The following is a 461,373-nucleotide window of genomic DNA, read 5'->3' on the forward strand; positions in this document are numbered from 1 at the left end:
TGGTAACCGTTCAGGGAGTGCGCGATAACGCATTGATTGGCTATGGTCTGGTGGTCGGTTTGGATGGTTCCGGTGACCAGACCATGCAGACGCCGTTTACCACGCAAAGTCTCAGCAACATGCTGTCGCAATTGGGTATTACCGTGCCACCGGGCACCAATATGCAACTCAAAAACGTGGCGGCGGTGATGGTCACTGCCAAGCTACCGGCATTTTCCCGCACGGGGCAAACCATCGATGTGGTGGTGTCCTCAATGGGGAATGCCAAAAGTATCCGTGGCGGCACCTTGCTGATGACCCCACTGAAAGGGGTTGATAATCAGGTTTATGCTTTGGCGCAGGGTAACGTGCTAGTGGGCGGGGCCGGTGCTTCCTCCGGCGGCAGCAGTGTTCAGGTCAACCAATTGACTGGCGGGCGCATTAGCAATGGCGCGACCATTGAACGCGAGCTGCCCACCACCTTTGGCACGGATGGGGTGATTAATCTGCAATTGAATACTGAAGATTTCACCACTGCACAGCAGGTCAGTGATGCTATTAACCGCCAACGCGGTTTTGGTTCCGCGACCGCCATCGATGCTCGCACTATCCAGGTTTTGGTGCCACGGGGTAACAGTTCGCAAGTGCGTTTCCTGGCGGATATTCAAAACATCCCGGTGAATATTGATGCGGGTGATGCCAAAGTCATTATTAACTCGCGCACTGGTTCGGTGGTAATGAACCGCAACGTCATGCTTGACTCTTGTGCCGTGGCGCAAGGGAACTTGTCAGTGGTAATTGATAAACAGAATACCGTCAGCCAGCCAGATACTCCTTTTGGTGGTGGGCAGACTGTCGTGACACCGAATACCCAGATTTCCGTTCAGCAGCAGGGGGGCGCATTGCAACGCGTCAATGCTAGCCCGAATCTGAATAATGTGGTGCGCGCTTTGAACTCCTTGGGGGCAACACCGATTGATTTGATGTCTATCTTGCAGGCGATGCAGAGTGCCGGCTGCTTACGGGCTAAATTGGAAATTATCTAATGAGCGATTTGATGGCAATGTCCGGCAGCGCCAATGAAATGTTCGGAGCAGCCTATGATGCCCAATCACTGAATACCTTGAAACGTGACGCGGCGAGAGATCCTGATGGCAACCTAAAGAAGGTTGCCCAGCAGGTGGAGGGGATGTTTGTGCAGATGATGCTTAAAAGCATGCGCTCCGCCTTGCCGCAAGAGGGGATCATGAACAGTGACCAGACCCGGCTCTATACCTCAATGTATGACCAGCAAATCGCGCAGCAAATGTCGCTCAAGGGACTTGGACTGGCTGACATGATGGTGGAGCAGCTTTCAGGAACCTCTTCACCGAGTGAAACTGCCGGCACGGTGCCAATGATGCTGGATAATGAAGTCTTGCAAACTCTTCCGGCGCGAGCATTGGAGCAAATGGTTCGTCGGGCAATGCCGACACCGCCAGCCAATAGCCCAGTTTCACTGCCGCAAAGCACCGGTAATTTCGTCGCGCGACTGTCTATTCCGGCGCAAATTGCCAGCCAGCAAAGTGGCATCCCGCACCAACTTATTATGGCGCAGGCCGCGCTGGAATCCGGTTGGGGTCAGCGCGAGATCCCAACGGCTGATGGCAAAAGCAGCTATAACGTATTTGGTATTAAAGCGGGCAGTAGCTGGGATGGCCCGGTCAGTGAAATTACCACCACGGAATATGAGCAAGGTGTGGCGAAGAAAACCACTGCGCGCTTCCGGGTATATGGCTCTTATGTCGAGGCGGTCAGTGATTATGTCAAATTGCTGACCCAAAACCCGCGCTACGCCAATGTGGCTGCCGCCCAAAGCCCTGAACAAGGTGCCCATGCTTTGCAGCGCGCTGGTTATGCAACTGACCCGCAATATGCCCAAAAATTGGTCAATGTTATTCAGCAAATGAAGAATGCTGGCGAGCAAGCAGTGAAAGCCTATAGCAGCAATCTGGACTCTCTCTTTTAATAGGCTATTTTACTGGCCATTTTGAAAATTGAACCCAGTTTACACCCATATTTTTACTCAAGTTTTCCAAACTCGGGCCGATACTCTGAATAGGCTGTGCGGGGGCGTAGATCCCCTCAGGCAGTATCCCAATATTAATAAATGCAGGTGCGTGATGTAAATCGCCTGCGGTAAAAGGATCTCTTCATGTCCAATAGTTTAATGAATACTGCGATGAGTGGTCTGAGCGCAGCCCAATATGCCTTGAGCACCGTCAGTAACAACATCAGCAATTTTCAGGTGGCTGGCTATAACCGCCAGAACACTATTTTTGCCCAAAATGGCGGGACATTAAGCCCAGCGGGATTTATTGGTAATGGCGTGGCAGTGACCGGTGTTAACCGTGAGTATAATGCCTTTATTACCAACCAGTTACGCGCATCACAAACCCAAAGCAGTGGACTGACGACCTATTATCAACAAATCTCGCAGATTGATAATTTACTGGCTAATACCTCCAATAACATCTCAACCACCTTGCAGGACTTCTTCAACAACCTGCAAAATCTGGTGAGTAACGCGGGCGATGACGCGGCGCGTAAAACGGTATTGGGCAAGGCCGAAGGGTTAGTTAACCAATTCCAGAATGCGGATAAATATCTGCGTGATATGGATACTGGCGTCAACCAAAAGATAAGTGACAGTGCAACGCAAATTAATAACTATGCTGAGCAAATCGCCAAGTTAAATGACCAGATTACCCGCCTGCGCGGTAGTAGCGGTAGCGAACCAAACGCCTTGCTCGACCAACGTGACCAACTGGTTACCGAGTTAAACCAGATTGTGCCGGTGGCAGTCACTCAGCAAGATGGCGATGCTTACAATGTGTCATTTGCCGGAGGTTTATCTCTGGTACAAGGGCCGAATGCTTATAAAGTGGAAGCCATTCCTTCCAGCGCCGATGCAACCCGCCTCACGTTAGGCTATAAACACGGCACTAGCGACACCATTGAGATAGACGAAAGTCGCCTGACCAGCGGTTCGCTCGGCGGAACACTGAAATTCCGCAGTGAAGCGCTAGATAGCGCACGTAACCAATTGGGCCAATTAGCTTTGGTGATGGCCGATAGTTTTAATATTCAGCATAAAGCGGGTTTTGATGCTAATGGTGATGGGGGCGAAGATTTCTTTAGTTTTGCTAAACCTTCTGTGTTGAAAAACGCGAAAAATCAGGGTGATGCCAGCTTAACCGTCAGTTACACCGACACCTCGAAAGTCAAAGCCAGTGATTACACGGTGGAGTTCGATGGTACCGATTGGCAGGTCACGCGCTTGTCGGACAATACTAAAGTTCCGACCACCGCCGGAACGGATAAAGATGGCAAACCCACACTGAATTTCGACGGTATCGCGGTCAGCGTCACTAATGGTACGTCGGGGCCAGCAGCCAAAGATAAATTCACCATTAAAACGGTTTCCAATGTGGCCGCTAATTTGCAGGTCGCCATTACGGACTCCAGCATGATTGCTGCGGGTGGTACCAAGGATGGCGGCGCGAGTGACAATGTCAACGCGCAGGCGCTATTGGATCTGCAAACCCAAAAATTGGTCGACGGTAAAGCGACATTTTCGGGGGCTTATGCCGGGTTGGTCAGTAATGTCGGTAACCAGACGGCGACGGCGAAAACCAACAGCACGGCACAGGCCAATATTGTCAAGCAGCTAACCGCAGAACAGCAGTCTATTTCTGGGGTGAACCTGGATGAAGAGTACGGCGACTTACAGCGTTTCCAGCAATATTATTTGGCGAATGCCCAAGTCATTCAGACCGCTTCGACGTTGTTTAACGCGTTGCTGAGCCTGCGCGGTTAAGTTTTGGTTAGCGGCATTGCCGCTGCTTATCTCATTTTAGGTTTAGTCAGAATGGCGGTTTGTGCGGGCCGGCTGGCTAAACTGTTGCTAACAGGAACTGACATCGTGCGCTTAAGTACCAGCATGCTGTATCAACAAAATATGCAGGGCATCACCAATGCTCAATCCCTTTGGATGCAGTCAGGCCAACAACTTTCCACCGGCAAGCGCGTGGTTAATCCCTCGGATGACCCGATGTCGGCATCTCAGGCGGTAATGGTGTCACAAGCCGAGTCGGAGAATAACCAGTACGCGTTGGCACGTAGCTTCGCCCGCCAGAGTTCATCACTGGAAACCACGGTTTTGGCGCAGGCCACCAGCACCATTCAGTCAATTCAGAGTGTCATCATCAGTGCCAAGAGCGATATTTTGAGTGATGATGACCGCGCCTCTTATGCCACTCAATTGCAGGGTTTGAAAGACCAACTGGTTAATCAGGCGAACATCACTGACGGTAATGGCCGCTATATTTTTGGTGGTTTTCAAAGTGATAAGCCGCCTTTTGCTGTTAGCAAAACCGGTGAAGTGACTTATGTGGGCGGTGATGTGGCGATTGAGCAAAAAGTCGATGCGAATCGGTCAATGACGGTCGGTCACACCGGTGACAGTGTCTTTATGGCGCTGACCAGCAATGCCAAACCAGAACCTGATGATGCTAATGGTGCTCCGGTGGCTTCTGAAAACAATATCTTTAATACCATAGATACTGTTCTCAATGCCCTCAAGACGCCAATGCAAGGTGCAACCGATGAGGTTAAAGAACAAGTGAATGCGGCGATGGATAAAGGTATCCGCGGCATGGCTAACTCATTGAATAATGTGTTATCTGTTCAGGCAGGAATTGGTACTCAACTGCAAGAGTTGGACAACCTTGATAGTTTGGGCCAAGACCGCACCTTGATCAACAAGCAGCGGATGAGCGATTTAGTGGATGTCGATTGGACGGCGGCTATCTCTTCCTATGTTATGCAGCAGGCCGCCTTACAGGCTTCTTACACTACATTCACCAATATGCAGGGCTTGTCTCTGTTCCAGCTGAATAAGTAATCTGCTTTCAACCTGTGGGCTAGCCCCACAGGATTCCTCTCACTGGCTAACCCGCTAACCCGCTAACCCACTGATAACACTCGCCAGCCGATCGAAAAACTCGCCAAATAGGTGCTCGGTAAAAGGGGCTAACAGAGGCATGGTCAAGCCCAACGAAATAATACCGACCGTCAATGTCAGCGGGAAACCTATAACGAAAACAGAAAGTTGTGGTGTCATGCGGTTAAGCATACCTAATGCCATATTCAGGGTGAGTAGCAGGGTAATAAGTGGCAAGGCTAGCATCAGCCCATTCATAAAGATCAATGAACCGGCCTGTGCTAATGCCAGGAAACCATTGCCATTCAGCGGCTCGAACTGAATAGGTAAAGTATGAAAACTGTCCGCTAATAAAGAAATTAGCCACAAATGGCCATCAAAACTGAGAAATAACAGCATCGCCAATAAGTTTAACAACCGGGCGAGAACCGGCATGTTTGGCCCGCCAGAGGGGTCAAAGAAGGTAGCGAAAGACAATCCCATTTGTAAACCAATCACTTCACCGGCCAGCCGGATAGCCGCAAAAGCAAACTGCATGGTCAAGCCGATAGCAACGCCAATCAATATCTGCTGACCCGCGACCCACACGGCACCGCTGGAGACGAGTGGAATATTGACCGGGGGCAGGGAGGGGGCAACCAGAAAGGTGATTAATACCGCCAAACCGACTTTGACTTTGCGATTTATCTGCTTTTCACTTAATACTGGCGCAGTAGTGATTAAGGCCAATATGCGGATTAATGGCCAAAAATACTGGCTGACCCAGACGCTGAGTTGAGTGGTATCAAGAGAGACCATGCTTAGCCAATCAACGTCGGCAAGCTGGTAAACAAATTACGCATATAGTCGAGGATCAAGTTTAGCATCCACGGGCCTGCGATAACCAACGTAGCAAAAACAGCCAGTATTTTAGGGATAAATGACAGTGTCATTTCATTAATTTGTGTCGCGGCCTGCAACAGACTGACAATTAAGCCGCTAATCAATGCAGCCAGTAATAATGGCGCGGCCAATGCAAGGGCGATTTTCATTGCCTCAACGCCGAGGGCCATTACCGATTCTGGTGTCATGATGTATCTACCTCAGCTATAAAAGCTTTGTGCCAGAGAACCCAGTAGCAACTGCCAGCCATCAACCAATACAAACAGCATCAACTTGAAAGGCAGCGAAATACTGGCGGGCGGCACCATCATCATCCCCAGCGCCATCAGCACACTGGCCACCACCAGGTCGATAATCAAAAACGGAATAAATACAGTAAAACCAATTTGAAAAGCGGTTTTCAGCTCACTAGTGACATAGGCGGGCAACAGAATGCGCATTGGCACCACTTCCGGCCCTTCCAATGGCGGCAGATTAGCTAGCCGGGCATACAGAGCCAGGTCAGTTTCGCGGGTCTGGCGTAACATAAATTCACGTAATGGTTGCGAGCCTTTATCCATCGCCACTTCCATACTTATCTTGTCCTGACTGAAGGGCAGATAAGCATCTTGATAAACTTTGTCAAACACTGGCGACATGATGAAAAACGTCAGAAACAGCGCTAAACCCAGCATCACCTGATTGGGTGGTGCTGAGGGGGTGCCCAATGCGTTGCGCAGCAAACCAAGCACAATAATGATGCGGGTAAAGCTGGTCATCATCAGCAATGCGGCGGGCAGGAAACTCAGCGTGGTGATAAAAACCAGCGTCTGTACGGGTAAAGACCAGCTTTGCCCACCATTCGCCAACGGCTGGCTGATAATGCCCGGTAATTGAGCTAATGCCGCCGGAGAGCAGAGCAGGGCGAGCAGCAGCAAAGGGACTTTATTCATGAGCGGACGCAGAGACATCATGCCGATTTTTCCGGGTGTTTTGAGTTCTTGCTTAATAGCGGTTTTTTGTTTAATAAATAGCTGTTCAGAAGTTGGCGAAAATCAGCCGGTTTTCCTGTGTCAGACGACAGCGCGGTACTGGGTTCGTCAACCGGAGGGCGTTCCAGTGTGTGGAGCGGCGTTACTTGTTGGGCGGTGACACCTAATACCAACCAAGTGTTGTCTACTTCGACAATGACCACTCGCTCGCGTTGGCCGACCTGACAACTGGCTCGCACATTCAATAGCTTATTGTTGCGGGCTTGTGGCGCAAAACCACATCGGCGCACCAGCCAGGCGGCAAATAAAATCAACAGCAAAATTCCCCCCAGCACACTGCCGACTTGGGTCAACACTGAGCCTGCGGGCATCGCCGGGGCTGTTTGTTGCGTGGCGGTGCCGGGGTGGCTGGCGGCAAATCCGGTGACGGGGGTCTGCGGCGTAGTCACCGGGATATCAGTTGCTACTGAAGTCTTCGCCGCTACCGGATCAACAGCTGCCGATGTTGATTCAGTTGATGTTATTGCCACCCTTTGTGCTGCGGTCATTAGCGGCTCAGACGACGCATACGTTCTGATGGAGTAATAATGTCAGTGATGCGCACGCCGTATTTATCCGCAACCACCACGACTTCACCCTGTGCAATCAGGTAACCGTTAATCAGAATATCCAAAGGTTCACCTGCCAGGCCATCAAGGGAAACGACTGAACCTTGAGACAGGCGCAGCAACTCTTTGATAGTCATTTTGGTGCGGCCCAGCTCGACGGTCAGTTTCACCGGGATATCGAGAATCAAATCAATATCTTGCAGGTTGCCCAGGACATCAGGTGCTTCCAGTGATTTAAATACGCCTTCGGTAGTGGCCGCTGGTTTCTCCACTGCCTGTTGCTCATTAAACGCATCAGCCCACAGGTCATCCACGGATTCCTTTCCATCATCAGACGGAAACTTAGGGTCACTCATTGGGCTGTTCCTCATTCAGAGCATTCAAAATAGGGTTAATCAAATGTTCAACACGTAGGGCATATTGCCCGTTTAATGTCCCGTACTGACTGGTCAGCACGGGCACGCCGTCGACATGCGCGATCAGTCGCTCAGGTTTATCTATCGGTAACACATCCCCCGGCTGTAGTTTGAGTATCTGCGACAATCTCAGCGGGATATCGACAAAATTAGCGACCAATTCCAGCTCAGAGTGCTGAACTTGCTTGACCAGCGTTTCACGCCAATGGCTGTCTTCCTGACGGGAGTTTTCCAGTGGCGGGTTGGTCAGCAGTTCGCGCAATGGCTCAATCATGGCAAACGGAATACAGATATTAAACTCCCCACTCAACGCGCCGATCTCCACCTGGAAAGGTGTCGTGACCACGATGTCGTTAGGGGAGGTGGTGATATTGGTGAATTTCACCTGTATTTCAGAGCGGACATATTCCACATCAATTTTATAGATGGGAGCCCAAGCGTCACGATATGCATCCAGCGCTAGCCGTAGCATCCGGTTAATCACGCGTTGTTCTGTGTGAGTAAATTCGCGCCCTTCCACTTTTGTCGGGAAGCGGCCATCACCACCAAACAAGTTATCAACGGCAATAAACACTAGACTCGGGGCGAAAACAAACAGCGCCGTCCCGCGTAATGGTTTCAAATGTATTAAGTTGAGGTTGGTTGGCACCGGCAAGTTGCGGGCAAAATCATGATATGGCTGAATTTTTATTGGGCCAACCGTGATATCCGGGCTGCGGCGTAACAGGTTAAACAGCCCCATCCGAAACTGACGGGCAAACCGCTCATTGATTATCTCCAGTGCATGTAGGCGCTCACGCACCACACGTCGCTGGGTCGTCGGGTCATAAGGCTTAACGTCTGTCTCGTTTCCAGTGACGGCTTCGGGTTCATCACCCCCGCTGTCACCGTTTAACAGTGCGTCAATCTCTGCTTGTGAAAGAATACTATCGCCCATAATGATTATCGCAATATAAATGCGGTAAACAGCACATCGCTGACTACCTGATTAGGTTGACCTTTAACCATTGGCGGGCTAAGAACGTTTTTAATTTCACCGACTAAGCGCTGCTTGCCTTCTTCGTTCGCCAGACTGTCAGCGGATTGACGAGAGAGCAGTAACAGTAACCGGCTGCGCACTTCCGGTAGATAGTCATTGAGTTTTGCACGCGTGCTATCGTCGGGGAGCCTTAACGTTAATCCGATATAAAGCACACGATCCAGATTATTATCCGGCGTGATCAGATTGACCGTAAAGGTCTCCAAGGGCATGAATACCGGGATGACAGGAGCGACTTTCGCTGTGGTTGGTTGACTCTTCTTGAGTGCCCACCAGCTATAACCGCCACCCGCAGTTGCTGCCACCGCAATCAGCACCAGCAGGATCACCCAGATTGAACTCTTACGCTTGGCCGGGAAGGTATTTTGAGACATGGAGAAGGCAAATTCCTGTTTTGGTATCAAACCGGTGGATCACAATATACCCGTCAGACTTCAAGCTACATGTGCGTTGGCTGCGCTCAATCACCCCAGTCACTTACCAGTGTAAGCTCTTGGGGGTTCGCTCAGTTGCCGCTTTCCTGCAACTCGAATTATTTTGGGTATAACAGCCTGGGGCCACTGACACCAAGCTATCCGAATTATTGCTGATGATTATCCCGCTTATCCTTAATCCCAATAGGCAGAATAGGTGGAGAAAAACGGCCTAGCTTGTCCGTTTGTCCCCTTTTGGTGAAATTAACAGCGCCTTTTAGGCGAAAATATCAACGCCACCATTGCCATTGGCCAGAGCTTGCAATGCGGCTGGTGTGAGCAGCGGCGTGCTCACCTGTGCTTCGCCAGAGGCGAATTCACCATAACCTGGCTGACCGCGTGAGGCGAAATCTTGCTGATTTTGTTGGCTCTGTTGCTGTGCTTGTTGCCATTGACCTTCACTGCCGACACTACTTTGGCCTAACTCAATACCACTTTCGGCCAAGGCGGTGCGTAAGCTTGGCATAGCGGCTTCAATCGCGGCCCGAACTTGACTATGAGCTGAAACAAAATGTAATTGTGCTTGCTTATCTTCTATTTTCAGACTGATTTGCAACGCACCCAACTCTTGCGGGTTGAGCCGCAACTCGGCGTTTTGTTGCCCATTGCGACTGAACATAATCACTTGTTGCCCAAGTGATTGTTGCCATTCTTGACTGCCCAGTTGCGCACTTAAATAACCACTGACGGGCGCACTGACATGGGCGCTGGCGGTAGCTGTAGTTGGCAAAAGAGGGCTGGATACCGGGGGAAGAGAATGGGCCTGGGGAGCTGAACTGACCAAGGTTTTATCCACCGCAGCGGCGGGCGTGATGGTTTCAGCTTGTGCTGCCAGTGGGGCGGATTTCGCATTGAGCGTGTTGTTGTCGATATCTTTCGCGCTCAACGGGGCTGGCTTATCCGATGCAGCCGTTATTTTTGTTTTCGTGGCTACACCCGCCAATACATCGTCACTGTTTATGGCTTTATCATTTTTTACACTGTCCATGGCCTTCTCACTTTTCATACTGACCAGGGTGCCACCAATCAGTGCGGCTAAACCTTTATCTTGTGAGGTCAAGCTGGTGAGAGTGGCAATATCTTGCTTGGCCGTCGTTTTATTGTTCGTCAGGCCATTAGTATCAGTCAGGGGGGCTTTTTGCCCGCTCAATGTGTTAGCCACCTGATGCGGCAACATTGCCAGCAAGGTTTGTAATGCGGCGGGGTCGACTTTATCGTGAGTTTTATCACTGGCACTATCCGGCTTGCCACTCTCATTGATGGTGGTTTTCTTGATGCTTGCGGCATCGCCAGTTTGTCCTGCATGGGTTAAACCCGCTGGCAGCGCAGCACTGATATCCCCCAATGCGGCCAACAACTGATTCAACTTGCTGTTACCGACGGTTGACTTACTACTGTCAACTTCAGGGGTGATGTCAGTCGCTGCGGCTAAAGATGATTTTAGGGTTGAAGCATCCAGGGCGGTGAGTTCTTTTCCCAACTGGTCGCCTAGAAGTTTGGCAAAATCGGCCGGCAATCCTGCGTCGGTAAACAACGCGGCAATAGATGTCGAGGATGCTGCGCCCTCGGCTTCACTTGCAGTGATAGCAGTAGGCAAGAGAGATAGATTCATGAATGTAGACTCCTTTGTGAGGCGCGCTGGGCGAACTCATCCATCAGTTTTTGATCCAAACGGTTCTCGTGTAAACGTGCGGTGGTTTCAGCTCGCTCGTTCAGCGTTTCAAATGCATTTAGCCGCTGTTGCTTTTCTTGCCAATGCTTCACTGCTTGTTCAACTTTTACATTCCACTGGGCCAACTGATGACGATGTTGCTCAATGGCTTGCTCCAATGTTTGAATAAATTGCTGATAATTTTGCCAACTGGAGGAGGCCATGCCATTACTCAGCGTGTCATTCAGCCGCACCCGATATTCATCCTGATAAGACAGCAACATACTCAGTTGCTGCTCAGCATTCTGATAGGACAAGCGCACCTGCCCCAATTGGGTCGTTGCCTGTTCAACCGCCTTTTGAGCCAGGTCGCGCAGGGTGATGAGAGGTGACTGACTTTTCATCGTATTCCTCAATACCTTTCGTGCTTGACGCCGCAGGGGTGTTAGCTATTAGCCCGGAAACAGACTTTTCAGATGCTGACAGGCATCTTCGTAACTGCTGCGTTCATACATACCTTGCTGCAAGAAGATTTCCATTTGCGGGTAGAGGGTAATGGCCTTATCCAACAATGGGTCGCTACCGGCGGCATAGGCTCCTACGCTGACCAAATCGCGGTTGCGTTGGAAACTTGCAAGTAACTGTTTAAATTGGCGAACTTTACTGTAGTGATTCTCATCAATCAGTGAGGTCATCGCACGGCTGATAGAAGCTTCGATATCAATAGCGGGATAATGACCGGATTCTGCCAGACGGCGAGATAACACCACATGACCATCGAGAATGGCGCGCGCAGAGTCGGCAATCGGGTCTTGCTGATCATCGCCCTCGGTCAGTACCGTATAAAATGCTGTAATCGAGCCGCCACCAGACACGCCGTTACCCGCGCGTTCAACCAGTGCCGGTAATTTGGCGAATACGGAGGGCGGATAACCTTTGGTTGCCGGGGGTTCGCCGATTGCCAGTGCTATCTCGCGTTGTGCCATGGCGTAGCGCGTCAGAGAGTCCATGATGAGCAACACATGTTGGCCACGGTCGCGGAAATCTTCTGCAATACGGGTGGCATAGGCTGCGCCTTGCATGCGCAGCAACGGCGATACGTCAGCGGGGGCGGCGATAACTACCGAGCGCGCGCGCCCCTCGGTACCTAAAATATTCTCGATAAAATCTTTAACTTCACGGCCACGTTCACCGATAAGCCCAACCACAATGACATCTGCTTGGGTGTAGCGGGCCATCATGCCCAACAAGACACTTTTCCCCACCCCGGACCCGGCGAACAAGCCCATACGCTGACCTCGACCGACCGTCAGCAGGGCATTAATTGTGCGCACGCCAACATCCAAAACCTGTTCAATCGCGGTACGTTGTAATGGATTGATGGGGGGGGTAATCAGGGGAGCCCGATAACCGGTTTCTGGTGCAGGTAAGCCGTCAAGCGGTTTGGCACTGCCATCTAATACACGCCCCAGTAATTCTGGGCCGAGTGGTAATTGTTTACTGGCAGAAGCCCCGCCGGTGGTGATGCGGGCATAAACACGGGCGCCGGGCACAATTCCCTCGACCTCTTCGAGCGGCATCAAGAACAGACGCTGGCCATTAAAACCCACCACTTCACTCTCAACTTCTTGAACTTCGCCGTTATCATGGCGTTCAATGAGGCAGGTTGCGCCGAGGGGAAGTTGCAAACCGGTGGCTTCTAGCACCAAACCTGTGGCGCGCGTCAACCGCCCGTAACGGCGAATGGTGGTTGATTGGCTGATACGTTCTTCGAACTTGTCCATCGATGCGAGCCAGCGGCCAAGGCGAGCGGTCATCATAATTCTCCCGGTGCTGCCAGGCGGCACAGCTCATGCCAGCGTGTTGCCAGGCTGGCATCTAAATCGCCTTCTTCGGCGCTGACTTTGCATCCGCCGGGATGAATTTGACTATCACCCAATAAGCGCCAGCCATGCAAACTCAAAGTCGAGCCTAAGCGCTGTTCCACCACAGCTAAATCATTTGGATTCACCCGTAATTGCGGTTTACCGGCAAACATCGGCTCTTGTTGAATCATTTGCTGGATTTGAGCCAGTAACGCGGTGCCATCGCAAATTGCCGGTTGCCCCAGAATTTGTTTTGCTGCTGCTAAGGCCATTTGCATCAATCGCGAGGCAATCACACTGTCCAGCGCATCAAGGGTATTTTGAAAATCATCGACTAAGGTTTGCCAGTGCGCGGTGATCGGAGCTAACTGTTTCTCAGCATCTGCCAGCGCTTGCTGGTGCCCCTCTTCCAAACCGGTTTGGTAACCTTTATCCAAACCCTCTTGCAACCCTTTGGCAAACCCTTGCTGGCGGCCCTGTTTCTCGGCTTCGAGTTGCAGGTTCATCAGTGTTTGTTGCTGATCACTTTCCGTTAGCGCGGTATCCGCTTTTTGCTCATCAGTAAACAACATACTGATATCCGGCGGCGCGGTGGCAGCAGTAGGTTCTGGTTGGCTGGCAAAGTCATTTAGTGACCAGGGCTGCCAGGGCAGGGCATTAATCCTATCAGACATAGATATCCTCGCCGCCGCCGATGACTATCTCGCCGCTTTCCGCCAAACGACGGACAATCAGCAAGATGGCTTTCTGCTCGTTTTCGACCAGTGACATACGCACTGGCCCACGGGTGGCCAGATCGTCGCGCAGAATTTCTGCCGCACGCAGTGACATATTGCTGAGGAAGCGCTCGCGCAGCGCCTGATCGGCACCTTTCAAGGCAATCAATAGCGATTCGTTGTCGATTTCTTGTAGTAAACGCTGGATGCTGCGGTCGTCGACACTGACCAGATTCTCGAACAGGAACATTTCGTCGATAATTTTCTGTGCCAGCTCGCCGTCGTATTCGCGTACTGCGTCCATAACGGTTTCTTCCTGCTGGCTTTTCATCAGGTTGATAATCTCGGCCGCAGTGCGGATACCGCCCATTTTGCTGCGTTTGAGGTTTTGGCCATCCAGCAAATTGTTCAACACTTCGGTCAATTCCGCCAATGCGGCTGGTTGAACCCCACCGAAGGTCGCAATACGCAGCATGACATCGTTGCGCAGACGCTCGTCGAACAGCGCCAGAATATCGGCCGCTTGAGCGCGCTTCAGGTGAACCAGAATAGTGGCGATAATCTGCGGATGTTCGTCGCGGATCAGGTCGGCCGCCATCTGCGGCTCCATGAAGTTGAGGGTTTCCATGCCGCTGGTGGTTTCGCGTGATTCCAGAATATCTTCTAACAAGCTGGATGCACGTTCTTCGCCCAATGCTTTTATTAGTACCGAGCGTAGATAATCGCTGGCGTTCACACTCAGAGCCGCATATTGCTCGGCATCGTCTTCAAACTCAGCCAATACATCAACCAACTGTTGGTGAGAAACCTGCCGCATACTGGCCATGGTGGTACTGAGCTGTTGCACTTCGCGCGAGGAAAGGTGTTTGAATACCTCTGCGGCATGGTCTTCGCCCAGTGTCATCAGCATGATGGCGCTTTTTTCAGTTCCGGTCAGGCTCATTGGTCATTACTCATCCATTGACGGATAACCAGCGCGACAACACGTGGGTCTTTATCCGCAAGTTCGCGTATACGCTGGGCCTGAACTTCAGCACTCACTCGTTGCTGATTTTTCTTACGCAGGGCCAGCTCTTCTTTAGTTTGTTTCGCTGTTTCAGAAGCTTGTGCGGTCTGTACTATGCTATTGACCGACGCTGTTGCTTTATCCGCTACTTGTTTTTTCTCCATCAGTGGGCGAACCAGTTTGCGCCATAAGATCCACGCGACCAGTAAGATGAGCAAATAGCGACCAATATTAAGCAATTGATCAAAGAACGACTGTTGCTGCCAGAATGGCAGACTGTTACCGGTATCTTCGCCAGTAGCATTAAATGGCGTATTGACCACATTGAGAGTGTCGCCACGGTCAGTAGAGAAGCCCATGGCCTCGCGTGTCAGTGATTCCACCTGCGCTAATTGCTCTTTGCTCAGCGCAATAGGTTTGCCCGCTTTATCCATGCCGTAATTGACGACCACGGCGACGGAGAGGCGCTGCACCATACCTGCTTGTTGCTGGGTGTGGCGGATAGTGCGGTCAACTTCGAAGTTAGTGGTTTGGTCGTGGCGGCTATTACTTGACGTCGCCGTCTGTTTAGCAGCAGTCGTGGTCACCGCCGGGCGGTTCGCTGCATTGGCAGTATTCGTAGCTGCACCGGCACCCGCTGCGGGGGTGGCTGGAGGGACTTCAATTGGTGCAACTGGGGTCACTGATGGTTGATTAGACAATGCCCCCGGAACTCCGCCGACATTGGTGCCGCCCAGTTGTTCGCTGGTACTGACTTGTTGAGAGCGTACTGCTCCTTGGTTGGCGGCCTGATTCGGTTTGTACTCTTCATCGGTCTGTTCACGGCTGGCAAAATCAACTTGTGCGGTGACTTGCGCATGAATATTGCCGCTACCCACCATCGGTGCCAGGATAGTTTCAATGCGGCGCTGGAAACGGTTTTCCACTTCATTAGTAAATTTAAGTTGTGCCGCATTTAAGTCGCGGCCCGCGCTATCAGATTGCGTCAGCAAACGGCCTGTTTGATCCACCACAGTGACACTTGCAGGGGGTAAACCCGCCACACTGCTGGAAACCATGTAGACGATGGCATTGATTTGACCATCATCGAGTGCGCGGCCAGGTTGCAAGGCGAGTGTGACAGAGGCTGTTGGCGATTTTTGCTCACGAACAAATAGCGAAGGTTTCGGTATTGCTAAATGTACCCGGACATTCAGTACCGGGCCAAGTGTGCCGATAGTTCGAGCGAGTTCACCTTCCAGTGCTCGCTGATAGTTGACTTGCTCGCTGAATTGGCTAATGCCAAATTTTTCCTGATCCAGCAATTCAAAACCGACGGCACCACCTTTAGGTAAACCTTGTTGTGCCAGACGCAGACGAGTTTCATGCACTTTATCTGCCGGGATCAACAGCGCTCCGCCAGTATCCGCGAAACGATAGGGAATATTCAGTTGCGTCAATTGCGTGACGATATCACCGCCATCACGATCACTCAGGTTGCTATAAAGGACGCGATAATCTGGACTTTTAGCCCATAACATCAACGCGACAATAATAGCGATGACCGCAGCCGCTGCAATCAACAGTGGGATTTTCGGATTCGCGCGTAGGCGTGCCAGTGTCGTCGTAAAGTTATTCTCACGATTTTCACCGCCAGTTATCGAGGCATTCATACACGTCCTTGGCCAAGCTGAACAACGTTTGAGTTAGTATTTTTTATGTAACTAATGTGTTGGAACAAAACAGACTCCCAAGTGCTGTGAGCGATAAAGCATCAATAGCTGATATCCCCTGTTATACTCGCCATACTTCAAGCCGCATGTGCGTTGGCCACGCTCGTTACTCGGCCCGTCCATGGGCCTCGCCTCTGTGAGGCCGCCGCAGGCAGCGTTCAAATCTGCTCCCGGCAGATTTGTCACCCGAATCACTTACTACAGTAAGCTCATTGGGATTCTCTCCCTTGCCGCCTTCCTGCAACTCAAATTATTTGGACTATATCGGCATGCCATTATTTGCTGTAAGTGGAAATTTGATGGCTCAATAAGCCGGTATTTTTGGGTCTATTTAGCCGCTTTAGCGCAAAAATGATGTGTTAGGGTGTCAACCTGAAAAAAGTAATACCTGCTGGATGGCAAATATCCGCATTAGCGCACCTATTTGCCACGCAGTTATTGGCCTACTGACGCATTTTGGGGATGAGCATGTCTGTTCAAGGTATTGAAGGGGTTTTACAGCAATTGCAAGTGACTGCATTGCAAGCATCGGGTTCAGCAAGAACACTGCCCGCTGAGGCCGGTTTTGCCAGCGAATTAAAAGCGGCTATTGGTAAAATCAGTGATAACCAGCAGACAGCCCGTACTCTGGCGCAGAATTTTGAATTAGGTGTGCCCGGTGTCGGCCTAAATGATGTGATGGTGAATATGCAGAAATCATCTGTCTCTTTGCAGCTCGGTATCCAAGTGCGTAATAAGCTAGTTGCCGCTTATCAAGATGTCATGAATATGGGCGTGTGACGGTTTTTCAGACGGATGAATAAAATAACTTGGGCTTTGAGCAATGAAATGCCAGCCCAAGAGATACTTTTATTATTGTGATAATTGAGTTCGCACCACAGAACAATTTCTCATTCAACATTTATGTAACAATTTAAAGCGATATTTATCCTTTAAATGAATTTATATAGGTGGCTGCTATGAGAAGTTTTTTGATCATATTCTTCGTTTATTTTCCTATTTTTGCCGGTGCTGCTGAACCGCAATCTATCTTGCCCGTCCCTGCCATAATGAAAGTCTCTGAAGCTGTTTGCAGTAATCGGTATGTCACTAAAGAACGAATTACATGCATGAAGTTAGTTGATGTATCCATTCTTAAAGCCTATTGGGTTGGGCAGATGAAAAGTTCCTGTACTTCAAAGTTTGGGGCCCCAAACCCGTCATGCAATAATATTAGATGGCTGGCAAATGCTTTAGACAGAATGGGGGGACAGTATCTTGAGGAATAGAGAAATATATCAATAACCGCTATAAACTGTGTCATACCATCTCTTCATGTGACAATGCCCATAAATACAATGATGCAGTTGTGCCATAAGGCGTGTAGCGGCGGCGATATTGTTCAAAACGTTCTCGCGGTAGCGTTTTGTGGCGATATAAATTCATCATACCGCGGCGGATGGCCAAATCTCCCCAACTGAGAATGTCTGGGCGAGAAAGTGAAGAAATAAGCAACATTTCTGCGGTCCAAATACCCACACCATTAAGATTTGATAGCTGGGAAATAACCTCATTATCGGGTAACTGAGAAATAGCGGATAAATCCAGTGAACCATTGAGTACCGCGTCGGCTGCGCCCTTGATATATCCGGCTTTACGCATGGTCATCCCGCAGCCTTGAATTGCTTCTATAGACGCAGCGGCAACCGTGAGCGGTGTCACTGTACCCAATAATGCCAACAGGCGTGCGTTAACAGTGAGCGCCGCTTTAACTGATATTTGCTGGTCAACGATATTTCTGATTAATGCAGCAAACAAATCCGGTGATAATGGGCGGGCTATCATTCCGAGCCGCTCAATAGCCGCCGCCATCTTTTTGTCCCGCCGCTTAAGATGATTAATCTCTATCTCACCGTAGTTGTAGAACATTCGCTGACTCCAATAAAAACCTCTCAAGATGAGATTTAGCATAGCGTTACTGTTCAGCCATTACTCTCTCTTTCTTGTCTTTTAAACAGTTTCTGCCAGCGAAATATCCTGGTTGCCAAGTTTTTGCAGTAAAGCTGAAATATCAATATTATCTACTTTATCGGCTTGCAGGTAGGTAATGGCGTATTCCTGCCAGATGCCGGATTGTAGGAATAAAATAAACAGTTCTCTATCCAGGTGATTTTCATTCACCATATTTAGCATAATATTCAGTGCTTCGGATAATAACTTTCCTGGTTTATAAGGGCGGTCGGCTGCGGTCAGGGCTTCAAATACATCGGCAATAGCCATCATTCGTACTGGAATACTCATCTGTTTATAAGTGAGTTGGCAAGGATATCCTTTACCGTCCATGCGCTCATGATGCCCACCAGCAATAGCGGCTACATTTGCCATGGTGCGCGGGAAAGGCAGTTTTTTGAGCATCACAATTGTTTGCATAATGTGTTCATTAATTTTATAGCGGTCTTCTTCTGTCAATGTTCCACGCCGAATACTGAGGTTATAAATCTCACCTCGGTTATAAAGCAAAGTCGGTTCTGGTACTTTGAAATCATAATATTCCTTGCGCTTATTGTTACTATCTCGGTAAATGAGATGTTCTTCCTTATCTGCCAGCATCGGTTCTAGCGCGGGTATTGAGGCAACTGGCTGTCGAGCTTTACGCTCGCGTTCTTCGTGAGCAATACCGACATTATCATCTAATGTGCGAGTCCAGTGATACCCGGCAATGTGCTGGATACGCGCTATGGCGTCATCGGACATAAATTCACCGCCGATATTACAGTGCGCGATAAAGTAAAAGTCATCATCCAACTGACGCAATTCAGCCACCAATAATTGTTGTTCAGTGTCATTAGCATTAATCGTGGCATGGCGGCGCAAGAAATCGATCTCTTTTTCGCATTTTAAGACTTCAAACCTCATCCGTATTTCATGGATACGGTCATAAATTAACTCCAGTTTAGTTGATTTATCCACCACAAATTCAGGTGTGGTTATCTTGCCACAGTCATGTAACCAGCATGCTGTATGCAGTTCTTCCCACTCATTCTCAGATAAACTAAAGTTAGCGAAAGGCCCTTCTTTGATATTCACCGCAGCTCTGGCGAGCATTTTGGTTATTTGGGGCACTCGCTGACAGTGCCCACCGGTATAAGCACTTTTGGCATCAATAGCACCCGCAATGAGCTCAATAAATGCATTGAGCAGGTTTTTTTGCTCTTGTAATAACTTCTGAGTTTCTACTGAAACAGATAAACTACCGACCAGTGCATTAACTAATTGAATTTTAGAATGTTCACGCTCTGCATTTAATTGATACGGGGTAAATAGCAATAAAAAACCCAAGAGTTGTTTATCATGAGTTTTCATGGGTACAGCAACAAAACGCAGTGGCAAATAAGGTTGCAGAAAGTCTTGTAATTGACTGAATATATTATTTTCATTTAAAGTTCCAGCAATGGTTTGCCCTGCTAGCACTGGCTGGAAAGTGGCGAAATTATTTTCTTTTATATCTAATGACGCCATTTCTGCCACTGGAATATTTTCGCCATGCCAGCGAAACGCCGTCGGTGTAAATATCCCTCCATCTTTATCGGCAAGAAATATAATCCCACCAGTCATTGCTGCAATTTCTGTCGTTTCACTTAATAACCCCTGCATTTGTCGGAAGAAGCTGTTTTCTGCCGTCAACATATTGCCCATTGAAATGAATTGCTTCAGTGTTGATTTCATTTTTGACATTGATTTGTGCAACTCATCGACTTCTTCAATCATGGATTGCTCTGATTGGCCTTCTTCGAAGTATAAGTTGCTTATAGCGTCAGCATCTTTGCGAAGACGAATCAGTGGATTGGATATTTTGCGTGAGAAATACCAAACAAGAGGTAAGCTGAGTAACAGTAGGATAAATGCAATAAAGGTTGAATAATGACGAATTGAATTCGCATCAGCAGTAAGGTAGCTTGCCGGAGTAGCAATGACCAACTGATATTTATTTCCGCTATTATTAATGTCGACAATTGAGCCGTACCAACGCTTATCTTGTGCATCAAAAATGATACTGCGGCTATTATCAATATTGTACTCAGCGCTATTCTCTTGGGTGTTTAGCAATGTTTGTAATACCGAAATCTGTTTGTCCGCATCCATTGGGTTTGCTGTGTTTTCTTGCGGATTAGGTAGGCTCGCGATAATTTCACCACGAGAATTTATAATAATGGCTTGGCTACCCAGAGGTAGATTTTGTCTTATTAAAAATTGTGATAATGAGGCTAGGGAAACATCTAACCCAATAATTGACTGATTATTTTCAGATCGGCGACTATAGGTAAAACCAGTTTCACCAGTACCTTTGAAAATATAAATAGGGGAGGTGACCAAGTTGGGGCTTGCCGAGGCCAGAATAAACCAATCTCGCCTCCTGGGATCATAGTTATCATTATCGCGTGGCATTACAGCAATGGGCTGCAGTTTCTCATTCAGATAAATAAAACGTTTCTCCGGTAAGCTATCGAGAAAACGATTACTTTGAATCATCCACTCAGCACCTTCTGGCGCATGAAATAATGTACGATTAGCCTCTGTTAGGCGACGTAGCATAAATAAATCACCATTAGGATAAGCGCTATACACAGCACTGGCGTAGTCATTCTGTTTCAGAACTTCAACAAATTTACTCACAAAAGCCATCCGCTGTTCAAGTGTCGATAATTCTGTGATTTGCATACTGGCGAGGAGGTTAACGGACATCATCATTGGTCGTGTTATCGCATCTAATTCTGCCGCAATAGCCTCCCCTGTTTTTTGATATTGGCTATTGGTGCTAATTTCAGTCAGTTTAGTCAGTTGGCTATAACCAAAAATAATGATCACAGTACCAATTGAGATAATCAGCAGAGTGAAAAAGGCTGCAATCTGAATATGCAAAGGATAGCGTTTTTTTAGTTTGAACAGGTTACTGGGCATCATGTCCATCCTGATAGTTTATTATTTAATCAATCTTAATCATAGAATGCACCTGTCTAACTAGCATATTCTTATTTTTTTCAGTAAGTTATGTCTAATCGCATGATTGTAAAGATTTTTATTGATATCAATCCAATATTATTGGAAGAAAAATCTAGTGATGGTATTAAAAAATAAGGTTTTAACGTGTGGAATATCTAAAAGCAGTATTTAGCAGTCAGGATGATTATCGATAAAAGATGTGGATACCTAAATACGGATGTAGGCGTTGATAGTGGGCACACAGGCAATTTGAAGTATGATGTGTGTTAGGCCCTAAATCAGGTTTAAATAATGATGATAATTGACTTCTGGTGGGTCGTTATTGGGAGGTTGTAAACGATGATGCCCACGTATGGCTGTAGGAGCAAATCCAAAACGCTTGCGAAAACGTTCGGCAAAACGTGATGCGCTCTCGTAACCTACCTGATTAGCAATCAATGAAATTGGCCAGTCGGTACCTTGTAACAAACGTAGAGCACTGGTCATGCGCACATCAATCATCAAATCCCGTAAGAGTATATTTTCGGCCGCTAATTTTCGCCGTAATACCACTTCACTCATTGCCATATGATCGGCAACTGCAGCCGCTGACCATATTTTGTGTGGGTCAAGTGCCAGACAACGGCGCACTCTCTCACTTAATGACCTGTCATCGTTTAATCTAAATTTAACACCACATTGTGCTAACCAAAGTAACAATTCCAGCATGCGGTGCCTGATGATCGCCGGGGGAATATCACCTATATCGGATATTGCTTTAAATGTACTCCCGAATGTATTCATAAATTCCGGTGCTAAATTACGCACCGGCATAACTCCAGGAATAACGCTAAGGCCAGTTGATGCGGGATGATTAGCAAAGGTCGCTATCAAATGCGGGTCACAACGCAGTTGGTGACTAAAAAATAACCCATCGTCAGATAAGCCATTAACAATATCAATTGTCTGGCCGCTACTGATGGCAACTATTTCACCTGCTCGGATAGTGCATTCCTGATTATCCCAGCGAATAATTTTATGCCCACGGTTAACCATAATGAGCAAAGGTTGCTCAATATAGACGGAGGTGAGCAGTAGCTCTGTGTGTTGAATAATATGTGCAGAGCTACCCACTCCAGGGCAAAAATTAATTATACGTTCCATCGACATTCATTTCACAATTTTAGCCTGAGAATATCTTTACGCTTTGAATAGCTGGCTGGCAACTTATTTTAATAGAAAAATGACAATAACCGACTATCTTAGCGAAAAGCATTAGGAGTGAGAGTGATAGCCAGTTAGATATGAGTAATTGTTACTATTAATATAATTCCATGTTAAAAATAATGACATTAAAAATCTATTGTCATGTTAATAATTTCAAATTTATCTTATTGCTCAGTAATTCATCGAAATTTTATGATTTTATGAATTGAATATTACTGAGTTTCACCTAACAATAATGCATGGTCAGGAAACTGACCATAAGTATTATTCACCGCCTGTTGCTTTGTTGACTGGCCAACCAACTCACTTAATGCATCAAGACGCAATTGTAATAGACGCTTAATCTCAATTTCATTATCCAAAATAGCACGAAGCTTTTCTCGTAATAACTCTTGCAGTGCTAGCGATGAGCATGAAGAAATAGTGACATGGGCGGTGCTTTCAACTGCTTTAAGATAAATCATTTCTAGATCAACCAGCGCATCCCAATTACCCTCGGTCGCCAGCACTAACATTTGCTCACTGAGGGTCAGGATTTGTTGATAATCGGACAAAAGGTGCTGGTGACGTTCCATTTAATGGGGTCCTAATCTGGTTGATAATTGGGGCCGATCTGCCGCCAGGCATCCGCAATATTTTCGAGCAAAGCGAGCACTTCAGTAATAGCCTGTTCGTCATTATGTAAGTTGGCATGCAGCAAGCGCCGTGTCATATAGTCATACAAGGCTGATAAGTTTTCGGCCAGCTCACCACCTTTCTCCATATCCAGTCCCGCACTTAGCCCATTATCAATGATATTAATAGCTTTGGATAATGCAGCGCCTTTGGCTGGTATATCTCCCTGATTCATCAAGATGCGGGCGCGAACCAGGGCGCTTTGCGCCCCGTCGAACAGCATCACGATCAATTGATGAGGGCTTGCACTCATTACACCACTTTCCATGCCTACTTGAGTATAAGCTTGAACCCCTGATCGATTGTACATGTCCTATCCCTTATGAAGAAAATTGCTGAGTTAAGAAATTACCGGTATTGGTTAATGAACTCACCAATTTATCTAATTGGGTAAATTGTGCTTTATATCGCTCAATGGTGGCGTTAATACTATCAGTGGTCGATGTAACCTGTTTTTCTAATGATTTCAGCGATTTGTCTATACCATCTGTGGCTGTTTTTAATGAGCCTTTAGTGGTATCTAGCGCGGTGTTTAACAGGTTATCTATTTGAGTGGCGAAACCTGTAGTTTTACCGTCGCCGACAAAAAATGCGGTCACACTATTAGGTTGGTCAGTCAACGCCTTATCAAGCTTTTTGGAGTCGATGACTAATTTTCCATCAAGGTCTTGAGTGATACCCATTGCAGCCAGGGTTTTTACATCCCCCCCTTGTGCTGAGGCCAACTGACTTTTTAGCTGTGTCTGAATACTACGCAATGTCCCATCGCCAACTAATGCGCCATTGCTGGTTGATTGATCTTTACCTGGTTCAACAGCGGTATATTTAGTTAAAGAGGCAAATGTCGTTTGTAGTGAGTTATAGGAATCAACAAATGTTTGAATCGCGGCTTTGGTTGCCGTGGAGTCACGAGTAATTGTCAGTTGTTCAGGTTCATCTTTCTTGGTTACCGCTTTTAAGGTCAGCGTTACCCCTTGTGGAGCATCGGTAATGGTGTTGCTTTGACGGGTAATAGCCACGCCATTAACCGTCAGTGCGGCATCTTCTGCTTTCACTTTTTGTGTCATTGCACCGCTGCCACCGGTACTGCCAGGCGTATAATTCAGGAAATTATTTAAGGTGTCATCACCACTGACACTGACGGTCATTTCTGATTTGGTACCCGTTTCCTTTGAGGTGAGTGCCAGATAATAAGTGTCATCATCCGCTTTCATAATGCTGGCAGTAACGCTACCTTCTTGTTTATTAATCGCATCACGAATGCCGGTCAAAGAAGTCTGCTCACTGGCCAACTTAACTTCCAATGGCTTAGTTTGACCCGGCTGTTTTATCGTAATGGTACGACTGTCGTTACTATTGCCCAGTTTATCTGTTGTGTTTGGCACCTCACCAGAAAGCAGTGATTGCGCTTTAGCCAAATTGGTTACTTCGACAGTGTAACTTCCGGCTGTTGCGCCGCTACCGGTGGTCGCTGCGAATGCAGTGTTGGTGCTGGTGACAGAAGTCGTGGCTAGCGTATCTGCTTTTTTTAGGGCCGCTGATGCAGTTTCTAATTTAGCTAATGCGCTCTGTAATACACCATAGGCGGTGAGTTTACCTTTATAACTGGTCTGCTGGTTAGTTAGCGGAGTTAAGCGAGTTTGCTCCGATGCACTTAACTTATCCAATAAAGTGCCTAGCTCCATATTTGAACCGATACCCAGCGAACTGATACTTGCCATTTCTAATCCTTAATATTCAAGTGTCGTTACAGGGGTTATCGGCCAGAGAGACAAAAAGTTTACACATAAAATAGAATTTATGATGGGCAGAATAACAGGGGATACTAGGGCGTTATTTGCCCCATTGAGTAGAGTGTCAATTAAAGAATAGATTATTAATCAATTTCAGAAAATTTTAAAATTATTTACCGGAATGTCTAAAGGTTCCTTAAAGAACGCCGATACAAGTTGGGACGGTGATGAAGCCGTGGGCAGTAAGCCCAAACCATAACCCAACAGCATTTAAGGAATATCACTATGGCGGTAATTAACACTAACACCCTGTCTCTGACGACTCAGAACAACATGAATAAATCACAGTCTTCTTTAGGCACCGCCATTGAGCGTTTGTCTTCTGGTCTGCGTATCAACAGTGCAAAAGACGATGCAGCGGGTCAGGCCATCGCTAACCGCTTCACCTCTAATATCAAAGGCTTGACTCAGGCTTCTCGTAACGCAAACGACGGTATCTCTCTGGCGCAAACCACTGAAGGTGCGTTGGGCGAAATCAACAACAACTTACAACGTGTTCGTGAGCTGAGTGTTCAGGCTGCAACCGGTTCTAACTCATCTTCTGACCTGAAATCAATCCAGGACGAAATTCAACAACGTCTGGACGAAATCGACCGCGTATCTGACCAAACTCAGTTCAACGGCGTGAAAGTTCTGGCTGGCAACAGCAGCATGAAAGTTCAGGTTGGCGCTAACGATGGCGAAACTATCAGCATCAATCTGGAAAAAATTGACTCAAAAAGCCTGGGCCTGCAAGGCTTCAACGTTGATGGTGCTAAACAAGCCTCTGTTGATGATTTGACTTCTCAGTTCAAAGCCACTGGTAGCACTAACTATAATGTTGGTACTCCTGCAGTAGCCTATAAAGTAGATATTAACTCTGGTGCCGTGACTAATGGCGCTGGCGCAGCACAATATATTGATGCAGGTACTGGTGCATTCTCCGCTACAGCAACGACTCCTAACACTGCATCTACGGTTTATACCGCGACGGCAAAAGCAGGCACTGAAGCTACTTCTATTGCAGCTGCGTCTGTGGGTAAAGCCGTTGGTGATAAATTCACCGCTGAAGGCATGGAATTCACTGTTAAAACAGCTGCTGATGCAAATGGTAACGGTGTATACAGTGCAACTGTTGATGGTAAAAGTGTTGATTTCACAACATCAGCTAGTACTGCGGCTACCGGTACCGCTGCTGAAGTGAAAACTTCTAGCGCTTTGTTCTCCTCTGTTGTTGGTGGCGGTTTAACCACCAAAGCGACTGAAAATAACCGCGCTGCAACTTTAGCTGACTTGGATTTAAAAGGCGCGACTAAAACCGGCAGCACCCTGACTGTTAACGGCACCGCGTACACTGCTAACGCCAAAGGTGATGAAATCACTAACGCTGCTGGCAAGACTATGTACATGTCCCGCACCGCTAACGGCAACGTGACTCTGATCAACGAAGATGCTGCTGCATCTGAGAAATCAACCGAGAACCAACTGGCGACTGTTGATAAAGCGCTGGCACAAGTTGATGCACTGCGTAGTGGCTTGGGTGCGGTACAAAACCGTTTCGACTCAGCCATTACCAACCTGGGTAACACCATCAATAACCTGACTTCAGCACGTAGCCGCATCCAGGATGCTGATTACTCTACTGAAGTATCTAACATGAGCCGTGCGAACATACTGCAACAAGCAGGGACTTCTGTACTGGCTCAGGCCAATCAGGTTCCACAAACTGTATTGTCTCTGCTGCGTTAATTCCTCAGAAACACTGCATTATTCAGCCCCGCCTTTTCGGCGGGGTTTTTATATCGCGATAGGAATTTTACGCTAAGGAAATAATCGACAGGGTTATTTCCTTAGAATATAAGTTCAAATCTGGCGCTAATTATTTATTTTTAGGGATTTTTTGCCGCTATTTAGCGCTCTTTATTTGCAATCCTTGCAATGGGTTAACAGTAAAAGTCATGGGCATAAGTCAAATAGCCGCCTTTTTGTAGGCCTATTCAGGCGATTGGCTGGCTGACCGGACAGGATAATGGTACGACTCTCTTACCCTTAGGTGCCTGTCTAGTGAGTGATCTGTATACCGCCGAAGGCGTGATGGACAAGAATTCCCTCTGGCAACGCTATGTTCCTCTGGTTCGCCATGAAGCATTGCGCTTGCAGGTGCGCCTGCCCGCCAGTGTGGAATTGGATGATTTGTTGCAGGCTGGGGGGATTGGTCTGCTGAATGCTGTTGAGCGTTATGACGCTTTACAAGGAACCGCATTTACCACTTATGCGGTACAGCGCATACGTGGCGCGATGTTGGATGAACTGCGCAGCCGAGATTGGGCACCGCGCAGTGTGCGGCGCAATGCGCGCGAAGTCGCCAGTGCCATGCAAAAGGTGGAGCAGCGGCTCGGGCGTCCAGCGACTGAGCAGGAAGTCGCACAACTCCTTGATATCGATTTGGCGGAGTACCGTCAGATCTTGTTGGATACCAACAACAGCCAGCTTTTTTCCTATGACGAATGGCGGGAAGAACAGGGTGAAAGTGTCGAGCCGATGCTGGAAGGGCATGAGGATGCCAACCCGCTACAACATTTATTGGAAGGAAATCTGCGCCAACGTGTTATTGAAGCGATCGAGGCCCTGCCGGAACGTGAAAAAATGGTGTTGACGCTGTATTACCAGGAAGAACTGAACCTGAAAGAAATCGGAGCCGTGCTGGAAGTGGGGGAATCCCGCGTCAGCCAGCTTCATAGCCAGGCGATAAAACGCTTACGCAGCCGCCTGAATAACGACTCTTAATTCATTTTCGCTCAGTGACATCACAGTGTTTAACTTTATTAATGCAGGTCTTCTTATGCCAGGACTTCAGTTAAAAAAGCGGCCGCTGAGCCGTTATTTAAAAGATTATAAGCACGGTCAAACTCATTGTTCACATTGTCATAAACAGCTTGATCGTATGGCGTTGGTTTTTCGCGGACAAATTATCAATAAAGAAGCCATTGCCGGAATGGATCAACCGATTGATGATCAAGTCTGGTTAAAGCTTCAGCATGAATTAACCGCGTTATGCCGTTTTTGCAGTGAGATATATTGCAATAGCACACCGGGTTATTTCGATATTATGGCGTTCAAACAGTATTTATTTGAACAAACTGAAATGAGCCATAGCACTGTGCGCGAATATGTTGTGCGTCTACGTCGCTTAGATGAAATGCTGGTTGCAAGAAATTATCCAGCAGAAACATTTACCAGAGAAACATGCGCCAGTGAAACTCTTCATCAAAGTATTATTGATGAACTGCCAAATGCCGCACATAACAATTACCGTATTGCTTTGCGTAAATATGGTCAATATTTAGCATGGCAAAAAAGCTACTAAGGCTAATGACGGGTTGACCTTAGTTGAGAAAACTCGGTGTTTTTACCGAGACTACCGCTAATATAACGTAAAATTATTAAATCAATATTTTCAGTGATTCCGCGCCCAGCAAGGTTTTCCTTGACTGGGCGTTTTATTATCTAATGCATTCCCCTGCATTATTGTTCTCCGGCATCTATAATAAAAATAAGTGATTATTACGATTACTTCTGATAAATCTATATTTCCATTTTGTACTTGAAGTAGCAGGGTTAGCAGCACCCACTTACCCGAGTCACTGGCTTAAATCAGTTCATTGGGGTTCGCATACTGTTGATCTTTAACGCCAATTGCTTTGGGTCAGAGTTAAAATAACTTGATTAATTTCTTGGGGGGCCTGTGACGCTTCAACACAAATTGGCGCAATTTCCGCGTTTGGATCTGGTCGGTAATGCCACGCCGTTGGAAAAACTATCGCGACTCTCCGATTATCTGGGACGTGAAATTTATATCAAACGTGATGATGTCACGCCGCTGGCGCTTGGGGGCAATAAGCTGCGTAAATTGGAGTTTTTAGCGGCGGATGCACTGAGGCAGGGCGCTGATACACTGATTACCGCTGGCGCTATCCAATCTAACCATGTGCGGCAAACGGCGGCGGTTGCTGCAAAATTGGGATTACATTGTGTTGCATTACTTGAGAATCCTATCGGTACCTCGCAGGAAAACTATCTGACCAATGGCAATCGATTGCTGCTGGATTTGTTTAATGTTGATGTGGTGATGTGTGATGGATTACATGATCCAAACCAACAATTGGCTGAGTTGGCAACCCGTATCGAGGCTCAGGGTTTTCGTCCATATGTTGTGCCAGTCGGGGGATCTAATGCTCTAGGTGCCTTGGGATATGTGCAATGCGCATTGGAAATTGCGGCTCAGTCGGCCGGGAATGTCACCTTTAGTTCGGTGGTTGTAGCTTCCGGTAGCGCGGGTACCCATGCAGGGCTGGCCGTGGGTTTACAGCAACTGTTACCCCAAGCAGAACTGATTGGCGTCACTGTCTCGCGTAAAGCACAAGAACAGCGCCCGAAAGTGACAGATATCCAGAAAACACTCGCCGAATCTCTTGGGTTCACTGACGCGTTGGCAGACATTACCCTGTGGGATGATTATTTCGCACCGCAATATGGCATGCCCAACGAAGAAGGGCTGGCGGCAATTGGGCTGTTGGCAAGGCAGGAGGGGATATTGTTGGATCCGGTTTATACCGGTAAGGCGATGGCTGGTTTACTGGATGGCCTCGAGCAGAACAAGTTTCGCGATGATGGCCCGATTTTGTTTATTCATACCGGCGGTGCACCTGCGCTATTTGCTTATCATCCGCAGGTGTAGTCTTTGGTTATTGCTTATTCCATTTATAGCTATCGTTATTAGTTTATATTCCTTTAATCCATTAAAAACACTGATAAAGTGTTGAATATCAAAAATAAACATGACAGTTGGAGTATGTATGGGCTTTTCAATTGTACGTCGTCGGATGGTCTTGGGTATGGTGGCAGTTGCGCTGGCAACAGGCCTGAATGTGAAATCTTACGCTGCGGGTGACCTGTTAGATCAGGTTAAGGATCGAGGAACTCTGATTGTCGGGTTGGAAGGAACTTATCCACCGTTTAGTTTCCAAGGTGAAGACGGCAAGCTTACGGGTTTTGAAGTGGATTTCGCCAATGCTCTGGCGCAGCATATGGGCGTCAAAGCAAAAATCACCCCGACCAAATGGGATGGTATGTTGGCCTCATTGGAATCTAAGCGTATTGATGTGGCGATTAACCAAGTTACCATTTCAGATGAGCGCAAGAAAAAATACGATTTCTCAACGCCTTATACAGTTTCGGGTATTCAGGTTCTGACCAAAAAAGGTAATGAAGGCAATTTCAACAAGCCTGAAGATCTGGTCGGCAAAAAAGTGGGTGTCGGGTTGGGCAGTAACTATGAGCAATGGTTACGTGAGAATCTAAAAGATGTTGATATTCGTACCTATGATGATGACCCAACTAAGTATCAAGATCTTCGTGTAGGTCGTACAGATGCTATTTTAGTTGACCGTTTAGCGGCATTGGATTTGGTGAAGAAAACCAATAACACTTTAGCGGCTGCAGGCCCGGCATTTGCCCGTCAGGAATCTGGTATAGCTTTGCGTAAGAACAACCCTGAGTTGTTAGCGGCTATCAACAAAGCCATTGCTGAAATGCAAGAAGACGGCACTTTGGCCAAGATTTCCGAAAAATATTTTGGCGCGGATGTCACTAAATAATGCAAGAAAGTATTCAATTGGTGCTGGATTCAGCACCATTTTTATTGAAAGGTGCTTGGTTTACCCTCCAGCTTAGTCTGGGGGGGATGTTCTTTGGTCTGGCATTAGGTTTTATGTTAGCCATGATGCGGTTATCTCGCTTCTTGCCCCTTTCACTTCTCTCTCGCTTTTACGTCTCCATTTTCCGTGGTACCCCATTAATTGCCCAACTGTTTATGATTTATTACGGTTTACCGCAATTTGGGATTGAGCTGGATCCTATGCCTGCCGCCTTGATTGGCTTATCACTCAATACCGCAGCTTATACATCAGAGACATTGCGAGCCGCTATTTCATCCATTGAGAAAGGGCAGTGGGAAGCCGCCGCCAGTATCGGGATGACGCGGTGGCAAACCCTCTATCGGGTGATATTACCGCAAGCTGGCCGTACTGCTTTGCCCCCGTTGGGTAACAGCTTTATCGGTTTAGTCAAAGACACTTCTCTGGCCGCGACTATCCAGGTTCCCGAACTTTTCCGACAAGCGCAATTGGTGACCTCCCGCACCTTGGAAGTTTTCACTATGTATCTGGCGGCCTCGCTGATTTATTGGATCATGGCAACAGTGTTGTCAGCATTACAAAATCGCTTGGAAGCGCATGTTAATCGTCAGGATCAGGAGTAACCATGAGTACCATCGACGTTAAAAAACTGACCAAACAGTTTAAAGGTCAACAGGTGCTGCACGGTATCTCACTTGAAGTGAATAGCGGTGAAGTGGTTGCGATCATTGGCCCGAGCGGCTCCGGTAAGACGACTCTGTTGCGTAGCATCAATCTGCTTGAGATCCCTGACTCTGGAATTATTCGCGTCGGTGATATAGAGATTGATGGCAGTATCCCTATTAGCAAGCAGCAGCGGCAAGTTCGGGCATTGCGGCAGAAAGTCGGGTTTGTCTTCCAGAGCTTCAATTTGTTTCCGCATCGTTCGGTGCTGGAAAATATTATTGAAGGGCCGGTTATCGTCAAAGGCGAAAAACGAGCAGAGGCTGAAAAACGTGCGCGTGAGTTGCTGGCAAAAGTTGGATTAAGTGGCAAGGAAGACGCCTATCCTCGCCGCTTATCCGGCGGGCAGCAACAACGAGTAGCTATAGCACGAGCACTGGCGATGCAACCTCAGGTTATTCTGTTTGATGAACCGACATCTGCATTGGACCCGGAGCTGGTGGGCGAAGTATTAGGCACTATTCGCGCACTGGCAGAAGAAAAGCGGACGATGGTTATCGTCACTCATGAAATGAGTTTTGCTCGTGATGTGGCGGACCGCGTTATCTTTATGGACCACGGGCGCATTGTTGAACAAGGGCCAGCAAAAGAGCTGTTTGCTCATCCACAGCATGAACGTACGCGGCAGTTCCTTGATAAATTTTTGAATAATCGCTGATTAACCTGATTTCCAGCGAGACATGCCAAGTCATTGTGGGGGCAATCATCTAGCCCCCGTTTTGGTGATAGTTTTATTGATAATGGTTTTATTGGCAAGAATTCTAAAGGAAGGCCTCGAGTTTAAGGCGATAAGCTGTTGTTTTAACTTCTTTCATCCGCCCATGGCCCGGTAACACTTTTTGTTCAACAGTGACCAACCCGGCTTTTTTCAGAATAGCCACATCACGAGTGACGGCACTACGATCCCTTTTTAGGCGAGTAGAGAGGGAGGTGATAGAACCCGGATACATTTTCACTGTTCGTAGCAGAACAATCCGTGCGGCACTTAATACCCGCACCATCTCTAGCGGGTCTTCGAACGTAATGGTGTGCTCTTCCGGTAATGTTTGCCCCGCATCGGCGAGAGTAGCGAGTTTTTTGCCTCGTTTAAAAAAATCATCTTCCGTTGCTGTTTTGATGACTAGCTTGTCCATTAACTTCTCCTTAGTGAAGTCCAATCCTTTTGAAAGCAATCTTCTATCTGTTCAAAGCTGACAAAATCAACTGATTCAATTGCGCCCAAGTAATGGCGGTGATGAAAACCATGGGCATTGTCATAACCGATGACCCGACCATTATCACCTTGCGATAGACAGTGATTAATATAAGCCAAATTATAACGGGTGATGGTACCGAAACGGTCAACCCATATTTCACGGCGCAATTGACCATTTCCCCGTCGGCTAGCAATTTGATGCGTTTCATTGATAATTTTTTTATCAGCCATGAATATAATTATCACCTCTGAATGTTGTTGTACACAATATATTCACTAAGAAGAAAGCTAAGCGCATGTACCGCCCAGCGGTTTGTTTTAATTAATAATGGGTTAGACTCACTTAAGGACACAAGGGCGCTAGTTCAATGATGCAGGATATGACTGGAGAAAAAGAAGATGCTTGCAGTTTTGCACCCCGAATTGCGGGGACTCTCGGAAAAGATTCCGCTGGCGGTGTTATTGCTTAAGTCAAAAAATAAGGCCCCGAAGGGCCTTGGTAGATGAAACTCACTTATACATATTCATTACCTGAAAGCTTAGCCGATAGTCATCAAGCTGGCATTCCCACCCGCGGCTGCAGTATTGACACTCAATGAGTGCTCAATGAGCAAACGCTCTAGCAGGATATTGGTTTCACCGCGTGCAAAGCCTTGTACTGAGACAATTGGCCCATCAATTTGCGCTATCTGCTCGCATAAGGTGCGTAGTTGATCTGCATCTCCATGATAGATAACGGCATCAAAGGTGATGTTAGCTGTTTGCCAATCTTTCGCGAAAGTAATGCGTGATTTTACAACCGTGGGTAATGTGCGGAATAAGTCTTTTTGTAGCGTATTTTCCAGCCATAGCACTTCACTCCCGACCGCCAAAACTGCAGCCAATTGTGTCAGTGCATCCGCCTCTGTATCTGCCAGACACAGGATACGTTCACGAGGTAACAGGGCGTAGGTGTTTCGTTCACCGGTAGGCCCCGGTAATAGCCGGACAGTGCCGCCTTGTGCCAGCTCACCATAACGCGCAGCCAACTGAATTAATGCAGTATTCTGGTGCTCATTAGCCCATTTAGCCAGAGCATGATGGGCCGTTTGTAGTGCTTCACGGCCTAAGATATTTTGCACTTGCCCATTATCCTGATGAACAAGCGTGTTGATTACTGCATCTTCTGGCCGGCTACACAGGAGGCGATACAGATACAGTGGGCCACCGGCTTTAGGCCCCGTCCCGGAGAGGCCTTCACCGCCAAAAGGTTGGACGCCAACTACGGCCCCAACCATATTGCGGTTGACGTAGAGATTCCCCACTTTGGCTTTTTCAGTGACTTGAGTAATGGTTTCATCAATACGGGTATGAATACCTAACGTTAAACCATAACCAGAAGCATTAATTTGGTCGACTAGCGCACTGATATTTTGGCGCTGGAAGCGCACGACGTGCAGAACCGGGCCGAAAACTTCTTTTTGTAGCTCATCAAAGCTATCCAGTTCTATTAATGTCGGTTTGATAAAAGTCCCGCGCTGCCACTCTGTTTCGTCCAAACTATTGGCTCTGGCGGCTTGATACACTTTGCGCCCTTTAGCTCGCATTGCTTGAATATGTCGTTCAATACCCGCTTTGGCTTGCGTATCAATAACCGGCCCGATATCGGTAGACAGGCGCTCTGGGTTACCCATGCGGCATTCAGCCATGGCGCCCCGCAGCATTTGTAGCGTGTGCTCGGCAACATCATCCTGAATACAGAGGATCCGTAAGGCCGAGCAGCGCTGACCGGCGCTATCAAAGGCTGAGGCGACTACATCGGTCACCACTTGCTCAGTGAGCGCCGAGGAATCAACAATCATGGCATTCAAACCGCCAGTTTCGGCAATCAGCGGGGTTGGACGGCCTTGTGGATCGAGTCTGCCGGCGATGCTGCGTTGTAAAATAGCCGCCACTTCAGTTGAACCGGTAAACATCACGCCGCGCACGCGGGCATCATTAACTAAGGCTGCGCCGACACTATCACCCTGGCCGGGAAGCAATTGGAGCACACCTTGTGGGATACCGGCCTCCAGCAAGATACGCACTGCTTGAGCAGCAATCAGCGGGGTTTGCTCCGCCGGTTTTGCCAAAACACTATTACCAGCGGCTAATGCGGCAGCAACCTGACCGGTAAATATCGCCAGCGGGAAGTTCCACGGGCTGATGCAAACTACTGGGCCGAGTGGGCGGTGGCTATCATTGGAAAAGTTATCATGCACCATTCTGGCATAATAATGCAGGAAATCAACCGCCTCACGGACTTCTGCAATCGCGTTACTGAAGGTTTTACCGGCTTCACGCACCAGTATGCCCATCAGTGTTTGCATCTGATTTTCCATCAACTCGGCAGCACGCACTAAAATAGCGGCGCGCTCGACAGGGGGAGTGGCAAACCAAATCGCCCCGGCACTGGCGGCTGCATCCAATGCACGGCTGACTTCTGCATCGGTTGCTTCACGAACGTAGCCGACGATATCTGCCGGTTCTGCCGGGTTGATGATCGGCTGTTCCATTTTATTACCCTGTTCCGCGCCGCTATCAAGTTCTGCATTAATCAGCGGTTCTGCCCGCCACACTTGGCTCGCGCTGGCCAGCAGAGCGCTGGAAAGAGATGCCAAACGGTGCTCGTTCGCCAGATCCAAACCGCTGGAGTTAGCTCGTTTCTCGCCATACAACTCACGCGGTAAAGGAATGCGCGGGTGCGGTAAACCAAGTTGGCCTTCACTGGCTGCAATGGCTTCTACTGCACTGACCGGATCAGCCACTAGCTCATCCAGCGGCAGTGTGGCATCCGCAATGCGGTTGACAAATGAAGTGTTGGCCCCGTTTTCCAACAGGCGGCGTACCAGATAAGCCAGCAAGGTTTCATGAGTACCAACCGGGGCATAAATGCGACATGGGCGGTTCAGCTTGCCCTCAGCAACTTTACCCACCACCTGCTCATACAGCGGTTCACCCATACCATGTAGGCATTGGAATTCGTATTGGCCGGGATAGTAGTTTTGTCCGGCCAGATGATAAATTGCAGATAAAGTATGTGCGTTGTGTGTCGCAAATTGTGGATAAATCAGGCTAGGGACGGCCAATAACTTACGCGCGCAGGCCAGATAAGAAACATCGGTATAAACCTTGCGGGTATAAACCGGATAACCTTCCAAACCATCCACTTGAGCGCGTTTTATTTCGCTGTCCCAATATGCCCCTTTGACCAGGCGAATCATCAGCCGGCGGCGGCTGCGCTGCGCCAGTTCAATCACTGCATCAATGGTGGCCGGGCAGCGTTTCTGGTAAGCCTGAATCACAAAACCGATACCATTCCAACCGGCCAATTTTGGCTCGAAGCAGAGTTTTTCCAGCAGATCGAGTGAAATTTCCAGACGATCGGCTTCTTCCGCGTCAATATTAATTCCAATGTCATATTGGCGGGCTTGTAAAGTCAGAGACAGCAAACGTGGGTAAAGCTCATCCATTACGCGCTCGTATTGGGCACGGCTATAGCGCGGGTGTAGGGCCGAAAGTTTGATTGAGATCCCCGGCCCCTCATAGATACCGCGGCCATTGGAGGCTTTGCCGATAGCATGAATAGCCTGCTGATAGGAGAGCAAATAGGCCTGAGCATCGGCTTCCGTCAGCGCCGCTTCCCCTAACATATCGTAAGAATAGCGGAACCCTTTATCTTCCAGTTTGCGCGCATTGGCTAAGGCTTCGGCGATAGTTTCACCGGTGACGAATTGCTCACCCATCAGGCGCATTGCCATATCTACGCCCTTGCGGATCAGCGGCTCCCCCCCTTTACCGATAATCCTATTTAATGAACTGGAAAGTTTGGTTTCATTATGAGTTGAGACCAAACGGCCGGTAAACAGTAAGCCCCAGGTCGCCGCATTGACAAACATGGACGGGCTACGGCCTAAGTGAGAGTGCCAATTGCCATTGCTGATTTTATCGCGGATCAGCGCATCACGAGTTGGTTTGTCAGGAATACGCAGCAGTGCTTCCGCAAGACACATCAATGCCACGCCCTCTTGGGACGACAGGGAAAACTCTTGCAGCAAACTTTGCACTATACCGGCACGACCATTAGCGCTTTTTTGATTTCTTAGTTTCTCAGCAATGGAATAAGCGAGTTGATGCGCTGCTTGGGCTAAATCTTCGGGTAAACGGGCCTGTTCCAATAACATAGGAATGGCTTCTGTTTCCGGGCGGCGGTAGGCCGCTGTAATGGCTGCTCGGGTAACGGATTGTGGCAACACTTGTTCGGCGAATTCTAAGAAAGGTTGATGATTATTCTCAGTAATTTGCGGCATAATATCGTCCGCTTCAGATGAAGAGGACGTCTGTGCCATTGGGAGTTCCGGTAATTCGCTGTTATTTTCCAGCCGCTCCAAATAGTTAAAAATGGCCTGTTTAATCAGCCAGTGTGGTGTGCGATCAACACGTTGTGCGGCGGCCTTAATTCGGTCGCGTGTTGCTTCGTCGAGCTTCACGCCCATTGTAGTGCTAGCCATACTGTCCGGCTCCTTAATCAGGGTGGTTAGTATTTTAATGCAAACAATATCAAGCATGTTGCAACTTTGTGCAACCGTGTTAAATCGGCTGTATAAGCGAAGTGTGAATTCAGTCTTGTTTTTAACAATTATCCGGTGATCCAGATTGTTCAAATATTAAGTAAAACTGTTGCTGGCACTAATAACAGTAGGTTTTTAGGGGGGTTACCTTAAGTATCACTCATTTTGTCGTGTTGGGTGTCACTACCAACAGGGCTTAATGTGACGCAGAGTGAAATTTTTGTAATAAATTTGTTTAAATTGTTGTGGCGGAAGAAAAGACTCAACTAGGATAGCAACTACAAGATAGCAACCGCAAGATAGCCATTTGCTAACGTGTAGTGTATTTCAGATTTTAGCGCCCATCTCTGGTGCAACTCAGTGTCACGTTCCGACAAACCAGAGAGAAAGCATGGTGCAGCCTTACAAGGCAAACACTCAATATCATGGGATATTAAAACGATAATATACAAAATGGAGATATAGCATGACCATGAATACACCGATGTTGGTGACTTTTTTAGTTTACATTGTTGGGATGATCCTCATTGGTCTTGTGGCTTATCGGGCGACCAAAAGCTTTGATGACTATATTCTAGGCGGGCGAAGTTTAGGGAGCGTGGTGACGGCATTGTCCGCTGGGGCTTCCGATATGAGCGGCTGGTTATTAATGGGATTACCGGGGGCTATCTTTTTGTCGGGTATATCCGAGAGCTGGATAGCTATAGGTTTGACCATTGGTGCTTATTTAAACTGGAAATTAGTGGCTGGCCGTTTACGGGTTCATACCGAAGCGAATAATAATGCTCTGACCTTACCGGACTATTTCACCAGTCGTTTTGAAGATAAAAGCAAGCTGTTACGGGTAATATCAGCCGTAGTTATTTTAGTCTTCTTTACTATTTATTGTGCTTCAGGAATCGTTGCCGGAGCGCGGTTATTCGAAAGCACTTTTGACATGAACTACAGCACCGCCTTGTGGGCAGGGGCTGCGGCTACTATCGCTTATACCTTTATTGGCGGTTTCCTGGCGGTCAGTTGGACTGATACTGTACAAGCGACATTGATGATTTTTGCGCTGATTCTGACCCCAATTATGGTGATCCTGGCTGTGGGGGGGATTGATACCTCAGTGATGGTTATTGCCGCGAAAAACCCTGCCAATATTGATATGTTCAAAGGGTTGAATCTGGTTGCTATCCTTTCTCTGCTGGGTTGGGGCTTGGGCTATTTTGGTCAGCCACATATTCTGGCGCGTTTTATGGCGGCAGACTCTCACCGCACTATTCGTAGCGCCCGCCGTATCAGTATGACCTGGATGATTCTGTGTTTGGCAGGGACTATTGCCGTGGGTTTCTTCGGGATTGCCTACTTCGAGAACAATCCGCAATACGCCGGAAGTGTGACTCAAAATGGTGAGCGCGTCTTTATTGAATTAGCCAAGTTGCTGTTCAATCCATGGATGGCCGGTATTTTGCTGTCTGCGATTTTGGCGGCGGTAATGAGTACGTTAAGCTGCCAATTATTGGTGTGCTCCAGTGCATTAACGGAAGATTTGTACAAAGCGTTTCTGCGTAAAAAAGCCAGCCAGAAAGAGTTGGTCTGGGTGGGGCGTGCCATGGTGTTGTTGGTGGCGTTAATTGCCATCGCATTAGCAGCGGACCCCGATAACCGGGTGCTTGGTCTGGTGAGTTATGCTTGGGCGGGCTTTGGTGCGGCCTTTGGGCCAGTGGTTCTAATTTCAGTCATGTGGCCACGGATGACCCGCAATGGTGCGTTGGTGGGGATGCTGGTCGGCGCAATTACGGTGATTGTTTGGAAGCAATATGCCTGGTTGGGTTTATACGAAATTATCCCCGGTTTCTTGTTCGCCAGTATCGCGATCCTAGTGGTGAGTTTACTGGGTAAAAGCCCGAGCAATGCGATGACCGAACGTTTTCGTCAGGCGGAAGCTGAGTTTAAAACTGTCTAAAAATAACTTTTATCTTTAATCCACATAGCCTCCTGCAAAACAGGGGGCTTTTTTATAGAAAATACCGCCTGGACTTCATTACTGCATTAATTTGTATCCTAATGAATTTATTTGCTATTTAACCCGCCAGAAACAACTTGCCACAGTTTGCTTAACAATATTCTTATTCCGCCTCTTGAATTTCTTTTTGCCAGAATGATAATCACTATCGTTTTACTTTTCTTTACGTTTATTGACGATGTTCTTAATCGCATATTTTCCTTACTGCCCACCTCAGGGGTGTTTAGCATGTTTGTCCCATTTCTTATTATGTTTCGTGAAGGGCTGGAGGCGGCGCTGATTGTCAGCTTGATCGCCAGTTATCTTAAACGTACTCAACGCGGTCAATGGATGGGGGCAGTATGGGTGGGGGTTATCACCGCCGCAGCACTTTGCCTGGCTATCGGTATATTTATTAATGAAACCACCGGTGAGTTCCCACAAAAACAACAAGAGCTGTTCGAAGGGATTATCGCCGTGGTGGCGGTTTGCATATTAACCTATATGGTTTTCTGGATGCGCAAAGTCTCTAAGTCAGTCAAAGTTCACTTAGAAGGGGCTATTGATAACGCCCTGAAATTTGATAGTAAAAAAGGCCGAGGCCAAGGATGGGCATTAGTCGCAATGGTCTTTTTTGCCGTGGCGCGCGAAGGTCTGGAGTCAGTTTTCTTTTTATTAGCTGCTTTTCAGCAGGATGTCGGAATTGGCGCACCCATCGGCGCAATATTGGGCCTGAGCTGCGCTATTTTGGTCGGTATAGCTATCTACTGGGGCGGCGTTAAATTACATCTGGCTAAATTCTTCAAATGGACCAGCCTGTTTATTCTGTTTGTGGCCGCTGGTCTTGCTGCTGGGGCGATAAGAGCCTTTCATGAAGCCGGCCTGTGGAACTATTTCCAAGATATCGCTTTTGACCTGACCAATGTGCTTTCAACACACTCTTTATTGGGCACCTTCCTCGAGGGCATGTTTGGCTATCAGGAAGCTCCTACCGTCAGTGAAGTCGCGGTCTACTTTATTTATTTGATTCCGGCATTGATTTTCTTTTTCCTTCCACCACGCGCCACGGCGACTTTAACCGTACCGGCTGCGCGGAAAACTAACCAATAATTCAGGGATTTATCACATGTCTAACCGGTTCTTCCGTCGCACAGCTCTACATGCCGCCTTACTGGCATTGCCTGTTTTCGCCATTAGCGCACAGGCTGCTGATATTCCTCAGGTTAAAATCACTGTCACTGATAAACAATGTGAGCCAATGGCGCTGTCTATCCCCGCCGGTAAAACACAGTTTATTGTTCACAATGCCAGCCCAAAAGGGTTGGAGTGGGAAATCCTGAAAGGGGTTATGGTGGTTGAAGAACGTGAGAATATCGCGCCAGGTTTTACCCAGAAAATGACTGCCAACCTGGAACCGGGTGAATACGATATGACCTGTGGTTTACTCAGTAACCCTAAAGGTAAATTGACCGTTACTGCTGGTTCTGACACTGCGACCAAGCCGGATGCCATGGCACTGGTGGGGCCGATTGCCGAGTATAAAGTGTATGTTATTCAAGAAGTGGCTCAGTTAGTCACTCAAACCAAAGCTTTCACTGATGCAGTGAAAAAAGGTGATTTGGCCTTAGCCCGTAAGCTCTACGCACCGACTCGTCAGCATTATGAGCGTATCGAACCGATTGCTGAATTGTTCTCTGATTTGGACGGCAGTATTGATGCCCGTGAAGACGATTTTGAACAGAAAGCGGCTGATCCAAAATTCACTGGTTTCCACCGTTTAGAAAAAATCCTATTTGGCGACAATACCACCAAAGGGGCTGATAAATTTGCTGACCAACTGTATCAAGACACGCTGGAACTGCAAAAACGTATTACCGGCCTAACATTTGCGCCGAACAAAGTCGTGGGTGGGGCTGCAGGTTTAATTGAAGAAGTGGCCGCCAGTAAAATCAGTGGTGAAGAAGATCGCTATAGCCGCACAGATTTGTGGGATTTCCAGGCAAACGTCGATGGCGCACAGAAAATTGTTAATCTGTTGCGGCCATTGCTGGAAAAAGCCGATAAACCATTATTGGATAAGATCGATGCCAACTTCGCCACAGTTGCTGGCATATTAGCGAAATACCGCACTAAAGATGGCTACGAATCCTACGAGAAGTTAACCGATGCAGATCGCAATGCGATGAAAGGGCCGATTACGGCACTGGCAGAAGACCTTGCTCAACTGCGTGGCGTATTGGGTCTGGATTGAGGCATTAAAATGAGTAAGAAAACCGGCCCGCAACACGGGCCGTATCAGCAAGATAAAGATAATGAGGCCGTTTTACCCTCTCGTCGGCGTTTGCTCTTGGGAATGGGGATGATGAGTGGCGCATTGGCGCTCGGTGCGGCAAAAATAGCCCGTGCTGCGGATTGTCCTACTCCAGAGGCTGCTTCCGCGCAAGATGATCGCTGGCAAAAACAGCCTTTTTACGGTCAGCATCAATCTGGCGTATTAACCTCGCAGCAAGCGGCGATGATGTTGGTGGCATTTGATGTGTTGGCAACAGATAAAACCGCATTGATTCGGCTATTCAAGCTATTAACTGAGCGTATTGCTTTTTTGACCACTGGCGGACATGCGCCTTCAGTGAATGCGAAACTGCCGCCATTGGATTCGGGCATTATGGGGCCGGAAATTTATCCCGATAACCTGACGATCACTGTTTCTGTCGGCGATTCGCTGTTTGATGAGCGTTTTGGCTTGCAAGGGCAAAAACCACTGCGGCTTCAGAGAATGAGCCGCTTTCCTAATGATTCATTGGATGCGGGTTTGTGTCATGGTGATATATTGCTGCAAATTTGCGCTAATACTAATGAAACCGTGATCCATGCGTTGCGCGATATTATCAAGCATTCGCCGGATCTTCTCAGTGTTCGCTGGAAGCGCGAAGGGTTTATTTCTGCCCATGCCGCTCGCAGCAGAGGTAAAGAAACGCCCATCAATTTGTTAGGTTTTAAAGACGGAACCGCCAATCCGAAAACCAGTGATAAGCCGCTGATGAATCAAGTAGTCTGGGTTCAGGGAAATGCCGGAGAACCTGCCTGGGCGGTAGGGGGGAGCTATCAGGCGGCGCGAATTATCCGCTTCAAAGTCGAGTTCTGGGATCGGACGCCCTTGCAAGAACAGCAAACTATTTTTGGCCGTGATAAACACAGCGGTGCGCCTTTGGGCATGATACATGAGCATGATGAACCGGATTACACTAAAGACCCTGACGGCAAAGTGATCCCGATGGATGCGCATATTCGGCTGGCCAATCCGCGCACGGCGGAAACTCAGAATAACTTGATGCTGCGCCGTGGCTACAGCTATTCACTGGGCGTATCAAATTCGGGGCAATTGGACATGGGACTATTATTTGTCTGCTATCAGTCTGATTTAGAAAAAGCGTTTTTGACCGTGCAAAAACGGCTGGATGGAGAAGCGCTCGAAGAGTATGTAAAACCTATTGGCGGGGGCTACTTCTTCGTCTTACCGGGGGTGGCGGATGCTAATCACTATCTGGCGCAAGGATTACTGGAAGCTTAATGTACTCGTCATAATTCAAGCTGCATGTGTGTTAGCTGCTCTCACTACTCGGCCCGTCCATGGGCCTCGCCTCTGCGAGGCCGCTGCAAGCAGCGTTCAAATCTGCTCCCGGCAGATTTGTCACCCCAGCCACTTACTTGTGTAAACTCCTGAGGATTAATGAGCCTCAAAGAGGCTCACCCTACGGGCTAGCATAAATGCTGTTCAAATCGGTTTTCACCGATTTGTCACTCGTTTGCCGCCTTCCTGCAACTCGAATTATTTATAGCATATTGAAATAAAGCACCACTTTTGCGGTGCTTTTTCTGACCCTTTAACGCGTTAATTTGGCTGTGATTTTCGCTACATGTTCGCCCTGGAAACGTGCAATGGCGAGTTCCTCCGCGCTAGGTTGGCGGGAACCATCACCGCCAGCAATAGTGGTTGCGCCATAAGGCGTGCCACCACGGGTATGCGAAACATCGAATAGCTCTTTGGCACCATAGCCGATAGGGACAATGATAAAACCGTGATGGGCTAAGGTGGTCCAGGTTGAAGTGATAGTGTGTTCTTGCCCGCCGCCGGTTCCAGTAGAGGCAAATACACTGGCGACTTTGCCATACAATGCGCCGGAAGCCCACAGCCCACCGGTTTGATCAAGGAATGTACGCATTTGCCCCGCCATATTACCAAAGCGAGTTGGCGTACCGAAAATGATGCCATCGTAATCAGCTAACTCTTGCGGGGTTGCCACGGGGGCTTTTTGGTTGGTTTTCCCTCCCGCTTTGGCGATAATATCGGCTGACATGGTTTCCGGCACGCGCTTAATGGTCACTTCAACGCCGCTGACTTTTTGGGCACCCTCGGCAATTGCGCCGGCAAGTGTTTCGATATGCCCATACATGGAATAGTAAAGCACTAGAATTTTCGCCATCTCGCTTTGCTCCAATCATATTTATTGAATAATGCTGATGATGTAATCATAGTCGCTGCTTATGATACCTATTAACCATACGCCAATACGCTCAAGCTGCAACTTTGACCGCACGGAGAGCAAAAGTACGTTGTATGGGGACCGTGCGAAAACATCGCAGAGCAATATAGGGCTTTAGGCCTAATTTAGTGCTTTGGCTCTACTAAAAATAAAGTAGGAAAGTAATACAGTAAATCCTGTTAACGCTATATATCCCCCCACATACACCAACCCATAAGGTAATAAAATACTAATAATTAATGGTGCTACACCACCAAATAAACTCGGTGCGAGATTACATCCTACGCCCATGGTGGCAGTATGACCTTGTGCAATATTAGCAACAACGGATTGTATACAACTTATTATTAAGGCTGCATTGGCAGTGATCAAAAATTGAGCCAATAAAACCAATTCAAGGTTGTTACTTGATAGTAGGAAATACAATGGGGCAGTGAAAATAATCAAGATAAAAACGCCCCATCTAAAACCTTTGGCAGCGGTTAAGTGCTTGTCAATTAACCAGCCAAATAATAACATGAGAATTAAGAGCAATAATGTGGATAACATGGCATATACATTTTTTAAATTACCTATTTGGAGCGTTTCTCGAATAAGCGACATTGACATATTCTGAGCATAGAACACAGTTACTGAAGGGGCGAGAGTCAGAACCATCTGTATTACATTCAACCAGTTAACATGGCGATGGCAATCAATTGGAGGCTGGATAGGTAATTTAATACGAAACCAAAAACTGATTGCAATATTGACGATGCCGAACAGCAGAGGAATCCGCCAGCCGAATGTTTGCATGGAGGTTGGGTCAAGAGTTCTTTCTAGCACATATACCATTAATAGTGAGGCGAGTACGCCAATAAGTGCACTACCACTGATAAGACTACTAATTCTGGCGCGTTCATTGTCGGCTGCATCATTATAAAGATATGTCGTTAGTGTTGCTAATTCACCACCAAAGCTGAGCGACAATGTCATCTGTAGTAGCAATACCACCAATGGTGCAGTATATCCTAATATACTGATAGGCAATAATGCCATACACAGGGTTGCCACCCCAGTAATAAAACTGGAAAGGATCAAGGCGGCCTTACGGCCGACTCTATCAGCATAATGACCAATAAGATAACCACCAAGGGGGCGAGTGAGAAACCTGAGAGCAAATATTCCCCATACAATACTGTCTGCCTGCGCATATCCTTGTTGTGCGAATTCCGCACTGAGATACCCCGATATAGCAGTAAATACCGCGATATCATAATACTCCAAGGTATTACCTGCTACGGCTCCTAATCTGAATCTCCATTTCATTTTATTCCCTCATTTACTATTTTGTAGTTATGTTGTTTTAATAAGAATATCTAAACAAGCCAGTGTGACACCGTGCTCTTTAAGTGCTTTAAATAACACAGCGGATGATTGATTTTGACAATCAAGCTTCTCTTTTATACGGTTAATTCGGGTTTGTATGGTTGTTGCTGAACACCCCTGAAGCGCAGCAATTTCTTTTACTCTCCGATGTGAAAGTAAATATCGAATGGTTATGATTTCTTTTTGCGTAAAACGAATATTGCCAAAACGCATATAGGGATGACAATCAAGAGCGTCAGTGTTATTGTCATTAGGCTCTATTATATCAATGATAGTGTTATCCCTCAGTGGTAAACTAATTTCCTGTTGATTATTTTTTGTTTTCCATATTTGGTTAGCATAGTCACTCAATGTGGGTTTTAATTTTAGAAAGTTCATCATGTCTTTTGACGATAATTCACCAGTGGAACACAGAGATGTCAGTTCAAAAATTGAACCGTGGCGAGTACAGATATTTATTTGAGTTTTCAGATTCTTATTTTTAAATTTAGATAGAGTATTTAAGTAGCTATCTGGGTAGTTATGCCAGGGTTCTATTCCAGGCGTTAATCGCTTACCTATTTGCAAGTCAAGTTCATCATTCCAGAATAATAAATGCCAATTATAATCGCTACACATACAGGTAATTTCTTTATTAACTACATCTATGACACCATGACCTACGATAGTATTATCCCAATCAAAACAATGTGCGAAAGTAGAACGCATATTATTGCTATTATTTTCAAATTGATTATTTTTAACATCCATAATTAGCTCCTAAATTTATGATAATGAAGTGATGGAAGTATTGTTTTACAGCTTTATCACATATCACGCTGTCATAAAAAATAAAAGATCTTTTTATTGCGATAACATGTTAATGATTTCTGCATTAGGCTATTTTATGTCAACCTGATACTCACTGAGATAAGTTGATAATATGGTTATAGTAATGATTTTTATGCACTATAATAACGGAGTTACATATTATGAATGATACTGATTGGCATCATGCTGATATTATTGCGGCTATCCGTAAAAAAGGTTCTTCGCTCTCAGCATTGTCGCGTGGCGCGGGGTTACATTCATCTACTTTGAGCAATGCTATTAATCGACATTGGCCAAAAGGAGAAGCTATTATTGCTAGTTTCTTGGGTGTTGATGCAGCAGTTATATGGCCATCACGTTATAAACCAAACGAGAAAAACAAAAAGAGTGAATTAATTTAAGTCGTATCTATCTGACATCGCCAGATGCCAGATAGATGTTTATTATTATGACAAATTGCGCAATTTCTTTTGTAGGCGCTTTTGCTGCCAGCGTTCAACCCAATTACCTAATAAGAAAAGGTTTATGGCTCTTAATCCCAATGGGATGCTTAAGCCCAAAACCACCCACCAAGCCCACATATAGCTGGGGGAAGTAAACCAGTTAATGGCAAATAATATGGCGCACAGGATAACGGCCCGCAGTAATTGGCGCAAAAATGACATTTCATTTTCAACAGCTTTACGTGCATCTAATACTCGCTGATCAACTGCTTCGCCAGGCCCATCTTGAGGTTGATTGGCATCAAGTGAATAGAGTTCGCTGACTTTCAATTCCATCACCGCCGCAATGGCACTCAAGGTTTCGAGACTGGCTTGTTCGCCATTTTCGATTCGCTGAATAGTGCGTACGTTGAGGCTACAGAGTTCCGCTAATTGCTCTTGTGACCAAGCCCGCGCCTGGCGTAATTCACGAATACGATAAAGATTCATTCTTAACTCCCCTGAGATTTGAAAGTATGTCTACAAACCTAAACGTAAGTGCGCAATATCACCACGACAGCAACCAGACAATAACCCGACATCTGTCTGCCGCAAGGGTGACTGCCTTGATTCGGCCAGTTTAGTAAAGAATAGCCGCGCTAATTCAGCTCAAACCCTCATCCAGCAGCGGGTATTTATCACAATTACTGACTATCTACATTGACAGTGTAACGTCCGATTAATATCTTTAATGGAAGTAAAACTCCAGTTATAAATCATTTATGGAGTTTAGTTGTTGTCACCACTCAACCCAATATAACGATTAATTAATGAGGAACATCTTGATGACTCAGATATATCATCAATATAAGAAAAAATTGAGTACAAAAGTCATTCTGCTGGGGGTGTTTATTCCCCTTGTCACGCTTTCTTTATCTTACGCTAATGCTGAGAGTTATCCCGATATACCTGTCCCTTTTAAATATGGAACGGGTACTCGGATTAATAACAATCTATATATCGGTCTCGGCAGTGCCGGTCAATCCTGGTATCGCCTTGATACAGATAAAACCAGTGACGGTTGGCAGAAAATAGCCGATTTCCCAGGTCAACCCCGTGAACAGGCCGTCACTGTAGCATTAGACGGCAAATTATATGTTTTTGGTGGGGTAGGTAAAAATGCCGCCAGCGACACACAGGTAAGCGCACTGAATGATGTTTATCGATATGACCCGCAAACTAATCAATGGCAGCCGTTGGCAACACGAGCACCGCGTGGCTTGGTCGGAACTGCCGCCACTACCCTGAATGGCTCTCAGGCGCTGCTGCTAGGGGGCGTCAATAAGGCTATTTTCGATGGCTACTTCGCGGATCTAGCCTCTGCGGGCAGCAATGAAACTCAGAAAAATGCGGTTATTAATGCGTATTTTGAACAGAAACCAGCGGACTATTTCTATAACCGCGATGTATTAGTGTATGACCCGGCCAAAAATCAGTGGAAAAGTGGCGGGCAGATGCCATTTTTAGGGACCGCAGGATCAGCTATCGCGACTATAAATAGCAATCTTATATTAATAAACGGTGAAATTAAGCCCGGCTTACGGACGACGGCAGTGTGGCAGGGTAAAAAGCAGGGGACAGAACTCCAATGGCAACAGCGGCCGGATTTGATTGCTGAAAAAGGTGCGGTACAAGAAGGGCTGGCGGGGGCTTTTGCTGGCATTAGCCATGATGTGGTGCTAGTGGGCGGTGGGGCCAACTTCCCCGGTTCATGGAAACAATTCAATGCAGGTCAGTTATATGCCCATAAAGGGCTGAAAAAACAGTGGCAACAACCCATTTATGCGCTGGTGGATAATCAATGGCAGGTTGTTGGGAAATTACCTCAACCACTGGGTTACGGCGTATCTATTCAAGATAAAGATAAAGTGATTTTGGTGGGAGGAGAAACAACTGATGGTGTTGCCACCTCAGCAGTGACCCAGCTTTCTTGGCAAGATGGCAAACTACACCTTGAGTAATTAGATTAATATGATAACGCTCTATATTGAGCTTTTTAGCATAATATAAGAGCGTTATGGCGCAATATCGGCTCTCCTGTACAAACTACATCGCTGCCAATAGGCGAAATTGCCGCGCAACACGGTTATATTTCAGCGTCGCGTTTTCAGCAACATTTTGGTTTAACATCCAGTAGGTTGCGTGAAGCGATAACCGTCCCTTGACCAAGGGAATTGCGAATCATGGGCAGCTTTATGTTATGGGCTATCACTCAGCATGACACCAATAACTGAATAGGGTGGGCCGCTAAAACTGGCGCCAGAAAAACTCTGACGCCAGATAATGACTACAAATTACTGTCGTATAGGCGAGTTTTGCGCTTTTTCAAGATGATATAGCCGATGGTGAGAATGACAAACCACAATGGCGTCACAATCAGTGCCTGGCGGGTATCACTTTCCAGTGTCAACAATACCAATACAAAGGCGAAGAATGCCATGCACACCCAAGACATGAAAATACCGGCTGGCATTTTGTAGATGGACTTTTTATGCAGCGCCGGGCGTCTTTTGCGATACACCAGATAAGAGCAAAGGATGATGGTCCAGACGAACATAAATAAAATCGCCGATACCGTGGTGACCAGAGTAAATACGGTCATGACGTTCGGAATAAGGTAAATCAACACCACGCCACCTAGCAAGCAAATACAAGAGAATGTCAGGCCAGAGGCGGGAACAGAACGGCGCGATAACTTACCAAATTGTTTTGGCGCATCGCCTTCTTTCGCTAAACCGAACAGCATACGGCTGGTGGAGAATACGCCACTGTTGGCTGACGAGGCCGCAGAAGTTAACACCACAAAGTTGATAACACTGGCAGCAGCGGGTAAGCCGACTAAAACGAATAACTCAACAAACGGGCTTTTATCGGCAACCACTGAACTCCATGGGGTCACCGACATAATCATAATCAATGAGAAGACATAGAACATTATGATGCGGATAGGAATGGAGTTAATCGCACGCGGCAATACCACCTCTGGATCTTTGGTTTCAGCGGCGGTGGTCCCAACCAATTCAATGCCCACAAAAGCAAAGACAGCAATCTGGAAACCAGCAAAGAAGCCACTGATTCCTTTCGGGAACATTCCTCCATCATTCCATAAATGGGCAAATGATGCAGTAGTGCCAGAAGGTGACTGATAACTCATTAATACCATGGTCAGGCCAGCAAAGATCAGAGCCACAATGGCCACAATTTTGATCATAGCGAACCAGAATTCCATTTCACCGAACATTTTTACTGTTGCCAGATTCAGCGACAGCAGCAGTAAAACCACTAATAATGAAGCGACCCATTGTGAGAAACCAGGGAACCAGAATTGCGCATAAGCCGTGATGGCAACAACATCCGCGATGCCGGTTATCACCCAACAAAACCAATAAGTCCAGCCAGTGAAAAACCCCGCCCATGGGCCAAGCAAATCAGCGGCAAAATCACTGAATGATTTATATTTCAGATTCGACAGCAGCAATTCACCCATTGCTCGCATCACGAAAAACAACATAAAACCGATAATCATATAAACAAAAATAATTGACGGCCCGGCAAGGCTGATGGTTTTACCCGATCCCATAAACAAACCAGTACCTATGGCGCCGCCGATAGCTATCAGCTGAATATGACGGTTGGAGAGACTTCGTTGAAGGTGCTCTTCAGGTTCCGGCAACGGTTTTGCCACTATCTTGGATTGGTCTACCATCTTTCCCATTCCCTCTTCCTGTATTTGTGAAGTTGTTGAGCTCTATGTTGGCTCTTTGGTCTTACCCTGTCTGTCTATTAGATTTTTTGTATGCTTTAAGTGCAATTTTCAAATTATTTAATATCTTCGCAACAATAATTACACAATGCGCCTCATTTTCCAGTGTTTATATTTCACACACTGAATTTTGTTAAGTTCATCACAGCATATGGAATTACAACATGAAGTTACATAACTAACAATAATCGTCAGCATCAGGTGCATAATTAATTCGTAGAGAGGAATCTCACGCGGTATAAAGAGAAAAATCCGATGAAGTGTTTGACAGCCAAGTCCAACAGGAGAATAATTATTGCCGTTGGGTCGTTAGCTCAGTTGGTAGAGCAGTTGACTCTTAATCAATTGGTCGCAGGTTCGAACCCTGCACGACCCACCAACAAAATCAATCAGTTAGTATTAACCTCTAATTTGAAATCTATTTCATGGGACATATTTGGGACACAATCATTAAATATTGAGTCTATTTGTCTGGCATGTTCATTTAAATGATTCGGTGAAAGATGGGCATATCTTTTCACCATTTCAATTGACTCCCAACCACCCATTTCCTGTAAAGCAGAAATAGGAACACCGGATTGAACTAACCAACTTGCCCATGTATGCCTTAAATCATGAAATCTGAAATTATCTATTCCGGCTCTTTTTAATCCAGCCTTCCAAGCCTTATTTCCGTCAACTCTCATTTTCCTTATTTCTGGTGTTAATTTTCCGTTAGGTTTCACTGATGATGACATGGGAACAAAAACCCATCGATTATGCTTCCCAATCTGCCCACGCAAAACTTTGCATGCTGTGTCATTTAGGGCGGCGCCTATCGCTCTGCCATTTTTCGCATCCTCAGAATGTATCCAGGCTATCTTTCTTTGAATATCCAGTTGAGACCATTCAAGGTTAAGTATGTTCGATCTCCGCAATCCAGTGGCAAGGGCGAACATTACGACAGGTTTTAAGTAATCTGGAAGGGCGTTAATTAGCCTTGAGGCCTCTTCCTGAGTAAACCAACGTATTCGTTTGTTTTTTGGTGACCTCGCTTTGATTATTGGCACTGCATCTAACCACCCCCATTCATTAGCAGCCATTCTCAGAAGTGATCGCATAAACGCTTGGTGAGAATATTTAGTTGATTGAGTGACTGGCTTTTCTTTATATACGGGAATAAGCCTCCCCTCCTCTGAAGTACTGCAAAAAAAGCTTATTTTAGATTTGTCAGCATCAAGTGTAGTAACGTAGAATTTTTCTTAGGAATAGAGGCGTATCAAGGGACACATCTTACTTGCGGGGCAGGTAATAACATCACATTGAATAACCTTTATTTTAATGATTAATCATATAATAGCTCATCAAGTATAAATGGTGCCAAAGCTCAGATCGATGGGTTGATGGGTAGAAGTACCCCGCAGATCTCTTCAGTCTCCCGTGCTTGTATATTTTCATATGGTTTAAATAATAATGTCACTGTTATTAATCCGGAGTATTTTGGCGTAAACATTACCGATGACCCAAGCTATATCAGATATGTTCATAACATGGCTAGCGGAAATGCTATTTCAATAATTGGTGGTTATATTTCCAACGCCGCGTTATTCGGCCTTACACGTGCGAAATTTAACCTATTTCGCTCTTTGAATACACGAAATATATTAACTGACGACTTCCCGTCTGGGTATGCACCAACTGGCGCTGATGTAGCTACACATACGGCATGGCAAACTAAAGTTACCAATGGTGGCGATGGCCGCGTAGCGCTAGATGCACCGTCTGGTTATAAGATTTTAGATTTTACGGCGCTAGTAATTGGCTCTACAACAAGCAGCCCAATGGGATTGGGTGTGCTTTCATCTACAGATACACAGATACAATTACAGTCTAATGCGGGCGGGGTTACAGTGCAGTATAAACTAACGATACAAATCACAAAGTAACATAACCATAAAGCATGGAGTGTTTATTTTTAATGATAAACACCCCATCAATTTAACCTCCCTGATTATATTTTCTTTTTACCCGACCTCACTCTTAAATAAATAAAACATGACACAATAAAAACAAATGAAACAAAAAAAGGAATAGTTGTTAACATTTTATTGTAAGAGACGGTTATAATTCCATTTGATGGGTTTTTTATTAAAATTAGTCCATTATCTGATTGGGTATAATCTATTGGTAGATCATTGTTAGTTACCTTGTAGCCATCATATGCCATTATTGGTAATGTAATTTCTTTTTTACTCTCACTGTCTACTGTAAATGTTATATCTCCATTTTTAATGTTTGAAATCTCTATTTTTTTGTTTGATTTTAGATTTCGTATTGTGTCTATGTTGTTATTTTTATTTTTTTCATACACCGTTGTCATATAGTCATGAAATTCATGATGTGGTATCTCGTTTGTTCTATTTATTATGGAGTTATGCATTGGGTAGAATGAAGTGATTAATGCTGATATAATAATTAAGAAATTAAGTGATTTACTATTTATGCTTTTTAATGAGTATACAAGCAGTAGAACCATCGCTGGCACGCAAATAACCATTAGTCTCCAAGGAAATTGCAGAAACCTAACTACGGGAATCTTTTCACTTACCATGTACCATGGGAAAATGTTTGTAGATGCGATAAGAAATAGTAGGCAAATACTTAATATACTTAAATCAACATGATTTGATTTTTTAGCATCCCTAACAATATAAAATATAAATATAATATTTATTATTATGCCAGATGAGATTAGTATACCTTTTGTAGTGAGTCCAGTTTGTGATTTTGTTCCAAATATCATCTCTGATATCTCTACCCCAAACTTACCCATTGTATTGTATGATACAGCAAGTGCGTGAAATGCAAAAACATTGCCTTTAATAAAATGATATATTAAGGGAACAGTAAAGAAAGCAGTTGATAATATTACAAAAAAGACACTTATAATTAAGTACTTTATGGTTTTTATATCAATTAGCTTTTTTATATTAATTAAGAAAAGTAATGTTAAATATAAAATAGAGGCAATAAATGATGGTATGTTTGAAATAAGAATCAGGGATAAACTTATTGGAAATAGTGCTTTACCTTCATCCCCTGAAATAAGTGCTCTGGATCCAACTATAAGCATTGGGGCAAACGCCATTGCTAATAGTTCACCTAAATCAATTCTTATATATGCATCGCTCAATAAATAGCCGGAAGTTGAGAATAGAATAGCAGCAATTATTGCATATCTATTGTTTTTATGTAACTTCATAGCAGATATATACATACTGATGAAGCAAATAATTATTATTACAGCAACAGATATCTTAAATTGATTCTGCTCTGACAGGCTAAATAAAAAAACAAACTTCACTAGACCCATAACGTACACGCTTAATGGTGGGTAAAACATATTCCATGATAACCCATACCAATCATCGCTATAATAATCAAATAATGGTGGAATCTGAAGATTCATTATTTGATTATTAATGTCTTTAAGCCTTCCATAGTGAGCCATAGCATCATAGCTAGAAAATGTCCCATCAATTAAACATGGGTAAATAACCACAAATAATGTAATTATCGCTAGTAGATATAGCCTGAAATTTATATGCATATTTGATTCTCCATTTTTAATGCTGACAAGTCTATCATCTATAAATCAGACGATCATCTATTGATTTAGTATTGATATGATTGGGTAAAACTTATTTTAGAGATTGGTGTTGTAATAGTGTGGAATGCGCAGATCGCATCCGGTTAAAGCGCTAGGGTAGTATTGAGTAAGTGGGATGGTGGGCAGGGTTACCAAGGTGGGGCGGTATATAGTAGTGCATGGGCATTTACGGTTATAATTACACAAAAATAGATTAGCATCGGAAGTTGTAAATGCTAAACCGGATAGATAATCGGACTATTTTCTATTATTATAAATAACAATGAGTTACGAAATTCATTGGGATTCTGCTGAGTGAAAGCGAGGCACCGCGAGTCATATCAAGCAGCGCATTTTTACGGTACTAATGGAGCGAATTCAGGGACTGACGGAAGAATTTATGGCAAACTTGATAAACAGGCATAGAGACGTGACCTTACTTTTTGGTGGAATACTAAATAGATCACAATCTTCTATGCCTATCTTTATTTATGGGGAACTCTCAGCCTGAAAGGGGCTTATTTCAATGTTATTATGTTCCTTTCACCCTCGGAAAGAGTTATATACCTACTTTCAAATATTATTTTACTATTGCTTGATGTAATATTTACATTATTAGCCATTTCAACTGGGATGTTATAATGTTTTAGCATTATCATGCCAGACCAACTATATAACGGCGTTATCATCCATTTAAGTACAGGAAATCTTTTGAACTCCATACTTGTTGCTTGGCTGGTTGATACTTGACCTGTAATGTACATCTTACTTTTAAACCATGACTTTGGTATCTCGCTAGCTATTTGATAAAATACTTTATCTTCTAATGCCCTTTGTGATTTGCTGGCATTACCATAAGCTGACGACAAGGAAAGACTTAGAGTTACTGGTATTATACAAGCGACAACAGAAATTATTTTTTTATCAATTAAAGTGCATAGATACCCTACAAGAAGCATTAATCCCGGCATTCCCATCATTACCCGTGGAGCTACAACTGTCTTGTCAATAAATAAAAATGGCCCTACCACTGAAAATATAGAAACCAGTATGCTAGACATTATAAGTACAATTGCAATTATTTTTGATTTTGAGCTTTCATTGTTTTTTATTATTTTTAAAGATATAGAAAAAATAGCTATTGTAGCTACGAATAGCGCTATAGCCCAAGCATAAATAAACGCTGTGTTATTCAAACTTTCAATGATTGCAGCAAATCTATTAATATTGTTTCTCAAGCTTTCTATTGGATTGCTTGCCTTAAAGATTAAATCAGAATTAACTGATTTCGCAACATAAATTGGAGCTATAACCTTTAAATATATAATTAAAGCCAATATTAATGATAGCACTCTATTTATTACCGCTTTTGCTGCCACAATGCCACTTCCAGTAGAGCGTATATTGAAAATTATTTCAATTGCGCAAATGGCAATAAATATATTAACAGTTGCTTGGTATAAACATAGCGATGCTATTATCATTATGGCCGATAAAAACACCCTAGACACTAACCCGACTTTTTGAACCAAAATAGAGTATGGCAAAACACTAAAGAAAACGCCAAGCATCATAGGGAAGCTATCAAATTGATATGATAGATTCTGTAAAAAAAATGGACTTAGCGAAAATAGAGAAAATGCTATGCCAGTAGTAATGTCTCTTTTTATAGCAAAACGGTTGTATAGGATGATAGATGAGGCAGCAAGAAGAGTTGTCGCCAAAATTAATGTTAATGGGAATAAATTAACAACAAAGTCGCTTCCGAACCCAAGCCCCATGACTACAACGTCAGACAATGGTCTTCCAAGCGCACCCCAGTAAGCTTCTCCATTTGCGGATCGAAGTATATCATCCTGATATAAGATACCAGATAACAGTATAGGAAGTGAGAATAAGGCTGTGATGATTGCTATAGCCTTGCTTCCACTATCAAATAGATATCTTTCTTTCATTTATTTCCCTTAACTATATAGCGCGGTCGGCTTTTTGATTCCATATATATACGTCCAATGTACTCACCAAGCACCCCTATCCCTATTAGCTGAATCCCACCAAGAAATAGTATTGCAGTCATTAAAGATGGATATCCCGGAACCGGGTTACCCCAAATCAATTTATCTACAATCATCCATGCAGCATAAATAAATGCGAATGCAGATACGGCAAGCCCAATGTATGACCACATTCGCAGTGGGAACGTAGAGAAGCTGGTGATCCCCTCAAGTGCAAGGTTCCATAGCTTCCAACCATTAAACTTCGATTCTCCAGCGCAACGTTCAGCACGTGAATACTCCACAACTTCAGTCCTGCCACCAACCCATGACAATATTCCCTTCATGAATAGGTTACGCTCTGGAAGCAGCTTGATATTTTCAACTGTTTCGCGCGACATCAATCTGAAATCACCCACATTTTCTTCTATTTTTGGGGTGCTAATTTTATTGTGGAGCTTATAGAACCATTCTGCTGATTTTCGCTTAAGTCCACTGTCAGTGGAGCGATCTGAGCGTTTAGCTAAAACAACATCTGCGCCAGCTTTCCATTTTTCGATTAGCTGCGGTATGACATCAATCGGGTCTTGTAGGTCAACATCAATAGGGATAATCGCATCGCCTGTCGCATGGTCAAGCCCGGCGAATAAAGCTGGTTCTTTGCCAAAGTTGCGGGTAAAGCTTAAGGGAACAACAAGAGAGTCTGAAATAGCCAGCGCGTTAATAATATTTTTTGTTGAGTCTTTGCTTCCATCATCGATAAAAACAATCTCAATCTCATAAGGCTTTAGTGGCTCATATTCGCGAACTGCTTTATAGAAGATGGGGATCGCGTCTTCTTCGTTGAATACAGGCACAACCAGAGAAATTTTCATTTAGTTTCCCTAAATACAATGAATTTCGAGTAGAAAAATCCGCATACAAGACTGATGGCTGAGAAGCATATCAGCGTAAACAGGGCAGGGAGTCCGAAGTAATCAGCAAACCAGCCCGTTGCTGCGCTAAGCACCCCCATGAACCCGACATAAAGCATGTATCGCACTGTCGTTGTGCGTGCCTTAAATGTGAATCGGGCATTAGCAAAGAATGAGAATGTCACTGCTACACAGAAAGCGATGAAGTTAGCCAGCGCCTGATTAGTGTGGAAAGCGTAAAGGCAAACGGCAAACACTACCCAGTGGATAGCGGTATTAAAAATACCAACTGTAAAATATTTTGAAAATAGCTTAAGCATTTGTCAATAAGAGTCATTTTAAGTAATGGCAAGAGTGTAGCATTTGAGATGCTAATGATCAGCTATTGATTGAGTTGTTCTAAAAATCATACGAGTGATGTGGGTAAGCGTAGCTATGTGTATGGTGGCATGTGTACCGGAGAGAAGTGTGAATGCAGTTTTAGGCTTTAAAAACAGTCTGTTACATGTGATTTTAGGGGGCATTAGTCGCAGGTTCGAACCCTGCACGACCCACCAGCAAACTCCGAAATATCAATAAATTACAAAACCCTCAGTTAAAACCCCCAAAAGTAGTGGCGACAAAATGGCGACAGAAATCTGTGGCAATGGCGATATTTTGACGCTAAAAAAAACCGCGAGTTAGCAGGTTGTTTTTTAGCCAAATAATATAATTAGAAATTGAGCGTTGATTGTCCTTGAGCCGTTGAATGTGGCGGAATTTTATTAATAACACCCAGCGTCATAATAGAGCGAATAAAATGTCTCCATTATAATAAAGGTGTGTCCGTAATTAATATTGGTACACTGATTATATCTCTCTTTAGTTTCGGCAGATATTTCACGACTGGATCGAGTATGCGCTGTGCAACGGCAAATAGGGCATTTCATCATAATAAACACTTCAACGTTCATTTGAGTTTATTAACTACTTTAAATTACTCAAATTGATAAATAATCTGTTTTTATTCAATGCGTTATACTGATAATCATTTGAGGTGCTTGATTTTTCGTAGTCTGGGGATCATGCTCATTTCATGAACATCAGACTCTCACCTGAACAAATTGCAGTCCTTGAGATTCAGCACCGACAAAGTCGTAACCGCCGTGTCTGCGACAGGATTCGTTCTGTGCTTTGGTCTGCTCAGGGCTGGTCAACGGCCATGATTGCTCAATCACAGTTCATTCATGAGACCACTGTTCTGCGCTGTATCACCGGGTTTCACTGGTGCATGACTGGGCGGTGGATGAATAAATATGTTCGGAACAACCGGTATTTTGTCTCTGCAAAAGCCTCCGGGTGGCGATAACCGAATTTTTCAGACATACCCTGCCAAGTGATCGCGGGGAAGCGCGCAAGTCGCATTAACGATAATTTTCAAAAACTCACATCTGTATCTTCGGGATGATTGGGTTTAAGTCGACTGTTCTGTACTACGGATAACTTTATGAGTTCACTCAAATTACATTTCAACATTCTGGCAGGATACAACGCATGGGCGAATGAGCGTTTGTATTCCTGTGTTGGACAGATTGGCTCAGATGCCTATCGTAACGATTGTGGTGCTTTCTTTGGATCTATCGAGGGAACGCTAAATCACCTACTCGTGACCGACCGGATATGGAGGCATCGGTTAAGCGCATTACCTGAAACAGGGTATTGTTTGGACCAGATTCTATTCGACAACGATTTGCCTGGTTTAAGACTGGCACGGAAAGAAGAAGATGAGAAGATCGTTGATTTTATCGTGGGGTTGTCGGAAGCCGACCTGAGTACCACTATCACCTATCGCCGGGCTTCGACGCCAGAGCTGAAAAAGCAGATTATCTGGTCTGCTTTGGCTCACTGGTTCAATCACCAGGCCCATCATCGAGGGCAGGTTCATGCGATGTTGTCACGCGTTTCGGGGAAAGCGCCCGAACTAGACTTGCTGATATATCAAAGGCAACAGGAAAACAGCAATTAACTCGATGCTCAATGTGTGTAGAAGATTGATAGGGAATTGCGCCACCTCCGTTGCTTCATGGTGGCGACATCAAGACGTTTAATTCTTCATCTTGAAGTTTATTTTCAATATTTATCAATATGTTGTATCTAATAGTGGAACTTCAAGTTCAAGGTTGATGCAGCACTGATCCGGAAAGTCTTTTTATTCGTTGATCATCTTACCTAAAAATATTTTCAAACATATATCTGTCATCGGTAATATGCGATTCTGGACATAAGAATACGAATTCTACCGTTGTTTTTGCGATGAGTTGATGTGCAGTATTGGGATAAATGCAAAATACAGAACCTTTGCTAAATTTATCTTCTCGGTGATTTTTTAAAATACCCTCTATAACGTCTGCTGTCCAAATTGAACCCTCTCCCGAAAGGATGATATACCATTCTTCACCCTCAGTATGACTATGGCAGACAACATACTTTCCTTGATCAATTATTGTACCATAGGCCTGTAACCCCTCTTTCTTAAACATTTCTATAATTGATATACCCACCACAGGGTCTTCTTTTATTTTATTTCCAGCAAAATTTGAAAAATTTATCATGCCAAACATCCTTTTAGTCTGCAGAGTAAAAAATGGCCTGAACATTTGATGGTAACCGCTATTTAATAATTAAATAATCACGACTTAAGTATAAAGACAAGATGAGTAATTTATTATTTAATTAATAATTAAAATATAATCCTAATACTAAAAGGTGAATTGAATGAATGAAAATCTATACGACGCTCTCAAATTATTAATACATTTTTTTGCGCTAAGCTCTGAACCTTGGGGGGCAAAAGATAATCAATCAAAGTTTATTTATGCAAATGATAAATACAAATCCTTATTGGCGTTACTAAAAAAAATTTTCGTTGAAGGGCGATTTGATGGAGAACTCCCAGCGCCTACTGCTGAGTTTCAAACAGATTTTCAACAGCATGACCGCAAAGTAGAGCTATTGCAAGACCGTATAACATCAATTGAAATACATGCTTTTGATGGTCAATCATATTTTCAAGCTTGGTTTTTTGATAAGTATCCTTTAATAGATAAAGATGGTGTTTCACAAGGAACGATTTTCCATGGAAGACCGGTCGATAATCTATTGCTGAAGAATTTGTATAAAATAAAAATCCCAACCTCAGGGCGCTCCTTTTCCTCATCCAATGCAGGCCAATCTGTAATTTGTTGTGCTGTTGGGCCCCATTCTTCTAAATGTGTAATAATAAAACCATGCTTAATCAAAATATTAATATAATTTCCTAAGGTTCTATGCTGTTTGATAACCCTCTTAGCCAACCAATCTGTTACCCGTTTCCCTTCAGCCTGATAGCCATTTACTGGCCACTCCGGAGCACCATCCAATCCATCAATTGAACGACTAAGTTTGGCGTAACCTGAAAAAACGTCCTGATTATCATAAATATTTTGCGTCATTTATATTATTCCATAAAAAATATCTAGTTAAGCAAAAGGCGTGCTTTCAGCTAACAGCCAGCTGTTATAAGAGAATAATAGGAATCTGAATACCCCTAAATCAATGATAGATAAGGCTTACATTATCCCATTAGTAAAAGAAATACACAGTCTATTACCTTATTGCCCGCCCAAATTTTATAAAGTGAGCCATACTATGAGATAACGGTAAAATGGAGTATCAAGCCTATGAAAAACCCCACTATTTTTCAGTTCTTTCATTGGTATTATCCTGACGGAGGTAAGCTATGGCAGGAGGTCGCTGAGCAAGCAGAGCATATTAGTCAACTTGGGATTAATTATGTTTGGCTTCCTCCAGCCTATAAAGGAGCCTCGGGTGGATATTCTGTCGGATATGATACCTATGACTTATTTGATTTAGGTGAATTTGATCAGAAGGGGACTCAGGCGACAAAATACGGAAATAAAGAGGAGCTTGTGAATGCAATTAATCGCTTAAAGGAAGTGGATATCAAAATCCTTTTTGATGTTGTATTCAATCATAAAATGGGTGCTGATGAAAAAGAAGCGGTAAGTGTCCATAACGTCAATATTGAAAACCGTACTGACATTGACGATGAGGTTATCGATACCCAGGCTTATACCCGATTTACTTTTCCGGGCCGTAATGAAATATATTCCTCCTTTATTTGGGATAAGCAGTGCATTAATGGCGTTGACCATATTGAAGATCCGGCAGGTGAAGGTATTTTTAAGATTATAAATGATTATAGCAATGAAGGTTGGGGAACCGAAGTTGACGATGAGTTAGGTAATTTTGATTATCTAATGGGAGCCGATATTGATTTTCGTAACCCCGCAGTAATAGAGGAGCTAAAGTATTGGGGGGAATGGTTGTTAGAAACACTACCCATTGATGGTTTCCGTTTGGATGCAGTAAAGCATATTCCTGCATGGTTCTTTAAACAATGGATTCAGCACGTACAAAATAAAGCGGATCATGATTTGCTGATTATCGCGGAATATTGGTCTCCTGATATTACAAAGTTACAACAATATCTGGAACGGGTGGAAGGTTTGGCAATGCTGTTTGATGTCGCTTTACACCACAAGTTTCACGAAGCCTCAAATCAAGGTGAGGATTTTGATCTTACACCAGTGTTCAGTGGGACATTAATTGAAGCCGATCCAATGCATACCATCACTATAGTGGCAAATCATGACACTCAACCACTCCAATCGCTAGAAGCGCCAGTCGAGCCTTGGTTTAAACCGCTAGCATACGCATTAATTTTAATTCGTGAGCAGGGGATACCATGCGTATTTTATCCTGATTTATTTGGTACTAGCTATGAAGATACTGGGGATGATGGCGGGACTTATCAAATAGAAATGCCAATCATTGCGGAGTTAGATAAATTAATTCAAGCTAGAAAGCGCTTCGCACATGGTGCACAAAGTGACTATTTTGATGATAAGAATTGTATTGCTTTTGTGCGAGCTGGCACAGAGGAAGACCCCGGCTGTGTTGTTATTCTTTCTAATGGTGCGGAAAATAAGAAAGTAATCACGCTTGGGGAAGACTTAGCTAATAAAGAGTTTGCTGATTTTTTAGGTAATCATCCGGCTATTATTACTACAGATGATTCTGGTGAGGCGGTATTCCCAGTAAGTGGGGGGAGTGTGAGCCTTTGGGTACAAAAAGAGTTTTTGCAATAATATGATGTGAGTTAACCTTGTATACCCCAAAAACGTTAGGTGATTAATCATGGTCTTCGTCATTATTTGGTTTGTTGTTGCAGGACTAAGCGAGTATTTGGTCTGGGGTTATCCTCTGTTGGCGGTATCATTAGCACTATTTTTTGTGGTGCTTGGTGGCTACTGGATTTACAAAATCAGAAAAATTCAGGTCAGTGATGAGCCGTCTGATGAGGTGAGATCAAAGTCAATCAGTAATTTAAACCTGACTTTTTCTGTAATAATGCTGGCTATTCATGCCCTTGTTTTGTTGCTATTACGCTGATTAGACGAGGTTTATAACATAGCCGCCGTTAACTGTGCCACTGACTCCAGGCTGATATGAGTATCCAGGCTGCAATAATCCAACATAAAACAGCGGCACTTAACGCAATGGATAAACGTAGGTGGTCAAGAAAAAAATAAAGTGATATCAGATAGATAAAGTAAGGAATAATTGCCCATAAGCCAAAAATAATTGTTACACGCAATGCTTCGATGCTACGTTCACTGCCGACAATATAATGCGCAAGAAGCGCAAACGTTGGAAACAATGGGATCAAGCCCGCAATATAGTAATTACGTGTTTTCGATAATATTCCAATTAACACCACAACGCTGGCACCGATTAATGCTTTAAGTAATAGGCTCATCATTGTCTCGAACGACCATAAAATAAGCTGCCGATAGAGTATATTTCGATGAAAGAAAAAGAATTTTCTATATCGGCAGCATGACTGCATAGGGATATTACAGGCTGTCACTTGCTGCTATTGACGATAGCCGCTTTTAATTTGAGCCAGTGTATTGGCGAAAACTTCAGCTTGAGCAGTGTCTTCGATATCGGCAATGGAACGTTCGATATTTAAGATTACTTTCCCCGCATCGGCTTGGCCGATCGCTTTTAGCAGCAGGGTTACAGTAGCTTTCAAACATGCAACTTCATTGGCTAAAGTTTCTGGATCAGCAGAAGTGGTAAAGTCTGGATTACTCATTTTTTTTCCTGAAGTAGTCGCTTGCTTGTGGACAAGATGGATGCAGGTAGACCCGCACGACAGTGAACATAAGCGGCATTATTAAACAGTTATCGTATTATATCATAAACTGATGATTAGCTTTGATAACATGTGCGCAATCTTCAATGAGCGCCACAAGCCAAGAGAGTATTTATGCTGATGCTGTGGCCAATCTATGTCTCTATTCGTGCTGGATGGATTAACTTAATTAAGTTCATAATGTCCATATTTTCTTATAATGGGTAAATTGTGTTAAAAATCACGCATTTTCATAGTGAATAAAAGATCAATAATAAATAAAAAAATAAGAATAATTCCTATACTTAAAAATAGAACAAAATTATCTGATTGTTAGTTGTATCAATATGTTGTGTTTGCTGGCATAAAAATAACTTTTCTGAGGGTGAAAATTATTTTTTTATGAACGAATAGATAACCACAAGAAAAATCTTAAAAAAACTTTTCTTTTTTATCTTGTCATTAATTGATACATCTGAAATTTTATGTACATAGTAAAAATGTTGATGAAAACAATATCTGTCAAACGATATAGATATGAATTTGCAATTATTCTGTATTCATTCTTTGCCCGAAAACAAGTAATATCATTACTGTAAGTAAAGCGTGATTAGGTTACTCCCTTATTTTTGGAGAATTTTCTTTGATTAGCGTTCTTCTTGTTGATGACCACGAACTGGTGCGCGCAGGGATACGACGCATTCTTGAAGACATCAAGGGTATCAAAGTAGCGGATGAGATGCAGTGTGGTGAAGATGCGGTAAAATGGTGCCGCAGCCATATTGTTGATATCGTATTGATGGATATGAATATGCCCGGCATCGGCGGGTTGGAGGCTACACGTAAAATTTTACGCTTCTCTCCGGATACTAAAGTTATCATGTTGACTATTCATACTGAGAATCCATTACCCGCGAAAGTTATGCAGGCGGGTGCCTGTGGGTACTTAAGTAAAGGTGCGGCACCTCAGGATGTAGTGACTGCTATCCGTGCTGTTCATTCGGGGCAACGTTACATAGCCTCAGATATTGCACAGCAAATGGCGTTGGGGCAGTTGGAACCCTCGACGGAAACACCTTTTAGTTGTTTATCTGAGCGTGAGTTACAAATTATGCTCATGATAACGAAAGGCCAGAAGGTGAATGAGATATCGGAACAACTTCATCTGAGCCCAAAAACGGTGAACAGTTACCGTTACCGGATGTTTAGTAAGCTTAATATTAGTGGTGACGTTGAATTGACCCACTTGGCTATCCGCCATGGGCTGTTTAACGCGGAGACGTTATCAAATAGTGACTGATTGTTTTGATTCTAAAGAGTTTTTGAAAACTGTCACCAGCCAACCTGGTGTTTACCGCATGTATGATAAGGCGGGAACAGTTATTTATGTCGGCAAAGCGAAAGATCTCAAGAAGCGCCTGACCAGCTATTTCCGTGCTCAGGTTGCGAGCCGTAAAACGGAAACCTTAGTTAAGAATATTGCCCAGATTGATGTAACCGTCACTCATACGGAGACGGAAGCGCTCTTACTTGAGCATAATTACATCAAACTTTATCAGCCCCGTTACAATGTGTTGTTGCGGGATGATAAATCGTATCCACTTATTTTCCTCAGTGCAGATAAGCATCCTCGTCTGGCGATTCATCGTGGTGCAAAGCATGAGAAAGGGGAATATTTTGGGCCATTTCCAAATTCCTATGCCGTTCGCGAAACTTTAGCATTATTACAAAAGCTTTTTCCTGTTAGACAATGTGAAAACAGTGTTTATCGCAATCGCTCGCGGCCTTGTCTGCAATACCAAATTGGCCGTTGTTCTGGGCCCTGTGTTACCGGATTAGTGACTGAAGAAGAGTATCAGCGCCAGGTCGATTATGTGCGTTTGTTCCTCTCAGGCAAAGACCAACAAGTATTGACGCAATTGATTTCACGCATGGAAGATGCCAGTCGATTGCTTCATTTTGAAGATGCGGCGCGTATTCGTGACCAAATACAAGCGGTACGGCGCGTTACGGAGCAGCAGTTTGTTTCCGGCGACAGTGAAGATCTCGATGTCATCGGGGTAGCGTTTGATGCTGGATTAGCTTGTGTACATGTGTTGTTTATTCGGCAGGGAAAGATTCTGGGAAGCCGAAGTTATTTCCCCAAGGTTCCTGCTGGAACTGAATTGAGTGAAGTTGTTCAGACATTCGTCGGGCAGTTTTACTTACAAGGAAGCCAAGGGCGTACGCTCCCAGGTGAAATTTTGTTAGATTTCACCCTTGAGGAAAAGGATCTGTTGGCATCCTCTCTTTCTGAACTGGCGGGAAGAAAAATTCAGATCCAAAGTCGTCCTCGTGGTGATCGAGCTCGTTACCTCAAGCTTGCTCGGACGAATGCTTCAACAGCACTGGTGACACGGTTATCGCAGCAATCAACTATCCATCAACGAATGAAAGAGTTGGCTAAGATTCTCAATCTTGATGAGATAAATCGGATGGAATGTTTTGATATCAGCCATACGATGGGAGAGCAGACGGTAGCATCTTGTGTGGTATTTGACGCAAATGGTCCTGTACGTTCGGAATATAGGCGCTACAATATTAGTGGTATCACGCCGGGTGATGATTATGCGGCTATGTCTCAAGTGCTGAAACGCCGATACGGCAAAGCATTAGATGATAAAAAGATCCCCGACGTTATCTTTATTGACGGTGGTAAAGGTCAGTTATCCCAAGCTTTTGACGTTTTTGCTTCACTAAATGTTACGTGGGACAAGCAAAAACCGCTATTAGTTGGGGTTGCTAAAGGAAGTGACCGAAAAGCAGGGCTAGAAACATTGTTTCTGGCAGCTGAAGGGGAGGGCTTTTCATTGCCGCCAGACTCTCCTGCATTACATTTAATTCAACATATTCGTGACGATTCTCACAATCATGCAATAACTGGGCATAGGCAGCGTCGTTCAAAAGTAAAAAATACTAGTGCATTAGAAATGATAGAGGGAGTTGGCCCTAAACGGCGGCAAATACTGCTGAAGTATATGGGGGGACTGCAACCTTTACTTAATGCTAGCGTCGAGGAAATTGCAAAAGTGCCGAGTATTTCACAAGCATTGGCAGAAAAAATCTACAATGCATTGAAACACTGAAGCTAATGTTGCACCATACTCATAATATCCACACCAGCCAGATAGTTATCGTAGCATTATGCAATTGAATATACCGACTTGGCTTACCCTGTTTCGTGTTGTACTCATCCCATTCTTCGTTTTGGCGTTTTACCTGCCATTCGTATGGGCTCCGATGGTTTGTGCCATCATTTTCGTGTTTGCAGCAGCAACCGATTGGTTCGATGGCTTTTTAGCCCGCCGCTGGAAGCAAACAACCCGTTTTGGGGCTTTTCTTGACCCTGTTGCGGATAAAGTTATGGTGGCCATCGCATTAGTGTTGGTTGCTGAATATTACCATGTCTGGTGGATTACTTTGCCGGCAGCGACCATGATTGCCCGTGAAATTATCATTTCCTCTCTCCGGGAATGGATGGCTGAAATTGGTAAACGCAGCAGTGTTGCGGTTTCATGGATTGGTAAGGTAAAAACAACTGCTCAAATGGGCTCATTAGTTGGGTTACTTTGGCGTCCTGACCACAATATTGAGCTTGCGAGCTTTGTTCTACTCTACATTGCCGCGGTACTGACATTTTGGTCAATGTTTCAATATTTAAACGCTGCCTGGAAAGATTTGCTCGAACCTTGATCGAAGCGCCGGAAAAAGCAGCAAACGAACGAATTAGTCAGATAATTTTATTGACTCATCGCGTCAGGTAAGTAGAATGCATCGCATCAGACGGCAGCAACCAAATGTCGAAAGATAGCAAAAAAATCAGTAAGTTCTGATGTTGCGGGAATAGCTCAGTTGGTAGAGCACGACCTTGCCAAGGTCGGGGTCGCGAGTTCGAGTCTCGTTTCCCGCTCCAAATTAGTAGGTTGGCTATAAGCGAACCTCAGCAGTAAGGCAAAGAAGAATAAGGCGCGTTGGCAGAGTGGCCATGCTACGGATTGCAAATCCGTCTACCTCGGTTCGACTCCGGGACGCGCCTCCAGTTTTCCAGAGCCCGGGTGGTGAAATCGGTAGACACAAGGGATTTAAAATCCCTCGGCTTATGGCTGTGCGGGTTCAAGTCCCGCCCCGGGCACCATGGAAAATAGTATAAGTAAAACAAAGTAGTATGAGTATGTCGTTAACCGCCGTGAGGCGGTTTTTTTGTGCCTGAGATTTGGCAAGTGGCAGCAAAATGGCAGCAGGGTGGCAGCATCGTTTTTTTGCTGCCATAAAAAATCCCGCAAAAGCGGGATGAGAGCAGGGCAGATAAATTTATTTCCAGCCGTCAGAACATAACAACCTGGCCGCCGGTTTGTGGGTGGGGTAACACAGGGTTAATCTCGCCGGGTTTTGATATTGAACGCATAAAACTTTCCATCGTCACAAAGGTATGACCGCAATTCACATTAATGCACTGGTGATAGCGCTTTTTGGTTTCGATGGTGATTTGGCTGCTGCTGCGGGTATGGGCTGCGCTGTGGCATAAAGGGCAATTGAACATGATCCGGACTCCAGTATCATCCCAACTAGGGTCGGTGTTAATGATAATTATGCGTGATTATTGATTAAAAATTATCATTCCATATCCAGATCATCTATTTTCACTTCAAGCTCGAGCGCGGTGGTAAAACCACTGTCACTCACTGAATGGGTCACAGTGACCAGCGTCCAATCAGCTTCATCAATCTGTTTTTTGAATCCAATCACTTTAACCGGTACTTCTGGGTAGAGATCTGCGCGCCCTTTCGCAAGTTGGATAGAGAATTTCGCCGCGCCCCGTTGCAGCCGTTCCCAATTCGATTTGGCCGCTCGCTGTGCATTGTGTTTGCTGGCGTAAGTGGTGCGTAATGTCAGCACATTTTCATCGGTGCCAATCAAGTATTCGCCCTGTTTCTCTTCTGGTTGTTTGGGCTTGGTGGGGCTGGTCGTCTTACGTTTGCGCTTACGTTTTACTTTTACCTCTGGTTTTTCGGTGGTGCGGGTATTAAGCCAGTTTGCTACCCCGCCGGATAGAGTAATTGACTCCTCGTCCGGCCCTAAAAATTGGCTACTTGGTCGCTTGCCAATACGCGCATTGGACGGGTGACGCCATGCCATTTGATGCTGAAAATCTTGATAGGGGACGGTTTGCAGCATAAATATAAACATCCCGAATGCCATCATCATGCAAGCGACATTTATTGGCAATCAGTGTGGTGGCGGGTATGCCTTTTCCTTGAGACCGAGAACTTCTGGCGTGATTATGAATTAATGAAGTCAAAAGGAGGGACTTTCTGTTAAGGTCCTCGCAAAGAAGCCTATGGCATGGTGGTCGTATTTGAAGATATATACGGTAATCGCTGGGATCTCTACCAAAAATAGCAATTACACATCGATGGCAGGTATAATTTTATGATAAAGATTATCTCGGTGAGAAATCAGCTAGAATATAAAGATAAAGCTATTCATTACTTTCAAAGTAAGTGGGCCACGGATGAAACCAAAATGCTTTATCAAGATTGTATTACTCAATGTATTGGTGCAAAAAATCCGTTACCGCAATGGTATTTAATGGAGTTCAATTCTGAGATTATTGGTGGTGTCGGCCTGATTACTAATGATTTCATCAGTCGTATGGACTTGTACCCTTGGCTGTGTGCTCTCTATATTGAAGAACACTTTCGCGGCCATACTTATGGTGCGCTGCTAATAAAACACCTGGCTGAAGAGACCAAACAATTAGGTTTCGACGAATTACATTTATGTACTGACCATATTGGTTTCTATGAAAAATATGGATTTACCTTTACCGGAGTGGGTTATCACCCATGGGGTGAGTTTTCACGAATTTACTCTCTGTCACTGATTTAATCGGGGCCGGGCAGAGTGAAAGAAAGTTACTATAGATGTAAATAAGTTTACGTCTCACTTTTCAGCAGATGCTTGATATAAACTTTTACCCTGTCCGTATTAAACTCAGTCCGTGGTTTATTTATCACCCCACAGACTGAGTATCAGTCTCTAGCTAGCTGATTTTTGCTGATGTAACTCAGCGGGCTGTACTATTTTTGCTTTACCCTCTTTGAGGGGGATATCAATGGGATCTTCGGCAACTTCGCGGGCGCGTTTACGCAAACTAAACCAACCAATGACCAATAATATAGCGACCACCGGTAAAGCTGCAATGGTCCAGGTGCCATTCGGATAGTCGAACGCCATCATCACTAATACACCTGCCAGGAAGAATAATGTTAACCAGGAGGTCACGGGAGCGCCGGGCATTTTGAAGGCGACAGGTTTAGCTGTTCCTTTTTTAATTGCCTGACGTAATTTCATCTGACACACAATGATGAATGCCCATGAGCTAATAATCCCTAATGATGCAATATTCAAAACAATTTCAAATACTTGTGAGGGAACAAGATAATTGAGTAATACTCCGAAGACATAGATGCCGACAGTGACCAGAATCCCGGCATAAGGAACAGATTGGGGACTCATTTTCGACATGAATTTCGGTGCGGATCCCCCCATCGACAATGAGCGCAGAATACGTCCTGTAGAGTAGAGACCGGAGTTTAGGCTGGAAAGGGCGGCAGATAGCACCACAATATTCATAATTGTTCCAATGTATGGAACGCCTAAGTTACTGAAAAATGTTACGAAAGGGCTTTGTCCCGCCTGATAGGCATTCCACGGCAGCAAGCATACCAGTAGCACTACGGAGCCGACATAAAACAGACCAATGCGTAAAATCACACTATTGATAGCTTTGGGCAGCATTTTTTCCGGGTCTTTACATTCCCCGGCGGCAGTACCAATTAACTCGATACCGGCAAAAGCAAATATAACACCTTGAACTAATATCAGTGCGGGGAGTAATCCGTGCGGGAAAAATCCGCCATTATCAGTAATCAGATGCATACCTGACGGGTGCCCGCCAACACTTTGGCCAGTACCGAGAAACACCACGCCCACGATCAGAAATATGGAAATGGCGGCGACTTTGATCAATGCAAACCAGAACTCCATTTCTGCAAACCATTTCACGCCAATCATATTCATGGTAGCGACAATTGAAAGTGCGCCTAATGCAAATAACCATTGGGGCACATCAGAAAAAGTTCCCCAATAATGCATATAGAGAGCAACGGCGGTGATATCGACTATCCCGGTCATTGCCCAGTTTAGAAAATACATCCATCCAGCAACATATGAGGCTTTTTCGCCGAGAAACTCACGGGCATAAGAAACAAAGCTGCCACTGGAGGGGCGGTGTAAAATCAGTTCACCAAGTGCTCTGAGAATGAAAAAAGAGAAAATACCACAGACCAAATAAACCAAGGCTAATGCTGGGCCAGCCATTTGCAAGCGAGCACCGGTGCCCAAAAATAAGCCAGTACCAATAGAACCACCGATCGCTATCATTTGTATATGACGTCGGCCCATACTTTTGTGATAGCCCGTATCATGAGAATCTAACCAGCGTTTTCTCGCCGCGTGATGGGTTTCTGCAGAGTGTTTTCCTGACATCATAGACATTCCCTATTTTCCTGTCTGTTGTGCAATCATCGTGAATGTATTACTGCAACCGATTGCTAAAGGTTAATGCATAAATAGCGTCTTAGCGCCTTCACTTGTTATGGTATATATCATTACTATTGAATTATGGGAGGGCATGCTATCGTTTCTGTCGTGATGAGGCAAAATAATATTCACATATAAATTATTTTTTTTATTGTATTACCGAAGTCAGTAATTGAATGGCTAATTTTAATTTATAATTACACAAAATGCTTTCATATAAATACATTCTCTATGAGTATTGATTAAATTCAGAGTGGTTCGCAACTGTCTGTTGTATAAGTGAATGTGGCGAGTTTGGTTTTTTAGTTATAAAACTATTTAGTATTTTTTATGCGAATTATTTTTAGACTTATTTTATATTTTGTAATTATTTTTCATCATTGAATTGCACTTTTCTTAACTTGGTAGGGGGTTCTTTGATATTCTTTAAATTTATTATTTATTTTTTCATAAAAGATTGTTAACCATAGTATTCACATGATAATTGAATTGTATTTAACAAATTAGGCCAATAACAAGTTAAACCCTGATGTTGAGTGAGAGGATATTGAGTTAGATTGGATAAGCACAATGATTGATGAACAGCTATCGAGGTTGCTCGCAGGTTTGCTATACATTAAACTGTGTTTTTTATTTTTGTCATCAATGGAAGACTGAATGCTAATTTCCACATATAAAATATTAATTTGCTTATTATCAACTAAGAATCATAACAAAAAAAACTGAAAATCTTCAAATTATTTAATTACAAAACACCGAGTTAAGTTAATTAAAATAAACCTGTAGTGCTGTTAACAAATACAGTAAGTATATGTCTGTTTACTATTCTTTCATTCTGGTTTGGGTGGTATTTTTAGGCGGTGCATTCGTATCCTACATTTTTTATTGATATCGTTAATAGTTTTACGTGCCAGGTTTGCCAAATTTTTGAATGAGTTAGGCGATATTTTTACCTCTATTTTCTTCGGTGTCACCCAACATTAGGTCCAAAATGAAAAAAATACATCAGGATATTACTCTCACCCCTGTCGAAGGTGTTGATATGGCGGATAAGTCCGCTATCAAAAAATTATTTATCAGCTTAAACCAGATGAATATCAATACCATGCCAATGGCATTATTTATGACCATTTCGGCCATTGTGTTTATTTCGGCTTATTCCAGCTATCTACCCAAGAATATGATTGGTGGTTTGGCGGTTATTATGACGATGGGCTTTGTATTATCTCATATTGGTCGCCATATACCGGTCTTAAAAGATATTGGTGGCCCGGCTATTTTGTGTCTCATGGTGCCGTCAGTGTTGGTTTACTTCGGTGCTTTCCAAATCAATACACTAGATACGGTCCACTTGTTGATGAAGGAGGCGAATTTACTCTATTTCGTCATCGCTAGTCTGGTGGTTGGCAGTATTCTTGGTATGAATCGCGTGGTGCTTATTCAAGGAATGACGCGAATGTTTGTTCCATTGGTGGTGGGAACCCTAACTGCCGTCGCCACCGGTTTGCTGGTGGGTAAGTTATTCGGTTTTACCCTTTATCACACATTCTTCTTTATTATCGTGCCGATTATCGGTGGGGGGATTGGGGAGGGTATCTTGCCTTTATCATTGGCTTATTCAGCCATTCTTGGGCAGAGTCCTGATATTTATGTCGCGCAGTTGGCCCCGGCTGCGGTAATGGGTAACATTTTTGCCATTATTTGTGCGGGAGTGTTGGCCCGTATTGGTATCTGGCGTAAGGATTTGAATGGCGAGGGAATGTTAATTCGTTCAGCACAGGACAATGCGATATTCACTTCGCAAGAAGGGCCAAAACAAGCTGACTTCCAGTTGATGGGCGGCGGATTATTGATGACCTGCGCTTTCTTTATTGTGGGCGGATTATTTGAAAAAATCGTGCATATTCCCGGCCCGGTACTGATGATTTTGATTGCCGTGATGTGTAAATATGCGCAAGTTATTCCGACCAAAATGGAGCAGGGCGCGCACAGTTGGTACAAATTTGTCTCTACTACATTGGTTTGGCCCCTGATGATTGGCCTGGGGATGCTGTATGTTCCGCTAGAAAGTGTTGTCGCGGTGTTCTCCATTGGCTATGTCGTGGTGTGCGGCTCTGTTGTTTTATCAATGGCTGCGGTCAGTTTCATTATCGCCCCTTATCTAAATATGTATCCAGTAGAAGCTTCCATCGTGACCAGTTGTCATAGTGGATTAGGGGGGACGGGGGATGTTGCGATATTGTCGGCATCTAACCGCATGTCATTGATGCCTTTTGCCCAGATAGCAACCCGCATCGGCGGTGCATCCACCGTGATTGGCGCTACCTTGTTGTTAGGTTGGATAATGTAAATGATTTTTGTGTGAATGATATAACCAACGGTATTTCTTATTGGATACCGTTGGTTATTAAGTTTTAGCGCCCATACTATTGGCAATACTGTTTCAATACCTCCTGCTGGCTGGGCATGAGTTTATAAAGATAAACTGGGCGGCCTGTTGCACCATACAGAACTTTAGTGCTTAGAACTTCAGTATCAGATAGGTAAATCAAATACTTACGGCAAGATACTCGTGAGATTCCAATAGCGTTCGCCATCTGTTCAGTCGAAAATTCGCCATCTTGCACTTCTTGAATCCATTCACAAACAGTGCGTAGTGTTTGTGCTGTGAGTCCTTTGGGTAATTTTTTTCGCTCGGCAGGGGCGGCATTACTCCGCCGTAGTAAGGAGTCGACATCCTCTTGGGCACAATATTCGCGTTGCCCTAGCAAACTCTGTTTTTCACGATAAGTCGACAGGGCTTCTTCAAAGCGCGAAAATTGGAATGGCTTAATTAAATAATCAACAACCCCATATTGCAGCGCTTTTTTGATGGTATTCACATCAGTGGCGGATGAAATAACAATAACATCGGTATGTTCACTAAATTCACGTAGGACGGGTAATAAATCTAATCCATTGTCTTGGCGCATGAAAACGTCTAATAGCACCAAGTCAATGGGGTGCTCTGCTGCCATTAAATGATCCCGGGCTTGCTGCAAACTGGATACTGACCCACAACAGTTGAAACCTGCCACTTGGTTCAGATAACACTTGTTCAGCTCAGCGACCATTGCGTCATCATCCACTATTAATACATTAATCATGATTTACCGCGCTGTTGTTTGAAATATTGTCACTAGAAGTCGTGTTATTCAAGGTGATATCGTAGGGAAGACTGATAAAGAATTGTGTAAAAACGCCCGCTTCAGAATCAAATTCAATATTGCCGCCAATACTTTCTAAACTCTGCCGAACCAGGCTTAAACCTATGCCGTGTTCATTCCCTTTGGTGGAAAAACCATTATCAAAAATACTGTCTTGTAACTCTGCTGCAATACCTGGCCCATCATCACTGACAACACAATGTACCCGGCCATGTTGATAATGGAAGCTGACATTAATTTCCCGTTGAGACTGGTCACCAATGGCTTCCATGGCATTCTCAATCAGATTGCCTAAAACTGTAATTAAGGTCGTCGTTATTTGTTCATTATCAATATCCGGTAACAGGCTATCGTCGCTGATGGATAATGTAATGCCCAAATCGCGCGCTCGATTGATTTTGCCCAGTAAAAATCCCGCAATCACGGGGGATTTTATCTTGCGCAGTAGGGAACCAATTTCCGCCTGATAATTATTGGATGTTTTAACAATATAATCTTCAAGTTGTTGATAATACTTCATATGCAATAAGCCCAAAATAACGTGGAGTTTATTCATAAACTCGTGCGATTGTGCTCGTAATGCATCGGCATAATGCACCATACCGGTCAGGCGCTGCATCAATTGGCTGACTTCAGTTTTATCGCGGAAAGTGGCGATGGCACCAATAATATCGCCTTTCACGACCACCGGAACGGTATTGGTCAGCAATATACTGCCATTAAAGTTTATTTCCTCATCACGGCGGGCAATACCGGTTTCCTGAACTTGCTGTAAATACAAACGCACAGGCCAATATTTGCTGGCATTACTGAGTAGTAAATTCTCCATTGGCCCACTTTGTTTAAATAAACGCTTGGCTTCGTGATTAACCACAGTAATACGTGAATTAGCATCAACAGCGATAACGCCTTCTTTAATCGATTGCAGCATCGCGTTGCGCTGTTCAAATAAGTTAGATATTTCGTATGGCTCGAAACCCAACATGATTTTTTTCAGTGTTTTCACTAAAAGCCAGGTGCCGAGTGAGCCAATAAGTGCCCCAAATAATATGGTCCACGGGATAGTCCAGCGGGTTTCACTAACAACCGAATCAATACTGGTAAGAGAAATCCCAATGGCCACCACGCCTATTTGTTTCCCGTGAGGCTCATAGACAGGAATAAAAATACGCAACGCTCTTTCCAGTACACCCCGGTTTATCGCGCTATTTTCTTTGCCCTGTAGCGCAGGTTGCAAATCATTGCCGATAAAATGTTGTCCGATCATCTCAGGATTAGGATGTGAATAACGAATGCCATTCATATCAGTCACAACAATAAATAGCAGGTCATTAGCCTGTTGAACTTCGCGGGTATAAGCCTGAATTTGTCGTCCTGCTTCAGGATTAGTTAATCCATTAATGATGGTCGGTGAAAATGATAAGGCCCGAGCGACAGCTACCGCTTTGTTTTGCAAACCATCTTGTGCCATCTGGCTGAGCTGAATGAAGAATAGCGAGTGAACCACCAATAGCACAGAAATAATAACTCCTGAAACCATGAGAGTGATCGACGTACTGAGTCGTAACGGCACTTTTTGCTTTCCAGCCGTTGTTGCGTTATTCATGTCATGCTCCAGAGACACCGGCTTGCGTAATCTTCAGACGTCTAAATTGATGACCGGGGTACGGTATAAATAGTTGCAAAAAAAACAGTATGCAAACGAAATCACCTGATAGTTTACGCTGTTTATTTATTAGGGTGCTAAGACTTAGAATTACTTTAGCTACATAACGATTTATATAGTTATCAAATTTACCCCCTCGAGAGATTATTCACTCAGTGTATGAGGGGGGGGGGAGACTATTTGTAATTAATCAGATTGGCGCGGAACTTGGGTGATAATCAATTCAATCTCTTTGGCCGCTAGTTCATCCTGGGCTGTCGATGACAGGCTGGCATCAGTGATAACTACATCAAAATCGGTGAGAGGTAATGCCAAATAGGTGGATATCTTGCCGTATTTTGATGCATCAGTCAGTAGCACGCGCTTGCTACTCACCTCACTGACCGCCCGTTTGACCACCACTTTGTCTTCGCTCGGTGTCGATATGCCACGCGGCCCCCAGCAGGATGCTGAAATAAAAGCGATGTCGATGGAGAGGTTTCGCAGTGAGCGGGCGGCCGCATCACCGACACAAGAACGGTTCTCTCGGCACAATGTGCCACCAGAATGGATCATTTTGCATTGGCAGGATTCAATCAGAAAATTGGCAATAACAAAGTCATTAGTGACCACCAATAAATCATCTCTGGCCTCTAACTGCCGAGCTAATGCTAGTGTGGTGGTTCCAGCATCGAGATAAATACAACTATTGCGCGGAATATGCAGCGCTGCCGCCATCCCTATAGCATTTTTCTGGCTGCTGTACATCTGCGTTTTATCTTGATGGGAGGGTTCAGCCGTCAGCCGTTCAGTTGATCTCACCCCGCCGGAAACAGCTAATACCGCACCCTGTTCTTCCAGTTTTTGTACGTCGCGCCGAATAGTCATGTGCGATACGCCTAACCGCTCAGTCAGTTCAGTAATGCTGACTACCCCGCGTTCGGCAACCAGTGCCAGTATCTGTTGGTGACGTTCAACGGGTATCACGTTCGCTCCTTATTCAGTTATTTCGCTACAGGGAAAGTGGTAATTAATGTGATTATACGCCAGCAGTTAGAGAATATTTCTCATATTTTAACGCTAACAATCACTAATTTATTCATTTCATTCCTTATTGTGGTAATAACTGAGCCAGTGATTGCGTTAATTATTGTGATTTTTAGACTCGCGGTGTTGATTTGTGTGATTTTTCTCACAATAAATCAGGTTTTATTTGCTATTATTAACATAATAAATCAAATTATCACCAAAATTAACAATCAAAATATGACTTATACAGCAACATCAATATGTGTCATTGGGTCTGGCTTGATAAAAAATAGGAGAGTATCGGATGCGATTAGGGGTTATTGCAGATGATTTCACCGGTGCTACTGATATCGCCAGTTTTCTGGTAGAGAATGGCATGTCGACGGTGCAAATCAATGGCATACCTGAGGTAGATTATCAGGTGCAAGCAGATGCGATTGTGGTGAGTCTAAAATCGCGCTCTTGCCCAGCCGAAGAGGCTGTAGCGGATTCACTGGCGGCTTTGGCGTGGTTACAAACTCAGGGCTGCCAACAATTCTATTTTAAATATTGCTCGACGTTTGATAGTACTGCGCAAGGTAATATTGGCCCGGTCACCGACGCATTAATGGATGCTCTCGATCAGCAATACACCATTATTTGCCCAGCTCTGCCCGTGAATGGCCGCACGGTATATCAGGGATACTTATTTGTTATGGGGCAATTATTGTCTGAGTCCGGGATGCGCAATCATCCGGTGACACCAATGACCGACAGCAACCTGTTGCGCATGATGGATGCACAAGCCCGGGGGCGTAGTGGTTTAATCAACAATACAGTGATGGATCAAGGCGTTGACGCAGTAAAATCACAGTTGCGGAGCCTGAAAGAGGATGGCGTGCGCTATGTGGTGCTAGACACCTTAAACGAGACTCACTTGCTAATACAGGCTGAAGCGGTACGCGACATGGTGTTGGTGACCGGAGGCTCGGGTTTGGCAATCGGCCTGGCCCGGCAATGGATGAAAGGTATTGAACATCACTCACCGGCGACGTTAGCTGGGGCTCCACAAGGTAAACTGTGTGTCATTTTATCCGGTTCTTGTTCGGCGATGACCAATCGGCAGGTTGCTCGATATATTCAACAGGCACCTAGCCAATCAATTGATATTGCCCGTTGCCTGAATGACCCTGAATCTTATGCTAAAACATTATCTGCTTGGGTGATGGATAATATCTCAGCGCCATTGGCTCCTTTATTATATGCCACTTCTGAACCTGAGGTTTTGCAGCAAACCCAGCGGCAGTGGGGGGCGGCGGCCAGTAGTGAAGCGGTTGAACATCTGTTCGGAACATTGGCACGTCTTTTACAGCAGCAGGGGATCCAACGTTTCATTGTGGCGGGGGGCGAAACGTCGGGTATGGTCGCGCAATCGCTGGGTATTCGGGCTTTCCATATTGGGCCGGCCATCTCCCCAGGGGTTCCCTGGGTAAAATCTACCGATCACGCCATTTCACTGGCGTTGAAGTCGGGTAATTTTGGCGATGAAAACTTTTTTGTCAGAGCACAAACGGAGTTCGCAGTATGAATGAGCAGCAGGCTCGGGAAGATATGGTCAAGTTGGGCGCCTCTTTTTTCCAGCGAGGCTACGCCACCGGTTCCGCCGGAAATCTGTCATTAAAGCTGGCTGAAGGTATATTATTAGCCACCCCGACCGGTTCCTGTTTAGGTGAGCTGAATGCAGAGCGGTTATCAAAAGTTAGTTTGGAGGGTGAGTGGATCTCTGGTGATAAGCCCTCAAAAGAAATTAGTTTTCATCGGGCCATTTATCTCAATAATCCTGCGTGTGGTGCCATCGTCCATTTGCATTCTCTTTATCTAACGGCACTTTCTTGTCTGCAAGGGCTGGATGAGCACAATGCTATTAAGCCTTTTACACCTTATGTGGTGATGCGAGTCGGTGATGTTCCTGTGGTGCCATATTACCGTCCTGGAGATAGTCGGTTAGGCGAGGCGTTAGCAAAGTTGGCCCCGCAATATCGTGCTTTTTTATTAGCTAATCATGGCCCGGTGGTGGTGGGGGAAAGTTTGCGCGAGGCGGCGGATAATATGGAAGAGTTAGAGGAAACTGCGCGTCTGATATTTACCCTGAGCGACCGGCCTATTCGTTATCTGACCGATAATGAAGTTGCCGAATTAAGGAATTAGCCATGCCTAAATTTGCCGCTAATTTATCCATGATGTTTACCGAAGTCCCTTTCCTTGAACGTTTTAAGGCTGCTAAAGATGCTGGTTTTTCTGCCGTAGAGTTTTTATTTCCCTACGATTATCCAGCCGCACAATTGGCGGAAAAACTGAAAGACCAGGGGTTGCAACAGGTGCTGTTTAATACCTCACCCGGCGATATTCGTACCGGTGAGTGGGGGCTGGCCGCACTGCCGGGGCGAGAAAAGGATGCCCGTCGTGATATTGATTTAGCATTGGAGTATGCGCGGGTGCTGGGCTGTCCGTCTGTCCACGTTATGGCCGGCGTGGTGCCTGTGAATGCGGCTCGGGAAGATTATCAGCAGGTTTTTGTTGAAAATATTCGTTATGCCGCAGACCGGTTTGCCGAACATGATATTAATGTCATGATTGAAGCATTGAACCCAAATATAAAACCTCATTACCTTTTCTCTAGCCAGTATGAAGTGCTGGATTGGGTTAATCTCATCGACCGCCCCAATGTGTTTATGCAGTTAGATTTATTCCATGCACAAATAGTAGATGGTAATCTCAGCCATTTAATTACCTCGTTGGCGGGGCGTTATGGTCATATTCAGATTGCATCAGTACCAAATCGTCATGAACCAGATGAAGGTGAGATTAATTACGCTTACTTATTCGGGCTACTTGATGAGATTAACTATAATGGTTGGGTCGGTTGCGAGTATCATCCCCGTATGGGTACAGTAGCAGGGTTAGATTGGATAAAACCCTACCAGTCATAAATAGTTAATTGTTGGTCAGACTCGAGTGTCGAAATACACTGAATGGCGATATTCGCGGCTCTTTATCGATAATAATTGACTAATATTTCAAATTAATGCCACTTGACATATTAATCTGCTGTTTTCAATTAGATAATCCCCGTTAAAAAACCACCTTCCTTATCTTTATTGTCATGATATTGCAATGGTTCTGATTTTTTTTCTCTCGATAAGTATAATCACATTATTCAAAACAACTGATATACAGCTTTCTTAAGCTAGGATATCTTATTGTGAGAATTTTATGATTTATTGATAAAGCTAAGGATCAATGAAGCAAAAAATCATTATTACTATTTCATATAAAATAAAACGTAGAGGTATTTCTGTCGCTTAAAATAAGCCATAAAGGTAAGAGAAAGGCAGAAAATAAACAGGCGGTAAACGGGAGATCACGACATGCCTACAGATGATAGTAAAAATGGAATTATCGACTATGTATCAACCGGGCATCTACCGGACCCAGACACTGTAGTTAAATTAGTGCAAGAAGCTCACAAGCGGTTTGGTACTGATACTGATGGTGTGGTTTCTGCGGTTTATCCCGCATTAGAACGCATTCCTCCCAATCTCTTTGGTGTATGCATGGTCGGCACTAACGGTAAAGTACATTCAGCCGGCGATGTCGATTATGAATTTACCATCATGAGTGTCTCCAAACCTTTTGTTTTTGCTTTGGTCTGTCAGGCCATTGGGGCGAAAGTTGCACGCGAAAAACTCGGCGTTAACAGTACAGGTATGGCATTTAACTCAGTGACTGCCATTGAGCGGGCACCCGATGGACGCACTAATCCAATGGTTAACTCTGGTGCTATCGCCACCACCAGCCTGGTACCGGGCGCGACCAGTGATGAGCAGTGGAAATTCATTTATGACGGTTTATGCCGCTTTGCTGGCCGTGAACTGACCTTGAATGAAGAAGTGTATCAATCAGCGTGCGAAACCAATTTCCGCAACCGTGGCATTGCTAATGTGTTGGAAGGCTATGGCCGCCTGGGGTGTGATCCGCTCATCGCCACAGATTTATATACCCGCCAATGTTCACTCAATGTCAGTGCCCGAGATTTAGCTGTCATGGGCGCGACCCTGGCTGACGGGGGCGTCAACCCACTGACTCGCGAGCGGGTTGTAGATAATGATGTCTGCCATTACGCATTAGCGGTAATGGTAACCGCTGGGTTGTACGAAACATCTGGGGACTGGCTTTATGACATTGGCCTTCCTGGGAAAAGTGGTATTGGTGGCGGAATTGTGACGGTGTCACCTGGTAAAGGTGGCTTGGGGACTTTTGCACCGTTACTGGATGGCGCGGGTAACAGCATTAAAGGGCAACTGGCAGCCCGGTTCTTATCACGTAGTCTTGGGATGGACATGTTTGTTTCTGAGCCTTACACCGAAAAAAGTTGAGCCGTGAGAGTCAGGTATAGCCCAAAAACCGGTTAATTTAATGTGAAAGTGTTTTGTGAAACCGGATTTAGCTTAAAAAATATTGTTTTTCAAAAGGATAGAAATATTTATGGCGAGTCAATCAACTCACCGCGCAGGCGCGGAAGTTAAGGAATCTTGGGTGCCGATGATAACCATCGCATTAGCCCAAATTCTGATGTCATTTAACGTAGCCTCCCTGCCGGTAGCGTTGGGTGGGATGGTAAAAAGCTTTAATGTGCCACCGACGACGATTGCAACCGCAATCGTGATGTACTCACTGTCTGTTGCCGGTTTCGTTATGTTGGGTGCCAAACTCAACCAGCGCTTCGGGCCATTGATCGTATTCCGCAGCACGGTATTGTTATTTGGTATGGCGCAGGTCATGATGACATTCAGCCCGAATGTAACCGTGATGATTAGCGCCCAGGCATTAAGTGGCCTGGCAGGTGCAGCGTTGGTGCCCGCTTTGGTGGCTTTGATTGCTGAAAACTATCGTGGTACGCAACAGGCTACGGCACTAGGTGCTTTAGGTTCTGCTCGTGCGGGTGCCGGTGTAGCGGCATTCATGATCGGCGGCGTTCTGGGAACCTATATTGGCTGGCGTCCGGCGTTCGGTATTTTGATTGTGTTATCTGCAATCATCTTTGTGTTGAGTTTCCGTTTGAAATCAGACCAAGGTCGCCCGGAAGTGGGCATCGATATATTCGGTGTGATTCTGGCGGCATCGGCGATTATTTTGCTGTCGTTTGGTTTTAACAACCTGAACCGCTGGGGCTTTGGCCTGGTTCGTGATGGTGCGCCATTTGATTTGCTGGGCTTCTCACCGGCACCCTTTATGATTGTGCTGGGTATTGTCCTGGGTCAAGCATTTGTGGTCTGGACCCGCCGCCGCCAGGAACAAGGGGAAACTCCTTTGCTGGCACTGGAAGTGCTTAGCTCACCGACGGAGAAAGCGGCGGTATTCGCTATGTTCGCCGTGGTGGCGCTGGAAGCTATGCTGAACTTCTCGGTTCCGTTGTATATTCAGATAGTGCAGGGCAGTACGCCGATGGCAACCGCCATTGCCATGATGCCATTTAACTTGTCAGTGTTCTTCTCCGCGATGTTGATTGTTCGTTTCTACAAAAAATTGACACCACGCAAAATCGGCCGTTATGGTTTCATCACCTGTACTATTGCTCTGTTATGGCTGGCATTTGTGGTGCGCAATAATTGGAGTGAGTTCGCTGTACTGTTTGGTTTGGTGGTGTTTGGCCTTGCTCAAGGTGCTTTGGTAACTTTACTGTTCAACGTATTGGTCAGTGCTTCACCGAAAGAACTGGCGGGCGATGTCGGTTCACTGCGTGGCACCACTAACAACTTGGCAAACGCCATTGGTACCGCAGTAGCGGGTGCCTTGTTGGTCGGTTTGCTCAGTGCCAACGTGATGCGCGGTGTGGCTGAAACCCCGATCCTGACACCAGAAATTCAGGCGCAAGTGAATATGGACAGCATCAACTTCGTCAGCAATGACCGCCTGCAAGGCGTGTTAGCGCAAACCACTGCAACACCTGAACAGATCGCTGAAGCTGTGCGAGTCAATGAAGAAGCTCGTCTTCGTTCGCTGAAGTTTGGCTTATTGATTATGGCGTTGTTATCACTGTTGGCTATCTTCCCTGCGGGTCGCTTACCTAATTATCTGCCAGGAGAATTACCTGCGGACAATCTGGCTAAAAAAGACGCTAAATAAGGGTTGATAAAGTAAAATAGCAGGCAGTAAAAAAGACTGCCTGTCTGCTGTGAACTGACAGTGTGTTGTGAATACAGCCGCTGTCAGTTTTTTATTAGCCTTATCCAAAATGCTCACTAGACAGCATCACTTTCCGATGGCTGTATCGTCAGCGTTTTTTGTGCTGGCCCCGGTTCTAAGGGCAAAGACAATCCATGAACCCAATATTCATGACCTGCCAGAAACCACGGGCTAGTGGGGTGCCCACTTTGGCCGCCAGGCAGGGTTAATGTTCCTTTTGATGCATCACCCGGATAGGCAACAAGGCGACATGAAGCACCAAAATCAGGGCGGCAAACATGGGGCAGATTGTGATCGCCAGAAAGTTCATCATCAGGCGCGGCCAGAAACAACCTTAATGCGGGGATGTTTTTGGCGAATGGGTGCATGATAGCGGCCTTATTTGCTTTCCCCCAAGTCGCTGCAAATAATTGACCTTCTTGAGCCACCAGCGCGGCTAACACGGTATCCAGTTGGCTAACAATAAAGTCATCCCAACCAGTAAACCCATGAGGCACCCATTTTGTATGCTGTGCTGAATGAATTAAGGCCATGACGGTTTCGTCCCACCGAGTATTGGCCGTCAAATAATTTGCCGATGGCCACTGTGCTTCTAACTGGTTATCTAACTTACCGAATAGATTTTTATAAATCATATCCCGCCACACAGATAGGATACGATATCCGACAGAGGAGATATCTGCGCTCCCCTCCCATTGATATATTAAATCAAGAGCCTGACGACGGAGTGGCTGATTAATTAGAAAATTATCCGTTATTAATGGCACGAGAACTTTCCGCCAGGCAATAAATAGATTGGCGGTATTATCTAACTGTATTGCTCGCATATCATCAGCGTTTAGCTTGGTTTCTTCAATAAGACGCTGCTTAATTTCCCATGCTCGCACACCAATATCGGTACCGCCATCACCAATATTGTCATAGTCTGAACTGAAGCTTTGGCGGTTGTTGGCATTCCACAAAAGCCCTGATGGGGGATTAATAATTCGAGGGTGTTGTGCGGCGGGCAGAGCATCATCTTTCCATTGGTTATTTTCATCAACGGGAAATGTATTGACGTCACCTTTTATATTACGGTCAGGTAATGTTCCGACCAGTGCCCAGCCAATATTACCATTCTTATCAGCAACAAACATATTTAGCGCGGGCATACCAGAGTTTGTCGCGATATCAATGGCCTGAGAAGCCGTAAAGGCTTGGTTAATCGTTAGAAAGTGTAGATCAATAGCATTGGGTAATTGCATTGCCCATCGCATTGCCATATTACCTTGTGCGGTTGATATCACCGGGCCATAAGGGCTAACGTGGATATCAATTTTAATATCCTTACCTCGTTTAACTTTAATACATTCTGTTTTTACCGGCCAGTGTGACAAAGGTTCGGGCGTTTTTACCCAATCCAGCGTATCTGCATAGGAATGTGTAAAGCCCCAAGATATATGCTCATTGCAGCCAATGATAATGACCGGTACACCCGGTAATGTCAGGCCAGATAATGCGAATGTTTCCTTTTTATCCTGTGACGAATAGTTTAGTGATGCACGATACCAGGTATTCGGTAACATCAGCGACAGGTGCATATCATTTGCCAGTATTGCTTGCCCGTTTTTACTGTGTTTGGCATCAACCGCAAAACTATTACTCCCATAAAATGGGGCTTGGGAGGGTAGTGTTCGCACATTTTCATGGCCCTCTCCCCACCAATCTGGTGGTGTTTCTGCAATCGGAGGCGATGGGGGGACTTGCCCAGAAAGAGGTGTATCCCAAGAGGAGCTATCAGGTAGTAGAAACGTTTTCTGGGCTAGATTGGTATGCGTATCAATCCACCCTCGGGCATAAACTCGGCCCATTTGTTTCTGTTGCAGTTCCAAAGACAACGCATAAAGGACTAATAAAGAATCTTCCTCTTTCCATTGGGTGGCTTCAGTCATTAAAACAACATATTCAAATGAAACTATTATTTTAGACTTTAAGCCGTCATTAACACCTTGGGTATATTTCGCTAATATATTTTTCTCCTCTATTGGCAAGCCTGTTAGTGTGTTTATTGCCTGTGAGCGTAATAACCAACGGCGATTTTGGATGTCGATTTCAATGACTTCTTTTTCATCGCCTAATAGTTCGGCTAGTTCACCGGCTGCAAGGCGCCGTAATAAATCCATCTGGAAAAAACGCTCTTGTGCATGGATATAGCCCAGGCTGTAGCTGACATCCTCTATATTATCCCCAGTAATACTCGGGATGCCTAATTTATCCCATTCGATAGACACCGGTTTAGATAATATGGATGATGTGATGCTTCCTTCTGTTGTCGGCAAGCTGTGAAGGAAAACCTCATTCTCCTCAATTGAACACGAAGATGTTTTTAATTTAGCAAAAAAGTCATTATCAATAATTAATGAGTCAATAAGTTTATTTAGCATATTTAAAAGATAAATTCTAGGTGATTATTTTAAATGGTCATAAAAGTAAAATAATACCCTTTCATTATCGCCTCCATCCGTTACAGGCTTATTTTGGTCAATTCCATGGTCAGTATTCATAGCTATTATTGAATACTGGGTGAGTAAGTCTCATTGATAACTATCTTTACTGTGTAAAAATAAAGCAATTTATTGTGGCAGATTTTGTTCTATTGTCGTTAATCAAAAAGAAAATAAAATATATAAAAGGAGAAACAAGAATACTGATACGCGAGACGCAACACGGTGAGCAAGGCAGCTTGAGGGGGGAAGGCGCTTACGCGCCAAGTCTGCTGGGAACTTATTGTACCGAGATGAGTATCGTGATTGAAGGAAACTGCAAATGATGCATAAATTCGCGTAAAATCAGCAAACGTGCGGCAAATTCATTATCTGCGGGTATCCCCTCAGAGGCTGCCGGTCTGCCCATCATAACCGCAGCCAGCCGGTCAAACATCCGCTCAACAGACTCTAGGGACATCACTATTTCTGCTTGCATGGGTAAACCCGCAAGTTGTGCAATTTCGACCATATAATGGTCGGTAGTAATCAATCGTGAGGTTTTATTTACAGCAGAACTGATTCTAATGACTTCATCTTCAACCACCATAATGGCGGTTTCCATCTCATCTGCCGTGGGGGGATTATGTTTGAAATAGTTCAACGCAACATGATTCGAGCCAACAGTAAGAAGCTGTTCAGAGAAAATCATGTCAGAATCATCGATGATCACCGTTGTCGATTGATGACCAATAGTTAGCAGCGTTATTAAACAATTGCCACCGATAGTGGCGCGAATATGTTCATATTCCGTTTGAATGTTATTCATCACTAAACCGCCTTGTTCATTGCCATTACTCTTTCTTATCTTGCGGGATACGCCGCATTTATTAAACAAAAATTCAAAAGACTAAATATTTTTTGATACGGATCAAGACACATTTCTGTTGTTTAGTGTTAATGTTAATAAATCTCATTATCAACCTCATGTGCGTCACTCATTATGCGAATTTGGCACAAATTTTTCCTGCTTTGCTGCTGTTGGTGGCTATCCAGTTCTATGGCGTGGGCGACACCAGATTATCAGCATTGGGTCAATGATATCCAATCCCGCCTTGATAAAACCTCTCAGTTGTACCAACAACAGAATAATGATGAGGCTCGCACCACGGTGCAAATGGCGTATTTTGAAGTGTTTGAGAATTTGGAAGGGCCGATTCGTATCAATATTTCGGCGCAGAAAAGTTATCAAATGGAAGCCGCTTTTGGTGAAATCCGGCGCATGATCGGTGAGGGGAAACCACAAGCCGAGGTTGATAATAAAATTAACTGGCTGAAAGGTGAGTTAATCGCCGTGCTGCCAGTCCTGACAGATGGGCATAAACTTACTGCCGAACAGCAACATGCCGCATATGAAAATAGCGATATTGCGCTCTACTGGCAGCAGAGTTTTAAGATTATTGATGACTTATTGGCGCAGGCTATCAGTGAATACCAAGAGGGTAAATTTACTGCTGCCAGCCAAAGTGTGCAACAAGCGCACTATCAGGGGTTTAAAAACTCTGAAATGGAGATGTCGGTGCGCGGGAATCGCTCAGCGCAACAAGCAGCAGCAATTAATCAACAATTCACAGCTCTCATCGATTTAACCAGCAAACCGGACCAAATAACTGAAGTTGCTTACCGTGTCACTGGGCTACTTCAGACCATTGAAGATACATTGCCGGGTTTACCGACGACGCGCGAACAGCAACAAGTTAGCGCCGATCAGCCTGCTATAGGGCAATCTTCACCATCAAATGCTAACCCCGATGGGCAGGTGAATGCCGACTGGGCGGCTGTTTCGAGCAAAATAAATCAGGCGATTACCAATGCCATCAATCAATACCAGAATGGGCAAACCACGCCAGCAATGATGGCCATTCAGGATACTTATTTTGATTTATTTGAAGCCAGCGGCATGGAGAATAAAGTTGGCTCGCGCGATGCTGCATTTAAATCCACATTAGAAGGTCATTTCACCCGTTTAGTCAGTTTGATAAAAGCTGGCCAGCCAGTTGAACAGTTACAAACAGAAGCTGCCGCCTTGCAAAAAGACTTGGGCAGTGCGGTCGAAATGCTCGGAGGCGGGGATGAAACTGATTGGAGTCTGTTCATTTACAGCCTGCTTATTATTGTCCGCGAAGGGCTGGAAGCCTTGCTGATTGTGGCCGCTATCATCGCCTATCTGATCAAAAACGATCATCACGATAAATTGCCACTGATTCGCCAATCTGTCGTGGTGGCCTTAATTGCCAGTGTGTTAACTGCCTTTGTCTTCCAGTGGCTATTTGCCAATTCAGGGCAAAGCCGTGAATTACTGGAAGGTTTCACCATGATGATTGCCGTGGTGATGCTGTTCTCAATGAGTTATTGGTTGCTATCAAAGACGGAAGCACACCAATGGAAAGCTTACTTGGAGGGGAAATTCTCCAAGTCACTCAGCAGTGGATCAATGATAGGGCTATGGCTGACCAGTTTCTTGGCGGTATATCGCGAAGGCGCTGAAACTGTCCTGTTCTATCTGGCTTTAATGGGTGATGCCAGTACAACCAGCGGCCATTTATCGATTTTGGCCGGTTTTGGGGTTGGCTGCGTTATCTTGCTGCTGGCTTATCTGGTGATGCGTTTTACTGTCGTCAAATTGCCGCTAAAACCTTTCTTTATGTTTACTGGCGGCTTTATGTATCTGATGGCATTTGTGTTCGCCGGCAAGAGTGTTCTTGAATTGATTGAAGGTAAATTATTTGAGCCAACACTGCTACCAGGCGTGCCAGAAATTAGTTGGTTGGGGATTTATCCCTATCTGGAGACCTTGATTCCGCAAGGAATACTGCTGATTGCCGCACTGGTTGCGCTGTGTGTCATGCAGCGGCGTGGTCGCGCTATTTCGGCAAATAATATCGCAACATAGTGGCCCGGCATGATGCCGGTATGAATAACGAAATGTACTTATCATTTAATACCTGAGGGTGTGCTACATGACTATGAAGAAAACGATTATTGCCAGCAGCATCATGGCCAGCATTTTTGCAGCCCCGGCTGCCTTCGCCTTTAAAGAGTACCCAGCGGGTGAACCTATCAAAATTAATGATATGGAAATTGCTGCGGTTTACTTACAGCCGATTGATATGGAACCTCGCGGCATGGGCTTGCCAGCAGCGAAAGCCGATATCCATTTAGAAGCAGATATTCATGCTACTGAAGGTAATAAGAACGGTTTCGGCGCTGGTGAATGGATGCCGTACCTGACTATCGCATACACCTTAGTGAATACGGATACAGGCGCTAAACAAGAAGGCACCTTTATGCCAATGGTAGCCAGTGATGGCCCACACTATGGCGCTAACATCAAAATGATGGGCGTAGGCAATTACAAAGTTACCTATCATATTAGCGAGCCATCCAAAGCAGGTTTGCATCGCCATACCGATAGCGAAACCGGTGTCGGCCGCTGGTGGAAACCCTTTGACGTGAGCTACGACTTTAAATACACCGGTCTGAATTGATAACAACAACCGCGATGGCCGAAACAGTTATCGCGGTTTTTCTTCATATTGAACAGTCAGTTAAGGGTGTTATCAGTTTCCTGTAAAGTTGAGCAGTGATAACTGGCAGGTGTTGTGATTCCTCCAAGGTGTGCTAATGAGTTACTTTTTTGTTTCCGTATTACAAGCTTTTTTACCCGTGGCGTTGTTACTGGGGCTAAGTTGGGCGGTTAGGCCCGCGCCTGCAATAAATCGGGTCGTATGGATAACAATACTCATGGTGGTTTTGGGAATGTGGGCCGGTGCCCATTACCCTAAATCGCAACAATTGCAGTTAGCTCTGGCAGGGGGGCAACTCCTCGCATTGCTATTATTCTTATTAAGCCAATTTACTCCTCGCCGCTCATTAGGCTATTGCTGGCAAGCTTTGTTGGTATTGGGTGCCGCCTTTAATTGGGGAAATAACCCCAATCTGGGTGCCTTTACCAATACTCACGTGATCAATACCGATTTGCTGCTCAATTTGGCAGCCATTGTGGTGGCATTCACTTGGGTAATATTCTGTGCGGTATTATTGCTGATGATGATTAGGCAGTTGCCGCGTGGCCGCTGGCCATTGTTAATGCTTTTAACACTCTTGCTGATTTTGCCACTCAGTGGCGATGCAATCCTGTTATTGATGAAGTTACAGGTGTTGCCGTTAACCAAATCACTACTCAGTTATGTTGCTTTAGTCACCAATGGACATGCCTGGTTGAGCTACCTGTGTGCGCTATTGTTGGCGATAACAACTCTGTGTTATTTAATGCCGTTGCGCCGCGCCAGTAGAGTGGTGGCCGGAAACTCAGAACCCATTGCCCATCGCAAGGCACTGGCAGGTTATCGTAACGTACGCAGAATCTTTATTTTCGCCTTGTTAGCCTGGATTGTGGTTGCAGGTGCCCAATTTTACTGGGATAAAGTCGCCTCTCAACCACCTCAATTATCTGAAGCTTTGCCCGTCACACTCGCCGCCGATGGGCTAGTGCATATTCCCGTCGAGCAAGTGCGGGATGGTAAATTACACCGTTTTGTCTGGGTGGCTGATGATGGTAAAGCTGTTCGCTTCTTTATTATCAACCGCTATCCAGACCGTTTGCGCCTGAGTGTGGTTTTTGACGCCTGCTTGTTATGCGGTGATCAGGGCTATGTGATGGAGGGCAATCAGGTCATTTGTGTTGCTTGTGCGGTGCATATTTTCATTCCGTCTATTGGTAAAGCCGGAGGATGCAACCCGATCCCGCTGGAAGATTGGAAAAGTGATGATAAAGAGTTGGTTATTCCCAAAGCTTCTCTTGAGGCGGGCGTTAATTATTTCACGACTGTGATTACCTTAGATGTAATTGATCCGGTTGACAAAACTCACCTGACTAACCAAAAGGCCGAGTTCAAATACAGCTATGGGGATAAAACCTACTTCTTCTCGTCGGAGGCCAATTACAATCGTTTCCGCGCACATCCTGAGCAATTTGTCACCCCAGTTATCGGTGCTGAAGACAATGACTCGCAGGAGAACCCATAATTATGCTGTGGCGAATGCTCAAGCAGTCTTGGTTCAGAAATGTCCGGCGTAAATCACTGGCCGTATTTACGGTGTTTCTGGCCGCCGGGCTTATCTCTTCACTGTTGGCGGTGTCGATAGACATTGGCGATAAAATGTCCCGTGAACTGAAATCCTATGGCGCCAACATTCTGATTGAACCCGCCGGTCAAGTGGCATTGCCCTCACTGTTTGGTGAGAAAAGTAACCCGCTCACAGGGCAGGATTTTCTGGATCAGGCCGAATTACCCAATATTAAAGACATTTTTTGGCGTAATAACATTGTCGGTTTTGCCCCATTGCTGAGTGGGGAAACTGAGGTCAATGGTCAGGATATTTCGCTATTAGGCACTTATTTTAATCAGCCGGTTGATGTGCCTGATGAAGAGGACTATCACACCGGCCAGCAAATTATCAGCCCCTATTGGCAGGTTACTGGTGACTGGCCACAAGAGCCGGTTAAACCTGATGCCCAAGAGGTACAGGCTTTATTGGGTAAGCAGCTCGCACAGCAAACAGGTTGGAAAATTGGTGATGAGTTAAATCTCAACGGTGCTTCTGGCCCGCTGAAAGTGAAAATAAGTGGTGTGCTAAGCAGTGGGGGTGAAGAGGAGGGGCGGCTCGTGTTGCCGCTGGCCGCCGTGCAATCACTACTTGGATTGCCGGGGAAAGTTCAGGCTATCAGGGTCTCGGCCCTGACGGTGCCGGAGAATGAGTTATCGCGTAAAGCGCGCGAAAATCTTGAAGCCCTCAATGCCGAAGAATATGACTTATGGTATTGCACGGCCTATGTTTCTTCCATTGCACACCAATTAGAAGAGGCAATATCTGGCTCCGTGGTGCGGCCTATCTGGCAAGTCGCCGCGTCAGAGGGATTGGTGATTGAAAAAATACAGCTATTGTTGGTGGTGGTCACATTGGCAGCCCTGATTGCTGCCGCCATGGGGATAGCGTCACTGATGACCAGCACGATTATGGAGCGGGCTAAAGAAATTGGTTTGATGAAAGCCTTGGGCGCTCGGCAATGGCAAATTTTGATGCTGTTTTATCTTGAAGCAGCAATCAGCGGCTTGATTGGCGGCTTGGCAGGGTGTGTGGCCGGGTGGGGGTTGGCAAAAACCATCGGTCTGATGCTGTTTGGCGCCCCACTGAGTTTTGCCTGGATGGTGGTGCCTTGCGTATTGGTTATCTCCGTTTTGATTGCCGTGATTGGGACGTGGTTCCCCGCCCGGCGCATTGCTCGTCTTTATCCGGTGGAGGTGCTCTATGGCCGTTAATCCTCGGGTTACACAGCATAAAGGGCTGGATGGCATGTTCTGGCGCTTAGTGTTACGGGCGCTGCGTCTGCGCATGCAGCGGGTCAGTGTTGTATTCGCAGCATTGACCGTCGGCGCGGCGATTGTCACCGCAATGTCAGCAGTTTATTTCGATATTAATGCCAAAATGAGTCAGGAATTGCGCACGTTTGGTGCGAATTTCTACATCGGCCCAGGGAACGGCAACGCGTTTGAACAAGGGCAGTTTCAGCCTATTATTGATGCTGCGCCGAAAGGGCTTATCAATGCCTCCAGCCCCTATATTTATGGGATGGCACGCACTGAGCTGGAAAAAGTCGTGCTGATGGGCGTGTGGTTTGAATCTTTGCAGCAGTTAGTCCCTTATTGGCAAGTGACGGGTAACTGGATTGGTGTCAGTTTTGATGATCGTAATGCCATGATTGGCGTCAAACTGGCTGAGCGTTTGCACGTCAAAGTCGGCGATACCATCACGTTGGTCAATGGGAGTGAACGGCAGCGTTTACAAGTTAAAGGTATTGTAGAAGCCGGTGATGCCACCGATAACATGTTGATTATCAATCTGGAACTGGCGCAGAAATGGCTGAATCAACCGGGGCGTATCAGTAATGCATTGCTGAGTGTCAGCAATGATGTGGGCCAGGTCGAAACCTTTGCCAGCCATCTTCGCGAGCAATATCCGAGTCTTGAAATTAGGCCAATTCGTAAGGTTTCCGCCTCTGAAGGGCAGGTTCTCGATAAGATAAAAGGGCTGATGGGGCTGGTCTCAGTGGTTATCCTCATTCTGTCATCGCTGTGCGTCAACACCACGTTAATGGCAATAGTAGGTGAACGTTCGAAAGAGTTCGCGTTACAAAAAGCGCTGGGTGCCAGTGGCGGCGATATTATTCGCCAGATGTTGACTGAAACATTGATAATCTCGCTGGCGGCGGCCATTTGTGGCGCGTTGCTAGGTTATGTGCTGGCGCAGGTATTGGGGCAAACCGTCTTCAACGCGGCAATTGCTTTGCGCGCACCGGTATTGCCGCTAACGTTGATATTGTCATTGTTAGTGGCCGCAGTGGCGGCAATTGTTCCCACTCGACGAGCTATTCATATTGAACCGGCTAAAGTCCTGAAAGGAGAGTAGCAAATGACATCGCCACACACATGGGTGCAACCTAAACACACCACGGATGCGGTTATTGAAACTCGGCATTTATACAAACGTTTTGGGCAGGTGACGGCGCTGGAAGACATCAACATCCGCATTAATCGTGGCGAATTTGTAGCGATTATGGGGGCATCGGGTTCAGGTAAAACCACGTTAATGAATATCTTAACTTGCCTCGATACCGTAAGTGAGGGGCAGGTATTGCTTGATGGCATTGATGCCGCGGGTCTTGATGAAGAAGGGCGCAGGAAATTTCGCGCAGATAAAATTGGGTTGGTTTTCCAGCAATTCCACCTTATTCCTTATCTGACTGCGCTGGAGAACATTATGTTGGCGCAGCATTATCACAGTGTGGTGGATGAAACTGCTGCTCGACAAGTATTGGAACAGGTAGGGATGACGCCACGTATGGGCCATTTACCTAGCCAGCTTTCTGGCGGTGAGCAGCAGCGGGTATGTATCGCGCGCGCACTGGTCAATCAGCCGCCCATTATTTTTGCTGATGAACCTACCGGTAACCTTGATGAGGAGAATGAACAGCGGGTATTAGATTTGCTCAATCATATTCATCAACAAGGCAGAACCATTGTTATGGTCACTCACAATCCGGATTTAGGGTGTGTTGCTGATCGGATCATCCGGCTCCAGCACGGTAAGTATCTTAAGGAGGAGAGTCGGCATCATGTGGCGTAATCAAATCAAAACAGTGAGTTTATGCGCTTTACTGTTGCTGCTGAGTGCTTGTAAGCAAGAAGAAGTGGCTGTGGGAGAGGCGGCACCTCCATTGGCCGCTTATGACCTGCAAGGTAAACCCGTGGCACTCGAACAATGGAAAGGCAAACAGGTTTACCTCAACTTTTGGTCAGCAAGCTGTGGTGGCTGTCTGGCTGAAATGACCACTTTGGATAAACTGAGCCAACAATATCAACAGGATATCGTGGTGGTGGCGATTAATACTGATTCCGAACAGGTAGATATTGGCTCGGTATTGGCGCAGCGTAATATCAGTTATCCCGTTATTCGCGATCAACTGGGTATCACCCAGGAGCGCTATCAGGTCATTGGCACGCCAACCTCTTTTATGATTGACCGCAACGGCAAAGTCACTGAGTTACATCAGGGCGCACGTAACGAAAAAGATCTGGCCACATTGTTCCAACATTGGGCAACGGGAACAAGATGAAAATCTTACTGCTGGCTGCATGCATCCTGGTGTTTAGCGCCACCTCTCAGGCCGCGACTGACGGTGAACATATCTATAAACAAACCTGTTCAAGTTGTCATGGGCGTTTGGCGGATCGAAAAGGGCTGGATAAAGCGCCGCCATTAATATCGCTATCCCGTGATGAAATCGTCGATGGCCTGACTGCACGACGTGACGGCAAAATTGTCGGCAGGGGCAATAAGGCCAAAGCACATCTGACTGACGTTGATATACAAAAATTGGCAGACCATATAGAGAGCTTAAAAGGGGCTAAATCTAAAATTCCGTGATGTGAAATACTCACTATTTTAATGATTTCATTGATTAAATAAACTAAATCCCTACTGTATTCTTATCTGTTTGGACGACTTCATTTAATAGAATTTATGCTGTACTATATGTTGCATATAAAATGCATCTTTAAATTATCTGAGGAATAACAGCATGGAAAATACATCAGCCTTGCTTTGCTATAAAGAATTACCGGTCTGGGACAGTGCTGGCGTACCCGCGATGTTTCGTGAAAAACACAATACTAAAGCCGGGACGTGGGCCAAGCTGACTCTCCTGAGTGGAGAGATGGACTTTTTAATCCTTGATGAAGCGGGTAACACCCTGGAAAGGCACTCATTTTCTTGTGAACATCAACCCCCGTTTATTGAGCCACAAGTCTGGCACCGTATTGCCGCCTGTTCAGATGATCTGCAATGCCAACTCAGTTTTTATTGCACGCCGGAAGATTTTTATCATAAGAAATACAATTTAACCCCGACACATTCCGAAGTGATTGAGGCGGTAAAAACAGTCAAACCTGGTAAAGCACTTGATTTAGGCTGTGGCTCCGGACGCAATTCATTGTATCTGAATTTATTAGGTTTTGATGTGGCCGCTGTGGATAAAAATGGTGAAAGTATCAGCCGGTTACAACAAATCATTGAGCAGGAAGAACGACAAAATATAGCGGCCAGCACTTATAATATCAATGAAGCCAGTCTGGATAATCGCTACGATTTTATTCTCTCGACAGTGGTATTGATGTTCCTACAACCAGAGAGAATCCCGCATATTATCAATAATATGCAAGAGTGTACCTTACCCGGTGGTTACAACCTGATTATCTCGGCCATGTCGACTGATGACTTCCCTTGTACTGTGCCTTTCTCTTTCACCTTAAAGTCGGGTGAGTTAAGTCATTACTATAAAGATTGGGACATCATTAAATACAACGAAGATGTCGGACAGCTACATAAGACCGATGAGCAAGGTAACCGGATAAAATTGCGCTTTGCGACCATGTTGGCGCGAAAAAACTAATTACGCGGTACGGAATTTATGCAGTACGAAATAGTAACTGCCTCGTGATATTTAGCGGGGCGGTAACTTGGGTTCATCGCGTAAACGACCGACGATATAATCAATAAATACGCGAAGTTTGGGGGGTAAATAGCGCGTTGGTGGGTAAAGTAACCATAAGCCGCCGCTATATGAGCTGATAAAACGCCACTCGGGTAATACCTGCACTACCAGCCCCTGTTGTAGGGCGGTTCTGGCCGTAAAATAGGGCAAACTGCCAATACCAAGATGCTGCAATACTGCATCCAGTCTGACGCCAGTGTGGTTCGCCGCATAACGGCCTTTGGCTGCGACTGTGACAGCTTTAGTCCCTTGGCGGAATTTCCAGCGCGCATCCCCCGGTGTTTCACCCAGATAAATACAACTATGTTTAGCTAAATCATGGGGATGCAGTGGCACTCCGTGAGCGGCAAGATATTCAGGTGTTGCACACAGTAAATGTTCAATGTCCATTAATTGCCGCCCGATCATTCCTGATGGTGGCTGGTCGGTGATTCGAATTGCCAAATCCACATTTTCATCAATCAAATCGACATAGCGGTCATCTAATATTAGCTGCACATCTATTTTGCTGTAGTGACGCAAAAATTCGGGCATATGGGGGTGAACCACAAAACGGCCTACTGCTTTTGGCACACTGATGCGGATAAGCCCTTCCGGCTCCTGATTGTATTGACCACTGACCTCCATTACCGAGTTGGCGGCGCTGAGCATTGCGTTGCAGCGTTTAAAAACCTCCTCGCCACTTTCACTCAAGCGCAATTTACGGGTGGTTCGTTGCAATAAACGGGTTGCCAGCGCTTTCTCGAGCCGGCTGACACTGCGGCTAATTGCCGAAGGTGAAACCCCTAATTGGCGGGCGACAGCTGAAAAACTGCCGGTTTCGACCACTTTAACAAAAATGGCCATTTCACTGAGCAATGCTAGCGGAAAATTTGTGCTCACAGCGCAACAGTCCTTTGAGTATGTGACGGATTATCACGCCAGACTGACATCAATATAATAATAATGGAAATGATAAAAGGATAATGATGATGACAACCTGTCTATTTTTTGAAAGCGATACACTGACTATGGATGTTGATGTACTGAGCTGCACATCTGATGGCGAGGAGTTTGCCGTGATATTGCCGGCCACGATTTTCCACCCGCAAGGCGGTGGGCAACCTTCAGATACAGGTTATATTGGCGATAATAATGTATTGCGGGTTGTTCTACAGCAGGGGCAATTAATTCATTACCTGGCGCAGCCCATTGCTCCGGGAACCTATCGCGCTGTTGTGGACAGTGAACGCCGTCTGTTAAATACTCGCCTGCATTCAGCAGGGCATCTGATTGGCAATATTGGTGAAAGTTATGGTTGGCTTCCGGTGAAAGCGCACCACTGGCCAGGGGAAAGCAAAGTGTCATTTAAACGGTCACAAAACCCACAACTGATTGATATTGATGCTATTCAGGCGACTTTGGAGCAATTTATCCAGCAAGATTTACCGCGACATATTTCTGTACAGGGTGATTTCCGCGAAGTTAGTTTTGGTGAACTGCCGGCTTATGCTTGTGGCGGTACTCACGTGAGTTCTTCGGGCGCGTTGGGTAAGGTCACTGTGCAGTCAATTTCGGAGAAGAAAGGCATTCTGTCGGTGAGTTATCGGATTGATTGATCACTAATTATCAATGACAAAATCCATTTCTGTTATGACCAAAATGGAGTGGTATTTTAGCATTTAATGCTGTTGAGAATTATTAATTAACTTTATTGATAATCATTATCACTGAATGTAATAATATCATCTCTATGAGTCCCGTGGAGTATGGATTGTGTCGAATACAGCTGAGGTAATTTATCCTTCAACAACGGCGATTTCTGATGAAATTGCCAGTTTGTTTGCCCGTACGTTCGTGCACTTCTCCGAATCTTTTTATGTCAATGCAATTGAAATACCTGAAGAAAGTGTGTTATTGGAACAGTGGGCGGCAGAAAATAACTTACCCATATTGATGCAAAACTATGAAAAGTATTACTACGACGGTACCGAGCTTAATCCGCATTATAAAGCGCTGCACTCATTATGGGGGCAATGGTATTTCGGTCTGGTGATCCCACCGATGATCTTGATGTTACTGGCATTACCCAGAGTAATAGATATCCGCCCTGAAAGAGTTCGGGTTAAATTTCATACCACAGGGCGGCCCGAAATTATCTACTATCAGCATGGTTGGTTAGATGGCCGTAGTTGGCTAGATAACCATAATAGGCTAGATAAATCACCGTCATCTTTACTGGAGCGGCTCTATTTATTACTCGATCATCATATTATTCCTGTTATGGCGAAAATAGAGCGCCAGCCAAAAGCTAATATCCGGCTGATATGGAATAACGTAGGTTATTTGATGTTTTGGTATCTACGCGAATTTGCGAATAAGCTGGGGCCTATTGAGGGCTATGACACTATTATTGAAAACTTTTTTCTCACTTCAAGCTTACCGGATGGACGAGACAATCCCCTCTATCGCACTGTTATTCCAAGAAATGGTGATATGGAACGCCGCACTTGTTGCCAACGGAATAAACTGCCGGGTGTCGGCAGTTGTCATGATTGCCCGTTAGAATCTCGCTCATAACCGGTATATGATTCAGCTTACAGATAAAGTAAGCCTTGAAGGACATTCCGGTGAATAAAGAAAAAATTGCCCATTTAGATGCGGTCAGCCGTAAAGCCCGTGTAGTCATGGAGCGCGAAGGGCTTGACGCTCTGGTGGTCACCGTCTGTGATAATTTCTATTACCTGACTGGTTTCGCCAGTTTCTTTATGTATACCTTCCGGCACACGGGTGCAGCTGTCGCCATTATGTTTCGTGATGAAAGCATTCCGTCTCATATCATCATAAATGAGTTTGAAGCCGCCAGCACCCACTTTGATATGCCCAACATGGTGCTGAAAACCTTCCCGGTATGGGTTGATGTTGATGACCCGCGGAACCCACTTAATCATCAGAGAAAGCGCGAACGACCTATTGGCCCACCAGTAGAAGCTGTTTTTGGTTTAGTGAAAGAGGCCCTTGCGAGTGCTGGCGTGCTGGATAAAACCATTGCAATTGAATTACAGGCTATGTCTAACGGCGGTAAAAATGTGTTAGATAAAGTCGCTCCGGGGCTAAAGTGGGTTGATTCAACGCCGCTGTTCAATGAAATCCGAATGGTTAAAAGCCCGTGGGAGATTAAATACCTGCGTAAAAGTGCTGAAATTACTGAGTTCGGTATCGCCAGTGCCGCTAAACATATCCGTGTGGGTTGTACGGCAGCAGAATTGACCGCTGCATTTAAAGCTGCTGTCATGACCTTCCCCGAGACCAATTTCTCTCGCTTTAATCTTATTTCTGTCGGCGTTAATTTCTCACCTAAAATGTTTGCTGATGAGACCCCAGCAAAGCTCGGGGATTTAATTAAGTTTGATTGCGGGGTAGATGTGGCGGGTTATGGTGCGGATCTTGCCAGAACATTTGTGCTGGGGGAGCCGGATGAGCTTACGCAGCAGATATACAACACAATAAGAGCCGGGCACGAACATATGCTATCAATGGTGGCACCGGGCGTTAAGTTAAAAGATGTATTTGACACCACCATGGCTGTTATTAAAACCTCCGGTTTGCCCCATTATAACCGCGGTCATCTTGGCCATGGCGATGGTGTATTTTTGGGGCTGGAAGAAGCGCCTTTTGTCAGCCCATTGGCAACGGAAACATTTCTCCCTGGGATGGTGCTAAGTCTCGAAACACCTTATTACGGCATCGGTATTGGCTCGATTATGCTGGAAGATATGATCCTCATTACCAATAACGGTTTTGAATTTTTAAGCAAATCAAATCGCGATTTGTGTCGTTGTAATTAATTTTTGCACCGCGCCTCATTTTATCTGAATTAAACTCATTTTTAAAACAGACCCTTTTATCTTTTAACTGGGTCTATTCTCAATTCTGATTACAGCATGGTTTAAAATATATAAAAAAGAAAATTATCATACGAAATATAGAGTTAAAGTTTATTTTTATTTAATCTCCCGATGATAGAGGCTGTTAATTTCATTAGGGAATAACGCTATTCTATTTATTATTATAACATAGGTTATAATTTCTCTTGCTTATGACTTTATCACTCTATGGGTATGAAAATATAATTAATTTTGTATAAAATCAATAAGATAAATACAAATTCTCGCCAAAAATGGTCTGGAGATCGCTTTTTGTCATCTTTTTTGCAGAACACTATGTCGCAGGATTCCCTTAGTAAAAATATTTAGTCTTTAAATTTTGCCTTTTTACAGGATATTTATCTAAGAATAATCCTAAATCAATCAGAATTAACGCCCGCACTACATTTTCGCCTCTATTAATCGCTGGAATAACAATGTTCTATAATAATTCGACAATAGTATTTCCTTTCAACTATCCTATGTAACATGTTGTAATACATTCTAAGGACTTCATTTCATCATAATTCCATAATGAAAAATGGATGTTCATGAAGTAGCTTTTCTTGAAAATCAAACAAGTTGCTGGCTTAAGGGTTATATAATGTATAACGCATTTACGACACTGCTGCGCCCGTTGCACCGGCACAGAATGACTTTATTAGCGCTATTAATTTCCGGTCTTTCTGTTAATCCCGTATTGGCAGATACACAGTATGATTCATTAATCATCAAAGCCAGAGCTGGGGATACCGCACCGGTCCTTGATTATTTACAGAAAGAATCTAAAGCAGGGCCACTTAATAGTGGTCAAGTTGACGACTGGCTGCAAATTGCGGGATGGGCTGGGCGTGACCAGGAAGTCATTGATGTTTACGAAAGATATTATTCTTCAATAAATCTCTCCTCACGTGGCCTGGCTTCTGCGGCGCGTGCTTATCGTAATGAAAAACGTTGGGATCAAGCTTTGGCACTGTGGCAAAGCAGCTTAAAGAAAGACCCCACTAACCCCGACCTTATCACTGGCATGATCATGACACAGGCGGATTCTGGTCGTGGTGGCGCGGCTTTACAACAGGCAAAAGAGTTAGCTGACCGCAACCCCTCGGCGCAAAACTATATGACTCTGGCTTATCTGAACCGAGCCACCGATCGCAATTATGACGCATTACAGGCCTCCAGTGAGGCGGTGCGATTAGCGCCAGAATCTGAGGAAGTATTAAAAAGTCACCTCGAGATTTTGCAAAGAAACCGTATTGCCGACCCAGCATTACAGCTTGCTAAAGAGAACCCAAAACTGGTTACGGCCGAGCAGTATCGACAGCTTGAAAGAGATGCGGCGGCTGAACAAGTTCGTATGGCCGTGCTACCGACCCGCAGTGAAACAGAACGTTTTTATATCGCGGATCAGGCTTTGGCAGATTATCAGGATTTATTAGCCCGTTGGAGCAAAGAGCCTGAGGCGCAGGACGATTATCAGCGGGCGCGAATTGATAGGCTCGGTGCATTATTGGTTCGCCACCATACCGAAGAACTGATTAAAGAATATGAAAGCATGGAAGCTGAGGGCTACAAAATGCCTGATTATGCCCGCCGTTGGGCAGCTTCTGCTTATATTGATCGCCGGATGCCGGAAAAAGCTGCACCAATTCTCACCAGTTTGTATTACGCCGACGGTAAAACATTCCGCAACAGTGATGACCTGCTGGATGCTGATGATCTCTATTACGCTTTGAATGAAAGTGAGCAGTTGGATAAGGCTCATCAATTTGCCAAGAACTACAGCGAACAAACTCCTTATCAGGTGGGGGTGTATGGTCTGCCGGGCAAAGAACCCAATGATGATTGGATGGAAGGTCAGACCTTGCTGGTTCAATCGCTGGTGGCCCTTAATGACCTGCCGGCAGCCCAGAAAAAACTGGAGACCCTCTCCAGCACGGCTCCTGCTAACCAAAATTTACGCATTGCTTTAGCCAGCGTTTATCTGGCCAGAGATTTGCCGCGTAAATCGGAACAAGAGTTGAAGGCAGTCGAGTCGCTAGCACCACGCAGCCTGATTCTGGAACGGGCGCAAGCTGAAACGGCGATGGATCTGCAAGAGTGGCATCAGATGGAATTATTGACTGACGATGTGATTGCGCGCTCTCCGGAAGATGTGCCGTCGCAAGAATTAGACCGCCAACGCAAAGTTCATAATATGTATGAACTGCGGGTGACCGGTAACCGCGTCATCTCCTCTGGAAGCCCCATCACGGGTGACAAAGATTACGGCCTTGAGGCGATTTTATATAGCCCACCTATTGCCGAAAACTGGCGCGTGTTTGGCGGCGGGAGCTTTGATAATGCTCAATTTGAAGAAGGTAAGGGTATCAATCGTGCGACCCGATTAGGGGGCGAGTGGACTTCCCGTGACCACTGGGCTGAAGCTGAAATGAATAATCAGAATTATGGTTTTGGCAATAAAACCGGATTCCGTTTATCAACCTGGTATGAGTTTAATGACCATTGGCGGGTGGGTGGTCAGCTCGAAAGATTGGCGAAAGATACGCCGCTGCGGGCGATGAAAAACAATATCACCGCCAACAGTGCCTCTGCATTTGTGTTGTGGAAAAACGATGAACGCCGTGATGTTGAATTTAATATCACCCCGTCTGATTTCTCTGACGGTAACAATCGGTGGGAATACGAATTGAATGGGCGTCAGCGTATCTGGAGCGGCCCTTACCTGACGGCCGATTTCAATTTAGGGTTGGCAGCTAGCACCAATACCAAAGAAGACGTGATTTATTACAATCCAAAACGTGATTTCACTTATGTACCCGCGGTGACCTTAAATCACATTATGTACCGCCATTATAAAACTATCTGGAGCCAGCAAGTGCAACTGGGTGTCGGTGGCTACTGGGAGAAAAACTACGGCAATGGCCTGGTTACCACGGCAAGTTATGGCCAGCGTGTGCAATGGAATGATGTTGTCGATACCGGATTGGCCCTAACCTACGATAAGCGCCCTTATGATGGGGTCCGTGAGCATGACCTCTCACTCGCTTTCGATTTGAATTACCGTTTCTAAGGGAAATCGCTATGGCGAAGATACAATTTTTTATTCGGATATTGGTTGTTGGATTAGTGACGTTGCTGGCGTCGGTCTGTTATGCAGAAAAACCCGTATTTGTCCCACCGGCCGAGCGCGCATTACCGCTGAGTGAAAGACCGTGGCAGAAGAATACGTTTGTGGTCATTGCTTACCATGATGTTGAAGATGATTCGGCAGATCAGCGCTATTTATCGGTAAGAAGCAGTGCACTAAGTGAACAACTCGCTTGGCTAAAAGACAATCGCTACCACGTCGTCTCTGTTGACCAAATTCTGGCGGCCAGGAATGGGGGAACCCCGTTACCAAACAAAGCCGTATTACTGACTTTTGATGATGGTTATAGCAGTTTTTACAATCGGGTTTACCCGCTATTAGAGGCGAATAAATTGCCTGCGATATTGGCCCCTGTGGGGACATGGATTGATACCCCGGCCAATAAAAAGGTAGATTTTGGTGGTTTAAGCACGGATAGGGACCGTTTCCTGACCTGGAAGCAGATCAGTGAAATGGCCAAGTCCAATCTGATTGAAATCGGTGCGCATACCTATGCCTCGCATTATGGCGTGATAGCGAACCCGCAAGGGAATACCGAGCCTGCTGCCGCTAACCTGATATATGACCCGAAGACGAAAAAGTATGAAACTGAAGCTGCATTTAAGCAGCGGATGGAAAAAGACATTTCATTGATAACTGAGCGAATTATTAAAGCAACCGGCAAACAGCCACGGGTTTGGGTCTGGCCGTACGGCGCACCAAACGGCACTGTTTTGAATATCTTGCGCCAGCACGGTTACCAAATGGCGATGACTCTGGAACCGGGTATTGGCAACGTCAATGACTTGATGAATATCCCACGTATTTTGATCAGTAATAATCCGTCATTGAAAGATTTTGCTCAGTTAGTCACCTCGGTTCAGGAAAAGGACATCATGCGGGTAGCGCATGTTGATTTGGATTATCTCTATGATCCTGACCCAGTACAGGAAAGAGAAAACCTTGATAAATTAGTCCAGAGGATCTCTGATTTACGTGTGACCACGGTATTTTTACAAGCATTTTCCGACCCGAAAGGGGATGGCAATATTCGGCAGGTCTACTTCCCTAACCGCTGGATACCGATGCGTCAGGACTTGTTTAACCGCGTAGCATGGCAGTTAGCTTCACGTCCGGATGTTGATGTCTATGCCTGGATGCCCGTACTGGCCTTTGATATGGACCCATCTTTACCGCGGATTAAACGTATTGATCCGAAAACCGGTAAAACCAGTATCGATCCAGACCAATATCGCCGCTTATCGCCGTTCAACCCAGAAGTCCGGCAGCGCATTATCGATATTTATCGCGATTTAGCCTATAGCGCACCTATCGACGGCATTCTTTATCACGACGATGCAGTCATGTCTGATTTTGAAGATGCGTCGCCGGATGCGATCACTGCCTACCAAAAAGCGGGCTTCCCCGGCTCGATTGCTGAGATACGCAAGGACCCAGAAATGATGGCGCGCTGGACTCGTTATAAAAGTCGATATTTGGTTGATTTTACCAATGAGTTGACCCGTCAGGTACGTGATATTCGCGGCCCGCAAGTCAAATCAGCCCGCAATATATTCGCGATGCCGATTTTAGAACCGGAAAGCGAAGCATGGTTTGCACAGAATCTTGATGATTTCCTGGCGAACTATGATTGGGTTGCCCCGATGGCCATGCCGTTAATGGAGAAAGTGCCGTTATCAGAATCTAATGAGTGGTTATCTCAGCTGGTCAATAAAGTTGCTCAGCGGCCGGGGGCACTCAATAAAACCGTATTTGAACTGCAATCAAAGGACTGGACCAAACCTGAGGGCAACAATGCCATCAGCGGCCCGATACTGGCGGGATGGATGCGCCAGTTGCAGTTAAATGGCGCGCAAAATTTTGGTTACTATCCGGATAACTTTATCACTGGCGAACCACCGCTAAAAGATGTCCGCCCTGTGCTATCTTCTGCCTGGTACCCTTTATATGATCGATAGAATTATTGCATTACTCATCCTATGCCTGGTGCTGAGTATCCCTGCGGGCATGATCTTGCTCTTTACTGGCGACGTGCTGTTGAATTTTGTCTTCTTCTATCCACTCTTTATGTCCGGTATTTGGATAACGGGGGGGGTCTATTTCTGGTTCCGTCGAGAAAGACATTGGGCGTGGGGCGATGATGTTCCCCCTCCAGAGCTGAAAGGCAACCCACTGGTATCTATTCTCATTCCTTGCTTTAACGAAGGGGAGAATGCACGGGAAACCATTCACGCGGCATTGGCACAGAGTTATACCAACATTGAAGTCATTGCTATCAATGATGGTTCCAGCGATGACACGGCACAAGTGCTGGATGCCATGTTGGTCGAAGACCCTCGTCTGCGCGTCATTCACCTGGCCCATAATCAGGGCAAAGCTATTGCCTTAAGGATGGGAACGGCAGCCGCACGCAGTGAGTATCTGGTGTGTATTGATGGCGACGCCTTGCTGGATAAGCATGCGGTGCCTTATCTGGTTGCACCGATGATTGCCAACCCACGGACTGGCGCGGTGACGGGGAACCCGCGTATCCGCACGCGCTCAACTTTGATTGGCCGTGTTCAAGTGGGGGAATTCTCTTCTATCATTGGGTTGATTAAGCGGACTCAACGCGTTTATGGGCAAGTTTTCACTGTTTCCGGTGTGGTAGCGGCTTTTCGCCGTAGAGCATTGGCAGATGTGGGCTACTGGAGCCCAGATATGATAACCGAAGACATTGATATCAGTTGGAAACTCCAGATAAGGCATTGGTCAGTGTTCTTTGAACCCCGTGGTTTGTGCTGGATTTTAATGCCAGAAACCTTAGGTGGCTTGTGGAAACAACGGCTGCGCTGGGCACAGGGTGGGGCGGAGGTTTTCCTGAAGAATATGTTCAAGTTGTGGCGCTGGCGTAATCGCCGGATGTGGATCTTGTTCTTGGAATATTCACTGTCAATCACTTGGGCCTTTACTTACCTGTTCAGCATCATCCTGTTCCTGCTGGGGATGGTGATAACATTGCCGCCGGGAATCCATGTGCAAACGATCTTCCCGCCCGCGTTTACCGGGATGGTATTGGCGCTGACTTGTCTATTGCAGTTTGCTATCAGTTTGGTGATTGAACGGCGCTATGAACCTAAATTGGGCAGTTCACTGTTTTGGATCATCTGGTATCCGATGGTTTACTGGATGCTGAGCTTGTTCACCACCGTGGTTTCGTTCCCAAAAGTCATGCTGAATACCAAACGTAAACGTGCGCGCTGGATAAGCCCAGACCGCGGCATCGGGAGGGTTAAACCATGAGCACACTTCTGATTCATACTGAACAGCGGCTCATCCCGCGCTTGATTGACATTATTATTACGGCATTAGCTTGGTTTGGTTTTATCTTCCTGTTTGTGAAGGGCTTTCTGGATATGGTCCATGAAGCGCCAAATATGGGGCCGGTTCCGTTCAGAATGTATATTCTGGCCGGTTTGACGACATTAGCCTTATATGCAGCTATTGCAGCATTTAATGCCGTAGTACTAATTGTTTGGGCCAAATATAACCAAGTGCGTTTTCAAGTTGAGCGCCGTGGGCATCGGCCTCATTTGGATGATGAAGAACTGGCGAATAGCATGGAAATGTCGAGTGAGATTATTGCGCAATTAAAAGCAGGCTCTTGTCTCACATTGTATAACGATGAACACGGGCAACTGTTGGAAGTCAAAGAAGGGTTACAACTTCCCGAAGTTGCACCGGTGGTTAATTTACGCCGAGGCTAAGGGCTATTTTTCTCTGAATACCTGATTGCTAACTTATATCGGGTATTCAGAATTTATTTTATGTTATTCCCCCAAGTTGGCTCCATAAAACTCCGCTTTCATTTACTCCTTTGTCTTATATATTGCTATGATTTACCAGACATTATGGCGGTGATAACCTTTTGATATTCTTCTGACAGTGACGTGATAACCGGAGCATACAGTGAATCAAAATCATTTCGGACAAATTATTGGCGCAGAGTTGCCGCACTGGCAATCCGCACTGCGACCTCAACCAGACGATTTACCGGGGAATTTTTGCCATTTGGTTCCCGTTGACTCAGATAAACATGAAATATCTTTGTATCAGGCTTATCACATGGCCGCCGATACGAGTGATTGGACCTATTTTTATTGTGAACGGCCAGAAAGTGAAGCGGATTTTCAGCAATATCTGCAAACATTAATTAATGCTAAAGATGCTTTCCACTATACGGTAGTCGAGGCGCAATCTGCTGTGGCTTTGGGGACGGTTGGCCTACAGCGAATTGATGAAAAAAATGGTGTAATTGAGATTGGTTCAGTGAATTGGTCGCCGCGTTTAAAACGTCATTCAGCCGGTACCGAAGCTATCTATTTACTCTTACATTATGTATTCGACAAATTAGGTTATCGCCGTTGTGAGTGGAAATGTGATTCATTGAATGGGCCTTCAAATGCTGCTGCAATAAGATTTGGTTTTCAGTATGAGGGGCAATTTCGGCAGGCGATTGTGACCAAAGGGCGTAATAGAGATACCAATTGGTACGCCATCACTGACCGCGAATGGCCACTCATTAAGCAAGCATTTAATGATTGGCTGGCGAGAGATAACTTTGATAATGAAGGCAAGCAAAAAACACGTTTACAGGATTTACGAATTAGCCGCTGATGACCACCAAATTAATTAAGATTAACGCTATCTTATTGTCTAGTTAGGTTATTTTTAATTATCGCCTTTGCTTAAAAAATAAACAAAAAAGCAAGGGCGAAATAACAAAGCCGGTTTAATGCCGGGAACTAAAAGTGAGTTAATAGTATCGCGTGATATAAAAAGTAATTAGAGTAAAAAATGAGCAGATGGGAATGTTATATTTTTTTACATTTTGCTATCGCGAATTTTACGAGTGTCATTATACTGTAATCATCTGGCGGTATTTTTCACACGGTGCATTGTTTAAGCTGATTATAGTTTAGGCTGTTGTTTATCACTGCGGGGATCGCTAATGGTAGAGTCCATGATTGGGCTGTTAAGACAAAATCAAAGTTTCAATCAAGCGACTCGTTGTTACGAGGGCTTACTCTCCGACTCTAAAATTCCAGTATTTTTGTCATCCTCGTTTCCAGTATCAACATCACGTTATCACTCCCTTGCGATATTGTTTTCATCCGGCTTATTAGGCTGGGGGCTAACTTTATTCGCATTTTCATTGGCTATTATTGGCTGCAAAGGAAGCCAAAACCTCATCTGAATGTGAAACATCATCGCGCGGGCAATTTTTGCTCGGCGGTAGTTGAATCAAACTGAAAGGTGCCACTATGGGAAGACAGAAAGCAGTGATCAAAGCTCGTCGTGAAGCTAAACGTGTTATTAGACGTGATTCACGTAGCCATCGCCAACGTGAGGAAGAAAACGTGACATCGTTAGTGCAAATGGGCGGTGTTGAATCAATAGGTATGGCGCGGGATAGCCGTGATACCTCCGTTATTCAGGCGCGTACGGAAGCTCAAGGTCATTACTTATCAGCCATAGAAAGTAAACTACTCATCTTCGCCACCGGTGAAGCGGGGTGTGGTAAAACCTTTATCAGCGCGGCCAAGGCCGCTGAAGCATTAATTCATAAAGAAGTTGATCGGATAATTGTGACGCGACCTGTACTACAGGCAGATGAAGACTTGGGCTTCTTGCCCGGTGATATTTCTGAGAAATTCGCGCCTTACTTCCGCCCGGTGTATGACATTCTGCTGCGCCGACTCGGATCTTCTTTCATGCAATATTGTTTACGGCCGGAAATCGGTAAAGTCGAAATTGCGCCTTTTGCGTATATGCGCGGGCGTACCTTTGAGAATGCGGTGGTGATCCTCGATGAGGCGCAAAACGTGACCGCCAGCCAAATGAAAATGTTTCTTACCCGCCTAGGTGAAAATGTCACTGTTATCGTGAATGGTGATATCACTCAGTGCGACCTGCCGCGTGGGGTGAAATCAGGTCTTAGCGACGCACTGGAGCGTTTTGCTGAGGATGAAATGATTGGCATTATTCGCTTTGATAAACAGGACTGTGTCCGCTCTGCACTCTGCCAACATACCTTGAATGCCTATTCATAACTCAAGATTATGAATGGATGACCCGATAAAAAAGGGCAAGCGCCACAAACGCTTGCCCTTTACTTATCCCTTTTCGGGGATATCTACAAAGAATGGCTGCTACAGCATGATAGTCATCATATAAGCGGCAAACAGCGCCAAATGCGCAGTGCCGTTGAGCACGTTGGTTCTACCAGTAGAGAATGAGATTTGCGACAGAATCAAGACACTGACCATGACCACGATATGTGGCGCTTCCAGGCCAAAGTTCAACTCTTGCCCCGTCAGTACGGCAATTAAAGTTACCGCCGGCACGGTCAGTGAAATGGTGGCCAGCACCGAACCGAAGAACAGATTCATTGCTCGCTGAACCTGATTCGCCAACACCGCTTTTAATGCTCCCAACCCTTCCGGTGACAGGATAAGTAAGGCAATCAGGAAACCGGTAAATTTCGCGGGTGCGTTTAACTCGGTCAACAGCGCTTCCAATGGGTTAGCATCAAATTTGGTAACCGCGATAACCGCAACTAAATGAACTAACAGCCAAACTGTGTGCCACAGGCTACTGTGAGAAGACGGTTTACCGTGGTGAGGGTCATCACCATCATCTTCATGTTCGTAGACAAACAAACTTTGGTGGGTTTTGGTTTGAATCAGCAGGAAAACACCATACATCGCCGCTGAAATTGCCGCGACAACCAGTGATTGTGCCACACTAAAACTGCCATCTGGCAAAGTGCTGGGTAATACCAACACAATGATAGCTAACGGGAAGATAGCCATCAGATACTGTTTAATGCCGACTAAATTGACATGCTGGGTAGCAAATTTACGCCCACCGAGCAGCAAGGACACCCCGACCAATCCCCCGACAACAATCATGATGATGGAATAGAGTGTGTCGCGCATCAATGCGGGTGCAGCATCGCCTGTTGCCATCATCGCCGAGATCAAACTGACCTCCAACACCACCACGGATAGGCTGAGGATCAATGAACCATAAGGTTCGCCCAAACGGTGTGCCAGAACGTCAGCATGACGAACGACACTGAAAGCACTACTCAGAATACCGACCAGTGCAATCAGGTTGATCACGATAATGGCAGCAAAATTGCTGGTATCTCCCCAAATATTAAGAATAACCAGCGCAAAAATAGGCAGGAGAAGGGAATATTCGTGATGGCGAGATTTAGATCGGCCAGGATCATTTTGCGACTTCATTTCGAACACGCTCCTAATAACTTTACTGCGCTAAATGGGCATTAGAGCCATTTAACGATAATTAAGTGCCGTATTGCAGGCTAAGTAGCTTTAAGACTAACAAATAACAGGGAATTGTCGCAGGAAATTTACAAGGTTTTAACGGGAAAAGACAAAAAAGAATCAGTAAAATGGACACGACAAAGTAATGTCCATTGATTCTACAGATATTAATGAGATCTAGTCGTCAATATTGTCCATCACTTCATGGCGTTTGTGATGATAATCCTCTTCATTCAAACCCTCACGCCAATAAGGGACGGCATAGAGTTGCTGGCGGTCACAGCTTTTTTCACGGCGCAGGTAACGGCGCAACTGCACCACCATCCGGTCTTCACCGGCCAGCCAAAATGTCGCTTCTTCCATCGGCAAATCCAGTGCGCAGAATTGGGTGACAACATCATCGGTTTTCTCGGTACCGCCAATAATCCAACTAAGTTCAACACCCGCCGGTTTCACCAGATTAAGCACATCTTGCGGAGTATCGACACGAATAATGGCATGCCCTTGCGCATTGGCGGGTAATGTTTCCAACAATGCGGCGATGGCGGGCAGTGAAGAAGAATCTCCAACCAGATAACTGTATGTTGCCGCAGGTAGCATGGTTTCAGGCCCGCCAGGATTCGTTATCCCTATCCAATCACCCACTTTGGCATGACGAGCAAAATCTACCGCTGGGCCGCTATGGTCATGAATGGCGAATTCAATGTCTATTTCACAAGTTTCAGGACGGATGGCGCGAACAGAATAGGTTCGAACAATGGGGCGTACATCTGCTGCGGGCCATTGTGGGCCATTCTCGCCAAGAACCGGTAATTCCGGCTGTGTTTGATGGGCTAATGGTAGGAAGACTTTCAGATGCGCCCCAGCACAATCAACTGGGTAGTTATGCAATGTTGGGCTGTGGAAAGTGATTCTACGCAAATGTTGGGAAGTGTCTGCCACCTTTCTTACCTGCACCAAGCGCGGAGGGGTTGGACGATATTTAGGGGGGGCTGAGGTTGCTGTGGTTGATTTTTGGGTCACAGTCTTTCCTTCTGATTTTATGGTGTTTTATAAGGGATGAATTATACCATTAATAAATCTTAATGATAATTATTTGCATGAAAGTAATTTTTATAAAGACAAGTTGCATAAGAACAATATAAGAAACATGAAAAGCGGCATTGATCGCGGCGGGAGCAGGGCAAGGTGCTATATTAAAAAGTTATTTATTATAGCCGATTTTGTTTTTGAGCATTTGGCTGAGTCAAATTTGCCATGTTCTATAAATTTTTATTTTTTGAAAAATAAGGCTATTTCTCAATTTCACGTCTAAAGACACCTTTTTAGGAATGCCATTCACTTTGCTTAGTACAAAAAAACATAAGCAACGGTTTTTTTGTATTTGTTTGTCACCCATATCCCCCGTAAATCTAATGCTACCCCTCGGACGTGAAGTTGCCGCAGCATTATTGGTGACCTTCACTCACCGCCTATCTGTAACGCGGGGTTCTTTGGGTATATCAAACAGAATGAAATGAAAGGGGCTTAGTATGAATTTCCAACAGCTTAAAATTATTCGGGAATCAGCCCGTTGCAATTACAATCTGACCGAAGTGGCAAACACACTATTTACTTCGCAGTCCGGTGTCAGCCGGCATATCCGCGAGTTGGAAGAAGAATTAGGCATTGAGATATTCATCCGACGAGGAAAGCGGCTATTGGGGATGACTGAGCCGGGCAAAGAGTTACTGACCGTCGCGGAGCGCATGTTAAATGATGCTAATCAAATCCGCCGTCTGGCAGATGTATTTAGCAATAATGATAGTGGGCAGCTACATATAGCGACTACACATACTCAAGCGCGTTATAGCTTACCGCGAGTGATTAAAGAGTTTCGCTTGTTGTATCCGCAGGTCAAGTTGGTGATTAGCCAAGGAAACCCGCAAGAAATTACCGCGATGTTGCAATCCGGCGAGGCCGATATCGGCATTGCCACTGAATTATTGATGAGTGATGAATCTGTCGCGGCATTTCCTTATTATCGCTGGCACCACGCGATTGTGGTGCCAGAAAATCACCCATTAACACAAGAATCGAACATTACTCTGGAAACCTTGAGTACCTTGCCATTAATTACTTACCGGCAAGGAATAACTGGCCGTTTCCGTCTGGATAATGCCTTTAAAAATGCAGGATTAACCCCCGATATTGCCCTCAGCGCACAAGATTCTGATGTCATTAAAACCTATGTCGAACTGGGCATGGGCGTAGGTATTTTGGCGGATATGTCTTATGAAGCACATCGCGACAAAGGTCTGGTACGGCTCAATGCTGAGCATCTGTTTGATGCCAATACAGTATGGTTGGGGTTAAAACGGGGGCAGTTACAACGTAACTTTATCTGGTTCTTTATCCAACTCTGCAATCCAACACTTTCCCTACATGACATTAAAGAGAAAGTGTTGGCGGAAGCAGTAGATGAAGTGGTGCTTGATTACGAAATTTAGCTTATCAGTAAAATGGCCTGATGATTCTGACAAAATCGTCAGTCAAGGTCATCATTGTCCGGGGTAAATTGCACCCGTACCTCTGTCCCACCTGATTCCCGTTGGCGAATATCACAATGCCCATTCAGGCTGGCGGCTCTATCATGCATAATCATCAGGCCGTAATGATTTGGCCGCTTACTGGCTTGACCAATCCCACGGCCATTGTCGATGATTGACATGACGATATCACCTTGCTCGACCATGACGTTGACTGCGGCCTCACTGGCGCGGGCATGCTTATAAATATTATTCAGTGCTTCCCGCGCGATATTGACCATATGAATGGCTTGATGGTTAGGAACTGCATCTGGCGGTAAGTTGAAATCGAGTGTAATAGGCAAGTTGGCGCGCTCGCTGAATTCATTGACCAATGTTTGAAGTGCGGCCTGTAATGTCGCGGCATTGAGTTTCAAGCGGAAGGTGGTCAGCAACTCACGTAGTTGGCGGTAGGCAGTATTAAGTTCATCGCGCATTTGCTTAATCAATAACTTACTGGGTTCTGGCAAGTCCGGAACCTGAATTTGCAAACAGCTAATTTGTATTTTCAAACAGGAAAGTGACTGAGCGATGGAGTCATGCAGTTCGCGGGCAATGGCGGAACGCTCTTCCATAAGCAGTAATTGCTGCTGGTGTCTGGCCTGACTTTCCAGTGCCAATGTGCTGGTCAATTGCTCGACTAACATATTTACTAATTGTTGCTGATCTGAATTGAGCGGGTTCTCTGAAGGAATCTTTGCCAGTAATAAGCCATATTGACCCAACTTATCGGACAAACTCCAACTAAGAGATTCCCGTGATGCCGCACGATCCGCAACAATAGATGAACCGCTAATAGTTAATTGAGTCGGGCGATTTTGCGGCGGCAAATATTCACCATCCAAAGCATCAGTCAGTTGTGAGCGGTAAAGGTGATTTTCATACAGACAAATTTGTACATTTTCCAGCGGTGTCAGGGTTTGTAATTGCTCAATCACTGGCACCAAACGTTCACTGAGTGGCTGATGGGTATGCAACTGGCGACTACTATGATAAAGGAAAGCCAACACTTGGTTTTTCTGTTGTAAATCAGCCGTTTTCTGGACGACACGTTGCTCCAAATCACTATAAATTAATGAAAGCTCCTGCGACATGCGGTTTAATGCGGTTCCCAGCATCCCCATTTCGTCTCGCTGATAGGGTTGAGTGAAGCGCTTGCTGAAATCACCGCGGCCAATTGCGTTCGCCATCGAGATCAATTGCAGCCATGGGTGCAATAAACGGCGGCGGAGATAATAAATAGTGGCGATCATCAGCCCCAGAGTCAGCACAATGAAAACCAACTGAATCATAGTCACCAGCAATAGGCGCTGCTCGGTTTTATGGTCGATAGCGAGTACCAATGCATCCAGTTGGCGGACAAAATCGGCCACACTGGTAGCGACATCATCGGGCTGCTTAGCTCGTAGCAGTTGTGGTTTTAAGGTCGTTTGCCAGTAACGTTCAATTTGCTGGTATTGGCTAGTTAAGCCCTCCCGTTGGAGTGAAAGCTGTAAATCACTGCTGGTTTTATCTTGCTCCAGTGCCGCCAGATAGGGTAAATCCCCCTTATCTAGCGGCACCATGGAAAGCAGCCGATAACTTTGCATGCGCAGGGAACCTGCTTTATTGATTGCATGCGCATTACCTTGAATGCTTTGAGCCATCCATGACGAAATTGTCATACCCGCCAACCCCAACATGCCTAGTAGTATCATCAGTAAGGCAATCTGATTAACTAATGGAATTAGGTAACGTTTCATAAAGTGGCATTCCTTTAACCTGTAAGCGTGGCAGCCTTGCCGTGTTTAATCCCGCAATATTAGCGTTAGTGGGATTTCATACCGGCGGCTGTCATCATCATACGGAACAGCATGGAAACTGCCAATAAAGCCAGCACACTGCCGCACCAGATAAGTAGCATCCAACCGATTCTCTTCCACCACGGGGATTTTACTGGCTCAAGTGGTTGGGAAGATGATTGTGAGTTCATCATTCAGTGATAACCCTGTTCGTGATTGATTTTTCCCCTGAACACATAGTAGCTCCAGAAAGTATAAACCAGAATGATTGGGATAATAAACAGTGCGCCGACCAGCATGAATCCCAAGCTCTGTGGTGGGGCGGCTGCTTGCCATAAGGTAATTGATGGCGGAATAAGATAAGGCCAAATGCTGATACCTAATCCGCTGTAGCCCAAAAACACTAACAACAAAGTCAGCAGGAATGGGGCATAATGCCCGCCATGTTTGACGGCGCGCAGTAAAGACCCGCTTGCCAATAGCACCAATAATGGGACGGGCAGGAACCAGAAAAGATTAGGTAAGCTGAACCAACGCGCCGCAATTTGTGGGTGGCTCAGGGGTGTCCACACGCTGATAATGATAATAATGAGTAGCATCATCAATGTCAGTGGCCTTGCCAGTTTTTGCATTACTTGCTGCACATGACCGTCGGTTTTCATGATGAGCCAGGTACAGCCAAGCAGAGCATACGCAATGACCAGACCCAAGCCGCAGAACAGTGCAAAAGGGGTAAACCAATCAAATGGCCCGCCACTGTAGCTGCGCCCGGTGACTGGGAAGCCGTGAATAAATGCCCCGACTACCATGCCCTGAGTGAAAGTGGCAATCAGCGAGCCGCCAATAAAGGCTTTATCCCAGATATGCTGTTTTTCCTGGCTGGCTTTAAAACGAAACTCAAATGCAACACCACGGAAAATGAGCCCCAGCAGCATTAAAGTCAGCGGAATAGCCAGTGCATCAAGAATAACCGCGTAAGCCAGTGGGAAAGCCCCCAGTAGCGCCGCACCACCCAGCACCAGCCAGGTTTCGTTGCCATCCCAGACTGGGGCGACGCTGTTCATCATTAAGTCCCGATCCCGGCTGTTTTTAACCAGCGGGAACAGGATGCCAATCCCTAAATCAAAGCCATCCATCACCACGTACATCATGGTGCTAAAGACAATAATGACAAACCAAATCAGTGGAAGATCAATGCCCATCATGAGCTCCTATTTGGGTTATTGTCGGACGTCAATAAATCGCCATCAGCATTAAGCGGTTCACGAATTGCTGACAGAGGGCGAGCTGGCGTGGCGTGTTGACCGGGGCCACCTTTATCTTGTTGATGACCTTCATGCGCTTTTGGTCCTTTGCGGATGAGCCGCATCATATAGGCGTAACCGACACCAAAGACTGAGCCATACACCAGGATAAATATCAGCAAGCTGATGCTCATATGTATCTCACCATGGGATGAAACTGCATCACTGGTGCGCTGTAAACCATAGACAATCCACGGCTGGCGGCCCACTTCGGTGGTAAACCAGCCCGCCAGAATAGCAATCAACCCCGATGGCCCCATCCACAATACAAAATAAAGGAAGGGACGCGACTGATACAGACCACCGCGCCAACGGAGCCACAAACTCCAAAAACCGGCCAAAATCATTAACATGCCTAACCCGACCATAATGCGGAAAGACCAAAAAACAATGGTTGAGTTCGGGCGATCTTCCGGTGGGAAAGATTTCAGCGCTGGGATCTGTTTTTCCAAGCTGTGAGTCAGAATAAGACTCCCTAAATAGGGGATTTTCAGCGCGAAATGGGTTTTCTCTTGCTTCATGTCCGGCCAGCCAAACAGGATAAGCGGCGTAGGTTCACCGGGTTTATTTTCCCAGTGCCCCTCAATGGCTGCAATTTTAGCCGGTTGATATTCCAGTGTATTTAGGCCATGGGCATCACCAATAACGGCTTGCAGTGGGGCGATAATCAAGGCCATCCACATTGCCATCGACAACATTTTCCGCATCGCGGGGGTATCGCGTTTGCGCAGTAAATGCCAGGCGGCAGAAGCACCGACAAAGAATGCTGAGGCCAGAAAAGCGGCGGTCGACATGTGCAGCAAGCGGTAGGGGAAAGAGGGGTTGAATATCACTTTTAGCCAGTCAACCGGCACCACTTGTCCATTAATCACTTCAAAGCCTTGGGGCGTTTGCATCCAGCTATTGGAAGCCAATATCCAGAAGGTCGACATGAGGGTGCCCAATGCCACCATGCAGGTGGCAAAGAAATGCAAACCGGGGCCAACACGATGCCAGCCAAACAACATCACACCAAGGAAACCGGCTTCGAGGAAGAAGGCTGTCAGGACTTCATAAGTCAGCAGCGGGCCGGTGATGCTGCCTGCAAATTCAGAGAAAAAGCTCCAGTTAGTGCCAAACTGGTAGGCCATCACCAGACCAGACACGACCCCCATACCAAAGTTGACGGCAAAGATTTTTGACCAGAAATGGTAAAGATCGCGGTAATCCTCATTTTTGGTTTTTAGCCATAAACCTTCGAGCACCGCTAGAAAGCTGGCCAGCCCAATAGTGATCGCTGGGAAGATGATATGGAACGAAATGGTGAAAGCGAATTGGATCCTGGCCAACTCGAGAGCGGTTAAGCCAAACATAGCGACCTCGCTGTAAACATGGTACTGCCTCATCAATCTAGAAAATAAATCGCGCCATATTGATTATTCGGGAGAGCTGCAACGGGCGATTATTTCGGGTGTAAACTTGGCAGTTAGTTAACCATAAGTTAAAGTGGCTATAATAGTGACAATTAATTCAATCTTACCTATAACAGTTGGTCTATGACGCGATATGAACAGTTAGCGCAACAAATTCGGGCGCAAATACAATCCAAGGTCTGGCAAGCGGGCGACAAACTGCCTTCATTGCGAGAAAGTTGTAAGCAATCGGGGTTAAGCTTAATGACCGTGGTGCAGTCTTATCAGTTATTGGAAAGTCAGGGCTGGATCGTGGCGCGCCCGCAATCGGGATATTATGTTGCTTCGCGTCCGACCCAATTGCCTCAGCCACAGCGCGGCAAAAAACTGCATCTGGATGAGCAGGTAGACATTAATACCTTTATTTTTGATGTGCTACAGGCGGGGAAAGATCCCGCCATAATACCTTTGGGTTCTGCATTTCCAGACCCGAGTTTATTGCTGCAACCCCGCTTGTCACGTGCACTAGCCAGTGTCGCGCGCAAAATATCACCACAAAGCTCAATGACTAACTTACCGCCGGGCAATGAAAGTTTACGGCGCAATATTGCTCAGCGTTATGCCGCTAGTGGGATGAATGTTTCACCGGAGGAAATTGTGATTACCGCCGGTGCGATGGAGTCGCTTAGCCTTAGTTTACAGTCGGTTACGCAACCCGGAGATTGGGTAGTGATTGAGTCGCCAGCATTTTATGGTGCATTGCAGGCCATTGAACGCTTGCGCTTAAAAGCCATCGCCATTACCACACACCCGCAGCAGGGGATGGATCTCGATGCGCTTGAGCAGGTCATCAGTCAGTACCCCATCAAAGCTTGTTGGTTAATGACGCATTTCCAGAATCCGCTAGGTTGCACTATGTCTTGGCCACAGAAAAAACGGCTGGTGGGTTTGCTGCAACAAAATAATATCTCGCTGATTGAAGATGATGTTTATGGCGAATTGTATTTCGGCGCTGAGCGCCCGTTGCCGGCCAAAGCCCTCGATCAACACCGGCAAATTTTGCATTGCTCCTCTTTTTCTAAATGTTTGGCTCCGGGGTTTCGCGTCGGCTGGGTCGCGGCAGGTGAACACGCGCAGCGGGTGCAACATTTGCAATTGATGAGTACGGTTTCCGCCAGTGTTCCGACCCAGTTAGCCATTGCCGATTATCTCAGCCAAGGGGGGTACGATACTCACCTGCGCCGTTTGCGCCGCATCATGGAACAGCGGCTCAATGCACTGCGCCAGGCAGTGGTGGAGCACTTTCCCAAGAATGTTAAAATCAGTCACCCCGCAGGGGGATATTTCTTATGGCTGGAGCTGGAACCGCCTTTCAATGCCAGTGAGTTATACCAGCGAGCACTGGCGCAGGGGGTCAGTATTGCACCGGGGCGAATGTTTACCACCGGCAAGCAATTTGATCACTGTTTTCGTTTGAATGCTTCATTTGCCTGGTCGGAACAAAGTGAAAAGGCCATTCGCATTTTGGCTATGTTGATAATTCAACTGACCTGTGGTGATGATAGCCGCTCGCGTTAGCCCGGCCACCTTTCCTCAATACTCTGCTTTTCAATACAATCAAGGCTTCTCAATACAATCAGACAGGCGGCTCCAGAAAATGGAGCCATAGCCACATTTTATTCTGCTGAAATGACCGCTTTATTTTTACTTTCGCTATTGTGATAAGTAAACGTGTTATGCATAAACGGCTTAATCCCACACTTCTTACCCACTTATTCAACAGTAGAAATGCACTTAATTGATGCGCTCAATGCTCATTTATAGGGCGCTAAGAATATCTATTGTTGATTTTATGTTGCCAAAGTGTGATCTGACAGAGCAAAAATCAAAATTGGCATTGAATGCATATAATTTCGAGTGAAACCCACGGGATAGGCCAATTTAGCCGATTAATACAGTATGAATGCTGGCTATTTGCATAATTATGCATTTTAAATATTTGTTTTAATGGGAATTAAACATTTTATTCACATTGTAGTCGGTGTGGCACGAAAGCTGCTCTACACTTTATGTCAGGTGAATATATTTCATTCTTCATTATTTCCAGAATAAGAGATTTTGTTGGGTGGCAAAGTGGTTCCTCACGACAAGTTTCTCATCCTTATTTACGCTGATTAAAGAGGTCTCTATGGAACAGCCAATCCCGGTTACCCGACAGTCTTTTGATGAATGGATAGTCCCGACCTATGCTCCGGCAGATTTTATTGTGGTACGTGGTGAAGGGGCATTGTTGTGGGATCAGCAGGGTAAATCTTATATCGATTTTGCCGGGGGTATTGCTGTCAATGCCTTGGGGCATGGGCATCCTGCCGTGAAAGCTGCATTGATTGAGCAAGCAGACAAAGTATGGCATTTGGGCAATGGCTATACCAATGAGCCGGTACTGCGTCTGGCGAAGCAATTGATTGATGCCACCTTCGCCGAGAAAGTGTTTTTTTGTAACTCAGGGGCTGAAGCCAATGAAGCGGCGCTGAAACTGGCACGCAAATATGCATTGGATAATTTTGCCAATAAACCGGGGCAACAGGGTGAAAAGAATCAGATTGTCGCCTTTAGAAACGCGTTTCATGGCCGGACACTCTTTACTGTCTCGGCGGGCGGGCAGCCGAAATACTCACAGGATTTTGCTCCGTTACCGGGTGGAATTAGCCACGGTATTTTCAATGATCTGGCCTCTGCTGAGGCGCTAATCAATGACCAAACCTGTGCGGTGATTGTCGAACCGATTCAGGGTGAGGGCGGTGTGTTACCCGCAGAAACCGAGTTTCTACATGGCCTGCGGGCATTGTGCGATCGCCATAATGCCTTACTGATTTTTGATGAAGTACAAACCGGGGTGGGCCGCACCGGCGAGCTGTATGCCTATATACATTATGGTGTCACGCCTGATGTCCTGACCAGCGCTAAAGCCCTCGGCGGTGGGTTCCCCATTGCGGCGATGTTGACCACCACAAAATATGCCAGTGCCCTGAATGTGGGGAGCCACGGGACAACTTACGGCGGTAACCCGTTGGCGTGTGCGGTTGCGGGAACTGTTTTATCCCTCATCAATACTCCTGAGGTACTGGCGGGTGTGAAAGAAAGGCATCAGTGGTTTTTAGAGGGGTTGGCAGAGATTAATGCTCGCCACAAGGTTTTCGTCGAAATCCGTGGGCGCGGTTTATTGATTGGCTGCGTGCTCAACAGTGATTACGCCGGTAAGTCTAAAGACATCATTCAGGCCGCCGCTCAACATGGGCTAATCGCCTTGATTGCTGGCCCTGATGTGGTGCGCTTTGTGCCGTCACTGATTATTTCACGACAGGATATTAAAGAGGGGTTAGCCCGACTTGCTCTGGGTATTGAGCAGGTTTGTCGTAAGGCTAAGCCGTAACACATAAGCCGTAACACATAAGCCGTAACACTTCGGCAGTCAGCAAGGACCTTGAATATGATGAGAGTTCGCCCGGTAGAGCGCCGTGATTTAGCCGATATCTTTGAGTTGGCTGGAAAAACCGGCGTTGGCATGACCTCACTGCCGCAAAATGAGCAGCATCTCGAAGCGAGAATCGAGCGTGCATTGAATACCTGGCAAGGTTCTTTGGCGGTAGGTGAACAGGGTTATCTGTTTGTGTTGGAAGATACTGAGCGGGATAAAGTCGTAGGGGTCAGCGCCATTGAAGTGGCCGTGGGAATGAATGACCCTTGGTATAACTTCCGCGTGGGGACTCTGGTTCACGCCTCCAAAACGCTCAATGTGTACAAATCAGTCCCGACCCTATTCTTGAGCAATGACCACACTGGCTACAGCGAACTCTGCACTCTGTTTCTTGATCCTGAATATCGTAAGGATAAAAACGGCCCTTTCTTATCAAAAGTCCGCTTTCTGTTTATTGCCGCATTTCGTCAGTTTTTCTCCCGCAAAGTGATCGCCGAGATGCGCGGTTACACCGATGAGCAGGGGCGTTCGCCATTTTGGGAAAACGTTGGCCGCCACTTTTTCGCTATCGAATTCGCTAAAGCGGATTATTTGAGTGGGACGGGGCAAAAAGCATTTATTGCTGAATTGATGCCAAAACACCCGTTGTATGTGGATTTCCTGGCCGAGGAAGCCCGTGCGGTGATAGGTCAGGTTCACCCCCACACTGCACCTGCGCGGGCGGTTCTGGAGACTGAAGGCCTGCAATATCAAGGGTATGTCGATATCTTTGATGGTGGCCCGACATTGGAAGCCAGTATTGATGAAGTGCGGGCGGTGCGTGATAGCAGCCAACGAAAAGTCGTTATCGATGATAGCGATATTGACCCAACTGGCACCGCTTATTTAGTGACCAATGACAGTTACCAATATTTCCGCGCAATATTGATTCACACCCATCTATCAGACGAATTGCTGCATTTAACCACTGAAAATGCAGCCGCACTGGGGGTCATCGCCGGTGATTCGGTTCGGATAATTAGCCTTTTTGCACCGGAGACAAGAAAATGACCCATCCAGCACTGTTTATTCAGGGGAAATGGCGCACTGGCAAAGGTGCTCATTTCGACAAACATGACCCTATGGATCAGCAATTATTATGGCAAGCGCGTGCCGCTGACAGCACAGATGTTGCCGCCGCCTGTAGTGCGGCGCGCGATGCTTTCCCAGCTTGGGCACGGACGCCACTGGAACAGCGGGTGGCCATTGTTCAACGTTTTGCCGCATTACTTGAACAACATAAACAGCCATTGGCGCGCACCATTAGCCTGGAAACCAGTAAACCACACTGGGAAACCCTGACAGAAGTGCAGGCCATGGTGGGCAAAGTGGCCATTTCATTGCAAGCCTATCAAACCCGCACCGGCAGCAGCCAAACCCCGATGGCGGATGGCGTTTCAGTGCTACGGCACCGGCCGCATGGCGTGTTGGCAGTATTTGGCCCTTATAACTTCCCCGGACATTTACCGAATGGGCATATTGTCCCTGCATTGTTAGCGGGCAACACGGTGGTGTTTAAACCCAGTGAGCTGACCCCGGTGACAGCAGAAGAAACCGTCAAATTATGGCAATCGGCAGGTATTCCTGATGGCGTGCTCAATTTAGTGCAGGGCGGGCGAGAAACCGGCGAAGCACTGGCGGCTCAACCTGATATTGATGGCTTGCTGTTTACCGGCAGCGCCAATACCGGTTACCACTTGCATCAAAAACTGGCCGGTCAGCCAGAGAAAATTTTGGCGCTGGAGATGGGCGGAAATAATGCGCTGATCATCGAGCAAGTGAAAGACTGTGATGCGGCAGTCAACCTCGCGATTCAGTCTGCGTTTATCTCCGCCGGTCAGCGCTGTACCTGCTCGCGCCGCCTGTTAGTTAAACGCGGTGAGCAAGGTGATGCATTTTTACAGCGTTTTGTGGCGGTAGCTAAAGCGCTGCGTATCGGGCGCTGGGATAGTCAACCGGCTCCTTTTATGGGGGCGGTGATTTCCGCTCAGGCGGCTGAAAAAATGCTGGTAGCTCAACAACATCTGCTGGCATTAGGGGGGCAATCCTTATTGACCATGACTCGCCCCGATAGCCAAAGCGCCGTTTTAACACCGGGTATTATTGATATCACCGGCCTCAGTGAGGCCCCTGATGAAGAATATTTTGGCCCGCTGGTGAGTGTGATTCGCTATACCGATTTTAGTGAGGCACTAAAAATAGCGAATCAAACCCGATTCGGTTTAGCCATTGGTTTGGTTTCAGAGGACAGAGAACAGTTCGATCAACTGCTCTTGGAGGCGCGTGCGGGTATTGTTAACTGGAATAAACCGTTGACGGGAGCCTCTAGCGCAGCTCCCTTTGGTGGGATCGGGGCTTCAGGGAATCATCGACCAAGTGCATTTTACGCCGCTGATTACTGTGCCTGGCCGATGGCGTCACTCGAAAGTGAAAGCTTGACGCTGCCAGCTACCTTGTCACCGGGGATTTCTTTCGATTTACCTGATTAACTCATTTACCTGATTAGCCCTACGACATAATGAGAACATAGGCGCGAGCGGAGAATACGATGGCAGGATATGAAGTGAACTTCGATGGATTGGTTGGGCTGACCCATCACTATGCGGGATTGTCTTTTGGCAATGAAGCCTCTGCCAAACATCAAAATGCACTCTCCAACCCGAAGCTAGCGGCAAAACAGGGTTTGCTGAAAATGAAAACGCTGGCTGATTTAGGGTACAAGCAGGGCATATTGCCACCGCAGGAGCGCCCCGCGCTAGGTTTTTTACGCCAACTTGGGTTCAGTGGTTCAGATGAACAAGTCTTGAGTGAAGTTGCTCGTAAATCTCCGCGCCTATTGTCGGCGGTGAGTTCAGCATCATCTATGTGGACGGCGAATGCGGCGACAGTCTCACCCTCCGCTGACAGTGCTGATGGCCGGGTTCATTTTACTGTCGCAAACTTGAATAATAAATTTCATCGGGCCATTGAGACCAATACAACGTCAGCAATATTAAAAAGTATTTTCAATAACCATCGTCATTTTGTGCATCACGATGCTTTGCCTTCGGTTGAGTTATTTGGCGATGAGGGCGCGGCAAACCATAACCGTCTGGGAGGCGAATATGACCACCCCGCGATCCAGGTCTTTGTTTATGGTCGTCAAGGGCTTGAGAGCGGAATAGCACCTAGCCGATATCCTGCCCGGCAAACATTGGAGGCCAGCGAGGCCGTGGCGCGATTACATCTGTTAGATCCTGACCGGGCTGTTTTTATTCAGCAAAATCCAGCGGTTATCGATCAAGGGGTATTCCACAACGATGTTATCGCGGTCAGTAATCAAAACGTGTTATTCCACCACCAATACGCATTCGTGCCCGATATTCAGGTAATGGATAGTTTGCGCCGCAAGATGGCGCGAATTGAGCAACAGCTAATCACCATTGAAGTGCCTGCTGCGCAAGTTTCTGTCGGACAAGCGGTATCGACCTATCTGTTTAACAGCCAATTGTTGAATAAACTCAATGGCAAGATGCTGCTGGTAATCCCACAAGAATCACAAGAAAACCCAGCGGTGTGGGGATATCTATCTGAACTGATAAATAGCGGCGGCCCAATTGATGAAGTTAGAGTTTTTGACCTGCGCGAAAGTATGCACAATGGTGGTGGGCCGGCCTGTTTGCGCTTGCGTGTCGCGCTAAATGAAACAGAGTTGGCGGCGGTGAATAGCCGAGTGATGATGACTCCGGCCTTGTTTGTAGCGCTGAATAATTGGGTCGATAAATATTATCGCGATCGTTTGCAATTTAAGGATTTAGCAGACCCGCAGTTATTGCAAGAAGGGCGACAAGCATTGGACGAATTGACGAAAATACTTAACCTTGGCTCAATATATCCGTTCCAGAATCATTAATAAAAACAAAGCTATTAACCAACAAACCAGTCATCCAGCGGCATGCACCATAAGAAACTATAAGTCAATGGAAGGAGCGATGATGCTAGATTTTTTGTCTGCCACACTCTCGGGAAATCCACCACAGGTTACCGGCGGTGAAACTCCCAATCTTAAATGGCACTGGCTGGATGAGGGGGTGTTGATGCTGATACCCCACGGCAGTTATTCACAGTCAGTGGTGTTATCGGCAGGTATTCATGGAAATGAAACGGCTCCGATTGAGATTCTAAACCAATTGGTCTCAGATCTATTAGCAGGCAAATTTCCTTTGGCAATACGTTTGTTGGTCATATTAGGCAATCCACCGGCTATCAGGGCCGGAAAACGCTATCTCACTGCCGATATCAATCGCATGTTCGGTGGGCGTCATCAAAATTACTCACCTATTGATGAGGCTAGGCGGGCTGAAACTCTTGAACAAAGGGTGGGCGAGTTTTTTGCCGCCGACTTACAATCCACACGGCTACATTATGATTTACACACGGCGATTCGCGGTTCTTATCATACTCGATTTGGTTTATTACCTTATCAAACCACGCCGTATTCAGCGACCATGTTGCGCTGGTTAAAAGATAGTGAGCTAGAGGCATTAGTCATGCACTCCGCCGCAGGGGGGACTTTCGCCCACTTTAGTAGTGAATTTTGTCAGGCGGCAAGTTGCACTCTGGAATTAGGTAAAGCGCTGCCCTTTGGGGAGAATCAACTCGAACAATTTAGTTCTATCATCACTGGTTTGCGCGCATTGGCCGGTGGTAGACAGCTGCCGGGGCGTTCTAGCGGGGCAATAATATTCTACCGCGTGGTGAAATCACTGTTTAAGCAGCATGCAGATTTTAAACTGTGGGTGGCGGATGACACAGTGAATTTCACTCGCTATACGCAAGGGACATTGCTGGCAGAACAACTTAGTGAACATTATTGCGTTGAACATGAATACGAATGGATCTTGTTCCCGAATCCTGGGGTTGCGTTGGGGTTACGTGCTGGGATCATGTTGGTGCAGATGGATGAGAGTGAATTAAAAAAAATATAAATAAGGGCATATTACTAATACCGCCCTCGATAGTTACGCAGGGTAATATCACTTATGGGCGTTCAACTTAAGTTAAATTTAAAGTGATATGTCGGTTTTGATATTCAAAAAAGCTAACTATTAACATCAATAGCTCACTTTTCATTCACCAAATAAGAAAATATCTTATTCCATTTGCTATAAGTAATATGTCGTTTATTAAAACCCATCAAATTAACAAGCATACTAAACCCCTACTTTCTATAAACCTATCAAAGTCATTTATGTTTTTTTTCTTTGTTGCACCAAATTGGATATTAAACCCTTTATTTATTGTGTTTTAAATAGTCCATAAATTGCTTTGAATATATAAAAAATAGAATAGGAGTGTGATATCAACTCCATTTTACAAATCTAATTACTCAAAAGAACAAAAAAGAAACAAATTGAAATGACTTTGCACCAAAATGGTGCCAATGCACTCTTTTGGTTATATATAATTACCTAAAAATAAAGTTAATCAAAGGGTTATGGAAAGTTCCATAAAAAATATTTTGTTACAATTATTTACCTGCTTATACCTATATATCTTCAATTTTACCGTTTTAACTTTTCGTGCTTAGTGATAATGTTTCTTCGCTTTACAAAGACAGGTCACAATAAAAAATTAAAAGTTAACTTCGATGAGGCTAAAACATTAATTTAGCCCGCAGGTTAATTTTATTAAAATTTAAAGGAAAAATAATGATGAAGCGCAGTGTTCTGGCCTTAGCGGTCACCTTGAGTATCGTTCCTACTCTTTCAAATGCAGCGGAAATTTATAATAAAGATGGCAACAAATTGGATCTTTATGGCCGCGTAGCCGCTAAATACCTTTTCTCAAACCATAATAATGCTGATGATACTTATGTGCGTTTTGGTTTTAAGGGTGAAACACAAATCAATAGCCAACTGACCGGTTTCGGCCAGTGGGAATATAACGTTGCTGCAAAAAATGCAGAATCTCAGGGTGATAAAGGCAATAAAACCCGTTTAGGTTTTGCTGGTTTAAAATTTGCTGAATTCGGCTCTTTTGATTACGGCCGTAACTATGGCGTAGTGTACGATGCACTAGCTTATACTGATATGTTGCCAGAGTTCGGTGGCGACTCAATCGCTTACACCGACAACTACATGACGGGTCGTTCAACCGGTCTGGCAACTTACCGTAACTCTGATTTCTTCGGTCTGGTAAAAGGTCTGAATGTTGCAGCTCAGTATCAGGGCCGCAATGACGATGGCGATACCTCTAAGAATGAGCGCGCAATCCAGAAAGCTAACGGCGACGGTTTCGGTTTGTCTGTTGATTATCAAGACATCGAAGGCAGTGGTATCGGCTTCGCAGGTGCGTACTCTAACTCTAACCGTACCTTGGGTCAGAAAACTCTGGCTAACAGTGCTACCGGTGATAAAGCTCAGGCTTGGGCTACAGCGCTGAAATATGATGCAAACCAAGTTTACTTGGCAGCGATGTACGGCGAAACCTTGAATATGACACCATACAAGGCATTGATTGCGAACAAAGCCCAGAACGTAGAATTGGTTGCTCAATATCAATTCGAAAATGGTATTCGCCCGTCGATTGCTTATGTTCAGTCTAAAGGTAAAAACCTGGATGCAGTAGGAAGTGCTGATTTGCTGAAATATGCTGAAATCGGTGTGACTTACTACATCAATAAAAACATGTTTACCTATGTTGACTACCAGATTAACTTATTGAATGAAAACAATCCTCTGGGTCTGAGCACAGATGATACTGTTGCTGTTAACTTGACCTACCGTTTCTAAATTAACTTAAACTGCAAGTATTACCCTTTTCTGTGTCGGAAATAGGTGAATGAGAAAGGCGGGGTTATTCCCGCCTTTTTTGCATTTAAAATATTCAGATATAGACTAAATAATTCGAGTTACATGAAGACGGCAATGGCAATAGAGAGACAAATCTATCGGGGGCCGATTTAAACGCGGGTTGCAGTGGCCTCGCAGAGGCGAGGCCCATGGATGGATTGAGTAATGAGCTTGGCCAACGCACACACTGCTGGTGTATGACAGATATTATTGGGCGCGAAAGGATTAGTGCAAATCAGTGTTGATAATGTTGTTCGCCCCATGCCAGCATGGTATTGACTAATTGCTGGAGTAACGGTTGTAAGTGACCAGCACGTTCTGGCAAATAGGGGTAAGGCTCAGTTTCAGACATATAGTTTAACTGTGATAACTCGAGTTGTACCGCGTGTTGGTGGGCCTGTGGTAAACCATATGCTCTAGTTATATAACCGCCTTTAAAACGGCCATTTAATATATAGCTAAATGTAGTTTGTCGTTCGCAACATTCTATCAATTGCTTACTTAATGAGGGTGCGCAACTGGCCCCGCTGTTGGTTCCGAAATTCAAATCTGGTAGCTGTCCCTCAAATAACCTCGGGATAACTGAGGCAATCGAATGAGCATCAAGTAGTAATGCATAGCCAAATTTATCTTTAAGCCGTGCCAGCTCAAGTTGAAGCTGCTGGTGGTAAGGGCGCCAGATATGTAACAGGTAGGATTGACGCTCCTGCGGGGAAGGTGTTTTACCCGGCATAAAACAAGGGCGACCATCAAACAGTGTTTCGGGGAACAAACCCGTAGTTGCGGTGGTATATAGCGGCTGATCATCTTCTGCACGGTTCAGGTCGACCACTAAGCGGGAATAATGACCTATGACTACACTGGCACCCATATTATGGGCGAAATCATAGAGACGAGGAATATGCCAGTCGGTATCTGATAGGGGGTGAGCAGCATCGCTCAATCCCGCCTCAACGATGGGAGTCAATCGTGTTCCTGCATGTGGGATACTGATTAGTAAAGGCAGTTTCCCTGCCCGAAAACTTAACGGATCAGTTAAATTCATGGTCGGGTATCTCCTTTGAAAACAACAGTTACAGGTAATTGACCGCCAAGCCAGTAAGCCAGTTCCGCAGGACGTGATAATGGCCAATGGACCCAATTGGCTAATTTACCAGTCTCCAGTGTTCCCTGAGTATCTTGTAACCCTAGAGCTTGAGCCGCATGGCAAGTGACACCCGCTAGCGCTTCTTCCGGTGTCATACGGAATAATGTGCATGCCATATTGAGCATCAAACGCAGGGAGAGTGCGGGGGATGTTCCCGGATTGGCATCACTGGCTAATGCCATTGGTACATTATATTGGCGAAACAACTCAATTGGAGGACATTGTGTTTCTCGCAACAAATAATAAGCGCCCGGCAGTAATACCGCGACCGTGCCAGCATTAGCCATTGCCTGGACATCTGACTCAGTGGCGTATTCAAGATGGTCTGCTGACAGGGCGTTAAATTTGGCGGCCAGAGTGCTCCCATTTAAGGAAGAAAGTTGTTCAGCATGCAGTTTGACCGGTAAACCTGCTTGTTGCGCGGCTACAAATACGCGCTCAACTTGTGCAGGCGAGAATGCAAGGTGTTCACAAAAAGCATCAACAGCGTCGGCTAACTTTTCGTTTGCAACTTCGGGAATGATAGTGCCACAAACAAAATCAATATAATCATCAGCTCGACCCGCAAATTCAGGTGGCAGAGCATGCGCTGCCAGACAAGTTGTTTTGACCGTCACAGGTAGTAATTGACCCAAGTGGCGGGCCACACGGAGCATTTTCATTTCACTTTCAAGACTAAGGCCGTAACCGGATTTGATTTCAATGCAGGTCACTCCTTCAGCAAGGAGGGGTTTTATACGAAATAAAGCTTGCTCCAATAATTGCTGTTCGCTGGTATTTCTCGTCGCTTTTACGGTCGACACAATACCGCCACCATTGGCTGCAATGTCAGCATAACTCACGCCATTAAGCCGTTGTTCGAATTCGGCACTACGATCACCACCAAACACCAAGTGGGTATGGCAATCAATTAATCCGGGAGTAATCAGGCCGCCTTGGTAGGCAACCTCGCGTGAGGCATTGAGCATGGGTAATTCATTATAAGGCCCGATCCAGACTATTTTACCGTCAGTAACCGCCATTGCCCCTTGCGAGATCAGGTGATATTTCCCGCCACGCATAGTCACGATATCGGCACCGTACCACAAACTGTCACAGTGAATTGTTGACACCATCTGACTCCCCAAGATCTTCAGTATTAAGTTGTATATACAATCATGGACAACCTAGCGTATAAATTCACTATCGGCAAGATAGGGATTTAAACAATTGCGTAACACTTCGCAGTTCTCGAAGAGAAATAAAATTGATCAGGACGTAACGGTACCTTGTGGGGTAAAACGGCCATAGAGTTGATAGCGAGAGCCGGGGTAAAGCAGTTGAGCTGCAGTCACGATTACTTTTCCATACCAGGTTCGGCGGCGAATCAGTAAACAAGGTTCATGTTCATCTAATTGCAGTAGCTGGCGCTCAAGTAGATTTGGGATCACCGCTTCAACAATATGTTCACCTTCAGTTAACGGGGCAGCTTGGGTGAGGTAACTGTAAGGGGTTATCTGGTTGAAATCCTGTTTCATATAATCGGGTGCGGTGTTTGGATTGACACAACGATTTTCGACTTGAATGGGGATGTCATTCTCATAATGAACAATTTGCGAGTAGAACAGTTGCTGGCCGGGCTGAATACCTAGAGCAATCGCCTCTTCAGGGTTTGCTGGTCGCGCCTCTAACTGCAAAATTTTACTGCTGTGGCGATGGCCTCGCGCGGTGATTTCGTCAGCAATATTATGAACTTCAAGTAAGGCACTGTGCGCTTTTGCTTCAGCAACAAAGGTCCCCACGCCTTGCATACGGATTAGAAAACCTTCACTGGTGAGTTCACGCAGTGCTCGGTTGATGGTCATACGGCTGACCCTTAACTCTGCAACCAGTTCACTCTCCGAAGGGACGCGTTGGTGGGGCTGCCAGACTCCGGTTCTGATTTGGCGCATGATGGCCAGTTTAACCCGTTGATAAATTGGAGCAGGAGTATCGTCCATTGCGGCACTCAATTGTAAGGCCGCTTGTTGTTCTGCCACGACGTTAACCTCGTCAAATAAGAAATTTATATGCTAAGTCTACGGTTGAATTTAGCGTGTGTATATGTCTATACAAGTGAGTGATTTAATTAATTGACGCAGCTGCTGCCAGGCGCGTTTGACTCTAAACAAAATATTGGGATATCGCTATGCCAGTTTATTTTACCAAACGTGCTTTTTTACCTGATGGATGGGCGAATGACGTACAGATAACTGTCAATGAACAGGGGAACATTCAGCGCATTATGAAGGGCAGCAGTGATGCAGGTTGCCAGATGCTTTCAGGGCCAATAGTACCAGGCATGCCCAATCTCCATTCTCATGCTTTCCAACGCATGATGTCGGGATTAGCTGAGATTGCCGGTAATCCACAGGATAGTTTTTGGACGTGGCGTGATTTGATGTATCGGCTGGTGCAGCGATTGACACCGGAGCATATCGGTGTAATTGCCCGTCAGTTGTATATAGAAATGTTAAAAGGTGGCTATACCCAGGTCGCAGAATTTCATTATTTACATCACAGTATCGACGGTAATCCATACAGTGACCCAGGGGAAATGACATCGCAACTCAGCCAGGCTGCGCAGGACGTGGGAATTGGGATGACTCTATTACCCGTTCTCTACAGTTATGCCGGGTTTGGTGGTCAACCAGCCCAACAGGGGCAGCACCGCTTCATTCAAACTACAGAAAACTATCTCAAGCAGCAGCAAGTTATCAGTAAACAACTGGCGAATCAGCCCCTGCAAAACTTGGGTTTATGTTTTCATTCACTGCGTGCAGTAGAGTTAAGCCAGATGCAGGAGGTTTTACAGGCTTCTGATAAACAGTTACCTGTGCATATTCATATTGCCGAGCAGCAAAAAGAGGTTAACGACTGCCTGGCTTGGAGCGGACAACGGCCAGTGGCGTGGTTGTATGATAATTTAGAGGTCGATAGCCGTTGGTGTCTGGTTCATGCTACACATTTGGATGAGTCAGAACTTGTTAGATTGGCTAATAGTCAGGCTGTAGCCGGATTATGCCCAACAACGGAAGCTAATTTAGGTGACGGTATCTTCCCCGCAGTAGATTATTTGCAACACCATGGGCGTTGGGGGATAGGCTCTGATAGCCATGTTTCTTTGAATATAGTGGAAGAGTTACGGTGGTTAGAATATGGGCAGCGCTTGCGCGATCAGCGCCGTAATCGTTTGACGAATGAACAATATCCAGCAGTAGCGGATTTACTTTATACCCAAGCTTTAGCTGGAGGGAGGCAAGCTTGTGGCAGCAATATTGGTCAGTTAGCTGAGGGGTATCGTGCTGACTGGCTAGTTTTGGATGGCGATGATCCTTATATTGATGGCACAGAATCTGCTTCTTTATTGAATCGGTGGTTATTTGCGGGGGATAAATCGCAAATTCGGGATGTTTATGTGGCGGGCAATGCGGTAATAGTGGATAGATATCATCCAATGCAACAGCAAACTGCACAGGCTTTTCTGGCGGTACTAAAAGCCTGTCAACAGGAGGTCTGATGAGTTTTACCGTTTTTGATTTTGCTAGTTTGCCGGTTAGCCGATGGCGAAATGGTGGTGGTGAAACCCGCGAAATTGCCTGTTGGCCAGTCGGGGGAGAGGATTTTGCTTGGCGTGCCAGTATCGCGATGATTGAACAAGATGGCCCGTTTTCAATCTTCCCTGATATTGATCGGTCGATTACATTACTCTCTGGTGAGGGGCTGGCTCTCTCCAGCCCAGACTGGGAGACGCATACACTTTCAACGCCATTGCAACCTTTTGCTTTTCCAGGTGATATTCCTATTCATGCACATTTACTCGGTGGGACTAGCCAGGATTTTAATATCATGACCCGACGAGGCTGTTGGCAGGCTAGTGTGGTGTCAACTAGCTCGTTGCAAGAACTTCCTGCTTCACATGGTGGGCTGGTCTATGTGGTGAGGGGAAAATGGCTTATTAGCCACACTGAAACACACGAACTGACAGCTTCGCAAGGATGTTGGTGGCTACCTGCAATCAAAAGTGGTCAATTACAGCCACTGGTTACTAACAGCTGTCTTTTGTGGGTAAATCTATTGCCCGAACGATAATATTGAGATTTTTTCATTGTAAAAAATAGAGTTAATTAATTGTTTTATAATGATTATTAAATAAAATGGCGGAGTAATGACACAACTTTCATCGTGGTCATTACTCTATTATTTCCTTTCATTATTTTTCTCACCTCACCTCACCTCACCTCACCTCACCTCACCTCACCTCACCTCACCTATCTATTTCCTTTCTTTCACGAATGACATGCTGGCAGCTTTCCACTTGCTGAGTCTCATGGCTACTCTCATTGGTGCTCAAATTACCATCATTTGTTAGATCCCTGTCATAGTTTTGTTATTCTCTGCGTTCAAAATACACATTTCGGTTGTTTGGTGTTAAAAATTTCAATAATCTTAATTTTGAAATAAACGTTTAAAAAATAAAGGAGAGGATCGTTACAAGAATTGAAGAATACTATTCTATTGTTTTATATTACTTTTTTTAAAAATAAAACCGGGGATGGGGCGGTTGCATTCACGGGAAGCGCATTAAAATGTCTAAAATAGCGATTTTACACGGTACTGAACTAGGCACTTGTAAAAAATTATTTTCAATAAATAGGCATTGAGATGTTAATGCATTCCATTATTGAAGGATATAGATCATGACGCTGAAAAAAATCATTATTACCTCACTCGCTATCTGTATGCTGCCACTATGCACCTATGCTAAAGACCTTAAAATTGGTGTTTCCATGGCTTACTTCGATGACAACTTCCTGACAATATTGCGTCAGTCCATGCAAAATAAAATGAAAGAAGAGGGCAATGTTTCTGGGCAGTTTGAAGATGCAAAGGGAGATATTGCTCAACAAATTCAGCAAGTAGAAAATTTTGTTAGCCAAGGTGTTGATGCCATTATTCTAAATCCAGTTGATACTCAAGGCGTGAAGCCTATGATTAAATTAGCTGAGAAAGCCAAAATTCCATTAGTTTTTGTAAATCGTCGCCCGGAGATAACTTTGCCGACAGGTATGGCCTATGTGGGTTCTGATTCTGAACTTGCAGGACGCCTACAGATGGAGGAACTTGCAAAACTAATGGGTGGAAAGGGTAATGTTGTGATTCTTATGGGGGAACTATCGAGTGAGGCAACTCGTGACAGAACACGCGGGGTCGAGAAAGTCGCCGCTCAGTACCCAGATATTCATATTATTGATAAACAAACTGCAAAATTCTTCCGTAAAGAGGCCGTTGATGTCACGACTGATTGGATCCTATCCGGGCAGCAAATAGATGCGATTGCTTCAAATAACGATGAAATGGCAATTGGCGCTATTCTTGCTTTAAAACAGGCCAAGAAAAAAGGTGTTGTGATCGGTGGGATTGACGGCACGCCGGACGCACTTGAGTTTATTAAGAAAGGTGACCTCAATATCAGTATTTTCCAGGATGCCAAAGGACAGGGAGAAGGGGCTGTAGAGACCGCGATTAAATTGACGTCTGGTCAGAAAGTTGAAAGTAGCGTAATGATCCCTTATCAACTTATTACCAAAGATAACTATCAAGATTTCGCGAATAAAAACAAAAAATAAATAGAATTATTTTAGAAAGCTAGTCAATAAATAATACTCATGGAGTGGGGTGATATCTTTTCAAAATTAGGCTTATACGCAAAGATAATCTGTGTATTTGTTGTTTTTTATAGAAAGGTAATGCCGTATTTATTATTGTCAGATTAACAAATTCGGCACTCATTCCAAATAAAGGTATGGAGATGATGATATGTATCCTTACATTCTCGAGGCTGAGGGGATTAGTAAGCAATTTCCTGGCGTCAAGGCTCTGAATAAAGTGGGCATTAAAATAAAGCCAGGTAGTGTCCATGCATTAATGGGAGAGAATGGCGCGGGTAAATCTACATTGATGAAGTGTTTGATTGGGATATATCATCCGGATGAAGGCTCTATAAAAGTAAGAGGTGAGAAGATTACTTTTGAGGATACTTTAGATGCACTTCATGCCGGAATTGCAATGATTCATCAAGAACTAAATTTAGTACCACATATGACAGTCGCAGAAAATATCTGGCTAGGAAGAGAACCTGTTCACTATGGGTTAGTTAATCATGATTTACTGAACAGTAAGACACGAAATTTATTGCAATATCTTAATATAAAATTAAAACCTAACATGATAGTCGGCGAGTTAAATATTGCTAGCCAGCAGATGGTGGAAATAGCTAAAGCCGTCTCCTATGATGCTGATGTGTTAATCATGGACGAACCAACATCCGCCCTAACAGAAGGTGAAGTTTTTCACCTTTTTGCGATTATTAATGAATTAAAAGAACAAGGGAAAGGTATTATTTATATTAGCCATAAAATGGATGAGATTTTTGAAATCACGGATGAAGTTAGTATTTTTCGTGATGGTATGTTTGTTGCTACGGATAAGACTGAAAACCTGACAAAACAATCATTAATTACCATGATGGTGGGGCGTGAGCTAACTCATATGTTCCCCAAGTTTAATAACAATATCGGTGAGGAAGTATTAAGAGTCAATGGGTTGCGGCGTGAAGGCTTGTTCCGTGATGTTTCATTTTCAGTGAAACGAGGTGAAATACTGGGTGTAGCTGGTTTGGTCGGAGCAGGTCGCAGTGAAGTTATGGAAAGCCTGTTTGGTATGCATCCTGCAGATAGTGGCGAAATTTTTATTGAGGGCTTACCTGTCAATATCAGCTCCCCATCAAAAGCTATTGAACAGGGATTAGCTTTTTTGACTGAAGACCGCAAAAAATCAGGATTATTCCTTGTGCTGTCAGTGGTCGAAAATATGAGCATTGTTAATATCTCAGATTATATTAATAAAAGAGGCTTTGTTAGTCATGGGAAAATGGCACAAGATTGCATGGAGCAGATTAAAAAATTAAATATCAAAACCCCTACCATGGATCAAATAATTAATAATTTGAGTGGAGGGAATCAGCAAAAGGTTTTAATTGCACGTTGGTTGTTAGCCCAACCTAAAATACTTATTCTTGATGAACCTACTCGTGGTATTGATGTCGGAGCAAAATCAGAAATTTATCGTTTAATTAGTGAGCTGGCAAATCGTGGTGTTGCTATTATCTTAGTTTCTTCAGAGTTACCTGAAATTCTCGGTATGAGTGACAGAGTTATGGTCATGCATGGTGGACATATTACGGGAATATTAGATAAACAAGATGCTAGCCAAGAAAAAATAATGGCGCTGGCCTCTGAATAATTGTAGAAAGGTAATGATAATGAATAATGTAAAAATTGATAAATCACTGACAACTGGCTCGATAAAAGAACATTCATTCGTGGTCGGGCTAAAAGGAAAACTACCTAAAGACACCGGTATTTTTATTGTCATGATAGGTATTGCATTAATCTTTGAACTTTTAGGTTGGTTTATTCGCGATCAATCATTTTTAATGAACCCCAATCGATTGTTACTCATTATTCTGCAGGTGGCAATTATTGGAATTATTGCTGTTGGGGTAACTCAAGTCATTATTACTACCGGTATTGATCTCTCCTCAGGCTCTTTAATTGCATTAACTGCTGTCGTCGCCGCCAGCCTGGCGCAAACATCAGACAGTATTTCCCCCATGTATCCACATTTATTAGATTTACCTGCGGCAATTCCTATTACAGCAGGGATCGGGGTTGGTATATTATGTGGTTTTATTAATGGTTTTTTGATTACCCGTACAGGGATCCCGCCATTTATCGCAACATTGGGAATGATGGTTTCTGCCCGAGGACTTGCTCAATATTATACCAAAGGCAACCCAGTGAGTTTTCTCTCGGATGATTTTACGGCTATCGGGCAAGGCGCGATGCCGGTCATTATTTTCTTGGTTATTGCCATTATTTTTCATATTGCTCTGAAACATACCCGCTACGGAAAATATGTGTATGCCATTGGTGGGAATATGATTTCCGCAAAAGTCTCAGGTATTAATGTTAATAAATATCTGGTGTTGGTTTATACCATCGCCGGAGGATTGGCAGGTCTTGCTGGGGTTGTTTTGGCTGCACGAGTCAGTAGCGGACAATCGAGCATGGGTCAGTCGTATGAACTGGATGCCATCGCCGCCGCCGTGATTGGCGGTAGCAGTTTGATGGGGGGGGTGGGGCGCATTACCGGTACCGTCATTGGCGCGGTGATTTTGGGCCTGATCAAAAGTGGTTTTACTTTTATTGGTGTCGATTCATACATTCAAGACATTATTAAAGGGATTATTATTGTTAGTGCGGTGGCTATCGATATGCATCGAAATCGTAAAAAGCGTTAGTTATTCGTCGATAATACCTATTGATTGCCGGACATGTAATAATATAACATTACACATCCAGCAATCAGTTAGGAGTTATTCATGCCCAGAAAATTTCCCCATCTATCCATCATTACACTCAGTGTTTGCGTATCATTGATCAGCTTTAATTCATTTGCACATGGCATACATAGCCACGGACATGAGCATCAACAATCTGAAGCCGCGCGTAAAGCAAGTGAGGGTGTTTTTACCGATAAAGAGGTTAAAGACAGGCTACTCAGTGATTGGAATGGAGTCTGGCAATCTATTAATCCATATCTATTGAAAGGGGATTTAGATCCAGTTTTGGTCGATAAAGCGAAAAAGAATAAAAACAAAAAAATTGAGGAGTACAGAGAGTATTATAAAAAGGGCTACGCTACAGATATCACTATGATTGGTATTGAGAATAATACTATTGATTTCCATACCCCTGAAGCAGTCAACTCCTGCCAATACAGCTATTCCGGCTTTAAAATCATGCACTATGAATCTGGTAAGAAAGGAGTGCGTTATCTATATGAATGCCAAGATGCCCACTCTAAAGCGCCTAAATATGTCCAATTTAGTGACCACATTATTGAACCGCAAAAATCCCATCATTTCCATATTTACATGGGTAATGAGTCACAAGAAGAACTGCTTAAAGAAATGGATAACTGGCCGACTTTTTACCCGATAACTTTAGATAAAGATGATATTGTCCACGAAATGTTACATCACTAAGGATGTAAAAAAGCCGAGCAGGTGAGTTGCGCGGCTTTAGTTTATTTGTCTCGGTAGTGAGTTCGCGATGATTAATTTTTTGCTAGTTCGCATAAGGCACATTTGGGTTTATTTCGTGTGAGACTTCCGCTTTGGTGCAACATGGGTAAAAAGGAATTTCCCTCTTCAATAGCAGCGGCCAATTTGCTGGTATTATCTCGGACTTCACTTAGAAGCGTCAGTTAGGCTATGCCAACCAATGGCTGCTGCCTGCGGATTACTCTGATATGTGATGTATGTAGAACTAATTTTCATTAAAATTGAAATGTTGTTTTACTAGTGCTATGTTCGCTATAATTAAGCCAAACAACTATCCAATGAATTCTATTTCATTGACCTAATCGGAGAGAACATAATGAAAATTGCACTGATGATGGAAAACAGTCAGGCAACTAAAAACGCGATAATTCTGAAAGAGCTGAACACCGTAGCCTCGGAAAAAGCGTACCCGGTATACAACGTAGGTATGAGTGATGAGAATGACCATCATCTGACTTATATCCATCTGGGGATTATGGCCAGCATTCTGCTTAACTCTAAAGCAGTCGATTTCGTGGTAACGGGCTGTGGTACTGGCCAGGGTGCAATGATGTCATTGAATATTCATCCTGGTGTTGTATGTGGTTACTGCATCGATCCAGCGGATGCTTTCCTGTTTGCTCAGATTAACAACGGTAATGCGCTGGCACTGCCATTCGCCAAAGGTTTTGGCTGGGGTGCTGAACTGAATGTGCGTTACATCTTTGAGAAGGCTTTCACTGGTGTGAAAGGTGAAGGCTACCCACTGGAGCGTAAAGAGCCACAAGTGCGCAACGCGGGTATCTTGAACCAAGTGAAAGCGGCAGTCATTAAAGAAAACTACCTGGATACACTGCGCGCTATCGACCCAGAATTGGTGAAAACAGCAGTTAGCGGCGAACGCTTCCAGCAGTGTTTCTTCGACAACTGTCAGGTTGAAGAAATCAAAGCATTTGTGAAGCAAATTCTGGCGTAATGATTGCTGGATGTAATGTTTGAAGTTAATGCCAAAAAACAAGGCTCCTAAACAGGAGCCTTTTGTTTATCTGCAAGAGTACAAAGCCATAAAAAACGTTAACTAATTAACATTTAGGTGTTGTTCCTTGCGACGGCAGGTAACGCAGTGGGTCAAGTGCGGTTGCCCGGTAGCGAATTTGAAAATGCAGCATCAGAGTGTCCGTTCCAGAGCTACCCATGGTGGCTATTTTCTGCCCGGCTTTCACGTCCTGAGCATTATTGACCAGCATGGTGTCATTATGGGCGTAAGCGGTGATGAAATCTTCACCATGCTTAATCATGATGAGATTGCCATAACCACGCAGTTGATTTCCGACGTATACCACTCGCCCTTTGGCTGATGCATAGACCGGCTGCCCGCGTTTACCTGCAATATCGATCCCCTTGTTGCCGCCATCGGCAGTGGAATACTTGGATATAACTTGGCCGTTGGTCGGCCAACGCCAGCAACGGCTTGCTCCGGGCGGTGGCGTTGATTTAGCCAGCGCAGAACTTGATGACTTCGGTTTATTTGACGTCAGACGGCCAGATGAAGCTGAGTTATCAAGTTGTAATTTTTGCCCAACTTCCAGCCGATAAGGAGGTTTTAGTTTGTTTATGCGGGCAAGGTCACTGACTTCACTGTCACTGATCCAGGCAATAAAATAGAGGGTATCGCCCTTTTTAACGGTATAGGATTTGTCGTTGTAACTGCCTTTTGGTAGCTTGGCATAGTCACGATTTGATTTGTTTGAGCACCCAGCTAATAGCAAGATAACCATTGCATATGACGCCAACCGTGGCCACAACCGTATTCTGCTTTTCGTGTTCAAAACGTTTCCTTTGTCATCGCGATTTCAAATTCCCTCAGCCAGCTATAATAACATTTGAACCATAAGCGTCAAAAGCCAGAACAAGTGTATCATTTAGAACATCAGCGAGTTAATTGGAATAACGGCCCATCAGAAGAGGTTCTCGATACTTTACTTAACCCACAACACGGGGTAGCGGCGCACGGAATTTCTAATACTCCTGTTAAAAGATTGCTATCACCCATTTCGGTGAATAAATTTAATCTTCTAATTGAGAGGCGACTGCCGGCATAGAACCGCCATTAAACTTATATTTAGTGGCAAGTGCATAGCTGTGGTCAATCCGCAAATAAAGTTCTTCGAGAGAAAGCGAGTTTTCTAAGCAGAGTGAAAGCCAGTGTTTTTTATTCATATGATAAGCAGGAAAATATCGCATGTTATCAATAAGCCTGGCGACAGTTTCAGGGCTAGCCCGGAGGTTGAGCACGTCACAGGGCGCAGAGTCATCCACGCCTAATTTGCTTTTGGGAATAAGCAACAATGCCCCGTACCATTTGGCGTTATCCGCCCGCCGCCAGATGGCGCTAGTGGGGGATTTCTCCCACAAAAACTCTAACGCATCGCCGTATTTTGAGCGGATATATTGAATAACGGCTTGCGCCTGATCACTGTTAAATATGTCCGGCTCAAAGCACTTTTTGGCAATATCAGACAATACCTTTCCATATTCTGCCCGCACGCTGCCGACAAAAGCTCCACAACTTCCCGCGACAAGATGGAGTACATATTCCTCATTAGAGCCAATATCCGTCAAGGTTGCTGTAACTTGTTCAAGCTTAGAAACAGTGATGACCATTTCAAACTGGCCGTTTAACAGACGAGTACGGTAGTGATAATCATCCCCGAATACGGTAAAACCGTAACTGAGCAAGCACTGTGGAATCGCTTTTTTATTTTTGAACAACAGAAGCATAGTAACCTCAAGAGGCATAGTAATCTCGCTGTTGTGATTGAATGTTAATGGCTGATTACTCGTCAGAAACTTAATAATCTGAAAGCCTACTGCAAAAGCGGGGGAACTACCATCAGCGGTGCGAAGCAGATTTTCTTTAGATTTGGCCGTACGGCATTGGGTAGCAGCGGTACTGCCTTTGTACTTATTTCTGGTCGCGCTTTTATAAAAATACATTAATGTGGTGAAATGAAAAATCCACGCAAGTGCGTGGATTTTATGGCGTTTATCATTCTCCATAAGGTTATCTGAAACCTCATGAGACAGCAGACGCTATTTAGACGTTGAACAGGAAGTTCATCACATCGCCATCTTTTACGATGTATTCTTTGCCTTCTGAGCGCATTTTCCCGGCTTCTTTCGCACCTTGCTCACCTTTGTAGGTAATAAAGTCGTCAAAAGCGATAGTTTGTGCGCGGATAAAGCCTTTTTCAAAGTCGGTGTGAATCTTACCTGCGGCTTGTGGGGCTGTTGCGCCGACAGGGATAGTCCAGGCGCGAACTTCTTTAACACCGGCGGTGAAGTAGGTTTGCAAATTCAGCAGCTCATAACCGGCACGGATCACACGGTTCAGACCGGGCTCTTCAATACCCAACTCGGCCATAAACTCAGCACGGTCTTCATCTTCCAACTCAGCGATATCAGATTCAACTGCGGCACAAACGGCAACCACGACAGAACCTTCGCCCGCAGCAATAGCCCGGACTTGATCCAGATAAGGGTTATTTTCGAAACCGTCTTCATTGACGTTAGCAATGTACATAGTCGGTTTTAGTGTCAGGAAACTCAAATAACGGATGGCTGCTTTATCTTCTGCCGTCAGATTCAGCGCACGCAGCATGCCAGCGTTCTCTAAATGTGGTAGACATTTTTCCAGTGCTTCCAGTTCAGCTTTAGCATCTTTATCGCCGCCTTTGGCTTTCTTCTGCACACGATGAATCGCGCGCTCGCAAGTTTCCAGATCGGAAAGAGCCAACTCAGTATTGATGGTGTCAATGTCATCCACTGGATCAACTTTGCCAGCAACATGGATGATATTGTCATTTTCAAAACAACGTACCACATGACCAATCGCTTCGGTTTCACGAATATTAGTCAAGAATTGGTTACCCAGACCTTCGCCTTTGGACGCGCCTTTGACCAGGCCCGCAATATCAACGAACTCCATGGTCGTTGGCAATATGCGCTGAGGTTTAACGATCTCAGCCAGTTGATCCAGACGCGGGTCCGGCATTGGCACCACGCCCGTATTGGGTTCAATGGTGCAGAACGGGAAGTTAGCTGCTTCGATGCCCGCTTGTGTCAACGCGTTGAACAGGGTGGATTTACCAACGTTAGGCAAGCCCACAATACCGCATTTGAATCCCATGTTTTATATCACCTTAAATAACTTAAAAATCAACCAGTTAGATTTAACAGGCCGATGTAATCAAAATTTATGCCGCCATTATACACATAATGGCGATTTATCTCGATCATGCTCTTTCGTTGTGGATATTGCTTTTATCGTAATGGCACATAGGTAATTGATTTATCTAACTCTGTGCCCGAGATCACGTTTCTGTTATCTGAAGTTTTCTGATTAATGTCCGATAACATGTCATTAGGGTCTACAGACTGAATTTGGATTATCCCCATGGAAATGAATATCTATAAATGGTTAATAGTGATTTTATTTGGGGGCGCGGTGGGCATTTTGGGTATGTGGTTTCTGACGGCAGAAACTGAACCTTCGGGGCCAACTTTTGCCCAGTTAGTCGATCAATATGGCGTGCAGATAGAAAATCAATCAGGTAAAAGCGTGAGATATGTGGGTTACAAAAAAAAGACGTTGTATGAGGATTTTGACAGTGTTCAATTGACGTTCACTGCCATAAATGACAAGTTCGAGCGTAGCCACGATTTATCTGATAATAAGAAAAAAGCTGCTGATTGGGAGAAACTTTTTTGCAGCGAGGCGCTACAAGATATTGCGGATGAATATGACGGTAAAAGTAATCATTTTCTCGGGCGTGTTAGAGTGATTATTGCCGGTGTTGTCCTGACCGGTGAAGGTCAGCAGGGAATCAATGCGTTGTGCAATAAAAACGAATAAAGTGGAAGATAACTTCCCCGGCGCACCGTCGCTTTCCGGGGAACGGACGAACCGCTATGCCGTGGCTTTAAATGAATGCAGGCGATTCATTGCCTTGGTAATATCTTCTTTCAGCAGTATTTCAGTACAGCGAATAGACTCATCAATCGCGTCGTCAATTAAGGTTTGTTCGCTAGCCGGCGGTTTACCGAGAACAAAACCGGTGACTTTACTTTTATCGCCAGGATGGCCGATACCTATGCGTAAACGATAGAAATTTGGATTATTGCCGAGCCTGCTCTGAATGTCTTTCAGGCCATTATGGCCACCATTGCCTCCTCCCAATTTCAATTTCGCCACACCGGGTGGGATATCCAGCTCATCATGTGCGACTAAAATTTCTTCCGGTAGGATGCGGTAAAACCCAGCCATTGCCGCAACAGCTTTGCCACTTAAATTCATAAATGTAGACGGCACCAGCAAGCGCACATCTTGGCCCGCCAGGTTTAACCGTGCGGTATAACCGAAGAATTTACTTTCTTCTTTCAGTTGCTGGTTGTGGCGTTGCGCTAATAAGTCCACATACCAAGCCCCCGCATTATGGCGAGTTTGGGCGTATTCAGCACCCGGATTTGCCAGCCCAACGATTAATTTAATGCTGCTCACGTCGTCATTCGCTATTACTAAAGGAATTAAAGTGTGACAGTTTACCCGTCATGGCGCGTAATGACAAAACTGGCAGTATGAATTTATTTGGAATTAATAGTTCAATATGTGAATAGTTAATATGTGTAATAATTCAATTTCAATGCCAAATGTCTGGAAAGTGTAAAGATTTGTCGAAATATATTCCTTAGATGTGATCGCCAGCGCAACACCTTCATCAGCAGCCTGACTATACTAAGTTATTAAGTGGACATGAATAATCGCATTAAGCAAGCATTTTTGTATGCGCAGCTAAGTGATTATTTATTGGCAACTCAAGTGGAGGTGGCTTATGAAACGTAGAACCGCATCAAGGCTTGGTAATGTGCTGATGGGGCTGGGATTGGTGACCATGGTCGTTGGGGTAGGTTACTCAATTTTGGCTGAAGTGACTCAGTTTGGCCTACCACAATTCTTTGCCCATGGTGCAGTAATGAGCATTTTTGTTGGTGCATTGTTATGGTTGGTTGGCGCTCGTATTGGCGGGCGTGAAGAAGTTGCAGACCGCTATTGGTGGGTTAAGCACTTTGATAAACGTTGCACTCGTAATAACCAACGCCACTCATAAAATCTGAGTGTTGACCGTGGTGTATGACAAATCATAGCCTGTTACTACAGCTTTAAATTGAGCTGATGTTCAGGAGGAGTGAATGACGACCCAAGAATCTGTTAATCAAGAATCTATAGACCAAGAACTTATAGACCAGGAACTTATAGACCTAAAGTAGAAAACCCGTTGTTGCATCTGCATCAACGGGTTTTTCTTTATCTGCTTTATACCCGTCATCGTTCAAGCTGTATGTGCGTTGGTCGGCTTCCTGCAACTCGAATGATTTAGGGTATAGTTCTTCATCATCTATCCGTCATGCATACCCCAACATAATGCCCAAAGAGGCTCATCATGGCTAACTGCGGCCAAATAGCACCGCAGGGATATCCACTCCCGATTATTGATTAATGCTCAAACATCGCAGAGATCGACTCTTCATTACTGATACGGCGGATGGCTTCAGCCAACATGCCAGATAGTGTCAGAGTTCGTACATTTTTCAATGCTTTGATTTCAGCTGATAACGGAATTGTGTCACAAACAATCACTTCGTCAATCACGGAGTGTTTGATGTTTTCAACCGCATTACCAGAGAAGATCGGGTGAGTTGCGTAAGCGAATACACGCTTGGCACCACGTTCTTTCAATGCTTCTGCCGCTTTACACAAAGTGCCACCGGTATCGATCATATCGTCAACTAATACACAGTCACGGCCAGCAACATCACCGATGATATGCATCACCTGAGAAACGTTAGCGCGTGGACGGCGTTTGTCGATAATCGCCATATCAGTATCGTTCAGCAATTTTGCGATGGCTCTGGCGCGAACAACGCCACCAATGTCGGGAGAAACAACAATTGGGTTTTCCAGATTCTGCTGCAACATATCTTCCAGCAGGATTGGGCTACCAAATACGTTATCAACCGGAACATCAAAGAAGCCTTGGATCTGTTCAGCATGAAGATCCACTGTCAATACGCGGTCAACCCCAACACTTGAGAGAAAATCGGCAACAACTTTGGCAGTGATAGGTACACGAGCGGAGCGCACACGGCGATCCTGACGGGCGTAGCCGAAGTAAGGAATAACAGCAGTAATACGGCCTGCGGAGGCGCGACGCAGGGCATCAACCATGACAACCAGTTCCATCAGGTTATCGTTCGTGGGTGCGCAGGTGGACTGGATGATGAAAATATCACCACCGCGTACATTTTCGTTGATTTGCACGCTCACTTCGCCGTCGCTAAAACGACCTACAGCGGCGTCACCAAGACTGGTGTACAAACGGTTGGCAATACGTTGTGCTAGTTCCGGGGTGGCGTTACCAGCAAAAAGCTTCATATCAGGCACGAGAAGAACCTCAGGCATGCGTCCAGAGAAGATATTGTCAGATCAGTAATCACGGGCGGTTATTCATACTGATTGCAATATACATACGGGTATTTAAAGTCAAAAACAACATTATGGACCGGCTTTCAAACCAGTGGGACAGGTATTTTCACAAACTCAGGTCAGTGGTGCCATGATCTAGACCCTTGCTGTGCATTCTTATCTGTACTCACCGTTTTCAAATTTCCCAGAGCGTGCGCGATGCAATGGCGAAACGTTCACGCCACGGGCGACAAAACCGTGCAACCACTCTGGGGCAATACTTAACACCTGCCGGGCCGATGACTCAGTGTCAAATTCTGCAAAGACACAAGCGCCGGTTCCGGTGAGGCGTGACGGAGCGTATTCTAACAGCCATGAAAGAACCTGTTCAACCTCGCGAAAACGTTTTCTTGCGATCGGTTCGCAATCATTTGCGTAAGGAGCACTTAAAAGCGCCGCCAGTGGGCGTACTGGCGTATTTCTTTTTAATTCAGGATCGGAAAAAATAATGGGCGTTGGGATGCTTACACCGGGGTGAACCACCAAATACCACTTCTCTACAGGCTCGGCGGGGTGCAACTTTTCACCAATTCCCTCGGCAAAGGCCGCATGTCCGTGCACAAAAACGGGCACGTCGGCCCCTAACTGAAGGCCGAGAGCGGCTAATTCTTCATCAGATAAGCCACATTCCCACAAAGTATTGAGTGCCACTAACACTGTCGCTGCATTGGAAGAACCGCCACCCAGCCCACCGCCCATGGGCAAACGTTTATCGATGCTAATATCCGCCCCTCGAGATACTGCCGCCGCACTGGGGTATTTTTGCAGTAACCGCGCCGCGCGGATTATCAGATTTTGCTCGTTTTCCACACCGGGAATTGGAGTCAATAACCGAATTTGTTCATCGTCCCGCGGCACAATCGTCAGTTCGTCGCCATAATCGAGAAATTGGAACAAAGTCTGTAATTGATGGTAACCATCAGCACGTCGCCCGGTGATATAAAGAAATAAATTCAATTTTGCGGGCGAGGGCCAAATATGTTGATTGGTATGAGTCATACTATTGGGCCGCCCAGTTATCCATCTTCAGTTTGATGCGCTGCTCGCCCTGACTCAATTCCATACGACTAGGTAACGCTGGTGTGACTTGAGTATTGTATTCTTGATAATTAACCACCCAGGTTACGCCATTTTGTTGATAAGTCAGCTGTTTCAGGCGATATTTATCGTCGAGGGTGAAATCGGTCGTATCGCCAGGTAGCCCTAGAATCCATTGGCGTAAACTTGCTAACGGAATAGACATTCCGGTTAATTTTTGAATCATTTCTTGTGGGTCATTACTGACATAGCGCTTGCCCTGATTGTCAGTCAATTGGGTCACACCCGGTTGTACGACCAATTCTAGCTCGGTGCTACCCAGTGGGTTGGTCAGCAACAGGCGATAGCGCTCTGGGGCGGTTTGTTGCCAGAAGAAACGGGCATAAACTTTTTGTTTTTCTGACAGATAAGCAAAAGCACCCCGAGTTTGAAATTGGCTCAATTGCTGTAATTGTTGTTCATGCTGACGCCATTGTGGCGATGTAGGGCTGGTCGCCGGGCCAGACGGCGGCGTGGTGCTACAGGCTGCTAACAGCAGAGTAGCTAATGGAAGCAGGCGATAAAAACTGATTTTGCGCTGAGGCATATGGGTATAAATCCTATCGGTCGCAGGTTTTTTCACTGGCGGCACGTTTGATCAAGCAACTTAATGATAAAGCAAATCCGGGTGATACGTCCGAATAAAGGGCATCATTTTTGTTCACGCTAGCGGCCTGAAGGCGGAGCGTCAATATTTTGTTCTCTTTTGTATTGGGTATAAGCAATATTGTTGTACAACGGATAACCAATTTTTAAGCATAATTTATGATAATAGTTAGGATATTGCACTGTGACTTTTATTGATCTCGCGCATCAAGTAGAATGCGGTTCAGACGAGAATCCATACTAACATCAGTATTACTCGAAGCCGTTCTCATGACTCTGCTTGCATTAGGCATTAACCACAAAACCGCACCTGTATCGTTACGTGAACGAGTGACATTTTCACCGGAATCGATCGATCAGGCACTCGCTAGCTTGCTCCAACAGCCGTTGGTGCAGGGCGGTGTCGTGTTGTCTACGTGTAACCGAACTGAGTTATATCTCAGCGTAGAACAGCAAGAAAACCTGCATGAACAACTGATCACCTGGTTGTGTAACTACCATAAACTCAGCCCGGATGAAGTGAAAAAGAGCCTGTATTGGCATCATGGCAATGACGCAGTGAGCCATCTGATGCGCGTCGCCAGTGGGCTGGACTCCTTAGTATTGGGCGAGCCACAAATTCTGGGGCAGGTAAAAAAAGCCTTTGCGGAATCTCAGCGCGAGCAATCACTTTCCGGTGAATTGGAGCGGTTATTCCAAAAGTCTTTCTCTGTGGCGAAAAGGGTGCGCACAGAAACTGAAATTGGTGCCAGTGCCGTTTCGGTAGCGTTTGCGGCCTGTACATTGGCGCGGCAAATCTTTGAGTCACTCTCTGAACTGAATGTGTTGCTGGTTGGTGCCGGTGAAACCATTGAGCTGGTTGCCCGTCATCTGCGAGAGCACCAAGTCAAGCATATGATTATCGCCAACCGTACTCGTGAGCGTGCTCAAGCGCTGGCGACCGAGGTTGGGGCTGAGGTGATCACTTTGCCAGAAATTGATGCCCGTCTGGCCGATGCTGACATTATTATCAGTTCCACCGCCAGCCCATTGCCAATTATTGGTAAAGGGATGGTGGAACGCGCACTGAAAAGCCGCCGCAATCAGCCGATGCTGTTTGTTGATATCGCGGTGCCGCGTGATATTGAGCCAGAAGTGGGTAAACTGTCGAATGCCTATTTATACAGTGTTGATGATTTACAGGCGATTATTCAACACAATATGGCGCAACGTCAGGCTGCTGCAGTTCAGGCCGAATCAATAGTGCAGCAAGAAAGCATGAATTTTATGACCTGGTTACGCGCTCAGGGAGCGGTTGAAACCATTCGTGATTACCGCTCACAAGCTGAACAGGTTCGCAGTGAGATGACGGCAAGAGCATTAGCCGCCATTGAACAGGGTGCTAATGTTGAACAGGTGGTCAATGAACTGGCCCACAAGCTAACTAACCGCCTGATTCATGCCCCCACCAAATCCCTCCAGCAAGCTGCCAGCGATGGCGATATGGAGCGGTTGCAATTATTACGCGACAGCCTTGGGCTGGATCAGCACTAGTTTCCTCTAATTACAGGGTTTAAAACCACGGATGAAGTCTTCTATTGTTGCTAAATTGGAAGCGTTACAAGAGCGCCACGAAGAAGTGTTAGCGCACCTTGGCGATGCCAATGTTATTGCCGACCAAGACCGTTTCCGCGCGTTATCACGTGAATATGCGCAATTGACGGATGTCACTCGCTGTTTTAAAGAATGGCGCAGTGTGCAAGATGATATCGAAGCGGCAGAAATGATGCTCGAAGATCCCGAAATGCGCGAAATGGCACAGGACGAACTGAAAGAAGCTAAAGCTCGTAGTGAAGAGCTGGAACAGCAATTGCAAGTTCTGTTATTGCCCAAAGACCCTGATGATGAACGCGATTGCTTCCTGGAAATCCGTGCCGGAACCGGGGGCGATGAAGCGGCTATTTTTGCCGGTGACATGTTCCGTATGTATAGCCGCTATGCTGAGTCTCGCCGCTGGAAAGTGGAAATCATGAGCGCCAGTGAAGGTGAACATGGCGGTTATAAAGAAGTGATTGCCAAGGTGTCCGGTGACGGTGTCTTCGGCCAATTAAAGTTTGAATCGGGCGGTCACCGTGTTCAGCGCGTGCCAGAAACCGAATCACAGGGTCGTATCCATACCTCCGCTTGTACTGTGGCGGTGATGCCAGCGATTCCAGAAGCCGAAATGCCAGAAATTAACGCCGGTGACTTGCGTATTGATACTTTCCGCTCTTCAGGAGCGGGTGGTCAGCACGTTAACACCACCGACTCTGCCATTAGGATCACCCATATTCCAACTGGAATTGTGGTGGAATGCCAGGACGAGCGCTCACAGCATAAGAACAAAGCCAAGGCGATGTCGGTGTTGGGTGCACGTATCCGTGCCGCAGAAATGCAAAAACGCCAACTGGCTGAGGCCTCTGAGCGCCGTAACTTGTTAGGGTCCGGCGATCGTTCTGACCGTAATCGCACTTATAACTTCCCGCAAGGGCGCGTGACTGACCATCGCATCAACTTGACACTTTATCGTCTGGATGAAGTCATGGAAGGTAAACTGGATATGCTGATCCAGCCGATTGTGCAAGAGTATCAAGCTGATCAACTCTCCGCGTTGTCCGAGCAAGACTAATGGATTATCAGCACTGGCTGTCATTAACGGCAGCCCGTTTTAGCCAAAGTGACAGCCCGAAGCGCGATGCCGAGATTCTGCTGAGTTTTGTCACTGGGCGGGCGCGAACTTATTTACTGGCTTTTGGTGAAACCCCCATTACCGCTGAGCAGTTGGCGGTATTGGAATCCTTAGCGGCGCGCCGTGAACAGGGGGAGCCGATTGCCTATTTGGTCGGGGAGCGCGAGTTTTGGTCCCTGCCATTGAGTGTTTCCTCCGCTACATTAATTCCTCGCCCCGACACCGAATGCTTGGTCGAGCAAGCTTTGGCGCATTTACCCACCACGCCTTGCCACATTCTGGATTTAGGGACGGGCACTGGCGCTATTGCTTTGGCATTAGCCAGTGAACGCCCGGATTGCGCAGTGGTGGGCGTTGATATTAAAGCGGAAGCCGTTGCTCTGGCGCGCCATAATGCCGAGAAACTCGCGATAAATAATGTGCATTTCTTGCAAAGTTGTTGGTTTGAGTCAGTGAGTGGGCGATTTACTCTTATTGTTAGCAACCCTCCTTATATTGATGCCAATGACCCTCATCTTAATGAGGGCGATGTGCGCTATGAACCACACAGTGCGCTGGTGGCCTCAGCAAAAGGTATGGCTGATTTGGTGGAGATTATCCGCCAGTCACCGGCTTATTTAGAAGCGGGAGGCTGGTTAATGCTGGAACACGGCTGGCAGCAAGCCAATACAGTACAGAAACACCTTAAAGAAGTGGGATTTAGTGCTGTAATGACACATAAAGATTATGGTAATAATGATCGTGTGACGCTGGGCCAGTGGGGCACTTAATCAAGAAAATTCCCGTTCAGCATAAATTAAGGACTGAAAGACATGTGGGTTGATTACATCGCCATGAAGTATTTGCATTTACTGACAGTGGTTATCAGTATTATGCTGTTTGTGTTACGTTTCTTCTGGAAATGTCGCGGTTCAGCTATGATGGAGAAACGCTGGGTAAAAATAACGCCGCATATCAATGATACGCTACTGTTTGTCAGCGGTATTGTATTGATATTTATCACTGGATTTTACCCTTTCAGTCCGCAAGGAACATGGCTGACTGAAAAGCTATTTGGCGTTATTATCTATATCCTGCTTGGCTATGTCGCATTAGGTAAGCGAACCCGCAGCCAGAATCGCCGCTGGCTTGCCTTTATACTCGCATTGGGTTGCCTGTATTTGATTATAAAACTGGCAACAACTAAGTTACCACTGCTGATGGGATATCTATGAGTAGCATTGCTGATTTCGAATTTAACAACGCGTCCCTGTGTGATGGGGTGTTACTGGTTACCCAGGAGATTCGACAGAATTTTCCACTGGCTGATGTGCGTAAGCAACTGCAACAGCTCGTTGATGATGCCAAGGCCGCGATGCCCGCCGGTCTCAATCAGGATCAGCAATTAGAAGTGCTTATCGATCTGTTCTATCGTAAATGGAAATTTGGTGGGGCAGGCGGGGTTTACCGTCTGTCAGATGCCATCTGGCTCGATAACGTGTTGGACAAACGCCAGGGGACCCCGGTGTCGCTGGGCGTTATTTTCCTGCACATTGCGCATCAATTGGAGCTGCCATTGATGCCAGTTATTTTCCCAACTCAATTGATTCTGCGTGCGGATTGGCTAGATGAAGAAATGTGGCTGATTAACCCACTGAATGGTGAAACACTGAACGAGCATATGCTGGAAGTGTGGATCAAAGGCAATCTGGGGTTGAGTGCCGAGTTGGAAGATGAGGATTTGGAAGAGGCGGAAAATACCCTAATTGTACGCAAAATGCTCGATACGCTGAAAGCAGCATTAATGGAAGAGAAGCAGATGGAGCTGGCCTTGCGTGCCAGTGAAGCGGTGTTGGCTTTTGATCCCGATGACCCGTATGAAATTCGCGATCGTGGCCTGATTTATGCCCAATTGGATTGCAATCATATTGCTATCTCTGATTTAAGCTATTTTGTCGAACAGTGCCCGGAAGACCCCATTGCTGAAATGATAAAAATGCAGATCCACTCCATTGAGCAACAGCGAGTGACGTTGCACTGATACCCGTCATACTTCAAGCTGCATGTGTGTTGGCCGCCTTCCTGCAACTCGAATTATTTTGGGTATATTTATGGCAATCACCTTGTTGAGTAATAACTCACTATAATTAATCTCGATTTATCCTTTAGAAAGGTATTTGTATGGAACAGAAAGTGGTTAGCATTGGCGATATCAAGGTAGCGAACGACCTGCCTTTCGTGCTATTTGGCGGCATGAACGTACTTGAGTCTCGTGATTTGGCGATGCGCATCTGCGAGCATTACGTGACCGTCACCCAAAAGCTGGGAATTCCTTACGTCTTTAAAGCCTCATTCGACAAAGCCAACCGTTCTTCAATTCATTCTTACCGTGGCCCTGGTCTGGAAGAAGGGATGAAAATTTTCCAGGAATTGAAACAGACATTTGGTGTGAAAGTGATTACCGATGTTCACGAAATAAGCCAGTGCCAGCCCGTTGCTGAAGTCGTTGATGTTATCCAGTTACCTGCATTTTTGGCTCGCCAAACTGATTTAGTCGAAGCCATGGCGCGTACAGGCGCGGTTATCAATGTCAAGAAACCTCAATTCGTTAGCCCCGGTCAGATGGGCAATATTGTCGAGAAATTCAAAGAAGCCGGTAATGACCAGATTATTCTTTGCGATCGCGGTAGCAACTTCGGTTATGACAATTTGGTTGTTGATATGTTGGGCATCAATGTGATGGTCAATGCCACTGGCGGTCATCCGGTTATTTTCGACGTAACCCATGCATTGCAATGCCGCGACCCATTTGGCTCAGCATCCGGCGGCCGCCGCGCGCAAGTGGCTGAACTGGCCCGTGCGGGTATGGCAGTAGGTTTGGCTGGGTTATTTATTGAAGCACACCCTGAGCCAAACAGTGCTAAATGTGATGGCCCGTCAGCATTGCCATTAGATAAGTTGGAGCCGTTCTTGGTGCAGATGAAAGCTATCGACGATTTGGTGAAAAGCTTCCCAGAACTGGATACCAGCAAGTAATCCACTCTCCTGCATCCTTGACGTTTGTAGCGGTGAATAAATAAAAAGGCAGCTATCTATGCTGCCTTTTTTGATCGCGAAAAAGAAAAAGATGTTGATCATGAAGAAAATTATTTCGGCTGTAATGCCGCCAATGCTTCCGGTAGTGAGCTATAGAAACTCAACTTACCTTCAATAGCTTGCACCCGTGCTCTTGCCAGCGTCTTTAATGGTTGGAAAGGGATATCCGTGATAATGAGCTGCTGATGCTCGTCTAAGGCCTCTGTGAAGCGCAGAAACGCATTCAGTCCCCCCGCATCGAGAACTGGGACGGCATCCCATTGCAAAATGATAGTGTGGTAATTTTCACAGCGGCTCAATAACTCACTAAATATCCGCTCAGCGGCAGCGAAAAACAGCGGCCCATTTACCCGCAATACTAGCGTCTTCTCATCAACAGCTGTAGGTATTTCACTCAGCTGCGTCATGCGCGCAATGCGGCGCATAAACAGCAGTGAGGCCAACACGATACCCACCGTGATTGCTATCACCATATCGAATAACACCGTCAGGCTCATACACAGCAGCATCACGATAATATCGTCTTTAGGCCCACGGCGTAGTAGGTTGACTACTTTATGAGCCTCACTCATGTTCCAGGCCACGATTAATAGCAAGGAAGCCATTGCTGCCAGTGGCAGATAAGACAACATCGGCGCCAGAATCAATAAAGCCAATAACACTAATAGAGCATGGATAATAGCCGATACCGGCGAGGTAGCCCCAGCGCGGACGTTAGCCGCCGACCGCGCAATGGCGGCTGTTGCGGTGATGCCACCAAAGAATGGCGCTACCATATTACCCAGCCCCTGACCGATTAACTCACTGTTTGAGTGATGTTTTTTTCCGGTCATACCGTCAAGAACTACCGCGCATAGTAGCGACTCAATCGCCCCTAGCATGGCCATCGAAAAGGCGGCCGGTAGTAGCGCCGAAAATATCGCCCAGTTCAAAACAAACTCTTCCCCGTTCGCGGCCGGTAAATGCCAGGGTAAGACAAATTGCGGCAGAATAGGGGGAATACCCTGGCCTTGAGTCCCATCAGCCAGTAAATAACCAAAACGTGAGCCAATAGTGGCGACCTGATGGTCAAAAAGTGATAAGACCCCCATAACGGCTGTACCCGCGATGAGGGCCGGTAAGTGACCCGGTAACTTTAGTTTTAAACGTGGCCAGAGGATCAATACCATCAGAGTAACGGTAGCAATTAAGGTATCACTGAAGTTGATGGTTGGCATGGCTTGCGCCAAGGCGGTCACTTTACCTACATAAGTCTCGGGCACTTCCGCTAGATGTAAACCAAAGAAATCTTTCACTTGCATCGTGGCAATGGTGATACCGATTCCCGAGGTAAAACCGAGAGTGACTGACAGCGGAATATATTCAATTAAACGGCCTAGCCTCCCCAACCCCATGCACAGTAAAAATACACCGGAGAATAATGTTGCCAGTAATAAACCGGCTAGACCAAATTGTTGTGATACAGGATAAAGAATAACCACAAAGGCCGCAGTAGGGCCGGATACGCTATAACGGGAGCCACCGCTGACTGCAATAACAATCCCGGCGATAGCTGAAGTATATAAACCGTACTGTGGGGGAACACCACTGGCAATTGCCAGTGCCATAGCCAGTGGAATGGCAATAATACCGACAGTAACACCGGCAATTATATCTTTTGTAAGGCGTTGAAAGGTATAGGTTTCTCGCCAGCAAGCGTCAATAATCGCGCTGAACAGCCTAATGCCGTTAATTCCGTGCGTTTTCATCTAAGGTGCAAACCAAATAAAGAAAAGACAAAATAAATGGCGGGCCAATAAGGGTCCGTCTCGAGTAGCAGACAACAACGATACGCCAAATAGCAGTATGAAATCTAGATGTATATCAATCTCTGACAGAAATGTAGATAACTAGCCGTTTTATAAAGTGGTTTAAATTAAGCGATTCATACCAGGCAAGGCAATTTTGCGTACGATTTAATAAAAAGTCACCATTATCAGCGGTAGCGTCTTTTTTTAGCATCAGATGTGAGAAACTGAGCAATAAGCTTTAAGTTCAGAGGCACTGACCACCTTGGGGGGAGATATCCTGTTAACTGAGGTCGGCAACTAGAGATGAGGACTTTATAGAGCGTTCGGCGGTGCGTTGAAAGCTTAGAGATAAAATTAGTCGATGGACGAAAAATCAAAGCGACAACTTCAATAGGGGCATCTCTGCACTTACCTGGAATGTCGATGTTAAAAGCATTAAAAATGACCGATGAAGCTTTGTATCAGGCCAAGTGGCAAGGACGGAATCAGGAGGTTTATAGCCAATTAATGCCATTTTCTCCATTGGACGATCGTATAGCGAAAGACCGGTGTTGACGGCCTTTTTAATCAACAAAATCCGGAGTACGCACCAAAGAAAAAGGCCCTGACTTTCGTCAGGGCCTTTCGCTCAAATATGGCGGTGAGAGAGGGGTTCGAACCCTCGATACACTTACGCGTATACACACTTTCCAGGCGTGCTCCTTCAGCCACTCAGACACCTCACCGTATTGTTACCGCGCTATGCACTGCAACGGGGCGGTACTATAGTGAGCAGCAGGTAGATGGTCAAGCAGTTTTTATCTGTTGCTTGTCATCTGGTTATTCCGCACGCACATAGGATGAATCACAAACAAATTATGTTTATTTAGTGCCAATATTTTGCCGCAACAGGGGAGTCGACCATCACATAATCTGCTCCGAGGCTTTTAGCCAATTCATAATCCTCGACTGAATTTATGCCAATAAGCAAGACTTTTGCTTCTTCGTTTTCCTTTTCCTTGAAGCACTCCATTGCGCGTTGGTTCCAAACTAATTGGGTGCGGGTCGTCCCTTTGCCTAGGGTAAAGCTCTCGACTACTTTTACATCACGTCTTAATTCAAAAGCATAATATTTTTTTGGGTTACTAATGAATGACCCCTTATTTTTTTTGGTTATCACACATTTATCTGCCATAACGGCATTAGCCAGAATCTTACGGGTTTTATGACGTGATTCGAATTTATTAAAATATTTAGGGAGTGCATCGAGATATTTTCTTTCAGTAGAATAGAAAGTGAGCCTTTCAGGTGATATGATATTTTTGCGTAGTTCTATTATTGCATTTGCTATTATTTTCGGGTCAGCGTCGGGGGATTTTATATCAATAATAAATCTCACGTCAGGATAGCTTAAAAGTACCTGATGTAATGAAGGAATCTTGACTCCTCGCCCACGATAAACATATTGACCATCCTGATTAAAATAATAGGCTGCATCTAATAATCGCAACTCTTCTAACGTGTGCTCGGAAACAAGACCATTACCGTCAGTTAACTCGCTTAAATCTTTGGGACGATAGAGGACTGGAATACCGTCCTTGCTGAGTTGAACCGTGATCCAGATGATATTGGCCTCATTTGATAGTGACAAATCGATAGCATGTCGGGTATTTTCCGGGAAGTCGGCAGTGCCAGCACGATGAGCGACTATCAAGGGAGAAGCCAATGCATTTTGCAGATAAAATAGGAGTAATAATAAAATAAAAGAGATTTTCATATTGTCATGCCCCTGTGGTTTATATTTCAGAGTTGGAATACTCTTTACGTTGTAACATGTGATTTTCAAGGGCAGCATAACCAATTAATAACAATTGGCTCTTATGATTTAATAGGGATACTTGTTATTTCATCTTAATGGATATCTGACGCTACGTTTGAAGTTAATCTGGAACGCCGCGGAAAATTCGAATAACTGTAAATCATTAACTATTAATGGAATATTTAATTTCATGCCTAAGAGAAGGTGGAACATGATCTAAACCAAAGTTTCAGAAAACGCCATCATAATATTTTAGGAAAATCCTCAGTTTAAATGTTGAACACACTCAATATTGAGTGAGCCATAAATGGCAGGTCGTCATAATTTCCATCAGGCGTGTGTATTCTTAAAGAAAGGTTTTTGTTATTTTGCTGTTCCTTTAAATAAGAGACTCCAATGATGGGGAGAGTTTTATGGCAACAGGCTAATTTTTGTAGATATTCCTGATGAAACTTCACACCCATCATATTTTTTTGTAGGCACTGACTGTCACCGAATACTTTCTTAAACAGAGTCCCAAGGTCGATAAATAGCGGAGTCGCGGCTATTTTTATCTGTTGTTTGAAAACGAAGGGATTTGGCAGGGAGGATAGCGCTGTTATTACGGCTTTCAGCAGATAACGAATCAGGGCGAGTGACATTGGCCATTCTCTGTCGCGTCAAATGAAAAAAGCCCATGAATCTCATGGGCTTTTCACTTTAATATGGCGGTGAGGGAGGGGTTCGAACCCTCGATACGCTTACGCGTATACACACTTTCCAGGCGTGCTCCTTCAGCCACTCAGACACCTCACCGTGTTACTTCTCTACTCTCATCAACCGCATTCACGTGGTCGACCGGCGTAATGTAGGCAAAAGTGTGCCCAGCGTCAACCTTCTTATGCATGCTTTGTTACTGTTTCGCGAAAGTTACCGCAGTTTGCTGATTTCATCGGCATTTCGTGCGAGTAGCACTTGCATCTGCGGGTTAATCGCGGAAGTCTATTCAGTACTTTCGTAAGGAGCTGGCAAGTAATGAATATTATTTTTTATCATCCATTCTTTGATGCAAAACAGTGGTTGTCAGGGCTACAGTCGCGCTTACCTACCGCGAATATTCGGCAATGGCAGCGTGGTGACACGCAACCTGCGGATTATGCGCTGGTTTGGCAGCCGCCTCAGGAAATGCTTGCCAGCTGTGTTGAACTGAAAGGGGTGTTTGCGTTGGGGGCAGGGGTAGACGCGATTTTGGATCAAGAGCGGCGTTATCCAGGGACATTACCTGCAGGAGTACCACTGATTCGGCTGGAAGATGCTGGAATGTCGTTACAGATGCAGGAATATGTTGTTGCTACGGTATTACGCTATTTTCGCCGCATGGACGAATATCAACTGCAACAACAACAGAAGCTGTGGCAACCCCTGGAGCCACATCAGCACGATAAATTCACGGTAGGTATCCTTGGCGCTGGTGTGTTAGGAAAAAGTGTTGCCCAAAAACTGATTGAGTTTGGTTTTACCGTTCGTTGTTGGAGCCGCACACCAAAGTGCATTGAGGGCGTCACCAGCTTTGCGGGTAAAGAAAAATTGCCTGCATTCATCCAAGGAACACAATTGCTGATTAACCTGTTGCCTAATACCCCAGAGACTGCCGGTATCCTTAATCAGTCACTCTTTTCACAATTGAATGCCAATGCTTATATCATCAATATTGCTCGGGGAGCGCATTTGTTAGAGCGGGATTTATTAGCGGCAATGAGTGTGGGTCAAATAGCCGCAGCTACGTTAGATGTGTTTGCTGAAGAGCCTTTGTCTTCGATGCATCCTTTCTGGAGCCATCCTCGGATTACTATCACCCCACATATTGCTGCTATCACTTTACCTGAAGTGGCAATGGACCAGGTGGTTGCCAATATCCAAGCCATCGAAGCGGGAAGGGAACCGGTTGGATTAGTTGATGTAGGACGGGGTTATTGATTTAAGCATTTCCACAGCTTGATGGGGTTAACAATTGCCGGCTAGGTTTTAGCGCTGCTGATGAGAAGAATTCCTGCTATCATTAGCGCACTATGCTTTGCCTGCAAAAAAGCTATCCCGCCTTAAAAGACTTTGTGGAGTAGTCATGTATCCTGTTGATTTACATATGCATACCATTGCCAGCACCCATGCTTACAGTACCCTGCACGATTATATCGCCGAAGCTAAGCTAAAAAATATCAAACTGTTCGCTATTACAGACCATGGCCCCGATATGGCTGATGCCCCCCATTATTGGCATTTTATGAACATGCAGGTATGGCCGAGGTTAGTTGATGGCGTAGGAATTTTGCGCGGTATCGAAGCAAATATTAAAAATTTGGAAGGTGACATCGACTGTACCGGCCCGATGCTTGATGCCATCGATTTGCTGATCGCCGGTTTCCATGAGCCGGTGTTCCCGCCGCAAGATAAAGCGGCCAATACCCAAGCGATGATAGCCACCATGGCGCAGGGAAATGTGCATATCATTAGCCATCCGGGGAATCCTAAGTATCCAATTGATATTAAAGCCATTGCCGAAGCTGCAGCACACTACAATGTTGCGTTGGAACTGAATAACTCATCATTTTCACACTCACGTAAAGGGAGCGAAGCGAATTGCCGGGCAATAGCTGAAGCCGTGCGGGATGCTGGCGGATGGCTAGCCTTGGGTTCGGATTCCCATATTGCTTATTCATTGGGGATTTTTGAGCATTGTGAGCGCATTATTGCTGAAGTGAATTTCCCGCAAGAGCGTATTTTGAATGTCAGCCCACGGCGCTTACTGAATTACCTCGAACAGCGTGGTCGCCCGCCAATACCTGAGTTAGCCGAGCTATAATTTTTTGTGACGTTGTCACAACTTTAATTTTAAAAAATAAGTTAAAAACACATAATAAACAGGATGTTATAAATGAATGACTTTTCTCTGATGTGCCGCATCTTGGGTTCGCTTTTTTATCGGCCACCTCAAGACCCACTGTTGGAGCCTCTTTTCACCCTGATAAACCAGGGGAAATTGGAGCAGCATTGGCCGCTAGAACAAAGTGAGTTACTGGCGCGTTTGCAACAGGATTATCAGCCCGAAGTTCTGGCTGCTGACTATCATGCCCTGTTTGTGGGTGACGAACGCAGCGTATCACCTTACGGTTCCGATTATGAAGATGCTCGTCCAGAAACAGAGGTTAGAGCCTTTCTTCAGCAACGCGGTATGCCGCTAGGCGAGGGGCCAACTGACCACTTTGGCGGTTTATTACTTGCGGCTTCCTGGCTTGAAGATCAAGCTGCTGAAGATGAAATGGCGGCGCAAATTGAACTGTTTAACGACTATTTATTACCTTGGTGTGGACGTTTCCTTGGCAAAGTAGAAGCTCATGCCACCAGTGGTTTTTATCGTACTTTGGCACAGCTGAGCCGCGAGGCATTGCAAGCTATGTGGGATGAGTTGTCAGAAAGCAGTAATATGGAGGAGTAATCTCCTCCGTTAATCAATCTGAATTAAATACGCCGTGTCGGCTAGTCTGTCAGTGGGATGACTAATTGGCCCGGCTTCACTTCTAAACCTTTTGCCAGTTTTTTCGCCATGGCTTCTGCTTTACTCTTTTCGCCATCCAGTACATACGCGGGTTGCTGATCAAAATAAGATTTCAGTGACTGATTCAAATATGGCGTCAGTGCTTTCATCACTGAGTCCATTTTCTCTGGTTTAACCCTGTAGTCAGTCAATTCCATATCTTTTAGAAAGATAGCGCCTTTTTCGCGATCAAATGTTGGCTGAGCCTTTAAGGTTAATGTCATATCAGCAGTTTGTGGGCCAAGAATAGACGAAATATCCACTTTGGCATTGCCTGTTAATGTGACTTTGCCGGGTTCAGCACGACCAATCTGACTTTGCAATTGTGTCAAGGTGATATGTGCATCAACCAGCCCTGGAATACCAATCTGTTTTTCATAGTTATTATGTTTTTGCAGATAATCATTAACTTCTTGTTCGCTCAGCGTGTACTGAGTCAGTTGGTTGCAGCCGACCAGAGTCGCAGTCACCACCAGCGCCGCCGCGCCCCACATCAATTTATTCATTAAAGCCTCGTAACAATATGTGCAACAATATTAAACAAAATGAATTTGCCTAATAGTAACCGGTTAATTTGCTGTTTTGTATTATTTACCGCATTTGTTCAACGGCGGTTTGGATTAGGGAATAGTGCGGCAGAGTTTACTTATTGCCAATCAGATAACCCTGAATCCAATATCGGGTGGGGTAATAGGAAGGCTCGCCGGAGAAGGCCGCTCCGACGAGTGACTGGCTAGCTACCACTCAACATGGCTGATTCAATACGGCGCTGATTGAATTGCCAATACAGCCCAATAAGTGTCATTAAACCAATGACGCCGAGCAAGAACCAGGGTAATTCCGGCATTTCCAATGTTCGGCCAGTATCATACATCCAACCTCCTCCGGTATAGCCTAATGCACCACCCAGCGCCAGCCCAAGGCGGCTAAAGCCCATATAGCTGCCACGTGCTCGTGAGTCGGCTAATGAAGCCCCCAGCGTTTCCCGTGCCGGCTCGGCAATAATGGAGCCTATATAGAAGAAGCAAATAAACATAAACAAAGTTTGCAGATGGGTAATCAGGCCAACAGGGAACAAACTTAACGTCATTATCAGCAAGCCGAACATTAAACGCTGTTCAAGGCGAAAACGTTTCTCACTCCAACGTGCAATCGGGTACAGCAATGTCAGTGAGATCGCCGCTTCAATGGCATACATCCATTTGACGGCGGCAGGTGAACCGGCAATTTCATTGACCACGATCGGCAGCATTAGCATGACCTGCACCGACAGCATGTAATAACCGGTCAATGTTAGTACATAGGTGACAAAACGGCGGTCACGCAGCACCCGCATTAAGCCTTCTTTCATTGGCGCGCGCACCGTCGATATTCGATAAGCCGGTAGCAGCCACAGGTTCCAGCCGGCGGCCAATATAAAGATAAACGCACCTGTCCAGCAGACAAAATGGAAATCATATTGCAGTAACCAGCTGCCTATCAGTGCGCCGATAACCGCGCCAGCGCTGTCTTGCATCATCAACAGGGAGTAGAAACGACCACGTTCATGAGGGCGGGTTAACTTGATAACCAAAGCGGTACGCGGAGGATCAAATAGGGTTCCCCCCAAGCCAGAGAGTGCGCAGGCCAACAATAATATCCAGGGTTCATCTGCCATCGCCATAAACGCGAAGCCCGCAGCGCGCATCAGCATGCCGGTGACTATCATGGGCTTAGCACCAAAACGGTCAGCGATAGCACCGCCGAAGATCCCTAGCCCTTGCTGAACCAACTGCCTTAATCCCAAAGCCAGGCCAACCAGCACCGCAGCCCAACCCAATTGATCAACAAATCGGATAGAAATAAGTGGGAAAACGACGAAAAAGCCCAATACAACTAATAAGTTATCAAGCAATAAAAAGTACTTGCCCAAGCTACGAGCTTGCGATACCAAGGCCATGCTTCACCGTCAGAAATCAAAAAAGAGGAAATAGAAAATACGTTCATACCCTAAATAATTCGAGTTGCAGGAAAGCGGCTAATGCGCATGCAGCTTGAAGTATGACGGGGATATAGTTTGTACCCAAATTGTCAGAAACGATAGGGGCTAGATTGATAATATTTTTTATCGTCAATACGTTACCCCATAGACAATTTCATAATAAAATGCTTTTTTGGCTCTTTAGTTGCGTAATTTTGCTGTATTTATGGGAATAAAGAGTGCAGTTGCAGTTTTACCTGGCATCCAGACAACAGGTATATTGAATAAAAGAATTGCTGCTAAATTAAGTACAGCGCATAGCCCAAGGGGAGCAGATGTTCGGCTATCATTCAGCAACACCTAAAATACGCCTTACAACAGACCGTATGTCATTACGGCTGGTTAATGAGCGTGATGCTTATCGCATGGCGGAGTATTACGCCGAAAATCAGGCGTTTCTCAAACCATGGGAGCCGGTGCGCGATCAAAGTCACTGCATGCCATCAGGGTGGCAGGCGAGGCTAGGAATGATTATGGAGCTGCAAAAACAGGGCAGCGCTTACTATTTTATTTTGTTAGATCCAGAAGAAAAAGAAGTCCGTGGGGTGGCGAATTTTAGCAATGTGCTGCGGGGTTCTTTTCATGCCTGTTTTCTCGGTTATTCATTAGGTGAACGCTGGCAGGGCCAGGGTCTGATGTTTGAAGCTCTGCAACCCTTGATTCGTTATATGCAGCGGCAAGAACGAATGCACCGCATCATGGCTAACTATATGCCGCATAATCATCGCAGTGGCAATTTGCTTGAACGCCTTGGATTTGAACGCGAAGGCTACGCCAAAGATTACTTACTGATTGACGGTCAATGGCGCGATCATGTGCTGACGGCTTTGACTAACCAAGAATGGACGCCAACTCGTTGAGGTCAGGATGAAACACAGTTTAAATGCACAAGAAGCCAGAGTCATTGGCTGTTTGCTGGAGAAACAAGTGACAACGCCGGAGCAATATCCGATGTCACTCAATGGCGTGACAATTGCCTGTAATCAGAAAACCAACCGTGAACCGGTGATGGAGTTATCTGAGTCAGAAGTGCAACAAACGCTCGATTTCTTGTTAAAAAAACACCTTATCCGCACCCAAAGTGGCAATCGGGTGATGAAGTATGAGCACCGTTTTTGCAATTCTGAATTTGGCAATCTTAAGTTTTCTCCTGCCGAGTTTGCTGTCGTTACCATATTATTATTGCGCGGCGCACAGACCCCAGGGGAATTGCGCACTCGCACCAGCCGCCTGTATGAGTTTGCAGATGTTGCTGAAACCGAACAGGTTCTGACTCAGTTGTCCTTACGCGAAGACGGGCCATTTGTGGTGCGATTAGCGCGAGAACCGGGGAAACGAGAGAGCCGCTTTATGCATCTATTCAGTGGCGATATTGCGTCAACCACTTCGGCAGAAGAAAGTGTGCCAGAGGGGAACAGTGCCCTTGAAGCCCGAGTCACTCAGCTTGAGCAGCAGGTTATTGCACTGACTCGCCGCTTAGACGAAGTGTTGATACAGCTGGACGATTAATTGAATAAGGATGCTATGAAACAGCTTAGTGTTGATAAAAAACTGCGTGTTGGCATTGTGGGTCTTGGTGGTATTGCGCAAAAAGCCTATTTGCCCATTTTGACTCAAGCGCAAGACTGGCAATTGGTGGGGGCATTTTCCCCCAATCAAGTCAAAGCGCAGCCGGTATGTGACAGCTACCGCATGCGTTATTTCTCTCGGTTGGATACATTAGCCGCCGAATGTGATGCCATATTTGTTCACAGTAGTACCGCCAGCCATTTTCAGGTGGTGAGTGAGTTATTACAGGCCGGTATTCATGTTTATGTTGATAAGCCCTTGGCCGAAACGTTGGAGCAATCTGAGCAATTGATAGCTCTGGCGGCAAAGCAAAAATTAGCGTTAATGGTGGGCTTTAATCGCCGTTTCGCACCATTGTATCAGCAACTTAAGCAGCAAATGATTCACCCGGCGTCCCTGCGTATGGAGAAGCACCGGCAGAACAGTATTGGGCCAAAGGATGCCCGTTTTACTTTGCTTGATGATTATCTGCATGTCGTAGATACCGTGCTGTGGCTTGGCGGCGATGCAGCAAAACTCATCACTGGCAGGGTGCAAACAAATACACTTGGGCAGATGTTGTATGCTGAACACCATTTTCAAGCCGGTCAGTGTCTAATGACCACCAGTATGCACCGCCATGCAGGAACTCAGCGCGAAAGTGTGCAAGCCGTTAGTCCGGGCACCTGCTATCAGATTACTGACATGCGCCAGTGGCAGCAGGAGTCCGAGGGGCAAGTGATTAACTTACCCGCATCAGGTTGGCAAACGACGTTGGAACAAAGAGGATTTAGCGGTGCTGTTCATCACTTTATTAGCGCGGTCAGTAACCAAACAGCGCCACAAGTCTCAGGCGAAGAGGCCATCCTCGCGCAACGAATGATAGAAATTCTGTTACAACAGCAAGTAGCGGAATAACCTGCCAGTGCTGGTACACTCCCAAGTTCATCTCAATTGTGATGAGCCGATACTCTAAATAATTCGAGTTGCAGCGGCCTCGCAGAAGCGAGGCCGTGGGGCGGGCCGAGTAATGACCGCAGCCAACACATATGCAACTTGAAGTATGACGAGTATACATTGGGTAGAGGCCGCGCCTGCTGACAGCAGGAATTGATATTTATGGCATATTTTAAAAAACAGATCGGAAAACAGATCAGAAAAACCTATGAATCTATTGAAATCACTGGCAGCCGTCAGTTCTATGACCATGTTTTCCCGTGTATTGGGTTTTGCTCGTGATGCGATTGTCGCGCGGGTTTTTGGCGCAGGAATGGCAACGGACGCCTTTTTTGTGGCCTTTAAATTGCCAAATTTATTACGGCGCATCTTCGCTGAAGGGGCATTCTCACAGGCTTTCGTGCCGATTTTGGCTGAATATAAGAGTCAGCAAGGTGAGGAAGCAACACGGACATTCGTGGCGTATGTCTCCGGCTTATTAACGCTGATTTTGGCGGTGGTCACGGTATTAGGGATGCTGGCTGCACCTTGGGTCATTTTTATTACTGCGCCTGGGTTCACCGACACACCAGACAAATTCGCATTAACTTCAGCATTACTGCGGGTGACTTTCCCTTATATCTTACTGATTTCATTAGCTTCACTGGTAGGGGCAATTCTTAATACCTGGAACCGTTTTTCTATTCCGGCTTTTGCTCCGACCTTTCTGAATATCAGCATGATAGGCTTTGCACTCTTCGCCGCACCTTATTTTAACCCGCCGATTATGGCGCTGGCTTGGGCGGTGGTGGTCGGTGGGGTATTGCAGTTGGGCTATCAGCTCCCTCATTTGAAAAAAATAGGGATGCTAGTGTTACCTCGGTTGTCATTGCGTGATGCCGGTGTTTGGCGGGTGATGCGCCAAATGGGGCCTGCGATCCTCGGGGTGTCAGTGAGTCAAATCTCCTTGATTATCAATACTATTTTTGCATCATTCCTGGTCTCAGGTTCAGTGTCATGGATGTATTATGCTGACCGCTTAATGGAATTCCCCTCTGGGGTGCTGGGCGTGGCCTTGGGCACTATTTTATTGCCTTCGCTAGCAAAATGTTTCTCCAGTGGTAACCATGATGAATACTCTAAATTGATGGATTGGGGCCTGCGCCTCTGTTTCTTACTGGCATTGCCCAGCGCAGTGGCCTTGGGAATTCTAGCCAAGCCACTGGTGGTTTCATTATTCCAATACGGGAAATTCAGCGCTTTTGATGCACTGATGACACAACGTGCGCTGGTGGCTTATTCCGTTGGATTAATGGGCCTCATTGTGGTGAAAGTGCTGGCTCCCGGTTTTTACTCACGTCAGAACATTAAAACCCCAGTCAAAATTGCTATTATTACACTGATAATAACCCAAGTTATGAACCTGATTTTCATCGGGCCGCTTAAGCATGCTGGTTTATCACTGTCGATTGGTTTGGGAGCTTGTCTGAACGCCAGCTTGTTATATTGGCAATTACGCAAGCAGCAAATTTTCCACCCGCAACCGGGTTGGGCGGTGTTCCTGACTAAGTTAGTGATTGGTGTGGTGGTGATGTCCGTGGTGTTGCTGGGATTATTGTGGGTGATGCCTGCCTGGGATGTCGGCGGCATGGCTTATCGTCTGCTACGGCTTTCTGCTGTTGTTATTGCGGGGGTTATTGCCTACTTTGCAGCACTCGCCTTACTGGGCTTTAAATTGCGCGATTTTGCCCGTAGAACCAATGGATGATTCAGTCATCTTTTTTATCGCTCAGTGACTGACGGGGCGACTACGACGAAAGGCCCGATGGGGCCTTTCGTATTTTATCGCGATAAAAAGCTACATGCGTTCAACAGTTTGAATACCTAAGGTATCCAGACCTTGCTTCAGGGTTTTGGCTGTCAACATCGCCAATTTTAGGCGGCTCTGACGGCTCTCTTCGCTTTCAGCATTCAGGATCTGGCAATGTTCATAGAAGCTGGAGAACAAACCAGCCAGATCATACAGATAAGAGCACATCACATGCGGCGTCCCTTCACGGGCGACAGTGGTGATGACCTCTTCAAACTGTAGCAAACGGGTCGCCAGCGCGGCTTCACGGTCTTCTGTAATCACTAACGGCAAGGTCAGACTGCTTTCATCAATACCGGCACGTTTAAAGACTGAAACCACTCGGGTATAAGCATATTGCATGTAAGGCGCGGTATTGCCATCCAATGCCAGCATGTTATCCCAGTCGAAAATATAGTCAGTGGTGCGGCTTTTGGACAAATCTGCATATTTCACGGCACCAATACCGACGGCGTTAACCACTTGCTTGAGTTCGTCCGCGGGCATATCTGGGTTTTTCTCGGCAATCAGTTTACCTGCTCGCTCGATAGCTTCATCCAGTAAATCAGAGAGTTTCACCGTGCCGCCGGAGCGGGTTTTAAATGGCTTACCATCTTTGCCCAGCATCATGCCAAACATATGGTGCTCTAGTGGCACAGACTCTGGCACATAACCGGCTTTGCGCACGATAGTCCAGGCCTGCATCAGATGTTGGTGCTGACGGCTATCGATGTAATACAACACGCGGTCTGCGCCCAATGTTTCGTAACGGTATTTGGCACAGGCGATGTCAGTGGTGGTGTAGAGGTAGCCGCCATCTTTTTTCTGGATAATGACGCCCATAGGTTCGCCATCTTTATTTTTGTATTCATCCAGATACACAACGGTTGCACCCTCACTTTCTACTGCCAGCCCTTTGGCTTTCAGATCAGCCACGATACCCGGCAACATCGAGTTATACAGGCTTTCACCCATCACATCGTTTTTGGTCAGTGTGACATTCAGGCGGTCATAAGCAATCTGGTTTTGCGCCATGGTGATATCCACCAATTTACGCCACATCTGACGGCAATATTCGTCACCGCTTTGCAGTTTCACCACATAAGCGCGGGCGCGTTGGGCAAACTCTTCGTCTTCATCATAGGTTTTTTTGGCTTGCTGGTAGAAAAGCTCCAAATCCGATAAGCCCATGTCACTGGCATTCTCGTTTTGCATTTTTTCCAAGTAAGCAATCAGCATACCGAACTGGGTGCCCCAGTCGCCGACGTGGTTGGCGCGAATAACACGATGGCCTAAGAACTCTAAAGTCCGCGCCGCGGCATCACCGATGATGGTCGAACGCAGGTGGCCGACGTGCATCTGCTTGGCCACATTAGGAGCCGAGTAGTCAATCACGATAGTTTGGGGTTCAACCGGCTGCACGCCCAATTTCGGGGCTTTCAGTGCCTCTTCAACTTTGCTGGCGACCCATTGCCTGTCAAGAAAAATATTGATAAAACCGGGGCCAGCAATTTCAACTTTGCTGGCAATGCCGTCAAGGCTGAGCTGCTCAATGACTTTTTCTGCCAGTTGTCGGGGCTGCATGCCAATTTTTTTGGCAACGGCCATGACGCCATTAGCTTGATAATCGCCAAATTGCGCTTTAGCAGATTGGCGAACCTGAGGTTCGCTCCCTGCTGGAGCACCTGCTGCAATCAGCGCCTGGCTGACTTTATCTGAGAGAAGAGCCTGAATATTCACCGGGTTACCTTAATTACGCACAAAAGAATCTCTGTATCAGTTCATTCAAACACAGCCAGGATCTTTGACGACAAAATGGCTGGTGACGGGAAAACTGACAGAGTGAAGTCACAATATGGCAAGATTTATATCATATTTGGCTATCGACGTCAGGTGGTTGCGACCAATCTCGCTGGCAAATAAATCAACTGGCGATTTTATTAGCAATGACGGTGGCGGTGCCACAAACCTGCTAGATTAATTATGGCTGATTAGCTGTAATAACTGTAGATTATGTCCGCTTTAATACGCGGAATAACCGTTTAACCGGAGAATAAATGAGCAGCCTGAGAAGCATCGTTGAATTATCGGACTTATTAACAGACTTGCCGCGCTTTGAACAAAAATTGGCTATTTTCGCGGCTAAATTAAATCTGGATTTGACACAATTCAGCGCTGACCATATTTCATTGCGTTGTCATCAAACAGAAACGGCACAACGCTGGCGTCGTGGTTTACAACAATGTGGCCATTTGATGTCCGAGACACAAATTAATGGTCGGCCAATTTGCCTGTTCGATTTAACCCAACCATTGACTGTTGGGCCATGGAAAATAGATTGTGTCGAATTGCCCTATCCGGGGAAAAAACATTATCCACATGAAGGATGGGAGCATGTGGAGCTGGTTCTGTCCGGCGACTCACAAAGCTTGATGCAGCGCGCCCGTGCGCTATTACCGGCCACCTTGCCCGATGGAGTGACTATCAAGTTCAGCTCTCCACAAGGGGAGCATGAGCGGTTAGCCAATCCGACATTGGCGGTGAGTGATGGCGAGGTAACCATTAAGTTTCACCCCTATACTCTGCGGCAAATTATAGATAGCGAGCGCAATGGCTAACGTATATGGGTTATTTATTTCAATACCGACTATCACTTATGGTTATCACTGTGACTGACATCTACTTGTAGATTCAAAATGAGTGCCATAGTGAATGCTTTAGCCTGCTTGATTAAATTTTGTTTTAGCTTGAGATCATTATTTGGCATTTTATTTATTCAATAGCAGAATTATTAAATTACCACTTATATTCCTAGAAATAATTAGGGTATGACTGCCGCAGTGGCATCCGTCAAACGGGGGAAGAGAATGACTACATTGGAAATATGTTGCTATAGCGTCGATTGCGCACAAATAGCAGAAAAGGCAGGAGCCGACCGGATTGAATTATGCTGCGGTCAGTCCGAGGGAGGGCTAACGCCGAGTATCGGTGCATTAATGCAGGTCAGAGAGACGGTCACCATCCCGGTGCATCCGATTGTCCGGCCACGTGGCGGCGATTTTTGCTACAGTCATAATGATTTTGCCACCATTAAGAATGATATTGCGCGCATTCGTGATATGGGTTTTGCCGGTGTGGTGGTGGGCATTCTGGATGTTGACGGCCACATAGATTTGCCGCGAATGAGAGAAATTATGTCCATCAGTGGCTCACTGGCCGTCACTTTCCATCGTGCATTTGATATGTGTCAGAACCCAATGATTGCCTTGCAGCAATTATCGGATCTGAATGTGGCGCGGATTTTAACCTCAGGCCAGCAGCAGAATGCTGAGTTAGGGTTGGCGTTATTGTCAAATTTGGTTCTGGCCACTCAGAATCAAGGGCCGATTATCATGGCTGGAGCCGGTGTTCGCACCGCCAACATACAAAAATTTATTGATATTGGCATCCGCGAACTGCACAGTTCTGCCGGCAGAACGGTGCCTTCAACCATGAAATACCGCAAAGCGGGCGTCACCATGTGTGCAGACAGTGATGTTGATGAATTTGCTCATTATTGTGTAGATGGTGAAGTGGTCAAAGACATGAAGAATTTGTTGGAGATGATGCGCGTGCCGTTGTCTCAACCCGCTTAGTATTTAGGTACCTAAATAGTTTTTATGTACCTACAGTGATGAAGCTGTCAGAGCCCCGGCCAATCAGGCCGGGGTTTTTTTATGGCTTACGGGCGATTAAGACCGCTCTGAGTGGGGCTGGGTAACCTTCGACGGTTTTAGTGGGATCATTGGGGTCGAGGAATTCAGCTAATGACTCGCTGGTCATCCAATCTGTACGGCGCTGTTCATCGGTGGTGGTCACCGCCATATCGGCGATTCTGACATCGACAAAACCGCATTTTTCCAACCAAGCTTTTAGGGCCGGGGCTGACGGGATAAAGTACACATTCCGCATCTGAGCATAACGGTCACCGGGCACCAATACTTGCTGGCTATCACCTTCGACCACTAAAGTCTCAAGCACCAATTCCCCCTCACTGACCAACTGATTTTTAAGCTGATAAAGGTGGTCCAGCGGCGAGCGACGATGATACAGCACGCCCATGGAAAATACGGTATCAAAGGCCGCCAATTCCGGCAATTGTTCAATACCCAGCGGCAGCACATGGGCACGTTGGTCGCCGCCCAGCAATTTGCGAATGGCTTCAAACTGACATAAAAACAGCTGCATTGGGTCGATACCCACGGCCAAATGAGCACCTTCGCCAATCATGCGCCATAAGTGATATCCGCTACCGCACCCGACATCCAGAATAGTGCGGCCCGCCAGTGGGCTAATGTGCGGCAATACCCGCTGCCATTTCCAGTCGGAACGCCATTCGGTGTCAATATCTAACCCATACAATGAGAATGGGCCTTTGCGCCAAGGCATCAGCGCGCGCAACATATTTTCCATCCCCTCTCGCTGGCCAGCTGAAATCGGTGGCGACATTTCTGCTCGCACACCTTCGCGCAAATCCAGTGAGGTCGGGGTGAACTGCGGCAAGTGCTCAACGGCGTTAAACCAAGTTTTAAACTTACCGTGTAATGACTCGCGCTGCCAGGCACTGAGCTGGGCGGGCAGGGTATCTAACCATGGACTCAGCGGGCCTTTGGCAATCAGCCGGTAAAAATCGCCAAATTCAATCATTGAGCCTCTCCCGCTTTCAGGGCAATTAATGAACCAAAATTAAAACATTGGAACCAGACTTCTGCGTGTTCGAAACCGGCTTGGTGCAGACGGTTTTTATGGGTTTCAACTGAATCCGTCAGCATGACATTCTCCAGCATGCTGCGTTTTTGGCTAATTTCCAGTTCGCTGTAACCATTCGCGCGTTTAAAATCGTGGTGCATGTTGAACAATAACTCGCCAATATCGTTATCTTCAAAGTTGAATTTCTCAGATAGCACCAAAGCACCACCTGGGCGTAGCCCTTGGTATACCTGATTGAGCAGCCGCTGGCGATCTGCTGGCTCAAGGAATTGCAGAGTAAAGTTAAGCACCACCATTGAGGCATTTTCGAGCTGAATATCCAAAATATCGGATTCCACTACTTCCACCGGTGTTTCGGCGCGGAAAGCATCGATATGACGGCGGCAACGCTCGACCATCGCCGGTGAGTTATCCACCGCAATAATTTTGCAGCCTTCAGCTTTAATATTACGGCGCATTGACAGTGTAGCCGCCCCCAGCGAGCAGCCGAGATCGTAAATCTGGCTATTGGGCTGCACAAAACGCTCCGCCAACATACCTATCATTGAGATGATATTGGAATAGCCAGGCACCGATCGGCTTATCATATCAGGGAAGACTTCAGCGACCTTTTCGTCGAAAGTCCAGTCACCTAACTGGGCGATAGGGGCAGCAAACAAGCTATCACGCTGTGGCGCTGCTGGCCCAGACTGATGCTGCGCATCGTTTAAAGATTGAGTGTCGCGTTTTGGCATGGCTGTCATTAGCATTAAGTAAGGAATGAAAGGAACAAGAAATTTAAGGCGCATATTATAACAGAAAACAGAACAGATGAGCGGGATAAAGCGCGTGTGAATAGCAGATAGCTGAGGGGGCACGAAGGCGGCAGTTAGCCGCCCGAATAAACAAGGTTCCAGCCAACTGGCTGTTGGAACCGATAAGGTAACACCAACGGGCTGATTAGGTCAGACTGAAAATCTGGTCCCAAGGCAAATAATAAATATTCGCAATAATCATCAAAATCAAAGAAACATAGGTGGCACTCATTCCAGAGCGACGCCAGCGAATTTCGCGATGACGTAAACCATAATAATGTAGCAGGCGGCCAACTATCAGCATTAATCCACAGATATGAAGCATCCATGTCTCAGCGCCGTTCATTTCCATCATAATGAGTAAAATGACAGCAATAGGGATGTATTCTACGGCGTTGCCATGCACGCGGATGGCGGTTTGTAATTCATAAAACCCACCATCGCCGTAAGCGACTCGGTACTGATGTCTCAATTTAACCACATCAAATGAAAGCTTGATCAATAACAGTGCGCCCAACACAACATAAAGCGAGCTAACCATTTTCAACTCCATTGCCCAACCATAGACTGGCTCAATGATGATAACCGCCTACCGGGCTACTGTCGCTAGAAAAATGGCGGGAATCACATTTCTTGATACTCGGTTTAGTGTTGGGAAAGATGCACTTGCGAAAAATTGATAGACATTACTTGCTGATGGTAATGCATTCGGCTGAAAAATGTACAAACAGACCTAAAACAGAGTATTTTGCTCTGGCCAGTCAGGAGCAGGGGGTAAAGTGGTAATGACGGTGGCTAATTGTTGCCAAATCTTTTGCGCCTGCTGGGGGGAGTCACTGTTATCTGGCGTATGAATGAAAACATAGGGTTGATATTGCTGTTCCCACAGCGGCAGTTTTTGTAGCCAAGGCGCAAATAGCGCTAAATTATCATCTAATTGATCGCCACCAATAAAGCGCACTAATGGTTGATGGCCGGTGACGATAGCATGTACCGGCAGGCGCGGTTTCTTGCTTTGTGCATCCCGAATGGCTTCTGTGTGGGGTTTGGCTGCATGAATAGGGCGGCTATCGAGCATCACTCGGTTAACGGCTCTCTGGTGTAAACCCTGATTGAGTGCGCGTTCTGCATCCCCTTTGGCAAAAAATTCTGGGTGGCGAACTTCCACGCCATAATGGAAACCTGCGGGTAATTTATCGAGAAATTGCCATAAACGGCTTAGCTCATTTGGTCCGAAAGCTGCGGGCAACTGTAACCATAATTGGCCAATACGGCCATGCAGGGGAGAAAGGCATTGGTAAAAAGCTTGTAGCTCTTTATCGCAATCGCGCAGGGCCGCCTGATGGCTGATTGTCGCGGGGAATTTAAAACAAAAACGGAAGCTTTCGGGCGTCATATCGCGCCAGCGTTGCACAATCTCCAGCCGTGGCAATGCATAAAAAGTGGTGTTCCCTTCAACACAGTTAAAGTAGCGGCTATAATCCGCCAAGTCCTTGATACCCAGCCGGTTCCAGGTTGGGTGGTGCCATTGCGGCAGTCCAATATACATCTTTTACCCTTCTTACTTGGCGCTACAGCGTTGTTAGCTGCATTCACGCACCCGAATCACTGACTGCCCGTTGACCTTAAAATAAATAGACTCATTGGGATTTATTCATTTGCTGCCTAGCTGTAACCCCAATTAATTTGGGTAAACTTTCTTGACGTTGCCGCGTTGTTAGCGGCGGTGAGTTTATAACGTTATGCACCCAGCGCCGCAATAATTTCCGTGCTGCTGCGTACGCGGGAGATGCGCGGGAAGATTTTTTCAACCGCAAACTGCTGCATCTCACTGTTGGCGGTGCTGCAACCATCTTCGGCGATGACTAGTTCATAACCGTGTTCCCAGGCGGCGCGGGCGGTGGATTCGACACCAATATTGGTGGCAATTCCCGCTAACACGATAGTTTTGATCCCACGGCGACGCAGTTGTAAATCCAAATCGGTGCCGTAAAACGCGCCCCATTGATGTTTCACCACTTTAATGTCGCTCTCTGTGACCGCGAGTTCCTCAGGGAAAGTCCACCACGACTCAGGTAAACCACCGGCTGGGCTTGGACTTGGCTGGTCGACCGGTTGTTTCAGTGCTTCAGCAAATGAATCTGACCAACCTACGCGCACGAAAACCACTGGGGCACCGAGCTGACGAAATCGTTCTGCCAGGCGAGCATTGGTCGCGATAACTTGTTCGGCACTGTAAGGGCCTTTGGCGTAGGGTAAGATCCCCTGCTGCAAATCAATCAATACCAGCGCGGTGTTTTTTGCATCAAGTTTCATGGTGTTATGCCTCGATATCATTGGGGGAAATTCCGAGTGACAGACTTAATCTGCTGACCAGTTTATGCCAACATATGTTATCGGGTAGCCCCGGTGAGGGGATAATTTTGTTAAATGATGTGTGAAAACAGCGTTGAAAGAGATTTTGTCGTGCCTGAGCGGTACGTTCGCTCTTATCTATGCCATGAATTTCCTTTATAATGACTCACTTTTTTCAACACTTTTTAATCCAGAATACCTAAGAAAACAGCCGCACGGACAGTGCATAACGCGTGCGGCATCGGCTGAGTAAAAGGATATCGTATGCGTACTGAGTATTGCGGGCAGTTGAATCTGTCCCATGTAGGCCAAGAAGTGACACTTTGTGGTTGGGTTAACCGTCGTCGTGATCTCGGTGGCCTGATTTTTATTGATATGCGCGACCGTGAAGGCATTGTTCAGGTATTCTTCGATCCCGATCATAAAGCCGCTTACGAACAAGCTTCTGAACTGCGTAATGAGTTCTGTATCCAGATTACTGGTACCGTGCGTGCGCGTCCTGACAGCCAAATCAATAAAGATATGTCTACCGGCGAAGTGGAAATTTTCGCCAATACATTGAATATTATTAACCGCTCAGAGCCGTTGCCACTGGACTCTAATCAGACCAACAGTGAAGAGCAGCGCCTGAAATATCGCTATCTGGATCTGCGTCGCCCTGAGATGGCCGACCGCCTGAAAACTCGCGCAAAAATCACCAGCTTTGTCCGTCGCTTTATGGACAGCCATGGTTTCCTTGATATTGAAACCCCGATGCTGACCAAAGCAACGCCAGAAGGCGCTCGTGATTATTTAGTGCCAAGCCGCGTACATAAAGGCAAATTCTATGCATTGCCACAGTCACCGCAGCTGTTCAAACAACTGCTGATGATGTCTGGTTTTGACCGCTATTATCAGATTGTAAAATGTTTCCGCGATGAAGATTTACGTGCTGACCGTCAGCCAGAATTTACCCAGATAGATGTTGAAACCTCTTTCATGACCGCCGATCAAGTGCGCGAAGTGATGGAGAAACTGGTGCGCGAATTGTGGCAGGAAACCAAAGGTGTGGATCTGGGTGATTTCCCAGTAATGACCTTTGCTGAAGCTATGCGCCGTTACGGCTCTGATAAACCAGACTTGCGTAATCCAATGGAATTAGTGGATGTTGCGGATCTGGTGAAAGAGGTTGAATTTAAAGTCTTCTCTGGCCCGGCCAATGATGCCAAAGGCCGCGTTGCTGCCTTGCGTGTACCGGGTGGCGCACAGGTAACGCGTAAGCAAATTGATGAATACGGTCAGTTTGTCGGCATCTATGGCGCGAAAGGTTTGGCATGGTTAAAAGTCAATGACCGCGCGGCGGGCGTTGAGGGTGTACAAAGCCCAATCGCAAAATTCCTTAGTGCAGAAGTGTTGGAAGCTATTTTGGCTCGCACTCAAGCTGAAAGCGGCGATATTCTATTCTTCGGGGCTGATAGCTATAAAATTGTGACTGATGCCATGGGGGCATTGCGCCTGAAAGTGGGTCGCGATTTGGCGTTGACCAAGCTGGGTACATGGGCACCGCTGTGGGTTGTGGACTTCCCCATGTTTGAAGATGACAGCGAAGGTGGTCTGACTGCAATGCACCATCCGTTCACTGCGCCGAAAGACATGAGTCCTGAACAGCTAGCCGCGGCACCGACTAACGCCATCGCCAATGCTTACGATATGGTCATCAATGGTTACGAGGTTGGTGGTGGTTCCGTGCGTATCCACCGCACTGAAATGCAGCAGCAAGTGTTTGGTATTCTGGGTATTAATGAACACGAACAGCGCGAGAAGTTTGGCTTCCTGCTGGATGCATTGAAATACGGCACACCGCCACATGCGGGCCTGGCTTTTGGTCTGGATCGCTTGGTTATGCTGTTGACCGGTACTGATAATATCCGCGATGTTATTGCTTTCCCGAAAACCACGGCGGCCGCTTGTCTGATGACTGACGCGCCAAGCTTTGCTAATCCTGCTTCACTGCAAGAGCTGTCTATCAGCGTTGTGGCGAAGAAAGGAGCAACGGATAGCGCGGAAGACGAGAGTCAGTAATGAATTATATATACCCAATAGATTTCAAGATGCAGGAAGGCGGCAAGCAAGAGAATCCCGATGAGCTTATACCGATAAGTGATTCGGATGATTGAGCGCAGCCAACACACCTGCAGTTTGAAAGATGACGGGTATAAACGCCCCGAATCAATACTGGCGGTCATCTACGTCAGAAAAAGTGGTCGGGTGTTGATGCTGCAACGGCGTGATGATCCTGATTTTTGGCAGTCGGTCACCGGCAGCCTGGAAGGTGATGAAACTCCGTTGCAAACTGCACAGCGTGAAGTAAAGGAAGAAGTCGGCATTGATATACTGGGTGAAAATCTGGAGCTGTTCGACTGCCAGCGCTGTGTGGAATTTGAACTCTTTGTGCATTTGCGCCGTCGCTATGCGCCGGGTGTTACACATAATAAAGAACATTGGTTCTGTGTGGCGTTACCCGAAGAGCGAGATGTGGTGATTACCGAACATCTTGCTTACCAGTGGTTAGATGCTGCGGATGCCGCGGCATTGACTAAGTCCTGGAGCAATCAGCAAGCGATTGAAGAGTACGTTCTTTATTCAGTCTAATTAGGCTATTTTGGAGAGACTTATGGCAGGTCATAGTAAATGGGCCAACACAAAACACCGCAAAGCGGCACAGGATGCCAAGCGCGGTAAAATTTTCACTAAAATTATCCGTGAGCTGGTAACAGCAGCCCGTCTGGGCGGTGGTGACCCCGGTGCTAACCCGCGTTTGCGTGCGGCTATCGATAAAGCGTTGTCGAATAACATGACGCGCGACACCCTGAACCGCGCCATTGCCCGCGGTGTGGGCGGTGATGACGATAACAACATGGAAACCATCATTTACGAAGGCTATGGCCCAGGCGGCACTGCCGTGATGGTTGAATGCTTGAGTGATAATCGTAACCGTACCGTATCTGAAGTTCGCCATGCATTCACCAAAACAGGTGGTAATTTGGGGACGGATGGTTCTGTTTCTTATCTATTCACCAAAAAAGGTGTTATTTCATACGCACCGGGTTTAGAAGAAGATGCGGTGATGGATGCGGCACTGGAAGCTGGTGCTGATGATATCGTGGTCTATGATGACGGTGCTATTGATGTCTTTACCGCTTGGGAATCTCTCGGGGCGGTGAAAGATGCACTGGATGCCACGGGTTTAGTCGCCGAAGGCGCTGAAGTTTCTCTTATCCCATCAACTAAAGCTGATTTAGATGCAGAAACTGCACCAAAACTGCTGCGCTTGATTGATATGCTGGAAGATTCGGATGATGTGCAAGAGGTTTACCATAACGGTGAAATCTCTGATGAAGTGGCAGCAACCCTGTAATTCAGTGTGATTTTAGGTCTATTGCCGCTTGAAATATGACGGCTATAACACTGGCCGCGTTTTGTGGCCAGTGTCATTAGAAGCACTAAACAAGGTGAATAAACTGGTATGGCGATCGTATTAGGCATCGATCCCGGTTCTCGTGTCACCGGTTATGGCGTAATCCGCCAACAAGGTCGCCAGCTTACTTATCTGGGTAGCGGCTGTATTCGCACTGTCGTTGACGATATGCCGACTCGCCTGAAGTTAATTTATGCAGGTGTCACTGAAATTATCACCCAATTTCAACCCGACTTTTTTGCTATCGAACAAGTGTTTATGGCGAAGAACCCGGATTCAGCATTAAAGCTGGGTCAGGCGCGTGGGGCGGCGATTGTCGCGGCGGTAAACCTGAATTTGCCGGTTTCCGAATATGCGGCTCGGCAAGTTAAACAGACTGTGGTCGGCACCGGAGCGGCAGAAAAAAGCCAGGTTCAGCACATGGTGCGCTCACTGTTGAAACTCCCTGCGAACCCTCAGGCTGATGCCGCCGATGCATTGGCCATTGCTATAACCCATTGTCATCTTAGCCAAAATACCCTGCGATTGGGTAATGACCAAATGGTGTTGGCTCGTGGCAGGCTCCGTTGACTGGTATTTTAATGCGAGCAGGTTAACTGTTACTGTAAGCTGGATATCCATCCAGCATTTTTTATGCTATAAACAGGCATTATGTTTATACCCGAATGTGGGTAAACGAGGAGAAAGTCAACGTGATAGGGCGCCTCAGAGGTATCATTCTGGAAAAACAGCCCCCCTTGGTGCTGCTGGAAACAAACGGCGTTGGCTATGAAGTCCAACTGCCAATGACCTGTTTTTATGAGCTGCCAGAATTGGGGCAGGAAGCCATTATCTTTACCCAGTTTGTGGTGCGCGAAGATGCCCAACTGCTGTACGGCTTCAATGATAAGCAAGAACGGGCGCTGTTTCGTGAGTTGATAAAAGTGAATGGTGTGGGGCCAAAACTGGCACTGGCCATTCTCTCCGGCATGTCAGCACAACAGTTTGTGGCGGCGGTTGAACGGGAAGATATCACCACTCTGGTGAAATTACCGGGTGTCGGCAAGAAGACAGCTGAGCGCTTGGTTGTTGAAATGAAAGACCGCTTTAAAGGTCTCAATGGTGACTTGTTCAATAATACCGGTGATATTCAATTACCTGCCAGTAGTTCGTCACAAATCTCTGATGCCGATATCGAAGCAGAAGCCGCTTCTGCGCTGGTGGCTTTAGGTTATAAACCCCAAGAAGCTAGCCGTTTAGTGAGCAAAATTGCTAAACCGGGCGCTGATTGTGAAACCCTGATCCGTGATGCTTTGCGTGCCGCGTTATAGAATGAATAGGGTTTTAAGATGATTGAAGTAGGGGTCTAAAATGATTGAAGCAGACCGCCTGATCTCTGCGGGTGTTATCAGTGATGAAGAGAGTATTGATAGGGCTATCCGCCCGAAGCTGTTGGCAGAATATGTCGGGCAGCCCCATGTCCGCGAGCAAATGGAAATCTTCATTCAGGCGGCGAAACAGCGCGGTGATGCGCTGGATCATGTGCTGATATTTGGCCCTCCGGGACTGGGAAAAACCACATTGGCAAATATTGTTGCTAATGAAATGGGGGTGAATCTGCGTACCACCTCTGGCCCGGTATTGGAAAAAGCGGGCGACTTGGCTGCTATGCTGACCAATCTTGAGCCGCACGACGTATTATTCATTGATGAAATCCATCGTTTATCACCCGTGGTTGAAGAAATCCTCTATCCGGCCATGGAAGATTATCAACTGGATATCATGATTGGAGAAGGCCCGGCGGCGCGCTCAATCAAACTCGATTTACCCCCATTTACCTTGATTGGCGCGACGACCCGTGCGGGGTCATTAACTGCACCGTTGCGTGATCGATTTGGTATTGTGCAGCGCCTTGAGTTTTATCAAGTTGCTGATTTAGAACATATCGTCACCCGCAGTGCCAAATATTTGGGGCTGGAACTCACTCCTGACGGGGCACATCAATTAGCCCGTCGCTCCCGAGGGACACCGCGCATCACCAACCGCTTGTTACGGCGCGTGCGTGATTTCGCTGAGGTCAGGGCCGATGGCGCTATCAACGGCGATGTGGCGATGAAAGCGCTGGATATGCTGAATGTCGACGCCGAAGGTTTTGATTTTATGGACCGCAAACTCTTGCTGGCTGTTATCGATAAATTTATGGGCGGCCCAGTGGGGTTGGATAACTTGGCGGCGGCAATTGGTGAGGAGCGGGAAACCATTGAAGACGTGCTGGAGCCGTATTTAATCCAACAAGGCTTTATCCAGCGGACCCCCCGTGGGCGCATTGCCACCAATCATGCTTATAAACATTTTGGTATCATCCGCGCAGAGTAAGCCTCTTTGATGCAGGGCTGCGCTGGTGCCAGCCCTGATCGCGCTATTCTTAGGCGACTGTTTTCTCCGTGGTCGATGTATTAATCATTTGGTTAAGCCATGGGATAAGTAGTGCCATAACCAGCGCAATTACCAGTGTGACCATGCCAATTTTACCAAACACATCCGTGTAGATAGGTAAGGTTTCAAGTGGATCAGTCATGCCCTCAGGTGTCGCGGTAAAGGTTGCAACGTAGCCGCCAATCAGGAATGAGGCAGCCTGAGTCAAGAACCACATCCCAAGAATAAACCCCATTAAGTATTGTGGCACTAAAGCCGCCACCATCGCTAAGCCAAGGGCGCTTATCATCAACTCCCCCAAGCTCTGGAATAAATAAACCAGAACAATAAACCAAGGTGATGTTAGACCTTGTGCATCAGCGAACCACATTCCGGCCGCAGCCGCAGTCAGGAAACCCAGCGAACATAAAAACATCCCTAATGTAAATTTTGCGGGCATGGATAAGTCACGATTTTGGCTGCCCAACCGAGTATAAATTGAGGCCAAAATGGGGCTGGCGACCACCACCCAGAATGGGTTAAGCGCTTGGAAACTAACTGGATTAATGCTGAAGCCGAGGATCTCATGATGGACATTATTGATAGCAAAGAAGTTAAGCGAAGTCGGCATTTGTGCATATAAAACGTAAAATACGATAGCTTCAATCATCAGAATGAAAGCAACAAACATTTTATTACGGCCCAGTTGGTCCTGCTTCGATGCTTCTCTGAAAAAGATAAAGACGACGACCAGTGACAACGCGATTAGCACCAAATTGGCAATGAACACATGATTCATCAACCAGGCGCAGACACATATCATCACTGCGCTGCCCAGCAGCACCAATAGCAGATTGCGCCAATTTAAGGGTTTTGTATCGGGTTCAGAACCAATATGGCGCACCATATGACGACAGCAGAAGTAGACCAGCAGGGCAAAAATCAAACCAATGCCGCATAAGTAATAGGTCACGGTATAACCAAAACGTTCGGCTATAACCGGTGCCAGTGAAAGTGACACTAAGGAGCCGATATTGATCGACATATAGAATAGAGTAAAGGCCCCGTCCAACCGAGGATCTTTCGGCGGATAACATTTAGATAATAAGCTGGCTGGGTTGGCTTTGAATAAACCATTGCCCACAGCAATAGTTCCTAAAGCAAAGAAAATCAGGTTCGGTTGGTACAATGATAAACCGGTGGCGAAATATCCCAACGCCAGCACTACCGCCCCCAAGACCATGGTGCGTTTAGTCCCGAGTAGATGGTCACCGACATATCCACCGATGGAAATTAGGCCATAAACCAAAGCAGCAAAAGCACCAAAAGTGACAAATGCTTGTTCTTGCGAGAACCCAAGCTGTTTAACGAAGAAAACAGCCAGAATACCTTGTACACCGTAATAACCGAATCTCTCCCATAACTCGACAAAAAAGATCATAAAGAACGGTTTAGGTTGCTGAAGTAAACCTGTGGGGGTGGATCTTTCCATGATAAGTCGCCTCTGTGCGAATGGTCATTCGGCGTAAATTGAGAGCGTACAAAGCCCATGCAGAGACGAGTTAAGAATCGGCATAATCAATATATTGCTCAATGTTTGAAGTATTATGCAGGGTATTACACTGCATATATATTGTATTTGTGGTTGATCACACTAATTAAAATATAAAAAACAGAATTGATGGTTATGGGAAGTGATGGGCAAAATAGGGGAAGGGGTTAAGAATGGGGTTTATTAATATAAACCCCACTTAACAATTATTACCCGCGCGCTTTTTGTGACAGACTCAGGATGAACATCACAGCGGCACAAAGAACGACGGAAGGGCCTGCCGGGGTGTCATAGAAAGCAGAGAAAGTTAAACCGCCTGTCACCGCGACAATGCCAATACCAATTGCAATTCCGGCCATTTGTTCTGGTGTCCGAGCAAAGCGGCGAGCAGCAGCGGCTGGGATTATCAGCAAGGAAGTGATAATCAATGCACCGACGAATTTCATCGACAACCCTATGGTCAGTGCGGTCACTAGCATCAGCAACATCCGAACGCGCTCTAAATTTACACCGTCCACATGGGCCAGCTCCGGGCTGATGGTCATTGATAGCAATGATCGCCATTGCCAGCACAATATCCCCAACACCACGACCACTCCAGCGGCAATGAGCCAGATATCACTCAGAGTCACGGAAAGCAGGTCGCCAAATAGATAGGCCATTAAATCGACCCGCACATTATGCATCAGGCTAACCACCACCAGACCCAAAGATAATGCGCTATGAGCCATAATCCCGAGCAGTGTATCGACAGCTAATTGTGGGCGGCGTTCTAACCACACCAGAATGAGTGCTAGCGCCATGGTCATTGCTATCACGGCATAGAATGGGTTCACATCGAGCAATAAACCGAAGGCAACACCCAGTAATGATGCATGCGCTAGGGTATCGCCAAAATAAGACATCCGCCGCCAGACGACAAAAGACCCCAGAGGGCCGGCTGCAGTAGCCAGCAACACACCGGCTAACCAACCAGGCAACAATAATTCAATCATGCGTCCCGGCTCCCACTGTTTTTCAAAATAATCTTTCCGTGCAAATCGTGGCGATGATTATGGTGATGGCGGTAAACCGCTAATTGCTCTGCTCCGCGATTACCAAACATGGCGATAAACTCAGGATGAGTTGAAACCACTTCTGGTGCACCGGAGCAACAAATATGTTGGTTAAGACATAATACTTCGTCAGTTTTGGCCATTACTAAATGCAGGTCATGGGAAACCATCAAGACGGCACAGCCGAGTTCTCGGCGTAACTGTTCAATTAAGTCATACAGTGCTAATTGACCATTAACATCAACACCTTGCGTTGGCTCATCTAACACTAATAACTGCGGCCGATTTAATAATGCACGGGCCAAGAGAACACGTTGATTTTCACCACCGGACAGTTTTTGCATCGGCTGGTCTAATAGATGCGCCGCGTGAACTCGTTTAAGAGCGGGTAAAATATCCGCTTTTTTAACACCCGGTTTCAAGCGCATAAAGCGGCTGACTGTTAGCGGCAAGGTGGCATCCAGATGAAGCTTTTGTGGAACATAGCCAATGCGCAAACCTGACTCACGAACAAGAGTGCCACTGGTGGGGGCAATTAACCCCAACACCACGCGAACCAGTGTTGATTTGCCCGCGCCATTTGGCCCAAGCAGAGTGAGAATTCTCCCCGGACGCAGTGAAAGGGAAATATCATTTAATACCCGCCGACTACCAAAAGTGACGGATATTTTATTTAGTGTGACCAATGTGGGCATTATGATTACGTTTGCAGAACCGACTGAATGTTATAATATTACGCCTTAGCGATCAAAACGTCGAGAGTTCATATTATGTTACATAAAAACAAGTGGTTGAAGCGGGCAATTTTGGGCAGTGCAATTTTAGCGGCCAGCCCATTTAATATTGCCTCCGCTGCGGTCGTTACATCAGTGCGTCCGTTAGGTTTTATCGCCGCAGCCATTGCTGATGGTGTATTACCCACCGAAGTCTTACTGCCCGATGGCGCATCGCCACATGATTATGCTTTGCGTCCATCAGATGTCCAGCGGTTACGCAGCGCTGACCTGGTTATTTGGGTTGGGCCGGAAATGGAAGCATTTTTAGCAAAACCGTTAACGCAAGTTACTGATAATAAAAAGATAGCCTTGGCACAGCTACCGTCAGTTACACCTTTGTTAATGAAAGGTGATGAAGAGGGGGGTAATGAAGGGGCAGATGAAAGGCATGATCATGATCATGCGAAAGATAATCATAGTGACGAGCACCACCATGGTGGATATAACATGCATATTTGGTTGTCCCCAACCATTGCCAAACAATCGGCAATTGCTATTCACGACAGATTATTGGAACTTATGCCACAAAATAAGGACAAACTAGATGCAAACCTGCGCCGATTCGAGGATCAACTAGCGCAAAATGAAAAAAATATTGCTACTATGTTAAAGCCTGCCCAAGGTAAGGGATACTTCGTTTTTCATGATGCTTATGGCTACTTTGAAAAACATTTTGGCTTGAGCCCATTAGGGCATTTTACAGTCAATCCCGAAATTCAACCTGGTGCGCAGCGTTTACATCAAATTCGAACACAGTTGGTTGAGCATAACGCGGTATGCGTTTTTGCTGAGCCACAATTCAGGCCAGCCGTCATTAATGCTGTCGCCAAAGGAACAGACGTGCGTTCAGGCACCTTAGATCCTTTGGGGAGTGGCATAGTATTAGGCAAGGACAGCTATGTGGACTTTATGTCTCAGTTGTCGAACCAATACGTGAGCTGCCTGAAGTAAGATTAAAAGGATACTCATAAGTGCAGCAGATAGTCCGAACTATCACTTTGGCGTATAACAATCTCCCTCGACCCCACCGCATTATGCTGGGGTCGTTGACTGTAATGACACTGGCCGTAGCTGTTTGGCGGCCTTTTGTTTATCATTCGGAGCACGAACCTGTTGCTAAAAGTGTTGTATTAGATACCAGCCAAAGCCGTGTTTTACTCCCCGAAGCCAGTGAGCCTATTGATCAGCCAACCCCTGATGATGAAATCCCACAAGACGAATTAGATGCTAAAGATGTCAGTGAAAGTGGTGTTCATGAGTACGTGGTCTCGACCGGCGATACCCTTAGTACCATTCTGACCCAATATGGCATTGATATCTCCGATGTTTCGCTGTTGGCAACTCAAAATCGTGATTTGCGAAATCTGAAAATCGGGCAACAAATCTCTTGGACAGTCAACGACACCGGTGATTTGCAGCGCCTGACATGGGAGGTTTCTCGTCGTGAAACCCGCACCTATGACCGTGTAGGTAATAATTTCAAAGAAACAAAAGAGTTACAGAAAGGCGAGTGGACCAATGCGGTTCTCACCGGTCGGCTCGACGGTAGTTTTGTTACCAGTGCCAAAAAAGCCGGTTTGACGGGCGCAGAGATTCGCGCTGTGACAAAAGCATTACAATGGCAGTTGGATTTTGCCAAACTGCGTAAAGGTGATCAGTTCTCGGTGTTGATGTCCCGTGAAATACTTGATGGCCGCAGTGAGCAAAGCCAACTGGTTGGGGTGCGTATGCGTTCTGGCGGTAAAGATTATTACGCCATCCGTGCCGATGACGGTAAGTTCTATGACCGGCTTGGTTCTGGTTTGGCGCGTGGTTTTATGCGTTTTCCTACCATGAAGCAATTCCGGGTCTCGTCTAACTTTAATCCTCGCCGCATTAACCCGGTAACCGGGCGCATTGCACCGCATAAAGGGGTGGATTTTGCGATGCCAGTGGGTACCCCAGTGCTTGCTGTCGGTGATGGCGAAGTGGTTATTGCTAAACGTAGCGGGGCTGCGGGTAACTATGTGGCTATTCGTCATGGCCGCCAATACACCACCCGTTACATGCATTTGAAAAAATTACTGGTGAAACCAGGCCAAAAAGTGAAACGTGGTGATCGTATTGCCTTGTCGGGTAACACCGGCCGCTCCACAGGCCCGCATCTGCATTATGAATTCTGGATGAACCAGCAAGCCGTTAACCCATTGACCGCTAAGTTACCGCGTTCAGAAGGGCTGAGCGGCAAAGACCGCAGTGACTATCTGGCTATTGCGAAGCAGGTCATTCCGCAGCTGCAACTGGATTAATAGCTCGCCGGTAGTCATGAATTTATGCTACCGGCGTGTTTATACCCAGCGGTATATTATTATCCCACCGCCCATTCCAAGAGTTTCCCATGCATAAAGAGAAAAACGACGCAGCTGGTTTTATTCCGGTATTTAAGAAATCTTTCCTACATCCCCGGTTTTGGGGGGTATGGTTAGGTGCTGGGGCAATGGCGGCTATGGCTTATGTCCCACCGAAATTCCGTGATCCATTATTGGCCGGGGTGGGGCGTCTTGCGGGTAAATTTGCCAAAAGTGCCCGTCGTCGTGCCCGCATTAACCTCCTTTATTGTATGCCAGAGCTGCCAGAGGCAGAGCGCGAACATATTATTGATCAAATGTTTGCGACCGCAGCGCAGCCTTTAATGATGATGGCCGAGCTGTGTTTTCGTGACCCAAAGAAAGTGTTATCGCGTGTTCACTGGCACGGGTTGGATATTCTTGATGGCCTACAGCAGCAGGAGCGCAATGTTATTTTGTTAGTGCCCCATGCATGGTCGATTGATATTCCCGCCATGCTGTTAGCTGAACAAGGTAAGCCGGTTGCTGGTATGTTCCATCACCAACGAAATCCATTAGTCGATTACTTATGGAATAGCGCGCGCTTGCGGTTTGGCGGGCGCATTCATGCACGTGAAAGTGGCATTAAGCCGTTTATTAGCTCAGTGCGTCAGGGTTTTTGGGGATATTATTTACCCGATGAGGACTATGGCCCTGAGCAAAGTGAGTTTGTTGATTTCTTTGCGACCTATAAGGCGACATTACCGGCAGTCGGGCGGTTGATGAAAGTTTGTCGTGCGGCCATTGTTCCCATGTTTCCGGTTTACAATTATCGTGAGCACCGCCTTGATATCTATATTCGTCCGCCAATGGATGATTTGGCCGATGCCGACGATGCTTATATTGCGCGCCGAATGAATGAAGAAGTTGAGTTGTTGGTTAAACCGAATCCAGAACAATATACCTGGATTCTAAAACTGCTGAAAACCCGGCGAGAAGGCGAGATAGAGCCGTATGTTCGTAAGGATCTCTAAGGTCGGTCATTGAGTAAAGGCCGACAGTTGAATGTAGTTGAATAGAGACAACAAAAAGCCCGCTATTAATGAGTGGGCTTTTTGTTTCTAATTAAAGATTACTCAACGCGGATGATGCGGCTGGTATTGGTGGTACCAATCGTCCCCATAACATCGCCTTGTGTGACGATAACTAAATCGCCAGACACCAGGAAACCTTTATCTTTCAGTCGATTAACTGCTTCGGTTGCGGCAAGAATGCCATCAGTATGGGTATCGCAATACACTGGCGTGACACCGCGATAAATAGCCGTCAGGTTCAAAGTATGCTCATGACGTGACATCGCAAAGATTGGCAAGCCAGAACTGATACGCGACATCATCAGCGCCGTGCGGCCAGATTCAGTCATCGCAATAATTGCTGTAATGCCTTTCAAGTGGTTTGCCGCATACATGGTCGACATCGCAATGGCTTCTTCGACATTGTCGAATTGCACATCAAGGCGGTGTTTGGACACATTGATACTTGGGATTTTTTCTGCACCGAGACAAACACGCGCCATGGCGGCAACCGTTTCAGCCGGATACTGGCCCGCTGCTGTTTCGGCTGACAACATGACCGCATCGGTACCATCCAATACGGCGTTAGCCACGTCCATTACTTCCGCACGTGTTGGCATTGGGTTGGTTATCATTGACTCCATCATCTGGGTCGCAGTGATAACTGCACGGTTTAGCTGGCGAGCCCGGCGAATCAGTTTTTTCTGAATGCCGACTAACTCAGGGTCGCCGATTTCGACACCCAAGTCACCACGGGCAACCATCACTACATCTGAGGCCAGAATGATATCGTCCATGGCTTCATCTGTCGCCACGGCTTCAGCACGCTCAACTTTTGCTACGATTTGCGCATTGCAGCCAGCATCACGCGCCAAACGGCGAGCATAATTCAAATCTTCGCCAGTACGTGGGAAAGAGACCGCCAGGAAATCCACACCAATTTTGGCGGCAGTAATAATGTCGGCTTTATCTTTTTCTGTCAGCGCTTCAGCAGACAGGCCACCACCTAACTTGTTGATACCTTTGTTGTTGGAGAGCGGGCCGCCGACAGTCACTTCGGTGAACACTTTCATGCCCTGAACTTCAATGACTTTTAATTGTACGCGACCATCGTCCAGCAACAGGATGTCACCGGGAACAACATCTGCCGGTAATCCTTTATAATCGATACCAACTTTGTCTTTATCGCCTTCGCCTTTTGCCATATTGGCATCGAGCAAGAATTTATCGTGTACGTTAAGGAAGACTTTTCCTTCCTTAAAAGTAGATACCCGGATCTTAGGACCCTGTAAATCGCCAAGAATCGCTACATGGCGCCCCAATCGGGCGGCAATCTCACGGACTTTATTGGCCCGCGATATATGATCTTCAGCACTACCATGGGAAAAATTCAGGCGGACTACGTTAGCACCCGCGACAATAATCTTTTCCAGATTATTGTCGCGGTCAGTAGCCGGCCCCAGTGTAGTAACAATCTTGGTCCTTCTGAGCCGTCTGGACATCTCTTACTCCGTTGACTGATGAAGCATGGTGTTGTTAAAACAGCGGATAATAAATCCGATAGTAAAATCTAATGTAAGTGACAAATTTTACGACGATGTATCTGTGACAGTTATGTTTGCGCTAACAACGTTTTACAACAAAACGTTTTACAACAACATAGTGTCATTTATGTTATCCGCTTGCGACTGTAAAACAATTGATGCGTAAAATGGCCCATGCAGATTCCATTTTTACATCAATGACCACATTACAAAAGCGAGCTATTGACTCCTTATTGACTCGGATATTGATCGAGTCAAACACGTATCATATTTCAATGATACGTCAAACTTTCACGGCAGAAGATGCGCTAACACAAAACAAAGCGACTTCGGCCTGCGTGTCATTTACTTTTTGACACATTTAGTTTTCTAACCTTACTCACCACTATTGATTTGTTGAGAGTTTTTGTCGAAGCGAGATTCTTTCAATGCATCTTTAACCCGCTTTAGGTTATCCCTGAATTTAGCCCCTCGGCGCAGAGTAAAACCGGTCGCTAAGACATCAATTAAGGTCAATTGAGCAATACGCGATACCATCGGCATATACATATCAGTATCTTCCGGCACGTCCAGCAACAGAGGTAATGTTGCTTCATTAGCCAGCGGAGTATCACGCGAGGTAATGGCAATCACTGTGGCATCGTTTTCACGCGCGAGCTGTGCCAGCTCAACGAGGCTTTTTGTCCGCCCAGTGTGTGATATTAATACCACCACATCACCTTCATTGGAATTCATGCAACTCATGCGTTGCATCACGATATCATCGAAATAAATTATCGGGATATTAAACCGGAAGAATTTATTCATTGCGTCATGGGCTACAGCGGCCGACGCACCAAGGCCAAAGAACGAAATTTTCTTCGCTTGTGTCAATAAATCCACTGCTCGGTTGATCGCGGCAATATCTAAATTATTTTTCGCCATATCCAAACTGGCCATGGTCGATTCAAATATTTTCCCAGTGTAAGCGGCTACACTATCATCCTCTTCGACGTTCCGATTCACATAAGGTGTGCCATTTGCCAGACTTTGTGCCAAATGAAGTTTAAAATCAGGGAAACCTTTGGTGTCTAGTCGACGGCAAAAGCGGTTTACCGTGGGTTCGCTGACGTTCGCCAATTTGGCTAATGTGGCAATACTTGAGTGGATGGCAGTTTGTGGGGAAGCGAGGATCACCTCGGCGACTTTCCTTTCCGACTTGCTCAGGAGGTCCAGATTATTTTGGATATTTTCCAGCGTATTCATATAACGAGAGTCACCCATGGGTTTTACCGATTTCATTTAAAGGAGAAATCTATGTCGGTTTAATGAAAATATACTACGAGCTGGAACCCGTTGGCAGAGACATCTGGTTGGAAACAACTCTTTTTCACCAGAATATGACCTGTGTCTAATTTTCATAATGGTAAATAGTTGTCAAAAACGTCATAAAATTACATTTTAAAGTTGCACCGCCTGATTTGACGCGGCCTGCCACTCCATTGAGTGTTTTTTAACCTTTTTTGGTCCACTTTTATCTGGGTTTACTGGCTATAGTCAAAGAGAGTACATTAGTAATGTAAGAAAATTACAAATATCCTGCAACGAGGAGTATAACATGGCGGTAACTAATACAGCCCAGGCAGCCCAGGCGTGTGATCTGGTGATTTTCGGCGCTAAGGGCGACTTAGCGCGTCGGAAACTGTTGCCTTCCCTTTACCAATTAGAGAAAGCGGGTCACATCCACCCTGATACTCGGATTATCGGCGTAGGCCGTGCCGACTGGGACAAAGACGCGTACACAGCCGTGGTAAGGGAAGCCCTCGATACCTTTATGAAAGAGACGCTGGATGATGAATTGTGGCAAAAACTCAGTTCTCGCCTCGATTTCTGTAATTTAGACGTCAATGACAGCAAACACTTTGCCAAATTGGGCAAAATGCTGGATCAAAAAAATCGCACAACCATCAACTACTTCGCGATGCCGCCGAATACCTTTGGCGCAATTTGTAAAGGATTGGGTGAAGCGGGGCTGAATAAAGAGCCAGCACGCGTGGTAATGGAAAAACCTTTGGGGAAAGATTTAGCTTCCTCACGGGTGATTAATGATCAGGTCGCTGAGTATTTCAACGAATGCCAGGTTTACCGTATCGACCATTATTTAGGTAAAGAGACAGTATTGAATCTGTTGGCTTTGCGTTTTGCTAACTCACTGTTTGCGTCTAACTGGGATAACCGCACCATTGATCATGTGCAGATTACTGTCGCAGAGGAAGTGGGGATTGAAGGGCGCTGGGGCTATTTTGATCAGGCCGGTCAGATGCGCGACATGATCCAGAACCACTTGCTGCAAATCCTAACCATGATTGCCATGTCACCACCGGCAGATTTGAGTACCGACCGTATCCGTGATGAAAAAGTGAAAGTGCTGCGCTCGCTGCGCCGTATTGACCACACCAATGTCCGCGAAACCACGGTTCGAGGTCAGTATACGGCCGGCTTTGTACAGGGCAATAAAGTCCCCGGCTATCTGGAAGAAGAAGGGGCGAATAAGAGCAGCAATACCGAAACATTCGTTTCTATCCGGGTCGATATTGATGACTGGCGTTGGGCCGGTGTGCCGTTCTATCTGAGAACCGGTAAACGTCTGCCAAGCAAATGTTCTGAAGTGGTGGTGTACTTTAAAAACCCTGCGCTGAATCTGTTCCGTGAGTCTTATCAACAATTACCACAGAACAAACTGACCATCCGTTTGCAGCCAGATGAAGGCATCGAAATTGAAGTGCTGAATAAAGTGCCCGGTCTTGAGCATAAACACCGTCTGCAAACCACCAAGCTTGATCTCAGCTTCTCCAAAACCTTTAACGAACAGCATATTGCGGATGCTTATGAACGTCTGCTGTTGGAGACGATGCGCGGTATTCAAGCCCTGTTTGTGCGCCGTGATGAGGTGGAGGAAGCTTGGAAGTGGGTCGATTCCATCATGGATGCGTGGGCTGCTGATAATGAGGCTCCAAAGCCTTATCAATCTGGGACATGGGGGCCAGTAGCCTCTGTTGCTATGATTACTCGTGATGGCCGTTCATGGAATGAGTTCGAATAACTATTTAGGTTATGACTATACCCTAAATAATTCGAGTTGCAGGAAGGCGGCAAGCGAGAGAGTCCCGATGAGCTTACATCAGTAAGTGATTCGGGTTATTGAGCGTAGCCAACGCACATGCAGCTTGAAGTATGACGGGTATATTGCCCGATAACAGCGCCCACTCAGGTGCAATAATAAAGAGCCGTTAGCTGGCTCGCATTGTGATTCTTTATGGCTGGCGAAACCTCATCGTCAATGTTCTGCCAGCCATCTTTCAACTGACACCTTCGGGTGAGTCCATGCCAATCGGCATAAGTGGAGATAACAACGAATGAAAAGCTGGAAAATGAGCGCAGAGCAGGTAATGACCGCAGGCCCTGTCGTCCCGGTGATCGTGATAAATAAGATCGAGCAGGCGGTACCGCTAGCAAAAGCTTTGGTGGCTGGTGGTGTTCGGGTGCTGGAAGTGACGTTGCGCACCCCTTGTGCTGTTGAGGCTATTCGCGCTATTGCCAAAGAAGTTCCTGAGGCCATTGTGGGGGCGGGTACGGTTCTTAATCCGCAGCAACTGGCTGACGTAGTTGAAGCAGGTGCTCAATTTGCCATTAGCCCAGGGCTGACTGATGAACTTCTCAAAGCGGCAACCGAAGGTGATATTCCATTGATCCCAGGAATAAGCACAGTTTCTGAACTGATGCTTGGCATGAGTTATGGCCTGCGTGAGTTTAAATTCTTCCCGGCAGAAGCTAATGGTGGTGTTAAAGCCTTGCAAGCTATCGGCGGCCCATTCTCTCAAGTGCGTTTCTGCCCAACTGGCGGTATCACACCGAACAACTATCGCGATTACCTGGCGCTGAAAAGCGTATTGTGTATCGGCGGTTCATGGTTGGTTCCGGCTGATGCGTTGGAAAAAGGTGATTACGCTCGCATTACTGAATTAGCCAAACAAGCTGTCGCGGGCGCTACGGCATAAGTTGCTCTAACTCCATGAACTGCTGGGAGAACCCGGCAGTTATGCTGAATACAAAACCTCTGCAATGCAGGGGTTTTGTTGTTTTTAGAAAGGCTAACTTATTATTTTTTAATCTCTTTTTATAAACTATTTATATAATTGATGGTTTGCTTTATAAAATTGACTGTGGTAAAAATACAGCAGTTAATTATTCCAATTTGATGAGGGTTTTAGGCGTATCGCACTGGATTTGGCATACAAGAATGTAACCAAAACGTGTGTAGCTAAAAAAAAGAGATATATTATGATGAAAACTAATGGAATTACTTTCAAGCCTTCTACATCCCAACTCTTCCTGTCAGCCATTCTGGCCAGTGAGCATCACTGGTGCAGCGAGCTGTAGCGCCTTTCTTCTTCCGTAGTTAATAAATTTAACAAAAAGTTTATACGCCAAGTGAGTTTCTATTTCTTACGGCCTGCGCACGTCTATTCCCGGTGAATGGGGTGCCGAGTGAGGATAACCGTAACAAATAGACCTTAGCGTGCGTTTATGCGTGTTAGGAGAAGAATGATGATTTATTGGATATTTTTAGGTCTAGCGATTGTTGCTGAGATTATCGGCACATTATCAATGAAATACGCCAGTGTCAGTGGTGAGATGACCGGGCATATCGTGATGTATTTTATGATAACCGGCTCATATATCTTGCTGGCGCTGGCGGTAAAGAAAGTCGCGTTAGGGGTGGCTTATGCTCTGTGGGAAGGGATTGGTATCCTGATTATTACTGTTTTCAGTGTGTTGTGGTTTGATGAAAGCTTATCGCCACTGAAAATTGCCGGTTTAGTGACTTTGATCGGCGGCATAATGTTAGTGAAATCAGGGACGCGTAAGCCAAAGAAACCAAGCAGTCCGAGCCGAAATTCGGGTGAGCATCATGCAACAGCTTGAGTTTTATCATATTGCCTTTCTGATATTGGCGGTGATTCTGGAGATAATTGCCAATATTTTGCTGAAAATGTCAGATGGTTTTCGCCGGGTATGGTTGGGAATTTTATCATTGTTGTCAGTGCTAGGGGCATTCAGTGCTTTGGCGCAAGCGGTAAAAGGCATTGAATTATCAGTGGCTTATGCCTTGTGGGGCGGTTTCGGTATCGCCGCCACTGTGGCCGCGGGTTGGATTTTGTTCAATCAGCGGCTGAATTATAAAGGTTGGATTGGTCTGATCTTGCTCTTGGCCGGCATGGTAATGATTAAGCTATCCTGATATCCCCTTTGTACTTGAAGTTGCAGGGGTGTTGGCTGCGCGCGCAAACCCGAATCACTTACCAGTGTAAGCTCATCGGGATTTGTTTGCTGGCCGCCTACCTGCAACTCCAATTACTTTGGGTATATCGAGTGACATTTTTTAGTTGAAGCAGATCGCAAAATCAAATAGCCGCAATGATTTTGATTTCAACTTTATACTTCGGATTCATTAACTTAGCTTCGACCGTGCAGCGTACCGGTGCATTGCCATCCACCACCCAAGCATCCCACGCTGCATTCATTGCCGCGAAATCTGCTTTGTCGGCCAAAAAGATAGTCGCATCCAAAATACGGCCTTTATCTGAGCCAAGTTGATTCAGCATCATATCAATGGCTGCCAGTGTGTTTGCTGTCTGCGCAGTGGCGTCTGCATCCAGATTTTCCGGAACGCTGGTGTAATAGATTGTATTGTTGAATACAACTGCGTCTGACCACCGTTTTTCTGGATTAATACGCTCAATACTCATTTTCGCCCCTTTGTGTAAATGTCAATGACTATCAGGGTAGCATAGCTTGTCGCGAGAATGTGTGGTCGCGGGCTCTTAGGCTTGGCATAATCACCGCTGATTTCGCCCGGAAGAGAAAGTGTGACAGACGATTTTGCAACAGACGGCGCATTAGCGCAGGCCATTACAGGTTTTAATCCCCGAGAGTCTCAGCGCCAAATGGCTGCGGCCATCAGTGAATCTATTGATGCCAAACAACAACTTGTGGTTGAGGCAGGTACTGGTACCGGTAAAACATTTGCTTATTTGGCACCCGCATTACGGGCTGATTGCAAAGTCATTATCTCCACTGGCTCCAAAGCATTGCAGGATCAACTGTATTCCCGCGATTTGCCTACTGTCGCTACCGCCTTAAAATATAAAGGAAAGTTGGCGTTACTCAAAGGCCGATCAAACTACCTGTGTCTGGAGCGGCTTGAGCAGCAATCACTGGCGGGCGGCGAGTTGGCCAGTGAAACATTAGTGGATTTAGTGCGCTTACGCGGCTGGTCGGCAGAAACCGTTGACGGGGATATCAGCACTTGTGGTGAAGTTGCAGAAGACAGTTTTGTCTGGCCGTTAGTGACTAGCACCAATGATAACTGTCTGGGGAGTGATTGCCCGCTGTATAAAGAGTGCTTTGTGGTGAAAGCTCGCCGCCGGGCGATGGATGCCGATGTGGTGGTAGTTAACCACCATTTATTCCTGGCGGATATGGTGGTGAAAGAGAGCGGCTTTGCCGAGCTAATCCCCACCGCCGATGTGATGATTTTCGATGAGGCCCATCAAATACCTGATATTGCCAGCCAATATTTCGGCCAGCAATTGACCAGCAGGCAACTGATGGATCTGGCGAAAGACATCATTATTGCTTATCGCACAGAAGTGCGTGACTCGGCGCAATTGCAAAAAAGTGCTGACCGGTTGACACAAAGTACCCAAGATTTTCGTTTGGTGCTGGGGGATCCCGGCTATCGCGGCAATCTGCGCGATGTGATGGAGCAACCCGCTATTCAACGGGCGCTGTTGTTGCTCGATGATGCGCTGGAACTGTGCTACGACGTGATGAAGCTTTCACTGGGGCGCAGCGCCATGTTGGATGCGGCCTTTGAGCGGGCGACGGTGTATCGCAACCGTCTGAAACGATTAAAAGATGTCACCACCCCCGGTTACAGTTATTGGTATGAATGTAATTCACGGCATTTTGTGCTGGCACTCACGCCACTGTCCGTTTCTGACCGCTTTCGCGAGTTAATCGAAGAAAAACCTGGAACCTGGATTTTCACCTCGGCCACTCTGTCGGTGAATGACCAATTATCACATTTCACTTCACGGCTGGGGCTGACCAACGCCAAGACGCTGTTGCTGCCCAGCCCATTTGACTACGCCAATCAAGCATTATTGTGTGTGCCGCGGAATTTGCCCTCCGCCAATGAGCCGGGGGCAGCACGCAAACTGGCTGTGATGCTAAAGCCCTTGATTGATGCTAACAAAGGGCGATGTTTCTTCCTGTGTACCTCGCACCAGATGATGCGTGGGTTGGCCGAAGAGTTCCGTGCCAGCATGACATTGCCGGTATTGGTGCAAGGGGAAACCAGCAAAGGGCAACTGCTGGCGCAGTTTGTGGCGGCAGGTAATGCGCTATTGGTGGCGACTAGCAGCTTTTGGGAAGGGGTCGATGTGCGCGGTGATGCCCTGTCTTGCGTTATTATCGACAAACTGCCATTTACCTCGCCGGATGACCCCTTATTGAAAGCGCGCATTGAAGATTGCCGTCTGCGCGGCGGCGATCCGTTCAATGACGTGCAATTACCCGATGCAGTGATAACTCTGAAGCAAGGTGTCGGGCGTTTGATTCGTGATATTGATGATCGCGGTGTGCTGGTTATCTGCGATAACCGGCTGGTAATGCGCCCTTATGGCGCGATGTTCCTCAATAGTTTACCACCGGCACCCCGAACCCGTGATTTGGCGAAAGCTATCGCTTTTCTCAAGCAGCGCGATTGAGGGAAAAGCGAGGAGGGGTGTGCTATCATGCGCGCCCTGTGTTGAATTCATCTTCTTTTCCTGCCGAGGTTGGCATGTCCACGCGAATTTTAGCGATCGATACCGCAACAGAAGCTTGTTCTGTCGCACTCTGGAACAACGGCGAAGTTCAGGCCATATTTGAGCTTTGTCCACGAGAACATACCCAACGAATTTTACCGATGGTGCAGCAGGTGCTGGCGGAGTCGGGTTTATCACTGCAACAACTCGATGCACTGGCTTTTGGCCGCGGTCCTGGCAGTTTTACCGGTGTAAGAATTGGTATTGGGATTGGTCAGGGGCTGGCATTGGGCGCTGACTTACCGATGATTGGCGTTTCCACCTTGCAAACCATGGCTCAAGGGGCGTTTCGCTTGACGGGTAGCACCCGCGTCTTAGCGGCGATAGATGCGCGCATGGGCGAGGTTTATTGGGGCGAGTTTGAGCGCAATGACCAAGGGCAGTGGCTCGGTGACGCGAGTGAAACGGTGATGACACCGCCACAAGCGCTGGAGCATGCTCAAGCCTTGAGTGGCACTTGGGCCACTGTGGGCACTGGCTGGCAGACGTATCCTGACCTGATTAGCGGCAGCGGTGTGGTGCTGACTGACGGCGAAATAACCTTGCCGCATGCTGAAGATATGTTGCCGCTGGCGTTATCATCATGGGCGAATGGGCAGGTTGTTCGTGTAGAAAATGCTGAGCCAGTCTACTTGCGCAATGAAGTGACCTGGAAAAAACTACCGGGCCGCTAGAACTAGCCAACATCGCGATAGCTTGAAATATTTAATAACTTATTATCCTGATTAGAGTCTAAAATATTAAGATAGCGATAGGATAAGGAGTGGCATGCTATGGTGATAAACACATCAATGACTCAATCTACCCAGAACAGAAGTCGTAAATGGAGCTGTGGTTGGCTAGGATTGGGCGCTTTGCTACTTTCCGGCTGTGTCACGATCCCACCGGCGATTCAGGGCACCACCGCGACACCGCAGCAAAATCTTAACTTGGTTCGGACGGATCCCAAGGCCTTTATTGGTCAGGAAGCACGTTTTGGCGGAACAGTGATCAATGTGACCAACGAAGCGCATCGCACCCGGCTTGAGATTGTCAGTGTACCACTAGATTCGGGAGCCAGACCTATTTTGGGCGACCCTTCACAGGGCCGAGTCATTGCTTATGTGAATGGTTTCCTTGAGCCCGCCGATTTCCGTGGGCATCTTGTCACTGTTGTTGGGCCGATTACCGGTGTTGAAGCGGGTAAAATTGGCCAGACACCTTATAATTTCGTGGTAATGAATGCCACGGGTTATAAGCGTTGGCATATTGAACAGCAAGTGTTAATGCCACCTATGATGGACCCTTGGGGTTATCGTTACCCTGGAATGTGGGGGCCAGGATGGGGGGGGTGGTACAATCCGGGGCCAGCACCGATACAAACCATTGTGACGGAGTAGGGAGAATTCTCCATCACTGTTGGGCGATATATAGACCATAGGGTTAATCAAGAAGGGCGCTGAATTCAGCGCCCTTTTACATTTGCGCTAAGCTGCGGGTATGTAAAAGTTATTTATGATCAATTAGTTAGATTGGAGAATGTCATTAAATTAGTTTAACTAATTGATTTTAATGTTATTTTTTGTCAGTCATTAACTGACTTGATTATTTTTATGATCTCAACGCCAGAAAATAGTGATGTATATCCCAACCTCAAAATTGTTTAAAAGCAAACTGGTAAGCTGAGTTAAAATATTGTTAAAGTTCTGGTGTAAATAAGTTTGCCAGCCTATCTGGTGACTAATAATAATTTCAGGAGCGCTACCTTGGAAAAAGTATGGCTAAAGCGATACCCGGCAGATGTCCCCGCAGAAATTGACCCGGATCGCTATTCTTCTTTGGTGGAAATGTTTGAGAATGCCGCGTTGCGTTATGCGGACCAACCTGCGTTCATCAATATGGGGGAGGTGATGACCTTCCGTAAGCTGGAAGAGCGTAGCCGTGCTTTCGCCGCCTATCTACAGCAAGGTCTGGGATTGCAAAAAGGCGATCGCGTTGCATTGATGATGCCTAACCTGCTGCAATATCCTATTGCTTTGTTTGGTATTCTGCGTGCTGGCATGGTTGTGGTGAATGTTAATCCACTGTATACCCCACGAGAGCTAGAGCATCAGCTCAATGATAGTGGCGCTGTGGCTATTGTTATTGTTTCCAATTTTGCCCATACACTGGAAAAAATCGTGTTTAAGACCCAAGTTAAGCACGTTATTTTAACGCGTATGGGCGATCAGCTGTCGACGGCAAAAGGGACACTGGTCAATTTCGTGGTGAAATATATCAAGCGGCTGGTGCCGAAATACTATTTGCCTGATGCCATTTCATTCCGCACGGCATTACAGAAAGGCCGCCGGATGCAATATGTGAAGCCGGATGTCATCAATACAGATATGGCATTCTTGCAATATACCGGCGGTACAACTGGCGTGGCGAAAGGGGCGATGTTGACCCACCGTAACATGCAATCGAACCTGGAACAGGCCAAAGCGGCCTATGCCCCATTGTTACAACCGGGCCATGAGCTGGTGGTGACGGCGCTACCGCTCTATCACATTTTTGCGTTGACCATGAATTGCCTACTATTCATAGAACTGGGCGGCCGCAGTTTATTGATAACTAACCCGCGTGATATACCGGGCATGGTGAAAGAGCTTAGTCGCTACCCATTCACGGCGATGACCGGGGTGAACACATTATTTAATGCGCTGTTAAATAATGAGGAATTCACCCAATTAGACTTCTCCACTTTGCGCCTTTCTGTCGGCGGCGGGATGCCAGTACAGAAAGCCGTGGCTGAAAAGTGGGAAAATCTAACCGGGAAACATTTACTGGAAGGCTATGGTTTAACCGAGTGTTCGCCGTTAGTCACTGGCAACCCTTATGATTTGAAGCATTACAGCGGCAGTATCGGCCTGCCTGTGCCCTCTACCGATGTTCGGCTGGTTGATGATGAGGGTAACGATGTTGCTTTGGGGGAACCGGGCGAACTGTGGGTGCGTGGGCCTCAAGTTATGTTAGGCTATTGGCAGCGGCCCGAAGCGACCGATGAAGTCCTAAAACAGGGATGGCTGGCAACAGGTGATATCGCGACGATAGATGAACAAGGTTTCTTGCGAATTGTTGACCGCAAAAAGGATATGATTCTGGTTTCCGGTTTTAACGTCTACCCCAACGAGATTGAAGATGTGGTGGCGTTACATGCGAAAGTGTTGGAGTCTGCGGTTGTAGGGGTGCCTAATGAGGTCTCCGGTGAGACAGTAAAATTGTTTGTCGTGAAAAAAGATGTCTCATTGACGCAGGAAGAGTTGTTAACCCATTGCCGCCGCTACCTAACAGGGTATAAAGTACCGAAAATAGTAGAGTTCCGCGACGAGTTGCCGAAATCGAATGTCGGTAAAATTTTGCGTCGAGAACTGCGTGACGAACAGATTAAGGCCAAAGTCAGCGAACAAAACGCGGCTTAACTTAATGTGGGAGTTACTCAATCATCATCAACAACGCCGGTTATCACCGGCGTTGTTGTGTTTGCCATAGCACTAACGACTTATAGAGAATCATGTTTTGAATTATCAGTTGATCACGACCGACAGTGCCTTGCAGCAGGTCTGCGAACAAGCCCGAACACATGCCCATGTTGCGCTGGATACAGAGTTTGTCAGAACCCGCACCTACTACCCTCAGTTGGGCCTGATTCAACTGTATGACGGTGAACAACTTTCACTTATTGATCCTTTGCCCATTACGCAGTGGCAACCTTTCCGTGAGTTGCTCCAAGATTTGAATGTGGTGAAATATCTGCATGCGGGTAGTGAAGATCTCGAAGTATTCTTAAATGCCTTTGAAATAATGCCCACGCCGATGATTGATACTCAGATATTGGCTGCATTTTCTGGCCGCACGTTATCTTGCGGTTTTGCCATGCTGGTGAATGAGTTTGAAGGTGTCGAATTAGATAAAAGTGAATCTCGGACAGATTGGATTGCTCGGCCGTTAAGTGAAAAACAGTGTGACTATGCCGCTGCGGACGTATTTTATTTGTTGCCGTTGGCCGCTAAATTGGTTGAGGCGACTGAAGCTGCCGGGCGTATGGACGCAGCTATCGACGAATGTGAGCTGCTGTGCCGCCGTCGCAGTGAAACACTTGACCCCGAATTAGCTTATCGCGAAATCACCAATGCCTGGCAGTTGCGTGGCAGTCAGTTGGCTTGTCTGCAAAAGCTGGCGTCATGGCGCTTACGTCAAGCTCGTGAGCGCGATCTGGCGGTGAACTTTGTCGTTCGCGAAGAAAACCTATGGCAAGTCGCCCGTTATCAGCCAACCTCGCTGGGTGAGCTGGACTCACTAGGCTTAAGTGGGCAGGAGATTCGCTATCATGGCCGCACCTTACTGGCGCTGGTGGCTGAAGGTAATGCAGTCCCTGAGGATCAACTGCCGCCACCGGTTATTAATCTGATTGACCAGCCGGGTTACAAGAAAGTATTTAAAGATATTAAAGCACTTATTGCATCTGTTAGTGAGCGCAGTGGGCTAAGTAGTGAGTTACTGGCATCACGCCGCCAAATAAACCAATTACTCAGTTGGCATTGGAAATTGAAATTAACAGAGACTCAGCCTGAATTATTAAGTGGTTGGCGCGGTGAATTATTGTCGCCGGAATTGACTGAGATTTTACAGCAATATTAATGGATATTCAGGGTGGGGGAGACTTCACTCTGGGTGTTTGAGTTTTAATTTATCACTCGTTTATAAATAGCCCAAATAGAGAAGAAGAATGATCTTGTCTTGGTGGGTATATTTATAGTGGATGAATATAACGAGAGTGTGACTGGATATATATACAGTCAAATAAAAGAAACTACCCCTGTAAATAAATACAGGGGATAGTTATTGCGAAGACATCATTTAGGTGTTTCTTCCGTTTCCGGCAATGTCACGTTAAGTTCAAGCACCGAAATATCATCTCCTTTCTGCTCAAATTGCACATGCAGCATTTCAGGATCGATCTGAATATATTTACAAATAACCGCCAAAATATCGCGTTTCAAGTCAGGCAAATAATGGGGCTCACTGTCCCCACGACGACGCTCAGCGACGATAATTTGCAGCCGTTCCTTGGCTATATTGGCTGTCGGTTTTTTGCGGGACAGAAAAAAGTCTAACAAAGCCATGGTTTATCCCCCAAAAAGGCGTTTCAGGAAGCCCTTCTTCTCTTCTTCAATGAAGCGGAAGGGGCGTTCTTCTCCTAGCAAACGGTCAACGGTATCGTCATAAGCTTTACCGGCATCTGACTCTTTGTCCAGAATCACTGGCTCACCTTGGTTCGAGGCGCGCAGTACTGACTGATCTTCTGGAATAACGCCAACCAGTGGGATCCTCAGAATATCGAGGACATCTTCCATGCTAAGCATATCGCCGCGATTAACACGCCCTGGATTGTAGCGGGTCAACAGCAGATGTTCTTTAATTGGCTCCTGGCCTCTTTCAGCCCGGCGTGACTTGGATGACAATATCCCAAGGATACGGTCTGAGTCACGAACTGAGGAAACTTCAGGGTTAGTAGTGATGACGGCTTCGTCAGCAAAGTACAGCGCCATCAACGCGCCGCTTTCAATACCCGCTGGCGAGTCACACACTACGAACTCGAAATTCATTTCGCCAAGATCGTTTAAAATCTTTTCAACACCCTCTTTGGTCAGAGCGTCTTTGTCTCGGGTCTGAGAGGCGGGCAGAATATACAAATTATCTGTACGCTTATCTTTTATTAATGCTTGGTTCAAGGTGGCGTCACCTTGAATCACATTAACAAAATCGTAAACTACCCGGCGTTCACAGCCCATAATCAAATCCAGGTTCCGTAGACCGATATCGAAATCGATAACCACGGTTTTTTTACCTTTTTGGGCCAAGCCGGTTGCGATAGCCGCGCTTGATGTGGTCTTGCCAACGCCCCCTTTACCCGATGTAACAACAATAATGCGTGCCATGAAATGGATTCCTTGTCAAAAGGGCTTAATTTAAAGGTTGTATAGTTAATGCGTTATCCAGCAGATGCAAACGCGCAGCTTGACCAAAATAACCACTGGGGATCTGGTCACTCAACCAGTACTGCCCTGCGATAGAGACTAGTTCAGCACCCAGATGCGTGCAAAAAATCTGGCACTGCGCATCACCGGATGCACCTGCTAGCGCACGACCTCGCATCATTCCATAGATGTGAATATTGCCGTCGGCAATTAATTCAGCTCCGGCGCTGACACTGCTGATAACAATCAAATCGCAATTACGGGCATAAATCTGTTGGCCGGAACGGACAGGCGTGTTGATAATTCGTGTCTTGGTAGGAACATTTTCCGGCGGGCTGATAACTGGCTCTGGTGCCACTTTCTGGCCTTTACCTTCGCTCAGTAACGGCAAACCTGCCCGTGCTATTGCACGTTTTTGACGTTCATCCTGACAACCACTGATGCCAACAATACGCAGACCCGCTGAAGTGACAGCCTGTTGGAGATCTTTCCAGTTAGCACCGTTAGGTAACGTTGCAACGTTAATCACAACAGGGGCGTTTTTCAGGAAAGCGGGCGCTTGATCTACCTTTTCCTGTAATGCCTGACGGATTACCTCCGGTCGTGAATCATGTAAATGAATGACCGATAGGGTAAAACTACTGCCTTTTAACTCAATTGGCGATTGTGACATCTATCCTGACTCAGTTTCAGCTGCGTTAATCCCCGAAATATCATCCGGGGTACAATATTCTGATGTTCCCAAGCATGTTATAGGTAATATAAAGAGAAATCTATCCGTATCAATATATTGAAACTATAACGCCATAATGACGCCGAACTTGCCAGAAATTACAGCATAACTTCTGCTTATTCGCTAGCCCCGACCAGCCTATATTTGGTGTATATCACTGCGGTGATTGAGTTGTGTATTTTTTCAGCAATAAAGTTGGCGTTATGTCAGTACGGTTGCGCCCATAAAAACCATTAATTTCTATCAAATATGGTCATTTTTTTATCAAGTGAAGTTGTTTTTTATAAAATGAGGTAATGGTAGACCATTATTATGGCTTTTAAGATGGCGATAAAATGGGAAATGGAATGCGGCTATTATTGGTTCAGTGAAATACCGCGCAATATTATTTCGGAGCAATCTCACTCAATACTTTGTCAATCTGCGCACTATGCCGAGTAAATGGATGAGCCATAAAACGTAGGAGTTTTTTCTTTTACTATAAACGACATGAATCAATGTTATATTTAATGATTGTTTATTGAGAATGATAATTATTTTGTGATATTTTGTGCTTTCTGCATCAGCTAGTCTAAAGGAAGTCAATGATGAAAAGGAATTTCGTCCCACTATCATTTATCTGTGTTATTGCCCTATCAACCCCTTTTCATGCTGGGGCTGATTTTAGCTATCACGCTGAATTACCAAAAGATAGTCAGGTTTCTACCGATTACTTGGAAAAACGCAAAGCACTGAGGGGGGCGGCTCATGATGCTGAATCATGGCAACAGAAATTAGATGAGGAAAAAGCACGAATAGATGCTGATGTCGCCAGGGATGAAAAAGAAAAACAGATGAAATGCCAACGGCAAGAACATCAACCCCGCCCGCGAGTGGATAATGCCAGAAATTCCTATTTAACCCCCGATCCTTGTGCTGCCAGGATAGAGGTCAAGATCCCCGTCTATTGATATCTCAGATATGTGATATAGCCTGGCGTGTTATAATCATCAGCTATACCCGTCATACTTCAAGCTGCATGTGCGTTGGCCGCCTTCCTGCAACTCGAATTATTTAGGGTATATTACCCTTGAATTTATCGACTAGAGTCCAAAACATGCTTTGTGCTATCTACAGAAGCCCTAAACGGGATCAAACTTACCTTTATATTGAAAAGAAAGATGATTTTTCGAGAGTGCCTGCTGAGTTACTCGCCAGTTTTGGTCAACCGCAATTTGCGATGCTGCTTTCACTCAATGAGCGAAAAAGCTTGGCAACGGCGGATATCGAAAAAGTGAAGAACGCGCTCGTTGATCAGGGCTTTTATCTGCAAGTCCCGCCACCACCAGAAAGTTTGTTGAAAATGCATTTGGGTGAAACGAAAGCCTAGTTTTCTCGCTGGCGATGGCTTTATAAAGGAACGCGTCGATGAAATTGTCAATGATTACAGTCGCCATTGCGGCTGTAATATCTATGGGGTGTGCCAAAAAGAACACAACTGCTCCAATGCAACCACAAGCTGCTGCATTGCAATCTGCACCGAGTCCAGCCCCTGCCGCCAACAGCAAAAAAATGTTATCCGAACAGGGGCGGGATCCGGCGCAATTTCCCGCTTATGTTGAAAAATTAAAATCTCAGGCCCGCGCGAAGGGGATCAGTGACGCCACGTTGGATATCGCTTTCGCCAATATTCATTTTGTTGACAGGGTTATTCAATCGGATCGTAACCAGTTAGAAAAAAAGATCACATTGGATGACTACCTCGCCAAAGTTCTGACTCCGAGTAAAATAGCGCAGGGCAAAGAAATTTATCAGCGCTATCAGCCCCAGTTATCGCCCGTGGCTGCGCGCTATGGCGTGCCGGAACGTTACATTGTGGCACTGTGGGGAATGGAAAGTGGCTTTGGTAAAATTCAAGGTAAAGAAGATGTGATTTCGGCTTTGTCGACATTGGCATTTGAAGGGCGGCGCGAGGCATTTTTCACCAAAGAGCTGATGGCCGCACTGGAAATAATTCAACAAGGTCGCGTGGAAGATCCGCAATTGAAAGGGTCTTGGGCCGGAGCCATGGGGCAAAGCCAGTTTATGCCCAGTTCTTTCCTGACCTATGGGGCTGATGGTGATGGTGACGGGAAAGTCGATATTTGGAATAATATTGATGATGTGTTTGCTTCAACCGCTAACTATCTGTCTACTGAGGGATGGAAACCGGGCATGGAGTGGGGTCAGGAAGTTCAGTTACCTGAGGACTTCAATGTTGCACTTGCCGGTTTGAAAGATAGCCAAGCCAAGACAGTCGCACAATGGCAGCAGCTTGGCGTTATCCCAAAAGGCAGTGTGGCTAACCCTGATTTGCGTGCTTGGGTGATTGTGCCCGATGATGTACAAGGGCGAGCGTTTCTGGTTTATGATAATTTCCGAACCATAATGCACTGGAACCGTTCTTACTATTTTGCTATCAGCATTGGTATGATGGCGGATAGCATTAGTCAATAATGCCTGCGGTGTAGTGTCTATCAGGATATAAATTCAAGAGAGGCAGTATGTATCAACATAGAGACTGGCAAGGGGCTTTGCTGGATTTCCCAGTGAGTAAAGTGGTTTGCGTAGGCAGTAACTATGCCGAACATATTAAAGAGATGGGAAGTGTAGCCTCAGCCGAGCCAGTGCTATTTATGAAACCGGAAACAGCCCTGTGTGATATTCGCCAACCGGTCTCGATCCCGAAAGATTTAGGTGCTGTACACCATGAAGTTGAACTGGCTGTTTTGATCGGGACACCGTTAAAACAAGCCACTGAAGATAGAGTGGCTCGTGCTATTGCGGGTTATGGTGTGGCATTGGATTTAACCTTGCGTGAATTGCAGGCCGGTTTGAAGAAAGCGGGGCAGCCTTGGGAGAAAGCCAAAGCCTTTGATGGTTCGTGCCCGATTTCGGGTTTTATCCCTGTGGCCGAGTTTGGCGATGCACAACAGGTTGATTTATCCCTGACCATCAATGATGAAATCCGTCAACAGGGCAATACCCGCGATATGATAACGCCTATCATTCCATTGATAAGCTATATCAGTCGTTTCTTTACGTTGCGTCCCGGTGATGTCGTGTTGACTGGGACACCACAAGGTGTCGGCCCGATGAAGTCGGGTGATATGCTAAAAATTATGCTAAATGGTAAAACATTGAACACCCGCATAATCTAAATGAATGTCTGCCGCTTGGGCCATTGCTCGGGCGGCAAAACTTGCATCTGGTAGCCAAAACGTCTATAAACACCCGCTCATTCAACTCTATATTTTTCAATTACAGCGGATACCGTTATGTCACAACCTCCTTTTTGGCAACAAAAAACACTTGCTGAGATGTCAGACAGTGAATGGGAATCACTGTGCGACGGATGCGGCCAATGTTGTTTGAATAAACTGATTGATGAGGACACGGATGAAATCTATTTCACCAATGTGGCCTGTGATCAGCTCAATCTCAAAACCTGTCAGTGCCGTAATTATGAGCGCCGCTTTGAATTAGAAGAGGATTGCATCAAGTTAACTCGCGAAAACTTGGTGACTTTTGAATGGCTGCCGCCTACCTGCGCATATCGCTTAATTGGCGAAGGTCATGATTTACCCCATTGGCACCCATTATTATCGGGTTCAAAATCCGCCATGCACGGTGAGCGAATTTCAGTACGTCATATTGCGGTGCGCGAGAGTGAAGTGATCGACTGGCAAGACCACATTTTGAATAAACCACAGTGGGCCAGATAACTCGTCACGATAAGCAGCCAAATATGGCATACTAGCGCCGAAATTTAACCAAGAAACTTAAAAAAATGAAATATTCTACTTTAGCCGCTGTTATCATCGGTATATTCACCACATTAGGTGGTGTTTCACATCAGGTTCAGGCCGCTGGGGCTTCATTAATTAATCTTGACTGCGAATTGAAAGAGGGCAGCAGCCTTTCTGCCGTATTGGATGGGCCGAATCAACAGCTGACCATCGATAAATCAGTATTTCAGTTTGTTAAAGTTAATCCGGAAGGTCAGGGTGAATCGCTGATCTTCCAGAAGTCGAATAACCAGGAACATGTTATTGCGGCTCTTAACATCTCCACCATGCCCATTCGTTTGGCGATTGTCGATGGTGAGCAAGCGAGCCAATATATTTGTACTCATAGCAAAGCGTAATACTGGGATAATAATCTGAAACAAGGCTGCCATAGGGCGGCCTTGTTTAGTTATGTCACGGGTAGATTAATTATTTGCTCCTCATTGGCAAGAAATAAAGAATCCAGATTCATCTGAAATGGAAAATTATATTCAATTTCCCTTGATGAAATATTATAAAAACTGTATAATTATTAATCGTATGAAGTTAAAGTATGACAGTATTTTTGTCTATCACAGTTAGTGGGTTACGGGATAAGATGTTTAACAGAAAAGCGCATTAAGGATATTTACAGTGTGTTTCTCTGTTATGCAATGGTCGTGCTTAGGCTGTGTAATGTTGGAGTGTACGACGGACGCTTACACCATAACATGACAGCCGGGAAAGTACCGGCATCCTTTCAAACCCTGGTTATTACCGGGGTTTTTATATGGCCGATTGAGTCAGCATGACGGCCACACTCTCTTATTCCTACCTATTTTTTGCCAGTAAATCCGATTAAACCAATGGATGGATTAGTCCTTATGCAGCCTTGAAGTTACCCACAAAGCAGTAAGTGAGTCCTCCACCAGGAGAATTAAATAGCTTGATTGATAACACCGCGATAATTTCTGCTTCTGCAATCATTGAGGAGGGGGCGGTGATTGGTGCGAATGTACATATTGGTCACTTTTGTTACATTGGTTCTCAAGTCACTATTGGTTCCGGCACGGTGCTTAAATCGCATATTGTGATTAATGGTATTACCGAGCTTGGATGTGACAATTATGTTGGACAATTTTCCTCCATCGGAGAGGTTAGTCAGGATCTTAAATACAAGGGCGAGAGCACGCGAGTTGTCATTGGTAGTCGCAATTTGATTCAGCAAAATGTCACTATTCATCGCGGTACTTTACAGGGCGGTGGAGTTACACATATTGGTAATGATAATAATCTGATGAGCCATGTTCATATTGGACATGATTGCATTGTGGGCGACCATTGTTTCTTGGCATCAAATGTGGGATTGGCTGGGCATGTCGAAGTTGATGACTTTGCCATTATTAGTGCTGGCAGTGCGGTGCATCAGTTTTGTGTTATTGGCACTCATGCTTTAGTGAATATGGGGGCTTGTGTGGTGCAGGATGTCCCGCCTTATGTTATTGCACAAGGGAATCGCGCAGTGCCTGTAGGAATAAGAGGTACAGGAGTCCGCGATGATTGGCTAGACAGCAATGATCAGCAGGCGGTTAAAGGTGCTTACGAACTTATTTATCATCGAGGAAAGCGGGTGGCAGAGGTAAATAAAGAAATTGAAATATTGGCGAGAGAGTGGCAAATATTACTGCCTTATCAGCCATTTTTCAGTCGCTCTGCACGCGGCATTATTCGTTAATCAATAAAGCTGTTAGCCCAATGGCTTGGGGCGGTCAGAATATAAAAAGGCGCCCCATTTTGGGCGCCTTAAATAGATAAAGATATGTGTAAAAATTGTCAGTCAAAATAAAAGCTAGCGGCTAAACAGATCGCGTCTTTTCGGCTTAACAAATTGACTAATTAGCACTAATACCGCCATAAGCAGATAAGCGGCGAAAATGCCGACTAACCACTGCGGCATTTCCAGTGACAGGAATTCCCATTGTTTTACTGCGCAATCGCCACTGGCAACAAAGATAGCAGGGAACCATTTGTCTAGCGGTAACCATGACGGGAAGCTGACAAAGAAATCACAGGTTGTGAAAGGTGATGGATGCAACTGCAGCATCGTATGTACCCAAGCTAACTGAATGCCTCGCCATGCACTGTAAATCCAGATGAAAATAGCCAGATAGCGCAAAGGGGATTTAGGCGCGATAGCACCTAGCAGTGATGCACCAAGAATACCGAATAATGCGGCCCGTTCATAAATACACATTACGCAAGGCTGAAGCAGCATTACGTGTTGAAAATAGAGCGCAACTAATTCTAATACAAGTGCAGTCAGGGCCATTAACAGCCAAGCACCGCGCCCTTTAGAGCAGCGGTTAAGGAATTGCAACATATCTTTATTTTCCATGCAGTAAGCAATTGTACCGGCAGTGTAAACCAATTCATCTTTGCTGCCAGCTACCCAAAGGTAAAATTAGACAAAAATCAGCTATTTCTCGCGAATATCAGCCATCACGATCATCAATTTTGCTTTGGGTGAGATATTGGTTTGTTTTACCCGCCCATTTTAGCCCCTTTATACGGGATTGGAATGGGCGGGTACAGACGATAATTTAAGTCATCAGTGTGTAATGCTAACCCCCGCAACGAGATGAGGCAAACTTATCCAGCCACTTTGTACCATCCACTCTGTTGCTGGCACTAATAAGAACTCAACACCGAGCAGGCCGACAATTGTCATCACAATAGTATAAGGCAGGGCCATATACACCATTCGACCATAGGATAGGCGAATTAATGGGGCGAGTGCTGAGGTCAACAGGAACAAAAACGCGGCCTGCCCATTAGGTGTGGCAACAGAGGGGAGGTTGGTACCGGTATTGATAGCGACGGCCAATAATTCAAACTGTTGGAGTGAAATAATACCCAATTCAAATGCCTTCCGTGCTTCATTGATGTACACCGTGCCGACAAAGACATTGTCAGAGACCGAGGACAGTAAGCCGTTAAACAAATAAAACAGGGATAATTGAGCTGACGGTGAGGATTGTAAAACAAACTGAATAATTGGGGTGAATAAATTTTGCTCAATAATTACTGCGACCACGGCGAAAAACACCGTCAGCAACGCAGTGAAAGGCAATGCTTCTTGAAATGCTTTACCCAGCGCATGTTCACTGGTGATGCCGCAGAAAGAGGTGGCGAGAATAATCACCGACAGCCCCACTAAGCCCACTTCAGCTAAATGTAATGCCAACGCGAGCACCAACCAGACGCCAATTAATGCTTGTACCAGCAGCTTCACTTTTTCCTGCCGATTTCGTTTGGCGCTAGCTTGTTGGTCATAATCCGTCAGAACATGGCGTACTCGCTCAGGTAGCTCCGCACCATAGCCAAACAGCTTAAAACGCTCGACCAACACGCAGACCAACAGTCCGCAAAACAGCACTGGCAGAGTGACCGGCAACATCCGCATAAAGAAATCACCAAAATTCCAACCGGCACTTTTGGCGATAATCAGGTTTTGCGGCTCACCCACCATGGTCATTACGCCCCCCAGCGCCGTCCCCACGCCAGCATGCATCATGAGGCTGCGCAAGAATGCTCGGAATTGTTCCAGTGTTTTGCGATTTTCCTGACTGTCTATCCAACTATCATCATTGATGTCTTTATCCGAATGATTTGATGTAACGTGATGATAAATAGTATAAAAGCCAACAGAGACACTAATGACGACGGCGATAACGGTCAGCGCATCCAGGAATGCTGAAAGGAAAGCAGCCGCAACACAGAATGCTAATGAGAGAGCAATTTTTGAGCGGATATTCAGCAGCAGTTTGGTAAAGATAAACAGTAATAACTGCTTCATAAAATAGATGCCCGCCACCATAAACACCAGTAACAGCAGGACTTCGAGGTTATTGGCAATTTCTTCGGCTACCTGATTCGGGCTGGTCATCCCGATAGCGACGGCTTGAATGGCTAATAAGCCTCCGGGTTGTAATGGATAACATTTTAGGGCCATTGCCAGTGTAAAAATAAACTCAATAACCAGCATCCAACCGGCAACAAAAGGACTGACAAAGAAGAATACCAGCGGATTAATAATGAGAAACGCTATAATTGCCAGCTTGTACCAATCGGGTGCACTCCCCAGAAAATTTTTCAGTACGGCCTGTCTAATGGTCATTTCCATTGTGAGTCACGGTCTCCTTAATAAGTTATTATGGTGTTATTACTGCCCAATGTTACATTTTACTTTACGTTATTTGCCTAAAAGCAATAGGTATAATCTGTTCATCATTACATCTGCGCCATTTTTGCAACTTTATGACTGCTTTCACCATTTGTTCGGCTCTGGAGCTATATCGGAATACAGTCGTCTGGTATGATGAGCGCACTAAATTGCTGATATGTATCGCTACGGAACGTCAAAAAATATGGTTATAAAGGCGCAAAGTCCTGCCAGTTTCGCGGAAGAGTATATTATTGAAAGTATTTGGAATAATCGCTTCCCTCCAGGCACTATTTTGCCCGCGGAACGCGAACTTTCAGAACTGATTGGAGTCACTCGCACAACATTACGCGAAGTGTTACAACGGTTAGCCCGCGATGGCTGGCTTACTATTCAGCACGGTAAACCGACGAAAGTAAACAACTTTTGGGAAACATCCGGCCTTAATATTCTAGAGACACTGGCGCGGCTTGACCACGACAGCGTGCCACAATTGATAGACAACTTACTGGCTGTTCGAACTAATATCGCTACCATCTTTGTCCGGACGGCTATTCGCAATCATCCGGAAAAGGCGCAGGAGATTCTGGCGCAAGCGCAAACAGTTGATGATAACGCTGAGTCTTTCACCGCACTGGATTACGGTATTTTCCGTGGTTTAGCTTTTGCTTCGGGTAACCCAATCTATGGTTTAATCCTGAATGGTTTGAAAGGGCTTTATACCCGTGTTGGCCGTTATTATTTCTCGAATCCAGAAGCGCGTAAGTTGGCACTGACATTTTATAGCAAGTTATCGACACTTTGTGATGAGAAAGCCTACGACCAAGTGTTGGACTGCCTACGAACTTACGGTAAAGAGAGCGGAGCTATCTGGCACAGTATGCAAAGCACCATGCCAAGTGATTTGACGGAAGTCCGCCGCTAGACGAAAACGCGGTGAAGCAGAAAAGTAAAAGGGGCTATTAGCCCCTTTTTTACAATTCTTATTCAATAAGACGGCCAATCTTAGAGCTTATTGGCTCTGGGGGGGACGCTGTCGAGCAATTCAATACTGCCATCATCATTGAGTTGCTCCATATGGATATCAAATCCCCATAAGCGGTGGATATGTTTCATCACTTGCTGGCGGCTTTTATCCAATGGTGCGCGGTCATGAGGGATATAGCGCAGTGTCAGAGAGCGATCCCCGCGCAAATCAACATTCCATACCTGAATATTAGGCTCATGATTACTCAAATTATATTGAGCAGACAATTCATTGCGGATAGCACGATAGCCATCTTCATTATGAATCGCCGAAATTTCGAGATAGTTATGCTTGTCATCATCTAACACCGTGAAGAGACGGAAATCACGCATCACTTTCGGTGATAAGAACTGGCTAATGAAACTTTCATCTTTAAAATCGCGCATAGCAAAATGCAGAGTATCCAGCCAATCTTTACCGGCAATATCCGGAAACCAGTAATAATCCTCCTCGGTAGGAGACTGGCAGATGCGTTTAATATCCTGGAACATGGCAAACCCAAGGGCATAAGGGTTAATACCGCTGTAATAAGGGCTGTTATACGGTGGTTGATACACAACATTGGTGTGGCTGTGTAAGAACTCCATCATAAAGCGATCACTGACCCGGCCTTCATCATATAAATGGTTAAGAATGGTGTAATGCCAGAAAGTCGCCCAGCCCTCATTCATTACTTGGGTCTGTTTTTGTGGATAAAAATACTGGCTGACTTTACGCACAATTCGCAGTATTTCCCGCTGCCATGATTCGAGCAGTGGGGCATTTTTCTCCATAAAGTAAAGCAGGTTCTCTTGCGGCTCACTGGGGTAGCGCTGGGCTTGGGCTTGCACTTCTTCCCGATCTTTTCGTGGTAGTGTTTTCCACAATGAATTGACCTGGCTTTGCAGATATTCCTCCCGGCTTTTCTGGCGCGCAGTTTCTTCAACTAATGATATTTTTTGCGGGCGTTTATAGCGGTCAACGCCATAATTCATTAGTGCATGACAAGAGTCGAGCAGCCGCTCAACTTCTTCTACACCATAGCGTTCTTCGCATTCACTGATGTAATGGCGGGCAAACAGCAAATAATCAACAATGGAGCTGGCATCCGTCCATGCGCGGAATAAATAGTTATTCTTAAAGAAAGAATTATGACCATAACAGGCGTGAGCCATCACCAAGGCTTGCATGGTAATGGTGTTTTCTTCCATTAAATAAGCAATACAAGGATTGGAGTTAATCACAATCTCATAGGCTAAGCCTTGCTGGCCGTGCTTATATTTTTGCTCGGTTTCGATAAACTTTTTACCGAAAGACCAATGGGTATAGTTAATCGGCATACCAATACTTGAATAGGCATCCATCATTTGTTCTGAGGTGATGACCTCTATCTGATGGGGGTAGGTATCAAGCCGGTAATGTTTTGCCACTCGGTCGATTTGATCCAGATAGACCTGCAACAGTTCAAATGTCCAGTCCGGGCCGTCAGTCAGGCGCTTATCCTGCGCGGTGTTTTTCGATGTTGAAGTTGTCATTAGCGCATCCTCACGGTTTATAACCCTGCAAAATACTGGTCACTTCAATAATCCTAGCTCAATATGAACAAATTGAGGCCTGTCTTGACCTTATGTCAATGAATATCAGTTATCTTTCACACGACAGGTATTTTGACGACTCTTATCTATTTTAATTTAGATTATTTTTTACCGGCAGAATCAACAATCTTAAAAAAGATTTTATTGGATTATTATTCTGAACAACCACTGCCTGGCTAGAATATAAAACTAATAAAATTGACTTCCGCAACATGCTGATTATTCATGCTGTTAATAGGGATAATTAGGGCGTTGTTCAGTCATTCTTTCGTATAACTCGCTAAAAGCAGCATCTTATCGCTATTTTCCTCCCGCTATTGAATTGAAAAGTTATTGCGGCGTAAATTAATTGTGAATGTAATCACAATCTATCATTAATATGTTGGATAGTTTTTTCTGCTGGGTTAATTTTCTGTCAACGGAATATTATGCTTTTGATGCATTTTTGGTGTGGGAGATGATATGCGCATTGTCATTTTAGGAAGTGGTGTGGTGGGTGTCGCCAGTGCCTGGTACTTAGCGAAAGATGGGCATGATGTTACGGTGATTGACCGGCAGGACGGGCCAGCTCAGGAAACCAGCGCCGGTAATGCGGGCCAAATATCACCGGGTTACGCCGCCCCTTGGGCCGCCCCCGGAGTCCCATTAAAAGCTATTAAATGGATGTTCCAACGCCATGCGCCATTGGCTGTTCACCTTGATGGCAGCGCCGCCCAGTTGTGCTGGATGTGGCAAATGCTAAGAAACTGCGACACTTCCCACTATATGATTAACAAAAGTCGGATGGTGCGCCTGGCTGAATACAGCCGAGATTGTTTAAAAGATCTGCGCGAAGACACAGGTATTCAATATGAAGGGCGTCAGGGCGGAACTCTGCAATTATTCCGAACTGAACAGCAATTTAATAATGCGGCCAAAGATATTGCGGTATTGGATGACGCGGGGGTGCCGTATTCACTATTAACTGCGGACCAACTGGCCAGCGTGGAGCCGGCATTGGCAAAAGTCTCACATAAACTCGCCGGCGGTTTACGTCTCCCTAATGATGAAACCGGCGACTGCAAATTGTTTACTGAGCGGCTGGCAAAAATGGCCGAGCAGGCGGGGGTGAAATTTATCTTCAATCGCTCAGTGGATAAATTGCTGGTGGATGGCGATCAAATTGCGGGGGTGTTGTGCGGCGACGATATTATGACAGCCGATGCTTATGTCGTGGCTTTTGGCGCTTATTCTACCGCACTGCTGGCGGGGTTGGTGTCGATCCCGGTTTATCCGTTAAAAGGTTACTCGCTAACTATTCCCATCACTAACCCGGCTTCTGCGCCATTTTCTACCGTGCTGGATGAAACCTACAAGATTGCCATTACCCGTTTTGATGACCGTATTCGGGTGGGCGGCATGGCGGAAATCGTGGGCTTCAATACCCAACTGGAACAGGCACGGCGAGAAACACTGGAAATGGTGGTCGGCGATTTGTATCCCGATGGCGGCAATATCAGTCAGGCCACATTTTGGACCGGTCTGCGGCCGATGACGCCGGACGGTACGCCGATTGTGGGGCGAACTTCACTGAAAAATCTCTACCTCAATACCGGCCACGGCACCTTAGGTTGGACCATGGCCTGCGGTTCAGGCCAATTATTGGCCGATATCATGTATGGCCGGCGTCCTGCTATTTTTGCTGATGATCTTTCGGTCTTCCGCTATAGCGCTGGTTTTCGGCCGCTGAATATGACGCCATTGCAAGATATTCATCCCGTGCGCTAATACGACCCTATTGATGATAATGGTTTACTGATAATAACAACTGAATATTGTTTTGGAAGGAATAAGCATGCCTCGCCCGATATCTGCCACGCTGAATTTATCTGCACTGCACCATAATTTAAGTATTGTTCGCCAACAAGCCAAAAAAGCTAAAATCTGGTCAGTGGTCAAAGCGAATGCTTATGGTCATGGTTTAGCACGTATTTGGCCGGGGCTGGCGGGCACGGATGGCTTTGCTTTACTGGATTTAAACGAAGCTATTTTGCTGCGGGAACAGGGCTGGCAAGGGCCAATTTTACTGCTGGAGGGCTTTTTCCAGCCGCAAGATTTAGTGCTGCTGGATCATTATCGTCTGACCACGACGGTCCACAGTGATTGGCAACTGGAAGCCATTAAAGCGGCCCGCCTGACAGCTCCGCTCAATATCTATTTGAAATTCAATAGCGGTATGAATCGTTTGGGGTTCCCTGTTGGGCAAGCACCGGCGGTGTGGCAATGGGCGAAAAGCCTTAGCAATGTCGGCGAAGTGACATTAATGAGCCACTTTGCCAATGCAGATAATCCTATCGGCATAGATGAACAGTTTGCTCAGATTCAACAGGCCACGGGGCATATTTCGGCGGCTCGATGCTTTGCTAATTCGGCGGCGATATTGCGCAATCCTGAGACTCATTATGACTGGGTGCGGCCGGGGATTATTCTTTATGGCGCGTCACCCAGTGGCGATATTGCGGATATTGCGGGTATTGGTCTGCGCCCGGTGATGAGTTTATGCAGTGAAATTATTGCGGTGCAATCATTATCTGTGGGGCAAAGTGTGGGATATGGCAGCCGCTATTGCACCAGTGGGGCGCAGCGCATTGGGGTGGTCGCTTGTGGTTATGCCGATGGTTATCCACGACTTGCACCCAGTGGAACCCCGATAATGGTGGACGGCATAGTAACTCACACGGTGGGGGCTATCTCGATGGATATGCTCACAGTGGATTTAACGCCCTGTCCACAAGCGCAGATTGGCAGCAAAGTCGAGGTATGGGGCGAAAATGTGTTGATTGATAATGTGGCACAGGCTGCGGGAACGGTGGGATATGAGTTGATGTGTGCGCTGGCAAGTCGCGTTACCCTTCTGACTTGACTCGGTAGCGGTGTTAGCGGCTCTCATTATTCGGCCCGTCCATGGGCCTCGCCTCTGCGAGGCCGCTGCAAGCAGCGTTCAAATCTGCTCCCAGCAGATTTGTCACCCGAATCACTGACTCATGTCAGCTCATCGGGTCTCATTCGTTTGCTGCCTTGCTACAACGCCAATTCATATGGGTAATCGGTTTCTTATTTACCATTGAAGTGGCGTGTTAGTTTATTTTCTGCAAGTTACCGCGCACATGTTTACTGGCTCGGCGTGCCTGCCACGCCAGTAGGCAGCCCGTTAACATCACGATAGCCAATGATAATTTAGGTTCAATTGGCAAGGCCATGGCCAACAGACCTAATCCAGCGCCGCCCGCCATTTGCACAAACCCCACCAAGGCTGAGGCAACACCGGCCTCATTGGCGTAAGGTTCCAGCGCATAGCTGGTGGCCGGGCCCATCATAAAGGCTAAACCGGCGCAAGCACTGGCAACGGGCAACATGTAAACCAGCCAATGTTGCTGTACCTCAGATGATAATCCCAAGCCATAGAGCAGGCCGAAACAGCCGAGCGCCATCAATACACTACCGGTCATCAAGCAGGCCGGGCGGCCCACTTTCTGGATAATCCGGTTCGCCAAAAAGCTGACGGCCATGATCCAAAAACCATTGGCTCCGAAGACTAAGGAAAATTGCAGCGGGCTTAGCCCCGCGCCGACCATCAGGACATTGGGTGCCAACGAAACATAAGTTAATGCCATCCCCATCGCGCCGGCATTCACCAGTGCGAAAGTCAGAAAACGGTCGTCACGTAAAATGCGCAGATAGTTTTTTATCGGCAAACTTTTCACTGGCTGGGTATTGGCTGGGCGGGTTTCCGGTAGGAAGAAAATCACCAGGATTAATACCAACAACCCATACAAGGCCAGGAACCAGAATGGCGCTCGCCAGCCAAAGGCTTCGGCCAACAATCCGCCCAATAAGGGAGCCAGCGCCGGGACGATATTTAATGTGCCGTTGAGGAAGCCAAAAGCACGGGCAGCTTCATTGCCATTGAGGCGGTCACGGACACCACTAAATGCCACCACTGCCGTGCAACAGACCGCCACGCCTTGCAACAGACGCGAGCTGACAAACATCAAGGGGCTGACAGCCAGTGCGGCCATCGTGGCACCTAGCATGTAAAGGATGATACCGATGATGGCAATAGGCTTGCGGCCATATTTGTCAACCAATGGCCCGGCGATCAGTTGGCCGATACCCAGCACCAGAATAAACAGGGCGATGGTGGATTGAATGAGTGACTCGCTACTGTTCAGGCCCTTGGCTATCGCGGGAATGGTCGGTAGGTAAAGGTCGATGCCCAGAGGGCCGAGCAGAATTAGGCTTAACAGTAGGAAGAGAAATTTTTGCATAACAACCATTTTTTGCATAACAACATTTTTTTGCATAACAATAATGCAACATCCAAATGACAAAGGCAGCAAGGATAAAGAATTTGCCGACAGATGAAAAGGTGGGCGGTGCCCACCTTCACGCGAGTGACCCGGTTACAGTGACAACGTCACTTATGGGTATTTAAACCTGCTAATAGATTACTACAACTAATTATATATCTCTTGTTGTTCATAAGCTAAATGTCACTTATCAGTTAATGGTCGTGCGCTGCTCCAACCACTCTTCCAACTTGGTCGCGGGCAGCGCCTCTGAAAACAAAAATCCCTGACCAATCAAGTAACCTTGCCGGCTCAGCAAAGTGCGTTGGGCTTCATTTTCGACCCCCTCAACTATCACCGACAATTGCAAACTTTCACCGATGCGAATCACTGCTTCACTCAAGGTTCGGCTGGTTTCGTCATGCTCAAGGTCATGGACGAAACTTTTATCCAGCTTGATTTCATCGAGATCCAGGCGGCGTAGATAACTGAGGCTGGAATAACCAGTGCCAAAATCATCCATCGATAACCGGATGCCCAGACGATGAATTTTTTCGATAGTAGTGAAAATTGTCGGGTTACTTTCAATTAATATATCTTCAGTAATTTCCAGTGTTAGATCCTGTGGCGGCAAATGATAATGGTGCAAAATGTGCAAAATCATGTCCGGTAATCCGGGGTTATGGAAATTAGTCGGGGATAAATTCACTGATACCGACGGAACATCAATGCCCCTTAAGCGCCAGTCCGCCAGTTGCCGGCACGCGGTATCAATTGCCCACAGGGCAAGCTCGTTGATAAGGCCGCTATCCTCAGCAATAGGAATAAAATGTTGCGGCGGAATATTGCCCAATACCGGATGATTCCAGCGACTTAGCGCCTCGACACCATACAGATGACCGTCTTTTAGCATCACTTGCGGCTGATAAAATAGCTCAAGGGAGCCAATATGAAATGCATGACGCAGCGCATCTTCCATATCCTGGCGTTGTTGATTGAGATTATTCATTTCTACACTGAAGAAATTGAAATGCCCATGGCCCATATTTTTCGCTTTATGCATCGCGATATTGGCATGGTTCATCAAAGTGTCTATCTCCATGCCATTTTCCGGATACAAACTGATCCCCACACTGGCCGAAGGAATAATATTCATATTGGCTATTTGACAAGGCTGAGACAACAAGCTGAGCATCTTTTCCACTCGCGCCGTGGTTTGTTGCAGGGGGCTGGAGGCCAAAATAATAATAAATTCATCACCAGACAGGCGGCCAATAATGTCATTTTTGGGCAGACTGTCGCGCAGGCGCTCGGCAATAGCGGCAAGAAATGTATCACCTGCAGCATGGCCGAGCGAGTCATTGACTTGTTTAAAACGATCCAGATTAATCACCAGCACGGCCAGCGGATGATTCATTTCAGCCGCTAACGCAATGGCTTGTTTAGCATAAACCCAAAACTGGCTGCGATTGGGCAGCCCGGTTAATGAATCATAAAAAGCTAAATGTTGAATTTGTTTGCGTGATAGTTCCCGCTCCATGGCAAGAGAACACAAATCAGCCGTTAACTTGACCAGTTGGCGATGAAATTCACTTGGGCCTTGTACCTGTTTGTAATAAAAAGCAAAAGTCCCCAGGATTTTATCTTGGCTAGAGAGAATCGGTGTTGACCAGCATGCCAGCAGCCCGTGGGGGAGAATCAAATGGCGATAATTTTCCCATAGTGGGTCAGTGGAGATATCTTGTACTTCGACGGGGTGCTTGCGAAATGCGGCTGTACCGCAGGATCCAGCATATGGGCCGACCGGCACACAGGAGAGTGCGGCAGTATAAACCGGTGATAGAGAGGGGCCGGCAAGGAACGTAAGATAATTTTCCCCATTGATCTGTAAAATGCTAGCGGTCACCTCCGGGGCAATTCGCTCAATTTCGAGGCACAGCATAGACATCACTTCTTCGAGTGGGCGTTCCTGAACTAATGCAGCTAACACCGGATAAAGTTTCACCCACTCTCGGGTTAATTTGTGTTGTTCAATGAAAAAGGTAATGTCTTTGGCGATTTTGACCATCCGGGTCACTGAACCGTCAGGGCCGCGAACCGGCTGATAGATAGCCGCCAACCAGACAGTTGAACCGTCTTTATGTAATCGCTCAAAATGTCCTTCCAGTGATTGCCCCGCGAGTAAGCATTTTTTGATTTTTTGGTATTCTTCACTGTTGGCATAACCGGGATGACAAAACATTAAATGAGGTCGACCAATGACTTCTTCGCGTTTATAGCCAAAATAATCAAGATAGTTCTGATTAACTTCGATAATACGACCGTAAAGGTCAAACTCAATAATAGCTAATGAGTTATCTAATGCGCTTAATAAGGCATTGTTTTCGTCATAATCAGACGGCTCAGCTTTCTGCCATTTTACTGTTTTTTTTGTTTTCATTATAAATTCCCATGAAAAAGAATCGCTTGGCAGTTGTGTTGTTTGAGTGAAATCACCTATGGGGTTATTGAAATAGCACTATTTTCTAATAAACAAAATTAATGATAAATATTTAAATACTCATTAATTTATGGAATGCATAAATAATACGGCAGTCTTATTTATGTCAGTTTTATTGCTGTATCGGTATCTGGCATTAAGTTTAGTCGATAACCGGGCAGGGAAAGAGAAGATTTGTCGTGAGTATCGGGCCGTGCGGAGATTATTTTTAATGAATACCAATAACTATTATTGCTTGATAACACGTATTGCTTGATAACACGTTAAATGCCATTACCTGACAAGGGCATATCAGGTAATGGCGAGCGAGTAGATCAGTGGTTAGGCATGATTATCCATCGAACCAAAGCGGCCATTGTTAAAATCAGCGATAGCCTCGGCAATTTGCTCCTCGGTATTCATCACAAAAGGCCCGTAACCGATAATGGGTTCCTCGATTGGTTCACCACTGAGCAATAACAGCACAGCATCATTATTGGCTTCGACAATCACCTTGCTACCGGCAGAACTCAACAACACCATTTCTGCATCACGGGCAACGGCATCGCCATTAATCTGCACAGTACCGCGCAACACAATTAGCGCGGTATTCCAGCCATCGGGCAGTGAAAACTCAGTGCTTTTGCCCTGATTTAGCCGGATATCCCACACATTCAAGGGTGAGAAAGTCTGGGCAGGGCCATTTTCCTCAGTATAGTCCCCGGCAATGACGCGCAGACTACCCGCGCCCTCAGGCAATGTAACCTGAGGAATAGCTTCATTGCGAATGGCCTGATAACCCGGTGTGGTCATTTTGTCTTTTGCCGGTAAATTGACCCACAACTGCACCATTTCAAAAGCACCGCCGTGTTGTGCAAAGCTATCTGAATGAAACTCTTCATGCAGAATACCGCCACCTGCCGTCATCCATTGCACATCACCAGGGCCAATGATTCCACCTTTACCAGTAGAATCACGGTGCTCAACTTCACCCTGATACACAATAGTCACGGTTTCAAAGCCGCGATGTGGATGTTGCCCGACTCCACGCCGATGCTGGGTCGGGGTAAAATCCATCGGCCCGGCATAGTCCAGCAGCAGGAATGGGCTGAGTTGTTTGCCATGGCTTTGGTATGAAAACAGTGAGCGAACTGGGAAACCATCACCCACCCAATGTTGGCGCGGCGCACGATAAATACCTTGGACTTTTTTCATCGTAATCTCCTTACAACATCTTTAATAATAGAGAGCAGCCTTACAGTTCAATCTGCTTGGCTACAGATTGGGTAAAGTATATATTCAGGATAATCTAAGCAGTAGTTAGCAAAAGTGATTATCACTGTTCTATTATTGGGACAATAATAACTGTAGGTAACAGAAAGGCAGGATATGCAGGATCTCAATGACCTTTATTATTATGCCGAGGTGGTCGAGCACGGAGGATTCAGTGCCGCAGCTCGAGTATTGGGAGTGCCAAAGTCAAAATTGAGCCGGCGGTTAGCTTTATTGGAGGAGCGGCTGGGGGTGCGATTAATTCAGCGCTCAACTCGGCGCTTTGCGGTGACGGACGTCGGGCGCACCTATTATGAACACTGCAAAGCGATGCTGGAAGAAGCCAAAGCTGCACAAGAATCGATTGATTTAACGCGAGCAGAACCTCGCGGCGTGGTGCGCATTACTTGCCCAGTGGCACTGTTACAAGCCACAGTCAGCACCATGTTAGCGGATTTTATGGCCAGTTGCCCTCTGGTGACTCTTCATCTCGACGCGACAAATCGACAGGTCGATCCGGTGGCCGAAGCCATTGATATTGCTATTCGAGTGCGGCCACCGCCATTGCAAGACAGTGATTTGGTGCTGAAGGTGTTGGGTAACCGCTGCCAGTGTCTGGTTGCCAGCCCTGAGTTGATTGCGCGCCAAGGGGAAGTGAACGTGCCGGCTGATTTGACCGGCTGGCCAAGTCTTGGGCTAGGGCAGCCTCAGCAGGAATTTATCTGGAATTTAGAGGGGCCAGAAGGGGCGCATGCGGCAATTTATCATCAACCCCGGCTGGTGACCGCAGACATGACTACATTACGCAGCGCTGCCCTCAGTGGTGTCGGGGCGGTGCAGCTTCCGGTGATGATGGTGACGGAGCAATTGGCCGCCGGTGAACTCATCCGCCTATTACCGGAGTGGTCACTGCGCCATGAAATTATCCATGCCGTTTTCCCCTCACGACGCGGTTTATTACCCTCAGTGCGCAGTGTACTCGATTATTTGGCACTGAGTTTTAGCCAACTTGATGATCAATAAGGCTATTCTGGCATCAATCATTGTTTGTGGGGGTGCCGATATTGGCCGCCTATGCTTGTTATTTATCTTTGGTTTGCGATTCATGCTTATGACGATGGTGCGAGTCTGGGAAATGGGGATGAGAGTGCGCCATTGGCTGATGCCGATGAGAATGTTTATGCGGCACATTGGCACTGACCGGGAAATCATGTGAATGCTGATGATGTACATCATGAAGATGTTCGTGTTCGTGCAGTAAATCTTCATGGTTGTGCTGATGCTCATGCTGTTCAGTCAGATGCAACCCAATCCCAATTGCCATCAACAGCCCAGCAACCACTAAAGGTAATGTCACGGCATCCCCCATCGCAACAGCCAGCGCCGCGCCCAAGAATGGTGCAATGGAGAAGTAAGCGCCAGTGCGGGCGGTACCGAGGTGGCGTAAACCAATAACAAACAGCGCCAGACTCACACCATAGGCAAAAAATCCGACCAACAGGGCACCGGCCAGATTGGTCAGTGGTGGTAAGGTTGCGCCTAGGGCAAAGGCCAATGCGAGATTCACTATACCCGCCACCCATCCTTTAACCGAAGCAATCCACGTGGCGTCCGTCAAAGAGACTTTGCGGGTCAGATTGTTATCAATCCCCCAGGCGAAACAGGCACCCAGAATAGCCAGTGTTGGCCACAGTCCGGCAAAATGCGCTTCTCCCGGCCAGCTCAGAATAGCTGCACCGGCAACAATCACCACCATGCCCAGAGCAATGCGGCGGTCAAAATTCTCCTTGAAAGCAAACCAGGCGAGCAGGGCAGTAAATACCCCTTCAGCATTGAGTAACAGTGAGGCTCCCGATGCGGGCATACCGGTCAGGCCAATCATCAGCAGCACCGGCGCAATAATCCCCCCCGCAGTAATCGCGCCGATAAGCCACCATAGCTCATTACGCGGCAGGCTGACGGCGGCTGGGCGGGTTATCAAGCGATACAGCGCCAAACCCACACCTGAACCCAAATACAGTAAACCAGCCAGTAGCCACGGGCTAACCGTATTCAGCAATTGTTTCGCCAACGGGGTTCCGGCACCAAACAATGCTGCCGCCGTTAATGCCGCTAATACACCCGGTTGTCGCAGTCCATCATGCCATTTCATGGAGGTCGCTCTGAGAATGAAGGGGAGTAGAAATTTTAGCGCATTAAAAAGCCGGAAAGCCATTTCTGTGGTAGAAAAAGATTGCCGGCTAGTTTGGTTGTTAATTATGTATAAATGTTAATTATCGACGGTTTGCCGATGAAACAATTCACGGAATACCGGATAAATATCTTCAGGATCCCGAATATGCTGCATGGCAAAGTTATCGTATTTTTCCTGCAAGTCTTCATATTCCCGCCACAGTGTTTGATGGGCACGGCGGGTGATTTCAATGTAGCTATAGTAACGCACCACAGGCAGGATTTTTTTCGCCAGTAATTCATGGCACAGCGGCGAATCATCGGCCCAGTTATCCCCATCTGAGGCTTGAGCCGCGTAGATATTCCATTGTGCGGGGTCATAGCGCTCTTGCACCACTTCGTCCATTATTTTCAGCGCACTGGAGACAATCGTCCCACCGGTTTCTTGCGAATAGAAAAACTCTTGTTCATCAACTTCTTTCGCTTGGGTGTGATGGCGAATATACACGACATCGACGTTTTTATAAGTGCGGCTCAGGAACAGATACAGCAGAATATAAAACCGCTTTGCCATGTCCTTGGTGGCTTGATCCATGGAGCCAGACACGTCCATCAAGCAAAACATCACTGCCTGACTTGAAGGTTCTGGACGGCGTTCATAGTTTTTATAACGCAAATCGAAGGTATCAATAAAAGGTACCCGGGCGATTTTTTGTTTTAATTCGGCAATGGCTTTGCGTATGCGTTCTTCTTCCAGCAATTGCGCCGGTTCCGAGTTTTCCAGCGCTTTCAGTGTCTCTTCCAATTCGCGCAATTCTCGACGTTTACTGGCGGTCATGGCAGTACGGCGGGCCAGTGAGTTTTGCAGTGAGCGCACCACACTGATATTGGCCGGCACCCCATTGGAGGTATAACCTGCACGGTGAGTTTTAAATTCGGTCAGCTGTTTATACTGATTTTTCTTCAGGTTAGGCAGCGCCAGATCTTCGAACAACAAATCGAGATATTCGTCTTTGGATATCTGAAAGACAAACTCATCTTCGCCTTCACCGTCCTGACCGGCATTCCCCTGACCACTGCCGCTACCGCCGCCACCACCTTGCGGGCGTTCTATGCGGTCATTGGTGACAAAATGGTCATTGCCGGGGTGAACTCGATGGCGTAATCCGCCACGGCCTTGATGGAACATCGGCTCATTGATGTCATCAATAGGTATTGAGACTGATTCGCCACTCTCAGTATCAGTTACTGACCTTTTATTGATAGCATCGGAAATTGATTGTTTAATTTGCGACTTATAGCGGCGCAAAAAGCGCTGGCGATTGACCATGCTTTTATTTTTGCCGTTAAGTCGCCTGTCAATAAAGTAGCCCATAACTCCCCCTGCCTCTATTCCCTGCATCTTCCGCACTGTTGCTGTGCTGACGAGCAACACAGCAACAATGTGGAATCAATCCCCGCGATATCATGGCGGACTAATAACAGGTTATGATGATTTTCTTACCCGCAGATACCATTCACACAGTAAACGAACCTGCTTGCGGGTATAACCTTTCTCCATCATTCGATCGACAAAGTCATCATGCTTTTTCTGCTCATCCGTTGAGGTTTTGGCGTTAAAGGAGATAACCGGCAATAACTCCTCAGTGTTGGAGAACATTTTCTTCTCAATCACGGTGCGCAACTTCTCATAGCTGGTCCAGTTTGGATTCCGGCCATTGTTATTGGCTCTGGCGCGCAACACAAAATTGACGATTTCATTACGGAAATCTTTCGGGTTGCTGATACCCGCTGGCTTTTCAATTTTCTCCAGTTCAGCATTCAGTGATTCACGGTCAAACAGTTGCCCAGTATCCGGATCACGGTATTCCTGATCCTGAATCCAGAAATCGGCGTAAATAACATAGCGGTCGAAAATATTCTGACCGTACTCAGAGTAAGATTCCAGATAGGCGGTTTGGATCTCTTTGCCGATAAACTCAGCGTATTTCGGGATCAAATACCCTTTCAGGTGCTCGAGGTATTTCTCCGCGATATCCTGTTGGAATTGCTCGCGTTCAATTTGCTGTTCTAATACATAGAACAGGTGCACCGGGTTGGCAGCCACTTCGGCATGGTCAAAGTTAAACACCCTTGAGAGGATTTTAAAGGCAAAACGGGTCGAAAGGCCGTTCATACCCTCATCAACCCCAGCATAGTCGCGATACTCTTGATAAGACTTGGCTTTAGGATCAGTATCTTTCAGACTTTCACCGTCATACACCCGCATTTTGGAGTAAATGCTGGAGTTTTCCGGCTCTTTCATTCTTGAAAGAATGGAGAAGCGCGCCAGTGTTTCCAAGGTGCCGGGGGCGCAAGGTGCATGAGTCAGTTCACTGTGAGTCAATAACTTGTCGTAAATTTTGATCTCTTCTGAAACCCGCAGGCAATAAGGCACTTTGACGATATACACACGGTCAAGGAAGGCTTCATTGTTTTTGTTATTACGGAATGTCACCCATTCTGATTCGTTAGAGTGCGCAAGAATAATACCGCTGAATGGTAGGGCGGATATCCCCTCAGTTCCGTTATAGTTCCCTTCCTGAGTTGCGGTCAGCAAGGGGTGTAGCACCTTAATGGGCGCTTTGAACATCTCGACGAACTCCATAATCCCTTGGTTCGCCCGGCACAATGCCCCGGAATAGCCATAAGCATCGGGGTCGTTCTGGGCATGATTTTCCAATTTACGGATATCAACCTTACCGACCAAAGCAGAGATATCCTGATTGTTTTCATCACCTGGCTCTGTTTTCGCAATCGCAACCTGCTCAAGAATAGAAGGCCAGACTTTGATGACTTTAAATTTGGTGATATCGCCGCCAAATTCGTGCAGACGTTTGGCCGCCCACGGCGACATAATAGTGCCAAGATAACGGCTGGGAATACTGTATTCTTTGGCCAGAATCGCCGCATCTTCCTGCGGGTTGAATAAGCACAATGGGTGGTCATTGACCGGGCTGCGTTCACCATTAGCACTTAATATATAGATAGGGACGCGTTGCATCAGGGCTTTCAAACGTTCAGCCAGTGATGATTTACCACCACCTACCGGGCCGAGCAAATAAAGGATCTGTTTCTTTTCTTCTAACCCTTGAGCGGCATGTTTGAGGTAAGAAACGATTTGCTCTATGGCCTCCTCCATACCATAGAACTCTTCAAATGCAGGGTAACGGGCGATAACTCGATTAGAGAATAGCCGCGACATCCGGGACTCAAGTGCGGTATCGACCATGACAGGCTCACCAATAGCCATCAGCAGACGTTCAGCCGCATTAGCATATGCACTGCGATCTTGCTGACAAATAGTGAGGAACTCCTGCAGTGTGAACTCTTCGTCCTTGGCAGCCTCATAGCGCTGGAGATAGTGATCAAATATGTTCATAGCGATGCCCGTCCTGTTTGAATGGTTGGGAACATAAAATAATAGTAGTGCTTTATTGGGTTAAAATTTTGAAACTACTACCTTATTGTTATGGTCGCGTCTCTCACAAAGGTCAAGTAGACATTAGGCGCAGACTCGCCACTGTCAGTACAATAAATAACCATCATTCGGTAATTAAATCTATTTTTTATTTCATTCCCAGTGTTTTATATATGATTAATGAAGATTATCTGTTTGAATATCTTGTTATTTTATTGTAATCAAATCTACATAAATTTTAGGTTGTTAATTTGCTGTATATAGGCGATAAATTGCACAGCGAATGTTGATATCGTGCGGGAATGTGTAAAGATTTCGCCACGGACAAGCAATTGATTTACACTTAGTTAACTCATGATTTTGTTACCAAAGGGATTTTATCCGTGAAAAAACATTACATAAAAATGAAGGAAGTCAAAACATTGGCGGCATTGGCTATTGCTACCGCAGTTTGTATGCCAACTGCGATGGCTGGAACATGGTCTGTGGGGGCATCAGCATTAGTCAGTCCTGACCCTTATCGTGGCAAAAATGACCGTGTTTACCCCGTGCCTATCGTTTCTTATGAAAGTGATAATTTCTATTTCCGTACATTGGCTGCAGGTTATTATTTATGGAAAGATGATAATAATCGTTTGTCGATTGATGCTTATTACCTGCCGCTGCACTTTACGCCAGGTGATAGTGACGATCAGCAGATGAAGGCGCTGGATAAACGCCGCAGCACCATGATGGCAGGGATGTCATATTCTCACATTGAAGATTGGGGGACTATCCGTGCAATGTTCTCCGGTGACGTGCTGGATAACAGTGGCGGCTTTGTCGGTGATCTGGCCTATCTCTATCGCTTCAGTGTTGATAGCTGGACTCTAACGCCGGGCGTTGGTGTTAGCTGGAACAGTGAAGATCAGAACAAGTATTACTATGGCGTGAAGCGTGGGGAATCAGCCCGCAGTGGTTTGGCGCAGTACAGCCCGAATGATAGCTGGTCACCTTATCTGGAACTGTCGGCTAATTACAATATCAATCCCAATTGGAATGCTTTCTTTACTGGCCGTTATATCCATTTGGCAAATGAAGTGAAGAATAGCCCTATGGTAGATGCATCTTGGACGGGTGTGCTGTGGACTGGGGTGACTTACACCTTCCGCTAATTTATCGCGCACGATATCTGAACCATAAAAAATGGGGCATAAAGCCCCATTTTTGTATCTGTAATATAGGTCGTTATTGAGAATTCTTACGGCTACGGATGGTCATGGCGAGGCGAGCAGGGGAATCTGACGTCGCAACCAAAGGTTTGTTGACACGCGCAGTCTCGACACAAACCATTGTTTTATAACCATCATTTGGCATATCAACCATGCTGCTGGACAGCTCTGCTCCTGGGTTCCATGCAACCACATCACTTTGATGATGATGATGTACTTCAATGGTCCGTTTCAGCGCGGCATCTTTTATCAAACTGTAAGTTTCTGGCTGGGTATAAATTCGGTCAGTCTGACCATCAAACACCAAATCGCCTTGTTGAGTGGCATCAGCCACTTTCAGCACTTTATCAAGATACTTTTCGCCTAAGCCACTGATCTTAATCTGGTTGATATCGCCAATCTGGAAATAAGTATGTAACGCAGCAACCGTTTCGTAATCGCCGTGTGATTCTAATTCCATTTCACATTCTTCACCTAGCTTGAAGCGGGCAATCAAAGTGAATGGATGTGGCCAGAATTGACGGGATGCATCACTGTCTTCCAGTGTGAAGGTCAGGATAACCCCATTTTCATTCTCATCATGGGCGCTAAGCGTCCATGGCAGTAAACGAGCAAAACCATGAGGAGGTTGCGCTGATGGGCCAAACCAAGGCCAACAAATGGGTACACCACCACGAATAGCGACACCGTTTTTAAATGGCGTGTTATTGCTCAACCAGATAACCGGTTGTTCACCGCTTGGTTGGTAAGCCAATAAATGAGCACCTTGCAAGCTAACTGCGGCACGTACTTTTGGATGGGAAACGACCACAATTGGCAGGTCATCCAACTGACGCTGACTGATGTAAGGTGAAATTTGTTCAACAACAGGTAGGGTGAAGATTTTCTCGTTCATTCGTTTGGCCTTATGAGAAAAGGGGCTGGAGATCCATTGAACTTCAGACTTTCGATAATATCACAGGCTTTAAATCTTGCAGCAAATCAACGATAAAGTAGTAGCGTATCATTGATATTGCGCAACTTTTTATAGGGCTGAAATGGGCAGGGCGGTGGGTTCATCAATGACAGGTAATAAAAAAGCCACTCGAATGAAAGTGGCTTTTGGTGGAAATTTATACTCTAAATATCAATCCATTATTTGGAGATATGAGAGATCAAATCCAGAACTTTGTTTGAGTAGCCAGTTTCGTTATCGTACCAAGAAACCAGTTTCACAAAGTTGTCATTCAACGCGATACCGGCTTTAGCATCGAATACTGAAGTCAGTTTTTCGCCGTTGAAATCGGTAGAAACAACGTCGTCTTCGGTGTAACCCAGAACGCCTTTCAGCTCGCCTTCTGAAGCTGCTTTGATTGCAGCACAGATTTCTTTGTAAGAAGCTGGTTTTTCCAGACGTGCAGTCAGGTCAACAACAGAAACGTTAGGAGTAGGAACGCGGAACGCCATACCCGTCAGTTTGCCGTTCAGTGCTGGGATAACTTTACCCACTGCTTTAGCTGCACCGGTAGAAGAAGGGATGATGTTCTGGGATGCGCCGCGGCCGCCGCGCCAGTCTTTGTGAGACGGGCCATCAACAGTTTTCTGAGTTGCGGTAGTTGCATGCACAGTGGTCATCAGCGCTTCAACGATGCCGAACTTGTCGTTGATCACTTTAGCCAGTGGAGCCAGGCAGTTAGTGGTACAAGAAGCGTTAGAAACGATTTCCTGACCTGCGTATTCTTTGTGGTTTACGCCCATAACGAACATTGGGGTGTCATCTTTAGACGGGCCAGTCAGAACAACTTTCTTCGCGCCAGCAGCGATGTGCTTACGTGCAGTTTCGTCGGTCAGGAACAAGCCAGTTGCTTCAGCAACAACGTCAACGTTGACTTCGTTCCACTTCAGGTTAGCCGGATCTCTCTCTGCGGTAACACGGATGGTTTTACCGTTAACAACCAGATGGCCGTCTTTTACTTCTACAGTACCGTCGAAACGACCGTGGGTAGAGTCGTATTTCAGCATGTACGCCATGTATTCAGCGTCCAACAGGTCGTTGATTGCAACGATCTCGATGTCAGAACGTTCCTGAGCAGCACGGAAAACAATGCGACCGATACGGCCAAAACCGTTGATACCTACTTTGATAGTCATATATTCCACCAGCTATTTGTTAGTGAATAAAAGGTTGGTTGTAAAATTACAAAAACCTTACCGAGCGTCAAGCGGAATCGTGTCAATTATTGCTACAAATCAAACCAAGGACGTTAGATCGAACATTAATTACGCGTTTCCAGATACGATTAGCCTCATTTTTATATTGGGGCGAATTATTCAGTTTAAAGTGAGAATCAGTAATATTTGCGATTTTTATCACATTTATACTGTTGCCACTTTGATGGCATACAGTTTAGGACAATTTTAACTGCTTTGTTGTTAATTTTTTGTTATTATTAGACGTTGTTTTCGTTGACTTTATTCCCTGCCAGAGAACCGCACAAATGGCTAAAGAACTGAACCCTACAGAAAATATTGAGAAACTGACCGATATTCAGCGGCATGTCACCCAACAGCGGGGGACGGAAGCACCTTTTAGCGGAAAGTTACTGCATAATAAGCGCGAGGGCATCTACCAATGTCTGTGCTGTCATCAGCCGCTTTTTATCTCAGAATCAAAGTTTGATTCCGGCTGTGGTTGGCCGAGTTTTTATCAGCCGCTTGATGCAGAATCTATCCGCTATATTGATGATTATTCTCATAATATGCACCGTGTTGAGATCCGTTGTGGTCATTGTGATGCGCACTTGGGGCATGTCTTCCCTGATGGCCCACAACCGACCGGCGAGCGCTATTGCGTGAACTCGGCATCACTGAATTTTGTTGATGATCAAAATGGTGAACAAACTGCAGGTTAAATGTGCATTTTTGTCCCCCCATTTTAGATGTGAAAAATCGATTCAGCTTATTATTCGTTTACTGAGGATGCTCTGATGGAGCTTGAAGACCTGATTTCAGTGATGACGCCCGAAATTTACCAGCGTTTGATGCAAGCCGTTGAGTTAGGTAAATGGCCCGATGGTGTGGCACTGACGCCGGAACAGAAAGAGAACAGCCTGCAAATGGTCATGCTGTGGCAAGCGCGTCATAATAAGGATGCACAGCATATGAGCATCGGTACCGATGGCCAGATAGTGATGAAAACCAAACAAGAGCTGAAGCAGCAATTCAGCCAGCCGACACTGGTCAAGTTGAAGCCCGAGTGATCACTAAGGTAAGTCAGGTTGAATGCACAATTTAAGTTGCAGGTTCAAACGGAGCCACATTCGGCTCCGTTGATGTTTATACCCGTCAACCCGCCAGTGCTTTTATTTCAGCCATAAACTGTTCCAACGACTGTATGTTTGCTCCTGCTGCATTCATTGCATCAAGGGCCTGCTGGCTGTCTTGTGGTTGCAGATTGACCCCACGGCAACCCTCACTGATGACGGATGTTTTATAACCTAATGTCAATGCATCTAACACGGTGTATTTCACACAGTAATCTGTTGCCAACCCCATAATGAACAAATGGTCAATTCCCTGCTGTCGTAACCAATCGTCCAGTGGCGTTTTCGCTCGTCGACCATTGTCGAAAAAGGCGCTGTAGCTGTCGATATCAGGATCTTGGCCTTTACGGAAAATGTCGATAATCGCCTCTTGATTTAACTGCGGATGCAAAGCCGCGCCAGACGTATTTTGGACACAATGCACTGGCCACCACACTTGGGGTAATCCCGCCAAATCACCGACAGTCCAAGGCTCAGCCTGTGAATTAACGGCAAAACTCCGGTGCCCGGCAGGGTGCCAATCCTGACTGGCGATGACCGGTATTTTGTGTCTCAGACAGGTGTCAATAGCCTCATTAGCAATGGCAATCACTGCATCACCCTCGGCAACCGCCAACGCACCACCGGGACAAAAATCATTTTGTAAATCAATTAAGAGCAGTGCGGTATTCATTCACATTCCACCAAATCAGTTAGTCTCGGTCAGTTCGCCGCGCAGGTTTTGTTGCATCAACTGGCGAATCTCTTCGGGGGAGAGAGATTGGCTTAATAAATAATGCAATTTAGTCAGTGCCGCTTCCACCGTCATATCAAAGCCACTGATAACACCGGCGTGCGCTAACGCATTCCCGGTGGCATATCCGTCCATATTGACTCTGCCAGAAATACACTGTGTCAGATTCATCACTACAATACCGCGGTCGCTGGCATTTTTTAACTCATCTAATAACTCGGCTTTTTGTGGTGCATTTCCCACACCATAGGAGCGCAATATAAGCGCTTTTACCGGTTGCAACAGGAAATTGCGCACCACCGCCCCAGAGATTCCAGGATAAATAGTGACGACCCCAATGGGTTGAGGTGTGATCTTGTGAACAATCAATGGGCCGTTAACCGCCGGGGATTCGACTGCGGCCATCCGGCGAATATGAATCCCGGCCTCAAGCAACACCGACAAATTAGGAGAAGCAAAAGCATCAAATCCATCAGCATGTGCTTTGGTGGTGCGGTTACCGCGAAAAAGTTTGTTATTAAAGAACAAACTAACTTCATTCACCGGGTGATTGGCAGCCAGATAGAGCGCGTTGAGTAAGTTGGTTTGCCCGTCAGAACGCAACTCGGCCAAAGGAATTTGCGAACCGGTAACAATCACCGGTTTAGCTAAATTCTCCAGCATAAAAGAGAGGGCGGAGGCAGTAAATGCCATGGTGTCAGTGCCGTGCAAAATAACAAAGCCATCATATAAATCGTAATTTTGCTGAATATCATTGGCAATATGCTGCCAGTCCTCCGGTGTCATATCCGAAGAATCAATCAATGGGGCATATTCATGGATAGTAAAATCCGGCATCTCGGGGCGATGGAATTCCGGCATTAGCGCAAGCTGGCGCTGTAGATGGCCGGAAACAGGAATGTATCCGTTATCTGAGCGCTGCATGCCAATAGTCCCGCCAGTATAGGCGACATAAATAGATTTCTTTTGCATGGGTCATATGCCTAAAAAATAGTACAAAATGAGATAGATGAATTATAGGGCGACTGGCGAGGAAAAAAAGCCCGGCGGGTGCCGGGCAGAGTATTTATCTACTATTTACTCAATTGACTAGCGCACATCACCGCATGTTAGACATAAAACATAGCGATTCTGCGGGTCATTGAGTGTATTTAATAAATTGGGTTGATCTTTCACCGCTTGCGCCATTGCGGAAATAGGCGCAGGCAACCAGGCTTGAATTGCAGCAGGCAACATCGCCTGTACTGATGCGCTTATTTGACCGAAAATCAAATCACTGAGGCTTGGTTCATCAACAAACCAGTTCAGTTGCCAGGTTTTCAGTTGTGCCAGCTCAGCCACTTTCTTAACGGCGTCATCAAAGTCACCCAGTTGATCTACCAGACCATTATTTTTGGCATCCAGCCCAATCCACACATGGCCCTGCGCGATTTGGTCAACTTGCTCTGGCGTTTTGTGGCGGGCAGTCGCAACCAAATCAATAAAGGTTTTATAACCATTTTCGATATTGATTTGCATCATCTGAGAGAACTCAGGCGGCAAGTCTTTGGTCACAGAAATATTCGCCAGTGGTGAAGTCGCGACACCGTCGGTATGCACGCCAATGCTTTCCAGTGTGTTTTGGAAAGTATTAATCACCCCGAAAATACCAATCGAGCCGGTCAAGGTGCTTGGGTTAGCGATGATATAGTTAGCTGGGGTTGAGATCCAATACCCACCTGAGGCGGCCATACCGCCCATTGATACCACTAATGGTTTATTGGCTGCACGTAACGCCGCTAATTCAGAGCGAATCAGTTCAGAGGCGCTCACGCTACCGCCTGGGCTGTTTACCCGCAAGATAACAGCTTTAATTTTTGGATCCAAACGCGCCTGACGAATTTGCGCCGCCAGAGCATCACCGCCAACATTCCCAGGGGTCTGTGGGCCATCCATAATCGCGCCATTAGCAAAGAGAACCGCTATCTGCTCGCCTTGTTGTGGGGTTGGTGTCGGTTGGTAGTCATAAATGCTGACATAGTTGAAATCGTTACTTTTCTTATCCCAGCCAAAGGCTTTAACCAACTCATTTTCCACGTCCGGACGTGTGGCTAATTGATCAACCAGTTTGCTCGCCAGTGCATATTGCGCCGGAGAACCGCCAGCGGCCTGTAAACCACTGATAACCCCCGCAGCCCCTGGGAATAATTGTTCTGGGGTTAATTGCCGGTTAGCGGAAACCGCCGTCAGATAATTTTGCCATAGACCGCCAATCCAACGGCTGTCTGCTTCCCGTGCAGCCGGCGACATATCATCACGAATCATCGGCTCTACCGCCGATTTATAGGTGCCGACACGGAAGATATTGGTGGTGACTTTGAGTTTTTCCAGTAACGATTTGTAATACAGATTATTGCTGGCAAACCCATGCAGATCGATCGCCCCTTGTGGGGACAGATAGATCTTATTGGCAAAGCTGGCTAAATAGTATTGAGTTTGATTATAACTATCGCCAATAGCATAAATGGGTTTGCCCGAATCACGGAACTCCCGCAGTGCTTTCCCAATATATTGTAGAGAGGGCTGATCAGCACCGGTAAAGTCACTCAGTGATAACACCAAGCCAGTAATATTATTATCATTTTTTGCCAGACGGATGGTTTCGACAATATCAAACAGGGAGTTTTCCTGTAGACGATTGCTCGATGCGCCTAAGAACTCACGCCCTAATTGACGCAGTTTATTATTAACCGCGGGCTGATCGACCACGACACCCGTTAAATTCACTAACAGCGCGCCTTTAACTGGCTCTGTCGGCTTACTTTGGAACTGAAGGTAAACACCGACACCGACCAAAATCAGCAGTATCAGGAAAAGATTAAGAATAAACTCTCTGGCAAAATTCAGCAGACGCCAGGTCCACTTGAAAAAACCAGCAATAATTCGCCACAAAGTGCGCATGTTATCTCCAACAAAACCGGGCAAGTACAGTTATCCTAATGACCTGACGAACAAAAGTCAGCTTTAAATCATCGAGAAGCTTAGCTAATAGGTCAGCACTGGTAACAAAACGACAACTTATGCTACCTTGCTGAAAATGAAAATCGTTATCAGGAGAAAATGATGGATGCATTGGAACTGTTACTTAATCGCCGCTCGGCGTCGCGCTTAGCCGCTCCAGCCCCAGCAGGCGAGGTATTGGATCACATTATTCATGCAGGAATGCGGGCGCCCGATCATGGCACACTCCAGCCATGGCGCTTTGTTTTAATCCAAGATAAAGGGCTGGAACGCTTTAGCCAATTGCTACAGGATGCGGTCAAGCACGATGGCTCTGATGATGCGGTGTTGGAGAAAGCAAGACTGGCTCCTTTCCGCGCGCCATTAATCATTACTATTATTGCCCATGTCACAGAAAACCCGAAAGTCCCTAATTGGGAACAAATCGTTTCTGCCGGTTGCGCGGTGCAAGCGATGCAGATGGCGGCTCTGGCTCAAGGGTTCAATGGTATTTGGCGCACCGGCTCCTGGACGCACCATCCTGTTGTTCGTCAGGGGTTTGCTTGCCGTGAACAAGATGAAATCGTCGGTTTCCTGTATTTGGGGACACCGCAATTGAAATCAGCGACCAAAGTAACGCCGCCAGATTACTCGACTTTTGTCCGCTATTTCTGAAATTTACTATGCGAAACTGCGCAGCCTGTCGCTTTTATCGGCAATAAGCTGCGTTTTCGCCCGCTTTGTGACCAACCTATCTGCCCGACCGCGGCTCTCTACTTACTAAGCTAAGCTATAGGCGCTACCATAGACACCATGGATGCATATACCCGTCATACTTCAAGTTCCATGTGTGTTGGCTACGTTCAATTACCCGAATCACTTACTCATGTAAGCTCATCGGGTTCTCTCGCTTGCCGCCTTCCTGTAACTCGAATTATTTAGGGTATATATATCTTTAAACTGGTTATTACTGAATCATCAGATGGGAGAGTGCCATGACATCGCCAGCGATACGTCTTACTCAATACAGCCATGGAGCGGGTTGCGGTTGCAAAATTTCGCCCAAAGTTTTGGATAAAATTTTACATTCGGAGCAGGAAAAATTCCTCGATCCTCGCCTGCTGGTGGGCAATGAGACCCGTGATGATGCTGCTGTTTATGATATTGGTAATGGGGTCGGTATTATCAGCACCACCGACTTTTTTATGCCGATCGTCGACGATCCCTTTGATTTCGGGCGCATTGCCGCGACTAATGCCATCAGTGATATTTATGCCATGGGCGGCAAACCGATTATGGCTATTGCAATTTTGGGGTGGCCAATTGATAAACTGGCCCCCGAAGTTGCTCAGCAAGTCATTGAAGGTGGGCGATATGTTTGCCAACAGGCAGGGATTTCGCTCGCGGGTGGGCACTCTATTGATGCACCGGAGCCTATTTTCGGTTTGGCTGTCACCGGTATTGTCGGCACTGACCACGTGAAGAAAAACAGTGCCGCAAAAGCAGGATGTAAACTGTTTCTCACCAAACCATTGGGGATTGGCATCCTAACCACGGCCGAGAAAAAAAGTCAATTACGGCCGGAGCATCAAGGGGTTGCAACCAAAACCATGTGCCAGTTGAACAAGTCTGGCGCTGACTTTGCGCATATTCCCGGGGTCACTGCCATGACAGATGTGACCGGGTTCGGCTTGCTGGGCCATTTAAGTGAGATTTGTCAGGGGTCAGGTGTCCAGGCGACATTGCATTTTTCGGCTATCCCGCGTTTACCGGCGGTTGAAGAATATATTGCGGCGGGGTGTGTTCCGGGGGGAACTGGCCGCAACTTTGACAGTTATGGTCATCTGATTGGCAAAATGTCCGATTTACAGAAGAGTTTACTCTGTGACCCGCAGACATCCGGCGGCTTGCTGTTAGCGGTCTTACCAGAAGCTGAGGCGCAAGTACATGAAATTGCAGCTCAACATGACTTGGTGCTCAGTGCTATTGGCGAGTTAGCTACGGTGGATAGTCGTCGAGCACTGATTGAGATAACAGAATGATTTTTCCTTTGCTGCCCTTTTTTTTGATGCATTCGCGCGGTAAATGATGCGACTTTTTATTGCCGAAAAGCCCAGTCTGGCACGGGCGATAGCGGATATTTTGCCAAAACCGCATCGTCGGGGTGATGGATTCATTGCCTGTGGTAATGATCAAATGGTGACCTGGTGTGTTGGTCATTTATTGGAACAAGCTCAACCCGATGCTTACGACAGCCGCTATGCGCGTTGGTCATTAGCGGATTTACCGATTATTCCTGAAAAATGGCGATTGCAGCCGCGCCCCTCGGTGAGTAAACAATTGAATGTTATCAAACAATTGTTGCAACAAGCCGATGAAGTCGTTCATGCGGGTGACCCTGATCGCGAAGGTCAACTTTTAGTTGATGAAGTCTTGGATTACCTCGATTTAGCGGCAGAAAAGCGGAAAAACGTACGCCGGTGTTTGATTAATGACTTAAACCCGCAGGCTGTGGTGCGCGCGGTAGAACGTTTGCGTTACAACCGTGAGTTTATCCCGCTTTGTGTTTCAGCATTGGCCCGAGCCAGAGCCGACTGGCTATATGGCATCAATATGACTCGCGCCTATACTATTCTTGGGCGCAATGCAGGCTATGATGGCGTGCTGTCGGTTGGCCGTGTTCAGACGCCGGTATTAGGGCTAGTGGTACGCCGCGATGAAGAAATTGAAGATTTTGTCGCCAAAGATTTTTTTGAGGTAAAAGCCCATATCGTCACGCCGGCTGATGAACGTTTTGTGGCGTTATGGCAACCGAGTGATTCTTGTGAATCCTATCAGGATGAAGAAGGGCGCTTGTTACATCGCCCACTGGCAGAACACGTCGTTAACCGCATAACAGGTCAGCCAGCGGTTGTAACGTCCTATAATGATAAACGGGAATCAGAAACCGCCCCGTTGCCATTCTCTCTTTCTACTTTGCAAATTGAGGCGGCAAAACGATTCGGATTGAGCGCGCAACAAGTGCTGGATATTTGCCAGCGATTATATGAAACGCACAAATTGATTACCTACCCGCGCTCGGATTGCCGATACCTACCAGAAGAACATTTTGCCGGACGTCATTCAGTGCTCAATGCTATCAGTATTCATCAGGCAGACCTTTTGCCGCTGGAAGTGATGGACAGTGACCGGCGTAACCGCTGTTGGGATGACAAAAAAGTCGATGCTCACCACGCGATTATTCCAACAGCGCGCGCCAGCAAAGTGAATTTGACGGCCGATGAGAGCAAAGTTTACCGATTAGTCGCGCAGCAATATTTGATGCAGTTTTGTCCTGATGCGCAATTTCGAAAATGTGTTATTGAACTGGATATTGCAGGCGGTAAGTTTATCGCCAAAGCTCGTTTTCTGGCGGAGGCAGGTTGGCGTACCTTGCTTGGCAGTAAAGAGCGGGATGAAGAGAATGAAGGCGCGCCATTGCCGGTGGTTGAGAAAGGCGCTGAGTTACTGTGTGAACGTGGCGAAGTTGTTGAACGCCAGACCCAGCCGCCGCGGCCATTTACTGATGCCAGTTTATTATCAGCCATGACCGGCATTGCCCGTTTTGTGCAGGATAAAGAACTGAAAAAAGTATTACGCGCTACCGATGGTTTAGGAACGGAAGCCACACGAGCAGGGATTATTGAACTACTGTTCAAACGAACTTTTTTGTTTAAGAAAGGCCGTTATATTCATGCCAGCCCGGCAGGACGAGCATTAATTCATGCATTACCCGATATCGCTGCTCGGCCCGATATGACGGCTCATTGGGAATCAACACTGACGCAAATCAGTGAAAAAAACTGTCGCTATCAGGATTTTATGCAACCGCTGGTGGCCACATTGCAGGATTTAATCAGTCAGGCAAAACAAAATCGGTCGCCTCAGGTTTTTCGTGGGTTGCCAGCCGCTCCTACAGGGGCGATAAAGAAACGCAAGAAAACGCCGACCAAAACCAAGGAGACTAAGTCATGAAAATATGGGTAATGCTAGGGTGCATGGGGTTTGCCACACTTATTTCTGGCCAGGTTTTGGCAAACCGGAATAATGTTGATGTCGTCGTTCCTTTACCTCCCGAAGTTTGGAATAACTCATCAAATCGCAACAGTAATCCGTGTACCCGTTGCTGTATTTATCAAAATCAAAACTATTCGGAAGGTGCAGTATTGCGGGTTGAGGGTGAAGTTTTACAATGTGTGCGGGACCCTAATGTGATCGGAACTAACCCATTGATCTGGAAAAGATTAACCCGATAGCTAATTACTTTTTTTGGCGGATAAAAGCTTCTAATAATGGAATGTCGGCGGGTGCCAGAGGGTAGTTATGAACATCCTCTGGCATTAGCCAGACGAGGGCAGAGTGGCAATGTAAAACAGGCTCACCATAGAAGCTTTCAATGTGCCAGGCATGCAGTCGAATGATGCCTTTCGGTGAATCCCACTGATTAGTCGCAATATATTGGGTTATCACCGCGTCAATATTTAACTCTTCGGCAAGTTCGCGTATCAATGCTTGCGGTTGGCTTTCTCCAGCCTCGACTTTCCCGCCAGGGAATTCCCATAAACCCGCCTGGTCGCGATGTAAATCTCGTTGCGCCAATAAAATTTTACCGTTCCGTTCAATAATCCCCGCGACGACATCAATCATTTTTATTTGCCTGACTACAGTGGTTTATTTATTTCGTTTAGATGTGCCCTATAAGCAAATAGGGCATAGCAAAATCTGGCGTTATTAGAGTGCGAATTCAGACCATACTGGAGCGTGGTCTGAGGGTTTTTCCATGCTTCTAATATCGTAATCAATACCTGTGGCAATGCAGCGAGCTGCCAGAGGGTGGCTCGCCAATAATAAATCTATGCGTAAGCCTCTATTTTCGTCAAAACCACGCGAACGATAATCAAACCATGAAAATTGGTCATTACAATCAGGATTTGCTGCACGGAATGTATCCACTAGCCCCCAATTTTGTAAACGCTCCAGCCATGCACGTTCTTCAGGCAGGAATGAACACTTGCCCGTACGCAACCAGCGTTTGCGACTCTCTTCGCCAATACCAATATCCAAATCTGTTGGACTGATATTGATATCTCCCATAATCAGTACTTGGGCATCAGATGACAGTTGCTGCTCCAAATACTGCTGTAAGTCAGCATAAAAACGCTCTTTAGCAGGAAACTTTGTGGGGTGGTCACGGCTTTCTCCTTGAGGGAAATAGCCATTAATCACGGTTAAAGGACCTTGCGGTGTCGCAATGTCAGCCATAATAATACGGCGCTGCGCATCTTCTTCATCGGTAGGAAAACCGCGTCGTACGGCCAAGGGTTCATTCTTGGTTAACAATGCAACGCCGTAATGGCCTTTTTGTCCATGATAATAGACGTGATAACCATGTTGACTGACCTCTTCAAGCGGAAACATATCATCATGTACTTTTGTTTCTTGAAGCCCAATAACATCGGGTTGATGTTGTTCGATTATTGCAGCCAGTTGATGTGGTCGAGCACGTAGGCCATTGATATTAAAAGAGACAAACTTCATGGTCAGCACCGTATGTTCGCTAGAAATGATTCCGAATATTAGCAGATACCGAATGAAAATGTAATCCATAATAAGAGAATGCCTCTAGGCTATTATAAAAATTAAACAATGAAAAATCACTGAAAGAAAAAATATTTAAAAAAATAGATTACTGATCCTATATAAGGTGAAAAAAATAACTATATTATTCACCATTAAGTTTCACTGGGGTTAAATATAGGTTTACTTTTCACTGGTATTATTTATAGCATTAATCACTATAGAGTTATTTTCGTATTTTTCAAATCATCATAAATTTATTGTCATATTCTCGCGGTGATTATCATCATGAGAATCTATTGGTTTATCTCACTCTTCGCCTTGTGTGGAAAAATGGATTCAGCTGCAAAAAAAGTTCCTGCAAATATTAACTATTTTGTCAATTATAAATATTAGCAGTGACGTTTATTTTTTCATATTTGATGGCATTAACTGATTTTGTAACAAGGAGAATAAAAAATAGTTATTTGATATCATAGATCTACATCGGATTGTCTGTTAAAAATGTTTGTAATGTTAGGGTGATAATACACAAAATCGCCAAAACTTTGATTGCAAAAAATGTAACTTCACGTCGTTAGTGTCTACGCGACAATAATTTTTGATAATATATCTATAAATTATTCTAAATCCAACGGGTGTTTTTTTTATTATATATCAAAGAATATCTACAGTTAGCATTATACACGTAGGCATGCTTGTTGTTTTTTCTGATTAATTTTTACGCAAAGCAAAGGATTGGTGAATTATGTTTCTATCTCGTAAGTTTGAAGCCTTTATGGCTGTAGTTGAAAATGGTTCGCTGAGTAAGGCTGCAAGAGTAATGAATAGAACTACACCCCCTGTAGCAAAGTCTATAAAAGACTTTGAAAGCATAATAGGCAAAAAATTATTTAAACGAGAAAAGTTTGGTATGAGTTTAACTCGGGATGGCGAGGTTTTATATAATGATCTAAAAGATTTATATCAGCAAGAAAAAGAAATAACCAAAAAACATCTTACTGGTCATGTTTCTAATGTTATCAATATTTATTACGACTGGGGGAAAAGTGAAAAGCTGACGAAGTTGTATAAAGTCGCTGAGAAAAATAACATCCAAGCTAATATAATAAAATTTTATTATGAAAATATTGATGAGATTGGAGATTATGATGGAAACTCGCTGATACTCTCATCAGAAAAAATCCCCAGTGACAGATTTATACTATTGAATGAAGTCCCAGATAGTGGCTTTGGTATTTATGGCAGAAAAGATATAATTAATGAAAGTCCAGATATAATAAATATCCTTCATAATAATACGTGGCTGTGTAATCCTACATTATATAGAAGTAAATTTGTTAAGGATTTAGAGGAATTGGTTAAAAAACAACATGATAAAGTCAGTGTTAGACAGGTAGATAACTTGGCTTGCTGTTTGGATTTTATCTATTCAGGTAGATATATCTGTATTACAGACTCTATCATGGATAATTTTAATGGTGATTCAAAATTGGATTTCATAAACTTAGCTAATTTCCAAGATGAAAACAAACTGTATTTTTACAAATCAAGGTCACATTCAAGCGTACTAAATGGATTAATTGATTATATTTATAGTTTGGTATAACCATACAATGTTATTTATTTTTCAGAGAAAATGATTAATTTATCCCTGATCGGAACTATTCGGGATAATTTGATTGATTATAAAATAGAAACACTATGAGGAGATGGTGGTGGGGGAAGGATTCGAACCTTCGAAGTCGATGACGGCAGATTTACAGTCTGCTCCCTTTGGCCGCTCGGGAACCCCACCACTGATTTCGTGGTTTAATGAATGATACTTGGCCGTGCTATTCCTTTGAAGACTCTCATCTTTCCCTTAAGTGCTTATCTGAACTCTTGATGCTGAATCAGCTTGCTGTTTAAGGTTAAAAATGGTGGTGGGGGAAGGATTCGAACCTTCGAAGTCGATGACGGCAGATTTACAGTCTGCTCCCTTTGGCCGCTCGGGAACCCCACCACTGGCCTATCTGCTTAACAATACTGTCTTGGTAAGCGGGGCGCATCATATCAAATGAAGCGCCGCTGTAAAGACTTGAAATGAAAAAAATAATTCGTTCGATGTTTTTTTGTCCGTGACGATGATTATATGGACAAAAAATATCGATTTATTGTGTATTTACAAAATAACAGTTCGGTTACCGTAAACAAAAACCCGCTGTGCTAATACACGATAGAGCGCCCGGCTCAATACGTTTTTCTCGACATCACGCCCGGCACGCATCATATCTTCTGCGGTATATGAGTGATCAACATGAATCACATCCTGCATAATAATTGGGCCTTCATCCAAGCTGTCATTGACATAATGCGCTGTAGCACCAATGATTTTCACACCTCGCTCGTAAGCTTGATGGTAAGGACGTGCACCAATAAAGGCAGGTAAAAAAGAGTGATGAATATTAATAATCTGATATGGGAAGCGCTGCACAAAAGCGGGTGTCAACACGCGCATATATTTTGCTAATACAACATAATCTGGCTGGTATTGTTCTATTTGTTCAATCAACAGTTGATCATGCTGGTCACGGGTCAAACCTTCATGGCTAATAAGATGGAACGGAATATCAAAACGCTCGACCAAATGCTGTAATTCACTATGGTTGCCAATGACGGCAGCAATCTCAACATCCAGACCGCCGTAAGCGCTTTTCATTAATAAGTCACCCAGGCAATGTGCTTCTTTGGTGACCATAATGACAATGCGACGACGCCCAGCAGTATGCAGCTCGCGATTAGTCCCTTCCGGTAATGCGTCGTCCAGATCGGCGAGCAAGGTGGTATCGTTAAAAATACCTTCAAGCTCTGTACGCATGAAAAAGCGACCCGTCAGATGATCGACGAACTCATTATTTTGCACGATATTGAGTTGGTGTTTGTAGCAAATATTAGTGATTTTTGCGATTAAACCTTTGGCATCAGGGCAAATGGTGCGTAACACTTTCTTTTGTACATTCTGGTGTGGCATAAGGTGGTAAATCCTGTCTTAACATGACTTGATGTTATGTAATTGTTTGATGTTACGGCCAATAAGAGACCGATCTTACTGTTAGCGCCCGCAGCATTTCTTATGTTTTTTCCCCGAGCCACAAGGGCATGCATCATTTCTACCCACAGATGGCCGGATTCCGTCAATATAGTACCAGTGTTCATTTATGCGAAGGAAGCGAGAACGTTCATGCATGGAGCTTATCTGGGTACTATTTGTATCAGTATTGTTTGTATCGGTATTGTTTGTATCAGAAAAACGAGCGATAAACTCAACAAATGCTTCATCATCACGATCACTCTCGATTTCAGCAATGACAGTTAATCCGTGCCATGTCGTATTATTAAAACTTTGAATTATTCCATCACGCCATTTTTGCGCATTGCAGTCGGGATGCCAAGTATTGACCAGATAATCCACATTCTTTTTCACGTAGGCGCTATAGCGGGAACGCATCAATATCGCCGGGTTAACCGCAACTAGAGTACCTAGAATATAAGGTTCACAACATTCTTGATATTCAAGTGTACTGCCGCAAGGACACTGTTCTGACAAAATTTCTCCAAAATAATCAATATGCCGTGATCACCGCGAGTTACTCATTAACGGCAGATCAGCACAAGCAAAGCCGAGCTGTTGCGAATAGGGGGTATCTTACCTAATCATGTGTTGAGGTTCAAAGCTGATAGCCTCGTAAGAGACCGAGTGTAATCATAAGTTTTGTGACTTAACTCACAAAAATACTTGACCGCCGTTTCATTTTGGATTAACTTTACAACTGTGATGTGTATCACATAAAAATAAAGATATGACTGGAGCTAGCCATGAAACTGATTAACAAAGTTATCGCAATGTTCGAAAAAATGAATGTCTCATTCGGTACTATTAACGGTTAATTATTTCGTTATTAATATATTAGTCTTCATAATATTCTGGACGAAACTCGGTTCATAGGTGATGGTTCTGAGCTTATTGCAGACAGACCATAAAGTAACAATGCACTGTGCATGACCTGTTTCTCGTGTTTGTTTTTATCAGATGATATTTCGCCTGTTGAGCGCGTGATCCTGAATATTAACTCTAAATAGCTACCATTAAGGTGGCTATTTTGCTTTTTATCTTCTGTTGATGATAATAAAATTAAAAGAATATAATTAATAAATTAGTTGTATGTCCTTCATATATGTTTCTTATGTTTTACTCATTGATTGGGGTATAACTTTTTCACCATAAATATACTCAATGGATCATAGGCATAATGGCCGAGTTGAGTTGTCAATTCAAAACCTAGCCGTTGATATAAGCATATTGCTTCAGGCTGGAATACTCCCGTTTCAAGATAAATTTCCTTTGTTTTTAAAGTATTAGCTTTGTCAAATAGGGCGGTTATCAGCAATGATGCAATACCGTGACCTCGGCAATCTGGCGTGACAAAAATGCGTTTAACTTCAGGGGCGCTATCCCCATGTAGTACCAGAATCGCGCATCCGACAATGCGGCCTTCCCACTTCGCGACATAAATATATGCTTTTATCTGAGCCATATGCTCTATAGGCTCCGCATGATTGTTTTCTGCGGGCTAGAGTGCAGATTGGTACGCATCTAATTGATTAATTAGTGCAACAATCTCAGAAATAAACCGATCAATTTTGCATATTTCAATATTCATCGTATGTCTTTTCGTCCCCGCGCTATATCTTAGCCATGAAATGTAAAGTATTTGTATCAAAATAGCAGAAGAATAAATATTCACTATAGTTATATAAGTAAGGCTGTGAAGTAAAAGAATAAATACCCATTTTATTCCCTAGCTACAGCAAGGTTAATATCAACTAAATTGACTATCAACGTGCAGGGTGTGAGGCGTTACATTTATTTGCTTTTTCAGGGTAGGGGATGTGCCAAAGTGATTCGAAATGGATGAAACACAATGAGAAAAAGTAAGGTTGGATTGGCACTGGGAGCTGGCGCTGCTAAAGGATGGGCACATATTGGTGTCATTAATGCACTGAAAAAGATGGGCGTAGAGATTGATGTGGTCGCTGGGTGCTCAGTTGGCTCATTAGTTGGTGCAGCTTACGCCAGTGATCACCTGGAGGTAATGGAATGCTGGGTGCGCTCATTTAAATACTGGGATGTTATCCGAATGATGGATTTTTCGTGGCGGCGTGGTGGGCTACTGCATGGGAAGCGCGTATTTAGTGTGGTAAATGAAATTATTGAAGTACAAGATATCGCCGAATGCGCATTGCCTTTCGGGTGCGTGGTAACAAATTTAACCACTGGTCGGGAGCTATGGCTTACAGAGGGGGATATCAAGCAAGCTATCAGAGCATCGTGCAGTATGCCTGGGTTATTCTCACCTGTTTTGTTAGAGGGATATTGGCTTGTTGATGGTGCAGTTGTTAATCCGGTTCCAATCTCTTTGGCCAGGGCTATGGGGGCTGATATCGTTATTGCGGTTGATTTGCAGCATGATGCACATCTTATTGCGCAAGATATATTTTCTCCACAAACACTTGAAAGCAAGCTTGCGGAGATCCCGGATAATTGGCACCGGCGCTTGAAAGCACGGATAACGAACCTAACATCTAGCCCGCCAAAGAATGCACCCAGCGCAATGGATATTATGTCTACGTCGATACAAGTATTGGAAAACCGATTGAAACGTAATCGTATGGCCGGCGATCCTCCTGATGTCCTTATTCAGCCTTATTGTCCACAAATATCAATGTTGGATTTTCACCGTGCGGATGAAGCCATTGCTGCCGGAGAATTGGCCGTGGAGAAGTGCGCGGAACAGTTATATCCCCTGATAAAGCACAGATAGCATAAGTCGGTGTCGGCAAAATAGCGCATAACAATTTCTGACAAGCACAAACAATCATTTTGAGCCACTATTACCATTAAGGTCAGTAAGAGAAGCAGTACATGGAAAAACCACTAGTAGGTAAAAATATTTTAGTCGTTGAGGACGAAACAGTTTTTCGCTCAGTCATTGCGGAATTCTTAGGTTCACTCGGCGCGACAGTGCACCAGGCGGAAAATGGACTGGTGGCTTTAGAACGATTAAAAACTCAGGTTCCTGATCTGATACTGTGCGATCTGGCTATGCCAGTGATGGGAGGGATAGAGTTTGTTGAGCGTTTACTCATTCAAGGGGTGAAAATTCCCATTCTGGTTATATCAGCAACCGATAAAATGACGGATATTGCTAAGGTTCTGCGTCTAGGTGTAAAAGACGTTTTGCTGAAGCCAATTGTCGACTTAAAACGCTTGCGAGAAACCGTATTGGCCTGCCTTTATCCTGCATTATTTACCTCCCATGCAATTGAAGAAACTGAACTTATTCAAGATTGGGAGGCGCTGCGCCAAAATCCTTATTATGCCGCTCAGTTATTAAAGCAGCTCCAACCTCCAGCACAACAAACAATTGCTCACTGCCGCATAAACTACCGGCAATTGACCATGGTTGAGAAACCGGGGTTAGTCTTGGATATTGCAGCATTGTCAGACAAAGATGTCGCTTTCTACTGCCTTGATGTTACACGGGCGGGAGATAACGGCGTTTTAGCCGCTTTATTGCTAAGGGTATTATTTAATGGGATTCTTCAAGAGCATTTAGCACATCAACAACACCGTCTACCACAGATGTCATCTTTACTCGAACAAGTTAATCAGCTCTTAAGACGTACTCATTTAGAGGGGCAATTTCCTTTGCTGATGGGCTATTACCATGTGGAGCATCAAAATTTGATACTGATTTCCGCTGGGTTACATGCCAATGTCCATGCAGGTAAACATCAGATTCAACTCAGTAATGGCGTGCCTTTAGGAACATTAAAAACAACCCATTTAAATCAAATTAGTCAGCGTTGCGCTGCATGGCAGTGCCAAATTTGGGGCGGAGGGAGTCGGTTACGGTTGATGCTGTCCGCGGATGAGCCAGCCGTGCTATGAAAACAGAATAATGAGTTTAATAAATCAATATATTGACACATTTGTTTACGACTACATCTATCTTAATATAAATGGTTCTATAACGAATCTGTGAAATAAGCCCAATATGCTTCAATCGATGTGTATAACCGAGATGTAATAATTATCGGTTGATATACTTTCTTCCTTACTTATATCTGAAAATTTTCAACCTGCTTTATTTTTACAGGCAATAAGATACGTCGCCTCAGGCTAAATTAAGGTTAGTTACTGATAATGACCTGTAGCACGCCCCTTATTGAATTTTTGACTTGAGGATAGATTGAATGAAGGTTACGGTTTTTGGTATTGGCTATGTCGGGTTAGTCCAGGCTGCTGTCCTGGCTGAAGTTGGCCATGATGTTATGTGTATAGATATTGATGAAAAGAAAGTTGCTGATCTACGAAAAGGGCATATCGCTATTTTCGAACCCGGATTAGCACCACTGGTAAAAGAGAATTATGAGAGTGGTAGACTACAATTCTCCACGGATGCAGAAGCTGGTGTAGCACATGGCACTATTCAATTTATAGCCGTTGGCACTCCTCCTGATGAAGATGGTGCCGCTGACCTAAAGTATGTGCTTGCCGTTGCCAGTACCATTGCTAAATATATGGATACTCCCAAAGTTATTATCGATAAATCTACCGTCCCTGTAGGGACTGCGGATAAAGTGCAAGAAATGATACAAACTGTTCTACAGCAACGAGGGAAGAAAATAGCATTCAATGTGGTTTCAAATCCTGAGTTTCTAAAAGAAGGGGTGGCAGTCGCTGACTGTAAACGTCCAGAACGCATCGTTATCGGCATTGATACTGATGATAACGGTGTTATCGATTTAATTAGCGAGTTATACGAGCCATTTAATCGAAATCATGACCGGATGTTAATAATGGATATTCGCAGTGCTGAACTGACGAAATATGCAGCAAACGGCATGTTGGCAACTAAGATCAGTTTTATGAATGAAATTGCTAATATCGCTGAACGTCTTGGCGCAGATATCGAAAAGGTGAGACAGGGCATTGGTTCTGACTCGCGCATTGGCTACCATTTTATTTATTCTGGCTGTGGTTATGGTGGTTCTTGTTTCCCCAAAGATATTCAGGCGTTAATTCGTACAGCCGAAAGTTGTGGTTATCAGCCTCAGTTGTTACAGGCTGTTGAGCAAATCAATAATGAGCAAAAGTTTAAATTGGTCGAATTTATTCTGCGTCACTTTAACTCACAACTGGCGGGAAAAACATTGGCTCTTTGGGGGTTAGCATTTAAACCCAATACGGATGATATGCGCGAAGCTCCGAGTCGGATTTTAATGGAGTCATTGTGGAAAGCCGGTGTGACTATTCAAGCTTATGACCCCGAGGCAATGGATGAAGCACAGCGGATTTATGGTGCCAGGGACGACTTAAAATTAATGGGTACAAAGGAGTCAGCATTACAAGGCGCTGACGCTTTGATTATTTGTACTGAATGGCAGAATTTTAGGGCGCCTGATTTTGGGATGATCAAGTCCCACCTTAAACACCCCGTTATTTTTGATGGGCGCAATTTGTACGATCCCGAGCGTCTAAATAGACAAGGTTTTACTTATTACGGGATTGGCCGTGGTGCTTCGATTAATCGTGCGCAATAAGTGGTAAAAGTGGGTTTATGTGTTGGGTACAAAATTAAAGGAGTTCTTTTTGTGTAGCCAACACTAATCCTCATCTGATTCAATAACAGTGGCTTATCGCTAAATTTATCTTATATCACAAAGGATAATGTCGATTTGGCTGTTATAGCGATTATTATATTGTTATAAATTAGCGAAGTCTTCTTATCGACTCTCATTGAGAGTGATAACAGAACGTTATTTATTGAAAATGATATGTTTAGATTGACTGTCGTTTACCGATTGGATGTAAACCGTTAGATAGGGTAATTCATTGGAGGAGTACGAGTTTTGACTCTTAAAAGAGAACGCAAAAAAATACCCCCCGTATAATAGGAGGGTATTTCTATCACAATAGTAAATTAACTATTACGACTACAGCAGGAAATCATCTAGTGATTTGCCTTCATCTTCAATGGCTTTCTTAATCACTGCTGGAGTACGGCCTTGGCCTGTCCAGGTTTTAACATCGCCATTTTCGTCTGTGTACTGATATTTAGCAGGGCGTGCAGCACGTTTTGATTTACCAGTTGCGGCTTTAGCAGCTGCAATAGTATTCAACAGTTCATTTGGATCAATACCATCTGCAATAAGCATTTCACGGTATTGCTGTAATTTACGTGTGCGTTCTTCAATTTCTGCCTGTGCTTGAGAGTCTTCTTCGCGGCGTTCATTAACGACCACTTCGAGTTTCTCCAGCATCTCTTCTAAAGTTTCAAGAGTGCATTCACGCGCTTGTGCACGCAGAGTACGGATGTTGTTAAGAATTTTTAACGCTTCGCTCATTGTCCTGGTCTCAAATTATAATTGGTGGGGGGGCGTCTGGATAATAATAGAGTGCTATTTTAATTTCTGCAATAGCCAATTTGATTAGCATACTCGAATTCACGTATTTATTAGCGAAAACTTGCTGCTTACTACTAATAAACGATGGGCACTTGTTATTATCTGAGCTGTTTTTAACGTAAATTTTCGTTTCACTCACTAATGATTTTGCTCGAGAGCATGATTTTCTCACTAAGTTATAAGTTTGCTTTATATCAATAAAGCAAAAATACGTTACTTCTCATGTTGGGATGCACAATAACTGATCACACGACAACACCGAGATATTGATATAGCCGCAACGAAATATTGAGTAAGAAAAAACATGCAGTCCAAGCTTTGTCAGGTCACGGCAATATTTGTTATCACTATTTACGAATTAATCATGAGAACACATTACCCGTATCATTAATGTACCAATCGTGCGACCTACATATCAAACACTATTGCTTTCATCTCGCGCTAATCTGGTTAATGTTCAAACAGAATACTTTTACTGTCTCAATATTGTGAAATGGGTCATGTAACCTAGCTAATAATACATAAGCATTTCCACATCAAAGCTCTGTCAACTTCATTAGTTATCTCATTACTTAATAGAAAAAACAGTAATATAGAGGAGAACCTCTGCTCCACGAAACCTTGGGATTTATGATAAACTGTGTATATGTTGTCAATGTGACCATTTATTATACTATTGGAGCTACAGGCCCATGGCTCAACTTTATTTTTATTACTCAGCAATGAATGCAGGTAAATCTACAGCGCTATTGCAGTCCTCTTATAACTACCAAGAGCGTGGTATGCGCACTCTGGTGTTTACAGCCGAGATTGATAATCGCTTTGGGGTTGGAACAGTCAGTTCGCGTATTGGTCTGTCTTCACAGGCCCTGCTTTACAATAGTGGGACATCATTATTATCTATAATCAACACCGAGCATCAGGGAAGTCCGGTCCATTGTATTTTACTCGATGAGTGCCAATTTTTGACTAAAGAGCAGGTTCAGGAATTGTGCCAGGTGGTGGATGAATTGCATATCCCTGTGCTGTGTTATGGTTTACGCACTGACTTCCTCGGTGAGTTATTCCCTGGCAGTAAATACTTATTGTCGTGGGCTGACAAATTGGTCGAGCTAAAGACAATTTGTCATTGTGGGCGTAAGGCTAATATGGTGTTACGTTTAGATGCACAGGGCCGGGCTGTTCACGATGGTGAACAAGTTGTTATCGGTGGGAATGAAAGCTACGTTTCTGTTTGCCGACGCCATTATAAAGAAGCCATCAAAGCTGCCTCCCTCTCTCAATATCCTTAACGGCCCAGAGAACACCTCACTGGCTCCTTTATTAAAGGCAGTGGGGTAGTTACTTTTTACGTTATTAACACTATATAGCACCGTACAGCTTCATTCATTGTGCTTATGCGTATGCGTATGACTCATACTCTCTAACCTCTATTTCTGACCGCGTCATAAATGACCAAGGTATTTTATTGAGTATCATTGGTGGGATGACATCGAGCTATTCATTTTTATAAGTTATTAATCCGACGATATCCCTCAGTAAATCGCATCTGGTGAGATGTGGTGAGTTTATTTGATGGGGCAGGTGAATGAGGTAAGGGCAACTATAAATCGCCGTTGTCGGGGATTTAGAAGCAATGAGTAAAGCATGGTATGCAGACTATGTATAAATTCATTGGATGAATATAAAAAGAAACCCCCAACAGATGTCGGGGGTTATATCTTTCAGTGGCTCGCCTCACCACCGGTGAGACTACACATTAAGATAGAAATTACTTCTTGGCTTTTTTCTCAGCTTTTGGGGCTGGAGCGGCTACTGCAACTTCTTCATGATCCAGCTCTTCGCTGAATTCACGGCCGTAGTAAGTATCCATCAGGATCTGTTTCAGCTCAGAGATCAGTGGGTAGCGCGGGTTAGCACCGGTACACTGGTCATCAAATGCATCTTCAGACAGTTTGTCTACTTTCGCCAGGAAGTCTGCTTCTTGCACGCCAGCTTCACGGATTGATGCTGGGATACCCAAATCAGCTTTGATTTCATCTAACCAAGTCAGCAGTTTCTGGATTTTCTGTGCGGTACGGTCGCCCGGAGCACTCAGACCCAGATGGTCTGCAATTTCAGCATAACGACGACGTGCTTGTGGGCGGTCATACTGGCTGAATGCAGTCTGTTTGGTTGGGTTGTCATTCGCGTTATAGCGGATAACGTTAGAAATCAACATGGCGTTTGCCAAGCCGTGTGGAATGTGGAACTCAGAACCCAGTTTATGGGCCATTGAGTGACAGACACCCAAGAAGGCGTTAGCAAAAGCGATACCGGCAATAGTCGCGGCGTTGTGAACACGTTCACGTGCAACCGGATTTTTTGCCCCTTCATGATAGCTGGCTGGTAAGAATTCTTTCAGCAGTTTCAGCGCTTGCAGAGCCTGGCCGTCGGAGTATTCGTTCGCCAATACAGAAACATAAGCTTCCAGAGCATGGGTCACTGCATCCAAACCACCGAACGCACACAGAGACTTAGGCATATTCATAACCAGGTTGGCATCAACGATTGCCATATCTGGAGTCAATGCATAGTCAGCCAATGGATATTTCTGGCCTGTGGCATCGTCGGTAACTACCGCGAATGGTGTAACTTCTGAACCCGTACCTGATGTGGTGGTTACGGCGATCATTTTCGCTTTCACGCCCATTTTCGGGAACTTGTAAATACGTTTACGGATATCCATAAAGCGTAATGCCAGTTCTTCGAAGTGGGTTTCTGGGTGTTCGTACATGACCCACATGATTTTCGCAGCATCCATCGGTGAACCACCACCCAGCGCGATGATCACGTCTGGTTTGAAGGAGTTCATCTGCTCTGCACCTTTGCGCACAATACTCAGGGTAGGGTCCGCTTCTACTTCGAAGAAGACTTCAGTTTCGATACCGTGAGATTTCAGTACGCTGGTGATTTGATCAGCATAACCGTTGTTGAACAGGTAGCGGTCAGTCACGATGAAGGCACGTTTTGCACCGTCAGTTGCCACTTCTTCCAACGCGATAGGCAGGGAGCCACGGCGGAAGTAAATAGATTTCGGGAGTTTATGCCACAACATGTTTTCTGCTCGCTTAGCCACAGTTTTCTTGTTGATCAAGTGTTTCGGACCGACGTTTTCAGAGATGGAGTTACCACCCCAAGAACCGCAACCCAGCGTCAGAGATGGCGCTACTTTGAAGTTATACAGGTCACCGATACCACCATGAGAGGCAGGGGTATTGATTAAGATTCGGGCGGTTTTCATTTTATCGCCGAAATACTTAACGCGCGCAGGCTGGTTATCTTGGTCTGTATACAGGCAAGAGGTATGGCCTATACCGCCCATTTCCACCAGTTTTTCTGCTTTTTCAACAGCGTCTTCAAAGCTCTTCGCACGATACATCGCCAGTGTTGGAGACAGTTTTTCGTGAGCGAATGGCTCTGATTCATCAACAACTTTAACTTCGCCGATCAGAATCTTAGTATTAGCAGGAACTTTGATGCCGGCCATTTCAGCAATTTTAGTTGCTGGCTGACCTACGATAGCCGCGTTCAGGCCACCATTTTTCAGGATGATGTCCTGAACAGCTTTCAGTTCTTTGCCCTGTAACAGGTAGCCGCCGTGGGAAGAAAAACGCTCACGAACAGCATCATAAACTGAGTCAACAACAATGATAGATTGCTCAGACGCACAAATGACGCCGTTATCAAAGGTTTTAGACATCAGAATAGAGGCAACAACACGTTTGATATCGGCTGTTTCATCAACAACAACTGGCGTGTTACCCGCACCAACACCGATAGCAGGCTTACCAGAACTGTAAGCAGCTTTAACCATGCCTGGGCCACCGGTGGCCAGAATCAAGTTAATGTCTGGGTGGTGCATCAGTTGGTTAGATAACTCAACAGTAGGGGCATCAATCCAACCAATAATATCTGCTGGCGCACCTGCGGCGATTGCGGCTTGAAGCACGATATCTGCAGCTTTATTGGTTGCGTCTTTAGCACGTGGATGTGGAGAGAATACGATACCGTTACGGGTCTTCAAGCTAATCAATGCTTTGAAGATAGCGGTAGAGGTCGGGTTGGTCGTTGGCACGATACCGCAAATCAAACCGATTGGTTCAGCGATAGTGATAGTACCAAAGGTTTTATCTTCTTCCAGAATGCCACAAGTCTTTTCATCTTTGTATGCATTATAAATGTATTCAGAAGCGAAGTGGTTTTTGATCACTTTGTCTTCCACAATACCCATGCCAGATTCTTCTACAGCCAGTTTGGCCAGAGGAATACGGGCATCTGCTGCAGCCAGAGCTGCGGCACGGAAGATTTTATCAACCTGCTCTTGAGTAAAGTTGGCATACTCGCGCTGGGCTTTCTTGACGCGTGCTACTAGCTCGTTAAGTTCAGCGACATTCGTTACAGCCATAATGCTCTCCTGATAATGTTAAACTCTTTTAGTAAATGAGCTGTTGAAGCAATGAGTATAGACAGGCTAAGCCGTGCTGTACTCTCGAATAGAGATGGTTTTTATATCTTACTTTCTCATTCTTTACCGCTGATTTACTGAAAGAGCTTTAAGTTCGCCAGGAATAAAGTGGGAGAAAAACACTCTTTTCAACCCAGATACTCCATTTCTTGCTAAAGGTTCACTCTACTACGGCTCTGAGCTTAACGATTCTTAAGACTGATTTTCGTGATTTAAATCACAAAATCCGCAAGCTGACACCATTCAGCAATTATTAGTTGAGAGTAATTATCATTAGCGTAAATAAAGTGACAATTCATGACGTTAAATCATCATTGACGCCACAGAATATTAACAATAATGATTATTTTAGACAGCGGAGATTTATCCCGCCTAAATGCGGGTTTATTCCATGGATTCCTGTGACTAATTCTATTACATTAGCGCGCACATCTACTTTGGGGTTGTCCTAAGGGTGATTTTCAGTGAAAAGAACTGTTGTCAGGGGGGTGAGCAGTGGAGGCCAGTTGCGGCGTGTGGTGGCATCATTATTTGCCCGCGAATTTTCCAAGGTTTAGCCGTAAGATGTGTTGCCTCGGGACATTAGGTATAGTGACCTGATATCTGTGATGTATTTATGAGCAATTGCGCGGAGTGATGTGTGAGTCAATCCCTGTTGGACCTTTCAGGTTACATCAAGTTTTTTGTTGGCTTATTTGCACTGGTTAACCCGGTGGGTATCTTGCCAGTATTTATCAGTATGACAAGTTATCAGGCAGCTGCGGGCCGGGATAAAACTAACCTGACAGCTAACCTGTCAGTGGCGATTATTTTATGGATCTCTCTGTTCCTTGGGGATGCCATCCTGAAAATATTTGGTATTTCTATTGATTCATTCCGTATTGCCGGGGGCATCTTGGTGGTCAGTATTGCCATGTCGATGATCAGCGGTAAACTGGGTGAAGATAAACAGAATAAACAGGAAAAAACAGAAACTGCAGTACGCGAAAGTATTGGCGTTGTCCCATTGGCATTACCATTAATGGCCGGGCCGGGGGCAATTAGTTCAACTATCGTGTGGAGTTCTCGCTATCACAGTTGGCAGAACCTGCTGGGGTTAACTGTTGCAATTGCACTGTTTGCTTTTTGTTGTTGGTTATTGTTCCGGGCTGCGCCGCTATTGGTTCGATTACTCGGTCAAACCGGCATTAACGTTATTACCCGTATTATGGGTTTACTGCTGATGGCATTGGGTATCGAATTCATTGTTACCGGTATTAAGGCTATTTTCCCAGGATTGCTTTAACCTCCTCATAAGACAACTCATCATTAAGAGGCCACGGGTTTATGACCGGTGGCTTTTTTCTTGCCATTAGCATGATATTTAAGTCCCCGCGCGTTATTTTGGTGCAAATGATGCAGGAAATTTAATCTGTTGCACTCAAATGCTGCACTAATAGATATTCTGAACAAATAATTTGGTTTAAGGCTTATTTATTCATCTTTAATAAAGGGTTGGATAACCTTCCGATTAAATTAAATACGCTATTTGTTGTTAAAATGCTCACATCATTCTGTAGGGCTTGTGCTGAATTTATCTAGATGTTATTAGTGATTAGTACGCAGTGAGTAGGTGTTTATTCTAACAATGATAAAAATGTTAACTTTATGTTTCTTATCACTGTTTTTAAACATAATTTTTGATGTGAAGTTAAAAATATTATCATTTATAACCAATTAATTCATGTGCTTATGTGTTTTCTTGGATGATAATATCCTGCATTACTACTGATACTGACTCAGTAAAAAAGAGAATTGCTTAACATTTCTGTAAAAATTATTGGCGTCAGATTTCGGGTTCTGTTAGCTTTCGGGCAACTCCCTAACGAGAGTTTTCTTGTTTTTTCAATGAAACTGAACCGTGGTTTTTATTTTTGGAATAGTTATTGCTAGTGGTTGTTGGCGGCAGATTGACGCATAACCTTGAGAAAAACATCACAAATCTCGTAAAAGGGCGGTTAGAAATGCAAATAAAGTTTAAACAGCGACCACTGGCAATAATTGGCACTATTTTGGGTTTGTCATTCTCTGCGGGATCGATGGCTGCAACCGTTCTTCCGGGCGTAGAATTAGCGTTAGATCAGAGTATTACTATTAATAATGGTTCTGAGGTTGCCTCTTTAGACCCGCATAAGGTTGAGGGAAATCCTGAAACCAATATTATTCTAAATCTATTAGAAGGGCTGGTAAGTAATGATGCTAACGGCCATATCATTCCGGCTGTTGCAAGCCATTGGGATAATAATGGTTATAAAGTCTGGACTTTCCATCTGCGCGATAATGCGGTCTGGAGTGATGGTACGCCGGTTACTGCGCAGGATTTTGTTTATAGCTGGCAGCGCCTGGCTAATCCTAAAATAGGTTCTCCTTATGCCAGTTATTTACAGTATGCCCAAATTGAGAATATTGATGCGGTGCTAAAAGGTGTCAAAAAGCCAGATGAATTAGGCGTGAAAGCATTAGATACCAAGACGTTGCAAGTCACTTTGACCGAACCCGTTCCTTATTTTATTAGTATGCTGTCACACACTTCAATGAAACCGGTTAAGCGTGATGTCGTTGAAAAATATGGCGATAAATGGACGCTTCCACAGAATTTTGTCGGTAATGGTGCCTATAAATTAAAAGACTGGGTGGTTAACGAGCGTATTGTGCTCGAACGTAGCCCGACTTATTGGAATAATAAAGACACCATCATCAATAAGGCGACTTTTCTACCCATTACTTCTGAAGTGAGTGATATCAATCGCTACCGTAGCGGTGAAATCGATATTACCAACAGCGCCATTCCCCCCAATTTGTTTGCCAAAATGAAAAAAGACCTGCCAGAGCAGGTTCATGTCAGCCCATACCTTTGTACTTTTTATTACGAGATTAATAATCAAAAAACCCCTTTCACGGATGCAAGGGTTCGAGCTGCCATTAAATTAACGCTAGATCGGGACATTATTGCGACCAAAATTATGGGGCAAGGGCAGATTCCTGCGTATGGTTTCACCCCAACATTTACCGATGGCGGTAATTTCGCTTTACCCGAGTGGGCCAGTTGGGCTCAGGAAAAACGGAATGCTGAAGCGAAGAAATTACTCGCTGAGGCCGGTTTCAATGCTGAGAATCCATTGAAGTTTAATTTGCTCTACAACACCTCAGATCAAAATAAACAACAGGCTATTGCTGCCGCCTCAATGTGGCAAAAAAATCTCGGTGCCACTGTCACTTTGCAGAATCAAGAGTGGAAAACCTCTTTAGAAAGTCGCCATCAAGGCCAATTTGATGTTGCCAGAGCAACCTGGTGCGGTGATTACAATGAGCCGACGGCATTCCTTAATATGTTGTTATCGGACAGCAGTAATAATACTTTTTTCTATAAGAATCCTGAGTTTGATGCGTTATTAGCCAAAACATTAGCGGCCCCGGATGCCAAAGTGCGCACTGCGTTATATCAACAGGCTGAAAACTTATTGGATAAAGACTCTGCCATGGTGCCAGTATACTATCGCGTCAGTGTGCGCCTAATTCGGCCAACCGTGGGCGGGTTTACGGGTAAGGATCCACAAGATTTAATAGATTTAAAAAATCTTTATATTCGTAAATTAGAGTAGTGAAAAGCGGTTAGCCGTAGGAAGTCGAGTCATAAAGTACTTAGGAAAACAAATAGGGTATTAGGGATGTATAACACAGTACGAATTTTCGTCTGATGTTAATACATATAGGGTATTACAGGGCGGATTCGTTCCCCGCGCGATGTAATTTATACATACCTTTTAAAGGTGAAGCTCGCCTGATTATTGGGCGATGCAATAATAAAAACTGGAGTGGATATAAGCATGACCAACATCACGAAGAAAAGTCTCCTGGCCGCAGGCATTGTGGCTGCTTTAGGTATGATGGCTGTAGGCAATACTTTTGCAGCGAATGTGCCCGCAGGCGTACAACTGGCTGAAAAACAAGTTTTAGTGCGAAATAATGGTTCTGAACCTCAGTCATTAGATCCACATAAAATTGAAGGTGTCCCTGAATCAAATATCTCACGCGATCTATTAGAAGGGTTGGTTATTAACGATCCTAACGGCAAAATTTTACCCGGTGTGGCAGAAAGTTGGGACAATAAAGATTTTAAAGTGTGGACTTTCCATCTGCGTAAAGATGCTAAATGGTCAAATGGTGACCCTGTAACGGCACAAGATTTTGTTTATAGCTGGCAACGTCTGGCGGATCCTAAAACAGTTTCTCCTTACGCAAGCTATGTGCAATATGCCCATATTGCTAATATCGACAATATTATAACCGGTAAACAAGCACCCGATACCTTGGGCGTGAAAGCTCTGGATGACCATACTCTGGAAGTCACGTTGAGTGAGCCAGTGCCTTATTTGGATAAATTATTAGCGCATCCTTCTATGTCCCCGGTGAACAAAACCGCGATAGAGAAGTTTGGTGATAAGTGGACTCAGCCGCAGAACTTTGTCGGTAACGGTGCCTATAAGTTGAAAGATTGGGTCGTTAACGAACGTATCGTGTTAGAGCGCAGCCCGACTTATTGGGATAATGCCAAGACCGTCATTAATCAGGTAACTTACCTGCCAATCTCTTCCGAAGTGACTGATGTTAACCGCTATCGCAGTGGTGAAATCGACATGACCTATAACAACATGCCGATTGAATTATTCCAGAAGCTGAAAAAAGAGATCCCAGAAGAAGTTCATGTTGACCCGTATCTGTGCACCTATTACTACGAAATCAACAACCAAAAAGCGCCATTCACGGATGCTCGCGTTCGTGAAGCCCTGAAACTGGGTATGGATCGCGATATCATCGTGAACAAAGTGAAAAACCAAGGCGATTTACCGGCCTATGGCTTCACCCCGCCATACACCAGTGGTGCCGAGTTGACTCCGCCAGAATGGTTCAGTTGGACACAAGAAAAACGAAATGAAGTGGCTAAAAAGTTACTGGCGGAAGCTGGTTACACTAAAGATAAACCGCTGACATTCAATCTGTTATACAACACATCAGACTTACACAAGAAGCTGGCTATTGCCGCCGCCTCTATCTGGAAGAAAAACCTGGGTGTTGACGTTAAGTTGGAAAACCAAGAGTGGAAAACCTTCCTGGATAGTCGTCACCAAGGGGCTTTCGATGTGGCGCGTGCCGGCTGGTGTGCTGACTATAACGAACCTTCTTCTTTCCTGAATATGATGCTATCTGACAGCAGCAACAACACCGTGCATTATAAAAGCCCGGCGTTTGATAAGCTGATAAAAGATACGCTGAAAGTTAAAACTGAGAAAGAGCGTGCTGGTTTGTACCAACAAGCCGAAGTCTTGCTGGATAAAGACTCTGCTATCGTACCCTTGTTCTATTACGTGAATGCCCGTTTAGTGAAACCTTATGTCGGTGGTTATACCGGTAAAGACCCACTGGATAACATGCACGTTAAAGATCTTTATATTATCAAGCAGTAATATCTTAAGGGCAGCCGCCAAATTTGTGGGCTGCCCTTATTGCTTGATAATTCAAAAAGGCTAAAGGTACAGGCAATGTTAAAATTTATTCTACGCCGCTGTCTGGAAGCAATTCCGACACTTTTCATTTTGATCACCATCTCATTCTTTATGATGCGTCTTGCCCCGGGCAGTCCATTCACCGGCGAACGTAATCTTCCCCCTGAAGTGATGGCGAATATTGAGGCGAAATATCACCTCAATGACCCAGTTTATAAGCAGTATTTTAATTATTTGGGCCAATTGGCACAGGGTGATCTTGGGCCATCATTCAAATATAAAGATTACACTGTCAATGAGCTGGTTGCCGCCTCGTTTCCTGTTTCAGCTAAACTTGGGCTGGCTGCATTTTTACTCGCTGTAGTATTAGGTGTTAGTGCCGGTGTTATTGCTGCGCTGAATCAAAATACTAAGTGGGACTATATGGTCATGGGGTTTGCTATGACCGGGGTGGTTATCCCGAGCTTTGTTGTGGCACCTTTATTAGTGCTGGTGTTCGCCATTATATTAAAATGGCTACCTGGCGGTGGTTGGAATGGCGGGGCACCGCAATATATTATTTTGCCGATGGTGGCGCTGTCATTGGCGTATATTGCCAGTATCGCGCGTATTACTCGCGGCTCAATGATTGAGGTTCTGCATTCCAACTTTATTCGCACAGCGCGGGCCAAAGGTTTGCCACTGCGAACGATTGTATTACGCCACGCATTAAAACCGGCATTGCTACCAGTTCTCTCCTATATGGGGCCAGCATTTGTTGGCATTATCACCGGTTCAATGGTGATTGAAACCATTTTTGGGTTGCCGGGTATTGGTCAGTTGTTCGTCAACGGAGCGTTAAACCGCGATTACTCTCTGGTCCTGAGCTTGACCATTTTGGTAGGCGCATTAACCATTTTATTCAATGCGATTGTCGACGTGCTGTATGCCGTTATCGATCCGAAAATCCGTTATTAACACTGGAGCACGCCAATTATGTTGAGCAAGAAAAATAGCGAAGCTCTGGAAGTTTTCAGTGAAAAACTGGAAGTTGAAGGGCGCAGCCTTTGGCAGGATGCCCGCCGCCGCTTTATTCATAACCGCGCGGCGATCACCAGTTTGGTGATCCTAATGTTAATTACCTTATTTGTTATTCTGGCCCCGATGTTAGCTCAGTTTTCCTATGCAGATACTGACTGGGGCATGATGTCAGCGGCACCCGATATTGAATCCGGACACTACTTTGGTACTGATTCATCTGGCCGTGACTTATTGGTGCGAGTCGCTATTGGTGGGCGCATCTCATTGATGGTGGGGGTTGCTGCGGCCTTGGTGGCGGTGGTGGTCGGCACATTATATGGGTCATTATCAGGCTATCTCGGCGGGAAAATTGACTCACTGATGATGCGAGTGCTGGAAATTCTTAACTCATTTCCCTTCATGTTCTTCGTCATTCTGTTGGTGACTTTCTTTGGCCAGAATATTCTGTTGATATTTGTGGCGATCGGGATGGTGTCCTGGCTGGATATGGCGCGTATCGTGCGCGGGCAAACCTTAAGTCTGAAACGCAAAGAGTTTATTGAAGCAGCTGTCGTGGGCGGGGTTTCCACGCGTAATATCGTGTTGCGTCATATTGTACCGAACGTATTGGGTGTGGTGGTGGTATACGCCTCTTTACTGGTTCCCAGCATGATTTTGTTTGAATCATTCCTGAGTTTCTTAGGATTAGGGACGCAAGAGCCATTGAGCAGTTGGGGCGCATTACTCAGTGATGGTGCCAACTCAATGGAAGTTTCTCCGTGGTTATTGATGTTTCCTGCCGGTTTCTTGGTAGTGACGCTGTTTTGTTTCAACTTTATCGGCGATGGCTTACGTGATGCCCTCGACCCGAAAGACCGCTGAGGAGTAGCACGATGACGACTATTGATAATCAGTCTGCTGTTCAGCATGATGTCCTGTTGGATGTCAAAGACTTGACCGTCACATTCGGTACACCAGACGGCGATGTTACTGCCGTTAATGCCCTTAATTTTGACCTGCGCGCCGGTGAAACGCTCGGTATTGTGGGTGAATCAGGTTCCGGCAAATCGCAAACGGCATTTGCTTTGATGGGGTTGCTGGCCAGTAATGGCCGCATAGGCGGTTCGGCGAAGTTTCATGGCCGTGAAATTCTCAATTTACCCGAGAAACAATTGAACCGCTTACGGGCCGAAGAAATCTCAATGATCTTCCAAGACCCAATGACCTCTCTTAACCCTTATATGCGCGTGGGTGAGCAGCTAATGGAAGTGCTGCAATTGCATAAAAAGATGAGTAAGAGCGAAGCGTTTGAAGAGTCAATCCGCATGCTTGACGCGGTAAAAATGCCGGAAGCGCGTAAGCGCATGCGGATGTATCCTCATGAATTTTCTGGGGGTATGCGCCAGCGGGTGATGATAGCCATGGCGTTGCTGTGTCGCCCTAAACTGTTGATTGCTGATGAGCCGACAACTGCACTGGATGTAACAGTTCAGGCTCAAATCATGACTTTGCTGAATGAACTTAAGAATGAGTTTAATACTGCAATCATCATGATTACCCATGATCTGGGGGTGGTTGCCGGTATTTGTAATAAAGTTCTGGTGATGTATGCGGGCCGAACTATGGAGTATGGTCAGGCCCGTGATGTGTTTTATCACCCCAGCCACCCTTATTCTATTGGCTTACTAAATGCAGTCCCTCGTCTTGATGCTGAAGGCGAATCTCTCATGACCATTCCGGGTAATCCACCTAATTTACTGCGCTTGCCGAAAGGGTGCCCGTTCCAGCCTCGTTGCCAATATGCAATGGAACGCTGCGGGACAGCTCCGGCATTAGAACACTTTGGTGATGGCCGTTTACGTGCCTGCTATAAGCCAGTAGGGGAATTGGTATGAATACCATGACAGAGCAAAAAGTCTTGTTGGAAGTGGCCGACCTGAAAGTTCACTTTGATATTCAGGATGGTAAGCAGTGGTTTTGGCAGCCGTCAAAAACACTTAAGGCGGTTGATGGCGTTACCTTGCGTCTGTATGAAGGTGAAACCTTGGGCGTGGTGGGTGAATCTGGCTGCGGTAAATCAACTTTTGCGCGTGCCATTATTGGTTTGGTGAAAGCCACTGGCGGCACTGTAACCTGGTTAGGTAAAGATTTACTCAATATGAGTGATGCCGAGTGGCGGGCAACACGCAGTGATATTCAGATGATATTCCAAGATCCGCTGGCGTCCCTTAATCCGCGAATGACTATTGGCGAAATCATTGCCGAGCCATTGCGGACTTATCATCCCAAAATGCCACGTCAGGAAATCAAAGATAAAGTTAAGGCCATGATGTTAAAGGTGGGTTTGCTGCCTAACTTAATCAACCGCTATCCTCATGAATTCTCGGGTGGCCAGTGCCAGCGTATTGGGATTGCCCGCGCCTTGATTCTTGAGCCGAAACTGGTCATTTGTGATGAGCCAGTATCGGCGTTGGATGTGTCAATCCAGGCGCAAGTTGTGAATCTGTTGCAGCAATTACAACGTGAAATGGGGCTGTCACTGATTTTCATCGCGCATGATCTGGCGGTGGTAAAACATATTTCTGACCGAGTATTGGTAATGTATCTGGGCCATGCGGTGGAGCTGGGGACTTATGATGAGGTTTACCATAACCCTCAGCACCCTTACACCAAAGCATTGATGTCGGCCGTGCCTATCCCTGATCCGGATAAAGAAAGGGCGAAAGTGATTCAGTTGCTCGAAGGGGAATTACCCTCACCGATTAACCCGCCATCAGGTTGTGTATTCCGCACTCGCTGCCCCATCGCCGGGCCAGAATGTGCAAAAACCCGCCCACTATTAGAAGGAAGTTTCCGCCATGCGGTCTCTTGCCTGAAGGTAGACCCGTTATAAGGCCATCAATTGTACTCGTCATACGCCAAGCTGCATGTGCGTTGGCTGCTTTTGTGACTTGGCCCGTCCATGGAACTCGCTCTGTCGCCGCCTTCCTGCAACTCGGATTATTTAGAGTATAGATATTGATGTCCAATAAAAATCCCCGCCAGATAAATCAGCGGGGATTTTTTTATGGGCATAATGGCATGAGCGACACATATTCGTTGGGTAACGCCGCGGCCTAAGCAGTGGGGGAGTTTGTTACTCTTTCCACAATATATGGCAAAGTTTATGGTCTTTTTCACGGCACAGCAGAACACGAGCAAATACATCGTTTATCTCTTCACCATCACTGTCCGCCAGACCAATGACCACCTCGGCGAAAAAGTCCGGATTTAAATCAAAATCGACATGTTCTTGCCAATCTTCAGCGGGATCAAACAACTCAGCACCACCGCGCTCTTCAAACTGAAGATTAAACAATAAAATATCTGCTGGATCGAGGTTGTCACCGGCCAGTTCCAGAAATATATCGTAAGCCTGCTCCAGCGTTTCATCTTCAGTCAGGCGGTTATTAAGATCCATTTGCAGATTCCCATTTGTCATTTACAGATTACGCTTATTAAAACATTCTCTATGCGGCTTTTACAATTAATATGCTATTGAAAGCGAATAACTCAGAGAATCTACAATTGGATGATTGTCAGTTTCCGATTGATTACAGGAATGGGCTGAAAAAGTAGAATAATCTTTCAGTTACGCGATGCCATAACGGGCGCTTATTCCACTGTTCGCCGTCTAATAATACCGAGCGAGCAATATAATCATCTTGGACTTGGGCTAAATCGGCACCAAAACCGTCATCGTCAATGACCAGTGTGATTTCAAAATTCAGCCATAAGCTGCGCATATCCAGGTTCACGGTTCCCACTAAACTTAACTGACCATCGACCAGGACACTCTTACTGTGCAGTAAACCGCCCTCAAATTGATAAATCTTAACCCCGGCTTCAAGTAATTCAGAGAAGAAAGCGCGGCTGGCCCAGCGAACCATCATTGAGTCATTATCGCGCGGAACGATAATGCTGACATCGACACCTCGCTGTGCCGCTGTACAGATGGCGTGCAGTAAATCATCACTTGGCACCAGATAAGGTGTGGTCATGACCAACTGTTTACGTGCTGCATACACGGCGGTCAACAATGCCTGATGAATCATTTCTTCAGGGAAGCCCGGGCCAGAAGCGATAACCTGAATAGTATGGCCGCTCTCTTCTTCGAACGGCATAATATGGTTATCGGGCGGCGGCGGCAAAATACGTTTGCCGGTCTCAATCTCCCAGTCGCAGGCATAGACGATGCCAATGGTTGTCGCCACTGGGCCTTCCATTCGCGCCATCATATCAATCCACTGACCGACACCCGCATCTTGTTTGAAGAAACGTGGGTCAACCATATTCATGCTGCCAGTGTAAGCAACATAGTTATCAATCAATACGACTTTACGATGTTGGCGCAAATCCATTCGGCGCAAAAATACCCGGAAGACATTCACTTTGAGCGCTTCGACTACCTCAATACCAGCATTGCGCATCATGGCCGGATAGGGGGTGCGGAAGAATTGCTGGCTACCGGCTGAATCTAGCATCAGTCGGCAATGGACACCGCGTCGCGCCGCAGCCATCAGGGATTCGGCCACTTGATCAACTAAGCCGCCCGGTTGCCAGATATAAAAAACCATTTCTATATTATGGCGAGCTAATTCAATATCGCGCACCAATGCTTTTAATGTGTCATCGGTGGTGGTTAATAACTGTAATTGATTTCCTTTAACGCCGCTGATCCCTTGGCGACGTTCGCATAATTGGAATAATGGGGTCGCCACTTCGCTGTTGGAGCTGGCAAAAATGTGCTGGCAATCTTTCAGTTCACTGAGCCAACGTGCAGTGGAGGGCCACATGGCTTTTGCTCGCTCAGCGCGCCGCTTACCCAGATGAAGCTCACCAAATGAGAGGTACGCGATTATGCCCACCAAAGGCAGAATATAGATAACAAGCAACCATGCCATAGCCGAAGGAACAGCTCTGCGTTTCATGAGAATACGCAATGTAACCCCGGCAATAAGCAACCAATAGCCAAAAACTGAGAGCCAACTGATTACGGTGTAAAATGTTGTCATAAGGGCGGGAATCCTGTTCACAAACGGTCACTAAAGAGTGTACGCACAGTATGGAGAAGACGAAACCTTTAATCAGATATATTATGGATAAAGTCTTTTAAGCTAAAGGACTTGCAAGGACAAATAGAGATATAGAGTTAGCGACCTTTGTTCTATCACAATAAAGATTAGATGATTTAGCGCTAAACATGTGTTTTTTCCTCAGTGTACTTTTTTTCTCGGTGTGACTTGGCTCAAGAGATGAAAAGTTTATAATGGCCCGGTTCTCAGCTTGGAAAGAGTGGCTTCATGAGACGGAGTAAAAATGAGGTAGGCCGTTGGCGTATGTTGCGGCAACATCAGCGCAGAAGAAATCGCTGGCTTGAAGGTCAATCACGGCGCTATCGCCATATCTATAGTGTTCGGCAACTCCACGAGCATCAACATCGTAGAGCACTATTGTTCACTGTGGCTTATGAATGGTGATTCGCTGTGATGGTAATAAAAACAGTCTCTTTATGAGGCTGTTTTTGTTTTTTCCCGTGTGCAAATCCACAAGATATTTATTTTACGCCGAATAGCACTTGATATAATACACTTTTCATCTCTATTCTATCCCATGATTTTGCTAAAATAATGATATTGATAGGATATTTTTGAGAGATACTTTAGGCTTTAAATTTCACTTTTTTGCGCATAAAAACGGCTCCTATCCTAAATTATCAAAATACGATAATTCTGATGTTCATATTAATAATAAAAGGCGCAAAATAGTCTTTTCGCAGTTTATTTCACATCAGAATGCGTTCGCGCTACTCTATATATTCGGTCGCTTCGTTCTAATTTTTCAGTTTCAGGGGTGTTACTGTCGGGTTGTTCGAGGCGACCATTCCCTGATGAAATAAATGATTGTGAAATAATAAACATAATAAACATTATGGTTATCTTGTATTTTCTTATTTATCAATGTGTTATTTAATTTTTTATTTATCCCACTCATTTTCATCATCGTTTTTATTGATCAATAATAAAAAATTTATCAATTTTATCAATTGATCAATACTACAGTTCTCATCAAATAAAAGGATTTTACTGTGGATAGCAGACTAAACATTGCTGTTGATTGCACTTTTATCTGTGAACCGGTTTACAAACGTGACGGTAAGTTACTTGCAGTAGAGTTATTGAGTCGTTTTACCACAGCCTCTTTTAAATCGCCCATTTATACTGAGCGCTTCTTACATCAACTTAATGCTCAGATGAAAGCAAAATTATTGCGTACTCAATTATGTGAAGTAAAAAATCAGCAGCAGTGGTTTACTGAACATCAAATAATACTCTCAATAAATATAGATTTTGATATGGCAAATGCGGTGTTAAATGATGAAGAAGTCATATTGTTGTTGAGTTCAATGCCTTTTATCCGATTAGAAATAATGGAATGTTTTCCTAATCTCAGTGATGGCGCTGAGAATGCATTATTGAGTAAGCTGGCTAAACGATATTCTCTCTGGTTGGACGATTTTGGTAGCGGTGATGCTCACATTGCAGCAGCAGCCAGCGGCTTTTTTGAATGTGTAAAAGTTGATAAGCACTTTTATTGGCAATGGGGTGGGGGGGCCAGCTTTGACAATCTGGTCGTGAGTTTGCGCAGCCATTGCCAGCATGTGATTATTGAGGGTGTCGAAACTCACCAGCAGTTTAGCCAACTTGCCGATATGGGCATTGATGCCATGCAAGGTTATTTATTCAGTTCTTGCCCATTAGATGCGGTGAGCTACCTGCCTCTGCAATATGATCATTTTAATATTAGAGAATGCCGTTAGCGGGGCATAAAGTGGGGGAGAGGAAAGTAAAAATTTATCGATATGACATCAACTTAGGTAAACTTTTGCTGTGAATATCACAGTTATATCATGCGGTTCAGCGGATGATGTAATCCCTATTTCAGCAAAGGCTACAGTTAATGTCTCAATATAAATTAGCGAAAACAGTATTCTTCGGGGATTTGAAAATCAGCACGGCGCTGTATAAATATGAGATTTATTGTGAAGAGTCTGAGCTGATATATCACGCTGCAATTTATTCTGAACAAGTCATTGCTGCCGGCAAACATACTTATTCTGTCTGGGTAAGAAAAGACCATATGATCCTAAAATCTCCGGCGCATATGTTAGATAAAGCGGTAGATGCCTGTGAAGATCATTGGCTGAAACACTACAAAGTTTAGTCGGTCAGGTGATGGTGCAATCAAGCTAATACGCCTGGAGCCAGGTGTATGATTCCAATCAAAGTCATCACTAGAGTCAATCAAATAACTCTGACAGAAAACTTTTCTTTTTATAGTGCTTGGGCTTTGAATATCCGTGATGGTCGCGATCACGGTCACTATTTCTTGGCTCAGCATAAGAGGCCGCAGGCGCGCTCTCAGTTGATTTTTCAATGATTTTATCAAGCTCTCCGCGATCAAGCCAAACACCACGGCAGTTCGGGCAATAATCAATCTCAATGCTTTTACGTTCAGACATAACCAGTTGGGTATCTTTGCATACTGGACACTGCATAGTCTTCATCTCCGCATTTAACAAAATGGCTTATCGTCTCGACATAAGAATCGATACAGAATTAGACATTAATTCTCTGTAATTATAAGTAAAGTTGATTAAATACATGTAATAACCCGGCAGTGATCGGGAAATTCGAGCCAAAATTTGGCTGGGAATGGTAAGAAATATCGTCTTTCAAACAGCTGCCGCCATTAGGGGCGCGGCACCTTCATAATCTTTGATTCAAAATACACGTTTATAAGGTTTTACAATAACCGAGTGATATACCCCAGCGGCAACATAAGGGTCTTGTTCAGCCCAAGCCTCGGCCTCGTGCTGCGATTCAAATTCAGCTATCACTGTAGAACCGGTGAACCCAGCAGCACCAGGATCAGCACTGTCGATGGCGGGATTAGGGCCCGCCGTCAATAAACGGCCTTGATCTTGTAAGGTCTGTAAGCGCGCCAAATGTGCAGGGCGCACAGACAAGCGCTTCTCAAGTGAATCAGGGACATCGGTCGCAAAGATTATGTACAGCATGTTTCACCTTTTAAATGTATATACTTCAATATGATGATTTGTGTTTAGTGTTCCATAACACCATGTTCTATCCATAAATTCAATAATCTGCGTAAAGGGTAGCATCTAAAATTCTCAGATGAATACACTGGCAATTTATAATGAAATAAAATGATAACTAAGCGTAAATGGAAAGTGTTATTTGGTAGATATTGCCGTTTAAAGCATCATTTAAAGCTGTTCAGTAAGATTGTTTGCTCATGCTTATTGAATATGATTGCTATTTGCATTTAAACTTAGCTGCATTAGAGGACACTGAATTATTATGCAGCTAAATAAAATTTTCCTGGGTCGACGGGTTACATGGCCACTTGTATTTTCAGTAGGGCTACATGGCAGCGTCATTGCGGCGCTGCTGTATGTATCTGTAGAGCAAATGAATATACAGCCAGAGATAGAAGACGCGCCGCTGGCTGTCACCATGGTGAATATAGATACCTTCGCGGCACCTCAGCCAGCGGCGGCGGAGCCACAGGCTGAGCCGGAACCTGAACCCGAAGCTGTTGAAGAAGCACCGCCAGAGCCGGTACCTGTCCCGCTTCCTGAACCAGTGAAACCGAAACCGAAGCCGAAACCAAAACCGGTGAAAAAAGAAGTTAAAAAGCCAGAAGTGAAAAAACCGGATGTCAAAAAGACGGTTGCGCCACCGGATGACAAGCCGTTTAAGTCGGATGAACCCGCATTGGTTTCCACTAATGCACCGGTAAAATCTGCACCTAAGGCGACGGTGCCGGGGGTATCAACATCGGCCGGGCCAAGAGCACTCAGCAAAGCGAAGCCGAATTATCCTGCTCGGGCACTGGCCTTGGGGATTGAAGGGCAGGTTAAAGTACAATATGACATTGACGAAGATGGCCGAGTCACCAATGTGCAGATATTGGAAGCAACTCCGCGCAATACCTTTGAGCGCGAAGTGAAGCAGGTGATGCGCAAATGGCGTTTTGATGGGACGGACAAAAATCGCGTTACCACTATCGTGTTCAAAATTGGTGGCACGACGGAAATGAACTAAGCAGTGATATGGCTGTTTAGCTATCTTCACGCTGCAATAAAAAGGGCCGCTTTATAGCGGCCCTTTTTGCATTTACCGGATAACTTTATGGTTATTGCGCCGCGCCAACTTCAAAATTTCGGCTGCCTTCAGGCAAGGCGCGGGCTTTACCTGCATCATCAACGGCCACATAGGTGAATACCGCTTCAGTGGCCTTATAGCGCTGTCCAATTGGCTCAGAAGAGACCTTTTTCACCCAGACTTCAATATTAATGGTAATAGAGCTGTGGCCAGACTTAATGCAGCGGGCATAACAACAAACCACGTCACCCACGGCAACCGGTTTGAGGAAAGTCATGCCATCAACCCGCACCGTGACGACTCGGCCATGGGCTATCTCTTTAGCTTGAATAGCGCCGCCAATGTCCATTTGTGACATCAACCAACCACCGAAAATATCCCCGTTGGCATTGGTATCGGCGGGCATCGCAAGGGTGCGAAGTACCAGCTCACCGTTGGGTAATACCGGTTCACCGCGAGGTGATATTTGTTCTTGGGTCATCATTGCCTACTATTTTAAATTATGACTTTTTCTGTTCTTCCGGCATATGTTTGTAGATATAAACGCCGCTGATGAGTGTGAATACCAGCGTCAGAGCCGTTAAGCCAAAGACTTTGAAATTGACCCAAATATCTTGTGGTAACCAGAACGCGACATAAATGTTCAGTAGCCCGCACACCAAGAAGAACACCGCCCAAGACAGGTTCAGTGTCGACCAAACGGTATCGGGCAAGGTCAGTTCTTTGCCAAGCATCCGCTGAATCAAGGGCTTTTTCATAAACCACTGGCTGATGAGCAACGCGACGGCGAACAAAACATACAGCACAGTCACTTTCCACTTAATAAATAAGTCACTGTGGAACGCCAGCGTCAAGGTACCAAATACCAGCACCATAATGGCGGTGACCAGTGTCATTTTTTCTACCTTGCGGTATTTGACCCAGGTAAAAGCTAGCGCTAACAATGTGGCGACAATCAGTGCCCCTGAAGCGACAAAAATGTCATACATTTTGTAGAAAACGAAAAACACGACCAATGGGAGAAAATCTAAAAGTTGCTTCATGAATCAATCCATCATTTATACACCGCCTGACTATACCGGATTCAGTGAGGTGAGGGTACCTGCGACAAAACACTATTATCCTTAATTATCTGCTGGAATGCGCGCTCTGCCAGCGGAATTTGCAGAAACTTACGATAAACACATAACAGATTTGGTCTGTATATTGCTAGTCAGATACTAACCCAGCATTATAAGTGATAGATATTGGGTTAAAGTTTGGTGGAGTTACTATGCAGAGAAAATCACTCCGGTATTGGATGCCGGGTTTGACCCAATTAATGGCTTATGAACGCGAATGGCTCAAGCCAGATATGAGAGCCGGGTTGTCGGTGGCGGCAGTGGCATTACCCATCGCCATCGCCTATGCGGAATTGACCGGTGTTAGTGCCGCCGTCGGCTTGTATTCTTGTATTTTGCCAATGATTGCTTATGCATTCTTTGGTTCATCGCGGCAATTGATTGTCGGGCCGGATGCAGCAACCTGCGCGGTAATAGCCGCGGTGGTTGCCCCATTGGCGGCGGGGAATAGCGAGGTTCACTGGCAGCTTACCATCATGATGACTCTGATGATGGGGACATGGTGCTTGGTGGCTAGCCGCTTCAAGTTGGGGGCGTTAGCGGATTTATTATCGCGGCCGATACTGACCGGCTTACTCAATGGGGTGGCGATCACCATTATTGTTGATCAATTAGGCAAAGTTTTTGGTTTTATGACCCGCCCGCCTCAATTGATCGAGCGGGTTTTGGCACTGCCGTATAATTTGGTTAACAGCCATTTACCTACTGTCGCGATTTCACTACTGACTTTTGTGGTGCTGTATGGCGTCAAGTGGTTACGGCCAAATTGGCCCGCGCCTTTGTTGGCGATTGTCATGGCGACCTTTGTCTCTTGGGCTGCCAATATGCAGCAATTTGGTGTTGGGGTGGTAGGGGGCTTTGAAGGCGGTTTGCCGATGGTGCATTGGCCTGATTTCCAGCCGGGTCTGTTACGTGACATGGTGATCCCGGCACTCAACCTCGCGGTAGTCAGCTTTGTCAGTATGATGCTCACGGCCCGCAGTTTTGCAGCGAAAAATGGTTATGAAGTCGATGCGGATGTCGAGCTGCGCGCGCTCGGTGTCACCAACATTGTTTCTGCTTTGTCTCAGGGTTTTGCCATCAGTGGAGCCAGCACCCGCACTGCGGTGAATGATGCCAATAATGGTAAAAGCCAGTTGGTGTCCATTATTGCCGCATTGGTTATCGCCATGGTATTGCTGTTTTTAACTCGCCCACTGCAATATATTCCGATAGCCGCACTGGGCGTGGTGCTGATTTATGCCGCCTGGTCTTTGCTCGGATTTAGGAGCTTATGGCAATTACGCAAACGTAATACGCAAGCTTTCTATTTGGCGATTTTTACTTTCGTCAGCGTGGTATTGGTCGGTGTTATCAGTGGCATTGGTTTGGCGGTATTGTTGGGGTTATTACAATTCTTGCGCACCGTTTTCCGCCCGACAGAGCAGTTATTGGGGGTGAATGCTGATGGCATGATCCATTCAATGCGCAGTGGAAATGGCATTAAACCCGTACCCGGCGTGATGATTTACCGTTTTAACTCGCCACTGACGTATTTCAACGTCGCCTATTTTAAACGGCGCATTCTGAATTTGGTCGACAGCACGCCACATCCAGCCAATTGGGTGGTGATTGATGCGGTTGCCAGCTTTACCTATGCGGATATCAGTGTGTTGGCGGCTATTGATGAGCTTAAGCGCGACTTAAAACAGCGCAATATTAAGCTGATATTGGCCGGGCGGCGCACTGAGTTGACGCGCTGGTTCCGGATTAATCGGCTGAAAAGTCATGATGATGACCTGATTTTGGTGCCCGATCTCTATTTAGCTCTCAAGCTGATTCAGAGTAAACAGCGGGTGGCAGAGAGACAAGAGCCGGAAACTGAACCGGAAATCAGTACAACAGCAAATGTATTGAATCCTGAATAACAAAAAGGGCCGTAATGGCCCTTTTCTGATTTTATCGGCACTGATGCTTATACGGCAACATCCGTTGGACGCAATAACATATATAAGCGGAACAGATACACCAGCAGTAATGCAGAAACCAGATTACTCAGTGAAGCTAAAACGACACTGGCAATTGGCGTCGGCAACACCGTCAGGTGATTGACCAAATACAGTAAAATTAGTTTAGCCGCTATCCACAGCATCATTGCCGGAATAATCAACCGCACATTGGCAAATGCCAATTTAGTGCTGGCTTTCATGGCGGCAAAAACGCCTATTTTTTCTGTCGTGACGATAGCAGGTGACAGGGAAAGTGCGACAGCAATGATGATACCCGGCACGATAAACAGGGTTATTCCCAACTGAATCAACAAGGTGCCGATGAACATCAGCAGCAGTAGGCGGGGTAAAATAGGCAGGGAGATGCCAATTGCCTGCAATGCGCTAACACGACGGCCTTGAGAAACCATAGAAATCAGCGTCAGCATGCCACCGACTAATAATACGTTACCGATTAATGCAGAAAAAGTTGCCGCCGCTGACACTTTGAGCAGCACAATCTGTTGCTCCGGTGTGAGCTGCGCCACTAATTCTGTAATGCTGAGATTGCCTGATGACGCGAAATCACTTTCTGTAGAACTTAAACTACTCAATTGTTCAGTATCAGGGATAAATGCCTGATTTAACATGACGGTAATGAACGCAGTCAGCAGCGCCAGCAACAGAATGGCGGGTAGCTGATTGCGTAGAAAGTTAAAACTGTCACGGTATAAAGTGTTAGCCGTGATAGGCATGAAAGCTCCTTGGGATGAAAAAATAGCGCTTAGCCGATGATTATACCTTGTTATGGCGCGCTGTGGGATCCCGTCATTGGTCAACGGCGGATTTCTTCTACTCTCATTATCTGGATGTTATCAACAGGTAAGGGTGGCAAGCATGACCACTGTTGTCTTTTTTAGCCATGGTTCTGAGCACAATTTGATGTAAACAGCCATTTATGATCCAGATCAATTTCAATGTTATTAAGGAATTAAATAACCCTACTTAATTTAGGATTTATTCAAGTTGTTACGAAAGATGTGATCTCGATTGGATCATGAATACTTATTTGTAGGTATATTCTGTTCGCGAATATACCTACAAATGGAATGGATAATGAAAAAAGTCACTTTGGCATTGTTAGCCGTAGCAACTCTGGCATCGACTGCGGTAAGTGCGCACCAAGCAGGCGATTATATTTTCCGGGCAGGGACGGCAACTGTCAGACCCAATACCGGGTCTGATGATGTGCTAGGTTATGGTTCTTTCAAAGCGGATAACAATACCCAGTTGGGTCTGACCTTCAGTTATCTGGTTACTGATAACATCGGGGTTGAACTTTTGGCCGCGACGCCGTTTCGTCATAAGGTTGGCCTTGGGCCGACCGGCGATATTGCAGAAGTTAAGCAATTGCCACCGACATTAATGGCACAATATTATTTCCGAGATAAACAAGACAAATTGCGCCCATACCTGGGGATAGGTCTGAACTACACCACGTTCTTTGATGAGAAATTCAACAATACCGGCACTTCTGCTGGGCTGACGGATTTAAGTGTCAAAGACTCTTGGGGTGTAGCCGGTCAGGCCGGTTTGGATTACATGGTCAGCGAAAACTGGATGGTGAATATGTCTGTCTGGTGGATGAATATCGAAACTGACGTGAAATTCAAAGCAGCAGGTCAAGAGCAAAGTATTCATACCCGTCTTGATCCATGGGTGTTTATGTTTGGCGCTGGCTATCGTTTCTAATTATCCTTCGTCCTTGGCGTTACAGGGGTGTTAGCTGCGCTCACTCACCCGAATCACTGACTTGAGTCAGCTCATCGGGACTCGTTTGCTGGCTGCCTTGCTGTAACACCAATGACTTTGGCTAATCCGACTTGAGGCGTTACAGCGGTGTTAGCTGCGCTCACTTACCTGAATCACTGATGTGTATTAAAAAGGAGGCGCAGGAATGCGCCTCCGAGAGGGGGATTACTTGATAAGCATCTGATCACTAACAGATTTCACCCCAGGTACACCACGGGTAATCTGTACCGCGCGGTTAGCATCCTGACGCGAGCTAACAAAACCACTCAGTTGAACCCGCCCTTTGAACGTCTCAACACTGATTTCAGTCGATTTTAGATTCTTCTCACCCAGCAGCGCAGTTTTCACTTTCGTGGTAACCACGGTATCATCCAGATAACCACCAGTCCCTTCCGATTTTGCTGTAGGCGCACAAGCAGATATTGCCATCGCCATGACCACTGCAATACATAAGGCTGCCAAGGTCTTAAAAATCTTCATAAATGACTCTCCATGTTTAGCTCAAAGTACTATTAACTCATATTTCACTCAGGGGTGCTGACACTCACCACATCTTAAATGTAAAAAATGCGTAGTGTGTTACACATTATTAGTATTGGTGATGAATGGTTTTTATACAACTTTATGCTGAATAGACCGCGAGAAAAGTATTGAAAATAAGGAAGATATACCCTAACTAATGCGAGTTGCAGGAAAGTTTTACAGAGGCGAAGTCTATGGACGGGCGAGTAATGAAAACCGCCAACGCACATGCAGCTTGAAGTATGGCGGGTAGAGCGCCTGAACTGGGACATCAGGCGCTCAGAGCAAACTAGTTGCGGGTAGCGGCTTTCATTTTAGTCACAAAACTCGCCAATTGCGCGAGCATCTCTGTGGGCTGTGAGACATTGTTTTCAATGATTTTGACAATTGCAGAACCCGAAATAGCCCCTGCAGCCCCGGCCGCCAGACTGATTTTTACCTGTTCTGGTTCTGAAATACCAAAACCTTGCAGGGCTGGCGCGGCATTATATTCACGCAGTTTATCTATTAAATGATTCAAAGGCTGGTGGCCATGATTCTCTGCACCGGTCACACCCGCACGAGAAAGCAGATAGGTATAGCCACGACCGTGAGAGGCAATTTCTCGCAACAAATCATCATCGGCATTAGGCGGGCAGATAAAGATAGGCGCAATGCCGTGGCGCAAGGCCGCTGTGCGGAACGGTAGTGACTCTTCAAACGGCACGTCAGCAATCAGCACCGAGTCGACACCTACATCAGCGCAGCGCTGATAGAAAGTATCAATTCCGTTATGGAATACCAGATTTGCATACATTAGCAGCCCAATAGGAATGGTAGGGTGCTTTTGGAGAATTTCTGCCAGCATTTCAAAACAAATACTCGGGGTAACACCGGCGGCGAAAGCACGTAGCGCCGCATTTTGAATCGTCGGGCCATCCGCCAATGGGTCAGAGAAGGGAATACCCAGCTCCAATGCATCGGCACCGGCGGCAATTAAGGTGTCGATAATCTCTAAAGAAAGCGCCGGTGTTGGGTCACCAAGTTGGACGAAAGGAACAAACGCGCCTTCTTTTTTGGCGGCCAATTGTTGGAAAAGCTGCTGATAACGCTCCATTAAATTTCTCCCCGTGCTTTCAGGATATCGTGAACAGTGAAAATATCTTTATCACCACGCCCGGACAGATTCACCACCAATATCTGTTCTTTTTCCGGTGAAGCTTTAATCATTTTTAAAGCATGTGCCAGTGCATGGGACGATTCCAATGCCGGGATAATCCCTTCTTTACACGACAGCGCTTTAAATGCTTCCAGAGCTTCATCGTCGGTCACGGAAACATAGTCAGCGCGCCCGATGCTGTTCAAATAAGCATGTTGCGGCCCCACTGACGGGAAGTCTAAACCCGCAGAAATTGAGTAAGATTCTTCAATTTGACCATCACTGGTTTGCATCATCGGCGATTTCATACCGAAGTAGATACCCACTTTACCGTGTTTGAGGGGCGCGCCATGTTGACCGGTTTCGATACCCAGCCCCGCCGGTTCGACACCAATCAGCCCAACACCCGGCTCATCGATAAAATCAGCAAACATCCCAATGGCGTTAGAACCGCCACCGATGCATGCCAGCACGGCATCTGGCAGACGGCCTTCTCTGTCCAGCATTTGTGCTTTAGTTTCTTCGCCGATCATCCGTTGGAACTCACGCACAATAGTCGGATAAGGGTGCGGGCCAGCGGCGGTTCCCAGCATATAGTGGGCGGTTTCGTAGCTACCAGACCAGTCACGCAGGGCTTCATTACAAGCATCTTTCAATGTTGAGGAGCCACTGTGCACCGGAATAACTTCCGCTCCCATCAAGCGCATGCGGAATACGTTGGGTGACTGGCGCTCAATATCTTTAGCGCCCATATAAATGCGGCATTTTAAGCCGAGCAGCGCGCAGGCTAACGCTGACGCCACACCATGCTGACCGGCACCGGTTTCAGCAATGATTTCTGTCTTACCCATGCGTTTTGCTAATAAAGCTTGGCCTAACACCTGATTTGTTTTGTGCGCACCGCCGTGTAACAGGTCTTCGCGCTTCAGATATAGCTTGGTTTTTGTCCCAGCGGTCAAATTCTGACATAGGGTTAGGGCAGTGGGACGCCCGGCATAGTTCTTTAACAAATCCTGAAATTCCGCCTGGAACTCAGGGTCTAACTGAGCGCTGACAAAAGCCTCTTCCAGTTGCTTCAATGCTGGCATCAGAATCTGTGGCACATACATGCCCCCGAACTCGCCAAAATAAGGATTCAATGTGGTCATTATTCTGTCCGTTAGTCGTTGATTTAATAAGTGCGTAAAGTGTCGAACACCGCAGCAATCTTTTGAGGATCTTTAATGCCGGGGGCGCTTTCGATACCGGAATTGAGATCCAGGCCAGCAGCACCCAATTGGGCCGCAGCACCGCAGTTATCCGGCCCTAATCCACCCGCCAGCAATACGTTATTCAATGGCTGGCCGGCTAATAATGACCAGTCAAAGCGTTGACCGGTGCCACCTTGGCCATTATCCAAAACATAGCGCTCGACATGCTGTAAATTGCGTGCTGGCACCGTGTCGCTGACACTCAATGCCTTCCAAATTTGGCAACTGGCGGGCAATATTTCGCGCAGTTGGTTGATATAGGCTTGATCTTCATGCCCATGTAATTGCACGGCGGTTAGTGACAGGCGCTCGGCAGTTTGTTGTATAGTTTCGATTTCGGCATCACGGAACACCCCGACATATTTTAGCGGCGCACCACTAATAACTGTGCGGGCGCGTGCAATATCCACATAACGTGGTGAATTGCCGACAAAAATCAACCCGCCATATACAGCACCGGCCTGGTAAGCGGCGGTAGCGTCTTGGGCGCGGGTCAGCCCGCAGACTTTATTCTCGCCCAGCAATACGCGGCGTACCGCAGCATTCAGATCGGGTTCGGACATCAACGCGCTGCCAATCAGGAAACCGTTGGCAAAGTGGCCGAGTTCACGCACTTGCTGGTAGTTATTGATGCCGGATTCGCTGATGACCGTCACGCCCTCGGGTAAGCGGGGAGCCAATTCGCGGGTGCGATCAAGGCTGATAGACAAGTCGCGTAAGTCACGGTTATTGATACCGACGACTTTCGCCTCTAATGCAATGGCGCGTTCCAGCTCCTCGGCGTTGCTGGCCTCCGTCAACACGCCCATATTCAGGCTATGAGCCACGGCGGCCAGTTGGCGGTAAGTTTCATCATCAAGCACAGATAACATCAGCAAAATAGCATCTGCCTGATAAAAACGGGCGAGCTGGATTTGGTAAGCATCAATAATAAAATCTTTGCACAAGACCGGTTGAGTCACTACGGCACTGACTTGCGGCAAGAAATCAAAACTGCCCTGAAAGTATTTTTCATCGGTCAATACCGAGATAGCCGAGGCGTAATTTTTGTAAACTGCGGCAATCTCAGCCGGGTTAAAATTATCGCGAATGACACCCTTGGACGGCGATGCTTTTTTGCATTCCAGAATAAACACCGTTTTGTCGCCCCGTAGCGCGTGATAAAAATCGCGCTGGCTCGGGGTAATGTCATTTTGGAAGCTGGCCAGAGGCTGTTGCAATTTCCGCGCAGCAAGCCAGATTTCCTTATCGCCCACTATTTTGTGGAGTACAGTTTTGTTAAGCCCAGTATCCTGCATGATTTATCCTCTTGCTGCCAAAGCGGTAACCCGGTTAAAAGGCTGGCCGCTGTGAATCATTTCCAATGCTTGCTGTGCGTTGTGGCGTAAGTTTTCTTGCCCGTGCAACTTCAGCAATAACGCCACGTTAGCCGCGACGGCTGCCGCGTGGGCTGGTGTACCCTTACCTTGTAACAACCGTGCTAAAATGTCACGATTTTCTTCCGGTGCGCCGCCTTGCAGTGAGCCAAGTTCATAGCGATTTAAACCAAAATCTTCGGGCGCTAATTCGTAGCTTTCAATATGGCCGTTATTCAGCTCGGCGACTTGTGTCGGCGCATGAATCGCCACTTCATCCATTCCACCGCCATGCACCACGGCAGCGCGTTGATAACCCAATACTTTAAGAGTTTGAGCAATCGGTAAAACCAGTTCAGGGCTATACACACCAATCAGCGCCAACGGCGGGCGGGCGGGGTTAATCAATGGCCCCAGCACATTAAACAGGGTACGGGTTTTCAACTGTTGGCGCACCGGCATCGCGTGGCGAAAACCCGTGTGATACTGCGGCGCAAACAGGAAGCAAACGCCTAACTCATCCAAGGCCAGACGCGATTGTTCGGCGCTCATGTCGAGGCGAATACCAAAGGCGGCCAGCAAGTCTGACGAGCCGGAGCGACTGGAGACACTGCGGTTACCGTGTTTGGCCACTTTCACGCCACAACTGGCGGCAACAAAGGCGCTCGCGGTGGAAATATTGATGCTGTTGGTGCCGTCGCCGCCGGTGCCAACAATATCAGCAAACAGGTAATCTGGGCGCGGGAAAGGTTGTGCGTCGGCTAATAAAGCTTGTGCGGCACCGGCAATCTCGGCTGGCGTTTCACCGCGTACTTTCATACTGATTAATGCCGCCGCTAATTGGCTGGCTTCCAGTTCACCACGCACAATCGCGGCAAATAATAGCTGGCTTTCTTGCTGGCTCAGAGACTCGGCGCGGAACAGTTTTTCTAATAACAATTCTTTTGGTAATAGATTGTGCATCATCAATTCCTTAAATATTCAACCCCCAAAGGGCTTGGCATCACAGCTAACACTCTTGCGGTTATACCCGCGAAGGGGATAGCGCCCAGTCTAAGGTTTGCTCCAGCAACCTGGCCCCTTGGGTGGTTAAAATCGATTCCGGGTGGAATTGGTAGCCACAAACCCGATGGGCATCATGACGAACCGCCATCATCATCTCGCCAAAATGGGCGTTAACGGTTAATTCTGCTGGGATATTGCTGCCGACTAATGAATGGTAGCGGGCGACCGGCAATGGATTTGGCATTCCTGCAAACATGCCGTGCCCGTCATGCTCAATGGCTGAAGCTTTACCATGTAATATTTCGCCAGCCTGACCCACATGGCCACCATAGGCTTCGACAATGGCTTGATGGCCGAGGCAGATCCCGATAATCGGCAACTGACCGCGTAAGCGCTGCAACAATTCCGGCATACAGCCCGCTGCCGCGGGAGTGCCGGGGCCGGGTGATAACATCAGCACCGGCCGCTCGAGCTGTTGCAAGCGCTCAATAATGGTGTCGGCGGCAATGTGGTTACGGTAAATCACCACGCGATGGCCGCTTGAGCGCAACTGATCAACCAGGTTGTAAGTAAAGGAATCGATATTATCGAGCAGCAAGATATCGGCCATTAGATTGTTTTCCATTAGAACATTTTCCATTAGAACAGCTCCCTGGCGTGGTGTGCAGTGGCAATTGCTCGTAGAACCGCGCGGGCTTTATTACGCGTTTCATCGGCTTCCGCTTGTGGGATTGAGTCGAGCACCACACCAGCACCCGCTTGTACAGTGGCAACCCCGTCTTCAACATAAGCAGAGCGAATCACAATGCAGGTATCCAGATCGCCATGGGCGGTGAGATAGCCGACGGCACCGCCGTAGCTGCCCCGACGCGATCCCTCACTGTCAGCGATTAATTGCATCGCCCGGACTTTGGGCGCGCCACTTAATGTCCCCATGTTCATACAGGCTTGATACGCATGCAGCACATCTAAATCGTGGCGCAATGTGCCCACTACGCGAGAAACCAGATGCATAACAAAGGAATAGCGGTCAACTTTGGTTAAATCCGCCACGTAACGGCTGCCTGACTCACAGATGCGCGCCAGGTCATTGCGGGCTAAATCCACCAACATCAAATGCTCGGCCAGTTCTTTATGGTCGGTGCGCATTTCCAGCTCAATGCGGCTGTCTAAATCGCGGTCCAGTTCACCATTAGCGCGACGGCCACGAGGACGAGTACCGGCAATCGGATAAATTTCAATCTGGCGATTGGTGGCGTCGTATTTCAGTGCGCTCTCTGGTGAGGCACCGAACAAAGAAAATTCATTATCCTGCATGAAGAACATATAAGGGCTTGGATTACTGTCTTTCAGTGTTTGGTACGCCGCCAGTGGTGATGGGCACGGTAATGAGAAGCGGCGGGAAGGTACCACTTGGAAAATCTCACCTTGGCGAATGGCTTGCTGTAATTCACTGACCACTGCGCCGTACTCTTCATCTGATTGGTTACACTGTAACGTCATTTCCGGTACTGATTTGGCTGGAATAGGCTGTGGCGCTTGTTGCAATTGGTGGGCAAGCTGTTCTAAACGGGCCGTTAAGCGCTGATGCTCGCTGTTATCCGGAGTGAACAGGCTGGCTTGTAATGTTGTTGAGCGATGTTGATGATCTAACACCAACAAGGTTTCAGCTAAATAGAAGCAAAAATCCGGACAACGTTGGTCTTGGCGCAACTGCGGCAAGTTTTCAAAACCGGCGACCAAATCGTAGGCAAACAAACCACCAATAAACATGGCTTCCCGCTCTGCCACTGGAGCATCCACCAGTTTTAGCAGCAGGCGCAAAGCATCAAAAACGGATAATGCCTGTAAACGAGAGTCTTCATCCTGCACATCATTAATGACGGGAAACGTGAGTTCGCGGCCAGTTGGGCGCACTTGAATCTCAACTTGCGCGGGTAAAGCTGAGTCCAACAGCGGTAATAAAGATGCGCCATTGCGTGTCAGCGCTTCTATTGTCACTTTCTGCCCCAGTGCGGTGATACGCAACGCACTGTCGACTATCAGCAAGCTTTTCAGGTTTTGTTTGCTGGTCACTTCCGCAGATTCAAGCAGCAATGTTGCTGGCCGTGCGCCGCAGAGCTGGTGAAACAGTGCGGTTGGGTCATCACGGTAACACCCCGTAGTGGTCAATAACTGTAAAGTAGGACGCGAGGTTTGCATTGTTTGTCGTTCCTGAAAAAGTGTTTGTCGAAATCTATCCATAAAAAAGCCCGCTATTAGCGGGCTGAAGCAATCTGCATTGTCTGATGACTGATATGCGCGATTACACCGCCCGAAAGAGGGAGATGTGCCACCAACGCAGTAAGGAAATTAGGGAAATTTTCATTATCAGTCACTCGCTATGATTGTGTTATCGAATAGACCTGAACAGCATTTTGGTCTCTCGTGAACCTGTGTACTAGTTAACTGGTTCTCGAGATGAATGTCAACCCCTGATGATTGTTTTTTAACAAACTCTTTTTGTCAGGGCATTGGTCTTACTGGGCTTGAAGTATGACGGGTATAAATAAGATTGATTAACGTTAATGTCACATTAGCGAGTATAATTGAAAGCCACGCTTTTTCCGGACTCATGTTTTGACTAATAAATCAGTTTTGGCTAATAAACCCGTTTTATCTGATAACTCCACATCACCTGACACGGCTGATTTAACAGATGCTGTCACATCAACGGCTTTCACACTCTATGATTTGCATAGCCACACCACGGCATCGGACGGCTCGTTAAGCCCCGCGGCGTTGGTTATCCGGGCGGCGCAAATGCGTGTAGGTGTATTGGCGATTACTGATCACGATACCACCGCAGGGTTAGCAGAAGCCGCCGCGACTATCGAGCAACAGCAATTGCCCATCCGGCTGATTCCTGGCGTCGAGATTTCCACATTATGGGAAAACCATGAGATCCATATTGTGGGTTTGGGTATGGATATCCAGCATGCCAGTCTTCGCCAGCTATTAAGCGAACAATCAGAGCGCCGCTATATTCGAGCGCAGGAGATCAGTGCTCGGTTGGCAAAAGCACGGATCCTTGGTGCATGGGAAGGGGCAAATCGCTTAGCAGAGGGCGGCCAGGTGACGCGAGGCCATTTTGCCCGCTATCTGGTGGAGTTAGGTCTGGCCAGCAATGTCGGCCAGGTTTTTAAAAAGTATTTGGCCAAAGGCAAGACAGGCTATGTTCCCGCGCAATGGTGTACAATAGAACAAGCTATTGATGCTATTAAGCAATCTGGTGGGCAGGCTGTACTGGCGCATCCTGGGCGTTATGATTTAACGGCGAAATGGCTGAAGCGGTTATTAGCGCATTTTGCTGAGCATGGCGGTGATGCTATGGAAGTTGCCCAGTGCCAGCAAGCCCCCCACGAGCGGGCACAACTTGCCCAATATGCGCGCGACTATAATTTACTTGCATCCCAGGGGTCTGATTTCCATCAACCTTGTTCCTGGATTGAGTTGGGCCGCAAATTGTGGCTGCCCGCTGGGGTAGAACCGGTATGGCGTGATTGGCTGATAGAGCGCTAATCCACTTGTACGTTGAATGATAAGGCAGAATCATGAGTCAATTTTTTTATATTCACCCGGAAAACCCACAGCCGCGGTTAATCAACCAAAGTGTTGATGTTTTGCGCAAGGGTGGGGTGGTGGTTTATCCGACAGATTCGGGTTATGCCCTGGGTTGCCGCTTAGAAGATAAGGCGGCAATGGAACGTATCTGTCGTATTCGCCAGTTGGATGGAAACCATAACTTCACACTGGTATGCCGTGACTTGTCCGAGTTATCAACTTACGCCTATGTTGATAACTCCGCGTTTCGGTTAATCAAAAATAATACTCCCGGCAATTATACATTTATACTGAAAGCGACAAAAGAAGTGCCTCGGCGTTTGATGAATGACAAACGCAAAACTATCGGCTTGCGTGTACCGTCTAATCCTATTGCGTTGGCGCTGTTGGATGTATTGGGTGAACCGCTGATGTCGACCACATTGATGTTGCCGGGCAATGATTTTGCGGAGTCTGATCCAGAAGAGATCAAAGAGCACTTGGGAAAACAAGTGGATTTAATTATTCACGGCGGCTCTCTGGGCCAACAACCCACCACGGTGATTGATCTAACGGATTCTTCCCCAGAAGTTATCCGCGAAGGTGCCGGTGACGCCACTCCGTTCCGCTAAGCGGCAGCGAATTTATAGTTACTGTGAATGTAACACGCGTGTTGGATACGCCAGTCAGCTTGCTTTGAACGGTAAGTATCCAACTCGCGGGCTAAATACTCCCCCAAACTCCATCAAAAACCCCCACTGCTGACGAGCTCCTTCAGTCTCCTGTTTTCCCTTAAAAAAACCTGTTGTCATCCTAATGCATTTGAGTTGCTTAATGAGTCACGATTTTTGCTAAGACTTTATTCAAATATGAATTGAAATTTTTCAGGTAATACCGATTAAGCTCTTTTCATCTTTATTTTTATTTATGCATCTAATTGATGCTTTTATAAAAATAATCATATAATTCAAGTTATTATCTGGCCTGGACGAGGTTGTTTTTCCTGTTTGTTTTATGTCTAATAAAAATTACTTCTGAATATAGATAGGCTTTCTCTGCTAAGACTAATTTCTCATTGATAATTAACTTTGTATTTTTTGCTTATTTAATTGATTTTTTTGAATGGTTGTTTTTAAGACAGATCCAATGCAAATTTAATTGTAAATATATTTACATGGCTATTATTTTAATTAGACGATCTTTTATTCTAAGGTTTAAATCATTTAACAGAGTAATAATCTGAAAGTACGCTACAAGGTGGTCATTTATGGGTCTATATGTCGAGTTAATAATTTTTATGATCATAAATACCAAAAAACTTGCTTTTTCTATATGACTGGGCGATTCTTATTAAGACTGAATGCGACTAATGAAATGACTGATGTTAAATATAATTTTTTTGCCACAATTTGATTGTGGCGTGCTTGGATAAAAAGTATTTATTTTATTTTATCTTACTGATAAACACTCATAATAATTTATTGCATTAAAATAAAAAAAAGGCGTTACTACATAATCCCCATATGGTTTTATAAGATTATTCTTATCTATTTTTTTATTTAACTTATTGATATTAGTAGTTAATATTTTATATTTCAGATCATTGTAGGATTTTTCCTACCAATGTGCTCTCCACCTCCTATATATCTGTATAACCTCGTACGTTTATCATTGTTATTAATGATGCAATATCAGGCTTAAGGTATACACCAGTGGAAGTTCGCCAACTTAATTACTTTTTAGTTAAGTAACAATGTTGCTCGTTATTTATAACCCATAATATACAGAGAAAATTGAGCGTTTTATGAATCGAGTATTTAAAGTCATTTGGAATAGTGCTTTAGGCCGTTACGATGTTGCATCTGAGTTTTCTAAATCAGGAAAAAAAGCCAAGTCTTCTTGTTCAGGTCATGTCGATACGACCTTAGGCTTAACAACACCTTCTCGTCTGAGCCAGGTTGCCATCACTCTGATGTTCACCTTAGGGGCGAGTTCTGCCTTTGCAGCAGACATTAGTGTTCCGGTATTTACTCCAGAAGTTCAATTTGAACAGACATTCACCGGCCCAAATAATACTTTGTCGGGGAGTTTTAGCAACATTGCACGCGGTGATTCTGGATTTAAAAATAGCAAACTGGGTGATATTCCCCCGGGGAATTTCCTCTATGGTGCAGAGAATCTGATCAGTAAAAATATTTTCAATTTAGGGGATATGGTTACTGAAACTTTCCTTGATCCGAAAGGAACCGGCGCATTAATTACTATTAATGTGTATAGCAGCACGGCGATGTCAATTAAACCTTTGGCCGATTTTTCGGTACCAGTTTCTTATGCTGTCGGTGAGAATGGTCAGTATGTGAATCGTAACTTATTCCATGTGCAGGATAGCAGTGATCTGACCGTTAATGTCGGTGGCACTGCGGCAGGTTGGGTCAATGAGGATACCAACTACTTTAACGCTATTCTTAAGGGGGGCTTGAAAAGTCAACCTGAGCTAACCACCTCTTCAGGATTCTATGTTGACTCGACGACTTTAGCTCAAAATACAGTTTTAAATTATAACGCTAAGACCGTGGTCAACCTGGGTAATAACAGTAATAACATTCGTGATCGCACCACTTCAGTGGCTAATGCGGTACTTGATGACTTTACTGGCACTTTCACCAGCCCTTATTTAGGCGTGCAGAATGTGCAAAACTTTGCTGATTTCCAGCAATACAACAATGCGTTAATTGCCGGTATTAAAAGCGGTGCCATTGTCCTGGACAGCAAAGGTTATCAGGCTGAGTTGGCGCGTGCCTATTTTACTAACGGTAGCAATACTTCACCGAAAGTTACCCCTATCTATCTTGATATGGGTATTGACCCTAATGATGCCATCAATCACATCATTGATTCCGGTCGTGTTGCCTTTATTCATGGTGATGGTCAGCAGGCCATTGTGAATATTGGTGCTGATGCCAATATTCAGGCGTTCAATACGGATATTTCCGTGGTGCGGCTCAACGATGGTGCAACCTTGAATAATGCGGGAACATTAGGTTCAGCCGCCGGCACGGTTCGTGGCACCAATATTATTTTCGCCACTAACAGCACGGTTATTAATGAAGCCACTGGGGTTCTGGATGCCGGGACTAACCCCGAGATGCTGGATTTCAAACCCGTATCCAGTGCCACTTTGCCACTGGATGTCGCCAGCGGCAGTCATACTGCCATTCTGGCGAATGGGGCCTCTTCAGTCACTAACAATGGTGTCATCAACACCGCTTCACGTGGCACCAGTGTTTATACCCGCGCGGCTATCATTGACGGCACCTCTACCTTCGTCAATAACGGCGCTATTAACATTGCTGCAACTGTCGATAACTCTCCTGCAGCAGGGTATCTGAATGAAGGGGTGAGTGTTCAGAAAGGCTCTACTTTTACCAATAATGGCACTGTTTATATTGGCCGCCAAGCCCAGCGCTCGCTCACTGATGTGGTTACTGATCTGGCAATAAAAACAGAGTCTTATGCGGTTAAATTAGTGCAAGACACCGTCAATTTGAGCAATATCGCCACTTTTATCAATAATGCGAGCGGTAAAATTGTCATTGGCAGCAAAACTGAGAACTCCACCGCAATTATCGCACAAGGGGTCAGAACCGCCGTTAATCAGAACGGCACCATTGAGTTGAATGGTGCCGGGGCAACACCAGGACAAAACGCAGCGCAGAATATTGGTATTTCCGCTAGTTCAGGTGCCAACAATGTTGTCAATAATGGCAATATCATTATCAATGGTATCAATACCGTTGGTATGAAAGTGCTGACCAACAGTACCGCGACCAATGCCGGTAGCATTAATGTTAATAAAGGGCTGGATGCTGCTACCAATCTGGCTAACTACGGCATTCAAGCTGTGGGCACGGGCGCTGTGGCTAATCTTTCCGGCCAGGTTAATCTGACTGGCAACGGGGCTATCGGGGTGGTTGCGGAAGATAAAGGCACCATTAATGTCACCGGTAATGGTCAGGTTGAGTTTGTCTCCGGCACCAAACAAGTCGGATACCTGATTTACGGTGCCGGTGCTAGCGTCAATAACACCGCCGTGGGTGCCGAAACTGTTTCAACCGAAGGTTCGACTTTATATCGCGTTGATAAAGGTGCCAGCTTTGCCGGAACCACGGCTTCCACCATGAATGCCACCGGTAAGAATTCCTCTCTTATTCAAGTGACCGGTGCTGGCAGTACGTTTAACTCCGGTGCGCTAGATATGGTGCTTTCGGGTGAGGGTTCTACTGGCGTAAAAGTTGAGGGTGGCGCGACGGGCACCATCACAGCAGATGCCAGTTTAGAACTGAGTGGTAACGGGGCGACGGCCGGTATTGTCGATGGTAAATATTACGGGCTGGACGGTATCGAGACCGGTGCCACCGGCAAATCCGTGCTGACCAGTTCGGCGGTATTAACCACGGGTAACACAGCTTCTGGTGCTTATGGCTATATCGCCCGTAATGGCGGCGAGCTTATTCATAAAGGTTCCATTGATTTTACCCAGGCTGGCAGCACCGGTGTGTTGGTGAATGGCGGGATCCTGACCAACCAAAATATCATCTCTGTGAATGGCACTGCGGTGAATATTCAGGGCGCTAACTCAACAGTGAATAACTCGGGCACAGTGACCGCAACTGATGGTACCGCTGCCTTCCTGTTAGGTTCCGGATCCAGTTTGACACTGTCTGGTAATGGTGTAACCAACGCAGGCGGCACGGCTCATGGCGTATTGCTTGATACCGGCGCTACCGCTCTGACAGTTGACGGTGCAACCATCACTATGACGGCGGGGGGAACTGGCAACGCGATTGAAAATAAAGCAGAAATCGCGGGTATCCAATTAAAAAATACCACTCTGACTGTGGGTAATGGCGCAGGTGTGCGTACCGGAGCCTCGATGGCGGCGACCAACTCTGGCGTGATTAATGTCAATGGCAGCGGCACCGGTATTTTGTTCGCCAACACCGGCGATACCATAACGACTAACGCGCTGGATATGTCTAATTCGGCTGGCCTGGTGATTAATGTTAATTCGGCGGCGGGTAAAGGGATTGTTACCAACTCCAGTCAAAATTTGAAAACCGGTGCCAGTGTCAATGTGAACAATGCTGCTGGCGGCGCGGCCTTGATTGTTAAAGGCACGACTGGCCGTGTTGAGCAGTCCGGTAAACTGACATCCCAGTCACTGACTAGCCCAGTGGTTGATATCAACAATGGCAATGTTACTAGCTTCGTCAATAGCGGCAGCATCCATGCTAACAGTGCGGCGCAGCAAGCAGTGTTAACCAACACCGGCAGCGGCGTGGCCTTCACCAATGAGACCGACGGCAGCATTATCGGTCAGGTCAATCTGTTGGCGGGTAACAATACCGTGACCCTGATGCAGGGCAGTAAAGGGACTGACTTCACCACGGGTAGCGGCGATGATTCCTTTATTCTTAAAGGGCTGACAGCAACAGATACTGGCGTATTCAGTTCACTGAACGGCGGAACCGGCACAGACACTGTGACCTTTGATAGCTCGGTGTATACGCTGAAAGATGCTGATGCTATTCAGAATATGGATTACATCGACCTGATCAATGACTCCACGCTGACACTGGAAAATGTCCTGCTGGCGCTGGGTAATGCGAAAGATGACAACGTCAACACTGGTTTTAACTTGGGTGACGGCAGCTTGTTGCAGGTTAACAATCTGAATGCAGTGAATTTTAACAGCAAACTCAATGGCCTCGGCACTGTTGCGGTCAATACGGCGGGTAACGCGTTTAACTTTACTGCTAACGCGGCCCAGAATGCCTTTAACGGTGTACTGGCATTAGGCCACTCGACTTTTGATCTGGCAGCGAGCAACACCACCGCACTGGTGAACGCGACCCTGAAATTGGGTGCTGACAGCATCACCACGGTCGGTGATGGCGTTCAGACTATCGGCGGATTAATCTTTGACGGCGGGACGGCGAAATTTGACACCGGCACCCCAGGTGAAACGGTAGCGAAAAGCACCATTCATACCACCACCGAGATGAATCTGCTGGGTACCGGGACCGTGGAAGTGAATATCGACAGCATCGATAATAGCCAAACTCCGGTGAATCCTGTGCTGCCAATTCTGGAGCAGGATGATGCTAATACCCTATTGCAACTGGCGGTGAGTGATGTTGCGGTACAAGGTAATGGTGGCAATCTGGTGTTGAAAGACCAGTATGGCAATATTATTACCGATGCCACCACGGCAGATATTGCACAGAACGGCACGACGGTCGCCAAAGGCACTTACGACTATCGCCTGACCAGTGGCGTAAATAACGATGGTTTGTATGTGGGTTACGGTCTGACTCAGGTTGAGTTGTTGGGCAGTGGTGCTGATGCGCTGTCACTGTACGCCACCAATAAAACCGGCCCGGCCGCCGATTTGAGCGCCAAAATTACGGGGAGCGGTGATTTAGCGATTGATACTGGCGCGGGCGATACCGTGACACTGTCTAATCTGTTAAATGATTACACCGGATCTACCGAGGTGCGCAGCGGTACCTTGCAGATGCTGAATGATAATGTGCTGGGTAATACCTCACTGTTATCTTTGGCCGCCACTACCGCCTTTGATATGAACGGTCACAGCCAAACTGTGGGCGAGTTGAATGGCACCGCAGGCTCATTATTGAACCTTAATGGTGGCAACCTGACGTTGAGTCAGGGCGGCATTTCTAACGGTGAATTGACGGGCAGTGGCGCGTTGACGATTGCTGCCAATGTGTTGACCGTTAATGGTGCCAACAGTGGTTTGAGTGCGGTAACCACCATTACTAACGGTGCAGAAGCGGTGCTCAATAATGCGGCAGGGCTGGGGGATGGCAATATTGTCAACGCCGGTCTGTTGACACTGAAAGATGCAGCCGGTCAGCTGGTGAATGCTATCAGTGATGCCGGTCGCGTAGTGTTGCAGGATAACAGCGACATTACCGCCAGCGGCGATAACAGTCTGTTCAGCGGCCTGTTTGACATCAACAATGGCAGCCAGTTAGCGGTTTCTCAGGCGGCAAACCTGGGCAGCGCATCCGTCACCAATAATGGTTCGCTGGTCTTGAACTCAGCCACCGATTGGGCACTGGCTAACAACGTTAGCGGCACCGGCAGCTTGACCAAAAATGGCGCTGGCACAGTTTCGTTAACCTCATCAGCAGCTTATACCGGCCAAACAGATATTAACGCTGGCGGGATTATGCTGGGCAGTAATGCAAACCCAATGACACTGGCCAGCCAGCAGGTGAATATTGCCAGCGGTGCTTTCATGGGCGGTTTTGGTGGTGTCGCGGGTGCGATTGATAACAAAGGTTCCTTGTTTGTTGGCAACCCAACTGCACCAGTGACGTCAATATTGAGTCGTCTGGCACCTGCCAGTAATGTGTTCACTGTAGGGACGGATTTAACCAACAGCGGTATTGTCTTTATCGGCAACAAAACCAGTAATGGAACCGGCACCACAGGCAATCAATTGGTGGTAAATGGTAACTATGTGGGTAACAACGGCTTGCTGCATTTCAACACCGCGTTGGGTGATGATGACTCCGCCACGGACAGCATGATAGTCAACGGCAGCACCAGCGGAACCACCAAGGTTAGTGTGGATAATGCGGGCGGTTCAGGGGCTAAGACGCTGAACGGTATTGAACTGATTCAGGTTAATGGCCTGTCAGAGGGTGATTTCGTGCAAAGTGGCCGTATTGTGGCTGGCGCATATGATTACAGTCTGAAACGCGGCGTGGGCAAAAATGTGGCTAACTGGTATCTGACCAGCTTGAGCAACTTGCCGGTTGATCCTGAAATCCCAGTTGATCCTGAAATCCCAGTTGATCCAGAAAACCCGGTCGGCCCAGAGGAAGAAGTTAAACGTCCTGAAGCGGGTAGTTACACAGCAAACTTGGCTGCTGCTAACAATATGTTTGTGACCCGTCTGCATGATCGTTTAGGGGAAACTCAATATATTGATGCCCTGACTGGTGAGCAGAAAGTGACGAGCATGTGGTTGCGCAACGAAGGTGGGCATAACCGTTCGCGTGATACCAGCGGTCAACTGAAAACCCAAAGCAACCGTTATGTGATGCAATTGGGTGGCGATATCGCCCAGTGGAGCAACAATGACCTGAACCGTTTACATTTAGGTGTGATGGCCGGTTACGGTAACAGCAAAAGCAATACTCGCTCGCAATCCGGCTACCACTCTGATGGTTCCGTTGATGGCTACACTGCCGGTGTCTATAGCACTTGGTATGCCAATGACGAAGATAAGTCTGGGTTGTATGTTGATGGTTGGGCGCAGTACAGCTGGTTCAACAATACCGTGAAGGGCGAAGGTCTGGCGACTGAAGAGTACAAATCTAAAGGGATAACCGCGTCGGTCGAGAGCGGCTACACCTTCAAGATAGGTGAAAATAAGTCTAAGAACGAAACCTACTTTATCCAGCCAAAAGCGCAGATAACCTGGATGGGTGTGAAAGCTGACGAGCATCGTGAAGCCAATGGTACACAGGTGAGCGGCCAAGGCGACGGTAATATCCAGACGCGTCTGGGTGTGCGTTCTTATATGAAAGGGCACCATGCTATCGACAATGACAAAGATCGTGAATTCCAGCCGTTTGTAGAAGCCAACTGGATCCACAATACCAAAGACTTCGGTACCAACATGAACTCGGTTGATGTGAAGCAGGCCGGTACGAAAAATATCGGTGAGTTGAAACTGGGTGTTGAGGGGCAGCTGAACAAGCAACTGAATGTTTGGGGTAACGTAGGCCAGCAATTGGGTGATAAAGGCTACAGTGATACTGCTGTGATGTTAGGGATTAAATACAACTTCTAATCGATTGTTCGTCCTGATAAATAACGGTGCTTCGGCACCGTTATTTATATACTGCAATCCCAATGAAATCCCGCTCTGAATAAATAAAAAATAATAGACAAGGAATGATACAACGTCATGAGAGTTATTGTGGTTAGTGACTGCGGTTTAACAAAACTATCCTTAGAGATTATTGTTAAAGGAATAAAACGCGTTATAGATAGAGGGCAGGATATTGGTGTGGAGCTATATTACTCTGTTGATAACGAAAATATATATAGCCAATCAAATACCCGAGATATTGTCGTTCTTGATGTTGATAATATTCCTGCCATTAAAATATTTAACACTATTGGCAAAGTCAGAGAGTTGAATCCTCTTGCTTTTATTATGGTATTTTGTCGTAAAGATGAAAAGACAGAAGATTTCATTTGTTTGTCTGTTGTTTCTGATGGCATCCTATGCAAAACAGCTTCTATTGATAGAATAGAGAGTTTGATTGTTAAACTGCTCTCTTTGCGTAAACCCCCAAAGAAATTTGATCAGTTAGATTTGACGAAGAAAATAAAGAACCAGTTAACGAAGAGAGAGAATGAAGTTTTTGAATGTATATTGTCAGGGTTGAGTAATAGTGACATATCAAGAGTGCTTGAGATGAAGAATAAAACAGCCAGTGCTCACAGAAGGAATATATATAATAAACTAGGGGTTAAAGCAATAAATCAAACATTAAGAAATTTATTAATTCTAAAATGAAATATATTTGTTATTATAAAGAATAATTATTTCCCCATATAGGATTAATTATTATTAACCAAGATAATTCTTAATCTTTGGTATTTTAATAACTATATTCTAGTAAAAAGATAGCCTTGTTATTTTTTGTTGTTGATTTGCTGACGAAATGTTTTTATTTATTATGGTAGATGGTAATTACTTTCGTTTTTTTTTGCACTATGTCAATAATTCTAATTAATTTTAAATTTTTTTTGCTTTCAATTTAATTAGGTTGTTCCGCTGAGTTATATAAATAAGTTGAAATATAAAACTATCAATTCATAAGAATACGATCTATCCCGCCATTTTAATCCCCTCCAGAAGAATTTACATCTATTATATTTGCTTTAAATAGTATATAGATCTGACTTATCACCATTTGACAGCATAAAAGATCACGATGTACAGTGTGTCCTGCTACAAGCGTTGGATTGCATTCTATTGAAAAATACAGCTGAAATCGCTATGCAACAATGATATCAGTATAAGAGAGTGCATATTCAATAGAAGGTTGAGTACTTATAAAGGATTAATTAGGGTATTTTATGAAATCAGTGGCAATAGTAATATTGATGGCAAGTGCGGTATTGGGAGGGGGCAGCACGAAAGCAAAGGTTGATTCCGAGCAACAGACCGCAGCCATTATTAAAAAAAGCACCAATGATCAATGTGTCAATAATTTCTCTATGGTCAAAAAGCTGAATGCGAATGAATTCGGTGTATTTAGAGGCCAGTTTGACAAAGTCAATGACATGTATGCATTCTTAGAACAAAATAGAAATATTTTAGATAATGATCCTAAGCAGCTCATTTCTCTTGAATTAGACTCAAAACTTAAAATGGTGTGTGCCAGAGTTAGAAACACTGCGTTCAACGAAGTCCAAAGCAAAGTAAACTATCTCTCACGGATCTAATCAGTTATTCACTAAAATACTGTAGTATGACTATATGTAATTATTATAATAACTCCGTGTGTAAACTCGTGGTTTAGGTTTTATATCATTATGTTCTTCACTTTTTAGTCGGGTGAATGTTTTATGATGATATGCCACCAATACAATCACTGGGATTAGGGCAGTTTAGTTCGCTAAATTGCTCATTTCTTATCGTTAGTTATTTTATCGCACCATTAATAAACTGAGTTTATTGGGCGAGATACTGAATGACATCATTAAATTAATTAATGATGAACTCTCGTATGTCTGTCAATAATAAAACGGCTTATATCTCTGCGGTAACGGATATCGCCATTCAAAATCGGAACTTTGAATTCACTCTGAACGGTTTCCACTCAAATAAATTACTCATGCGAGCAGTTGCCATTAATACATTATTAATGCAATTACTGCTGCCTATATCCATGGCATTTACTCCACTAATATCATTATCGGTGTGCGCTGATGAGCTAGATGAAATAATGATGAAGATGCGATCAGCCGAGATATTGGTTGAATCCACAACAGCGCCAGCACCAATATATTCTGAGCAGCCTAAAGGTCATATTGATAACTCAGCAGTTCCTGACAAATTTAAACCCTCGAATCCTTTCATCGCGCAAGAAGAGCCACCTCTGTTACAGCCGAGTAAAACGCTACCCGATTTGGGATCTGAAAATCAGACATCAGATATTTCTTCTGCCAATAAATTTAATTTTACTGAAGATAATGTTGCCAATACTGCTACCCAAATTTGGGGCGTAATGGACAGTGAGAATTCTACCAAAGCCGCAGAAAGCGCGGTGAGAGGCGTATCTTCCGGTTTAGCTTCACAAGCGGCCTCCGATTGGCTTAACCAATTTGGCCATGCCAGGGTTCAGCTCAATTCTACAGGAACGGCCAATGCAGATATTTTACTGCCGCTGGTTGAATCGCAAAACAACCTGTTATTTGGTCAGCTAGGAGTCCGTTATAACGGCGACCGGACGACAAATAATGCGGGCCTTGGCGTACGCCAATTTACTGATAACTGGATGTTCGGGGTTAACAGTTTTTATGATTATGATCTGACGGGTAAAAATAGTCGTTTAGGGGCAGGGGCTGAGATTTGGACTGATAATCTTAAGTTCTCCGCCAATGGCTATTTCCGGTTGACAGATTGGCACCAGTCAGTGCTGTCGAATATGGAAGATTATAACGAACGGCCAGCGAATGGTTTTGATGTCCGGGCCTTGGCATATTTGCCAGCATACCCTCAGTTGGGTGGCTCATTAATGTATGAAAAATACTTTGGTAAAGGCGTTGCGCTAAACGGCGGAACTACCAGCCCAAATGACTTAGGTGATTCGCCGTCAGCGCTAACGATAGGGGCGAATTACACACCAATTCCATTGATAACAGTCGATGTTGCCCACAAGAACGGTCAGAACACCTCAAATGAGCTTCAGCTCGGTTTGAACTTTAACTACCGCTTCGGTGTGCCGTGGATTGATCAAATTAATAAAGATGCTGTCGGTTTGATGCGCAGCCTTGCGGGCAGCCGCTATGATTTGGTCGATCGTAACTACAATATTGTTATGCAGTATCAGAAACAAGACCTGATCAATTTAACTCTGCCCACCACAATTTCAGCTCATGCGCTGGAAAATGTCACTCTGACAGGGGCAGTATCATCAAAATATGGCACTGATCGGGTTGAATGGAGCGCGCCGGTTCTGATTACTGCTGGGGGAGCCTTAGCCGCACTGACCACCGAATCGGCCGCCGTTAGACTTCCTGCCTATCAACATCGGCAAAACATCAATAGCTATCAAGTTAGCGCTGTTGCCTATGATATTCGCGGTAATAAATCGAACACTGCCACCACTCAGATTATTGTCCAGGAATCACCGCATCAGATAGCACTGAGTGTCGTGGGTTCAAGTGCCACGGCCACGGCTGATGGTGCGGCGTTAGTGACTTATCGAGCCTCTGTGCTGGATACCGCCAATGGTTCTAATACACCTATGGCTGGCATGAATGTGGCATTCAACTCCACTCTGGGTGATGTGGTCTCATCGAGTGCGACCACTGATAGCGGTACGGCGACTATCCTCAGTGGTGCACTGACCGTCACTCATGACAATGCCATTGCCAATGGTGTGGCGACCAATGCAATAAAAGCTATCGTGACTGATGCCACCGGTAATGTGGTGCCGAATCAGGCGGTGACATTTAGTGCCGATAATAACGCCACTATAGTCGGCAATGGCACAAAGGGGGTCGATGGATCTGTGACGGTGTCACTAACTAACACCAAGGCGAGTGTCACTCATGTCACGGCGACAGTTAACGGTAACAGCCAGAGTGTGGATATCACCTTTATCGCGGACAGCACGACAGCAACCTTCCTCAGCGGTGCACTGACCATCATCCGCGATAATGCACTGGCCAATGGCACGGCGCAGGATGAGGTAAAAGCTATTGTCACGGATGCCACTGGAAACGTGGTGCCCAATCAGGTGGTGACATTTCGTGCTAATAACAATGCAATCATTGCCGCCAGTGGGACGACCGGAGCAGATGGTTCTGTGACGGTGTCACTAACCAATGCGACTGCGGGAGGGGCGCGCGTAACGGCGACAGTTAACAGCAACAGCCAAAGTGTGGATGTCACCTTTATCGCGGACAGCAGTACGGCGGTTATTATCAGCGGCGCACTGACCATCACCCGTGATAATGCGATTGCCAATGGCACGGCGCAAAATGAGGTGAAAGCGGTTGTCACTGATGCGACGGGGAATAAAGTGCCGAATCAGTTGGTGACATTCAGCGCGAATAACAATGCGATTATTGCCGCCAGTGGAACAACTGATAGTGGCGGTGTGGTGACCTTGCCACTGACTAACAGCACGGCGGGTGTCACTCAAGTCACGGCCACGGTCAATGGAAACAGCCAAAGTGTGGATGTCACCTTTATTCCTGACAGCACGACGGCCACTATCCTCAGTGGCGCACTTACCCTCACTCATGATAATGCGATTGCCAATGGGGTGGCACAGAATGAGGTGAAAGCCATGGTCACGGATGCCACCGGTAATGGGGTACCGAATCAAGTTGTCACATTCAGTGCCAATAACAATACGGTGATTGCAGCCAGTGGGACAACGGATAGCCAAGGTGTGGTGATCTTGCCACTGACTAACACCACGGCGGGCGTGATCAGGGTAACCGCCACCGTCAACGGTAACAGTCAAAGTGTAGAGGCGACTTTCATTGCTGATGAAAGTACGGCAACTATTATTCGCGGGGCGTTCAGCATTGAGGATGATGGCGCGGTGGCGAATGGCGTCGCCACGAACAGTGTTAAAGCTGTGGTGACGGATGCTTTGGGCAATCGCGTGCCCAACATGTTGGTGAACTTCAGCGCAAATAACAATACGGTGATTGCTGCCAGTGGCACCACTGATGCAAATGGCTCGGCCACATTGACATTCACTAATATAAAATCAGGTATCACCCAGGGGACAGCAAAGTAACGGCAACAATCAATAGCACCACCGATTCTGATGTTGTGACGTTTTTGCCGGTGGCATTCAGTGTCAAATTTACCTTGGAAATCTAAGCCGGTAGGGAAATAGAGTAACGATGATATAGAGAGTATTAAAAATCACCTTTAATACTCTCTTATTATCACGCAAAAATTTCAAACTCAGGGTACCAGCCCTTGAATTAACACCTGCTTTGCAGTCACTTTCGCGTGGATATTTATTATGAAATTATTAAAATTATTTTTATTTTCTTCACTGTTTTTAGTGTTGCCAAATACGCTATTGGCACATTATGAAGTTAAAAACCCTCAAACCAGTTTGAGTGAGCTTTCTTTCGACTTAATACATACTTATTGGGATGGGACAAATAACCCGCCGACAGCGGGTGACAAAAATTCTCATATGACCCATGTCAATAGATGTAAAAGGGCATCTAATACGGTCTCACTTAATTCCTGTGTTTTACGATATAGATTTAGTATGGTGAACTCAAGTGGTGGATTACTAGCTCCGGATATTCAAACATATGATGTGGATCTTCGCGGTAATGGTTCTTACGACGATGAATTAATGGATGCTGCCACCCATTACGATGCGGTTAAAGTGGCGATTGCACATGGCGTCGCTGTTGATCAACATATCTCAATTTCTCGCGCTAATATTACTTCATTGGCCGGCAGTTCAGGAAAGTTTCGAGTAAGTACCTATGGTGTGGGTAGCATCTGTAATAGCAGCACCTCTTGCAGCATACCGACTCCGAATAGCTATACCACCAGTACCCTCGATCTTGTTCAGCAAAATTTAGATGTTGCTTGCGAAGCCAAAGCTGAGGGGGCGACCAGTATTGAAAATATCTTAAGTGGCGAACATATCTATTTATATAATAGTAATGCATCGCGTCGGTCAGAGAATATTGGTGCAATTAACTTATCCGTTAACTGTGTTAATTGGTTGCCAACAGCCAAAAGCAAGACTTTGAAATTTACCATTTCTCCTAATGTGGTTATGGCGACTGGGAGTAATACTGAAGTGACATGCGGTGCTTATGTCAATGACATATCAACAACTCAGCCCGGATACACCTTCGCCAAAAACATTAGCATACCCGGTTATGACAGTATGATAGTGGAATATGATACTGACCCTATTTATTATGGATTATATGTTTCGACACCATCAACGACTGCTGAAACATCCCTTGCGCTTAACTGTGGTTTATCAGGGGGATACAAACTGAATTAATTCTTAATAAAGTATCTGGCAGAATGCCGATATCGAGTCATTCTGCCCAATCAACGGATTTAAATTAATTTTACGGATGAGGTTCTTATGGCAGGGGAAATTTCAGCGTTAATTATTGATCAATACCCATTAATTCGCTCTGTAGTGAGAGGGATTATAGAATATAAAGGGGGCAGGGTTTATGAAACTGGTGGAGAACTTGAATCAATAAAAATGGCTAATACTTACAAGCCAAATTTAATTGTAGTGGATTTTGTCGGGTATAAAAGTATCCAGCTTAATCTTATTCATAAATTAATGATTGTCTCCCCTGAGTCTAAAGTCCTTATCTATACTTCTTTAATGTCAATTTTTTACCTGAAAAAATGCCTTGAAATAGGCGTTCGTGGCTATGTACACAAAAGGGATGAAGTCATTAATTTCGATGGCGCTATTGATGCAGTGATATCGGGTTATTGCTGTTTTCCTCAGGGTGGGCTGCCTGTGAACACAGAATATATTTTGTAGGTGACCCAATGGAAAATAAAAGTGTATTGGAATTAATCTCATGAGTAAATTTGTTTCATTTTCTTTATCTTTATTCTGGTTTGTTTGGTTATTCTGCCTTTTTAGTTTACTTATTGTTGAAACATTCCCTGATATAATGAGTTACATACATTCAATTTATTTGGGTGCGAATGTATCGGAGGATACCTACGATTCTCTGATTGCTCTCTCTCTATGGTTATCATTTTTTTCTGCAATAATCGCCATGTTTTTTATAGATGTATTTTTCAAGAAATTAAAAGAATTTAGCTAAACAAAAACTCGATTTACATGTGTTATTAAAGGAGATAAGCGCTATGGAAGATAAGCTTGCAATCGTTCAACACCCTTGTTCTTTTACCCGATTTAGCCTGGAACGTATTTTGAAAAAATTATTAATGAGTGAATCGGTCAATATCGTAGCCAGTGTCAATTCTCTTAGTGATTGCTATGATAATCTGGTGAAGTTCCCGGAAACTCATTTAGCTATTCTGAGTTTACGAGGAGAGGATTATACCTCTGGCGATAGTCTTAGTCTGGTTGTCGACTGGTTACGAATACACCGCCCAAACTGCCGTGTGATTATTATCGCCGAGGAGTTTTGTGTTTCTCTCGTGAGGTAGTTTTTTTCCGGTGTTTCCCAAGTCTGTGCTGTTATTGCGCAAAATGAGTCTGTTAGTCAATTTATCACTCAACTAAACCGGGTATTTTCAAGCTCAATGGTGCTGAGTGGGAAACCGCCCTGTGTATTATCGAAGCGCGAACGAACAGTGCTGGCTTTATTACTGCAAGGTAAATCAAACAATGCTATTGCAGATCACTTGCAATTAAGTAATAAAACTATCAGCTATCATAAGCGCAGTGCTCTGGGCAAATTAGGCATCCCCACATTACAACCGATGCTGATGAACTCAGGAATTGTCTCGCAATTACTGGAGAATATCAGCGCTGAGCCACAATACGCGACAGCGTAATATTCTGATGAACTAGACTATAAAAATAGATTATTACTATTTTACTACAGACATGAGAGCAGCTAAACAGCACTGAATAACTATCGAAAAGCCACTGTGAGTAGCAGTGGCTATCGTTGAGTGCTTAAGAGATTATCTGAGAGAAGAGCGTTTCAATTGGGCTTTTTCAAGCACAGCGCCTCACTCGTGACATACTTAGTTGCCATTCCCGGCATCCAGCCTGATGGAATACCCCGACAAGCTATATATCCTCTTTTTTCAAATTCATTTATAAAATAAAACCTGAACCCTATCTGAAAAACAATAGACGTAAGGAAACAGACGATAATGAATTTAGAAACTGTCTTTTGGACAGAGTTGGAGGCTTGGCGCCCTAAAAAAATAGGCGGAACAGAAAGAAAGGTAAGTGGGAGCAATATAAGAAAACACGTAATTCCGTATATGATAAAAGATGAAAAAACAATAACATCAGGAAAAGATAAATACTCATTTATGGCATCTAAAGTCAGATATATACCTCCAGCGCTTAACGGTATAACTAAAAATAACACACCAAAAAACATAGATACTCTTCTTTTTAATGTGAGTTCGTACATTAAAACCACCTAGTATTAAAGTTACTCAATACTTCCTTGATATAGTTTCTGACTTCATACTCAATAACTTCTTTTCCTTTATCAAGCATCTTATCTGCATACATAGCCCCCAAATCCCAAATCCCTTGTTCCACCTCGCGAGCTTTTTCTACAAATTCTTGCTGTGCACCTTCAATGCACTTAACAACTTTATCTGTAACACCAAATTTATCATCTAAATGGTTTAAACCAATTGCAGAAACCAACCCGGCGACAACAACGACAACCAAAGGAACCGCAACGGTAGAAACAACCCCTAGAGCTATAGTCCCAACACCCCAACTAATAGCCGCCGCCACACCTATTTTCACTACATCGGTTGCTAAGGAACCGATAAACTCAGACAGTGAGGTAGCGTCATTCAATATAAAATCAACAGTTCGGTAAGCTGCTGCCACATAAAATGTTAATCGGGCACCACTAACAATTGAATTTCTCAGCCCATATTTACCGATACCTAAATCAACCACTTTCGGATTCTTTAACGCAAATACAGGCGCGGTTAATACTTTTCTAACCCCAGCATAGCCCGTCAGTTTTATTAACTCAGTACCTTTATGATTAACGTAGACCGTAGCCCTAATACCGAAGTCACCTAATCGAGCAATAATCATCGAGGTGGTGACAACATCCTTTCCGTTTACACCGTAATTAACCATCACTTGCCCGGCACCGGACTGTGTGGTTTCCACCCAAGCAGTTTTGGTGTCTTTCCAACCCCATGATTGGAGTACTTCCAAACTCTCAGAGAGTGTCAGTAGCATCACATCTTGATGGGTTCGTGCCAACATTGCGCGTAAAGCGTCATCTGGTAGAGTACGGGTATTCCGTAACACTGGATAATCCGGCACAAACTCAGAAGGTGGTTTTTCACCCGTGAGATAGGGCGGCGCACTGGCTCTTTTAGCTGACTGGGCATATTGCTGTGGCTCAGTAACTGGCGAATTTGCCGCTGTGCGGGAAGAGGCGGCCTGTGGTTGCCCACCCTGATAAGGGCCATGAGATGCCCAGGTTTGTGACGGAATGAAAAATGCTTTGCACGGACAGGTTGAGCGGCTATATAGCGTGCTGGCGACGTAATGCCCATGCACTATCTCGCCCGGATGCCCGCCACCCACGCTGTAGCTGCCGGGGTGTTTCCCGCACGAAACTTTACTGCCATTCACCGCGACCGGATTATTGGCAAATGTCCTCTCCGCTATCCCCTCATGAACTATCCCGCCACAACTGGTCTTGTCACCTTTAACTATCCAGTATCCTGCTGCCATATCATCCCTTATTCATCCATTTGCCAATATCAATTTGGCAATAAGCTCAAAAAGGTAAGGGATAATGATGAATCAGGCAATTAAAAACTGAAATCATGTTTTATGTGTGACAACTGAAATAAGACATACAGTCAATCACTGCCGGTCAGGGAAATACTGAAAAAGTCGCATCATTGGAAAAGTCTCTTTTATATCCTGCCTTCACGTTTACCGCTATAACCCGGAAACGTCATTTCCGGTACACGGATACTTTTTGAATCCCTGACTGTGAAATTAGTGTAATATGTGCGGTCACGAACCAGCGTGTAGAGGCGTCTGTGTGACGGTCACGACGGCATGCTGTGTTCCAAAATGTATTACAATCAATGAGTTCTGCTTGATTGTGAGCTTAACTTATTGATTACAATATATAACACGACGCCTGTGAAGGCGACATTAGAGGTTGCTCAATGAGCGAGAAGTCAAAAGACCAAAAGTTACCCAACGTAAAGTTATCCAGCCCTAAACCGCAGGATGACAAGGTTGTGGGTGAAAAAACAAAAGTTGTAGGTGAAAAATTACAGAAAATCTTGGCACGGGCCGGTCATGGCTCACGTCGGGAAATCGAAACAATTATTCAACAGGGCCGCGTCAGCGTTGATGGTAAAATATCAAAGTTGGGTGATCGCGTTGAAGTCACACAGGCCACAAAAATTCGCCTGGATGGTCATCTTCTTTCTATTACAGAATCTGAAGAGGCTGTGTGCCGTGTTCTGGCGTATTACAAGCCGGAAGGTGAACTCTGTACTCGTAATGACCCTGAAGGCCGCCCAACGGTATTTGATCGTCTGCCTAAACTGCGCGGTTCGCGTTGGGTTGCGGTAGGGCGTTTGGACGTTAATACCTCCGGTTTATTGCTGTTTACCACTGATGGTGAGCTGGCCAACCGCTTGATGCATCCCAGCCGTGAAGTTGAACGCGAATATGCGGTGCGCGTGTTTGGTCAAATCGATGACGAAAAAATCAAGCAACTTAGCCGTGGTGTTCAATTGGAAGATGGCCCAGCGGCATTCCGCACCATTAGTTTCCAAGGCGGAGAGGGGATTAATCAGTGGTATAACGTCACTTTGACTGAAGGGCGCAACCGCGAAGTTCGCCGCTTGTGGGAAGCTGTCGGTGTACAAGTTAGCCGCCTGATCCGTGTACGTTATGGTGATATCAATCTGCCCAAAGGCCTGCCTCGTGGCGGCTGGACTGAATTGGATTTGAAAGCCACTAACTACCTACGTGAGTTGGTGGAGCTGGACTCTGAAACTGTCAGTAAATTGCCAGTTGAGAAAGACCGTCGTCGGGTTAAAGCGAATCAAATTCGTCGTGCGGTTAAACGCCATACCGAAGTCGCAGGCCGTCAGGTTGCCGGTCGTCAAGGCTCAGCGCGTAAAAGTTCTACCCGCCAAAATGCAGGTAACGCAGCTCCAGCAGCCGCTACCGGGCGTCGTGGGTCTAACAAGCGCGGATAAGTTATCTATGGGAAGGAATCATTTCCTTCCCAATTATTCATTGTAAGCATTGCTTTACCCCTTTCTCAGCTATTCCTTTTTCTTTCCTATAGTATAAGAAACTTACTTCGTTTCTTTCGAAAGCATAAAATACCTATAATAAATGGTTTTACAGCATATACACGCCATCAACCAAGGTTGAATAGCACTGGTCTCAAGATATTCTGTGTGCCTACATTGCTCTTGGGGAATCCCCCATCGAATTCAAAATCTAAGGAGCATTAACATGAAAAAATCTCTGTTAACTACCAGCGCAGCTATTTTATTTGTTGTCGGCACCGGATTTTCCTCTGTGACTTATGCTTGCGGCGGCCCTCATTCTCATTACGGCGATAATTGCGAAAAGACCTGTAGCCCACTTTCAGAGCCATGGAAGTCAATCTGCTACTTTGGCGGTACACAGGATAAAGGTCAGCCATCGAGTCAAGTGGTTCCGGGGATGGGAGGGCTAACTCCGGCTCTTGGGACACTAACTCCACCCAATATCCCTATGATCCCACTAGAGAAATAATGAGAAAAACTAAGCCAGTCAATATGGGTTAGTCAGGTTTGGATATCACTATAAAGCTAAAATGCCGCAGATATTCTGTCTGCGGCATTTGATTGATTTGAATGATTGCTGACAATTACCAGTCAATACCCATTTGAGCTTTAATACCGGCATCAAAAGCATGTTTAACCGGGCGTAATTCACTGACGGTATCAGCCATTTCCAATAGATCTCGATGGCAACCACGGCCAGTAATAATCACTGTTTGATGGGCAGGGCGTTGCTTCAGCGCATCAACGACTTCATCCAGTGATAAGTAATCATAAGCGACCATATAAGTCAGTTCATCCAACACCACTAAATCCAACGTCGGATCCGCTAACATCCGCCGCGCGTGTTGCCAGGCCTCCTGACAAGCTGCGGTATCTGTTTCTCTATTTTGCGTATTCCAGGTAAACCCAGTAGCCATCACCTGAAACTCAACACCATGTTGTTGCAGTAGATTTTTCTCGCCGTTCGGCCATTCACCTTTAATAAACTGTATCACACCCGCTTTCAAACCATGACCAACAGCACGGGTTACGGTACCAAAGGCGGCGGTGGTCTTACCTTTGCCATTGCCGGTAAAAACAATCAAGATGCCGCGGATTTCTTGCGCTGCTGCAACCCGTGACTCAACCTTTTCTTTTATTTTTTGTTGGCGTTGCTGGTGGCGTTCTTCAGACATGAAACATTCCTTTATTCTGCGGGGCCGGGTTTACGGCCGGGTTGTGCATCGAAGCTGATACCGGTCTTTCTGCGGCTATCGTCGCCCATCAGGTAGAGATACAGTGGCATAATCTCCGCCGGTGTTTTTAACTTACTGGCATCTTCATCCGGGAAGGCGTTGGCCCGCATCTGAGTGCGCGTCCCCCCTGGATTAATACAATTAACTCTCAAGTTACCCTGTTTATATTCTTCTGAAAGCACTTGCATCATGCCTTCAGTGGCAAACTTTGACACGGCATAAGCTCCCCATCCTGCTCGGCCCTGACGACCAACACTGGAACTGGTGAAAACCAAAGAGGCACTGGGTGACTTCAGTAGCAATGGCAAAAGTGCTTGAGTGAGCATAAATGTTGCATTGACATTCACTTGCATAACCTCTTGCCAGACGGTGATACTTTGCTCCGCCATCGGGGCTATCTCACCTAATAAACCGGCATTGTGCAATACACCGTCCAGATGCGGAATCTGATGGCTGAGCGCATCCGCCAATTGTTGGCAATCTGACACAGTTGCATGCAGTAAATCCAGCGCCCAAACAGTGGGCAATTGGCCGCCTGCCTCTACAATTTGCTGCTGTACAGCAACCAGTTTGTGTAGGGTTCGGCCGACAAGAATCAAGCGAGCGCCAAAGCGTGCATAAGTTAGAGCCGCTTCGCGACCAATACCATCACCTGCACCCGTGACTAAGATAGTGCGATTATCGAGCAGGTCATGTTTGGGTTGGTAATGCATAATTATTCCTTTTACGGACGGCAGAAATTGGGCTTTTATAGGCCGCGATATCTCTTACATTCTTATATTTAAGCGAAACCAATGCAATTTTTCATTTGCGCAAGACGGCGGCTTAAGGGTTCGCTAGAATGCAGGTATCTCTTTAATTGCAGAAATTGCAGATGAATAAAGGCGGTATTTGTGGAGTTATTTTCTCTGTACGGGTTGTTTCTCGCTAAAGTGGTGACCATCGTGGTCGCGATTGGCGCAGTAGTCTTGTTGGTTGTCAGTCAGGGAATAAGGAAACAAGGGCAACGGGGAGAACTTAATCTGGTTGATTTGGGGGAGCAATATAAGGAAATGCAACGTGAAATGCGGTTGGCCCGCATGAGTCATGTTGAGCAAAAAACCTGGGTCAAAGAATTTAAAAAGCAGCAAAAATCTGATCAAAAACTCAAAAAACAACGCGCCAAATCGGGCGCGGTGGCTGCGGTGAAACCTTGCCTGTATGTCATTGACTTCAAAGGGAGCATTGACGCTCACGAAGTGACTTCATTACGCGAAGAAATTTCTGCGGTGTTAGCCGTGGCGACAGACAAGGATGAAGTGTTGCTCAGGCTGGAAAGCCCAGGTGGCGTGGTACACGGCTATGGCTTGGCGGCATCGCAATTAGAGCGTCTGCGTCACAAAGGCATTCGTCTGACGGTTGCCGTCGATAAAGTTGCCGCCAGTGGCGGATATATGATGGCCTGTGTTGCTGACCGTATCATTAGCGCGCCGTTCGCCATTATTGGCTCTATTGGTGTCGTCGCCCAAATACCCAACTTCCATCGTTTACTCAAAAAGAATGATATTGATGTTGAGCTGCATACTGCCGGTGAATTTAAGCGAACCTTGACATTATTCGGGGAAAATACTGAGCAGGGGCGCGAAAAGTTTCGTGAAGATCTGAATGAAACACACTTGCTCTTTAAGCAGTTCGTCCAGCAACAACGGCCTTCTTTAGATATTGATGCAGTTGCTACTGGTGAACATTGGTTTGGTACCCAAGCCAAAGAAAAAGGGCTGGTTGATGCCATTGGTACCAGCGATGATTTACTGATTGCTGAAATGGATAATCATGAAGTTATTGGTGTGCGTTATTCACGCCGTAAACGCTTAATGGATCGCTTTACCGGTAGCGCCGCAGAAAGTGCTGATCGTCTATTATTACGTTGGTGGCAGCGCGGTGAAAAACCCCTGCTATAAGCGGAGATAAAGCGAATCTGATATGAAAACAACAGGGGGAAAGCCCCTGTTGTTTTTTGCGCAATCGCTAAAAAAGAACGTAATAAAAAGAGAATAATCTGCCATTAGTCGATTAAATGATATTTAGCAGACAACACGTGCGCGAGATGTTTAAACATATTAAATACGGCGGTTGTTTTGGCTGTAGGTAAGCCCTGTTCATCGAGAAAGAACTCCCCGCGAAATACCAAAACAGGCCCTTTTTGTTCAACCTCAGTGGCTTTCATTCCATGCAGGTAATCTTCATGTTGACGAATAATCTCATTAGCTTCTGCCAATAATTTATTACGTTCAATCGGTGTTGTGTTTCCGAACATCATATTTCCTCAATACAATTATATTTCCTCACCACAAGGTGATTTCTCTTACTATTGTACTGCGGGTTAGCGTTTGTCCGCAAACCAACTAAGGTTTATTTGAACTGTTGGCAGGTTTGTCATCACAATTGGATAAATTCAGATTCCGAGCTAATTAGGTTGCGTGTCGCTTTTTATCAGGTACAGTGTGGGATTTTATACTATTAGGTGGAAGGTTTTGTTGACGCCATGGGGCAGAATTCACTGCTGTTACACTGGGCGCAGACAAAGATTTTGACAGATCGTCAACTGAGCTTCGGAAAGCGCTTTTATGGCTCCGATCAAAAAAACAGGTTGATCTCCTGAAAAAGTACCGCAATATAAAAAAGAGATTCAGAATGCCGCGGTACGGCAAGATAAAAACCTTCTTTTAGAAGAAATAATTTAGGTAAAGGTAATTATGGGTAAAGCTCTCGTAATAGTTGAGTCCCCGGCAAAAGCCAAAACTATTAATAAATACTTAGGGAATAACTACGTGGTTAAGTCCAGTGTCGGTCACATTCGTGATTTGCCGACCAGTGGCTCAGCCAGTAAAAAGAGCGCTAACTCAACTGAAGATAAAGCCAAGAAAGCCGACAAGCCCAAAACTAAAGTAAAGAAAGACGAAAAGGTTGCATTAGTTAACCGCATGGGCGTCGATCCTTATCATGGCTGGAAAGCGCAGTATGAAATTTTGCCCGGCAAAGAAAAAGTGGTTGCCGAGCTTAAAGCATTAGCTGAAAACGCCGACCACATCTATCTCGCAACCGACCTTGACCGCGAAGGAGAGGCCATTGCCTGGCATTTGCGGGAAGTGATTGGGGGTGATGATGCGCGCTTCAGCCGTGTGGTGTTTAACGAAATCACAAAAAATGCTATCCAACAGGCGTTTAATCAACCGGGTGAATTGAATATCAACCGGGTGAATGCCCAGCAAGCCCGTCGCTTTATGGACCGGGTTGTGGGTTATATGGTTTCTCCACTGTTGTGGAAAAAGATTGCCCGTGGTCTGTCAGCCGGGCGAGTGCAGTCGGTCGCAGTGCGTTTGGTGGTTGAACGCGAGCGGGATATTAAAGCATTCGTCCCTGAAGAATACTGGGAATTGCATGCCGATTTACTGGCGAAAGGTGAAGTTCCTATTCAAATGGAAGTCACCCATGCTCACAATAAACCCTTTAAACCGGTAAACCGTGAGCAGACCCACGCTGCGCTTAAATTGCTGGAAAACGCGCGCTATAAGGTGTTGGATCGTGAAGATAAACCGACCAGCAGCAAGCCGGGTGCGCCGTTCATTACTTCTACCTTGCAGCAGGCCGCCAGTACCCGCCTGAGCTTTGGTGTGAAGAAAACCATGATGATGGCGCAGCGCTTGTATGAAGCGGGCCATATTACCTATATGCGTACTGACTCCACCAACTTAAGTCAGGATGCTCTGACCATGGTGCGCGGTTATATCGGTGATAACTTTGGCGATAAATATTTGCCATCTGCACCGAATCAATACAGCAGCAAAGAGAATTCACAAGAAGCGCATGAAGCTATTCGTCCTTCTGATGTGAATGTGCTGGCTGAGCAGTTAAAAGATATGGAAGCCGACGCCCAGAAGCTGTATCAGCTGATTTGGCGTCAGTTTGTGGCCTGCCAGATGACACCGGCCAAGTATGACTCTACTACCTTGACGGTACAGGCGGGTGATTTCCAACTGCGCGCCAAAGGCCGAACTTTACGCTTTGATGGTTGGACTAAGGTGATGCCAGCCTTGCGCAAAGGTGATGAAGACAGAACTTTGCCCGTCATTGAAGTAGGTAGTGAACTGGATTTACAAAAACTGATCCCAAGCCAGCACTTCACCAAACCACCGGCGCGTTACAGCGAAGCATCATTGGTAAAAGAGCTGGAAAAACGGGGTATTGGCCGCCCATCTACTTATGCGTCGATTATTTCGACCATTCAAGACCGTGGTTATGTCCGGGTAGAAAACCGCCGTTTCTATGCCGAGAAAATGGGCGAAATCGTGACTGATCGTCTGGAAGAAAACTTCCGCGAGTTGATGAATTACGATTTTACCGCACGTATGGAAAGTGGCCTGGATCAGGTTGCCAATAATCAGGCTGAGTGGAAAGCGGTATTGGATGGCTTCTTTGCCGAATTCAGTGAGCAACTTGAAAAGGCTGAAAAAGATCCTGAAGAGGGCGGTATGCGCCCGAATCAAATGGTGATGACCAGCATTGATTGCCCAACTTGTGGCCGTCAGATGGGGATTCGCACTGCCAGCACGGGGGTGTTCCTCGGGTGCTCTGGTTATGCATTACCGCCGAAAGAGCGCTGCAAAACCACCATCAATCTGGTGCCGGAAGCTGAAGTTCTTAATATTCTGGAAGGTGATGATGCGGAAACCAACGCATTACGCGCCAAACGTCGTTGTCAGAAATGTGGCACCGCCATGGATAGCTATCTGATTGATAACCAGCGTAAATTGCATGTTTGTGGTAATAACCCAGCATGTGATGGTTATGAGATAGAAGAAGGTGAGTTCCGCATTAAAGGCTATGAAGGCCCGATTGTTGAGTGCGAAAAATGTGGTTCTGAAATGCATCTGAAAATGGGGCGTTTTGGTAAGTACATGGGCTGCACCAATGATGAGTGTAAAAATACGCGCAAAATCTTGCGCAGTGGTGAAGTCGCGCCGCCGAAAGAAGATCCGGTACCTTTGCCTGAACTGCCATGCGAAAAGTCAGATGCTTATTTCGTGTTACGTGATGGTGCGGCAGGTGTCTTCCTGGCTGCCAATACTTTCCCTAAATCGCGCGAAACCCGTGCGCCGTTGGTAGAAGAATTGGTTCGCTTTAAAGATCGTTTACCGGAAAAATTGCGTTATCTGGCTGACGCGCCAGTGGCGGATAATGAAGGTAATAAGACCCTGGTTCGCTTTAGCCGCAAGACTAAGCAACAATATGTTTCCTCTGAGAAAGAGGGGAAAGCGACCGGTTGGTCGGCTTTCTATATTGATGGTAAATGGGTTGAAACTAAGAAATAGGTGTTTTGACATCCATCTGAATGCGGCTTAGTGGATACTTTTTTACTGAAAAGCCAAAACTTCTGTGATGTGAAATACTGAGTCGTATATGTAAAAACCAGCCTAAATGGCTGGTTTTTTTATTGGGCTAATCTATTCAAGTGTTTTATAGTCTTGGTTAAACCGTTGAAGTTATAAATTGTTAACGGCTGTCTGTGTTGGGCAAAACGCCGATTATTTTGAGCTAATATTTATCACTAAATCATTAATAGCATGGGTATGCGCGCGAGTTAAAACCGCGGGTTAAGTCGGGAGACAGACGACATAACATGGGTGTATACAGGGGCTGATGAAATGATATAGTAGTTATATAAAATAGTTTTTTATCACCTAATGTTATTATAAGGTCAATACTGACCACTTTGGCATCATGCAGTTATGGGTTTCAGTTGATAACTTCTCGGCATACCGGGTGATACCGATATACCAAACTGTGGGCCTCCCGCAGTGTTTAACCTAGGATGGTATAGATATGAAATTGCAGCAGCTCCGTTATATTGTTGAGGTGGTAAATCATAACCTTAACGTATCATCCACCGCAGAAGGCCTGTACACCTCGCAACCTGGGATCAGTAAGCAGGTTAGAATGTTGGAAGATGAGCTGGGTATCCAGATTTTTGCCCGCAGCGGTAAACATCTCACACAGGTAACCCCCGCAGGGCTGGAAATTATCCGTATTGCCCGTGAAGTCCTTTCAAAAGTTGATGCTATTAAAGCTGTTGCCGGCGAACATACCTATCCTGATAAAGGGTCTTTGTATGTCGCGACCACTCATACTCAAGCGCGCTACGCATTACCTAATGTCATCAAAGGTTTTATTGAGCGCTATCCGCGCGTATCGTTGCATATGCATCAAGGGTCACCGACGCAAATAGCAGAAGCGGTTTCGAAAGGCAGTGCCGACTTTGCTATCGCGACGGAAGCGTTGCATTTATATGACGACCTGATTATGTTGCCGTGTTATCACTGGAACCGTGCGGTGGTAGTTAAGCCCGATCATCCATTAGCCGGTAAAACCCATGTTAGCATTGAAGAGCTGGCCGCCTATCCGATTGTGACCTATACCTTTGGTTTCACTGGGCGCTCTGAACTGGATACTGCATTTAATCGCGCTGGTCTGACACCGCGTATTGTCTTTACTGCGACAGATGCAGATGTGATTAAAACTTACGTGAGATTAGGGCTGGGGGTGGGTGTTATTGCCAGCATGGCCGTTGACCCGATCCAAGACCCTGATCTGGTTACTGTAGATGCGCGAGATATCTTTACCTACAGCACCACCAAGATTGGTTTCCGTCGCAGTACCTTCCTGCGCAGCTATATGTATGATTTTATTCTACGTTTTGCGCCTCATTTAACGCGAGATGTGGTGGATAAAGCCGTTGCGTTGCGCTCGAATGAGGATATTGAGGCGATGTTTAAAGATATTAAACTGCCGACCAAGTGATGTTGTTATCCATTAAAAGAAAGCCCCTGAAAAGGGGCTTTGAGGTTGCTGAGAAACCTCTTTTATAGACAGGTGATTGGCGGGGCGACTGCACCGATGGGCGCTCCAACGGTTTACGCTGTTACGACCCATTCAGCACATTTCCCCGCGTATCAACTTTGTCAACGGCCTGAAGCCCAATAAGGACTTTTTGCATAGTTAACGTTTTTTATTTGCCTGTGCGAGTACAGATCCTGCCAATGTTTTAGCTTTTTCACTGGACTCGGGGTTTGCCAGCACTTGTGCCGCAACATCTTCCATATAAACACCCGTCTGATTATCAGTATTGGTCTGAGAGAGAGCTGAACCCGCCAAACTTTTTTCAAGGGCGGAGGCATTAGGGTCTTTTAGTATTATTGCCGCCTGTGCTGCTACCGACGCTGATGTTTTCTTTTTATTTTTCGACATTAATTGATCTCATTTTGTTTGTAGGCTGTACCTCATGTTGTGTCTTAACAACACAACATATTATTCAAACTGTATAAACAAACAGTATGATGTTCAAATTACACTGCCTTAAAGTTATTTAATGATCTTAGTTGAAAGGGTAATGCGTTATTTCAATAACGGAAGTATTAAGTATAAATTCAAAAGATACTTTAAAAGTAGTTTGATATTTTATTGATATGGAATCTTGGTTTTTATATAAACATAGTCAAGAGGAATAAATGAATAAAATATCTTACCCAATAGAGTGTCTGGGGCTGACTAACACAGTCAGCGCATTAAAGGCTCAAAACTCCCCATGTGAAAAAACTCAATTTCATATTGAAGGGCGTTTGACGGGCTATAGAAATATTAGTGAAGTGTTAGAAAAATTAGTCGATATCGGTTGGTTAGAGGCTGGGAATAAAGAGGAAGATAACCGAAGAGCTACTGTACTGAATTTATTGAGTAAATATTCAATGGCGACAGTTGCTCTTGAACACGCCAAGAGAGGGCATCCTTATTTACATCATGATGATATTTCAATGGAATTTAAGTCAGATAATCATTCTGGGCTTGAAATGAATTATTCAGTATCTTATACCGATGGATTCCAACCTTTATTCACCTTGGGTTGCCAGTTATTTTTAGGTAAAGACTTTGAGCTCGATGAAGAGAAATCGCGCATTTTTTTTAAGTTTGAAAAGGAATGTTCAGGTGAATTAAGGAGTGATGTGAATCGCAATAGTATCATAAAAATGATTTTAGATTGGTTTAAAGAGTTATTCACTCCCAACTCTTATGCTGCTGCGAATACTATGTCACCGCCAGGAAATGAATTTGAAGTATGGGTTCCACCATTTGAAAATTTAACAGATTGCCAGCTTAAAGATGTTATGCTGGAAATGAATTTTGAAACTGAAGATATTTATATTGATGACGAGATGTCTGAAATTGAATATAAATATACTAGTCCAGAAGAAATCTACAAATCAGGAGAAAACGTGGGATATATTAATGGTTTTATTGACGGAGTAAAAACCTCGCGTAAAGCTGATATTTAGACCACCAATCATACTAATCGCCATTGTTGCCAAAATGTTAATGTTTCTTTGTGTTATATTGATTCTAGACCTCATGATTTCAAGGGAATTACCTTGTTGAGATGAATGTTGTTTAGAACACGATAAGAAACAATGGAGGCGCTATGTCGTTAGATCTGCGAAAAACGAGTATGGCCAAGTTGGTCGCCCTCAATCATGAATATCACTATTACAGCCTGCCGCAATTGGCGGCAGTGCTGGGGGATATCGACCGATTACCTAAATCACTGAAAGTGTTGCTAGAAAACTTACTTCGCCATCTGGATGGTGAGCAGGTTCAGGAGGATGATCTCAAAGCCATCGTGGCCTGGCAACAAACTGGGCATGCCGAGAAAGAAATCGCTTACCGGCCTGCTCGAGTATTAATGCAAGACTTTACCGGTGTGCCGGCTGTGGTGGATTTAGCCGCGATGCGAGAGGCGGTGAAACGCCTCGGCGGTAATGTCGCGCAGGTTAACCCATTGTCGCCGGTTGATCTGGTTATCGACCACTCAGTGACCGTCGATGAATTTGGTGATAAAGCCGCGTTTGGTGAAAACGTCCGGTTAGAAATGGAACGTAACCACGAACGCTATACTTTCCTGCGTTGGGGGCAAAAAGCTTTTAGACACTTCCGCGTGGTACCGCCGGGCACCGGGATTTGTCATCAGGTGAATCTGGAGTATCTGGGGCAAACTGTCTGGCATGAAGAGCAGGGCGGCAAGCAGATTGCTTATCCAGATACCTTAGTCGGAACCGACTCCCACACCACCATGATTAACGGCTTGGGGATTCTGGGTTGGGGGGTTGGCGGCATTGAAGCCGAAGCGGCAATGTTAGGGCAGCCGGTATCCATGCTTATTCCCGATGTGGTCGGTTTCAAAATGACCGGCAAAATGCGCGAAGGAATTACCGCCACTGACTTGGTATTGACCGTGACTCAAATGCTGAGAAAACACGGTGTGGTTGGTAAATTTGTTGAGTTTTACGGTGATGGTTTGGCGGATTTGCCGTTAGCGGATCGCGCGACCATTGCTAATATGGCGCCGGAATATGGCGCGACTTGCGGTTTCTTCCCGGTCGATGAAGTCACTCTGGGCTATATGCGCTTAAGTGGCCGTAGCGACGAGCAAATCGCGCTGGTGGAAAGCTACAGCAAAGCGCAAGGATTATGGCGTCACCCGGGGGATGCCCCAATATTTACCAGCCAATTATCATTGGATTTGAGCACGGTGGAATCCAGTCTGGCTGGGCCGAAACGCCCGCAAGACCGAGTCGCATTAGCGAAAGTGCCATTGGCGTTTAACGCGTTTGAAGAGTTGGAAGTTAACAGTAAAAAAGACAAAGTCAGCGGCGTTTCCTTCACTCTGGAGGGCAAAACCCACGAGTTGCAACAGGGCGCGGTGGTCATCGCGGCCATTACCTCATGCACCAATACCTCGAACCCCAGTGTACTGATGGCGGCGGGATTACTCGCCAAGAAAGCCGCAGAAAAGGGGCTTAAAACTCAGCCATGGGTGAAGACCTCCCTGGCTCCTGGCTCCAAAGTGGTGACCGAATACCTGAAAGCGGCGGGTTTAACCTCTTATCTGGATCATTTGGGTTTCAACCTGGTGGGTTACGGCTGCACCACATGTATAGGTAACTCCGGCCCATTGCCAGAACCAATAGAAAATGCCATCAAAGAAGGGGATTTAACCGTCGGGGCGGTGCTTTCTGGCAACCGCAATTTTGAGGGACGCATTCATCCTTTGGTAAAAACCAACTGGTTGGCCTCGACGCCGCTGGTGGTCGCCTATGCTCTGGCGGGGAATATGAATGTCAATTTGACGCAAGATGCGTTGGGCCACGATCCCGAGGGTCATCCGGTCTACTTAAAAGATATTTGGCCGACCGGCCTTGAAATCGCCAAAGCCGTTGAAGAGGTTAAAACCGATATGTTCCGCAAGGAGTATTCTGCGGTGTTTGATGGCGATGAAGAGTGGCAGGCGATTCAAGTTGATAGTACGCCCACCTATGATTGGCAGAGTGATTCTACCTATATTCGTTTGCCGCCTTTCTTCAGTGATATGAAAGCCTTACCAGAACCCGTTCAGGATATCCATAACGCCCGTATTTTGGCAATTTTGGCCGATTCAGTCACTACCGACCACATTTCACCCGCCGGTAATATCAAGCTGGACAGCCCAGCAGGACGTTATTTGCGTGATCGCGGGGTTGAAATTAAAGAATTCAACTCCTACGGCTCGCGCCGGGGTAACCATGAAGTGATGATGCGCGGAACCTTTGCCAATATCCGTATCCGTAATGAAATGGTGCCCGGTGTTGAGGGGGGAATTACTCGCCATATTCCATCGCAAAATCAAATGGCTATCTATGATGCGGCTATGCGTTACCAGCAGGAAAATGTGCCATTAGCGGTGATTGCCGGTAAGGAATATGGCTCAGGTTCAAGCCGCGACTGGGCTGCTAAAGGGCCGCGTTTGCTGGGGATTAGGGTGGTGATTGCGGAGTCTTTCGAACGTATTCACCGCTCTAATTTAATCGGGATGGGCATTCTGCCGCTGGAGTTCCCTGCTGGTGTAGACCGCAAAACATTGGGCCTGACGGGCGATGAATCTATTAGTGTCAGTGGGTTACAAGGCTTAGCTCCGGGGCAAATTGTTCCTGTAACACTCACCTATGCTGACGGGCGGCAACAAAAGATTGATACTCGCTGCCGCATAGATACTGGCAATGAATTGGTTTATTTCGAAAATGGCGGCATTTTGCATTATGTGATCCGCAAAATGCTGTAATAGATTGATGTTTATGTGACGGTGTCACTATTAAATTAAATCATTAAAAAGGGTGGTTGCGAGACCACCCTTATAGCTTGTGTTAGCCAAAAAACGTATATAAGCAGTGAGAATCCAAGGTGATTACTTGGTCAACAAATGGCCCATTTTAGCCGCTTTTGTTGCCATATAGTGTTCATTCTTAGGATTTTGCCCGACAATCAGAGGGACGCGCTCGACGATATTGATCCCCGCTTCGGAGAGAATTTCAACTTTCTTCGGGTTATTGGTCAGCAAGCGCACCGCTTTTATGTCCAATAACTTGTACATATCAGAACACAGTGTGAAATCGCGTTCATCGGCAGCAAAACCCAGTTGATGATTGGCTTCAACAGTGTCGGCCCCCAAATCCTGCAAGGCATAAGCTCGAATCTTATTTAGCAAACCAATATTACGGCCTTCCTGACGATGATAAATCAGCACACCACGGCCTTCTTCGGCAATATGCGCCAATGCAGCTTCTAACTGGAAACCACAATCACAACGCAGGCTAAACAGGGCATCACCTGTCAGACATTCAGAATGAACACGCGAGAGCACCGGCTCATCACCGCTGATATCGCCAAAGATTAATGCCAGATGGTCATGGCCAGTGGCTAATTCTTCAAAACCGACCATCAGAAAATCACCCCAAGGAGTCGGTAATTTAGCTTCTGCTACACGTTTTAGCTGCATCTTATTGTTCATATTATAACTTCATACCCTTAGAAAGGTTGTCGCACACCCTACCGTGAATGCCTGTTTTAACCTTATACCTCGGTATGTTGCGATATAAAGGTTAAATAAAAAATTTTCTGCGATCATTATTAGCTATATTGCCATAACTTTTGATGACCTGCTGTTCAACAAAGCAGCAATAAGGCCAGCATGAATGGCTGTTTGAGATTTATTTCGCTAGTGACAAAAAAATTTTGTATGTTATCAATGGTTAGAGAGACTTATATTATATAGATATATACCCGTTACCTTTCAAAATGCAGGGGTGTTGGCTGTCATCACTCACCCAAGTCATTGAGTTATCTCAACTCCTTGGGTTCATTTTGTTGCCGCCTACCTGCAACTCGAAATCTATTGGGTATAGCATTTATATAAAACGTGCCATCACCACGGGTAATGTGTTGTGGGTTTTGCCAGAAAGAAGGGCAACAGATGTGGAATATAACAAAACGAATTACCGTGGGAGCAGTTATTTTACTGTTGCCAACTTTTGTCATTTGGTTCTCTGGTTGGCAGTGGCAGCCAGGTGGCAGTGAAAGTGCGTTAAAAGCGCTTTTTTGGGTGACAGAGACAGTGACCGCGCCGTGGGGCATCATCACCAGTATTATCCTTAGTGGTTGGTTTTTGTGGTGCCTGCGTTTTCGGCTCAAACCGGCTATCGGGCTATTAGCGCTACTGGGCGTGGTCATTGTGTTGGGGCAGGGTTTGAAATCGCTGATTAAAGAAAATGTGCAGGAGCCGCGGCCCTTTGTGGTGTGGCTTGAAGCTGAATATCATATTGATAACCGCTTTTTCTATTCTTTATCCCGTACCGAGCGCAGCGAGTTGGTTAAGCAGCAATTGCAGGACCAATCCATCATTCCAGCGTGGTTAAGCAGCCACTGGCAATTTGAAACCGGTTTTGCTTTTCCTTCCGGACATACTGTTTTTGCTGCCAGTTGGGCATTATTGGCGGTTGGGCTGTTATGGCCACGTCGACATTACAAAACGGTTATTTTACTGATGCTTTGGGCGCAGGGTGTGATGATGAGCCGCTTGGCCTTAGGGATGCATTGGCCCGGCGATTTGATGGCGGCCACCCTTATCAGCGGTCTATTGGTTGCTATTGTCTGTAGTCTGGTGCAGCGGTGGTTCGGGCCACTTAATATTCCACCGCAAGAACAACAGGAAATAGAAAAGCGCGAGCACGGGGAAAATTAAGCGATTAATGATTTTTCACCGTTCAGGATTCTCAACTAAATTGCTTAAAATAATCTCTATTAAGCATAGGTTCAGCGCTTTATCTTGGTGCAGGGTTTCTTTGCTGGGTATGGAAGTGCTAATTTATTGAGTAAGGACGCCACATTTTTGGCATAATTCATCAGGTTGATTCGGCCTTTAGGAAAAAACGTGAAATATTTGCTGATTTTTTTATTAGTACTCGTGGTTTTTGTGATATCGATCACGTTAGGGGCAAATAACGATCAGGTCGTTACCTTCAATTATTTATTGGCTCAGGGCGAATATCGTGTATCGACCTTATTAGCGGCGCTTTTTGCTGCGGGTCTGGTGTTGGGATGGATTATTTGCGGGCTTTTTTATCTGCGAGTTCGGATTTTACTGGGCCGCGCCGAGCGGAAAATCAAACGTCTTGAATCGCAGCAAGAGCTACCGATTGAACCCAGCGCGACGGCATCTATACCTGCTGTCAGCAAGGAATAATTTTCTATGTTAGAAATGCTGTTTCTGCTGTTACCGGTCGCTGCCGCCTATGGTTGGTATATGGGGCGAAGAAGTGCTCAGCAGGATAGGCAGCAGGATGCTAACCGCCTGTCTCGTGAATATGTGGCCGGGGTTAACTTCCTTCTCTCAAACCAGCAAGACAAAGCGGTTGATCTGTTTCTTGAAATGCTGAAAGAAGACAGTTCAACAGTTGAAGCGCATCTGACGTTAGGCAATCTGTTCCGTTCTCGTGGTGAAGTTGACCGCGCTATCCGCATCCATCAGGCCTTGATGGAAAGCGCTTCCCTGACATTTGAACAGCGCTTGTTGGCGGTCCAGCAGTTGGGGCGCGATTACATGGCGGCGGGGCTATATGACAGAGCGGAAGATATGTTCAACCAATTGGTTGAAGAGAAAGATTTTCGCCTAGGTGCATTACAGCAGTTATTAGTTATCTATCAGGCTACCAGTGATTGGAACAATGCCATTGAAGTGGCAGAAAAGCTGGTCAAGATGGGCAAAGATAATCAGCGGTTGGAAATTGCGCATTTTTATTGTGAGTTAGCGCTGCAAGCCATGGGCAGTGATGACCTTGATAAGGCGATGAGCCTGTTGAAAAAAGCGGCTTCAGCCGATAAACAGTGCGCCAGAGTGTCCATCATGCAAGGCCGGGTCTATTTGGCCAAAGGTGAATACGCAAAAGCCGTCGAGGCGCTGGAGCGCGTGTTAGATCAAGACAAAGAAGTGGTCAGCGAAGCATTGCAGATGCTGAGTGAATGTTATCAGCACTTACAGCAACCCGAAGCATGGGCTAATTTTCTTAAACGCTGTGTTGAAGATAATACCGGCGCGATGGCTGAGTTAATGTTGGCCGAAATTCTTGAGCAGCATGAAGGCCGGGATGTAGCGCAAACCTATATTAATCGCCAGTTACAGCGCCATCCAACCATGCGAGTTTTCTATCGTTTAATGGATTATCACTTGGCCGATGCTGAAGACGGGCGAGCAAAAGAGAGCTTGCTGTTGTTGCGTGATATGGTCGGTGAGCAAATCCGCACCAAACCGCGTTATCGCTGCCACAAATGTGGTTTTACCGCACATTCGCTTTACTGGCATTGTCCATCTTGCCGTGCCTGGGCATCGATTAAGCCCATCAGAGGGCTAGATGGGCAATAAGTGAGATGGCTATAATTTGGATTAGCTATAAGTATCGGGTGAATTGAATCACCCGATGAATAGGTCGTGTATGACAATAATAATGGCTTACTTTTTCTTCTGCGGCGCTTTAACGCCATCTTTCAGCAATTGGCGCAATTTCTTCAATTCTTTCTGACTCAATGGCTGTTCTGACATTTCTTCCACACCTTGATTATCAATCTCGCTGTGATGCAACTTGGCTTCTTTACGGCTGCTTTTGCTACTTTTAACCTCAAGCTCAAAACTTTGTTCTAATCTTTCGCAGACTTCAGTGCTGAGAGAGAATTGCTTTTCTAAGGCGGCGGCTTTGATTTTTTCTTTTAATTCCAGAGGGATTTTAATGGTTAAGGTAGATATTTCGCTCATCATATAACCTTCAACTTAAGGGAAAATACCAAGCTAAGCGAGGAACGCAGAACTGTCTAGGGGATAACACAATTGTCACAAAAAATTCACATTGAAAAAGCAACCAAAGAGCACTTTAGTGTTCTTTGGTTGCTACGACACAGACTTAACTTGAGGGTCGGGGCAACTTAGCGGTAAATGACCGCGGTGCCGTGCAGTTTGTTATTGCCGGTCGCAGAGGTGATCAAATATGAGGTTGCACCGGCTTCATCTGCTTTTTTCGTCAGTGTATTCTCTAATTCAGTCAAAGTACCGGCATTACTGGCTGAGATGGTGCCAATCTGATTCAATCCAGTTGAGGGAGCATGCTGGACTTGTGTTGCAGCAACACTGGCAAAGGATGCGAAAGAAAGGGCCAATGCAGGGATGATATATTTAATATTTTTCATGTAATACTCCAGTTACTTATTTACCATTTAAATAATAAATTATTATTTAAATCATTGGTTAGACAATCATTGTCTGGCGATGGAGTGCATGATACCGCATGGTTGTTTAAATGAAATGCCAAAATACTGAGCTGAGTAATCAAATATATTGATTAAGAATTTACGCTTCTTGAAACTAATTTACTCAACTGCGGGTATGGGGCATCTGTCTGTTTTACCTAAATTGACCTACCCAATCAAAGTCTGACAAACAGACGGTAAACCTCGAACGTCCGATTGCTGTAATTTCTGTGATACACCCTGTAGAATATGGGCGTTACCACTATTTATTGACTAATAATGACTGGTTATTGACTGAAAAATAATGACTGACTGAAAAAGGCTGGAAAATGACGTCTGCAACTAAAACTAATAACAGTGGCTCAATATCTTCCCCGATTGTTGTCGCACTGGATTATGCCAATAAAGACGCGGCGCTAGCCTTTGCTGATCGTGTTAACCCGCGAGATTGCCGGTTAAAGGTGGGCAAAGAGATGTTTACCTTATATGGCCCGCAATTGGTACGTGATCTGCATCAACGCGGCTTTGAAGTGTTTCTTGATTTGAAATTCCACGATATTCCTAACACCACCGCCCGTGCTGTCGCGGCGGCAGCGGAACTCGGCGTGTGGATGGTGAATGTCCATGCTAGCGGCGGGGCGCGTATGATGAGCGCAGCAAAAGAGGCTTTATTGCCCTACGGGCCGCAAGCGCCGTTACTGATTGCCGTGACCGTGCTCACTAGTATGGATGGTGAAGATTTACGTGATATTGGCATTAACATCACCCCAGCGGAACAGGCTGAGCGGTTGGCGAAATTGACGTGGGATTGCGGTTTAGACGGCGTGGTGTGCTCTGCCCATGAAGCGGTGCGGCTAAAACAAGTGTGCGGTGAGGATTTCAAACTGGTCACTCCGGGGATCCGCCCTGAAGGCAGTGATGCGGGTGATCAGCGCCGCATTATGACACCGCCACAAGCCGTGGTAGCCGGGGTGGATTATATGGTGATAGGGCGTCCGATCACCCAATCTCCTGATCCTGAAAAAGCCCTGACTGATATTTTGGCGTCGCTACCTAAGGGGGCACAATGAGTGATGATAATAGCCGCTTAGTGTATTCAACTGACACTGGCCGTATCACCGAACCCGAGGTAAAACCGCAGCGACCTAAGGGCGATGGTATTGTTCGCATCCAGCGCCAAACCAGTGGCCGCAAAGGAAAGGGCGTGTGTCTGATTACCGGTATTGATGGTAGTGATGAACTGCTAGAAAAATTGGCGGCAGAACTGAAGAAAAAGTGCGGTTGTGGCGGTGCGCTGAAAGACGGCGTGATTGAAATTCAAGGAGATAAGCGCGATCTGCTCAAACAATTGCTCGAAGCCAAAGGGATGAAAGTCAAACTGGCGGGTGGGTGAGTAGATATAAGGCGTTTACCACTAAACGCCTTACAAAACTATCACGTCCATATTATCCAAAGTCATTGGTGTTGCAGGTAGGCAGCAAGCAAACGTATCCCGATGAGCTTACACGGGTAAGTGATTCGGGTAAGTGAGAGTAGCTAACACCCCTGCAACGACAAGTACGAAGGATAAAGGTTATTTACCGACCTGATGACCAATAACCCCACCAATAGCAGCACCACCTAACGTCCCTAGTGTACTGCCCGTCAAGACTGCACCGCCAACGGCACCGGCCCCGGCACCAATCGCGGTATTACGGTCACGTTTGGACATGTTAGAACAGGCGGATAGAGATAAAGCCAGAGTGAGTGCCAGCGCGGCAGTAGCAAATCGTTTATTGATTATCATCATAATAATTCTCCAGACAGTGGCTAAATACGGATCGAGCAGGTTATGACCTTCAACGTAAAGGTCTTCAACTTATATGCCCTGAGCTATCCGTATCAGAATGAACTTGCCTAGACTAAGTATAGGCTTTGTATTCATTTTAGCCGAGGTCTTATTCGGTTAGTGTTCAGAATAAAGAACGGCATTTAAGTTTAAATTCAGGATTAATGCTAAAAACTAGGTTTATCACTAATGAAAAATAGTATAAATGTCCGAGAGTTATTTGATAGGTGAATAATCCTAATTTGGCCTAATGTGGGCAGTAATTAAGGATTATCTGAAGCCAAAACTGAATTAACCTCTTGGCACCGCTCAATAAAGCTTCGCTGTATGGGCGTATATCTCTCATACTGCGCTTTCTAGCCGATCCGCACGCAGTTTATAGCTATTTATCCCATACCGATTCTCCCCTGTGGCGCTGAAAATGAGACAAATTCAGTTATTCAGGATATGACCATGCTCAACGAACTGAAGCAGCAGGTACTCGCCGCTAATTTGGCATTACCGCGCCATAATCTGGTCACTTTCACGTGGGGAAATGTCAGTGCCGTCGACCGAAATCGTGGGCTTTTGGTGATTAAACCTTCGGGCGTGGAATATGATGTCATGACGGTTGACGATATGGTGGTCGTGGAGTTGGACAGCGGAAAAGTGGTGGAGGGCAGCAAGAAACCCTCGTCGGATACCGATACTCACCGGGCGCTTTACCTTAATTTCCCACAAATCGGCGGTATTGTTCACACCCATTCACGCCATGCCACCATCTGGGCGCAAGCCGGTTTAGATTTACCCGCCTGGGGCACCACTCATGCGGATTATTTCTATGGCACTATTCCCTGTACCCGTTTGATGACCCCGGAAGAGATTGCTGGTCGTTATGAGTGGGAGACCGGTAATGTCATTGTCGAAACTTTCCAACAACGCGGTATTAAGCCAGAAGATGTGCCCGCCGTTTTAGTGAATTCGCACGGGCCATTTGCCTGGGGAAGCAGTGCTGATAACGCGGTGCACAATGCGGTGGTGTTAGAAGAATTGGCTTATATGGGCATTTTCTCTCGCCAGTTGAACGCGCAATTGGCGGATATGCAGCCGCAATTGTTGGATAAACATTACCTGCGCAAACACGGGAAAAATGCCTATTATGGGCAATAAAAACCGCGTTTGACGGCTGCCCGTGTTTAGTCTTGCACGGGTTTTTCCAACCACAATATGGCGTCACTGATATCGAGCATTTTTGCTTCGATTTGCGTGATGGCGTCATTGATTCCCTGATTGTAAAAATGCGCACCTAACTCACGGCTGATAAATTGCAGTAAAAACTCCGTGTCAAAATCCTCCAACTCAATATTGTGTTCTTGCTCCAGGTAACGCTGAAGTTTGTAGGTCATCCGCTGTGTTTGTTCGCGGGTAAACGTCATCTCTGCCATGAGTATTGCTCCGATTAGGGCGGTTTGATAATGATAACTCAGCCATTACTCGCCCAAAATGTCGACTTGAATTCCTTGCGCCGTCAACTGCTGTTGATAGCACGCGGGCAGGCGATTATCGGTAATCACTCTGCTGATAACTGAGTCAGTGGCCAGCAAATTTTGATGTACCTGACCAAATTTAGAGGCATCCGCCAGGATGATATTTTCGGCACCTTTTGCCAGCACACTGTTAATCACATCGGCGCGTAACATGTCACGGCCGGTGAACCCGCAGTCCATCTGATAGCCATCAATGCCGATAAATGCTTTACTGAAATTCACATGACGCAAACACAGTTGTGTCAATGGGCCGACCATGCTGTCACTTTTCTTCTGATAAATCCCCCCCAATAGAATGACTTCACAGGCGGAGTTTTTTAATTGCCGTGCAATATAACCGCTGACTGTCACCAGCGTGATGGCCGGCCGTTTTGCCAACTGATGGGCCAATAGGGCGTTACTGCTGCCGCTTTCAATAAATATTGTTTCGCCGTCATTGACCAACGAGGCTGCATGATTGGCCAGTTTTTGTTTCATAGAAAAATAGCGCATCATACGAACATCAATATCATCACTTTCAAGGGCAACAGCAGAGCCGTGCACGCGCTTGAGAAAACCCCGTTTCTCCAGCAGATTAAGATCTTGCCGAATAGTCACTTCCGATACCTGGGTCGTTTGCGATAATTCGCTAACGCTAACCCGCTTACGGTCATTCACTTGCTGTAAAATTGTTTGTTGTCTTAGGTTCATAATGAGTCAGCCAAAAATAAACTTTCATTTGAAGTGTAATTCACTTTCGAATGAAAGATGTTTGAGCGAGATCACGTTATTGATTAAGGGTTGCTCTATGATTGCGGCTAACCAGTTTGGCTGCTTTAATCATCACAATCGGAGGTTGTTATGGAGCTTTATCTCGACACAGCAGATGTGGCCGCAGTTAAACGGCTGGCGCGAGTCCTGCCTTTGCAGGGCGTCACCACCAATCCCAGTATTTTGGCTAAAGCGGGCAAACCTATCTGGGAAGTACTCCCTGCACTGCGCGATGCTTTGGGGGGAACAGGTAAACTTTTTGCACAAGTGTTGGCCAGTGACAGCGAGTTGATGGTGTCGGAGGCCGTTTTACTGTCACAGCGGGTTCCCGGTTTGGTTATCAAAGTGCCCGCCACCGCAGAAGGGTTAGCGGCAATCAAAAAGTTGAAAACGATGTCAATCCCGACATTGGGTACGGCGGTTTACGGTGCCGGACAAGGCCTATTATCGGCTTTAGCCGGGGCTGAATATGTTGCCCCTTATGTTAACCGGTTAGATGCCCAGGGCGGCGATGGCATCGCCATGGTGCGCGAATTACAGCAGTTGCTCACCTTACACGCGCCGGGGGCTAAAGTGTTGGCTGCTAGCTTCCGGACGCCACGGCAGGTACTGGATTGCTTACTGGCGGGATGTCAGTCAGTGACTATTCCTGTGGATGTTGCAGAGCAATTTATCAGTACACCGGCGGTTAAAGCCGCAGTTGAACAGTTTGAACATGATTGGCAGGGCGCATTTGGCTCGACAATCTTGAGCTAGAGTTTCATTCACGGACTAATGTTTCATTCACACACTAAAGCATAAAAAAACGCCCTGCTAGAAAATTACAGGGCGTTACGGTGTCACTTGTTAGGGCGGAATAAAACGGCTTTTATCCTAGCAAGGGCATTTCCCCAACTTACCCGCTTCACTCGGGAAACGGGCCTCCAGACAATAACGGTGGAAGTCACGCTCGGTCATGGGCGGTGTCTCGGGATGATGACGGCGCATATGATTGACATAATTGCCATAATCCTGCACTCCCACCATCAAGCGAAAACTTTGTGCCACCCGGCGTGTAATCAGACGTACCCAAGCCCACAACGTGGTCGGGCGAGTTGCTATGGGAACCAGCGGTATGCAGCGTGTAATCTGACGCGGCCCAGCGGATAATGGCCGGTTATGCAACAGATTAGGGTGCTGCCTGCGCAGTGGGATACCTACATTAGCCACGAACAGTCTCCTCACGGAATACAACTTCAGTCTCATGCGTGGTGGGCTTGCTGGATTTCAGCGCGCGCCGAATCACGAAGAAAGATGAAATTAACATCGTCACTGCCACCAGCATAAAGAAGGCGCACAAGGCGGCGTTGATCTGGTTGTTAAACACAATAGTTTCCATGTCCTTAATGCTCTTGGCCGGGGCAATCAATACCCCTTGCTCGACACCCGCCGAGAATTTTTTCGCCTGAGCGAGGAAACCAATACTCGGTTTTTCATGGAAAATCTTCTGCCAGCCTGCCGTCATTGAGGTAATAAACAGCCAAATTGTTGGCAGGATGGTTACCCAAGCATAGCGCTGCTTCTTCATTTTAAACAGGACGACAGTCCCTAAAATCAGCGCCATTGATGCCAGCATTTGGTTACCGATGCCAAACAATGGCCACAGGGTATTGATGCCGCCCAGTGGATCGACCACCCCTTGGTAAACAAAGAAGCCCCAGCAAGCCACGGCCACGGTGGTGCCGGATAAGTTACCCAACCAGGAGCGGTTATTCGCCAGACTCGGCACTACCACCCCCACCAAATCCTGCACCATAAAGCGGCAAGCACGGGTTCCGGCATCAACGGCGGTCAGAATAAACATCGCCTCAAACAGAATGGCGAAGTGATACCAGAATGCCATCATATTGCGGCTATTAAAGACTTCGCTAATGATATGCGCCATCCCGACGGCAAAGGTCGGCGCGCCGCCAGCACGAGACAATATCGAGTTCTCGCCGACATCTTTGGCAACCATAGCCAGAGTTTCAGGAGTGACGACAAATCCCCAGCTGTTGATAGCTAACGCGGCACTTTCTACCGTGGTGCCAATCAGCGCCGCCGGGGAGTTCATCGCAAAATAAACGCCCGGATCAATAACCGATGCACAAATCAGCGCCATAATGGCGACGAATGACTCCATCAGCATCGCGCCATATCCGATAAAGCGAATGTGGCTTTCGCGTTCAATCAGTTTCGGCGTGGTGCCACTGGCAACCAGCGCATGGAAGCCCGAAATCGCGCCACAGGCGATGGTGATAAACAGGAATGGGAACAAGCTGCCGGAGAATACCGGGCCGCTGCCATCAATAAAGCGCGAGACGGCGGGCATTTTCATTTCTGGCATGGCGAACACAATACCCACTGCCAAACCGATAATGACGCCGATTTTCAGGAAGGTCGATAAATAATCTCGCGGTGCCAGCAGCAGCCATACCGGCAGCACGGAGGCAATAAAACCATAAATAACCAGCACCCAAGTTAGGGTAGTGCCGTGTAAGGTGAAGAATGGCCCCCAATAAGGATGAACCGCAATATTCCCACCGTAAATAATTGCCGCCATCATTAACACAAAACCAATTAATGACACTTCGGCAATTTTACCCGGGCGCAGAAAGCGCATATACACGCCCATAAACAGCGCGATTGGGATGGTAGCCGCAATGGTGAACAGACCCCACGGGCTGTCTGCCAAAGCTTTTACCACCACTAAGGCCAGTGCGGACAAGATGATGATCATCACCCCCAATGCGCCTAACATGGTGATAATACCGGCAAAAGCCCCTAATTCTTGTTTTGCCATTTCCCCCAATGAGCGGCCATCGCGGCGGGTGGAGATGAACAGGATCAAGAAGTCCTGCACCGCACCGGCCATCATCACCCCCACCAGAATCCAGATAGTGCCGGGTAAGAAGCCCATTTGTGCGGCTAAAATAGGCCCAACTAGCGGCCCTGCACCAGCAATAGCGGCAAAGTGGTGACCGAAAAGCACCCATTTATTGGTTGGAACATAATCCAGACCATCATTACGCCGCTCAGCGGGGGTTAAACGGCGGTCATCCAGTTCAAAGATATTCTTGGCGATAAACAGGCTGTAAAAACGATAAGCGATGCTGTAACAAGCTACCGATGCAATCACCAACCAGATGGCGTTGACATTCTCGCCTCGGCTCAGTGCCAGCATGGCAAAAGCAAATGCACCAATTAACGCCACGGTCAGCCATATGACGACAGTCTTGACGTTCTTCATGGGGAACAACTCCTTGTTATGTTAGGGGTACCCGTTATATTTCGAGCTACATGTGCGTTGGCTAGGTTCAATCACCCGAATCATTGACCTGGCGTCAACTCATCGGGATTATGAGCCTCAATGAGGCTCACCCTGTGGGCCAGCGCTGGCGCTGTTCAAAATGGTTTACAACCAATTTGTCATTCACTTGCCGCCTTTCTGCAACTCGAATTATTTAGGCTATAGCAATTATCAGCACCTGTTTATGACAAAAGATGCAAACTGCTAGTTAACATAGGAGGTTTAATGTGAAAGAAAAGTAGCGAAAGTGAGAACTGTGATGAGCTAATTGTTTTTTTCTCACCATTGGTATCATTTTCTTACATATTGTGACGGCCACCCGACTGTGCTGATCATGAGGCCAAAGTAATGGGGGCGGGGATGATGAACATAAAAAAGCCGTGGGATGTTGTGCATCACCACGGCTTCTATCCGTCATACTTCAAGCTGCATGTGCGTTGGTTACGCTATCAAACCACTGGGCGGGCAACCACGTTGCGTGTTTCCATTCGCACTTCTGCAATGCGCACTTCAATTTTATCGTTCTGGCTGTAGACCGTTTCACCTTTGATCTGCACGGTGCCAGTTTCCTGGCTGCATACCATTTCATCACGTACCGCGTGAATAAAGGGTGCCGGAATAAAGGCCACTGCGCCGTTATCCAGTAAGCGTACGCGTAGACCACCGCGGGTGACATCAATGATTTCCGCAGGGAAGCGGGTATCTGTGCCAGCCATAGGTTGCAGGTAACGGGCATACAACCAATCCCCGACATCGCGTTCAGCCATGCGATTCAACCGACGGCGTTCAGCTAATTGCACCGTGATTTCATCCTGTGGCTTCTCTGCATGCTGGCCGGTAATAATGGCTTTCAGCAGGCGATGATTGACCATATCGCCGTATTTACGAATTGGCGAGGTCCAGGTGGCGTAAGCTTCAAGCCCCAAACCGAAGTGGGGGCCAGGAACTGTACTGATTTCAGCGAATGTTTGGAAACGACGGATACGGCTGTCGAGGAACTGGGTCGGCAAGGTATCAAGATGACGGCGCAATTCACAGAAACCAGGTAGAGTCAGCAGCGCTTGTGGATCGGCTTCCACCCCATTGGCTTGCAACACATTGGCGGCTTGCTCAACCAGCGCAGGATCAAATCCGGCATGCACGTTATAAATGCCAAAGCCAAGATTATCACGCAGCGCAATAGCGGCGCAGACGTTGGCGGCAATCATGCACTCTTCAACAATGCGGTTAGCAATGCGGCGATGTTCCACAATGATATCCAGCACTTCGCCTTTTTCGCCCAATAGGAAGCGGTAGTCCGGCCGGTCTTTAAACACCAGTGCATGGGCCTGACGCCAATTGCTGCGCGCTTCACAAACACGTTTCAGTAATGTGATTTGTTCTGCAATATCAGCATTTTGCGGCTGCCAGTCACCCTGACCCTCTAACCAGTCAGACACTTCGTCATAGACCAGCTTGGCTTTTGATTCTACCCAAGCGGCTGAGAATTGAATGTCATCACCCAGCGCACCATCAGCGGCAATAGTGACACGGCACACCAATACCGGGCGGCGTTCATTCGGGCGCAGTGAGCAGAGATTGTCGGATAAATCGCGTGGCAGCATCGGGATATTAAAGCCCGGCAGATAGTTGGTAAATGCGCGTTTGCGGGCAATTAAATCCAACTCACTGTTCTCATCGACATAAGCAGTAGGGTCTGCAATGGCAATGGTCAACAACAGAGAACCGTCTCCGTTGTCTTTCACATGCAAGGCGTCATCCATATCTTCGGTGCTGGCGCTATCGATAGTGACAAAATTAAGCGCAGTCAAATCTTCACGTTGCAGATTGGCATCATGCAGAGCTGATTCCACCATCGCTGGCGCTTCACGCTCCAGATTATGGCGCGCTAATGTGACCCACCAAGGCACGAAATGATCTTCACCATCAGTAATAAAAGCAGTCAGATCAGCATTAAAAGCCCGGTCACCTTTTAATGGATGGCGGCGCATTTCGGCTACGGCCCAATCACCGGTTTGGAAATCGTGCGTCAGTTCGCGCACCGGACGACATTGAATGGCATCGCGCAGCAGAGGATGGTCAGGGACGATAGACAGGCGGTCATCTTTTCGTTGCACACGGCCAACAAAGCGCGATAAAAATGGCTCAACCAGGGTTTCCGGCTCAGCAATTTCACGATCTTTATCGGTATGAAGGGTCGCAATAATGCGATCGCCATGCATGACTTTTTTCATCTGTGGCGGCGGAATAAAGTAACTTTTCTGCCCGTCTACCTCAAGAAAGCCAAAGCCTTTCTCAGTACCTTTAACGACGCCTTCGACGCGCGGAGTCTGAGTGTGAAGTTGCTGTTTTAGCTGCGCCAGCAGCGGGTTATCTTGAAACATATCGTCCAGTGAATGGTCTAGTAAGTGGGATTAATCCGGCTGACAGTTTTACGCGAATCAGCCCCATCGGGCAAGCGGCATATCATTTTGTAGAGGAATTCCCTATTAAAGGCAGGGGTATGTATGGTGCCTTTTGTCAGCCGTGATCCACAATAATTGGCCCCGACGAATCAGGGCCGTATTCAAGCAATGCGCAGTGTTTGCGGCTGTTGCCAACGGCGCACGGTCACCGGCACGGATTTTGAGGTGGGTGTGTGGGTCTCATCACCAAAGCTGGACAAGGGCACCAGCGGGTTGGTTTCAGGGTAATAGGCCGCCAGATTCCCGCGCGGAATATCATAGCTCACCAGTTTGAATCCACTGACTTTTCGGGTGATTCCGTCATTCCACAGGGTTTCAATTTCGACTAAATCACCATCTTCCAAGGCCAGCTCGGCCAAATCTTGTGGGTTAATAAACAGCACTTCCCGTTGACCGTACACCCCGCGATAGCGGTCATCGAGGCCATAAATGGTGGTGTTGTATTGGTCATGCGAGCGCAAGGTTTGCAGCACAAAGGGAACGGGCACGCCAGCAATCTGCGGGAACAAACTCTCTGGCAATATGGATGCGCAAAACTCGGCTTTACCACTGGGGGTGGCAAATTGCATGTCGGCAGCGGCACTGCCCAGATAGAAGCCACCCGGTTGCTCGCAACGGGCATTGAAATCATCAAAGCCGGGAGTAGTGGCGGCAATATGGTCGCGAATTAAGTTGTAATCATCGGCTAATGCCAGCCAATTCAGCGCTTTACCTTCAGCGGGTTTTTGAGCAAAAACCGCGTTAGCGATACCGCAAACAATAGCCGTTTCAGCGTATTGAGTCTCCGCCAGCGGTTTACCCACGCCCTCAGAGGCATGCACCATGCTAAATGAATCTTCTACTGTAATAAATTGCGAACCGCTGGCTTGCATATCGCGCTCTGTGCGGCCCAATGTTGGCAGGATCAGGGCTTCAGTGCCGGTAATCAGGTGGCTGCGATTCAGTTTGGTGCTGATATGCACAGTTAGGTCACAACGGCGCAATGCTTGCGCGGTGCGCGCGGTATCCGGAGCAGCGGCGGCTAAATTACCCCCCAGGGCAATCAACACGTTAACTTCACCGCGCAGCATCGCCTCCAGCGCTTCCACAGTATTATGGCCGGCGGCTTGCGGTGGGGTGAAACCAAAATGCTGGCCTAAGCGCGCTAACATCGCGGCAGAGGGTTTTTCATCAATCCCCATGGTACGGTTGCCTTGCACATTACTGTGGCCGCGAACCGGGCATAAACCGGCACCGGGTTTGCCTAACTGACCAAACAACAGTTGCAGGTTGGCTAACTCTCTGACGGTTATCACCGAGTGTTTATGCTGGGTGATACCCATCGCCCACGTCAAAATCACCCGATCTGCATGCTGATAAATATCTGCCGCGTGGCGTATTTGCTCCTCCGTTAGGCCCGATTGCTGGGTAATCTGCGCCCATGAGGTACTATCAACCGCCGCCAGATAATCATCAATTCCTTGGGTGTGCGTAACAATAAAGGTTTCATCGAATAAGCCGGGCAACCCTTGTACCCGTTGATGGCGATGGGTTTCCAGTAGCGCTTTCACCATACCGCGCACTGCCGCCATATCACCGCCAAGGTTTGGCTGAAAATAGGCAGAACTGATCGGCGAGGATTTTGGCGTCAACATTTCAATCGGATTTTGTGGGTCAGCAAAACGTTCTAACCCGCGTTCGCGCAAGGTATTGAAGCTGACAATCCGCGCCCCGCGGTCTTTTGCATGGCGCAAACTGTGTAACATTCTTGGGTGATTAGTGCCCGGATTCTGCCCGAAGACAAAAATGGCATCAGCTAGCTCAAAATCCTGCATACGAATGGTGCCTTTACCCACCCCAATACTCTGTTTCAGCCCAGTGCCACTGGCTTCATGGCACATATTTGAGCAATCTGGGAAGTTATTTGTCCCCAAAATGCGGCCAAATAGCTGATAAAGGTAGGAAGCTTCATTACTGGCGCGGCCTGAGGTATACAGCTCCAATTGATTTGGACTATCCAGCCCATTAATATGCTTAGCAATTAATTCAAGGGCGCTTTCCCAACTGATCGGTTGATAGCGGTCAGTGTCGGGGTTATAGCGCATAGGGTGAGTAATTCGCCCTTGATATTCAAGGAAATAGTCACTTTGTTGGCGCAGCGTCGTAAGGCTATGTTCAGCAAAAAACTCCGGCTCCACCGCCTTGCGAGTGGCTTCCCAACTGACCGCTTTAGCCCCATTCTCACAAAAACTGAAAGTGCTGTGATTGTCATCTCCCCATGCGCAGCCGGGGCAGTCAAAGCCTTTAACCTGATTGACGCGTAACAGGTTACGGATATTTTTCAATGCTTGCTTGCTGTCGAGCACAAAGCGCGTGGTTGCTTCAAGAGAACCCCAGCCACCAGCCGCGCCAGTGTAGGGTTTTATGGTCGATTTAAATTTCATCATGATACGCCGCAGGTGTTTTTATTGTTTCAAGTTGGTAGCTAAATCATTAACAACTTGATGCTATTTTGTCACAAGTCTAGTGGGGCGCGGCTCTGACGTCTAATCGAAACCGGCAATCGCGGCATAGAGGGGGCCTATCACTGGTTGGTTAGCTGGGCGCTATGGCATTACATATGAGGGCATTTATTCAGTATGAGACCCTAACTAAGTCTATAAATAATAAAATTGATTATGCTTAAAATATAGATTTAATTTAAATTATTAATTTGCTAATCAATTTATGAAAGGAAATGAGATTGTTTTATTAAAATCCTATTTAATCAAATAAATTAATCACTTTAATGATATTTTCGTCTTGATTGTTCGCTTCGTTAGATTATTAGACTGATATTTATCTTATAACAGTCTAATCATCTGGTTTAAATGATGGAAATATTATTTAACTGCTCTACTATTGAATAACAGACAGTTTAGCTTGTTTAATATAAGACTAAATATAAATAACCCAAAGTAGCTACTATTATACTTAAACCATGTTGCTGTGTTCGCTGGTTTATCACATCTCATTACAAACACCATGTGATTAAAATTCATGAAGATATAAGTGCGAAATGGCATTTTATATCTTCATGATGGTCATTCTAAAAAACAAATAATAATAACAGTGATGTTCACGTTACTGTTGAAATATAAAGGCGAATTTTACCTGCCTTTACTCGTCTATACCCCTAATGATTTAGGTGAGGATAATACAATGACACAAACCCAACTGGCTATTGATAATGTCTTGGCGAGTGCTGAAAGCACAGTGAAAATTAATGAGTTACCAGAAGTTGTCCTGGACTTTATTACCGGGGAACAAACAGGTGTTGCGCGCTCTGGGGGCATTTTCACCAAAGAGGACTTAATTAACCTTAAGCTTTATGTCAGGAAGGGACTCTCTTTACCCATCAAGCAGGATGAAGTGGAAACTTACCTTGGATATAAAAAAATAGATATTCCTGGTCTTGAACCGACAGATATTAAAGTTTTATTTGATGAGATTCATAATCATGCATTAAATTGGAACGATGTTGAACAAGGCGTATTGCAACAGAGTCTGGACTTGGATGTTGCCGCCAAGAATATCGTCAGCACGGGTGATGAAATTATCAATGTGATAAATCAAATGCCAATAACAGTGCGAGTCAAAACCTTGCTGGGTGATATTACAGATAAACAGTTGGAAAATATCACTTATGAATCTGCTGATCATGAAATAGCCACAGCATTAAAAGATATACTTGATGACATGAAGACAGATATCAATAGACATCAGAAAACAACTGAAAATATTAGGAAAAAGGTATCAAATTATAGAATAACCTTGACTGGCGGTGAACTATCATCGGGAAATAAAGTGAATGGATTGGAGCCGCAGGTCAAAGCAAAATATGACCTGATGGAAAAAAACAACATGAGAAAGTCAATAAAGGAATTAGATGAAAAAATAAAAGAGAAGAAACAGAGAATTGAGCAGTTAAAAAAAGATTACGATAAGTTTGTCGGTCTATCTTTTACCGGGGCCGCCGGGGGCATAATAGGTATTGCTATTACTGGTGGGATCTTTGGTGCCAAAGCCGAAAAAGCCAGGAAAGAAAAGAATGCATTAATCCATGAAGTTTCTGAATTAGAAGCGAAAGTTAGCCATCAAAGAACATTGCAAAGCTCGTTAGAGACACTTTCTCTGTTATTCAGTGATATTGGCATTCGGATGGTGGATGCCGAGTCTGCACTTAACCATCTGGATTTTATGTGGTTATCTGTTCTCAATCAAATCAATGAGTCTCAGACGCAGTTCAGTACGATTAACAATGCATTGCGCCTGACTAGCTTTGTTAATAAATTCCAGCAGGTGATTACACCATGGAAAAGTGTCGCAGACTCGGCCCTCCAGCTGGTGCATATATTTGATGAAGCAATAAACGAATATAAAAAAGTATATGGCTAATCCATTTCACCCTGTTTAATCATTTATTATGAGGATTATCACTATGGCTGAAATAAGCACATTTCCGCACAGTGCCCTGAATTACCCAGACGTTAACATTAAAGCTCTGAACCAAGGGGTTAAAAATATATCACATCTTGCTCAGTTGAAAACGGAAGGCATCGAAGTATTACAGGAAAAAGCGTTACGAGTCAGTTTATATTCACAAAGGTTGGATGTTAATGTGCGCGAGTCACTATCAAGTCTACAGGTTAAATTGAAAAATACGCTGGCACAAACCTATTTTACTACCCTGGAGGAAATCGACGAGGCACTTGGAAGTAATGATATTGATGAAGAAAGTAAATCTGAAATGCGTAAAGAACGCCTTGATTTGATTAAAAGTTTGGGTAATGACATCGCTCAACTGAGGAAACTCTTTATCGAAAAAGCGGAGTTACTCGATAAATCGGCTGCTGATCTTCATAATGTAGTCATTATTGAGGGAACCGATAAAGTCTTGCAAGCTGAACAATTACGCCAGAAACAACTGACAGAGGATGTCGGTATAAAAAAACTGGAAATAAAAGAGATAGAGAAAAAAAGGGATAAAATAATAGAAGCTATGGATGTTATCCGTGAGCATAATCTAATTGATGCATTTAAAGATCTTATTCCGACAGGAGAAAATCTAAGTGAATTAGATCTGGCCAAACCTGAACTGGAGTTGATTAAACAGTCATTAGAAATTACCAAAAAAGTATTGGGGCAGTTTTCTGCGGGTTTAAAATATATAGATTTAACTGAAGCACGGAAAAAACTGGATAACCAAATAGATACAATTTCCACCCGTTTAACAGAGCTAAATCATCAGTTAGAAAAATCAGATAAGTTAGTTTCTGGTATTAACGCTGTCATTAAAATTGATAAAGAGAAAAGTGCTGTTGTTGCTGAAGCTGAAAAACTTAGCCACGCATGGCATATTTTTATTAATGAGATAACGGCATTGCAGGGTACTGCACTGAATGAAATTGGGCTATCTAAGCCACTAATAAAACAACAGAGTTATTTAGAGTCATTAATCAAACAGTTCGTTCAGTTATAACACAATGAGTGCTGTTCTAGAATGGTAATGACTCATTTAAGCCGATGCTCACTTAAATGATATTTTATTTCACTGACACTTTCGAGGTTAACTATGCCTAAATATATGGTTCAATCAATGGATTCTGGCACGTTGGGTAAAGTAAAATATTATCGTAAACAGACGATAGATCATCCTAATCACAAAGAGACAGGGGCATTTACCCAAGCGGCTAAAGATGCTTATGCCAGTAGTAAGAATATTAATGCTAAACAGGTGGAGGTCGGCAGTTTTATGAGTGGTCAGCCTGAACCTAGCAATGCAGTATCAGTGTAGCCGGCAGCCTATTTAAATCACCAGTCCAGCCTATTTTGCTGGGCCTGGTGATTAATGTTCAGGATAGACTTTCTCTTTAAACTCGCATAAGTCTTCAATAATGCATGAGCCACAGCGCGGCTTACGAGCAACACAGGTGTAGCGACCATGCAGAATAAGCCAGTGGTGACAGTCCAGTTTAAATTCAGCCGGAACCACTTTGAGTAACTTGGTTTCAACCTGATCCACATTACTACCGGGGGCAAAACCGGTACGGTTACATACGCGGAATATATGGGTATCAACCGCAATGGTAGGCCAGCCAAAGGCGGTATTCAGCACCACATTGGCTGTTTTGCGGCCCACACCTGGCAACGCTTCAAGTGCAGCGCGATCCTCTGGCACTTCGCCTTGATGTTTTTCCAGCAATATCCGACAGGTTTTAATCACATTTTCGGCTTTGGTATTAAATAGACCAATAGTTTTAATATATGATTTGAGGCCATCAACACCCAGATCCAGCATAGCCTGTGGAGTGTTAGCTACCGGATAGAGCTTGGCAGTGGCTTTATTGACACTGACATCAGTTGCTTGCGCCGATAAAAGTACCGAAATCAATAACTCAAAGGGCGTGCTATAGACTAACTCGGTCGTGGGGTGTGGGTCGTTATCCCGCAGGCGAGTCAAAATAGCGACGCGTTTTTCTTTATTCATAAGACTTTCTCTACCACGATATCCCGAGCCTGTGGCGCAGCCGCTAATGCTTTGGCTTTGCGCGCTTTCATTTTTTCATCAATCACATATTTACCGGCTAACAGTAAACCTAAGCCGATAAAAGCGCCCGGTGGCAACATGGCTAACAGGAACGGGCTGTCCAGATGCAAGACGTCAATGCGCAACACTTTTGCCCAGCTTCCGAGCAGCATATCTGCGCCATCAAACAAGGTGCCGTTACCCAAAATTTCACGTAGTGAACCCAAGACAAATAAGGCGCAAGTTGCTCCCAGCCCCATCGCGAGGCCATCCAGTGCAGATAATCCCACTGGATTTTTAGCGGCATAGGCTTCCGCCCGGCCAATCACAATGCAGTTGGTTACAATCAATGGGATGAATATTCCAAGAGACTGATATAAGTCAAAGGCATAGGCGTTAATCAGCATTTGGACGGTACTGACCACTGACGCAATAATCATGACGTAAATAGGAATGCGGATTTCATTCGGCACCCAGCGGCGTAACGCCGATACTGCTGTGTTGGTGCACACTAATACCAGCGTGGTGGCCAACCCTAAGCCCAGTGCGTTGGTTGCCGTTGATGAGACGGCCAGCAGGGGGCAGAGGCCCAGCAGTTGCACTAATGCCGAGTTATTTTTCCATAGCCCTTGGGCGAAGAGGTCTTTTGCTTCACTCATTGATTTTCTCCACAGGCGGGCAAACTATCAAGTTTTGCTGGCAGAGTTTCTAAAAATAGCGCGGTATTTTTCACCGCCTGAACCACTGCTCTGGGGGTAATGGTCGCACCGGTAAACTGATCAAAATCACCCCCGTCTTTTTTCACCGCCCAGCGCTTATCTTGTTCACTTTCTACCTGTTGACCACTGAAATGACTTATCCAATCAGAAATGCGGATATCAATTTTATCACCCAGACCGGGGGTTTCGTGATGTTCGACTACTCGGCTGCCTAGTACGTTACCGCGAAAATCTGCCCCAACCAATAATTGAATAGCACCGGAATAGCCATCTGGTGCGGTAGTTTCAATGGCGGCGGCGACCGGCTGACCCTCTTTGCGTGCCAGATAAAGGCGGTGAGGGGCCATATTACCTAATGCAGGATTTGTGACAACGTAACATTCAGCTTGCATGTCATTGTCATAATACTCAGCGGGAACAACCTGATCCAGCAAGGCTTTTTGCTGTAGCGCCGCCTGATGGACAATGGTGGTTTCGGTCAGGGCATTAACTACTGCCGTCAAGCCAGTGGCACCGGCAGCAAACAGTGCCAGAGTGATGCCGTGACGCCTCATGGTGTTTAGCATAACGGCTCCTTATTTGTGCCCACGCTGATGACCATAAACGCGTGGCTGGGTATAGTGGTCAATCAGCGGAACAGTGATGTTAGCCAGCAGCACAGCAAATGCTACGCCATCAGGATAACCGCCGTAAACACGAATGAGCCACACCAGAATACCAATTAATGCGCCGAAAATCAGTCGCCCACGGGGCGTGGTTGATGCGCTGACGGGATCGGTGGCAATAAAGAAAGCCCCTAGCATGGTGGCACCGGAAAACAAATGCAGCATCGGCGGGGCAAAACTTTGTGGCGCAATCATCCAACTGAGGGCGGCACAAGCGGCTAAAGCCACCAAGAAACTCACCGGAATATGCCAGTGAATCGCTTTACGCCACAGCAGTAACAGCCCACCCGCCAAGAAACCGAGGTTAACCCATTGCCAACCGACGCCCGCTAGCCCCCCAGCAAAAATAGGGTGTTGCAGAATTTGCTCGGTCGGTTGCGAACGCAGGGCGGTTTTAAAGCTGTCGAGCGGGGTGGCCTGACTGACCCCATCATAGCCAATCTGCAATTGATGAATATCCGCGCCGTTCTGGGTAAAACCCGTGAATATAGTTAACAGACTGTCATAGAAACCAACCGGGGTTCCCTGCAAGGGTAGCGGAGGGAGCCAACTGGTCATTTGCACCGGGAATGAAATCAGTAGAACGACATAGCCGACCATGGCGGGGTTAAAGGGATTTTGCCCCAAGCCCCCATACAACTGCTTGGCAATGACAATGGCGAATAACGTCCCTAATACAATCATCCACCAAGGGGCCAGCGGGGGCAGGCTTATCCCCAATAGCAAGCCGGTGAGCAGGGCAGAATTATCCTGCAACCGCATCAAGACGGGCTGTTGACGTAATTGCAAAACAGCGCCTTCGGCTAACACGGCGGTCACCATGGCCAACGCCATCTGAATCAGGCTGCCATAACCAAAGAAATAGGTCTGGGCGACAATCCCCGGAATACAAGCCAAAATAACCAGCAGCATAATACTGCGGGTGCTACGTTGATTATGTGTAAAAGGGGAACTGGCTATCTGCAACCCTTTGTTATGGGTCGGTGTTACAGGCCTGAATTTCATGAAATTGCAACCATATGTCGAATACTTAACAGAGTTCTCAAACGCAGGCGTTGGTACACTCAGTCGTCAGGAGGATAATACAAGTGCCGCATTCTACCCTATTCGGGCAAAGTGTAATACGCTTTAATCATAGGGTTATTATTCATTATATGCAGAAATATTAAGGGGATTCGTGCATTTAATAAACGGCTAATCTTAAGAATTCACTTGCAATTTATATCCGACTAGTAACAAATCCCCCTCGGGAATACTGTTTTTTCTATGAGAATAATTAGGTTTTAGTAACAGAAAAGGAGCCTAACAACTTGATTATAATAGCGACTATTATGGGTGTTTTATTTGTAATTAATTGTAAGTTAAAGACTTATTAACAATTGAAATTAGGGTTGAGAAAAGCGTTGGCATAATGATAAATTAATGTAGTATGCAGGGTAATTATATATTTAAAGAACAATGAAATGATTAATGAAGACATATTGTTTATAGATGAATTAATTGAATGGATTGAAATTAATTTAGAAAAACGCCCCACATTGGATGATGTGGCAAAAATTTCCGGATATTCAAAATGGCATCTGCAACGAAAATTTAAAAGTGTTGTGGGGTTACAATTAGCGTCCTATATACGTGGGCGGGTACTGACTCGTGCGGCGGTTGCCTTGCGTATCTCGCGTCGGCCCATCATTGAAATCTCTGATGAGTTGGGTTTTGACTCACAACAGACGTTTACTCGTACTTTTAAGAAGCGTTTTGGTGTTACTCCCAATAGTTTTCGCCAGATGGAGCAGTGGGATGTGCAAGGGATGCTTCCCCGTTTTAATTTCTATGAGAATTATACGCCAGAAATCAAGCGGATATCTTTACCTCCACAAGAGCTAGTGGGCTTTACCCGACGGCTGGATTTTGATGAACACAATCATTGCAGTGGTCAGCATTCGTCTTGTATGGCCATGAAAGATGAAATTTTGCTCGATTTTTTCAAGGAAGTAAATTTTTCTTGCCAGCGGATCTATTCACTGTTGTCCGCTAAGCCGTCTCAGCAAGGACAGAAAAGTATGTATTACTCGACTGCCATTGATAAAGAGAAACGGCATGAAATTCAGGGACATCGCGAGGTTGATGCGCTGTCTATCCCGGCGGGAGAGTTTTTATCTATTTCCCATCAAGGTAATGCTAAAGAATGTATAAAGTTTTCAATATATCTGTTTAATGAAGTGCTGCCTAAGTTGCGTGATGAGTTCGGCGGCGGTATCGAAATGGAGGTTATTGAGGTGGATAGCTGCCATGCAGAATCTAAATTGCGCGATATTACAGCCGCTTATACTTACCTGATGTCAGTGAACTGACACCCTATTGCAGGGCGTCAGTTCAGTCGTTAATCCGGATTAACAGCTTGGGCGACTTTTTTGGCTTTTACTCGGGCAATGGCTGCGGCGACAGCCGCTTTGCGCGGGTCTTCCTCCACCGCTTTGCGCGGGTCTTCCTCCACCGCTGCGCTTTCACTTTTCACCGGTTCTGACTCAAGCTGTGCTTGGGCGGCTTTTTTGGCTTTTACTCGGGCAATGGCTGCGGCGACAGCCGCTTTGCGCGGGTCTTCCTCCACCGCTGCGCTTTCATTTTCCACCGGTTCTGATTCAAGCTGTGCTTGGGCGGCTTTTTTGGCTTTTACTCGGGCGATCGCCGCAGCAACTGCCGCCTGACGTGGATCAGTGGCGTTAGTTTCTTCCTCGACGGCAGCCCGTTCTTTCTCTGCCTGACGCGCTCTGACTTGGGCTTTACGAGCTTCACGGGCAGCAATAACCGCACTGTTATCCGGTGTTTGTCCAAGGGGCACAGTGATAGCTGAATCTGTCTTATTAGACTCACGCGCTAAACGGCTGACGGCTGCGTCAACAGTCTGCTGATCAACATCGGTCAGCTTGACGGCAGCTTGTTTGTGACGCAATTCTCGCGCCAGTTTTTCCCGCTCAAGACGTGCTTGTTTGGCCTCAAACCGCGCTTTTGCTTCGGCAGCGCGCGCGGCTTCTTGATCAAGGGCGCGTATTTCGGCTTTTTCCTGACGGTAATATTGCACCAGCGGAATATTACTTGGGCAAACATAAGCACAGGCACCGCATTCAATACAATCAAATAGATTATGATTGCGAGCTTTCTCATGCTCTTCGCCACGGCTAAACCAATAGAGTTGCTGAGGTAATAAGCCCGCCGGACAGGCATCTACACATAAACCACAGCGGATACAGGATTGCTCCGGCTCGGATAACCCCATCTCAGCTTCAGCGGGAGCCAAAATACAGTTACTAATTTTAACAATCGGCACATCTAAGCTGGGAAGGGTAAAGCCCATTAAGGGGCCGCCCATAATGACTATGGGCTGTTGCTGCGGCATAAAGCCCGCCAGTTTCAACAAATGCAAGACGGGGGTGCCGATCCTGGCCCAGAAATTTCCCGGTTGTGATAATGCATCGCCGGTTAATGTCACTACGCGCTCGATTAATGGTTCGTCGTCAATAATCGCCCGCTTGATAGCTACCACGGTACCGACGTTTTGCATCAATACCCCAATGGATGACGAATGTTTACCGAAAGGCACTTCTTTGCCGGTCAGGATTTTGGTGAGTTGCTTGGCCCCACCTGACGGATATTTAGTGGGGACCACGCGTAGCTGCATTTCATCCTGACCGCGTAGCGCCTGTTGCAGGGCGGCGATAGCTTCGGGTTTATTATCTTCAATGCCAATCAACACCTGCTGAGGTTGCAGCAAGTAGATTAAAATCTGAATCCCCAAGACCACTTCAGTAGCATGGTCTTGCATCAAACGGTCATCAGCGGTGATATAAGGCTCGCACTCAGCTGCGTTGATAATGAGTGTGGTAACGTTGTTCAAACCGCCTTGTAACTTACTGGCGGTGGGGAAACCAGCGCCACCTAAACCGGCAATACCCGCCTGGTGGATCCTCTCCAATAGCACATTTCTATCGCGCTGATGGTAATCCCCCCACGGCTGTTGCTCGCGCCAGCGGTCTTCACCGTCTGGGGTAATATGCACACAGAGTTCCGCCAAACCCGATGGGTGGGCGGTGGTGTGTGGGGCGATGGCGGTAATAACACCGGAAGTTGGCGCGTGTACCGGCACCGTGCGGCCACGACCTATCGTCAGTGGTTGCCCTTTTAACACCTGTTCGCCGGTTCTGACACGCAGTTCACCTTCAGGCCCGAGATGCTGCTGCAAAGGAATAATCATTTGATCCGGCAACGTCGCGATACGCATCGGAACTTGGCTGGATTGCAGCTTCATTTCCGGCGGATGGATACCGCCGTCGAAATCCCAAATTTTGTCGTGTTGATGGACAAAAGTTTGCCGGGCAGAAAACAGCTTAAACATGTTGCTCCACATCTATCATTTTCACCGGAATCATCTGCGAGGCAGCTAATTGGCTAGGAAGATTCTTCACTGGGATGGTGCTTAAATCCCACTTCCAGTTGGCGGTGGTGGTAGCTACCGGGATCATTTCAATGCAGTCGGTCGGACATGGAGCGACGCAGAGGTCGCATCCGGTGCAGAGATCTGACAACACGGTATGCATAGCGCGGGTCGCACCGACAATGGCATCAACTGGGCAGGCCTGAATGCATTTAGTGCAACCGATGCAATTTTCTTCATCGATAAATGCGACTTTGCGTTGTGGGTGGGCGGCAGTTTCGTCACCATCCAGCGGTTGTGGCTCAACGGCCAGTAACTCGGCCAATTTGAGCATCACTTGCTCGCCGCCTGGTGCGCATTTATTTATTTTTTCACCACCAGCCGAAACCGCTTCGGCATAAGGGCGACAGCCGGGATAGCCGCATTGACCACACTGGCTCTGCGGTAAAATAGCATCAACTTGTTCGACGACTGGGTCTTGTTCAACCTGAAAACGACGGGCAGCAAAACCCAGCACTACGCCAGAAATCAACGCCAATGTACTTAATGCCCCAATGGCAATCCATAGCGACATCATTAGAACTTCACCAACCCGGTAAAGCCCATAAAGGCCAATGACATCAGCCCGGCGGTTATCAGCGCAATGGATGAACCGCGGAAAGGCGCGGGAACATCAGCAACGGCCAGCCGTTCACGGATCGCGGCGAATAACACCATAACCAGAGAGAAACCGGCGGCAGCACTGAAGCCATAAACCGCCGATTGCATAAAATTGTGGGATTGATTGACATTAAGCAAAGCCACACCTAACACCGCACAGTTAGTGGTGATAAGCGGCAAAAAAATCCCCAGTAAGCGATAAAGCGTCGGGCTGGTTTTGCGCACCACCAACTCAGTAAATTGCACCACCACCGCGATAACTAAAATAAAGGCCAGCGTCCGTAAATAGACCAAACCAAGAGGTAGCAAAATAAAGCTGTTAACCATCCAGGCGCAAACCGAGGCCAAAGTCAGTACAAAAGTGGTCGCCAGCCCCATACCAATGGCGGTCTCCAGTTTTTTGGAGACGCCCATGAAAGGGCACAGGCCAAGAAATTTGACCAGAACGAAGTTGTTTACCAAAACAGTACCGACAAACAGGAGCAGGTATTCAGTCATTGCGGAGCCTAAAAAGTCATTGCGGAGCCTAAAAAAGCAAAGCCGCCTATTATCCAAAATTGGCGGCCAAAGGACAACAGATGAAGTACAAGGTTATTACGATTTAAGAGGGAAAAGGTATGAAATCGCCTTAATGTTCGATAAACGTATGCTTCACCCGCTGAGAACGTTTGATATAGGGCACAAAAACAGCGGCCGCCAGCAGGGGCCAACCCAAGCTGCGCAAGGCGATATCATCACTGACTGGCGAGAAAGCAAATGCCTTTAACGCTAATAATACGGTGAGTAATAACCACAAAATAAGCCATTTGGGCAAACGCTTTGAACGGCTACAAAACAGCCAGATGACCCATAAAGTATAAAGCCACATCACTAGTGTGGTAACCACAGAGAAATACCATTGCAGGGTAAATGCCTGTGAGTTAGTCACCAAGTATTCTCTGGATTCTGGCGTAAATATCGCCATAGCATAGAGCGCCAACATTAAACTGGCGCTGAGCAATGTCACAATCAGATAGGCCAGTGGAGCCAATAACCAGCCGCCAATACGTTGATATTCTTGCTGTTGAGACATAATAAACCTTATTTATTCATTAAAAGGGATAACCCATCATTAGGGTAATCCCTTATCTGCATCATACTAGCTTAACCCGCGAATACACCCCTCGTCATCTATATCAATATGATAATACGCGGGCTGAGTTCCCAGTCCTGGCATTGTCATGATATCCCCCGCATAAATGCGGACAAATCCGGCACCGGCTGACACCGCACAGGCGGTGATGGGCAACACAAAATCCCGTGGAACATTCTTCAAACGGGCATCGGCGCTGATAGAAAGTGGCGTTTTGGCCATACACAGGGGTAAATGAGCAAAACCTGCCGCCGTGATGGCCGCAAGTTGCTGGCGTGCTTGCGGGGTAAAGGTGATGTCGCGGGCACCATAACTTTGGGCCAAAACCGCTATTTTTTGCTCCAGTGAGGCGCTATCAGGATAAGGCAGAACAGGCTCAGGGGCATGAGCACAGGCATTGATAACTTGCTGCGCCAGAGCGGTCGTCCCGAGGCCGCCTTTGGCAAACGCTTCACTGATTTCGCAGGCAACTGCGCCGGAGGATAGCGCATAGTCGCTCAAAAACGCCAGTTCTTCGGCACTGTCATCAGGGAAGCGATTGACCGCCACCACCACCGGTAAACCATAGCTTTTAGCATGCTGAATATGCCATTTTAGATTGGCGCAACCTTGGCTCAATAACGGGATATTGATATTGAGAATGTCAGCGGGTAGGGGTTGGCCCGGTTTGATGTCAAAAACACCGCTATTAGCTTTCAGGCTACGCAATGTGGCGACCAAGACGACACAGGACGGGGCAATGCCGGATTGGCGATACTTAATATTAAAGAATTTCTCCATGCCCATATCCGAGCCAAAACCGGCTTCAGTCACCACATACTCAGCTAACTGCAATCCCAGACGGTCGGCCAGCACTGAGGAGTTCCCATGTGCAATATTGGCAAATGGCCCCGCGTGGATCAGCACCGGTGTTTGCTCACTGGTTTGCATCAGAGTTGGGTGGATAGTTTCTTTCATCAGCGCGGTCATGGCACCGGCCACGCCCAAATCATCGGCAGTAATAGGGTGCCCGGCGGTGCTGTGGGCTAAAATAATCCGGCCAATACGTTGGCGCATATCATGCAAACTTTCGGACAGCGCTAAAATCGCCATCAGTTCTGATGCGGCAGTAATTTCCACATGGTCGGGCCGTTCCACTCCGTGAGTCCCACCGCCCATGCCCACTCGGATGTGCCGCAGCGCCCGATCATTATGATCAACCACCCGTGGCCAGAGAATTTGTTGGACATCAATATTGAGTAGTGGCATCCCGGTTTGTTGACTAAAAGCCTGCCCTAGACGCTGTTCATGATATAACCGCGCATCCAGCGCCGCCGCCGCCAGATTATGCGCGGCACTGATGGCATGGATATCCCCCGTCAAATGCAGGTTCAGTTTCTCCATGGGCAAGACTTGGGCCGCTCCGCCGCCTGCTGCGCCGCCTTTAACACCAAAAACCGGGCCAAGGCTAGGTTGACGGATACAAGCGACCCCCCGATGACCTAACTGGTTGATTCCCTGACTTAATCCAATCGTCGTGACGGTTTTACCTTCTCCCAGCGGTGTAGGAGTAATGCTGGAAACCAGAATCAGTTTACCCTGTGGGCCACCGGGGCGTAATGCGCTGATATCGACTTTCGCCATATGATGCCCATACGGGATTAAATCCTCTGCGGTCAAGCCTAATTGTTGAGCAATATGCTGGATAGGGCGCAAATGGGCATCAGGATTGGCATCAGATAGCGGGGCGAGATCATTGGCGGTCGTCGGTAGTTTGGGTGTCATGGTGAGGAATTTCCTGTAACTCGAATTATTTAGGCTATAAATCACCGCAAAATTATCACATAAAGCGACCCGGAATTGGCGATACAAATCAATTAATGTGAGGGATAAGTGGCTATACAGCACGATAGGCTAGGTGGTATCACCAGAGACACCATAATCTTGATTGATATTCTAGATATTTAATTTTGTGAGATTTTGAGATGAGCTTCATTTTTTAAAATAAAATGAAAGAAGTTTTTAATTGAAACTCATTATAAAGCCTTATTGCATGAAAACTGTATATCTACGTGGTCCTATAATTCCATCATTATATTCTATGACGATGGGCAGTCATCTGCCTTTAACAATAAAATAACAGGCAATGTAATTTATGGGAAATCACATTCACTCTTCTTTAGTCTGTGCGGCGCGGTTACTTCGTTTAGCGGGGGTTAATGCCGAGCCCGTGGAGATATTCAGTCGAAATGCGGCTATCGATAGCGCCATGATAGTTACATTTACGTCATTAAAACGGTATTTATCACAATTATCACGCGCGACAGCCACCCGTTTTAAGGTCAAAAAAAAACCGTTAAAGACAATCAAAGCAGGGCAATTACCACTGGCATTTCGTGATACTCAAGGCCGTTTTATCTTATTGGCTGGATTAAATGATAATCAGGCATTATTGCAATACCCTGACAGCAATAAACCTAAAGTGATAACTTATCAACAACTTAGTGAATTATGGGGCGGAGTGGTACTCTGTTGCCACTCTTCGCGTTTTGGTGTTCGTTGGTTTATTCCGGTTTTATTGCATCACCGTAAATCGCTGATTCAAGTATTAGTATTATCAATATTATTGCAGTTCTTAGCATTGATATCACCGCTTTTCTTTCAGGTCATCATGGATAAGGTTTTGGTCCATAATGCACTGACGACACTCGATGTATTAATTATTGTATTGCTGGTGGTTGGGATATATGAAGTTTCATTGAATTTCCTGCGTGAATATATTTTTAGTCATACTACCACTCGAGTGGATATTTTATTGGGTGGAAAACTATTTAACCACTTAATTAAATTGCCATTAAGTTATTTTAAGCAGCGCCATGTGGGGAATATTGTCGCCAGAGTGCGGGAATTAGATAATATTCGTGAATTTATTACCGGCACCGCCCTGACTTTATGCGTCGATGTTGTTTTTACTTTCGTATTATTTATTGTTATGTGGTGTATTTCACCGCTCCTGACCGCCATTATTCTGGGCACATTGCCTTTTTATCTGTTATTGGCGGCACTGACTACGCGGCCATTGCAAAAAAAAGTCGAAATGCTGTGCGGCTGTGCAGCACAAAATGGCGCGTTTTTAACCGAAACTGTTTCGGGGGTCGAAACGGTAAAAAGTTTGGCGCTAGAGCCGCAAATGCAGCAGCGCTGGGAAATACAAACGCGGGATTTTGCCCAAGCCAATTTCCAAGTGCAAAATCTGCAAAACTTCAGCAGTCAATGTGCTCAATTACTGCAAAAGCTGGCAGGGGCACTGGTTATCGTCATTGGTGCCTATCAAGTGATGTCTGTACAGCTCAGTATCGGGCAATTAATTGCCTTTAACATGCTGGCCACTCAGGCATTAATGCCGATGAGTAAATTGGTTGATTTATGGCAACAGAGCATACGAGCCCAAGTTGGACTAATGCTGATATCCGATATATTGAGCTTGCCGGTCGAACACGCTACCGGTGCCGCACCGCCTAACCGCCAAATAAACGGAGATATCACACTGGCAAATGTGACTTTTCGTTATCGCCCTGATCTTGAACCCGTGCTGAATAATTTCTCATTGTCACTGCGTGCGGGCGAGCATATCGGGCTGGTCGGCCCATCAGGCTCGGGTAAAAGTACCGTCGCGCGGTTATTACAGCGCCTTTATATAGCTGAACAGGGAGTTATTAATATTGATGGCTGCCCGATAAGTAATTTCCCTCCTGAATACTTACGCCGTCAAATCGGTGTGGTGATGCAGGAAAATTACCTGTTTAACCGCACAGTGCGTGAAAACATTGCCTATTCTCGGCCAACCGCTTCGCTCAGTGAGGTCGTCGATGCCGCCTGTTTGGCCGGTGCCGACGCCTTTATTCTGGCCTTGCCGCTAGGGTATGACACTGTGTTGTCAGAGGGCGGAACCTCTCTTTCTGGTGGGCAACGTCAACGTATTGCTATTGCCCGCACGTTGCTGGCGAACCCCCGCGTGTTGATTTTTGATGAAGCAACCAGTGCTCTGGATGATGAGTCACAGGCCGAAGTACAGAAAAACATGGCCCAAATTATCGCCAATCGCACGGTTATCACCATTGCTCACCGTCTTTCGACGGTACGGCACTGCCATCGTATCGCCGTCATAACTCAAGGCCGGGTGTCTGAGCTGGCAAATCACGACCAACTGCTGGCCCAAAAAGGCGTTTATGCCCAACTTTGGCAGCAGCAAGCCGTCTTTTCCCTTGGGGGGGCGACATGAAACTGAAGCAATCTCTGGCGACGTTACCGATTTTTAAAGCGCTAAAAAAACGCTGGCAAAGCCATTTTTCAGCCGCACGAACCCGTGATGAATATGACTTTCTCCCGGCTTATCTGGATATTGTTGAGCGCCCGGTAGCACCATTGGCACGGCGTACCGCTTGGTTTTTGACATTGACATTGTTATTGGTATTAATCTGGTCGATTGTTGGGGAGCTTGATATTCATGCCTCCGCCAATGGCAAGGTGATTGTTTCCGAGCATTCCAAGGTTATCCAACCGTTCGAACCGGGGGTGGTAGCAGCAATTAAGGTGCGTGATGGCGACCGGGTGGAAGCGGGCCAAGTGTTAATAGAACTTAACCCTATTGGTATTGATGCCGAGGTTAGCAATATTAACCAACAATTAATGCATCGTTCGCTGGAAGCTGCGCGAATGACGGCGCTACTGACCGATGATCCGCTCACGTCCTTCATCTATCCCCCTAATAGTCCTGATAATTTAGTGGCGGCAGCTAACGCGCTGTTAGCGAAAGAAAATGACGAGGTGAATGCCGAACTGATCCGCCAAAGCAGTGAACAGGCGGTTAATCAAGCTTATATTCAGGCGGGAGGAGCAAATATTGTGCACCAGCAAGCTTTGATGAAAAATATTTATCAAAGGTTACAGGCATTGCGAACACTGGCGAAATCCAAATCCATTGCTGAGGTTGAGGTATTAATACAAGAAAGAGAATGGCTGAATGCCAAGGCGGAAGCCAGTCGCTTACAGAATGAACAAGCTGTTTTGCAGGCTAAAAAACACCATCTAAAGCAAACCCAATTGCACTATTTAGCGGAGAAAAAGCGAAGTTATCAGGAGCAATTGAATAAGGCCCACGAAGTCATCAATCAATTGCAGCAAGAGCGGGTGAAATTGGTTGAAAAACAGCGGCAACAAACCTTACGCGCGCCGGTGGCTGGCGTGATACAGCAGTCCACGGTGCATACGCTTGGCGGTGTGGTTACCAGCGCTCAACCCCTGATGGTGTTGGTGCCGGAAAATTATCAGCTAGAGCTGGATGTGATGATCCTCAATAAAGATATCGGTTTTGTTCACCCCGGCCAAGCGGTAGAGGCCAAAATCGACAGTTTTCCCTATACCCGGTTCGGCACGCTTTCGGGTGAAGTCAAACATATCTCCCGTGATGCTATGGAAGATCAACAGCAAGGTTTAGTGTTTCCGGCCCGTGTCCGGCTCAATAGCGATACGCTAACCGTTGAGGGCAAACCGGTGCGGTTATCTGCCGGTATGGCTGTCAGCGTCGAGATTAAAACTGGCCGCCGACGCGTTATTGATTACTTACTCAGCCCCTTGCAGCAATATCAATCAGAAGCCATGAGGGAGCGTTGATATGATAAATTCAACCGTGACTCAGGCCATTCAGCCATTAGATGCACTGGCCCGCGCTGCGGCGTGTTTTGATCTGGCCGTCGAGGTATCGCACTTAGCCCACAAGGTCGGATTAGCGCCTCAAGATATCGATAATATTGCCGTCTGCCGCTGTGCGAGTTGGATTGGTTTACGGGCCAGAATCGTCAATCAGCCCTTGTCGCGGTTAGGCCATTTGGCGCTGCCTATTTTATTCAATAATGGCGCGCAGTGGTATGTGCTGCTGGCCCTTAATGCACAAGGAGCCCGCATTTATTCTTCTGCCGAGGGCCAGCAGAAACAGATAAGCCAGCAGGCACTCGCCAGTTTGTGGTGTGGTGAGGCGATATTATTGGCGAAAGCCGAACCACAGGGGCAAAAACAAACACCTTTTGGGTTTGGCTGGTTTAGGCCGGTCATCACTAAATATCGCCATCAGTTGCGTAATATCATCTTGGTGTCACTGCTATTGCAGAGCATTTTGCTGGTGACGCCGATGCTATTTGAAACTGTTATCGATAAAGTTTTGGTGAGCCGAGGGATGGGGAGCTTGATGGTGCTGGGGATTGCCATGGTTGCGCTGGCCATTGTGGAGCCGTGCTATACCTTTTTGCGCGGCTGGTTGTTCTCACATTTATCCAGCCGAGTGGGCACTGAACTGAATACCGGGCTTTATCGCCATTTAATGGGGCTGCCACTGGGTTACTTTGCTTCGCAACAAACCGGACAAACCATTGCTAAAGTGCGGGAAATGGAGCAAATACGCCACTTTCTGACAGGTTCTGCTCTTACTATGTTGCTGGATTTAGTCTTTGTCAGCACCTTTATTGTGGTGATGTTTTGCTACAGTGTCCAACTGACATGGATAGTATTGTGTTCTCTGATTTGCTATTTGGTGTTCTGGTGGGCTGCCGGTGGGATGCTACGTCAGCGGGTGGAACGCCAATATGAAGCCAGTGCACAGAATTCGGCGTTTCTAACCGAAGCCATCAGCGGGTTGGAAACCATCAAAACATCAGCCACTGAGCCTCAGTTTAATCGGCGCTGGCGGCACTCATTGGCCGGTTATGTGCGAGCCTCATTTGCCTGTGCCAGAGCGGCCAATGTTGCTGAGCAAGGTATCGCGCTCATCAATAAAGTGACGGCGGCGATTTTGCTGTGGAGTGGCGTGACGCTGGTATTGGCTGGGGAACTCAGCCCAGGGCAGTTTATCGCGTTTATACTGTTCTCGGGCTATGTCACTCAGCCTATCTTACGTTTGGCGCAGATATGGCAAGATTTCCAGCATACGCAAGTGGCGCTAAAACGCATTGGCACCATTTTGGATTCCCCCACCGAGCCGGGCAGCGCTGGGCTGCTATCTAAAGATCATAGGCTAGGGAGTTTGGCTTTTAAACAGGTGCGTTTTCGTTATCGGGCAGATACTGCTGAAGTGATACAAAACCTAAATTTAGAGATTGCAGGGGGGGAATTTATCGGCATTACCGGGCCATCCGGCTGTGGAAAATCGACATTAACCAAGCTACTCCAACGATTATACACTCCGCAACACGGGCAAATTCTGGTCGATGGGCAGGATTTGGCTATTACTGATGCCACCACATTACGTTGCCTGATGAGTGTGGTGTTACAAGAAAGCATACTGTTCTCTGGTTCGATACGCGACAATATATGCCAGTGTCACCCAACGGCGGATGATACACAGGTTGAGCATATTGCCCGGCTGGCTGGTGCACATGATTTTATTACGGCATTGCCACAGGGCTATCAAACGCAAGTGGGTGAGCGGGGCACACTGTTATCAGGTGGGCAACGGCAGCGAATCGCCTTGGCAAGGGCATTGATGGCAAACCCCAAAATACTGATTCTTGATGAAGCCACTAGTGCATTGGATTATGAGTCAGAGGCCGCGATCATGCGCCAGTTACCCGAAATCACCCGCAATCGTACTGTCATTTGCATCGCGCATCGGCTAAATACGTTGCGCCAATGTCATCGTATTTTTGTATTAAAAGAGGGGCAAATATTGGAGCAAGGTAGCCATCAAGAGTTACTGAATCAGTCCGGTACTTATGCACGTTTGTGGCGATTGCAGACCGAGTAAGTGTACGGATGCTGTAAACACTCCATAGAAATTAAATATTCGCTAAACAGAGATTAGACAAGCCGTGTAATCAGAAACTACTGTATATATAATCAGCTTATTGGATGTTATGGAACTTGTCGTTTCAAAAGGAGAGTTATGATTACTCGGCTTGCTATCTCTGGCTACCGTTCTTTACGTGATGTGGTGCTGGAATTGGGGCAGTTGAATGTGATTACCGGTGCTAACGGCAGCGGAAAATCTAGCCTCTATCGTGCGCTACGATTGCTGTCAGATATTGGCCAAGGGCAGGTTATCCAGTCACTGGCGGCAGAGGGGGGGTTACAATCTACTCTCTGGGCTGGGCCGGAGTCATTCTCTCGGGCAATGAAACAAGGAGAACAGCCGATTCAAGGCGTGGTTCGTAATAATCCTGTTAGCCTAAAACTCGGGTTTTCAGGGGCAGATTACGGCTATGCCATCGACTTAGGGCTTCCTGTTGCTCGCGGTGGCTTTGCTGTCAGTAATGCTGGGGTTGAAGGCTCCTTTTTTACTCGTGACCCTGAAATTAAGGTTGAAAGCTTATGGTGTGGCGATGCTCTACACCACAGTAATATTTTTGCTGAACGTCGTGGCCCGAGAGTTAAAATTCGTGATGACAACGGTGTTTGGCGCGAGGCATATCATGGGCTGGCAGCCTATGACAGCATGATGACGCACAGTACCGACCCCCGTGATGCCCCGGAGATTTTGGTCATGCGTGAGCGAATGCGGGCATGGCGTTTTTATGACAACCTGCGTACAGATCGCCATGCACCGGCACGTCAGGCACAAATTGGAACTTACACACCGGTACTTGCTAGCGACGGATCTGATTTGGCCGCAGCGCTGCAAACTATCAGAGAGATAGGGGATATCGAGGCGCTAAACCATACCATTGCCGATGCATTTCCCGGCACCACTCTGAACATCCAATCGAACTTTGAGCTGTTGCTGGCACAGCACGGCTTGTTAAGGCCCCTTAAAGTGGCCGAGCTATCTGATGGCACATTGCGTTATTTATTGCTGGTGGCGGCATTGCTCTCTCCACGTCCGCCAGAAATGATGATTCTCAATGAACCAGAAATTAGCTTACATGTTGATTTACTCAAACCTTTAGCCCGCCTGATTGCTCAGGCAGCACAACACACCCAGGTGATTGTTGTTTCCCATGCCGCAGAATTGGTGGCCGCGCTTGAGCAGGAAAAGAACTGCCGCAATATATTGTTACATAAAGAACTAAGTGAAACGACGGTACAACAAGAAACTAACCCAGATTGGCAATGGCCATCACGTTAGAGATATATAGTTAAAAAAATAAGTTTAAAAAATAATGAGTTAAAAATATAAGGGGCGGTTAGGCCCCAGAGTTACCGATAAAGTTTGCCGATCAATAAACGCTAAATGCGCAGTGGTTAACTTAACGATTTAGATGGTAATAGACTTCATTCCAGCGAATTTCATTTTTGAAGGCTGGCAAAGTGGTGTCGTTATCAATAAGCAGGAACTCAATGCCATGCATTTCGGCATACAAGCGCAACTCATCTACGCCGATAGCTTGCGAGAACACAGTATGGTGCGCGCCACCGGCGATAATCCAAGCTTCGGCGGCTGTTGCTAGTGAAGGCTGAGCTTGCCAAATAGCACGGGCTACCGGCAGTTTGGGCAACGGATGGGGTTGCTCAATGGTGTCGACTACATTAACCAATAAACGGAAGCGGTTACCCATATCGATCAAACTGGCATTCAGTGCCGTGCTAGCGGGAGTCGAGAAGATCAACCGAGCGGGATCAGCTTTACCACCAATACCTAAATATTGTACATCTAACAGCGGTTTTTCTTCTTTGGCGATCGACGGGCAGACTTCCAGCATATGGGAGCCAACCACTAAATCATTACCCGGCTGGAAGTTATAAGTGTAATCCTCCATAAAGGACGTACCACCTCGCTGGCCAGTTCCCATCACTTTCATAATGCGCAATAACGCGGCGGTTTTCCAATCGCCTTCGGCACCAAAACCATAGCCTTGTTGCATCAGGCGTTGAACAGCCAGACCCGGTAACTGCTTCAATCCATAAAGATTTTCAAAGTTAGTGGTAAAAGCTTTAAAGCTACCTTGTTCCAGAAAACGCTTCATACCTAACTCAATACGAGCAGCATCTAGTATATTTTCGCGTTTATTGCCATTCAATTTCACGGCGTCTGTCAGCCGGTAAGTCGCTTCATATTCTTCAACCAAGGTATCAATATCACCTTTGCTGACGGCATCTACCACTGTAACCAAATCACCAATACCATAGGCATTAACCGAATAGCCAAACTGAATTTGTGCCGCGACCTTATCTCCTTCGGTAACCGCCACTTCGCGCATATTATCGCCAAAACGGGCGACTTTCAGTTGTTGGCTTTCCTGTTTAGCTGCCGCGACGCGCATCCACTGGCTGATACGCTGATGTGCTGCTTTATCTTGCCAGTGGCAGGCGATAACACTGTGTTGCTGGCGCATCCGTGCACCGATAAAACCAAACTCCCGGCCACCATGGGCGGTTTGGTTCAAGTTCATAAAGTCCATATCCATGGTTTCCCATGGGATTTGAGCATTAAACTGAGTGTGGAATTGTAGCAACGGCTTACTTAGAATACTCAGTCCACCAATCCACATTTTGGCGGGAGAAAAAGTATGTAGCCAGACCATAACACCGACACAGGTGGTATTGTAGTTGGCTTCACGACACAAAGTAGTGATTTCATCTGGCGTAGTTACCAGCGGTTTCAGCACCAGTTTTATCGGTAAACCGGCTTCATTATTCAGGCTGTTAACGACATGATGGGCATTATCCATAACTTGTTGCAGGGTTTTAGGGCCATACAAATTTTGGCTACCGACCACAAACCATACTTCTGATTGCTTGAATACGTCCATCGAATACTCCATTTAATCAATTTTCATACAGCATACAGTGATAAATCGTCCTGATCATCAAGGTCATAGTGTCGTTTTGGTGACGGGTATGTAGTGTGGCTCGGCCGACAAACACCATTGCTGATAGCGTTGATAAAGCTGCTGATAGCGGGCCACTTGGGTCTCATTGGGTGTCAGGGTGCGCTCAATTTTGCACGCCATATGGCGCTGTGCGGTTGGGACATCAGCAAAAACACCCGCGGCAACAGCCGCAAAAATAGCCGCACCCAATGCACAGCATTGATCCGATGCCACAATTTGGAGCGGCCTATTCATGACATCAGCACAAACCTGCATGATAACCGGCGATTTACGTGCAATACCGCCTAAGGCCAGTATGTTTTCAACCGGAATATCCTGCTGTTCGAAGCATTCCATTATCGCGCGAGCACCAAATGCAGTAGCAGCGATAAAACCGCCAAACAGTGTGGGGGCATCAGTCCCCAAGTTCAGATCAGTGATAACCCCTTTTAGCCGCTGATTAGCATTTGGGGTGCGGCGACCATTAAACCAATCCAACACCACTGGCAGGTTCTCCAATGAAGGGTTTTTAGCCCATTCTGTCGTCAGTGAGGCCAGTAAAGTAGATTCAATCAATTTTAACTGTGGCTGTAATTCTGGCTGTGCCAGCGCGGCTTGATGCAATGGCCAGCTTAATAACCGGCTGAACCAGGCATACATATCGCCGAATGCAGACTGGCCCGCTTCCATACCTATCCAACCGGGCACTACGCTACCTTCCACTTGACCACAAATCCCTGCAATTGCCCGCTCACCGACTAACTTTTTGTCGGCAATCAAAATATCGCAAGTGGAAGTTCCAATGACTTTCACCAAAGTATAAGGTTGAGCACCTGCACCGACGGCACCCATATGGCAATCGAATGCACCACCAGAAATAACCACAGTCGTGGGTAATCCTAAGCGCTCGGCCCATTCAGCCGTAATCTTGCCCACCGGGCGTTCAGCCGTGTAGGTATCGGTGAACATTGGATAATCGAGATGGTCGACTAAACGGCTATCGAGTGCGGCCAAAAATTCGCGAGGGGGTAATCCTCCCCAAGATGGATGCCACAAACTTTTATGCCCGGCGCCGCACCGCCCCCGCTGAATATCCTTAGGGGCAGTGGTGCCAGAGAGTAGTGCTGGGATCCAGTCGCACAGCTCAACCCATGACACTGCCGCGTCACGGACGGCTTGATCCGCACGCGTAACATGCAGAATTTTTGCCCAAAACCACTCAGATGAATACACACCGCCGATATAACGCGCATAATCATCAAATTCACCACTGCTGCATAAACGGTTGATTTCCTCGGCTTCTTCTATAGCCGTGTGGTCTTTCCATAACACAAACATAGCATTGGGATTTTTAGCAAAATCAGGGCGTAACGCCAATACCTGACCGTGTTCATCAATCGGTGCAGGAGTTGAGCCGGTCGTATCCACGCCAATGCCGATAATATGCTGACGTTGCTCTGCTGATAGACGGCTAACTAACTGAAAAATAGCCTGTTCCATAGCTTCGATATAATCGAGAGGATGATGACGGAACTGGTTTTGTGCCGCGTTGCTGTAAAGCCCTTTTTGCCAGCGAGGATAGTAAACAACCTCAGTATCAATCTCGGTGCCATGTTGACAATCCACCGCCAATACCCGGACAGAATCGCTGCCAAAATCCAACCCGAGCGCGATAGGGCTGTCTATCGATATAACTTCGCCTGTCATGGTGGTTGCTCCTAACTCATTGCTGAAAAAAGATTCATTGGCAATTGCCCATTGATTGCTAACAAAGATAGGAGTGAGTGGCAGGCAAAGGTGAGGAGCCAATCGCTGGAAGTATGCACTTTTCTGCTTCGTATAGTGTTTTTGTGATGCCAGTCAACAACAAGCAGCCGTCGGGCTAATTTTGTTCGTCTGGCCGCCCGGTATCACCAAAGTTCCATGCTGCATTCGGAATCATTATGGAACCAGGTTCGAGGAATTTTTGCGGAACATAATGGTTATATCCCTTTTTATGGCAGAATTTTTTAAAATCGTAGAATGAATAACAATGCGCTTTAAGGTAAATTTTTCTCCGATAACTTTCGACCTGTTGCTCAGAGTGTGCCAGCTTCTGGGCGATAGTTTTATTACTTGCGTTTTGAAGTACATAAAACACGACATCAAACTCTTCATCAGTAAAAAAATCATCTGGCTTTTCAACTAAGAATGTAAGAGGTAACGCTTGATTAACATATTGCTCAGCGGTGAGTAAATCCAGTTTTTTTCCATGGAAAATAACACCCAGGCATTCTTTTTCTCTATTTAAAAGTGGGAATTTATCAAATATATAAGGTTGAAGTTTTTGTTCGCGGCCAAAGCAATGTATCTCAATTGAAGAAACTCGTTTTTTAGTTATCGCCGCTAGCTGCTCTTGTGCTCTGAATTGGGATGAAAACTTTGCAAAAGAGGGGGAGGGCAGTTCACTCTGTGACAAACCTTTAATACGAAATTTTGGTGGCAAATTTAATAGTTTAAGGAATGGAGTGTTAGCATATAAATAGCGTGAATCAAGGTCTTTGAAACCCCAGTCTTCATTACTGCTCTCCCACAAAAAAATGAATTGCGGCGGAACTTCGTCAGGAAGGTGAAAGTATTTGTTATTTTTCACATATAATTTCCATATTGAATGTTGAGTAAGATTATATTATAAAATGAAATTGATTAGCCATTGTGGATTAAGCGGAACTTGCTTTTTAATCCTTGTTGAGTTATTTATCTTATAACAAAACCTCCATTTAAGACAATGGTTCACGGAATAACCATAAACATATTTTCATTAATAAAGTCGAGTTCATTTTTATAAATGAGGCCAAATTAATTCACATTAACAAAACTAATTTTAGGTAGAGGGAATCACCGGTAACCGGTGGAGTCGCACTTGGCTGACGCTGTTACTCGGTATTGTAGGGACTCTCCTATCAATAGCAGGGATTTTAGATAAGTTTACTGATTTTCTCACGCTACTCGGTGTTGTCTTTCCGCCAATATCAGGTGTCATGCTGGTGGACTACTATGTGTTACGCAGCAGCCGCCAATTGCTTGACGCCACTCGCCAGGCACAGACATTGCCTGAATCAACGTCATTAATTGGCTGGAAGGCTATTGCGGCTTGTATCGTGGGCACTATCGGCAGTATGAATATTGAACTTGGTATTCCGTCATTCAATTCATTAATCATTGCCAGTGTTATTTATTGGATAATGGGTAGCATAAAGAAAAAATAATATTTTAAATGATAATGTTGCGGCATCTTACCATAGAAAATTGATCCTTTTAAAAGGAGCTAATAATGATAGATAAAATTAATCGCCCAAAAATAATGGGTTCTAAAGGCCTTAATGAAGAGACTTTTGGTTCGCTCGTATCATTTATGGAGAATAATGAAGAGCCTTGGGGCGTAAAAGATTGCGAATCGCGCTTTATGTATGTCAATAAAGCCACCCTTAAACTTAGCCAATTACCGCTTAATTTTGATATTGAAGGCCGATTAGACAGCGAGTGTCCTGCCCAGTGGGCAGAATTTGCGTCAGATTTACAAAAACAAGACCGGGAGGTTGAAACAGATAAGCAACGTGTGGTGATGATTCAGACCTGTTTATGGGGGCAAGAGCATACGCTTTGCGAAAAACTCCCTCTTTTTGATAATGAAAAAAAATGTATCGGCACTATTTATCATGTAACAAAGTTCAATTTTATTTCTTTATATGACTTATTTAATCAGGAGATTCCTCCTGTATTGGTAATGAAACCACCTACAAATGATTTTAATCAAAAAGAACTTGAAGTGATTTTTTTCTTATTACAATCCCTTAACGCTAAAGAGATAGCGCAAAAACTCAATCTTTCTTACCGCACAATAGAAAATAAATTGCAATTGATATACGGCAAGGCAAAAGTAAACTCGCTAAGCACCTTTAAAGAATACTGCAAAGCAGAAGGTTTGAATCGTTATATTCCTGAACGGTTTATTAAATCGGGTTGTACATTTATTTAGATCTTATGAAAAGGTGCCTAATGGAAGGGCATAAAAAAGTGAGAAGCAATACCACGGCCAATCCATAAGGCTGACACCAGAAACTGTGGGCTAAATAGACAGTATCAGTGGATGGGTGACAGAATAATCCATAAAAAACCACTCTGGCTCACAATTTTGTCATCACTATCGGGCAGCGCAAAAATTGGTCCGATAAACTGAGAGAAGCGCATAAAATCAGAAAGAGACGGCAAGGAGACTCAATGTATCATCGAATGGCTCAGGAACCGCAACCTAACCCCTTGCTGCCAGGTTATACCTTTAATGCTTATCTGGTGGCAGGATTAACGCCTATTCTGGCCGATGGGCCGCTCGATTTTTTTATCGACCGACCCGGCGGTATGAAAGGTTACATTCTGAACCTGACGATTAAGGGGCAGGGCCAAATTTTTGACGGAGAAAACACGTTTTACAGTAATCCCGGTGACTTGCTGTTATTTCCGCCTAAGGTTGCTCATAATTATGGCCGCTCACCTAGCAGTGATTGTTGGTATCATCGTTGGGTCTATTTCCGGCCTCGGGCCTATTGGGCTGATTGGCTAGAGTGGCACAGTAAAGCCCATGAAGTAGGGCGTTTATCCTTACCGAATAATACCAACAATAATTTACTGCTGGAGTTTGATCGGCTGTTTGCCAATATAGAAGAAACCCAAAAGTCTGGGCGGCGTTTTGGCGAAGAGCTAGGGATGAACTTACTGGAGCGGCTGTTATTGCGTTCAATGGAAGAAGACCCCCTCAGCCCGCAACGCATTATGGACCCACGCGTTATCGAAGCATGTCAATTTATCACTGGCAATCTGGCTGGTGAGTTGCGCATTGATGAAGTGGCGCGGCATGTGTGTTTGTCGCCGTCACGGCTGGCACATCTGTTTCGCGATCAGGTGGGTATCAATATCTTGCGTTGGCGCGAAGACCAACGGGTTATCCGAGCTAAATTATTGCTGCAAACCACGCAAGAACCTATTGCCGCCATTGGCCGTGTCGTGGGCTATGATGACCAGCTGTATTTCTCCCGGGTCTTCCGTAAGCGTGTTGGCGTCAGCCCCAGTGATTTCAGGCGTCGTAGCATTGAAACCAACTACCCACAACGTAGCTTGCGCGCCCCTGAATGGCGTAATGATTCAGCGGAAATGACGCGGATTTAACCCGCCAGTCATGTTCAGCAAGAAATTACCTCTTGTCGCGGCAATCATCATGGTGTCAAATCTATTGCTCGAGTGATATCAAATAGCGGGCATGCCCGTCATACTCCAAGCTGCATCTGTGTTGGCTGCTTTCGTTCCCCCAGTCACTTACTTGAGTAAGCTCCTGGGGATTTACTCAATTGCCGCCTTCCTGCAACTTGCATTATTTAGGGCATATATCGGGCAAGAGGAAATACATGATGGCCGAAAAAATAAAAGTGGGTTTACTGGGTTATGGCTACGCCAGTAAAACGTTTCATGCGCCGCTAATTATGGGGACTCCGGGGCTGGAACTGGCGGGCGTTTCTAGTAGTGATGCCAGTAAAGTTCATGCTGACTGGCCGTCGATGACTGTTGTTTCTGACCCGCAAGCGTTATTTGATGACCCTGCCATTGATCTCATCGTCATTCCAACCCCTAATGATACCCACTTTCCTTTGGCTCAAAAGGCGCTGGCAGCGGGTAAGCATGTGGTGGTTGATAAGCCGTTTACTGTGACACTGTCACAAGCAAATGCTCTGAAGCAACAAGCTGATGACGCCGGTCTTTTGTTGTCTGTGTTCCACAATCGCCGCTGGGACAGTGATTTCCTGACATTAAAAACCTTACTGGCGGAAGGCTCGCTGGGCAAAGTGGTCTATTTTGAATCTCACTTTGACCGCTATCGCCCGGAGATCCGCCAGCGTTGGCGTGAACAAGCCGGTGCTGGCAGTGGCATTTGGTACGATTTGGGGCCACATTTATTGGATCAAGCGCTGCAATTGTTTGGTTTGCCAGACCAGCTGAATGTTGATTTAGGGATGTTGCGCCCAGGAGCGCAATCCGTTGACTATTTCCATGCCATTCTCAGCTATCCGGGGCAACGCGTGGTCTTGCACGGCACGGTGGTCGCGGCCGCAGAAACCGCGCGTTATATCGTCCACGGTATGCAGGGCAGCTATATTAAATTTGGTTTAGACCCACAGGAAGACCGGCTGAAGGCGGGCGAGCGTTTACCACAGGCTGACTGGGGCTATGATATGCGCGATGGTATCGTGACACTGTCACATGACGGTGTACTGGCCGAGAAACCTCTGCTGACATTACCGGGTAATTATCCTGCTTACTATGCCGGGATCCGCGATGCCATTTGGGGTACAGCAGCCAATCCGGTGCCAGCTTCTGAGGCGATTAAGGTGATGGAGTTGATTGAGCTGGGTATCGCTTCTGATCAACAGAAAAGAGCGCTGCCGGTTGTCACTGCAAACTGAGTTATGCTTCCTAAATAGGATTATTTTATAAAAAACCATACCCAAAGATATTGGAGTTGCGGCTAACACCACGGCAGCTTCAAGAGCGAGGGGGTATAGAAGGAATACTAAGGCATGTCCTGGCTACAACGCTTACGGATAGATAAATTTTTATTGGTATTGATACTGGTCGTTATCATTGCTTCAATCTTCCCCTGTGAGGGCGAAGTTAAGGTGTGGTTCGAGCACTTGACGACGGCGGCTATCGCATTATTGTTCTTTATGCACGGGGCCAAACTTTCCCGCGCCGCGATAGTCTCCGGTATGGGGCATTGGAAGCTGCACTTGGTGGTATTTCTCAGTACCTTTGCTCTGTTCCCGTTACTGGGATTGGGCATGAATGTATTGGTTCCGGGGGTATTAACACCAACATTGTATTTGGGTTTCCTTTATCTGTGTGCATTACCAGCGACAGTTCAATCCGCCATCGCCTATACCTCGGTGGCGGGCGGGAATGTGGCGGCCGCCATATGTAGCGCATCGGCCTCCAGTATCCTCGGCGTGTTTTTATCACCGATTCTGGTGGGCATGCTGATGCAAACACAAGGGGGCGATACTGATACTTTGCATGCTATCGGTTCTATCGTCATGCAATTGATGGTGCCATTTATTGTCGGCCATTTATCCCGTCCACTGATTGCCAAATGGGTTGAACGTCATAAAAAGCTGGTTAATATTACTGACCGGTCATCAATTTTATTGGTGGTTTATGTGGCTTTCAGTGAGGCAGTGGTTGAGGGGATTTGGCACCAAATCGACGGCTGGTCTTTGTTGGCAATATTAGTTTGTTCAATGGTGTTACTGACATTAGTATTGGTTATCAATACGCTGGCTGCACGTTGGCTGGGTTTCAACACGGCCGATGAGATTACCATTGTGTTCTGCGGCTCGAAGAAAAGCCTGGCAAATGGGATCCCGATGGCTAATGTACTGTTTCCTGCCTCGGTGGTGGGGGTTATGGTATTGCCGCTGATGATATTCCATCAGGTTCAATTGATGGTTTGTGCGGTATTGGCACAACATTACGCCAAACGGGTTGCTAAAGAAAATGCGGCCAAAGAGCTGGCGAGCGCCCAACCGCTTTTGGCTGAGAATACTGAAACCAAGTCATAGCGAGTTATCAATAAGAAACGCCCGTATTTCATTGAAACACGGGCGTTTTTGTTAGTATTCTTTCAGTCACTTAAGCGCGGATTTTATCGCGCAGCGCCTGTTTTTCTTGTTCGCTAATAAAGGCCATTGTCAGCCCATTTTCCTGAGCCTGACGAATTTCTTGTGGTGTTAGGCCCGCAGCTGGCGCGGCAACATGATATTCATTAGCAATTTCAATGCCTTGCACTGCAGGGTCATCGGTGTTTATTGATGCTAACACCCCATGGCGTAAGAAGATGGCCAAGGGGTGAGCCGCCAGTGAGGCAACCGTGCTGGTCTGAATATTGGAAGTCAGACAGGACTCAATGCCAATGCTGTGCTCAGCTAAATAATCCATCAGCTTAATATCTTCCACGGCCTTAACACCGTGACCGATACGTTCTGCGCCTAACTCACGGATAGCTTGCCAGATACTTTCAGGGCCTGCAGCTTCACCGGCATGGACAGTAATCCGCAAACCGGCATCCCGTGCGCGATTAAAATGGCTGCGGAATAGGCCGCCAGGGAAACCCAGCTCATCACCCGCCAGATCCAGCGCAGTAATACCGTCACGATGCGCCAGTAAACCATCAAGTTCTTGCAAACAGGCTTGCTCACCAAAAGTGCGGCTAAGGATCCCGATGAGACGAATATCAATATCAAAATCACGGCAACCCGATTGGATGCCATCAATAACAGCTTCGACCACACCGGCGACGGGTAACTGGTGTTTCATCGCCATATAAAATGGGGAGAAACGCAGCTCGGCATAATGCAATCCTGCATTGGCGGCATCTTCGACGTTTTCATACGCCACACGGCGGCAGGCATCAAGAGAACCCAACACCGCGACACCCCAATCCAGTTTTTGCAGGAAGCTAACCAAATCAGGTTCAGTCTGAGTGATTTGAACATGTGGACGCAGGGTTTCTAATTCATCAGCAGGTAACGACAGATTAAACTGGCGGCCCAAATCCAAAATAGTTTGCGCACGAATATTGCCGTCAAGATGGCGATGAATGTCAGTCAAGGGAAGGCGGAGGTCAATCATAGGTGCACTCACTCTTTTAAATGGATTTTGTCGGTAAAGTGCAGAACATTATAAAAACAAACCAGTGAAAATAGCTAACTTGTTGCATGAAAAGGTGACTTAAATCTCACTTTGGCACCTTTTAGAGATAAAAAGGTGCCGATAAAAACCGAGCGGAAATGCTATTTCCCCTGTAAAAACTGGATGCCGCTAATCAATTTATCCATCCCAGCTTCAACTTTGCTGCGCGAACAACCGACATTGAGACGTAGGAAGCCGCGACCCTCTTCGCCGTAGGTGAAACCAGGCATAATGGCGACTTTTTCTTTTTCAATCAGCACGTTCTGTAATTGATGATCGTCAATATTTAATGGGCGTAAGTCAATCCACGCTAAGTAAGTTGCCTGTGGTGGCTGCCAGTTTAAAGCAGGCAATGCTTCATGCAACCGCTGCGCAACATAAGCTAAATTGGCTTGCAGATAACGGCGTAATTCATCCAACCAAGGTTCTGCCTGCCGGTAAGCGGCGATATGCGCGACGATCGCCAGTACCGCCGGAGAAGAGAGGCCATCGCGGCCTTTTAGCATTTGGTTGTAGCTATCACGGGTTTCAGTGTCACTGATAAAACCGTAAGCACCGGTTAACGCGGGGATATTAAATGTCTTAGAGCCGGAGGTCAGTAAAGCCCACGGGGTTTGCCCCACCTGACTCCAGGGGGTATGTACTTGATTATCCCAAGTCATGTCCATGTGGATTTCATCACTGATAACCTTGACCTGATGGCGCTCACACAGCTCCGCCATGAGTGTAAGTTCTTCCGCTGTCCAGACTTTCCCTGTGGGGTTATGCGGGCTGCACAGCAACAATATTTTAGTTTGCGGGCGGGCTAGTAATGCTTCCAAATACGCCATATCACATTGCCACTGATTATCAATTTTTTGCAGTGGGCAACTGAGTAATTGGCGTTGATTGCCGAGGATCACTTTATAAAAAGCATCATAAGCGGGAGTGTGGGTGACGACAAAATCACCGGGCGCTGACCAGCAGCGGATCAACTGGGCCACCATATAGATAACCGACGGGCCATAGACCGCCATTGAGGTATCAATCGAGCAATGAAAACGCTGTTGATACCAATGACGAATTGCCCCGAGAAAATCTTCATGTTGCCAGCGGCTATACCCCAGCACACCGTGCCCGATGCGCTGATTAAGTGCTTGTAAAATAACTGGCGCTGTGGGGAAGTCCATATCCGAGATAGTGAATGGCAGCAAGTCCGCAGCACCAAAACGGTCAGCAATATAGTCCCATTGGGTACACCAAGTACCGTGACGATCGACAGGGGTGGAGAAATCAAACATCAGCATCTCGCTTATCAAATATACCCTTCGCCCTTGACGCCGCAGGGGGTTAGCTGCACTCACTTACCCGAATCACTGATTTGTGTAAGCTCATCGGGATGAGTTTGCTGGCTGCCTACCTGCGACTCCAATGACTTTGGGTATAGTTTCTATGTAATTAATATTGAGGCAACGCTATTTAGCGAATTACCATCCTAAGATGTTGCGAATTGTTCACCGCCTATCAGTGAGTCTAATTCATCTTTCACTGATTGCACTTGTGGGCCAATAACAACTTGAAGGTTATGGTCATTGAGCTGAATCACACCAATAGCGCGGTTAGCTTTCAGCGCCTCTTTATCTACCAAATTCATATCTTTAACTGACATCCGCAAGCGGGTGATGCAATTATCCAATGAGACAATGTTATCAGCGCCACCCAGAGCAGCCAAAATAGCAGGGGAGTTATAGCCAGACTTCCCGGTGATCGCACCACTGGCGGCTTTTTCTGCATGACTGCTGGCGGCGGTCTCATTCTCACGGCCCGGTGTTTTGATATTGAAGTGCTGAATAGCAAAACGGAAAATGCAGTAGTAAGCGACAAACCAAATCCCAGCAACCACTGGCACCCAATACCATTTGGTTGCCGTGCCGTGCAAGATGCCAAATACCACGAAATCAATGAGATTGCCGTCTGTATTTCCGATGGTCACACCCAACAACGCCATGACAGTAAAGCCCAGCCCGGTCAGAATGGCGTGGATCAGATACAGGAATGGGGCCACAAACAGGAACAGGAATTCGATCGGTTCTGTGGTGCCGCCGATGACACACGCAACTACCCCTGAAATCAGCAACCCTTTAATTTTATGACGATTTTCAAGTTTTGCACAGTGATACATCGCCAGTGCAGCGCCCGGTAAACCGCCCAAGAAAGCGGGCATTTTGCCTTGCGACAAGAAGCGCGTGGCACTTTCAGAGAAACCGGTGGTGGTTGGACAAGATAATTGCGCCTGGAAGATGGTTAAAGCCCCGCTAACACTGTGGCCACATACATCCATGGTGCCACCCGCTTCGGTGAAGCGAATCAGTGCAACTAAGATATGGTGTAAGCCGAAAGGTAGTAATAAGCGCTCACCGCTGCCGAAGATCATTGGCCCGAACATACCCGCGCCGTTAATCAATCGGCCCAACCCATTAATACCTGCTGCGAACCAAGGCCAGATCAATGGGACCAACAAGCCGACTAACCCAAGTACCACGGTGGTGACAATCGGCACAAAACGGGTGCCACCAAAGAAAGCTAATGCATCAGGCAAGCGAATGGTATTGAAGCGCTCATGCAGTAAGTAAACAATGATCCCCACGATCACCGCACCCAAAATACCGGTATCAATGGACTGAATACCTAAAATATTCTGGATGTTATGGGTTTTCAATACCAATGGGTCTGTGGTGGGTAACACACCGCTGGTGGTGAGGTAAAAGTTGGTGGCCAGATTCAGTACAGCGAAACCGACGAAGCCAGAGAAAGCCGCAACGCCTTTGTTTTCGCGAGCCATCCCTAATGGAATTGCAATGGCGAACATCACGGGCAAGAAGCTAAAGGCAAATGAACCAACCTTACTCATCCAGGTAAACAATAGCTGGAAAGCAGGGTGACCAATAAACGGTAAGAGAGTGATGACATCTTTACTACTAAGCGAACTGCCGATACCCAGCATGATCCCGCAGAAGGAGAGCAAGGCGACCGGTAACATGAAGGTTTTCCCTAAACTCTGGAAAAACTCCCACAGCGTAATTTTTTGTTTTTTTGCCGCTGACATAGTGGCTCCTGTACTGATACACCTGATGTTAAAAAACGTCGTTTAGACAATATTGATAGATAACGATTGATTGATGGATAACGGCGACTATTTCGTCTCCCTGTCTGGAGGTAAAACAAGATAAAACGTTTAACCCAGATAATATGAGTGATATGTCACAATTACTGATCCTATTTTTGTATACCCTCGCATTTGAAGCTGCAGGGTTGTTAGCTGCGCTCATTACTCGGCCCGTCCATGGGTCTCGCCTCTGCGAGGCCGCTGCAAGCAGCGTTCAAATCGGTTCCAGACTGATTTGTCACCCGAATCACTTACTGGTCGTTGACCCTAAAGTCAATAGATTCATCGGGATTTGCTTGCTGGCCGCCTACCTGCAACTCCAAATTCTTTGGGTATGCCGGGGTCATCATCAGATTAAACGTTTAACTTGGCTTATTTATCAGCAGTTATGACAACAAAAAAAATAACCATCATCGATGTGGCTAAATTGGCGGGTGTGTCCGTGGCAACCGTCTCGTTAGCAATCAGCGGCAAAGGACGTATCTCCCCGGCAACTGCCGACCGGGTCAATCAGGCCATTGAACAATTAGGCTATGTGCGTAACCGTCAGGCGGCACAATTACGCGGCGGGGCATCTGGCGTAATTGGCTTGATTGTGCGCGATATCAGTGACCCCTTTTATGCAGAAATGACCGCAGGGCTGAGTGAGGCGATTGAGGCGGAGGGCAAGCTGTTGTTCCTGACGCAAAGTGGCCGTGAAGGAAAAGGGTTATTGCGGTGTTTTGATACGCTGATTGATCAAGGTGTCGATGGATTGGTACTGGGCGGTGGTGCTAAACGCGAGATGGGGCTACAAGAAAAGGCCGCAGAGCATGATATTCCGCTGATTTGTGCTGCTCGTTCAAATGTATTGGACGGGGTGGATGTGGTACGGCCCGATAATATGCAAGCGGCTAAAATGGCAACAGAATTCCTTATTGGTCGTGGTCATCGGCAAATTGCCTATCTTGGGGGACATTCGCACTCATTGACCAGGGCCGAGCGGATAGGGGGATTTTGTGCCACGCTAGTGCAATATGGGCTACCGTTTCGTTCGGAATGGGTGGTTGAATGTGATGGTCAGCAGCAAGCCGCGGCGGATGCTGCTGAAGGGTTATTACGTCATCACCCTAATGTCAGTGCCATCGTTTGCCATCAAGCATCCGTAGCGCTAGGGGCATACTTTGGTATTTTGCGCACCGGCCGGACGATTGGCAGCGCTGGAGTCGATGCTTATCTCGATCAGCAAGTTGCATTAATTGGTTTTGGTGATGTCCCTGAAGCAGAACTCACTGAACCGCCACTAACCTTCATCACCAGCTCCGCCCGAGAGATTGGCTACAGTGCCGGGCAGAGGTTACTTCAGCGTATCGCCGGTGTCGATTTACAACTACAAAACGTCATATTACCGCCGGTATTGATTCGCCGCGGTTCGGCTTGATTTGGGTTGATATTACTCTTTTTCTTGAGGGGTATTCTGATTAGCCCCACGCACTTTCCACGGCATCCGTTGATGCCAGGGTTGTGGAACCGGCTGCACAATGGCACTGAGTGCTCGTGCATAGTCCATCACTAATCCCGGTGTCCAGGCCATCATCAATGCCCGTTTACGAACTTGGGCTGCTATCCACAATTCAGGCATGAAAAACACTCTAAAGGTCGTTAACCAGTTTTTGCTACGTGGCGACAGTACACCATCAAGCGCGGCTTCCAGCGCATAGGCGACACTGCTTGAGCAATTGCGGTAAGTCAGGTTATAAGACTCTTCTCTGCGATAACTTTGCCAAAAATTAGACAGGGCTTCAATATTATAATCCCTGAAGCTAATCCTCCGGTCGGAATCGCACCAGTTTGCTGATTCCACAGCATAGCTTGGTTGGAACATCCCTTTGACATCGTTGTCGCGAGTTGCCTTGAGCAAGCGGAAAAACTCTGAAGGGGAGCGATCAAGATCTTCAGCGGGATATAAGCTGATGTAGACATCCGGAGGGGCTTCAAGTGCCGCATGGCCTGTTGAGATTACCCCGGTTTCATCTACTGCCGCAATATAACGGTTAATGACAGGACGTGGTACTGGGCGATTGTTTGCGGAGCCTTCCGGTGTCCAGATATGAACAATGAGAGCGGGGAGTAACGAAAGATCAGTATTCTCAGCTATGATCGCCTCCGTTTTTTCCTGATTTTCTTTAGCACTTTCATATATCAATATATCTGTAGGTTGCATCAATTGGAATACGGATGTTGCACGCTTCATCTGGCTGGTACGCCGGGCCATTTTTAGGCAACTGTACCCGCTGTCGATCATCAAAAAACCGAGGAAAAATGAGATGGTAGCTTGGGAGTGAATAAACAGGAAGAATGCAAAAATAATCTGTACCAGACCATAGAATGCCGCCGTTCGCCAGTGCGGGAAACGTACAACCCAGGCTGAAACGCCAACAAACAAACCGATGATAAAATAAGCAAACCCAAAAATGATCGAGAGCAGCAGATTACTGTAGGTTTGATTAAGGATAATGATCACGGCGCTGAAGAAAAATATCCCGCCTTTAAAATACAGGACTGCTTTTTGGGACCCGACCCCACTTGAGGCCACACTTAATGTTATTAGGCTTTCTAATATAAGAAAAAAACCGAAAGTTTTTAGCGGGAAATAAAGCTGGCCATCAAGCCCGTCGATAAAAATAAGGCTTCCAGCAATCCCCCATAGAAAGCCGATGAACCACAGGTATTTTGACTTTGTTCGAACGAAATCTGCGCCAAAAAGTAATAATGCGATCTGGATCATCTTGACTATCCTGTCTCAGTTGGCTTTAAAAAGAGGCACAGAGTTCGTAATATGCCAATTTCCAATGATCATGCGTGGCTCATGGTGGTTGAACAAAATACTTTCACTGTCAGTGATGGTTACCCAATTGCCTTTTTGGTCATTAAATCGGAAGTCGAGTCGGGGTAAGTTCTGTTGCTCGCCGCAGCTTCCCCAATGCTCTAGCACTTTATTTCTGTCATCAGGGTGAATCTGCTCAATTAATTTATTCATCGTGGACATAATAGCGGAGTCAATGTTGGCCAACTCGCCAGAAAGGTGGCCCCACTCAATCTCACCGGTGTTTAGATTGAGTTGGTAAACGGCATGTTGTACCCCATCGGTTTCGTCAAAATGAGGCATACTTCGCGTAAGAACACGCAGGAAAACCATGAGCAGCGCCGTTGCTGTCAGATAGCATTGGACTAAAAGCAAAGGCTCCCCGTGGTGCAACCCATTGATGAAAAATGGCCCATAGCCTTTCCCAGTGAAGTAAATGACAATAGTCGCCAATGTCAGTAGGGCAATAGAGCCGCCATGATTTCCCCATAAGATAGATAACATGACAGCCAGGATGATCGGCAGACAGGCAAAGGTGAAAATGAGCATATCGTTATGGAGGTGTAATATATTGCTACTAAATTCTTTTAGTGAATTATTGAAGATTAATAAAGTCAATAAACACAGCATAAGCCAGATGATAGAACCTAAAAGCTTATTCTTGACCGGCGAAATTTGGGTACGAAATCGAGTGTTGAAGAACCCCATGATGACCGTGGTAGCGAAGAATATCCCGGTAACATCAGCAACAAACCCGATCCAGAAAATCTCCTGAAATGTCCCTTTATTAAACAGAACAAAACCGATTGAGACAAACAGTGCATCTAACAGGCTGACAATAATGGTAGAAAAGGTCCACATGAGAACGACATGCAGATCATCTCTTGGACGGGAATAGTGGCGTACTATCCAGGCGATAAGCATGGTTGATGGCATGGAGAGAAACGCATAACATATTGATAATATATAGTTTTCTTGTAGGGAGTTATCAAGAGCAAGATTGATAATAACAAAACAGCCCAGTAACACAGGCCATTGACGCCAACGTGCACATAAAAAAGCCGCCGTGGCGACCCCAGCTGGAAACCAGACAATCGAAATATGTGAGGCTGGATCGTCAAATTTTAGAGAAATTACGCCAGAAAGGTAATAAATCAACGTCCAGATCACTATGGGGATAACTTTTTGCGTAAGGTTTGACGACGGTTTCATCGTTATCTTTCTCTGTTTGTCATGATATACACAATTATGCTGTCAGCAAAAAAGCAGCAGCAATGTAGCAATGTGTTGAACGGAGCCTGTCTATAATTCTGTGTAACTGCCAGCGTATTAGCGTATTGGTCATTTTCAGAAGCGATTGACATATTACAGCGATAACTCAGGGGCAGTTAAATCATTTCTTTCCTGTCATATATACGTTCGATTAAGCGATATTCTGATTTTGAAATCACAATTTGTCAAAAATAGTCACATGACCCGTTATTTAAATTATGGCACGTAAGAGGATTATTTTAATGATAATTATTGCGGCAGGGGTTCGCTTGTGTATGAAAATTCTTTATCCAGCCAGTCGGTCAAATTGACCAAAACCTTATTATCCGCGAAAACCTAACCTTGATGGATAAAAAAACGGGGCCATCAGGCCCCGTTCGCAATTTCAATTTTATGACTGAATTCTATTACTGAGAATCGTTCAACAACTTATTGTGCTGGAACTGCGGGTGCAGGTTCTACTGGCATACCTTCAGACTCGGGGCCGGTATCTTCTTCAGCAGGTGCACCACCGAACATACCAAACAGGCCAACGAATTCTTGCAGCGACATTTTCTGACCATTCAAATCAACCTGGTTATCGGCAAAATGGAAACTGCTGCTGATAACATCATCTTTGGTGGTGGTCAGTTTAAACATCTGGCCCATAGCAGCAATGCCTTGAACCTGTTGTTGTGCCATTTTTTGGGCTTCTTCTGGGCTGTAGCCCTGTAGACGCGCGGTTTGGGTTGTCAGTTCGGTTGCCATTGCCATCGGAATGGTCAACGTCGCGTCGATTTTTTTCACTGACTGCGCGAGAAGCGGTTCATCAGTTGCTTTCGCTTGTGTTGGATCAGTCAGAGCAACATTCAGAGTAAAGGTGCTTTCCCCTTTGGCATTTTTCCAGCTCAGTGGTGCAATGCTAATTGTCGGATTACCTTTCAGCAGAGCAGGGAGGTTAGCCAGTAATATTTCGGCCATTTGTTGCTGATAAGCTTCCGGATCCAGATTTTCACCCGCCTGAACAGCTTTCAAGGCTTGTTGATTATAGGCGCTGGAGAATAGTTTCAAGCTTTGACCGTCCAGATGGTCGAAACTGAAGGCCAATTTACCGGCACCAAAGTCATTATCCTGAATTTTTAGCGCGTCTAATGTATAGGTCAACTTACCGTTCAAATCTTTATCGGTTTCGCCTAATTGAGTATTCAGGTTAAAACCAACCAGTGTCGCGGTGTCTTTGCCATCGATATTTAAACCGATCTGCTTGATGCTCAGTTGTTGGTCACCAATGCTGAGATCAAACTTGCCTACATTGGTGTCACTTTTAATGACCAAACCTTGCAGACTAAATTGCTCAAGTTGATCCCAATGATTTTTGCTCGCAAAAACAAGACTGTCACTAGAACCACTCATTTTCACCTTGCGCAGATCTCGCGACACATCAGCATCAATTTTAGCACCAGCGAATTTCATGCTGGTGGTGTTTTGCTGATAATCAATCGGAATGAAAGTAATGGCAGAAGAGGTATCGCCGCTGTATGAAATGCGGGAGTCTGCAGTAAAGGGCGATTGGCCTTTGGTGACTTCAAACAGTTTTTTCAATGCTGGCGTATTGGCAAGCTCGGTGTGTACCGAGGCCATGCTTGGGATCAGATTGAATTTTTTTAACTGCGCTAATGGGAATGGGCCGTGATCGATAGTTTCGATAAATGCCACTTCGTCGCCATCTTTTAAGGCTTTTTCGCCGGAAACAGTGCTATCAGATTGTAAAATATAGCGAACTTGGCTACTGAACAGACCGCGCTGATAATCTTTATAGGCGAATTTTACGCCAGCTTGAGGTAGCAAAGTTCTGATCTGGTCGTTTGCGTTGTTAACCAATTCGCCCATTCGTTGTTCAATCAATTTGCCGGTATACCATGAGGCCCCAGTCCATGCAGCGCCAAGTACCACAATGACGCTGACAGCCACTAACGATTTTTTCATTGTTCTGTTCATCCTTTTCTAATACACCAAATTCACTATGTTGAACGCGGTAATGAGTGACTAATTAAATAACACCGTAAGAAAACAACATATCCCAAACTAATATAGGCCTAGATTAAACATTCACAAATATTATTGCGACGATAAAGACTTATTGCGATGGTGAAATTTAACCACCGCAGCATCAAAAGACCAGCAATAGACAACAAAATGAGTGAGTTCGTTCACCCTCCGTTGTAAACACGGGCAATTGACCCCACTCCGAGGACACTCACTGGCGATTCATTCGCCGGAACAAAACAAGATTCTCCCGGTTGCAGCGTAATGACTTGCTGTTGTTTCTTCAATATCGCTTGGCCTTGAACGCAAAATACGATCGCGGCACTGTTCTGCGCCAACATTTGCGGCTCTGGCGTTAAGGTATGCAGCGAAAAGGCAAAATCCTCAACCGGGATTGGGAACACTAATTCGTGACCGTGCTGTTGCGGTGTTGTCAGCAGAGTAGACGCGGGTTTCGGGATAAATTGCAGATTAGCCATTAACTCGGGAATATCAATAAATTTAGGTGTCAGCCCGGCGCGTAATACATTATCCGAGTTCGCCATCACCTCCAGCGCCACACCGTCCAGATAGGCATGCGGTGTTTCGGCATACAGGAACATGGCTTCACCGGGTTGCAGTGTCACCACATTTAACAACAAGGGCGAGAACAAACCACTGTCATCAGGGTAGAAACGCGAAATACTGCGGATAGTATCCCATGGCTCACCTAATTGGTTATTCAAGGCCGCTTTCAAAATTCCCAGCGCGCGAGTTTTCTCTTCGCCAGCCATACTCAGCAAATGGGCAAATAATGTTGCTAAATGTTCAGTGTCAGGTTCGCGGAGAAACGCGGCGATATCCGGATGAGCGGCGGCTATCGGCTGGAGTAATTTTTCGATGTCATCCAACATGCGGAAACCATTCATGGCCTGGAAAGGAGTCAGGGCATAAACCAACTCTGGCTTATGGTTGGCATCTTTATAATTGCGTTCGGCATCATCCAGTGGAATACCAGCTTGATTCTCTTTAGCAAAGCCAATTTCAGCCGCAGCCTTACTTGGGTGTACCTGAATGGATAATGGCTGAGCAGCACACAGCACTTTGAACAGGAAAGGTAATTCGCCGAAACGTTGGAAAACATCATGGCCTAGATTGGCATCTGGATCTTGCTCAATAACTTCACGCAATGAATGCCATTGCCCTTTGGCATCAGCCACTTCAGAACTGCTTTTGGGATGAGCACCCATCCATAATTCAGCCATGGGCTGATTTTGCGGGTTCGCCATGCCGTAAAGTTTAGTCAGTGCATCAGTGCTGCCCCAGGCGTAGTTTTGTACTGCATTCTTCATTTTTTGCATGTTGATTATCTGCCATCGAGTTTGGCGAAACTTATCGCCCGGATAAAAACATTATCCTGATAAAAAATTGCCCCTTAGTAAACAATGGGGATGTAGGGGTTGCAAGTGGTAATGCAATTCACCACGGCGCTGAAACGACTAAAATGGTGAAAATGCGAATCACTCGCATAAATAAGGTGATAAATATGCCATGCTATACCCGTCAGACCTCAACTTTTTGTTCTATATGCTAAGGAGACAGTGATGGTGACCACCCGCAGTGAAAACGATTCAATGGGGCCTATCGATGTGCCGGCAAGTCAATTATGGGGCGCACAAACCCAGCGTTCACTGGAACATTTCCGTATTTCGCAAGAGAAAATGCCGACCGAATTGATTCATGCGTTGGCGCTGACCAAACGGGCGGCGGCACAGGTCAATATGGCGCTGGGCTTGTTACCCACCGATCGCGCTAAAGCTATCATGGCGGCGGCTGACGAAGTATTGAATGGCGACCATGCTGGCGAGTTTCCGCTTTCTATTTGGCAAACAGGATCCGGCACCCAAACTAATATGAATATGAATGAGGTGCTGGCTAACCGTGCTAGTGAATTATTAGGGGGGGAGCGGGGTAATCATCGTTTGGTTCATCCTAATGATGATGTTAATAAAAGCCAAAGTTCAAATGATGTATTTCCAACGGCAATGCATGTCGCTGCAGTTATTGGGTTAAGAGAACATTTATTGCCTGAGTTAAAAGCATTGCAGGGGACTTTGGCTAAGAAAGCCGAAGCCTATCGCGATATAGTGAAGATTGGTCGGACGCATTTACAAGACGCCACCCCATTGACGTTGGGGCAGGAGATTTCGGGCTGGGTGGCAATGTTGGCCCACAGCGTACAGCATATTGAAGCGACTATTCCTCACCTTTGTGAGTTGGCGCTAGGTGGCACCGCCGTGGGAACCGGCCTAAATACTCATCCAGAATATGCTGTGCGCGTAGCCAATGAGATAGCCGCATTGGTTCAGCAACCCTTTATCACCGCGCCGAATAAATTTGAAGCACTTGCCACCTGTGATGCATTAGTTCATGGCCATGGTGCATTGAAAGGTTTAGCAGCATCGCTGATGAAAATTGCCAACGATGTGCGATGGCTGTCCTCCGGCCCTCGCTGTGGTATTGGTGAGATTTCTATTCCTGAGAATGAGCCGGGCAGTTCTATCATGCCGGGTAAAGTAAATCCGACCCAATGTGAAGCCATGACTATGTTATGCGCGCAAGTGATGGGTAACGATGTTGCCATCAATATTGGCGGGGCGTCCGGTAACTTTGAATTAAACGTCTTCCGCCCGTTAGTGATTCATAATTTCCTGCAATCTATTCGCCTGTTGGCTGATGGTATACGCGGTTTTAATGAGCATTGTGCGGTGGGTATTGAACCTAATCGTGACCGAATTACTCAGTTGCTCAATGAATCGTTAATGTTAGTTACTGCGCTGAATACTCATATTGGCTATGACAAAGCGGCTGAGATTGCCAAGAAAGCTCATAAAGAGGGGCTGACACTCAAAGCCGCTGCGCTGAAACTTGGCTATGTTACTGATGAGCAGTTTGATGAATGGGTCAAACCAGAAAATATGGTTGGAAGCATGAAATAGTCGTTTGTGTCTTTCCTGTCACGCCGGGATCTCTTTCCGGCGTGACAGGGAGAGCCCAACGACATTATATTATTAGGATATGTAATAAGTGTGATAATTAAAACAATGTCAGGTAATAGGTTAAAAATAAAAAATCATCTTATTTAGGTAGTGTTTTTTTCCATTTTTAACTTAGAATGTTATTTGCTTCTCTTTGCGTGATATATTTCCACAATGTATTTTAAAATGATCGATTATTTGTTTTCGTGAATAATGTCATTGATTAGTTTTTTACGTGAGCCATCAGGTGGCGATAGTTAGGGTGGTTTTCATTTGTTAAAGTGATATTTTAACTCAGCAGGAGTTTATTTTATGGAAGATAAAAAAAGAAAAAGTAGTCAGCCCGATATATCTAGTTTAACCGTTGATTCACTCAGCAGAATATCGCTTATTGCTATCATGGAGAAAGCCAGCATTCCTTGGGCGATAAAAGATAATAAATCTAAATTCGTTTATTTAAATGAATCTTGTCTTGATTTGTTTGATCTTCAGCCGGGATTTGATTTTGAAGGGCGTTTAGATGAAGAGATGCCATGCCAATGGTCTGAGTATAGTGACGACTTCAAGGCTCACGATAGAAAGGCAGAGCAAAGCAGAGAGGGGGCGGAGATCATTGTGACTTCACCTTTTGGGCGGGAAAAAGTTCTTTCACCGTGGTACTTCCCTAAATTTCCTATCTATAACGCCAATGGGGATGTGCTAGGAACTGTTTTTTTTGGTAAAAAGTTTAACTTCATTTCTGTCTGTGATTTTTTTAAAAGTTTAAAACCCGCCGTTATTACACTGACTCCTCCGGTAGATGACTTTTCAGAAAAAGAACTTGATATCATCTTTTATGCCATTCAAAAAATGACAGCCAAAGAAATAGCAAAGAAATTATTCCTATCAAATAGAACTATTGAAAATAGGCTTAGATTTATTTATGAGAAAGCGGGATGTCACTCTTTAAAAGATTTGATTGAATATTGTCACGCGTCAGGGTTGAATAACTATGTCCCTAAGAAAATTCTCCGCGAAGGGGTTAATTTCTTCTGGTGATTGAGCTGCAATAATAACCCCGAGAGAAGCATAACGTTTAGGTTTTATATACAGCACAATAATTTACCTATATTTTATTTCTCTATTTCAACATGTAAATGCAACCTTGGCACCAACAAACGCAAAGGTTTGGCTTCGGGTTTATATTTATGCTTAATCTGAGTGACATTGTAATCGGTTAACTCCCCTAATTTAGGCAATTCAATCTCTGATTGAACCTGGCAAAATGCAATCAATGGCATAGGGCAGGGATGTTGTACTTGTTTCTGCTGTTCCTGATACCAGATTCGCGCAATAGGTTGCACTTTTACCGGCCGTTTGATTTTTAAGTGCGCCTTTTCTGGCAGTTGCTTAACATCATTAATTTCTTTATTAATCAAATCAGCCCATTGCTCGCGGGTAAATGTTGGAACAGCACGGCCTGCATTCAAGCTTTTGTTTAGCTGTGTCAGAATTTCTTCGCGTGTGACATTTTTAATAATATGTTTGTTCGCCCAGCCAAAACGTACCGAACTGGGATTTATTAACGGGGTAATAGTGCGGTAAGTATTTAATGTTATCAGCCCATGCAAGTGGGTGTGAACAAACTCGAAACGCTGTTCACTCGGTAAGCCTGATTCAACGGTAATGATATGTTCCAGCTCTATTTTTAACTGATTAATGTATTGGATGCTCTGTTGGCAAGCTGCTAATTGGCTATCGGTCACTGAAAAACAGAGTACCCCAGGGAGCCGGAGGGCGGCTTTGCTGCTGACATTCTGGCTTTGGTGGTGAATAAATAATCGCTGATAATGCTGTAAAGCCAGCTCTCGAGCTTGAGTACCAACCGTTGCGCTCACGGGAATATGATTTATCGGCTGATGCTCGGTGCCTTTTTCTATTTCGGGCAAAGAAAAAACACGAGCAGCAAGTAAAGGTAAATCAGCCAGTTGCTGGTGGAGATCCTGCAATCCGATTTCCAATGAGGTAAAGCGGTTATTTAGTCGATCTATCAAATCATATTTATTCATCATCTTTTCTAAAAAATGCCATTTTAGTTACAACATACATCTGTTATATCAGTAAAAAGACACCTATGAAAGCCCTGAGTTATCTATTAATAAACTGATATATGCAGCATGGAACAACATTATCGGCATCATCAGGTGGGTGGGGCTGACTGTGGCAGATATTATTATGAGAAAGCCATCGCCGGCCTTCCTCTCTATGCTTGAGTCATTTACAAAAGGATTGTGTCGTGAGCGCGGTAATAAATAATATTTCATTGCCGAATCTCGCTAAACACTGTCGATTACTTTTATCCATTTAATCCTGGGAATAAAAAAAGGCTAAATGGCAAATGAATGCCGTTAGCCTTTAGTCAAAAATCAGGATGTTAAGATAGCGCTTTAGCTTTTAGCTGCTGGTATTCGCTTTCATTGATAGTCCCTTCATCTAATAATTTTTTAGCATCAGCGATCTGTTCTGCCGGTGATTTACCCGCAACGTGCCGGATATACTCATTAGTATCAGAAACTGATTTCTGCACCGAGGCCCGATAGCGTTGCGCCATGCCTTTGCCACGGGTAATAAGATACACAAGAGAGGTGAGTAACGGGATGAAGAGCAAGAACAAGATCCAAATTGCTTTATAAAAGCCACCAAGCTCATGATCCCTGAATAGGTCGGAAATGACCTGAAACAAAATCAGCAAGTATGCGATGAAAAAGAAAATTGAAAATGTTGTCGCCAGTATGTCCCAAAGCGTAAGAAAGTGAGTTGTCATATTTTCTCCTGACATTAAATAAATTAAGGAAACGTCTCGTCATAAAATCCCTTAATACATTAGAGACTTAATTTATATTCCAAGCAACAGTCACCTAAAATCGTTAGGTTCGTTCTAATCATAGGTACATAGCAGAGAGGACGTCAAATTGTAATGTGACATCACATCGACTTTATTTGATTTTAGATTAAATTCTGGCGGCTTCGGGCAATTTTCGTAATCTCTGACCGACATACAACGCGAGCAACAAAAGAGTGGCGATAAATGAAACAACGCCAGTCCAACCTAAATTAAGCCAGAAAACACCGCCTAATGTTCCTGCAACACTCGAACCTGCATAATAGCAAAATAGATAAAGTGAAGAGGCTTGTGCTTTAGCACGACGGGCACGGCGACCAATCCAACTGCTGGCCACAGAATGTGCGGCAAAAAAACCAGCGGTAAATATCATCATCCCGATAAAGATTATTATCACAGGGGAGAAACCGGTGATGATAACCCCAATCAACATCATGCTTATTGACGCCATTAACACCGGCCCCCGACCATAACGGCTAGTCAAAGCACCGGCTTTGGGTGAGCTATAAGAGCCGGTAAGATAAACTATCGATAATAAATCCACGATGGCCTGACTGAGATAATAGGGCTGCGCCAACAAACGATAACCAATGTAATTAAATAAAGTCACAAAGCTGCCCATAATTAAAAAACCTTCGGCGAACAGCAAAGGTAAGCCCGAATCACGCCAATGTAGCTTGAAATTGATCACCAGTGTTCGGGGCCGTAGCGGGGTTGCCCGGAAGTGTTTAGAAGCTGGAAGAATACGCCAGAACAGACAAGCGGCGGCCAAAGCAAATAAACCAATTACCGCCAATGCAATGCGCCAGGAAAAGAAATCACTCAATACCCCAGTGACCAAGCGGCCGCTCATCCCGCCAATAGAGTTTCCGCTGATATACAGCCCCATAGAGAGAGCAACAAAACTGGGGTGGATCTCCTCACTGAGGTAGGTCATGGCCACAGCAGCAACCCCACTAAGGGATAAGCCAATCAATGCCCGCATCAACAAAATTCCATGCCAGCTGGTCATAAAAGAACAAATTAATGTGCAGATAGCCGCCAGCATCAGCGCGACCACCATCACCGATTTACGGCCAATTGCATCTGATAATGGGCCGGTAAACATCAGCCCCAAGGCCAGCATTCCAGTCGCAGATGAAAGCGATAAACTGCTGCTTGCCGGAGAGATAGAAAAATCCTGCGATAACAGCGGCAGGATGGGTTGTATACAATAGAGTAGGGCAAAGGTGGCTAAACCAGCGGAAAAAAAAGCCAGTGTGACGCGCATAAACTCTGGCGTACCGCGTTGAATATAAGGGCGTTTTCGCGCCGCAATTAAGCGGGTGGTAGCATCATTTACTGGATGGGATGGCACTGCGGTATCCGTCGTCGGAGCGCGCAAAGAGGGAGTCACGGTATTTCCTTATCAATAATACAGGTGCTGCGAGAGCAAGGGGCCAGCTAATAACAAAATCATAGGAATAGCGGAGTTTTTTGTCTAATATATTAATCATTAGTAATAATACTTTAAAAGTATCAATGGGGTTGAATGAGTATTGAACTCAGGCACTTACGTTATTTCATTGCGGTGGCAGAAGAGTTGCACTTCGGACGAGCTGCAGAGCGCTTGCGTATTTCTCAACCACCATTGAGTCAACAAATTCAAATTCTGGAAGAACAAATTGGGGCGCGGTTGTTTGCCCGCAATAACCGCAATGTCAGTCTGACTCAAGCTGGCGAACTGTTTTTAAAAGAAGCTTATCAAATTCTGGCGCAGGTAAATTCGGCATCTGAGAAAGCTGCGCGGCTGCATCGCGGAGAATCCGGGGAACTGACCATCGGTTTTACCTCATCCGCCCCTTTTATTAGCACAGTGTCCAAAAATTTGCGGGCTTTTCGTCAATTACATCCGCAAGTCCATATTAAAATGCGTGAAATCAATAGCAAACAGCAAATTGAACCATTATTGGACGGGCGACTTGATCTTGGCGTAATGCGCAACACTCGCTTGCCAGATGCATTGCAATACCGTCTGCTGTTACGTGAACCCTTAGTCGCGGTGGTGCACGAAGAAAGTCCGTTAGCCGCTTTACCCCTAGGCCGTGTTAAATTTAGCGCCTTGGCTGAACAGCCTTTTGTGTTCTTTTCGCGGGAGGTTGGTACCGCACTTTACGATGAGATTCTTGCATTGTTAGCCCGCGCCGGTATCACGCCTTATATTACGCAAGAAGTCGGGGAGGCGATGACGATTGTCGGTCTGGTTTCCTCAGGTTTAGGTGTTTCTATCTTGCCCGCGTCATTTACACGGGTAAAAGTGGATGGGGTGAAATATTTACCCTTGGCGGAAGCCAGTGCCACTACCGAGGTGTGGTTGGTTAATCATAAAAATCGGCCAGTGACCGCGCCAGCAGAAGCATTGATTCGCCTGATGATGGCGGATCTTCCCGATGCGGCAAAGCATAAAGACGTTTAGTCTGCCGAGAGTCAATAATGGTGGCGGCTGTTTTTTAAGCTTATTTCGTGTGAATAACCAGCACGGAGTCAAAGGGTATGGGTGATTATGTGCAGTAAATCACATAACTAATCAAATAGTTGACGCCATATGCTAAAAGCCCCAACATAGCCCATAATCTTTATTTAGAAGCGCGAAAAATACTCGGTGACAGAGAAGGAGCCGGTTTAGTGATAACGGATGGACCGCCTGGGCATATTGATCAAATCAAGCAAACCAATGCAGGGGCTGTTTATCGGCTGATTGATTTGTTCGGCCCGATATCCCGTATTGAACTGTCTAAAAGGGCGCAACTGGCCCCCGCCAGTATCACCAAGATTGTGCGGGAATTGGTTGAAGCGCATCTGGTGAAAGAGACCGAATATCAAGATGTGGGCAGCCGTGGGCGGCCAGCAATTGGTTTGGTGCTCGATACCGAGGCTTGGCACTACGTCTCTGGGCGAATCAGCCGAGGTTTTATTACTCTCGCATTGCGCGATCTCAGCAGTAAACTGGTCGTCGAAGACCAGATTCCATTACCGGATAGTCATCCAGAACCTTTACTTAACCGTATTCTCAGCGAAGTCGAACAGTTCTTTATCCGGCATCAGGAAAAACTTGAAAGGCTGACTGCCATCGCCATTACCATGCCGGGCATCATTGATGCGCCAGCAGGTATTGTGCATAAAATGCCGTTTTATGACGTCAATGAGATGCTACTTGGCCCGGCGTTAGAAGAGTTAACTGGGTTACCGGTTTATCTGCAACATGATATTTGCGCTTGGACGATGGCTGAAGCTCTGTATGGGGCTTCGCGCGGCTGCCAGAATGTTATTCAAGTCGTGATTGATCATAATGTTGGCGCTGGGGTGATTACTGCTGGCCGAGTATTACATGCGGGTAGCCGTAGTGTTATTGAAATTGGTCATACTCAAGTTGACCCTTATGGCAAACGCTGTTATTGCGGTAATCATGGTTGCCTGGAAACCGTTGCCAGTATTGAAAATATGCTGGAAATTGCTCAGCAACGATTAAATGGCTCAATGAGTTCTTTATTACATGGCTCACCACTGACCGTTGAATCTTTATGTGATGCGGCTTTAACTGGTGATCAATTAGCTAAAGATATTATTTTGGGTGTTGGCCATAGCGTCGGGCGAATTATTGCCATTATGGTCAATTTATTTAATCCAGAAAAAATTCTGGTTGGTTCACCATTAAATAAAGCGGCCTCTATTCTCCATCCCGCCATTGCATCTTGTATCCGCCAGCAAGCGCTTCTAGCTTACAGTGAGAATATTCTTGTTGAACCGACCGCATTTTTTAATCAGGGAACCATGCCCGGAGCGGCACTGGTAAAAGAAGCATTATATAATGGCTCATTGTTGGTGAAATTACTCCAAGGATAGGGCGTCACTAATAATTAAGAGTTAATTATTAGTGAGTATATGGGCCATATTCCCAGTATTATTGGGCGCTATCCGTTAAAAATATCACCCAGTTCAGCAAAACATTGCGCTAACGCAAGCTGTCTGTTGTCGGCATCGCCTAGACTTTTATCTATGTTATCAATTTCGCTAATATTAGGCGGAAAGACTTGAGTCGACGTGGCCAGATTGCGGAGTATTGTTATGTTAACGCGTGTTTTTGTGACGGGTACCGACACAGCTGTTGGTAAAACCGTAGTGTCACGGGCCTTACTTCAGGCCTTAAGCCAAAATGGCAGAACAGCTGTGGGCTATAAGCCGGTAGCGACAGAGAGTCAAGAAACTCCGGATGGATTGCGTAACCAGGATGCACTGATTTTACAAGCTTCATCTTCAATTGAAGTGGATTATCAGGAAGTTAACCCATACCCACTGGCTGGGGATGTTATCCATGCTTGTTCGGGCACCCTCATTAACTACAACAAAATGACGGAAGGATTGCGGCAATTAGCCACCAAAGCCGACACTGTTGTCGTCGAAGGTTGTGGCGGCTGGAAAGTGATGATGAATGATCAGCGCTTTTATTCTGATTGGGTGGTGCAAGAGCAGTTACCGGTTATTTTAGTCGTCGGAATTAAATTAGGCTGTATTAATCATGCTTTATTAACAGCTCAAGCTATTATCAATGATGGCTTACCCTTATTAGGGTGGGTTGCTAACCGTATTAATCCCGGACTTGCCCATTATGCTGAAACAATCGCAATGTTACGCGAGCGTTTACCTGCACCACAATTAGGGCAATTACCTTATCTGCCGCACCCAGAACAAAAACCTCTGGCCAAGTATTTAGATCTAACCGCAATGGTTAAGTAATATATTTATATCCGCCATATTTCAAGTTGCATGTGCGTTGGCCGCCTTTCTGCGACTCGAATTATTTAGGGGCTATGACGGTTACTTGTTGATAGTGTTATAAGTGAAATAGTGTTATTGGTAAAATTAATAATCGTCTCTAATTGACGTCTTTATCGACGCATTTTAGCGTGAATGATAGACAGAAATAGGGCGTAACCAACGGGCTATTGTTGTCGAAATAACACAGGATAATAGTAGCCCTGGAAGCAGGGTGTATTCACCGGTCATTTCACACACCATCAGCGCGGCCATGATAGGCGCGTGCGTGGTGGCAGCCAGCAATGTCGCCATTCCTGTTAATGCCATTAATAGCGCAATATTGTCACCAAACATATTGCCACCAAACCATGGCCACCAGGCAAACATTTGCCCACATAACATACCTAGCGCCGCACCAACAAACAGAGTGGGGGTAAATACCCCGCCGGGAGCCCCCGAGCCGCTACTGGCCAATACCGCCAATAACTTACAAATTAGTATGCCGCCAATTAATAAAATCCCCGGAGGCGTGGTTAATAATGATTGCACCACACTGTAACCATTGCCCCAGACTTCCGGGAAAATTAGCGATAATAACCCTACAATTATCCCGCCCAGTGCTAATTGTAGTGGCGGTGATAAATTCAACGACCGAAAAGCATGTCCGCTGGCGGTCATCGCTTTGAGAAATAGAGGCCCACAAAAACCGGCTAATAATCCTAATAGTGCCATTAGGAGATACTGTATCGGCCAGGGGGATGGCAGTGCTTGTACTTGATACAGTGTTTCCTGACCGCCGTGTAACAAATTGCTGGTGAGCAATGCACTGACGGCCGCAATAACCACTGGCCCGAGAGAAGCCAGCATTAGAGTACCGAACAGAATCTCTGCAATAAATAAGCTACCAGCCAGTGGTGCATGATAGGCGCTGGCCATACCGGCGGCGGCACCACAAGCAACCCATAATTTCCATTCTTTGGGTTTGGCATAGCGCTGTGCGAAAACAGAAGCAAACAATGCCGCCAAAAGCACCATCGCGCCTTCACGGCCAATAGCACTGCCGCTAGAAACCACCAATAATGAGGCCAGGGACTTGATTAAACTGGCGGAAACATCTAATCGACCATCTCCAATTTCAATGGCCTCCATATAATCGGTAGGGGCGCTGGGCTTTTGATGTCGATAACGCTGATAGACCCATAATAATGATCCTGCGGCCAGCCCACCTAGAGCCGGTGTTACTGCACGCCGCCAGCCATTAATAGAAGAAGCCGCCGCGACCAGGCTGCCATCCGTCCGAGCAAATAATACCCACTCAAGACCCAACATTGCCTGATGAAATAACCAAACAATCACCGCAGACATGATGCCCAGCATGATGGCAATTATCAGTCGGCGCAGCATTGCGCGGTAGTAATACCAATGAGCGGGCCGTTTCATAGCAAAAAACTGACTGACATATCGCGGTTGGCCCCATATTTTTATCATAAAGAGGTAGGTATACAGATAGATTGTTACTGGTCATCACGCTAATGACCAGTAAATTTTAGGGTAGGGCCAAATTAATAATATCCTACGCCAATACTGCTTTTTGTATAGATGACTCCCGAAGTAATATTTTCTTGATACTACTCAGTAAAATTCCACATTAATATAAATAATAAGTATATATTGGTGTTTTCAAACGCAGCTTTATTCTCAGGGAAGGACAAGTACCATGAAGGAAACTATAAGCGTTCGCAGCCAGATATTATGGTTGCTGTTGTTATCACTTTATCCGGTTGCATCAGCGGCTCTTCTTTACTTTATCATCCCGAAAAATACAGGATATGGTTGGCTTGGGTTATGACATGTTGGCAGTCTTTTATTTCATATTCTGCTTAATCGTCAATATTATCTTTATCTGCCAGACATCAAAGAAACGACCACACCTGAATAAAGAATCCTGGATATATATGTTTCCTGTCCTGTCCCCCGTGTTATGTGGGTTCTGGCTGGTTCCGGTTTGATGAAGAGTTGATAAGCATAAACGGAAAGGGTGCACCGAAAAGTGCACCCTAAAATCAAAACGTTATTCGCCGTCAGTGATACGGGTATAAACAATCTTCTGGGTATCATTTTCACAATGCCCAACAACTTGTCCACCCGCTTGTTGTACCTGATCGTTAGGAACGATATCCAATTTAAAACCAGATTCAGGCACGCCATTACTGATAATCTTTTGCGTGATATCGGCTTTGACACTTTCACAAGATGCCAAAGCAGCCAATGGTGCTAAAGATAATAACAATACGCTGATAATAAACGTTTTTTTCATCATAAAATCCTTATGTGGATGAATAGCTTGCCTAACCTAAGGATAGCCTTGGTTCACATAACCTCAAGTTAATCTGAGCCAATCTCGTCTATTAGGGATTAATCTTACGACCGGACAAACGATCCAGACAGCGTTGGGTGTTAGGTTCCCAATAAGCATTGAGATTTTCGCTGCTTTCGCAATTATCTTTCGCATCTTCAGCACGGTCGTCTTTATCGAAATTCTTTTCTACCCGGTTATTCACTTTGTTACGCAGGCGCTGGGTTTCATCCCATTGTTGTTGGCTTTGGCGTGCTTGTTCTTTTGACATTGGGTCATTGTTCCCGCCAACGGAAACACAGGTGCTACCTTGAGTACAAGTGGCCGATTGCGCCAACGCAGGCGTTTGCCACATCAGCGGTAAAGCCAACACGGCTAAGGGGAGGAAAGCGCGCATCAGGCGTGGCAGGCTACTTATGTTCATCGTCTTAAGTCCTTTATGAGTCGGTGATATTAATTCATCAGGCCATTATCAGCAGATAAAAAAATTATACCATCGCTCGCAGCATCTAGACTAGTCAGTGATAAGCTTGTTGATAATAGGTATACCCGTCATGCTTCAAGCTACATGTGCGGTGAAGCTCAGCGGGGTTCCCTCATTTGCCGCTTTCCTGCAACTCGCATTATTTAGGGCTACTATTAATTCCCACAACTGTTTTGACGTAACTCATTGTCAACATTAAAAGAGATCTAAATGTGATAAAAACTACGTTACTGTTTTTTGTAACCGCATTGGCTGAGATTATTGGCTGTTTCTTACCTTATTTGTGGTTACGAAAAGGCGGAACTATTTGGCTATTATTGCCAGCGGCAGCCAGTTTGGCCTTATTCGTTTGGCTATTAACCCTGCATCCCACGGCCAGTGGGCGAATCTATGCCGCATACGGCGGCGTTTATGTCGCGACAGCATTAATTTGGCTACGTGTTGTTGATGGTGTGAAGCTCTCAGTATTCGATTGGGTCGGCGCGGCAGTAGCGCTGGCGGGCATGCTAATTATTGTTGCTGGCTGGCGGGTAAATTAAGAGTGGGGCGGTCAACGCCCCAAACACGATATTATCTATCGATATTACTTATCGGCTAACCTTCGCGGTGAATACTTAATCCAGCAAAAGATTGGCTCACCGGCATCATTTCCAGTGTGTTGATATTCACGCGAGCAGGTAATGTGGCCACCCAATATACCGCTTCAGCAACATCTTCAGGTATCAATGGATTGGCCCCATCGTAGGTTTTATTGACTTTATCCCCGTCGCCTTTAAAACGAACTGCCGAGAATTCAGTGCCACCGACCATTCCTGGCTCAATATCCGTTACGCGGATATGGGTGCCATGCAGATCGGCGCGCAGCCCCAGACTAAACTGCTTAACAAAAGCTTTGGTCGCACCATACACATTGCCGCCGGCATAAGGCCAGTTAGCCGCGGTAGAACCGATATTAATAATATGCCCCATATCGCGCGCCACCATTGCAGGAAGCAAAGCTCGGGTCATATTCACCAAACCTTTGGTATTGGTGTCAATCATTGTGTCCCAATCTTCAACATTGGCTTTGTGAGCGGGTTCCAGCCCCAATGCCAAACCGGCATTATTCACCAGCACATCAATGTTTTTCAGCTCTGTCGGGAGTTCATCAATAACATGTTGAATAGCCGCGCGATTACGGACATCTAACCGCACAATATGCAGCGGTTCACCTAATTCGGCCTTTAATTCTTCCAACCGCTCCTGACGCCGCCCCGTTGCAATAACCTGATGACCGTGACTGATAAACTTGCGAGTGATAGCTTCACCAAACCCGGAGGTCGCGCCTGTGACGAAAACGATCATGTGCATTCCTTATTTTTCGGTGCCAATAATATAATTGATATGATTAACATACTCTTAAGTACAGCTGGACGCTATTGCCGTTTGGACGGCCTCTTACGCACTTCATCACCCGCATCACGGCTAAGTGTTAATATATCCACAATTGATAGTAATGCGACTACACCAATAACCACAAATGCTATCTGGAAATTTTCCAACGGGGATGGCCACTGCATTCAATAACCCATTGATCAGCAAGGTAGAGCGGAAACGGAATCGATATAAGATAGCGGAGGTAAAAGGCTTCATGGCCAAGTTACCAGCAAAAACAGCTAAAAGGCCCAGTGGGAGCGAAGCTACAAAATGCGACATTTGTCTTAGTTGGAGCTAACTGTAGTGACGTAACGAACCATGCCCTGGAGCAGTTGTGCAAACCGATGTGATTCATAATTACCGTCACTTGGCACCATCCAAATGCTACTGAACTCCAGTTGGATCGTTGGTACGCCATGTGCCGCGCCGAACTTTGTAATAGTTTCGTTTTTGGAGGCGGCAAAATAGTTGTTTGAATAATTGGAAATACCCTCATTTCGTAATGAGGTTATGAGTTTAGTCACCAGTTCGTCTTTACCCAGCAGCGATTTACGTGACGTTGTCACTAAAATAAACCCCATTATTTCTGCTAGTGACTTGTATGATGATGGGATACAGACATATGGTTGACCGAAGTCAATTAAAGAAAGTAAAGGTGGGATAGGGCGTACTAAGTGAATGCTTATAGGCTAATACTTAGTGCCCCCCTCGATCAGTGCTTCAGTGCTTATTTATTGATCTGCTTACCCTGTTCATCAACAACCCGTTCACCATCTTCTTTGGTAAACGCAGCGCGTTGCACATCAGTCAAAATATCCAGAACCCTCTCAGAAGGTCGGCATAAACGGGTACCCAGAGGGGTAACAACAATTGGCCGGTTAATCAGAATAGGGTGCTGCAACATGAAATTAATCAATTGTTCGTCGCTAAAGGCATCTTCTGCCAAGCCCAATTGTTCATAAGGTTCGACATTCTTGCGCAACAACGCCCGAACCCTGATGCCCATATCTGTAATCAACTTCATCAACTCTTCACGGGTTGGCGGTGTTTCCAGATACAGTATAACTTTAGGTTCAGTGCCACTGTTGCGAATCAATGCCAACGTGTTACGGGACGTCCCACATGCGGGATTATGATAAATAATGACATTGCTCATCGGGATGATCTCTTGTCGAGGCTCCAGTACATTATTGCGCCTGGAGCTATGTGTTAAACAATAGCTAATGTACGACGGATAACCGCAAGGCTAATGCCATCAGTGTGACAAACAGCACAGGGACGGTCATTACAATGCCGACCCGGAAGTAATATCCCCAGGTAATCGTCATATTCTTCTGCGACAAAACATGCAGCCATAGCAACGTCGCCAGACTGCCAATTGGAGTAATCTTAGGCCCCAAGTCGCTACCTATTACGTTGGCATAAATCATCGCTTCTTTGATAACACCCGTTGCTGCGCTGCCATCAATCGACAAGGCCCCGACCAGAACGGTCGGCATATTGTTCATAACGGAAGAGAGGAAAGCCGCCAGAAACCCTGTTCCTAAAGTTGATATCAACAATCCCTGTTCAGCCAGTTGATTTAGCAGGGCAGAAAGGTAGTGAGTCAGTCCTGCATTGCGTAAACCGTAAACCACCAGGTACATACCCAGTGAGAAAATCACAATCTGCCAGGGCGCACCACGCAGTACTTTGCCGGTATTTATGGCATGGCCTTTCTTCGCGACAGCAAGCAAAATCAGTGCGCCAACGGCGGCGACCAAACTGACTGGTATACCGAGTGGTTCGAGGCCAAAGAAACCGACTAACAACAAGACCAGCACCAGCCAGCCGGTTCTAAAGGTACTGACATCTCGGATAGCTTTTTTCGGTTCTTTTAACAGGGAAACATCGTAAACAGCGGGAATGTCTTTGCGGAAAAACAGGTGCAACATGACTAGCGTTGTAGCGATGGCGGCGAGGTTAACAGGCACCATGACTGCGGCATACTCAGTGAAGCCGATGTTAAAGTAATCAGCCGAGACGATATTCACCAGATTCGAGACAATCAGCGGCAGACTGGCCGTATCTGCAATAAATCCCGCAGCCATGACAAAAGCTAAAGTGGCCCCCTGGTTGAAACCCAGCGCCAGCAGCATCGCAATAACAATCGGGGTCAGGATAAGAGCCGCACCATCATTGGCAAACAATGCCGCTACCATCGCACCCAGCAAGATAATCCAGGTAAAGAGCAATCGGCCACGGCCGTTGCCCCAGCGGGCAACATGCAATGCAGCCCATTCAAAGAAACCGGACTCATCCAACAGCAGACTGATGATAATCACGGCGATAAAAGTGGCGGTCGCATTCCAGACAATCTGCCAGACTACTGGGATATCGTCCAGGTGAACGACACCGGTCAGTAATGCCAGACCAGCGCCCAACATTGCGCTCCAGCCAATCCCGAGTCCTCTGGGTTGCCAGATAACCAGAACGAGAGTGAGCAAAAAAATTGCACCAGCCAGTAACATCATGAACTCCATTCATATCTAATTAGATGCATATATACTCTCAATTTCAGCATGAGGACGAAGACGCGCCACTGAGTTTATTTCGTATTTTTTCTCGCTCGCAATTCCACGCTGAATCAATAATGATCGCAGCCCATGCAGGTATTTGGGGCGACAGCCGGTAATGCACCCATTTTCCTTCACGGCGATCGACGACCAACTCAGACTCACGTAACAGAGCCATATGACGGGAAATTTTGGGCTGAGACTCTGTTGTTGCTGTACAGATGTCACAGACACACATCTCGCCGGACTCCCTGAGGAGCATCACGATAGTCGAGCGGGTTTCATCAGCGAGTAGTTTAAAAAGCTGAACAGGCTGTAGCATGTTTAACCTCAAGGAAAGACAATAATACATATGATATTTCATATATGAATTGTTTTAAAGCATAGTTTATAAAACGGAGATTTTTTATAACAAGCTGACGGACTATGGAGTTTCCAGAGTTATCCGTTGGAAGAAAGATCAAGATAAAGACTCAAGCAATGGGGAAAAACCGGCGTTATCGCATCAGCCCAATCATGCTGTCAGTTATACAGATTTCACGTAGCGTCATCGGACAAGAATGAGGGAAGGGGTTTTAATTTGTAGCTTTTGTTATTCTGGCTGAAGTATATAGCTAAAGAATTATGGTTAACAGAAACATGACTCGACTGAATGGATTACAGGTGGGACTAGAAGAAACCCTAGCGCACATAAATATTCAATTTAACATAATATACATTATGCGCACCAAGATGAGGATAGGCAGAATCTGGGGTTTTGTGGTCAGGATTGCCCGTCAGATTTTGCTAAACGACAGACACAAAAAGTCCGCGCTTATTCGTGCCGGTTGTTTACATCAGATAATGCAGGTTTCTGTGAATGTCGCTCTGCTGCTCTGGTGATTCTCATCAGCACCTTACCGGGGGCAACATCTGGCGATAACATCCTCATAAGAGATTTTGAGTTGCGACCTACGTCGGCAGAAATTGCCGGACAACCCTATGTGACCCTAATTAGTATCATTATTATTGAACTGCATCTAGCAAAATCATTCCACTTATAAATATACGAGTTAAGCTTCATAATGAATTGGTAATTTACTTATTAAAAATAACTACTATTGCAAAGAATACTTAGGCAGGTAAATTAATTTATAAAAGGATTAATAAATTGAACCATCTTGATGTGGCAAGTTTTCAGGAGTAAGATTTAAATGGTTAGAGTCAATCGTCGAGTTTTTATTTTAGTAAAGAAAAAATCGAGAGGCTAAGTTAATCATGGATGAAAAAAATAAGCCACTGAATGCCAATAAATTAATTGTAGAATCCCTAAATTCATTGCCACTGATTTCTATTATGGAATACAGTAATGAACCTTGGGTTATAAGAGACTGCGAATCCCGTTATGTGTATGTAAATCAAGCTGGTCTGGACTTTTTAAGTTTACCCGCTGACTTTGATATTGAGGGAAGATTAGATAACGAATGCCCTGCGGATTGGGCAGAATTTGCTGAGCAATATCAAGCCAATGACAGAAAAGCGGAAAAAAGCGGAAAGCGAGTAGCCATTATTTCAACCAATTATTATGGGCGAGACAAAATATTAGAACCCTATTATTTACCCAGGTTTCCTATTTACAATAAAGTTGGTGAATGTATAGGAACATTAACAAATGCCAGTAAATTAAATTTTATTTCTCTTTCCCAATATATAGGCCGCCGTACCCCCTCAGTATTGACACTGACCCCGCCCACTGACCTTTTCAGCGAGAAAGAACTTGAGATAATTTTTTTCATATTACAGCCAATGACTTCTAAAATGGTTGCTAAAAGGCTGTCTTTATCGCATAGGACAATAGAAAATAAATTAAGATTGATATATGAAAAGTCCGGTGTTAGATCCATAAATATGTTTAGAGAATATTGTGGTCACTTAGGTTTAGATTTATATATCCCACCTAAGTTTGTAAAACCTTGCGTTCAGGGTTAACCCCATACTCCAATAAATAATATCAAGTAAGAAAAGCAGAACTTACATAGCGGTATTGGAAAATAGCCGCTCCCTGCCCTTTTACTCCGCCATATTTTGCCACGAATGCGGTTATCGCTCATCGCATGATTTTACTTTAGACCCATTATCAAGCTGCCTAATCGCCGGGGTAAGGCCGGTTGCGACGGTGGCTATCACCACAGCAACTGCGGAAGCCAATAAAACAGCGGAATTACCGTAATGCATACTCAGTGGGCCTGCCGCAAGTTCCCCAATGGGGATCGCCACGAATGACCCCATAGCATCATAGGCATAAACACGAGCGAGTTTATTGGGGGGAATATGCGTTTGTAGCGCATTCGCCCAAACCACACCGAATTGACCAAAACCAATCCCAGCAATAAAAAATCCTGTCATCAGAATGAATGTTGAAGAAACCATACTGAGGAGAATAATCGGGATAGCGCAAAACGAAACCAGAATCACACCAATAAACAAGTCGCGTCGAGGACGCCAGCGCAGAGCAATAAATGAGCCGATAATCAGGCCAACACTTTCTGCTGCCACTATCATGCCCCAACTTGCCCGACCAAATGAATTATCGGCAATGATCGGGCCAAGGATCATCACGACACCGCTGAAAGCGGCATTAATAACCGTGAACTGAGCGACAATAGACCACACCCACGCACGAGCAATAAATTCTTTCCACCCATCGCGCAGATCCTGCAAGATGTTGGTATTTGATGCTAAAGATGGTGCTGAGTTGGTTCGAACAAAAAAATAGAGTGGTGCGGAGGCAGCAAATCCTAAAGCATCAACAGCTAAACCCCATCCTGGCCCAACAGCACTGGTCAGAATGCCGCCTAATGAAGCTCCAATCACTGTTCCTGCATAGATACCCACTTGAATAAAAGCATTGGCCGCCCTGAGGTTATAGGCGGGTACAGTTTGTGGAACCATAGCCGAAGAAGCAGGTAGCGCGATACCCGCCGCTGCGCCATTAATAGTTCCAAGTACAGCCAACCCCATGATGGTTGCTGTTCCATCAAGCACTAACCAGGCAACAACGCCTTGGGATAAGGCGGCAATGGTAGATGAAGAGAGCAACACCATGCTGCGGGAATAGCGATCGGCGAGTACCCCACCAATCAATAAGAAAGCCACATTGAAAATAGAGCGCGCTGCAACCACCAAACCTAAGTCGGTGGCGGAACCGCCAATATCCAGCACAGCAAAAGCCAAGGCGATAGGCGCAATGCCATTGCCTAATACCGTGAGAAGTCGGGCGAAAAATAAGTTTCTAAACGGCGCATAGTGAAATACATGGCGGGAAGATGAGCCTGCGGTATTGGCATTCACTCATTTTTCTCCGCGCTGATGTCGCTATTTTCTCGATTTTTGAAGGGGTTTTTAGTCGCCGCGCTAGCAGGTTCTTGTGGTTTATTCATTTTGGCAACTTGTTGTGGCGGTGCATGGTCGTTAACGTGTCAATGGATCTTACGTTTTTTAAAACGCTATTTCAATATTTTGCGATGCGGCCACCCTATTCTACTTTTAATCAGGTTGATTTGATTAACTCCAAATTAGCTCATTTTAACTTTTTGAATTTAAACAACAATAAGCCAACGATCGCGCTACGCGAATTCTGTATTTTTTGCAGTACCGTAATGATGCAGAATCCACGTAGTCGTGTTGAGAAATTGTCTCTCCCTACCCTGCAGATTCACTTTGATTTTGCCGTCGACGCGTTGAATGTGATTTATAGCACATGCCCGCTTAACTATCTTACTATCCGGACGGGATCACTCCTCATTCATCTGGAACAATGCGAATCCGTTGTTTAATATGTAGGTATCCTGTCTACGCTATCAGCAAATTATATATTTATGAAAAAACTTATTAAACGGCTGGAGATCATTAAAAGCGGTATTGAGCTTGAAGATGACGACATTATTCGGCATCAACTCCCTTATCTTAAAAGTGAGACTCAGGATGCTGTGCTTGTTTTTATCGTCATGGCGATCGAACAGGGAAAATTCATCCATGCTCTGGAAGCTATTTCAGCATGGTTGGGCAGTAAGCAAGGTGTCACGCAGTGGCAAGATATCGAATTATCAGCTTGCAAACTTGAGCTGAAAGCGCTGGAGGAACAGTTAAGCGATTTGATTGATAAACGCAATGAACGTATTCAGTTGCTAGATGATTTTAATGACCTTTACCTGGTGCGCCTCGGCCCATTAATGAAGCAAATCCTCAATTTACGCAAACAGTTGGCGGAAAGTACCTTGCGTAAAGCCGAGGCGGAAGCCCGTCGCAGAGAGCGCGATTATCGCAACTGCCAACAGTATATTTCTCAAGCTATAGATGAGCTTGCTTCGCTAAAACAGCGCTGGCTGTCACTCTCCACCATCTCGAATGAAACTATTGAGATTCGAAACCGGATTCAGCAACAAGCTGAGTTGATTACCGCATTGCTGGCGGAGATCAAAGGATTGGAAAACAGTTTTTGCACCCGCAATACTGAGTCAACACGCAAAGCCCGTGAAGAAGCCAAAGAGAAATACGAAAGTTATCAGGAAAAACAAACCGATGCCGAGCAGCGGCTCAATAACGATAAGAAACTCTCTTCTGAACAACGTCAGGAACTCAAGCGGTTATGGCGGCAAGCTAGCCGGCTGTGCCATCCAGATTTAGTGGCGGATGAGTTTAAAGAGAAAGCCCATCAACTGATGGTTCAGCTTAATCAAGCTCGCCAAAAAGGGGATTTTCCGACAATTCATGCTTTGCTGGAGAGTTTAAAGCAAGGGCTTGAGCCACTGATGGCCAGTGACCTTATTGATGACCTTGAACGGCTTCGCCGAAAAATTAATGATGTCAGGAAGCAGATTGACGTGATATTGCACGAGCTGAACACTCTTGAGGAAGAAGAATCATGGCGACTGGCCACTTCTTTACCCGATAAAGATAAATGGTTCAGAGAGCAAGAGAATGTATTATCCACGACGCTTAATCTTCTTGAAAGACAGGTTAAAGAAGCATCAAAAGTGCGGTATGAAGCCGGATATTGAAGAGTAAAAGCCCGCGCTACACGGGCTTTTCAAGAATAAGCTTCTTACCAGAAGTATTTGCAATCCTAAGAAAGTACTTCTCAAATACCAGCATAGAGAGAGTTAGCAATAGGACACAGTAGTTCCGGTTCATGTTTGGCATAACCCCGCTGTAATAACCAATACCACTGACCTTCAGAGGCTGGGGCCAATCCAGTATCTACATAACCTGCCAGGTGTAAAACGGGGAGTAAAGATGGCAGTACATCATTGATACTTATGCTCAGATGAATCAATCTATTGAGTGGCAAATAGGCGATTTCTCTGACACTACCCAGTGACGCGTCCGTCAGAATCACATCGACTCGATTACCTTGGGCAGAAATTTGTAATGGAAAGGCATTATTGCGAGTAGGCGCTTGCGGTGTTGTACCAAATAAGCCAATCAGAGAATTAAGCCAGCCAATGTGACCGAATACTGTCAGACAATGTGGTAGAGGGCGAGGTTGTAATGGCAGCACCCCCAAAATGATGCTTTCCCGAGCATTATGACCAAAAGGCGAGTCAACGTAGTCTAGCAGTAATCCAATTGAGTGAAATCCGAGTGTGTGAGCTAACTGTTGAGTTCGGGGGTGGCTTGACACCATTTTAATGCTCAGAGTGGTCAATGCCCGATGATAAGCATAATTAAACAGATGCTTACTTAGGCGGGTTGCGACGCCTCTTCCCCTGACCGAAGGATGAACAACAACAAACGCTAATTCAGCACTTTTCGAATCCATACCAAACCATAAAATGGCATGGCCGACAATTTTCTCTTCCCAAATGGCAACTGCCGAACACCACTTTCCTTGGTCATTGTGGTAGCGAATCATTGATGGCATATAAATATCGGGATAGACATAGTGTTCGCCATATACCGTTCTGAATAATGTACAAATACCTTCCGCGTCTTCCTCCAGAAAATCACGGATATTAATGATATTTTGCTGTGTCATTCCGAGCTTCCCACCTGAGCCTGATAGTTTCGACAGTCAATTACACGCTGTAGTTTTCCAGTACGGGGATGTAGCTTAAGATCAGTTTGCCTACACCACTGAACAGATACGACCAACTGACCGTGTTGGATCAAGCTGGTAATTGATGCGTCTCTTTTCTGAAGATGACGAATCAGCACCTCGGAATTATCGCTGTTCCCTGGGAAAGCAATACATATCGTGAGATTATCACAGCCACCAAACTGTTCGATCAGTAACTGCCAGTAACAGTTACCGAGCTGCTCACTAATTAGTGTATTGATTTCATCAGGGAAAAGTGATGCATAACCCACTCGCAGGCGGTGCCCAAAGCTACTTCGTCCTTGCAGGATGAACTTACGGTTTTTGCTACCTTGCGGCTCCACCCAAGCTGCAATATCGCCTACCGGATAGCGAATCATAGGCATAAGAGTACGAGTCAGGTTAGTGATAACCAGCATACCGGAACTATGGGTATCACAAATGGGTTCTTTCGTGATTACGCGCGAAAGTCACTAGTTGCTCAGGGCTCAGTATAATTTTCTGATTAAGTGTGTCGGTAAGGTGCATTGTCGTAGCATTCGTTTGGTTGGTGTTGGATTTTGTCATAATCAAGTTTTTCTCTTCATTCATTCTGCCTATGGATAAATTCATCGGTTTTATTCTTAACGCCGCTTGTCTATCACTAAGGGTTTTTTTCCACTGTGGGGATGTCGTTCAAATTGCGCGAGTGGTCGGCTACAGACGTCTAGCTTAAGAAGATCCCCGTCCAGAGCAGTGATTAAGTCTGCATCCATACAGATTTTTCTACGCACACTGTCGGCATCACCGTCAACCAACAGGCGAATAAGTTCGCATCCACAAGAGGAGTATTCGAGAATAAACTGCACAGGGACATTAGCTAATTTGGCCAACTGTTGAGGTTGAATGAACAGAGTACCGATGCGAATCAGGTCGCCGTGACGCCCCAGCAGTTCGAAGCGTGGGCTGGTAACACCACAAGCACATTCCCCCTCGATCCAGCGGCCTATATCACCTATTTCGTAGCGAATGATCTTTTGTCCTTCGCGGGTTATTGATGTAAACAACATACGCCCAGACTCACCTGGCGCTACAGGTTCATCGTGATCCAAATCAACTATTTCCAGCCATTGGATATCAGTCATTAGATGAAATATGCCTTTTGGACTGGAAGTGCAGGCATGCCCAAGAGGGCCAGCATCAACTGAACCGTAGAGAGCCGAACAAATAGTATTGATACCGAAGCCTGTGAGAAACGTATGCTGGGTTGATCCCATATGCTCTCCGGCCAACATTAGCTTTTTGATCCCGCCGTATGCACGTAGCGTTTCATCTTCGCTCAGGAAGAGCTGATAAATGGTGCCGGGCATGCCGATCAGTGTGTCAATTTGTTGATTCACTATAAGTTGGGCGATGTCGCTATAGTTGCCATCATGAGGCCCCCCCATGGGATATTGGGGGACTTCCAACTGATTTAGAACAGTGAATAAACTCAACAAACCACCATACAGATTACCGCCATACATTAGGTTGAGAACCCTGTCGCTTGCGGGATTCAGCCCGGCAGCGAACAAGCCGTCTGCGGCAGCTTGCATTTGGCTGTGGTAATCGCGGTAGGTAAACCCGGAAAGCTTTGGTGTACCGCTACTACCTCCACTGCGAAAGAAAAGCTGAGCACAGGGTTGCATGGCGCTGTTCTGAAAATCGGTCTTGTCCATAATAGGGTGGTCTTGAAATATAGCGGGAGCCGGTTGATTAAGATTAAGAGTGGCTTGTCGTGGCAGCATATTCGTCGCGAGTGTCACTGATACTCGACGGGCCAGTCGGGTAAGAGCATAGACACCATCATGTGGCTCCCCGGCATAGCTCTCGTGCATCTTTTGTAATGAGGTAATGCGGTCAACACCCGCAGCCAACATTAAGTGACTTAGTGTTGTAATATGCCCAGTAGAAACTGCGAGACCACAGGTTTGTAAACGAGTACGCCAAGGGTGTAGTGCCTGAAGTAGCATTTGTTGCGGTAAAGGACGCAGCAAAACTGTGCGAAATAGCGGTGAAGGCTCGATGGCAGAAACATGCTTCCAGATAATACGCCAATTATCACCAGCCCAGATTTTGCCTGGTATATCAGCAAATACTTCATCCATGCGAGTAAAGGCTAGACAGGTAGTGATGTCTGCGGCTTCTTGTTGATTTGGTATCAACGGAGACCATTGTTTCTGACGGTGCAGCATAGCCTGTGCCAGTTGATTGCCAACATTTCGCAAGATATTGGCATCATCGCTATCGACAAAAACAATTTGTGGGCTAGAACATGCTTGCTGATCAAAACGGCAGATTTCATCGGCCAATGCCTCGAAGATATGAGCATCAAGGATATTGTGTTCCAGATAGGCAAAACTGATCTTATGGCCCCACTCTATCCAGCGGCATCCTGCGGGTAATTGTTTGCGGATGGCTTCAAGTGCTGTATCGCCTCCCCAGGCAGATACACCATCGGCATACGTCAATAATTGTGGCAGCTCGTCTATCTTGGCTGGCAATACTGCAACGAAATTAGCGAGCTCGCCGGAGTCATCACAATTAAGAAACGCTTGCAGTAGCTGGATATTAATACCTTGTTCACTGGAGCTTGGGCGCAGCCAATTGATATTGCCTACGAGTAGACTTTCCAGAATAGCGAAAAACGGCAGTAACGGAGCATTGCTGGGTGTAATATGTACGACAACACCGAGTGGCCTCCAACTTTCAAAATGTGGTTCGCAGAAATTGATGCGGCGTAACGAAAAAGGGTTGCTACCTAGTTCACGTTCGATTTTACAGCACAGGGCATCAGGATGACAAAAAGCGATAATTTCCTGCCGTACCCCTTCATCCAGATCCGGTAGCAACGCATTATCATTTAATCGCTTAATAAAGTGTTCGGCACACTTAATGACTGTTTCGGGTTTGCATGGTCGGGATAGATGGATAGCCAGACGATGCGTCAGCATAGAAATGGCTTGTTCAAGTGTAAGCGATTTATAGATTTGGCTTTGTATGAGATACATACTCAAAACTCCTGAATTAGTTCAGATGCCGCGAGAGCACAACTGCGGGATTTGTGGGCACTTGCGCGGCCAAATAGCTCGAACCAGTCGGTTTGAATACCACAACCACAGGCTTCAGCGCGGTGTAGCACCGCAAGGTCACTCATGACCACACTATGAGCAGGGCTGGAAGTTATATAGGGCGATATAAACTGGATAAAACCAAGCTGCCCATAATCTTGCACGTCAAAAGTTGTGGTATCACGAACATATGCTTTGGCGTAAACCGGCACATGGAAATGATGGTTTGGGCATTCAACGTAGGGTACGCAATGTTCAACTGAACCATAACCATCACGGCAACGAGTTTCAGGAATACCTAGCTGCTCACTTAACCGGGCGTACAATCTGGTTTTAGGAATCTCCTTATCAGCATGTGTTTTCCACCCACCGCCAAAGAAGGCTAATGAGTCGGGTGATAGCCTCAGTTCAGGTAGGCCCATTTCACGCATGCGTTCTAGCGCAAACCACATAAAAGCAGGGAATCCCAATATGCGTACCGGCTCACCTTCTTCAGCAAATTCTTGCAAAGCACGAATGACGCCGAAAGAATCAAATTCGTGACTTTTTCCTGTTTGGCGTAGAGCATAAACGACGCGTTTAACTGGCGCATATTTGCAGATAAATTGGTCGGTATAGGCGGTGCCGAGGGTGATGGCACCCGCAGGCTCGTAGCTCAAAAGCAAGTAATTACAGGGGGTGTCGAGGGTTTCCCAGCCATAATAGCGGAAGATATGGTCAACCATATTTTGAGCCGCATCCATACTACGTTTGTCATAGCACATTCGGCTTTTTTGGCCTGTAGTGCCAGATGATGTTAGTTCCAAAGCGCCTTCGCCTGACTTGCTTAACAACAAATGTCGCTTGAAATAATTAGCAAAAATAGGGGGCAGTTGTGACCAGTCTTGAGGGGCTGCTATCTCATTGGGATCAAAACCGTTGTGGGATAGCCATCGGGCATAATTTGGGGTATGAACAAGGTGGTACGCCACTATTTCGCGCATGGCAGTATCAAATAGTCGATCTGCATCAACGCCGGATAAAGAGGGTTGTTCGAGTCCACATAGCATATTTACACTGGTGAGATTTATCACATCAATCTTCCTTGATAATTGAATGAAAAAGTTTGTTGTCAGCAGATCAGCCAATCAGATTTTCCCGACTCGGGCTACAAAGGTATAAAATGGGTAGTGCGGCGGCAAAAGCCGAGAAGGTAGCTCCTATAATATAAGCTTCAAGACTATTGCCAGCACCAAGAGTCGTAAGGAGGATGCTACCAAGGCCAAAAATAGCGACCGATATCATTCCAAGCATTGCGGAGACAGTACCTTTGCCGCTATCACTTGAAAATAGTGTGATTCTATATAGGGTGGCATTGCAGATGCCGAGGCCGAAAGCATAAATCGATAGCCCGGTAATAAGCGCAATGACATGATCGGTAATAAGAATCGTGACTAATGCGAAAGCCAATCCGCACAAAACTGGAAGTAATGCCATACGCAGCAATTGTTCAATTGAGAAGTGTTTAATTGTATAATTCAGGGCAAAATTGCCTGCGATTAATGCACCAAATACGGGAAATTGCCACAGTGCATATTCGGTCATGCTCATACCAAGGTTGTGTACAAGCAGCAGTGGAGACAGCGCTATCCAGGCGAATATAGGTAGGCCAATTAGACCAAGAGCTATGCTGCCCGACATAAAGCGCCGATTGTACAACAGGTCGAGATAGGCTTTGATGATGCTGCCAACCTGTAGCGGCTGCAGGGGCAGCTTACTTCCGTCCTTGCGAATCACTCCAATGGTTTCAGGCATTAACCAGAATAATCCCATCCAAACTAATGCGGCGAGTACGGCAATTAAGATAAACAGCATGCGCCATGTCATAAACGACAGAAGTGCACTTCCTATTAGCGGACCAAGCAAAGGAGAAAGAAGTGCTATGTTTGAGAAAATGGCCATTAAACGCACGGCATCCGATTCTGCAAAACATTCTTGAAGTGCAGGGTAACTAACCACGATAACAAATCCTAACCCAATGCCCTGAATGAAACGCAAGGCGATAAACAGGCGGATATCATTAACCCAATAAGTAGCTAAACACGCCATGGTAAACATCATGCAACCAAATAGCAGTAAAGGGCGGCGGCCAACGCGGTCAGAAAGGGGGCCAATAAGCCATTGGAAAGCAACTCCACCCAGCAGATAGGCATTGAGAGATAGAGGAACGTAGCTATTTTCAGCCTGCAAATCAGAGACGACGTTCAGCATGCCTGGCATGATAACATCGCTACCCACATAGGTGAGGAGTTCGAACAAAGAAAGCAGTAGGCAAAATAATAATGCACGATAGGGCGAAATAGGGAGTAATGAATTAGGCATTAACTATCCAGAAAATTGTATATTAAGTCGCCACAAACTATATGTTATTTTATAATTTCACTGTCCTTATAAATAATGAAAAAAATTTTTTATATTAGCTTGGTGGGAGTGAAGCTGCGATTTGACGAGCCCTGCCCTGAAAATTGTGTAAATACCTATATTCCTATGAGGGGAACAGTACTTAGCGTAGGTTTTCGCCCGTTGGCCCTCATACCCCTAAATCAGTCGGCGTATTCGCAGGGGTCGCCACCGTCGATTTCACCGGCAGAATAGTATGCCCGGCGAGGGCTGCGGGTACCTCGACAGCCTGCGCCCATAAAGAGGTACTGAACGCGATACTACTGGCCAGCAGTGCCAAGCGGAATTTACTCATATGCATGTTAAGTCCCCTAATTGTTTTTATTGCCCAAAGGTAAAAAGCAATTTCACTATAGGGAGCGGGAATGACAGAAATATTATCCCTGTTATTCTTTATGATTGAGGCATAATCACTATGAGTATTATTAATTTCGTATTCATTCGCAAAAAGGTCATCCATGATGAAAGATAACGAATATCAGCCACCGAAAGTCTGGACAGAAAACAACGCCAGCGGCGGTGTGTGGTCGAAAATCAACCGCCCGACGGCGGGTGCCAGATATGAAGCTAGCCTACCTATTGGTAAACACCCATTGCAGCTGTATTCCATGGGGACGCCGAATGGTCAGAAGGTCACCATTCTGCTGGAGGAGTTGTTGGCTTTGGGCGAAAAAGGTGCGGAATATGATGCTCATCTGATTCGTATCGGCGAGGGTGATCAGTTCTCAAGTGGTTTTGTTGCCGTCAATCCAAATTCAAAGATCCCAGCCTTGATGGACCATTCAACCACCCCGCCGATCAGGGTATTTGAATCTGGTGCTATTTTGCTTTATTTAGCAGATAAATTCGGCCATTTCCTGCCAAAATCGCCTGCGGCAAGAACCGAAGCGCTCAATTGGCTGTTTTGGTTACAGGGCGCAGCCCCCTATTTAGGCGGCGGTTTCGGTCATTTTTATCACTATGCACCGGTAAAAATCGAATACGCCATCGACCGTTTCACCATGGAAGCCAAACGTCAGCTCGATTTGCTCAATACACAGCTCGCGACTCATGAATATATCGCCGGTGATGAGTATTCTATTGCGGATATTGCTATCTGGCCGTGGTATGGCAATTTGGTGTTGGGTTTGCAATATGAGGCGGGTGAATTCCTGGATGTGAAATCCTATCCCCACCTAATACGTTGGACTGAAACTATTGCCAAGCGCCCTGCGGTACAGCGCGGCCGTATCGTCAATAAAACCTGGGGTGCAGCAGAAGAACAGTTAGCTGAACGTCATGATGCTTCCGATTTTGACCACTTATAACTGACTTTTCTTAATCAAGAACATCGCCCTAACGCCCTATTCTCACCGGGTTTTAGGGCGGTTATTTAGCCAGATCGTTTGATGCCCAGCCGCTTAGCAAGACGGTGCAGGTTGCCGGTGTCAAGCTCAAGAGCGCGAGCACAAGCCGACCAATTCATCCCCTTTTCTTTTAGCACCTTAGTTATTAATTGCCGCTGAAAATCACGGGTGGCAGATTGTAAATTTTGCGGGGCTATATTTTTATCATCGCTAAATATCTCGTGTGAAATACTCGGCGCTGCTGACGCGACAATATTAAATAAGTCAGGATATAAAAAGTATGACTCTGCCGGATGTTGTGAGGCGCGAGCTAATACCGCCGCGCGGTAAATAGCATGTTCCAGCTCACGGACATTCCCCGGCCAACGGTAATTTTCAAGCATAGCCAATGTCGCTGGCGGAATACCTAATTGCTTGATGGCTAATTTCTTTCTTATTCGCTCAACAAAAAATCCCGCCAGTAGAATGATATCCCCTTTTCTTTCTCTCAGTGGCGGAACATGTAACGGGAATACACTGAGCCGGTGGAACAAATCAACGCGAAAACGCCCTTCGATAACAGCTTGTTTCAGGTCACAGTTAGTGGCTGCAATAATACGCACATTGACCCGCTTGGTGCTGTCATCACCCACTCTTTGTAAGTCACCATATTGGATAACACGCAGCAATTTGGCCTGAAGCACCAAAGAAAGTTCGCCAATTTCGTCCAGAAAAAGGGTTCCATTATCAGCAATTTCAAATTTGCCGGTTCTGTCATGTATCGCACCGGTAAAAGCGCCCTTAACATGACCAAACAATTCACTCTCGGCCACATTTTCCGGTAATGCCGCACAGTTTAAATAGATAAGCGCGTTGGTCGCTCTGGGGGATAAATGGTGAATTGCCTTGGCAACCAGTTCTTTCCCTACCCCGGTTTCGCCGGTGATCAACACATTCAATTCTGATCCGGCAACGACTTCGATTTCATGCTTAAGTTGCAGTATCAACGGCGAAAGGCCAATCATCTCATCTTCTGAATGTTGAACTATCTGCTTGTGGATATTTAAAGAGCTGACTGTGGGCACAGCTTGTTTTTCTAAAACATCCACTAACAGCGCATTATTCAGTGCTGAGGAGGCCAATACTCCAATCAGTTTCAGCTCTTCATCACTAAATCTGTCAAATTGAGCAGGATTCATACTGTCGAAAGTCAACGCACCGATAAGTTCTTGATCAGCAAATAAAGGTAAACCAATGCAGGCATGAACTTTAAGTTCATCATGGCCAGGGATCAAGCCGTCGTAAGGGTCAGGAAGGTGGCTGTCCGTGGGGAAACGCACCACATTACCGGCGCGAGCAATAGCTTCTAGCCGAGGATGAGATGACAGCGAAAAACGTCTTCCCAACACATCGGGTGATAGGCCATCAATCGCTAGTGGGCGAAACAATTGATGTTCATAACGCAACAGCGCCGAAGCATCACATTGTAATAATTGCCTTAAGCTGCTGATTAATTTTTGAAAACGGTCCTGCCCAGATAAACCGCTTTGTAGCTCAATGGCTATTTGAGCGAGCGATTGAATGGATAAACTCATGTATTGTCATTCCGACACTGTATTGGTCTTTATGACAATAATCCGATAGTGTCCAAATGACAAACGTTAAATTTTAAATCAATAAAATCAATTGGATAAATACTGGCATGCTCTTTGCTATTTATAGTGAGGTTCTTCATTCACTTTAGTAAGGAACGGTTCATGGCCATTCAGGTTAAAAATAATATTAAATGGGTTGGGCAGCGTGATTGGGAAGTGCGTGATTTTCATGGTACCGAATATAAAACCCTTAAAGGCACGAGCTACAACAGCTATTTGATCCGCGAAGGAAAAAACGTGCTGATTGATACCGTCGACCAGAAATTTGGCCGCGATTTTGTGGCTAACTTAGAGCGGGAAATCGATCTGCATGCGCTTGATTACATTATTATTAACCATGCAGAAGAAGACCACGCCGGTGCATTAACCGAGTTAATGGCGCGTATCCCCCACATTCCGATTTATTGCACCACAAATGCTATCGATTCTATTAATGGGCATCATCATCATCCTGAATGGAATTTCATCACGGTCAAAACGGGTGACACACTGGATATCGGTAATGGTAAACAACTGATTTTTGTTGAAACACCTATGTTGCACTGGCCTGACAGCATGATGACTTACATCACTGGCGATGCAGTGCTGTTTAGTAATGATGCTTTTGGCCAGCACTATTGTGACGAGCATTTGTTCAATGATGAAGTGGACCAAATTGAACTGTATGAGCAATGCGCCCGCTATTATGCCAATATTTTGACGCCTTTCAGCCGGTTAGTCACACCCAAGATCAATGAAATCCTTGGCTTCAACCTGCCGGTATCCATGATTGCCACCTCTCATGGTGTGGTGTGGCGGGATAATCCCACCCAAATTGTCGCCAAATACCTGGAGTGGGCAGCTGATTATCAAGAAGACCGTATCACCATTTTCTATGACACCATGTCAAACAACACCCGGATGATGGCCGACGCTATTGCTCAGGGGATTCATGAAACCGACCCCGCTGTTGCTGTGAAAATCTACAATATTGCTCGCCATGATAAGAATGAAATACTGACACAGGTATTCCGCTCTAAAGGTGTGTTAGTCGGCTCCTCAACCATGAACAATGTGATGATGCCCAAAATTGCCGGCATGCTTGAAGAACTGGCCGGACTGCGATTCCGTAATAAAAAAGCGGCGGCTTTTGGCAGTTTTGGTTGGACGGGCGGCGCGGTTGACCGGATTCAAACTCGTCTGATGGATGCCGGATTTGATATTTCGCTCTCACTAAAAATGAAATGGCGACCGGACAATGATGGGTTGGACGAATGCCGCGAACATGGGCGCAAGATTGCCCGCGAATGGGCCTTACATCCGTTGAATAACAGCACATTGCTTGATGTCGAAACTCCATCCATTAATACAGAAAGTCGTTCCATTAATACAGAAAGTACATCTGCTGCACCTCTGGATCTGGGTATTTCAATGCAATGCAGTGTGTGCCAGTGGATATATGACCCCGCACTGGGTGAGCCGCTTCAAGATGTTAAACCGGGAACCTGCTGGGATGATGTGCCGGATTTCTTCCTCTGCCCAGAATGTGGGTTGGGCAAATCTGTTTTTGATCCACTCTAAAGGAGGCGGCCATGGTAGAGAATATTGTGATTGTCGGTTCAGGATTTGCTGCTCGCCAGGTGGTAAAAAACATCCGCAAACTCGACTCACAGATAGCAATCAATATGATCGCCGCTGATAGTGGCGTTGATTATAACAAACCGGATTTGAGTCATGTCTTTAGTCGTCAGCAAAGTGCTGACGACCTGACTCGCATGTCCGCTGAACAATTTGCGCAAGAGAATAACCTGACCTTGCACACCAAGACTCGAGTCACTGCCATTCAGCGACAGGAAAAGCAAATTTTATGTGGCCATCAGGTATTTCAATATCACAAGCTGGTATTGGCAACCGGGGCTACGGCAATGCTGCCACCAATCGCGGGTAATGAGTTGATATGCACATTTAACAGCCAAAATGAGTACCGATTGCATCAAGAGTTACTCCAAAAAGCCCGCCGTATCTTGGTATTAGGCGGCGGTTTAATCGGCGCGGAGCTGGCGATGGATTTACACCGCGCGGGTAAACGCGTCATTTTGGTGGATAAAGCCCACAGTTTGCTGGCCTCGGTCTTGCCAGTGGAAATTAGCAGCCGCTTGCAGCATAGCTTCAGTCAGATGGGCATTACCCTCGCCTTTAATAATCAGTTGAACAGCATTGAAAAAGTGGCGGATGGATTACGCGTCGTACTCCATTCCGGCCATAGCTATAGTGTTGATGCTGTTATTGCGGCAATGGGATTACAGCCGGAAACTGCTGTCGCGGCGGCGGCCGGGCTTAATATAGGACGTGGTATCAAGGTTAACCAACAGTTGCAAACCACGGATCCTAATATCTTTGCTATTGGCGATTGTGCTGAGATTGATGGGAAAGTGATGCCTTTTTTGCAACCCATATTGATGGGTGCCATGACTCTGGCGAAAAATCTATTAGGCGGTGCACATTGCCTTACGCTGCCAGCGATACTGGTTAAAGTCAAAACACCAGATTTGCCGTTATATTTCGCAGGTGAAACCCACCGACGTGACCTTAACTGGGAAATAAATCTCACGCCACAAGGAATAACTGCGCGCGCAACAGACAGCCAGCATCAGTTACGCGCTTTTGTGGTCAGTGAAGAGCAGACCCAACACGCATTTTCACTGCTACGTGAGTTAAGTCTTTAACCTTTAGGATGCTAACCCCCCACCGCCTGCGTAGGGGGTTTTTCCGGCAATTTTCATCACTTCAGCGCCCAACGTCACAAAGGGGGCGCGCCTGCTGGCATAGATAATCCCGCCCGCTTTGGCCCGCACCGCTTTGACTGTATCCGTTATTGGGTCAATGATTTCAGCGACCACTTCATCCTTAGCCACCCATTCACCCGGCTGACGCAATAACAACAGCAAGCCACTGGCTGGGGCATTAACTATCTCTCCCGCAGAAAACGGCAGCATTACCACCTCACGCTGTGGAATTTCAGGCTGTTCGCCGACAATCGCACCACGATGTTGTAAATATTGATAAATACGTTCGGCATCAGCACTGGCCAGCGAGTGACTGACATCTTGCTGTCCGCGCAATTCAACGGTCACCGCCATACAAGCTGGAGCCAGGTCAGGATAATGTGCCGTCAAGCGGTGCCACGGCAAGCCGCAGGCCTCATCAAAAGAACCGCCGCCGCTGTCTTGTGAAAGTAGCACAGTGTCGATATGCAAAAAACGCGCGAGAATACCCACTGACTCTCGCCAAGCCGGATCTGCGTACAGATGCAAAATAGCATGCTCGTCGCAGTGCAAGTCCAGCACCAGATCGGCATCGCAGGCCAGCATCAGCAAGTGTTGGCGCAAGGCATCCACTTCACTCCGTGCCGGTAAATCTTGCAATGCCGCTACCATGGCACGGCGAATTGGTTGCCGCAAATTCTCTTTTTCGCTTAATACGCCTGCGCCCAATTGCTGATGGACTAACTGAGCCAGATTGGGAAAATCACGATTAAAATTGCGTCCACTGACCAAATCAAAGCGGCCTATTCCACTGTTTAGCAGCACTTGCGCCATACCAACCGGGTTAGCGATTGGCACAATAATTATTTCACTCTGAATTTCTCCGCGCCGTTCCGCCTGACTCAGTAATCTTTTAAGATAATGTAATACCAGCATTCCGGGCAGTTCATCGGCATGTAGGCCAGCCTGTAAGTAGATTTTCTCGCCCACACCCGACTGGCCGAAATGAAAACTGGTTAATTGACGCTGCCCACTCAGGGCATGTTCAGGTAACTTATGGTTATTGATTTTCATTGGACGTCCTATCTGTGGAAAAGAAACCCCGGCTTGACCGAATTGACAAAAAAATCCTTGAAATCCTCAGCCAGGATGGTCGTATCTCTTATCAGAAGCTATCCGAGCAGGTCAATTTGACCGCCCGCCCCTGTCTGGAGCGGGTTCGGCTGCTGGAACGCGCCGGTATTATCCGTGGCTACAGCGCGATTATTGAGCTGCCGGAACCTGAGCATGCCTTTGTTATCCAAGCACAAATTGCCTTGGCCGACCACGGACACTCACAGGCGGCTTTCGAGCAAGAAGTGCGTAAAACGCCCGAAGTGCTGGATTGCTGGTTGGTCGGCGGTAGCTTTGATTTTTTGGTGCGCATTGGGTGCCGCAACATGGAGCATTACCGACTATTGGCCGACACTTGGCTAACCAGCAAAAAATTCCGCGTCGATAAAATCGTCACCATCACTGAGTTACAAGCTATCAAACGCGCTTAACACGGTTAAAAATGCTTAAAGCTGGTTTGCCCGCCGAATTCAATCATGGCGGGCAAAGGCTAGCCAGCGCCGTTCCGCGCGCGAAAACAAGAAAATCAAGATAAAGGTACACAGCAAATAAAGCGCCGCCGCCATTAAAAACGGAATAAATGGCGAATAAGTGGTGGCATAGAAAGCCCGTGCCACGCCAGTGATATCGAGCAAGGTGACGGTGCTGGCCAGAGAGGTGGCATGCAGCAAGAACACCATTTCGTTATTCAACGCCGGAATACCACGGCGTAATGTCGCCGGTAACACTAATCGGCGAATGATTTGCCACTGACTCATACCGAACGCTTCGCCAGCCACCCACTCCTGACGCGGAAAAGTCACCATCATGCCGGCCAATAATTCCGCGACATAAGCACTGGTATTGAGCACCAAGGCCAGTGTGGCGCAGAAAGTGGCATCCCGAAATAGCAGCCAGAAAGGTTGGTCGTCCTGCCAACCCAACTGCACAATATCAAACTGCGACAGACCATAGTAGATAAGCATGAGTTGCAGATAGAGCGGCGTGCTACGAAAGAAGTAAGTCACACTGCGGATAAGCCAAGCCAGCGGGCGTGGGCCAAATGCTTGCCCGACCGCCATCACTAGCGCCAGTAATAAGCCAGGAAACACCGAGAGTAAAAACAGTTTGGCCGTCATCGCCAGACCCGTGGTATCAGAGCCGTCGCTGTAGAGAAATGTCGGGACTGCTTCCAATATGGTTTGCAGATTCATCAGCGCGCCCTCGCCGCAGTTGAAGTCGACAGCGCATAACGCCGCGCCAACAGACTAAAGCCCCAACTGGACAACGCAGTAATGGCCATGTAAATCATCGCCACCAGGAAGTAAAACAGGAAAGGTTTTTGTGTCGCGCGCCCTGCCTGCTCGGCCAGCCACACCATATCTTCCAATCCCAGAATGGATATCAAGGCCGAAGCTTTCATCAGACCGAGCCAGTTATTATTGATGCCGGGAATGGCAAAACTGAGCATTTGCGGCAGCATAATGCGCCGGAACACCTGACCGGGGCGCATGCCGTAAGCCATTGCGGCTTCCAACTGACCACGATCGACTGTTTGAAAAGCACCACGGAAGGTTTCCGTGTAATAAGCACCAAAGACAATGCCGATGGCCAGTACACCGGAAATAAAAGTATTGAAGCGAACCGGCCCCAATCCCAACAGGCCGAGAAAACCATTCACCAGCATTTCGCCGCCAAAAAATAGCAGCAGCATAATCACCAGTTCAGGAATGCCGCGCACTAAGGTGGTGTAACCTGTTGATATCCAACGTAACCAGCGTGGGCCAAACAGCTTGATAACCGCATTGATCAGGCCGAGTGTGAGTGCGACAGCCAGTGATAGCAGCATCACGCACAGTGATAACCCCGCCCCTTGTGCCAGTAACGGCAAATAGTCTGTGACCATTATTGACCTCCCGAGGCTAACCAACGGCAACCGGGCATGGGTGCCATTGCCCGGTGCTCGTCACAGTTACGGCAAAAAATCACTCTCCGTAAATATCGAAACTAAAATACTTTTTCTGAATGGCATCATAGGTGCCATCAGCACGAATCGCCTTTATGGCCCCATTAAGGGCATCGCGCAAAGCCGGATTATCTTTACCGACGGCGATGCCGACATCAGAGGAGATAGTTTCGTCTTGAATGACTGGCCCAGCAAAAGCAAATTTCTGCCCGCGCGGGGTGTCGATAAAACTACTGGCGGCCTGAATATTATCTTGCAATGAGGCGTTGATGCGCCCTGACAGTAGATCGAGATAGACATTGTCCTGATTGGCGTAAGAGACAATTTTGACCCCTTGCCCGCCCCAATGTTTTTTCGCGTAAGTTTCATGGATAGACCCGGTCTGAACCCCGACGGTTTTTCCTTTGAGGCTGGCAACATCCGGTGATAATGGGCTGCCTTTGCGCGCGACTAATTGCGCGGCACTGCGGTAATAGCGGTCAGTGAAATCGACTTCTTTTTTGCGCTCATCGGTAATACTGAGCGATGCAATAATGGCATCAAACTTGCGCGCATTCAGGGCCGCAATCATACTTTCAAAGGGCTGTTTGACGAAAACACACTTGGCATGCAGGTTGTCACACAAAGCATTCGCGATATCAATATCAAAACCGGTGATCTCGCCACTGGGGGCCAGAACATCAAAAGGCGGGTATCCGCCGTCCACACCAAAACTGATAGTTTCTATTGTTTGAGCCGCCACGGGCGCGGAAAGTATCAAACCAGTCAATAATGCAGCTAATGTTTTTTTCATCATTAAAGTCCCGTTTAGGTAAGCCATAGAAGCGGTAAGTCATAGCAACAGCAAGCTGTTAGAAACGCAACGAGAGGCAGGTTAAGCCGCCATCCATTTTTTTAAATTCACTGGTATCAAGTTGAACAATGGGCATCCCCAGCTTTTCAATTTGCGCCAATGTATCAGGATAACCTCGCGGCGTTATCAGCGTATCATTGATCCATAAGGTATTACCGGCGTAAGACTCCGCTTCTGGAATCACAATAGTATTGAAATCGGCAAAGGCAGGATGATGTTGATAATCTGCGGTTAGCAATAAAGTATTGCGACCGACATAGTTAACAATGGATTTCAGGTGCAGCCCGGCACTCACTTCAATGGCGGTCACGCGATAGCCATAACGCCCTACTGCCGCAGTAAATTCGCTAATGCCCGCTTCATCGGTGCGGGATGTCAGCCCGATAAAAAACTGTTTATCCACCAATAACACATCACCGCCATCAAGGTGCCCGCGAGGACTCATGCGAAAAACCGGGCGGTCGGTAAACAGTGGCTCGATGGTGTCCACTTCGCCCTGGCGACTCGGCGCTCCGGGGTGAGTTATCACCGCCAGTTCCGGCATGACGACTGCGGTATCTTCGACAAAGTGGGCATCTGGAAAAGCCGATGCTGCCGGTAAGATGGTCACTTTCAGGCCAAGTCGCAGCAAAGTATCCACATAAGCCAGAAATTGTTGGCCGGTGGCGGCAACATCCGGCGCACCCAATTGGGAGGTTGTCTGGCCGCTACCACAGGTATCAGCAGGGAGTCTGGCAATAGCTTGAGTAAAGTACATAAGCGATTCTCTTAATTGGGAGCGAAACTATTGATCTGATTATTAAACAGATACTGTCACCAATCAGGTTGAATCAGCCCGTTACGACTATACATTTACGCTGTTTATAATTTTCCACACGACTTATTCCGCTGTCAGCAAAATGAAACCACCGTTTCCCATACGCTTTAGTTATATACTGAATGATATGATACAAGCTGAGGTTAATGACAAAGTTGCTGATACTTATCTAACCAAGGGCGTCAAATGAAAAAATTAACTCTCGTGATGCTCACCTTATTACTGGTGGCCTGTGCCAATACCGGCCATGTTGGTGTGAGTGGCGGTTCGAGCGGCATATCCAGTATCAGTATTGGTACCGGAGTTCGCAGGTAGACGGGGTTCCCGCCCCTTGTTGTTACATTACTGCGTTTATATACTGAATGTGGCCGTGAATTAAAGGCAAAAACTGACCTGTTTCTGTATTTAAATCAATTGAATAGCGAGCAAAATATCAACGAATACCTTGCTCGCTATTGCACGGGATATTAACGGAACGGCGGCTCGTTAAAGGTGCGCAACTTGCGTGAATGCAGTTGGTCGCCCTCCGCGCGCAGCAAATCTATTGCCCGAATACCAATCTGCAAATGTTCGGAAATAGCGCCCTCATAAAAATGATTCGCTTGCCCCGGCAGTTTGATTTCGCCATGCAAAGGTTTGTCTGAGACACACAGTAATGTGCCATAAGGCACTCTGAACCGATAACCTTGTGCCGCGATCGTGGCACTTTCCATATCAACGGCTACCGCCCGACTGAGATTAAAACGCAAGGCAGAGGCAGAAAAACGCAGTTCCCAGTTGCGATCGTCGGAAGTGACCACGGTTCCGGTACGCAGCCGTTGTTTGACTTCAACGCCCGGCATGCCACTCACCGCTTTGGTGGCGTCATATAATGCCCGTTGAACCTCAGCGATGCTTGGAATTGGAATATCCGGTGGCAACACCGCGTCCAGCACATGGTCGTCGCGCAAATAAGCATGCGCCAAGACATAATCGCCAATCGCCTGACTTTCACGTAAACCGCCGCAATGCCCGATCATCAGCCACGCGTGTGGCCGCATCACTGCCAGATGGTCGCAAATGGTTTTGGCATTGGATGGGCCAACGCCAATATTCACCAAGGTGATGCCATGCCCACTTTCTGCGATTAAGTGATAGGCGGGCATTTGATATTTTTTCCACGCCAGATCGGAGGTTGTCTTCTCCGGATCGGCATTTTCGACAGTTATGTAGCTCCCCCCGGCGCAGGATAAGGCTTTATAGGGGCTGGCGGGATCAAGGATTTGCTCACAAGCCCAACTGACAAACTCATCAACATAGCGGCTGTAATTGGTAAACAGAATATAGGGCTGAATATGTTCTGCCGGTGTGCCGGTGTAGTGTTTGAGCCGCGCCAGGGAGAAGTCAGTGCGCAGCGCATCAAAATGCGATAACGGGAAATCAGCGCCGGCAATATCAATACCGTCAGTGATGGCATCGCCGATTTTAGCCAGATCCGTGGTTGGGAAGTGCTGAGCTAGCCCTGCCGTCATCGAGCGGTCGAGAATAAGGTCGGAGCCATCAATAACAAAGGGATAAGGCATTTCTTGTTGTGACGCTGTCACTTCGAATACTGCACCATACTCAGCTTCCAGTAATGTGAGTTGCTCAGTCAGGTACTCCCTGAATAAGGCTGGCCGAGTGATAGTGGTGCTGTATTGGCCAGTGCGTGAGAAGCGCCCATAAGCCCGAGTACGCTGATGTGAGCGGAATCGGCCATCCCAACTGACACTGAGTTGCGGATACGAAAATAAGCCTTTCGCCCGGTCACCCACATCTGGCAAAGCTCCATCACGAATATATGCGCTGATAGCATCACGCAATGCGCTCAGCGCCGCCTCGTATAACGTCTCCAGTCTCTCTATCGCCTCAATGGCCGAGAGATGAGTTGTAACTTGTGATTGATTCAAGGTATCTCCTTTCAATACGCGTAAAGGCGGTGTTTAGCTTACTCAATAAAGCTGGGCAGAAATAGAAATATGAGGATTAAAATGGTTAATTGAAATTATAAGCGGTGCCCACGGTGGACTTATTATCGCGAGCCGCGACCTCGTCGGGTCAGCGCTTTTCTTATAAACAACGACCCATTTTGCCACTTATTCCTGCGTTTGATTCCCCTCACCCACCTTAAAATAGTTACTGTCGCAGATAACACTTTATTTTCTGCTTTGAAAAGGTCTCTTTTGCGTGGCGAAATCATTTTTACGCAGTGGTAGTTTGGACGATATTCTGGCGTTGGGCGAAAACGGACAACCCGTTTATGCTTCTGCGTTTCAGATTAGAGAGGCATTACGCCTTAAAAAACAGCAAAATATTGCTGATTGCCTGGCGATTCCTCAGCTCAATGAGCGAGGGGATCGCATTGATTGGTATGCCCCTATTGAAGGTAAAGTCACCTCATGGGTTGCGGCCAGCACCACTGAGCGAAAATCCGCCATAAAGCAATTGTCAGCCTTTCTGTCTAGCATCAATGATTTATGCCAGCATGCACAACAATCAGATAAAGCCGCCCACCGATTATTAGGGGTGTTGTTAGCGAAAACTATGCAATTCCCTGATCAGAATCATGTTTATCTGGTGGCGGGCAAGCCGGTGTTGACCTTCTGGGGCTTTGTCAGCCGGGGTCAGAAAACACGGACGGATCCTCTCGATTGCTTACGGCAAACAGCTGAAGCCATTGAGCCAACTATTATCCCCCTAAGTGCTGCGCCCTCTGCGCCGATAACGCCACCGGTTGCCGCTGCCGAATTACCCCCGCCACCCGATATTGCTCCCGTGATACAGCCGGCTGTAGCCGTAGAACCCACATTGCTATCTACACCAGAGAAAAAACTGCCCCGCTGGTTGCGATTCAGTTGGATATTGCCAGTGCTGGCCTTAATCATTGCATTAATTGTGCAATTTAGTGGCGGTATGCCAGAGAGCGTTTCGGCAGCGCCAGTGGTGTCTAAGGATAAAATTGTTGCAGATATAACGGCTGAGGAGAAGAGCGCACCAGAGGTCAGTGCCCCTGCCATCACGATTATCCAGCCCGCCCCTGAGCCGCAACTCCCGCTGAATAATGCCACCATTATTCCCTCTCAACCGGTGGTAGCGGAGTCTGTGGAAGTGCCGGAATTAACGGCGGCGCAGAGCAAACGCGCACTGATACTGCCTTTCGAGGCGGTCAAAGTGGGGTCAACGGCATTTCTTAATGGCAATTGGCGCGTCAGCCCCGATATTAAAGCGGCCCAAACCGGTAAAGCGCCCAGCTTGAGATATCAGATTAAAAATGGCAAAGGCACGGTAAGAATTACCCACGGTGATAATGTCACCTGCCAGGCTAATATTACCGCCGGGTTAATGAAATCGGGCAATCTGGTGATCAACAGCCGCTATAGGGCGCAGTGTAGTGATGGTTCAAAATATCAAATTCCTGAGATCGTCTGTAAGCAAGGCATTACCGGCGTTGCTGATTGCAAAGGCCGCTATGATGCCAATACCACACTTCCAATGACGATGAAGCGCGAGACTAAATAATATTATGCTGGCAACGATCACTGACTATAAACAGAAAATTTCGCTGATTCAGAATAGTGGTATCCAGTTTTTGGACTTCGCCTTAAAACCTGAATGTAATAGCGAACTGCCGAATAAATTTGTGCGTAAAAGTGCTAATGGCCCGCTACTGCGCCTGAATTATCATGAGCATAATGGCAAATATTCGCTGATGGTGCCGGGCGCGGCCCCTGAAATTGTTAAACCCGAGTTTAGTTTCTCGCTAGAACAATCATTGAAATTGCTGAATAAAATTTGGCTCCCCCTGCCTTTCATGCGCTTTAATCCGCCGCGCACTTTCGTCAGTGGGCCGGATAATTGGGCCAGAGTACAAATTTTAGTGTTGGATAGCCCGGATCAGGATGGCAATACATTACGGATCACCATGGCCTTTGACACCAAAGTTTACCCTGAAGGCCACGCCAACGAATATTTGGCACCCAACGAAAACGATATTAAAACAGGATTGAGTTTTGCGCTGGCTTACCATAATGAAGAATTAGCCGAATTCCTTGATTTAACCTGGGTTGATGGTTGGTTGCGGGAAGTCTTTATTCAGCAAGCCTCTGAGCAGGAAGAACGTACCGCTCGCCATATTAGTGCCTCATTGCGCGAGTTTGAATATCAAGCCCACTACCTTAACTTATTGGAATTACTGGGTAGTCAGGTCGGTGTGCCAGAAATTAAAATCAATACCAGTACCCTGCAAGAACCCGCCGTGAGCGTCGACCTTATTCTTGATGTCGGCAATTCACATACCTGCGGTATTTTAGTGGAAGAAAGTAGCGATGAAAGTCATGGTTTGAAACAAACCTATGAATTACAAATCCGTGATTTGAGTGAGCCTCACCATCTGTATAACGAATTGTTTGAAAGCCGAGTTGAATTTTCACCAGCGAAATTTGGCAAGCAGAACTTTTCAGTAGAAAGTGGCCGTGATGATGCCTTTATTTGGCCGTCGATTACCCGTGTTGGCAGCGAAGCCAGCCGCATGGCGCTACACCGCTTGGGCACTGAGGGTTCTACCGGTATTTCCAGCCCACGCCGCTACCTGTGGGATGAAGAGACCTATACCCCAGGTTGGCGATTTAATGAAACCCCCATTGCACAAATATCATCTACACAAGCATCATCCACGCAAATACATGAGCCGCTGGCGACCGCATTGCCGCTGATTAATTTGGTTAATGATGACGGCCAGCCCCTGTATAGCATGCCGATGGATGATCGGCTGCCGGTATTCTCGCCACATTATAGCCGCAGTTCATTGATGACTTTTATGTTATCGGAATTGCTAACACAGGCGTTGATGCACATTAATAGCGCCGCCCAACGTTTGAAAATGACCCATGCCAACGCCCCACGGCAGTTACGGGCCATTATTCTGACGTTGCCGTCAGCCATGCCCAAACCTGAGCGAGAAATTTTCCGCCGCCGGATGAATGAAGCTATTGCTCTGGTCTGGAAATCAATGGGTTGGCATCCGGCAGATGATAACTTTGTCTCCGAGCAAGACCGCGCCAAAAGCCAAGTCCCGGTACCGACTGTCCAGATGGAGTGGGATGAAGCCACCTGTAGCCAGATGGTTTATCTGTATAACGAAACCCAGGTTAACTTCGGTGGCCGGACTGCGGCCTTTTTTGCCAGTATGGCGCGGCCAGACAAGCAACTTGAAGCCGGAGAAACTGCAGGAAAAACCTTACGCATCGCCTCAATTGATATTGGTGGCGGCACCACCGATCTGGCCATCACACAATACTGGTTAGACGATGGCATAGGTAATAATGTTAAAATCAGCCCACGCCTGCTGTTCCGTGAAGGTTTCAAAGTCGCTGGCGACGATATTTTGCTGGATGTTATTCAACTGTATATTTTACCGGCACTTCAAGCTCGGCTTAAGAAAGCAGCGGTTATCAATACTGATGCCCTGATGGATAAATTGTTTGGCAATGATGGCCGGATGGATGGGCAATCGGCATTGCGCCAACAAGCTACGTTACAAATATTTATGCCAGTCGGGCGAGCAATTCTTGAAGCTTATGAAGGCTTTGATCCACTGGATACCAATGCAGAAATTGACGCCAGCTTTGGTGAGTTATTATCCCAGAACCCAACATCGAAAGTATTGGAATACATTAACAGTGAAGTTCAGCGTGAATTGCCCGCCGATGCCGGGGAATTTGATATCTTGCATGTGCCTCTGGTATTGAAATTAAGTAAATTGCATGGCGAGTTTTTGTCTAACCGGATGAGCATTACGCAAAACCTACGTTCGTTGTCCGAGGTGGTGTCGCTCTATTGTTGCGACGTGCTGCTATTGACTGGCCGCCCTTCGCGCTTCCCCGGTATTCAAGCTTTATTCCGCCATCTACAACCGCTACCGAATAATCGTATTCTTTCGCTGGATGGATACCATACCAGCGATTGGTATCCGTTTAACAAACAGGGCCGAATTGATAACCCGAAATCCACTGCTGCGGTGGGTGCAATGCTGTGTTTGCTGGCGCTCGATTTACGGCTGGCGGGTTTTTACTTTAAAGCAGGCGATTTCCAACCTTATTCGACCATCCGCTACCTTGGTATGCTGGGCAGTAACGATACCCTGACGGATGAAAATGTTTACTATCGTGATATCGACTTGGATAGTGCTGATTTTGCTCTGCCATCCGACACTCGTTTTCAGGTGAGAGGCTCATTGTGCCTTGGATTCCGCCAGCTTGATAATGACCGTTGGCCGCCATCCCCTCTCTATACTTTGTCAATTGTGGATCAAGAACTGGCCCGCAAAGTCGCCGGTGACAGCGTGTTGCATGTTAGATTGAAACTCACCAAAGGTGATAAGCCATTTATTGATAAAAAGGGTAGCCCAGAACGTTTTGAGATAGCTGACGCCGTACTGCAAGATGGCAGCCGTGTCCCGTTGCATCATCTGCGTCTCAAGCTAAACACACTCGCCAGCAATGGCTCAGCATCAACCCATTATTGGATTGATAGTGGGAGCGTATTTAAAAAATGAAATCATTAACCAACCAGCAGCTCAATAGCCAGCTTAAGCAGGTGACTCAAGGCATTGATCAGACGATTGATTGGATTAACAATACGCGCCAACACGCCATCCGTCTGGACATAGAAGCCTCTCAACTGGCGGTTAAACTGCGCCGCCACCGTAACAAAGCTCGCCATCTGTCTGAAATGGCGCTAACCCCTATGAGCATTGGCTTTTTCGGGCAATCCTCCGCCGGGAAGCAGCACCTAATTTCTGCATTGATTGCTGGTGAAAATGGCCAACTGGAAACGACTCTCGCGGGGAAGACCCTCAACTTTTGGCAACAAATTAAACCCGGATATCAGTCTAGTGGATTGGTGACCCGCTTTAGCCATCATGCAGTTATTAGTCATTCAACTGTCAATGATTCAGCTAATCATCAATCAATAAGTCATCATGAAAACCATCCAGTGCAGCTTTCGCTACTCAATGAAATGGATATTGCCAAAATAGTGGCAAGTGTGTTTTTGCGGGATAAACAGCAAGAAATGCGCATGTATTCACTGGATGAGCAACATATTAGCGATCATCTACAACAATTGGCGATGCGTAGACAACCGTTAGCTATCGCGGGTATTACCAGTGATGAAGTCATTAGTCTTTGGGATTATTTGATTCGCCATGACGCATTACGCCAGAAGACACTAGACACGCATTTCTGGCCCTTCGCGATTGAATTGGCACCTTATTTAAGTATTGATGATCGGGCTATTTTATTCTCATTGCTGTGGGCCGAGTCACCACCGCTGACGGATGCTTATCGTCATTTTGCCTATACCTTGCAGCACTTGGGAGGCACGTCACAATTATTGGCCCCACTCAGTGTGTTAGTGGACGATACATTGTTACCTACCAACGGCATCATGAATGTCGCCGCACTCAACTACCTAAACACCCCAGCTGACACTCAAATTCAAGTTTTGCCACTGCAAGACTCGGTAGCAAAGAATATTGCAGCAAAGAATATTGTTGCAAGAGACCCCGTGACAGTGTCACTCGCGGAGCTAACGTTACTGTCAGTTGAATTACAGATCCCGCTACGCGTGTCGGCGGCCGACCATTTACTTAATTCAGATAAGGTGTTTGAATCCGTCGACTTATTGGAGTTCCCCGATTATAGCGACGTATTCGATGTCTCAACTCATGTTGAGCACACACTTTATCCGCTAGCCGCTGCGCTATCACAGGCTAAGAATACCTATCTGCTTGAGCGCTACACAGACAAACAACAAATAAACCTGTTACTGGTCTGTACTGCTGCGAGCAACCGTACCGAAGTAAAAGTGGTGGGTAAGGCGCTGGACTATTGGGTTAAACAGTCTCAGGGCGAAAATAAACACGTTCGTTCGCGTAGAAACCCAGGGCTTATCTGGGCGCTAACGCCTTTTGATCAACGCATTTCCTCGGCTGGCGCGAAAAACCATGACGAAGCAGTACAACGTTATGTCGGAAACCCCGGTGATAGCTGGGGCACTATGCTGGCATTGGATACCCGCGGTATTGAGCGCATGGTGACTTATCTGGCACAAGAAATTCGTCGTGACATTAAAGCCGAACGTATTACTGAGCAACTCCATGAACTCCAGCGAGAGCTGACAGAGAATTTGTTGGTAGGTTGGGCTCAACCTGCAACCAGCGAATTACAACAAAAGCAGTGTATCGCCGAAACATTGCTTAAAACACTACAAACCCGAACCGGCTTACACGGCGAGTTATTGGAGCGGTTATTGCCTTCGCGTGATGAGTTGCGCGCCCTCTATTTACAACAACCAAACCGTTTGCGACAACAAAACCGTGCTGTTGAGCTGGTCACCCCAACCGTCAGTCATCACGATCCGTTCAGTATTGGCATTGATATCGATTTATTCAGCGACCCACCTTTATCGCCTGAACTGCCAACGTCAGCAGCAACACCATCAAGTGGCGATTATGAAACAGAATATGCCAAAAATGTGCAACGTTACTGGATCAATCACCTGAGGCAGTTACCAGATAATGCCCCACTCATTGAGTTATTAGGCATCACCAAACCGACGATTGAGCTGCTGGTTACAGAGCTAATAACTACCAGTATCCGATTAGATATCACCGGACAATTAGTCAAAATACTGGCTGATAATGAGCAAGTTGGCTTACATCGTGATACTAAGGCTGACCGCCAAGTGTCTCGTGCCCTGACAGTATTAGGTGATTTCGTCGCTTGGCTTGGTTTTTTACACATTAATGAAGCCCTGCGGCCAGATAGCCGAATTAATAGAGGCTATAAGATTTTCGCTCAATCCCCTCAATCATCATCACCATTGGGTGCATCACAAAGGCTAACTAAATTGGCCCTCACACCGACTAATAATACTGCATTTTATATTTATGATTGGTTGGTCGGCTTAGGTGAAATGATTATTCATAATGAGGGTTACTCTGCCAGCAGTGAAATCAGTGATCATCATCGTGAGCAGTTGGCGGCTATCTTAATATTGGTCAAACAAAACCAACATTAATTAACCCATAGCGAGTAAAACTCATCGCTATAATAACCCCCTCCCATAATCAGCAGGAGGGGGCATCGTCATTAATGCGTTAAATACTCACTATCAAGACGCCGGAAAATACTTTTCCACTAAAGCATATAAAATGGCGGCTGTTTCAATGTCAATATTACCTTGGTAATTATTAGGCCTAAAGTGCAATTGAAATGCGCGTATCAGATGTTGATAACCATCATCATTGCTGGCAATAGAAACATCGTATCCATAAGTACTAAAGTGATTCAGTAAGTCAGTTTTAGCCGGTAATCCGTGTTGGGTAAATTGCTGAGTGAATTTTTCCTTAGTATCCGGATCATACCAAGCACCAATACCGTCATTATACAATTCTTGCCAAGGAAACTCTGGCCCTGGATCACTTTTGCGAGTGGGGGCAATATCAGAGTGAGCAACAACATTTACCGGCGATATATCAGGGTAGCGTTGTAAAATATTCGCCGCCAGTTGTTTTACGGCGGCAATTTGGTTTTCTGGATACGGAGGGAAGTTGAAAATGCCACCATGTTCAGTGGCTAAATTGACAATCTCAATGCCGATAGAGGTGTCATTGAGATTAGTGCGCCCTGCCCAACTACTGACCCCTGCATGCCAGGCTCGCGCATTTTCATCTACCAAGTTAAATATCCGTATATCATTAAACCCGGATTTTTTATAACTTTCATCGTTAAGGTCGGGCACTAAATAATGAACACTGACGTTATTACCTGTTAGGGATTTTATAGAGTTTTCAAAATTCTCAGCGGTGTAGTGCAAAACTAAGAATCGCACACGGGAATTAAATGATTTGATAGCGCGGAAATTATTATAGTCAATCATATACATATTAAACTCCTTGTAATTTGAATTTCAGTCAATATATATCAATTAATACAATTTTCTCTTTTCATCCATATGATGTTAATACCCACTTTATAGTGCTCTAAGGACGACGATCCCTGGTTTATCTTTAACATATTGAATAAAAGGTGAATCAACAACTTTCATATTACTTTTAAGTGAAGAGGCATTACGCAGCATTGGCCCATCAGGTGTCATGATAAAAATGCCCGTATGCGTCACATCCAATCCATTGATTTTTGTATAAATACCAATGTAATCGCCGGTTTTTAACTGGCTGACAACAGCGTCATTAATAAACTCAGCTGGAATATAAACAACATTGCGTTTAACCGTGCCCAATGTCGGAATAAACTCACCACCATCCTTTTTTTGATTCAAAAATTTAACCACGGTAACAGCATGTGAACTTATTTTTGCAGTAATATCTTGGGCGTTTAATGGTTGCTGATGAGACCAGTCAGTAAAGAAATGCTTTCGATTTTTATAGCTGATATCACTATCAATATAGCGAGTGGCAATAAGCTGCTGAATAAAATCTGCTGTATCTTTAGACTGACGCAGCGAGTTAACATAATCAAGATAAGTAAAACAATCTAGCCCTCTGAAATCAATCACTAACTCTTCAGGTTTTGTCGGTGAGCCAATAAGCATATTCGCCTTATAAGGCGTTCCCAGAAAATTAGCAGAGACTTTATTAATAATCTCTCCGGGTTGGTGGCTATCGGTTGTTTTTACTTGTGTTTCTATAATGGCAGTTATGCGATTAGCCGTGTAATTATCAATATCAACTCTTTCTTGAGGGTTATTTTTCGCGCCACAGCCCGCTAAAACTACTATTACAGCCAAAGATAATGATTTATACATAAGTCCCTTTTGCGTCTTATCCAGTTATTCCATACAAGCTAAGAATTGCCACCTTACTGTTTGATATTTAAACAACGCATCAACAAGATTCCATTCAATGAGGTTGATTAATCATGACAACCTGGTCGTCGGACTTTTTTGAACACTCCCCCGCAAGATTAATTACCATGAAAATAGGGGTAACTCTCTCTTTTTCAATTGATTAAATTATTCTCCTTTTAGTCTTGGTGGGCGTCAATTTGTGATCAATCTTAGATTTTTGCATTCTTTTCATCCCATGCTCTTGTGCCTTGTTACCAATCGTGTTTATCTTTTAAGGCTTATTACATTTACTGATGAGATACCCCGTGAACTATTCCGCTGCCAAGTTAGCTCTACTAAGCATCGACCTACTCAATACTGCGCATGTTGACGCAGTCGTGGTCGTGCGCGTGGTGGTGGTGGTCGGCAGCGCGCCGTAACGGGTACCGAATCCAGAAAGATTCCCAAACCCCGCCGGCGCCAGCCGAGCGGGGTTTCTTTTTAGCCCCACTCTGTTAGCTACCGGCCCTGATGAAGGATATAACCATGCGTTATACAGGCGCCCAATTGATAGTTCGTTTGCTGGAACAGCAAGGCATTACCACTGTTGCGGGCATTCCAGGCGGAGCCGCGCTACCGCTGTATGATGCTCTGGGGCAAAGTCGTATTATTCGCCATGTGCTGGCGCGACATGAACAAGGTGCGGGTTTCATGGCTCAAGGCATGGCTCGAGCGACTGGACAAACTGCGGTTTGTTTGGCATCCAGTGGCCCGGGCGCAACTAATCTGGTCACAGCAATCGCTGATGCTAAGCTCGATTCCATTCCACTGGTGTGTATTACTGGGCAAGTTTCATCTTCAATGATTGGTACCGATGCATTTCAAGAGGTTGATACCTATGGAATGTCGATCCCTATTACCAAACATAATTATTTGGTTCGCGATATCAGTGAACTCACACGGGTGATCCCCGCCGCATTTCGCATCGCCCAGTCGGGCCGCCCTGGCCCGGTCTGGATTGATATTCCTAAAGATGTTCAGACAGCGGAAATCGAGCTTGATAGCCTGCCAGAACCGGGTGTTGCTGATGAACCAGGTCAAATTGATCCGGCGGCAATTGAACAAGTCGCTCAAATGATCAACCGCGCTGTACGGCCGGTACTCTATCTGGGGGGCGGAATAGTCAGTTCTGAAGCTCATCAGCAGGCAATACAGTTGGCCGAACATGCCGGTTTACCCACCACAATGACATTAATGGCATTGGGCACGATGCCAGTTGACCACCCATTATCTTTGGGCATGTTGGGTATGCACGCCGCGCGCTCAACCAATCTCATCATGCAACAAGCTGATTTATTGATTGTGTTAGGCGCACGATTTGATGATCGCGCTATCGGCAAAGCTGAACAGTTCTGCCCTGATGCCAGTATCATTCATATTGATATTGACCCAGCTGAACTGGGCAAAATTCGCCGCCCACATCTGGCAATGAATGCAGATATCAAGCAGGTATTGACCCACTTGCTGCCCTTAATTGACATGCAAACACGCGATGAATGGCGTTCTATGGTCAGTGATATACAGCGCGAATTTCCGTTCAATCAACCCAATAGCGGTAACCCATTGTGCCACTATGGGTTGATTCGTGCGGCCGCGGTTGCGCTTGATGACGAGACTATCATTACCACAGATGTTGGTCAGCATCAGATGTGGGTGGCGCAAGCATACCCTCTGCATCGCCCTCGACAGTGGTTAACCTCCGGTGGGCTGGGTACTATGGGGTTTGGGCTGCCCGCTGCAATTGGCGCCGCGCTGGCCAAGCCGCAAGCAAAAGTGGTGTGTTTTTCGGGTGATGGTAGCCTGATGATGAACATTCAAGAAATGGCAACAGCAGCAGAGCAACAGCTGAACGTTAAGATTATTTTGATGAACAACCAGTCATTAGGTTTAGTCCATCAACAGCAAGATTTGTTCTTCGGCAAACGAATTTTTGCCGCGGATTACCCTTATCGCACTAATTTTATTCATATTGCTGAAGGGTTTGGCTTCTCGACCTGTGATCTTAATACTGCCAGCGATCCTTATGCAGCTTTACATGAGGCTTTAAACCGCCCTGGCCCGGTACTGATTCACGCACTGATTGATGTGGATGAAAAAGTGTACCCAATGGTGCCTCCGGGCGCGGCAAATATTGATATGATTGGAGGTGAATAATATGACAGCTCAACCAATAACCCCGCAGCAAGTCATTTCTGCGCGCGTCACGTTACTGCTCACCGTGCGCAACCATCCTGGAGTCATGTCCCATATTTGTGGGTTATTTGCCCGCCGCGCATTTAACGTCGATGGAATATTATGTATGCCGCTGGCCGGTGGAGAAGAGAGCCGTATCTGGTTGCAGGTCTTAGATGATCAGCGCTTACAACAAATGATAAGCCAACTGGAAAAACTCGAAGATGTGCTTCAGGTTTGCCGCTTTGACTCTGAAATGCCGATTTTTGATCAGGTTGAAGACTTAGTCGCCAATCAACGATAACAGGTCACCCTCTTTCATCGACACTGTTGCGATTAAATGGCAGTGTCGGTAAAGAGCAATACGTGTCAATAGATTAATACTTATTATCCGATGAGTTGAATAATGTATGACGAAAATACAAGGGGCTGTTATCGAGACGATATCGTTAACAGCCCTTATTTCATGGAATATAACTCAATTACGCCAGCAGTAATTTTTGTAACTCAGCCAGTGAACTGACTTGATAACGCGGCGCAATATTTTCATCCGCCACAGCGCCATGAATATTAAGCCAGCAAGTATCAATACCTGCATTGATACCACCTTGAATATCCGAATGGAGGTTATCTCCCACCATCAAAATATCTTCTTTCGCCGGGTTATTCATTAAATTGAAAGCATGCTCAAATATCGCAACATCGGGCTTAGCCGCACCCACTTGCTCCGAAATAATCAGCGGAGAAAAGACATCTTTTAACCCGGTGCGTTCCAATCGGATGGTCTGCAATTCGGTGAAACCATTAGTAATGATGCCCATATTTACTTTGCCACTCAAAGCATCGACTAACTCGCGCGCGCCAGGTAACAATGCACAGATATCCGCCATGGCAATTAAAAAATCACTGTTCAGGCGGTTCGCTGTCACGCCGAGCTTCTCGGCCCACATTTCAAAACGGGTACTTTGTAATTCGGCCGCGGATATTTTTCCGTCTTGATAATCAACCCAGAGCGGTTTATTAACCAACTGATAATGGTCGAAATCTTGTGCAGAGAAATCTACATTAAAGCGGGAAAACATGAGCTTTAACCCTTGATAAGCATCAAAGTGAAATAGAGTTTCATCCGCATCGAACAGTATCCATTGGTATTTCATCACGATTATCTCTCTGACATTTGGCATTATTAGGCGCGCTATGGTAGCGAGTATTGAGGCCCAGCTCAAGTTACGCCACCCCCCTAACACATCCTTTTTCTTTCAAATAAGGAGTGCCGCTGATATATCACGGTTGATGGTAATAGTGACATCACCGGTGATTAACGGAGCATCAAACGCGGCTAATATTTTCCGGTTAATCTCAATCAAAGCGTCATCAAGTTTAACTTCCATATCCGCAGTGATATCCACTAATTTCTCACGATCCCAAGAATCACGTGAAATCAGTAATTTCAAGAATGTCGCAATGCTATCAGGTAAATGAGCGGTGATGGCTGCCAGAGATTGCGGATTAATATCTGCCGTAGTCGCTGCCGCGACACTGGCCGTGATAAACAAATCCTTCAATAATTTGGCTAATTCTTGGCTTTCTTTTTTCAGCAGGTTCACACGGTCGGTATCTGTCACCACTTCAACAGCCGCCGACGGTAAACTCAATGTCATTGGAGTTGCACGGCTATCCAAATCGGCATAAACCCATTTACTGTCCAGCGCAAAACGTTGGTATACCCGTTCAAGAAACTTCACTTCTTGAGGTGTAATTGTCCCTTCTACTTGCAGCAGGTGTGCGAGGAAACGCGCAATAACACGACGATTTTCCAACGAGAGTGGTTCCATATTATTCTTCAGAGCCAACAATGTGTTATTTTTTCGTATACCCGGTTGCAGGTAGGCTTTTAAGCGCATACGTTGGCCGGGGCTAAGAAAGCCCCATGCATCAATATGCCGGGTCAATATTATGGATTCAGGTTCGCCGATTCGGCCATCAAACATCACCGCAGCACAAGCCAATTCGACGGTAAGCATAGTGACACGATAGGCATCAAAGGTGGTCGACTCTGTAACCAGCGATTCAATAGGAAACAGTGCAACAGTGTCCTGCAATACCGGTGTGCGATTATCCGCTCTGACATCAGGTTCGATACCCACTTGCAAAGAAGCTAATGCGTAAGTTAATGCCATTACATGGCTGCGCGCCAGGCGCTCTGGTGGTTTGGTGCCACAGGCGGTACTGAGTTGAAGAAACAACTCACCCAAAGTGACCATTAGCAAACCATAACCCACTCGGGTTTTGATATTCTCTAATTCGGTTTTTAATGCCACAGACCATAACGCCACGGGCATTAATAACTGCCCTTCTAATGACATTTTTTTCTTCGGGTTGATGCTGGCAAAACGATTGTAAATATCAAGTTCCTGCTGACATATCTCAAAGATTGCTCGCAGTTTATCGCGATGAGATTTGCACACAGCAACATTGGGTAGATCAGTAATTTGCCGAAAGAATTCTTGCCCCATTAAGCCCGTAGATGCTGGACGATAGAATATTTGTAATTTTGTTTTATTAACGGGTAATAAAAATCCATCGCCATATTGTTCTTGGTAGCGCTGGCGGAACAATGTGGCAAAAATATCTGCACAATGTGCCATTGAGATATTTTGGTTAATCGCGGGGTCGGCTTCCCCCCACGCGAGCGCCCACTCAACCGGCAAGGGTTTCTGGTCAAGAGCTAATTGCCCCAATCCAACTAATAATGCCAGTGGCAGTTCAGTTGAAACTTCGCGGGTTGTCGGAGGGGCAGAAAGATAGAGTTTCTCATCTATATTTACCTTGGTGATATAAACTAATAAATTCTGCGCATAATGATTGAATGCGTTATTTTTCCCGTAAATATTTAGCAAGCGATTAAGTTCAGATTCAAGAATGGGCAGTTCTTTTTTTGCTATCGGATCTATAGCCGCATCAATGAGTATTCTATGTTCTAGTCCATAGAAAAATAAGAAAACATAGCTAATATCTGCGTTGGGTGATTTACGGCCCTCTGATAACCATTGTAAATACCCTTTTCGCGCCTCTGGTGAGCAGGTCGAATAATCAGGTGCACTATCAATCAGAGGTAATGAAATATCTATTTCTTCTGGCGCAACATCCATTGATGGATTAATAAAGGCGGGTTCTGCACCAGTACGGTTACTTTTGTATTTATTACCAATGTAAACCATACCATCAGGTAAATTTATTCCTGCAACCACGGCCAGTTCACCAGGACGCAACCAGGATGCACGGGCTAGAGAACCCCGTGAGATGTCGGGTTGTTTTACTTTAGGTTCAGCGGAGGGCTTCTTGTTCAGCTCATCGGGTGCAGTAGTTTGTTCTGGTTCCAACTGTGACGGGGCCATTTGATAATTGCCCAGATCCGGTATCACCGCAATCTCTTGCCTATTAGGTTTACCCGGTCGGCCCGCATGCATCTTAGTCTTACGGATATTTTGCCAGACAAGATACAGGCATAAGATAGCCGCACTCAGTGCAATCCACGCCTCTCTCGGGATACCGGTGATCAGCCCCAAAACGACTATCAGTAGGATAACCCAGCCAGTACCGGTAGATTTTTTTTTCGTCACGATGATTTATATGCCCCTATCCTAAAATAATAATTTTTATTCTGCCTTTAATGGCAATTTTTAATAAAAAATTCTTTTTAACCAAAAAATGCAGCAAAAAACCATAGAGATAACCGATAAATTTAACTTAAGTCGAATTTATCGGTTAAATAATAAATCAATATTTTATGTTAATAACAGCTTGCCTGGCACAACAGCATGATAAAATTTTCAATAAATCAATTATGCCAGTTCATTATGCAATCAGCTAGTAAAGACTCTGCAACCGCAGGATAAACTCCCATGATTTCAGTTTGTCTCGTGTCTGGTTAGAATAAATTAAATAATAAGGTTAGGTGGCGGGTAATTTGTGTTCAGATAATGGAATTGAATGTTTCTGGTTTGTTTTTTAATCAAACCATCCACGTTTTCTCTATTGATAAACGCCATACTACAAATAGCGGTTAAAAATACGATGAGCATATGACAGAAAAGAAAAATCCCAGCCATTACTGCACTGGGATCTGCTACCAATAGGCCGGTATTTATTTAAGGGCCATCGCATCGCGCATGGTAAAGAACAAATCTGTTTGGTCGGTTAGACCAACAACATTTGCCGCATGTGGGCCGTAAGCGGCGATGCGTAATTGTGTGCCAGTATGGCCTTGAGAATCATCTTCAGAGTTACCATAGCTGATAGCCATTACCGCGCCGTCTTTGGTGGTTAATGCCTGTGTCAAACCCGGAGCTTTAGCATCAGCTTCAATGATTTGGCTGGAATGGGCATGATCTGCGGTCACGATGACCAATGTATTGCCATCAGCGCGGGCAAATTCCAACGCTTTTTGAACCGCTTCGTCCAGATCGACAGTTTCACCAAACTGGCCACAAGGGTTAGCCGCGTGATCTTGTTTATCAATTGATGCCCCTTCAACTTGCAAGAAGAAGCCATTTTTATTGGTTTTCAGCAAATCGATGGCCTTTTCCGTCATCACGGCTAAGGTCGGTGTCCCTGTAGTTCGTTCGGCATTGTTTTCACAAACCACTGGCGGTTTATCTATATTACCGTGATAAGAGGCTTTTGGCCCCTGCCAGCGAACCGGCATATTGCCTGGGCTGAAGAGTCCCAACAGCGGTTTTTGTTGGTCGGCCTGTTTGATTGCATTCAGGTCATCAAGATTTTCGACAATCACATAGCCGCGAGCCAGAGCTTGGTCACGCAAAGATTTGTCTTTCCATTCACCCGCTTTAGCGAGTTGGCTGAATGATTTAGAACCGCCGCCCAATGTAACATCGGCGCGCCCTTCAATCATTTGCTCAGTAATGGAGCCACGGCCGCCATTCTCTAGCGCATTGGTGCTGCATTTTTCGCTAGTTTCTTCCGGGCCATAACATTTACGGCCGGTGACATGAGCAAATTGTGCCGCAGGAGTTGCATCTTGCAGTTCAGCCGTTGAAACATTGCCGGTGGCTTTACCTGCTTTTTTAGCCAGTTCCAATAGAGTGGCATGATCTTTCCCAAACACATCAACACCCAGTGCGCCATTATAGGTTTTCACACCTGACGACCATGCGGTAGCTGAAGCTGCTGAGTCAGTCACATAATCAGGTTTCTGCGTTTTTTTATCTAATGAATAGTGCGTGTACTGCCCGGTCAGCGGCAATGCATCAATTCCTTTAAAGAAACCGCCCGCGCCCATGGCATAGTTACGCGCCGAAGTAATCTCTGAGTCTCCCATCCCATCGCCAATCAGTAAAATGACATTTTTTACTGTTTTGCTAGACAACGAATCACGAAGAGCCTGAGTTTGATCTTCTGTCAAACGGCGAGCGCCACCAAACTGGGTGATATCACCGTGGGCGCTGCGGTCATATAAACCGGTGGTGACCGCGACAGCATTGGGTGCGAACAGAGAGCTGCTCAGCATCAGGGTCGATAGCGCTATGCCGGACAAAGTGGGTACGCGGTTCTGCATCAGTAGAGTTCCTTGTTGTAAAACAGTCATACAATTTGTATTGATTGGTTACAACGGATACTAGAACAGGCGAATGACGCTTTTATGACAATCAACGCTTTTATGGCAATCCACGTATTTATAACAACCAATGCTTTTATAAAAACCACGATTGATTATTATCCCTTATCTTTCAGAGCCATCCCCCTGTTCTGTCGCCACCATTCCACAAAATGGCGCTAAATCAGGCCACCGTTAGCGCGCAGCACTTGCCCATTAATCCAACCACCGTCTTTACCCACCAAAAATGCTACTGCCGCAGCAATATCTTCTGGTGTACCCAGCCTTTCCAATGGTGCCATTTTTGCCATTTTTTCAATAAGTTCTGCCGATTTCCCATTAAGAAAAAGGTCAGTTGCGGTAGGCCCCGGAGCCACGGCATTGACGGTAATATTGCGGCCCCGCAACTCTTTCGCCAGGATTGCCGTCATTGTTTCAACCGCAGCTTTGGTCGCAGCATAAACAGCATACTTTTCCAACTTTAAACCCACCACACTGGTTGAAAAATTAACAATTCGCCCACCGTATCTAAGGCGTTTTGCGGCTTCCCGCATCCCGTTAAAGCTCCCTTTCAGATTAATTGCAATCTGGCGGTCAAAGTGTTCATCATCACTATCGGCAATCGTACTGAGTGACATAATTCCGGCATTATTGACCAAAATATCAACGCCACCAAAAGCGGCTTCTGCTTTAGCAAACAATTGAACTACAGCGGCAGAATCACTGATATCCCCTTTAGCACTCAATGCATTTCCGCCCGCTTGTTGGATTTTACGCACTAAAGCTTCGGCTTCCTCATCAGCTCGAGAATAATTGATGAGAACGGTGTAACCCTCCTGAGCTAAACGCTCGGCTATTGCTGCACCAATACCTCGTGATGCTCCTGTGACAATGGCGACCTGCTGAGTAGTTTTCATCATAATATTCTCCTGAATATGTATTTCATTATTTGTACTCGTTTATGGGCAGTTAGTTCTCAAGCCATGTTCTCAAGAACTGCACCCACGGAAACCGGTACACAGAGCATGCCACTTTTACTTATTCGGATAATTACCTATTATTCGTTAACACTATCCGAAAAAGACGAACAATAGTATGGACAGAATTGATGCAATGCGCGTGTTTATCAGAGTAGTGGAACAGCGCAGTTTTACCCAAACCGCACAAGACTTAAATTTACCTCGATCTAGTGTGACGGATGCAGTTAAGCAGCTTGAAAAACGCTTAAATGTCCGCTTATTGCAACGCACTACCCGGCATGTCAGTCCGACACTGGATGGGGAAGCTTACTACCAGCGCTGCCTGCAAATTATTGCTGATATAGAAGATGCTGAAATGGCGTTTGCTAATGCTAAGCCACGGGGCTTACTGAGAATCGATGTACAAGGCACCTTGGCTCGCCATTTTGTATTACCACAACTACCTGATTTTATAGCACAATATCCCGATATCGAATTATTTATCAGCGAAGGAGATAGGCTAGTTGATTTGATTCGTGAAGGCTTTGACGGCGTATTGCGTGTCGGTAATTTGCAAGACAGTGATATGGTGGCCCGCCGCGTGGCACTGCTACCACAGGTAACTTGTGCTGCACCGCGCTATTTGCAACAACATGGAACACCACTCACACCTAATGAGTTAGCCGGGCATCAAATGGTAGGGTTTCGTTCCAGTGCGACTGGCGGATTAATGCCATTAGAATTTTGTATCAGCACGCAATCTCAGCCCTCCGCCAGGAAAAAGCTTTCATATCAACGGCCACAGCCCTATTTATCAGCTAAAGTTCAAGATATGAAAGTTCAAAATGTGAAATTACCGGCGGTTCTATCCGTTAGTGGCGCAGAAAGTTTTGTGGCTGCCGCACGGCTGGCATTAGGGATCATTCAGGTACCACGTTATCACATCGAATCAGACTTACGTGCCGGAACACTGATTGATATTCTCCCAGAATATGCCCCGCCCCCCATGCCGGTTTCTTTTCTGTATCCACGTAATCGACAATTGTCACCACGGGTGCGTATTTTCAGTGACTGGCTGAACCAAGTATTCCTGAAAGCATTTTCCTGACAATAATATCTCCTTGAAAGGCGATGCTGCTGACACCATAAGCAGCCGAGCTAGCCAGCTCGGCTGCAACGCTAATTTATTAGTCTTTTTCAACGGATTGATAGATATCGATATCAAAATAGCCGTCACTTCTGCCGTCATTGAGGTAAACCTCATAACAAGCGCCCTCGGCTGGGTGATAGCCACTTTGTGGTAAATGTTGGTGATACAATTCTCCCCAAGCTTTAGCATAACCATCATCATCATCCGTTACTCGGGTGTGATACACCGCATATAGACCTGAGGGGATCACCTGTAACTCCAACTGGCCGCGAAGTTCTACTGGTAAGACATAGTCATCAGCGACAGATAAGGATACATCAGCCCGTAACTCAGCCGGTGGATTGGTTTCTGGGTTATCCCAGTAAAGTGCTAACCAATCTTTTCCTGGAATTTGGTGCTGGGTATAAAGTGATGATAGTTGGTCAAATCCTTTCGGGATGGTCTCGTGATAAGGCCCAACAACTCGGATACCCACAATCTTTTTCGATTCTTTTTCGACTATCTTGAATGTCATATCGCTACCTCGACTCAATGGTTTTAATAAAAACTAAGTGACTAAAGATACGAACCCACGCCATAACTGTACATTCATACAGTATAGCGGGATTTAATGACATTTGATTAGTTTTTAACCTTGATTTGCGAACTGTTTCGCAAAAAATCATCTGCTTGTTCAAGTTGAAGATGACTGAATATCTTGATCCCGTGACGACGCAGTAAAGCTGTTGTCACTCCCTGTCCTGCGCGTTGAGTACCATTAAAATTGCCATCATAGATACGGCTACTACCACAAGATGGGCTACCTTCAGTCAGAATGGCCAATGTGCACTGATGTTTTTGAGCCAATTCCAAGGATTGATAAACCCCTTGCAGAAATTCCCGGCTGACATCATTACCCCATTGCTCAATCACCCGCGCCTGCCCCTGTAATACCGCCTCGCCATTACCTTGCTGAATTTCTGCTGGTGGGCGTGGCACCGGCATTCCTGCGGCTAATTCTGGACAAATTAGCACCAGTCGTCCTTCATCCTGCCAGCGCTGAATAATTTCATCATGAACAGACAGAGCGCTGCCGTTATAACGGACAGGTTTCCCCATCAAGCAGGCACTGATCAGGATACGCGCAGGTTTGGATTCCACGAGATTTTCAACCTTACTATTGTGTGATAAATGAATTAGTGATGAATTAAAAATAACTATAGCCATCGATAATAACCAATTAATAGTGGCCAGTCATAAACTCAGAAAATAATTAACGCAAAACAGATATTTCTTGGGTTAATAAATAGAGCGCGGCCTATTTTGAATGGTTATAGGCGGATAAGACTTGCGGTAACAATCTCGCCAGGCGCTTTGCCCACTGTTCCTGCCCATCGGGTTGAGTAATAAGATCCTGACGAATCTCTATTCCTACATAAGGTAAATGGCGCTGTTCCGCATGAAATGGCAAAGTGAAATCGGTTGCATCTGTCATGGCATAAGGTTGGTTAACTCCGACATTTAAGGAGCCATCTTGCTGTAAAAATGCCACTAACTGCAAAGAAAACTCAGGATTACGGTTAAATAAAGTTCCAACTTGCCACGGGCGTGAAATGTTTTTAAACGACGGGGTAAAGCTATGCATGGAAATAATGACACTGCTCTGGCCGCAATCATGGCGCTGATTAAGTGTCTGTGTAATTAAGTCATGATAAGGCTGGAATACCTCATTTCGACGGGCTTGTGCCTCTTCTACCGTGACACCAATATTGCGTGGTATCCGCGTGTTTTCCGAAATTTCAGGAATAGAGCTGGCGATACCCGGCGTGCGGTTACAATCAATCACTAAGCGCGAGTAACGCTGATGAATCAATGTTGCATCCAAATATTGGCTAAGTAATTGCGCGGTAGCCAATGAGCCAATATCCCAACCAATATGGCGGTCAATTTCCCCGGCGGGTAACCCCAAATCCCCAAGTTGGGCGGGAATACGCTGCCCGGCATGGTCTGCCAGCAAGATAAAAGGTGAACGGCTCTCTGGGCGTTCAATGGCCGCAGCCGGAGGTTCGCCATCACGTAATAAAGGAATCAAAGTGACATTGGACATGAATTGAATACCTGATAAGAATGGATTTCGTAAATAACAGACTTTTATCCTAGCGGCTTATCCTTACTTCGCACACCCCGACCTTATACTTAAACTTTATGGTTTATGCGATTAGCCCCGCAATAACAGCAGGTTTTTACTTTTCGTTCCTGATAGTCATCTATTGATGTTATTTTTCATGTAATAATCTTCAGTAAATATTTATTTGTACTTAACCCGTGGTAGCAAAGTCGTGGAGAACTATGGAAACGTTTTTAATTGATCGGATGGCAACCCCACAGGGTGAACTGTTGTTAATTGCAGACGAAGAAAACCGGCTACGCGCCATTGATTGGACGGATCATTATGAGCGCCTGATGAAACTGCTACGCAATCATTACGGCACCAATACCTTTACCCTAGTGGAAAAACGGAATCCCGGTGGGTTAAGTGACAGCATGCAGCGCTATTTTGCTGGTGAGCTGAGTATTATAGATAATTTACCCGTAAAAACAGCCGGGACTGACTTTCAGCGCCAGGTTTGGGAACAACTGCGTAAAATCCCTTGTGGTGAAACCATTACTTATGGCGAATTAGCAAAACGCATTAACCGCCCCACAGCTTCGCGGGCTGTAGGGATGGCTAATGGCTTGAATCCCATTTCAATTGTTGTCCCTTGCCATAGAGTCATTGGGCAGCAAGGTGCATTGACTGGCTATGCCGGTGGTGTCGAGCGAAAACGCTGGCTATTAATGCATGAGGGCTATCTTTTAGTACGCTAACTATTCTTGCTCTTATCAGACGCAAGAAAAGATGTTAAAATTGACGCATATCAATATTATTGGGAATACCCTATGATCCCGGAAAAACGCGTAATCCGACGTATTCAGTCTGGTGGTTGTGCAATCCATTGTCAGGATTGCAGTATCAGCCAGCTCTGTATTCCATTTACTTTGAATGAAAACGAGCTGGATCAGCTCGACAATATCATTGAAAGAAAAAAACCTATTCAGAAAGGACAGGCGCTGTTTAAAGCAGGTGATGAGCTTAAATCACTGTATGCCATCCGTTCCGGGACCATCAAAAGTTACACCATTACCGAAGAAGGTGATGAGCAAATTACCGGTTTCCATTTGGCGGGCGATTTAGTCGGTTTTGATGCCATCAGTAACCTACAGCATCCAAGCTTTGCGCAAGCTCTCGAAACATCAATGGTTTGCGAAATCCCATTTGATACACTGGATGACTTATCCGGCAAAATGCCAAATTTGCGCCAACAGATGATGCGTCTAATGAGTGGTGAGATCAAAGGTGATCAAGACATGATTTTACTGCTTTCTAAAAAGAATGCAGAAGAGCGTCTGGCGGCCTTTATTTATAATCTCTCTCGCCGTTTTGCTCAGCGCGGTTTCTCACCACGTGAATTCCGTCTCACCATGACTCGTGGTGACATCGGCAACTATTTGGGTCTGACGGTAGAAACTATCAGCCGTTTGTTGGGTCGTTTCCAGAAAAGCGATATTCTGAGTGTGAAAGGTAAATATATAACTATCGAGAATACCGAAGCACTGGCTAAGCTGGCGGGTAACCCAAGACCTAGTCTGTAATTTCCATACCCACCAGGTTTCAATATGCAGAGTGAGTCTCAAGGAGGAGGCTCATAAATCCGGCGAGCATACTCCCGTCAGTGATTCGGAGGATTAAGGGCAACCAATACACCTACAACTCTAAAGCTGATTGATATATTATTGCTCTGGTTCGTTCTCTCACCTGTCCTCTTTCACTTTCATGGTTTACTCTTTAACTAACATACTGTTAATTCACGGTTGTAAGGAGACTCTATGGCAAAGTATCAGAATATTCTGGTTGCTATTGACCCCAATCAGGATGATCAACCTGCATTAAGACGTGCAGTCTATCTTGTGCGGCGCAACGGCGGCACAATCAAAGCATTTTTAGCTATTTATGACTTGTCTTATGACATGACCACCCTGCTGTCACCCGATGAGCGCACCGCTATGCGCAAAGGGGTTATCAGCCAACGCTCAGCTTGGATAAACGAGCAGTGCCGATTTTATCTTGATGAAGGGATACCGATTGAAATCAAAGTGGTATGGCACAATCGGCCCTACGAAGCCATTATTCAGGAAGTCCTGAAATTTAAACACGATTTATTGCTAAAAATGGCACATCAGCATGACCGCCTGGAGTCTATTATCTTCACCCCGACTGACTGGCATTTATTGCGCAAATGTCCCTGCCCGGTGTGGATGGTAAAAGACCAACCTTGGCCGGAGGGTGGCACGGCACTGGTGGCCGTCAACCTCTCAAGTGAAGACCCGCTGCATGACCCACTCAATTTACGTTTAGTGAAAGAAACCCGAGAACTTGCTGAAAATCTCAACCAAACTCAAGTGCACTTGATTAGCGCCTATCCGGTCACTCCCATTAATATCGCCATCGAGTTACCTGATTTTGATCCGAGTGTTTATAACGATGCTATTCGCGGTCAGCATTTGGTCGCAATGAAAGCACTGCGCCAGCAGTTTGGTATTGATGAAAAATTCACTCATGTAGAAAAAGGTTTACCCGAAGAGGTGATTCCTGACCTCGCTGAACATTTACGCGCTGGGGTGGTGGTTTTAGGTACTTTGGGGCGTACAGGGCTATCTGCCGCCTTTATCGGGAATACCACAGAACATGTGATCGATCATCTTAAATGTGATTTATTAGCGATTAAACCGGAAGGTTTTACTTGCCCGGTGGAAAGCAATGAAGATCAAAATGATGTCGAATAACTCCCTTTCTCACGCGCTATTCTGATTAAATCCAAAGAAAAGGGCCACCGAGGTGGCCCTTAATCAAAGACTACTGCGCCATTACAACGCGCGTAAAATGGCTTCTACGCTGTCTTTGGCATCGCCAAATAACATTTGAGTATTGTCTTTGAAGAACAATGGGTTTTGTACGCCCGCATAGCCGGTGTTCATTGACCGTTTAAAGGCAATAACATTTTGCGCTTTCCACACTTCCAACACTGGCATACCTGCAATGGGGCTGCGAGGATCTTCAAGTGCGGCAGGGTTTACCGTGTCGTTAGCACCAATAACCAGCACGACGTCAGTGCTTGGGAAATCATCATTGATTTCATCCATTTCCAACACCACATCGTAAGGTACTTTGGCTTCAGCCAATAACACATTCATATGGCCTGGTAAGCGCCCTGCTACTGGGTGAATACCAAAACGTACTTTGATCCCCCGAGCTTGCAGTTTTGCTGTAATGTCAGCCACCGGATATTGTGCCTGTGCCACCGCCATACCATATCCAGGAGTGATGATGACAGAGCTAGCATTTTTCAGCAGCTCAGCCACTTCTTCCGCGTTAGTTTCACGGTATTCACCCATTTCTTCAGCATCACCGGTAGAAGATCCATCGGTACCAAAGCCACCGGCAATCACGCTAATGAACGAACGATTCATCGCTTTACACATGATGTACGACAGGATGGCACCGGAAGAACCCACTAACGCACCGGTTACAATCAGCAAGTCATTGCTGAGCATGAAGCCTGCGGCCGCTGCGGCCCAACCGGAGTAGGAGTTCAGCATCGAAACCACAACCGGCATATCAGCACCACCGATGGATGCCACCAGATGCCAACCGAAGCCCAAAGCAATCACGGTCATCAATAGCAGTGCGACCACTTGTAGGGCCACGCTATCTGTCTTGACGAACATAATCATCAGCAGGAATGAAACAACCAGCGCCACCAGATTTAACTTATGGCGTTGTGGCAGCATCAGCGGTTTGGATGAGATAATCCCGCGTAACTTACCAAAGGCAACAATTGAACCGGTAAATGTTACCGCCCCGATAAAGATCCCCAAGAACACTTCGGTCAGATGGATATTCACCATCACCGCATCCATGACCACGGTGCCATGATCCAGATAGCTATTAAAGCCAACCAGAACCGCCGCCAGACCCACGAAACTGTGCAGAATAGCCACCAGTTCCGGCATTTCGGTCATTTCGACTTTCTTCGCCAGATAAATACCAATTGCCCCACCAATCACCATGGCAATGATAATCCAGGCAACATTCCCTGAATCTGGCCCCAGAATGGTCGCGATAAGTGCGATGGCCATACCGGTCACACCGAAAGTGTTACCTTGTTTGGATGTTTCGTGGCGCGACAGCCCAGCCAAACTGAAAATAAATAAAATCGCAGCAACTATGTACGCAGCTGTAACGAGACCACTAGACATCAGTTACCCCTTCATTCTTATAAGTCATGGTGTTATACCTGTCATACTTCAAGCTGCATGTGCGTTGGCTACTCTCTTTCACCCAAATCATTGACGGGCGTCAACTCATCGGGATTCATTCGCTTGCCGTCTTCCTGCAACTCGAATTATTTAGTGTATATATCAACTCAGTTTTCACAGGAAAAACTAGTTTTTACGGAACATTTTCAGCATGCGCTGGGTGACAGTAAAGCCACCAAAAATATTGATGCTGGCAATCAATACGGCAATAAAGGATAAGAAACTCACCCAGCCGCCATGACCAATCTGCAACAATGCGCCCACCACAATAATGCCGGAGATGGCGTTAGTGACTGACATCAGTGGAGTATGTAGCGCATGGCTGACGTTCCACACCACGTAATATCCAACCACACACGCCAGAGCAAAGACCGTAAAGTGAGATAAAAACTCTTTCGGTGCCACATTTGCCAACCAACCAAACAGCACGATAGCCAGTGCCATGATGATGTACTTAGGCCAAGGCGATGAAGGTTTAGTCTCTTCTTTGACAATCGGAGCTGCTTTAGCGACCTGAGGCTGAGCTGAAACTTGAATAGGCGGAGCCGGCCAGGTCACTTCACCGGTTTTGACCACGGTAACACCGCGGATGACGGTATCTTCGAAATCAATATCGATCTCGCCATTTTTCTCTTTGCAGAGTAATTTCAGCAAGTTAACCAGGTTGGTACCATAAAGCTGGGATGACTGTGTCGGTAAACGGCTTGGCAAGTCGGTATAACCGATGATTTTCACGCCATTCTCGGTCACTGTCACTTTATCAGCCACAGTCAATTCACAGTTACCGCCGGTCTGCGCGGCCAAGTCGACTATCACGCTGCCGGACTTCATCGACGCAACCATTTCTTTGGTTATCAAGAGCGGTGCGGGTTTACCTGGAATCAATGCGGTGGTAACAATGATATCCACTTCGGCCGCTTGTGCAGCAAATAGCGCCATTTCGGCTTTGATAAACGCTTCAGACATGACCTTCGCGTAACCATCGCCACTGCCCGCCTCTTCTTCAAAATCAAGTTCGAGGAATTCAGCGCCCATACTTTGGACTTGTTCTTTGACTTCCGGACGGGTGTCAAAAGCACGGACAATCGCCCCTAAGCTCCCTGCCGCGCCAATGGCTGCTAACCCTGCAACACCGGCCCCGATAATCATTACTTTTGCTGGTGGGACTTTACCCGCCGCGGTAATTTGCCCGGTGAAGAAACGGCCAAATTCATGAGCAGCTTCGACGATTGCGCGATAGCCCGCAATGTTAGCCATTGAGCTGAGGGCATCCATGGATTGCGCGCGCGAGATACGCGGCACAGAATCCATCGCCAATACAGTGACCTGACGCTCTGCTAATTTTTGCAGTAATTCCGGGTTCTGGGCTGGCCAGATAAAGCTGACCAAGGTGCTCCCCGCACGCATCAGGGCAATTTCGTCCTCAAATGGGGCATTCACTTTGAGGATAAGGTCGGATTGCCACACATCGGTGGTATCCGTAATGGTGGCACCCGCTTCCTGGTACGCCGCATCGTCAAAACTGGCTAAATGACCAGCTCCGCTTTCAATCGCCACGGTGAAACCTAATTTCAGCAATTGTTCTACCGTTTTCGGCGTTGCTGCAACACGGGCTTCATTGGCCAACCGCTCTCTTGGTACACCAATACGCATAATGTTCCCTTTACCTATCTTTAATGATGAAGATTGCCATACCCTTCTTAATTGAAGTTATGGGTGTTAGCGGCGCTCATTAACTCACATCACTGACTTATGTCAGCGCATCGGGAGCTACCTACCTGTAACGCCAATTAATTCGGATATGCTCAGTTCTTTTGGTTACTGACAAACCTGCTTAGTTACGGCTCCCTATAACCTACTGAAAATGTGACTTATGATCCATATCTGTATGCAGTTCTGCAGCAGTTTTTGCACTAAAACTGGCAGGCGGAAAGAACTCTGTATAATTCACTATAAAAATAATATTTACTAGCGGCTTGTCCTGCAAGTTTGAGCCAAAATAATAAGCATTAGTATAATAAGGCAGCCCAGTGATGGCGCGGCATCAGGTTGGAAAAATGTAAATAATCCGTGTTTATGACGTTAAAGCCATTATTCGTAAAGCTTATCTCTATTCTTCATGTAAAGTGCTAGCAGGCCTAACTCCGGAATTCATATATTTAGTCATATAAATTGCGGAGACACCCGCCATTATTACATGTAATAATCATCTGCTATTCTGTTACACATCAATTGTTCCGCATGTATCAACGTTAATGCGCAAGGCGAAAGGATTTTTTATGAAGCTGAAATACACGATCATCGCGTCGGCATTGCTATCACTCTCGGCGCTTTCTGCTGCACATGCGGCAAAAGAACTCACACCAGAGCAAGCAGCAGCCATTAAACCATTTGATCGTATTACTATTACCGGCAGATTTAATGCAATTAATGAGGCCGCCGATGCTGTATCCCGTCGTGCTGATAAATTGGGCGCTGATTCGTTCTATATTCAAGATCTCAACAGCAATGGCAATGGTGGCAACTGGCGTGTAACGGCCGATGTTTATCATAAAGATGCTGAGGAAGTGAGCAAAGAGACTCAGTATCGTATTTTTAATGGCATCAAAGAATTACCAAAAACAGAAGCCTACAGTTTACAACCTTACGATACTGTCTCTGTCAGTGGTTTCTTCCGCAGCCAGCCAGATATTAACGATGCTATTTCCAAAGCAGCAAAAGAGAAAGGTGCTTACTCTTTCTTCATCGTGCGCCAGGTTGATGCTAACCAAGGTGGCAACCAGTTCGTCACGGCGTATGTTTATAAAGAGGATGCTGCCAAACGTACCGTGCAAAGCCCTGATGTGATCCCCGCCGATTCAGATGCTGGCCGCGCAGCACTGGCTGCTGGTGGTGCTGCGGCTGCGAATGTAGAAATTCCAGGCGTTGCTTCTTCAGGTACACCAAGTGCTGATGTGGGCCGTTTCTTTGAAACGCAATCATCCACAGGTAAGCGTTACACTGTCACGCTTAATGACGGCACTCAAATTCAAGAATTAAACAACACCACTGCCGCGCAGATGGTACCGTTTGACTCAATTACCTTCAGCGGTCACTACAACAGCATGACCGACGTTTCCCATGAAGTCGCTAAGCGCGCAGCGGCTAAAGGGGCGAAGTATTATCATGTTACTCGCCAGTGGCAGAACCAAAGTGGTGGTAACCTGAGTGTTAGCGCTGACTTGTTTAAATAAGTTTGCTGCAATCGTAATCATAAGGGTAGCCATTGGCTGCCCTTTTTTTATCTGTCAGCGGGGGCGATTTGCCTGATGAATTCCGACTGAATAATTTTTTGCCCAAATCGCATAACCAATCATTGCATGATCGCCTCCCACTCCGTAAAATTGCCCGAAAATTATAGGGCTATTATCTGTCAAACATTGATAAGTTAGCCTCATATAATGCTACTTACAAGCCATTAACCATTCATTAATACTCTAAAAACCAGGATTTATAATTGGAAAGAAAACTCGGCCTGACGGCGCTCACCGCGCTGGTTCTCAGTTCAATGCTGGGTGCAGGTGTCTTCAGCTTGCCACAAAATATGGCTGAAGTTGCCAGCCCAGCGGCCTTACTCATTGGCTGGGGTATTACCGGGGTGGGGATCGTTTTTTTGGCTTTTGCCATGCTATTGTTAACGCGCCTGCGCCCTGATCTGGATGGTGGAATATTCACCTATGCCAAAGAAGGCTTTGGTGATCTTATTGGCTTTTTCTCCGCGTGGGGTTACTGGTTGTGCGCCGTCATTGCCAATGTCTCTTATTTGGTGATTGTTTTTGCCGCATTGAGCTTTTTTACCGATAAGTCTGGCAGCATTATCTTTGGTGAGGGGAATACCTGGCAGGCGCTCTTGGGTGCATCTTTCCTGTTGTGGATGGTTCATGCATTGGTATTGCGTGGCGTTCAAACCGCAGCCAGTATCAACCTGGCCGCGACACTGGCAAAACTGTTGCCCATCGGCGGGTTTATTGTTTTAGCCGGCATGGCTTTCAGCCTCGATACCTTTAGCGTTGATTTTACTGGTATTGCCCTACACACCCCGGTTTGGCAGCAAGTGAAAGACACGATGCTCATCACATTATGGGTCTTTATTGGGGTGGAAGGCGCTGTTGTTGTTTCTGCCAGAGCGCGCAATAAAAAAGATGTTGGCCGGGCGACAATGCTGGCGGTTATCTCAGCTTTATGTGTTTATCTGCTAATAACCTTATTGTCCCTTGGGGTAGTGCCGCGCGCTGAATTAGCGGGTATGCGGAACCCATCAATGGCGGGCATTATGGTAGAGATGATTGGCCCTTGGGGGGAAGTGATTATTGCCACCGGACTGATTATTTCGGTGTGCGGCGCTTATCTTAGCTGGACCATTATGGCCGCAGAAGTCCCTATGGTGGCGGCCAAACATGGTGCATTCCCTAAAATATTCCGACATCAGAATAAACACAATGCACCCGCGAAATCACTATGGCTGACTAACTGTGCCGTGCAAGTGGCGCTGATTCTTATCTGGCTGACGGGCAGTAACTACAACACCTTGCTGACCATTGCATCAGAGATGATTTTAGTGCCCTATTTCTTGGTGGGTGCATTCTTATTTAAAGTGGCCCTGAAACGTCAGGACTGGCGATTGATTATTGCCGCCAGTGGCGCCTGTTTGTATGGTTTGTGGCTGATTTATGCGGCTGGCTTGCTGTATCTGCTGTTATCCGCCCTATTGTATGCCCCCGGTTTACTGGTATTTATTTATGCACGTAAAGGGCATGAAGGTCTTCGGCTACTTAATACAGTGGAACGCGCGGCGATTGGCCTGGTGCTGATTGCGACCATTCCAGCAACCTGGGTGGTAATGCATTAAGTTGGAAACACTCAACAATGGGCACGCCAGTGACACTGGCTGTCCATTTGAGTATTGGTTGCAGATAAACTCATCCTCATCATCTACCAAGAGGATTTATTCTCCCGATATGTCCACCGATAAGCATTCGCCCATCTGACTTAGCTGCATCGATAGCGGGAATTTTTGTTTTATTTCATTGAGTTGCGCGGTTTCCAGAGAGTAAGGTAATTGGATCTCCAATACAGTTATCCCCTGCTGTTCAGCGAGACGAATTAATCGAATAATATTGGTTTCATCGCTAAGTTGGGTCGATAATACCTGTAGCGCTAAAGCAGTCAGCCGCTCCTGAGGCGTTTTTTCCGATGCAGTTTGCGACTTTACCACCATACCAAAAATCGGCATGACACCATAAATAGCATCAATAAAACTCCATCGTTTTTTGCAAGAAACCGCTAAAAATTCCGTGTAATCGAAGCAGACTTTTTCATTGTGCGCTGGCACACCAGTGTGTTCGCCACTCATCCCTCAGTCCTTAGCTGATTGATACAGCTATTCATTAACCATAAGTATTGATATATAAACGATAGACCCAACTATAATACCCTAAATAATTCGAGTTGCAGGAAGGCGGCAAGAGAGAGAATCCCGATGAGCTTACTGTGTTGTAAGTGATTCGGGTAATTGAACGTAGCCAACACACATGCAGCTTGAAGTATGACGGGTATAAATAGAGATGACGATACAATCACTCCAGTTAATATAATGAAATGTTTTGCCCGTTGTCTACCGATCAGTCATTGGCATTGATAATTCATTGGCATTAATAATCAAGTAACGTGCATAGTATTGCTACCAACAGCGCGCTATGCTGAATTCCGGCACTTTTATAAACTGAAAAACATGACCAATATTGTTTTTGTAGAAGACGACCCGGAGGTCGGAAAACTGATTGCAGCTTACCTTGGCAAACATGATATTGATGTGTTTGTTGAACCACGAGGCGATACTGCACAAGCCGTTATTGAACAGCAACAACCTGACTTGGTGTTGCTCGATATCATGCTGCCAGGGAAAGATGGGATGACGCTGTGCCGTGACCTGCGACCAAGCTATGAAGGCCCTATCGTACTGTTGACCTCACTTGACAGTGATATGAACCATATCCTTTCCCTGGAGATGGGTGCGAATGATTATATCCTGAAAACAACGCCCCCGGCAGTATTGTTGGCGCGGTTACGTTTGCATTTACGCCAGCATAATCAACAACAAACCAAAGAAACCATCAGCCCGCCACTCACTGGGTATAATGCAATTCACTTCGGTCTGCTCTGCATTGATCCTGTTAATCGACAAGTTAATCTTAGTGATGAAGAAATTACTTTATCGACTTCAGATTTTGACTTGCTGTGGGAACTGGCAACCCATGCCGGGATTATCATGGACCGGGAAGCATTATTGAAGAATTTACGTGGTGTCAGCTATGACGGGATGGACCGCAGTATCGATGTTGCGATATCGCGCTTGCGCCGCAAACTTTACGACAATGCCCTCGAACCTTTTAGAATCAAAACCGTCCGCAATAAAGGTTACCTGTTCGCCCCGAATGCCTGGGAGTCTGTGCAGCAATGAGGAAGCTATTTATTCAGTTTTTCTTATTACTGTTCGTCTGCTTTATGGTGATGGCGATGTTGGTTGGGCTGGTTTATAAAGTGACAGCGGAACGTGCTGGTCGCCAGTCATTAGATGACTTGATGAAAAGCTCGCTTTCATTGATGCGCAGTGAGCTGCGGGAAATTCCACTGAAAGATTGGAATAAAACCATTGCCACTTTAGATTTAAATCTCTCATTTCAATTACATATCGAACCTCTCGATAAACGGAATCTCGGTGAGCGCTTGAATAAACGCCTACGAGCCGGTGAAATCATTGCTTTGGATGATGAATATACTTTCCTGCAACGAATCCCCCGCAGCCGCTATGTCCTTGCTGTTGGCCCAGTCCCTTATTTATTTTATTTGCATCAAATGCGGCTGCTTGATTTGGCCTTACTTATCCTGATTGGCCTCTCTTTGGCTCTACCGGTATTTCTTTGGATGCGCCCCCATTGGAAAGATTTGCTTAAATTGGAGAATGCCGCCCAGCGGCTAGGGTCGGGCCACCTGGACGAGCGCACGCATTTTGACCCCACTTCAAGTTTAAGCCGCTTAGGTGTCGCATTTAACCAAATGGCTGACAACATCAGCACCTTGATTGTCAGCAAGAAACTGCTTATTGATGGAATTGCTCACGAGCTGCGCACCCCACTGGTTCGTTTGCGCTATCGGTTAGCCATGAGTGATAACCTGACTGAAAGTGAGCAACTGGCTTTGAGTCGCGATATTGGCCAGTTGGAAGCATTGATTGACGAGCTGCTGACCTATGCTCGGCTGGATCGCCCGCAAGTCTCACTCAATCTGGAACCTATCGACTTACCGGCTTGGCTCGCGGCAAAAGTTATGGAGATGCGCTTGATTCATAGTGAGCGCGAAATAGAACTCGATATTCCTCATCGTGGCGATTTCGGCGCAGTTGACTTACGTCTGATGGAGCGAGTATTGGATAATTTGGTCAATAATGCCCTGCGCTATTCGACCCAACGGCTGCGAATTGGGCTGTGGTTTGATGGCGATAATGCTTGCTTACAAGTTGAAGATGACGGGCCGGGGATTCCATTAGAAGAACGCGCCCGAGTATTTGAGCCTTTTGTCCGGCTGGACCCTAGCCGGGATCGCGCAACCGGGGGCTGTGGATTGGGCCTGGCAATCGTTCACTCCATTGCATTGGCTTATCAGGGGAGTATTTCCGTTGATGCCAGTTCGTTAGGAGGCGCGAGTTTCCGATTTTGTTGGCCGGTAAAAGGTCTTTACTCACTCACTATCGACCAAGATGACTCTAAATAATGGTTTTGCCTACCCAATAATTTTGCCCAAATACTAGCCTTAATAAAACAAATCGGCCTATAGATTTAATGGAGTTTTTTATGACCACTGCTTATCAACACCTGCGCGCTACGTTTACACGCCTTTCTCGCTTTGAGCATTTGTCGGCCATTGCCGGATGGGATATGCAAACTATGATGCCGCCAAAAGGTAATCTTGCCCGCTCAGAGGCAATGGCGGAGCTAAATGTACTGCAACATCAAATACTAACGGCCAAAGATGTTGGGGAATGGTTGAAGCAAGCGGAACAAGAAACTCTGGATGATGTCGAGCAAGCAAATTTGCGTGAGATGCGCCGGCACTACAATAATGCCGTGTTGCTGCCGGAAGCATTGGTTGAGGCGAAATCACTAGCAGGTGCCCGCTGCGAACATGCATGGCGACAGCAGCGCATCGCGAATGACTGGAATGGTTTTGCTGAAAATCTACGTGAAGTGGTCACTCTCAGTCGCGAAGAGGCATCAATTCGTGCTCAAGCTGCCGGAACATCGCGCTATGACGCATTGCTGAACTTATATGAGCCGGGAACCAATAGTGCCGATTTGGACCGTATCTTTGGTGACCTTAAACAGTGGTTACCCGATCTCTTGCAAAAAGTGACAGCCAAGCAAGCGGATGAACCCTGCCTGATACCACAGGGGCCATTTGACCTGGAAAACCAGCGCCAACTTGGACTCAATGTGATGAAAGTGCTCGGTTTCGACTTTGATGGTGGCCGAGTCGATGTCAGTGTCCATCCATTCTGCGGTGGTGTACCGCAAGATGTACGCATTACTACACGTTATAATGAACAAGAATTTCTCAGTGCATTAATGGGTATTATTCATGAAACAGGTCATGCACGTTATGAGCAAAATTTACCGCGTGAATGGCTGGGCCAACCAATATCACATGCTCGCTCAACGGCAATTCATGAATCTCAAAGTCTACTGTTTGAAATGCAATTGGCCCGCAGCAAAGAATTCTTGCAAGTCATTCGTCCATTGGTGATACAGCAATTTGGTGAACAACCGGCTTTCGCAGAACAAAATTTTATTGCCCTGAATCAACGTGTTAAAACCGGTTTTATCCGAGTTGATGCCGATGAAGTCAGCTACCCTGCTCATGTCATTTTGCGCTACGAGATCGAAAAAGCATTGATTAGCGGTGAAATCGAGGTCGATGACATCCCGGCCTTGTGGAATGAAAAAATGCAGCAATATCTGGGGATTAACACCGAAGGTAATTACCGTAATGGCTGTATGCAAGATATTCACTGGACCGACGGTGCCTTTGGTTATTTCCCGACATATACACTGGGTGCTATGTATGCTGCCCAGCTTTTCCAAACGGCGCGAAATGCTATTCCCGGATTAGATAAGAATATTGCCAATGGTGACCTTAGCGCCCTATTCAATTGGTTACAGCAAAATATCTGGCAACAGGGTAGCCGCTATTCAACCGCGGAACTGATCACCAAAGCGACAGGTGAACCACTTAATCCTCGCTTTTTCCGCGAACATTTAGAGCGGCGCTATTTATAATTCCTCTTCAGTACCCAGATTGCCCTTTTATACGGACTCTCCCCCTGAGAGGCCGTATTCTCTACTGACCATAAATTTCAGCTTAGTTTCCAATTCCCCGATAGACCCAGTGGGAGCGCAACGGGGGATTACCATTAGTCATGGGCAATAGTTGGTGAATTAATTAGCCGGTGCAGAGGCTGCCAGCCTCTGCATTCGGGGCTGAACAATGAAGGTCATTGTAACACCAACAAGAAGCCCTAAAGGTAGTGCTTTCACGACAGTCGTCGCCCACACCAAAGACCATCCAGAGGTCAAACCATGCTGAGCGAACGTGACAACAAGTGCAATCAAACCTTCCATCATGATTGAGACACACACAGCAATCACACAGCGAAGGACGAAAGGAGTGCGGCTCGCAAGTAGCACAAAGTCAAATCCATTGACAATATCAACCAATAATCTCGTGCTTTTAGTGGCGTTGAGTTGCTTAAAATGAATATAACATCCGGACAGATAAATACCGGACTCGATATCAGCAGGATTTAAAGCAATCCTTCCTGTTGAACCTGATAGACAGTCCTTACTGCGGTCTGAAAACCAAGACTGCGAGCACATGATGGAGCCTAAGATCATCTGTTCGCTGCCCGACGAGGGAGGCTCGGGTGTTCAACTTGGTTCTATGTGGTCAAAGATAGCACTGAGTGATCTTTGACTTTTCACTTAAATGTATGTTGTAACTAAAATAGAGCAATTTGACATTTTATTTGGCGGTTTCATTCCTTTGGGCTTCCCTGCTATCTCCGCCATAAACTGTGCTCACACGCACGTGATAAATCGTATACTGAGTTGCCTATTAGTCATAACAATCAGCCCTGTACAATCGGTTACAAGCCGAAACCAATGACTCACGGAAGCCATTAATCATTTCCTCTATTCTCATTACAACGACCCAACGGGGCCGATATACAAACAGAAATCTGAGGAATAAATCATGAAAACAGTATTAGCTCTGATTGTTGCTGCAACTTTGGGTATGTCTTCTATCGCATTCGCCGCCGACACAGTTGCACCACCTGCTGCTCCAATGGCCGGAGCACCCGCTGTCCATAGTGCTCCAGCCAAAACTATGCATCACAAAAAAGCTAAAAAATCGATAAAAAAAGCGGAAAAAACTGCACCGGTGCAAAAAGCACAAGCGGCTAAAAAACACCACAAAACAGCGGCACAGACTAAATCTACCCCGGCAGCAGTACCGGCCATCAAATAGCAGCCAAAAAGCTGAACTCAGCTCTTCACGATGAGTTTGCAACAACTGAATTCACCCAACACCCGGTTTTCCGGGTGTTTTTTATCGGGAGTGCTGATAATGCTGCGCCGTTATTTATTTGAAATCACTCTGACCACATTAATTATTTGCGGGCTGATTACATTGTTTTTCTATTTATAACAACAATGGCCTATTTCGCTCTAAAATTATTGAAAAATCAAATAATGACAACACATCACATCACATCACTAATTATGTCTATAGTTAGCGGTAGGGAAAATCGTGATGAGCAATTTAATCAGTCGAACTCAGGTTTGTGAATAGATAACCCTCTAAGGAATAATAAGGCAGGCTAACTATTTATGCGTTTATCTTCATTATTACTATTAAGTCTGTTACCTCTTTCTGCGGCTCTAGCCCACTCACCGACAGACACGCAAAATGATGACGCCAGCATTGCAGATCAAATGACTCTGTTTTTCGGTAAAGATGACCGTACAGCGGTCACTGATAACTCCGAATGGCCATGGCAAGCGATTGGCCAAGTTGAAACGGCAAGCGGTAACCTTTGTACTGCAACATTAATCTCCCCTCGCCTGGCACTGACAGCAGGTCATTGCGTATTAGCTCCTCCTGGTAAAGTTGACCGGGCCGTGGCCTTACGATTTATTTCCCAAAATGGTCATTGGAAGTACCAGACGACCAGTCTGGAAACACTGGTGGATGCTAAATTGGGTAAAAAACTCAAACCTGATGGTGATGGTTGGATAGTTCCGCCCGCCGCCGCAGCGTATGACTATGCACTTATTCGATTAACGAGTAAAAAAACCATTCCAATCAAACCATTGCCTCTGTGGGATGGAACTGCGAGTGAATTAACTCAAGCACTTAAACAAGTTGATCGTAAAATCATTCAAGCAGGTTACCCCCTTGACCATCTGGACACACTTTATCGCCATGAAGATTGCCTGATTACAGGGTGGGCACAGCAAGGCGTGCTTTCTCATCAGTGTGATACATTACCCGGTGATAGCGGCTCGCCCCTACTGCTGAAGAATGGCGAAAAGTGGTCTTTGATTGCGATTCAAAGTTCCGCTCCCGCCGCTAAAGACCGTTATCTCGCGGATAACCGAGCTTTGGCAGTCACGGCCATAAAAGGCCGGTTAAAAACACTCGCAAATAAAGCAGCCAAATAATACGGGTTATTCTGCGAGATAGATTAATGGGCTAACAAAGGGACTTTATTGCCTATTATTTCTTATCTGCACGATGGGACTTTTGATTAAATTTAAAAACAAAAGTCCCCCCTAATGCTGCGGCATATCGACTTAACGTCGTCAGATTAGGCGAAATAATGCCTTTCTCCATCCGGCTAATATTCTGTTTCCTCAACCCCGCTCTCTGAGCAACCTCTTGTTGGGTCAGCTTACATTGCTGACGAGCAGCCTTAAGCTCCGTCATCATGGTTTGCCTAATCTGTAAATCTAAATAAGCTTCATTTACCTGAGGGTGATGTAAAGCCGCTGCTTTAACCTCTGAAAAAGGAATAATGTCAAAATCATCTTGTTTTTTCATGGCTGCAATCTCCGTTTGATTTCTTTCATACGCTGATAAGCCAACATCAGTGTCCGTCTGGAGGTCTTTTGCGTTTTCTTCTGCAAAATATGAATGATATAAACCTGCCGGTCAGCTTGATAAAAGAAAAAACCGCGCCCGGCCCCCTCCTTCGCACTGACCCTCAATTCTTTCAGCCCTTTTCCTAAATCCCGAACTACAGGCTCCCGTAACTCGTGATCATAAGCCTCTAACTCATCCAAAGCTTTGATCAGAGCCGCCTGTATCCCTGGCGGCAATTTAAACAACTCCCTTTGTGCCAACCCCAATAAATTAATCACATACATAAGCAATCCCTGCTCCCGAAAAACTCTATCAAACTCACCAAATGTAATCAAAAATGGTGACCTGGAATCAGACAAACTTTGAACAAGCCGCCTCATTGCCAAGGCAGATATAGCCGGAGTTAAAGGTCAGAAGCAATAGCACCGATGCTCAAGAAGGGACTTAATTGACTGTTTTCGAGGGGCTTCGCAGGAAAATTAGCGGTTTTCATCAATTACATATTTAAGATGCAAATAAGGATGCTTAACATATATAAATACTGAGTTTGTCAGTGGGGGGGGAAAGCTCCGCGCCCAAAAAATTAGGCCAGGCGCGGAGTGATATTCATTAATCCTTAAGCAGAGAGTTGGTCGATAGTTTGCAAAATACGTTTGTCCGAAATGGGATATGCTGTCCCCAATTGCTGAGCAAATAAGCTCACCCGCAGTTCTTCAATCATCCAACGAACTTCTTTAACGTCTTCATCTTGTTGGCGTTTAGGCGGTAACTTATTAAGCCATTGCTGCCACATTTGCTGGACATGTTCTATGCGCAACATTTGGGCGCGATCACGATGAGGGTCGACAGCTAACTTCTCCAGACGGCGCTCAATCGCGTGTAAATAGCGCAATGTATCAGGTAAGCGTTTCCAGCCATTATTAGTAACAAAGCCCCGGTAAATCAGACCACCAAGCTGGGCTTTAATGTCTGAAAGTGCCAATGCTTGCGAAATATCGACTCGGCCTTTTAGACGCTTATTAATACTAAACGCCGTGGTTAGGATCTGCTCAACTTGCTTGGCAATATCCACGACGGTTTCATTTAACTCAGCCCGCACTTTTTCTTGTAACTGAGCAAAATCAGCCTGTTGCCAGACCGGGCCACCATATTGCGCCACCAGTTTATCCACCCCACAAGCAATGCAATCATCAATCAGATCCATCACTTTGCCATAAGTATTGAAATAAAGGCCGAGTTTGGATTTATTCGGCAGTTTTTCATGTAAATACTTAATGGGAGAGGGAATATTTAGCAGCAATAACCGCCGTGTACCCTGCCACATTGCTTGCTGTTGCTGAGATTCCGTATCAAACAAGCGGATCGCAACACTGTCTTTCTCATCCACCAGTGCAGGATAGGCTTTGACTTCGTATCCCCCGCGGCGTTGTTCATAGCACACAGGAAGTGAGCCGAAGCTCCAGATATGTAAGCCATTTTGTTCAATACCGTCATCCGCCACGGCAGAAAGGGTTTCCTGCACCTTTTCTTGAAGTTGTAGCTTCAAAGCCGCAAGATCTTTGCCTTCACGTAGAGTCCGATTTTTATCGTCCAGCACACGGAAGGTCATTTTCAGATGGTCGGGAACTTGCTCCCATTGCCAACTCTCGCGTGACACTGTCACACCCGTCATGCGGCGCAACTCGCGCTCTAATGCCTCGAGTAAACTGGTTTCCAGCGGTGTTGCTCGGGCCAAAAAAGCTTCAGCATAATTAGGTGCAGGAACAAAGTTACGGCGCACAGGTTTAGGTAATGACTTGATAAGCGCTATCACCAGCTCACGGCGAATCCCTGGAATTTGCCAGTCAAACCCCTCTTCTTTAACCTGATTCAGGATCGGGAGCGGGATATGGACAGTGACCCCATCGGCGTCAGTACCCGGCTCAAATTGATAAGAAAGCCGTAATTTGAGCGACCCTTGATACCAATAATTCGGGTAGTCCAGCGGGTTAACTTTGTTCGCCCCATCCTTGATAAGCATGGTTTTTTCAAAGTTGAGTAACTCGGGCTGTGTCTGGCTGGTTTTCTTCCACCAGCTATCAAAATGGCGCGCAGAAACAACATCGCGTCCAATTCGCTGGTCATAGAAGTTAAACAGTGTTTCATCATCAACCAGAATGTCGCGGCGGCGAGATTTGTGCTCCAGCTCTTCAACTTCAGCCAGCAACTTTAAATTAGCCCGGAAGAAAGCATGGCGCGTTTGCCAATCTCCTTCGACCAAACCGTGACGGATAAACAGCTCGCGGCACAGTGGCGGGTCAATGGGGCCATAATTTATCTTGCGCTCAGTCACGATAGGTAAGCCGAATAAGGTCACTTTCTCGCTAGCCATCACCGCCCCTTGCGCTTTCTCCCAATGCGGGTCGCTATAATGGTGTTTAACCAAATGCTGCGCTAAGGGTTCAATCCACTCTGGCTCAATGCGGGCAGCAATACGGCCCCATAAGCGGCTGGTCTCGACTAACTCAGCGACCATGCTCCATTTAGGCGGTTTTTTGAATAAACCGGAACCGGGGAAAATGGCAAAGCGGGCATTCCGTGCGCCGGTATACTCTTGCTTTTCAACGTCTTTTTGGCCGATATGTGACAATAAACCGGTCAGAATAGCAGTATGGACGCTGCGATAATCTGCAGCGACACTATTGACCGGGATACCCAATTCTTTCACTACCTGGCGCAGTTGGGTATAAATATCCTGCCATTCGCGTACCCGCAGATAATTCAGAAAATCACTGCGGCATAATTTACGGAATTGTGCCGATGACAGCTCTTTTTGCTGCTCTTTCAGATAATCCCACAAATTAACAAACGCAAGGAAATCAGAGTCTTTATCAGCAAAACGCCGGTGTTTTTCATCGGAAGCTTGCTGTTTATCCATCGGGCGCTCACGCGGATCCTGGATAGACAACGCCGAGGTAATAATCATCAATTCGCGCACACTGCCGCTTTTCTGAGCTTCCAGCACCATTCGAGCCAGTCGAGGATCGACCGGTAATTGGGCCAATTGGCGACCGAGCGGTGTCAATTGTTGATGCCCGTTACTGGCAGTTTGGATCGCCCCCAATTCTTCCAGCAGCCGCACGCCATCTTGAATATTACGTTTATCTGGCGCTTCCACAAACGGGAAAGCCGCGATATCCCCTAGCCCTAGTGAGGTCATTTGCAGGATAACGGACGCCAAATTGGTGCGCAGAATTTCCGGATCGGTAAATTCAGGGCGAGACAGGAAATCCTGTTCGGAATAAAGACGAATACAAATACCGTCAGATACACGGCCACAGCGACCTTTGCGCTGATTAGCAGAAGCTTGGGACACCGGCTCTATGGGCAACCGCTGTACTTTGGTGCGGAAACTGTAGCGGCTAATACGCGCGGTGCCGGGGTCAATAACATACTTAATACCGGGCACCGTCAGTGAGGTTTCCGCCACGTTGGTTGCCAGTACAATTCGCCGCCCATGATGAGACTGAAACACCCTATTCTGTTCGCTATTTGATAAGCGGGCATACAGCGGCAGCACTTCCGTATGGGGCAGATTCTGTTTCATCAGCGCATCAGCGGTATCACGGATTTCCCGTTCGCCACTCATAAAGATCAGAATATCGCCGGGACTTTCGCGACCCAACTCATCGACGGCATCAAAAATAGCTTGTAGCTGATCGCGATCAACATCATCGGCATCATCCACAATGGGCCGGTAGCGCACTTCCACCGGATAGGTGCGGCCAGAGACTTCAATAATGGGCGCATTATTGAAATGATGAGAAAAGCGCTGCGGATCAATAGTCGCCGAGGTGATAATCACTTTCATATCAGGACGTTTTGGCAATAACTCGCGCAAATAACCCAAGATGAAATCAATGTTCAGGCTACGTTCATGGGCCTCATCAATAATCAGAGTGTCATATTGCATCAGCAGGCGGTCTTGCTGAATTTCAGCCAGTAAAATACCGTCGGTCATTAACTTAACCAGCGTATTTTCGCCCACTTGATCATTAAACCGCACTTTATAACCGACACTGCCGCCAAGGGAGGTGTCTAGCTCATCGGCAATACGGTTCGCCACGGTACGTGCGGCCAGACGGCGCGGCTGGGTATGACCAATCACCCCTTTTATACCCCGCCCCAACTCCAGACAAATTTTCGGTATCTGTGTGGTTTTACCCGACCCCGTTTCACCGGCGACAATCACCACCTGATGGTCACGGATAGCATGATAAATATCTTGTTTTTTCTGACTGACCGGCAAATTTTCAGGATAAGTGATAGCCGGACAGGCCGCCCGACGGCCAGCAACTCGCTGCATTGCAGTAGCAAATTCGGCCTCTATTTCACGGGTAATCGCCTCTACGGCCTCTGGATTATGGACTTTTTGTGCGCCTTGCAGCCGACGTCGCATGCGCTGTTGGTCACGGAGCATCAATTCCCCGAGTTGGGAGGATAATGCTGCGAGCGAAGATTTCACGTTCAATATTCCTTGTTACGCTGCGGCTGAAACTCACAGTATCAGCCTGATAATTTTAAGCTCTGAATGTGATTAGCTGATGTTTTTTATTCATTAATATCAATTTTGACCAACAAACTCGCTCTAAATCATCCCGAGTTTTTAATGATATAAATCTTTGTCATATAGGGTAACACAGCCCGGGTTGGCGCTGTAGCTGGCGCAGACGGCGCTATCTGACTCTCAGATTATCATTATTCAATAAAATCGAACAAAGAACGCAAAATATTGCGCTATCACTGTTAGAAAAACTTGAATAAAGTGTATCTCATTGAAAAGGCGTACCGCCTAAGTCGCTGTTAACTGTTAAGGAATTACAATGAGCAAAGTCCTGGTTCTAAAATCAAGCATTCTGGCAACCTATTCACAGTCTAACCAACTCGCCGACTTCTTTGTTGAACAATGGAAAACAGCTCATGCTGGCGAAGAAATCACCGTGCGTGATCTGGCTGCTCAGCCGATTCCGGTATTAGACGGCGAGCTGGTAGCTGCTTTGCGCCCTTCAGATGCTGCGCTAACACCACGTCAGCAAGAAGCTCTGGCGCTGTCTGATGAGCTGATTGCCGAATTGCAAGCGAATGACGTTATCGTCATGGCGGCACCGATGTACAACTTCAACATCCCGACTCAGTTGAAGAACTATTTTGACCTGATTGCGCGTGCTGGCGTGACTTTCCGTTACACCGAAAAAGGCCCTGAAGGCCTGATTACCGGCAAACGCGCTATTATTCTGACCAGCCGTGGCGGTATCCATAAAGATACTCCGACTGACCTGGTGGTTCCTTACCTGCGCCTGTTCCTCGGCTTTATCGGGATTACCGATGTCGAGTTCGTGTTTGCAGAAGGTATTGCTTATGGCCCTGAAGTGGCGACCAAAGCACAAGCGGATGCCAAACAGCTACTGGCTCAGGTTGTTAACGCTTAATAATAAAGAACTTTCGTGCAGAGGCGAGTGTCTGCGTTAATGCACGACAGCAATGACCTTGCATTGCCCTCGTTTTACCCAGTAGTCAATTTCATCATTGCGCGCCTTCAGGCGCGCTTTTTTATAAATGATGCGCCGAGTATCAGCGCTGCATCCATTGGCCATTAATACCGCGTACATATTCCCCCGCCGCCGCGCGGTTGACTAACTTTTGCCCCGCCAGCTTGGCGACATCCTCGGTTGAAATATGATTCTTCTGCGCCACTTCCTGATATTTCTGGGCTCTGGCGATATTAATTTGCTCCACCAGCGCCAGTGTTTCAGCATCTTTCTTTACCGGTGCCAAATACCCACTGAGGGTTTCACCCACGCGGCCTTGCTGCTTGGCCTGCTCCAACGTCAGTGCAAAAGCCCCAGTGCTAAACAGTAAACTGCCGCTTAACACCACGCAGCCCAATATTACGCGAAGCAACTTTTGTGTATCCCCAATCCAGCCGGACGTTTGCTTGTTCATAATGGCCTCTTAGAATAGATTGGATTGATTTTTAAGCAGATTTTCCACGTCTTTATCCACTCTAATCTGGATTTCATGCTCAATTTTGACATTCATATTGATAGTGATAGGTTTTTCCGGGGTTGCCACTTCCAGGCGTAAACAGCCGCTAAGCATAAAAATACCCAGCGCTATTGCCATAGGTTCCCATGTCAAAATCTTCATTCCTTCGCCCTCGCTGGTATGGATGCTGTTGGTCGCAACGAAATATTTTGCTGCAACCACTCTTGTAAATTGTCACCAAAACGTAGGCTGCGCCAGAGTTGGAAGATATTTTCCTCATGCTGATAGTTCAGCACTATCTCTCGTTTGGAGTTTTTCTGTGTATTAACACCATGAATCTTTGAACGCAATGTTAATTGACCCAAGTTATCGAGACTGACAGTGGCATAAGATTGGTAAATCTCCATGTAACGCAGCCAATCAATCGCCACCCCCGCCACAAAATTACTCTCACTGATTGAGTTTGCCAGTTCTGGGTCAAGCCGCAGTGTCACCGCGCCGTCATTCGCTATCCAACCATCGCGCACCAACCACTGTGGATTATTAAGATAAAGCGGCAATTCGCCATTGACCTTACCCGACATAGCCAGTTGTTTTGGTTGCAACACGGTAAATAGTTCACTTAAATCAATACCTTTTAATTTTAGCACTGCCGCGTCATGTTGGGGTAAACGCAAAGCAGACAAACTCAGATGCCCTTTCAAAATATCCATGCCAACATTGCTCAAGGTCAATGGGGCTTTCTCTGAATAGGGATAAGTTCCTTGCAAATCAGCGGTGATATTCTGCATTGTAAACAAGTTGTTTATCGAGGCAATACGCAGCATGACCGGCTCTTTCGGCCCCAACTGCCAGTGATGGTTTTCTAAACGATAAGACATAACAAAATCTAAGCCGCTCAGTTCACCGTCTGCCAGCCACATCCCGCCATTCTTCACGACCCAATGTCCACCGGCGGTAAAACCTTGCTCACGGGCCGCAGAAAAAGCCGCCTGTGCATAAAGCTCGCCATCCCGCAATTTAATCCCTAACTCTTCGGATAGCAGCGGTTGGAATACCTTCAGCGATTGTTTTGGCCACCAGCCCTCGCCGCGTAACCGCTCGCCATCCCAACGGCCACCTAACGCAATCGGCCCAATGGCTTGCGCTTGTAAATTCCCTTGCCATAGAAAATCATCGGGGGCGCGGCCATTAAGTTGTAGCGATAACACCGCAGGAGGCAAGTAGCCGCCGCCATCACTGAATGCCACTTTTTTAGCGCCCAGCTCGAACCCGGCAATAAAAGCAGGATGATGATTATCCCGCTGCCAGGTCAAGGGTTTGGTTAAGGTCAGCCGTGGCGCCTCAACCTTAACTAATCCATATTGCAGCCGATCAAAACCAGTTGAGAGTTTATCGACAGTTATCAGTGTTCCCTGCCAACGCCCCTTGCCGCCCATATCCCAACTCGCAGCCAGCGGCGGCAGGCGACCATTGCCCCAGTAGCGCCATTGCCAATGGCCTTTATCGGGCCAAAATTCTTGCGCCTGACCATCCAGATGCAGATTAAAATTGCCCCAAAAACTGTCCTGTGCTTCCACAATCGCCTGTAGCCGCCCCGTCACTCCAGCGGCAGTCACTTTAACGCCCGCCAGTGGCCAACGCGCATCTTTTATGCGCAATTCCGGCGTGATGTTACCGTGAGCACGCAGTAAAGCGCCGGGGTGCAGCACCCAAGTCGGGTTCAGTATGGAGCCACTGAGTAAGCCGGGAATAGTGGCATTCAAGACCATTTTTTCCAGATTAGCTTGCCCGCTAAGTTGGAATTTCATGTCACTGTTGACGAGACTCAAGCTACCCGGCCCAAG

Annotated in this window: 398 protein-coding genes, 8 tRNA genes, 11 pseudogenes and 1 other annotated feature (2 of these 418 running past the window's edge); of the genes and pseudogenes, 216 read left to right on the forward strand and 201 right to left on the reverse strand. The window is 46.1% G+C overall.

What is annotated here, in order from left to right:
- The 4 genes from DXZ79_RS08645 to flgL all read left to right on the forward strand — a co-directional run.
- Positions 1-1,025, forward strand: partial view of a flagellar basal body P-ring protein FlgI gene (locus DXZ79_RS08645; protein ID WP_038633753.1) — the 3' portion only. Its footprint begins 97 nt before the window's first position; the window shows 1,025 of its 1,122 coding nt (coding positions 98-1,122); the start codon falls outside the window, past its left edge; the stop codon is at positions 1,023-1,025.
- Positions 1,025-1,987, forward strand: coding sequence for a flagellar assembly peptidoglycan hydrolase FlgJ (gene flgJ, locus DXZ79_RS08650; RefSeq protein WP_038633751.1), 963 nt, complete (start codon positions 1,025-1,027; stop codon positions 1,985-1,987). The genes DXZ79_RS08645 and flgJ overlap by 1 nt, the downstream gene beginning before the upstream one ends.
- Positions 1,988-2,173: 186 nt before the next feature.
- On the forward strand, positions 2,174-3,838 hold the full coding sequence (gene flgK, locus DXZ79_RS08655; RefSeq protein WP_053012576.1) for a flagellar hook-associated protein FlgK: 1,665 nt from the start codon (positions 2,174-2,176) through the stop codon (positions 3,836-3,838).
- A 105-nt stretch (positions 3,839-3,943) separates the two neighbouring features.
- A complete protein-coding gene (gene flgL, locus DXZ79_RS08660; RefSeq protein WP_038639590.1) occupies positions 3,944-4,924 on the forward strand; it encodes a flagellar hook-associated protein FlgL in 981 nt (326 codons plus the stop codon).
- Between the two features lie 54 nt (positions 4,925-4,978).
- On the opposite strand, the gene fliR is transcribed toward flgL, so the two are convergent.
- The 13 genes from fliR to fliF all read right to left on the reverse strand — a co-directional run bounded on the left by fliR (position 4,979) and on the right by fliF (position 16,242).
- Positions 4,979-5,761 carry a flagellar biosynthetic protein FliR gene (gene fliR / locus DXZ79_RS08665; RefSeq protein WP_120011209.1) on the reverse strand — a complete coding sequence of 261 codons (783 nt, stop codon included), beginning with the start codon at positions 5,759-5,761 and terminating at the stop codon, positions 4,979-4,981.
- A 2-nt stretch (positions 5,762-5,763) separates the two neighbouring features.
- Positions 5,764-6,033, reverse strand: a complete 270-nt coding sequence (fliQ, locus tag DXZ79_RS08670; RefSeq protein WP_038633745.1) for a flagellar biosynthesis protein FliQ — start codon at positions 6,031-6,033, stop codon at positions 5,764-5,766.
- A 12-nt stretch (positions 6,034-6,045) separates the two neighbouring features.
- Positions 6,046-6,798 carry a flagellar type III secretion system pore protein FliP gene (gene fliP / locus DXZ79_RS08675; protein ID WP_038633743.1) on the reverse strand — a complete coding sequence of 251 codons (753 nt, stop codon included), beginning with the start codon at positions 6,796-6,798 and terminating at the stop codon, positions 6,046-6,048.
- Positions 6,795-7,364, reverse strand: a complete 570-nt coding sequence (gene fliO / locus DXZ79_RS08680) for a flagellar biosynthetic protein FliO (RefSeq protein WP_038633740.1) — start codon at positions 7,362-7,364, stop codon at positions 6,795-6,797. Before fliO ends, fliP begins: the two co-directional genes overlap by 4 nt.
- Positions 7,364-7,780 carry a flagellar motor switch protein FliN gene (gene fliN, locus DXZ79_RS08685; protein WP_038633737.1) on the reverse strand — a complete coding sequence of 139 codons (417 nt, stop codon included), beginning with the start codon at positions 7,778-7,780 and terminating at the stop codon, positions 7,364-7,366. The genes fliO and fliN overlap by 1 nt, the downstream gene beginning before the upstream one ends.
- A complete protein-coding gene (fliM, locus tag DXZ79_RS08690) occupies positions 7,773-8,777 on the reverse strand; it encodes a flagellar motor switch protein FliM (RefSeq protein ID WP_038633734.1) in 1,005 nt (334 codons plus the stop codon). The genes fliN and fliM overlap by 8 nt, the downstream gene beginning before the upstream one ends.
- A gap of 5 nt (positions 8,778-8,782) precedes the next feature.
- Positions 8,783-9,253 carry a flagellar basal body-associated protein FliL gene (fliL, locus tag DXZ79_RS08695; RefSeq protein ID WP_038633731.1) on the reverse strand — a complete coding sequence of 157 codons (471 nt, stop codon included), beginning with the start codon at positions 9,251-9,253 and terminating at the stop codon, positions 8,783-8,785.
- Positions 9,254-9,569: 316 nt separating this feature from the next.
- On the reverse strand, positions 9,570-10,964 hold the full coding sequence (locus tag DXZ79_RS08700) for a flagellar hook-length control protein FliK (protein ID WP_162928738.1): 1,395 nt from the start codon (positions 10,962-10,964) through the stop codon (positions 9,570-9,572).
- Entirely contained in the window at positions 10,961-11,407 is a 447-nt protein-coding gene (gene fliJ, locus DXZ79_RS08705; RefSeq protein ID WP_004392162.1) for a flagellar export protein FliJ, read from the reverse strand. Before fliJ ends, DXZ79_RS08700 begins: the two co-directional genes overlap by 4 nt.
- A gap of 48 nt (positions 11,408-11,455) precedes the next feature.
- The gene (fliI, locus tag DXZ79_RS08710; RefSeq protein ID WP_038639588.1) at positions 11,456-12,820 is read right to left on the reverse strand and encodes a flagellar protein export ATPase FliI; all 1,365 of its coding nucleotides are present in this window, start codon (positions 12,818-12,820) and stop codon (positions 11,456-11,458) included.
- Complete coding sequence (gene fliH / locus DXZ79_RS08715; RefSeq protein WP_038633726.1) at positions 12,820-13,542, reverse strand: flagellar assembly protein FliH; 723 nt, start codon at positions 13,540-13,542, stop codon at positions 12,820-12,822. The genes fliI and fliH overlap by 1 nt, the downstream gene beginning before the upstream one ends.
- Positions 13,535-14,527 (reverse strand): flagellar motor switch protein FliG, encoded by a 993-nt coding sequence (fliG, locus tag DXZ79_RS08720; RefSeq protein ID WP_038633724.1) that lies wholly within the window; start codon positions 14,525-14,527, stop codon positions 13,535-13,537. Before fliG ends, fliH begins: the two co-directional genes overlap by 8 nt.
- Positions 14,524-16,242: a flagellar basal-body MS-ring/collar protein FliF gene (gene fliF / locus DXZ79_RS08725; protein WP_038633719.1), complete on the reverse strand. Its 1,719-nt coding sequence runs from the start codon at positions 16,240-16,242 to the stop codon at positions 14,524-14,526. The genes fliG and fliF overlap by 4 nt, the downstream gene beginning before the upstream one ends.
- Positions 16,243-16,770: 528 nt before the next feature.
- Between fliF and fliE the strand changes: the two genes are divergently transcribed.
- Positions 16,771-17,082 (forward strand): flagellar hook-basal body complex protein FliE, encoded by a 312-nt coding sequence (gene fliE, locus DXZ79_RS08735; RefSeq protein WP_038633717.1) that lies wholly within the window; start codon positions 16,771-16,773, stop codon positions 17,080-17,082.
- 519 nt (positions 17,083-17,601) lie between these two features.
- Here fliE and DXZ79_RS08745 read toward each other — a convergent pair.
- The 6 genes from DXZ79_RS08745 to fliD form a co-directional block, all read right to left on the reverse strand.
- Positions 17,602-18,210, reverse strand: a complete 609-nt coding sequence (locus tag DXZ79_RS08745; RefSeq protein ID WP_038633712.1) for a DNA-3-methyladenine glycosylase family protein — start codon at positions 18,208-18,210, stop codon at positions 17,602-17,604.
- A gap of 81 nt (positions 18,211-18,291) precedes the next feature.
- A complete protein-coding gene (locus tag DXZ79_RS08750; protein ID WP_120011211.1) occupies positions 18,292-21,240 on the reverse strand; it encodes an HD domain-containing phosphohydrolase in 2,949 nt (982 codons plus the stop codon).
- Between the two features lie 315 nt (positions 21,241-21,555).
- Complete coding sequence (locus DXZ79_RS08755; RefSeq protein WP_038633708.1) at positions 21,556-22,425, reverse strand: helix-turn-helix transcriptional regulator; 870 nt, start codon at positions 22,423-22,425, stop codon at positions 21,556-21,558.
- Positions 22,426-22,700: 275 nt separating this feature from the next.
- Positions 22,701-23,063, reverse strand: a complete 363-nt coding sequence (gene fliT / locus DXZ79_RS08760; protein WP_038633706.1) for a flagella biosynthesis regulatory protein FliT — start codon at positions 23,061-23,063, stop codon at positions 22,701-22,703.
- 11 nt (positions 23,064-23,074) lie between these two features.
- On the reverse strand, positions 23,075-23,473 hold the full coding sequence (fliS, locus tag DXZ79_RS08765) for a flagellar export chaperone FliS (RefSeq protein WP_038633704.1): 399 nt from the start codon (positions 23,471-23,473) through the stop codon (positions 23,075-23,077).
- A 10-nt stretch (positions 23,474-23,483) separates the two neighbouring features.
- A complete protein-coding gene (gene fliD / locus DXZ79_RS08770; protein ID WP_120011212.1) occupies positions 23,484-24,884 on the reverse strand; it encodes a flagellar filament capping protein FliD in 1,401 nt (466 codons plus the stop codon).
- Positions 24,885-25,181: 297 nt separating this feature from the next.
- On the opposite strand from fliD, the gene DXZ79_RS08775 reads away from it, so the two are divergent.
- The 7 genes from DXZ79_RS08775 (at position 25,182) to tcyN (ending at position 32,012) form a co-directional block, all read left to right on the forward strand.
- On the forward strand, positions 25,182-26,684 hold the full coding sequence (locus DXZ79_RS08775) for a flagellin N-terminal helical domain-containing protein (RefSeq protein WP_120011213.1): 1,503 nt from the start codon (positions 25,182-25,184) through the stop codon (positions 26,682-26,684).
- A 315-nt stretch (positions 26,685-26,999) separates the two neighbouring features.
- The gene (locus DXZ79_RS08780; protein WP_038633699.1) at positions 27,000-27,722 is read left to right on the forward strand and encodes an RNA polymerase sigma factor FliA; all 723 of its coding nucleotides are present in this window, start codon (positions 27,000-27,002) and stop codon (positions 27,720-27,722) included.
- Between the two features lie 55 nt (positions 27,723-27,777).
- Positions 27,778-28,302, forward strand: a complete 525-nt coding sequence (gene fliZ, locus DXZ79_RS08785) for a flagella biosynthesis regulatory protein FliZ (protein WP_038633696.1) — start codon at positions 27,778-27,780, stop codon at positions 28,300-28,302.
- Positions 28,303-28,680: 378 nt separating this feature from the next.
- The gene (locus DXZ79_RS08790) at positions 28,681-29,673 is read left to right on the forward strand and encodes a D-cysteine desulfhydrase (protein ID WP_038633694.1); all 993 of its coding nucleotides are present in this window, start codon (positions 28,681-28,683) and stop codon (positions 29,671-29,673) included.
- Between the two features lie 118 nt (positions 29,674-29,791).
- Positions 29,792-30,592 carry a cystine ABC transporter substrate-binding protein gene (gene tcyJ, locus DXZ79_RS08795; protein ID WP_038633692.1) on the forward strand — a complete coding sequence of 267 codons (801 nt, stop codon included), beginning with the start codon at positions 29,792-29,794 and terminating at the stop codon, positions 30,590-30,592.
- Positions 30,592-31,254, forward strand: coding sequence for a cystine ABC transporter permease (gene tcyL, locus DXZ79_RS08800; protein WP_032820934.1), 663 nt, complete (start codon positions 30,592-30,594; stop codon positions 31,252-31,254). The genes tcyJ and tcyL overlap by 1 nt, the downstream gene beginning before the upstream one ends.
- A gap of 2 nt (positions 31,255-31,256) precedes the next feature.
- Positions 31,257-32,012, forward strand: coding sequence for an L-cystine ABC transporter ATP-binding protein TcyN (gene tcyN / locus DXZ79_RS08805; RefSeq protein WP_038633689.1), 756 nt, complete (start codon positions 31,257-31,259; stop codon positions 32,010-32,012).
- Between the two features lie 103 nt (positions 32,013-32,115).
- Here the strand turns inward: tcyN and DXZ79_RS08810 are convergent, their stop codons facing one another.
- The 3 genes from DXZ79_RS08810 to putA form a co-directional block, all read right to left on the reverse strand.
- Positions 32,116-32,487 (reverse strand): HVO_A0114 family putative DNA-binding protein, encoded by a 372-nt coding sequence (locus tag DXZ79_RS08810; protein WP_038633687.1) that lies wholly within the window; start codon positions 32,485-32,487, stop codon positions 32,116-32,118.
- Complete coding sequence (locus DXZ79_RS08815) at positions 32,487-32,780, reverse strand: toxin-antitoxin system TumE family protein (RefSeq protein WP_038633685.1); 294 nt, start codon at positions 32,778-32,780, stop codon at positions 32,487-32,489. The genes DXZ79_RS08810 and DXZ79_RS08815 overlap by 1 nt, the downstream gene beginning before the upstream one ends.
- Positions 32,781-33,088: 308 nt before the next feature.
- Positions 33,089-37,078, reverse strand: a complete 3,990-nt coding sequence (gene putA / locus DXZ79_RS08820; protein WP_120011215.1) for a trifunctional transcriptional regulator/proline dehydrogenase/L-glutamate gamma-semialdehyde dehydrogenase — start codon at positions 37,076-37,078, stop codon at positions 33,089-33,091.
- 526 nt (positions 37,079-37,604) lie between these two features.
- Here putA and putP point away from each other — a divergent pair.
- The 4 genes from putP to efeB all read left to right on the forward strand — a co-directional run bounded on the left by putP (position 37,605) and on the right by efeB (position 42,699).
- Entirely contained in the window at positions 37,605-39,089 is a 1,485-nt protein-coding gene (putP, locus tag DXZ79_RS08825) for a sodium/proline symporter PutP (RefSeq protein ID WP_038633681.1), read from the forward strand.
- 288 nt (positions 39,090-39,377) lie between these two features.
- Positions 39,378-40,238 (forward strand): iron uptake transporter permease EfeU, encoded by an 861-nt coding sequence (gene efeU / locus DXZ79_RS08835; RefSeq protein WP_038633676.1) that lies wholly within the window; start codon positions 39,378-39,380, stop codon positions 40,236-40,238.
- Positions 40,239-40,254: 16 nt separating this feature from the next.
- The gene (efeO, locus tag DXZ79_RS08840) at positions 40,255-41,379 is read left to right on the forward strand and encodes an iron uptake system protein EfeO (RefSeq protein ID WP_038633674.1); all 1,125 of its coding nucleotides are present in this window, start codon (positions 40,255-40,257) and stop codon (positions 41,377-41,379) included.
- Positions 41,380-41,388: 9 nt separating this feature from the next.
- Positions 41,389-42,699 (forward strand): iron uptake transporter deferrochelatase/peroxidase subunit, encoded by a 1,311-nt coding sequence (gene efeB, locus DXZ79_RS08845; protein ID WP_042562362.1) that lies wholly within the window; start codon positions 41,389-41,391, stop codon positions 42,697-42,699.
- A 313-nt stretch (positions 42,700-43,012) separates the two neighbouring features.
- Here the strand turns inward: efeB and wrbA are convergent, their stop codons facing one another.
- The 3 genes from wrbA to DXZ79_RS08860 all read right to left on the reverse strand — a co-directional run bounded on the left by wrbA (position 43,013) and on the right by DXZ79_RS08860 (position 45,790).
- Complete coding sequence (gene wrbA, locus DXZ79_RS08850) at positions 43,013-43,612, reverse strand: NAD(P)H:quinone oxidoreductase (protein WP_038633669.1); 600 nt, start codon at positions 43,610-43,612, stop codon at positions 43,013-43,015.
- A gap of 180 nt (positions 43,613-43,792) precedes the next feature.
- On the reverse strand, positions 43,793-44,980 hold the full coding sequence (locus tag DXZ79_RS08855) for an MFS transporter (RefSeq protein WP_050291784.1): 1,188 nt from the start codon (positions 44,978-44,980) through the stop codon (positions 43,793-43,795).
- A 27-nt stretch (positions 44,981-45,007) separates the two neighbouring features.
- The gene (locus DXZ79_RS08860; RefSeq protein WP_038633665.1) at positions 45,008-45,790 is read right to left on the reverse strand and encodes a helix-turn-helix transcriptional regulator; all 783 of its coding nucleotides are present in this window, start codon (positions 45,788-45,790) and stop codon (positions 45,008-45,010) included.
- 221 nt (positions 45,791-46,011) lie between these two features.
- Here DXZ79_RS08860 and DXZ79_RS08865 point away from each other — a divergent pair, with 221 nt between their 5' ends.
- On the forward strand, positions 46,012-46,251 hold the full coding sequence (locus DXZ79_RS08865) for a helix-turn-helix domain-containing protein (protein WP_038633662.1): 240 nt from the start codon (positions 46,012-46,014) through the stop codon (positions 46,249-46,251).
- Between the two features lie 45 nt (positions 46,252-46,296).
- Here DXZ79_RS08865 and DXZ79_RS08870 read toward each other — a convergent pair whose 3' ends face one another.
- The gene (locus tag DXZ79_RS08870) at positions 46,297-46,782 is read right to left on the reverse strand and encodes a helix-turn-helix domain-containing protein (RefSeq protein ID WP_038633660.1); all 486 of its coding nucleotides are present in this window, start codon (positions 46,780-46,782) and stop codon (positions 46,297-46,299) included.
- A gap of 335 nt (positions 46,783-47,117) precedes the next feature.
- Here DXZ79_RS08870 and DXZ79_RS08875 point away from each other — a divergent pair, with 335 nt between their 5' ends.
- Positions 47,118-48,293: an N-acetylneuraminate epimerase gene (locus DXZ79_RS08875; RefSeq protein WP_120011216.1), complete on the forward strand. Its 1,176-nt coding sequence runs from the start codon at positions 47,118-47,120 to the stop codon at positions 48,291-48,293.
- A 326-nt stretch (positions 48,294-48,619) separates the two neighbouring features.
- On the opposite strand, the gene cycA is transcribed toward DXZ79_RS08875, so the two are convergent.
- Positions 48,620-50,038, reverse strand: coding sequence for a D-serine/D-alanine/glycine transporter (cycA, locus tag DXZ79_RS08885; RefSeq protein ID WP_186377471.1), 1,419 nt, complete (start codon positions 50,036-50,038; stop codon positions 48,620-48,622).
- A 360-nt stretch (positions 50,039-50,398) separates the two neighbouring features.
- On the opposite strand from cycA, the gene DXZ79_RS08890 reads away from it, so the two are divergent.
- Positions 50,399-50,474, forward strand: a tRNA-Lys gene (locus DXZ79_RS08890).
- Between the two features lie 10 nt (positions 50,475-50,484).
- Here the strand turns inward: DXZ79_RS08890 and DXZ79_RS08895 are convergent.
- Positions 50,485-51,270, reverse strand: a pseudogene (locus DXZ79_RS08895) (site-specific integrase); the annotation flags it as partial.
- 207 nt (positions 51,271-51,477) lie between these two features.
- On the opposite strand from DXZ79_RS08895, the gene DXZ79_RS08900 reads away from it, so the two are divergent.
- Positions 51,478-52,020 (forward strand): hypothetical protein, encoded by a 543-nt coding sequence (locus tag DXZ79_RS08900; protein ID WP_120011218.1) that lies wholly within the window; start codon positions 51,478-51,480, stop codon positions 52,018-52,020.
- Between the two features lie 65 nt (positions 52,021-52,085).
- Here the strand turns inward: DXZ79_RS08900 and DXZ79_RS08905 are convergent, their stop codons facing one another.
- The 7 genes and pseudogenes from DXZ79_RS08905 to DXZ79_RS21115 form a co-directional block, all read right to left on the reverse strand.
- On the reverse strand, positions 52,086-53,684 hold the full coding sequence (locus tag DXZ79_RS08905; protein ID WP_120011219.1) for a glycosyltransferase family protein: 1,599 nt from the start codon (positions 53,682-53,684) through the stop codon (positions 52,086-52,088).
- Between the two features lie 343 nt (positions 53,685-54,027).
- Positions 54,028-54,147: pseudogene (locus DXZ79_RS08910) on the reverse strand (IS4 family transposase); the annotation flags it as partial.
- A gap of 94 nt (positions 54,148-54,241) precedes the next feature.
- Positions 54,242-55,678, reverse strand: a complete 1,437-nt coding sequence (locus tag DXZ79_RS08915) for a glucosyltransferase domain-containing protein (protein ID WP_120011220.1) — start codon at positions 55,676-55,678, stop codon at positions 54,242-54,244.
- Positions 55,675-56,592: a glycosyltransferase family 2 protein gene (locus DXZ79_RS08920; RefSeq protein WP_120011221.1), complete on the reverse strand. Its 918-nt coding sequence runs from the start codon at positions 56,590-56,592 to the stop codon at positions 55,675-55,677. The genes DXZ79_RS08915 and DXZ79_RS08920 overlap by 4 nt, the downstream gene beginning before the upstream one ends.
- A complete protein-coding gene (locus DXZ79_RS08925) occupies positions 56,589-56,951 on the reverse strand; it encodes a GtrA family protein (RefSeq protein WP_038633647.1) in 363 nt (120 codons plus the stop codon). Before DXZ79_RS08925 ends, DXZ79_RS08920 begins: the two co-directional genes overlap by 4 nt.
- Positions 56,952-57,343: 392 nt before the next feature.
- Positions 57,344-57,563, reverse strand: a pseudogene (locus DXZ79_RS08930) (ogr/Delta-like zinc finger family protein).
- A gap of 150 nt (positions 57,564-57,713) precedes the next feature.
- A complete protein-coding gene (locus tag DXZ79_RS21115) occupies positions 57,714-57,848 on the reverse strand; it encodes a hypothetical protein (protein WP_261369766.1) in 135 nt (44 codons plus the stop codon).
- Positions 57,849-58,117: 269 nt separating this feature from the next.
- On the opposite strand from DXZ79_RS21115, the gene DXZ79_RS08935 reads away from it, so the two are divergent.
- Positions 58,118-58,636, forward strand: a complete 519-nt coding sequence (locus DXZ79_RS08935; protein ID WP_038633646.1) for a DinB family protein — start codon at positions 58,118-58,120, stop codon at positions 58,634-58,636.
- Positions 58,637-58,835: 199 nt separating this feature from the next.
- Here DXZ79_RS08935 and DXZ79_RS08940 read toward each other — a convergent pair whose 3' ends face one another.
- Positions 58,836-59,222, reverse strand: a complete 387-nt coding sequence (locus DXZ79_RS08940) for a cupin domain-containing protein (protein ID WP_038633644.1) — start codon at positions 59,220-59,222, stop codon at positions 58,836-58,838.
- A 163-nt stretch (positions 59,223-59,385) separates the two neighbouring features.
- On the opposite strand from DXZ79_RS08940, the pseudogene DXZ79_RS08945 reads away from it, so the two are divergent.
- Positions 59,386-59,808, forward strand: a pseudogene (locus DXZ79_RS08945) (PAS domain-containing protein); the annotation flags it as partial.
- On the opposite strand, the pseudogene DXZ79_RS21175 reads toward DXZ79_RS08945, so the two are convergent.
- Positions 59,781-60,026 (reverse strand): annotated as a pseudogene (locus DXZ79_RS21175) (SAM-dependent methyltransferase); the annotation flags it as partial. The pseudogenes DXZ79_RS08945 and DXZ79_RS21175 overlap by 28 nt on opposite strands.
- Positions 60,027-60,329: 303 nt before the next feature.
- Between DXZ79_RS21175 and amyA the strand changes: the two are divergent.
- On the forward strand, positions 60,330-61,820 hold the full coding sequence (gene amyA, locus DXZ79_RS08955; RefSeq protein WP_120011222.1) for an alpha-amylase: 1,491 nt from the start codon (positions 60,330-60,332) through the stop codon (positions 61,818-61,820).
- A 49-nt stretch (positions 61,821-61,869) separates the two neighbouring features.
- Positions 61,870-62,124, forward strand: a complete 255-nt coding sequence (locus DXZ79_RS08960; protein ID WP_038633638.1) for a hypothetical protein — start codon at positions 61,870-61,872, stop codon at positions 62,122-62,124.
- A 28-nt stretch (positions 62,125-62,152) separates the two neighbouring features.
- Here DXZ79_RS08960 and DXZ79_RS08965 read toward each other — a convergent pair whose 3' ends face one another.
- Complete coding sequence (locus DXZ79_RS08965) at positions 62,153-62,491, reverse strand: GlpM family protein (protein WP_050291805.1); 339 nt, start codon at positions 62,489-62,491, stop codon at positions 62,153-62,155.
- A gap of 117 nt (positions 62,492-62,608) precedes the next feature.
- Positions 62,609-62,833 (reverse strand): DUF2594 family protein, encoded by a 225-nt coding sequence (locus tag DXZ79_RS08970; protein WP_038633636.1) that lies wholly within the window; start codon positions 62,831-62,833, stop codon positions 62,609-62,611.
- Positions 62,834-63,515: 682 nt separating this feature from the next.
- Here DXZ79_RS08970 and uvrY point away from each other — a divergent pair.
- From uvrY to DXZ79_RS09000, 6 genes are all read left to right on the forward strand, one after another.
- A complete protein-coding gene (gene uvrY, locus DXZ79_RS08975; protein ID WP_038633633.1) occupies positions 63,516-64,172 on the forward strand; it encodes a UvrY/SirA/GacA family response regulator transcription factor in 657 nt (218 codons plus the stop codon).
- A complete protein-coding gene (gene uvrC / locus DXZ79_RS08980; protein WP_050291776.1) occupies positions 64,165-65,997 on the forward strand; it encodes an excinuclease ABC subunit UvrC in 1,833 nt (610 codons plus the stop codon). Before uvrY ends, uvrC begins: the two co-directional genes overlap by 8 nt.
- A 58-nt stretch (positions 65,998-66,055) precedes the next feature.
- The gene (pgsA, locus tag DXZ79_RS08985; RefSeq protein ID WP_038633627.1) at positions 66,056-66,604 is read left to right on the forward strand and encodes a CDP-diacylglycerol--glycerol-3-phosphate 3-phosphatidyltransferase; all 549 of its coding nucleotides are present in this window, start codon (positions 66,056-66,058) and stop codon (positions 66,602-66,604) included.
- 144 nt (positions 66,605-66,748) lie between these two features.
- Positions 66,749-66,824 (forward strand) — tRNA-Gly (locus DXZ79_RS08990).
- A 52-nt stretch (positions 66,825-66,876) separates the two neighbouring features.
- Positions 66,877-66,950 (forward strand) — tRNA-Cys (locus DXZ79_RS08995).
- Positions 66,951-66,960: 10 nt separating this feature from the next.
- Positions 66,961-67,046: transfer RNA gene (locus DXZ79_RS09000), tRNA-Leu, on the forward strand.
- Between the two features lie 189 nt (positions 67,047-67,235).
- Here the strand turns inward: DXZ79_RS09000 and DXZ79_RS09005 are convergent.
- The gene (locus DXZ79_RS09005) at positions 67,236-67,451 is read right to left on the reverse strand and encodes an ogr/Delta-like zinc finger family protein (protein ID WP_050291775.1); all 216 of its coding nucleotides are present in this window, start codon (positions 67,449-67,451) and stop codon (positions 67,236-67,238) included.
- A gap of 74 nt (positions 67,452-67,525) precedes the next feature.
- Entirely contained in the window at positions 67,526-68,047 is a 522-nt protein-coding gene (locus tag DXZ79_RS09010; RefSeq protein WP_425330480.1) for a phage tail protein, read from the reverse strand.
- 70 nt (positions 68,048-68,117) lie between these two features.
- Between DXZ79_RS09010 and DXZ79_RS20930 the strand changes: the two are divergent.
- Together DXZ79_RS20930 and DXZ79_RS09020 are read left to right on the forward strand one after the other, a co-directional pair.
- Positions 68,118-68,311, forward strand: a pseudogene (locus DXZ79_RS20930) (VOC family protein); the annotation flags it as partial.
- 30 nt (positions 68,312-68,341) lie between these two features.
- Positions 68,342-68,800 carry a GNAT family N-acetyltransferase gene (locus DXZ79_RS09020; RefSeq protein ID WP_120011223.1) on the forward strand — a complete coding sequence of 153 codons (459 nt, stop codon included), beginning with the start codon at positions 68,342-68,344 and terminating at the stop codon, positions 68,798-68,800.
- A gap of 150 nt (positions 68,801-68,950) precedes the next feature.
- On the opposite strand, the gene ansP is transcribed toward DXZ79_RS09020, so the two are convergent.
- Positions 68,951-70,465 (reverse strand): L-asparagine permease, encoded by a 1,515-nt coding sequence (gene ansP / locus DXZ79_RS09025; RefSeq protein ID WP_038639570.1) that lies wholly within the window; start codon positions 70,463-70,465, stop codon positions 68,951-68,953.
- Positions 70,466-71,507: 1,042 nt separating this feature from the next.
- Here ansP and DXZ79_RS09030 point away from each other — a divergent pair.
- Positions 71,508-72,866, forward strand: a complete 1,359-nt coding sequence (locus tag DXZ79_RS09030; RefSeq protein WP_038633618.1) for a 2-hydroxycarboxylate transporter family protein — start codon at positions 71,508-71,510, stop codon at positions 72,864-72,866.
- A 76-nt stretch (positions 72,867-72,942) separates the two neighbouring features.
- Here DXZ79_RS09030 and dcuR read toward each other — a convergent pair whose 3' ends face one another.
- From dcuR to ygbI, 3 genes are all read right to left on the reverse strand, one after another.
- Positions 72,943-73,662 carry a two-component system response regulator DcuR gene (dcuR, locus tag DXZ79_RS09035; protein WP_038633615.1) on the reverse strand — a complete coding sequence of 240 codons (720 nt, stop codon included), beginning with the start codon at positions 73,660-73,662 and terminating at the stop codon, positions 72,943-72,945.
- Complete coding sequence (locus tag DXZ79_RS09040) at positions 73,655-75,328, reverse strand: sensor histidine kinase (RefSeq protein ID WP_120011224.1); 1,674 nt, start codon at positions 75,326-75,328, stop codon at positions 73,655-73,657. Before DXZ79_RS09040 ends, dcuR begins: the two co-directional genes overlap by 8 nt.
- A 246-nt stretch (positions 75,329-75,574) precedes the next feature.
- A complete protein-coding gene (gene ygbI, locus DXZ79_RS09045; RefSeq protein WP_038633610.1) occupies positions 75,575-76,354 on the reverse strand; it encodes a DNA-binding transcriptional repressor YgbI in 780 nt (259 codons plus the stop codon).
- Between the two features lie 346 nt (positions 76,355-76,700).
- Here ygbI and otnK point away from each other — a divergent pair, with 346 nt between their 5' ends.
- From otnK to DXZ79_RS09070, 5 genes are all read left to right on the forward strand, one after another.
- Positions 76,701-77,963, forward strand: coding sequence for a 3-oxo-tetronate kinase (otnK, locus tag DXZ79_RS09050; RefSeq protein WP_038633607.1), 1,263 nt, complete (start codon positions 76,701-76,703; stop codon positions 77,961-77,963).
- Complete coding sequence (gene otnC / locus DXZ79_RS09055; RefSeq protein ID WP_038633603.1) at positions 77,960-78,583, forward strand: 3-oxo-tetronate 4-phosphate decarboxylase; 624 nt, start codon at positions 77,960-77,962, stop codon at positions 78,581-78,583. The genes otnK and otnC overlap by 4 nt, the downstream gene beginning before the upstream one ends.
- 2 nt (positions 78,584-78,585) lie before the next feature.
- Positions 78,586-79,365, forward strand: coding sequence for a 2-oxo-tetronate isomerase (otnI, locus tag DXZ79_RS09060; protein WP_038633600.1), 780 nt, complete (start codon positions 78,586-78,588; stop codon positions 79,363-79,365).
- Between the two features lie 438 nt (positions 79,366-79,803).
- On the forward strand, positions 79,804-80,811 hold the full coding sequence (gene glsA / locus DXZ79_RS09065; RefSeq protein ID WP_038633597.1) for a glutaminase A: 1,008 nt from the start codon (positions 79,804-79,806) through the stop codon (positions 80,809-80,811).
- 109 nt (positions 80,812-80,920) lie between these two features.
- The gene (locus DXZ79_RS09070; protein WP_038633595.1) at positions 80,921-82,561 is read left to right on the forward strand and encodes an MFS transporter; all 1,641 of its coding nucleotides are present in this window, start codon (positions 80,921-80,923) and stop codon (positions 82,559-82,561) included.
- A gap of 116 nt (positions 82,562-82,677) precedes the next feature.
- Here the strand turns inward: DXZ79_RS09070 and DXZ79_RS09075 are convergent, their stop codons facing one another.
- Both DXZ79_RS09075 and DXZ79_RS09080 read right to left on the reverse strand, forming a co-directional pair.
- Positions 82,678-85,044, reverse strand: a complete 2,367-nt coding sequence (locus DXZ79_RS09075) for a penicillin acylase family protein (protein WP_120011225.1) — start codon at positions 85,042-85,044, stop codon at positions 82,678-82,680.
- Between the two features lie 340 nt (positions 85,045-85,384).
- On the reverse strand, positions 85,385-85,912 hold the full coding sequence (locus DXZ79_RS09080; protein ID WP_120011226.1) for a hypothetical protein: 528 nt from the start codon (positions 85,910-85,912) through the stop codon (positions 85,385-85,387).
- A 174-nt stretch (positions 85,913-86,086) separates the two neighbouring features.
- Between DXZ79_RS09080 and DXZ79_RS09085 the strand changes: the two genes are divergently transcribed.
- The 9 genes from DXZ79_RS09085 (at position 86,087) to tehB (ending at position 95,155) form a co-directional block, all read left to right on the forward strand.
- On the forward strand, positions 86,087-88,036 hold the full coding sequence (locus DXZ79_RS09085; RefSeq protein WP_120011227.1) for an FTR1 family iron permease: 1,950 nt from the start codon (positions 86,087-86,089) through the stop codon (positions 88,034-88,036).
- A gap of 67 nt (positions 88,037-88,103) precedes the next feature.
- Positions 88,104-88,631 carry an iron transporter gene (locus DXZ79_RS09090; protein WP_038633586.1) on the forward strand — a complete coding sequence of 176 codons (528 nt, stop codon included), beginning with the start codon at positions 88,104-88,106 and terminating at the stop codon, positions 88,629-88,631.
- Between the two features lie 136 nt (positions 88,632-88,767).
- On the forward strand, positions 88,768-90,171 hold the full coding sequence (locus DXZ79_RS09095) for a Fe-S-containing protein (RefSeq protein WP_038633583.1): 1,404 nt from the start codon (positions 88,768-88,770) through the stop codon (positions 90,169-90,171).
- 2 nt (positions 90,172-90,173) lie between these two features.
- The gene (locus DXZ79_RS09100; RefSeq protein WP_038633580.1) at positions 90,174-91,466 is read left to right on the forward strand and encodes an ABC transporter permease; all 1,293 of its coding nucleotides are present in this window, start codon (positions 90,174-90,176) and stop codon (positions 91,464-91,466) included.
- A gap of 34 nt (positions 91,467-91,500) precedes the next feature.
- A complete protein-coding gene (locus DXZ79_RS09105) occupies positions 91,501-92,613 on the forward strand; it encodes an ABC transporter permease (RefSeq protein ID WP_172667614.1) in 1,113 nt (370 codons plus the stop codon).
- A gap of 3 nt (positions 92,614-92,616) precedes the next feature.
- A complete protein-coding gene (locus tag DXZ79_RS09110) occupies positions 92,617-93,330 on the forward strand; it encodes an ABC transporter ATP-binding protein (RefSeq protein WP_042562363.1) in 714 nt (237 codons plus the stop codon).
- A complete protein-coding gene (locus DXZ79_RS09115) occupies positions 93,320-93,820 on the forward strand; it encodes a TlpA family protein disulfide reductase (RefSeq protein WP_038633574.1) in 501 nt (166 codons plus the stop codon). Before DXZ79_RS09110 ends, DXZ79_RS09115 begins: the two co-directional genes overlap by 11 nt.
- The gene (locus DXZ79_RS09120) at positions 93,817-94,131 is read left to right on the forward strand and encodes a c-type cytochrome (protein WP_038633571.1); all 315 of its coding nucleotides are present in this window, start codon (positions 93,817-93,819) and stop codon (positions 94,129-94,131) included. The genes DXZ79_RS09115 and DXZ79_RS09120 overlap by 4 nt, the downstream gene beginning before the upstream one ends.
- 154 nt (positions 94,132-94,285) lie before the next feature.
- A complete protein-coding gene (tehB, locus tag DXZ79_RS09125; protein WP_038633568.1) occupies positions 94,286-95,155 on the forward strand; it encodes an SAM-dependent methyltransferase TehB in 870 nt (289 codons plus the stop codon).
- A 51-nt stretch (positions 95,156-95,206) separates the two neighbouring features.
- Here tehB and DXZ79_RS09130 read toward each other — a convergent pair whose 3' ends face one another.
- Positions 95,207-96,139, reverse strand: a complete 933-nt coding sequence (locus DXZ79_RS09130; RefSeq protein ID WP_038633566.1) for a LysR family transcriptional regulator — start codon at positions 96,137-96,139, stop codon at positions 95,207-95,209.
- 89 nt (positions 96,140-96,228) lie between these two features.
- Between DXZ79_RS09130 and DXZ79_RS09135 the strand changes: the two genes are divergently transcribed.
- The 10 genes from DXZ79_RS09135 (at position 96,229) to phoH (ending at position 108,405) form a co-directional block, all read left to right on the forward strand.
- Entirely contained in the window at positions 96,229-96,855 is a 627-nt protein-coding gene (locus DXZ79_RS09135; protein ID WP_038633563.1) for a serine-tRNA(Ala) deacylase AlaX, read from the forward strand.
- A gap of 157 nt (positions 96,856-97,012) precedes the next feature.
- Positions 97,013-97,816: a siderophore-iron reductase FhuF gene (gene fhuF, locus DXZ79_RS09140; RefSeq protein WP_120011228.1), complete on the forward strand. Its 804-nt coding sequence runs from the start codon at positions 97,013-97,015 to the stop codon at positions 97,814-97,816.
- Between the two features lie 50 nt (positions 97,817-97,866).
- Positions 97,867-99,084: a M24 family metallopeptidase gene (locus DXZ79_RS09145; RefSeq protein WP_120011229.1), complete on the forward strand. Its 1,218-nt coding sequence runs from the start codon at positions 97,867-97,869 to the stop codon at positions 99,082-99,084.
- A gap of 682 nt (positions 99,085-99,766) precedes the next feature.
- Positions 99,767-102,235 carry a poly-beta-1,6 N-acetyl-D-glucosamine export porin PgaA gene (gene pgaA / locus DXZ79_RS09150; protein ID WP_120011230.1) on the forward strand — a complete coding sequence of 823 codons (2,469 nt, stop codon included), beginning with the start codon at positions 99,767-99,769 and terminating at the stop codon, positions 102,233-102,235.
- Positions 102,236-102,246: 11 nt separating this feature from the next.
- Positions 102,247-104,271, forward strand: coding sequence for a poly-beta-1,6-N-acetyl-D-glucosamine N-deacetylase PgaB (gene pgaB / locus DXZ79_RS09155; protein ID WP_038633552.1), 2,025 nt, complete (start codon positions 102,247-102,249; stop codon positions 104,269-104,271).
- Positions 104,261-105,595: a poly-beta-1,6-N-acetyl-D-glucosamine synthase gene (gene pgaC / locus DXZ79_RS09160; RefSeq protein WP_038633549.1), complete on the forward strand. Its 1,335-nt coding sequence runs from the start codon at positions 104,261-104,263 to the stop codon at positions 105,593-105,595. The genes pgaB and pgaC overlap by 11 nt, the downstream gene beginning before the upstream one ends.
- Positions 105,592-106,059: a poly-beta-1,6-N-acetyl-D-glucosamine biosynthesis protein PgaD gene (gene pgaD, locus DXZ79_RS09165; RefSeq protein WP_038633546.1), complete on the forward strand. Its 468-nt coding sequence runs from the start codon at positions 105,592-105,594 to the stop codon at positions 106,057-106,059. The genes pgaC and pgaD overlap by 4 nt, the downstream gene beginning before the upstream one ends.
- Before the next feature lie 202 nt (positions 106,060-106,261).
- On the forward strand, positions 106,262-106,969 hold the full coding sequence (locus DXZ79_RS09170) for a GNAT family N-acetyltransferase (RefSeq protein WP_038633544.1): 708 nt from the start codon (positions 106,262-106,264) through the stop codon (positions 106,967-106,969).
- Positions 106,970-107,303: 334 nt separating this feature from the next.
- Positions 107,304-107,549, forward strand: coding sequence for a hypothetical protein (locus tag DXZ79_RS21185; protein ID WP_038633541.1), 246 nt, complete (start codon positions 107,304-107,306; stop codon positions 107,547-107,549).
- A gap of 67 nt (positions 107,550-107,616) precedes the next feature.
- Positions 107,617-108,405: a phosphate starvation-inducible protein PhoH gene (gene phoH / locus DXZ79_RS09175; RefSeq protein WP_005169005.1), complete on the forward strand. Its 789-nt coding sequence runs from the start codon at positions 107,617-107,619 to the stop codon at positions 108,403-108,405.
- Between the two features lie 99 nt (positions 108,406-108,504).
- Here phoH and chaA read toward each other — a convergent pair whose 3' ends face one another.
- Together chaA and DXZ79_RS09185 are read right to left on the reverse strand one after the other, a co-directional pair.
- Positions 108,505-109,605 carry a sodium-potassium/proton antiporter ChaA gene (gene chaA, locus DXZ79_RS09180; RefSeq protein WP_038633532.1) on the reverse strand — a complete coding sequence of 367 codons (1,101 nt, stop codon included), beginning with the start codon at positions 109,603-109,605 and terminating at the stop codon, positions 108,505-108,507.
- 219 nt (positions 109,606-109,824) lie between these two features.
- Positions 109,825-110,670, reverse strand: coding sequence for a siderophore-interacting protein (locus DXZ79_RS09185; RefSeq protein ID WP_050291766.1), 846 nt, complete (start codon positions 110,668-110,670; stop codon positions 109,825-109,827).
- Positions 110,671-111,179: 509 nt separating this feature from the next.
- Here DXZ79_RS09185 and cbl point away from each other — a divergent pair.
- Positions 111,180-112,136 (forward strand): HTH-type transcriptional regulator Cbl, encoded by a 957-nt coding sequence (cbl, locus tag DXZ79_RS09190; protein WP_050291765.1) that lies wholly within the window; start codon positions 111,180-111,182, stop codon positions 112,134-112,136.
- Between the two features lie 38 nt (positions 112,137-112,174).
- On the opposite strand, the gene narX is transcribed toward cbl, so the two are convergent.
- From narX to DXZ79_RS09210, 4 genes are all read right to left on the reverse strand, one after another.
- Entirely contained in the window at positions 112,175-113,956 is a 1,782-nt protein-coding gene (gene narX / locus DXZ79_RS09195) for a nitrate/nitrite two-component system sensor histidine kinase NarX (protein WP_120011231.1), read from the reverse strand.
- A 65-nt stretch (positions 113,957-114,021) separates the two neighbouring features.
- A complete protein-coding gene (locus tag DXZ79_RS09200) occupies positions 114,022-114,189 on the reverse strand; it encodes a DUF2474 domain-containing protein (protein ID WP_071841726.1) in 168 nt (55 codons plus the stop codon).
- Positions 114,190-115,197: a cytochrome d ubiquinol oxidase subunit II gene (gene cydB, locus DXZ79_RS09205; RefSeq protein ID WP_038633523.1), complete on the reverse strand. Its 1,008-nt coding sequence runs from the start codon at positions 115,195-115,197 to the stop codon at positions 114,190-114,192. It abuts the gene before it with no gap.
- Positions 115,197-116,651: a cytochrome ubiquinol oxidase subunit I gene (locus DXZ79_RS09210; protein WP_038633520.1), complete on the reverse strand. Its 1,455-nt coding sequence runs from the start codon at positions 116,649-116,651 to the stop codon at positions 115,197-115,199. Before DXZ79_RS09210 ends, cydB begins: the two co-directional genes overlap by 1 nt.
- Before the next feature lie 183 nt (positions 116,652-116,834).
- On the opposite strand from DXZ79_RS09210, the gene DXZ79_RS09215 reads away from it, so the two are divergent.
- The 7 genes from DXZ79_RS09215 to DXZ79_RS09245 all read left to right on the forward strand — a co-directional run bounded on the left by DXZ79_RS09215 (position 116,835) and on the right by DXZ79_RS09245 (position 126,980).
- The gene (locus DXZ79_RS09215; protein WP_120011232.1) at positions 116,835-118,268 is read left to right on the forward strand and encodes an aminotransferase-like domain-containing protein; all 1,434 of its coding nucleotides are present in this window, start codon (positions 116,835-116,837) and stop codon (positions 118,266-118,268) included.
- A gap of 610 nt (positions 118,269-118,878) precedes the next feature.
- Positions 118,879-120,123, forward strand: a complete 1,245-nt coding sequence (locus DXZ79_RS09220; protein WP_120011233.1) for an aspartate aminotransferase family protein — start codon at positions 118,879-118,881, stop codon at positions 120,121-120,123.
- Between the two features lie 57 nt (positions 120,124-120,180).
- The gene (astA, locus tag DXZ79_RS09225) at positions 120,181-121,218 is read left to right on the forward strand and encodes an arginine N-succinyltransferase (protein ID WP_038633511.1); all 1,038 of its coding nucleotides are present in this window, start codon (positions 120,181-120,183) and stop codon (positions 121,216-121,218) included.
- Positions 121,215-122,696, forward strand: coding sequence for a succinylglutamate-semialdehyde dehydrogenase (gene astD / locus DXZ79_RS09230; RefSeq protein WP_038633508.1), 1,482 nt, complete (start codon positions 121,215-121,217; stop codon positions 122,694-122,696). The genes astA and astD overlap by 4 nt, the downstream gene beginning before the upstream one ends.
- Before the next feature lie 59 nt (positions 122,697-122,755).
- The gene (astB, locus tag DXZ79_RS09235; RefSeq protein ID WP_038633505.1) at positions 122,756-124,099 is read left to right on the forward strand and encodes an N-succinylarginine dihydrolase; all 1,344 of its coding nucleotides are present in this window, start codon (positions 122,756-122,758) and stop codon (positions 124,097-124,099) included.
- Positions 124,100-124,181: 82 nt separating this feature from the next.
- A complete protein-coding gene (gene astE, locus DXZ79_RS09240; RefSeq protein ID WP_038633502.1) occupies positions 124,182-125,174 on the forward strand; it encodes a succinylglutamate desuccinylase in 993 nt (330 codons plus the stop codon).
- A gap of 723 nt (positions 125,175-125,897) precedes the next feature.
- On the forward strand, positions 125,898-126,980 hold the full coding sequence (locus DXZ79_RS09245; RefSeq protein WP_038633499.1) for a porin: 1,083 nt from the start codon (positions 125,898-125,900) through the stop codon (positions 126,978-126,980).
- Positions 126,981-127,275: 295 nt separating this feature from the next.
- Here the strand turns inward: DXZ79_RS09245 and hutG are convergent, their stop codons facing one another.
- From hutG to hutC, 3 genes are all read right to left on the reverse strand, one after another.
- Positions 127,276-128,085 carry an N-formylglutamate deformylase gene (gene hutG, locus DXZ79_RS09250; RefSeq protein WP_038633496.1) on the reverse strand — a complete coding sequence of 270 codons (810 nt, stop codon included), beginning with the start codon at positions 128,083-128,085 and terminating at the stop codon, positions 127,276-127,278.
- Complete coding sequence (gene hutI, locus DXZ79_RS09255; RefSeq protein WP_038633493.1) at positions 128,082-129,302, reverse strand: imidazolonepropionase; 1,221 nt, start codon at positions 129,300-129,302, stop codon at positions 128,082-128,084. Before hutI ends, hutG begins: the two co-directional genes overlap by 4 nt.
- Positions 129,303-129,437: 135 nt before the next feature.
- Positions 129,438-130,205: a histidine utilization transcriptional repressor HutC gene (hutC, locus tag DXZ79_RS09260; protein ID WP_038633490.1), complete on the reverse strand. Its 768-nt coding sequence runs from the start codon at positions 130,203-130,205 to the stop codon at positions 129,438-129,440.
- Positions 130,206-130,354: 149 nt separating this feature from the next.
- On the opposite strand from hutC, the gene DXZ79_RS09265 reads away from it, so the two are divergent.
- The 7 genes from DXZ79_RS09265 (at position 130,355) to DXZ79_RS09295 (ending at position 138,350) form a co-directional block, all read left to right on the forward strand.
- The gene (locus tag DXZ79_RS09265; protein ID WP_038633487.1) at positions 130,355-131,725 is read left to right on the forward strand and encodes a formimidoylglutamate deiminase; all 1,371 of its coding nucleotides are present in this window, start codon (positions 130,355-130,357) and stop codon (positions 131,723-131,725) included.
- Positions 131,725-132,297, forward strand: coding sequence for a HutD/Ves family protein (locus DXZ79_RS09270; protein WP_038633484.1), 573 nt, complete (start codon positions 131,725-131,727; stop codon positions 132,295-132,297). The genes DXZ79_RS09265 and DXZ79_RS09270 overlap by 1 nt, the downstream gene beginning before the upstream one ends.
- Before the next feature lie 608 nt (positions 132,298-132,905).
- Complete coding sequence (locus DXZ79_RS09275; protein WP_038633482.1) at positions 132,906-133,835, forward strand: sugar ABC transporter substrate-binding protein; 930 nt, start codon at positions 132,906-132,908, stop codon at positions 133,833-133,835.
- A gap of 190 nt (positions 133,836-134,025) precedes the next feature.
- Positions 134,026-135,510, forward strand: coding sequence for a sugar ABC transporter ATP-binding protein (locus tag DXZ79_RS09280; protein ID WP_038633479.1), 1,485 nt, complete (start codon positions 134,026-134,028; stop codon positions 135,508-135,510).
- A 19-nt stretch (positions 135,511-135,529) separates the two neighbouring features.
- Positions 135,530-136,570 (forward strand): ABC transporter permease, encoded by a 1,041-nt coding sequence (locus DXZ79_RS09285; RefSeq protein WP_038633476.1) that lies wholly within the window; start codon positions 135,530-135,532, stop codon positions 136,568-136,570.
- Positions 136,571-136,651: 81 nt separating this feature from the next.
- A complete protein-coding gene (zinT, locus tag DXZ79_RS09290) occupies positions 136,652-137,317 on the forward strand; it encodes a metal-binding protein ZinT (RefSeq protein ID WP_038633472.1) in 666 nt (221 codons plus the stop codon).
- A 394-nt stretch (positions 137,318-137,711) separates the two neighbouring features.
- Complete coding sequence (locus DXZ79_RS09295) at positions 137,712-138,350, forward strand: RpiB/LacA/LacB family sugar-phosphate isomerase (protein ID WP_038633469.1); 639 nt, start codon at positions 137,712-137,714, stop codon at positions 138,348-138,350.
- Between the two features lie 106 nt (positions 138,351-138,456).
- On the opposite strand, the gene actS is transcribed toward DXZ79_RS09295, so the two are convergent.
- From actS to ychF, 3 genes are all read right to left on the reverse strand, one after another.
- On the reverse strand, positions 138,457-139,185 hold the full coding sequence (gene actS / locus DXZ79_RS09300; RefSeq protein ID WP_162928776.1) for an amidase activator ActS: 729 nt from the start codon (positions 139,183-139,185) through the stop codon (positions 138,457-138,459).
- A gap of 256 nt (positions 139,186-139,441) precedes the next feature.
- Positions 139,442-140,434, reverse strand: a complete 993-nt coding sequence (locus DXZ79_RS09305) for an MmcQ/YjbR family DNA-binding protein (RefSeq protein ID WP_230852388.1) — start codon at positions 140,432-140,434, stop codon at positions 139,442-139,444.
- Between the two features lie 37 nt (positions 140,435-140,471).
- Complete coding sequence (gene ychF, locus DXZ79_RS09310; RefSeq protein ID WP_004390746.1) at positions 140,472-141,563, reverse strand: redox-regulated ATPase YchF; 1,092 nt, start codon at positions 141,561-141,563, stop codon at positions 140,472-140,474.
- 267 nt (positions 141,564-141,830) lie between these two features.
- Between ychF and DXZ79_RS09315 the strand changes: the two genes are divergently transcribed.
- Entirely contained in the window at positions 141,831-142,289 is a 459-nt protein-coding gene (locus DXZ79_RS09315; RefSeq protein ID WP_038633467.1) for a hypothetical protein, read from the forward strand.
- 54 nt (positions 142,290-142,343) lie between these two features.
- On the opposite strand, the gene pth is transcribed toward DXZ79_RS09315, so the two are convergent.
- The gene (pth, locus tag DXZ79_RS09320) at positions 142,344-142,934 is read right to left on the reverse strand and encodes an aminoacyl-tRNA hydrolase (protein ID WP_038633464.1); all 591 of its coding nucleotides are present in this window, start codon (positions 142,932-142,934) and stop codon (positions 142,344-142,346) included.
- Positions 142,935-143,265: 331 nt separating this feature from the next.
- Between pth and ychH the strand changes: the two genes are divergently transcribed.
- Positions 143,266-143,541: a stress-induced protein YchH gene (gene ychH, locus DXZ79_RS09325; protein WP_038633461.1), complete on the forward strand. Its 276-nt coding sequence runs from the start codon at positions 143,266-143,268 to the stop codon at positions 143,539-143,541.
- Between the two features lie 386 nt (positions 143,542-143,927).
- Here the strand turns inward: ychH and prs are convergent, their stop codons facing one another.
- The 3 genes from prs to lolB form a co-directional block, all read right to left on the reverse strand.
- Complete coding sequence (gene prs / locus DXZ79_RS09335) at positions 143,928-144,875, reverse strand: ribose-phosphate diphosphokinase (protein ID WP_004390739.1); 948 nt, start codon at positions 144,873-144,875, stop codon at positions 143,928-143,930.
- Positions 144,876-145,073: 198 nt separating this feature from the next.
- Complete coding sequence (gene ispE, locus DXZ79_RS09340; protein WP_050291762.1) at positions 145,074-145,955, reverse strand: 4-(cytidine 5'-diphospho)-2-C-methyl-D-erythritol kinase; 882 nt, start codon at positions 145,953-145,955, stop codon at positions 145,074-145,076.
- Between the two features lies 1 nt (position 145,956).
- Entirely contained in the window at positions 145,957-146,580 is a 624-nt protein-coding gene (gene lolB, locus DXZ79_RS09345) for a lipoprotein insertase outer membrane protein LolB (protein ID WP_038633454.1), read from the reverse strand.
- Positions 146,581-146,909: 329 nt separating this feature from the next.
- Between lolB and hemA the strand changes: the two genes are divergently transcribed.
- The 6 genes from hemA to kdsA all read left to right on the forward strand — a co-directional run bounded on the left by hemA (position 146,910) and on the right by kdsA (position 152,361).
- Complete coding sequence (gene hemA / locus DXZ79_RS09350; RefSeq protein ID WP_038633451.1) at positions 146,910-148,172, forward strand: glutamyl-tRNA reductase; 1,263 nt, start codon at positions 146,910-146,912, stop codon at positions 148,170-148,172.
- A 31-nt stretch (positions 148,173-148,203) separates the two neighbouring features.
- Complete coding sequence (prfA, locus tag DXZ79_RS09355) at positions 148,204-149,286, forward strand: peptide chain release factor 1 (RefSeq protein WP_038633448.1); 1,083 nt, start codon at positions 148,204-148,206, stop codon at positions 149,284-149,286.
- Positions 149,286-150,116: a peptide chain release factor N(5)-glutamine methyltransferase gene (prmC, locus tag DXZ79_RS09360; RefSeq protein WP_038633445.1), complete on the forward strand. Its 831-nt coding sequence runs from the start codon at positions 149,286-149,288 to the stop codon at positions 150,114-150,116. The genes prfA and prmC overlap by 1 nt, the downstream gene beginning before the upstream one ends.
- 42 nt (positions 150,117-150,158) lie before the next feature.
- Positions 150,159-150,560, forward strand: a complete 402-nt coding sequence (locus DXZ79_RS09365) for a SirB2 family protein (RefSeq protein WP_038633442.1) — start codon at positions 150,159-150,161, stop codon at positions 150,558-150,560.
- Positions 150,557-151,366, forward strand: a complete 810-nt coding sequence (sirB1, locus tag DXZ79_RS09370; RefSeq protein WP_050291761.1) for an invasion regulator SirB1 — start codon at positions 150,557-150,559, stop codon at positions 151,364-151,366. The genes DXZ79_RS09365 and sirB1 overlap by 4 nt, the downstream gene beginning before the upstream one ends.
- Before the next feature lie 140 nt (positions 151,367-151,506).
- On the forward strand, positions 151,507-152,361 hold the full coding sequence (gene kdsA, locus DXZ79_RS09375; protein WP_038633436.1) for a 3-deoxy-8-phosphooctulonate synthase: 855 nt from the start codon (positions 151,507-151,509) through the stop codon (positions 152,359-152,361).
- Positions 152,362-152,471: 110 nt separating this feature from the next.
- Here kdsA and dauA read toward each other — a convergent pair whose 3' ends face one another.
- Positions 152,472-154,169 (reverse strand): C4-dicarboxylic acid transporter DauA, encoded by a 1,698-nt coding sequence (gene dauA / locus DXZ79_RS09380; RefSeq protein WP_038633434.1) that lies wholly within the window; start codon positions 154,167-154,169, stop codon positions 152,472-152,474.
- 363 nt (positions 154,170-154,532) lie between these two features.
- Here dauA and DXZ79_RS21190 point away from each other — a divergent pair.
- Positions 154,533-154,766, forward strand: a pseudogene (locus DXZ79_RS21190) (GGDEF domain-containing protein); the annotation flags it as partial.
- 80 nt (positions 154,767-154,846) lie between these two features.
- On the opposite strand, the gene DXZ79_RS09390 reads toward DXZ79_RS21190, so the two are convergent.
- From DXZ79_RS09390 to DXZ79_RS09405, 4 genes are all read right to left on the reverse strand, one after another.
- Positions 154,847-154,936, reverse strand: a tRNA-Ser gene (locus DXZ79_RS09390).
- 140 nt (positions 154,937-155,076) lie between these two features.
- On the reverse strand, positions 155,077-155,967 hold the full coding sequence (locus DXZ79_RS09395) for a glycerophosphodiester phosphodiesterase family protein (protein WP_038633431.1): 891 nt from the start codon (positions 155,965-155,967) through the stop codon (positions 155,077-155,079).
- 311 nt (positions 155,968-156,278) lie between these two features.
- Positions 156,279-156,650: a hypothetical protein gene (locus DXZ79_RS09400; RefSeq protein WP_038633428.1), complete on the reverse strand. Its 372-nt coding sequence runs from the start codon at positions 156,648-156,650 to the stop codon at positions 156,279-156,281.
- Between the two features lie 64 nt (positions 156,651-156,714).
- Positions 156,715-156,804, reverse strand: a tRNA-Ser gene (locus DXZ79_RS09405).
- 219 nt (positions 156,805-157,023) lie between these two features.
- Between DXZ79_RS09405 and ghrA the strand changes: the two genes are divergently transcribed.
- From ghrA to DXZ79_RS09420, 3 genes are all read left to right on the forward strand, one after another.
- On the forward strand, positions 157,024-157,965 hold the full coding sequence (gene ghrA / locus DXZ79_RS09410) for a glyoxylate/hydroxypyruvate reductase GhrA (RefSeq protein WP_038633425.1): 942 nt from the start codon (positions 157,024-157,026) through the stop codon (positions 157,963-157,965).
- 145 nt (positions 157,966-158,110) lie between these two features.
- Entirely contained in the window at positions 158,111-158,848 is a 738-nt protein-coding gene (locus DXZ79_RS09415) for a phosphatase (protein WP_050291759.1), read from the forward strand.
- 72 nt (positions 158,849-158,920) lie between these two features.
- A complete protein-coding gene (locus DXZ79_RS09420; RefSeq protein ID WP_038633419.1) occupies positions 158,921-159,481 on the forward strand; it encodes a TorD/DmsD family molecular chaperone in 561 nt (186 codons plus the stop codon).
- A gap of 41 nt (positions 159,482-159,522) precedes the next feature.
- Here the strand turns inward: DXZ79_RS09420 and DXZ79_RS09425 are convergent, their stop codons facing one another.
- Positions 159,523-160,086 carry a lipoprotein gene (locus DXZ79_RS09425; RefSeq protein WP_038633416.1) on the reverse strand — a complete coding sequence of 188 codons (564 nt, stop codon included), beginning with the start codon at positions 160,084-160,086 and terminating at the stop codon, positions 159,523-159,525.
- Positions 160,087-160,313: 227 nt separating this feature from the next.
- On the reverse strand, positions 160,314-161,519 hold the full coding sequence (mdtH, locus tag DXZ79_RS09430; protein ID WP_038633413.1) for a multidrug efflux MFS transporter MdtH: 1,206 nt from the start codon (positions 161,517-161,519) through the stop codon (positions 160,314-160,316).
- A 356-nt stretch (positions 161,520-161,875) separates the two neighbouring features.
- On the opposite strand from mdtH, the gene rimJ reads away from it, so the two are divergent.
- From rimJ to murJ, 4 genes are all read left to right on the forward strand, one after another.
- A complete protein-coding gene (gene rimJ / locus DXZ79_RS09435) occupies positions 161,876-162,460 on the forward strand; it encodes a ribosomal protein S5-alanine N-acetyltransferase (protein WP_032819891.1) in 585 nt (194 codons plus the stop codon).
- A gap of 7 nt (positions 162,461-162,467) precedes the next feature.
- Complete coding sequence (locus tag DXZ79_RS09440; RefSeq protein ID WP_038633409.1) at positions 162,468-163,109, forward strand: YceH family protein; 642 nt, start codon at positions 162,468-162,470, stop codon at positions 163,107-163,109.
- 15 nt (positions 163,110-163,124) lie between these two features.
- Positions 163,125-164,066, forward strand: coding sequence for a Gfo/Idh/MocA family protein (locus DXZ79_RS09445; protein WP_038633406.1), 942 nt, complete (start codon positions 163,125-163,127; stop codon positions 164,064-164,066).
- A 247-nt stretch (positions 164,067-164,313) separates the two neighbouring features.
- Entirely contained in the window at positions 164,314-165,852 is a 1,539-nt protein-coding gene (gene murJ / locus DXZ79_RS09450) for a murein biosynthesis integral membrane protein MurJ (protein WP_038633403.1), read from the forward strand.
- Between the two features lie 90 nt (positions 165,853-165,942).
- On the opposite strand, the gene argS is transcribed toward murJ, so the two are convergent.
- Entirely contained in the window at positions 165,943-167,673 is a 1,731-nt protein-coding gene (argS, locus tag DXZ79_RS09455) for an arginine--tRNA ligase (RefSeq protein WP_038633400.1), read from the reverse strand.
- Positions 167,674-167,990: 317 nt separating this feature from the next.
- Here argS and DXZ79_RS09460 point away from each other — a divergent pair, with 317 nt between their 5' ends.
- Positions 167,991-168,551, forward strand: coding sequence for a VOC family protein (locus DXZ79_RS09460; protein WP_038633398.1), 561 nt, complete (start codon positions 167,991-167,993; stop codon positions 168,549-168,551).
- Positions 168,552-168,800: 249 nt separating this feature from the next.
- Complete coding sequence (gene cutC, locus DXZ79_RS09465; RefSeq protein ID WP_038633397.1) at positions 168,801-169,568, forward strand: copper homeostasis protein CutC; 768 nt, start codon at positions 168,801-168,803, stop codon at positions 169,566-169,568.
- A 79-nt stretch (positions 169,569-169,647) separates the two neighbouring features.
- Here cutC and cmoB read toward each other — a convergent pair whose 3' ends face one another.
- The 5 genes from cmoB to DXZ79_RS09490 all read right to left on the reverse strand — a co-directional run bounded on the left by cmoB (position 169,648) and on the right by DXZ79_RS09490 (position 173,792).
- Positions 169,648-170,619, reverse strand: a complete 972-nt coding sequence (gene cmoB / locus DXZ79_RS09470; RefSeq protein ID WP_038633394.1) for a tRNA 5-methoxyuridine(34)/uridine 5-oxyacetic acid(34) synthase CmoB — start codon at positions 170,617-170,619, stop codon at positions 169,648-169,650.
- Positions 170,616-171,416, reverse strand: a complete 801-nt coding sequence (gene cmoA, locus DXZ79_RS09475; RefSeq protein ID WP_038633391.1) for a carboxy-S-adenosyl-L-methionine synthase CmoA — start codon at positions 171,414-171,416, stop codon at positions 170,616-170,618. Before cmoA ends, cmoB begins: the two co-directional genes overlap by 4 nt.
- Before the next feature lie 205 nt (positions 171,417-171,621).
- On the reverse strand, positions 171,622-172,017 hold the full coding sequence (locus tag DXZ79_RS09480; RefSeq protein WP_038633388.1) for an MAPEG family protein: 396 nt from the start codon (positions 172,015-172,017) through the stop codon (positions 171,622-171,624).
- 192 nt (positions 172,018-172,209) lie between these two features.
- Positions 172,210-173,025, reverse strand: coding sequence for a DUF72 domain-containing protein (locus DXZ79_RS09485; RefSeq protein ID WP_038633385.1), 816 nt, complete (start codon positions 173,023-173,025; stop codon positions 172,210-172,212).
- A 191-nt stretch (positions 173,026-173,216) separates the two neighbouring features.
- Complete coding sequence (locus DXZ79_RS09490) at positions 173,217-173,792, reverse strand: hydrolase (protein ID WP_145510149.1); 576 nt, start codon at positions 173,790-173,792, stop codon at positions 173,217-173,219.
- A gap of 303 nt (positions 173,793-174,095) precedes the next feature.
- Between DXZ79_RS09490 and aspS the strand changes: the two genes are divergently transcribed.
- The 6 genes from aspS (at position 174,096) to ruvB (ending at position 179,643) form a co-directional block, all read left to right on the forward strand.
- A complete protein-coding gene (gene aspS / locus DXZ79_RS09495) occupies positions 174,096-175,892 on the forward strand; it encodes an aspartate--tRNA ligase (RefSeq protein ID WP_038633379.1) in 1,797 nt (598 codons plus the stop codon).
- An 87-nt stretch (positions 175,893-175,979) separates the two neighbouring features.
- Positions 175,980-176,462, forward strand: a complete 483-nt coding sequence (gene nudB / locus DXZ79_RS09500) for a dihydroneopterin triphosphate diphosphatase (RefSeq protein WP_120011236.1) — start codon at positions 175,980-175,982, stop codon at positions 176,460-176,462.
- Between the two features lie 22 nt (positions 176,463-176,484).
- Complete coding sequence (locus DXZ79_RS09505) at positions 176,485-177,228, forward strand: YebC/PmpR family DNA-binding transcriptional regulator (RefSeq protein WP_038633376.1); 744 nt, start codon at positions 176,485-176,487, stop codon at positions 177,226-177,228.
- A gap of 108 nt (positions 177,229-177,336) precedes the next feature.
- Positions 177,337-177,858: a crossover junction endodeoxyribonuclease RuvC gene (gene ruvC, locus DXZ79_RS09510; RefSeq protein ID WP_004390700.1), complete on the forward strand. Its 522-nt coding sequence runs from the start codon at positions 177,337-177,339 to the stop codon at positions 177,856-177,858.
- A gap of 122 nt (positions 177,859-177,980) precedes the next feature.
- Entirely contained in the window at positions 177,981-178,598 is a 618-nt protein-coding gene (gene ruvA / locus DXZ79_RS09515) for a Holliday junction branch migration protein RuvA (RefSeq protein WP_038633373.1), read from the forward strand.
- Between the two features lie 40 nt (positions 178,599-178,638).
- On the forward strand, positions 178,639-179,643 hold the full coding sequence (ruvB, locus tag DXZ79_RS09520) for a Holliday junction branch migration DNA helicase RuvB (RefSeq protein ID WP_038633370.1): 1,005 nt from the start codon (positions 178,639-178,641) through the stop codon (positions 179,641-179,643).
- Positions 179,644-179,692: 49 nt separating this feature from the next.
- Here ruvB and dtpB read toward each other — a convergent pair whose 3' ends face one another.
- The 3 genes from dtpB to znuC all read right to left on the reverse strand — a co-directional run bounded on the left by dtpB (position 179,693) and on the right by znuC (position 182,984).
- Positions 179,693-181,174 carry a dipeptide/tripeptide permease DtpB gene (gene dtpB / locus DXZ79_RS09525; RefSeq protein ID WP_038633366.1) on the reverse strand — a complete coding sequence of 494 codons (1,482 nt, stop codon included), beginning with the start codon at positions 181,172-181,174 and terminating at the stop codon, positions 179,693-179,695.
- A gap of 269 nt (positions 181,175-181,443) precedes the next feature.
- A complete protein-coding gene (gene znuB / locus DXZ79_RS09530) occupies positions 181,444-182,229 on the reverse strand; it encodes a zinc ABC transporter permease subunit ZnuB (protein WP_038633364.1) in 786 nt (261 codons plus the stop codon).
- Positions 182,226-182,984 carry a zinc ABC transporter ATP-binding protein ZnuC gene (znuC, locus tag DXZ79_RS09535; protein ID WP_038633361.1) on the reverse strand — a complete coding sequence of 253 codons (759 nt, stop codon included), beginning with the start codon at positions 182,982-182,984 and terminating at the stop codon, positions 182,226-182,228. The genes znuB and znuC overlap by 4 nt, the downstream gene beginning before the upstream one ends.
- Before the next feature lie 75 nt (positions 182,985-183,059).
- Between znuC and znuA the strand changes: the two genes are divergently transcribed.
- From znuA to lpxM, 3 genes are all read left to right on the forward strand, one after another.
- On the forward strand, positions 183,060-184,016 hold the full coding sequence (gene znuA, locus DXZ79_RS09540; protein ID WP_038633358.1) for a zinc ABC transporter substrate-binding protein ZnuA: 957 nt from the start codon (positions 183,060-183,062) through the stop codon (positions 184,014-184,016).
- Positions 184,017-184,036: 20 nt separating this feature from the next.
- Positions 184,037-185,353: a murein DD-endopeptidase MepM gene (mepM, locus tag DXZ79_RS09545; RefSeq protein ID WP_038633355.1), complete on the forward strand. Its 1,317-nt coding sequence runs from the start codon at positions 184,037-184,039 to the stop codon at positions 185,351-185,353.
- Positions 185,354-185,442: 89 nt separating this feature from the next.
- Positions 185,443-186,405: a lauroyl-Kdo(2)-lipid IV(A) myristoyltransferase gene (gene lpxM, locus DXZ79_RS09550; protein WP_038633351.1), complete on the forward strand. Its 963-nt coding sequence runs from the start codon at positions 185,443-185,445 to the stop codon at positions 186,403-186,405.
- A gap of 98 nt (positions 186,406-186,503) precedes the next feature.
- Here the strand turns inward: lpxM and pyk are convergent, their stop codons facing one another.
- Together pyk and DXZ79_RS09560 are read right to left on the reverse strand one after the other, a co-directional pair.
- On the reverse strand, positions 186,504-187,946 hold the full coding sequence (pyk, locus tag DXZ79_RS09555) for a pyruvate kinase (RefSeq protein ID WP_038633348.1): 1,443 nt from the start codon (positions 187,944-187,946) through the stop codon (positions 186,504-186,506).
- Between the two features lie 417 nt (positions 187,947-188,363).
- Positions 188,364-189,233: a MurR/RpiR family transcriptional regulator gene (locus DXZ79_RS09560; protein WP_038639551.1), complete on the reverse strand. Its 870-nt coding sequence runs from the start codon at positions 189,231-189,233 to the stop codon at positions 188,364-188,366.
- Positions 189,234-189,585: 352 nt separating this feature from the next.
- Between DXZ79_RS09560 and zwf the strand changes: the two genes are divergently transcribed.
- From zwf to mdtI, 4 genes are all read left to right on the forward strand, one after another.
- Positions 189,586-191,070, forward strand: a complete 1,485-nt coding sequence (gene zwf / locus DXZ79_RS09570) for a glucose-6-phosphate dehydrogenase (RefSeq protein ID WP_004390690.1) — start codon at positions 189,586-189,588, stop codon at positions 191,068-191,070.
- A 313-nt stretch (positions 191,071-191,383) separates the two neighbouring features.
- Positions 191,384-192,025, forward strand: a complete 642-nt coding sequence (locus tag DXZ79_RS09575; RefSeq protein WP_038633345.1) for a bifunctional 4-hydroxy-2-oxoglutarate aldolase/2-dehydro-3-deoxy-phosphogluconate aldolase — start codon at positions 191,384-191,386, stop codon at positions 192,023-192,025.
- A 550-nt stretch (positions 192,026-192,575) separates the two neighbouring features.
- Complete coding sequence (mdtJ, locus tag DXZ79_RS09580) at positions 192,576-192,953, forward strand: multidrug/spermidine efflux SMR transporter subunit MdtJ (protein ID WP_038633342.1); 378 nt, start codon at positions 192,576-192,578, stop codon at positions 192,951-192,953.
- Entirely contained in the window at positions 192,940-193,269 is a 330-nt protein-coding gene (gene mdtI, locus DXZ79_RS09585; RefSeq protein WP_005163022.1) for a multidrug/spermidine efflux SMR transporter subunit MdtI, read from the forward strand. The genes mdtJ and mdtI overlap by 14 nt, the downstream gene beginning before the upstream one ends.
- A gap of 163 nt (positions 193,270-193,432) precedes the next feature.
- Here the strand turns inward: mdtI and DXZ79_RS09590 are convergent, their stop codons facing one another.
- On the reverse strand, positions 193,433-193,777 hold the full coding sequence (locus DXZ79_RS09590) for a RidA family protein (RefSeq protein WP_038633337.1): 345 nt from the start codon (positions 193,775-193,777) through the stop codon (positions 193,433-193,435).
- Positions 193,778-193,897: 120 nt separating this feature from the next.
- On the opposite strand from DXZ79_RS09590, the gene yoaA reads away from it, so the two are divergent.
- From yoaA to rnd, 5 genes are all read left to right on the forward strand, one after another.
- A complete protein-coding gene (gene yoaA, locus DXZ79_RS09595; RefSeq protein WP_038633334.1) occupies positions 193,898-195,802 on the forward strand; it encodes a DNA repair helicase YoaA in 1,905 nt (634 codons plus the stop codon).
- A 74-nt stretch (positions 195,803-195,876) separates the two neighbouring features.
- Entirely contained in the window at positions 195,877-196,575 is a 699-nt protein-coding gene (gene tsaB / locus DXZ79_RS09600) for a tRNA (adenosine(37)-N6)-threonylcarbamoyltransferase complex dimerization subunit type 1 TsaB (RefSeq protein ID WP_120011620.1), read from the forward strand.
- 99 nt (positions 196,576-196,674) lie between these two features.
- On the forward strand, positions 196,675-197,280 hold the full coding sequence (locus DXZ79_RS09605; protein ID WP_038633331.1) for a Slp family lipoprotein: 606 nt from the start codon (positions 196,675-196,677) through the stop codon (positions 197,278-197,280).
- Positions 197,281-197,646: 366 nt separating this feature from the next.
- On the forward strand, positions 197,647-199,341 hold the full coding sequence (gene fadD, locus DXZ79_RS09610; RefSeq protein WP_038633328.1) for a long-chain-fatty-acid--CoA ligase FadD: 1,695 nt from the start codon (positions 197,647-197,649) through the stop codon (positions 199,339-199,341).
- Between the two features lie 97 nt (positions 199,342-199,438).
- Positions 199,439-200,560: a ribonuclease D gene (rnd, locus tag DXZ79_RS09615; protein WP_038633326.1), complete on the forward strand. Its 1,122-nt coding sequence runs from the start codon at positions 199,439-199,441 to the stop codon at positions 200,558-200,560.
- 215 nt (positions 200,561-200,775) lie between these two features.
- Here the strand turns inward: rnd and minE are convergent, their stop codons facing one another.
- The 3 genes from minE to minC are packed head-to-tail and all read right to left on the reverse strand — an operon-like array spanning position 200,776 to position 202,573.
- Entirely contained in the window at positions 200,776-201,045 is a 270-nt protein-coding gene (gene minE, locus DXZ79_RS09620) for a cell division topological specificity factor MinE (RefSeq protein ID WP_002211180.1), read from the reverse strand.
- A 3-nt stretch (positions 201,046-201,048) separates the two neighbouring features.
- Positions 201,049-201,861, reverse strand: coding sequence for a septum site-determining protein MinD (minD, locus tag DXZ79_RS09625; RefSeq protein WP_004390679.1), 813 nt, complete (start codon positions 201,859-201,861; stop codon positions 201,049-201,051).
- A 25-nt stretch (positions 201,862-201,886) separates the two neighbouring features.
- A complete protein-coding gene (gene minC / locus DXZ79_RS09630) occupies positions 201,887-202,573 on the reverse strand; it encodes a septum site-determining protein MinC (protein ID WP_038633324.1) in 687 nt (228 codons plus the stop codon).
- Positions 202,574-203,220: 647 nt separating this feature from the next.
- On the opposite strand from minC, the gene DXZ79_RS09635 reads away from it, so the two are divergent.
- From DXZ79_RS09635 to lpxA, 7 genes are all read left to right on the forward strand, one after another.
- Positions 203,221-203,583, forward strand: a complete 363-nt coding sequence (locus DXZ79_RS09635) for a hypothetical protein (protein ID WP_038633320.1) — start codon at positions 203,221-203,223, stop codon at positions 203,581-203,583.
- A gap of 146 nt (positions 203,584-203,729) precedes the next feature.
- A complete protein-coding gene (locus DXZ79_RS09640; protein ID WP_004393529.1) occupies positions 203,730-204,002 on the forward strand; it encodes a YcgL domain-containing protein in 273 nt (90 codons plus the stop codon).
- 38 nt (positions 204,003-204,040) lie between these two features.
- On the forward strand, positions 204,041-205,108 hold the full coding sequence (locus DXZ79_RS09645) for a lytic murein transglycosylase (protein WP_162928739.1): 1,068 nt from the start codon (positions 204,041-204,043) through the stop codon (positions 205,106-205,108).
- A gap of 47 nt (positions 205,109-205,155) precedes the next feature.
- Positions 205,156-205,812 carry a fumarylacetoacetate hydrolase family protein gene (locus tag DXZ79_RS09650; protein WP_038633311.1) on the forward strand — a complete coding sequence of 219 codons (657 nt, stop codon included), beginning with the start codon at positions 205,156-205,158 and terminating at the stop codon, positions 205,810-205,812.
- Positions 205,813-205,929: 117 nt separating this feature from the next.
- On the forward strand, positions 205,930-206,376 hold the full coding sequence (locus DXZ79_RS09655; protein WP_038633306.1) for a YcgN family cysteine cluster protein: 447 nt from the start codon (positions 205,930-205,932) through the stop codon (positions 206,374-206,376).
- A gap of 65 nt (positions 206,377-206,441) precedes the next feature.
- Positions 206,442-206,798, forward strand: a complete 357-nt coding sequence (locus DXZ79_RS09660; protein WP_038633303.1) for a hypothetical protein — start codon at positions 206,442-206,444, stop codon at positions 206,796-206,798.
- A 566-nt stretch (positions 206,799-207,364) separates the two neighbouring features.
- Positions 207,365-208,153, forward strand: coding sequence for an acyl-ACP--UDP-N-acetylglucosamine O-acyltransferase (gene lpxA, locus DXZ79_RS09665; RefSeq protein ID WP_038633300.1), 789 nt, complete (start codon positions 207,365-207,367; stop codon positions 208,151-208,153).
- 114 nt (positions 208,154-208,267) lie between these two features.
- Here lpxA and dsbB read toward each other — a convergent pair whose 3' ends face one another.
- Complete coding sequence (gene dsbB / locus DXZ79_RS09670; RefSeq protein WP_038633298.1) at positions 208,268-208,798, reverse strand: disulfide bond formation protein DsbB; 531 nt, start codon at positions 208,796-208,798, stop codon at positions 208,268-208,270.
- Positions 208,799-209,026: 228 nt separating this feature from the next.
- On the reverse strand, positions 209,027-210,601 hold the full coding sequence (gene nhaB, locus DXZ79_RS09675) for a sodium/proton antiporter NhaB (RefSeq protein WP_038633295.1): 1,575 nt from the start codon (positions 210,599-210,601) through the stop codon (positions 209,027-209,029).
- A 244-nt stretch (positions 210,602-210,845) separates the two neighbouring features.
- Between nhaB and fadR the strand changes: the two genes are divergently transcribed.
- Positions 210,846-211,565: a fatty acid metabolism transcriptional regulator FadR gene (gene fadR / locus DXZ79_RS09680; RefSeq protein WP_038633293.1), complete on the forward strand. Its 720-nt coding sequence runs from the start codon at positions 210,846-210,848 to the stop codon at positions 211,563-211,565.
- An 80-nt stretch (positions 211,566-211,645) separates the two neighbouring features.
- Here fadR and DXZ79_RS09685 read toward each other — a convergent pair whose 3' ends face one another.
- Positions 211,646-213,181, reverse strand: coding sequence for a SpoVR family protein (locus tag DXZ79_RS09685; RefSeq protein ID WP_038633292.1), 1,536 nt, complete (start codon positions 213,179-213,181; stop codon positions 211,646-211,648).
- A 522-nt stretch (positions 213,182-213,703) separates the two neighbouring features.
- Between DXZ79_RS09685 and DXZ79_RS09690 the strand changes: the two genes are divergently transcribed.
- Entirely contained in the window at positions 213,704-215,008 is a 1,305-nt protein-coding gene (locus DXZ79_RS09690; protein WP_038633291.1) for a D-amino acid dehydrogenase, read from the forward strand.
- A gap of 67 nt (positions 215,009-215,075) precedes the next feature.
- Positions 215,076-216,143: a catabolic alanine racemase DadX gene (dadX, locus tag DXZ79_RS09695; protein ID WP_120011238.1), complete on the forward strand. Its 1,068-nt coding sequence runs from the start codon at positions 215,076-215,078 to the stop codon at positions 216,141-216,143.
- A gap of 214 nt (positions 216,144-216,357) precedes the next feature.
- On the opposite strand, the gene DXZ79_RS09700 is transcribed toward dadX, so the two are convergent.
- The 3 genes from DXZ79_RS09700 to DXZ79_RS09710 all read right to left on the reverse strand — a co-directional run bounded on the left by DXZ79_RS09700 (position 216,358) and on the right by DXZ79_RS09710 (position 221,263).
- Positions 216,358-217,548, reverse strand: a complete 1,191-nt coding sequence (locus DXZ79_RS09700; RefSeq protein WP_050291804.1) for a multidrug effflux MFS transporter — start codon at positions 217,546-217,548, stop codon at positions 216,358-216,360.
- Positions 217,549-217,780: 232 nt separating this feature from the next.
- The gene (locus DXZ79_RS09705; RefSeq protein ID WP_120011239.1) at positions 217,781-220,009 is read right to left on the reverse strand and encodes a bifunctional diguanylate cyclase/phosphodiesterase; all 2,229 of its coding nucleotides are present in this window, start codon (positions 220,007-220,009) and stop codon (positions 217,781-217,783) included.
- Positions 220,010-220,390: 381 nt separating this feature from the next.
- Positions 220,391-221,263, reverse strand: coding sequence for a pirin family protein (locus DXZ79_RS09710; RefSeq protein WP_120011240.1), 873 nt, complete (start codon positions 221,261-221,263; stop codon positions 220,391-220,393).
- 174 nt (positions 221,264-221,437) lie between these two features.
- On the opposite strand from DXZ79_RS09710, the gene DXZ79_RS09715 reads away from it, so the two are divergent.
- Entirely contained in the window at positions 221,438-222,343 is a 906-nt protein-coding gene (locus DXZ79_RS09715; RefSeq protein ID WP_120011241.1) for a LysR family transcriptional regulator, read from the forward strand.
- Positions 222,344-222,401: 58 nt separating this feature from the next.
- Here DXZ79_RS09715 and DXZ79_RS09720 read toward each other — a convergent pair whose 3' ends face one another.
- The 3 genes from DXZ79_RS09720 to yeaG form a co-directional block, all read right to left on the reverse strand.
- Positions 222,402-223,472, reverse strand: coding sequence for a DMT family transporter (locus DXZ79_RS09720; RefSeq protein WP_038633276.1), 1,071 nt, complete (start codon positions 223,470-223,472; stop codon positions 222,402-222,404).
- A 117-nt stretch (positions 223,473-223,589) separates the two neighbouring features.
- The gene (locus DXZ79_RS09725) at positions 223,590-224,867 is read right to left on the reverse strand and encodes a YeaH/YhbH family protein (protein WP_120011242.1); all 1,278 of its coding nucleotides are present in this window, start codon (positions 224,865-224,867) and stop codon (positions 223,590-223,592) included.
- Positions 224,868-224,978: 111 nt separating this feature from the next.
- Positions 224,979-226,913, reverse strand: coding sequence for a protein kinase YeaG (gene yeaG, locus DXZ79_RS09730; RefSeq protein ID WP_004390941.1), 1,935 nt, complete (start codon positions 226,911-226,913; stop codon positions 224,979-224,981).
- A 443-nt stretch (positions 226,914-227,356) separates the two neighbouring features.
- Here yeaG and DXZ79_RS09740 point away from each other — a divergent pair, with 443 nt between their 5' ends.
- Complete coding sequence (locus DXZ79_RS09740) at positions 227,357-228,106, forward strand: MipA/OmpV family protein (RefSeq protein ID WP_425330481.1); 750 nt, start codon at positions 227,357-227,359, stop codon at positions 228,104-228,106.
- Between the two features lie 73 nt (positions 228,107-228,179).
- Here DXZ79_RS09740 and DXZ79_RS09745 read toward each other — a convergent pair whose 3' ends face one another.
- Entirely contained in the window at positions 228,180-229,058 is an 879-nt protein-coding gene (locus DXZ79_RS09745; protein ID WP_120011244.1) for a D-hexose-6-phosphate mutarotase, read from the reverse strand.
- A 239-nt stretch (positions 229,059-229,297) separates the two neighbouring features.
- The gene (gene gapA / locus DXZ79_RS09750; protein WP_032819960.1) at positions 229,298-230,293 is read right to left on the reverse strand and encodes a glyceraldehyde-3-phosphate dehydrogenase; all 996 of its coding nucleotides are present in this window, start codon (positions 230,291-230,293) and stop codon (positions 229,298-229,300) included.
- A 347-nt stretch (positions 230,294-230,640) separates the two neighbouring features.
- Here gapA and msrB point away from each other — a divergent pair, with 347 nt between their 5' ends.
- Positions 230,641-231,054: a peptide-methionine (R)-S-oxide reductase MsrB gene (gene msrB / locus DXZ79_RS09755; protein ID WP_038633268.1), complete on the forward strand. Its 414-nt coding sequence runs from the start codon at positions 230,641-230,643 to the stop codon at positions 231,052-231,054.
- Positions 231,055-231,129: 75 nt separating this feature from the next.
- On the forward strand, positions 231,130-231,402 hold the full coding sequence (locus DXZ79_RS09760) for a YeaC family protein (RefSeq protein ID WP_038633265.1): 273 nt from the start codon (positions 231,130-231,132) through the stop codon (positions 231,400-231,402).
- Positions 231,403-231,487: 85 nt separating this feature from the next.
- Here the strand turns inward: DXZ79_RS09760 and pncA are convergent, their stop codons facing one another.
- The 3 genes from pncA to sppA all read right to left on the reverse strand — a co-directional run bounded on the left by pncA (position 231,488) and on the right by sppA (position 235,138).
- On the reverse strand, positions 231,488-232,138 hold the full coding sequence (gene pncA, locus DXZ79_RS09765) for a bifunctional nicotinamidase/pyrazinamidase (protein WP_038633263.1): 651 nt from the start codon (positions 232,136-232,138) through the stop codon (positions 231,488-231,490).
- Positions 232,139-232,153: 15 nt separating this feature from the next.
- Positions 232,154-233,170 (reverse strand): asparaginase, encoded by a 1,017-nt coding sequence (ansA, locus tag DXZ79_RS09770; RefSeq protein WP_038633260.1) that lies wholly within the window; start codon positions 233,168-233,170, stop codon positions 232,154-232,156.
- 117 nt (positions 233,171-233,287) lie between these two features.
- A complete protein-coding gene (sppA, locus tag DXZ79_RS09775; RefSeq protein ID WP_120011245.1) occupies positions 233,288-235,138 on the reverse strand; it encodes a signal peptide peptidase SppA in 1,851 nt (616 codons plus the stop codon).
- Positions 235,139-235,300: 162 nt separating this feature from the next.
- On the opposite strand from sppA, the gene DXZ79_RS09780 reads away from it, so the two are divergent.
- The 4 genes from DXZ79_RS09780 (at position 235,301) to DXZ79_RS09795 (ending at position 239,472) form a co-directional block, all read left to right on the forward strand.
- A complete protein-coding gene (locus tag DXZ79_RS09780; protein WP_038633255.1) occupies positions 235,301-235,852 on the forward strand; it encodes an NAD(P)H nitroreductase in 552 nt (183 codons plus the stop codon).
- A gap of 320 nt (positions 235,853-236,172) precedes the next feature.
- Complete coding sequence (gene selD, locus DXZ79_RS09785; RefSeq protein ID WP_038633252.1) at positions 236,173-237,219, forward strand: selenide, water dikinase SelD; 1,047 nt, start codon at positions 236,173-236,175, stop codon at positions 237,217-237,219.
- 46 nt (positions 237,220-237,265) lie between these two features.
- The gene (locus tag DXZ79_RS09790) at positions 237,266-239,191 is read left to right on the forward strand and encodes a DNA topoisomerase III (RefSeq protein WP_038633249.1); all 1,926 of its coding nucleotides are present in this window, start codon (positions 237,266-237,268) and stop codon (positions 239,189-239,191) included.
- On the forward strand, positions 239,188-239,472 hold the full coding sequence (locus tag DXZ79_RS09795; protein ID WP_038633246.1) for a DUF1496 domain-containing protein: 285 nt from the start codon (positions 239,188-239,190) through the stop codon (positions 239,470-239,472). Before DXZ79_RS09790 ends, DXZ79_RS09795 begins: the two co-directional genes overlap by 4 nt.
- A 4-nt stretch (positions 239,473-239,476) precedes the next feature.
- On the opposite strand, the gene DXZ79_RS09800 is transcribed toward DXZ79_RS09795, so the two are convergent.
- Entirely contained in the window at positions 239,477-239,863 is a 387-nt protein-coding gene (locus tag DXZ79_RS09800) for a pyrimidine (deoxy)nucleoside triphosphate diphosphatase (RefSeq protein ID WP_050291750.1), read from the reverse strand.
- An 84-nt stretch (positions 239,864-239,947) separates the two neighbouring features.
- Positions 239,948-240,754 (reverse strand): exodeoxyribonuclease III, encoded by an 807-nt coding sequence (gene xthA, locus DXZ79_RS09805; RefSeq protein ID WP_038633240.1) that lies wholly within the window; start codon positions 240,752-240,754, stop codon positions 239,948-239,950.
- A gap of 787 nt (positions 240,755-241,541) precedes the next feature.
- Here xthA and DXZ79_RS09810 point away from each other — a divergent pair.
- Positions 241,542-242,402 carry a LysR family transcriptional regulator gene (locus DXZ79_RS09810; protein WP_038633237.1) on the forward strand — a complete coding sequence of 287 codons (861 nt, stop codon included), beginning with the start codon at positions 241,542-241,544 and terminating at the stop codon, positions 242,400-242,402.
- Positions 242,403-242,506: 104 nt separating this feature from the next.
- On the opposite strand, the gene DXZ79_RS09815 is transcribed toward DXZ79_RS09810, so the two are convergent.
- From DXZ79_RS09815 to DXZ79_RS09835, 5 genes are all read right to left on the reverse strand, one after another.
- Positions 242,507-242,591 (reverse strand) — tRNA-Tyr (locus DXZ79_RS09815).
- A 122-nt stretch (positions 242,592-242,713) separates the two neighbouring features.
- Positions 242,714-242,798: transfer RNA gene (locus tag DXZ79_RS09820), tRNA-Tyr, on the reverse strand.
- A 159-nt stretch (positions 242,799-242,957) separates the two neighbouring features.
- Positions 242,958-243,806: a formyltetrahydrofolate deformylase gene (gene purU / locus DXZ79_RS09825; protein ID WP_038633234.1), complete on the reverse strand. Its 849-nt coding sequence runs from the start codon at positions 243,804-243,806 to the stop codon at positions 242,958-242,960.
- A gap of 81 nt (positions 243,807-243,887) precedes the next feature.
- A complete protein-coding gene (locus DXZ79_RS09830) occupies positions 243,888-244,382 on the reverse strand; it encodes a YchJ family protein (RefSeq protein ID WP_038633230.1) in 495 nt (164 codons plus the stop codon).
- A gap of 646 nt (positions 244,383-245,028) precedes the next feature.
- The gene (locus DXZ79_RS09835; RefSeq protein ID WP_038633226.1) at positions 245,029-245,370 is read right to left on the reverse strand and encodes a GNAT family N-acetyltransferase; all 342 of its coding nucleotides are present in this window, start codon (positions 245,368-245,370) and stop codon (positions 245,029-245,031) included.
- A gap of 387 nt (positions 245,371-245,757) precedes the next feature.
- On the opposite strand from DXZ79_RS09835, the gene rssA reads away from it, so the two are divergent.
- The 3 genes from rssA to DXZ79_RS09850 all read left to right on the forward strand — a co-directional run bounded on the left by rssA (position 245,758) and on the right by DXZ79_RS09850 (position 249,442).
- A complete protein-coding gene (gene rssA / locus DXZ79_RS09840; protein ID WP_038633223.1) occupies positions 245,758-246,657 on the forward strand; it encodes a patatin-like phospholipase RssA in 900 nt (299 codons plus the stop codon).
- 101 nt (positions 246,658-246,758) lie between these two features.
- On the forward strand, positions 246,759-247,787 hold the full coding sequence (rssB, locus tag DXZ79_RS09845) for a two-component system response regulator RssB (RefSeq protein ID WP_038633220.1): 1,029 nt from the start codon (positions 246,759-246,761) through the stop codon (positions 247,785-247,787).
- Between the two features lie 305 nt (positions 247,788-248,092).
- Positions 248,093-249,442, forward strand: a complete 1,350-nt coding sequence (locus DXZ79_RS09850) for a UDP-glucose dehydrogenase family protein (RefSeq protein WP_038633217.1) — start codon at positions 248,093-248,095, stop codon at positions 249,440-249,442.
- A gap of 393 nt (positions 249,443-249,835) precedes the next feature.
- On the opposite strand, the gene hns is transcribed toward DXZ79_RS09850, so the two are convergent.
- Positions 249,836-250,246: a histone-like nucleoid-structuring protein H-NS gene (hns, locus tag DXZ79_RS09855; protein ID WP_004390904.1), complete on the reverse strand. Its 411-nt coding sequence runs from the start codon at positions 250,244-250,246 to the stop codon at positions 249,836-249,838.
- A gap of 752 nt (positions 250,247-250,998) precedes the next feature.
- On the opposite strand from hns, the gene DXZ79_RS09865 reads away from it, so the two are divergent.
- On the forward strand, positions 250,999-251,598 hold the full coding sequence (locus DXZ79_RS09865) for a thymidine kinase (protein ID WP_038633214.1): 600 nt from the start codon (positions 250,999-251,001) through the stop codon (positions 251,596-251,598).
- A gap of 479 nt (positions 251,599-252,077) precedes the next feature.
- Here the strand turns inward: DXZ79_RS09865 and adhE are convergent, their stop codons facing one another.
- Positions 252,078-254,753: a bifunctional acetaldehyde-CoA/alcohol dehydrogenase gene (gene adhE / locus DXZ79_RS09870; RefSeq protein WP_038633211.1), complete on the reverse strand. Its 2,676-nt coding sequence runs from the start codon at positions 254,751-254,753 to the stop codon at positions 252,078-252,080.
- 700 nt (positions 254,754-255,453) lie between these two features.
- Between adhE and DXZ79_RS09875 the strand changes: the two genes are divergently transcribed.
- The 7 genes from DXZ79_RS09875 to oppF all read left to right on the forward strand — a co-directional run bounded on the left by DXZ79_RS09875 (position 255,454) and on the right by oppF (position 264,248).
- Positions 255,454-256,098 carry a YchE family NAAT transporter gene (locus DXZ79_RS09875; protein WP_004708395.1) on the forward strand — a complete coding sequence of 215 codons (645 nt, stop codon included), beginning with the start codon at positions 255,454-255,456 and terminating at the stop codon, positions 256,096-256,098.
- Positions 256,099-256,816: 718 nt separating this feature from the next.
- Positions 256,817-258,454, forward strand: coding sequence for an ABC transporter substrate-binding protein (locus DXZ79_RS09880; RefSeq protein ID WP_162928740.1), 1,638 nt, complete (start codon positions 256,817-256,819; stop codon positions 258,452-258,454).
- Positions 258,455-258,679: 225 nt separating this feature from the next.
- A complete protein-coding gene (oppA, locus tag DXZ79_RS09885) occupies positions 258,680-260,317 on the forward strand; it encodes an oligopeptide ABC transporter substrate-binding protein OppA (RefSeq protein WP_038633203.1) in 1,638 nt (545 codons plus the stop codon).
- Between the two features lie 75 nt (positions 260,318-260,392).
- Positions 260,393-261,313 (forward strand): oligopeptide ABC transporter permease OppB, encoded by a 921-nt coding sequence (oppB, locus tag DXZ79_RS09890; RefSeq protein ID WP_038633200.1) that lies wholly within the window; start codon positions 260,393-260,395, stop codon positions 261,311-261,313.
- A 15-nt stretch (positions 261,314-261,328) separates the two neighbouring features.
- Complete coding sequence (gene oppC, locus DXZ79_RS09895; RefSeq protein ID WP_038633197.1) at positions 261,329-262,237, forward strand: oligopeptide ABC transporter permease OppC; 909 nt, start codon at positions 261,329-261,331, stop codon at positions 262,235-262,237.
- Between the two features lie 11 nt (positions 262,238-262,248).
- Positions 262,249-263,250 carry an ABC transporter ATP-binding protein gene (gene oppD, locus DXZ79_RS09900; protein WP_042562365.1) on the forward strand — a complete coding sequence of 334 codons (1,002 nt, stop codon included), beginning with the start codon at positions 262,249-262,251 and terminating at the stop codon, positions 263,248-263,250.
- Positions 263,247-264,248 (forward strand): murein tripeptide/oligopeptide ABC transporter ATP binding protein OppF, encoded by a 1,002-nt coding sequence (gene oppF, locus DXZ79_RS09905; protein WP_038633194.1) that lies wholly within the window; start codon positions 263,247-263,249, stop codon positions 264,246-264,248. The genes oppD and oppF overlap by 4 nt, the downstream gene beginning before the upstream one ends.
- A 243-nt stretch (positions 264,249-264,491) precedes the next feature.
- On the opposite strand, the gene DXZ79_RS09910 is transcribed toward oppF, so the two are convergent.
- Together DXZ79_RS09910 and cls are read right to left on the reverse strand one after the other, a co-directional pair.
- The gene (locus tag DXZ79_RS09910; protein WP_196333107.1) at positions 264,492-264,821 is read right to left on the reverse strand and encodes an HI1450 family dsDNA-mimic protein; all 330 of its coding nucleotides are present in this window, start codon (positions 264,819-264,821) and stop codon (positions 264,492-264,494) included.
- A 127-nt stretch (positions 264,822-264,948) separates the two neighbouring features.
- The gene (gene cls / locus DXZ79_RS09915; RefSeq protein WP_038633191.1) at positions 264,949-266,409 is read right to left on the reverse strand and encodes a cardiolipin synthase; all 1,461 of its coding nucleotides are present in this window, start codon (positions 266,407-266,409) and stop codon (positions 264,949-264,951) included.
- Between the two features lie 288 nt (positions 266,410-266,697).
- On the opposite strand from cls, the gene DXZ79_RS09920 reads away from it, so the two are divergent.
- The 3 genes from DXZ79_RS09920 to DXZ79_RS09930 all read left to right on the forward strand — a co-directional run bounded on the left by DXZ79_RS09920 (position 266,698) and on the right by DXZ79_RS09930 (position 268,618).
- Entirely contained in the window at positions 266,698-266,874 is a 177-nt protein-coding gene (locus DXZ79_RS09920) for a YciY family protein (protein ID WP_071777623.1), read from the forward strand.
- A gap of 608 nt (positions 266,875-267,482) precedes the next feature.
- The gene (locus DXZ79_RS09925; RefSeq protein WP_038633189.1) at positions 267,483-268,214 is read left to right on the forward strand and encodes an EAL domain-containing protein; all 732 of its coding nucleotides are present in this window, start codon (positions 267,483-267,485) and stop codon (positions 268,212-268,214) included.
- A 140-nt stretch (positions 268,215-268,354) separates the two neighbouring features.
- Positions 268,355-268,618, forward strand: coding sequence for a hypothetical protein (locus tag DXZ79_RS09930; protein WP_038633186.1), 264 nt, complete (start codon positions 268,355-268,357; stop codon positions 268,616-268,618).
- A 76-nt stretch (positions 268,619-268,694) separates the two neighbouring features.
- Here the strand turns inward: DXZ79_RS09930 and DXZ79_RS09935 are convergent, their stop codons facing one another.
- On the reverse strand, positions 268,695-268,952 hold the full coding sequence (locus DXZ79_RS09935) for a TFIIB-type zinc ribbon-containing protein (protein ID WP_038633183.1): 258 nt from the start codon (positions 268,950-268,952) through the stop codon (positions 268,695-268,697).
- 225 nt (positions 268,953-269,177) lie between these two features.
- Positions 269,178-269,474: a YciI family protein gene (locus tag DXZ79_RS09940; protein ID WP_038633181.1), complete on the reverse strand. Its 297-nt coding sequence runs from the start codon at positions 269,472-269,474 to the stop codon at positions 269,178-269,180.
- 304 nt (positions 269,475-269,778) lie between these two features.
- Between DXZ79_RS09940 and tonB the strand changes: the two genes are divergently transcribed.
- Positions 269,779-270,525, forward strand: coding sequence for a TonB system transport protein TonB (gene tonB / locus DXZ79_RS09945; RefSeq protein WP_050291748.1), 747 nt, complete (start codon positions 269,779-269,781; stop codon positions 270,523-270,525).
- A 91-nt stretch (positions 270,526-270,616) separates the two neighbouring features.
- Here tonB and yciA read toward each other — a convergent pair whose 3' ends face one another.
- On the reverse strand, positions 270,617-271,066 hold the full coding sequence (gene yciA / locus DXZ79_RS09950) for an acyl-CoA thioester hydrolase YciA (RefSeq protein ID WP_038639539.1): 450 nt from the start codon (positions 271,064-271,066) through the stop codon (positions 270,617-270,619).
- A 19-nt stretch (positions 271,067-271,085) separates the two neighbouring features.
- Positions 271,086-271,628, reverse strand: a complete 543-nt coding sequence (locus DXZ79_RS09955) for a septation protein A (RefSeq protein WP_038633175.1) — start codon at positions 271,626-271,628, stop codon at positions 271,086-271,088.
- Between the two features lie 230 nt (positions 271,629-271,858).
- Here DXZ79_RS09955 and DXZ79_RS09960 point away from each other — a divergent pair, with 230 nt between their 5' ends.
- Complete coding sequence (locus DXZ79_RS09960) at positions 271,859-273,613, forward strand: SulP family inorganic anion transporter (RefSeq protein WP_038633172.1); 1,755 nt, start codon at positions 271,859-271,861, stop codon at positions 273,611-273,613.
- A gap of 47 nt (positions 273,614-273,660) precedes the next feature.
- Here DXZ79_RS09960 and DXZ79_RS09965 read toward each other — a convergent pair whose 3' ends face one another.
- Complete coding sequence (locus tag DXZ79_RS09965) at positions 273,661-274,428, reverse strand: YciC family protein (RefSeq protein ID WP_038633170.1); 768 nt, start codon at positions 274,426-274,428, stop codon at positions 273,661-273,663.
- A gap of 361 nt (positions 274,429-274,789) precedes the next feature.
- On the opposite strand from DXZ79_RS09965, the gene ompW reads away from it, so the two are divergent.
- On the forward strand, positions 274,790-275,425 hold the full coding sequence (ompW, locus tag DXZ79_RS09970) for an outer membrane protein OmpW (RefSeq protein ID WP_072089123.1): 636 nt from the start codon (positions 274,790-274,792) through the stop codon (positions 275,423-275,425).
- A 225-nt stretch (positions 275,426-275,650) separates the two neighbouring features.
- Here ompW and DXZ79_RS09975 read toward each other — a convergent pair whose 3' ends face one another.
- From DXZ79_RS09975 to DXZ79_RS10005, 6 genes and pseudogenes are all read right to left on the reverse strand, one after another.
- Entirely contained in the window at positions 275,651-275,965 is a 315-nt protein-coding gene (locus DXZ79_RS09975; protein ID WP_038633164.1) for a BON domain-containing protein, read from the reverse strand.
- A 331-nt stretch (positions 275,966-276,296) separates the two neighbouring features.
- Positions 276,297-277,103 (reverse strand): tryptophan synthase subunit alpha, encoded by an 807-nt coding sequence (gene trpA, locus DXZ79_RS09980; protein ID WP_120011248.1) that lies wholly within the window; start codon positions 277,101-277,103, stop codon positions 276,297-276,299.
- Positions 277,103-278,296 carry a tryptophan synthase subunit beta gene (gene trpB, locus DXZ79_RS09985; RefSeq protein WP_172667612.1) on the reverse strand — a complete coding sequence of 398 codons (1,194 nt, stop codon included), beginning with the start codon at positions 278,294-278,296 and terminating at the stop codon, positions 277,103-277,105. The genes trpA and trpB overlap by 1 nt, the downstream gene beginning before the upstream one ends.
- Positions 278,297-278,316: 20 nt before the next feature.
- Positions 278,317-279,693, reverse strand: coding sequence for a bifunctional indole-3-glycerol-phosphate synthase TrpC/phosphoribosylanthranilate isomerase TrpF (gene trpCF, locus DXZ79_RS09990; RefSeq protein WP_120011249.1), 1,377 nt, complete (start codon positions 279,691-279,693; stop codon positions 278,317-278,319).
- Positions 279,694-279,696: 3 nt separating this feature from the next.
- Positions 279,697-281,365: pseudogene (trpD, locus tag DXZ79_RS21310) on the reverse strand (anthranilate phosphoribosyltransferase).
- 29 nt (positions 281,366-281,394) lie between these two features.
- Complete coding sequence (locus tag DXZ79_RS10005) at positions 281,395-282,957, reverse strand: anthranilate synthase component 1 (RefSeq protein WP_120011250.1); 1,563 nt, start codon at positions 282,955-282,957, stop codon at positions 281,395-281,397.
- Between the two features lie 40 nt (positions 282,958-282,997).
- Positions 282,998-283,099 (reverse strand) — a sequence feature (Trp leader region).
- 275 nt (positions 283,100-283,374) lie between these two features.
- On the opposite strand from DXZ79_RS10005, the gene rnm reads away from it, so the two are divergent.
- From rnm to DXZ79_RS20945, 11 genes are all read left to right on the forward strand, one after another.
- Positions 283,375-284,316, forward strand: coding sequence for an RNase RNM (gene rnm, locus DXZ79_RS10015; protein WP_271301878.1), 942 nt, complete (start codon positions 283,375-283,377; stop codon positions 284,314-284,316).
- 32 nt (positions 284,317-284,348) lie between these two features.
- Positions 284,349-284,969 carry an L-threonylcarbamoyladenylate synthase gene (locus DXZ79_RS10020; RefSeq protein WP_038633141.1) on the forward strand — a complete coding sequence of 207 codons (621 nt, stop codon included), beginning with the start codon at positions 284,349-284,351 and terminating at the stop codon, positions 284,967-284,969.
- 1,172 nt (positions 284,970-286,141) lie between these two features.
- Entirely contained in the window at positions 286,142-293,230 is a 7,089-nt protein-coding gene (locus DXZ79_RS10025) for an autotransporter outer membrane beta-barrel domain-containing protein (protein ID WP_038633139.1), read from the forward strand.
- A 117-nt stretch (positions 293,231-293,347) separates the two neighbouring features.
- Positions 293,348-293,965, forward strand: a complete 618-nt coding sequence (locus tag DXZ79_RS10030) for a response regulator transcription factor (RefSeq protein ID WP_038633136.1) — start codon at positions 293,348-293,350, stop codon at positions 293,963-293,965.
- Positions 293,966-294,531: 566 nt separating this feature from the next.
- On the forward strand, positions 294,532-294,900 hold the full coding sequence (locus DXZ79_RS10035) for a hypothetical protein (RefSeq protein ID WP_038633132.1): 369 nt from the start codon (positions 294,532-294,534) through the stop codon (positions 294,898-294,900).
- Positions 294,901-295,184: 284 nt separating this feature from the next.
- A complete protein-coding gene (locus DXZ79_RS10040) occupies positions 295,185-298,439 on the forward strand; it encodes an Ig-like domain-containing protein (protein WP_162928741.1) in 3,255 nt (1,084 codons plus the stop codon).
- Positions 298,440-298,673: 234 nt separating this feature from the next.
- Complete coding sequence (locus tag DXZ79_RS10045) at positions 298,674-299,693, forward strand: heme utilization protein (RefSeq protein WP_120011252.1); 1,020 nt, start codon at positions 298,674-298,676, stop codon at positions 299,691-299,693.
- Between the two features lie 87 nt (positions 299,694-299,780).
- Complete coding sequence (locus DXZ79_RS10050) at positions 299,781-300,200, forward strand: response regulator (RefSeq protein WP_072089122.1); 420 nt, start codon at positions 299,781-299,783, stop codon at positions 300,198-300,200.
- Positions 300,201-300,535: 335 nt separating this feature from the next.
- Positions 300,536-300,841 carry a hypothetical protein gene (locus DXZ79_RS20935; RefSeq protein WP_244942320.1) on the forward strand — a complete coding sequence of 102 codons (306 nt, stop codon included), beginning with the start codon at positions 300,536-300,538 and terminating at the stop codon, positions 300,839-300,841.
- A gap of 96 nt (positions 300,842-300,937) precedes the next feature.
- On the forward strand, positions 300,938-301,192 hold the full coding sequence (locus DXZ79_RS20940) for a helix-turn-helix domain-containing protein (protein WP_244942321.1): 255 nt from the start codon (positions 300,938-300,940) through the stop codon (positions 301,190-301,192).
- A 327-nt stretch (positions 301,193-301,519) separates the two neighbouring features.
- Entirely contained in the window at positions 301,520-301,801 is a 282-nt protein-coding gene (locus DXZ79_RS20945; protein WP_050291740.1) for a hypothetical protein, read from the forward strand.
- On the opposite strand, the gene DXZ79_RS10065 is transcribed toward DXZ79_RS20945, so the two are convergent.
- The gene (locus DXZ79_RS10065) at positions 301,788-303,095 is read right to left on the reverse strand and encodes a PAAR domain-containing protein (RefSeq protein WP_120011253.1); all 1,308 of its coding nucleotides are present in this window, start codon (positions 303,093-303,095) and stop codon (positions 301,788-301,790) included. The genes DXZ79_RS20945 and DXZ79_RS10065 overlap by 14 nt on opposite strands.
- A gap of 449 nt (positions 303,096-303,544) precedes the next feature.
- On the opposite strand from DXZ79_RS10065, the gene rluB reads away from it, so the two are divergent.
- Both rluB and DXZ79_RS10075 read left to right on the forward strand, forming a co-directional pair.
- On the forward strand, positions 303,545-304,594 hold the full coding sequence (gene rluB / locus DXZ79_RS10070) for a 23S rRNA pseudouridine(2605) synthase RluB (RefSeq protein ID WP_038633095.1): 1,050 nt from the start codon (positions 303,545-303,547) through the stop codon (positions 304,592-304,594).
- Between the two features lie 265 nt (positions 304,595-304,859).
- Positions 304,860-305,144 (forward strand): hypothetical protein, encoded by a 285-nt coding sequence (locus tag DXZ79_RS10075; RefSeq protein ID WP_038633092.1) that lies wholly within the window; start codon positions 304,860-304,862, stop codon positions 305,142-305,144.
- A gap of 115 nt (positions 305,145-305,259) precedes the next feature.
- Here the strand turns inward: DXZ79_RS10075 and cobO are convergent, their stop codons facing one another.
- Entirely contained in the window at positions 305,260-305,850 is a 591-nt protein-coding gene (gene cobO / locus DXZ79_RS10080) for a cob(I)yrinic acid a,c-diamide adenosyltransferase (protein ID WP_038633089.1), read from the reverse strand.
- An 11-nt stretch (positions 305,851-305,861) separates the two neighbouring features.
- Positions 305,862-306,623, reverse strand: coding sequence for a YciK family oxidoreductase (locus DXZ79_RS10085; RefSeq protein WP_038633086.1), 762 nt, complete (start codon positions 306,621-306,623; stop codon positions 305,862-305,864).
- A gap of 180 nt (positions 306,624-306,803) precedes the next feature.
- Between DXZ79_RS10085 and sohB the strand changes: the two genes are divergently transcribed.
- Entirely contained in the window at positions 306,804-307,850 is a 1,047-nt protein-coding gene (gene sohB, locus DXZ79_RS10090) for a protease SohB (protein ID WP_038633083.1), read from the forward strand.
- A 104-nt stretch (positions 307,851-307,954) separates the two neighbouring features.
- Here the strand turns inward: sohB and DXZ79_RS10095 are convergent, their stop codons facing one another.
- Positions 307,955-308,206 (reverse strand): YciN family protein, encoded by a 252-nt coding sequence (locus tag DXZ79_RS10095; RefSeq protein WP_038633080.1) that lies wholly within the window; start codon positions 308,204-308,206, stop codon positions 307,955-307,957.
- 439 nt (positions 308,207-308,645) lie between these two features.
- On the opposite strand from DXZ79_RS10095, the gene topA reads away from it, so the two are divergent.
- Positions 308,646-311,261, forward strand: coding sequence for a type I DNA topoisomerase (gene topA / locus DXZ79_RS10100; RefSeq protein WP_038633076.1), 2,616 nt, complete (start codon positions 308,646-308,648; stop codon positions 311,259-311,261).
- Positions 311,262-311,772: 511 nt separating this feature from the next.
- On the forward strand, positions 311,773-312,747 hold the full coding sequence (gene cysB / locus DXZ79_RS10105; protein ID WP_005278296.1) for an HTH-type transcriptional regulator CysB: 975 nt from the start codon (positions 311,773-311,775) through the stop codon (positions 312,745-312,747).
- A gap of 198 nt (positions 312,748-312,945) precedes the next feature.
- Here the strand turns inward: cysB and DXZ79_RS10110 are convergent, their stop codons facing one another.
- Positions 312,946-313,194 carry a hypothetical protein gene (locus DXZ79_RS10110; RefSeq protein ID WP_038633070.1) on the reverse strand — a complete coding sequence of 83 codons (249 nt, stop codon included), beginning with the start codon at positions 313,192-313,194 and terminating at the stop codon, positions 312,946-312,948.
- Between the two features lie 260 nt (positions 313,195-313,454).
- On the opposite strand from DXZ79_RS10110, the gene DXZ79_RS10115 reads away from it, so the two are divergent.
- Positions 313,455-314,276, forward strand: a complete 822-nt coding sequence (locus tag DXZ79_RS10115; RefSeq protein WP_038633067.1) for a hypothetical protein — start codon at positions 313,455-313,457, stop codon at positions 314,274-314,276.
- A 143-nt stretch (positions 314,277-314,419) separates the two neighbouring features.
- On the forward strand, positions 314,420-317,092 hold the full coding sequence (gene acnA / locus DXZ79_RS10120; protein ID WP_120011254.1) for an aconitate hydratase AcnA: 2,673 nt from the start codon (positions 314,420-314,422) through the stop codon (positions 317,090-317,092).
- A 123-nt stretch (positions 317,093-317,215) separates the two neighbouring features.
- Here the strand turns inward: acnA and ribA are convergent, their stop codons facing one another.
- The gene (gene ribA / locus DXZ79_RS10125) at positions 317,216-317,806 is read right to left on the reverse strand and encodes a GTP cyclohydrolase II (RefSeq protein ID WP_038639534.1); all 591 of its coding nucleotides are present in this window, start codon (positions 317,804-317,806) and stop codon (positions 317,216-317,218) included.
- Positions 317,807-318,280: 474 nt separating this feature from the next.
- Between ribA and pgpB the strand changes: the two genes are divergently transcribed.
- The 3 genes from pgpB (at position 318,281) to lapB (ending at position 320,725) form a co-directional block, all read left to right on the forward strand.
- On the forward strand, positions 318,281-319,048 hold the full coding sequence (pgpB, locus tag DXZ79_RS10130; protein WP_038633061.1) for a phosphatidylglycerophosphatase B: 768 nt from the start codon (positions 318,281-318,283) through the stop codon (positions 319,046-319,048).
- A 189-nt stretch (positions 319,049-319,237) separates the two neighbouring features.
- Positions 319,238-319,549 carry a LapA family protein gene (locus DXZ79_RS10135; RefSeq protein ID WP_038633058.1) on the forward strand — a complete coding sequence of 104 codons (312 nt, stop codon included), beginning with the start codon at positions 319,238-319,240 and terminating at the stop codon, positions 319,547-319,549.
- Positions 319,550-319,555: 6 nt separating this feature from the next.
- Positions 319,556-320,725: a lipopolysaccharide assembly protein LapB gene (lapB, locus tag DXZ79_RS10140; RefSeq protein WP_038633056.1), complete on the forward strand. Its 1,170-nt coding sequence runs from the start codon at positions 319,556-319,558 to the stop codon at positions 320,723-320,725.
- An 87-nt stretch (positions 320,726-320,812) separates the two neighbouring features.
- Here lapB and DXZ79_RS10145 read toward each other — a convergent pair whose 3' ends face one another.
- Together DXZ79_RS10145 and bhsA are read right to left on the reverse strand one after the other, a co-directional pair.
- Positions 320,813-321,112, reverse strand: a complete 300-nt coding sequence (locus tag DXZ79_RS10145; protein ID WP_038633054.1) for a hypothetical protein — start codon at positions 321,110-321,112, stop codon at positions 320,813-320,815.
- Between the two features lie 167 nt (positions 321,113-321,279).
- Positions 321,280-321,540: a multiple stress resistance protein BhsA gene (bhsA, locus tag DXZ79_RS10150; protein WP_038633051.1), complete on the reverse strand. Its 261-nt coding sequence runs from the start codon at positions 321,538-321,540 to the stop codon at positions 321,280-321,282.
- Positions 321,541-321,929: 389 nt separating this feature from the next.
- Here bhsA and pyrF point away from each other — a divergent pair, with 389 nt between their 5' ends.
- Positions 321,930-322,670 (forward strand): orotidine-5'-phosphate decarboxylase, encoded by a 741-nt coding sequence (gene pyrF, locus DXZ79_RS10155; RefSeq protein ID WP_038633047.1) that lies wholly within the window; start codon positions 321,930-321,932, stop codon positions 322,668-322,670.
- Positions 322,667-322,993 (forward strand): stress response translation initiation inhibitor YciH, encoded by a 327-nt coding sequence (gene yciH, locus DXZ79_RS10160; RefSeq protein WP_038633045.1) that lies wholly within the window; start codon positions 322,667-322,669, stop codon positions 322,991-322,993. Before pyrF ends, yciH begins: the two co-directional genes overlap by 4 nt.
- Before the next feature lie 180 nt (positions 322,994-323,173).
- Here yciH and osmB read toward each other — a convergent pair whose 3' ends face one another.
- Positions 323,174-323,389 (reverse strand): osmotically-inducible lipoprotein OsmB, encoded by a 216-nt coding sequence (gene osmB / locus DXZ79_RS10165; protein WP_002210611.1) that lies wholly within the window; start codon positions 323,387-323,389, stop codon positions 323,174-323,176.
- A gap of 492 nt (positions 323,390-323,881) precedes the next feature.
- On the opposite strand from osmB, the gene araD reads away from it, so the two are divergent.
- Positions 323,882-324,577 (forward strand): L-ribulose-5-phosphate 4-epimerase, encoded by a 696-nt coding sequence (gene araD / locus DXZ79_RS10170; RefSeq protein WP_038633041.1) that lies wholly within the window; start codon positions 323,882-323,884, stop codon positions 324,575-324,577.
- 26 nt (positions 324,578-324,603) lie between these two features.
- On the opposite strand, the gene DXZ79_RS10175 is transcribed toward araD, so the two are convergent.
- A complete protein-coding gene (locus DXZ79_RS10175; protein ID WP_038633039.1) occupies positions 324,604-324,852 on the reverse strand; it encodes a DUF2164 domain-containing protein in 249 nt (82 codons plus the stop codon).
- Positions 324,853-324,897: 45 nt separating this feature from the next.
- Positions 324,898-325,644 (reverse strand): DeoR/GlpR family DNA-binding transcription regulator, encoded by a 747-nt coding sequence (locus tag DXZ79_RS10180; protein WP_038633036.1) that lies wholly within the window; start codon positions 325,642-325,644, stop codon positions 324,898-324,900.
- 150 nt (positions 325,645-325,794) lie between these two features.
- Between DXZ79_RS10180 and fsa the strand changes: the two genes are divergently transcribed.
- Positions 325,795-326,460 (forward strand): fructose-6-phosphate aldolase, encoded by a 666-nt coding sequence (gene fsa, locus DXZ79_RS10185; RefSeq protein ID WP_038633033.1) that lies wholly within the window; start codon positions 325,795-325,797, stop codon positions 326,458-326,460.
- A 117-nt stretch (positions 326,461-326,577) separates the two neighbouring features.
- Here fsa and DXZ79_RS10190 read toward each other — a convergent pair whose 3' ends face one another.
- From DXZ79_RS10190 to DXZ79_RS10205, 4 genes are all read right to left on the reverse strand, one after another.
- Positions 326,578-326,913 (reverse strand): YbdD/YjiX family protein, encoded by a 336-nt coding sequence (locus DXZ79_RS10190; RefSeq protein WP_038633030.1) that lies wholly within the window; start codon positions 326,911-326,913, stop codon positions 326,578-326,580.
- Positions 326,906-328,972 (reverse strand): carbon starvation CstA family protein, encoded by a 2,067-nt coding sequence (locus DXZ79_RS10195; RefSeq protein ID WP_120011255.1) that lies wholly within the window; start codon positions 328,970-328,972, stop codon positions 326,906-326,908. Before DXZ79_RS10195 ends, DXZ79_RS10190 begins: the two co-directional genes overlap by 8 nt.
- A 509-nt stretch (positions 328,973-329,481) precedes the next feature.
- A complete protein-coding gene (locus DXZ79_RS10200) occupies positions 329,482-331,416 on the reverse strand; it encodes an exoribonuclease II (protein ID WP_050291735.1) in 1,935 nt (644 codons plus the stop codon).
- A 182-nt stretch (positions 331,417-331,598) separates the two neighbouring features.
- Positions 331,599-333,920 carry an FdhF/YdeP family oxidoreductase gene (locus DXZ79_RS10205; RefSeq protein WP_120011256.1) on the reverse strand — a complete coding sequence of 774 codons (2,322 nt, stop codon included), beginning with the start codon at positions 333,918-333,920 and terminating at the stop codon, positions 331,599-331,601.
- 757 nt (positions 333,921-334,677) lie between these two features.
- Here DXZ79_RS10205 and DXZ79_RS10210 point away from each other — a divergent pair.
- The 3 genes from DXZ79_RS10210 (at position 334,678) to DXZ79_RS10220 (ending at position 337,312) form a co-directional block, all read left to right on the forward strand.
- Positions 334,678-335,913 carry an alpha-xenorhabdolysin family binary toxin subunit A gene (locus DXZ79_RS10210; RefSeq protein ID WP_038639531.1) on the forward strand — a complete coding sequence of 412 codons (1,236 nt, stop codon included), beginning with the start codon at positions 334,678-334,680 and terminating at the stop codon, positions 335,911-335,913.
- A 43-nt stretch (positions 335,914-335,956) separates the two neighbouring features.
- Positions 335,957-336,997: an alpha-xenorhabdolysin family binary toxin subunit B gene (locus tag DXZ79_RS10215; protein ID WP_050291733.1), complete on the forward strand. Its 1,041-nt coding sequence runs from the start codon at positions 335,957-335,959 to the stop codon at positions 336,995-336,997.
- A gap of 93 nt (positions 336,998-337,090) precedes the next feature.
- Positions 337,091-337,312 (forward strand): hypothetical protein, encoded by a 222-nt coding sequence (locus DXZ79_RS10220; RefSeq protein ID WP_038633019.1) that lies wholly within the window; start codon positions 337,091-337,093, stop codon positions 337,310-337,312.
- Between the two features lie 51 nt (positions 337,313-337,363).
- On the opposite strand, the gene nth is transcribed toward DXZ79_RS10220, so the two are convergent.
- From nth to rsxD, 4 genes are read right to left on the reverse strand one after another with little or no spacing between them, the layout of a single operon-like run.
- Positions 337,364-338,005: an endonuclease III gene (gene nth, locus DXZ79_RS10225; RefSeq protein WP_038633016.1), complete on the reverse strand. Its 642-nt coding sequence runs from the start codon at positions 338,003-338,005 to the stop codon at positions 337,364-337,366.
- A complete protein-coding gene (locus tag DXZ79_RS10230; protein WP_120011257.1) occupies positions 338,002-338,703 on the reverse strand; it encodes an electron transport complex subunit E in 702 nt (233 codons plus the stop codon). The genes nth and DXZ79_RS10230 overlap by 4 nt, the downstream gene beginning before the upstream one ends.
- The gene (rsxG, locus tag DXZ79_RS10235) at positions 338,700-339,329 is read right to left on the reverse strand and encodes an electron transport complex subunit RsxG (protein WP_050291732.1); all 630 of its coding nucleotides are present in this window, start codon (positions 339,327-339,329) and stop codon (positions 338,700-338,702) included. Before rsxG ends, DXZ79_RS10230 begins: the two co-directional genes overlap by 4 nt.
- A 9-nt stretch (positions 339,330-339,338) precedes the next feature.
- Complete coding sequence (gene rsxD, locus DXZ79_RS10240; protein WP_038633008.1) at positions 339,339-340,433, reverse strand: electron transport complex subunit RsxD; 1,095 nt, start codon at positions 340,431-340,433, stop codon at positions 339,339-339,341.
- Positions 340,434-340,891: 458 nt separating this feature from the next.
- On the opposite strand from rsxD, the gene DXZ79_RS10245 reads away from it, so the two are divergent.
- Positions 340,892-341,779 (forward strand): helix-turn-helix domain-containing protein, encoded by an 888-nt coding sequence (locus DXZ79_RS10245; RefSeq protein ID WP_038633005.1) that lies wholly within the window; start codon positions 340,892-340,894, stop codon positions 341,777-341,779.
- A 29-nt stretch (positions 341,780-341,808) separates the two neighbouring features.
- Here DXZ79_RS10245 and rsxC read toward each other — a convergent pair whose 3' ends face one another.
- From rsxC to DXZ79_RS10270, 5 genes are all read right to left on the reverse strand, one after another.
- Positions 341,809-343,818, reverse strand: a complete 2,010-nt coding sequence (rsxC, locus tag DXZ79_RS10250; protein WP_120011258.1) for an electron transport complex subunit RsxC — start codon at positions 343,816-343,818, stop codon at positions 341,809-341,811.
- Positions 343,811-344,434 carry an electron transport complex subunit RsxB gene (gene rsxB / locus DXZ79_RS10255; RefSeq protein WP_038632999.1) on the reverse strand — a complete coding sequence of 208 codons (624 nt, stop codon included), beginning with the start codon at positions 344,432-344,434 and terminating at the stop codon, positions 343,811-343,813. Before rsxB ends, rsxC begins: the two co-directional genes overlap by 8 nt.
- Positions 344,434-345,015, reverse strand: coding sequence for an electron transport complex subunit RsxA (gene rsxA / locus DXZ79_RS10260; protein WP_025383905.1), 582 nt, complete (start codon positions 345,013-345,015; stop codon positions 344,434-344,436). The genes rsxB and rsxA overlap by 1 nt, the downstream gene beginning before the upstream one ends.
- Before the next feature lie 130 nt (positions 345,016-345,145).
- A complete protein-coding gene (locus DXZ79_RS10265) occupies positions 345,146-345,589 on the reverse strand; it encodes a DUF2569 domain-containing protein (RefSeq protein WP_038632994.1) in 444 nt (147 codons plus the stop codon).
- Positions 345,590-345,655: 66 nt separating this feature from the next.
- Positions 345,656-347,413: a formate--tetrahydrofolate ligase gene (locus DXZ79_RS10270; protein WP_038632991.1), complete on the reverse strand. Its 1,758-nt coding sequence runs from the start codon at positions 347,411-347,413 to the stop codon at positions 345,656-345,658.
- A gap of 370 nt (positions 347,414-347,783) precedes the next feature.
- Here DXZ79_RS10270 and DXZ79_RS10275 point away from each other — a divergent pair, with 370 nt between their 5' ends.
- The 4 genes from DXZ79_RS10275 (at position 347,784) to DXZ79_RS10290 (ending at position 354,740) form a co-directional block, all read left to right on the forward strand.
- Positions 347,784-349,910: a peptidase domain-containing ABC transporter gene (locus tag DXZ79_RS10275; protein ID WP_038632988.1), complete on the forward strand. Its 2,127-nt coding sequence runs from the start codon at positions 347,784-347,786 to the stop codon at positions 349,908-349,910.
- Complete coding sequence (locus tag DXZ79_RS10280; RefSeq protein WP_038632985.1) at positions 349,907-351,301, forward strand: HlyD family type I secretion periplasmic adaptor subunit; 1,395 nt, start codon at positions 349,907-349,909, stop codon at positions 351,299-351,301. Before DXZ79_RS10275 ends, DXZ79_RS10280 begins: the two co-directional genes overlap by 4 nt.
- Position 351,302: 1 nt before the next feature.
- The gene (locus tag DXZ79_RS10285; protein ID WP_050291716.1) at positions 351,303-353,423 is read left to right on the forward strand and encodes a type I secretion system permease/ATPase; all 2,121 of its coding nucleotides are present in this window, start codon (positions 351,303-351,305) and stop codon (positions 353,421-353,423) included.
- Positions 353,424-353,561: 138 nt separating this feature from the next.
- A complete protein-coding gene (locus tag DXZ79_RS10290; RefSeq protein WP_050291715.1) occupies positions 353,562-354,740 on the forward strand; it encodes an AAA family ATPase in 1,179 nt (392 codons plus the stop codon).
- A gap of 121 nt (positions 354,741-354,861) precedes the next feature.
- Here DXZ79_RS10290 and araA read toward each other — a convergent pair whose 3' ends face one another.
- The 3 genes from araA to DXZ79_RS10305 form a co-directional block, all read right to left on the reverse strand.
- A complete protein-coding gene (gene araA / locus DXZ79_RS10295; RefSeq protein ID WP_120011259.1) occupies positions 354,862-356,364 on the reverse strand; it encodes an L-arabinose isomerase in 1,503 nt (500 codons plus the stop codon).
- Between the two features lie 63 nt (positions 356,365-356,427).
- Positions 356,428-358,131: a ribulokinase gene (locus DXZ79_RS10300; RefSeq protein WP_038632972.1), complete on the reverse strand. Its 1,704-nt coding sequence runs from the start codon at positions 358,129-358,131 to the stop codon at positions 356,428-356,430.
- Between the two features lie 175 nt (positions 358,132-358,306).
- Entirely contained in the window at positions 358,307-359,056 is a 750-nt protein-coding gene (locus tag DXZ79_RS10305) for a PAS domain-containing protein (RefSeq protein WP_120011260.1), read from the reverse strand.
- Positions 359,057-359,291: 235 nt separating this feature from the next.
- Here DXZ79_RS10305 and DXZ79_RS10310 point away from each other — a divergent pair.
- From DXZ79_RS10310 to DXZ79_RS10330, 5 genes and pseudogenes are all read left to right on the forward strand, one after another.
- Positions 359,292-359,672 (forward strand): annotated as a pseudogene (locus DXZ79_RS10310) (cytosine permease); the annotation flags it as partial.
- A gap of 65 nt (positions 359,673-359,737) precedes the next feature.
- A complete protein-coding gene (locus DXZ79_RS10315) occupies positions 359,738-360,442 on the forward strand; it encodes a PAS domain-containing protein (protein ID WP_244942322.1) in 705 nt (234 codons plus the stop codon).
- 242 nt (positions 360,443-360,684) lie between these two features.
- Positions 360,685-361,626 (forward strand): arabinose operon transcriptional regulator AraC, encoded by a 942-nt coding sequence (gene araC / locus DXZ79_RS10320; RefSeq protein ID WP_038632965.1) that lies wholly within the window; start codon positions 360,685-360,687, stop codon positions 361,624-361,626.
- Positions 361,627-361,865: 239 nt separating this feature from the next.
- Positions 361,866-362,915 (forward strand): oxidoreductase, encoded by a 1,050-nt coding sequence (locus DXZ79_RS10325; protein WP_050291729.1) that lies wholly within the window; start codon positions 361,866-361,868, stop codon positions 362,913-362,915.
- Between the two features lie 114 nt (positions 362,916-363,029).
- A complete protein-coding gene (locus tag DXZ79_RS10330; RefSeq protein ID WP_038632962.1) occupies positions 363,030-364,067 on the forward strand; it encodes a bile acid:sodium symporter family protein in 1,038 nt (345 codons plus the stop codon).
- A 70-nt stretch (positions 364,068-364,137) separates the two neighbouring features.
- Here DXZ79_RS10330 and add read toward each other — a convergent pair whose 3' ends face one another.
- From add to malX, 3 genes are all read right to left on the reverse strand, one after another.
- Positions 364,138-365,136 (reverse strand): adenosine deaminase, encoded by a 999-nt coding sequence (add, locus tag DXZ79_RS10335; RefSeq protein WP_038632959.1) that lies wholly within the window; start codon positions 365,134-365,136, stop codon positions 364,138-364,140.
- 161 nt (positions 365,137-365,297) lie between these two features.
- Positions 365,298-366,476 (reverse strand): MalY/PatB family protein, encoded by a 1,179-nt coding sequence (locus DXZ79_RS10340; RefSeq protein WP_162928742.1) that lies wholly within the window; start codon positions 366,474-366,476, stop codon positions 365,298-365,300.
- A 194-nt stretch (positions 366,477-366,670) separates the two neighbouring features.
- Positions 366,671-368,281 (reverse strand): maltose/glucose-specific PTS transporter subunit IIBC, encoded by a 1,611-nt coding sequence (gene malX, locus DXZ79_RS10345; protein WP_038632956.1) that lies wholly within the window; start codon positions 368,279-368,281, stop codon positions 366,671-366,673.
- Between the two features lie 448 nt (positions 368,282-368,729).
- On the opposite strand from malX, the gene malI reads away from it, so the two are divergent.
- Complete coding sequence (gene malI / locus DXZ79_RS10355) at positions 368,730-369,761, forward strand: Mal regulon transcriptional regulator MalI (RefSeq protein ID WP_038632952.1); 1,032 nt, start codon at positions 368,730-368,732, stop codon at positions 369,759-369,761.
- Between the two features lie 12 nt (positions 369,762-369,773).
- Here the strand turns inward: malI and DXZ79_RS10360 are convergent, their stop codons facing one another.
- The 4 genes from DXZ79_RS10360 to manA form a co-directional block, all read right to left on the reverse strand.
- Positions 369,774-371,108, reverse strand: coding sequence for an HdeD family acid-resistance protein (locus tag DXZ79_RS10360; RefSeq protein ID WP_038632948.1), 1,335 nt, complete (start codon positions 371,106-371,108; stop codon positions 369,774-369,776).
- Between the two features lie 15 nt (positions 371,109-371,123).
- Complete coding sequence (locus DXZ79_RS10365) at positions 371,124-372,398, reverse strand: MASE1 domain-containing protein (protein WP_038632946.1); 1,275 nt, start codon at positions 372,396-372,398, stop codon at positions 371,124-371,126.
- A 489-nt stretch (positions 372,399-372,887) separates the two neighbouring features.
- Positions 372,888-374,423: a YdgA family protein gene (locus tag DXZ79_RS10370; RefSeq protein ID WP_038632943.1), complete on the reverse strand. Its 1,536-nt coding sequence runs from the start codon at positions 374,421-374,423 to the stop codon at positions 372,888-372,890.
- A gap of 224 nt (positions 374,424-374,647) precedes the next feature.
- Complete coding sequence (manA, locus tag DXZ79_RS10375) at positions 374,648-375,823, reverse strand: mannose-6-phosphate isomerase (RefSeq protein WP_038632939.1); 1,176 nt, start codon at positions 375,821-375,823, stop codon at positions 374,648-374,650.
- Positions 375,824-376,066: 243 nt separating this feature from the next.
- Here manA and fumC point away from each other — a divergent pair, with 243 nt between their 5' ends.
- On the forward strand, positions 376,067-377,461 hold the full coding sequence (fumC, locus tag DXZ79_RS10380; RefSeq protein WP_050291712.1) for a class II fumarate hydratase: 1,395 nt from the start codon (positions 376,067-376,069) through the stop codon (positions 377,459-377,461).
- A gap of 351 nt (positions 377,462-377,812) precedes the next feature.
- Complete coding sequence (locus tag DXZ79_RS10385; protein ID WP_050291711.1) at positions 377,813-378,538, forward strand: helix-turn-helix transcriptional regulator; 726 nt, start codon at positions 377,813-377,815, stop codon at positions 378,536-378,538.
- A gap of 74 nt (positions 378,539-378,612) precedes the next feature.
- On the opposite strand, the gene tus is transcribed toward DXZ79_RS10385, so the two are convergent.
- From tus to DXZ79_RS10400, 3 genes are all read right to left on the reverse strand, one after another.
- Positions 378,613-379,548, reverse strand: coding sequence for a DNA replication terminus site-binding protein (gene tus, locus DXZ79_RS10390; RefSeq protein ID WP_215624504.1), 936 nt, complete (start codon positions 379,546-379,548; stop codon positions 378,613-378,615).
- A gap of 365 nt (positions 379,549-379,913) precedes the next feature.
- Positions 379,914-380,303, reverse strand: coding sequence for an SHOCT domain-containing protein (locus tag DXZ79_RS10395; RefSeq protein WP_038632927.1), 390 nt, complete (start codon positions 380,301-380,303; stop codon positions 379,914-379,916).
- Positions 380,304-380,490: 187 nt separating this feature from the next.
- Positions 380,491-381,738, reverse strand: a complete 1,248-nt coding sequence (locus DXZ79_RS10400) for an MFS transporter (protein WP_425330482.1) — start codon at positions 381,736-381,738, stop codon at positions 380,491-380,493.
- Positions 381,739-381,912: 174 nt separating this feature from the next.
- Between DXZ79_RS10400 and DXZ79_RS10405 the strand changes: the two genes are divergently transcribed.
- The 3 genes from DXZ79_RS10405 (at position 381,913) to bioD (ending at position 385,154) form a co-directional block, all read left to right on the forward strand.
- Complete coding sequence (locus tag DXZ79_RS10405; protein WP_038632924.1) at positions 381,913-382,836, forward strand: LysR family transcriptional regulator; 924 nt, start codon at positions 381,913-381,915, stop codon at positions 382,834-382,836.
- A 209-nt stretch (positions 382,837-383,045) separates the two neighbouring features.
- Positions 383,046-384,263, forward strand: coding sequence for a sugar metabolism global transcriptional regulator Mlc (gene mlc / locus DXZ79_RS10410; RefSeq protein WP_038632921.1), 1,218 nt, complete (start codon positions 383,046-383,048; stop codon positions 384,261-384,263).
- Between the two features lie 222 nt (positions 384,264-384,485).
- Positions 384,486-385,154, forward strand: coding sequence for a dethiobiotin synthase (gene bioD / locus DXZ79_RS10415; RefSeq protein WP_042562369.1), 669 nt, complete (start codon positions 384,486-384,488; stop codon positions 385,152-385,154).
- Between the two features lie 165 nt (positions 385,155-385,319).
- Here bioD and clcB read toward each other — a convergent pair whose 3' ends face one another.
- Entirely contained in the window at positions 385,320-386,615 is a 1,296-nt protein-coding gene (clcB, locus tag DXZ79_RS10420; RefSeq protein ID WP_042562370.1) for a voltage-gated ClC-type chloride channel ClcB, read from the reverse strand.
- 277 nt (positions 386,616-386,892) lie between these two features.
- Between clcB and DXZ79_RS21125 the strand changes: the two genes are divergently transcribed.
- Positions 386,893-387,024: a hypothetical protein gene (locus DXZ79_RS21125; RefSeq protein WP_280524500.1), complete on the forward strand. Its 132-nt coding sequence runs from the start codon at positions 386,893-386,895 to the stop codon at positions 387,022-387,024.
- 222 nt (positions 387,025-387,246) lie between these two features.
- Here the strand turns inward: DXZ79_RS21125 and DXZ79_RS10425 are convergent, their stop codons facing one another.
- Together DXZ79_RS10425 and DXZ79_RS10430 are read right to left on the reverse strand one after the other, a co-directional pair.
- Positions 387,247-387,492 (reverse strand): DUF1161 domain-containing protein, encoded by a 246-nt coding sequence (locus DXZ79_RS10425; RefSeq protein ID WP_042562371.1) that lies wholly within the window; start codon positions 387,490-387,492, stop codon positions 387,247-387,249.
- A 91-nt stretch (positions 387,493-387,583) separates the two neighbouring features.
- Positions 387,584-387,955 (reverse strand): DUF1283 family protein, encoded by a 372-nt coding sequence (locus DXZ79_RS10430; RefSeq protein ID WP_042562372.1) that lies wholly within the window; start codon positions 387,953-387,955, stop codon positions 387,584-387,586.
- Positions 387,956-388,227: 272 nt separating this feature from the next.
- On the opposite strand from DXZ79_RS10430, the gene DXZ79_RS10435 reads away from it, so the two are divergent.
- Complete coding sequence (locus tag DXZ79_RS10435) at positions 388,228-388,554, forward strand: YnfA family protein (RefSeq protein WP_038632918.1); 327 nt, start codon at positions 388,228-388,230, stop codon at positions 388,552-388,554.
- Positions 388,555-388,609: 55 nt separating this feature from the next.
- On the opposite strand, the gene ydfG is transcribed toward DXZ79_RS10435, so the two are convergent.
- The 6 genes and pseudogenes from ydfG to DXZ79_RS10465 form a co-directional block, all read right to left on the reverse strand.
- Positions 388,610-389,359, reverse strand: coding sequence for a bifunctional NADP-dependent 3-hydroxy acid dehydrogenase/3-hydroxypropionate dehydrogenase YdfG (ydfG, locus tag DXZ79_RS10440; protein WP_038632915.1), 750 nt, complete (start codon positions 389,357-389,359; stop codon positions 388,610-388,612).
- Positions 389,360-389,430: 71 nt separating this feature from the next.
- Positions 389,431-389,692, reverse strand: a pseudogene (locus DXZ79_RS10445) (MFS transporter); the annotation flags it as partial.
- A gap of 23 nt (positions 389,693-389,715) precedes the next feature.
- Positions 389,716-389,997 carry a hypothetical protein gene (locus DXZ79_RS10450; protein ID WP_145540826.1) on the reverse strand — a complete coding sequence of 94 codons (282 nt, stop codon included), beginning with the start codon at positions 389,995-389,997 and terminating at the stop codon, positions 389,716-389,718.
- A 161-nt stretch (positions 389,998-390,158) separates the two neighbouring features.
- Positions 390,159-390,587, reverse strand: coding sequence for a glutaredoxin-dependent arsenate reductase (arsC, locus tag DXZ79_RS10455; RefSeq protein WP_038632897.1), 429 nt, complete (start codon positions 390,585-390,587; stop codon positions 390,159-390,161).
- A 64-nt stretch (positions 390,588-390,651) separates the two neighbouring features.
- Complete coding sequence (locus DXZ79_RS10460; protein ID WP_038632895.1) at positions 390,652-391,941, reverse strand: arsenic transporter; 1,290 nt, start codon at positions 391,939-391,941, stop codon at positions 390,652-390,654.
- Positions 391,942-391,987: 46 nt separating this feature from the next.
- Positions 391,988-392,308, reverse strand: a complete 321-nt coding sequence (locus tag DXZ79_RS10465; protein ID WP_038632892.1) for a metalloregulator ArsR/SmtB family transcription factor — start codon at positions 392,306-392,308, stop codon at positions 391,988-391,990.
- 935 nt (positions 392,309-393,243) lie between these two features.
- Between DXZ79_RS10465 and DXZ79_RS10470 the strand changes: the two genes are divergently transcribed.
- A complete protein-coding gene (locus DXZ79_RS10470) occupies positions 393,244-393,954 on the forward strand; it encodes a helix-turn-helix transcriptional regulator (protein WP_038632886.1) in 711 nt (236 codons plus the stop codon).
- Between the two features lie 111 nt (positions 393,955-394,065).
- Here the strand turns inward: DXZ79_RS10470 and DXZ79_RS10475 are convergent, their stop codons facing one another.
- On the reverse strand, positions 394,066-395,316 hold the full coding sequence (locus tag DXZ79_RS10475) for an MFS transporter (RefSeq protein WP_038632884.1): 1,251 nt from the start codon (positions 395,314-395,316) through the stop codon (positions 394,066-394,068).
- Between the two features lie 527 nt (positions 395,317-395,843).
- On the opposite strand from DXZ79_RS10475, the gene DXZ79_RS10480 reads away from it, so the two are divergent.
- Positions 395,844-397,025: a DNA repair protein gene (locus DXZ79_RS10480; protein ID WP_038632878.1), complete on the forward strand. Its 1,182-nt coding sequence runs from the start codon at positions 395,844-395,846 to the stop codon at positions 397,023-397,025.
- Between the two features lie 80 nt (positions 397,026-397,105).
- On the opposite strand, the gene DXZ79_RS10485 is transcribed toward DXZ79_RS10480, so the two are convergent.
- From DXZ79_RS10485 to DXZ79_RS20950, 6 genes and pseudogenes are all read right to left on the reverse strand, one after another.
- On the reverse strand, positions 397,106-398,002 hold the full coding sequence (locus tag DXZ79_RS10485; protein WP_038632875.1) for a GNAT family N-acetyltransferase: 897 nt from the start codon (positions 398,000-398,002) through the stop codon (positions 397,106-397,108).
- Complete coding sequence (locus DXZ79_RS10490) at positions 397,999-398,481, reverse strand: phenylacetate--CoA ligase family protein (protein ID WP_120011265.1); 483 nt, start codon at positions 398,479-398,481, stop codon at positions 397,999-398,001. Before DXZ79_RS10490 ends, DXZ79_RS10485 begins: the two co-directional genes overlap by 4 nt.
- 204 nt (positions 398,482-398,685) lie before the next feature.
- Positions 398,686-401,091, reverse strand: a complete 2,406-nt coding sequence (locus tag DXZ79_RS10495) for an aldehyde dehydrogenase family protein (RefSeq protein WP_120011266.1) — start codon at positions 401,089-401,091, stop codon at positions 398,686-398,688.
- Positions 401,092-401,093: 2 nt separating this feature from the next.
- Positions 401,094-402,278, reverse strand: coding sequence for a LuxE/PaaK family acyltransferase (locus DXZ79_RS10500; protein WP_244942278.1), 1,185 nt, complete (start codon positions 402,276-402,278; stop codon positions 401,094-401,096).
- Complete coding sequence (locus DXZ79_RS10505) at positions 402,271-403,512, reverse strand: MdfA family multidrug efflux MFS transporter (protein ID WP_038632866.1); 1,242 nt, start codon at positions 403,510-403,512, stop codon at positions 402,271-402,273. Before DXZ79_RS10505 ends, DXZ79_RS10500 begins: the two co-directional genes overlap by 8 nt.
- 217 nt (positions 403,513-403,729) lie before the next feature.
- A pseudogene (locus tag DXZ79_RS20950) lies at positions 403,730-404,050 on the reverse strand (esterase-like activity of phytase family protein); the annotation flags it as partial.
- A gap of 1 nt (position 404,051) precedes the next feature.
- Here DXZ79_RS20950 and yghU point away from each other — a divergent pair.
- Positions 404,052-404,897: a glutathione-dependent disulfide-bond oxidoreductase gene (gene yghU, locus DXZ79_RS10515; RefSeq protein ID WP_038632864.1), complete on the forward strand. Its 846-nt coding sequence runs from the start codon at positions 404,052-404,054 to the stop codon at positions 404,895-404,897.
- Between the two features lie 65 nt (positions 404,898-404,962).
- Here yghU and norR read toward each other — a convergent pair whose 3' ends face one another.
- Positions 404,963-406,510, reverse strand: coding sequence for a nitric oxide reductase transcriptional regulator NorR (gene norR, locus DXZ79_RS10520; RefSeq protein WP_038632861.1), 1,548 nt, complete (start codon positions 406,508-406,510; stop codon positions 404,963-404,965).
- 162 nt (positions 406,511-406,672) lie between these two features.
- On the opposite strand from norR, the gene norV reads away from it, so the two are divergent.
- Both norV and norW read left to right on the forward strand, forming a co-directional pair.
- Positions 406,673-408,130, forward strand: a complete 1,458-nt coding sequence (gene norV / locus DXZ79_RS10525; protein WP_038632858.1) for an anaerobic nitric oxide reductase flavorubredoxin — start codon at positions 406,673-406,675, stop codon at positions 408,128-408,130.
- Positions 408,131-408,141: 11 nt separating this feature from the next.
- Positions 408,142-409,275 (forward strand): NADH:flavorubredoxin reductase NorW, encoded by a 1,134-nt coding sequence (gene norW, locus DXZ79_RS10530; protein WP_038632854.1) that lies wholly within the window; start codon positions 408,142-408,144, stop codon positions 409,273-409,275.
- A 3-nt stretch (positions 409,276-409,278) separates the two neighbouring features.
- Here norW and DXZ79_RS10535 read toward each other — a convergent pair whose 3' ends face one another.
- Positions 409,279-410,388 carry a succinylglutamate desuccinylase/aspartoacylase family protein gene (locus DXZ79_RS10535; protein ID WP_038632851.1) on the reverse strand — a complete coding sequence of 370 codons (1,110 nt, stop codon included), beginning with the start codon at positions 410,386-410,388 and terminating at the stop codon, positions 409,279-409,281.
- A gap of 14 nt (positions 410,389-410,402) precedes the next feature.
- Between DXZ79_RS10535 and DXZ79_RS10540 the strand changes: the two genes are divergently transcribed.
- Entirely contained in the window at positions 410,403-410,858 is a 456-nt protein-coding gene (locus tag DXZ79_RS10540) for an Lrp/AsnC family transcriptional regulator (RefSeq protein ID WP_005165550.1), read from the forward strand.
- A gap of 39 nt (positions 410,859-410,897) precedes the next feature.
- Here DXZ79_RS10540 and DXZ79_RS10545 read toward each other — a convergent pair whose 3' ends face one another.
- From DXZ79_RS10545 to DXZ79_RS10560, 4 genes are all read right to left on the reverse strand, one after another.
- Entirely contained in the window at positions 410,898-411,620 is a 723-nt protein-coding gene (locus tag DXZ79_RS10545) for an ABC transporter permease (RefSeq protein WP_038632848.1), read from the reverse strand.
- Entirely contained in the window at positions 411,620-412,312 is a 693-nt protein-coding gene (locus DXZ79_RS10550; protein WP_038632845.1) for an ABC transporter permease, read from the reverse strand. The genes DXZ79_RS10545 and DXZ79_RS10550 overlap by 1 nt, the downstream gene beginning before the upstream one ends.
- 79 nt (positions 412,313-412,391) lie before the next feature.
- Positions 412,392-413,165: an ABC transporter substrate-binding protein gene (locus tag DXZ79_RS10555; protein ID WP_038639507.1), complete on the reverse strand. Its 774-nt coding sequence runs from the start codon at positions 413,163-413,165 to the stop codon at positions 412,392-412,394.
- A gap of 58 nt (positions 413,166-413,223) precedes the next feature.
- Positions 413,224-413,982 carry a dimethylarginine dimethylaminohydrolase family protein gene (locus DXZ79_RS10560; protein WP_038632842.1) on the reverse strand — a complete coding sequence of 253 codons (759 nt, stop codon included), beginning with the start codon at positions 413,980-413,982 and terminating at the stop codon, positions 413,224-413,226.
- 246 nt (positions 413,983-414,228) lie between these two features.
- On the opposite strand from DXZ79_RS10560, the gene DXZ79_RS21130 reads away from it, so the two are divergent.
- A complete protein-coding gene (locus tag DXZ79_RS21130) occupies positions 414,229-414,357 on the forward strand; it encodes a hypothetical protein (RefSeq protein WP_259275165.1) in 129 nt (42 codons plus the stop codon).
- Between the two features lie 152 nt (positions 414,358-414,509).
- On the opposite strand, the gene DXZ79_RS10565 is transcribed toward DXZ79_RS21130, so the two are convergent.
- On the reverse strand, positions 414,510-415,970 hold the full coding sequence (locus DXZ79_RS10565) for an AMP nucleosidase (protein ID WP_038632839.1): 1,461 nt from the start codon (positions 415,968-415,970) through the stop codon (positions 414,510-414,512).
- A gap of 277 nt (positions 415,971-416,247) precedes the next feature.
- Here DXZ79_RS10565 and DXZ79_RS10570 point away from each other — a divergent pair, with 277 nt between their 5' ends.
- Genes DXZ79_RS10570 through DXZ79_RS10580 form a run of 3 tightly spaced genes read left to right on the forward strand, consistent with a single transcriptional unit; the run spans position 416,248 to position 423,141 of the window.
- Positions 416,248-417,579, forward strand: coding sequence for an SrfA family protein (locus DXZ79_RS10570; RefSeq protein WP_162928743.1), 1,332 nt, complete (start codon positions 416,248-416,250; stop codon positions 417,577-417,579).
- Between the two features lie 4 nt (positions 417,580-417,583).
- Positions 417,584-420,613, forward strand: a complete 3,030-nt coding sequence (locus DXZ79_RS10575) for a virulence factor SrfB (protein ID WP_120011268.1) — start codon at positions 417,584-417,586, stop codon at positions 420,611-420,613.
- Positions 420,610-423,141, forward strand: a complete 2,532-nt coding sequence (locus DXZ79_RS10580; RefSeq protein ID WP_120011269.1) for a putative virulence factor — start codon at positions 420,610-420,612, stop codon at positions 423,139-423,141. Before DXZ79_RS10575 ends, DXZ79_RS10580 begins: the two co-directional genes overlap by 4 nt.
- Positions 423,142-423,234: 93 nt before the next feature.
- Here DXZ79_RS10580 and DXZ79_RS10585 read toward each other — a convergent pair whose 3' ends face one another.
- On the reverse strand, positions 423,235-424,008 hold the full coding sequence (locus DXZ79_RS10585; RefSeq protein ID WP_038632827.1) for an N-acetylmuramoyl-L-alanine amidase: 774 nt from the start codon (positions 424,006-424,008) through the stop codon (positions 423,235-423,237).
- A gap of 87 nt (positions 424,009-424,095) precedes the next feature.
- Positions 424,096-424,890 (reverse strand): DUF1460 domain-containing protein, encoded by a 795-nt coding sequence (locus DXZ79_RS10590; protein WP_050291701.1) that lies wholly within the window; start codon positions 424,888-424,890, stop codon positions 424,096-424,098.
- Between the two features lie 335 nt (positions 424,891-425,225).
- Between DXZ79_RS10590 and ivbL the strand changes: the two genes are divergently transcribed.
- The 3 genes from ivbL (at position 425,226) to ilvN (ending at position 427,447) form a co-directional block, all read left to right on the forward strand.
- On the forward strand, positions 425,226-425,351 hold the full coding sequence (gene ivbL, locus DXZ79_RS20805; RefSeq protein ID WP_071841722.1) for an ilvB operon leader peptide IvbL: 126 nt from the start codon (positions 425,226-425,228) through the stop codon (positions 425,349-425,351).
- A 106-nt stretch (positions 425,352-425,457) separates the two neighbouring features.
- Complete coding sequence (gene ilvB / locus DXZ79_RS10600; RefSeq protein WP_038632822.1) at positions 425,458-427,125, forward strand: acetolactate synthase large subunit; 1,668 nt, start codon at positions 425,458-425,460, stop codon at positions 427,123-427,125.
- Between the two features lies 1 nt (position 427,126).
- Positions 427,127-427,447, forward strand: coding sequence for an acetolactate synthase small subunit (gene ilvN, locus DXZ79_RS10605; protein WP_050291700.1), 321 nt, complete (start codon positions 427,127-427,129; stop codon positions 427,445-427,447).
- 178 nt (positions 427,448-427,625) lie between these two features.
- Here ilvN and yjjG read toward each other — a convergent pair whose 3' ends face one another.
- From yjjG to DXZ79_RS10625, 4 genes are all read right to left on the reverse strand, one after another.
- On the reverse strand, positions 427,626-428,300 hold the full coding sequence (gene yjjG / locus DXZ79_RS10610; RefSeq protein WP_038632817.1) for a pyrimidine 5'-nucleotidase: 675 nt from the start codon (positions 428,298-428,300) through the stop codon (positions 427,626-427,628).
- 102 nt (positions 428,301-428,402) lie between these two features.
- On the reverse strand, positions 428,403-430,766 hold the full coding sequence (locus DXZ79_RS10615; protein ID WP_050291699.1) for a tellurite resistance TerB family protein: 2,364 nt from the start codon (positions 430,764-430,766) through the stop codon (positions 428,403-428,405).
- 524 nt (positions 430,767-431,290) lie between these two features.
- Positions 431,291-432,721 carry an alkaline phosphatase gene (phoA, locus tag DXZ79_RS10620; protein ID WP_038632811.1) on the reverse strand — a complete coding sequence of 477 codons (1,431 nt, stop codon included), beginning with the start codon at positions 432,719-432,721 and terminating at the stop codon, positions 431,291-431,293.
- 218 nt (positions 432,722-432,939) lie between these two features.
- Positions 432,940-433,680 (reverse strand): SDR family oxidoreductase, encoded by a 741-nt coding sequence (locus tag DXZ79_RS10625; protein ID WP_038632809.1) that lies wholly within the window; start codon positions 433,678-433,680, stop codon positions 432,940-432,942.
- A 175-nt stretch (positions 433,681-433,855) separates the two neighbouring features.
- On the opposite strand from DXZ79_RS10625, the gene DXZ79_RS10630 reads away from it, so the two are divergent.
- Positions 433,856-434,827, forward strand: coding sequence for a LysR family transcriptional regulator (locus DXZ79_RS10630; protein WP_038632806.1), 972 nt, complete (start codon positions 433,856-433,858; stop codon positions 434,825-434,827).
- Between the two features lie 79 nt (positions 434,828-434,906).
- On the opposite strand, the gene sbmC is transcribed toward DXZ79_RS10630, so the two are convergent.
- The 3 genes from sbmC to DXZ79_RS10645 form a co-directional block, all read right to left on the reverse strand.
- The gene (gene sbmC, locus DXZ79_RS10635) at positions 434,907-435,383 is read right to left on the reverse strand and encodes a DNA gyrase inhibitor SbmC (RefSeq protein ID WP_038632804.1); all 477 of its coding nucleotides are present in this window, start codon (positions 435,381-435,383) and stop codon (positions 434,907-434,909) included.
- 107 nt (positions 435,384-435,490) lie between these two features.
- Positions 435,491-436,009 carry a 2-thiouracil desulfurase family protein gene (locus tag DXZ79_RS10640; RefSeq protein WP_120011628.1) on the reverse strand — a complete coding sequence of 173 codons (519 nt, stop codon included), beginning with the start codon at positions 436,007-436,009 and terminating at the stop codon, positions 435,491-435,493.
- A 157-nt stretch (positions 436,010-436,166) separates the two neighbouring features.
- Positions 436,167-436,955, reverse strand: coding sequence for an N-formylglutamate amidohydrolase (locus tag DXZ79_RS10645; protein ID WP_038632802.1), 789 nt, complete (start codon positions 436,953-436,955; stop codon positions 436,167-436,169).
- Between the two features lie 242 nt (positions 436,956-437,197).
- Between DXZ79_RS10645 and ogt the strand changes: the two genes are divergently transcribed.
- From ogt to uspE, 3 genes are all read left to right on the forward strand, one after another.
- The gene (ogt, locus tag DXZ79_RS10650; protein ID WP_038632801.1) at positions 437,198-437,716 is read left to right on the forward strand and encodes a methylated-DNA--[protein]-cysteine S-methyltransferase; all 519 of its coding nucleotides are present in this window, start codon (positions 437,198-437,200) and stop codon (positions 437,714-437,716) included.
- A gap of 72 nt (positions 437,717-437,788) precedes the next feature.
- On the forward strand, positions 437,789-438,541 hold the full coding sequence (locus DXZ79_RS10655) for a fumarate/nitrate reduction transcriptional regulator Fnr (RefSeq protein ID WP_004390269.1): 753 nt from the start codon (positions 437,789-437,791) through the stop codon (positions 438,539-438,541).
- Positions 438,542-438,775: 234 nt separating this feature from the next.
- Positions 438,776-439,732: a universal stress protein UspE gene (gene uspE, locus DXZ79_RS10660; protein WP_038632798.1), complete on the forward strand. Its 957-nt coding sequence runs from the start codon at positions 438,776-438,778 to the stop codon at positions 439,730-439,732.
- A gap of 81 nt (positions 439,733-439,813) precedes the next feature.
- Here the strand turns inward: uspE and pntB are convergent, their stop codons facing one another.
- Entirely contained in the window at positions 439,814-441,205 is a 1,392-nt protein-coding gene (pntB, locus tag DXZ79_RS10665) for a Re/Si-specific NAD(P)(+) transhydrogenase subunit beta (RefSeq protein ID WP_038632795.1), read from the reverse strand.
- Positions 441,206-441,391: 186 nt separating this feature from the next.
- Complete coding sequence (gene pntA / locus DXZ79_RS10670; RefSeq protein ID WP_038632793.1) at positions 441,392-442,918, reverse strand: Re/Si-specific NAD(P)(+) transhydrogenase subunit alpha; 1,527 nt, start codon at positions 442,916-442,918, stop codon at positions 441,392-441,394.
- Positions 442,919-443,544: 626 nt separating this feature from the next.
- Between pntA and ydgH the strand changes: the two genes are divergently transcribed.
- Positions 443,545-444,498 carry a DUF1471 family protein YdgH gene (ydgH, locus tag DXZ79_RS10680; RefSeq protein WP_038632789.1) on the forward strand — a complete coding sequence of 318 codons (954 nt, stop codon included), beginning with the start codon at positions 443,545-443,547 and terminating at the stop codon, positions 444,496-444,498.
- Between the two features lie 263 nt (positions 444,499-444,761).
- Positions 444,762-446,153, forward strand: coding sequence for an amino acid permease (locus DXZ79_RS10685; RefSeq protein ID WP_038632787.1), 1,392 nt, complete (start codon positions 444,762-444,764; stop codon positions 446,151-446,153).
- Positions 446,154-446,249: 96 nt separating this feature from the next.
- Here DXZ79_RS10685 and DXZ79_RS10690 read toward each other — a convergent pair whose 3' ends face one another.
- Complete coding sequence (locus DXZ79_RS10690; RefSeq protein WP_038632785.1) at positions 446,250-446,657, reverse strand: hypothetical protein; 408 nt, start codon at positions 446,655-446,657, stop codon at positions 446,250-446,252.
- A gap of 378 nt (positions 446,658-447,035) precedes the next feature.
- Here DXZ79_RS10690 and rstA point away from each other — a divergent pair, with 378 nt between their 5' ends.
- The 3 genes from rstA (at position 447,036) to DXZ79_RS10705 (ending at position 450,636) form a co-directional block, all read left to right on the forward strand.
- Positions 447,036-447,764 (forward strand): two-component system response regulator RstA, encoded by a 729-nt coding sequence (gene rstA / locus DXZ79_RS10695; protein ID WP_038632783.1) that lies wholly within the window; start codon positions 447,036-447,038, stop codon positions 447,762-447,764.
- Positions 447,761-449,074, forward strand: a complete 1,314-nt coding sequence (rstB, locus tag DXZ79_RS10700) for a two-component system sensor histidine kinase RstB (RefSeq protein ID WP_120011270.1) — start codon at positions 447,761-447,763, stop codon at positions 449,072-449,074. Before rstA ends, rstB begins: the two co-directional genes overlap by 4 nt.
- An 80-nt stretch (positions 449,075-449,154) precedes the next feature.
- Positions 449,155-450,636 (forward strand): carboxypeptidase M32, encoded by a 1,482-nt coding sequence (locus DXZ79_RS10705; protein WP_038632779.1) that lies wholly within the window; start codon positions 449,155-449,157, stop codon positions 450,634-450,636.
- Between the two features lie 159 nt (positions 450,637-450,795).
- Here DXZ79_RS10705 and DXZ79_RS10710 read toward each other — a convergent pair whose 3' ends face one another.
- The gene (locus tag DXZ79_RS10710) at positions 450,796-451,251 is read right to left on the reverse strand and encodes a DUF2798 domain-containing protein (protein WP_080723391.1); all 456 of its coding nucleotides are present in this window, start codon (positions 451,249-451,251) and stop codon (positions 450,796-450,798) included.
- A gap of 358 nt (positions 451,252-451,609) precedes the next feature.
- Here DXZ79_RS10710 and asr point away from each other — a divergent pair, with 358 nt between their 5' ends.
- The 3 genes from asr (at position 451,610) to DXZ79_RS10720 (ending at position 453,081) form a co-directional block, all read left to right on the forward strand.
- Entirely contained in the window at positions 451,610-451,885 is a 276-nt protein-coding gene (gene asr, locus DXZ79_RS10715; protein ID WP_038632774.1) for an acid resistance repetitive basic protein Asr, read from the forward strand.
- A gap of 99 nt (positions 451,886-451,984) precedes the next feature.
- The gene (gene ydgU / locus DXZ79_RS21380) at positions 451,985-452,065 is read left to right on the forward strand and encodes a small membrane protein YdgU (RefSeq protein ID WP_455436035.1); all 81 of its coding nucleotides are present in this window, start codon (positions 451,985-451,987) and stop codon (positions 452,063-452,065) included.
- A gap of 182 nt (positions 452,066-452,247) precedes the next feature.
- Positions 452,248-453,081: a trypsin-like serine peptidase gene (locus DXZ79_RS10720; protein WP_050291695.1), complete on the forward strand. Its 834-nt coding sequence runs from the start codon at positions 452,248-452,250 to the stop codon at positions 453,079-453,081.
- 55 nt (positions 453,082-453,136) lie between these two features.
- Here the strand turns inward: DXZ79_RS10720 and DXZ79_RS10725 are convergent, their stop codons facing one another.
- The 3 genes from DXZ79_RS10725 to hrpA form a co-directional block, all read right to left on the reverse strand.
- Positions 453,137-453,460, reverse strand: coding sequence for a helix-turn-helix domain-containing protein (locus DXZ79_RS10725; RefSeq protein WP_050291694.1), 324 nt, complete (start codon positions 453,458-453,460; stop codon positions 453,137-453,139).
- A complete protein-coding gene (locus DXZ79_RS10730) occupies positions 453,457-453,786 on the reverse strand; it encodes a type II toxin-antitoxin system RelE/ParE family toxin (protein ID WP_038632768.1) in 330 nt (109 codons plus the stop codon). Before DXZ79_RS10730 ends, DXZ79_RS10725 begins: the two co-directional genes overlap by 4 nt.
- A 332-nt stretch (positions 453,787-454,118) precedes the next feature.
- Complete coding sequence (gene hrpA / locus DXZ79_RS10735) at positions 454,119-458,006, reverse strand: ATP-dependent RNA helicase HrpA (RefSeq protein WP_071841720.1); 3,888 nt, start codon at positions 458,004-458,006, stop codon at positions 454,119-454,121.
- A 358-nt stretch (positions 458,007-458,364) separates the two neighbouring features.
- Between hrpA and azoR the strand changes: the two genes are divergently transcribed.
- Positions 458,365-458,970 (forward strand): FMN-dependent NADH-azoreductase, encoded by a 606-nt coding sequence (gene azoR, locus DXZ79_RS10740; RefSeq protein WP_038632765.1) that lies wholly within the window; start codon positions 458,365-458,367, stop codon positions 458,968-458,970.
- 142 nt (positions 458,971-459,112) lie between these two features.
- Here azoR and DXZ79_RS10745 read toward each other — a convergent pair whose 3' ends face one another.
- The 3 genes in view from DXZ79_RS10745 to DXZ79_RS10755 are tightly spaced (at most 9 nt apart) and all read right to left on the reverse strand, a layout consistent with a single transcriptional unit that may run on beyond the window.
- Complete coding sequence (locus DXZ79_RS10745; protein ID WP_038632763.1) at positions 459,113-459,484, reverse strand: YdbL family probable chaperone protein; 372 nt, start codon at positions 459,482-459,484, stop codon at positions 459,113-459,115.
- 9 nt (positions 459,485-459,493) lie between these two features.
- Positions 459,494-459,688, reverse strand: a complete 195-nt coding sequence (locus DXZ79_RS10750; RefSeq protein ID WP_038632761.1) for a YnbE family lipoprotein — start codon at positions 459,686-459,688, stop codon at positions 459,494-459,496.
- On the reverse strand, positions 459,685-461,373 hold the 3' portion of the coding sequence (locus DXZ79_RS10755) for a YdbH family protein (RefSeq protein WP_038632759.1). It continues 972 nt past the right edge of the window; 1,689 of the gene's 2,661 nt are visible here — the last part of the coding sequence; the start codon falls outside the window, past its right edge; the stop codon is at positions 459,685-459,687. The genes DXZ79_RS10750 and DXZ79_RS10755 overlap by 4 nt, the downstream gene beginning before the upstream one ends.

Source organism: Yersinia rochesterensis (genome assembly GCF_003600645.1).
GTDB lineage: Bacteria > Pseudomonadota > Gammaproteobacteria > Enterobacterales > Enterobacteriaceae > Yersinia > Yersinia rochesterensis.

Excerpts from the sequence above, each read along its gene's own strand:
- flgJ (WP_038633751.1), top strand. The coding sequence starts at position 1,025 with ATGAGCGATTTGATGGCAATGTCCGGCAGCGCCAATGAAATGTTCGGA.
- flgK (WP_053012576.1), top strand. The coding sequence starts at position 2,174 with ATGTCCAATAGTTTAATGAATACTGCGATGAGTGGTCTGAGCGCAGCC.
- fliR (WP_120011209.1), bottom strand. The coding sequence starts at position 5,761 with ATGGTCTCTCTTGATACCACTCAACTCAGCGTCTGGGTCAGCCAGTAT.
- fliQ (WP_038633745.1), bottom strand. The coding sequence starts at position 6,033 with ATGACACCAGAATCGGTAATGGCCCTCGGCGTTGAGGCAATGAAAATC.
- fliP (WP_038633743.1), bottom strand. The coding sequence starts at position 6,798 with ATGATGTCTCTGCGTCCGCTCATGAATAAAGTCCCTTTGCTGCTGCTC.
- fliO (WP_038633740.1), bottom strand. The coding sequence starts at position 7,364 with ATGACCGCAGCACAAAGGGTGGCAATAACATCAACTGAATCAACATCG.
- fliN (WP_038633737.1), bottom strand. The coding sequence starts at position 7,780 with ATGAGTGACCCTAAGTTTCCGTCTGATGATGGAAAGGAATCCGTGGAT.
- fliM (WP_038633734.1), bottom strand. The coding sequence starts at position 8,777 with ATGGGCGATAGTATTCTTTCACAAGCAGAGATTGACGCACTGTTAAAC.
- fliL (WP_038633731.1), bottom strand. The coding sequence starts at position 9,253 with ATGTCTCAAAATACCTTCCCGGCCAAGCGTAAGAGTTCAATCTGGGTG.
- DXZ79_RS08700 (WP_162928738.1), bottom strand. The coding sequence starts at position 10,964 with ATGAATCTATCTCTCTTGCCTACTGCTATCACTGCAAGTGAAGCCGAG.
- fliJ (WP_004392162.1), bottom strand. The coding sequence starts at position 11,407 with ATGAAAAGTCAGTCACCTCTCATCACCCTGCGCGACCTGGCTCAAAAG.
- fliI (WP_038639588.1), bottom strand. The coding sequence starts at position 12,820 with ATGACCGCTCGCCTTGGCCGCTGGCTCGCATCGATGGACAAGTTCGAA.
- fliH (WP_038633726.1), bottom strand. The coding sequence starts at position 13,542 with ATGTCTGATAGGATTAATGCCCTGCCCTGGCAGCCCTGGTCACTAAAT.
- fliG (WP_038633724.1), bottom strand. The coding sequence starts at position 14,527 with ATGAGCCTGACCGGAACTGAAAAAAGCGCCATCATGCTGATGACACTG.
- fliF (WP_038633719.1), bottom strand. The coding sequence starts at position 16,242 with ATGAATGCCTCGATAACTGGCGGTGAAAATCGTGAGAATAACTTTACG.
- fliE (WP_038633717.1), top strand. The coding sequence starts at position 16,771 with ATGTCTGTTCAAGGTATTGAAGGGGTTTTACAGCAATTGCAAGTGACT.
- DXZ79_RS08745 (WP_038633712.1), bottom strand. The coding sequence starts at position 18,210 with ATGTTCTACAACTACGGTGAGATAGAGATTAATCATCTTAAGCGGCGG.
- DXZ79_RS08750 (WP_120011211.1), bottom strand. The coding sequence starts at position 21,240 with ATGCCCAGTAACCTGTTCAAACTAAAAAAACGCTATCCTTTGCATATT.
- DXZ79_RS08755 (WP_038633708.1), bottom strand. The coding sequence starts at position 22,425 with ATGGAACGTATAATTAATTTTTGCCCTGGAGTGGGTAGCTCTGCACAT.
- fliT (WP_038633706.1), bottom strand. The coding sequence starts at position 23,063 with ATGGAACGTCACCAGCACCTTTTGTCCGATTATCAACAAATCCTGACC.
- fliS (WP_038633704.1), bottom strand. The coding sequence starts at position 23,473 with ATGTACAATCGATCAGGGGTTCAAGCTTATACTCAAGTAGGCATGGAA.
- fliD (WP_120011212.1), bottom strand. The coding sequence starts at position 24,884 with ATGGCAAGTATCAGTTCGCTGGGTATCGGTTCAAATATGGAGCTAGGC.
- DXZ79_RS08775 (WP_120011213.1), top strand. The coding sequence starts at position 25,182 with ATGGCGGTAATTAACACTAACACCCTGTCTCTGACGACTCAGAACAAC.
- fliZ (WP_038633696.1), top strand. The coding sequence starts at position 27,778 with ATGCCAGGACTTCAGTTAAAAAAGCGGCCGCTGAGCCGTTATTTAAAA.
- tcyJ (WP_038633692.1), top strand. The coding sequence starts at position 29,792 with ATGGGCTTTTCAATTGTACGTCGTCGGATGGTCTTGGGTATGGTGGCA.
- tcyL (WP_032820934.1), top strand. The coding sequence starts at position 30,592 with ATGCAAGAAAGTATTCAATTGGTGCTGGATTCAGCACCATTTTTATTG.
- tcyN (WP_038633689.1), top strand. The coding sequence starts at position 31,257 with ATGAGTACCATCGACGTTAAAAAACTGACCAAACAGTTTAAAGGTCAA.
- DXZ79_RS08810 (WP_038633687.1), bottom strand. The coding sequence starts at position 32,487 with ATGGACAAGCTAGTCATCAAAACAGCAACGGAAGATGATTTTTTTAAA.
- DXZ79_RS08815 (WP_038633685.1), bottom strand. The coding sequence starts at position 32,780 with ATGGCTGATAAAAAAATTATCAATGAAACGCATCAAATTGCTAGCCGA.
- putA (WP_120011215.1), bottom strand. The coding sequence starts at position 37,078 with ATGGCTAGCACTACAATGGGCGTGAAGCTCGACGAAGCAACACGCGAC.
- putP (WP_038633681.1), top strand. The coding sequence starts at position 37,605 with ATGACCATGAATACACCGATGTTGGTGACTTTTTTAGTTTACATTGTT.
- efeU (WP_038633676.1), top strand. The coding sequence starts at position 39,378 with ATGTTTGTCCCATTTCTTATTATGTTTCGTGAAGGGCTGGAGGCGGCG.
- efeO (WP_038633674.1), top strand. The coding sequence starts at position 40,255 with ATGTCTAACCGGTTCTTCCGTCGCACAGCTCTACATGCCGCCTTACTG.
- efeB (WP_042562362.1), top strand. The coding sequence starts at position 41,389 with ATGAGTAAGAAAACCGGCCCGCAACACGGGCCGTATCAGCAAGATAAA.
- wrbA (WP_038633669.1), bottom strand. The coding sequence starts at position 43,612 with ATGGCGAAAATTCTAGTGCTTTACTATTCCATGTATGGGCATATCGAA.
- DXZ79_RS08855 (WP_050291784.1), bottom strand. The coding sequence starts at position 44,980 with ATGAAATGGAGATTCAGATTAGGAGCCGTAGCAGGTAATACCTTGGAG.
- DXZ79_RS08860 (WP_038633665.1), bottom strand. The coding sequence starts at position 45,790 with ATGGATGTTAAAAATAATCAATTTGAAAATAATAGCAATAATATGCGT.
- DXZ79_RS08865 (WP_038633662.1), top strand. The coding sequence starts at position 46,012 with ATGAATGATACTGATTGGCATCATGCTGATATTATTGCGGCTATCCGT.
- DXZ79_RS08870 (WP_038633660.1), bottom strand. The coding sequence starts at position 46,782 with ATGAATCTTTATCGTATTCGTGAATTACGCCAGGCGCGGGCTTGGTCA.
- DXZ79_RS08875 (WP_120011216.1), top strand. The coding sequence starts at position 47,118 with ATGACTCAGATATATCATCAATATAAGAAAAAATTGAGTACAAAAGTC.
- cycA (WP_186377471.1), bottom strand. The coding sequence starts at position 50,038 with ATGGTAGACCAATCCAAGATAGTGGCAAAACCGTTGCCGGAACCTGAA.
- DXZ79_RS08900 (WP_120011218.1), top strand. The coding sequence starts at position 51,478 with ATGGGTAGAAGTACCCCGCAGATCTCTTCAGTCTCCCGTGCTTGTATA.
- DXZ79_RS08905 (WP_120011219.1), bottom strand. The coding sequence starts at position 53,684 with ATGCATATAAATTTCAGGCTATATCTACTAGCGATAATTACATTATTT.
- DXZ79_RS08915 (WP_120011220.1), bottom strand. The coding sequence starts at position 55,678 with ATGAAAGAAAGATATCTATTTGATAGTGGAAGCAAGGCTATAGCAATC.
- DXZ79_RS08920 (WP_120011221.1), bottom strand. The coding sequence starts at position 56,592 with ATGAAAATTTCTCTGGTTGTGCCTGTATTCAACGAAGAAGACGCGATC.
- DXZ79_RS08925 (WP_038633647.1), bottom strand. The coding sequence starts at position 56,951 with ATGCTTAAGCTATTTTCAAAATATTTTACAGTTGGTATTTTTAATACC.
- DXZ79_RS08935 (WP_038633646.1), top strand. The coding sequence starts at position 58,118 with ATGAGTTCACTCAAATTACATTTCAACATTCTGGCAGGATACAACGCA.
- DXZ79_RS08940 (WP_038633644.1), bottom strand. The coding sequence starts at position 59,222 with ATGATAAATTTTTCAAATTTTGCTGGAAATAAAATAAAAGAAGACCCT.
- amyA (WP_120011222.1), top strand. The coding sequence starts at position 60,330 with ATGAAAAACCCCACTATTTTTCAGTTCTTTCATTGGTATTATCCTGAC.
- DXZ79_RS08960 (WP_038633638.1), top strand. The coding sequence starts at position 61,870 with ATGGTCTTCGTCATTATTTGGTTTGTTGTTGCAGGACTAAGCGAGTAT.
- DXZ79_RS08965 (WP_050291805.1), bottom strand. The coding sequence starts at position 62,491 with ATGAGCCTATTACTTAAAGCATTAATCGGTGCCAGCGTTGTGGTGTTA.
- DXZ79_RS08970 (WP_038633636.1), bottom strand. The coding sequence starts at position 62,833 with ATGAGTAATCCAGACTTTACCACTTCTGCTGATCCAGAAACTTTAGCC.
- pgsA (WP_038633627.1), top strand. The coding sequence starts at position 66,056 with ATGCAATTGAATATACCGACTTGGCTTACCCTGTTTCGTGTTGTACTC.
- DXZ79_RS09005 (WP_050291775.1), bottom strand. The coding sequence starts at position 67,451 with ATGTTCAATTGCCCTTTATGCCACAGCGCAGCCCATACCCGCAGCAGC.
- DXZ79_RS09010 (WP_425330480.1), bottom strand. The coding sequence starts at position 68,047 with ATGGCATGGCGTCACCCGTCCAATGCGCGTATTGGCAAGCGACCAAGT.
- DXZ79_RS09020 (WP_120011223.1), top strand. The coding sequence starts at position 68,342 with ATGATAAAGATTATCTCGGTGAGAAATCAGCTAGAATATAAAGATAAA.
- ansP (WP_038639570.1), bottom strand. The coding sequence starts at position 70,465 with ATGATGTCAGGAAAACACTCTGCAGAAACCCATCACGCGGCGAGAAAA.
- DXZ79_RS09030 (WP_038633618.1), top strand. The coding sequence starts at position 71,508 with ATGAAAAAAATACATCAGGATATTACTCTCACCCCTGTCGAAGGTGTT.
- dcuR (WP_038633615.1), bottom strand. The coding sequence starts at position 73,662 with ATGATTAATGTATTAATAGTGGATGATGACGCAATGGTCGCTGAGCTG.
- DXZ79_RS09040 (WP_120011224.1), bottom strand. The coding sequence starts at position 75,328 with ATGAATAACGCAACAACGGCTGGAAAGCAAAAAGTGCCGTTACGACTC.
- otnK (WP_038633607.1), top strand. The coding sequence starts at position 76,701 with ATGCGATTAGGGGTTATTGCAGATGATTTCACCGGTGCTACTGATATC.
- otnC (WP_038633603.1), top strand. The coding sequence starts at position 77,960 with ATGAATGAGCAGCAGGCTCGGGAAGATATGGTCAAGTTGGGCGCCTCT.
- otnI (WP_038633600.1), top strand. The coding sequence starts at position 78,586 with ATGCCTAAATTTGCCGCTAATTTATCCATGATGTTTACCGAAGTCCCT.
- glsA (WP_038633597.1), top strand. The coding sequence starts at position 79,804 with ATGCCTACAGATGATAGTAAAAATGGAATTATCGACTATGTATCAACC.
- DXZ79_RS09070 (WP_038633595.1), top strand. The coding sequence starts at position 80,921 with ATGGCGAGTCAATCAACTCACCGCGCAGGCGCGGAAGTTAAGGAATCT.
- DXZ79_RS09075 (WP_120011225.1), bottom strand. The coding sequence starts at position 85,044 with ATGCTAAATAAACTTATTGACTCATTAATTATTGATAATGACTTTTTT.
- DXZ79_RS09080 (WP_120011226.1), bottom strand. The coding sequence starts at position 85,912 with ATGAATAACATTCAAACGGAATATGAACATATTCGCGCCACTATCGGT.
- DXZ79_RS09085 (WP_120011227.1), top strand. The coding sequence starts at position 86,087 with ATGCGAATTTGGCACAAATTTTTCCTGCTTTGCTGCTGTTGGTGGCTA.
- DXZ79_RS09090 (WP_038633586.1), top strand. The coding sequence starts at position 88,104 with ATGACTATGAAGAAAACGATTATTGCCAGCAGCATCATGGCCAGCATT.
- DXZ79_RS09095 (WP_038633583.1), top strand. The coding sequence starts at position 88,768 with ATGAGTTACTTTTTTGTTTCCGTATTACAAGCTTTTTTACCCGTGGCG.
- DXZ79_RS09100 (WP_038633580.1), top strand. The coding sequence starts at position 90,174 with ATGCTGTGGCGAATGCTCAAGCAGTCTTGGTTCAGAAATGTCCGGCGT.
- DXZ79_RS09105 (WP_172667614.1), top strand. The coding sequence starts at position 91,501 with ATGTTCTGGCGCTTAGTGTTACGGGCGCTGCGTCTGCGCATGCAGCGG.
- DXZ79_RS09110 (WP_042562363.1), top strand. The coding sequence starts at position 92,617 with ATGACATCGCCACACACATGGGTGCAACCTAAACACACCACGGATGCG.
- DXZ79_RS09115 (WP_038633574.1), top strand. The coding sequence starts at position 93,320 with ATGTGGCGTAATCAAATCAAAACAGTGAGTTTATGCGCTTTACTGTTG.
- DXZ79_RS09120 (WP_038633571.1), top strand. The coding sequence starts at position 93,817 with ATGAAAATCTTACTGCTGGCTGCATGCATCCTGGTGTTTAGCGCCACC.
- tehB (WP_038633568.1), top strand. The coding sequence starts at position 94,286 with ATGGAAAATACATCAGCCTTGCTTTGCTATAAAGAATTACCGGTCTGG.
- DXZ79_RS09135 (WP_038633563.1), top strand. The coding sequence starts at position 96,229 with ATGACAACCTGTCTATTTTTTGAAAGCGATACACTGACTATGGATGTT.
- pgaA (WP_120011230.1), top strand. The coding sequence starts at position 99,767 with ATGTATAACGCATTTACGACACTGCTGCGCCCGTTGCACCGGCACAGA.
- pgaB (WP_038633552.1), top strand. The coding sequence starts at position 102,247 with ATGGCGAAGATACAATTTTTTATTCGGATATTGGTTGTTGGATTAGTG.
- pgaC (WP_038633549.1), top strand. The coding sequence starts at position 104,261 with ATGATCGATAGAATTATTGCATTACTCATCCTATGCCTGGTGCTGAGT.
- pgaD (WP_038633546.1), top strand. The coding sequence starts at position 105,592 with ATGAGCACACTTCTGATTCATACTGAACAGCGGCTCATCCCGCGCTTG.
- DXZ79_RS21185 (WP_038633541.1), top strand. The coding sequence starts at position 107,304 with ATGGTAGAGTCCATGATTGGGCTGTTAAGACAAAATCAAAGTTTCAAT.
- phoH (WP_005169005.1), top strand. The coding sequence starts at position 107,617 with ATGGGAAGACAGAAAGCAGTGATCAAAGCTCGTCGTGAAGCTAAACGT.
- chaA (WP_038633532.1), bottom strand. The coding sequence starts at position 109,605 with ATGAAGTCGCAAAATGATCCTGGCCGATCTAAATCTCGCCATCACGAA.
- cbl (WP_050291765.1), top strand. The coding sequence starts at position 111,180 with ATGAATTTCCAACAGCTTAAAATTATTCGGGAATCAGCCCGTTGCAAT.
- narX (WP_120011231.1), bottom strand. The coding sequence starts at position 113,956 with ATGAAACGTTACCTAATTCCATTAGTTAATCAGATTGCCTTACTGATG.
- DXZ79_RS09200 (WP_071841726.1), bottom strand. The coding sequence starts at position 114,189 with ATGATGAACTCACAATCATCTTCCCAACCACTTGAGCCAGTAAAATCC.
- cydB (WP_038633523.1), bottom strand. The coding sequence starts at position 115,197 with ATGGGCATTGATCTTCCACTGATTTGGTTTGTCATTATTGTCTTTAGC.
- DXZ79_RS09210 (WP_038633520.1), bottom strand. The coding sequence starts at position 116,651 with ATGTTTGGCTTAACCGCTCTCGAGTTGGCCAGGATCCAATTCGCTTTC.
- DXZ79_RS09215 (WP_120011232.1), top strand. The coding sequence starts at position 116,835 with ATGACGCGATATGAACAGTTAGCGCAACAAATTCGGGCGCAAATACAA.
- DXZ79_RS09220 (WP_120011233.1), top strand. The coding sequence starts at position 118,879 with ATGGAACAGCCAATCCCGGTTACCCGACAGTCTTTTGATGAATGGATA.
- astA (WP_038633511.1), top strand. The coding sequence starts at position 120,181 with ATGATGAGAGTTCGCCCGGTAGAGCGCCGTGATTTAGCCGATATCTTT.
- astD (WP_038633508.1), top strand. The coding sequence starts at position 121,215 with ATGACCCATCCAGCACTGTTTATTCAGGGGAAATGGCGCACTGGCAAA.
- astB (WP_038633505.1), top strand. The coding sequence starts at position 122,756 with ATGGCAGGATATGAAGTGAACTTCGATGGATTGGTTGGGCTGACCCAT.
- astE (WP_038633502.1), top strand. The coding sequence starts at position 124,182 with ATGCTAGATTTTTTGTCTGCCACACTCTCGGGAAATCCACCACAGGTT.
- DXZ79_RS09245 (WP_038633499.1), top strand. The coding sequence starts at position 125,898 with ATGATGAAGCGCAGTGTTCTGGCCTTAGCGGTCACCTTGAGTATCGTT.
- hutG (WP_038633496.1), bottom strand. The coding sequence starts at position 128,085 with ATGAATTTAACTGATCCGTTAAGTTTTCGGGCAGGGAAACTGCCTTTA.
- hutI (WP_038633493.1), bottom strand. The coding sequence starts at position 129,302 with ATGGTGTCAACAATTCACTGTGACAGTTTGTGGTACGGTGCCGATATC.
- DXZ79_RS09265 (WP_038633487.1), top strand. The coding sequence starts at position 130,355 with ATGCCAGTTTATTTTACCAAACGTGCTTTTTTACCTGATGGATGGGCG.
- DXZ79_RS09270 (WP_038633484.1), top strand. The coding sequence starts at position 131,725 with ATGAGTTTTACCGTTTTTGATTTTGCTAGTTTGCCGGTTAGCCGATGG.
- DXZ79_RS09275 (WP_038633482.1), top strand. The coding sequence starts at position 132,906 with ATGACGCTGAAAAAAATCATTATTACCTCACTCGCTATCTGTATGCTG.
- DXZ79_RS09280 (WP_038633479.1), top strand. The coding sequence starts at position 134,026 with ATGTATCCTTACATTCTCGAGGCTGAGGGGATTAGTAAGCAATTTCCT.
- DXZ79_RS09285 (WP_038633476.1), top strand. The coding sequence starts at position 135,530 with ATGAATAATGTAAAAATTGATAAATCACTGACAACTGGCTCGATAAAA.
- zinT (WP_038633472.1), top strand. The coding sequence starts at position 136,652 with ATGCCCAGAAAATTTCCCCATCTATCCATCATTACACTCAGTGTTTGC.
- DXZ79_RS09295 (WP_038633469.1), top strand. The coding sequence starts at position 137,712 with ATGAAAATTGCACTGATGATGGAAAACAGTCAGGCAACTAAAAACGCG.
- DXZ79_RS09305 (WP_230852388.1), bottom strand. The coding sequence starts at position 140,434 with ATGGAGAATGATAAACGCCATAAAATCCACGCACTTGCGTGGATTTTT.
- ychF (WP_004390746.1), bottom strand. The coding sequence starts at position 141,563 with ATGGGATTCAAATGCGGTATTGTGGGCTTGCCTAACGTTGGTAAATCC.
- DXZ79_RS09315 (WP_038633467.1), top strand. The coding sequence starts at position 141,831 with ATGGAAATGAATATCTATAAATGGTTAATAGTGATTTTATTTGGGGGC.
- ychH (WP_038633461.1), top strand. The coding sequence starts at position 143,266 with ATGAAACGTAGAACCGCATCAAGGCTTGGTAATGTGCTGATGGGGCTG.
- ispE (WP_050291762.1), bottom strand. The coding sequence starts at position 145,955 with ATGACTCATACCAATCAACATATTTGGCCCTCGCCCGCAAAATTGAAT.
- lolB (WP_038633454.1), bottom strand. The coding sequence starts at position 146,580 with ATGCCTCAGCGCAAAATCAGTTTTTATCGCCTGCTTCCATTAGCTACT.
- hemA (WP_038633451.1), top strand. The coding sequence starts at position 146,910 with ATGACTCTGCTTGCATTAGGCATTAACCACAAAACCGCACCTGTATCG.
- prfA (WP_038633448.1), top strand. The coding sequence starts at position 148,204 with ATGAAGTCTTCTATTGTTGCTAAATTGGAAGCGTTACAAGAGCGCCAC.
- prmC (WP_038633445.1), top strand. The coding sequence starts at position 149,286 with ATGGATTATCAGCACTGGCTGTCATTAACGGCAGCCCGTTTTAGCCAA.
- DXZ79_RS09365 (WP_038633442.1), top strand. The coding sequence starts at position 150,159 with ATGTGGGTTGATTACATCGCCATGAAGTATTTGCATTTACTGACAGTG.
- sirB1 (WP_050291761.1), top strand. The coding sequence starts at position 150,557 with ATGAGTAGCATTGCTGATTTCGAATTTAACAACGCGTCCCTGTGTGAT.
- kdsA (WP_038633436.1), top strand. The coding sequence starts at position 151,507 with ATGGAACAGAAAGTGGTTAGCATTGGCGATATCAAGGTAGCGAACGAC.
- dauA (WP_038633434.1), bottom strand. The coding sequence starts at position 154,169 with ATGAAAACGCACGGAATTAACGGCATTAGGCTGTTCAGCGCGATTATT.
- DXZ79_RS09395 (WP_038633431.1), bottom strand. The coding sequence starts at position 155,967 with ATGAAAATCTCTTTTATTTTATTATTACTCCTATTTTATCTGCAAAAT.
- DXZ79_RS09400 (WP_038633428.1), bottom strand. The coding sequence starts at position 156,650 with ATGTCACTCGCCCTGATTCGTTATCTGCTGAAAGCCGTAATAACAGCG.
- ghrA (WP_038633425.1), top strand. The coding sequence starts at position 157,024 with ATGAATATTATTTTTTATCATCCATTCTTTGATGCAAAACAGTGGTTG.
- DXZ79_RS09415 (WP_050291759.1), top strand. The coding sequence starts at position 158,111 with ATGTATCCTGTTGATTTACATATGCATACCATTGCCAGCACCCATGCT.
- DXZ79_RS09420 (WP_038633419.1), top strand. The coding sequence starts at position 158,921 with ATGAATGACTTTTCTCTGATGTGCCGCATCTTGGGTTCGCTTTTTTAT.
- DXZ79_RS09425 (WP_038633416.1), bottom strand. The coding sequence starts at position 160,086 with ATGAATAAATTGATGTGGGGCGCGGCGGCGCTGGTGGTGACTGCGACT.
- mdtH (WP_038633413.1), bottom strand. The coding sequence starts at position 161,519 with ATGGCCTTGGTATCGCAAGCTCGTAGCTTGGGCAAGTACTTTTTATTG.
- rimJ (WP_032819891.1), top strand. The coding sequence starts at position 161,876 with ATGTTCGGCTATCATTCAGCAACACCTAAAATACGCCTTACAACAGAC.
- DXZ79_RS09440 (WP_038633409.1), top strand. The coding sequence starts at position 162,468 with ATGAAACACAGTTTAAATGCACAAGAAGCCAGAGTCATTGGCTGTTTG.
- DXZ79_RS09445 (WP_038633406.1), top strand. The coding sequence starts at position 163,125 with ATGAAACAGCTTAGTGTTGATAAAAAACTGCGTGTTGGCATTGTGGGT.
- murJ (WP_038633403.1), top strand. The coding sequence starts at position 164,314 with ATGAATCTATTGAAATCACTGGCAGCCGTCAGTTCTATGACCATGTTT.
- DXZ79_RS09460 (WP_038633398.1), top strand. The coding sequence starts at position 167,991 with ATGAGCAGCCTGAGAAGCATCGTTGAATTATCGGACTTATTAACAGAC.
- cutC (WP_038633397.1), top strand. The coding sequence starts at position 168,801 with ATGACTACATTGGAAATATGTTGCTATAGCGTCGATTGCGCACAAATA.
- cmoB (WP_038633394.1), bottom strand. The coding sequence starts at position 170,619 with ATGATTGAATTTGGCGATTTTTACCGGCTGATTGCCAAAGGCCCGCTG.
- cmoA (WP_038633391.1), bottom strand. The coding sequence starts at position 171,416 with ATGCCAAAACGCGACACTCAATCTTTAAACGATGCGCAGCATCAGTCT.
- DXZ79_RS09480 (WP_038633388.1), bottom strand. The coding sequence starts at position 172,017 with ATGGTTAGCTCGCTTTATGTTGTGTTGGGCGCACTGTTATTGATCAAG.
- DXZ79_RS09485 (WP_038633385.1), bottom strand. The coding sequence starts at position 173,025 with ATGTATATTGGACTGCCGCAATGGCACCACCCAACCTGGAACCGGCTG.
- DXZ79_RS09490 (WP_145510149.1), bottom strand. The coding sequence starts at position 173,792 with ATGAAACTTGATGCAAAAAACACCGCGCTGGTATTGATTGATTTGCAG.
- aspS (WP_038633379.1), top strand. The coding sequence starts at position 174,096 with ATGCGTACTGAGTATTGCGGGCAGTTGAATCTGTCCCATGTAGGCCAA.
- nudB (WP_120011236.1), top strand. The coding sequence starts at position 175,980 with ATGATTGAGCGCAGCCAACACACCTGCAGTTTGAAAGATGACGGGTAT.
- DXZ79_RS09505 (WP_038633376.1), top strand. The coding sequence starts at position 176,485 with ATGGCAGGTCATAGTAAATGGGCCAACACAAAACACCGCAAAGCGGCA.
- ruvC (WP_004390700.1), top strand. The coding sequence starts at position 177,337 with ATGGCGATCGTATTAGGCATCGATCCCGGTTCTCGTGTCACCGGTTAT.
- ruvB (WP_038633370.1), top strand. The coding sequence starts at position 178,639 with ATGATTGAAGCAGACCGCCTGATCTCTGCGGGTGTTATCAGTGATGAA.
- dtpB (WP_038633366.1), bottom strand. The coding sequence starts at position 181,174 with ATGGAAAGATCCACCCCCACAGGTTTACTTCAGCAACCTAAACCGTTC.
- znuB (WP_038633364.1), bottom strand. The coding sequence starts at position 182,229 with ATGATTGAATTATTGTTGCCTGGTTGGTTAGCCGGTGTGTTGCTGGCT.
- znuC (WP_038633361.1), bottom strand. The coding sequence starts at position 182,984 with ATGCCCACATTGGTCACACTAAATAAAATATCCGTCACTTTTGGTAGT.
- znuA (WP_038633358.1), top strand. The coding sequence starts at position 183,060 with ATGTTACATAAAAACAAGTGGTTGAAGCGGGCAATTTTGGGCAGTGCA.
- lpxM (WP_038633351.1), top strand. The coding sequence starts at position 185,443 with ATGCATAAAGAGAAAAACGACGCAGCTGGTTTTATTCCGGTATTTAAG.
- pyk (WP_038633348.1), bottom strand. The coding sequence starts at position 187,946 with ATGTCCAGACGGCTCAGAAGGACCAAGATTGTTACTACACTGGGGCCG.
- DXZ79_RS09560 (WP_038639551.1), bottom strand. The coding sequence starts at position 189,233 with ATGAATACGCTGGAAAATATCCAAAATAATCTGGACCTCCTGAGCAAG.
- zwf (WP_004390690.1), top strand. The coding sequence starts at position 189,586 with ATGGCGGTAACTAATACAGCCCAGGCAGCCCAGGCGTGTGATCTGGTG.
- DXZ79_RS09575 (WP_038633345.1), top strand. The coding sequence starts at position 191,384 with ATGAAAAGCTGGAAAATGAGCGCAGAGCAGGTAATGACCGCAGGCCCT.
- mdtJ (WP_038633342.1), top strand. The coding sequence starts at position 192,576 with ATGATTTATTGGATATTTTTAGGTCTAGCGATTGTTGCTGAGATTATC.
- mdtI (WP_005163022.1), top strand. The coding sequence starts at position 192,940 with ATGCAACAGCTTGAGTTTTATCATATTGCCTTTCTGATATTGGCGGTG.
- DXZ79_RS09590 (WP_038633337.1), bottom strand. The coding sequence starts at position 193,777 with ATGAGTATTGAGCGTATTAATCCAGAAAAACGGTGGTCAGACGCAGTT.
- tsaB (WP_120011620.1), top strand. The coding sequence starts at position 195,877 with ATGTCCACGCGAATTTTAGCGATCGATACCGCAACAGAAGCTTGTTCT.
- DXZ79_RS09605 (WP_038633331.1), top strand. The coding sequence starts at position 196,675 with ATGGTGATAAACACATCAATGACTCAATCTACCCAGAACAGAAGTCGT.
- minE (WP_002211180.1), bottom strand. The coding sequence starts at position 201,045 with ATGGCTTTGTTAGACTTTTTTCTGTCCCGCAAAAAACCGACAGCCAAT.
- minD (WP_004390679.1), bottom strand. The coding sequence starts at position 201,861 with ATGGCACGCATTATTGTTGTTACATCGGGTAAAGGGGGCGTTGGCAAG.
- minC (WP_038633324.1), bottom strand. The coding sequence starts at position 202,573 with ATGTCACAATCGCCAATTGAGTTAAAAGGCAGTAGTTTTACCCTATCG.
- DXZ79_RS09635 (WP_038633320.1), top strand. The coding sequence starts at position 203,221 with ATGAAAAGGAATTTCGTCCCACTATCATTTATCTGTGTTATTGCCCTA.
- DXZ79_RS09640 (WP_004393529.1), top strand. The coding sequence starts at position 203,730 with ATGCTTTGTGCTATCTACAGAAGCCCTAAACGGGATCAAACTTACCTT.
- DXZ79_RS09645 (WP_162928739.1), top strand. The coding sequence starts at position 204,041 with ATGAAATTGTCAATGATTACAGTCGCCATTGCGGCTGTAATATCTATG.
- DXZ79_RS09650 (WP_038633311.1), top strand. The coding sequence starts at position 205,156 with ATGTATCAACATAGAGACTGGCAAGGGGCTTTGCTGGATTTCCCAGTG.
- DXZ79_RS09655 (WP_038633306.1), top strand. The coding sequence starts at position 205,930 with ATGTCACAACCTCCTTTTTGGCAACAAAAAACACTTGCTGAGATGTCA.
- DXZ79_RS09660 (WP_038633303.1), top strand. The coding sequence starts at position 206,442 with ATGAAATATTCTACTTTAGCCGCTGTTATCATCGGTATATTCACCACA.
- dsbB (WP_038633298.1), bottom strand. The coding sequence starts at position 208,798 with ATGTTGCAATTCCTTAACCGCTGCTCTAAAGGGCGCGGTGCTTGGCTG.
- nhaB (WP_038633295.1), bottom strand. The coding sequence starts at position 210,601 with ATGGAAATGACCATTAGACAGGCCGTACTGAAAAATTTTCTGGGGAGT.
- fadR (WP_038633293.1), top strand. The coding sequence starts at position 210,846 with ATGGTTATAAAGGCGCAAAGTCCTGCCAGTTTCGCGGAAGAGTATATT.
- DXZ79_RS09685 (WP_038633292.1), bottom strand. The coding sequence starts at position 213,181 with ATGACAACTTCAACATCGAAAAACACCGCGCAGGATAAGCGCCTGACT.
- DXZ79_RS09690 (WP_038633291.1), top strand. The coding sequence starts at position 213,704 with ATGCGCATTGTCATTTTAGGAAGTGGTGTGGTGGGTGTCGCCAGTGCC.
- dadX (WP_120011238.1), top strand. The coding sequence starts at position 215,076 with ATGCCTCGCCCGATATCTGCCACGCTGAATTTATCTGCACTGCACCAT.
- DXZ79_RS09700 (WP_050291804.1), bottom strand. The coding sequence starts at position 217,548 with ATGCAAAAATTTCTCTTCCTACTGTTAAGCCTAATTCTGCTCGGCCCT.
- DXZ79_RS09705 (WP_120011239.1), bottom strand. The coding sequence starts at position 220,009 with ATGAAAACAAAAAAAACAGTAAAATGGCAGAAAGCTGAGCCGTCTGAT.
- DXZ79_RS09710 (WP_120011240.1), bottom strand. The coding sequence starts at position 221,263 with ATGAAAAAAGTCCAAGGTATTTATCGTGCGCCGCGCCAACATTGGGTG.
- DXZ79_RS09715 (WP_120011241.1), top strand. The coding sequence starts at position 221,438 with ATGCAGGATCTCAATGACCTTTATTATTATGCCGAGGTGGTCGAGCAC.
- DXZ79_RS09720 (WP_038633276.1), bottom strand. The coding sequence starts at position 223,472 with ATGAAATGGCATGATGGACTGCGACAACCGGGTGTATTAGCGGCATTA.
- DXZ79_RS09725 (WP_120011242.1), bottom strand. The coding sequence starts at position 224,867 with ATGGGCTACTTTATTGACAGGCGACTTAACGGCAAAAATAAAAGCATG.
- yeaG (WP_004390941.1), bottom strand. The coding sequence starts at position 226,913 with ATGAACATATTTGATCACTATCTCCAGCGCTATGAGGCTGCCAAGGAC.
- DXZ79_RS09740 (WP_425330481.1), top strand. The coding sequence starts at position 227,357 with ATGAAGGAAGTCAAAACATTGGCGGCATTGGCTATTGCTACCGCAGTT.
- DXZ79_RS09745 (WP_120011244.1), bottom strand. The coding sequence starts at position 229,058 with ATGAACGAGAAAATCTTCACCCTACCTGTTGTTGAACAAATTTCACCT.
- gapA (WP_032819960.1), bottom strand. The coding sequence starts at position 230,293 with ATGACTATCAAAGTAGGTATCAACGGTTTTGGCCGTATCGGTCGCATT.
- msrB (WP_038633268.1), top strand. The coding sequence starts at position 230,641 with ATGGCTAAAGAACTGAACCCTACAGAAAATATTGAGAAACTGACCGAT.
- DXZ79_RS09760 (WP_038633265.1), top strand. The coding sequence starts at position 231,130 with ATGGAGCTTGAAGACCTGATTTCAGTGATGACGCCCGAAATTTACCAG.
- pncA (WP_038633263.1), bottom strand. The coding sequence starts at position 232,138 with ATGAATACCGCACTGCTCTTAATTGATTTACAAAATGATTTTTGTCCC.
- ansA (WP_038633260.1), bottom strand. The coding sequence starts at position 233,170 with ATGCAAAAGAAATCTATTTATGTCGCCTATACTGGCGGGACTATTGGC.
- sppA (WP_120011245.1), bottom strand. The coding sequence starts at position 235,138 with ATGCGCACTTTGTGGCGAATTATTGCTGGTTTTTTCAAGTGGACCTGG.
- DXZ79_RS09780 (WP_038633255.1), top strand. The coding sequence starts at position 235,301 with ATGGATGCATTGGAACTGTTACTTAATCGCCGCTCGGCGTCGCGCTTA.
- selD (WP_038633252.1), top strand. The coding sequence starts at position 236,173 with ATGACATCGCCAGCGATACGTCTTACTCAATACAGCCATGGAGCGGGT.
- DXZ79_RS09790 (WP_038633249.1), top strand. The coding sequence starts at position 237,266 with ATGCGACTTTTTATTGCCGAAAAGCCCAGTCTGGCACGGGCGATAGCG.
- DXZ79_RS09795 (WP_038633246.1), top strand. The coding sequence starts at position 239,188 with ATGAAAATATGGGTAATGCTAGGGTGCATGGGGTTTGCCACACTTATT.
- DXZ79_RS09800 (WP_050291750.1), bottom strand. The coding sequence starts at position 239,863 with ATGATTGATGTCGTCGCGGGGATTATTGAACGGAACGGTAAAATTTTA.
- xthA (WP_038633240.1), bottom strand. The coding sequence starts at position 240,754 with ATGAAGTTTGTCTCTTTTAATATCAATGGCCTACGTGCTCGACCACAT.
- DXZ79_RS09810 (WP_038633237.1), top strand. The coding sequence starts at position 241,542 with ATGTTTCTATCTCGTAAGTTTGAAGCCTTTATGGCTGTAGTTGAAAAT.
- purU (WP_038633234.1), bottom strand. The coding sequence starts at position 243,806 with ATGCCACACCAGAATGTACAAAAGAAAGTGTTACGCACCATTTGCCCT.
- DXZ79_RS09835 (WP_038633226.1), bottom strand. The coding sequence starts at position 245,370 with ATGGCTCAGATAAAAGCATATATTTATGTCGCGAAGTGGGAAGGCCGC.
- rssA (WP_038633223.1), top strand. The coding sequence starts at position 245,758 with ATGAGAAAAAGTAAGGTTGGATTGGCACTGGGAGCTGGCGCTGCTAAA.
- rssB (WP_038633220.1), top strand. The coding sequence starts at position 246,759 with ATGGAAAAACCACTAGTAGGTAAAAATATTTTAGTCGTTGAGGACGAA.
- DXZ79_RS09850 (WP_038633217.1), top strand. The coding sequence starts at position 248,093 with ATGAAGGTTACGGTTTTTGGTATTGGCTATGTCGGGTTAGTCCAGGCT.
- hns (WP_004390904.1), bottom strand. The coding sequence starts at position 250,246 with ATGAGCGAAGCGTTAAAAATTCTTAACAACATCCGTACTCTGCGTGCA.
- DXZ79_RS09865 (WP_038633214.1), top strand. The coding sequence starts at position 250,999 with ATGGCTCAACTTTATTTTTATTACTCAGCAATGAATGCAGGTAAATCT.
- adhE (WP_038633211.1), bottom strand. The coding sequence starts at position 254,753 with ATGGCTGTAACGAATGTCGCTGAACTTAACGAGCTAGTAGCACGCGTC.
- DXZ79_RS09880 (WP_162928740.1), top strand. The coding sequence starts at position 256,817 with ATGCAAATAAAGTTTAAACAGCGACCACTGGCAATAATTGGCACTATT.
- oppA (WP_038633203.1), top strand. The coding sequence starts at position 258,680 with ATGACCAACATCACGAAGAAAAGTCTCCTGGCCGCAGGCATTGTGGCT.
- oppB (WP_038633200.1), top strand. The coding sequence starts at position 260,393 with ATGTTAAAATTTATTCTACGCCGCTGTCTGGAAGCAATTCCGACACTT.
- oppD (WP_042562365.1), top strand. The coding sequence starts at position 262,249 with ATGACGACTATTGATAATCAGTCTGCTGTTCAGCATGATGTCCTGTTG.
- oppF (WP_038633194.1), top strand. The coding sequence starts at position 263,247 with ATGAATACCATGACAGAGCAAAAAGTCTTGTTGGAAGTGGCCGACCTG.
- cls (WP_038633191.1), bottom strand. The coding sequence starts at position 266,409 with ATGACAACATTTTACACCGTAATCAGTTGGCTCTCAGTTTTTGGCTAT.
- DXZ79_RS09920 (WP_071777623.1), top strand. The coding sequence starts at position 266,698 with ATGAGACGGAGTAAAAATGAGGTAGGCCGTTGGCGTATGTTGCGGCAA.
- DXZ79_RS09930 (WP_038633186.1), top strand. The coding sequence starts at position 268,355 with ATGTCTCAATATAAATTAGCGAAAACAGTATTCTTCGGGGATTTGAAA.
- DXZ79_RS09935 (WP_038633183.1), bottom strand. The coding sequence starts at position 268,952 with ATGCAGTGTCCAGTATGCAAAGATACCCAACTGGTTATGTCTGAACGT.
- DXZ79_RS09940 (WP_038633181.1), bottom strand. The coding sequence starts at position 269,474 with ATGCTGTACATAATCTTTGCGACCGATGTCCCTGATTCACTTGAGAAG.
- tonB (WP_050291748.1), top strand. The coding sequence starts at position 269,779 with ATGCAGCTAAATAAAATTTTCCTGGGTCGACGGGTTACATGGCCACTT.
- yciA (WP_038639539.1), bottom strand. The coding sequence starts at position 271,066 with ATGACCCAAGAACAAATATCACCTCGCGGTGAACCGGTATTACCCAAC.
- DXZ79_RS09955 (WP_038633175.1), bottom strand. The coding sequence starts at position 271,628 with ATGAAGCAACTTTTAGATTTTCTCCCATTGGTCGTGTTTTTCGTTTTC.
- DXZ79_RS09960 (WP_038633172.1), top strand. The coding sequence starts at position 271,859 with ATGCAGAGAAAATCACTCCGGTATTGGATGCCGGGTTTGACCCAATTA.
- DXZ79_RS09965 (WP_038633170.1), bottom strand. The coding sequence starts at position 274,428 with ATGCCTATCACGGCTAACACTTTATACCGTGACAGTTTTAACTTTCTA.
- ompW (WP_072089123.1), top strand. The coding sequence starts at position 274,790 with ATGAAAAAAGTCACTTTGGCATTGTTAGCCGTAGCAACTCTGGCATCG.
- DXZ79_RS09975 (WP_038633164.1), bottom strand. The coding sequence starts at position 275,965 with ATGAAGATTTTTAAGACCTTGGCAGCCTTATGTATTGCAGTGGTCATG.
- trpA (WP_120011248.1), bottom strand. The coding sequence starts at position 277,103 with ATGGAGCGTTATCAGCAGCTTTTCCAACAATTGGCCGCCAAAAAAGAA.
- trpCF (WP_120011249.1), bottom strand. The coding sequence starts at position 279,693 with ATGCAGGATACTGGGCTTAACAAAACTGTACTCCACAAAATAGTGGGC.
- DXZ79_RS10005 (WP_120011250.1), bottom strand. The coding sequence starts at position 282,957 with ATGCAAACCTCGCGTCCTACTTTACAGTTATTGACCACTACGGGGTGT.
- DXZ79_RS10020 (WP_038633141.1), top strand. The coding sequence starts at position 284,349 with ATGAGTCAATTTTTTTATATTCACCCGGAAAACCCACAGCCGCGGTTA.
- DXZ79_RS10025 (WP_038633139.1), top strand. The coding sequence starts at position 286,142 with ATGAATCGAGTATTTAAAGTCATTTGGAATAGTGCTTTAGGCCGTTAC.
- DXZ79_RS10030 (WP_038633136.1), top strand. The coding sequence starts at position 293,348 with ATGAGAGTTATTGTGGTTAGTGACTGCGGTTTAACAAAACTATCCTTA.
- DXZ79_RS10035 (WP_038633132.1), top strand. The coding sequence starts at position 294,532 with ATGAAATCAGTGGCAATAGTAATATTGATGGCAAGTGCGGTATTGGGA.
- DXZ79_RS10040 (WP_162928741.1), top strand. The coding sequence starts at position 295,185 with ATGTCTGTCAATAATAAAACGGCTTATATCTCTGCGGTAACGGATATC.
- DXZ79_RS10045 (WP_120011252.1), top strand. The coding sequence starts at position 298,674 with ATGAAATTATTAAAATTATTTTTATTTTCTTCACTGTTTTTAGTGTTG.
- DXZ79_RS10050 (WP_072089122.1), top strand. The coding sequence starts at position 299,781 with ATGGCAGGGGAAATTTCAGCGTTAATTATTGATCAATACCCATTAATT.
- DXZ79_RS20935 (WP_244942320.1), top strand. The coding sequence starts at position 300,536 with ATGGAAGATAAGCTTGCAATCGTTCAACACCCTTGTTCTTTTACCCGA.
- DXZ79_RS20940 (WP_244942321.1), top strand. The coding sequence starts at position 300,938 with ATGGTGCTGAGTGGGAAACCGCCCTGTGTATTATCGAAGCGCGAACGA.
- DXZ79_RS20945 (WP_050291740.1), top strand. The coding sequence starts at position 301,520 with ATGAATTTAGAAACTGTCTTTTGGACAGAGTTGGAGGCTTGGCGCCCT.
- DXZ79_RS10065 (WP_120011253.1), bottom strand. The coding sequence starts at position 303,095 with ATGGCAGCAGGATACTGGATAGTTAAAGGTGACAAGACCAGTTGTGGC.
- rluB (WP_038633095.1), top strand. The coding sequence starts at position 303,545 with ATGAGCGAGAAGTCAAAAGACCAAAAGTTACCCAACGTAAAGTTATCC.
- DXZ79_RS10075 (WP_038633092.1), top strand. The coding sequence starts at position 304,860 with ATGAAAAAATCTCTGTTAACTACCAGCGCAGCTATTTTATTTGTTGTC.
- cobO (WP_038633089.1), bottom strand. The coding sequence starts at position 305,850 with ATGTCTGAAGAACGCCACCAGCAACGCCAACAAAAAATAAAAGAAAAG.
- DXZ79_RS10085 (WP_038633086.1), bottom strand. The coding sequence starts at position 306,623 with ATGCATTACCAACCCAAACATGACCTGCTCGATAATCGCACTATCTTA.
- DXZ79_RS10095 (WP_038633080.1), bottom strand. The coding sequence starts at position 308,206 with ATGTTCGGAAACACAACACCGATTGAACGTAATAAATTATTGGCAGAA.
- topA (WP_038633076.1), top strand. The coding sequence starts at position 308,646 with ATGGGTAAAGCTCTCGTAATAGTTGAGTCCCCGGCAAAAGCCAAAACT.
- cysB (WP_005278296.1), top strand. The coding sequence starts at position 311,773 with ATGAAATTGCAGCAGCTCCGTTATATTGTTGAGGTGGTAAATCATAAC.
- DXZ79_RS10110 (WP_038633070.1), bottom strand. The coding sequence starts at position 313,194 with ATGTCGAAAAATAAAAAGAAAACATCAGCGTCGGTAGCAGCACAGGCG.
- DXZ79_RS10115 (WP_038633067.1), top strand. The coding sequence starts at position 313,455 with ATGAATAAAATATCTTACCCAATAGAGTGTCTGGGGCTGACTAACACA.
- acnA (WP_120011254.1), top strand. The coding sequence starts at position 314,420 with ATGTCGTTAGATCTGCGAAAAACGAGTATGGCCAAGTTGGTCGCCCTC.
- ribA (WP_038639534.1), bottom strand. The coding sequence starts at position 317,806 with ATGCAGCTAAAACGTGTAGCAGAAGCTAAATTACCGACTCCTTGGGGT.
- pgpB (WP_038633061.1), top strand. The coding sequence starts at position 318,281 with ATGTGGAATATAACAAAACGAATTACCGTGGGAGCAGTTATTTTACTG.
- lapB (WP_038633056.1), top strand. The coding sequence starts at position 319,556 with ATGTTAGAAATGCTGTTTCTGCTGTTACCGGTCGCTGCCGCCTATGGT.
- DXZ79_RS10145 (WP_038633054.1), bottom strand. The coding sequence starts at position 321,112 with ATGAGCGAAATATCTACCTTAACCATTAAAATCCCTCTGGAATTAAAA.
- bhsA (WP_038633051.1), bottom strand. The coding sequence starts at position 321,540 with ATGAAAAATATTAAATATATCATCCCTGCATTGGCCCTTTCTTTCGCA.
- pyrF (WP_038633047.1), top strand. The coding sequence starts at position 321,930 with ATGACGTCTGCAACTAAAACTAATAACAGTGGCTCAATATCTTCCCCG.
- yciH (WP_038633045.1), top strand. The coding sequence starts at position 322,667 with ATGAGTGATGATAATAGCCGCTTAGTGTATTCAACTGACACTGGCCGT.
- osmB (WP_002210611.1), bottom strand. The coding sequence starts at position 323,389 with ATGATGATAATCAATAAACGATTTGCTACTGCCGCGCTGGCACTCACT.
- araD (WP_038633041.1), top strand. The coding sequence starts at position 323,882 with ATGCTCAACGAACTGAAGCAGCAGGTACTCGCCGCTAATTTGGCATTA.
- DXZ79_RS10175 (WP_038633039.1), bottom strand. The coding sequence starts at position 324,852 with ATGGCAGAGATGACGTTTACCCGCGAACAAACACAGCGGATGACCTAC.
- DXZ79_RS10180 (WP_038633036.1), bottom strand. The coding sequence starts at position 325,644 with ATGAACCTAAGACAACAAACAATTTTACAGCAAGTGAATGACCGTAAG.
- fsa (WP_038633033.1), top strand. The coding sequence starts at position 325,795 with ATGGAGCTTTATCTCGACACAGCAGATGTGGCCGCAGTTAAACGGCTG.
- DXZ79_RS10195 (WP_120011255.1), bottom strand. The coding sequence starts at position 328,972 with ATGAAGAACGTCAAGACTGTCGTCATATGGCTGACCGTGGCGTTAATT.
- DXZ79_RS10200 (WP_050291735.1), bottom strand. The coding sequence starts at position 331,416 with ATGTTTCAAGATAACCCGCTGCTGGCGCAGCTAAAACAGCAACTTCAC.
- DXZ79_RS10205 (WP_120011256.1), bottom strand. The coding sequence starts at position 333,920 with ATGAAATTTAAATCGACCATAAAACCCTACACTGGCGCGGCTGGTGGC.
- DXZ79_RS10210 (WP_038639531.1), top strand. The coding sequence starts at position 334,678 with ATGACACAAACCCAACTGGCTATTGATAATGTCTTGGCGAGTGCTGAA.
- DXZ79_RS10215 (WP_050291733.1), top strand. The coding sequence starts at position 335,957 with ATGGCTGAAATAAGCACATTTCCGCACAGTGCCCTGAATTACCCAGAC.
- DXZ79_RS10220 (WP_038633019.1), top strand. The coding sequence starts at position 337,091 with ATGCCTAAATATATGGTTCAATCAATGGATTCTGGCACGTTGGGTAAA.
- nth (WP_038633016.1), bottom strand. The coding sequence starts at position 338,005 with ATGAATAAAGAAAAACGCGTCGCTATTTTGACTCGCCTGCGGGATAAC.
- DXZ79_RS10230 (WP_120011257.1), bottom strand. The coding sequence starts at position 338,703 with ATGAGTGAAGCAAAAGACCTCTTCGCCCAAGGGCTATGGAAAAATAAC.
- rsxG (WP_050291732.1), bottom strand. The coding sequence starts at position 339,329 with ATGCTAAACACCATGAGGCGTCACGGCATCACTCTGGCACTGTTTGCT.
- rsxD (WP_038633008.1), bottom strand. The coding sequence starts at position 340,433 with ATGAAATTCAGGCCTGTAACACCGACCCATAACAAAGGGTTGCAGATA.
- DXZ79_RS10245 (WP_038633005.1), top strand. The coding sequence starts at position 340,892 with ATGATTAATGAAGACATATTGTTTATAGATGAATTAATTGAATGGATT.
- rsxC (WP_120011258.1), bottom strand. The coding sequence starts at position 343,818 with ATGTTTAAGCTGTTTTCTGCCCGGCAAACTTTTGTCCATCAACACGAC.
- rsxB (WP_038632999.1), bottom strand. The coding sequence starts at position 344,434 with ATGATGTCGCTATGGATTGCCATTGGGGCATTAAGTACATTGGCGTTG.
- rsxA (WP_025383905.1), bottom strand. The coding sequence starts at position 345,015 with ATGACTGAATACCTGCTCCTGTTTGTCGGTACTGTTTTGGTAAACAAC.
- DXZ79_RS10265 (WP_038632994.1), bottom strand. The coding sequence starts at position 345,589 with ATGTCTCAACAGCAAGAATATCAACGTATTGGCGGCTGGTTATTGGCT.
- DXZ79_RS10270 (WP_038632991.1), bottom strand. The coding sequence starts at position 347,413 with ATGACACCCAAACTACCGACGACCGCCAATGATCTCGCCCCGCTATCT.
- DXZ79_RS10275 (WP_038632988.1), top strand. The coding sequence starts at position 347,784 with ATGGGAAATCACATTCACTCTTCTTTAGTCTGTGCGGCGCGGTTACTT.
- DXZ79_RS10280 (WP_038632985.1), top strand. The coding sequence starts at position 349,907 with ATGAAACTGAAGCAATCTCTGGCGACGTTACCGATTTTTAAAGCGCTA.
- DXZ79_RS10285 (WP_050291716.1), top strand. The coding sequence starts at position 351,303 with ATGATAAATTCAACCGTGACTCAGGCCATTCAGCCATTAGATGCACTG.
- DXZ79_RS10290 (WP_050291715.1), top strand. The coding sequence starts at position 353,562 with ATGATTACTCGGCTTGCTATCTCTGGCTACCGTTCTTTACGTGATGTG.
- araA (WP_120011259.1), bottom strand. The coding sequence starts at position 356,364 with ATGGACGTATTCAAGCAATCAGAAGTATGGTTTGTGGTCGGTAGCCAA.
- DXZ79_RS10300 (WP_038632972.1), bottom strand. The coding sequence starts at position 358,131 with ATGACAGGCGAAGTTATATCGATAGACAGCCCTATCGCGCTCGGGTTG.
- DXZ79_RS10315 (WP_244942322.1), top strand. The coding sequence starts at position 359,738 with ATGATAGATAAAATTAATCGCCCAAAAATAATGGGTTCTAAAGGCCTT.
- araC (WP_038632965.1), top strand. The coding sequence starts at position 360,685 with ATGTATCATCGAATGGCTCAGGAACCGCAACCTAACCCCTTGCTGCCA.
- DXZ79_RS10325 (WP_050291729.1), top strand. The coding sequence starts at position 361,866 with ATGGCCGAAAAAATAAAAGTGGGTTTACTGGGTTATGGCTACGCCAGT.
- DXZ79_RS10330 (WP_038632962.1), top strand. The coding sequence starts at position 363,030 with ATGTCCTGGCTACAACGCTTACGGATAGATAAATTTTTATTGGTATTG.
- add (WP_038632959.1), bottom strand. The coding sequence starts at position 365,136 with ATGATTGACCTCCGCCTTCCCTTGACTGACATTCATCGCCATCTTGAC.
- DXZ79_RS10340 (WP_162928742.1), bottom strand. The coding sequence starts at position 366,476 with ATGTTTGATTTCTCCACCCCTGTCGATCGTCACGGTACTTGGTGTACC.
- malX (WP_038632956.1), bottom strand. The coding sequence starts at position 368,281 with ATGTCAGCGGCAAAAAAACAAAAAATTACGCTGTGGGAGTTTTTCCAG.
- malI (WP_038632952.1), top strand. The coding sequence starts at position 368,730 with ATGACAACAAAAAAAATAACCATCATCGATGTGGCTAAATTGGCGGGT.
- DXZ79_RS10360 (WP_038632948.1), bottom strand. The coding sequence starts at position 371,108 with ATGATCCAGATCGCATTATTACTTTTTGGCGCAGATTTCGTTCGAACA.
- DXZ79_RS10365 (WP_038632946.1), bottom strand. The coding sequence starts at position 372,398 with ATGAAACCGTCGTCAAACCTTACGCAAAAAGTTATCCCCATAGTGATC.
- DXZ79_RS10370 (WP_038632943.1), bottom strand. The coding sequence starts at position 374,423 with ATGAAAAAATCGTTAGTGGCTGTCAGCGTCATTGTGGTACTTGGCGCT.
- manA (WP_038632939.1), bottom strand. The coding sequence starts at position 375,823 with ATGCAAAAAATGAAGAATGCAGTACAAAACTACGCCTGGGGCAGCACT.
- fumC (WP_050291712.1), top strand. The coding sequence starts at position 376,067 with ATGGTGACCACCCGCAGTGAAAACGATTCAATGGGGCCTATCGATGTG.
- DXZ79_RS10385 (WP_050291711.1), top strand. The coding sequence starts at position 377,813 with ATGGAAGATAAAAAAAGAAAAAGTAGTCAGCCCGATATATCTAGTTTA.
- tus (WP_215624504.1), bottom strand. The coding sequence starts at position 379,548 with ATGAATAAATATGATTTGATAGATCGACTAAATAACCGCTTTACCTCA.
- DXZ79_RS10395 (WP_038632927.1), bottom strand. The coding sequence starts at position 380,303 with ATGACAACTCACTTTCTTACGCTTTGGGACATACTGGCGACAACATTT.
- DXZ79_RS10405 (WP_038632924.1), top strand. The coding sequence starts at position 381,913 with ATGAGTATTGAACTCAGGCACTTACGTTATTTCATTGCGGTGGCAGAA.
- bioD (WP_042562369.1), top strand. The coding sequence starts at position 384,486 with ATGTTAACGCGTGTTTTTGTGACGGGTACCGACACAGCTGTTGGTAAA.
- clcB (WP_042562370.1), bottom strand. The coding sequence starts at position 386,615 with ATGAAACGGCCCGCTCATTGGTATTACTACCGCGCAATGCTGCGCCGA.
- DXZ79_RS21125 (WP_280524500.1), top strand. The coding sequence starts at position 386,893 with ATGAAGGAAACTATAAGCGTTCGCAGCCAGATATTATGGTTGCTGTTG.
- DXZ79_RS10425 (WP_042562371.1), bottom strand. The coding sequence starts at position 387,492 with ATGAAAAAAACGTTTATTATCAGCGTATTGTTATTATCTTTAGCACCA.
- DXZ79_RS10430 (WP_042562372.1), bottom strand. The coding sequence starts at position 387,955 with ATGAACATAAGTAGCCTGCCACGCCTGATGCGCGCTTTCCTCCCCTTA.
- ydfG (WP_038632915.1), bottom strand. The coding sequence starts at position 389,359 with ATGATCGTTTTCGTCACAGGCGCGACCTCCGGGTTTGGTGAAGCTATC.
- arsC (WP_038632897.1), bottom strand. The coding sequence starts at position 390,587 with ATGAGCAATGTCATTATTTATCATAATCCCGCATGTGGGACGTCCCGT.
- DXZ79_RS10460 (WP_038632895.1), bottom strand. The coding sequence starts at position 391,941 with ATGTTACTGGCTGGTGCAATTTTTTTGCTCACTCTCGTTCTGGTTATC.
- DXZ79_RS10465 (WP_038632892.1), bottom strand. The coding sequence starts at position 392,308 with ATGCTACAGCCTGTTCAGCTTTTTAAACTACTCGCTGATGAAACCCGC.
- DXZ79_RS10470 (WP_038632886.1), top strand. The coding sequence starts at position 393,244 with ATGGATGAAAAAAATAAGCCACTGAATGCCAATAAATTAATTGTAGAA.
- DXZ79_RS10480 (WP_038632878.1), top strand. The coding sequence starts at position 395,844 with ATGAAAAAACTTATTAAACGGCTGGAGATCATTAAAAGCGGTATTGAG.
- DXZ79_RS10485 (WP_038632875.1), bottom strand. The coding sequence starts at position 398,002 with ATGACACAGCAAAATATCATTAATATCCGTGATTTTCTGGAGGAAGAC.
- DXZ79_RS10490 (WP_120011265.1), bottom strand. The coding sequence starts at position 398,481 with ATGCTGGTTATCACTAACCTGACTCGTACTCTTATGCCTATGATTCGC.
- DXZ79_RS10495 (WP_120011266.1), bottom strand. The coding sequence starts at position 401,091 with ATGTATCTCATACAAAGCCAAATCTATAAATCGCTTACACTTGAACAA.
- DXZ79_RS10505 (WP_038632866.1), bottom strand. The coding sequence starts at position 403,512 with ATGCCTAATTCATTACTCCCTATTTCGCCCTATCGTGCATTATTATTT.
- yghU (WP_038632864.1), top strand. The coding sequence starts at position 404,052 with ATGAAAGATAACGAATATCAGCCACCGAAAGTCTGGACAGAAAACAAC.
- norR (WP_038632861.1), bottom strand. The coding sequence starts at position 406,510 with ATGAGTTTATCCATTCAATCGCTCGCTCAAATAGCCATTGAGCTACAA.
- norV (WP_038632858.1), top strand. The coding sequence starts at position 406,673 with ATGGCCATTCAGGTTAAAAATAATATTAAATGGGTTGGGCAGCGTGAT.
- norW (WP_038632854.1), top strand. The coding sequence starts at position 408,142 with ATGGTAGAGAATATTGTGATTGTCGGTTCAGGATTTGCTGCTCGCCAG.
- DXZ79_RS10535 (WP_038632851.1), bottom strand. The coding sequence starts at position 410,388 with ATGAAAATCAATAACCATAAGTTACCTGAACATGCCCTGAGTGGGCAG.
- DXZ79_RS10545 (WP_038632848.1), bottom strand. The coding sequence starts at position 411,620 with ATGAATCTGCAAACCATATTGGAAGCAGTCCCGACATTTCTCTACAGC.
- DXZ79_RS10550 (WP_038632845.1), bottom strand. The coding sequence starts at position 412,312 with ATGGTCACAGACTATTTGCCGTTACTGGCACAAGGGGCGGGGTTATCA.
- DXZ79_RS10555 (WP_038639507.1), bottom strand. The coding sequence starts at position 413,165 with ATGAAAAAAACATTAGCTGCATTATTGACTGGTTTGATACTTTCCGCG.
- DXZ79_RS10560 (WP_038632842.1), bottom strand. The coding sequence starts at position 413,982 with ATGTACTTTACTCAAGCTATTGCCAGACTCCCTGCTGATACCTGTGGT.
- DXZ79_RS21130 (WP_259275165.1), top strand. The coding sequence starts at position 414,229 with ATGAAAAAATTAACTCTCGTGATGCTCACCTTATTACTGGTGGCCTGT.
- DXZ79_RS10575 (WP_120011268.1), top strand. The coding sequence starts at position 417,584 with ATGCTGGCAACGATCACTGACTATAAACAGAAAATTTCGCTGATTCAG.
- DXZ79_RS10580 (WP_120011269.1), top strand. The coding sequence starts at position 420,610 with ATGAAATCATTAACCAACCAGCAGCTCAATAGCCAGCTTAAGCAGGTG.
- DXZ79_RS10585 (WP_038632827.1), bottom strand. The coding sequence starts at position 424,008 with ATGTATATGATTGACTATAATAATTTCCGCGCTATCAAATCATTTAAT.
- DXZ79_RS10590 (WP_050291701.1), bottom strand. The coding sequence starts at position 424,890 with ATGTATAAATCATTATCTTTGGCTGTAATAGTAGTTTTAGCGGGCTGT.
- ivbL (WP_071841722.1), top strand. The coding sequence starts at position 425,226 with ATGAGATACCCCGTGAACTATTCCGCTGCCAAGTTAGCTCTACTAAGC.
- ilvB (WP_038632822.1), top strand. The coding sequence starts at position 425,458 with ATGCGTTATACAGGCGCCCAATTGATAGTTCGTTTGCTGGAACAGCAA.
- ilvN (WP_050291700.1), top strand. The coding sequence starts at position 427,127 with ATGACAGCTCAACCAATAACCCCGCAGCAAGTCATTTCTGCGCGCGTC.
- yjjG (WP_038632817.1), bottom strand. The coding sequence starts at position 428,300 with ATGAAATACCAATGGATACTGTTCGATGCGGATGAAACTCTATTTCAC.
- phoA (WP_038632811.1), bottom strand. The coding sequence starts at position 432,721 with ATGCAGAACCGCGTACCCACTTTGTCCGGCATAGCGCTATCGACCCTG.
- DXZ79_RS10625 (WP_038632809.1), bottom strand. The coding sequence starts at position 433,680 with ATGATGAAAACTACTCAGCAGGTCGCCATTGTCACAGGAGCATCACGA.
- DXZ79_RS10630 (WP_038632806.1), top strand. The coding sequence starts at position 433,856 with ATGGACAGAATTGATGCAATGCGCGTGTTTATCAGAGTAGTGGAACAG.
- sbmC (WP_038632804.1), bottom strand. The coding sequence starts at position 435,383 with ATGACATTCAAGATAGTCGAAAAAGAATCGAAAAAGATTGTGGGTATC.
- DXZ79_RS10645 (WP_038632802.1), bottom strand. The coding sequence starts at position 436,955 with ATGTCCAATGTCACTTTGATTCCTTTATTACGTGATGGCGAACCTCCG.
- ogt (WP_038632801.1), top strand. The coding sequence starts at position 437,198 with ATGGAAACGTTTTTAATTGATCGGATGGCAACCCCACAGGGTGAACTG.
- DXZ79_RS10655 (WP_004390269.1), top strand. The coding sequence starts at position 437,789 with ATGATCCCGGAAAAACGCGTAATCCGACGTATTCAGTCTGGTGGTTGT.
- uspE (WP_038632798.1), top strand. The coding sequence starts at position 438,776 with ATGGCAAAGTATCAGAATATTCTGGTTGCTATTGACCCCAATCAGGAT.
- pntB (WP_038632795.1), bottom strand. The coding sequence starts at position 441,205 with ATGTCTAGTGGTCTCGTTACAGCTGCGTACATAGTTGCTGCGATTTTA.
- pntA (WP_038632793.1), bottom strand. The coding sequence starts at position 442,918 with ATGCGTATTGGTGTACCAAGAGAGCGGTTGGCCAATGAAGCCCGTGTT.
- ydgH (WP_038632789.1), top strand. The coding sequence starts at position 443,545 with ATGAAGCTGAAATACACGATCATCGCGTCGGCATTGCTATCACTCTCG.
- DXZ79_RS10690 (WP_038632785.1), bottom strand. The coding sequence starts at position 446,657 with ATGAGTGGCGAACACACTGGTGTGCCAGCGCACAATGAAAAAGTCTGC.
- rstA (WP_038632783.1), top strand. The coding sequence starts at position 447,036 with ATGACCAATATTGTTTTTGTAGAAGACGACCCGGAGGTCGGAAAACTG.
- rstB (WP_120011270.1), top strand. The coding sequence starts at position 447,761 with ATGAGGAAGCTATTTATTCAGTTTTTCTTATTACTGTTCGTCTGCTTT.
- DXZ79_RS10705 (WP_038632779.1), top strand. The coding sequence starts at position 449,155 with ATGACCACTGCTTATCAACACCTGCGCGCTACGTTTACACGCCTTTCT.
- DXZ79_RS10710 (WP_080723391.1), bottom strand. The coding sequence starts at position 451,251 with ATGATCTTAGGCTCCATCATGTGCTCGCAGTCTTGGTTTTCAGACCGC.
- asr (WP_038632774.1), top strand. The coding sequence starts at position 451,610 with ATGAAAACAGTATTAGCTCTGATTGTTGCTGCAACTTTGGGTATGTCT.
- ydgU (WP_455436035.1), top strand. The coding sequence starts at position 451,985 with ATGCTGCGCCGTTATTTATTTGAAATCACTCTGACCACATTAATTATT.
- DXZ79_RS10720 (WP_050291695.1), top strand. The coding sequence starts at position 452,248 with ATGCGTTTATCTTCATTATTACTATTAAGTCTGTTACCTCTTTCTGCG.
- DXZ79_RS10725 (WP_050291694.1), bottom strand. The coding sequence starts at position 453,460 with ATGAAAAAACAAGATGATTTTGACATTATTCCTTTTTCAGAGGTTAAA.
- DXZ79_RS10730 (WP_038632768.1), bottom strand. The coding sequence starts at position 453,786 with ATGTATGTGATTAATTTATTGGGGTTGGCACAAAGGGAGTTGTTTAAA.
- azoR (WP_038632765.1), top strand. The coding sequence starts at position 458,365 with ATGAGCAAAGTCCTGGTTCTAAAATCAAGCATTCTGGCAACCTATTCA.
- DXZ79_RS10745 (WP_038632763.1), bottom strand. The coding sequence starts at position 459,484 with ATGAACAAGCAAACGTCCGGCTGGATTGGGGATACACAAAAGTTGCTT.
- DXZ79_RS10750 (WP_038632761.1), bottom strand. The coding sequence starts at position 459,688 with ATGAAGATTTTGACATGGGAACCTATGGCAATAGCGCTGGGTATTTTT.